426 protein-coding genes, 6 tRNA genes, 1 other RNA gene, 3 pseudogenes and 1 riboswitch (2 of these 437 cut by a window edge) are annotated in these 461,373 nt (G+C 69.1%); of the genes and pseudogenes, 150 read left to right on the top strand and 286 right to left on the bottom strand.

Annotation, left to right across the window (positions count from 1 at the left end):
* From J4E04_RS09340 to rpsB, 5 genes are all read right to left on the bottom strand, one after another.
* Nucleotides 1-333, bottom strand: partial view of a phosphatidate cytidylyltransferase gene (locus J4E04_RS09340; RefSeq protein WP_037185291.1) — the 5' end (the start) only. Its footprint begins 534 nt before the window's first position; only the first 333 of its 867 coding nucleotides appear in the window; the start codon lies at nucleotides 331-333; the stop codon falls past the left edge of the window.
* 44 nt (nucleotides 334-377) lie between these two features.
* Entirely contained in the window at nucleotides 378-935 is a 558-nt protein-coding gene (gene frr / locus J4E04_RS09335) for a ribosome recycling factor (protein ID WP_027505038.1), read from the bottom strand.
* 49 nt (nucleotides 936-984) lie between these two features.
* Nucleotides 985-1,710: a UMP kinase gene (pyrH, locus tag J4E04_RS09330; RefSeq protein WP_027505037.1), complete on the bottom strand. Its 726-nt coding sequence runs from the start codon at nucleotides 1,708-1,710 to the stop codon at nucleotides 985-987.
* Nucleotides 1,711-1,866: 156 nt separating this feature from the next.
* Nucleotides 1,867-2,691: a translation elongation factor Ts gene (gene tsf, locus J4E04_RS09325; RefSeq protein WP_027505036.1), complete on the bottom strand. Its 825-nt coding sequence runs from the start codon at nucleotides 2,689-2,691 to the stop codon at nucleotides 1,867-1,869.
* Between the two features lie 128 nt (nucleotides 2,692-2,819).
* A complete protein-coding gene (rpsB, locus tag J4E04_RS09320) occupies nucleotides 2,820-3,752 on the bottom strand; it encodes a 30S ribosomal protein S2 (RefSeq protein WP_222630770.1) in 933 nt (310 codons plus the stop codon).
* 355 nt (nucleotides 3,753-4,107) lie between these two features.
* On the opposite strand from rpsB, the gene J4E04_RS09315 reads away from it, so the two are divergent.
* The gene (locus tag J4E04_RS09315) at nucleotides 4,108-4,647 is read left to right on the top strand and encodes a M23 family metallopeptidase (RefSeq protein ID WP_490150388.1); all 540 of its coding nucleotides are present in this window, start codon (nucleotides 4,108-4,110) and stop codon (nucleotides 4,645-4,647) included.
* Between the two features lie 7 nt (nucleotides 4,648-4,654).
* On the opposite strand, the gene J4E04_RS09310 is transcribed toward J4E04_RS09315, so the two are convergent.
* From J4E04_RS09310 to J4E04_RS09295, 4 genes are all read right to left on the bottom strand, one after another.
* Nucleotides 4,655-5,827 (bottom strand): MinD/ParA family ATP-binding protein, encoded by a 1,173-nt coding sequence (locus tag J4E04_RS09310; RefSeq protein ID WP_490150387.1) that lies wholly within the window; start codon nucleotides 5,825-5,827, stop codon nucleotides 4,655-4,657.
* Between the two features lie 134 nt (nucleotides 5,828-5,961).
* A complete protein-coding gene (locus J4E04_RS09305; protein WP_490150527.1) occupies nucleotides 5,962-6,891 on the bottom strand; it encodes a tyrosine recombinase XerC in 930 nt (309 codons plus the stop codon).
* Nucleotides 6,875-7,618, bottom strand: a complete 744-nt coding sequence (locus J4E04_RS09300) for a siderophore-interacting protein (RefSeq protein ID WP_027505032.1) — start codon at nucleotides 7,616-7,618, stop codon at nucleotides 6,875-6,877. Before J4E04_RS09300 ends, J4E04_RS09305 begins: the two co-directional genes overlap by 17 nt.
* Before the next feature lie 90 nt (nucleotides 7,619-7,708).
* Nucleotides 7,709-8,053 carry a histone-like nucleoid-structuring protein Lsr2 gene (locus J4E04_RS09295; protein ID WP_027505031.1) on the bottom strand — a complete coding sequence of 115 codons (345 nt, stop codon included), beginning with the start codon at nucleotides 8,051-8,053 and terminating at the stop codon, nucleotides 7,709-7,711.
* A 250-nt stretch (nucleotides 8,054-8,303) separates the two neighbouring features.
* On the opposite strand from J4E04_RS09295, the gene J4E04_RS09290 reads away from it, so the two are divergent.
* Nucleotides 8,304-9,635, top strand: coding sequence for a DNA cytosine methyltransferase (locus tag J4E04_RS09290; protein ID WP_082544494.1), 1,332 nt, complete (start codon nucleotides 8,304-8,306; stop codon nucleotides 9,633-9,635).
* Here J4E04_RS09290 and dprA read toward each other — a convergent pair.
* From dprA to J4E04_RS09275, 3 genes are read right to left on the bottom strand one after another with little or no spacing between them, the layout of a single operon-like run.
* Nucleotides 9,555-10,712, bottom strand: coding sequence for a DNA-processing protein DprA (gene dprA, locus J4E04_RS09285; RefSeq protein WP_235578930.1), 1,158 nt, complete (start codon nucleotides 10,710-10,712; stop codon nucleotides 9,555-9,557). The genes J4E04_RS09290 and dprA overlap by 81 nt on opposite strands.
* Nucleotides 10,709-12,220 (bottom strand): YifB family Mg chelatase-like AAA ATPase, encoded by a 1,512-nt coding sequence (locus tag J4E04_RS09280; RefSeq protein WP_056445051.1) that lies wholly within the window; start codon nucleotides 12,218-12,220, stop codon nucleotides 10,709-10,711. The genes dprA and J4E04_RS09280 overlap by 4 nt, the downstream gene beginning before the upstream one ends.
* The gene (locus tag J4E04_RS09275; protein ID WP_222630762.1) at nucleotides 12,220-12,576 is read right to left on the bottom strand and encodes a YraN family protein; all 357 of its coding nucleotides are present in this window, start codon (nucleotides 12,574-12,576) and stop codon (nucleotides 12,220-12,222) included. The genes J4E04_RS09280 and J4E04_RS09275 overlap by 1 nt, the downstream gene beginning before the upstream one ends.
* A gap of 198 nt (nucleotides 12,577-12,774) precedes the next feature.
* Between J4E04_RS09275 and J4E04_RS09270 the strand changes: the two genes are divergently transcribed.
* Nucleotides 12,775-13,077, top strand: coding sequence for a hypothetical protein (locus J4E04_RS09270; protein WP_056445054.1), 303 nt, complete (start codon nucleotides 12,775-12,777; stop codon nucleotides 13,075-13,077).
* 37 nt (nucleotides 13,078-13,114) lie between these two features.
* Here the strand turns inward: J4E04_RS09270 and J4E04_RS09265 are convergent, their stop codons facing one another.
* From J4E04_RS09265 to J4E04_RS09240, 6 genes are all read right to left on the bottom strand, one after another.
* Nucleotides 13,115-13,420, bottom strand: coding sequence for a DUF2469 domain-containing protein (locus J4E04_RS09265; RefSeq protein WP_027505026.1), 306 nt, complete (start codon nucleotides 13,418-13,420; stop codon nucleotides 13,115-13,117).
* 7 nt (nucleotides 13,421-13,427) lie between these two features.
* A complete protein-coding gene (locus tag J4E04_RS09260) occupies nucleotides 13,428-14,171 on the bottom strand; it encodes a ribonuclease HII (protein ID WP_056445340.1) in 744 nt (247 codons plus the stop codon).
* Between the two features lie 11 nt (nucleotides 14,172-14,182).
* Nucleotides 14,183-14,938, bottom strand: coding sequence for a signal peptidase I (gene lepB / locus J4E04_RS09255; RefSeq protein ID WP_222630753.1), 756 nt, complete (start codon nucleotides 14,936-14,938; stop codon nucleotides 14,183-14,185).
* A 112-nt stretch (nucleotides 14,939-15,050) separates the two neighbouring features.
* Nucleotides 15,051-15,392, bottom strand: coding sequence for a 50S ribosomal protein L19 (gene rplS, locus J4E04_RS09250; protein ID WP_027505024.1), 342 nt, complete (start codon nucleotides 15,390-15,392; stop codon nucleotides 15,051-15,053).
* Nucleotides 15,393-15,583: 191 nt separating this feature from the next.
* Nucleotides 15,584-16,441 (bottom strand): hypothetical protein, encoded by an 858-nt coding sequence (locus tag J4E04_RS09245; RefSeq protein ID WP_373428283.1) that lies wholly within the window; start codon nucleotides 16,439-16,441, stop codon nucleotides 15,584-15,586.
* A gap of 65 nt (nucleotides 16,442-16,506) precedes the next feature.
* Complete coding sequence (locus J4E04_RS09240; RefSeq protein ID WP_490150386.1) at nucleotides 16,507-18,828, bottom strand: Tex family protein; 2,322 nt, start codon at nucleotides 18,826-18,828, stop codon at nucleotides 16,507-16,509.
* Nucleotides 18,829-18,950: 122 nt separating this feature from the next.
* Here J4E04_RS09240 and J4E04_RS09235 point away from each other — a divergent pair, with 122 nt between their 5' ends.
* Entirely contained in the window at nucleotides 18,951-19,907 is a 957-nt protein-coding gene (locus tag J4E04_RS09235; RefSeq protein WP_235578931.1) for a serine hydrolase, read from the top strand.
* Between the two features lie 9 nt (nucleotides 19,908-19,916).
* On the opposite strand, the gene trmD is transcribed toward J4E04_RS09235, so the two are convergent.
* The 8 genes from trmD to J4E04_RS09195 all read right to left on the bottom strand — a co-directional run bounded on the left by trmD (nucleotide 19,917) and on the right by J4E04_RS09195 (nucleotide 25,485).
* Nucleotides 19,917-20,597 (bottom strand): tRNA (guanosine(37)-N1)-methyltransferase TrmD, encoded by a 681-nt coding sequence (gene trmD / locus J4E04_RS09230; protein ID WP_056445343.1) that lies wholly within the window; start codon nucleotides 20,595-20,597, stop codon nucleotides 19,917-19,919.
* A gap of 2 nt (nucleotides 20,598-20,599) precedes the next feature.
* The gene (gene rimM / locus J4E04_RS09225; RefSeq protein WP_490150385.1) at nucleotides 20,600-21,145 is read right to left on the bottom strand and encodes a ribosome maturation factor RimM; all 546 of its coding nucleotides are present in this window, start codon (nucleotides 21,143-21,145) and stop codon (nucleotides 20,600-20,602) included.
* Between the two features lie 8 nt (nucleotides 21,146-21,153).
* Nucleotides 21,154-21,396 (bottom strand): RNA-binding protein, encoded by a 243-nt coding sequence (locus tag J4E04_RS09220; protein WP_027505019.1) that lies wholly within the window; start codon nucleotides 21,394-21,396, stop codon nucleotides 21,154-21,156.
* Nucleotides 21,397-21,405: 9 nt separating this feature from the next.
* Nucleotides 21,406-21,867: a 30S ribosomal protein S16 gene (gene rpsP / locus J4E04_RS09215; RefSeq protein WP_027505018.1), complete on the bottom strand. Its 462-nt coding sequence runs from the start codon at nucleotides 21,865-21,867 to the stop codon at nucleotides 21,406-21,408.
* A gap of 216 nt (nucleotides 21,868-22,083) precedes the next feature.
* Nucleotides 22,084-22,473 carry a universal stress protein gene (locus J4E04_RS09210; RefSeq protein ID WP_027505017.1) on the bottom strand — a complete coding sequence of 130 codons (390 nt, stop codon included), beginning with the start codon at nucleotides 22,471-22,473 and terminating at the stop codon, nucleotides 22,084-22,086.
* Complete coding sequence (locus tag J4E04_RS09205; RefSeq protein ID WP_051613188.1) at nucleotides 22,470-23,993, bottom strand: tripartite tricarboxylate transporter permease; 1,524 nt, start codon at nucleotides 23,991-23,993, stop codon at nucleotides 22,470-22,472. Before J4E04_RS09205 ends, J4E04_RS09210 begins: the two co-directional genes overlap by 4 nt.
* Nucleotides 23,993-24,520: a tripartite tricarboxylate transporter TctB family protein gene (locus J4E04_RS09200; protein WP_490150384.1), complete on the bottom strand. Its 528-nt coding sequence runs from the start codon at nucleotides 24,518-24,520 to the stop codon at nucleotides 23,993-23,995. The genes J4E04_RS09205 and J4E04_RS09200 overlap by 1 nt, the downstream gene beginning before the upstream one ends.
* Nucleotides 24,517-25,485 (bottom strand): Bug family tripartite tricarboxylate transporter substrate binding protein, encoded by a 969-nt coding sequence (locus tag J4E04_RS09195; RefSeq protein WP_027505015.1) that lies wholly within the window; start codon nucleotides 25,483-25,485, stop codon nucleotides 24,517-24,519. Before J4E04_RS09195 ends, J4E04_RS09200 begins: the two co-directional genes overlap by 4 nt.
* A gap of 106 nt (nucleotides 25,486-25,591) precedes the next feature.
* Here J4E04_RS09195 and J4E04_RS09190 point away from each other — a divergent pair, with 106 nt between their 5' ends.
* Nucleotides 25,592-27,217, top strand: coding sequence for a sensor histidine kinase (locus tag J4E04_RS09190; RefSeq protein WP_490150526.1), 1,626 nt, complete (start codon nucleotides 25,592-25,594; stop codon nucleotides 27,215-27,217).
* A 42-nt stretch (nucleotides 27,218-27,259) separates the two neighbouring features.
* On the top strand, nucleotides 27,260-27,940 hold the full coding sequence (locus tag J4E04_RS09185) for a response regulator (protein ID WP_156380502.1): 681 nt from the start codon (nucleotides 27,260-27,262) through the stop codon (nucleotides 27,938-27,940).
* 16 nt (nucleotides 27,941-27,956) lie between these two features.
* On the opposite strand, the gene J4E04_RS09180 is transcribed toward J4E04_RS09185, so the two are convergent.
* From J4E04_RS09180 to uraD, 14 genes are all read right to left on the bottom strand, one after another.
* On the bottom strand, nucleotides 27,957-29,021 hold the full coding sequence (locus tag J4E04_RS09180) for an amidohydrolase family protein (protein WP_222637819.1): 1,065 nt from the start codon (nucleotides 29,019-29,021) through the stop codon (nucleotides 27,957-27,959).
* Between the two features lie 31 nt (nucleotides 29,022-29,052).
* Nucleotides 29,053-30,621 (bottom strand): signal recognition particle protein, encoded by a 1,569-nt coding sequence (gene ffh, locus J4E04_RS09175; RefSeq protein ID WP_056445067.1) that lies wholly within the window; start codon nucleotides 30,619-30,621, stop codon nucleotides 29,053-29,055.
* A 91-nt stretch (nucleotides 30,622-30,712) separates the two neighbouring features.
* Complete coding sequence (locus J4E04_RS09170) at nucleotides 30,713-33,199, bottom strand: [protein-PII] uridylyltransferase (RefSeq protein ID WP_307097411.1); 2,487 nt, start codon at nucleotides 33,197-33,199, stop codon at nucleotides 30,713-30,715.
* A 57-nt stretch (nucleotides 33,200-33,256) separates the two neighbouring features.
* Nucleotides 33,257-33,595, bottom strand: a complete 339-nt coding sequence (locus J4E04_RS09165) for a P-II family nitrogen regulator (RefSeq protein WP_027505009.1) — start codon at nucleotides 33,593-33,595, stop codon at nucleotides 33,257-33,259.
* A 3-nt stretch (nucleotides 33,596-33,598) separates the two neighbouring features.
* The gene (locus J4E04_RS09160; RefSeq protein WP_027505008.1) at nucleotides 33,599-34,960 is read right to left on the bottom strand and encodes an ammonium transporter; all 1,362 of its coding nucleotides are present in this window, start codon (nucleotides 34,958-34,960) and stop codon (nucleotides 33,599-33,601) included.
* A 222-nt stretch (nucleotides 34,961-35,182) separates the two neighbouring features.
* Nucleotides 35,183-36,583, bottom strand: a complete 1,401-nt coding sequence (ftsY, locus tag J4E04_RS09155; RefSeq protein WP_222637724.1) for a signal recognition particle-docking protein FtsY — start codon at nucleotides 36,581-36,583, stop codon at nucleotides 35,183-35,185.
* A 4-nt stretch (nucleotides 36,584-36,587) separates the two neighbouring features.
* Nucleotides 36,588-40,211: a chromosome segregation protein SMC gene (gene smc, locus J4E04_RS09150; RefSeq protein WP_490150383.1), complete on the bottom strand. Its 3,624-nt coding sequence runs from the start codon at nucleotides 40,209-40,211 to the stop codon at nucleotides 36,588-36,590.
* A gap of 29 nt (nucleotides 40,212-40,240) precedes the next feature.
* Entirely contained in the window at nucleotides 40,241-40,525 is a 285-nt protein-coding gene (locus tag J4E04_RS09145; RefSeq protein ID WP_027505005.1) for an acylphosphatase, read from the bottom strand.
* Nucleotides 40,522-40,932 (bottom strand): OsmC family protein, encoded by a 411-nt coding sequence (locus tag J4E04_RS09140; protein WP_027505004.1) that lies wholly within the window; start codon nucleotides 40,930-40,932, stop codon nucleotides 40,522-40,524. Before J4E04_RS09140 ends, J4E04_RS09145 begins: the two co-directional genes overlap by 4 nt.
* Before the next feature lie 13 nt (nucleotides 40,933-40,945).
* A complete protein-coding gene (locus J4E04_RS09135; RefSeq protein WP_027505003.1) occupies nucleotides 40,946-41,710 on the bottom strand; it encodes an IclR family transcriptional regulator in 765 nt (254 codons plus the stop codon).
* Nucleotides 41,711-41,746: 36 nt separating this feature from the next.
* Complete coding sequence (locus tag J4E04_RS09130) at nucleotides 41,747-43,120, bottom strand: nucleobase:cation symporter-2 family protein (protein ID WP_307108740.1); 1,374 nt, start codon at nucleotides 43,118-43,120, stop codon at nucleotides 41,747-41,749.
* A 9-nt stretch (nucleotides 43,121-43,129) separates the two neighbouring features.
* Nucleotides 43,130-44,023 carry a factor-independent urate hydroxylase gene (gene pucL / locus J4E04_RS09125; protein WP_204867885.1) on the bottom strand — a complete coding sequence of 298 codons (894 nt, stop codon included), beginning with the start codon at nucleotides 44,021-44,023 and terminating at the stop codon, nucleotides 43,130-43,132.
* 2 nt (nucleotides 44,024-44,025) lie between these two features.
* The gene (gene uraH / locus J4E04_RS09120; RefSeq protein WP_307092609.1) at nucleotides 44,026-44,364 is read right to left on the bottom strand and encodes a hydroxyisourate hydrolase; all 339 of its coding nucleotides are present in this window, start codon (nucleotides 44,362-44,364) and stop codon (nucleotides 44,026-44,028) included.
* The gene (uraD, locus tag J4E04_RS09115; RefSeq protein ID WP_490150382.1) at nucleotides 44,361-44,870 is read right to left on the bottom strand and encodes a 2-oxo-4-hydroxy-4-carboxy-5-ureidoimidazoline decarboxylase; all 510 of its coding nucleotides are present in this window, start codon (nucleotides 44,868-44,870) and stop codon (nucleotides 44,361-44,363) included. The genes uraH and uraD overlap by 4 nt, the downstream gene beginning before the upstream one ends.
* Nucleotides 44,871-45,028: 158 nt before the next feature.
* Between uraD and J4E04_RS09110 the strand changes: the two genes are divergently transcribed.
* The 6 genes from J4E04_RS09110 to alc (J4E04_RS09085) are packed head-to-tail and all read left to right on the top strand — an operon-like array spanning nucleotide 45,029 to nucleotide 51,081.
* Nucleotides 45,029-45,436: an allophanate hydrolase-related protein gene (locus J4E04_RS09110; protein ID WP_222637729.1), complete on the top strand. Its 408-nt coding sequence runs from the start codon at nucleotides 45,029-45,031 to the stop codon at nucleotides 45,434-45,436.
* Nucleotides 45,433-46,245, top strand: a complete 813-nt coding sequence (locus J4E04_RS09105) for a hydroxypyruvate isomerase family protein (protein ID WP_490150381.1) — start codon at nucleotides 45,433-45,435, stop codon at nucleotides 46,243-46,245. The genes J4E04_RS09110 and J4E04_RS09105 overlap by 4 nt, the downstream gene beginning before the upstream one ends.
* Nucleotides 46,246-46,254: 9 nt before the next feature.
* Nucleotides 46,255-47,139: a 2-hydroxy-3-oxopropionate reductase gene (locus tag J4E04_RS09100; RefSeq protein WP_490150380.1), complete on the top strand. Its 885-nt coding sequence runs from the start codon at nucleotides 46,255-46,257 to the stop codon at nucleotides 47,137-47,139.
* Nucleotides 47,136-48,935 carry a glyoxylate carboligase gene (gene gcl, locus J4E04_RS09095; protein WP_490150379.1) on the top strand — a complete coding sequence of 600 codons (1,800 nt, stop codon included), beginning with the start codon at nucleotides 47,136-47,138 and terminating at the stop codon, nucleotides 48,933-48,935. The genes J4E04_RS09100 and gcl overlap by 4 nt, the downstream gene beginning before the upstream one ends.
* Nucleotides 48,936-48,937: 2 nt before the next feature.
* The gene (locus J4E04_RS09090; RefSeq protein ID WP_490150378.1) at nucleotides 48,938-50,059 is read left to right on the top strand and encodes a glycerate kinase; all 1,122 of its coding nucleotides are present in this window, start codon (nucleotides 48,938-48,940) and stop codon (nucleotides 50,057-50,059) included.
* Entirely contained in the window at nucleotides 50,056-51,081 is a 1,026-nt protein-coding gene (gene alc, locus J4E04_RS09085; protein ID WP_490150377.1) for an allantoicase, read from the top strand. Before J4E04_RS09090 ends, alc (J4E04_RS09085) begins: the two co-directional genes overlap by 4 nt.
* 37 nt (nucleotides 51,082-51,118) lie before the next feature.
* On the opposite strand, the gene J4E04_RS09080 is transcribed toward alc (J4E04_RS09085), so the two are convergent.
* From J4E04_RS09080 to J4E04_RS09050, 7 genes are all read right to left on the bottom strand, one after another.
* Entirely contained in the window at nucleotides 51,119-51,970 is an 852-nt protein-coding gene (locus J4E04_RS09080) for a type IV toxin-antitoxin system AbiEi family antitoxin domain-containing protein (protein ID WP_490150376.1), read from the bottom strand.
* A gap of 91 nt (nucleotides 51,971-52,061) precedes the next feature.
* On the bottom strand, nucleotides 52,062-53,135 hold the full coding sequence (locus J4E04_RS09075) for an XdhC family protein (protein WP_490150375.1): 1,074 nt from the start codon (nucleotides 53,133-53,135) through the stop codon (nucleotides 52,062-52,064).
* Nucleotides 53,135-54,577: an NCS2 family permease gene (locus J4E04_RS09070; protein WP_027504991.1), complete on the bottom strand. Its 1,443-nt coding sequence runs from the start codon at nucleotides 54,575-54,577 to the stop codon at nucleotides 53,135-53,137. Before J4E04_RS09070 ends, J4E04_RS09075 begins: the two co-directional genes overlap by 1 nt.
* 4 nt (nucleotides 54,578-54,581) lie before the next feature.
* The gene (locus J4E04_RS09065; RefSeq protein WP_490150374.1) at nucleotides 54,582-56,918 is read right to left on the bottom strand and encodes a molybdopterin cofactor-binding domain-containing protein; all 2,337 of its coding nucleotides are present in this window, start codon (nucleotides 56,916-56,918) and stop codon (nucleotides 54,582-54,584) included.
* Nucleotides 56,915-58,270, bottom strand: coding sequence for an 8-oxoguanine deaminase (locus J4E04_RS09060; RefSeq protein ID WP_490150373.1), 1,356 nt, complete (start codon nucleotides 58,268-58,270; stop codon nucleotides 56,915-56,917). The genes J4E04_RS09065 and J4E04_RS09060 overlap by 4 nt, the downstream gene beginning before the upstream one ends.
* On the bottom strand, nucleotides 58,267-58,740 hold the full coding sequence (locus J4E04_RS09055; RefSeq protein WP_027504988.1) for a (2Fe-2S)-binding protein: 474 nt from the start codon (nucleotides 58,738-58,740) through the stop codon (nucleotides 58,267-58,269). Before J4E04_RS09055 ends, J4E04_RS09060 begins: the two co-directional genes overlap by 4 nt.
* 2 nt (nucleotides 58,741-58,742) lie before the next feature.
* Nucleotides 58,743-59,609 (bottom strand): FAD binding domain-containing protein, encoded by an 867-nt coding sequence (locus tag J4E04_RS09050; RefSeq protein ID WP_490150372.1) that lies wholly within the window; start codon nucleotides 59,607-59,609, stop codon nucleotides 58,743-58,745.
* 94 nt (nucleotides 59,610-59,703) lie between these two features.
* On the opposite strand from J4E04_RS09050, the gene J4E04_RS09045 reads away from it, so the two are divergent.
* The gene (locus J4E04_RS09045) at nucleotides 59,704-61,209 is read left to right on the top strand and encodes a PucR family transcriptional regulator (RefSeq protein WP_490150371.1); all 1,506 of its coding nucleotides are present in this window, start codon (nucleotides 59,704-59,706) and stop codon (nucleotides 61,207-61,209) included.
* 9 nt (nucleotides 61,210-61,218) lie between these two features.
* On the opposite strand, the gene J4E04_RS09040 is transcribed toward J4E04_RS09045, so the two are convergent.
* The 19 genes from J4E04_RS09040 to J4E04_RS08950 form a co-directional block, all read right to left on the bottom strand.
* On the bottom strand, nucleotides 61,219-63,594 hold the full coding sequence (locus tag J4E04_RS09040) for a lysylphosphatidylglycerol synthase transmembrane domain-containing protein (RefSeq protein ID WP_490150370.1): 2,376 nt from the start codon (nucleotides 63,592-63,594) through the stop codon (nucleotides 61,219-61,221).
* 45 nt (nucleotides 63,595-63,639) lie between these two features.
* On the bottom strand, nucleotides 63,640-64,371 hold the full coding sequence (locus J4E04_RS09035) for a response regulator (RefSeq protein WP_027504984.1): 732 nt from the start codon (nucleotides 64,369-64,371) through the stop codon (nucleotides 63,640-63,642).
* A complete protein-coding gene (locus J4E04_RS09030; protein ID WP_490150525.1) occupies nucleotides 64,368-66,863 on the bottom strand; it encodes a sensor histidine kinase in 2,496 nt (831 codons plus the stop codon). The genes J4E04_RS09035 and J4E04_RS09030 overlap by 4 nt, the downstream gene beginning before the upstream one ends.
* A 13-nt stretch (nucleotides 66,864-66,876) precedes the next feature.
* On the bottom strand, nucleotides 66,877-67,521 hold the full coding sequence (locus tag J4E04_RS09025) for a potassium-transporting ATPase subunit C (RefSeq protein WP_328813067.1): 645 nt from the start codon (nucleotides 67,519-67,521) through the stop codon (nucleotides 66,877-66,879).
* 2 nt (nucleotides 67,522-67,523) lie between these two features.
* Nucleotides 67,524-69,614 carry a potassium-transporting ATPase subunit KdpB gene (gene kdpB / locus J4E04_RS09020; RefSeq protein ID WP_490150369.1) on the bottom strand — a complete coding sequence of 697 codons (2,091 nt, stop codon included), beginning with the start codon at nucleotides 69,612-69,614 and terminating at the stop codon, nucleotides 67,524-67,526.
* Nucleotides 69,611-71,419, bottom strand: coding sequence for a potassium-transporting ATPase subunit KdpA (kdpA, locus tag J4E04_RS09015; RefSeq protein WP_490150368.1), 1,809 nt, complete (start codon nucleotides 71,417-71,419; stop codon nucleotides 69,611-69,613). Before kdpA ends, kdpB begins: the two co-directional genes overlap by 4 nt.
* Nucleotides 71,420-71,422: 3 nt before the next feature.
* Nucleotides 71,423-71,521 (bottom strand): K(+)-transporting ATPase subunit F, encoded by a 99-nt coding sequence (kdpF, locus tag J4E04_RS09010; protein ID WP_222630725.1) that lies wholly within the window; start codon nucleotides 71,519-71,521, stop codon nucleotides 71,423-71,425.
* Between the two features lie 236 nt (nucleotides 71,522-71,757).
* Nucleotides 71,758-72,642, bottom strand: a complete 885-nt coding sequence (gene mutM, locus J4E04_RS09005; RefSeq protein WP_056445093.1) for a bifunctional DNA-formamidopyrimidine glycosylase/DNA-(apurinic or apyrimidinic site) lyase — start codon at nucleotides 72,640-72,642, stop codon at nucleotides 71,758-71,760.
* Nucleotides 72,635-73,417: a ribonuclease III gene (gene rnc, locus J4E04_RS09000; protein WP_490150367.1), complete on the bottom strand. Its 783-nt coding sequence runs from the start codon at nucleotides 73,415-73,417 to the stop codon at nucleotides 72,635-72,637. The genes mutM and rnc overlap by 8 nt, the downstream gene beginning before the upstream one ends.
* A gap of 2 nt (nucleotides 73,418-73,419) precedes the next feature.
* Nucleotides 73,420-73,602, bottom strand: coding sequence for a 50S ribosomal protein L32 (gene rpmF, locus J4E04_RS08995; protein WP_027504976.1), 183 nt, complete (start codon nucleotides 73,600-73,602; stop codon nucleotides 73,420-73,422).
* Nucleotides 73,603-73,683: 81 nt separating this feature from the next.
* Complete coding sequence (locus J4E04_RS08990; RefSeq protein WP_081821208.1) at nucleotides 73,684-74,172, bottom strand: YceD family protein; 489 nt, start codon at nucleotides 74,170-74,172, stop codon at nucleotides 73,684-73,686.
* Between the two features lie 195 nt (nucleotides 74,173-74,367).
* Nucleotides 74,368-75,141, bottom strand: a complete 774-nt coding sequence (locus J4E04_RS08985) for a DivIVA domain-containing protein (protein ID WP_027504974.1) — start codon at nucleotides 75,139-75,141, stop codon at nucleotides 74,368-74,370.
* Between the two features lie 137 nt (nucleotides 75,142-75,278).
* Nucleotides 75,279-75,761, bottom strand: a complete 483-nt coding sequence (gene coaD, locus J4E04_RS08980; RefSeq protein ID WP_027504973.1) for a pantetheine-phosphate adenylyltransferase — start codon at nucleotides 75,759-75,761, stop codon at nucleotides 75,279-75,281.
* 14 nt (nucleotides 75,762-75,775) lie between these two features.
* Nucleotides 75,776-76,363: a 16S rRNA (guanine(966)-N(2))-methyltransferase RsmD gene (gene rsmD, locus J4E04_RS08975; RefSeq protein WP_490150366.1), complete on the bottom strand. Its 588-nt coding sequence runs from the start codon at nucleotides 76,361-76,363 to the stop codon at nucleotides 75,776-75,778.
* A 13-nt stretch (nucleotides 76,364-76,376) separates the two neighbouring features.
* The gene (locus tag J4E04_RS08970; protein ID WP_490150524.1) at nucleotides 76,377-79,784 is read right to left on the bottom strand and encodes a pyruvate carboxylase; all 3,408 of its coding nucleotides are present in this window, start codon (nucleotides 79,782-79,784) and stop codon (nucleotides 76,377-76,379) included.
* A 135-nt stretch (nucleotides 79,785-79,919) separates the two neighbouring features.
* Nucleotides 79,920-80,591, bottom strand: a complete 672-nt coding sequence (locus tag J4E04_RS08965; RefSeq protein ID WP_027506987.1) for a GntR family transcriptional regulator — start codon at nucleotides 80,589-80,591, stop codon at nucleotides 79,920-79,922.
* A gap of 86 nt (nucleotides 80,592-80,677) precedes the next feature.
* Entirely contained in the window at nucleotides 80,678-81,670 is a 993-nt protein-coding gene (locus J4E04_RS08960) for a transketolase family protein (protein WP_027506988.1), read from the bottom strand.
* Nucleotides 81,667-82,569 carry a transketolase gene (locus J4E04_RS08955; RefSeq protein WP_374197725.1) on the bottom strand — a complete coding sequence of 301 codons (903 nt, stop codon included), beginning with the start codon at nucleotides 82,567-82,569 and terminating at the stop codon, nucleotides 81,667-81,669. The genes J4E04_RS08960 and J4E04_RS08955 overlap by 4 nt, the downstream gene beginning before the upstream one ends.
* The gene (locus J4E04_RS08950; RefSeq protein WP_307092569.1) at nucleotides 82,560-83,918 is read right to left on the bottom strand and encodes an MFS transporter; all 1,359 of its coding nucleotides are present in this window, start codon (nucleotides 83,916-83,918) and stop codon (nucleotides 82,560-82,562) included. The genes J4E04_RS08955 and J4E04_RS08950 overlap by 10 nt, the downstream gene beginning before the upstream one ends.
* Nucleotides 83,919-84,175: 257 nt before the next feature.
* Here J4E04_RS08950 and J4E04_RS08945 point away from each other — a divergent pair, with 257 nt between their 5' ends.
* A complete protein-coding gene (locus J4E04_RS08945) occupies nucleotides 84,176-84,970 on the top strand; it encodes an SDR family NAD(P)-dependent oxidoreductase (protein ID WP_490150365.1) in 795 nt (264 codons plus the stop codon).
* Between the two features lie 13 nt (nucleotides 84,971-84,983).
* On the opposite strand, the gene recG is transcribed toward J4E04_RS08945, so the two are convergent.
* A complete protein-coding gene (gene recG / locus J4E04_RS08940; protein WP_222637746.1) occupies nucleotides 84,984-87,212 on the bottom strand; it encodes an ATP-dependent DNA helicase RecG in 2,229 nt (742 codons plus the stop codon).
* A 243-nt stretch (nucleotides 87,213-87,455) separates the two neighbouring features.
* On the opposite strand from recG, the gene rpmB reads away from it, so the two are divergent.
* Nucleotides 87,456-87,647 carry a 50S ribosomal protein L28 gene (gene rpmB / locus J4E04_RS08935; RefSeq protein ID WP_042576517.1) on the top strand — a complete coding sequence of 64 codons (192 nt, stop codon included), beginning with the start codon at nucleotides 87,456-87,458 and terminating at the stop codon, nucleotides 87,645-87,647.
* A 114-nt stretch (nucleotides 87,648-87,761) separates the two neighbouring features.
* Nucleotides 87,762-88,553 carry an enoyl-CoA hydratase/isomerase family protein gene (locus J4E04_RS08930; protein ID WP_222630710.1) on the top strand — a complete coding sequence of 264 codons (792 nt, stop codon included), beginning with the start codon at nucleotides 87,762-87,764 and terminating at the stop codon, nucleotides 88,551-88,553.
* Nucleotides 88,554-88,561: 8 nt separating this feature from the next.
* Here J4E04_RS08930 and J4E04_RS08925 read toward each other — a convergent pair whose 3' ends face one another.
* From J4E04_RS08925 to J4E04_RS08910, 4 genes are read right to left on the bottom strand one after another with little or no spacing between them, the layout of a single operon-like run.
* Complete coding sequence (locus J4E04_RS08925; protein WP_490150364.1) at nucleotides 88,562-89,230, bottom strand: uracil-DNA glycosylase; 669 nt, start codon at nucleotides 89,228-89,230, stop codon at nucleotides 88,562-88,564.
* Nucleotides 89,227-89,748 carry a gamma carbonic anhydrase family protein gene (locus J4E04_RS08920; RefSeq protein WP_222637748.1) on the bottom strand — a complete coding sequence of 174 codons (522 nt, stop codon included), beginning with the start codon at nucleotides 89,746-89,748 and terminating at the stop codon, nucleotides 89,227-89,229. Before J4E04_RS08920 ends, J4E04_RS08925 begins: the two co-directional genes overlap by 4 nt.
* Nucleotides 89,749-89,760: 12 nt before the next feature.
* Complete coding sequence (locus J4E04_RS08915; RefSeq protein ID WP_222645371.1) at nucleotides 89,761-90,261, bottom strand: GNAT family N-acetyltransferase; 501 nt, start codon at nucleotides 90,259-90,261, stop codon at nucleotides 89,761-89,763.
* On the bottom strand, nucleotides 90,246-91,205 hold the full coding sequence (locus tag J4E04_RS08910; protein ID WP_056445450.1) for a thiamine-phosphate kinase: 960 nt from the start codon (nucleotides 91,203-91,205) through the stop codon (nucleotides 90,246-90,248). Before J4E04_RS08910 ends, J4E04_RS08915 begins: the two co-directional genes overlap by 16 nt.
* Before the next feature lie 132 nt (nucleotides 91,206-91,337).
* Here J4E04_RS08910 and J4E04_RS08905 point away from each other — a divergent pair, with 132 nt between their 5' ends.
* Complete coding sequence (locus J4E04_RS08905; protein WP_056445452.1) at nucleotides 91,338-91,910, top strand: DUF3515 domain-containing protein; 573 nt, start codon at nucleotides 91,338-91,340, stop codon at nucleotides 91,908-91,910.
* Nucleotides 91,911-91,928: 18 nt separating this feature from the next.
* Here J4E04_RS08905 and J4E04_RS08900 read toward each other — a convergent pair whose 3' ends face one another.
* Together J4E04_RS08900 and J4E04_RS08895 are read right to left on the bottom strand one after the other, a co-directional pair.
* Nucleotides 91,929-93,035, bottom strand: coding sequence for a D-alanine--D-alanine ligase family protein (locus tag J4E04_RS08900; RefSeq protein WP_490150363.1), 1,107 nt, complete (start codon nucleotides 93,033-93,035; stop codon nucleotides 91,929-91,931).
* A gap of 53 nt (nucleotides 93,036-93,088) precedes the next feature.
* The gene (locus tag J4E04_RS08895) at nucleotides 93,089-94,087 is read right to left on the bottom strand and encodes an NAD(P)H-dependent glycerol-3-phosphate dehydrogenase (RefSeq protein ID WP_027506999.1); all 999 of its coding nucleotides are present in this window, start codon (nucleotides 94,085-94,087) and stop codon (nucleotides 93,089-93,091) included.
* A 126-nt stretch (nucleotides 94,088-94,213) separates the two neighbouring features.
* Here J4E04_RS08895 and cofC point away from each other — a divergent pair, with 126 nt between their 5' ends.
* The 3 genes from cofC to J4E04_RS08880 all read left to right on the top strand — a co-directional run bounded on the left by cofC (nucleotide 94,214) and on the right by J4E04_RS08880 (nucleotide 98,173).
* On the top strand, nucleotides 94,214-94,912 hold the full coding sequence (gene cofC, locus J4E04_RS08890; protein ID WP_027507000.1) for a 2-phospho-L-lactate guanylyltransferase: 699 nt from the start codon (nucleotides 94,214-94,216) through the stop codon (nucleotides 94,910-94,912).
* Between the two features lie 186 nt (nucleotides 94,913-95,098).
* A complete protein-coding gene (locus J4E04_RS08885) occupies nucleotides 95,099-97,228 on the top strand; it encodes an RNA degradosome polyphosphate kinase (protein WP_231476464.1) in 2,130 nt (709 codons plus the stop codon).
* Between the two features lie 9 nt (nucleotides 97,229-97,237).
* Nucleotides 97,238-98,173 carry an NUDIX hydrolase gene (locus J4E04_RS08880; RefSeq protein ID WP_222649238.1) on the top strand — a complete coding sequence of 312 codons (936 nt, stop codon included), beginning with the start codon at nucleotides 97,238-97,240 and terminating at the stop codon, nucleotides 98,171-98,173.
* 77 nt (nucleotides 98,174-98,250) lie between these two features.
* Here J4E04_RS08880 and J4E04_RS08875 read toward each other — a convergent pair whose 3' ends face one another.
* From J4E04_RS08875 to leuC, 3 genes are all read right to left on the bottom strand, one after another.
* Nucleotides 98,251-98,961 carry an HU family DNA-binding protein gene (locus J4E04_RS08875; protein ID WP_027507003.1) on the bottom strand — a complete coding sequence of 237 codons (711 nt, stop codon included), beginning with the start codon at nucleotides 98,959-98,961 and terminating at the stop codon, nucleotides 98,251-98,253.
* Between the two features lie 162 nt (nucleotides 98,962-99,123).
* Nucleotides 99,124-99,732, bottom strand: a complete 609-nt coding sequence (gene leuD, locus J4E04_RS08870) for a 3-isopropylmalate dehydratase small subunit (RefSeq protein WP_027507004.1) — start codon at nucleotides 99,730-99,732, stop codon at nucleotides 99,124-99,126.
* Between the two features lie 54 nt (nucleotides 99,733-99,786).
* Nucleotides 99,787-101,205 (bottom strand): 3-isopropylmalate dehydratase large subunit, encoded by a 1,419-nt coding sequence (leuC, locus tag J4E04_RS08865; protein WP_204867952.1) that lies wholly within the window; start codon nucleotides 101,203-101,205, stop codon nucleotides 99,787-99,789.
* A 61-nt stretch (nucleotides 101,206-101,266) separates the two neighbouring features.
* Here leuC and J4E04_RS08860 point away from each other — a divergent pair, with 61 nt between their 5' ends.
* Entirely contained in the window at nucleotides 101,267-101,968 is a 702-nt protein-coding gene (locus J4E04_RS08860; RefSeq protein WP_490150362.1) for an IclR family transcriptional regulator, read from the top strand.
* 20 nt (nucleotides 101,969-101,988) lie between these two features.
* On the opposite strand, the gene J4E04_RS08855 is transcribed toward J4E04_RS08860, so the two are convergent.
* From J4E04_RS08855 to J4E04_RS08830, 6 genes are all read right to left on the bottom strand, one after another.
* Nucleotides 101,989-102,729, bottom strand: a complete 741-nt coding sequence (locus J4E04_RS08855; RefSeq protein ID WP_490150361.1) for a glycosyltransferase family protein — start codon at nucleotides 102,727-102,729, stop codon at nucleotides 101,989-101,991.
* A gap of 108 nt (nucleotides 102,730-102,837) precedes the next feature.
* Nucleotides 102,838-102,910, bottom strand: a tRNA-Glu gene (locus tag J4E04_RS08850).
* A gap of 83 nt (nucleotides 102,911-102,993) precedes the next feature.
* Nucleotides 102,994-103,065, bottom strand: a tRNA-Gln gene (locus tag J4E04_RS08845).
* A gap of 87 nt (nucleotides 103,066-103,152) precedes the next feature.
* Nucleotides 103,153-104,139, bottom strand: coding sequence for a YihY/virulence factor BrkB family protein (locus tag J4E04_RS08840; RefSeq protein WP_037187043.1), 987 nt, complete (start codon nucleotides 104,137-104,139; stop codon nucleotides 103,153-103,155).
* Between the two features lie 36 nt (nucleotides 104,140-104,175).
* On the bottom strand, nucleotides 104,176-105,645 hold the full coding sequence (gene gltX / locus J4E04_RS08835) for a glutamate--tRNA ligase (protein WP_490150523.1): 1,470 nt from the start codon (nucleotides 105,643-105,645) through the stop codon (nucleotides 104,176-104,178).
* Between the two features lie 11 nt (nucleotides 105,646-105,656).
* On the bottom strand, nucleotides 105,657-106,427 hold the full coding sequence (locus J4E04_RS08830) for a fumarylacetoacetate hydrolase family protein (protein WP_027507010.1): 771 nt from the start codon (nucleotides 106,425-106,427) through the stop codon (nucleotides 105,657-105,659).
* 131 nt (nucleotides 106,428-106,558) lie between these two features.
* On the opposite strand from J4E04_RS08830, the gene J4E04_RS08825 reads away from it, so the two are divergent.
* Nucleotides 106,559-107,764: an MFS transporter gene (locus J4E04_RS08825; RefSeq protein ID WP_222637758.1), complete on the top strand. Its 1,206-nt coding sequence runs from the start codon at nucleotides 106,559-106,561 to the stop codon at nucleotides 107,762-107,764.
* Here J4E04_RS08825 and J4E04_RS08820 read toward each other — a convergent pair.
* The 5 genes from J4E04_RS08820 to J4E04_RS08800 all read right to left on the bottom strand — a co-directional run bounded on the left by J4E04_RS08820 (nucleotide 107,753) and on the right by J4E04_RS08800 (nucleotide 114,045).
* Complete coding sequence (locus tag J4E04_RS08820; RefSeq protein WP_027507012.1) at nucleotides 107,753-108,766, bottom strand: 3-isopropylmalate dehydrogenase; 1,014 nt, start codon at nucleotides 108,764-108,766, stop codon at nucleotides 107,753-107,755. The two genes, J4E04_RS08825 and J4E04_RS08820, sit on opposite strands and share 12 nt — an antisense overlap.
* 26 nt (nucleotides 108,767-108,792) lie before the next feature.
* Entirely contained in the window at nucleotides 108,793-110,388 is a 1,596-nt protein-coding gene (gene serA, locus J4E04_RS08815; RefSeq protein WP_056445463.1) for a phosphoglycerate dehydrogenase, read from the bottom strand.
* 147 nt (nucleotides 110,389-110,535) lie between these two features.
* Nucleotides 110,536-111,537 (bottom strand): ketol-acid reductoisomerase, encoded by a 1,002-nt coding sequence (ilvC, locus tag J4E04_RS08810; RefSeq protein ID WP_027507014.1) that lies wholly within the window; start codon nucleotides 111,535-111,537, stop codon nucleotides 110,536-110,538.
* Nucleotides 111,538-111,616: 79 nt separating this feature from the next.
* Nucleotides 111,617-112,120 (bottom strand): acetolactate synthase small subunit, encoded by a 504-nt coding sequence (ilvN, locus tag J4E04_RS08805; RefSeq protein ID WP_027507015.1) that lies wholly within the window; start codon nucleotides 112,118-112,120, stop codon nucleotides 111,617-111,619.
* Complete coding sequence (locus tag J4E04_RS08800) at nucleotides 112,117-114,045, bottom strand: acetolactate synthase large subunit (protein ID WP_051613648.1); 1,929 nt, start codon at nucleotides 114,043-114,045, stop codon at nucleotides 112,117-112,119. The genes ilvN and J4E04_RS08800 overlap by 4 nt, the downstream gene beginning before the upstream one ends.
* A gap of 274 nt (nucleotides 114,046-114,319) precedes the next feature.
* On the opposite strand from J4E04_RS08800, the gene J4E04_RS08795 reads away from it, so the two are divergent.
* A complete protein-coding gene (locus J4E04_RS08795; protein WP_162246770.1) occupies nucleotides 114,320-114,811 on the top strand; it encodes a PH domain-containing protein in 492 nt (163 codons plus the stop codon).
* Nucleotides 114,812-114,880: 69 nt separating this feature from the next.
* On the opposite strand, the gene J4E04_RS08790 is transcribed toward J4E04_RS08795, so the two are convergent.
* The gene (locus J4E04_RS08790) at nucleotides 114,881-115,714 is read right to left on the bottom strand and encodes a DoxX family protein (protein WP_490150360.1); all 834 of its coding nucleotides are present in this window, start codon (nucleotides 115,712-115,714) and stop codon (nucleotides 114,881-114,883) included.
* A 58-nt stretch (nucleotides 115,715-115,772) separates the two neighbouring features.
* Here J4E04_RS08790 and J4E04_RS08785 point away from each other — a divergent pair, with 58 nt between their 5' ends.
* Entirely contained in the window at nucleotides 115,773-116,915 is a 1,143-nt protein-coding gene (locus J4E04_RS08785) for a PQQ-dependent sugar dehydrogenase (protein WP_027507017.1), read from the top strand.
* Nucleotides 116,916-116,935: 20 nt separating this feature from the next.
* On the opposite strand, the gene gatB is transcribed toward J4E04_RS08785, so the two are convergent.
* The 4 genes from gatB to gatC form a co-directional block, all read right to left on the bottom strand.
* On the bottom strand, nucleotides 116,936-118,453 hold the full coding sequence (gatB, locus tag J4E04_RS08780; RefSeq protein ID WP_056445465.1) for an Asp-tRNA(Asn)/Glu-tRNA(Gln) amidotransferase subunit GatB: 1,518 nt from the start codon (nucleotides 118,451-118,453) through the stop codon (nucleotides 116,936-116,938).
* 44 nt (nucleotides 118,454-118,497) lie between these two features.
* A complete protein-coding gene (locus tag J4E04_RS08775) occupies nucleotides 118,498-119,529 on the bottom strand; it encodes an ATP-dependent 6-phosphofructokinase (RefSeq protein ID WP_027507019.1) in 1,032 nt (343 codons plus the stop codon).
* A 97-nt stretch (nucleotides 119,530-119,626) separates the two neighbouring features.
* Nucleotides 119,627-121,123 (bottom strand): Asp-tRNA(Asn)/Glu-tRNA(Gln) amidotransferase subunit GatA, encoded by a 1,497-nt coding sequence (gatA, locus tag J4E04_RS08770; RefSeq protein WP_037187049.1) that lies wholly within the window; start codon nucleotides 121,121-121,123, stop codon nucleotides 119,627-119,629.
* The gene (gene gatC, locus J4E04_RS08765) at nucleotides 121,123-121,419 is read right to left on the bottom strand and encodes an Asp-tRNA(Asn)/Glu-tRNA(Gln) amidotransferase subunit GatC (protein WP_027507021.1); all 297 of its coding nucleotides are present in this window, start codon (nucleotides 121,417-121,419) and stop codon (nucleotides 121,123-121,125) included. The genes gatA and gatC overlap by 1 nt, the downstream gene beginning before the upstream one ends.
* 173 nt (nucleotides 121,420-121,592) lie before the next feature.
* Between gatC and J4E04_RS08760 the strand changes: the two genes are divergently transcribed.
* Nucleotides 121,593-122,243 carry an ACT domain-containing protein gene (locus J4E04_RS08760; RefSeq protein WP_027507022.1) on the top strand — a complete coding sequence of 217 codons (651 nt, stop codon included), beginning with the start codon at nucleotides 121,593-121,595 and terminating at the stop codon, nucleotides 122,241-122,243.
* Here the strand turns inward: J4E04_RS08760 and ligA are convergent.
* The 8 genes from ligA to J4E04_RS08720 form a co-directional block, all read right to left on the bottom strand.
* Complete coding sequence (ligA, locus tag J4E04_RS08755) at nucleotides 122,187-124,337, bottom strand: NAD-dependent DNA ligase LigA (protein WP_490150522.1); 2,151 nt, start codon at nucleotides 124,335-124,337, stop codon at nucleotides 122,187-122,189. The two genes, J4E04_RS08760 and ligA, sit on opposite strands and share 57 nt — an antisense overlap.
* A 62-nt stretch (nucleotides 124,338-124,399) precedes the next feature.
* A complete protein-coding gene (locus J4E04_RS08750; RefSeq protein WP_490150359.1) occupies nucleotides 124,400-125,425 on the bottom strand; it encodes a uroporphyrinogen decarboxylase/cobalamine-independent methonine synthase family protein in 1,026 nt (341 codons plus the stop codon).
* Nucleotides 125,422-126,531 (bottom strand): tRNA 2-thiouridine(34) synthase MnmA, encoded by a 1,110-nt coding sequence (gene mnmA / locus J4E04_RS08745; protein ID WP_222631828.1) that lies wholly within the window; start codon nucleotides 126,529-126,531, stop codon nucleotides 125,422-125,424. The genes J4E04_RS08750 and mnmA overlap by 4 nt, the downstream gene beginning before the upstream one ends.
* A gap of 30 nt (nucleotides 126,532-126,561) precedes the next feature.
* Nucleotides 126,562-127,770: a cysteine desulfurase family protein gene (locus tag J4E04_RS08740; RefSeq protein ID WP_056445477.1), complete on the bottom strand. Its 1,209-nt coding sequence runs from the start codon at nucleotides 127,768-127,770 to the stop codon at nucleotides 126,562-126,564.
* 70 nt (nucleotides 127,771-127,840) lie between these two features.
* On the bottom strand, nucleotides 127,841-128,752 hold the full coding sequence (locus J4E04_RS08735; RefSeq protein WP_490150358.1) for a lysophospholipid acyltransferase family protein: 912 nt from the start codon (nucleotides 128,750-128,752) through the stop codon (nucleotides 127,841-127,843).
* Nucleotides 128,749-129,588, bottom strand: coding sequence for a GNAT family N-acetyltransferase (locus J4E04_RS08730; RefSeq protein ID WP_027507027.1), 840 nt, complete (start codon nucleotides 129,586-129,588; stop codon nucleotides 128,749-128,751). Before J4E04_RS08730 ends, J4E04_RS08735 begins: the two co-directional genes overlap by 4 nt.
* Before the next feature lie 124 nt (nucleotides 129,589-129,712).
* Nucleotides 129,713-130,669: an electron transfer flavoprotein subunit alpha/FixB family protein gene (locus tag J4E04_RS08725; protein WP_027507028.1), complete on the bottom strand. Its 957-nt coding sequence runs from the start codon at nucleotides 130,667-130,669 to the stop codon at nucleotides 129,713-129,715.
* 50 nt (nucleotides 130,670-130,719) lie between these two features.
* Nucleotides 130,720-131,520 (bottom strand): electron transfer flavoprotein subunit beta/FixA family protein, encoded by an 801-nt coding sequence (locus J4E04_RS08720; RefSeq protein ID WP_027507029.1) that lies wholly within the window; start codon nucleotides 131,518-131,520, stop codon nucleotides 130,720-130,722.
* Between the two features lie 256 nt (nucleotides 131,521-131,776).
* Between J4E04_RS08720 and J4E04_RS08715 the strand changes: the two genes are divergently transcribed.
* Genes J4E04_RS08715 through J4E04_RS08705 form a run of 3 tightly spaced genes read left to right on the top strand, consistent with a single transcriptional unit; the run spans nucleotide 131,777 to nucleotide 135,344 of the window.
* A complete protein-coding gene (locus tag J4E04_RS08715) occupies nucleotides 131,777-132,562 on the top strand; it encodes a class I SAM-dependent methyltransferase (RefSeq protein WP_051613650.1) in 786 nt (261 codons plus the stop codon).
* Nucleotides 132,563-132,591: 29 nt separating this feature from the next.
* Nucleotides 132,592-134,100 (top strand): 1,4-alpha-glucan branching protein domain-containing protein, encoded by a 1,509-nt coding sequence (locus J4E04_RS08710; protein WP_490150521.1) that lies wholly within the window; start codon nucleotides 132,592-132,594, stop codon nucleotides 134,098-134,100.
* Nucleotides 134,097-135,344 carry a glycosyltransferase family 4 protein gene (locus tag J4E04_RS08705; RefSeq protein WP_027507032.1) on the top strand — a complete coding sequence of 416 codons (1,248 nt, stop codon included), beginning with the start codon at nucleotides 134,097-134,099 and terminating at the stop codon, nucleotides 135,342-135,344. Before J4E04_RS08710 ends, J4E04_RS08705 begins: the two co-directional genes overlap by 4 nt.
* A gap of 1 nt (nucleotide 135,345) precedes the next feature.
* Here the strand turns inward: J4E04_RS08705 and J4E04_RS08700 are convergent, their stop codons facing one another.
* Nucleotides 135,346-136,089 (bottom strand): acyltransferase, encoded by a 744-nt coding sequence (locus J4E04_RS08700; RefSeq protein ID WP_222637765.1) that lies wholly within the window; start codon nucleotides 136,087-136,089, stop codon nucleotides 135,346-135,348.
* 126 nt (nucleotides 136,090-136,215) lie between these two features.
* On the opposite strand from J4E04_RS08700, the gene J4E04_RS08695 reads away from it, so the two are divergent.
* The gene (locus J4E04_RS08695; protein ID WP_307108709.1) at nucleotides 136,216-137,541 is read left to right on the top strand and encodes an outer membrane protein assembly factor BamB family protein; all 1,326 of its coding nucleotides are present in this window, start codon (nucleotides 136,216-136,218) and stop codon (nucleotides 137,539-137,541) included.
* On the opposite strand, the gene J4E04_RS08690 is transcribed toward J4E04_RS08695, so the two are convergent.
* The 5 genes from J4E04_RS08690 to J4E04_RS08670 are packed head-to-tail and all read right to left on the bottom strand — an operon-like array spanning nucleotide 137,526 to nucleotide 142,206.
* Nucleotides 137,526-138,713: a THUMP-like domain-containing protein gene (locus J4E04_RS08690; protein WP_490150357.1), complete on the bottom strand. Its 1,188-nt coding sequence runs from the start codon at nucleotides 138,711-138,713 to the stop codon at nucleotides 137,526-137,528. The two genes, J4E04_RS08695 and J4E04_RS08690, sit on opposite strands and share 16 nt — an antisense overlap.
* A 7-nt stretch (nucleotides 138,714-138,720) precedes the next feature.
* Nucleotides 138,721-139,731, bottom strand: a complete 1,011-nt coding sequence (locus J4E04_RS08685) for a class I SAM-dependent methyltransferase (RefSeq protein WP_490150356.1) — start codon at nucleotides 139,729-139,731, stop codon at nucleotides 138,721-138,723.
* Between the two features lie 33 nt (nucleotides 139,732-139,764).
* Nucleotides 139,765-140,544 carry an enoyl-CoA hydratase/isomerase family protein gene (locus tag J4E04_RS08680; RefSeq protein ID WP_056446209.1) on the bottom strand — a complete coding sequence of 260 codons (780 nt, stop codon included), beginning with the start codon at nucleotides 140,542-140,544 and terminating at the stop codon, nucleotides 139,765-139,767.
* 10 nt (nucleotides 140,545-140,554) lie between these two features.
* On the bottom strand, nucleotides 140,555-141,373 hold the full coding sequence (locus J4E04_RS08675; RefSeq protein WP_222631807.1) for an NUDIX hydrolase: 819 nt from the start codon (nucleotides 141,371-141,373) through the stop codon (nucleotides 140,555-140,557).
* Nucleotides 141,370-142,206: an ABC transporter ATP-binding protein gene (locus J4E04_RS08670; RefSeq protein WP_027507055.1), complete on the bottom strand. Its 837-nt coding sequence runs from the start codon at nucleotides 142,204-142,206 to the stop codon at nucleotides 141,370-141,372. Before J4E04_RS08670 ends, J4E04_RS08675 begins: the two co-directional genes overlap by 4 nt.
* Before the next feature lie 43 nt (nucleotides 142,207-142,249).
* Between J4E04_RS08670 and glgX the strand changes: the two genes are divergently transcribed.
* Nucleotides 142,250-144,415: a glycogen debranching protein GlgX gene (gene glgX / locus J4E04_RS08665; RefSeq protein WP_490150355.1), complete on the top strand. Its 2,166-nt coding sequence runs from the start codon at nucleotides 142,250-142,252 to the stop codon at nucleotides 144,413-144,415.
* 1 nt (nucleotide 144,416) lies between these two features.
* Here the strand turns inward: glgX and J4E04_RS08660 are convergent, their stop codons facing one another.
* The 3 genes from J4E04_RS08660 to ctaD form a co-directional block, all read right to left on the bottom strand.
* Nucleotides 144,417-145,205, bottom strand: coding sequence for a peptidyl-tRNA hydrolase (locus tag J4E04_RS08660; protein ID WP_490150354.1), 789 nt, complete (start codon nucleotides 145,203-145,205; stop codon nucleotides 144,417-144,419).
* Entirely contained in the window at nucleotides 145,202-146,452 is a 1,251-nt protein-coding gene (serB, locus tag J4E04_RS08655) for a phosphoserine phosphatase SerB (RefSeq protein WP_027507041.1), read from the bottom strand. Before serB ends, J4E04_RS08660 begins: the two co-directional genes overlap by 4 nt.
* Nucleotides 146,453-146,533: 81 nt before the next feature.
* Complete coding sequence (gene ctaD / locus J4E04_RS08650) at nucleotides 146,534-148,321, bottom strand: aa3-type cytochrome oxidase subunit I (protein WP_027507042.1); 1,788 nt, start codon at nucleotides 148,319-148,321, stop codon at nucleotides 146,534-146,536.
* A gap of 244 nt (nucleotides 148,322-148,565) precedes the next feature.
* Here ctaD and J4E04_RS08645 point away from each other — a divergent pair, with 244 nt between their 5' ends.
* A complete protein-coding gene (locus tag J4E04_RS08645) occupies nucleotides 148,566-149,636 on the top strand; it encodes an ABC transporter substrate-binding protein (RefSeq protein ID WP_027507043.1) in 1,071 nt (356 codons plus the stop codon).
* Nucleotides 149,637-149,660: 24 nt separating this feature from the next.
* Nucleotides 149,661-150,134: an NUDIX hydrolase gene (locus J4E04_RS08640; protein WP_027507044.1), complete on the top strand. Its 474-nt coding sequence runs from the start codon at nucleotides 149,661-149,663 to the stop codon at nucleotides 150,132-150,134.
* A gap of 291 nt (nucleotides 150,135-150,425) precedes the next feature.
* On the opposite strand, the gene nrdF is transcribed toward J4E04_RS08640, so the two are convergent.
* From nrdF to J4E04_RS08610, 6 genes are all read right to left on the bottom strand, one after another.
* On the bottom strand, nucleotides 150,426-151,391 hold the full coding sequence (gene nrdF, locus J4E04_RS08635; RefSeq protein ID WP_056445506.1) for a class 1b ribonucleoside-diphosphate reductase subunit beta: 966 nt from the start codon (nucleotides 151,389-151,391) through the stop codon (nucleotides 150,426-150,428).
* 177 nt (nucleotides 151,392-151,568) lie between these two features.
* Entirely contained in the window at nucleotides 151,569-152,609 is a 1,041-nt protein-coding gene (locus tag J4E04_RS08630) for a type IV toxin-antitoxin system AbiEi family antitoxin domain-containing protein (protein ID WP_490150353.1), read from the bottom strand.
* Nucleotides 152,610-152,698: 89 nt separating this feature from the next.
* Entirely contained in the window at nucleotides 152,699-154,861 is a 2,163-nt protein-coding gene (nrdE, locus tag J4E04_RS08625) for a class 1b ribonucleoside-diphosphate reductase subunit alpha (protein WP_027507046.1), read from the bottom strand.
* A 45-nt stretch (nucleotides 154,862-154,906) separates the two neighbouring features.
* Nucleotides 154,907-155,344: a class Ib ribonucleoside-diphosphate reductase assembly flavoprotein NrdI gene (gene nrdI, locus J4E04_RS08620; protein WP_037187075.1), complete on the bottom strand. Its 438-nt coding sequence runs from the start codon at nucleotides 155,342-155,344 to the stop codon at nucleotides 154,907-154,909.
* Between the two features lie 135 nt (nucleotides 155,345-155,479).
* The gene (locus J4E04_RS08615) at nucleotides 155,480-155,722 is read right to left on the bottom strand and encodes a redoxin NrdH (protein WP_027507048.1); all 243 of its coding nucleotides are present in this window, start codon (nucleotides 155,720-155,722) and stop codon (nucleotides 155,480-155,482) included.
* 367 nt (nucleotides 155,723-156,089) lie between these two features.
* Nucleotides 156,090-156,650 carry an NAD(P)H-dependent oxidoreductase gene (locus J4E04_RS08610; protein WP_222637772.1) on the bottom strand — a complete coding sequence of 187 codons (561 nt, stop codon included), beginning with the start codon at nucleotides 156,648-156,650 and terminating at the stop codon, nucleotides 156,090-156,092.
* Nucleotides 156,651-156,734: 84 nt separating this feature from the next.
* Between J4E04_RS08610 and J4E04_RS08605 the strand changes: the two genes are divergently transcribed.
* The gene (locus tag J4E04_RS08605; protein ID WP_027507050.1) at nucleotides 156,735-157,331 is read left to right on the top strand and encodes a TetR/AcrR family transcriptional regulator; all 597 of its coding nucleotides are present in this window, start codon (nucleotides 156,735-156,737) and stop codon (nucleotides 157,329-157,331) included.
* Nucleotides 157,332-157,333: 2 nt separating this feature from the next.
* Here J4E04_RS08605 and J4E04_RS08600 read toward each other — a convergent pair whose 3' ends face one another.
* Genes J4E04_RS08600 through moaA form a run of 3 tightly spaced genes read right to left on the bottom strand, consistent with a single transcriptional unit; the run spans nucleotide 157,334 to nucleotide 159,406 of the window.
* The gene (locus J4E04_RS08600; protein WP_222649254.1) at nucleotides 157,334-158,089 is read right to left on the bottom strand and encodes a fructosamine kinase family protein; all 756 of its coding nucleotides are present in this window, start codon (nucleotides 158,087-158,089) and stop codon (nucleotides 157,334-157,336) included.
* 2 nt (nucleotides 158,090-158,091) lie between these two features.
* Nucleotides 158,092-158,337: a MoaD/ThiS family protein gene (locus J4E04_RS08595; RefSeq protein WP_231476463.1), complete on the bottom strand. Its 246-nt coding sequence runs from the start codon at nucleotides 158,335-158,337 to the stop codon at nucleotides 158,092-158,094.
* 4 nt (nucleotides 158,338-158,341) lie between these two features.
* On the bottom strand, nucleotides 158,342-159,406 hold the full coding sequence (gene moaA / locus J4E04_RS08590; RefSeq protein WP_222630637.1) for a GTP 3',8-cyclase MoaA: 1,065 nt from the start codon (nucleotides 159,404-159,406) through the stop codon (nucleotides 158,342-158,344).
* Between the two features lie 89 nt (nucleotides 159,407-159,495).
* On the opposite strand from moaA, the gene J4E04_RS08585 reads away from it, so the two are divergent.
* Genes J4E04_RS08585 through J4E04_RS08575 form a run of 3 tightly spaced genes read left to right on the top strand, consistent with a single transcriptional unit; the run spans nucleotide 159,496 to nucleotide 162,130 of the window.
* The gene (locus J4E04_RS08585; protein WP_490150352.1) at nucleotides 159,496-160,701 is read left to right on the top strand and encodes a molybdopterin molybdotransferase MoeA; all 1,206 of its coding nucleotides are present in this window, start codon (nucleotides 159,496-159,498) and stop codon (nucleotides 160,699-160,701) included.
* Nucleotides 160,698-161,720 carry a bifunctional molybdenum cofactor biosynthesis protein MoaC/MoaB gene (moaCB, locus tag J4E04_RS08580; RefSeq protein WP_490150351.1) on the top strand — a complete coding sequence of 341 codons (1,023 nt, stop codon included), beginning with the start codon at nucleotides 160,698-160,700 and terminating at the stop codon, nucleotides 161,718-161,720. Before J4E04_RS08585 ends, moaCB begins: the two co-directional genes overlap by 4 nt.
* Nucleotides 161,717-162,130, top strand: a complete 414-nt coding sequence (locus J4E04_RS08575) for a molybdenum cofactor biosynthesis protein MoaE (RefSeq protein WP_204868029.1) — start codon at nucleotides 161,717-161,719, stop codon at nucleotides 162,128-162,130. The genes moaCB and J4E04_RS08575 overlap by 4 nt, the downstream gene beginning before the upstream one ends.
* Here the strand turns inward: J4E04_RS08575 and J4E04_RS08570 are convergent.
* Together J4E04_RS08570 and J4E04_RS08565 are read right to left on the bottom strand one after the other, a co-directional pair.
* A complete protein-coding gene (locus tag J4E04_RS08570) occupies nucleotides 162,127-163,134 on the bottom strand; it encodes a CobW family GTP-binding protein (RefSeq protein WP_490150350.1) in 1,008 nt (335 codons plus the stop codon). The genes J4E04_RS08575 and J4E04_RS08570 overlap by 4 nt on opposite strands.
* 131 nt (nucleotides 163,135-163,265) lie before the next feature.
* Complete coding sequence (locus tag J4E04_RS08565; RefSeq protein WP_222649256.1) at nucleotides 163,266-164,066, bottom strand: N-acetylmuramoyl-L-alanine amidase; 801 nt, start codon at nucleotides 164,064-164,066, stop codon at nucleotides 163,266-163,268.
* Between the two features lie 288 nt (nucleotides 164,067-164,354).
* Here J4E04_RS08565 and J4E04_RS08560 point away from each other — a divergent pair, with 288 nt between their 5' ends.
* On the top strand, nucleotides 164,355-164,699 hold the full coding sequence (locus J4E04_RS08560) for a histone-like nucleoid-structuring protein Lsr2 (protein ID WP_027505883.1): 345 nt from the start codon (nucleotides 164,355-164,357) through the stop codon (nucleotides 164,697-164,699).
* A gap of 85 nt (nucleotides 164,700-164,784) precedes the next feature.
* Here J4E04_RS08560 and J4E04_RS08555 read toward each other — a convergent pair.
* Together J4E04_RS08555 and J4E04_RS08550 are read right to left on the bottom strand one after the other, a co-directional pair.
* Nucleotides 164,785-164,857, bottom strand: a tRNA-Ala gene (locus J4E04_RS08555).
* Nucleotides 164,858-164,950: 93 nt separating this feature from the next.
* Nucleotides 164,951-165,709, bottom strand: coding sequence for a DsbA family protein (locus tag J4E04_RS08550; RefSeq protein ID WP_027505882.1), 759 nt, complete (start codon nucleotides 165,707-165,709; stop codon nucleotides 164,951-164,953).
* Nucleotides 165,710-165,820: 111 nt separating this feature from the next.
* Between J4E04_RS08550 and J4E04_RS08545 the strand changes: the two genes are divergently transcribed.
* Nucleotides 165,821-166,573: a VIT1/CCC1 transporter family protein gene (locus tag J4E04_RS08545; RefSeq protein ID WP_490150520.1), complete on the top strand. Its 753-nt coding sequence runs from the start codon at nucleotides 165,821-165,823 to the stop codon at nucleotides 166,571-166,573.
* Here the strand turns inward: J4E04_RS08545 and J4E04_RS08540 are convergent.
* The 3 genes from J4E04_RS08540 to J4E04_RS08530 all read right to left on the bottom strand — a co-directional run bounded on the left by J4E04_RS08540 (nucleotide 166,514) and on the right by J4E04_RS08530 (nucleotide 170,261).
* Entirely contained in the window at nucleotides 166,514-167,839 is a 1,326-nt protein-coding gene (locus J4E04_RS08540; protein WP_081821272.1) for an MFS transporter, read from the bottom strand. The genes J4E04_RS08545 and J4E04_RS08540 overlap by 60 nt on opposite strands.
* Nucleotides 167,836-169,476 carry a phosphoglucomutase (alpha-D-glucose-1,6-bisphosphate-dependent) gene (gene pgm / locus J4E04_RS08535; protein ID WP_490150349.1) on the bottom strand — a complete coding sequence of 547 codons (1,641 nt, stop codon included), beginning with the start codon at nucleotides 169,474-169,476 and terminating at the stop codon, nucleotides 167,836-167,838. The genes J4E04_RS08540 and pgm overlap by 4 nt, the downstream gene beginning before the upstream one ends.
* 110 nt (nucleotides 169,477-169,586) lie before the next feature.
* Nucleotides 169,587-170,261, bottom strand: a complete 675-nt coding sequence (locus tag J4E04_RS08530) for an LON peptidase substrate-binding domain-containing protein (RefSeq protein WP_056445535.1) — start codon at nucleotides 170,259-170,261, stop codon at nucleotides 169,587-169,589.
* Nucleotides 170,262-170,375: 114 nt separating this feature from the next.
* Here J4E04_RS08530 and treZ point away from each other — a divergent pair, with 114 nt between their 5' ends.
* The gene (treZ, locus tag J4E04_RS08525; protein ID WP_222645400.1) at nucleotides 170,376-172,154 is read left to right on the top strand and encodes a malto-oligosyltrehalose trehalohydrolase; all 1,779 of its coding nucleotides are present in this window, start codon (nucleotides 170,376-170,378) and stop codon (nucleotides 172,152-172,154) included.
* Here the strand turns inward: treZ and J4E04_RS08520 are convergent.
* Nucleotides 172,130-173,734: an MFS transporter gene (locus tag J4E04_RS08520; RefSeq protein WP_490150348.1), complete on the bottom strand. Its 1,605-nt coding sequence runs from the start codon at nucleotides 173,732-173,734 to the stop codon at nucleotides 172,130-172,132. The genes treZ and J4E04_RS08520 overlap by 25 nt on opposite strands.
* Nucleotides 173,735-173,823: 89 nt before the next feature.
* Here J4E04_RS08520 and J4E04_RS08515 point away from each other — a divergent pair, with 89 nt between their 5' ends.
* On the top strand, nucleotides 173,824-174,390 hold the full coding sequence (locus tag J4E04_RS08515; RefSeq protein ID WP_056446231.1) for a TetR/AcrR family transcriptional regulator: 567 nt from the start codon (nucleotides 173,824-173,826) through the stop codon (nucleotides 174,388-174,390).
* 1 nt (nucleotide 174,391) lies between these two features.
* On the opposite strand, the gene ilvA is transcribed toward J4E04_RS08515, so the two are convergent.
* Nucleotides 174,392-175,723, bottom strand: a complete 1,332-nt coding sequence (gene ilvA, locus J4E04_RS08510; RefSeq protein ID WP_027505876.1) for a threonine ammonia-lyase IlvA — start codon at nucleotides 175,721-175,723, stop codon at nucleotides 174,392-174,394.
* Between the two features lie 85 nt (nucleotides 175,724-175,808).
* The gene (locus J4E04_RS08505) at nucleotides 175,809-176,243 is read right to left on the bottom strand and encodes a nitroreductase family deazaflavin-dependent oxidoreductase (protein ID WP_490150347.1); all 435 of its coding nucleotides are present in this window, start codon (nucleotides 176,241-176,243) and stop codon (nucleotides 175,809-175,811) included.
* Nucleotides 176,244-176,384: 141 nt separating this feature from the next.
* Here J4E04_RS08505 and J4E04_RS08500 point away from each other — a divergent pair, with 141 nt between their 5' ends.
* Both J4E04_RS08500 and J4E04_RS08495 read left to right on the top strand, forming a co-directional pair.
* The gene (locus J4E04_RS08500; RefSeq protein ID WP_027505874.1) at nucleotides 176,385-176,624 is read left to right on the top strand and encodes a hypothetical protein; all 240 of its coding nucleotides are present in this window, start codon (nucleotides 176,385-176,387) and stop codon (nucleotides 176,622-176,624) included.
* Between the two features lie 235 nt (nucleotides 176,625-176,859).
* Nucleotides 176,860-177,477: a hypothetical protein gene (locus tag J4E04_RS08495; protein WP_027505873.1), complete on the top strand. Its 618-nt coding sequence runs from the start codon at nucleotides 176,860-176,862 to the stop codon at nucleotides 177,475-177,477.
* A 25-nt stretch (nucleotides 177,478-177,502) separates the two neighbouring features.
* On the opposite strand, the gene dnaE is transcribed toward J4E04_RS08495, so the two are convergent.
* Both dnaE and rarD read right to left on the bottom strand, forming a co-directional pair.
* Nucleotides 177,503-181,069 (bottom strand): DNA polymerase III subunit alpha, encoded by a 3,567-nt coding sequence (gene dnaE / locus J4E04_RS08490; protein WP_051613374.1) that lies wholly within the window; start codon nucleotides 181,067-181,069, stop codon nucleotides 177,503-177,505.
* Between the two features lie 41 nt (nucleotides 181,070-181,110).
* On the bottom strand, nucleotides 181,111-182,010 hold the full coding sequence (rarD, locus tag J4E04_RS08485; RefSeq protein WP_490150519.1) for an EamA family transporter RarD: 900 nt from the start codon (nucleotides 182,008-182,010) through the stop codon (nucleotides 181,111-181,113).
* Nucleotides 182,011-182,117: 107 nt separating this feature from the next.
* Here rarD and J4E04_RS08480 point away from each other — a divergent pair.
* Both J4E04_RS08480 and J4E04_RS08475 read left to right on the top strand, forming a co-directional pair.
* Nucleotides 182,118-182,252: pseudogene (locus J4E04_RS08480) on the top strand (DUF2256 domain-containing protein); the annotation flags it as partial.
* Complete coding sequence (locus tag J4E04_RS08475; protein ID WP_490150518.1) at nucleotides 182,235-182,522, top strand: DUF3253 domain-containing protein; 288 nt, start codon at nucleotides 182,235-182,237, stop codon at nucleotides 182,520-182,522. The pseudogene J4E04_RS08480 and the gene J4E04_RS08475, both read left to right, overlap by 18 nt.
* Before the next feature lie 12 nt (nucleotides 182,523-182,534).
* Here the strand turns inward: J4E04_RS08475 and J4E04_RS08470 are convergent, their stop codons facing one another.
* Nucleotides 182,535-183,302 (bottom strand): MBL fold metallo-hydrolase, encoded by a 768-nt coding sequence (locus tag J4E04_RS08470; protein WP_027505869.1) that lies wholly within the window; start codon nucleotides 183,300-183,302, stop codon nucleotides 182,535-182,537.
* Between the two features lie 186 nt (nucleotides 183,303-183,488).
* On the opposite strand from J4E04_RS08470, the gene J4E04_RS08465 reads away from it, so the two are divergent.
* The gene (locus J4E04_RS08465) at nucleotides 183,489-184,142 is read left to right on the top strand and encodes a hypothetical protein (RefSeq protein ID WP_490150346.1); all 654 of its coding nucleotides are present in this window, start codon (nucleotides 183,489-183,491) and stop codon (nucleotides 184,140-184,142) included.
* Nucleotides 184,143-184,155: 13 nt separating this feature from the next.
* On the opposite strand, the pseudogene J4E04_RS08460 reads toward J4E04_RS08465, so the two are convergent.
* Both J4E04_RS08460 and J4E04_RS08455 read right to left on the bottom strand, forming a co-directional pair.
* Nucleotides 184,156-184,269: pseudogene (locus J4E04_RS08460) on the bottom strand (carbonic anhydrase); the annotation flags it as partial.
* Nucleotides 184,270-184,368: 99 nt separating this feature from the next.
* A complete protein-coding gene (locus tag J4E04_RS08455; protein ID WP_490150517.1) occupies nucleotides 184,369-185,022 on the bottom strand; it encodes a SanA/YdcF family protein in 654 nt (217 codons plus the stop codon).
* Nucleotides 185,023-185,114: 92 nt separating this feature from the next.
* Between J4E04_RS08455 and J4E04_RS08450 the strand changes: the two genes are divergently transcribed.
* Nucleotides 185,115-185,705 carry a CHAP domain-containing protein gene (locus J4E04_RS08450; protein ID WP_222630607.1) on the top strand — a complete coding sequence of 197 codons (591 nt, stop codon included), beginning with the start codon at nucleotides 185,115-185,117 and terminating at the stop codon, nucleotides 185,703-185,705.
* A 2-nt stretch (nucleotides 185,706-185,707) separates the two neighbouring features.
* On the opposite strand, the gene J4E04_RS08445 is transcribed toward J4E04_RS08450, so the two are convergent.
* The 3 genes from J4E04_RS08445 to lspA are packed head-to-tail and all read right to left on the bottom strand — an operon-like array spanning nucleotide 185,708 to nucleotide 187,841.
* Nucleotides 185,708-186,334: a hypothetical protein gene (locus J4E04_RS08445; RefSeq protein WP_490150345.1), complete on the bottom strand. Its 627-nt coding sequence runs from the start codon at nucleotides 186,332-186,334 to the stop codon at nucleotides 185,708-185,710.
* 5 nt (nucleotides 186,335-186,339) lie between these two features.
* Nucleotides 186,340-187,266 (bottom strand): RluA family pseudouridine synthase, encoded by a 927-nt coding sequence (locus tag J4E04_RS08440; RefSeq protein ID WP_027505865.1) that lies wholly within the window; start codon nucleotides 187,264-187,266, stop codon nucleotides 186,340-186,342.
* Nucleotides 187,263-187,841, bottom strand: coding sequence for a signal peptidase II (gene lspA / locus J4E04_RS08435; RefSeq protein WP_231476321.1), 579 nt, complete (start codon nucleotides 187,839-187,841; stop codon nucleotides 187,263-187,265). The genes J4E04_RS08440 and lspA overlap by 4 nt, the downstream gene beginning before the upstream one ends.
* Nucleotides 187,842-187,910: 69 nt before the next feature.
* Between lspA and J4E04_RS08430 the strand changes: the two genes are divergently transcribed.
* A complete protein-coding gene (locus tag J4E04_RS08430) occupies nucleotides 187,911-188,852 on the top strand; it encodes a hypothetical protein (protein WP_490150344.1) in 942 nt (313 codons plus the stop codon).
* On the top strand, nucleotides 188,843-189,598 hold the full coding sequence (locus tag J4E04_RS08425) for a hypothetical protein (protein ID WP_490150343.1): 756 nt from the start codon (nucleotides 188,843-188,845) through the stop codon (nucleotides 189,596-189,598). Before J4E04_RS08430 ends, J4E04_RS08425 begins: the two co-directional genes overlap by 10 nt.
* A gap of 62 nt (nucleotides 189,599-189,660) precedes the next feature.
* Here J4E04_RS08425 and J4E04_RS08420 read toward each other — a convergent pair whose 3' ends face one another.
* From J4E04_RS08420 to J4E04_RS08295, 26 genes are all read right to left on the bottom strand, one after another.
* Nucleotides 189,661-190,134, bottom strand: coding sequence for a WKL family lipoprotein (locus J4E04_RS08420; protein ID WP_261769496.1), 474 nt, complete (start codon nucleotides 190,132-190,134; stop codon nucleotides 189,661-189,663).
* A 350-nt stretch (nucleotides 190,135-190,484) separates the two neighbouring features.
* A complete protein-coding gene (locus J4E04_RS08415) occupies nucleotides 190,485-191,132 on the bottom strand; it encodes a cutinase family protein (protein ID WP_056445560.1) in 648 nt (215 codons plus the stop codon).
* A gap of 232 nt (nucleotides 191,133-191,364) precedes the next feature.
* Nucleotides 191,365-192,003, bottom strand: a complete 639-nt coding sequence (locus J4E04_RS08410; RefSeq protein WP_222649268.1) for a hypothetical protein — start codon at nucleotides 192,001-192,003, stop codon at nucleotides 191,365-191,367.
* Between the two features lie 138 nt (nucleotides 192,004-192,141).
* The gene (locus J4E04_RS08405) at nucleotides 192,142-193,434 is read right to left on the bottom strand and encodes a DNA polymerase IV (protein ID WP_373428381.1); all 1,293 of its coding nucleotides are present in this window, start codon (nucleotides 193,432-193,434) and stop codon (nucleotides 192,142-192,144) included.
* Nucleotides 193,435-193,489: 55 nt separating this feature from the next.
* Entirely contained in the window at nucleotides 193,490-196,621 is a 3,132-nt protein-coding gene (gene ileS / locus J4E04_RS08400) for an isoleucine--tRNA ligase (protein WP_490150342.1), read from the bottom strand.
* A 245-nt stretch (nucleotides 196,622-196,866) separates the two neighbouring features.
* Nucleotides 196,867-197,025 carry a hypothetical protein gene (locus tag J4E04_RS08395; RefSeq protein WP_307092454.1) on the bottom strand — a complete coding sequence of 53 codons (159 nt, stop codon included), beginning with the start codon at nucleotides 197,023-197,025 and terminating at the stop codon, nucleotides 196,867-196,869.
* 65 nt (nucleotides 197,026-197,090) lie between these two features.
* Complete coding sequence (gene wag31 / locus J4E04_RS08390) at nucleotides 197,091-197,951, bottom strand: DivIVA-like cell division protein Wag31 (protein WP_027505857.1); 861 nt, start codon at nucleotides 197,949-197,951, stop codon at nucleotides 197,091-197,093.
* A gap of 216 nt (nucleotides 197,952-198,167) precedes the next feature.
* Nucleotides 198,168-198,446: a YggT family protein gene (locus tag J4E04_RS08385; RefSeq protein ID WP_027505856.1), complete on the bottom strand. Its 279-nt coding sequence runs from the start codon at nucleotides 198,444-198,446 to the stop codon at nucleotides 198,168-198,170.
* Between the two features lie 160 nt (nucleotides 198,447-198,606).
* Nucleotides 198,607-199,314, bottom strand: a complete 708-nt coding sequence (locus tag J4E04_RS08380) for a cell division protein SepF (RefSeq protein WP_027505855.1) — start codon at nucleotides 199,312-199,314, stop codon at nucleotides 198,607-198,609.
* An 81-nt stretch (nucleotides 199,315-199,395) separates the two neighbouring features.
* Nucleotides 199,396-200,121 carry a YggS family pyridoxal phosphate-dependent enzyme gene (locus tag J4E04_RS08375; protein ID WP_490150341.1) on the bottom strand — a complete coding sequence of 242 codons (726 nt, stop codon included), beginning with the start codon at nucleotides 200,119-200,121 and terminating at the stop codon, nucleotides 199,396-199,398.
* Nucleotides 200,118-200,843 carry a peptidoglycan editing factor PgeF gene (pgeF, locus tag J4E04_RS08370; protein WP_490150516.1) on the bottom strand — a complete coding sequence of 242 codons (726 nt, stop codon included), beginning with the start codon at nucleotides 200,841-200,843 and terminating at the stop codon, nucleotides 200,118-200,120. Before pgeF ends, J4E04_RS08375 begins: the two co-directional genes overlap by 4 nt.
* A 2-nt stretch (nucleotides 200,844-200,845) precedes the next feature.
* Nucleotides 200,846-202,027 carry a cell division protein FtsZ gene (gene ftsZ, locus J4E04_RS08365; RefSeq protein WP_027505852.1) on the bottom strand — a complete coding sequence of 394 codons (1,182 nt, stop codon included), beginning with the start codon at nucleotides 202,025-202,027 and terminating at the stop codon, nucleotides 200,846-200,848.
* A gap of 174 nt (nucleotides 202,028-202,201) precedes the next feature.
* Entirely contained in the window at nucleotides 202,202-202,993 is a 792-nt protein-coding gene (locus J4E04_RS08360) for a cell division protein FtsQ/DivIB (protein ID WP_082544518.1), read from the bottom strand.
* Nucleotides 202,994-203,007: 14 nt separating this feature from the next.
* Nucleotides 203,008-204,483: a UDP-N-acetylmuramate--L-alanine ligase gene (murC, locus tag J4E04_RS08355; protein WP_056445582.1), complete on the bottom strand. Its 1,476-nt coding sequence runs from the start codon at nucleotides 204,481-204,483 to the stop codon at nucleotides 203,008-203,010.
* Nucleotides 204,480-205,601: an undecaprenyldiphospho-muramoylpentapeptide beta-N-acetylglucosaminyltransferase gene (murG, locus tag J4E04_RS08350; RefSeq protein ID WP_490150340.1), complete on the bottom strand. Its 1,122-nt coding sequence runs from the start codon at nucleotides 205,599-205,601 to the stop codon at nucleotides 204,480-204,482. Before murG ends, murC begins: the two co-directional genes overlap by 4 nt.
* A complete protein-coding gene (gene ftsW / locus J4E04_RS08345) occupies nucleotides 205,598-207,157 on the bottom strand; it encodes a putative lipid II flippase FtsW (protein WP_222630588.1) in 1,560 nt (519 codons plus the stop codon). Before ftsW ends, murG begins: the two co-directional genes overlap by 4 nt.
* Complete coding sequence (gene murD / locus J4E04_RS08340) at nucleotides 207,154-208,644, bottom strand: UDP-N-acetylmuramoyl-L-alanine--D-glutamate ligase (protein ID WP_490150515.1); 1,491 nt, start codon at nucleotides 208,642-208,644, stop codon at nucleotides 207,154-207,156. Before murD ends, ftsW begins: the two co-directional genes overlap by 4 nt.
* 7 nt (nucleotides 208,645-208,651) lie before the next feature.
* Nucleotides 208,652-209,731, bottom strand: coding sequence for a phospho-N-acetylmuramoyl-pentapeptide-transferase (gene mraY / locus J4E04_RS08335; RefSeq protein WP_027505847.1), 1,080 nt, complete (start codon nucleotides 209,729-209,731; stop codon nucleotides 208,652-208,654).
* A complete protein-coding gene (locus J4E04_RS08330) occupies nucleotides 209,728-211,179 on the bottom strand; it encodes a UDP-N-acetylmuramoyl-tripeptide--D-alanyl-D-alanine ligase (protein WP_027505846.1) in 1,452 nt (483 codons plus the stop codon). The genes mraY and J4E04_RS08330 overlap by 4 nt, the downstream gene beginning before the upstream one ends.
* Entirely contained in the window at nucleotides 211,176-212,756 is a 1,581-nt protein-coding gene (locus J4E04_RS08325; RefSeq protein WP_490150339.1) for a UDP-N-acetylmuramoyl-L-alanyl-D-glutamate--2,6-diaminopimelate ligase, read from the bottom strand. Before J4E04_RS08325 ends, J4E04_RS08330 begins: the two co-directional genes overlap by 4 nt.
* 203 nt (nucleotides 212,757-212,959) lie before the next feature.
* Nucleotides 212,960-214,876: a peptidoglycan D,D-transpeptidase FtsI family protein gene (locus J4E04_RS08320; protein ID WP_082544520.1), complete on the bottom strand. Its 1,917-nt coding sequence runs from the start codon at nucleotides 214,874-214,876 to the stop codon at nucleotides 212,960-212,962.
* Nucleotides 214,873-215,673 carry a cell division protein FtsL gene (gene ftsL / locus J4E04_RS08315; protein WP_490150338.1) on the bottom strand — a complete coding sequence of 267 codons (801 nt, stop codon included), beginning with the start codon at nucleotides 215,671-215,673 and terminating at the stop codon, nucleotides 214,873-214,875. Before ftsL ends, J4E04_RS08320 begins: the two co-directional genes overlap by 4 nt.
* A complete protein-coding gene (gene rsmH, locus J4E04_RS08310) occupies nucleotides 215,670-216,674 on the bottom strand; it encodes a 16S rRNA (cytosine(1402)-N(4))-methyltransferase RsmH (RefSeq protein ID WP_222645462.1) in 1,005 nt (334 codons plus the stop codon). The genes ftsL and rsmH overlap by 4 nt, the downstream gene beginning before the upstream one ends.
* 201 nt (nucleotides 216,675-216,875) lie before the next feature.
* A complete protein-coding gene (gene mraZ / locus J4E04_RS08305) occupies nucleotides 216,876-217,307 on the bottom strand; it encodes a division/cell wall cluster transcriptional repressor MraZ (RefSeq protein WP_027505841.1) in 432 nt (143 codons plus the stop codon).
* A 512-nt stretch (nucleotides 217,308-217,819) separates the two neighbouring features.
* Nucleotides 217,820-218,248, bottom strand: coding sequence for an SCO2097 family morphological protein (locus tag J4E04_RS08300; protein ID WP_027505840.1), 429 nt, complete (start codon nucleotides 218,246-218,248; stop codon nucleotides 217,820-217,822).
* A 167-nt stretch (nucleotides 218,249-218,415) separates the two neighbouring features.
* A complete protein-coding gene (locus J4E04_RS08295) occupies nucleotides 218,416-218,856 on the bottom strand; it encodes an SAV_6107 family HEPN domain-containing protein (RefSeq protein ID WP_231476320.1) in 441 nt (146 codons plus the stop codon).
* Between the two features lie 397 nt (nucleotides 218,857-219,253).
* Here J4E04_RS08295 and J4E04_RS08290 point away from each other — a divergent pair, with 397 nt between their 5' ends.
* Genes J4E04_RS08290 through J4E04_RS08270 form a run of 5 tightly spaced genes read left to right on the top strand, consistent with a single transcriptional unit; the run spans nucleotide 219,254 to nucleotide 224,220 of the window.
* Nucleotides 219,254-219,829 carry a GNAT family N-acetyltransferase gene (locus J4E04_RS08290; protein ID WP_231476337.1) on the top strand — a complete coding sequence of 192 codons (576 nt, stop codon included), beginning with the start codon at nucleotides 219,254-219,256 and terminating at the stop codon, nucleotides 219,827-219,829.
* Complete coding sequence (locus J4E04_RS08285) at nucleotides 219,826-221,442, top strand: phytoene desaturase family protein (protein WP_490150337.1); 1,617 nt, start codon at nucleotides 219,826-219,828, stop codon at nucleotides 221,440-221,442. Before J4E04_RS08290 ends, J4E04_RS08285 begins: the two co-directional genes overlap by 4 nt.
* Complete coding sequence (locus J4E04_RS08280) at nucleotides 221,439-222,290, top strand: carotenoid biosynthesis protein (protein ID WP_490150336.1); 852 nt, start codon at nucleotides 221,439-221,441, stop codon at nucleotides 222,288-222,290. Before J4E04_RS08285 ends, J4E04_RS08280 begins: the two co-directional genes overlap by 4 nt.
* Nucleotides 222,291-222,313: 23 nt before the next feature.
* Nucleotides 222,314-223,045, top strand: coding sequence for an LppM family (lipo)protein (locus tag J4E04_RS08275; protein WP_056445605.1), 732 nt, complete (start codon nucleotides 222,314-222,316; stop codon nucleotides 223,043-223,045).
* Entirely contained in the window at nucleotides 223,042-224,220 is a 1,179-nt protein-coding gene (locus tag J4E04_RS08270; protein ID WP_056445607.1) for a glycosyltransferase family 2 protein, read from the top strand. The genes J4E04_RS08275 and J4E04_RS08270 overlap by 4 nt, the downstream gene beginning before the upstream one ends.
* Here J4E04_RS08270 and J4E04_RS08265 read toward each other — a convergent pair.
* Complete coding sequence (locus tag J4E04_RS08265; RefSeq protein WP_490150335.1) at nucleotides 224,152-225,198, bottom strand: methylenetetrahydrofolate reductase; 1,047 nt, start codon at nucleotides 225,196-225,198, stop codon at nucleotides 224,152-224,154. The genes J4E04_RS08270 and J4E04_RS08265 overlap by 69 nt on opposite strands.
* A 258-nt stretch (nucleotides 225,199-225,456) precedes the next feature.
* On the opposite strand from J4E04_RS08265, the gene J4E04_RS08260 reads away from it, so the two are divergent.
* The 4 genes from J4E04_RS08260 (at nucleotide 225,457) to J4E04_RS08245 (ending at nucleotide 230,844) form a co-directional block, all read left to right on the top strand.
* On the top strand, nucleotides 225,457-226,524 hold the full coding sequence (locus J4E04_RS08260) for a polyprenyl synthetase family protein (RefSeq protein WP_261782193.1): 1,068 nt from the start codon (nucleotides 225,457-225,459) through the stop codon (nucleotides 226,522-226,524).
* Entirely contained in the window at nucleotides 226,521-228,089 is a 1,569-nt protein-coding gene (gene crtI, locus J4E04_RS08255; protein WP_222638368.1) for a phytoene desaturase family protein, read from the top strand. The genes J4E04_RS08260 and crtI overlap by 4 nt, the downstream gene beginning before the upstream one ends.
* 101 nt (nucleotides 228,090-228,190) lie before the next feature.
* Nucleotides 228,191-229,855 carry an alpha-(1->6)-mannopyranosyltransferase A gene (locus J4E04_RS08250; RefSeq protein ID WP_051613368.1) on the top strand — a complete coding sequence of 555 codons (1,665 nt, stop codon included), beginning with the start codon at nucleotides 228,191-228,193 and terminating at the stop codon, nucleotides 229,853-229,855.
* A complete protein-coding gene (locus J4E04_RS08245) occupies nucleotides 229,852-230,844 on the top strand; it encodes a phytoene/squalene synthase family protein (RefSeq protein WP_490150334.1) in 993 nt (330 codons plus the stop codon). The genes J4E04_RS08250 and J4E04_RS08245 overlap by 4 nt, the downstream gene beginning before the upstream one ends.
* 12 nt (nucleotides 230,845-230,856) lie before the next feature.
* On the opposite strand, the gene J4E04_RS08240 is transcribed toward J4E04_RS08245, so the two are convergent.
* Entirely contained in the window at nucleotides 230,857-231,225 is a 369-nt protein-coding gene (locus J4E04_RS08240) for an Rv2175c family DNA-binding protein (RefSeq protein ID WP_490150333.1), read from the bottom strand.
* A 161-nt stretch (nucleotides 231,226-231,386) separates the two neighbouring features.
* Between J4E04_RS08240 and pknB the strand changes: the two genes are divergently transcribed.
* Entirely contained in the window at nucleotides 231,387-233,408 is a 2,022-nt protein-coding gene (pknB, locus tag J4E04_RS08235) for a Stk1 family PASTA domain-containing Ser/Thr kinase (RefSeq protein WP_490150332.1), read from the top strand.
* A gap of 15 nt (nucleotides 233,409-233,423) precedes the next feature.
* Here the strand turns inward: pknB and J4E04_RS08230 are convergent, their stop codons facing one another.
* Nucleotides 233,424-234,809, bottom strand: a complete 1,386-nt coding sequence (locus J4E04_RS08230) for a class II 3-deoxy-7-phosphoheptulonate synthase (RefSeq protein ID WP_027505831.1) — start codon at nucleotides 234,807-234,809, stop codon at nucleotides 233,424-233,426.
* Nucleotides 234,810-234,855: 46 nt separating this feature from the next.
* A complete protein-coding gene (locus tag J4E04_RS08225) occupies nucleotides 234,856-235,365 on the bottom strand; it encodes a polyadenylate-specific 3'-exoribonuclease AS (RefSeq protein WP_027505830.1) in 510 nt (169 codons plus the stop codon).
* Nucleotides 235,366-235,404: 39 nt separating this feature from the next.
* Between J4E04_RS08225 and J4E04_RS08220 the strand changes: the two genes are divergently transcribed.
* Nucleotides 235,405-236,682 carry a glycosyltransferase 87 family protein gene (locus tag J4E04_RS08220; RefSeq protein WP_222630563.1) on the top strand — a complete coding sequence of 426 codons (1,278 nt, stop codon included), beginning with the start codon at nucleotides 235,405-235,407 and terminating at the stop codon, nucleotides 236,680-236,682.
* Between the two features lies 1 nt (nucleotide 236,683).
* Here J4E04_RS08220 and J4E04_RS08215 read toward each other — a convergent pair whose 3' ends face one another.
* The 6 genes from J4E04_RS08215 to J4E04_RS08190 form a co-directional block, all read right to left on the bottom strand.
* A complete protein-coding gene (locus J4E04_RS08215) occupies nucleotides 236,684-237,421 on the bottom strand; it encodes a lysophospholipid acyltransferase family protein (RefSeq protein ID WP_027505828.1) in 738 nt (245 codons plus the stop codon).
* Nucleotides 237,422-237,611: 190 nt separating this feature from the next.
* Nucleotides 237,612-238,595, bottom strand: a complete 984-nt coding sequence (locus J4E04_RS08210) for an ROK family protein (RefSeq protein WP_027505827.1) — start codon at nucleotides 238,593-238,595, stop codon at nucleotides 237,612-237,614.
* A 37-nt stretch (nucleotides 238,596-238,632) separates the two neighbouring features.
* Nucleotides 238,633-239,031, bottom strand: a complete 399-nt coding sequence (locus J4E04_RS08205) for a hypothetical protein (RefSeq protein ID WP_222630548.1) — start codon at nucleotides 239,029-239,031, stop codon at nucleotides 238,633-238,635.
* Nucleotides 239,024-240,250: an ArsA family ATPase gene (locus J4E04_RS08200; protein WP_308116147.1), complete on the bottom strand. Its 1,227-nt coding sequence runs from the start codon at nucleotides 240,248-240,250 to the stop codon at nucleotides 239,024-239,026. Before J4E04_RS08200 ends, J4E04_RS08205 begins: the two co-directional genes overlap by 8 nt.
* 29 nt (nucleotides 240,251-240,279) lie before the next feature.
* Nucleotides 240,280-240,717 carry an SRPBCC family protein gene (locus J4E04_RS08195; protein ID WP_027505826.1) on the bottom strand — a complete coding sequence of 146 codons (438 nt, stop codon included), beginning with the start codon at nucleotides 240,715-240,717 and terminating at the stop codon, nucleotides 240,280-240,282.
* A 124-nt stretch (nucleotides 240,718-240,841) separates the two neighbouring features.
* On the bottom strand, nucleotides 240,842-241,219 hold the full coding sequence (locus tag J4E04_RS08190; protein WP_490150331.1) for a polyketide cyclase / dehydrase and lipid transport: 378 nt from the start codon (nucleotides 241,217-241,219) through the stop codon (nucleotides 240,842-240,844).
* 135 nt (nucleotides 241,220-241,354) lie between these two features.
* Here J4E04_RS08190 and J4E04_RS08185 point away from each other — a divergent pair, with 135 nt between their 5' ends.
* On the top strand, nucleotides 241,355-243,163 hold the full coding sequence (locus J4E04_RS08185) for an AMP-dependent synthetase/ligase (protein ID WP_285185486.1): 1,809 nt from the start codon (nucleotides 241,355-241,357) through the stop codon (nucleotides 243,161-243,163).
* Here the strand turns inward: J4E04_RS08185 and J4E04_RS08180 are convergent.
* The 5 genes from J4E04_RS08180 to J4E04_RS08160 form a co-directional block, all read right to left on the bottom strand.
* Nucleotides 243,151-244,275, bottom strand: a complete 1,125-nt coding sequence (locus tag J4E04_RS08180) for a glycosyltransferase family 4 protein (protein WP_490150330.1) — start codon at nucleotides 244,273-244,275, stop codon at nucleotides 243,151-243,153. The genes J4E04_RS08185 and J4E04_RS08180 overlap by 13 nt on opposite strands.
* A gap of 26 nt (nucleotides 244,276-244,301) precedes the next feature.
* Nucleotides 244,302-245,618 carry a peptidase MA family metallohydrolase gene (locus J4E04_RS08175; RefSeq protein ID WP_490150329.1) on the bottom strand — a complete coding sequence of 439 codons (1,317 nt, stop codon included), beginning with the start codon at nucleotides 245,616-245,618 and terminating at the stop codon, nucleotides 244,302-244,304.
* Nucleotides 245,588-246,589: a C40 family peptidase gene (locus J4E04_RS08170; protein ID WP_081821287.1), complete on the bottom strand. Its 1,002-nt coding sequence runs from the start codon at nucleotides 246,587-246,589 to the stop codon at nucleotides 245,588-245,590. The genes J4E04_RS08175 and J4E04_RS08170 overlap by 31 nt, the downstream gene beginning before the upstream one ends.
* Before the next feature lie 290 nt (nucleotides 246,590-246,879).
* On the bottom strand, nucleotides 246,880-247,449 hold the full coding sequence (locus J4E04_RS08165; RefSeq protein WP_027505820.1) for a C40 family peptidase: 570 nt from the start codon (nucleotides 247,447-247,449) through the stop codon (nucleotides 246,880-246,882).
* Between the two features lie 16 nt (nucleotides 247,450-247,465).
* Nucleotides 247,466-247,631: riboswitch (cyclic di-AMP (ydaO/yuaA leader) on the bottom strand.
* A 113-nt stretch (nucleotides 247,632-247,744) separates the two neighbouring features.
* Nucleotides 247,745-248,035, bottom strand: a complete 291-nt coding sequence (locus J4E04_RS08160; protein WP_328809610.1) for a hypothetical protein — start codon at nucleotides 248,033-248,035, stop codon at nucleotides 247,745-247,747.
* A 175-nt stretch (nucleotides 248,036-248,210) separates the two neighbouring features.
* On the opposite strand from J4E04_RS08160, the gene J4E04_RS08155 reads away from it, so the two are divergent.
* Nucleotides 248,211-249,953: a DEDD exonuclease domain-containing protein gene (locus J4E04_RS08155; RefSeq protein WP_231476318.1), complete on the top strand. Its 1,743-nt coding sequence runs from the start codon at nucleotides 248,211-248,213 to the stop codon at nucleotides 249,951-249,953.
* Nucleotides 249,954-250,017: 64 nt separating this feature from the next.
* Complete coding sequence (locus J4E04_RS08150) at nucleotides 250,018-250,293, top strand: Lrp/AsnC family transcriptional regulator (RefSeq protein WP_027505818.1); 276 nt, start codon at nucleotides 250,018-250,020, stop codon at nucleotides 250,291-250,293.
* Nucleotide 250,294: 1 nt separating this feature from the next.
* Here J4E04_RS08150 and trpD read toward each other — a convergent pair whose 3' ends face one another.
* Both trpD and J4E04_RS08140 read right to left on the bottom strand, forming a co-directional pair.
* Nucleotides 250,295-251,338: an anthranilate phosphoribosyltransferase gene (gene trpD / locus J4E04_RS08145; protein ID WP_490150328.1), complete on the bottom strand. Its 1,044-nt coding sequence runs from the start codon at nucleotides 251,336-251,338 to the stop codon at nucleotides 250,295-250,297.
* Between the two features lie 11 nt (nucleotides 251,339-251,349).
* On the bottom strand, nucleotides 251,350-251,841 hold the full coding sequence (locus J4E04_RS08140; RefSeq protein WP_222630532.1) for a hypothetical protein: 492 nt from the start codon (nucleotides 251,839-251,841) through the stop codon (nucleotides 251,350-251,352).
* Nucleotides 251,842-252,128: 287 nt separating this feature from the next.
* Between J4E04_RS08140 and ctaE the strand changes: the two genes are divergently transcribed.
* The 4 genes from ctaE to qcrB all read left to right on the top strand — a co-directional run bounded on the left by ctaE (nucleotide 252,129) and on the right by qcrB (nucleotide 256,668).
* Nucleotides 252,129-252,743, top strand: coding sequence for an aa3-type cytochrome oxidase subunit III (gene ctaE, locus J4E04_RS08135; RefSeq protein WP_027505815.1), 615 nt, complete (start codon nucleotides 252,129-252,131; stop codon nucleotides 252,741-252,743).
* A gap of 78 nt (nucleotides 252,744-252,821) precedes the next feature.
* A complete protein-coding gene (qcrC, locus tag J4E04_RS08130) occupies nucleotides 252,822-253,703 on the top strand; it encodes a cytochrome bc1 complex diheme cytochrome c subunit (RefSeq protein ID WP_056446281.1) in 882 nt (293 codons plus the stop codon).
* On the top strand, nucleotides 253,700-254,935 hold the full coding sequence (gene qcrA / locus J4E04_RS08125; protein ID WP_081821261.1) for a cytochrome bc1 complex Rieske iron-sulfur subunit: 1,236 nt from the start codon (nucleotides 253,700-253,702) through the stop codon (nucleotides 254,933-254,935). Before qcrC ends, qcrA begins: the two co-directional genes overlap by 4 nt.
* The gene (gene qcrB, locus J4E04_RS08120) at nucleotides 254,932-256,668 is read left to right on the top strand and encodes a cytochrome bc1 complex cytochrome b subunit (RefSeq protein WP_037185718.1); all 1,737 of its coding nucleotides are present in this window, start codon (nucleotides 254,932-254,934) and stop codon (nucleotides 256,666-256,668) included. The genes qcrA and qcrB overlap by 4 nt, the downstream gene beginning before the upstream one ends.
* Nucleotides 256,669-256,923: 255 nt before the next feature.
* On the opposite strand, the gene J4E04_RS08115 is transcribed toward qcrB, so the two are convergent.
* The 3 genes from J4E04_RS08115 to ctaC form a co-directional block, all read right to left on the bottom strand.
* Nucleotides 256,924-257,811 (bottom strand): alpha/beta fold hydrolase, encoded by an 888-nt coding sequence (locus tag J4E04_RS08115; protein WP_490150327.1) that lies wholly within the window; start codon nucleotides 257,809-257,811, stop codon nucleotides 256,924-256,926.
* A 235-nt stretch (nucleotides 257,812-258,046) separates the two neighbouring features.
* A complete protein-coding gene (locus tag J4E04_RS08110; protein ID WP_027505813.1) occupies nucleotides 258,047-258,463 on the bottom strand; it encodes a cytochrome c oxidase subunit 4 in 417 nt (138 codons plus the stop codon).
* Nucleotides 258,464-258,469: 6 nt separating this feature from the next.
* Nucleotides 258,470-259,516, bottom strand: a complete 1,047-nt coding sequence (gene ctaC / locus J4E04_RS08105) for an aa3-type cytochrome oxidase subunit II (RefSeq protein WP_371831725.1) — start codon at nucleotides 259,514-259,516, stop codon at nucleotides 258,470-258,472.
* 295 nt (nucleotides 259,517-259,811) lie between these two features.
* Between ctaC and asnB the strand changes: the two genes are divergently transcribed.
* Entirely contained in the window at nucleotides 259,812-261,737 is a 1,926-nt protein-coding gene (gene asnB, locus J4E04_RS08100; RefSeq protein ID WP_490150326.1) for an asparagine synthase (glutamine-hydrolyzing), read from the top strand.
* Nucleotides 261,738-261,751: 14 nt separating this feature from the next.
* Here asnB and J4E04_RS08095 read toward each other — a convergent pair whose 3' ends face one another.
* The 3 genes from J4E04_RS08095 to J4E04_RS08085 all read right to left on the bottom strand — a co-directional run bounded on the left by J4E04_RS08095 (nucleotide 261,752) and on the right by J4E04_RS08085 (nucleotide 264,420).
* Nucleotides 261,752-262,726 (bottom strand): carbohydrate kinase family protein, encoded by a 975-nt coding sequence (locus tag J4E04_RS08095; protein ID WP_027505810.1) that lies wholly within the window; start codon nucleotides 262,724-262,726, stop codon nucleotides 261,752-261,754.
* A 166-nt stretch (nucleotides 262,727-262,892) separates the two neighbouring features.
* Nucleotides 262,893-263,273: a HesB/IscA family protein gene (locus J4E04_RS08090; RefSeq protein ID WP_027505809.1), complete on the bottom strand. Its 381-nt coding sequence runs from the start codon at nucleotides 263,271-263,273 to the stop codon at nucleotides 262,893-262,895.
* 97 nt (nucleotides 263,274-263,370) lie between these two features.
* Entirely contained in the window at nucleotides 263,371-264,420 is a 1,050-nt protein-coding gene (locus J4E04_RS08085) for a glycerate kinase family protein (RefSeq protein ID WP_490150325.1), read from the bottom strand.
* Between the two features lie 85 nt (nucleotides 264,421-264,505).
* On the opposite strand from J4E04_RS08085, the gene J4E04_RS08080 reads away from it, so the two are divergent.
* From J4E04_RS08080 to cobS, 4 genes are read left to right on the top strand one after another with little or no spacing between them, the layout of a single operon-like run.
* Entirely contained in the window at nucleotides 264,506-265,174 is a 669-nt protein-coding gene (locus J4E04_RS08080; RefSeq protein ID WP_027505807.1) for a DUF3043 domain-containing protein, read from the top strand.
* An 11-nt stretch (nucleotides 265,175-265,185) separates the two neighbouring features.
* On the top strand, nucleotides 265,186-265,752 hold the full coding sequence (locus tag J4E04_RS08075) for a bifunctional adenosylcobinamide kinase/adenosylcobinamide-phosphate guanylyltransferase (protein ID WP_056445647.1): 567 nt from the start codon (nucleotides 265,186-265,188) through the stop codon (nucleotides 265,750-265,752).
* Nucleotides 265,746-266,801 carry a nicotinate-nucleotide--dimethylbenzimidazole phosphoribosyltransferase gene (cobT, locus tag J4E04_RS08070; RefSeq protein WP_037185716.1) on the top strand — a complete coding sequence of 352 codons (1,056 nt, stop codon included), beginning with the start codon at nucleotides 265,746-265,748 and terminating at the stop codon, nucleotides 266,799-266,801. The genes J4E04_RS08075 and cobT overlap by 7 nt, the downstream gene beginning before the upstream one ends.
* Nucleotides 266,801-267,553 (top strand): adenosylcobinamide-GDP ribazoletransferase, encoded by a 753-nt coding sequence (gene cobS, locus J4E04_RS08065; RefSeq protein ID WP_490150324.1) that lies wholly within the window; start codon nucleotides 266,801-266,803, stop codon nucleotides 267,551-267,553. The genes cobT and cobS overlap by 1 nt, the downstream gene beginning before the upstream one ends.
* Before the next feature lie 4 nt (nucleotides 267,554-267,557).
* On the opposite strand, the gene J4E04_RS08060 is transcribed toward cobS, so the two are convergent.
* A complete protein-coding gene (locus tag J4E04_RS08060; RefSeq protein WP_027505804.1) occupies nucleotides 267,558-268,661 on the bottom strand; it encodes a branched-chain amino acid aminotransferase in 1,104 nt (367 codons plus the stop codon).
* A gap of 33 nt (nucleotides 268,662-268,694) precedes the next feature.
* Entirely contained in the window at nucleotides 268,695-269,810 is a 1,116-nt protein-coding gene (gene gcvT / locus J4E04_RS08055; protein ID WP_027505803.1) for a glycine cleavage system aminomethyltransferase GcvT, read from the bottom strand.
* Between the two features lie 105 nt (nucleotides 269,811-269,915).
* Here gcvT and J4E04_RS08050 point away from each other — a divergent pair, with 105 nt between their 5' ends.
* The gene (locus J4E04_RS08050; RefSeq protein WP_490150323.1) at nucleotides 269,916-271,424 is read left to right on the top strand and encodes a leucyl aminopeptidase; all 1,509 of its coding nucleotides are present in this window, start codon (nucleotides 269,916-269,918) and stop codon (nucleotides 271,422-271,424) included.
* Between the two features lie 22 nt (nucleotides 271,425-271,446).
* Here the strand turns inward: J4E04_RS08050 and J4E04_RS08045 are convergent, their stop codons facing one another.
* Nucleotides 271,447-271,779: an oxidoreductase gene (locus tag J4E04_RS08045; RefSeq protein WP_490150322.1), complete on the bottom strand. Its 333-nt coding sequence runs from the start codon at nucleotides 271,777-271,779 to the stop codon at nucleotides 271,447-271,449.
* 310 nt (nucleotides 271,780-272,089) lie between these two features.
* Between J4E04_RS08045 and sucB the strand changes: the two genes are divergently transcribed.
* The 5 genes from sucB (at nucleotide 272,090) to J4E04_RS08020 (ending at nucleotide 277,655) form a co-directional block, all read left to right on the top strand.
* The gene (sucB, locus tag J4E04_RS08040; protein ID WP_490150321.1) at nucleotides 272,090-273,940 is read left to right on the top strand and encodes a 2-oxoglutarate dehydrogenase, E2 component, dihydrolipoamide succinyltransferase; all 1,851 of its coding nucleotides are present in this window, start codon (nucleotides 272,090-272,092) and stop codon (nucleotides 273,938-273,940) included.
* Between the two features lie 138 nt (nucleotides 273,941-274,078).
* Nucleotides 274,079-274,966: a TIGR01777 family oxidoreductase gene (locus J4E04_RS08035; protein ID WP_027505799.1), complete on the top strand. Its 888-nt coding sequence runs from the start codon at nucleotides 274,079-274,081 to the stop codon at nucleotides 274,964-274,966.
* Nucleotides 274,967-274,990: 24 nt separating this feature from the next.
* Entirely contained in the window at nucleotides 274,991-275,758 is a 768-nt protein-coding gene (gene lipB, locus J4E04_RS08030) for a lipoyl(octanoyl) transferase LipB (protein WP_490150320.1), read from the top strand.
* Between the two features lie 24 nt (nucleotides 275,759-275,782).
* The gene (lipA, locus tag J4E04_RS08025; protein WP_027505797.1) at nucleotides 275,783-276,820 is read left to right on the top strand and encodes a lipoyl synthase; all 1,038 of its coding nucleotides are present in this window, start codon (nucleotides 275,783-275,785) and stop codon (nucleotides 276,818-276,820) included.
* Between the two features lie 82 nt (nucleotides 276,821-276,902).
* Nucleotides 276,903-277,655: a DUF4191 domain-containing protein gene (locus tag J4E04_RS08020; RefSeq protein WP_056445665.1), complete on the top strand. Its 753-nt coding sequence runs from the start codon at nucleotides 276,903-276,905 to the stop codon at nucleotides 277,653-277,655.
* Nucleotides 277,656-277,670: 15 nt separating this feature from the next.
* Here J4E04_RS08020 and J4E04_RS08015 read toward each other — a convergent pair whose 3' ends face one another.
* Nucleotides 277,671-278,144: an RDD family protein gene (locus J4E04_RS08015; protein WP_027505795.1), complete on the bottom strand. Its 474-nt coding sequence runs from the start codon at nucleotides 278,142-278,144 to the stop codon at nucleotides 277,671-277,673.
* Between the two features lie 226 nt (nucleotides 278,145-278,370).
* Between J4E04_RS08015 and glnA (J4E04_RS08010) the strand changes: the two genes are divergently transcribed.
* The 5 genes from glnA (J4E04_RS08010) to J4E04_RS07990 all read left to right on the top strand — a co-directional run bounded on the left by glnA (J4E04_RS08010) (nucleotide 278,371) and on the right by J4E04_RS07990 (nucleotide 283,677).
* Nucleotides 278,371-279,807, top strand: a complete 1,437-nt coding sequence (glnA, locus tag J4E04_RS08010; RefSeq protein WP_027505794.1) for a type I glutamate--ammonia ligase — start codon at nucleotides 278,371-278,373, stop codon at nucleotides 279,805-279,807.
* A gap of 238 nt (nucleotides 279,808-280,045) precedes the next feature.
* Entirely contained in the window at nucleotides 280,046-280,696 is a 651-nt protein-coding gene (locus J4E04_RS08005; RefSeq protein ID WP_027505793.1) for an ABC transporter permease, read from the top strand.
* Complete coding sequence (locus J4E04_RS08000) at nucleotides 280,689-281,894, top strand: ABC transporter ATP-binding protein (RefSeq protein WP_056445669.1); 1,206 nt, start codon at nucleotides 280,689-280,691, stop codon at nucleotides 281,892-281,894. The genes J4E04_RS08005 and J4E04_RS08000 overlap by 8 nt, the downstream gene beginning before the upstream one ends.
* On the top strand, nucleotides 281,891-282,703 hold the full coding sequence (locus J4E04_RS07995; RefSeq protein WP_027505792.1) for an ABC transporter permease: 813 nt from the start codon (nucleotides 281,891-281,893) through the stop codon (nucleotides 282,701-282,703). Before J4E04_RS08000 ends, J4E04_RS07995 begins: the two co-directional genes overlap by 4 nt.
* Nucleotides 282,703-283,677 (top strand): glycine betaine ABC transporter substrate-binding protein, encoded by a 975-nt coding sequence (locus J4E04_RS07990; protein WP_056445671.1) that lies wholly within the window; start codon nucleotides 282,703-282,705, stop codon nucleotides 283,675-283,677. The genes J4E04_RS07995 and J4E04_RS07990 overlap by 1 nt, the downstream gene beginning before the upstream one ends.
* Nucleotides 283,678-283,764: 87 nt before the next feature.
* Here the strand turns inward: J4E04_RS07990 and J4E04_RS07985 are convergent, their stop codons facing one another.
* The 3 genes from J4E04_RS07985 to J4E04_RS07975 form a co-directional block, all read right to left on the bottom strand.
* Entirely contained in the window at nucleotides 283,765-286,779 is a 3,015-nt protein-coding gene (locus tag J4E04_RS07985) for a bifunctional [glutamine synthetase] adenylyltransferase/[glutamine synthetase]-adenylyl-L-tyrosine phosphorylase (protein WP_490150319.1), read from the bottom strand.
* A 167-nt stretch (nucleotides 286,780-286,946) separates the two neighbouring features.
* Nucleotides 286,947-288,287, bottom strand: a complete 1,341-nt coding sequence (gene glnA / locus J4E04_RS07980) for a type I glutamate--ammonia ligase (protein WP_027505789.1) — start codon at nucleotides 288,285-288,287, stop codon at nucleotides 286,947-286,949.
* A 103-nt stretch (nucleotides 288,288-288,390) separates the two neighbouring features.
* Nucleotides 288,391-289,980 carry an alpha/beta hydrolase gene (locus J4E04_RS07975; RefSeq protein WP_490150318.1) on the bottom strand — a complete coding sequence of 530 codons (1,590 nt, stop codon included), beginning with the start codon at nucleotides 289,978-289,980 and terminating at the stop codon, nucleotides 288,391-288,393.
* Between the two features lie 134 nt (nucleotides 289,981-290,114).
* On the opposite strand from J4E04_RS07975, the gene panB reads away from it, so the two are divergent.
* The 4 genes from panB to J4E04_RS07955 all read left to right on the top strand — a co-directional run bounded on the left by panB (nucleotide 290,115) and on the right by J4E04_RS07955 (nucleotide 293,977).
* Nucleotides 290,115-290,951, top strand: a complete 837-nt coding sequence (panB, locus tag J4E04_RS07970; RefSeq protein ID WP_027505787.1) for a 3-methyl-2-oxobutanoate hydroxymethyltransferase — start codon at nucleotides 290,115-290,117, stop codon at nucleotides 290,949-290,951.
* A gap of 69 nt (nucleotides 290,952-291,020) precedes the next feature.
* Entirely contained in the window at nucleotides 291,021-291,434 is a 414-nt protein-coding gene (locus J4E04_RS07965; RefSeq protein ID WP_308115559.1) for a hypothetical protein, read from the top strand.
* A gap of 2 nt (nucleotides 291,435-291,436) precedes the next feature.
* The gene (pip, locus tag J4E04_RS07960; RefSeq protein WP_027505785.1) at nucleotides 291,437-292,402 is read left to right on the top strand and encodes a prolyl aminopeptidase; all 966 of its coding nucleotides are present in this window, start codon (nucleotides 291,437-291,439) and stop codon (nucleotides 292,400-292,402) included.
* Between the two features lie 39 nt (nucleotides 292,403-292,441).
* Nucleotides 292,442-293,977, top strand: coding sequence for a CYTH and CHAD domain-containing protein (locus J4E04_RS07955; protein WP_490150317.1), 1,536 nt, complete (start codon nucleotides 292,442-292,444; stop codon nucleotides 293,975-293,977).
* Nucleotides 293,978-294,043: 66 nt separating this feature from the next.
* On the opposite strand, the gene J4E04_RS07950 is transcribed toward J4E04_RS07955, so the two are convergent.
* The 3 genes from J4E04_RS07950 to rnpB form a co-directional block, all read right to left on the bottom strand.
* Nucleotides 294,044-295,459 carry an RNB domain-containing ribonuclease gene (locus J4E04_RS07950; protein ID WP_328812619.1) on the bottom strand — a complete coding sequence of 472 codons (1,416 nt, stop codon included), beginning with the start codon at nucleotides 295,457-295,459 and terminating at the stop codon, nucleotides 294,044-294,046.
* Nucleotides 295,460-295,475: 16 nt separating this feature from the next.
* Nucleotides 295,476-295,661, bottom strand: a complete 186-nt coding sequence (locus tag J4E04_RS07945) for a hypothetical protein (RefSeq protein WP_056445692.1) — start codon at nucleotides 295,659-295,661, stop codon at nucleotides 295,476-295,478.
* Nucleotides 295,662-296,131: 470 nt separating this feature from the next.
* An RNA gene (gene rnpB / locus J4E04_RS07940) (RNase P RNA component class A) lies at nucleotides 296,132-296,555 on the bottom strand.
* A gap of 174 nt (nucleotides 296,556-296,729) precedes the next feature.
* Here rnpB and J4E04_RS07935 point away from each other — a divergent pair.
* Together J4E04_RS07935 and J4E04_RS07930 are read left to right on the top strand one after the other, a co-directional pair.
* Complete coding sequence (locus tag J4E04_RS07935; RefSeq protein ID WP_222638389.1) at nucleotides 296,730-297,257, top strand: DUF1697 domain-containing protein; 528 nt, start codon at nucleotides 296,730-296,732, stop codon at nucleotides 297,255-297,257.
* Nucleotides 297,257-298,522: an SLC13 family permease gene (locus J4E04_RS07930; protein ID WP_373425278.1), complete on the top strand. Its 1,266-nt coding sequence runs from the start codon at nucleotides 297,257-297,259 to the stop codon at nucleotides 298,520-298,522. Before J4E04_RS07935 ends, J4E04_RS07930 begins: the two co-directional genes overlap by 1 nt.
* A gap of 71 nt (nucleotides 298,523-298,593) precedes the next feature.
* Here the strand turns inward: J4E04_RS07930 and J4E04_RS07925 are convergent, their stop codons facing one another.
* From J4E04_RS07925 to cobC, 4 genes are read right to left on the bottom strand one after another with little or no spacing between them, the layout of a single operon-like run.
* A complete protein-coding gene (locus J4E04_RS07925; RefSeq protein ID WP_490150316.1) occupies nucleotides 298,594-299,706 on the bottom strand; it encodes a bifunctional RNase H/acid phosphatase in 1,113 nt (370 codons plus the stop codon).
* Nucleotides 299,703-300,440: a zinc ribbon domain-containing protein gene (locus J4E04_RS07920; protein ID WP_027505779.1), complete on the bottom strand. Its 738-nt coding sequence runs from the start codon at nucleotides 300,438-300,440 to the stop codon at nucleotides 299,703-299,705. Before J4E04_RS07920 ends, J4E04_RS07925 begins: the two co-directional genes overlap by 4 nt.
* A 13-nt stretch (nucleotides 300,441-300,453) precedes the next feature.
* Nucleotides 300,454-301,614, bottom strand: a complete 1,161-nt coding sequence (locus J4E04_RS07915; protein ID WP_490150315.1) for a Nif3-like dinuclear metal center hexameric protein — start codon at nucleotides 301,612-301,614, stop codon at nucleotides 300,454-300,456.
* Nucleotides 301,614-302,675, bottom strand: a complete 1,062-nt coding sequence (gene cobC, locus J4E04_RS07910) for an Rv2231c family histidinol phosphate aminotransferase CobC (RefSeq protein ID WP_490150314.1) — start codon at nucleotides 302,673-302,675, stop codon at nucleotides 301,614-301,616. The genes J4E04_RS07915 and cobC overlap by 1 nt, the downstream gene beginning before the upstream one ends.
* 35 nt (nucleotides 302,676-302,710) lie before the next feature.
* Between cobC and J4E04_RS07905 the strand changes: the two genes are divergently transcribed.
* The 3 genes from J4E04_RS07905 to J4E04_RS07895 are packed head-to-tail and all read left to right on the top strand — an operon-like array spanning nucleotide 302,711 to nucleotide 304,807.
* Nucleotides 302,711-303,400 (top strand): HAD-IA family hydrolase, encoded by a 690-nt coding sequence (locus J4E04_RS07905; protein WP_027505776.1) that lies wholly within the window; start codon nucleotides 302,711-302,713, stop codon nucleotides 303,398-303,400.
* The gene (locus tag J4E04_RS07900) at nucleotides 303,397-303,855 is read left to right on the top strand and encodes a low molecular weight protein-tyrosine-phosphatase (protein ID WP_027505775.1); all 459 of its coding nucleotides are present in this window, start codon (nucleotides 303,397-303,399) and stop codon (nucleotides 303,853-303,855) included. Before J4E04_RS07905 ends, J4E04_RS07900 begins: the two co-directional genes overlap by 4 nt.
* Nucleotides 303,856-303,892: 37 nt before the next feature.
* A complete protein-coding gene (locus J4E04_RS07895) occupies nucleotides 303,893-304,807 on the top strand; it encodes an SURF1 family cytochrome oxidase biogenesis protein (protein ID WP_490150313.1) in 915 nt (304 codons plus the stop codon).
* Here the strand turns inward: J4E04_RS07895 and J4E04_RS07890 are convergent.
* Nucleotides 304,736-305,710, bottom strand: coding sequence for a cobalamin biosynthesis protein (locus J4E04_RS07890; protein WP_490150312.1), 975 nt, complete (start codon nucleotides 305,708-305,710; stop codon nucleotides 304,736-304,738). The two genes, J4E04_RS07895 and J4E04_RS07890, sit on opposite strands and share 72 nt — an antisense overlap.
* A gap of 70 nt (nucleotides 305,711-305,780) precedes the next feature.
* Between J4E04_RS07890 and J4E04_RS07885 the strand changes: the two genes are divergently transcribed.
* Nucleotides 305,781-306,476 (top strand): acetoacetate decarboxylase family protein, encoded by a 696-nt coding sequence (locus J4E04_RS07885; RefSeq protein WP_490150311.1) that lies wholly within the window; start codon nucleotides 305,781-305,783, stop codon nucleotides 306,474-306,476.
* 43 nt (nucleotides 306,477-306,519) lie between these two features.
* Nucleotides 306,520-306,927, top strand: a complete 408-nt coding sequence (locus tag J4E04_RS07880; RefSeq protein ID WP_056445720.1) for a PaaI family thioesterase — start codon at nucleotides 306,520-306,522, stop codon at nucleotides 306,925-306,927.
* A gap of 182 nt (nucleotides 306,928-307,109) precedes the next feature.
* Here J4E04_RS07880 and J4E04_RS07875 read toward each other — a convergent pair whose 3' ends face one another.
* Nucleotides 307,110-308,489, bottom strand: a complete 1,380-nt coding sequence (locus J4E04_RS07875; protein ID WP_490150310.1) for an amidase — start codon at nucleotides 308,487-308,489, stop codon at nucleotides 307,110-307,112.
* A gap of 189 nt (nucleotides 308,490-308,678) precedes the next feature.
* Between J4E04_RS07875 and J4E04_RS07870 the strand changes: the two genes are divergently transcribed.
* Nucleotides 308,679-310,148, top strand: coding sequence for an MFS transporter (locus J4E04_RS07870; RefSeq protein WP_490150309.1), 1,470 nt, complete (start codon nucleotides 308,679-308,681; stop codon nucleotides 310,146-310,148).
* On the opposite strand, the gene J4E04_RS07865 is transcribed toward J4E04_RS07870, so the two are convergent.
* Nucleotides 310,142-311,047, bottom strand: coding sequence for a LysR family transcriptional regulator (locus J4E04_RS07865; protein ID WP_328812610.1), 906 nt, complete (start codon nucleotides 311,045-311,047; stop codon nucleotides 310,142-310,144). The two genes, J4E04_RS07870 and J4E04_RS07865, sit on opposite strands and share 7 nt — an antisense overlap.
* Before the next feature lie 120 nt (nucleotides 311,048-311,167).
* On the opposite strand from J4E04_RS07865, the gene J4E04_RS07860 reads away from it, so the two are divergent.
* Complete coding sequence (locus J4E04_RS07860; protein WP_042575241.1) at nucleotides 311,168-312,658, top strand: CoA-acylating methylmalonate-semialdehyde dehydrogenase; 1,491 nt, start codon at nucleotides 311,168-311,170, stop codon at nucleotides 312,656-312,658.
* A gap of 105 nt (nucleotides 312,659-312,763) precedes the next feature.
* A complete protein-coding gene (locus J4E04_RS07855; RefSeq protein WP_490150308.1) occupies nucleotides 312,764-313,921 on the top strand; it encodes an iron-containing alcohol dehydrogenase in 1,158 nt (385 codons plus the stop codon).
* 99 nt (nucleotides 313,922-314,020) lie between these two features.
* Here J4E04_RS07855 and J4E04_RS07850 read toward each other — a convergent pair whose 3' ends face one another.
* From J4E04_RS07850 to J4E04_RS07835, 4 genes are all read right to left on the bottom strand, one after another.
* Nucleotides 314,021-314,317 carry a DUF1272 domain-containing protein gene (locus J4E04_RS07850; RefSeq protein WP_490150514.1) on the bottom strand — a complete coding sequence of 99 codons (297 nt, stop codon included), beginning with the start codon at nucleotides 314,315-314,317 and terminating at the stop codon, nucleotides 314,021-314,023.
* A 10-nt stretch (nucleotides 314,318-314,327) separates the two neighbouring features.
* A tRNA-Val gene (locus J4E04_RS07845) sits at nucleotides 314,328-314,399 on the bottom strand.
* Between the two features lie 31 nt (nucleotides 314,400-314,430).
* Nucleotides 314,431-314,895 carry a peroxiredoxin gene (locus J4E04_RS07840; RefSeq protein WP_204868236.1) on the bottom strand — a complete coding sequence of 155 codons (465 nt, stop codon included), beginning with the start codon at nucleotides 314,893-314,895 and terminating at the stop codon, nucleotides 314,431-314,433.
* Nucleotides 314,895-315,317 (bottom strand): DUF3052 domain-containing protein, encoded by a 423-nt coding sequence (locus J4E04_RS07835; protein ID WP_027505760.1) that lies wholly within the window; start codon nucleotides 315,315-315,317, stop codon nucleotides 314,895-314,897. Before J4E04_RS07835 ends, J4E04_RS07840 begins: the two co-directional genes overlap by 1 nt.
* Nucleotides 315,318-315,687: 370 nt before the next feature.
* Between J4E04_RS07835 and aceE the strand changes: the two genes are divergently transcribed.
* The 6 genes from aceE (at nucleotide 315,688) to J4E04_RS07805 (ending at nucleotide 324,246) form a co-directional block, all read left to right on the top strand.
* Nucleotides 315,688-318,474 carry a pyruvate dehydrogenase (acetyl-transferring), homodimeric type gene (gene aceE, locus J4E04_RS07830; protein WP_490150513.1) on the top strand — a complete coding sequence of 929 codons (2,787 nt, stop codon included), beginning with the start codon at nucleotides 315,688-315,690 and terminating at the stop codon, nucleotides 318,472-318,474.
* Between the two features lie 35 nt (nucleotides 318,475-318,509).
* Nucleotides 318,510-319,874, top strand: coding sequence for a PucR family transcriptional regulator (locus tag J4E04_RS07825; RefSeq protein ID WP_081821256.1), 1,365 nt, complete (start codon nucleotides 318,510-318,512; stop codon nucleotides 319,872-319,874).
* A 128-nt stretch (nucleotides 319,875-320,002) separates the two neighbouring features.
* Complete coding sequence (locus tag J4E04_RS07820; RefSeq protein ID WP_222630464.1) at nucleotides 320,003-320,920, top strand: ACP S-malonyltransferase; 918 nt, start codon at nucleotides 320,003-320,005, stop codon at nucleotides 320,918-320,920.
* Nucleotides 320,921-321,111: 191 nt separating this feature from the next.
* Nucleotides 321,112-321,423 (top strand): meromycolate extension acyl carrier protein AcpM, encoded by a 312-nt coding sequence (acpM, locus tag J4E04_RS07815; RefSeq protein WP_027505756.1) that lies wholly within the window; start codon nucleotides 321,112-321,114, stop codon nucleotides 321,421-321,423.
* A gap of 8 nt (nucleotides 321,424-321,431) precedes the next feature.
* Nucleotides 321,432-322,682: a KasA/KasB family beta-ketoacyl-ACP synthase gene (locus J4E04_RS07810; protein WP_027505755.1), complete on the top strand. Its 1,251-nt coding sequence runs from the start codon at nucleotides 321,432-321,434 to the stop codon at nucleotides 322,680-322,682.
* Between the two features lie 130 nt (nucleotides 322,683-322,812).
* Nucleotides 322,813-324,246, top strand: coding sequence for an acyl-CoA carboxylase subunit beta (locus tag J4E04_RS07805; protein WP_056445733.1), 1,434 nt, complete (start codon nucleotides 322,813-322,815; stop codon nucleotides 324,244-324,246).
* 68 nt (nucleotides 324,247-324,314) lie between these two features.
* Here J4E04_RS07805 and J4E04_RS07800 read toward each other — a convergent pair whose 3' ends face one another.
* Nucleotides 324,315-324,818: a DUF3145 domain-containing protein gene (locus tag J4E04_RS07800; protein ID WP_027505753.1), complete on the bottom strand. Its 504-nt coding sequence runs from the start codon at nucleotides 324,816-324,818 to the stop codon at nucleotides 324,315-324,317.
* Nucleotides 324,819-324,965: 147 nt separating this feature from the next.
* A complete protein-coding gene (locus J4E04_RS07795) occupies nucleotides 324,966-325,793 on the bottom strand; it encodes a serine hydrolase domain-containing protein (protein ID WP_490150307.1) in 828 nt (275 codons plus the stop codon).
* Nucleotides 325,794-325,864: 71 nt separating this feature from the next.
* On the opposite strand from J4E04_RS07795, the gene J4E04_RS07790 reads away from it, so the two are divergent.
* Nucleotides 325,865-328,105: a molybdopterin-dependent oxidoreductase gene (locus J4E04_RS07790; RefSeq protein ID WP_490150306.1), complete on the top strand. Its 2,241-nt coding sequence runs from the start codon at nucleotides 325,865-325,867 to the stop codon at nucleotides 328,103-328,105.
* Here the strand turns inward: J4E04_RS07790 and J4E04_RS07785 are convergent.
* Complete coding sequence (locus tag J4E04_RS07785; RefSeq protein WP_328812607.1) at nucleotides 328,024-329,868, bottom strand: putative bifunctional diguanylate cyclase/phosphodiesterase; 1,845 nt, start codon at nucleotides 329,866-329,868, stop codon at nucleotides 328,024-328,026. The genes J4E04_RS07790 and J4E04_RS07785 overlap by 82 nt on opposite strands.
* 241 nt (nucleotides 329,869-330,109) lie before the next feature.
* On the opposite strand from J4E04_RS07785, the gene J4E04_RS07780 reads away from it, so the two are divergent.
* The 4 genes from J4E04_RS07780 to J4E04_RS07765 all read left to right on the top strand — a co-directional run bounded on the left by J4E04_RS07780 (nucleotide 330,110) and on the right by J4E04_RS07765 (nucleotide 335,340).
* Nucleotides 330,110-330,517: a PAS domain-containing protein gene (locus J4E04_RS07780; protein ID WP_222649309.1), complete on the top strand. Its 408-nt coding sequence runs from the start codon at nucleotides 330,110-330,112 to the stop codon at nucleotides 330,515-330,517.
* A 69-nt stretch (nucleotides 330,518-330,586) separates the two neighbouring features.
* The gene (locus J4E04_RS07775) at nucleotides 330,587-331,309 is read left to right on the top strand and encodes a hypothetical protein (RefSeq protein ID WP_051613357.1); all 723 of its coding nucleotides are present in this window, start codon (nucleotides 330,587-330,589) and stop codon (nucleotides 331,307-331,309) included.
* Between the two features lie 22 nt (nucleotides 331,310-331,331).
* On the top strand, nucleotides 331,332-333,437 hold the full coding sequence (locus J4E04_RS07770) for an Rv1355c family protein (protein ID WP_490150305.1): 2,106 nt from the start codon (nucleotides 331,332-331,334) through the stop codon (nucleotides 333,435-333,437).
* A gap of 73 nt (nucleotides 333,438-333,510) precedes the next feature.
* Nucleotides 333,511-335,340 (top strand): putative bifunctional diguanylate cyclase/phosphodiesterase, encoded by a 1,830-nt coding sequence (locus tag J4E04_RS07765; RefSeq protein ID WP_027505748.1) that lies wholly within the window; start codon nucleotides 333,511-333,513, stop codon nucleotides 335,338-335,340.
* Nucleotides 335,341-335,343: 3 nt separating this feature from the next.
* Here the strand turns inward: J4E04_RS07765 and J4E04_RS07760 are convergent, their stop codons facing one another.
* Complete coding sequence (locus tag J4E04_RS07760) at nucleotides 335,344-335,490, bottom strand: hypothetical protein (protein ID WP_197027787.1); 147 nt, start codon at nucleotides 335,488-335,490, stop codon at nucleotides 335,344-335,346.
* A gap of 67 nt (nucleotides 335,491-335,557) precedes the next feature.
* On the opposite strand from J4E04_RS07760, the gene J4E04_RS07755 reads away from it, so the two are divergent.
* The 3 genes from J4E04_RS07755 (at nucleotide 335,558) to J4E04_RS07745 (ending at nucleotide 338,806) form a co-directional block, all read left to right on the top strand.
* Nucleotides 335,558-335,631, top strand: a tRNA-Ile gene (locus J4E04_RS07755).
* 171 nt (nucleotides 335,632-335,802) lie between these two features.
* Nucleotides 335,803-336,129 (top strand): DUF2510 domain-containing protein, encoded by a 327-nt coding sequence (locus J4E04_RS07750; RefSeq protein WP_490150304.1) that lies wholly within the window; start codon nucleotides 335,803-335,805, stop codon nucleotides 336,127-336,129.
* A 358-nt stretch (nucleotides 336,130-336,487) separates the two neighbouring features.
* Complete coding sequence (locus tag J4E04_RS07745; protein WP_490150303.1) at nucleotides 336,488-338,806, top strand: sensor domain-containing protein; 2,319 nt, start codon at nucleotides 336,488-336,490, stop codon at nucleotides 338,804-338,806.
* A 3-nt stretch (nucleotides 338,807-338,809) separates the two neighbouring features.
* Here the strand turns inward: J4E04_RS07745 and J4E04_RS07740 are convergent, their stop codons facing one another.
* Nucleotides 338,810-339,550, bottom strand: coding sequence for a GAF and ANTAR domain-containing protein (locus J4E04_RS07740; protein WP_051613355.1), 741 nt, complete (start codon nucleotides 339,548-339,550; stop codon nucleotides 338,810-338,812).
* Nucleotides 339,551-339,747: 197 nt separating this feature from the next.
* Between J4E04_RS07740 and treS the strand changes: the two genes are divergently transcribed.
* The 8 genes from treS to J4E04_RS07700 all read left to right on the top strand — a co-directional run bounded on the left by treS (nucleotide 339,748) and on the right by J4E04_RS07700 (nucleotide 349,151).
* Nucleotides 339,748-341,931, top strand: a complete 2,184-nt coding sequence (treS, locus tag J4E04_RS07735) for a maltose alpha-D-glucosyltransferase (protein WP_027505747.1) — start codon at nucleotides 339,748-339,750, stop codon at nucleotides 341,929-341,931.
* A gap of 37 nt (nucleotides 341,932-341,968) precedes the next feature.
* Nucleotides 341,969-342,916 (top strand): methionyl-tRNA formyltransferase, encoded by a 948-nt coding sequence (locus J4E04_RS07730; RefSeq protein ID WP_056445750.1) that lies wholly within the window; start codon nucleotides 341,969-341,971, stop codon nucleotides 342,914-342,916.
* Between the two features lie 103 nt (nucleotides 342,917-343,019).
* Complete coding sequence (locus J4E04_RS07725; protein ID WP_222638406.1) at nucleotides 343,020-344,120, top strand: GGDEF domain-containing protein; 1,101 nt, start codon at nucleotides 343,020-343,022, stop codon at nucleotides 344,118-344,120.
* A gap of 60 nt (nucleotides 344,121-344,180) precedes the next feature.
* A complete protein-coding gene (locus J4E04_RS07720) occupies nucleotides 344,181-345,215 on the top strand; it encodes an NAD-dependent epimerase/dehydratase family protein (RefSeq protein ID WP_490150302.1) in 1,035 nt (344 codons plus the stop codon).
* Between the two features lie 45 nt (nucleotides 345,216-345,260).
* Entirely contained in the window at nucleotides 345,261-346,325 is a 1,065-nt protein-coding gene (locus J4E04_RS07715) for a YihY/virulence factor BrkB family protein (protein WP_490150301.1), read from the top strand.
* A 51-nt stretch (nucleotides 346,326-346,376) separates the two neighbouring features.
* Nucleotides 346,377-347,483 carry a GGDEF domain-containing protein gene (locus tag J4E04_RS07710; RefSeq protein ID WP_490150300.1) on the top strand — a complete coding sequence of 369 codons (1,107 nt, stop codon included), beginning with the start codon at nucleotides 346,377-346,379 and terminating at the stop codon, nucleotides 347,481-347,483.
* Nucleotides 347,484-347,653: 170 nt separating this feature from the next.
* On the top strand, nucleotides 347,654-348,586 hold the full coding sequence (locus J4E04_RS07705) for an SDR family NAD(P)-dependent oxidoreductase (protein WP_490150299.1): 933 nt from the start codon (nucleotides 347,654-347,656) through the stop codon (nucleotides 348,584-348,586).
* A gap of 4 nt (nucleotides 348,587-348,590) precedes the next feature.
* Complete coding sequence (locus J4E04_RS07700; RefSeq protein ID WP_490150298.1) at nucleotides 348,591-349,151, top strand: hypothetical protein; 561 nt, start codon at nucleotides 348,591-348,593, stop codon at nucleotides 349,149-349,151.
* Between the two features lie 107 nt (nucleotides 349,152-349,258).
* Here J4E04_RS07700 and J4E04_RS07695 read toward each other — a convergent pair whose 3' ends face one another.
* On the bottom strand, nucleotides 349,259-350,152 hold the full coding sequence (locus tag J4E04_RS07695; protein ID WP_222649317.1) for a siderophore-interacting protein: 894 nt from the start codon (nucleotides 350,150-350,152) through the stop codon (nucleotides 349,259-349,261).
* Between the two features lie 167 nt (nucleotides 350,153-350,319).
* On the opposite strand from J4E04_RS07695, the gene J4E04_RS07690 reads away from it, so the two are divergent.
* Both J4E04_RS07690 and J4E04_RS07685 read left to right on the top strand, forming a co-directional pair.
* Nucleotides 350,320-350,392: transfer RNA gene (locus tag J4E04_RS07690), tRNA-Asn, on the top strand.
* A gap of 129 nt (nucleotides 350,393-350,521) precedes the next feature.
* The gene (locus J4E04_RS07685; RefSeq protein WP_027505741.1) at nucleotides 350,522-350,758 is read left to right on the top strand and encodes a hypothetical protein; all 237 of its coding nucleotides are present in this window, start codon (nucleotides 350,522-350,524) and stop codon (nucleotides 350,756-350,758) included.
* On the opposite strand, the gene dnaG is transcribed toward J4E04_RS07685, so the two are convergent.
* From dnaG to J4E04_RS07650, 7 genes are read right to left on the bottom strand one after another with little or no spacing between them, the layout of a single operon-like run.
* Nucleotides 350,755-352,680, bottom strand: a complete 1,926-nt coding sequence (gene dnaG / locus J4E04_RS07680) for a DNA primase (RefSeq protein WP_056445766.1) — start codon at nucleotides 352,678-352,680, stop codon at nucleotides 350,755-350,757. The genes J4E04_RS07685 and dnaG overlap by 4 nt on opposite strands.
* A 57-nt stretch (nucleotides 352,681-352,737) precedes the next feature.
* Nucleotides 352,738-354,009, bottom strand: a complete 1,272-nt coding sequence (locus J4E04_RS07675; RefSeq protein ID WP_490150297.1) for a deoxyguanosinetriphosphate triphosphohydrolase — start codon at nucleotides 354,007-354,009, stop codon at nucleotides 352,738-352,740.
* Nucleotides 354,006-354,695 (bottom strand): YdcF family protein, encoded by a 690-nt coding sequence (locus J4E04_RS07670; protein WP_027505738.1) that lies wholly within the window; start codon nucleotides 354,693-354,695, stop codon nucleotides 354,006-354,008. Before J4E04_RS07670 ends, J4E04_RS07675 begins: the two co-directional genes overlap by 4 nt.
* Nucleotides 354,696-354,741: 46 nt before the next feature.
* Nucleotides 354,742-355,350 carry a response regulator transcription factor gene (locus tag J4E04_RS07665; RefSeq protein WP_027505737.1) on the bottom strand — a complete coding sequence of 203 codons (609 nt, stop codon included), beginning with the start codon at nucleotides 355,348-355,350 and terminating at the stop codon, nucleotides 354,742-354,744.
* The gene (locus tag J4E04_RS07660; protein ID WP_490150296.1) at nucleotides 355,347-356,546 is read right to left on the bottom strand and encodes a sensor histidine kinase; all 1,200 of its coding nucleotides are present in this window, start codon (nucleotides 356,544-356,546) and stop codon (nucleotides 355,347-355,349) included. Before J4E04_RS07660 ends, J4E04_RS07665 begins: the two co-directional genes overlap by 4 nt.
* Before the next feature lie 35 nt (nucleotides 356,547-356,581).
* The gene (locus tag J4E04_RS07655) at nucleotides 356,582-357,391 is read right to left on the bottom strand and encodes an ABC transporter permease (RefSeq protein ID WP_490150295.1); all 810 of its coding nucleotides are present in this window, start codon (nucleotides 357,389-357,391) and stop codon (nucleotides 356,582-356,584) included.
* Complete coding sequence (locus J4E04_RS07650; protein WP_490150294.1) at nucleotides 357,388-358,302, bottom strand: ABC transporter ATP-binding protein; 915 nt, start codon at nucleotides 358,300-358,302, stop codon at nucleotides 357,388-357,390. The genes J4E04_RS07655 and J4E04_RS07650 overlap by 4 nt, the downstream gene beginning before the upstream one ends.
* A 127-nt stretch (nucleotides 358,303-358,429) precedes the next feature.
* Here J4E04_RS07650 and J4E04_RS07645 point away from each other — a divergent pair, with 127 nt between their 5' ends.
* The 3 genes from J4E04_RS07645 (at nucleotide 358,430) to J4E04_RS07635 (ending at nucleotide 361,766) form a co-directional block, all read left to right on the top strand.
* The gene (locus tag J4E04_RS07645) at nucleotides 358,430-360,451 is read left to right on the top strand and encodes a TPM domain-containing protein (RefSeq protein WP_222630414.1); all 2,022 of its coding nucleotides are present in this window, start codon (nucleotides 358,430-358,432) and stop codon (nucleotides 360,449-360,451) included.
* A gap of 88 nt (nucleotides 360,452-360,539) precedes the next feature.
* Nucleotides 360,540-361,262 (top strand): hypothetical protein, encoded by a 723-nt coding sequence (locus tag J4E04_RS07640; RefSeq protein ID WP_222638414.1) that lies wholly within the window; start codon nucleotides 360,540-360,542, stop codon nucleotides 361,260-361,262.
* 69 nt (nucleotides 361,263-361,331) lie between these two features.
* Nucleotides 361,332-361,766 (top strand): SRPBCC family protein, encoded by a 435-nt coding sequence (locus J4E04_RS07635; protein ID WP_490150293.1) that lies wholly within the window; start codon nucleotides 361,332-361,334, stop codon nucleotides 361,764-361,766.
* Here the strand turns inward: J4E04_RS07635 and J4E04_RS07630 are convergent.
* Nucleotides 361,763-363,148, bottom strand: coding sequence for a glycine--tRNA ligase (locus J4E04_RS07630; protein WP_490150292.1), 1,386 nt, complete (start codon nucleotides 363,146-363,148; stop codon nucleotides 361,763-361,765). The genes J4E04_RS07635 and J4E04_RS07630 overlap by 4 nt on opposite strands.
* 202 nt (nucleotides 363,149-363,350) lie before the next feature.
* Between J4E04_RS07630 and J4E04_RS07625 the strand changes: the two genes are divergently transcribed.
* Both J4E04_RS07625 and J4E04_RS07620 read left to right on the top strand, forming a co-directional pair.
* Nucleotides 363,351-363,698: an ArsR/SmtB family transcription factor gene (locus tag J4E04_RS07625; protein WP_027505729.1), complete on the top strand. Its 348-nt coding sequence runs from the start codon at nucleotides 363,351-363,353 to the stop codon at nucleotides 363,696-363,698.
* Entirely contained in the window at nucleotides 363,695-364,099 is a 405-nt protein-coding gene (locus J4E04_RS07620) for a Fur family transcriptional regulator (protein WP_328809570.1), read from the top strand. Before J4E04_RS07625 ends, J4E04_RS07620 begins: the two co-directional genes overlap by 4 nt.
* A 1-nt stretch (nucleotide 364,100) precedes the next feature.
* Here J4E04_RS07620 and J4E04_RS07615 read toward each other — a convergent pair whose 3' ends face one another.
* From J4E04_RS07615 to J4E04_RS07600, 4 genes are read right to left on the bottom strand one after another with little or no spacing between them, the layout of a single operon-like run.
* Complete coding sequence (locus J4E04_RS07615) at nucleotides 364,101-364,505, bottom strand: hypothetical protein (protein WP_027505727.1); 405 nt, start codon at nucleotides 364,503-364,505, stop codon at nucleotides 364,101-364,103.
* Nucleotides 364,502-365,308, bottom strand: coding sequence for an isoprenyl transferase (locus J4E04_RS07610; protein ID WP_027505726.1), 807 nt, complete (start codon nucleotides 365,306-365,308; stop codon nucleotides 364,502-364,504). The genes J4E04_RS07615 and J4E04_RS07610 overlap by 4 nt, the downstream gene beginning before the upstream one ends.
* Nucleotides 365,259-366,092 (bottom strand): DNA repair protein RecO, encoded by an 834-nt coding sequence (recO, locus tag J4E04_RS07605; protein WP_027505725.1) that lies wholly within the window; start codon nucleotides 366,090-366,092, stop codon nucleotides 365,259-365,261. The genes J4E04_RS07610 and recO overlap by 50 nt, the downstream gene beginning before the upstream one ends.
* A gap of 58 nt (nucleotides 366,093-366,150) precedes the next feature.
* The gene (locus tag J4E04_RS07600; protein ID WP_490150291.1) at nucleotides 366,151-366,651 is read right to left on the bottom strand and encodes an SRPBCC family protein; all 501 of its coding nucleotides are present in this window, start codon (nucleotides 366,649-366,651) and stop codon (nucleotides 366,151-366,153) included.
* Nucleotides 366,652-366,791: 140 nt separating this feature from the next.
* Here J4E04_RS07600 and J4E04_RS07595 point away from each other — a divergent pair, with 140 nt between their 5' ends.
* On the top strand, nucleotides 366,792-369,161 hold the full coding sequence (locus J4E04_RS07595; RefSeq protein WP_027505723.1) for an FdhF/YdeP family oxidoreductase: 2,370 nt from the start codon (nucleotides 366,792-366,794) through the stop codon (nucleotides 369,159-369,161).
* 55 nt (nucleotides 369,162-369,216) lie between these two features.
* On the opposite strand, the gene era is transcribed toward J4E04_RS07595, so the two are convergent.
* The 7 genes from era to hrcA all read right to left on the bottom strand — a co-directional run bounded on the left by era (nucleotide 369,217) and on the right by hrcA (nucleotide 376,470).
* Nucleotides 369,217-370,125, bottom strand: coding sequence for a GTPase Era (gene era, locus J4E04_RS07590; protein ID WP_027505722.1), 909 nt, complete (start codon nucleotides 370,123-370,125; stop codon nucleotides 369,217-369,219).
* Nucleotides 370,112-371,449, bottom strand: a complete 1,338-nt coding sequence (locus J4E04_RS07585) for a hemolysin family protein (RefSeq protein WP_056445784.1) — start codon at nucleotides 371,447-371,449, stop codon at nucleotides 370,112-370,114. The genes era and J4E04_RS07585 overlap by 14 nt, the downstream gene beginning before the upstream one ends.
* Nucleotides 371,446-372,009, bottom strand: a complete 564-nt coding sequence (gene ybeY / locus J4E04_RS07580) for an rRNA maturation RNase YbeY (protein WP_027505720.1) — start codon at nucleotides 372,007-372,009, stop codon at nucleotides 371,446-371,448. The genes J4E04_RS07585 and ybeY overlap by 4 nt, the downstream gene beginning before the upstream one ends.
* Nucleotides 372,010-372,061: 52 nt before the next feature.
* The gene (locus tag J4E04_RS07575; RefSeq protein ID WP_056446329.1) at nucleotides 372,062-373,081 is read right to left on the bottom strand and encodes a PhoH family protein; all 1,020 of its coding nucleotides are present in this window, start codon (nucleotides 373,079-373,081) and stop codon (nucleotides 372,062-372,064) included.
* 340 nt (nucleotides 373,082-373,421) lie between these two features.
* Entirely contained in the window at nucleotides 373,422-374,183 is a 762-nt protein-coding gene (locus J4E04_RS07570; protein WP_056445787.1) for a 16S rRNA (uracil(1498)-N(3))-methyltransferase, read from the bottom strand.
* Between the two features lie 18 nt (nucleotides 374,184-374,201).
* The gene (gene dnaJ / locus J4E04_RS07565; protein ID WP_027505717.1) at nucleotides 374,202-375,353 is read right to left on the bottom strand and encodes a molecular chaperone DnaJ; all 1,152 of its coding nucleotides are present in this window, start codon (nucleotides 375,351-375,353) and stop codon (nucleotides 374,202-374,204) included.
* A gap of 73 nt (nucleotides 375,354-375,426) precedes the next feature.
* On the bottom strand, nucleotides 375,427-376,470 hold the full coding sequence (gene hrcA / locus J4E04_RS07560; protein WP_027505716.1) for a heat-inducible transcriptional repressor HrcA: 1,044 nt from the start codon (nucleotides 376,468-376,470) through the stop codon (nucleotides 375,427-375,429).
* A gap of 107 nt (nucleotides 376,471-376,577) precedes the next feature.
* Here hrcA and J4E04_RS07555 point away from each other — a divergent pair, with 107 nt between their 5' ends.
* Nucleotides 376,578-376,883, top strand: a complete 306-nt coding sequence (locus J4E04_RS07555) for a type II toxin-antitoxin system VapB family antitoxin (protein ID WP_027505715.1) — start codon at nucleotides 376,578-376,580, stop codon at nucleotides 376,881-376,883.
* Nucleotides 376,884-376,890: 7 nt separating this feature from the next.
* Here the strand turns inward: J4E04_RS07555 and hemW are convergent, their stop codons facing one another.
* A complete protein-coding gene (hemW, locus tag J4E04_RS07550; protein WP_490150512.1) occupies nucleotides 376,891-378,066 on the bottom strand; it encodes a radical SAM family heme chaperone HemW in 1,176 nt (391 codons plus the stop codon).
* 298 nt (nucleotides 378,067-378,364) lie between these two features.
* Between hemW and J4E04_RS07545 the strand changes: the two genes are divergently transcribed.
* The 5 genes from J4E04_RS07545 (at nucleotide 378,365) to J4E04_RS07525 (ending at nucleotide 384,103) form a co-directional block, all read left to right on the top strand.
* Entirely contained in the window at nucleotides 378,365-380,065 is a 1,701-nt protein-coding gene (locus J4E04_RS07545; RefSeq protein WP_056445789.1) for a nitrite/sulfite reductase, read from the top strand.
* 70 nt (nucleotides 380,066-380,135) lie between these two features.
* Entirely contained in the window at nucleotides 380,136-380,867 is a 732-nt protein-coding gene (locus J4E04_RS07540; RefSeq protein ID WP_027505713.1) for a phosphoadenylyl-sulfate reductase, read from the top strand.
* On the top strand, nucleotides 380,864-381,790 hold the full coding sequence (gene cysD, locus J4E04_RS07535; protein ID WP_222630395.1) for a sulfate adenylyltransferase subunit CysD: 927 nt from the start codon (nucleotides 380,864-380,866) through the stop codon (nucleotides 381,788-381,790). Before J4E04_RS07540 ends, cysD begins: the two co-directional genes overlap by 4 nt.
* Nucleotides 381,790-383,547, top strand: a complete 1,758-nt coding sequence (locus J4E04_RS07530) for a GTP-binding protein (protein ID WP_490150290.1) — start codon at nucleotides 381,790-381,792, stop codon at nucleotides 383,545-383,547. The genes cysD and J4E04_RS07530 overlap by 1 nt, the downstream gene beginning before the upstream one ends.
* A 73-nt stretch (nucleotides 383,548-383,620) precedes the next feature.
* A complete protein-coding gene (locus J4E04_RS07525; protein ID WP_222630391.1) occupies nucleotides 383,621-384,103 on the top strand; it encodes a hypothetical protein in 483 nt (160 codons plus the stop codon).
* A gap of 1 nt (nucleotide 384,104) precedes the next feature.
* Here J4E04_RS07525 and J4E04_RS07520 read toward each other — a convergent pair whose 3' ends face one another.
* From J4E04_RS07520 to J4E04_RS07495, 6 genes are all read right to left on the bottom strand, one after another.
* Complete coding sequence (locus J4E04_RS07520; RefSeq protein WP_051613350.1) at nucleotides 384,105-385,151, bottom strand: sulfate/molybdate ABC transporter ATP-binding protein; 1,047 nt, start codon at nucleotides 385,149-385,151, stop codon at nucleotides 384,105-384,107.
* Complete coding sequence (gene cysW, locus J4E04_RS07515) at nucleotides 385,148-385,951, bottom strand: sulfate ABC transporter permease subunit CysW (protein WP_027505710.1); 804 nt, start codon at nucleotides 385,949-385,951, stop codon at nucleotides 385,148-385,150. The genes J4E04_RS07520 and cysW overlap by 4 nt, the downstream gene beginning before the upstream one ends.
* Nucleotides 385,948-386,820 (bottom strand): sulfate ABC transporter permease subunit CysT, encoded by an 873-nt coding sequence (gene cysT / locus J4E04_RS07510; RefSeq protein WP_490150289.1) that lies wholly within the window; start codon nucleotides 386,818-386,820, stop codon nucleotides 385,948-385,950. The genes cysW and cysT overlap by 4 nt, the downstream gene beginning before the upstream one ends.
* A 2-nt stretch (nucleotides 386,821-386,822) precedes the next feature.
* Entirely contained in the window at nucleotides 386,823-387,842 is a 1,020-nt protein-coding gene (locus J4E04_RS07505) for a sulfate ABC transporter substrate-binding protein (protein WP_490150288.1), read from the bottom strand.
* 120 nt (nucleotides 387,843-387,962) lie between these two features.
* Nucleotides 387,963-388,052: an Ms4533A family Cys-rich leader peptide gene (locus J4E04_RS07500; protein WP_321163718.1), complete on the bottom strand. Its 90-nt coding sequence runs from the start codon at nucleotides 388,050-388,052 to the stop codon at nucleotides 387,963-387,965.
* 117 nt (nucleotides 388,053-388,169) lie between these two features.
* Nucleotides 388,170-388,409 (bottom strand): hypothetical protein, encoded by a 240-nt coding sequence (locus tag J4E04_RS07495; protein WP_037185709.1) that lies wholly within the window; start codon nucleotides 388,407-388,409, stop codon nucleotides 388,170-388,172.
* A 67-nt stretch (nucleotides 388,410-388,476) separates the two neighbouring features.
* Here J4E04_RS07495 and J4E04_RS07490 point away from each other — a divergent pair, with 67 nt between their 5' ends.
* Complete coding sequence (locus J4E04_RS07490; protein ID WP_027505707.1) at nucleotides 388,477-390,525, top strand: glycoside hydrolase family 15 protein; 2,049 nt, start codon at nucleotides 388,477-388,479, stop codon at nucleotides 390,523-390,525.
* A 3-nt stretch (nucleotides 390,526-390,528) separates the two neighbouring features.
* On the opposite strand, the gene J4E04_RS07485 is transcribed toward J4E04_RS07490, so the two are convergent.
* The 3 genes from J4E04_RS07485 to J4E04_RS07475 form a co-directional block, all read right to left on the bottom strand.
* Entirely contained in the window at nucleotides 390,529-391,221 is a 693-nt protein-coding gene (locus J4E04_RS07485; RefSeq protein ID WP_051613349.1) for a TetR/AcrR family transcriptional regulator, read from the bottom strand.
* Nucleotides 391,222-391,249: 28 nt separating this feature from the next.
* Entirely contained in the window at nucleotides 391,250-393,136 is a 1,887-nt protein-coding gene (lepA, locus tag J4E04_RS07480; protein WP_269320095.1) for a translation elongation factor 4, read from the bottom strand.
* 135 nt (nucleotides 393,137-393,271) lie between these two features.
* Complete coding sequence (locus tag J4E04_RS07475) at nucleotides 393,272-394,276, bottom strand: iron-siderophore ABC transporter substrate-binding protein (protein WP_051613348.1); 1,005 nt, start codon at nucleotides 394,274-394,276, stop codon at nucleotides 393,272-393,274.
* A 130-nt stretch (nucleotides 394,277-394,406) separates the two neighbouring features.
* On the opposite strand from J4E04_RS07475, the gene J4E04_RS07470 reads away from it, so the two are divergent.
* The gene (locus tag J4E04_RS07470; RefSeq protein ID WP_222631571.1) at nucleotides 394,407-394,988 is read left to right on the top strand and encodes a type II toxin-antitoxin system PemK/MazF family toxin; all 582 of its coding nucleotides are present in this window, start codon (nucleotides 394,407-394,409) and stop codon (nucleotides 394,986-394,988) included.
* A gap of 7 nt (nucleotides 394,989-394,995) precedes the next feature.
* Here the strand turns inward: J4E04_RS07470 and J4E04_RS07465 are convergent, their stop codons facing one another.
* Nucleotides 394,996-395,415, bottom strand: a complete 420-nt coding sequence (locus tag J4E04_RS07465) for a hypothetical protein (RefSeq protein WP_490150287.1) — start codon at nucleotides 395,413-395,415, stop codon at nucleotides 394,996-394,998.
* A gap of 192 nt (nucleotides 395,416-395,607) precedes the next feature.
* Here J4E04_RS07465 and J4E04_RS07460 point away from each other — a divergent pair, with 192 nt between their 5' ends.
* A complete protein-coding gene (locus tag J4E04_RS07460) occupies nucleotides 395,608-397,041 on the top strand; it encodes an AAA family ATPase (protein WP_490150286.1) in 1,434 nt (477 codons plus the stop codon).
* Here J4E04_RS07460 and J4E04_RS07455 read toward each other — a convergent pair.
* The 3 genes from J4E04_RS07455 to J4E04_RS07445 are packed head-to-tail and all read right to left on the bottom strand — an operon-like array spanning nucleotide 397,025 to nucleotide 400,499.
* Complete coding sequence (locus J4E04_RS07455) at nucleotides 397,025-397,855, bottom strand: transglutaminase family protein (protein WP_222630380.1); 831 nt, start codon at nucleotides 397,853-397,855, stop codon at nucleotides 397,025-397,027. The genes J4E04_RS07460 and J4E04_RS07455 overlap by 17 nt on opposite strands.
* 8 nt (nucleotides 397,856-397,863) lie before the next feature.
* Complete coding sequence (locus J4E04_RS07450; RefSeq protein WP_027505702.1) at nucleotides 397,864-398,835, bottom strand: alpha-E domain-containing protein; 972 nt, start codon at nucleotides 398,833-398,835, stop codon at nucleotides 397,864-397,866.
* Nucleotides 398,835-400,499 (bottom strand): circularly permuted type 2 ATP-grasp protein, encoded by a 1,665-nt coding sequence (locus tag J4E04_RS07445; protein ID WP_490150285.1) that lies wholly within the window; start codon nucleotides 400,497-400,499, stop codon nucleotides 398,835-398,837. Before J4E04_RS07445 ends, J4E04_RS07450 begins: the two co-directional genes overlap by 1 nt.
* A gap of 266 nt (nucleotides 400,500-400,765) precedes the next feature.
* Between J4E04_RS07445 and rpsT the strand changes: the two genes are divergently transcribed.
* Nucleotides 400,766-401,026 carry a 30S ribosomal protein S20 gene (gene rpsT / locus J4E04_RS07440; RefSeq protein ID WP_027505700.1) on the top strand — a complete coding sequence of 87 codons (261 nt, stop codon included), beginning with the start codon at nucleotides 400,766-400,768 and terminating at the stop codon, nucleotides 401,024-401,026.
* Between the two features lie 137 nt (nucleotides 401,027-401,163).
* Here rpsT and holA read toward each other — a convergent pair whose 3' ends face one another.
* The 11 genes from holA to J4E04_RS07385 all read right to left on the bottom strand — a co-directional run bounded on the left by holA (nucleotide 401,164) and on the right by J4E04_RS07385 (nucleotide 410,732).
* Nucleotides 401,164-402,153 carry a DNA polymerase III subunit delta gene (gene holA / locus J4E04_RS07435; RefSeq protein WP_027505699.1) on the bottom strand — a complete coding sequence of 330 codons (990 nt, stop codon included), beginning with the start codon at nucleotides 402,151-402,153 and terminating at the stop codon, nucleotides 401,164-401,166.
* Nucleotides 402,150-403,007 carry a ComEC/Rec2 family competence protein gene (locus tag J4E04_RS07430; RefSeq protein WP_490150284.1) on the bottom strand — a complete coding sequence of 286 codons (858 nt, stop codon included), beginning with the start codon at nucleotides 403,005-403,007 and terminating at the stop codon, nucleotides 402,150-402,152. Before J4E04_RS07430 ends, holA begins: the two co-directional genes overlap by 4 nt.
* Nucleotides 402,932-403,675, bottom strand: a complete 744-nt coding sequence (locus J4E04_RS07425) for a DUF4131 domain-containing protein (protein WP_490150283.1) — start codon at nucleotides 403,673-403,675, stop codon at nucleotides 402,932-402,934. Before J4E04_RS07425 ends, J4E04_RS07430 begins: the two co-directional genes overlap by 76 nt.
* Nucleotides 403,672-404,391 (bottom strand): ComEA family DNA-binding protein, encoded by a 720-nt coding sequence (locus J4E04_RS07420; protein WP_222630374.1) that lies wholly within the window; start codon nucleotides 404,389-404,391, stop codon nucleotides 403,672-403,674. The genes J4E04_RS07425 and J4E04_RS07420 overlap by 4 nt, the downstream gene beginning before the upstream one ends.
* Nucleotides 404,392-404,468: 77 nt before the next feature.
* Entirely contained in the window at nucleotides 404,469-405,191 is a 723-nt protein-coding gene (gene octT, locus J4E04_RS07415; protein ID WP_490150282.1) for a diglucosylglycerate octanoyltransferase, read from the bottom strand.
* Nucleotides 405,191-405,832, bottom strand: coding sequence for a histidine phosphatase family protein (locus J4E04_RS07410; protein WP_056445828.1), 642 nt, complete (start codon nucleotides 405,830-405,832; stop codon nucleotides 405,191-405,193). The genes octT and J4E04_RS07410 overlap by 1 nt, the downstream gene beginning before the upstream one ends.
* Nucleotides 405,829-406,284: a ribosome silencing factor gene (gene rsfS / locus J4E04_RS07405; RefSeq protein WP_051613344.1), complete on the bottom strand. Its 456-nt coding sequence runs from the start codon at nucleotides 406,282-406,284 to the stop codon at nucleotides 405,829-405,831. Before rsfS ends, J4E04_RS07410 begins: the two co-directional genes overlap by 4 nt.
* A complete protein-coding gene (gene nadD / locus J4E04_RS07400; protein ID WP_268788579.1) occupies nucleotides 406,281-407,027 on the bottom strand; it encodes a nicotinate-nucleotide adenylyltransferase in 747 nt (248 codons plus the stop codon). Before nadD ends, rsfS begins: the two co-directional genes overlap by 4 nt.
* A gap of 58 nt (nucleotides 407,028-407,085) precedes the next feature.
* A complete protein-coding gene (locus tag J4E04_RS07395) occupies nucleotides 407,086-408,528 on the bottom strand; it encodes a vWA domain-containing protein (RefSeq protein WP_328809552.1) in 1,443 nt (480 codons plus the stop codon).
* 3 nt (nucleotides 408,529-408,531) lie between these two features.
* Nucleotides 408,532-409,413 carry an AAA family ATPase gene (locus J4E04_RS07390; RefSeq protein WP_490150281.1) on the bottom strand — a complete coding sequence of 294 codons (882 nt, stop codon included), beginning with the start codon at nucleotides 409,411-409,413 and terminating at the stop codon, nucleotides 408,532-408,534.
* A gap of 41 nt (nucleotides 409,414-409,454) precedes the next feature.
* Nucleotides 409,455-410,732, bottom strand: a complete 1,278-nt coding sequence (locus tag J4E04_RS07385; protein WP_222638430.1) for a glutamate-5-semialdehyde dehydrogenase — start codon at nucleotides 410,730-410,732, stop codon at nucleotides 409,455-409,457.
* Between the two features lie 156 nt (nucleotides 410,733-410,888).
* Between J4E04_RS07385 and J4E04_RS07380 the strand changes: the two genes are divergently transcribed.
* Nucleotides 410,889-411,992: an NADH:flavin oxidoreductase/NADH oxidase gene (locus J4E04_RS07380; protein ID WP_490150280.1), complete on the top strand. Its 1,104-nt coding sequence runs from the start codon at nucleotides 410,889-410,891 to the stop codon at nucleotides 411,990-411,992.
* 34 nt (nucleotides 411,993-412,026) lie between these two features.
* Here J4E04_RS07380 and J4E04_RS07375 read toward each other — a convergent pair whose 3' ends face one another.
* Nucleotides 412,027-412,677 carry a TetR/AcrR family transcriptional regulator gene (locus tag J4E04_RS07375; protein ID WP_222631545.1) on the bottom strand — a complete coding sequence of 217 codons (651 nt, stop codon included), beginning with the start codon at nucleotides 412,675-412,677 and terminating at the stop codon, nucleotides 412,027-412,029.
* A 74-nt stretch (nucleotides 412,678-412,751) separates the two neighbouring features.
* On the opposite strand from J4E04_RS07375, the gene J4E04_RS07370 reads away from it, so the two are divergent.
* A complete protein-coding gene (locus J4E04_RS07370; RefSeq protein ID WP_490150279.1) occupies nucleotides 412,752-414,083 on the top strand; it encodes a YhgE/Pip domain-containing protein in 1,332 nt (443 codons plus the stop codon).
* On the opposite strand, the gene J4E04_RS07365 is transcribed toward J4E04_RS07370, so the two are convergent.
* The 10 genes from J4E04_RS07365 to J4E04_RS07320 form a co-directional block, all read right to left on the bottom strand.
* Nucleotides 414,033-415,019, bottom strand: a complete 987-nt coding sequence (locus J4E04_RS07365; RefSeq protein WP_490150278.1) for a D-2-hydroxyacid dehydrogenase — start codon at nucleotides 415,017-415,019, stop codon at nucleotides 414,033-414,035. The two genes, J4E04_RS07370 and J4E04_RS07365, sit on opposite strands and share 51 nt — an antisense overlap.
* Nucleotides 415,016-416,218, bottom strand: coding sequence for a M20 family metallopeptidase (locus tag J4E04_RS07360; protein WP_490150277.1), 1,203 nt, complete (start codon nucleotides 416,216-416,218; stop codon nucleotides 415,016-415,018). Before J4E04_RS07360 ends, J4E04_RS07365 begins: the two co-directional genes overlap by 4 nt.
* Entirely contained in the window at nucleotides 416,215-417,441 is a 1,227-nt protein-coding gene (locus tag J4E04_RS07355; protein ID WP_027505687.1) for an aminotransferase-like domain-containing protein, read from the bottom strand. Before J4E04_RS07355 ends, J4E04_RS07360 begins: the two co-directional genes overlap by 4 nt.
* 5 nt (nucleotides 417,442-417,446) lie before the next feature.
* Nucleotides 417,447-418,631 carry a M24 family metallopeptidase gene (locus tag J4E04_RS07350; protein ID WP_490150276.1) on the bottom strand — a complete coding sequence of 395 codons (1,185 nt, stop codon included), beginning with the start codon at nucleotides 418,629-418,631 and terminating at the stop codon, nucleotides 417,447-417,449.
* An 82-nt stretch (nucleotides 418,632-418,713) separates the two neighbouring features.
* Nucleotides 418,714-419,400 carry a GntR family transcriptional regulator gene (locus tag J4E04_RS07345; RefSeq protein ID WP_328812576.1) on the bottom strand — a complete coding sequence of 229 codons (687 nt, stop codon included), beginning with the start codon at nucleotides 419,398-419,400 and terminating at the stop codon, nucleotides 418,714-418,716.
* Nucleotides 419,397-420,875, bottom strand: a complete 1,479-nt coding sequence (locus tag J4E04_RS07340) for an NAD-dependent succinate-semialdehyde dehydrogenase (RefSeq protein ID WP_490150275.1) — start codon at nucleotides 420,873-420,875, stop codon at nucleotides 419,397-419,399. The genes J4E04_RS07345 and J4E04_RS07340 overlap by 4 nt, the downstream gene beginning before the upstream one ends.
* Nucleotides 420,872-422,188, bottom strand: coding sequence for an aspartate aminotransferase family protein (locus J4E04_RS07335; RefSeq protein ID WP_490150274.1), 1,317 nt, complete (start codon nucleotides 422,186-422,188; stop codon nucleotides 420,872-420,874). Before J4E04_RS07335 ends, J4E04_RS07340 begins: the two co-directional genes overlap by 4 nt.
* A 45-nt stretch (nucleotides 422,189-422,233) precedes the next feature.
* Nucleotides 422,234-423,583, bottom strand: a complete 1,350-nt coding sequence (gene allB / locus J4E04_RS07330; protein ID WP_490150273.1) for an allantoinase AllB — start codon at nucleotides 423,581-423,583, stop codon at nucleotides 422,234-422,236.
* A complete protein-coding gene (gene alc, locus J4E04_RS07325) occupies nucleotides 423,580-424,641 on the bottom strand; it encodes an allantoicase (RefSeq protein WP_490150272.1) in 1,062 nt (353 codons plus the stop codon). Before alc (J4E04_RS07325) ends, allB begins: the two co-directional genes overlap by 4 nt.
* A gap of 3 nt (nucleotides 424,642-424,644) precedes the next feature.
* A complete protein-coding gene (locus tag J4E04_RS07320; RefSeq protein ID WP_490150271.1) occupies nucleotides 424,645-425,058 on the bottom strand; it encodes an allophanate hydrolase-related protein in 414 nt (137 codons plus the stop codon).
* Nucleotides 425,059-425,197: 139 nt separating this feature from the next.
* On the opposite strand from J4E04_RS07320, the gene J4E04_RS07315 reads away from it, so the two are divergent.
* The 4 genes from J4E04_RS07315 to J4E04_RS07300 all read left to right on the top strand — a co-directional run bounded on the left by J4E04_RS07315 (nucleotide 425,198) and on the right by J4E04_RS07300 (nucleotide 430,818).
* On the top strand, nucleotides 425,198-425,950 hold the full coding sequence (locus J4E04_RS07315; protein ID WP_027505679.1) for an aspartate/glutamate racemase family protein: 753 nt from the start codon (nucleotides 425,198-425,200) through the stop codon (nucleotides 425,948-425,950).
* Nucleotides 425,951-425,961: 11 nt separating this feature from the next.
* The gene (locus J4E04_RS07310) at nucleotides 425,962-426,855 is read left to right on the top strand and encodes a PfkB family carbohydrate kinase (RefSeq protein ID WP_490150270.1); all 894 of its coding nucleotides are present in this window, start codon (nucleotides 425,962-425,964) and stop codon (nucleotides 426,853-426,855) included.
* Nucleotides 426,852-428,939, top strand: coding sequence for a RecQ family ATP-dependent DNA helicase (locus J4E04_RS07305; RefSeq protein ID WP_490150269.1), 2,088 nt, complete (start codon nucleotides 426,852-426,854; stop codon nucleotides 428,937-428,939). Before J4E04_RS07310 ends, J4E04_RS07305 begins: the two co-directional genes overlap by 4 nt.
* Before the next feature lie 130 nt (nucleotides 428,940-429,069).
* Entirely contained in the window at nucleotides 429,070-430,818 is a 1,749-nt protein-coding gene (locus J4E04_RS07300) for an ABC transporter ATP-binding protein (RefSeq protein ID WP_027505676.1), read from the top strand.
* Here J4E04_RS07300 and J4E04_RS07295 read toward each other — a convergent pair.
* Nucleotides 430,801-431,445, bottom strand: coding sequence for an SDR family oxidoreductase (locus J4E04_RS07295; protein ID WP_222630340.1), 645 nt, complete (start codon nucleotides 431,443-431,445; stop codon nucleotides 430,801-430,803). The genes J4E04_RS07300 and J4E04_RS07295 overlap by 18 nt on opposite strands.
* A 66-nt stretch (nucleotides 431,446-431,511) precedes the next feature.
* Nucleotides 431,512-433,053: a hypothetical protein gene (locus J4E04_RS07290; protein ID WP_490150268.1), complete on the bottom strand. Its 1,542-nt coding sequence runs from the start codon at nucleotides 433,051-433,053 to the stop codon at nucleotides 431,512-431,514.
* A 320-nt stretch (nucleotides 433,054-433,373) separates the two neighbouring features.
* On the opposite strand from J4E04_RS07290, the pseudogene ectA reads away from it, so the two are divergent.
* The 5 genes and pseudogenes from ectA to J4E04_RS07265 all read left to right on the top strand — a co-directional run.
* A pseudogene (gene ectA, locus J4E04_RS07285) lies at nucleotides 433,374-433,877 on the top strand (diaminobutyrate acetyltransferase); the annotation flags it as partial.
* 60 nt (nucleotides 433,878-433,937) lie between these two features.
* Nucleotides 433,938-435,215, top strand: coding sequence for a diaminobutyrate--2-oxoglutarate transaminase (gene ectB, locus J4E04_RS07280; protein ID WP_027505675.1), 1,278 nt, complete (start codon nucleotides 433,938-433,940; stop codon nucleotides 435,213-435,215).
* A gap of 43 nt (nucleotides 435,216-435,258) precedes the next feature.
* Nucleotides 435,259-435,657 carry an ectoine synthase gene (locus J4E04_RS07275; RefSeq protein ID WP_027505674.1) on the top strand — a complete coding sequence of 133 codons (399 nt, stop codon included), beginning with the start codon at nucleotides 435,259-435,261 and terminating at the stop codon, nucleotides 435,655-435,657.
* 136 nt (nucleotides 435,658-435,793) lie between these two features.
* A complete protein-coding gene (locus J4E04_RS07270; RefSeq protein WP_027505673.1) occupies nucleotides 435,794-436,573 on the top strand; it encodes a Sir2 family NAD-dependent protein deacetylase in 780 nt (259 codons plus the stop codon).
* On the top strand, nucleotides 436,570-437,748 hold the full coding sequence (locus J4E04_RS07265; RefSeq protein ID WP_490150267.1) for an MFS transporter: 1,179 nt from the start codon (nucleotides 436,570-436,572) through the stop codon (nucleotides 437,746-437,748). The genes J4E04_RS07270 and J4E04_RS07265 overlap by 4 nt, the downstream gene beginning before the upstream one ends.
* A gap of 8 nt (nucleotides 437,749-437,756) precedes the next feature.
* Here the strand turns inward: J4E04_RS07265 and proB are convergent, their stop codons facing one another.
* From proB to J4E04_RS07195, 14 genes are all read right to left on the bottom strand, one after another.
* Nucleotides 437,757-438,878, bottom strand: coding sequence for a glutamate 5-kinase (proB, locus tag J4E04_RS07260; RefSeq protein ID WP_222630327.1), 1,122 nt, complete (start codon nucleotides 438,876-438,878; stop codon nucleotides 437,757-437,759).
* The gene (obgE, locus tag J4E04_RS07255; RefSeq protein WP_027505671.1) at nucleotides 438,875-440,326 is read right to left on the bottom strand and encodes a GTPase ObgE; all 1,452 of its coding nucleotides are present in this window, start codon (nucleotides 440,324-440,326) and stop codon (nucleotides 438,875-438,877) included. Before obgE ends, proB begins: the two co-directional genes overlap by 4 nt.
* Before the next feature lie 188 nt (nucleotides 440,327-440,514).
* Nucleotides 440,515-440,778 (bottom strand): 50S ribosomal protein L27, encoded by a 264-nt coding sequence (gene rpmA, locus J4E04_RS07250; RefSeq protein ID WP_027505670.1) that lies wholly within the window; start codon nucleotides 440,776-440,778, stop codon nucleotides 440,515-440,517.
* A 104-nt stretch (nucleotides 440,779-440,882) separates the two neighbouring features.
* On the bottom strand, nucleotides 440,883-441,194 hold the full coding sequence (gene rplU, locus J4E04_RS07245; protein WP_027505669.1) for a 50S ribosomal protein L21: 312 nt from the start codon (nucleotides 441,192-441,194) through the stop codon (nucleotides 440,883-440,885).
* 247 nt (nucleotides 441,195-441,441) lie between these two features.
* On the bottom strand, nucleotides 441,442-444,843 hold the full coding sequence (locus J4E04_RS07240) for a translation initiation factor IF-2 N-terminal domain-containing protein (RefSeq protein ID WP_490150266.1): 3,402 nt from the start codon (nucleotides 444,841-444,843) through the stop codon (nucleotides 441,442-441,444).
* A 433-nt stretch (nucleotides 444,844-445,276) separates the two neighbouring features.
* Nucleotides 445,277-445,690, bottom strand: a complete 414-nt coding sequence (gene ndk / locus J4E04_RS07235) for a nucleoside-diphosphate kinase (RefSeq protein ID WP_056445877.1) — start codon at nucleotides 445,688-445,690, stop codon at nucleotides 445,277-445,279.
* 46 nt (nucleotides 445,691-445,736) lie between these two features.
* Complete coding sequence (locus J4E04_RS07230) at nucleotides 445,737-446,135, bottom strand: DUF4233 domain-containing protein (RefSeq protein WP_490150265.1); 399 nt, start codon at nucleotides 446,133-446,135, stop codon at nucleotides 445,737-445,739.
* Nucleotides 446,132-447,535: a bifunctional tetrahydrofolate synthase/dihydrofolate synthase gene (folC, locus tag J4E04_RS07225; RefSeq protein ID WP_027505664.1), complete on the bottom strand. Its 1,404-nt coding sequence runs from the start codon at nucleotides 447,533-447,535 to the stop codon at nucleotides 446,132-446,134. The genes J4E04_RS07230 and folC overlap by 4 nt, the downstream gene beginning before the upstream one ends.
* A 29-nt stretch (nucleotides 447,536-447,564) precedes the next feature.
* Nucleotides 447,565-450,216 carry a valine--tRNA ligase gene (locus J4E04_RS07220; protein ID WP_490150264.1) on the bottom strand — a complete coding sequence of 884 codons (2,652 nt, stop codon included), beginning with the start codon at nucleotides 450,214-450,216 and terminating at the stop codon, nucleotides 447,565-447,567.
* Between the two features lie 9 nt (nucleotides 450,217-450,225).
* Entirely contained in the window at nucleotides 450,226-452,280 is a 2,055-nt protein-coding gene (locus tag J4E04_RS07215; RefSeq protein WP_490150263.1) for a S9 family peptidase, read from the bottom strand.
* Nucleotides 452,281-452,298: 18 nt separating this feature from the next.
* Nucleotides 452,299-453,270: a heme-dependent oxidative N-demethylase family protein gene (locus J4E04_RS07210; RefSeq protein WP_222630312.1), complete on the bottom strand. Its 972-nt coding sequence runs from the start codon at nucleotides 453,268-453,270 to the stop codon at nucleotides 452,299-452,301.
* Nucleotides 453,267-454,187 (bottom strand): PDR/VanB family oxidoreductase, encoded by a 921-nt coding sequence (locus J4E04_RS07205; protein WP_222649359.1) that lies wholly within the window; start codon nucleotides 454,185-454,187, stop codon nucleotides 453,267-453,269. The genes J4E04_RS07210 and J4E04_RS07205 overlap by 4 nt, the downstream gene beginning before the upstream one ends.
* On the bottom strand, nucleotides 454,184-454,564 hold the full coding sequence (locus J4E04_RS07200; RefSeq protein WP_222649360.1) for a dimethylamine monooxygenase subunit DmmA family protein: 381 nt from the start codon (nucleotides 454,562-454,564) through the stop codon (nucleotides 454,184-454,186). Before J4E04_RS07200 ends, J4E04_RS07205 begins: the two co-directional genes overlap by 4 nt.
* 40 nt (nucleotides 454,565-454,604) lie before the next feature.
* Nucleotides 454,605-455,594, bottom strand: coding sequence for an iron-siderophore ABC transporter substrate-binding protein (locus J4E04_RS07195; RefSeq protein ID WP_222631375.1), 990 nt, complete (start codon nucleotides 455,592-455,594; stop codon nucleotides 454,605-454,607).
* A 164-nt stretch (nucleotides 455,595-455,758) separates the two neighbouring features.
* On the opposite strand from J4E04_RS07195, the gene fdhD reads away from it, so the two are divergent.
* On the top strand, nucleotides 455,759-456,607 hold the full coding sequence (fdhD, locus tag J4E04_RS07190; protein ID WP_222630308.1) for a formate dehydrogenase accessory sulfurtransferase FdhD: 849 nt from the start codon (nucleotides 455,759-455,761) through the stop codon (nucleotides 456,605-456,607).
* Here fdhD and J4E04_RS07185 read toward each other — a convergent pair.
* From J4E04_RS07185 to J4E04_RS07175, 3 genes are read right to left on the bottom strand one after another with little or no spacing between them, the layout of a single operon-like run.
* Complete coding sequence (locus tag J4E04_RS07185; RefSeq protein ID WP_490150262.1) at nucleotides 456,576-457,934, bottom strand: amino acid permease; 1,359 nt, start codon at nucleotides 457,932-457,934, stop codon at nucleotides 456,576-456,578. The two genes, fdhD and J4E04_RS07185, sit on opposite strands and share 32 nt — an antisense overlap.
* A gap of 18 nt (nucleotides 457,935-457,952) precedes the next feature.
* Nucleotides 457,953-458,597, bottom strand: a complete 645-nt coding sequence (locus J4E04_RS07180; protein WP_027505659.1) for a CoA transferase subunit B — start codon at nucleotides 458,595-458,597, stop codon at nucleotides 457,953-457,955.
* The gene (locus J4E04_RS07175; protein ID WP_037185784.1) at nucleotides 458,594-459,340 is read right to left on the bottom strand and encodes a CoA transferase subunit A; all 747 of its coding nucleotides are present in this window, start codon (nucleotides 459,338-459,340) and stop codon (nucleotides 458,594-458,596) included. The genes J4E04_RS07180 and J4E04_RS07175 overlap by 4 nt, the downstream gene beginning before the upstream one ends.
* 107 nt (nucleotides 459,341-459,447) lie before the next feature.
* Between J4E04_RS07175 and J4E04_RS07170 the strand changes: the two genes are divergently transcribed.
* Nucleotides 459,448-460,269 carry an IclR family transcriptional regulator domain-containing protein gene (locus J4E04_RS07170; RefSeq protein ID WP_490150261.1) on the top strand — a complete coding sequence of 274 codons (822 nt, stop codon included), beginning with the start codon at nucleotides 459,448-459,450 and terminating at the stop codon, nucleotides 460,267-460,269.
* A gap of 45 nt (nucleotides 460,270-460,314) precedes the next feature.
* A protein-coding gene (locus J4E04_RS07165; RefSeq protein ID WP_056445905.1) for an acetyl-CoA C-acetyltransferase crosses the window boundary here: on the top strand, nucleotides 460,315-461,373 show its 5' portion. Its footprint extends 150 nt past the window's final position; only the first 1,059 of its 1,209 coding nucleotides appear in the window; it begins with the start codon at nucleotides 460,315-460,317; the stop codon falls past the right edge of the window.

Genomic DNA, 461,373 nt, shown 5'->3' with positions numbered 1-461,373 from the left:
CATCGTGACAAGTACCGTCGCGGCGAACGCACTGAGCGCGCCCAGTGCGCCGAACGGCCACGCGAGCCAGATCATCGCCTGACCTCCGAGGATCACCGGGATCCGGGGCACGGAGATGTCGGACTCCCGCAGCCGCTTCGTCACCTCCCACGAGGCGACGGCGACCGCGGCCGCGGCGATGCCGATGAACACGAGCGGAACCAGGACCAGGACGACGATGAGCGACACGCCCAGTGCGCCGCCGACCGCGATCGCCGCGGGGAGGTCGCGGCCCGCCCGCGAGGTCTTCGGGGCGGGATCGGCGGTCGAACCGTTGTCGGCCGATACGGACACTGCTTCTCGTTTCACTTCATCTGGGCCACCGGGACGTGCGGAGGTCACACCTCCATCAGTTCCGCTTCCTTGTTCTTCACGATCTCGTCCACCTGCGCCACGTACTTCGCGGTGGTCTTGTCGAGCTCGGCCTCCGCACGCGTGACCTCGTCCTCGCCTGCCTCGCCGTCCTTCTGGATGCGCTTGAGCTCGTCCATCACCTTGCGGCGGACGTTGCGGATGGACACCTTCGCGTCCTCACCCTTGCTCTTGGCCTGCTTGACGTACTCGCGGCGCCGCTCCTCGGTGAGCTGCGGGATCGAGATCCGGATGATGTGTCCGTCGTTGGACGGGTTGAACCCCAGGTCCGAGTTGCGGATCGCAGTCTCGATGGGGCCCAACTGGGCCTGCTCGTACGGCTTGACGATCACCATGCGCGCCTCGGGCACGTTGATGCCCGCGAGCTGGGTGATGGGGGTCAGCGAGCCGTAGTACTCGACCACGATCTTCGAGAACATCCCCGGGTTCGCGCGACCCGTCCGAATGGACGACAGATCGTTCTGCGCGACCGTGACGGCCTTTTCCATTCTCTCTTCGGCGTCGAAGAGCGCTTCGTCGATCACGACCGTTCCTTCCGAAAACCTCGAGTGTGCAGCGACTGCACGTGGTGACTCACTTGACCAGGGTTCCGATCTTCTCACCCGACACCGCTCGCGCGATGTTTCCCTCGGTGAGCAGATTGAAGACCATGATCGGCATCCCATTGTCCATGCAGAGGCTGAAGGCTGTGGCATCGGCCACCTTCAGCCCCTTCTCGATGACCTCGCGGTGCGAGATCTCGGTGTACATCGTGGCGGTCGGATCCTCTCGCGGGTCCGCGGAGTAGACCCCGTCGACGCCCTTGGCCATCAACACCACTTCCGCGCCGATCTCGAGCGCACGCTGCGCCGCCGTGGTGTCGGTGGAGAAGTAGGGCATGCCCATGCCGGCTCCGAAGATGACCACGCGCCCCTTCTCGAGGTGGCGTTCGGCGCGCAGCGGGATGTACGGCTCGGCGACCTGCCCCATGGTGATGGCCGTCTGCACGCGCGTGGTGATGCCCTGCTTCTCGAGGAAGTCCTGCAGGGCGAGGCAGTTCATGACGGTGCCCAGCATGCCCATGTAGTCGGAGCGGGACCGGTCCATACCGCGCACCTGGAGCTCGGCTCCGCGGAAGAAGTTCCCGCCGCCGATGACGACGGCGACCTGGACACCCGAACGGACGACGTCCGCGATCTCCTCCGCCACCTTCTGCACCACGTCGGGATCGAGCCCGACCTGGCCACCACCGAACATCTCACCGCCCAGTTTGAGCAGCACTCGGGAGAATCCGGTGCGGGCGGGCGACGACTCGGTCATGAAGGCTCCTGTCCGTGGGGCGTGTGCGGGTCGGTGTCCGCACGACACTGTTGCGCCTGATCTTGCCCCATGCGTCGGCACGGGGCGCACATGACTGTGCCGTCCACCCATCGGGGTGGACGGCACGGTCATGACGTCACTCGGGTGTCACGAGGCTCAGTTGGAGCCGACCTCGAAACGCACGAAGCGCGTGATGGTGACTCCGGCGTCGGCGAGAAGAGCCTTGACGGTCTTCTTGCTGTCCTGGACCGAGGACTGCTCGGTCAGCACGACGTCCTTGTAGTAGCCGTTGACGCGACCCTCGATGATCTTGGGCAGTGCCTGCTCGGGCTTGCCCTCCTCGCGGGCGGTCTGCTCCGCGATGCGTCGCTCGCCCTCGACGATGTCGGCGGGGACCTCGTCGCGGGTGACGTACTTGGCCTTGAGCGCGGCGACCTGCATCGCTGCGCCGCGAGCGGCCTCGGCTGCGGCCTCGCCCTCACCGGTGTACTCGACGAGGACACCGACGGCGGGCGGGAGGTCAGAGCTGCGCTTGTGCAGGTAGGTCGCGACCGGACCGTCGAAGGAGACGACGCGACGGATCTCGAGCTTCTCGCCGATCTTGGCCGAGAGCTCCTGCAGTGCGGCGTCGACGGTCTTGCCGTCGAGCTGCAGCGCCTTTAAGGCGTCGACGTCGGCCGGCTTGCCCTCGGCCGCCACGTCCGCGATGGACTGCGCGAAGTTCTGAAACTCCTCGTTCTTGGCGACGAAGTCGGTCTCCGAGTTGATCTCGAGGAGGACACCGTTCTTCGCGACGACGAGACCCTCGGCGGTGGAACGCTCGGCGCGCTTGCCGACGTCCTTCGCGCCCTTGATACGGAGCTGCTCGACGGCCTTGTCGAAGTCGCCGTCGTTGTCGGCGAGCGCGTTCTTGCAGTCCAACATGCCGGAGCCGGTCAGCTCACGGAGCCGCTTGACGTCGGCGGCAGTGTAGTTCGCCATCGTGGGCGAGCCTCCTTGCATTGCTCGTGGAGACGCACGGGTGATGCGTCTCGTGTGTGACGAGAGAGGGGGTGAATCAGAACGAGACCCGGTGCGCCACTAACGGGCACACCGGGTCTCGACCGTGATCAATTCTGCGCGGTGGGAACGTCCGCGACGGGTGCCTCGGTCTCGGCGGGAGCCGCCGCACCGTTCGCGCCCTCGGCGGCCGGAGCCTCCGTGACGGGTGCGTCGGTGGCTGCCGGGGTCTCGGCAGCGGCCTGCTGCGTCGCCTCGGCGGCCGGGGAGGCCTGCGAGAGCTGCTCGAGCTCCCACTCGGCCAGGGGCTCGCCGGCACCGACCTCGGGCTTCTCGTCCGTACCGGCGTTGCGGCCGGCACGCGCCTGCACGCCCTCGGCCACGGCGGACGCCACGACCTTGGTGAGGAGTGCTGCGGAACGGATCGCGTCGTCGTTGCCCGGGATCGGGTAGTCGACGACGTCGGGGTCGCAGTTGGTGTCCAGGATCGCGATGACCGGGATGTTCAGCTTGCGAGCCTCGGCGACCGCGAGGTGCTCCTTGTTGGTGTCGACGATCCAGATCGCCGACGGGACCTTGGACATGTCCCGGATACCACCGAGGGTGCGATCGAGCTTGGTCATCTCACGCGTGAGCATGAGGATTTCCTTCTTCGTGCGGCCCTCGAAGCCACCGGTCTGCTCCATCGACTCGAGTTCCTTGAGCCGGATCAGACGCTTGTGGACAGTGGTGAAGTTGGTGAGCATGCCGCCGAGCCAGCGCTGGTTCACGTAGGGCATTCCGACCCGAGTCGCCTCGGCCGCAATGGACTCCTGTGCCTGCTTCTTGGTCCCGACGAAGAGAACGGTGCCACCGTGGGCGACGGTCTCCTTGACAAATTCGTACGCCTGATCGATGTACGTCAGCGTCTGCTGCAGGTCGATGATGTAGATGCCGTTGCGATCGGTGAAGATGAATCGCTTCATCTTCGGATTCCAACGACGGGTCTGGTGCCCGAAGTGCGTGCCGCTGTCGAGCAGCTGCTTCATGGTAACGACAGCCATAGCTGTGGATCTCTCTTTCGTGTGCCGGTTGATGCGCGAGCACCGTCGATCGCCGAACCCGTGGGTCCGTCGTACCGCAGGTGTGTCGTGCCCTGGCGCTCGTCGTCCGTCGGACCTGCAGTGCAGGACCAGCCGACGAACCCGTGCTCCGGTGGAGGATCGACAGGTGCCGTTCCGTACCGAAGCGCGACGAGCGCGCGAAGTCGACCCGTGTGGACAGGCCGCAGAAGTCAGTGTACGTCCGCGACGCCGCAGGTCATAACCGGGTCGACCGCCTGTGCACGGAGGACGGTCCGTCCCCGGGTGCGGTGGCTCGACGCGGGACCACTGTCGTCGCGTTCGCAAGAGTGCGGGGATGACCTGTCTCCGCTCCGCCCGCCGTGGGTCGCCGCGTTCGGCGCTCGTGTCCGCGGCGCTGACGGCAGCCCTGCTGGCGTCCGGATCCGTAGCCGCCGCGGAGACGGACGGACGCCCGTTCGACTGGCCGCTGCAGCCCCGTCCCGCCGTGGTGACCCCGTACGACCCGCCACCCGAGCGGTGGCTGCCGGGCCATCGCGGCGTCGACCTCGATGCGGGCTCCGATCCGACACACACCGTCGTCGCGGCCGGGGACGGCGTCGTCGTGTTCGCAGGTGCGGTCGCCGGCCGCCCCGTCGTCTCGATCGACCATGCCGGCGGCCTCCGGACGACGTACGAGCCGGTCACGCCCACCGTCACGGTCGGCACCCGGCTGCGACGAGGTCAGCCGATCGGTGTCCTCGAGGCAGGTCACCAGGGGTGCGGCGCCGCCTGGTGCCTGCACTGGGGAGCGCGTCGCGGCCGTGACTACCTCGATCCCACGGCTCTCGTCGACCGCGGTGTGGTGGTGCTGAAACCCCTGGCCGAGCCCGAGTGAGGCGCCTTCAGTACGCGCGGTGACGCTGCGGCGTCGACTGCGGCGCGGACGCGTGCCGGCCCTCCGCGTCGGGGAAATCGTCCGCCATCATCGCCGCCAGGTCCATGAAGGCGGCGCGCGTGCGGGGGCGCAGTCGATCGAGATCGACGACGGAGCCCTCCGCCAGATGATCGTCGAAGGGAACCACCACGACGGCGCGGCAGCGCGCGAGGAAGTGCCGGGTGAGTTCGTCCATGTCGATGCTCGCGGCGCCCGGTCGGTGGGCGCTGATGACGACGACGGTCCGCTCGACGAGGTGCGCGTACCCGTGCAGCCCGAGCCAGTCGAGGGTCGCGGCGGCGCTCTTGGCGCCATCGACCGCCGGCGAGCTGACGAGCACCAGTGCGTGCGCCAGCGACAGCACCCCCTCCATCGCCGAGTGCATGATGCCCGTGCCGCAGTCGGTGAGGATCAGGTTGTAGTGCGCTCGGAGGGTGTCGATGACCGCGCGGTAGTCCTGTTCGGTGAACGCCTCCGACGCGGCCGGGTCACGCTCCCCCGCGACGACCTCGAGACGACTCGACGACTGGGAGGTGTGCTCCCTGATGTCGGCGTAACTCCGGATTGTCGGCCGGGCAGCGAGGAGATCGCGCACCGTGGACATCGTCTGCCGCGGGACGCGCTCCCCCAGCGTTCCGAAGTCGGGGTTCGCGTCGACGGCGATGACGTCGTCGCGTCGCAAGGAAGCGAACACCGACCCCAGCCCGACGGTGACGGTCGTCTTGCCCACCCCGCCCTTGAGGGACAGGAAGGCGATCCGGTAATCGCTGCGCAGCGGCTGTCGAATGCGGTCGATCTGGTGGCGACGCTCCGCCTCGGAGGCGACCGCACCACGGCCACCCGGTCGCCCACTGCCCAGGACGCGATCCAGGGTGCGGCGCCACCCCGGCCGAGTGGAGGACGGGGCCGGCGAGACGAAGGGCGACCCTGGTCGGCGCACCGGACTCTCCGCACCGAAGGCGGCCGAGTCGCGTCGCGGATCGGCGAGGCCCGGATGGTGCGGTGCGGGAACGTGGGAGGGCGGAACGGACGGCCGAGAGAATCGTTCCGGTTCGGGCGGAGACCAGGGTCCGTTCGTACCCGCCCGGCTGCCGGGACCTGAGGAGTGCGGGCTGTCGTCTCGACGATCCACGGTCCCCACCCTCCTGTCGACGGTCTGCTCCGATTGCCGATCAGGGACGAACGGTGTGGTTCACAGCGCCGGCACGGTCACATCCCCCGTGCAGACGGTACCAAACGTGCACGAGCGTGCGAGGTGGTCGACAGGACCCGACGTCAGGCTCGCGGATGCGCCTGATCGTGGACCGCGCGCAGCCGCTCCACGGAGACATGGGTGTAGATCTGCGTCGTGGCGAGCGACGCGTGCCCGAGCAGTTCCTGCACCACGCGGAGATCGGCGCCGCCCTCGAGCAGGTGGGTCGCGGCGGAGTGTCGGAGGCCGTGCGGACCCAGGTCCGGGGCACCGGGCACGGCGGACAGCACCTCGTGCACCACCGAGCGCGCCTGCCGCTGATTCAGGCGTCCGCCGCGACGCCCCAGGAGCAGGGCCGCGCCGGAGTCCGGTGTGGCCAGGGCGGGGCGGCCCACGGTCGACCACTGCACCACCGCGTCCTCCGCGGGCGCGCCGAACGGTACGACGCGTTCCTTGTCGCCCTTGCCGAGGACGCGGAGCACCCGTCTGTCGAGATCCACGTCGTCCACATCGAGACCGCACAGTTCGCCGACCCGGATTCCGGTCGCGTACAAGAGCTCTACGACGACCCTGTCGCGCAGGGCCATGGGATCCTGTTGGTCGGCACCGGATGTCGCGGCCGTCATCGCGTCCCGAGCGTCACGCTCACGCAGCACGCCCGGGAGCGTCCGACGCGACGGCGGTGCCGACAGCCGCACCGCCGGGTCCGCGGTGAGTGCTCCGACGGTGCACGACCACGCGGTGAAGGTGCGCGCCGAACTCGCTCGACGCGCGAGAGTCGAGCGGGACACTCCCGCGACCGACATCGAGGCGAGCCACGAGCGCAGTGAGCGAAGTGTGATCACGTCGTCGAGTGCCGCGGACGGATCACCGTGCGCGTCTCGACAGAAGCCGATCAGAGCACGGGCGTCGCCGACGTACGCGCGCACGGTGTGCTCGGAGCGGTTGCGTTGCAGAGCGAGATGCTCGGTGAATCTCGCGAGGAGCGCGAGATCGTCAGGATTCGCTGGCAGCGAGTTCTCGCTTCCAGGTGCGGAATCCCTCCTCGGTGCGGCCACGACGCCAGTATCCCGATATCGAGGCCCATTCCGCAGTCACGCCACGCTCTTTGCGGATGTAAGGCCGGATCTCGTGCATCACGGACTGCGCTTCACCGTGCACGAAGACATGAGGCTGACCGGGCAGCCACTCCACCGCACGGACGGCGGCGGCCAGCGGTGAGCCACCCGGATCCTGGTCGCGGTACACCCAGCGGATGTCGGCAGAGGTCGGCGCCGCGATCTCGACGCGGTCCTCCGGACTCGCTGCTTCGAGCACCACTCGCGCGACGGCTCCCTCGGGAAGCGCCGCGAGTGCTGCGGAGATGGCGGGCACGCCCGTCTCGTCGCCGGCGAGAAGGTGCCAGTCTGCGTCCGCACGAGGCGAGTACGCGCCGGCGGGACCGAAGAACGAGAGCTGGTCCCCCGCCGCGGCGCTCAGCGCCCACGGGCCGGCGACACCCTCGTCGCCGTGGACGACGAAGTCGATGGCGACTTCGCGGGCCTGCGTGTCCACCGATCGCACCGTGTAGGTGCGCAACGTCGGCTCGTCGGCGTCACCGAAGTGCAGCTTGACGTAGCTGTCGGTGAACTCGGACGGCGCGAACTCGTCGAAGTTCGCACCGCCGAGCACCACGCGCACCATGTGCGGGGTGAGCCGCTCGGTGCGGAGAACGGTCAGGGTGGTCAGTCGTCGCGCCACAGGGCACCTCCATCGGGTACGGGCCTTGCCGCCGGTGGGGCGCAAGACGTGGTTAGCCTACCCTAATTCGCCGACCGGCCCCACGACAGGTCAGTGCGCGGCGTCGTACGCGTCCTGGATCTCCTGGCTGATGCGCCCGCGGGTGCTGACCTCGAAGCCGTTCTCCTTGGCCCACGCCCGCACGTCCTGCAGATTCTGGCGGCCCTTCTTCGGCGCCGCGGCGGACCCGTTCCGGCGAGACTTCTTGCCGCCCACCTTCTCCGCGTGTTCGATCCAGAATGCGAATTGGTCGTACAACTCGTTGGCGTGCTTGCTGTTGAGATCGATCGAATAGGACACGCCTCCGACCGCGAACTCGACCGTCTCGCCCTGCCCGTCCTTGATGAGTGAACCGTCGACATCGTCGATCATTTGGACGGTGGTGCGTCGTGCCATTGTTCTGCGCTCCTCGGTACCGGGTGGAGAAAGAATTTCCTCCAAGATAACAGCCGAGATGGCCGACATCGTGACACCGACCCGACACCGCCCTGACAACATCCGAATCACGATATCTCGGTCGTGAATTCGACGACCTGTTGTTCGTGACCGACACGGGACGATCGGGCTCACCGCGGTCGCCGGTACTGTGACGGACGCAAACTCGACGCGGCCACTCCCGTCGACGTCGGCCACGAAGGGTTCACGGATGACCGCACAGAGTTTCTCGGAAACGCGTGCCGTGTCGTCGACGACGAGACCGTCCGGTTCGCTGACTTTCGTCGATCTCTTCAGCGGTGCGGGCGGAATGAGTTGCGGCTTCGCACGACACGGCGCCTTCGATGTCGTCGGCGCGGCGGACGCACAACTGGGTAAACCGAGCAGTGCGCGCGGATCTCTCGAATGCAATGCGTCCTATGAGGCGAATATCGGAACGGTGCCGCACGCCGTGGATCTTTCCGCTGTCACCGGGGCCGAGTTGGCGCGACTCTTCGCCCCGCGTCTGAACGGACGACCACTCGACGTACTCAGCGCGTGCCCGCCGTGCACCGGCTTCTCCCGTGCAAATCCTCGAAATCATCTCACCGACGATCCACGCAATTCGCTCGTGACCCGTGTCGCCGACTCCGTCGAGGCTCTGCGCCCGATCGTCCTCGTCATGGAAAACGCACGAGAATTGGTCGGCGGTAATTTCCGTGGTCATCTCGACGCGTTGGCTCTGCGGTTGGATCACCTCGGCTACGACGTCGATGCCTCGGTGCACATGCTCAGTACGGTCGGCTTACCGCAACGACGCGAGAGATCCCTGGTGGTCGCGGTGCGGCGCGATCACGAATTGCACACTCTTTCCGAATTGTGGGAGGGCACGACCATCGCACCGGAGGCGATCACGGTGCGTCGCGCGATCGGCCACCTGCCCCGCGTCGAGGCCGGTGAGACGGCGTCCGGCGATCCGATGCACCTCTCGCCCAGCATCGGTCGTGAGTCGACCCGCCGCCGCCTCCACGCCCTCCCCCACGACGGCGGTTCCTGGCTCGACCTCAGGTCCGCCCCCGGCGGCGACGACCACCTGACGCCCGCGATGCAGCGCCTCGTCGCCGCCGGGCGCCTGGGGTCGCACCCCGACGTCTACGGCCGACTGTGGTGGGACCGTCCCGCGCCCACCGTCAAACGGGAGTGCGCCCACTTCGGCAACGGCCGCTACACCCACCCCGAGCAGGACCGGCTGTGCACGGTGCGAGAGTTGGCCCTGCTGAACGGTTTTCCGGACGACTACGTGTTCCGCGCGCGATCGCTGTCGAACATGTACCGCCACATCGGGGACGCGGTACCGCCGCTCGTGTCCGCTCAGCTCGCCGCGCTGTGCACCTGGATCATCAGCGGCGTCAAGCCGGACCTGCGCGACGCGATCCTGCCCGGCACCTCCCTGCGGGCAGAGGACCTGCTCCCGGCACAGCCCTCACCGGATCTTCTCGATGCGCACCCATCCCGCCTCGTCGCGGCCGGCGTGTCCCTCGATCTCGAGGACCACCAGCGCTGACCGCACCGCCGACACGGGCACGCCGGAGTCCACGGACAGTTGCTGCACCGTTCGGGCTCCCGTGGCCGGGAACGCGTCCAGCACGCGGGCGGGAGTCTGCGGCAGGCGATCGAGATCGCGGCCGAACAGGGCGTCCCGGTCGTCGTCGTCCTCGACACCCGCACCCACCGCACCCGCCTCGGCCACCACGTCCCGGGCACCCGTCACCAGACGCGCTTCGCCCTCGCGGATCATCCGGTGGCACCCCGTCGACGACGCGGACGTCACCGGCCCCGGTACCGCCATGACCGGTCGCCCCAGTGCCCGTGCCCACGACGCCGTGTTACGCGCCCCGCTGCGCCATCCCGCCTCGACCACGACCACGCCGTCACACAGTGCGGCCACCAGCCTGTTGCGGGAGAGGAAGCGGTACCGGGCGGGTGGTGTGCCCGGCGGATACTCCGACACCACCGCACCCGTCTCCGACACTCTCCGCAGCAGACGCTCGTGCCCCGCCGGGTACGCCCGGTCGACGCCGCACGCCAGCACCGCCACCGTGCAGCCGCCCACGCCCAGCGCGGCGCGATGCGCCGCACCGTCGATGCCGTACGCGCCGCCGGAGACCACCGTCCACCCGTCCACGGCCAGGTCTCCCGCGATCTCACCCGTCACGTGCTCCCCGTAGCTCGTCGCCGCGCGCGTTCCCACCACGGCCACCGCCCGCTCCGTGGACGACGCCACCGGCGCCGGACCCACCACCCACAACGCCAACGGCGCACCGCCGTCGCGAGTCGGCAGAGCCCCGTCCGGCCGTTCGAATCCGAGGAACCGCCAGGCGGGCCACTCCTCGTCCGACGGCACCACCAGTCGACCGTCCATCGCAGCCATCAGGTCGAGGCTCGCCGCGGCGGTGTCGAGATGTGCCCGCGCCGACACGCGGTCCCACACCGCCTTCGGAACGTCCCCGGTGCGCATCGTCGCCGCGGCGTCCACCACTCCGCGCGAGGCAATGAGCTGCTCGACGGCGCGCGACGGACCCTGCACCACCGTCGAGACGTACGCCCACGCCAGCGTCTCCGGATTCTCCGCTCCACTCACACGCCACTCCCCTGTTCGCGAAAACTCATCGCCGACGCCACGCACTCGGGTCCCGGAGACATCCGCCCCTCGAGGTCGCCGAGCGTCCAGGCCAAGCGCAGGATGCGGTCCGCGCCCCGCGCCGTGATGCCACCGCGCCGCAGCGCCCGTTCGATCGGGATCAACGCCTCGCGTTCGAGCCGAAAGCGCTGTCGCAGTGCCGACCCGGGTACTTCGGCATTGGTCTGCCAGCCGAACTCGGACCACCGTTCCGCCGCCGCCTGCCGCGCTGCCGTCACTCTGCCGCGCACCACCTCGGTCGTCTCCCCCACGTCGTCGGTCAACATTCCGGTCGCAGCGGGCTGCATCGACAGCCGCAGGTCCACCCGGTCGAGCAGTGGTCCGGACAGCTTGCCGAGGTAGCGCCGACGGGCGTTCGGCGCACACACGCAGTCGGCGGTCCGCGGCGAGGCGCACGGACACGGATTGGCCGCCAGCACCAGTTGGAAGCGAGCGGGATAGCGGGCGACCCCGTCGCGCCGCGCGATGCGCACCTCGCCGTCCTCCAGCGGGGTACGCAGTGCCTCCAGCACGCGCACCGACATCTCGGCGCACTCGTCGAGGAAGAGCACGCCGTGGTGCGCCCGGCTCACCGCACCCGGTCGCGCCATGCCGCTTCCGCCGCCCACCAGTGCCGCTACCGAGGTGGTGTGATGCGGCGCGATGAACGGGGCGGTGGTGATCAACGGACACTCCGCCGTGAGTGTCCCCGCGACGGAGTGCACCGCCGTCACCTCCAGGGCCTGACCCTCCGTCAGCGGCGGCAGCAGGCCGGGCAGCCGACCCGCGAGCATCGTCTTGCCGATACCGGGCGGTCCCGTGAACATCAGATGGTGTGCGCCGGCGGCCGCGACCTCGAGAGCCCAGCGTGCTTCGGACTGTCCGACCACGTCGGCGAGATCGCCGTACCGGGGCTCGGGACCCGGCCGTGTCGGCATCGGTTCCGGGAGAGTGCACCGGTGCGAGAGCCACTCGATCACCTGCCGCAGATGCGCGGCACCGAGGACCTCGATCCCGCCCACCAGGCCCGCCTCGGCGAGGCTGTCCTGCGGCACCACCACGCGGGTCCATCCCGCTCCGCGTGCGGCGAGCACGGCGGGAAGGACCCCTCGCACGCTCCGCACCCGCCCGTCGAGTGCCAGCTCACCCACCAGCACCGTCGAGGCCAACAGACCCGGCGGCACCACCTTGGCGGCGCCGAGCACCGCGCACGCCAGTGCCAGGTCGTACACGGATCCCACTTTGGGGAGTGTGGCCGGCGACAGCGCGAGCACCACCTTGGACGCGGGCCAGCTCTGGCCGGAGTTGTTCACCGCGGCCCGCACTCGGTCCCGTGACTCCTGCAGCGCCGCATCGGGGAGTCCGACCACGTGCACGCCCGGCAGGCCCCGCCCCACGTCGGCCTCGATCTCCACGAGGATGCCGTCGATGCCCGTGACGGCGACCGAGAACGTCCGTCCCAGCGCCATCAGAACGCCGCCCTCAGATGCGAGAGCAGAGGCCCCCGGCCGTCGGCGATCACGACCTCCACGACGTCGAACCGCACCGGCACCCACGGACCGGACCGCTCGGCGAGCCACAGCCCGGCCAGCCGGTGGATGCGCTGCGCCTTCGCCGGCGTGACCGCCTCGGCCGGAGTGCCGTACCCGTCGCCGGAGCGGGTCTTCACCTCGACGAACACGACGATGTCGCCGTCCACGCCGATGATGTCGACCTCGCCGTGCCGGCACCGCCAGTTGCGGTCGAGAATGCGCAGACCCACCGTCGTCAGATACGACGCGGCAGCTTCCTCGCCCGCTCTGCCCATTTCCGCGTTCGTCGCCATGGCTCCCCTCGCCGACCCGGTGCCCGGTGGTGGGCACACCCGGTGTCGGAGCACGACTGTGCAGGCACGCGGCGACCGTGCCGCGGCGCCGACCTGCGGCCGCAGAAAACCCGGGGACGACGCTCGACCCGGGGATGACGGACCACCGAAACCCCCTGTTGCGCGGCGCTCGGCCGTGGGGTTTGCGATGATCGGGTCATGAACACTGCACGCGACTCGTCGGCGAGCGGGACGCCGTCCAGCAGTGAGTTCCTTCTCCGCCGCGTGCCGGACGATCGGCGGCCCGCTCACCCCTATGCACTGCTGTGGACGTCGAACGATGCGCTGGGTCGGGAATCGACCAGGGAGGTGGGGTGCGGCGACTACTCGTGGGCGCTACGGACGGCACGCATCCTGTCCATTCCGCGCGCGTCGATCGAGCACGACCAGCGCGGCGGCGTGGACGACGGCTACGAGGGGTGGCACCTGAACGCGCGCATCCTGGGAACGGATCAGCGCTGATTCACTCGGGAAGTCCCCGTCACTCGGGAAGTCCCCGTCACTCAGGAAGTCGCAGATCCGGCTTGTCGAGTTCCTCGATGTTGACGTCCTTGAACGTGATCACCCGGACGTGCTTGACGAAGCGCGCGGGTCGGTACATGTCCCACACCCACGCATCGGACATCCGCACCTCGAAGTAGATCTCGCCGTCCGCGTTCCGCGGGATCATCTCCACCGAGTTCGCGAGATAGAAGCGACGCTCGGTCTCCACCACGTAGGTGAACTGGCCGACGATGTCGCGGTACTCCCGGTACAGCGACAGTTCCATCTCGGTTTCGTACTTCTCGAGATCCTCGGCACTCATGCCGCCATCATCGCGCATCGGCGCCCTCGTGTTCCCATCGACCCCGCTCCTGCGGCGACACCGTCGGTGCGGCGCCGGCATCCTCGAGGCAGGCGACGTTCGACCACGAGCGACGGTGCTCCCGGCTCGCCCCGAGACGGGCGAGGGCGTCCGTGTGCAGCGTCGTGTTGTAGCCCTTGTGTACGGAGAAGTCGTAGCCGGGAATGTCTCCGTCGAGTGAGCGCATGATGCGGTCGCGATGCACCTTGGCGAGCACGCTCGCGGCGGCGATACATGCCGCGGTGGCGTCACCACCGATCACCGGGAGTGACGGCGCGGGAAGCCCGGGCACCCGAAAACCGTCGGTCAGGACGTACCCGGGGTCGACCGACAGTCCGGCGACCGCGCGGCGCATGCCCTCGATGTTGGCGACGTGGATACCGATGCGGTCGATCTCGGCCGCGGGGACGGTGACGATCGAGTATGCCGTCGCCCAGCGGATCACCTTCGGAAACAACGACTCCCGCGTCTTCTCGCTCAACTTCTTCGAGTCGTCCAGAAGGTCCAGCGCGGCGCGGGCGCGATCGCCCAGGATGCACGCGGCGATGACCAGTGGGCCCGCACAGGCGCCACGACCCGCTTCGTCCACGCCCGCCACGGGCCCGAGACCCGACCGGAGAAGTGCCGACTCCATGGTGCGCATACCACCCGCACGCCGGATGACGGTGCGCGGCGGCCACGACGTCCGGGAGAGCCGCGTGGTCGACTTCATGGGCCCCGAACTCACTGCCCCTGGATGTCCGGATCGTCGATGAGACCCCAGCGACCGGGCGGCAGCACGATGGCCTGCGCCTTGCCGATCACGTTGTCCAGCGGGATGGTTCCCTGCAGTTCGTCGGCGACGTGGAAGCGCGAGTCGGCGGAGTTGCTGCGGTTGTCACCCATGACCCACACGTTGCCCTCGGGCACGGTGACGGGCCCGAAGCACCGCCCGGAACGGATCGGGGTGTCGCACGTGAGCGTGCCGGGCACGAAGTCGAAGTCCATGGTGATGTACGGCTCGTCGAGCGGCTTGCCGTCGACGAGAACGCGTCCCTGCTCGTCGCAGCACTCGACGGTCTGACCGCCGGTGGCGATGACGCGCTTGACCAGATCGTTCTCGTCCGGTGCGACCAGGCCGACGAGGGATCCGAGTTCCTGGGCGCCGCGGACGACGACGTTGGACGACCGCGTGGAGACGTAGTCGCCGTCCCAGGACGGCGGTCCGCGGAACACGACGACGTCACCGGCCGTCGGATCGCCGAAGCGGTACCCGATCTTTTCCACGACGATGCGGTCACCGGTGCAACCAGTGCAGCCGTGCAAGGTCGGCTCCATCGATTCCGAGGGGATCAGGTACACCCTCGCGACGAAGGTCTGCAAGAGGAAGCTGAGCACCAGGGCGACCAGGATGAGAATCGGGAGCTCACGCCAGAAGGACCGTGGCTTCTTGGTTCGCTGCGCCTCGTCGTTGTCGTCGCCCGCGCGCTCGTCCGTCACGGGTCAAGATTAGCGGCAGCGCCGCGGTGCAGAACGGCCGGGACGCAGAACGGCCGGACACCGGGGAACGAGTCCCCTGTGTCCGGCCGTCCAGCGAGTGGAACGCCGAAGATCAGCGCTTCTCCTTGATCTTGGCTGCCTTGCCGCGCAGCTCGCGCAGGTAGTACAGCTTCGCGCGACGCACGTCACCGCGGGTCAGCACGTCGATCTGGGCGATGTTCGGGGTGTGGACGGGGAAGGTGCGCTCCACGCCGACGCCGAAGGACACCTTGCGGACCGTGAAGGTCTCGCGGATGCCGCCACCCTGACGCCGAATGACGACGCCCTTGAAGATCTGCACGCGCTCCTTGGAGCCCTCGATGACCTTCACGTGCACGTTCAGTGTGTCGCCCGGGCGGAACTCGGGAATGTCGCTGCGCAGCGACTGCTTGTCCAGGAAATCCAGGGTGTTCATGGTTCATCCTTGCTGTGACGAGATCTCGAGCAGAGGACCCGAGCGGCTGCCGTCGGCGGATGCCGTCGACGCTCGACTGGTTCGTACTCCGAATAGGTGTCCACCGGATGCCGGGCATGCGAGTAGCACGCCCGGTGTCAGGCAACCCCACGATTGTGCCAGAGAACCGGTGCCCGACGAAATCGGCCGGATCAGCCCGCGCCGACCGATTCGCGATCGGGGCGCGACTCCCCCGGCGCCGGCGCCGGAAGGACGATGCGATCGAGTTCGTCCTCGGCAGCGGCGCGCACGTGCGCGACGTCGGGCGTGCCCGCGATGGCGTCCTGCATCCAGATCTTCGCGCGGACGACGGGACGGCGCAGGTTGCGCTCGCGCCGCAGGGCCTTCTCCATCCGCCGCGGGCGTCGGGTGTAGCGCCAGCGCGCCCAGGGTGACCCCGGCCGGCCGATCCGGATCGCGCCGATCACGAGCAGCGGCAGGAAGAACAGGCCGGCGAGCCCGGTCCAGATCTTGCCCTTCGCGAGGACGATCGCGGCGAGGAGGAGATTGAGCGCGGCCAGGACGACGATGATGCTCCGCACCGCGACGCTGGGATCGTCACGGAAGCCGGCGACGTCGAAGAACTCGAGCGGTTTGAGACCGAACAGCAGCATGACGGTGGCGGCCACGGCGACGAAGACCGCGTCGACGGAGGTGCGGCCCTGCTCGGCCCAGTACACGTCCTCCAGATAGAAGATGAGCGCGAACTCGTCGAGTACCAGTGCCGCACCGATACCGAAGAACGCCGCGAGCGCCGCGCCCGTGGTCTGGGTGCCGTCGACGTACACGGTGATCATCGCGATACCCGAGACCAGCATGGCGACCACACCGAACACCACGTGATGCACGTGGTGTCCGCCCGGCGTGACGTTGCCCGGCCACCAGGACACCTGCGCGCGGATCATGCGGACGCTGAACCGGATGAAGACGAACCCGGCGATGAACCCGACGAGGAAGAACAGCAGCGGGATGCGCCCCTCGTCGGAGACGTGGTGCATCCACCGCTCCATCGCAGCGCCTTCCTGCCGTGCCCGTCCTGTGACGAGGAAGTCTATCCGCGCCGCCGCGACACCCTCTACTTTCCGAAGCCCGCCTTCCGCAGGGCATCGGCCATCGATCCCGTTGCCGCGGCCGGTGCCGAGGACTGCGCTCCCTTGCGCGGTCCGGCTCCGGTCTTCTGCCGGTTCCGGGCGCCCTGGCCTCCCGACCCGCCGCGTGGAGCCGATGCCGCTGCCGTACCGCCGATCTCGTCGGTCAGTCGCAGGGACAGGCCGATCCGCTGGCGCGGCAGGTCGACCTCCATGACCTTCACGCGCACGACCTGTCCGGACTTGACGACGTCGTGCGGGTCCGAGACGAAGCGGTCGGACATCGCCGAGACGTGGACGAGTCCGTCCTGGTGCACGCCCACGTCGACGAAGGCGCCGAAGGCCGCCACGTTGGTCACCACTCCCTCGAGCACCATGCCCGGTCGGAGGTCGGCGACCTTCTCGACACCGGCCGCGAAGGTGGCGGTGGCGAACTCCGGACGCGGATCGCGGCCGGGCTTCTCGAGCTCGGACAGGATGTCGGTGACGGTCGGGAGTCCGAACCGGTCGTCGACGAAGTCCTGCGGGCGCAGGGACCGCAGCACTCGCTCGTTGCCGATCACCTCACGGACTCCCATGCCGGCCCTGTCGACGATGCGGCGCACCACGGGATACGCCTCGGGGTGCACGCTCGACCGGTCGAGGGGGTCGTCGCCGTCGGTGATGCGGAGAAACCCGGCGCACTGCTCGAAGGCCTTGGGCCCGAGCCGCGGAACCTTCTGCAGTGCGGATCGGGATCGGAAGGGGCCGTTCTCGTCGCGGTGCGCGACGATCGACTCGGCGAGAGTGGTGGCCACGCCGGAGACGCGCGCGAGCAGAGGCACGCTGGCGGTGTTGACGTCGACGCCGACCGCGTTCACCGCGTCCTCGACGACGGCGCCCAGGGAACGCGCCAACATGGATTCCGAGACGTCGTGCTGGTACTGCCCCACGCCGATCGACTTCGGGTCGATCTTCACCAGTTCCGCGAGGGGATCCTGCAGACGACGGGCGATGGAGACCGCGCCGCGGATCGAGACGTCGAGATCGGGCAGTTCGCGCGACCCGTAGGCGGACGCGGAGTACACGGAGGCGCCGGCCTCGGACACCATCGCCTTGGTCAGGTTCGCGTCCGGGTACCTCGCGATGAGTTCCGCCGCCAGCGCGTCGGTCTCACGCGACGCGGTGCCGTTGCCGATGGCCAGCAGATCGACACGGTGCTTCGCCGCCAGTGCGGCCAGCGTCGCGAGCGCCTCGTTCCACTTGCCCTGGGGCTTGTGCGGATAGATGGTGTCGTACGCGAGGACCTTGCCGGTGGGGTCCACGATCGCGACCTTGGTTCCCGTGCGGAACCCGGGGTCGAGGCCCATGGTGGTGCGACTGCCGGCGGGCGCAGCCAACAGCAGGTCCTTAAGGTTGGAGGCGAAGACGTCGACCGCGCGCTCCTCCGCGGACTGCCGCAGGCGCATGCGGGTGTCGATGCCCAGGCTGACCAGAAGCTTGGTCCGCCAAGCCCATCGCACCGTGTCCAGGAGCCACCGATCGGCCGCACGGCCGTGGTCGCCGATACCGAAGCGCGCCGCGATGCGGGTCTCGTACACCGACGCGGTACCGGGTGCGGGTTCGTCGGTGTTCGGCTCCGGATCCATCGTGAGGGAGAGCACCTCCTCCTTCTCCCCGCGCAGGACTGCCAGTACTCGATGGGACGGAACGGAGGTGAAGGACTCGGAGAACGCGAAGTAGTCGGAGAACTTCGCACCGTCCGTCTCCTTGCCCGGTCGCATCGCGCTGGTCAACCGGCCACGGGTCCACATCAGCTCGCGCAGCGACCCGACGAGGTCGGCGTCCTCGGCGAAGTGCTCGACGAGGATCGCGCGCGCACCGGCGAGCTGCTCCTCGTCGAAGGACGTCGGATCGGTGGTCGGATCGGACAGCAGGGCGTCCGCCACGGGCTGGTGGCCGGCCTCGCGCGCGATCTGCGCCTTGGTGCGGCGCTTCGGTTTGAACGGGAGGTAGATGTCCTCGAGGCGCGCCTTGGTGTCCGCGAGCACGATCGAGTCCTCGAGCGCGTCGTCGAGCTTGCCCTGCGAGCGGATGGACTCGAGAATCGCGGCGCGGCGCTCGTCGAGCTCGCGCAGGTATCGCAGTCGCTCGTCGATCGTGCGCAGCTGGGTGTCGTCGAGCGTGCCCGTGACCTCCTTGCGGTAGCGCGCGATGAACGGCACCGTCGCACCCCCGTCGAGCAGGTCCACGGCGGCGCGTACGCGCTCCTCCGCGACGTCGAGCTCATCGGCGATCCGGCGATTGACAGATTTCACAGCGGTCGTCACGGCGATGGACCCTACCGCGCCGGTACCGTGGAGTGACGGTGCCGCCCCGGGTTCCGAGCGCCCCCGCGCCCGGTACGTCCACTCTCGAATGTGGGGGCACTCGATGACAGAACGGTAGTCACGTGACAACTCCTTCGGCGCGCCTGCGACGAGCCTCCACCATGATGGCGGCGGTGGCGCTCGCCACCACGATGGCGGCGGCCTGCGCGCAGCCGGCCGAGCCGGCCGCGACGACGATCCCGGTCGCACCGGAGTTCCCCGAACCCGAGATGCCCATGGCACCGGACCTCACCGGCCGCCTGCAGCAAGCACTCGACGGCGCGGCCGCTCGCGGCGCCACGCTCTCCATCGGCTTCCTCGACCGGGAGACCGGGACGTACATGGGTTCCGGTGACAACGATCCGATCGAGACGGCGTCGGTGGTCAAGTTGTTCATCGCCGACGATCTGCTCTACCGCTCGTCGCGCGGCGAGTTCGCCCTCGACGAGGAGTCCCGTGCCCTCATCGCGCCGATGCTCTCGTCGTCGGACGACAGTGCGGCACAGGTCCTGTGGGACGCCGCCGGTGGATCCGACGTCGTGGCACGCGTCGCCGGCCGCTACGGCCTGCCCGCCACCGCCGCGTCGGCGGACGGGATCTGGTGGAACACCCGGACCACCGCGGCGGACCTGGTGCGGTACTACGACGCCGTCCTCGACGGCACCGGCGGACTGAACCCGGCGGACCGGGCAACCGTCGTCGGAGACCTCGAGGCGTTCACCCCCGAGGGGGCAGACGGCTATCCCCAGACCTTCGGCATCCCGCGGGCACTCCCCGGCGAGACGGTCCGCGGGGTCAAGCAAGGGTGGATGTGCTGCGTCGACGGTCGGTGGATCCACCTGAGCACGGGGTTCGTCGGCGACGGAGAACGCTACGTGGTGGCGGTGCTCTCGCGGGAGGATCCCTGGTACGGCGCGGACGGCGGCAGCGCGGAGACGACGGCGGACACCGCGGTGACGGACGACGACGGCGCCAAGCACGCGCGCGTCACCGTCACCGGCGCGCTGAAGATCCTGTTCCCCACCGGGGTCGTCGCCTGAGAGATCGCGTCAGGGCAGGAGGTCGGGCCGGCGCTGAGCGGTGCGCTCGAGCGACTGTTCCCGCCGCCACTGTTCGATGCGGGAGTGGTTGCCGGACAACAGGACCGGCGGCACGTCCAGGCCGCGCCACGTGGCCGGTCGGGTGTAGCCCGGCCCCTCGAGGAGACCGTCGGAGAACGAGTCCTGTTGATGCGAGAGCTGATTGCCCAGGACGCCGGGCAGCAGCCGCGTCACGGCCTCGGTCATCACCAGCACCGCGGCCTCGCCGCCGATGAGCACGTAGTCCCCGATGCTGACCTCCTCGACGCGCACCCGGGTCGCCGCGTCGTCGAAGACTCGCTGATCGATGCCCTCGTAGCGGCCGCATGCGAACACCAGATGATCCTCGCGCGACCATCTCTCGGCGGTGCGCTGGGTGAAGGGCACTCCGGCGGGCGTGGGCACCACCAGGATCGGGTCGGCGTCGCGCATGACGTCGTCCAACGCGTCTCCCCACACCGTCGGCTTCATGACCATGCCGGGGCCGCCGCCGTAGGGCGAGTCGTCGACCGCCTTGTGCACGTCGTGTGTCCAGTCCCGGAGGTCGTGGACACCGAGGGTCACCAGACCGTTCTGCACGGCCTTGCCCAGCAGCGCGGTACGCATGGGCTCGAGGTACTCGGGGAAGATCGTCACCACGTCGATACGCATGCTCACTCGCCGTCCAGCAGCCCCTCGGGCGGGTCGATCTCGACGATCCGCGTCTCGCGGGAGACCGACACCACGATCGCGGACACGAACGGTACGAGCAGTTCGCGGCCGACGTTCTCGTCGGCCGGCGTGATCGACAGCAACTCCCCCGCAGCGGAGTGCAGCACCTCGCTGACCGTGCCGATCACCGTGCCCGCCGACTCGTGATCCGGAGCGAACTGCACCGTCATGCCCTCGAGCTCGTGGTCGTAGAACTCGTCCGGATCGTCGGACGGGGGTAGATCCGCGGTGTCGACGACGAACAGGGTGCCGCGCATCGCGTCGGCGGTACTGCGATCGTCGATTCCCTTCAGACGCAGCAGAAGCCGCCCGGAATGCTCCCGGGCGGCTTCCACCGTGTAGTCGGTCGTGCTGTTGTCGCGACGCGCACGGCCGTGCAGAACGGATCCCGGAGCGAACCGCTCGTCAGGATCGTCCGTGCGGACCTCCACGACGACCTCGCCCTTGATGCCGTGCGACTTGGCCACGCGGCCCACGACGAGCTCCACGTCGGTGATCAGCGATCGGTGTCGACGACGTCGACACGGATCCCACGGCCGCCGATACCCGAGACGAGGGTACGGAGCGCGGTGGCGGTACGACCGCCACGGCCGATGACCTTGCCCAGATCGTCGGGGTGCACGTGCACCTCGACGGTCCGGCCACGGCGACCGGTGATCATCTCGACACGAACGTCGTCCGGATTGGACACGATGCCGCGAACCAGATGCTCGACGGCGTCGGCGACCATGGTGCTCACAGGTGGGTCCTACTTCTCGGTGGACTCGGCGGTGGCGTCGGCGGTCTCGTCTGCCGGTGCGCTCTCGGCGTCGTCGGCCTTGGCGGCCTTCTTCTTCTTCGGCGTGGTGGCCTCGGCGACGGGCTCGTTGTCGGCGGCGGCGAGCGCAGCGTTGAACAGGTCCAGCTTGGACGGCTTCGGCTCCTTGACGCGGAGCGTGCCCTCGGCGCCCGGCAGGCCCTTGAACTTCTGCCAGTCACCGGTGATCTTGAGGAGTGCCTCGACGGGCTCGGTGGGCTGTGCGCCCACGCTCAGCCAGTGCTGCACGCGATCGGAATCGATCTCGATCAGCGACGGCTCTTCCTTCGGGTGGTACTTGCCGACGGTCTCGATGGCACGGCCACCGCGACGGGTACGCGCGTCGGCGATGACGACACGGTACTGCGGGTTGCGGATCTTGCCGAGACGGGTGAGCTTGATCTTGACTGCCATGTGAAACGAAGCCTCTTTCGATGTGGTCGCAGGACGCGACCGCTGGTCACGGCGCAATTCAGCGATGCGCACGGCATGCGCACCCGGTTTTGCGGTGGATGGGTGTTGTGACCGCCGCTCGGTACGGAACCGGAGACGGGCGAACAGCGACTTATTCTGCCAGACGCTGCCCGCCCCTCATAATCCTCGGCCTTCCCGTCCCCGGGGACCCGCCCGTCAGTCCTCCGGCTTCACCGCCAGCACCGGCTTGGGGCACGTGAGCAGGATCCGCTGCGCGGTGCTGCCCATCAACAGCTTGCCCACCGGAGTGCGGTGCCGGATGCCGATGACCAGGACGTCGGCGTCGGGCTTCTCCATCGCGGTGAGCAGAGCCTCGACCGGATCGGTGGTGGTGTCCTGCTCGACGGTGAAGGGCACGCCGGACGACTCGAGCGTGCTCTGCAACTGGTCCACCGCCGCGGAGTCGGCGAAGTGCGGGTCGGCCAGCGCATCGCCCTTCGAGGCGTTGACCACGGTCACCTCGGTGCCGTGCGCCTTCGCCTCGGCGATGCCGTGCTCGAGGGCGGCTCGGCCATACTTGTCCGGGGTGTAGCCGACGACGATCATGCGTTCTCCTTCTGAAGTTCCCGGTCCGCGGTGGCGGACACACGGGGTCGGACGAGACGGGCCAGCAACGGCGCGATCAACAGGACGGCGATGATCGCGTAGACCACCACGGCGATGGGCTCGGTGAAGATGCCGCTCCAGTCGCCTTCGTTGAGTTGCAGCGTCTGGCGGAGCTGACGTTCGATGCGCGGTCCGAGGATCACACCGATGATCAGCGGGAGCACGGGGAGTCCGAAGCGCCGCATCATCAGCCCCAACAGGCCGAAGATCAACAGCATCGCCAGGTCGAGCCACTGCAGGTTGACGGCGTACGCACCCAGGACGGCGAAGAACAGAATGCCGGCGTACAGGTACGGACGCGGAGTACGCAGGAGCTTGGCCCACACCGGCGCGAGCGGCAGGTTCAGCACGAGCAGCAGGAAGTTGCCGATGAAGAGGCTGGCGATGAGCGTCCAGATCAGCAGCGGTTCCTTGTCGAACAGCGTAGGGCCGGGCTGGATGCCGTAGGAGACGAACGCTGTGAGCATGACCGCGGCGGTGGCATTGGTGGGCAGCCCCAGTGAGAGCATCGGGACCAGGGTGCCGGCCGCGGACGCGTTGTTGGCGGCCTCGGGTCCGGCGACGCCCTCGATGGCGCCCTTGCCGAATTCCTCGGGATGCTTCGACAGCTTCTTCTCGGTGATGTAGCTCAGAAATGTCGGTAGTTCGGCGCCGCCGGCGGGAAGAGCACCGAACGGGAAGCCGTACGCGGTTCCGCGCAGCCAGGGCTTCCACGACCGCTTCCAGTCGCTTCTACCCATCCACGGACGCCCGACGGGAATGACCTCGGCCGGCTTGCGACGCAGGTGCGCGGCGACCCAGAGAGCCTCGCCGAGGGCGAACACGGCGACGGCGATCACGACGATGTCGATGCCGTCCGACAGCTGCGGGATACCGAATGTGGCACGCGGCTGGCCGGTCAGGAAGTCGATGCCGACCAGTCCGATGGACAGTCCGAGCAGCAGCGAGATGCACCCGCGGAGCTTGGACGAGCCGAGGACCGCGGTCACGGCGACGAGGGCCAGCAGCATGATGGCCAGATAGGACGGCGCACCCAGGGATACGGCGAACCGAGAGACCATCGGGGCGAAGAGCACCAGCAGCATCGTGCCGATCGAGCCGGCGATGAACGACCCGATGGCAGCGGTCGCGAGCGCTTGTGCAGCTCGACCCGCTCTCGCCATCTTGTTGCCCTCGATGGCCGTGATCACCGACGACGACTCACCCGGCGTGTTGAGCAGGATCGAGGTCGTCGAACCGCCGTACATACCGCCGTAGTAGATGCCGGCGAACATGATGAACGCCGCACTGGGACTGACGTTGTAGGTGATGGGGAGCAGCAGCGCGACCGTCATGGCCGGGCCGATTCCGGGGAGCACTCCCACGGCGGTGCCGAGAAGCACACCGATGCAGGCGTAGAGCAGGTTCATCGGCGTCGCAGCCTGGGAGAACCCCTCCATGAGCCAGTTCAGATTGTCCATCAGAGAATTCCGTCCAGGATGCCTGCGGACAGCGGGATCCCGAGTCCGACGTAGAACGCGTAGAAGCTGACGAGCGAGAGCACCAGACCGATCCCGAGATTGCGGATCCAATGCCTGTTGCCCAGGATCGTCGCGGCGCCGCCGAACAGCACGGCGCCCATGATCACCCAGCCGAGAACGTCGACCAGTGCGATCGTGGCGACGAACAGGGCAACCAGCAGTCCCACCGTCTTCCAGTCGGCCGGCGTGGACGTGTCGATGTCCTCACCGTCGTCGGGGGTGCCCTTGCTGCCGCGCGCGGTGGCGATGGCCAGCAGCACGGAGCACACCAGCAGGCCGGCGCCGATGACGAGCGGGAACAGCTTGGGGCCCACCGGGTCCACCTTCGCGAACTCGGCCGTCAGGGACAGGGCGTCGACGATCAGGAAGATCCCCACCACCAGCATGACCGCGCAGACGACGAACTGCGCCCAGTCCGGACGGTTCTGCGGAGCCGCGTCGTCCGGTCGTTCCACCGTGGCCGTCACACCAGCCCCAGTTCGGTCAGAGTCGACTCGACCCGTTCGTCCTGCTCGCGCAGGAACTGCTCGAAGCCCGGTCCCGTCTCGAAAGCGTCGGTCCAGCCGTTGGTCATCAGTGCGTCCTTCCATTCCGTCGTGGCGTGCAGCTCTGTCAGCGCCTCGACCATCTCGGCGCGGACCTCGTCGGAGAGTCCGGGCGGCGCGAGAATGCCGCGCCAGTTGGTGAATTCGAGATCGATGCCGGCCTCGCGCAGCGTGGGGGCGTCGACCCCGCGAACGCGCTCCGCTCCCGAGACGGCGAGAACACGGACCTGGCCCGCCTCGATCTGGTCGACGTACTCCCCCAGACCCGACGTGCCCGCGGTGATCTTGTTGCCCAGCAACGCCGTCAGCAGATCGCCGCCGCCGTCGTAGGAGATGTAGTTGACCGCGGTGGGATCGACGCCCACCGCCTGCGCGGTCTCCATCGGGAACAGGTGGTCCGGGCCGCCAGGCGACGAGCCGCCACCGATCGTCACCGACCCCGGATTCGCGCGCCACGCTTCCACCAGCTCGTTCACCGTGGTGAACGGCGAATCGGCGGGTACCAGGATGCCCTCCTGCTCTTCGACCACCTTGGCCAGCGGAGTCGCGTCGGACACTCGGGCAGCGGACCCGTTCGTGTATCCCGCGCCGACCACACCCAGGCCCATCATCATCATGAGGTCGTCGTTACCCGACTCGTTCATCAGACGGGCCATGGCGACAGTGCCACCGGCGCCGATGACGTTGAACACCTCGACACGACCGGTGATGTCGTCGTCCTCCATGATCTTCACGGCCGTGCGCGCCGTCAGGTCGTATCCGCCGCCGGGGCTGTTGGGCACCATCATGCGGATGCGGTGCAGACCTTCGCCCTCGTCGCCCCGCGTGACGCCGCACCCCGCCAGCAGGAGTACGAGCGCCAGAACGGCTGTCAGCCTTCTCGGCATCGGTCCTCGATTCGTCTCGATCGTGATGTAAGACTGTGATCGAGAGCAATCATGGATGTTTCAGTGATTCAGGTCACCCATTCGTTACCAAGGAAAGTTGAGTTCTTTGTGGTCACGACGGTCGACCCGGACCGCCCTGGTCCGGCACGCGCGCGGCAGGTCGCTGGCCGGCCAGTTCCTCGTGTTGCAACTGGCCGTCGTCGCCGTGGTGTTGGGGGCCGTGGCCGCGATCTCGATTCATCAGTCGACCACCGAGTTCCGGGACATCCAGGGCGGGCGCATGCTGTCCGTCGCGGAGAGCCTGGCCTCCACCCCGATCGTGCGGGAGCAGCTGAACGCGCCGCTGGTGGAACAAGTGCTCGCGCCGGATGTCGACCGCGCGGTGTCTCTCTCCGGAGCCACCCTGGCCGAGATCGTCTCGACCGAAGGCGAGGTTCTGGTGTCCACCGATCCGACCCGCGTCGGATCCGCCGCAGAACTCGGTGACAGCGACGTCTTCGGCGGCCGCGGCTGGTACGGCGACGTCGACGTGGAGGGCCACCCTTCCATTGCCGGACACGTGCCGATCCTCGACACCGACGGTGGTGTGATCGCTGTGGTCACCGTGTCGGAGAACTATCCCTCGACGTGGATGCTGTTGTCCGACTCCGGTGCTCGCCTCCTGATCTATCTCGGAATAGGCGCCGGCGTCGGTGCCGCGGGATCGTGGCTGCTCTCCCGGCGCATCCGTCGCCACACTCTCGGGCTCGAGACCACCGAGATCGCGAGCCTTGCCGACCACCGAGAAGCGTTGCTGCACAGCATCCGTGAAGGCGTCATCGCCGTCGGCAACGACGGCCGGATCACGATGATCAACGACAGCGCGTGCGCCCTGCTGGATCTACAGCCGAGCGTCGTCGGGAATCACGTCGCCGAGGTCGACATCGACGCCGGGATACGCGAGGTACTTCTGTCCGACGGTGACGTCGAGGACGTCGTCGTCACCACCTCGACGCGGGTCCTGGCCCTCAATCGCCGCAGTGCCACCAGTCGCCGTGCGGAGAACCGCGGGCAGCACATCGGCACCGTGACCACAATGCGTGACAGCACCGAACTCGCCTCGATGCAGAGCCAACTGACGTCGCACAAGAGTGTGACCGACACCCTGCGCGCCCAGACCCACGAATTCGCGAACCAGCTGCACACCATCTCCGGCTTGGCACAGCTGGGCAGCTACGACGACGTGACCCGGTTGGTGGGCACGCTCACCCGCCGCCGCGCGGAGATCAGCGATTCGATCACGGCGCACGTCCACGACCCGGCGGTGGCGGCACTGCTCATCGCGAAGACGTCGCTCGCCGCCGAGGCCGGGGTGCGGCTCGTGTTGGATCCGGAGTCGGATCTGGGTGCGCTCGATCCGGCGCTGTCGACGGACGTCATCACCGTCCTCGGCAACCTCGTGGACAACGCGCTCGACGTCTCCCGCGACCACGGCGATCGCTCCATCACCGTGCTCGTCCGTGACGATCCGGAACTGTGTGTCGAGGTCGTCGACTCCGGCCCCGGAGTTCCCCCGCAGATGCGCGAGTTGATCTTCTCGCGGGGCGTGACGTCCAAGACGGACGTTCCCGGCGGACGCGGCATCGGTCTCGCGCTCGTCCGCTTGGTCAGCGTGCAGCACGGCGGCACCGCGACCATCGAGGACGCAGATTCCGGCGGTGCCCGTTTCCGCGTCCGCATGCCGCTCGGTTAGGTTCTGCACATTCCCGACCCGACGAGAGAGGACGTACCCCGAGTGCCCACGGTGCTGGTGGTGGACGACGACTTCATGGTGGCGGACATCCACCGCCGCTTCGTCGACCACACACCTGGCTTCACGGCGGTCGGTGTCGCGCACTCCGCGGCGGCAGCCCGGACCAGCATCACCGAGTTGACCCCGGACCTCGTCCTTCTCGACGTGCACCTGCCCGACGCCTCGGGACTCGACGTGCTCCGTGCCTTGCGGGCCGAGAAGAATCCCGTCGGCGTCATCATGATCACCGCCGCAAGGGAACTCGACACCGTCGCGGATGCCTTGAGCGGCGGCGCCGCGGACTACCTGATCAAGCCCTTCGAGTATCCGCAGCTGCGCGACAAGCTGGACGCCTTCGCCGCGCGCTTCGATGCCCTGTCCTCCGGGCAGGCTGATCAGTCACTCGTCGATTCGCTGTTCGGTGCCGCAGCGCGGCCGGACCAGTCGACTTCGGACGCCGCCGCCCGGCTGCCCAAGGGTCTGTCGCCGGAGACCGGCGGCGTGGTACTCGGGCAGATGACCGGAGGAGCCGAGCTGTCGGCCACGGAATGCGCTGAAGCCGTCGGCATCTCGCGAGTCAGCGCGCGCCGGTACCTCGAACACTATCTGGCCTGCGGCGTGCTGGACGTCCGTCTGCAGTACGGCCGGGCAGGGCGCCCGGAACGCCGCTACCGAGCACGCTGACCATCGGAGCCGCCGGTCACCAGATCCGGCCGCGCAACACCACCACGTCCGGCGCCGACAGGACGTCCGGCCCGGTTCGTGGGTCCGTGGAGTAGAACACCAGATCCGCGGGTGCGCCGTGCTCGATGCCCGCACGCCCGAGCCACCGCCGCGCCGTCCAACTGGCCGCACCCAGGGCGTCGGTCGGCGACAGGCCCACGCCCACCAGCGCCGCCACCTCGTCGGCCACCCGCCCGTGCTCGATGCTGCCGCCCGCGTCGGTGCCCGCGTAGATCGGGACTCCGGCGTCGTGCGCGCGCCCCACCGTGTCCGCCACTCGGGCGTGCAGATCGCGCATGTGATCGGCGTAGCGCGGGTAGCGGGTGGCCGAGTCGGCGATCGACGGAAAGGTCTCGATGTTGATGAGCGTGGGCACCAGTGCGGTTCCGTGCTCGACCATCATCTCGATGGTCTCGTCGGTCAGGCCGGTGCCGTGTTCGATGCAGTCGATGCCGGCACCGATCAGCCCGGGCAGCGCGTCCTCGCCGAAGACGTGCGCAGTGACCCGGGCGCCCTCGGCGTGGGCGGCGTCGATGGCCCGGCGCAGGACCGCGTCGTCCCACAAGGGTGCGAGGTCGCCGACCTCGCGGTCGATCCAGTCGCCGACCAGCTTGACCCACCCGTCGCCGAGGCGCGCCTGCTGAGCCACGGCCTCGGGCAGTTGCGACTCGTCCTCGAGATCGACGGCGAGGCCGGGAATGTAGCGCTTGGGCATCGCGATGTGCCGACCCGCGCGGATGATGCGCGGCAGATCCTCGTGGTCGTCGAGTGCGCGGGTGTCGACGGGCGATCCCGCGTCACGCAGCAGCAGCGCACCCACCTCGCGCTCGGTGGTGGCCTGCGCGACGGTGCCGTCGTGATCCTCGTGCCCGCCGCCGTACGTGATACCGACATGGCAGTGCGCGTCGACGAGACCCGGAACGATCCAGCCGCCCCGCGCCACCGTGGTGGCACCGGGAACCGGATCCAGTGAGACGAGGCCGTCTCGCACCCAGACGTCCACCTCGTCGTGGCCGGGCAGCACGACGCCGCGCAGATGCAGACTCGGCGAGATGCGCACCGCGTGCTCCGCCCTACTTCTTGGGGAGCTTCAGCTGCGACAGGTCGATGCCCTCGAGGCCCGGCGGAAGCTGGTCGAGGCCCTTCGGCATCGAGGACAGATCGGGCATCCCCGCGGGCATTCCGCCCGGCATACCGGGGAAGCCTCCCCGCACGCCCTTGGGCGGTGTGGGTCCGCGACCGCCCTTCTTCCCCTTCTTGCCCTTCTTGTTGCTGCGCTGAACCTGCTTGCGCGCGCCGGGCATGCCCATGCGGCCGGCCATCGACGCCATCATCTTGCGGGCCTCGAAGAAGCGGTCGACGAGCTGGTTGACGTCGGAGACCTTCACACCGGAACCGTTGGCGATGCGCAGACGACGGGAGGCGTTGATCATCTTCGGATCGGCCCGCTCGGCGGGTGTCATACCGCGGATGATGGCCTGCACGCGGTCGAGCTGCTTGTCGTCCACCGACGCGAGGGCGTCCTTCATCTGACCGGCACCGGGCAGCATGCCGAGCAGGTTGCCGATCGGTCCCATCTTGCGGATCGCCATCATCTGCTCGAGGAAGTCCTCGAGCGTCAACTGGCCGGACCCGATCTTCGCGGCGGTGTCCTCCGCCTGCTTCGCGTCGAAGACGGTCTCGGCCTGCTCGATGAGGCTGAGCAGGTCGCCCATGCCGAGGATGCGGCTCGCCATGCGATCCGGGTGGAAGATCTCGAAGTCCTCGAGCTTCTCGCCCGTCGACGCGAACATGATCGGTCGACCGGTGACCTCGCGGACGCTCAGCGCGGCTCCACCGCGGGCGTCACCGTCGAGCTTGGTCAGCACGACGCCGGTGAAGCCGACACCGTCCTGGAAGGCCTGCGCCGTGCTGACGGCGTCCTGGCCGATCATCGCGTCGAGCACGAACAGGATCTCGTCGGGGTTCGTCGCGTCGCGGATACCGGCGGCCTGGCCCATGAGCTCGGTGTCGATACCGAGACGGCCCGCGGTGTCGACGATGACGACGTCGTACTGCTTGGCCCTGGCCTCCGCGACACCGGCGCGAGCGACCTCCACCGGATCGGCCGCGGTCACGCCGAGGGCATTCTCGCCGCCGCCGATCGACGTGCCCGGATGCGGCGCGAAGACGGCGGCGCCCGCACGCTCGCCGACGATCTGGAGCTGACTCACCGCACCGGGGCGCTGGAGGTCGCAGGCCACGAGGAGCGGGGTGTGGTTCTGGTCCTTGAGCCACTTGGCGAGCTTGCCGGCGAGTGTCGTCTTACCGGAGCCCTGCAGACCGGCCAGCATGATGACGGTCGGCGGGTTCTTCGCGAACTCCACCCGCCGGGTCTCGCCACCGAGGATGCCGACGAGCTCGTCGTTGACGATCTTGACGACCTGCTGCGCGGGGTTGAGAGCAGCGGAGACCTCGGCGCCCTTCGCGCGCTCCTTGATCCGAGTGATGAAAGCGCGCACGACCGGCAGCGCGACGTCGGCGTCGAGCAGTGCCAGGCGGATCTCGCGGCACACCGCATCGATGTCGGCGCCCGAGAGCCGACCCTTGCCTCTCAGATCCTTGAGGCTTCCGGTCAATCTGTCGGACAGTGATTCGAACACCGATACTCCTGAACATCGCGAGAGAAGTGAAGACTCCGTCGACCAGACTAACGGTCGATCGACCCGGCGGTGGCCCGGCCCGACGCGTACCTCAGTCGTCCGACTCGGGCTCCTTCGGACGCAGGGCGGGGACGACGGCCAGCAGCGCGCGTTCGAGCTCCTCGCGCTGTGCCCGCGATCCGGCGCCGCCCTCCGACGCCCCGCTGGTGTCGACGCAGAACGCGTCCACCACCGAGGATCCGCGGGTGGTGACCTTGGCCCAGCGCACGTCGGCACCGTGCTTCTCGAAGACGGACGAGAGCCGGCACAGCAGCCCGAGCCGATCCTCGGCGCGGACCTCCACGATCACGGAGTCACCGTCCGGACCGTCGAACCACAGCACCCGCGGCGGCGCCTGCGCGTACAGCAGCACCTCCGACGAGTCGAGCGCTCCGAGATCGCCGTCCGACGCGGCGATCCGTGCCCCGGCCTCCTTGAGGTCGAGTTGCGCGAGCAGGTCGAGGTCCCCGTCGAGTGCCCGGATGAGCTCCTGGCGCAGCAGGCCGGGCTGGGGCGGCGCCCCGAAGGTGGGCGTGACGACGAAGCGGTTGATCGCGAACCCGTTCGCGCTGACCACGGACGCGGACAGCACCCGCAGCGCGGCCAGAGCGAGCACGCCCGACGCGTTGGACAGCAGGCCGAGCCTGTCCGGCGCGGTCACCGTCACCTCGAACGTGTGCGGACTGTCCGACGGCTGCAGATCGACGTCGACTCCGCCCTCGGCGGCGCGGGCCGCGAGCGCCGCGTCGATCGGATCGGGCGTCGGCAGTGATTCACCGGCCATGATCATGCGGCAGCGCCGCACGAGCTCACCGATGAGCGAGGACTTCCAGTCCCCCCAGACACCGGGTCCCGTCGCGAGCGAGTCCGCCTCGGCCAGCGCGTGCAGGAGTTCGAGCAGGATCGGATCGCCGTCCAGCGCGTCGACCACCCGCTGCACCGTCGCGGGATCGTCCAGGTCGCGTCGGGTCGCGGTGTCCGGCAGGAGCAGATGGTGGCGCACCATCGCCTCGAGCAGCCGGACGTCCGACGGCCACAGACCGAGCCGCTTGCCCACCTGCGTGGCCAGATCCGCGCCGACGATGCTGTGGTCTCCCCCGCGGCCCTTGCCGATGTCGTGCAGCAACGCCCCGAGGACCAGCAGGTCCGGCCTCGCGACCCGGGTGGTGAAACCACTCGCGTGAGCGGCGGTCTCGACGAGATGGCGATCCACCGTCCAGGTGTGCACGGCGTCGCGCGGCGGGAGGTCGCGCACCGCCCCCCACTCGGGAAGCAGACGCCCCCACAGGCCCGTCCGGTCCAGAGCCTCGATCGCGTCGATGGCGCGGCGGCCGGAGCCGAGGACCACCAGCAGGTCGTTCAGTGCCTCCTTCGGCCACGGCTCGCGCAGTTCCGGTGCACTGTCGGACAGCCGACCCAGGGTCGACGCGGACATCGGCATCCCGGTCACCGCGGAGGCCGCCGCGACACGCATGATCAGTCCCGGATCCTTGTTGGGGCGGGCGTCCCGCGCCAACACCACCTCGCCGGCGTGCTCGACGACCCCCTCGTCCAGGGGCCGACGCACAGGTACCCGGCGGAGACGCGAGAGTCCGCGTCGCGGTATGGCATTCCCGGCGGTACGCAGGCCCACGTCCGTCGAGTAGACGATGGTGCGCGCCGAATCACTGAGTACGCGTGCGAGATCGAACCGATCGCCGATTCGGAGCGCGGCGGCGATCTCGTCCGCGTCCTGCGCTCGCAGCTGATCACGGGCACGGCCCGCCACCCGGTGCAGCTCGGTACGGACGTCGAGGATCCGTCGGTGAGCGAAATCCAGTCCACCGCCCGGTGATTCGGGCCCGAGGCCCGGCATCGCGTCGGTGAGCTGCGCGATGGAGAGCGCGTCGAGCAGCTGCACGTCGCGCAGTCCGCCGCGTCCACTCTTGAGATCGGGCTCGGCCCGGTGGGCGATCTCGCCGCTACGCCCCCAGCGAGTGCGGGTCAGCGCGTGCAACTCGTCGAACCGATCGCGGATCCCGATGCGCCACTGACGCCGGATCCCGTCGATCAACATCGAACTGAGTTCGGCGTCGCCCACGATGTGTCGGGCGTCGAGCAGACCGAGGGCCGCGGTCATGTCGTGGGCGGCGACGTCCAGAGCCTGCGGAACCGTGCGGACACTGTGATCGAGCTTGATGTGCGCGTCCCACAGCGGGTACCAGAGTTGGTCGGCCACACCGCTGACGAGCGCGGGATCGAGATCGTCGTGCAACAGCACCAGGTCCAGGTCCGAGTACGGCAGCATCTCGCGGCGACCCAACCCGCCGACGGCGACGATGGCGAATCCGCTGTCCGGCTTGATACCCACCTCGGAACCCTTGGTGGTCAGCCAGAACTCGTGCAGATCGACGAGCGCCTGGCGCAGCGCCGTCGCGTCCAGTCGTCGATTCCGGCCCTGGCCCGCGAGCAGTTGCTCGCGCGCTCGGACGAGATCCGCCGCTGCTTCGGAACCTCCCACGGGGCTCACTCCTTCTGGTGTCGTGTCGCCGAGAAACAGATCGGCCGCGGATCCGCCCCGTCGAACGAGGCGGACCCGCGGCCGGACTGACGGGAACTACAGAGCGTCGGAGCCACGCTCGCCTGTGCGCACGCGCACGACGGCCTCCACGGGCGAGACCCAGACCTTGCCGTCACCGATCTTGCCGGTACGGGCTGCCTCGACGATCACCTCGACGACCTTGTCCACGGCCGCATCGTCCACGACGACCTCGACGCGCACCTTGGGAACGAAGTCCACGGAGTACTCGGCACCGCGGTAGACCTCGGTGTGGCCCTTCTGTCGGCCGTACCCCTGTACCTCGCTCACGGTCATACCGAGAACGCCTGCCTGCTCGAGAGCCGTCTTGACGTCCTCGAGAGTGAACGGCTTGACGATTGCAGTGATCAACTTCATGTCTCACGCCTCCTTGCTGGGAACGCGTCCCAGTGTTGACCCACCGAGTGCCGCAAAGTCGTAGGCGGTCTCGGCATGTTCCGATTCGTCGGCTCCCATGGATTCACCATCGTCGTCGATCCGGAGGCCCACGGTGTACTTGACGATGAGCGCGACGATGGTCGTACCCACCAGAGAGTAGAGCAGCACCGCACCGGCACCGACTGCCTGACGCCACAGCTGGTCGAATCCGCCGCCGTAGAACAGCCCCTCGACACCGGCCGGCGCCTCGGAGGTGGCGACCAGTCCGACGAGCAGCGTGCCCACCAGACCGCCGACGAGGTGGACGCCGACGACGTCGAGCGAGTCGTCGAAACCGAACTTGAACTTCAGGCCGACGGCCAGTGCGCAGAGCACACCGGCGACGACGCCGATGACGAGTGCACCGAGGATGTTGACCGAGGAGCAGGCCGGGGTGATGGCCACGAGTCCGGCGACGATGCCCGACGCACCACCGAGACTCGTCGCGTGCCCGTCACGGATGCGCTCCGTGAGGAGCCAGGCCAGCATGGCTGCGGCCGTGGCCGCGATGGTGGTGACGAAGGTGGCACCGGCGATGCCGTTGGAGCCGACGGCGGAACCGGCGTTGAAGCCGAACCAACCGAACCAGAGGAGGCCGGCACCCAGCATGACGAACGGCAGGTTGTGGGGGCGGAACGGAGTACCCGGCCATCCCTTGCGCTTGCCCAGGATGACGGCGAGCACCAGACCCGCGGCACCCGCGTTGATGTGGACGGCGGTACCGCCGGCGAAGTCGACCGCCGCGAGCTTGTTGGCGATCCAGCCACCGGTCGTGGTGGTGACCTCGTCGAAGGAGAAGACCCAGTGCGCGACCGGGAAGTAGACGAGGGTCGCCCACAGTCCGGCGAACAGCAGCCACGGTCCGAAGCGCATGCGGTCGGCGACCGCGCCGGAGATGAGCGCGACCGTCAGGATCGCGAACATGGCCTGGAAGGAGACGAACACGGTCGCGGGGATGGTGCCGACGAGCGGGATCGCGGCATCGGTGAGCACACCGGCCTCGTCCTCGGAGGCGAGGTACGTTCCGCCGATCAGGCCCTTGAGCCCGAAGTACTGGAACGGGTCACCGATCAGGTTGCCCTTGTCCTCGCCGAAGGTGACCGAGTAGCCATACAGCACCCAGAGAACGCCGACGACGCCCATCGCGCTGATGCTCATCATGATCATGTTCAGCACGCTCTTCGCGCGGACCATGCCGCCGTAGAAGAACGCAAGACCCGGAACCATGAGCAACACGAATGCCGCGCTTGTCAGCATCCATGCGGTGTCACCGGTGTCGGGCGCACCGATAGTGGGAAAATCCACCTTGAGCCTCCTCCTTCTTCCTCGCCCCAGCCGATGGCGGCTGACGACCTGAGGAGAAGGGTGCTCACTCGACGTTTCGGCGACGACACTGCGGTGTTTCGTCGGTGTGAACGCACAGCCGAATCATGTTGCGACCGTGTTGCGTCTCGGTCTTTTCACCCGATTCGGCCGCCGAGGACTCGATGAGAGTCGAATTCTCGGCGGCCCGAGCGGGGCTCGCGGTCAGCCCAGAAGAGCGTCGACGAACGCGCCGGGCTCGAACGGAGCGAGGTCGTCGGCGCCCTCACCGAGGCCCACGAGCTTCACCGGGACACCGAGTTCACGCTGCACCTGGAACACGATGCCGCCCTTGGCGGTGCCGTCCAGCTTGGTCAGCACGACGCCGGTGATGTCGACGACCTGAGCGAAGACCCGGGCCTGCGCGAGACCGTTCTGACCGATGGTCGCGTCGAGCACGAGCAGGACGTCGTCGACGGGCGCCTTCTTCTCGATGACGCGCTTGACCTTGCCCAGCTCGTCCATCAGTCCGGTCTTGGTGTGCAGTCGGCCCGCCGTGTCGATGAGCACGGCGTCGACTCCGTCGGCGATCCCGCGCGTCACGGCGTCGAACGCGACGGCGGCCGGATCCGCGCCCTCCTTGCCGCGCACCACCTCGGCACCCACGCGCTCGGCCCACGTCTGCAGCTGGTCGGCCGCCGCGGCGCGGAAGGTGTCGGCCGCGCCCAGCACGACCCGACGACCGTCCGCCACCAGGACGCGGGCGAGCTTGCCGGTCGTCGTGGTCTTGCCGGTGCCGTTGACGCCGACGACGAGCAGGACCGACGGCCGGTCACCGTGCGGCAGCGCACGGATCGAGCGGTCGAACGACGGGGTGAGCTGCTCGATCAGCACCTCGCGCAGCAGGGCGCGGGCCTCGGGCTCCGTCCGCACGTTGCGCACGGCCATCTGTTCACGCAGCGTCGCGACGATCTCGGCGGTCGCCGCACTCCCCAGGTCGGCGACGAGGAGGGTGTCCTCGACCTCCTCCCACGAGTCCTCGTCGAGGTCGCCGCCACCGAGCAGTCCGAGCAACGACCGGCCCACGGCGTTCTGCGATCGCGACAGTCGACCGCGCAGCTTGGTCAGGCGGCCCGACGTCGGCTCGATCTCGTCGAGCACCGGAGCGGAGCTCGCCGGTTCTGCCGGCGTCTCCTCCTCCACCGGAGGGACGACCACGGGCGGGGTCTCGACAGTCGGTGCCTCCGTGGCCGGAGCGGGCTCGTCGAGCACCGGGTCGGGCAGCGAGATGTCGGTGATGCCCCGCTTGGGTGCGTCGCGAGGAACCGACGCGTCGTCACCGACCCGCGGCTGATCGTCGGTGTCGGTGCGCTCGAGGGTGGGTTCGGGGATCGGCTTCCGGGGCGCCGGCTCGGGCGGAGCCGCCGTGCCCTGCGAGAAGTCGAATCCGGTCCCGGCCTTGTAGCCACCCGATCGGTCGACCTCGCGGACCTGCTCGGTGGTGTCCGGACGGGCCAGGGAGATGCGGCGACGACGCTGCAACACCAACCCGACGACGAGAACGACGACGAGCAGTGCGAGGACGGCCGCCACGACGATCCACAGTTCGGTAGTCACGTCGACCATCCTGTCAGGACGGTGGCTCGGGAGTCGCCACCTCCCCCGCGGGCTCGAGGACGGCACGCTTGGGCAACCGCTGCGAGATCACCGTCGTGATGCCGTCGCCGCGCATGCTCACGCCGTAAAGCGCGTCGGCCACCTCCATGGTGGGTTTCTGGTGCGTGATGACGATGAGCTGCGACTTCTCCCGCAGCTGCTCGAACAGGCCGATGAGGCGACGGAGGTTCGTGTCGTCCAGCGCCGCCTCGACCTCGTCCATGACGTAGAACGGGGACGGCCGGGCCCGGAAGATGGCGACGAGCATCGCGACCGCGGTGAGCGACTTCTCGCCGCCGGACAGCAGCGACAGCCTCTTGACCTTCTTGCCCGGCGGACGGGCCTCGACCTCGATGCCGGTGGTGAGCATGTCCGAGGGGTCGGTCAGTACCAGTCGGCCCTCACCGCCCGGGAAGAGCTTGGCGAAGACGCCGACGAACTCGCGCTCGACGTCGGCGTAGGCCTCGGTGAACACCTGCAGGATGCGGGCGTCGACGTCCGCGACCACGCCCAACAGATCCTTGCGCGCCGACTTCACGTCCTCGAGCTGGGTGGACAGGAAGTTGTAGCGCTCCTCCAGGGCGGCGAACTCCTCGAGCGCCAGCGGGTTGACCTTGCCCAGCGTCGCGAGGTCCTTCTCCGCACGCTTGACCCGGCGCTCCTGCTCCGCGCGGTCGAACGGCATCGGGGCCGGGGCCACCACCTGCTCGCCGCGTTCCTTGGCCTGCTCGTACTCCGCCATCTCGAGGTCGGTCGGCGGCAGCGTGACGTCGGGTCCGTACTCGGCGATCAGGTCGTCGGGCGCGATGGAGAACTGCTCCACCACGTTCTGTTCGAGCTGCTCGATGCGGAGCACCGCCTGCGCCTTGGCCACCTCGTCGCGGTGCACCGCGTCGGTCAACTGCGTGGCGCGCGCGGCGAGGGCGCGAACCTGTTCCCGCGTCCGGTCCAGCTCGGCAGCTCGGTCGGAACGACGGCGAGCCAGTTCGTCGCGGCGCACGGCAGCGTCCGCCACGACGCGCTCCAGCCGTCCGGCGACACGAGTCCCGGCCTCGGCGACCGCGGCGGCCACCGCAGCGGACTGCACGCGGCGTGCCCGTGCCCGCTCGGCCCGCGCACGGCCTTCTCGTTCCATCCGTGCCTGCCGACGGAGCTGGTCGGCCTTGCCGCGGACCGAGTCGGCGCGCTCCTCGGCGGTGCGTAGGGACAATCTGGCCTCGACCTCCACGGAGCGCACCTCGGTGACCGCTGCGGCAGCGTCCTCGCGGGCCCGCGCCCACTCCTCCGCCTCACCGTCCCCGTCGGCGTCGCCGCCCTGGTCGTCCTCGGCCCGGCGTACGCGCTCCTCCAGTTCGGCGAGCGCGGTCACCGCCTCGTCCCGCTGATGCTCGGCCCGTTCGCGCTGGGACTGCAGCCGGGTCGACTCGGCATGCGCGACACGGGCGACCTGGCCCAGTCGGCCGAGTTGCTCGTACACCGCGGACATCGCGGCGTCGGACTCCGTGAGCGCGGCCAACGCCTGATCGGCGGCCTCCCGGCGGTCCGCCTGTTCGGCGAGCGCCCCGGACAGCGCCGCGGCGAGTTCCTCGGTCCGACGCTCCGTCGTCGCCAGTTCGGTCACCGACTCGTCGATGGCCGCCTGCACCTCGAGCGTGCTGGGTCGGCGGTCCGACCCACCGGTGATCCACCCGCGCCCCACCAGGTCGCCGCCGCGTGTCACGACGCGCACGTCGGCGCTGTCCTCGACCAGGGCGGTGGCCTCCTCCAGCGTGTCGACGACGCTGGTGCCCGCCAACAACGAGGCGAGCGCGCCGCGCGCCGACTCGGACGCCTCGATCACCGACAGGATCGAGGTGCCGGAGCCGATCGTCCGCTCCTCGGACGCCGCGCACGTGGGGTAGACGATCGCCGCGCGGCCGGCGTCCTCGCTCTTGAGCGCCGACACCGCCTCGCGGGCGTTCTCGACCGACGAGACCACCACGGCGTCGGCCGCGGCTCCCAGCGCCACGGCCACAGCCACCTCGTACCCCGGCCGCACGGTGAGGTGATCGCCCAACCTGCCGACGACGCCGTGCTGTTGCTTCTCCCCCAGCCACGCACCGCCGTCGCCGCGTTCCAGGTTCATCGTGAGAGCGTCGATCCGGGCGCGCAGCGATGCCACTCGCTGGCTCGACTCCCGTTCTCCCGTCTGCAGTTCCGCGACGCGGGCGTCGGCGATGGCCAGTGCCTCGACAGCATTCTCGTGCTGCGAGTCCAGTCCCGCCTCACCGGCGTCGAGTTCGCCGACCTTCTCCTGGACGATGTCGAACTCGGCCTGTGCGGCGTCGCCGCGGTGCCTCGCGTCCTCGATCGCGGTCGCGAGACGGGCCACCTCCGTGTCGTACGACTCGGCCCGAGCGCGCAGCCCGTCCACCTGACCGGAGAGCCGCGCGAGGCCCTCCCTGCGGTCGGCGACGGCGCGCACGGCAGCGGCGTGGGCGCGCTCCGCGTCCGCCGCGGCCGCTTCCCGTTCCGCGAGCTGCTCCCTCGCGGCATCGAGGGTGGCGCGCGCGAACTCCACCGCCTCGGTCAGCTGCAGCTCCTCCTCGGCGACCCGGTCCGCACGCTGCTCGAGCTCGTCCGGGTCGGGACCGCGGCGGTCCTCCGGCTCGTCACCGAGGTGACGTGCCCGCTCGGTCGCGATGCGCACGGTGGCGCCGACACGCTCGGCGAGAGCGGACAGCTGGAACCACGTCTGCGCCGCCGCCTCCGCGCTCGGGGTGAGTCGCGCGAGGTCCTGCTCGCCCTCGGCCAGCACCGCCTCGCCCTCGGCCAACGCGTCCTGGACAGCGGCGTACTCCTCGCGAGCCTTCGTCTCGTCGTGCGACTGTTCCGCCAGTTCGGTCCGGCGTGTCACCAGATCGTCGGCGGCGATGCGCAGGCGCGCGTCGCGGAGGTCCGCCTGCACGGTCTGCGCGCGCCGGGCCACCTCGGCCTGTCGGCCCAGGGGCTTGAGCTGCCGACGCAGTTCGGTGGTGAGGTCCGTCAGACGCGCGAGGTTGGCCTGCATGGAGTCGAGCTTGCGGACGGCCTTCTCTTTGCGCTTGCGGTGCTTGAGGACGCCGGCGGCCTCCTCGATGAAGGCGCGACGGTCCTCCGGCCGCGACTCGAGAATGGCGGCGAGTCGACCCTGACCGACGATGACGTGCATCTCACGGCCGATACCCGAGTCGCTGAGCAGTTCCTGGACGTCCATCAGTCGGCACGAGCTGCCGTTGATCTCGTACTCGCCGGCACCGTCGCGGAACATGCGGCGGGTGATCGAGACCTCGGAGTAGTCGATCGGCAGCGCGCCGTCGCTGTTGTCGATGGTCAGCGTCACCTCGGCCCGGCCCAGCGGGGCGCGGCCGGACGTGCCGGCGAAGATGACGTCCTCCATCTTGCCGCCGCGCAGCGCCTTCGCGCCCTGCTCCCCCATGACCCAGGTCAGGGCGTCGACGACATTCGACTTGCCCGATCCGTTGGGCCCCACGACGCAGGTGATGCCGGGCTCGAAACGCAGAGTCGTCGCCGAGGCGAAGGACTTGAAGCCCTTCAGCGTCAGACTCTTGAGGTGCATGGCGGTTCAGACTACCCAGCCCTGCTCTCTCAGCGTTCGACGAACCCGTCGAGTCCGCCGCGAGCGGATTCCCAGTTGTCCACCACGGTGGTCACCGAGCCCGGGGTGTCACCCGATCGCAGAGCGGCGAGCAGCGCCTCGAGATCAGCTCGATCTCCCTCGGCGACCACGTGCACCCGGCCGTCGGACGTGTTGGTCGCTGATCCGACGAGCCCGAGTTCCAACGCGCGCGACCGCGTCCACCAGCGGAAACCGACGCCCTGGACACTGCCGTGGACCCACGCGCTCAGCCGTTCGAGGTCGACTGCCGTCACTCCTCGACCTCGATACGGAGGTCCACCTCGGTGCCCGCCTTCAACGTGCGCCCCACCGTGCACACCTTGTCGACGGCCTTGGTGACGACGGTGAGCAACCGTTCCCTGGCCTCCGGATCGAGGGCGCTGAGGTCGACCGTCAGCACCTCCTCGAGCCGCGGGTAGCGCTCCTCGTCACGATCGGCGACGCCCGACACCCGGACGGTCGCGTCGTAGTCGTCACCGAGCCGGCGGGCGAGGGGACGGTCGGAGCTCATGCCCGTGCACGCCGCGAGAGCGATCTTGAGCAGCTCACCGGGAGTGAAGACACCCTCGACGTCCTCGGACCCGATGAGCACTTCGGCACCGCGCGAACTCTTGCCGGTGTAACGACGTGTCCCGGTGCGATCGACCCACAGTTCAGCCATGGACCGAGTCTAGTCAGCGGCGACCGAGACCGTCCGCGGCCAGGTCCTTCGCCAGTCGTTCGGCGGCCGAGACGAGCAGTGGCACATAGTCGTTCGCGGTGTCGGGGGTGACGCGGGCGGACGGGCCCGCGATCGAGATCGCGGTGAGTGTCGGGGCGCCGATCACCGGAACCGCGAAGCACCGCACCCCCACCTCCTGCTCCCCCTCGTCCACGGAGTAGCCGCGCTCGCGGATCACGGCGAGATCTGCGAGGAGCGCCGCGGGTGTGGTGTGGGTGTTCACCGTCTTCGGCGCCATCCCCGTCCGGGCGAGCAGTGCGAGCACCTCCTCGTCGGGCAGCTGCGCGAGCAACGCCTTTCCCACCCCGGTGCTGTGCGGGAACACGCGCTGACCCACCTCGTTGAACATGCGCATCGCATGCTCGGACGGCACCTGCGCGACGTACACGGCCATGTCGTCCTCGAGGAACGCCATGTTGGACGTCTCGTGCGTGATCGACACGAGCTCCGCCAGATAGGGACGAGCCCACGAGCCGATGAGCTTGGCGGATCGCTCACCGAGGGCGATGAGCCGTGTCCCCAGGGCGTACCGGCGCGACGGGAGTCGGCGTGCGTATCCCAGCGCCACCAGGGTCTTGAGCAGACGATGGATGGTCGGCATCGGCAGCTCGGCCGCCTCGGCCAGCTCGCTGACACCGACCGACCCGCCCGCACCGGCCATGATCTCGAGAAGGTCGAACGCGCGCTCGACCGACTGCACGCCGCCACTGGACTCCATGCCGCCGAGCCTATTCCACCAGGCGGAAGAAACGGCTCATTCCCTTCGCTCGACCACGATGGGTGGTGCCGCTGCGACCACCGACGGCGACGACCGTCGACCGGCAGTGATCTCGTTGAAGAAGATGTTGAGGATCACCGCGACGATGCTCGCCGCGCTGATTCCCGAGTCGAACACCACGTGCACCCACTCCGGGAACGCCGACCAGAATCCGGGCACGGCGATGGGAAGCACGCCGAATCCGATGGCCACGGCCACGATCACGAGATTCAGGTTGCCGTCGAAGTCGACCTTCGACAGGGTGCGAATGCCGCTCGCCGCCACCGAACCGAACAACACGATGCCGGCGCCGCCCAGCACGGGCAGTGGTACCGCGGCGACGAGACGTCCGAGGACGGGAAACAACCCGAGCACCAGCAGGACCGATCCACCGGCGGCGACCACGAACCTGCTCTTGATGCCCGTCACCGCCACGAGGCCGACGTTCTGTGCGAAGGCACTCGCGGGGAACGTTCCGAAGATCGGGGCAACGGTGGTGGCGAGCATGTCGGCCCGGAGACCGTCCCCGACGCGGCGGGAATCGACGTCGGTGCCGACGATCTCGCCCACCGCGAGGATGTCGGCCGTCGTCTCGGTCATGATCACCAGGATGACCACGACCATCGAGATGATCGCCCCGATCTGGAAGACGGGCGTCCCGAAGGCGAACGGCTCCGGGACACTGAAGATCGCGCCCGTGCCCACGTCACCGAAGTCGGCCTCGCCGACGAGCGACGCGACGATCGTGCCGACGACGATGCCGATCAGGATGGACAGGCGCGACACTGTGCCCTGCGCGAACCGGCTGACGACGAGGACGACGAGGAGACTGACACCGGCCAACCCGATGTTCGAGGTCGACCCCCAGTCCGGCGCGGACTCCGTCCCACCCATGGCCCACCGACAGGCCACGGGCAGCAACGAGATCCCGATGACCGTGATGATGGTGCCGGTGACCACCGGTGGGAAGAAGCGGACGATCCTGCTGAAGAACGGTGTGACGAGGATGCCGATGGCACCGGCGGCGATGATGGCGCCGAACACCGCGTTCAGCCCACCGGGCCCACTCGCGACGGCCACCATCGTGGACACGGAGGCGAACGAGATGCCCTGCACCAGAGGTAGCTTGGCGCCCACGAACGGCAACCCGAGTGTCTGCAAAAGAGTCGCCGCGCCGCTGACGAACAGGGCCGCCGACACCAGGATCGCGATGTCGGTACCGGACAGACCGGCGGCGCCGCCGACGATGAGCGGAGGCGCGATGACCCCGCCGTACATCGTCAGGATGTGTTGCAGGCCGTAGACGTAGGTCTTGCCGAGACTCAGCCGCTCGTCCTCCGGGCGGGCGGGATCGTGCGCTGCGCGTGTCATCGCCGTCTCCTAGCAGAATCCGGGAACGGTGTCCCACGCCCGGCCGGCGTCGGGGGCGTCGTCACGTTCGACGGTGGCCTCGATGAGCCCGTAGGGCCGGTCCGCGGCGTAGAACACCTCGCCGGGGTTGTCGAGCCCGAACGGTTCCAGGTCGACGAGGAAGTGGTGTTTGTTGGGCATCGAGAATCTGATCTCACCGATCTCGGGATGCGCCTCCAGAACTTTCGTCCCCATCTGGAACAGGCTCTGCTGCAACCCCAGTGAATGCACCGTCGCGAAGGTCTCGAGCATGATGGAGCGGACGTCGGTGAACGTCTTGTCGAAATCGAGCTCGGTGGTGAGGTACCGCCACCGTGCACTCACCGAGGTGGCGAGGATGCGATCCGTCGTCTCCTGCAGAGTGGTGTATCTGTCGGTGGGGAAGCCCCAGAACTCCGAGCCCGTCGACTTGAGCACCACCAGATCGCTGAGGCCCGAGACGATCCAGGTGTCGTCGCCGTCCACGGTCACGATGGTGGTGCGCTTCTCGTCGCCGGCACGGACGAAGGAGTGATCGTGCCCTTCCGGTCCCGTCGGGATGCGGTCCCACGAGTACTGCTCTATCTCCCAGCGGCCGCCGGTGATCCAGTCGAAATCGGTGGTGAAGTGCCGCCCGAGACGCAGCGCGAACTCCTCGATGGCACCGATCCCGTGGCGTGCGAACGCGTACACGGTGTTCTTCTGTGTGTCGGTCGCGACGACATGACCGTTGTCGCCGTCGGTGTGCGCCGCGGACAGATCTCCTCGCAACTGCGACGTGACCGAGATGTCGGTGATGCGGTGGCGCGGGGTCTCCCTGTCGATGCGCACGAGGCGGCATTCGGCCTTGCCGTACTGGTTGGCTCCGAGAACGATCGTGCTCATGTCTAGCTCCCTCGATAGGTCGTGTACGCGAACGGGCTGAGAAGAATCGGTACGTGGTAGTGCTCGTCGGCGGAACGGATGTCGACGGCGATGTCGATCCGTGGATAGAAGGTCGGACGGCCCCCGCGCGCGAAGTAGGACGCGGTGTCGAAGGTCAGCCGGTAGACGCCCGGTTCGAGGCGGGCGGGACCGAGATCGGTGATGCGCCCCTGCGCGTCCGTCACGCGCGAGGCCAGGGTCACGCCGTCGCGTTCACGCACCAGTACGACCGACACGCCCTGTGCGGGAACCCCATCGGCTGCATCGAGTACGTGCGTCGTGACGTGAGCGGGCTCGGTCACAGGACACCCGGTCCCAGGAGCCGCACAGCGGCGATCTGACGCAGAGCGTCCTCGATTTCGCAGAGTTCGGTCGACTCGTCGTGACCCAGTCGCCGATCGAGCTCGGCGAGCACGTCGGAGGCACTCCGGCCGGCCGCTCTGACGAGGAACACCCGACCGAATCGCGATTCGTACTCCTCGTTGCCGGCGGCGAGCCGAGCGACGACCCGCGCATCGGAGCTGTCCACGCCGGACTGCTCCGAGCGTGCGAACGCGGCGCCGGCGTCGTCACCGACGGGCCGGTCCCCGATGCGCGGATGGTGCCGGACCGCACCGTCGATCTCGGCGGGCGTGAACGGGGCGGCCACCGACATCACCGCGGTGTGCAGCGATCTCTCGTCCGCGAAGGGCGTCAGCGCGAGCAGCGCCCGGCCCCACCGGGGGATGTCGAGGCAGTGACGGAGGTGCTCTTCTCCGCCGTCATTCGCGCGGCTCTTGGATTCCGTATCGCGAAACAGCAATTCCATAGAACGAAGAGTGACAGCGGTCACACGCGCTGTCAACCCTCGATCTGCAGCGCCTCGCACGGCACGGCCGAGGGGGTTGACATCCCTACTGTGACCCGTGACACTCGACGCATCCGCGGAATACTTATTCCACATTACGGATTCTGGAGGTCCATTCGATGGCTCGACTCTTCTGCAACGGCGACGCTATGCGTGGTGGCGTTCTGCACCACAACGTCGCCGCCCACACCTTCCTCGGCACCGTGCGCACCACACCCGACTACCGCTTCTACTCGGTACGGGACGAGTTCCCGGCCCTGGTTCTCGCCCCGGACGGCGGCGCCGCCATCGAGGGTGAGCTGTACGACGTCCCGATGAATGACATCCGCGCTCGGTTCCTGCCCGACGAGCCCCCCGAGCTCGAACTGACGGTCGTGCAGCTCGAGAACGGAGATTCCGTTCTCGCCGTGGGTCTTCGGCCCGGCATACTGCTCGACGACCACACGGGCCTGACGGACATCACCGCCGCCGGCAGCTGGCGGCGGTACCGCGGGCTCACCGCCCCGTCGTCCGGCGACGTCTCGTGAGCGGCCGCGAGACGTGGACGTACGCGGTCAACTGCTCGATCCTGTTGACCGAGGTGCCCCTCCTCGAGCGCCCTCGGCTCGCTCGGGATCTCGGCTTCGACGCCGTCGAGTTCTGGTGGCCCTTCGCCTCTCCCGTGCCCGCCGACCGCGAGGTGGACGCCTTCGTCACCGCGGTCGAGGATGCCGGGGTCCGACTGACCGGGCTGAACTTCGCCGCGGGCGACATGCCGGCCGGCGATCGGGGAATCCTGTCAGACCCGGCACAGATCGCGGCGTTCCGCGACAACATCGACGTCACGGTCGGAATCGGTGAGCGACTCGGTACCCGAGCGTTCAACGCGCTCTATGGCAATCGGCTCGAGGGGGTCGATCCCGTCGAACAGGACCGCGTCGCCACCGACAACCTGGTGGCCGCCGGCACCGCCGTCGCCCGACTCGGTGGAGTCGTCCTGATCGAGCCGGTGAGCGGAGCTCCCGCCTACCCGCTGACGACGGCCGCGGACGCGGTCGCCGTGATCGACCGGGTCGCCGCCCGCGGCGTCGACTCGCTCCGACTGCTCGCCGACCTGTACCACCTCGACGTCAACGGTGACGACGTCGCCGCGGTCATCGACACCCGGGCCGCCCTGATCGGACACGTCCAAATTGCTGACTCGCCCGGTCGCGGTTCACCCGGCAGCGGCGCCCTCGATCTGGACGCGCACCTCGCGCGCCTCGCCGAGAACGGCTACCGCGGTGTCATCGGACTCGAATACAAGGCCGCTCGGGACACCGCCTTCGACTGGCTCACCCACTCGCACTCCACGTAAGGATCCGCCATGAGCACCATCGCATTCATCGGACTCGGCATCATGGGCAGCCCCATGGCCGTCCACCTCGCACATGCCGGCCATCAGGTGGTCGGGTACAACCTCACACCCGACCGCACCGCACCACTGGTCGAGGCCGGCGGCACCGCGGCCGAGTCGATCGCCAAGGCGGTGACCGGCGCGGACGTCATCGCGGTCATGGTGCCCGACTCCCCCGACGTCCAGGACGTCCTCACCGGCGAGGGCGGGGTGTTCGACAACGCACCTGCAGACGCCCTGATCATCGACTTCTCCAGCATCCGACCGGACGTCACCAGCGCGCTGGCGCAGGAGGCCCGGTCACGAGGGTTCCGCATCATCGACGCGCCGGTGTCGGGCGGTCAGGCCGGCGCCGAGAACCGGGCCCTGTCGATCATGGTGGGCGGCAGCGCCGAGGACGTCGAGTCGGCCAGGCCCATTCTCGAGGTGGTGGGCTCGACCGTCGTCCACGTCGGACCCAACGGCTCCGGGCAGACCGTCAAGGCCGCCAACCAATTGATCGTGGCCGGCAACATCCAGGTGCTCGCGGAGGCGATCGTCTTCCTCGAGGCCTACGGCGTCGACATGCGCGCCGCCGTCGAGGTTCTGGGGGGCGGCCTCGCCGGATCGGCAGTCCTGAAGCAGAAGGCACAGAAGATGCTCGACCGATCGTTCGAGCCCGGGTTCCGGATCGACCTGCACCACAAGGACCTCGGCATCGTCGGCTCCGCGGCACGCGAGGCGGGTGTCGTCACGCCGATGGGCGCCCTGCTCGCTCAAATGATGGCGTCGGCACGCGCTAACGGCGATGGCGGACTCGACCACTCGGCCCTGTTCCGCGGCGTCGAGCAGCTGTCCGGGAAGGCGAGCCGATGACCCGCATGCGCGCGGCCGACGCCGCGGTCAAGATTCTCGAACTCGAAGGCGCCACCACGGCGTTCGGTCTGCCCGGCGCCGCGATCAACCCCTTCTACTCGGCCATGCGGGCGCACGGCGGCATCCGGCACGTCCTGGCCCGCCACGTCGAGGGCGCGTCCCACATGGCGGAGGGATTCACCCGAGCGAAGGCCGGCAACATCGGCATCTGTATCGGCACCTCCGGGCCCGCCGGCACCGACATGATCACCGGTCTCTACTCCGCGATGGCGGATTCCGTTCCCGTACTGGCCATCACGGGCCAGGCACCGGTGGCCCGACTGCACAAGGAAGACTTTCAGGCCGTCGACATCGCGTCGATCGCCGCACCGGTGACGAAGATGGCCATGACGGTCCTCGAGCCCGCGCAGGTGCCCGGCGCTTTCGCGCAGGCGTTCCACCTGATGCGGTCCGGGCGCCCCGGTCCCGTCCTGATCGACCTGCCCATCGACGTGCAGATGGCCGAGATCGAGTTCGACCCCGACACGTATCAGTCACTGCCGGTGCACAAGCCGCATGCCTCGCGGGCGCAGGCCGAGAGGGCGATCGACATGCTGCTCGCCGCCGATCGACCGTTGATCGTCGCCGGCGGCGGCATAGTCAATGCCGACGCGTCGGACCTGCTGGTCGAGTTGGCCGAGATCCTGAACGTCCCCGTGATCCCCACGCTGATGGGCTGGGGCACCATTCCCGACGATCACCGGCTCGCCGCGGGGATGGTCGGGCTGCAGACCTCGCACCGTTACGGCAACGCGACGCTGCTCGCCTCGGACTTCGTCATCGGCATCGGGAACCGGTGGGCCAACCGACACACCGGTGGCCTGGACACCTACCGCGGGACGCGGACGTTCGTCCACGTCGACATCGAGCCGACTCAGATCGGACGGGTGTTCGCCCCCGACTACGGCATCATCTCGGACGCTGCGGCAGCACTGGAACAGTTCGTCGCCGTCGCACGGGACCGGCGCGCGGCCGGTGCGCTCCGCGACCTCACGGGCTGGGTGGAGGAGTGCGCGACGCGGAAGCGGACCATGCAGCGTCGCACGCACTTCGACGACGTCCCGATCAAGCCGCAGCGCGTGTACGAGGAGATGAACCGTGTCTTCGGCCGGGACACCCGCTACGTCACGACGATCGGGCTGTCGCAGATCGCGGGCGGACAGTTCCTGCACGTCTATGAGCCGCGCAACTGGATCAACTGTGGCCAGGCCGGTCCACTGGGGTGGACGATCCCCGCCGCGCTCGGTGTGGTCGCGGCGGACCCGAGCACACCGGTCGTGGGTCTCTCCGGCGACTACGACTTCCAGTTCATGATCGAGGAGTTGGCCGTCGGCGCGCAGTTCAACCTGCCCTACGTGCACGTGCTGGTGAACAATTCGTACCTCGGTCTGATCCGACAGGCCCAGCGTGCCTTCGACATGGACTTCTGTGTGCAGCTCGGGTTCGACAACATCAACCACCGAGATCCTGTCGACGGTGAACCGGGCATCCCCAAGGGCTACGGCGTCGATCACGTTGCCGTCGCGGAGGGGTTGGGCTGCAAGGCGTTGCGCGTCACCGACCCGGATGCGATCGCGGACGCACTCGTCTCGGCCCGCACCCTGGCGGCCGAGCACAAGGTTCCCGTCGTCGTCGAGATCGTGCTCGAGCGCGTCACGAACATCGCGATGGGCACCGAGCTGGACAATGTCGGCGAGTTCGAGGATCTCGCGCGATCGTCCGCCGATGCACCCACGGCACTGCTGATGTTGGACTGAGGATGCCGCGCGTTCTCCTCTCGCCCGACAAGTTCAAGGGGTCGGCGACGGCGATCGAGGTCGCCGATACTCTGGCCGAGGGCATCGCGACCACCGCACCGTCGTGGGACGTCGTGCGACTGCCGGTGGCGGACGGCGGCGACGGCACGGTCGACGCCGCCGTCGCCGCCGGGTGGGACCGCGTGCCCGTGTCCACGACCGGTCCGACGGGCATGCCTGTCGACTCCTCGTACGCGCGGCGGGGAGCCACCGCGGTCGTCGAACTCGCCTCCACGGTGGGATTGTCCCTACTACCGGGCGGAACCCCGAATGCTCTGGCGGCGAGCACGTTCGGACTCGGAACCGTCATCTCCCACGCGCTTGCCGCCGGAGTGCGGACCGTGGTCATCGGGCTGGGCGGCAGCGCCTCCACCGACGGCGGCGCCGGCATGCTCCGCGGACTGGGTGTGCGCATCCTCGACGCCCGTGGCCGTGAGATCACCGGCGGCGGTGCGGCGTTGCGCGAGGCGGCGACGTTGGATCTCGACGCGATGACGTCCGCGGTGGCCGGCGTCTCCTTCCAGCTCGCGTGCGACGTCGACAATCCATTGCTCGGCCCGGCGGGCGCCACCGCCGTGTACGCACCACAGAAGGGCGCCGGCCCGGACGCAGTGCGTGTCCTCGAGCAGGCGATGACGCGATGGGCGGAGGTCGCGGGCGCTGCCCACGCCGATCGGCCCGGTGCGGGCGCAGCCGGCGGAACTGCCTTCGGCGCGATGGCAGTGCTGGGGGCGACGGTGCGGTCCGGGATCGATACCGTGCTCGACCTGGTCGACTTCCGTCGCCGGCTGGCGTCGGCAGACCTCGTGGTCACCGGTGAGGGATCGCTGGACGAGCAGAGCCTGCACGGCAAAGTCCCGGTCGGCGTCGCCCACGTCGCCCGCGACGAGGGCATCCCGGTGATCGCCGTCGCCGGCCGAATCACGCTCGCACCCGATCGCCTACTCGACCACGGCATCGTCCGCTCCTACTCGCTCGCCGATCTCGAACCCGATCTCGCCGCGTCGATGCGCCACGCTCCGACGCTGCTCCGGCGGATCGGCGCGACCATCGCCACCTCGTACCTCACCGAAGGAGTTTCATGACCACCGCTGCGTTCACCGCCCATGTCGACCTCGCCTCCCGCGCCCTGGGAGGAAGCGTCAGCGCGGCGAACGACGAACTGTTCGCCCAGCGGGAGAACCTGATCCGGCCGGAACCCCCGTTCTTCGACCCCCACGACTTCGGGCACAAGGGCAAGGTCTACGACGGATGGGAGACCCGCCGCCGCCGCGAAGATGGACACGACTGGGCGATCGTCCGGCTCGGTGCCGTCGGCATCGTGCACAGCGTCGTCGTCGACACGGCGCACTTCCTCGGCAACTACCCGCCGTTCGTGTCCGTCGACGGGGCCTGCGTCGAGGGCCACCCGTCGAGCGAGGAGCTGGAGAAGGCCGACTGGCACACCCTCGTCGAGAGATCGCCGGCACTCGGCGGCACCGCGAACGCCTACGTCGTCGACGATAGCCACCGGTGGACACATGTGCGCCTCAACATCTTTCCCGACGGGGGCGTGGCCCGACTCCGGGTGCACGGCGAGGTGGTCCCGGACCCGAGGTTCCTGACGGGGACGGTCGACCTGCTCGCCGCGGAGAACGGCGCCGTCCTGACGGAGTGCTCCGACGCGTTCTACTCTTCGCCGGCCAACATCATCATGCCGGGCCGCGCCCGCAACATGGGTGAGGGCTGGGAGAACGCGCGACGACGACACGGAGGCAACGACTTCGCGGTGTTCGCACTGGCGGCCGCGGGTGTTCCCCGCCACCTCGAAGTGGACACGAGCTACTACGTCGGCAACGCGCCCGGGTGGGTCCGGATCACCACCGTGGACGCGCGCACCGCCGACGTCCACGACGAGGGCGCGTGGCACGAACTGCTACCGCGGACGGCCGTGGCTCCGGACACCCGGCACCGGTTCGCCCTGGATGCCTCGCCTGCCGCGACGCACCTGCGTCTGGACGTCTACCCGGACGGCGGACTGTCGCGGCTGCGGCTGTTCGGTGAGCTCGACGACGCCTCGGCCACCGCGGCCCGCGAACGCTGGTCGTCCTCGCGTCCCACCGAGTAGCGCTGGCTTGTGTGCAGTGATCCGCGGATACCGCGGATCACTGCACACGATCGACGAGCGCGCGGATCTCCGCGATCACGTCGCCGGGACGCTCGGTCAGGTCGCGCCAGGTGTAGCGCAGCACCGTCCACGACGCGCTCAGCACGTTCTGCCGGATACGGTCACGCTGGAAGGCCGCGCTGTCGGAGTGGAATGCCCACCCGTCGATCTCGATCGCCAAGCGCTGCACCGGGAACGCGATGTCGAGCACGTACCCGCCGAACGGATGGTTCACCACCCACCCGCGGAGCCCGGATACGGTGAGCAGGCGAACAACGAGTCGCTCCGCCTCCGATCGAGCGCCGGACTCGGCCGCCCGCAACAACCGCTCTGCTTCCGTGCTGCCGTGTCGTCCGCGATTGCGGTCCTGCGCCCGCCGTAGGCCCAGAAGAGTCGCGTGCCGCTGCAGCTGCCGGTCCATGACCTCCTGGCCGAGAACGACGGATGCCTCGAGCACCGTCAGCGCCAGACCGGAGACGCGGACACGGCGGACCTCGACGATGTCTGCCGCATCGAGAGTGCGGCGGCGCAACCGAACCCCCGACGCGGGGCGTCCCGACGCGGTGAGCGGAACGGTGACCTCGACCAGCGGCGGGAGATGCGTCGTCAGGCCCAACCAGAACGCGGCGCTCGTCCCGGTGAGCACTCCGCTGGTGGTCGACCACACTGCGCACCGCACCCGTGCTGTGTCGGTGAACGGTCGGTCGAGGGCGACGTACACGCCGGGACTCACCCGTCGCCACCGTCCCGAGCGGACTCGTCGTTCGAGAGCGTCCGAGCTCAGGCCGGCAGCTCGAGCGTGTGCGGACGTGACCACGCCGTCCTGAGCCGCGAGCAGTCTGTCGATCACGAGTGGTTCGACGCGCAGGGCGGCACGGTCGTTCCCGGTCCGCCTGTGTGCAGTGATCCGCGCCCACCGCGGATCACTGCACACAACTCGGCTACGCCTGACGACGGTCGGGCACGGTCGCGTGGTGGATCGGGCCGTCCCCGAGTGTCAGGGACATGCCGCTGCCGCCGCGCCGCGCCGCCACGAACTCCGCCGCGATGGCCACCGCGGTCTCCTCGGGTGTACTCGCACCCAGGTCGAGGCCGACGGGTGACCGCAGTCGAGACAGCTCGGTCTCGGTCATCCCCACCTCGCGCAGCCGTGCCAGCCGGTCACGGTGGGTCCGCCTCGATCCCATCGCCCCGACGAACGCCACCGGCAACCTGAGCGCGACCTCGAGCAGCGGCACGTCGAACTTCGCGTCGTGGGTCAGGACGCACACCACCGTGCGCGCGTCGACCTCGGTGCGCGCGAGATAGGAGTGCGGCCATTCGGCGATCACCTCGTCGGCGTCCGGAAACCGTGCCCGTGTGGCGAACACCGGGCGCGCGTCGCACACCGTCACGCGGTAGCCGAGAAAGGTACCGAGCCGGGCCAGAGCGCCGGCATGATCGATGGCACCGAAGACGAGCAGTCGCGGCGGCTCGGCATACGACGCGACGAACATCTCCACACCGGGTCGGCAACGAACGGAACGGATTCCGGTGGTCCCGGTGTCCAGCATGGCGCGGGCCTCGTCGACCGCGATGCGGTCGATGTCGGCGAAGCCGGTCGATCCGAGGTGCCTGTCCGGCCGCACGGCCAGGACCGTGCCGACGGAGTCGAGGAGCTGAACGGTGGCGACGGCGCCGTCGAACGACCGCAGGACCGCGGGGTCGGGCGCCGGCGAGACGAAAACCTCGATTTCGCCCCCGCAGGTGAGCCCGACGGCGAACGCGTCGTCGTCGCTGTAGCCGAAACTCTGCCGGACCGCGACGCCGGTGTCCAGGACCTCCTGGCAGAGCGCGTAGACGGCACCCTCGACGCAGCCGCCCGACACGCTCCCCACCACCCGCCCGTCGGAGGCGACGGCCATCGCGGCACCGGGTGACCGGGGCGCACTGCCCGAGACGGCGACGACGGTCGCAACGGCGCAGGACAGCCCCGCGTCATGCCATGCGATCAACCGGTCCGCGATGTCCCGCATCAGGAGATGCCCAGCGCTTCCTCGATGGGGTGCAGCGCGAAGTACACGACGAACACCGCGCTCATGACGTACAGCAGCCAGTGCGTCTGCCGCACCTTTCCCTTGGCCAGGCGAATGATCGTGTAGGACAACACCCCCGCCGCCACACCGACCGTGATCGAGTACGTGAAGGGCATGAGCACGATGGTCAGGAAGGCCGGGATCGCGATCTCGGTGTCCTCCCAGTCGATCTTGCGGACGTGAGTCATCATCAACGCGCCGACGAGGACCAGGGCAGGTGCTGCCGCGCCGACCGGGACGACGCCGGCGAGTGGTGTGAAGAAGATGAGGCTGGTGAGCAGTCCACCGGTGACCACGCTGGCCAGTCCCGTGCGAGCACCCTCCGCGACTCCGGCGGCCGATTCGACCACCGCGGTGTTCGCGGACCCGTTGATCGCGCCGCCGAGGATGGCGCCGATGCCGTCGACGGTGAGGATGCGGCTCAGTCCGGGCAGCCGGCCCTGCTTGTCGACGAGACCGGCTTCCTCGCCCACTCCCAGAATGGTTCCCATGGCGTCGAAGAAGCCCGAGAGCACCAGCGTGAACAACACGACCGACGCGGTGACGACGCCGGCGCGGGCGAAGCCGCCGAACACGTCCACCTCGAACAGCAGGTCGAATCGCGGTGTGGCGACGATGGAATCGGGTACCGAGGGCACCACGGGACCCCATGCGCGTGGGTCGATGTCGACCACGGAGTTCAGCACGATGGCGAGGTTGGTGGCGACGAAGATGCCGATGAGCATCGCACCGGGGACGCGCCGGACGAACAGCACCATCATGACCACGAGGCCGACGCAGAACACGAGGACCGGCCAGCCTGCGAGCTTGCCGAAGATTCCGAGTGTGACTGCGGTGGAGGCGTTGTCGCCGTAGCCGACGAACCCGGCGTCGACGAGACCGATGAGAGCGATGAACGCTCCGATGCCCACTCCGATGGCCTGCTTCAGCACGCGCGGGATCGCGTCCATGATGAGTTGGCGGACACCGGTCAGCGCGAGGACGACGATGATGACACCTTCGAGGACGACCAGCCCCATCGCCTGGGGCCAGGTCATGAACGGCGCGGCCTGGAACACCACGATCGGCGTCACTCCCAGCCCTGCCGCCATGGCGAGCGGCGCGTTGCCCACCACGCCCATCAGCACGGTCGTCAGCCCCGCCGACAGCGCGACCATGGTGCTCAACTGTGCCGGGTCGAGGGTCGCACCGGTGACGTCCTGCGCGTCGCCGATGATGAGCGGGATCAGCACGATCAGGTAGGCCATCGCGACGAACGTCGTGATGCCGCCGCGGATCTCACGGGTGATCGTGGAGCCGCGCATCGTGATGGAGAAGAAGGTGTCGAGTCGGGAGCGGCGTCCGCCGCTGCCCACCGTCGTCGCGGGATCGAGTTTCGTCATGAGGTCAGGGCCTTCCCGGGTCCGTGATGTGTTCGGGTCGTATCGGTACTCGTGTGAGGGCGAGACCGGTGGCGTCGCGAACGGCAGCGACGACTGCGGGGGTGGAGGACAGGGTCGGAGGCTCGCCGGCGCCGCGAAGGCCGTACGGCGCCAGCGGGTCCGGGTTCTCCAGGATGTCGAGTTTCATCGGCGGCATGTCGAGGATGGTGGGGATGAGGTAGTCGGTGAACGACGGGTTCTTCACCAGCCCGTCCACGACGACGATCTCCTCCATCAGAGCCAGGCCCAGTCCCTGAGCCGATCCGCCGTGGATCTGCCCCTCGAGGGAGAGCCGGTTGAGGATCCTGCCGACGTCCTGGACGGCGGCCATCTCGACGACCTTCACCAGACCGAGCTCGACGTCGACGTCGACCACCGCGCGGTGCACGCACAGCGCGAGCTGGGTGTGGCTCGCGCCCTGCCCGGTCACCGGATCCATGCCGGTGGTGGGACGGTGGTGGAACTCGCGGGTCTGCTCTACCACTCGGTCGCCGAGAACGTCCTCGATCGTGGCCAGGACGCCGTCGGTGCGGGAGACGACCTTGCCGCCGTCGAGAGTCAGGTCCGTCGCGGCGCGACCGAGATGCAGTCCGGCGAGGACGAACACGGCCTCCCGGACCGCCTCGCACGCGGCCTTCACCGCACCGCCGGTCATGTAGGACTGGCGGGACGCGGACGACGACCCGGAGTTCCCGACGGTGGTGTCGGCAGGATGGATCGTCACGCGCGACACCCCCAGCTCGGTGCGGGCGATCTGCGCCTCGAGTGTCACCAGGCCCTGTCCCACCTCGGCGGCGGCCGTGTGCACCAGAGCGGTGACCTCGCCGCCGATGACCTCGAGTCGGACCCGCGCCGTCGAGTAGTCGTCGTAGTTCTCGGAGAAGCAGATGTTCTTGAGTCCCACTCCGTAGCCGACTCCCCGCACGACGCCCTCACCGTGCGTGGTCTGCGACGCGCCTCCGGGAAGGTTGCGGATGTCGGAGGTGTCCAGTGGCACCGGCATGGGCATCGCCTCGGCCCGGAGGAGCATCTCGGCGAGGGGCGCGGGAGCCTCGATCACCTGACCGGTGGCGAGGAGCGAACCCTGTGCGACGGCGTTGACGCGGCGGACCTCGACCGGGCTCAGACCGCACGCCTCGGCGAGCTGGTCCATCATCGACTCGTACGCGAAACATGCCTGTACGGCGCCGAATCCGCGCATCGCGCCGCACGGCGGGTTGTTCGTGTAGACGCCGTACGCGTCGATCTCGATGTTCGGGATCACGTACGGTCCCACGCCCAGCGACGCAGCGTTGCCGACGACGTTCAGCGTGGCCGACGTGTAGGCGCCGCCGTCGAGGATGATCTCGACGTCCGCGAACAACAGCCGGCCGTCGCTCGTGGCGCCGTACTCGTAGTGCATCTGCGCCGGGTGCCGGTGCACATGCCCGAAGAACGACTCGTAGCGGTTGTAGACCATCCGGACCGGCTTGCCCGTGTACATCGCGAGCATGGCCGCGTGGATCTGCATGGACAGGTCCTCGCGCCCGCCGAACGCTCCCCCGACTCCGGAGAGCGTCATCCTGATCTTCTCCTTCGGCAGTCCGAGGCACGGCCCGATCTGTTCGAGGTCGTTGTGCATCCATTGCGTCGCGACGTACAGGTCCACCCCGCCGTCGTCGCCGGGAACCGCGAGACCCGATTCGGGTCCGAGGAAGGCCTGGTCCTGGATGCCGACCGAGAAGGCGCTGCTGACGATCACGTCGGCCCGCGCACGCGCAGCGGCCACGTCGCCGACGCGCACCGGTTGGTGGCGTGCGATTCCGCCGCGCTCCTGCACCTTCGGGTAGGTCGGATCCAGTGCGGCACGGCGGGCGTCGCACAGTGGCTCGAGCACCTCGTAGACCACCTCGATCCGTTCCATCGCCCGGCGCGCGGTCTCGGGGTGATCCGCCGCGACGAGGACGATGGGCTCGCCTTCGTGACGCACCTCGCCGAAGGCGAGGACAGGCTGGTCCCAGGTGCCGTCGAGGCCGAAACACGGGCGTCCCGGCACGTCCTCGTGGGTGAGCACGGCCTCCACGCCGGGGAGGGCGAGCGCCGCCGAGATGTCCACGGACACGATGCGCGCGCGGGGATGCGGACTCCGCAGGGTGGCGCCGTGCAGCATGCCGTCGATGAACAGATCGGACGAGTACGCGAACTCTCCCTTGACCTTCAGGGTCCCGTCGGGGCGGAGCGGACTGTCTCCCACGCGTCCGAGGCCCGGTGCGTCCACGGGTGCGGGGAAGGCGCCGGGGCGCGTCCGTCCGGGGGCGCTCACAGGACGTCCTTCGCGAGAGCCATGAGACGACGGTGTGCGTTCGCTCCGGCCGCCGCCGCCTCGTCCTGCGACACGCTGATCAGCGTGTCGTCCTCCACGATCGTCCGACCGCCGACCATCAGGTGGCCCAGGGGCGGCGTCTGCCCGTACGCGAGCGCGACGACGGGATCGTCTATCGCGGCGAAGAAGCCGTCGGTACGCCAGATCGCGAGGTCGGCGAGCTTGCCCACCTCGAGTGACCCGATCTCGTCCTGCCGGCCGAGGACCGTGGCGCCACCGAGTGTCGCTGCTTCGAGAGCCTGGCGGGCACTCAGCGCGGTCGGTCCGTAGCGTGCCCGCTGCATGTACACGGCCTGACGGATCTCGCCGGCGAGCGAGACCATCTCGGCGGACGCCGATCCGTCCACGCCGAGACCGACCGGCGCGCCGGCGTCCAGCAGATCGGCGACACGGGCGATTCCCGCGCCGAGTCGCGCGTTCGAACTGGGGCAGTGCGCGACGCCGGTACCCGTTGCCGCGAGTGAGGTGATGTCGGAGTCGTGCAGGTGGACGGCGTGGGCGAACCACACATCGTCGCCCAGCCACCCCACCTGTTCCATGTACTGCACGGGCGTGCAGCCCATCTGGGCGAGGCAGTGCTCCTCCTCGTCCACCGTCTCCGACAGATGTGTGTGCAGCCGAACACTTTTCGATCGGGCGAGGCTCGCCGATTCCACGAGCAGGTCCTTGCTGATCGAGAACGGGGAGCACGGCGCGACGGCGATCCGCAGCATCGACCCGAACGACGCGTCGTGGTACGTGTCGATCGCGTCCGCGGTGGCGGTCAGGATGTCGTCGAGCTTCTCCACCACCTCGTCGGGAGGGAGCCCGCCGTCCGACACGCCCCGGTCCATCGACCCGCGGCAGGGGTGGAATCGCAGTCCGATCCGCGCCGCCGCGTCGATCTCGGCGGCGAACAGATCGCCCCGTCCCTTCGGGAAGATGTAGTGGTGATCGGTGCTGGTGGTGCACCCGGACTTCGCGAGCCAGCCGAGCCCCGCCAGCGCGGCCCCGCCGACCACCTCGGCGTCCATCTTCGCCCAGGGCCGGTAGAGGGTCACGAGCCACTCGAAGAGGGTGCTGTCCTTCGCCAGTCCCTGCGACGCCCACTGGTACAGGTGGTGATGGGCATTGACCAGACCGGGCGTGACCAGTCCGCCACGCGCGTCGATGATCTCGGCGCCGGGAACGATCGGCGCGGGACCCGCGCCGATCGCGGTCACGAGCGGCCCGTCGACGACGATGTACCCGTGCGGGATCTCGGCACCGACCACGGGTGCGATGTAGGCGTTGGTGACGATGCGAACGCTCATCGGGAATCGGCCCTTCGTGAGGCGGCGAGTCGGACGGCGTCGAGAATCTTCTCGTAACCGGTGCAGCGGCAGAGGTTTCCGGCGAGGGCTTCGCGGATCTCCGCATCGGACGGATCGGGCACCCGCTCGACGAGGTCGTGCGCCTGGACCACCAGCCCGGGTGTGCAGAAGCCGCACTGGACGGCGCCGCACTCCACGAAGGCCTTCTGGATCGGGCCCAGCGCCTCCCCGTCGGAGAGTCCCTCCACGGTGCGCACGCGTCGACCTTCGACCTGGCCGGCCGCCACCAGGCACGAGCACACCGGCACGTCGTCGAGATAGACGGTGCAGGAACCGCACTCCCCCTGCTCGCACGCGTTCTTCGATCCGGGCAGGCCCATGCGCTCGCGCAACACGTAGAGAAGACTCTCGCCCTCCCACACGTCGTCCGCGCTCTGGTCGGTGCCGTTCACCGTGCAGTTCACTCTCATGCTCACGCCGCCTCTCCGTTGTTCCTGTGGTCGCGCCACGACCAGGCGAGAGTGCGTCTCGCCATGACCGCCAGCGCATGTCGCCGATAGTCGGCGGTACCGCGTACGTCGTCGATCGGGCTCGCCGCCTCACGGACCAGGTCGCCGAACCGGCGGGCGACGGCGTCGTCGAGCGGGCCGTCCCAGTCGAGTTCGGCAGCGAGGAACTCCTCGGCGGCGGTGGCGCGGCGCGGCGTCGGGGCGGCCGAACCGATACCCGTCCCGACACGTCGCTCGGCCGGGAACAGGGCGAGCGAGAACGAACACACCGCGATGACCATGGCGTTGCGCGTGCCGACCTTCGAGAAGTACTGCGGCCCGGTGGCCGGCGGCACGTGGAACGCGCGGATCAACTCGTCCGGTTCCAGGCAGTGACGCTTGACGCCGACGTAGAACTGATCGGCCGGAATCATGCGTGTGCCCCGAGCGGCCGACTCGGCCTCGACGATCGCGCCGCAGGCGAGCAGCGGCGCGTGCAGATCGCCGGCGGGCGATGCGCCCCCGAGATTGCCGCCGACCGTCCCCCTGTTGCGGATCTGGGGCGAACCGACCGTGCGCGCAGCTTGCGCGATTCCCGGCAGCCGATCGCCCAGTTCGGCGATGATCCGCACGTACGGCATGCCGGCACCGACGCGGAGCGACTCGTCTGGATTTTCCTCCCAGGTGGTGAGCTCCGTGATCGGGTTCAGGTCGAGCAGCGCCGTCGGTCTGTGCAGATCGAAGTTCATCTCGACCATGACGTCGGTACCCCCCTGCACGGGGACGACATCGGGTCGATCGGCTGCGGTGGCGAGTGCGTCCGCCCAGGTCTGTGGCCGAAGAAAGTCCATGGGAGAAGTACACCCGCCCGCCGTCCGGCGGACGAGACGCAGGAACGACAGACTATGACCCGCATCACACGCGATTCACTGTAGGTTCCTCCGAATGAAGGTGCACGACCTACTCGACATGCCCCATCTCGGACTCGACCCCCTCGTGTCCGACGACGGACGAGACACGGTCATCCGATGGGTCGTGACGACCGACATGCTCGATCCCGGTCGCTATCTCGAGGGCGGAGAACTGGTCCTCACCGGACTGATGTGGCACACGAGACCCGAGGATTCGGACGTCTTCGTCCGTGCGATCACCGGTGCCGGCGTCGCCGCACTGGCGGCCTCGTACGACGGCGTGGTGCCCGCCGATCTCGTCGAGTCGTGCCGCCGACACGGGCTGCCCCTGTTCCGGGTGTCCGCCGCCGTGGCCTTCGCGACGATCACGGAGAGCGTGGTGCGCTCGCTCTCGCGCGAGCGCGCGACCGATCTCCGGTCGGTCCTCGACCGGCACCGCCGCCTGGTGTCGGGCGCCGGCGCCGGGGACGGCATCGGGCCACTTCTCGACCTGGTGTCCGAGGATCTCGGACTGGAGTGCTGGGTGCTCACCCCCGGCGGGCGCGTCGTGGCCTCGTCCCATCCGCTTCCCGACGACATCCGTCCCGACGATCTGGCGCACGACTTCCTCACGGCGCGAGCACTTCCCGTGGTGTCCCACGGCCTGTCCCTCCTCGCCGTCGACGGTGACCGGACGTCGCGCGTCGCCGACGCGATGGTGGCCTTCCGCAGCGACTGGCGCAGTTGGACTCCCGAGCGGCTCGCACTCGCCGAGGACGTGGCGTCGATCGTCGCGCTCGAACGTGAGCGCACCGACGACCGCCTCGGGTCGTCCGGACGCTCGGCGCACCAGCTGATCCGCGTGATCACCGCGGGCGGATCGGTCGCGGACACCCTCGCCCAGATGACGGTGGTCGGCCTCGACACCGACGCTCGGTACGCGGTGGTCGCCGCGGCCGTCGCGAGTGGCCCCCTCCGCCCCGGCGAACTCCGGGTGGTCCTGCGCGAGTTGCTCCCGAGCGGCGGCGCGATCGGTGTGACGGACGGTGAGGTGGTCGCGATCGTTCCCACCGACGACGACCTGACGCCGCGAGTGCGGTCGGGGATGGATCGCCTCGTTCCCGGACTTGCCGGCAGCGACGTCTCGCTCGGCGTCAGCAGCGCGGTGACGGCGGGCGAACTCCGCGGCGCCGTCGACGAAGCCAGGTATGCCCGCCGGCTCGCGGCCGGCCGCAGCGACGGGGTCCGCATCGTGGGGCACGACGAACTGGCGGATCTGGTGCTGCTCCTGGCGAGCGTGCCGGACGAGATGAGACGGCTGTTCCGCTCGCGTCTGCTGGATCCTGTCGTGGAGTACGACGACCGCCATCAGAGCGATCTCGTCCCGACTCTGCGAGCCTTCCTCGACTGCAACGGATCGTGGACGGCGTGCTCGACCCGGCTGCACCTGCACGTCAACTCGGTGCGCTACCGCATCCAGCGCATCGAGGAACTCACCGGTCGGGATCTCTCCGGACTCGAGGACCGCGTGAACTTCTATCTGGCACTGCGGATGTCGTGACGGCCGGGATCAGATCATGTCCTTGCGCGCCAACCACCGCATGATCGGCCAGCCGAGGAACACCGGGATCCAGCACGTGAGCACGCGATAGAGCAGAACGGACGGCACCGCGATGGTGGCGGGCAACCCGAACGCCGCCAGACCGCCGATGAGAGCGGCTTCCACGGCGCCGATGCCACCCGGCGTCGGGGCTGCGGAGGCGAGCGTCCCACCGATCATCGTGACGATGGTGACCGTGATGAAGGTGGTGCCCCCGCCGAACGCCTCGATGCTCACCCACAGCGCGAAGGCAGCACCGAGAGTGGTTGCAGCGCAGCCCAGCACGATGACGGTGAAGCGTGCCGGATGCCGCACGAGCTCCGAGAGGTCCGAGTAGACCTCCGCGAGCTGAGGCCGCACCGCGGTGCGCAGGAAGCGCCGCAGGGTGGGCACGAACAGGAAGGCGCCGAGGGCGCCGAACGCGACACCGGCGATGAGGTACAGGATCGTGGCGCTCGGGACGAAGCGGGACAGGTCGGCGGACTGGCCCGCCGCGACGCTGAACACCACGAGCAGCGTCACGTGCGAGATCACCTGCACCAGTTGCTGCAGGGCCACCGCGGCGGTCGAGCGCGTGAGCGTCAACCCGCCCTTCTGCAGGAAGCGGACGCTCAGCGCCAGTCCGCCGACACCCGCCGGAGTCGTCGTCGCCGCGAACGTGTTGGCCACCTGCATGATCGTCGTGTTCAGGAAACCCACGGCGCCCGAGGCGCACGCCCACAGCGCCGCGGCCGCTCCGAAATAGGTCGCGGCGGAGATCGCGAGACCGAGCAGTGCCCACCACCAGTCGATCGAGGCCAGCTCGGAGGCGAAGGTCGGGACCTGACTGATGAACGGATACGCGACGTAGACCAGCGCGATGAGCAGGACCAACTGCACGACCTGGTTACGCGAGAACCGCGTCACCTGCTCGGTGGCGATCGCCGAGGTCCCGGTCCGGGCCAGCACCGTGTCGCGCGTCGCCGTGAGCACCCCCTTGGCGTCGTGCACCGCCCGGCGCACGCGGGTCGGGATGGCGGACGGCGTGAGCCGGCGTGAGGCGGTGAGAACGTCCGCCGGGCCGAGCCTGTCGATCGCGGCGTCGACGGCGACGTCGGGCCCGTACAGCGATGCGGTGGTCAGCATCAGCTGCGCGGCGTCCGAGTGCAACTGGGCCTGCGACGCGCCGAGTTCCGCGGTGTCGAAGCCACCGAGCAATGCGGTGCCGTCCTCGTCGATCCGGATGTCGTCGACCCGGAGGTCTCCGTGCGAGATCTGCCGGGAGCGCAGCACTCCCAGAGTCCGCCACAGTGCGTGCGCATCCTGCGGACGCTCGGGGTCCACGCGCCGACCGCGGGGAACGCTGTGGGCGTACAGGACCCAGCCACGCTCGAGGGCCGACACCGCCGTCGGGACACAGGCCGCCACGCCCAGGTCGTTCAGCGCGATGCCCATCAACGCGCGATGCTCCACCGCGCGGCGCTGTGAGGCGTGCAGGGGCGGGCTCTCCGACGACCGCAGAGTCACCAGTCGGCGCAGCAGACGCAGGGCGCCGCGGCTGCGCTGATTGGGACCGAACAGCTCGACGACGACGTCGTGGCCCACCGGCCCGATCCGTCCCGAGAGCACCAGGGGACCCGAACCCGCCGGGCGCAGAACGACGAACCCGGCGATGTCGACTCCCCGGCGCTTCAGGGCACGGACGGCCTCGGCGAGCGGCACCTCGAGTGCCGGGGTGCCCACCACCCAGATCACGAGCGATCCGGCGAGCCACCCCACGGCGAGACCGAGCAGCGAGCGCGCGGGGACGACGGTGCTGATGAGCAGATGGATCGGGACGAAAGCCAGCAGCAGCACCCACCACGTCCGCTTCCAGCGGATCGGCAGCCCCGGGCCGGAGACGGTGAGCACGGCCGCGACGATGGCGATCCAGCGCGGATCGTCGAGGATCTGCGAGAGCAGGGTGTCCAGGCGCGTCGATTCGTCGATGTGCCACTTCGGCGCGGAGATCCCGCTGCCACTGACCGACAACGCCAGTGCGGCCACCACGGCCGCAGCGACGTAACCCGCGAGCAGCCGCCAGCGGCGTGCCGCCACCAGTCCGGCGAGCACGGTGAACGGAAGAGCCAGAATGGCGACGCCGTACACGAGATAGACGGCATTGGACTGGCTCGGGGTGAGCACGCCGACGATGTCGGAGATCGAGCGCTCCAGCGCTGTCCACTCGTTGCGGGTCACCAACGAACCGACGACGATCGCCCCCAGGACGATCGCCGCGGTCACCACCCGCAGGATGTCGCTCGTTCGCCGGGTCAACGGTTGCAGGACGCTCCCGGTGACCGGGATGTCTCTTCCGTCGACCAGCACACCGGCCAACCTATCGGAGCGGTGGGCCGCCGGCGGTGAGGCGCATCAGGTTCGGAAGCGATACCCCATGCCGGCCTCGGTCAGCAGGTGGCGTGGATGCGCCGGATCGGGCTCGAGTTTGCGCCGCAGCTGACCGAGATACACCCGGAGATAGTGGGTCTCGGTCTCGTACGCCGGACCCCACACCTCGCGCAGCAGTTCTCGCTGTCCGACCAGCTTGCCGCGGTGCCGCACCAGCATCTCGAGCATGCCCCACTCGGTGGGGGTGAGGTGGACCGGCTGCCCGTCGCGCGTCACCGATCTCGCGGCCAGATCCACGGTGAACGAGTCGGTCACGACGACCGCCTCGCCGTCGCCGTCCGCCGTGCGTGCGGCGCGCCGAACCGCGACGCGCAGCCGGGCGAGGAACTCGTCCATGCCGAACGGCTTGGTCACGTAGTCGTCCGCACCCGCGTCCAGCGCGTCGACCTTGTCGCCGGAGTCCGAGCGGGCGGACAGCACGATCACGGGCACGGTGGTCCACCCGCGAAGTCCGGCGAGCACCTCCAGGCCGTCGAGATCCGGCAGACCCAGGTCGAGGACGATCACGTCCGGATGCCTCTCGGCGGCGGCGCGCAGAGCTCCCGCTCCGGTCGACGCCGTCGACACGTCGTAGCCCCGCACCCCGAGATTGATGCGCAGCGCCCGCAGCAACTGCGGCTCGTCGTCGACGACGAGGACACGGGTGGGCGGCGGTCCCGGCCGCGGCGTCTCGGTCGTTCCCCCGTCCTCGGTCACGACGCCGCCGGCAGGTCGACGGTGACGGTCAGCCCGCCGCCGACGGTGCGCTGCGTCGACACCGTGCCGTGCATGGCCTCGACGAAGCCGCGCACCACGGACAGTCCGAGGCCGACGCCGGTGGTGTTGTCGCGATCCCCGAGCCGCTGGAACGCGTCGAAGACGGTCTCCTCCGAGCCGTCCGCGATACCGGGCCCGTGGTCGGCCACGGCGAGCCGGACGCGGTCGTCGTCCACACGAGCGGACACGCGGATCTCGCCGTGGGGTGCGTACCGCACAGCGTTGTCGATCAGATTCGCCACCACTCGCTCCAGCAGACCCTCGTCCGCCAGCACCGACAGATCCCCCACCTCCACCTGCAGGCGGGACCGCGCCGGACCGACGGAGGCCGAGGCGCGGTGCACCACCTCGTCGAGGAACACACGCGCCGACACCGGCCGCACCACGCCGGCGGCCAGGCGCGAGGAGTCGAGCAGGTTCTCCACCAGCGCGGTGAGCTGATCCGCCGACTCCTCGACCGTCGCCAGCAACTCCGCGGTGTCCTCGGGCGAGAAGGTGACGTCCTCGCTGCGCAGACTCGAGGCGGCGGCCTTGACCGCGGCCAGCGGCGTCCTCAGGTCGTGTCCCACGGCGGACAGCAGTGCCCGCCGCAGTGTGTCCGACTCGACGGCGGCCGCGGCGGTGCTCGCCTCCGCGGCCAGTTCGCTCTGGCGGATCAAGCCGACCGCCTGATTGGCGACCGCCGTGAGGACACGCCGGTCGGTCGCGCGGGTGCGGTGCCCCGCGAGGACGAGGGCGTACTCCTCGTCGCCCACCTCCACCGCGGTGTCGGCGGCGTCCACGCTCGTGGGCGGGTTCTCCCCCACTGCACTGACGACGCCGTGCCCCGAGCGCAGCACCGCCACGGCGCGCTGCCCGTACGTCTCGCGCACCCGCTCGAGCAGAGCGGGCAGGTCGGCTCCACGCAGCACCGATCCGGCGAACAGCGCCAGCAGTTCCGCCTGTTGCGACGCGCTGCGGGCGTCCCGTGCCCGCCGGGCGGCCGCGTCGACGAGCACGGCCACCGCCACGGCGACGACGAGCAGCACCACCGTGGTCACGAAGTTGTCCGGCTCGGCGATGGTGAAGCTGTAGCGCGGTTCGGTGAAGAGGAAGTTCAGCAGCAGGGCGGAGAACAGCGCCGACAGGATCGCGGGGGCCACACCGCCGAGCAGGGACACCGCCAGCACGACGATGAAGAACAGCGCGCTCTCGCCGCCGAGATCGAGAAGGTCGTCCACGAGCGAGATCAATCCCGCCGCCACCGCCGGTACGGCGAGCGCGGCGATCCAGGCGACCGGGCGCCGGACGGTCGGCGACGACAGTCGCCGGACTCCGGTGGAGGCGTGGTCGTGCGTGACCATGTGGACGTCGATCGCGCCGGAGTTCTGCACCACGGTCGATCCGATGCCCTCGTCGACGGCCCGTGCCCACCGTGACCGGCGCGACGTTCCGAGCACGAGTTGCGTCGCGTTCACCCCGCGGGCGAACTCGAGCAACGTCACGGGCACGTCGTCGCCGACGACACTGTGCATCGAGGCGCCCAGACCGCCGGCCAGGGTCCGCACCGCACCCATGTGCGCGGCGGACACCCCCGCCAACCCGTCACCTCGCACCACGTGCAGCACCATGAGTTCGGCGCTGGACTTCGCGGCGATCCGGCTGGCGCGGCGCACGAGAGTGTCGGACTCGGGTCCGCCTGTCACCGCGACGACGACACGCTCTCGCGCTTCCCAGGTGTCCCTGATGGCGTTGTCGGCGCGGTAGCGGGCCAGCGCCGCATCGACCTGGTCCGCCAACCACAGCAGCGCCAACTCCCGCAGAGCGGTGAGGTTTCCACGGCGGAAGAAGTTGCTCAATGCCGCGTCGATCTTCTCGGGTGCGTAGACGTTCCCGTGTGACAGTCTGCGTCGCAACGCTTCCGGGGTGATGTCGACCAGCTCTACCTGGGCCGCGGCTCGCACGACAGCGTCGGGAACCGTCTCTCGCTGCACCACACCGGTGATGCGCTGGACCACGTCGTTGAGACTCTCGAGGTGCTGCACGTTCAGAGTCGACACCACGTCGATCCCGGCGGCCAGAAACTCCTCGACGTCCTGCCAGCGCTTGGCGTTGCGACTGCCCGGAGTGTTCGTGTGGGCCAGTTCGTCGACGAGGACCACTTCCGGCATTCTGGCCACGACGCCGTCGACGTCGAGTTCGGGGACCGAGGCTCCGCGATACTCGACCATGGTCGGCGCCAGTACCGCGATGCCTTCCAGCATTTCTGCCGTTCGAGTGCGTCCGTGAGTCTCGACGACGCCGGCGACGACGTCACACCCACGGGACTGGCGACGGTGCGCCTCGCCGAGCATCGCGAACGTCTTTCCCACGCCCGGCGCCGCGCCGAGATAGATGCGCAGTTCTCCCCTGCCCCCCGGTGTCGTGCGTTCGTCCGCGGCGTCGGCGTGCATGCTCACGTGCTCATCATCCACCCGTGGTCGAGCAGTCGGGTGCAGTCAGTCCCAGGTCGACGTTCAGCGTGGCGACGTTCACCGTCGCCTGTCCCAGGAATCCGAACTGACGACCGTCGGTGTTCGCGGCCACCAGCGCGCGGACCTCGTCCCGGGAGTTGCCGGTTGCTGCCGCTACACGGGGGACCTGAAGCTCCGCGTACGCCGGGCTGATGTCCGGGTCGACACCCGAACCGGAACCGGTGACCGCGTCGACGGGCACCGCCACCGGATCGACGTTCTCACGCTCGGCGATCGCAGCACGACGTTGCTCGATGAACGACGCGAGAATGTCACTGCTCGGACCCTGGTTCAGAGGGAGAGCGGCGGAGGGGTCGCCCGCGGCGAAGGCGTCGTCGTCGGCGACCGACCCTGTGACGCGCGTGTGGAAATACGGATCGGGTCGTCCGTCTGCGACCACGGTGTCGACGCCGATGAGCGAGCTGCCGACAACACATCCCGAGGCATCACGGATGGGTGAGCCTTCCGCCGAGTCGGACCCGATGCGACTGATGGCCCACACCGCGGCTGGGTACCCGATTCCGAGGAGAACCGTCAACACCAGCAGAACTGTGAATCCGGCGACGATCTGTTTGAAGAACACCGAAAATGTACGCATTGCTAGCCCATTCCAGGAACGAGTCGGACCACGAGGTCGATCAGCCAGATACCGATGAAGGGCGAGATCACACCGCCGACGCCGTAGACGGCGAGGTTGCGGCCGAGCAGTGTCGACGCGGTGGACGGCGTGTACCGAACACCCTTCAGCGCAAGAGGAATCAGCGCCACGATGACCAAGGCGTTGAACACCACGGCCGAGACGATCGCTGATTGCGGCGTTGCCAGCCGCATGATGTTCAGCGTGTCGAGCTGCGGATACACCGTGGAGAACAGTGCCGGCAGGATCGCGAAGTACTTGGCGAGGTCGTTCGCCAACGAGAACGTGGTGAGCGCTCCGCGGGTGATGAGGAGTTGCTTTCCGACCTCCACCACTTCTATCAACTTCGTGGGATCGGAATCGAGATCCACCATGTTGCCCGCCTCTTTCGCTGCGGACGTGCCGGTGTTCATCGCCACGCCGACGTCGGCCTGAGCCAGCGCGGGAGCGTCGTTGGTGCCGTCCCCCGTCATCGCGACCAGCCGACCACCGTTCTGTTCACGGCGGATCAAGGCCAGTTTGTCTTCCGGTGTCGCTTCGGCGAGGAAGTCGTCCACCCCGGCTTCCGCAGCGATGGCCCGAGCGGTGAGGGGGTTGTCGCCGGTCACCATCACGGTCCGAATGCCCATGGCGCGCAACCGTTCGAATCGCTCGGCGATGTGAGGCTTGACCACATCCGACAACTCGACGACTCCGAGAACTCGGGCACTCGACCCGGATTCGGCGACCGCGACGACGAGCGGTGTACCGCCCGCTTCGGACACCGATTCGACCGAATCACGTACCGCAGTGTCGGCGGCGTGGCCACTCTGCTCGCGAACCCAGGCGAACACGCTGTCGGAGGCGCCCTTTCGGATCTGCTGACCGTCGACGTCCAGCCCACTCATGCGGGTCTGAGCGGTGAAGGGAACGAACTCACCCCCAGCTGTGGGATCCACATCCCCGCCGAAGTCGCGTGCGACGAGTTCGACGATGCTGCGTCCTTCGGGTGTTCCGTCAGCGAGCGACGACAGGCGAGCCGCGTCGGCGAGTTCCCGAACATCGACCCCGGGTGCCGGATGCAGTGCCGTGGCTCTGCGATTTCCGAAGGTGATCGTGCCGGTCTTGTCCATGAGCAGGGTGTCGATGTCGCCGGCGGCCTCGACCGCGCGGCCCGACATGGCCAGAACGTTGCGCTGCACCAGTCGGTCCATACCGGCGATGCCGATGGCGGACAGGAGTGCGCCGATGGTCGTCGGAATCAGGCAGACGAGAAGTGCGATGAGCTTGACTGGATCCTGCGCCGACCCCGCGTAGATGCTCATGGGACCGATGGCCACGACGGCAAGCAGGAACACGATGGTCAGGGACGCGAGCAGGATGTTGAGAGCGATCTCGTTCGGAGTCTTCTGTCGCGACGCACCCTCGACGAGCGCGATCATCCGGTCGACGAACGTCTCACCCTGTGCGGCGGTGATCTTCACGACGATCCGGTCCGACAGCACGGTCGTGCCGCCGGTGACGGCGCTTCGGTCACCGCCCGATTCGCGCACCACCGGTGCGGATTCACCCGTGATGGCGGATTCGTCCACCGATGCGATGCCGTCGACCACATCACCGTCACCGGGAATGACCTCCCCTGCGGTGACGACCACCTCGTCACCGACCTTCAGTTCGGTGCCGGGCACGCTCTCGACGGACCCGTCGGGCAGCCGACGATTCGCGAGCGTGTCCCGTTTGACGTTGCGCAGACTGGCCGCCTGGGCCTTGCCGCGACCCTCGGCAACGGACTCGGCGAGGTTCGCGAACACCACGGTGAACCAGAGCCACCCGGTGACGAGCCAGGAGAACACCGACGGGTCGGCGATCGCCATGACAGTGGTGATGACCGAGCCGACCAGAACGACGAACATGACCGGGTTGCGGGCCTGGTGACGCGGATCGAGCTTGCGGAATGCGGTGGGCAACGAGGTCCACAGCTGTGTGGGGCTGAAGTAGCCGGATGTGACGGGAGCCGGCGCGCCGTCGTCGGGTGTCGCCTCCGACTGAGTGGGATGGTCGTTGACGAGGGTCATTGCAAAGCCTCCGCGAAGGGGCCCAGCGCGAGCGCCGGGAAGAATGTGAGCGCAGCGACGAGGACGATCGTGCCGGTGAGAAGACCGGCGAACAGCAGTCCCGTGGTGGGGAGCGTCCCGGGTCCGGCCGGACTTCGACGCTTGGTCACGAGTGAGCCGGCGAGAGCCAGAACGAACACGATCGGAAGGAATCGGCCGAGCAACATGGCAATGCCGAGGGAGGTCTGGAACCAGTCGTCGGTCACGGTCAGTCCGCCGAACGCACTTCCGTTGTTGTTCGACGCGGAGGCGTAGGCATAGAGCACCTCGCTGAACCCATGGATCGAACCCGGAGTTCCAGGGTCGCCGCTGTTGCCGAGCGCTCCGCTGGTGGAACCGAGGATCACCGTGACACCGGTCCCGATCAGAACGAGCGCCGGCATGACCAGTACCGACAGCGCTGCCATCGTGATCTCGCGTTTGCCGAGCTTCTTCCCGAGGTATTCGGGCGTGCGTCCGACCAGAAGCCCACCCACGAACACGGCGATGACGGCCAGCACCAGCATTCCGTAGAGGCCGGTCCCGACTCCGCCGGGTGCGACCTCGCCGAAGAGCATGTTCAGGATGACGACTCCACCGCCGAGCGGAGACATGGCGTCGTGCGCGGAGTTGACTGCACCGGTCGATGTTCCGGTGGTGCTGACTGCGAACAGGGCCGAGCCGGGAATGCCGAATCGTTGTTCCTTGCCCTCCATCATGGCGCCGGCGGCCTGCGCAGCGACGCCACGAGTACCGGATTCCGCAGCGAGCGTCACGGCGAGAATGCCGGCCCACAGCAACGCCATGACGGCGAGGATCGACAGACCCTGCTTGCGTTCTCCGACGAGGGTTCCGAAGGTGCGCGTCAATGCGACCGGGATCAACAGCAGGGCGATGATCTCGACGATGTTGGACAGCGGCGTCGGATTCTCGAACGGGTGCGCCGAGTTGGCCGCCAGGATTCCGCCACCGTTGGTACCGAGCTCTTTGATCGCTTCCTGAGAGGCGACAGGAGCGAGTGCGTTCGTGATCGAGCTGCCGTCCAGACCCGTCGAGGCGAAACCGCTGTGGAACGACATGACGACGCCCTGCGTCAGCAGGATCAGCGCCACGACGAACGACAACGGCAGCAGGATCCGCAGTACGCCGCGCGTGAGATCGACCCAGAAGTTTCCGAGTTCACCTCCGCTGCGCACACGGACGAACCCGCGGATCACCGCGACGGCCACAGCCAGTCCGACTGCGGCAGAGACGAAGTTCTGTACTGCGAGGCCGAGAGGTTGAGTCAGATTGCTCATCGTCGTCTCGGGTGAGTACGACTGCCAGTTGGTGTTGGTGACGAAGGAGATTGCCGTGTTGAACGCGACCGACGGGCTGACGCCCGGCAGCGAGTTGTTCAGCGGCAGAACACCTTGAACACGTTGGAGGGCATAGAGGAAGAAGACGCCGGCAGCAGAGAAGCCCAGCAGCGACAAGGCGTAGCCGACCCACGTCTGTTCCGAGCGGGGGTCGATCCGGCACACGCGATACAGCAGGTATTCCACCCGCCAGTCCGCCGTCGCCGATACCGACCTGCTCGTCGGCTTCGGCGCGTCGAGCGTGGTGGTCGTGGTGATCGTCGATCCCGCAGCCTGTCGTGCGGCAGAGCTGACCACTTCGTCACGAGCACGTTCATCTCGCGGAGTGGTGAAGACGCGCGCCATGTGGTCGCCGAGGGGAACGTAGGCGGCAGCGAGCACGATCACGACGGCCGCGATCTGAAGCCCTGCCGCAAGTGCGGGAGTCACGGCTCAGAACCTCTCGGGGTCGAGCAACGCGATCAGCAGGTACACCGCAAGTGCCGCGGAGACCACGATCAACATCACGCTCTCGATTCCGGCCGCGGTCATGCGGACCGCCCGAGTCGAAGAACGGTGAACACCAGCGCAGCGAAACCTGCTGCCGCGGTGAGTAGGTAGGCCAGGTCAGCCATGGATGCAATCCTCGTGAAACGGCGACGAACTGCCGGCGGATGCTCGGCAGCTACGCCAGCGTCCACCCCCTACGCGCCCATCTCGGCCTTACTGACGCTCTGTTGACGCTGCGAGCAGGCGCTTTGATGCGATCTTTACGCCACGCACCGGAATCATCCCCGCCGAACCCTCGGCGCCGGCTGACACTTCGGACAGCTGAAGGACGACCGATTCATGAACTTCTCGCGGCGGATGGGAGCGCCGCAGCGAGGGCACGGGAGTCCCTCCTGGCCGTATGCGGCCAGTGACCGGTCGAAGTACCCCGACTGACCGTTCACGTTGACGTACAGCGCGTCGAACGAGGTGCCGCCCTGCGCCAGTGCCTCCCCCATGACAGCGTGCGCGTTGTTCAGCAACCTGCGCAGCGCCGGACGAGTCAGTGAATCGGTGAGTCGATTGCCGTGGATCTTGCTGCGCCACAACGACTCGTCGGCGTAGATGTTGCCCACGCCCGACACGACGGTCTGATCGAGGAGCGCGCGCTTGATCTCGGTGTGCTTCCCCCGCATCGCCGTCACCACGGACTCCGCGTCGAACTGGGGGTCGAGTGGGTCGCGGGCGATGTGCGCCACGGGAACCGGGACCCGGGAGCCGTCGACCTCCACGAGGTCGGCGACGGCCCACCCGCCGAACGTCCGCTGATCGACGAATCGCAGATCCGTGCCGCTGCCCAGTCGGGCGCGGATGCGGAGATGCTTCTCGTCGGGTGCGTCCGCGGGCTGGACGAGCATCTGCCCGCTCATGCCCAGGTGCACCACGATCGACTCGAGCGGCCCGGTCGCGTCGTCGTTCGCGGCGACCACGAGCCAGAGGTACTTGCCACGGCGCTCGGCGGACACGACGGTGGTGCCGGCCAGTCGCGACTGGAGATCGAGACTTCCCTCGAGATGCCGTCGAGCGGCACGCGGATGCAGGACCTCGATGTCGACGAGGGTCTCCCCCACGACGTGCGACGCGAGTCCGCGTCGCACCACCTCGACCTCGGGAAGTTCAGGCATTCCGGTCGGACGACATCTCCGGGGTCGGGCCGGCGATCAGCGCTGCGGAGGCCGATTCACTGAGAGCGTTCCAGGCCGCGCTGGCGGCGCGCTGCTCGGCTTCCTTCTTCGAGCGACCCACGCCCTGCCCGTGCGGCGATCCGCCGACGAGCACGGTGGCCGTGAACTCCTTGTCGTGGTCCGGTCCCGTCGCGGTGATCTCGTACGCGGGAACACCGAGACCCTTCTCGGCCGTGAGCTCCTGCAGGCTGGTCTTCCAGTCGAGGCCGGCACCGAGACGCGGTCCACGCTCGAGCAACGCGTCGAACAGACGCAGCACCACCTCGCGTGCGACGTCGATGCCGTGCTCGACGTGGATGGCGCCGAGAAGCGATTCCATGCCGTCCGCGAGGATCGACGGCTTGTCGCGCCCACCGGTCATCTCCTCGCCCTTGCCCAGAAGCAGGTGCGCACCGAGTCCGCCGTCACCCAGTTGGCGAGCCACCTCGGCGAGCGCGTGCATGTTGACCACGCTCGCGCGTATCTTGGCCAGCTCGCCCTCCGACTTGTCGGGGTGGGCGCTGTACAGCTGCTCGGTGATGCTCAGACCCAGAACGGAGTCTCCGAGGAACTCGAGGCGTTCGTTCGTGGGCAGCCCACCGTTCTCGTACGCGTACGAGCGGTGGGTGAGAGCGTGGACGAGCAGGTTGTGGTCCAGAGACACGCCAAGAGCGGCGAGAAGCGATGCATGATCGTCCTCGCCGCTCCGGTCTGTCGCTGGCGACTGTGAGGTCACCGTCAGACTGCCGCGGTGACCTGGCGACCCTTGTAGGTGCCGCAGTTCGGGCACACCGTGTGGGGCAGGGTCTTCTCGCCGCACCCGCGGTTGGGGCAGGTGATGAGGGTGGGTGCAGTGGTCTTCCACTGGCTGCGTCGCGATCGGGTGTTGGACCGCGACATCTTGCGCTTCGGAACAGCCACTTCTACTTCTCCTCGTACTCGTTCGGTGCAATGTCGTGCTGGTGAAGCACGGGTCGTGCAGGCGCAGGGTGCGCCGGCCGACTAGGTCTGGTCGGTGTCGGTCTGCAGCTTCGCCGCGAGACCGGCCCAGCGAGGATCAATTGTCTCATGCGCATGACCCGGTTCCGCAATCGACAGGCGGATGCCGCACTCCGGGCACAGTCCCTGGCAGTCCTCGGTGCACAGGGGCCGCAGCGGCAGGGTGAGCCCCGCCACGTCCACGATCAGTGGTTCGAGATCGATCGCGTCGTCCTCGACCCGGTAGAGATCGTCCTCGTCCGTGGTGGCCTCGGTGACGCTGTTCGGGTACGCGTACAGCTCCGTGAGATGGAGCTGCACGTGGGACGTGAACGGCTCGAGGCACCGCGAGCACTCACCGACGGTGTCGGCGTCGACCGTGCCGCTGACGAGCACACCCTCGGACACGGACTCGAACCGGAGATCGAGATCGATGTCGGCCCCCTCCTGGATCGCGATCAGGTCCAGACCGATGCGCGACGGGGAGGGAACGGTGCGCGCGACCGGCATCATCGACCCTGCGCGGCGACCCAGACGACGGGTGTCCACCACCAGCCCCGAGACGGGTTCGGCGGAGTGGCGACGAGCAGCGGGAGACAACGAACGATCCTTTCACGGGCGGTGCGGGCAACCACTCCACGATACGGGAGCGTCAGGTCAGCGCCAAATCACACCGGTCCTCCCTGCGAGGAGGGATCCGCGTGGCGGTCAGTAGCGCGAGCGGCCCTCACCACGCGAGTCGGCGAAATCGGTGTCGTAACTCGGAACGCCACTGCCGGTGCGGAGCTGCTGACGTCCCCGACCGACGGACCGCAACGTGCCGGAGAGGATCTCCTCGAACTCCGCGAACTTCGTGTCGACGTAGAGGTCGCACTCGGTACGCAGACGATCCGACTCGGCGTGCGCCGCGTCGATGACCCGAGCGGACTCCGCGTGCGCGGACTGCACCACCTCGGTCTGCGAGACCAGGCGCTCCTGCTCGGCGAGACCCTCGGCGACGGAACGCTCGTAGGCCGCCTTGCCGGCGTCGATCGAGCGAGCGGACTCGACGCGGCCGCGCTCGGTCAGCGTCTCGTACTCGTGCTCCGCGTCCGCGATGGTGGCGTCGGCGCGCGCGGTGGCGTCGGCGACGAGGCTCTCGGCGTGCGCGGTGGCCTCGGCGACCATCCGGTCGGCGTGGGCCTTCGCGTCGGCCAGGAGTCGATCGGCCTCGTCCCGCGCGTTCTCCACCGTGCTGGTGGCTTCCGCGTCGGCCGACGAGATCGTCTTCTCGGCACCGGTCCGTGCGTCCGACACCAGCTTGTCGCGGTGGTCCAGCACGTCCTGCGCGTCGTCGAGCTCACCCGGAATGGCGTCTCGGACGTCGTCCAGCAGCTCCAGCACATCACCACGCGGGACGACGCATCCCGCGGTCATCGGGACGCCGCGCGCCTCCTCGACGATCGCGACGAGCTCGTCGAGCGCCTCGAATACCCGGTACACCGTGCTCGGCCCTCACTTCGATCGACAGTCTCTGACTTCGGCGACCACGCCCGTCGGGCGCGATCTCCGGTGTCAGTGTGCCCGGTACGCGCACCGGTCCGCACGATTGTCCCCCGGTGTGTCGCCGTCCGGCCCGGTCAGGAGCGCTCGGCGAGCCGGGCCAGCAGTCGGTCGTGCACGGCGGCCGGGACCATCGTCGTGACGTCTCCGCCCAGTCGCGCGATCTCCTTGATGAGCGAGCTCGACAGGCTGCTGTGCACCGGGTCGGTTCCGAGGAACACCGTGTCCACGCCGGTGAGTCGCCGGTTCATCTGCGCCATCTGCACCTCGTAGTCGAAGTCGGCGGCGTTGCGCAGACCCTTGACGATGGCGGTGGCCCCGGACTCCGACGCGAAGTCGACGAGCAACCCCTGCCACGTCGCGACGCGCACACCCTGCAGATGAGTGGTGGCCTGCGCCAGCATCTCGACCCGTTCGTCGACGGTGAAGAGTCCACTCTTGTTGGGGTTCACCACCACCGTGACGATGACCTCGTCGAATTGCGTTGCGACGCGCGAGATCACGTCGAGATGACCGTTGTGGATCGGATCGAAGGATCCCGGGACCAGGGCGCGGCTCATGGTGGGTGAACGTATCAGCTTCCCCGTGCGGGGTGCTCGATCTGCGCGACCTCGAACCGGGCCATGTCGATGCGAGCCTCGCCGTAGCGCTTGGCCTTCAATTCGACGAGCCCAGCGGGCCACAGCGTCGCGGGCGAGCGCGAGGATCGCTCGACGACCACGAGGGCGTCCTCGGCGAGCCACTCGCCCTCGACGAGTCGGTCCAACACCGAGGACACGGCGCCGTCCGACACGGAGTACGGAGGATCGGCGAGCACGAGGTCGTAGCGGCGCTCCGGTGTCCCACCGACGACAGCCGCGACGGGCGCGGTCCGCACCTGCGCTCCCGGCAGTCCCACGGATTCGATGTTCCGGGCGACCACGGCCGCCGCGCACGCGTCGTTCTCGACGAGGAGGACGTGCTCGGCTCCGCGCGAGAGCGCTTCGAGGCCGAGAGCGCCCGACCCCGCGTACAGGTCCAGCACCGACGCACCGTCGAGGTACATCCGGCTCTCGAGCGCACTGAAGAGCGCCTCTCGGACCCGGTCGGCGGTGGGTCTGGTGCCGCGGGACGGCACGACGAGCGAACGCCCGCCGGCCGTCCCGGCCACGATCCTGGTCACTGCGAGAACCCTGTCAGGAGCGGTCGGTGGTGTCGCCGACGGCGATGACGCAGATCAGGTCCCCACCCTCGACCTGCGCGACACCGGACAGAGCCAGACGGGTGACGGTGCCCGCCCGCGGCGCGGTGACGGCTGCTTCCATCTTCATCGCCTCGATCGTCGCCACCGTCTCCCCCGCCGACACCGACTGCCCCACCTCCGCGGTCAACGTCACCACACCCGCGAACGGCGCCGCCAGATGCGACGGATCGTCCCGATCCGCCTTCTCCGTCGTCGGCGCATCCGCCGAGATCGACCTGTCCCGCACCGACACCGGCCGCAACTGACCGTTGAGGATGCACATCACCGTCCGCATCCCCGCCTCGTCCGGCTCCGAGATCGCCTCCAACCCGATCAGCAGATCCACACCCTTCTCCAGGCGCACCCGATGCTCGTCGCCCTGACGCAATCCGTAGAAGAACTGATTCGCCGACAACCCCGAGGTGTCCCCGTACTTCTCCCGGTGCTCCGCCAACTCCTTCGCCGGCCCCGGGAACAACAGATGATTGAGACGATCACGCCGCTCGGCACTGGTGCCGGAGAGCAGCACCTCGTCCTGCGTCGTCAACGTCGCCTCCCCACGCCCGGCGCCGCGCCCCGCCAACGCGGTGGTGCGGAACGGCTCCGGCCACCCACCGGCCGGGGTGCCCAGATCGCCGCGCAGGAACCCGATCACCGAATCGGGGATGTCGAACTTCCCCGGATCCGCCGCGAAGTCCTCCATCGACACCCCCGCACCGACCAGGTGCAACGCCAGATCGCCCACCACCTTCGACGACGGCGTCACCTTGATCAGCCGGCCCAGCAACCGGTCCGCGTCCGCGTACGCCTTCTCCACGTCCTCGAACCGGTCCCCCAGACCCAACGCGATGGCCTGCTGACGCAGGTTGGACAGCTGCCCACCCGGAATCTCGTGGGTGTAGACCCGCCCGGTCGGGGCGGGGAGCCCGGACTCGAACGGGGCGTACACCTTCCGGATCGCCTCCCAGTACGGCTCCAGATCGCACACCGCCGCCAGATCCAACCCGGTGTCCCGCTCGGTGTGCGCCGCCGCCGCCACGATCGCCGACAACGCCGGCTGACTGGTCGTGCCCGCCATCGACGCCGACGCCCCGTCCACAGCGTCCGCCCCGGCCTCCCACGCCGCCAGGTACGTCGCCAACTGACCACCCGGGGTGTCGTGGGTGTGCACGTGCACCGGCAGGTCGAAATTCTTGCGCAGCGCCGTCACCAACGTCGTCGCCGCCGGCGCCCGCAGAAGCCCCGCCATGTCCTTGATCGCCAACACGTGCGCGCCGGCGTCGACGATCTGCTCCGCCAACCGCAGGTAGTAGTCGAGGGTGTAAAGCTTCTCGTCGGGGTTCGACAGGTCACCGGTGTACGACATCGCCACCTCGGCGATCGTCGTGCCGGTCTCACGGACGGCGTCGATCGCGGGGCGCATCTGATCGACGTTGTTCAGCGCGTCGAAGATGCGGAAGATGTCCACACCCGTCGCCGCCGCTTCCTCGACGAATGCTGTCGTCACCCGCTCCGGGTAGGGGGTGTAGCCGACGGTGTTACGCCCGCGCAGCAACATCTGCAGGGCGATGTTCGGCACCGCCTCCCGCAGCGCCGCCAACCGCTCCCACGGATCCTCGTGCAGGAACCGCAGCGCCACGTCGTACGTCGCACCGCCCCAGCACTCGATCGACAACAGTTCGGGTGTGGTCCGCGCGACGTAGGGGGCGACCATCAACAACCCGGACGTCCGCACGCGTGTCGCCAGCAGTGACTGGTGGGCGTCACGGAACGTGGTGTCGGTGACGCCCAACGCCTTTCGCTGACGCAGATCGCGGGCGAAGCCCTCGGGACCGAGCTCGAGCAGACGCTGCCGAGACCCGTCGCGCGGCGCGACGGACAGATCGATGTCCGGCAGCTTGTCCTGTGGGTAGACCGTGCTCGGACGCTCGCCGTGCGGCTTGTTCACCGTCACGTCCGCGAGGTAGGTCAGGATCTTGGTACCGCGATCGCCGGACGACCGCGCCGTCAACAGCTCGGGTCGCTCCTCGATGAACGACGTCGTGACGTTGCCCGCACGGAAGTCCTCGTCCTGCAGAAGTCCCTGCAGGAAGCCGATGTTCGTCGAGACACCGCGGATACGGAACTCCGCCAACGCCCGCCGCGACCGCGCCACCGCGTCCTCGAACGTGCGACCACGGCAGGTGAGCTTCACCAGCATCGAGTCGAAGTACGCCGACACCTCCGCACCCAACGTCGTCCCGCCGTCGAGACGGATACCCGCACCGCCCGGGGTGCGGTACGCGGTGATGCGGCCGGTGTCCGGGCGGAACCCGTTCGCCGGGTCCTCCGTCGTGATGCGGCACTGCATCGCCGCACCCCGGATCCGGATGTCCTCCTGCCGCAACCCCAGATCCTCGAGTGACTCCCCCGAGGCGATCCGCAACTGCGACTGCACCAGGTCGACATCGGTGATCTCCTCGGTCACCGTGTGCTCGACCTGGATCCGCGGATTCATCTCGATGAACACATGGTTACCGTCCCGGTCCACCAGGAACTCCACCGTGCCCGCACACGAGTACCCGATCTTCCGCGCGAACGCCACAGCGTCACTGCACAACCGGGCCCGCAGCTCGTCCGAGATGTTCGGCGCCGGCGCCAGCTCCACCACCTTCTGGTGACGGCGCTGCACCGAGCAGTCACGCTCGAAGAGATGGATCACATCGCCGTGGGTGTCCGCGAGAATCTGCACCTCGATGTGCCGCGGCTCGACCACCGCCTGCTCCAGGAACACCGTCGCGTCACCGAACGCCGACTCCGCCTCCCGCGCCGCCGCCTCGATCGCCGCACGCAACCCCGACGGCTCCGCCACCCGCCGCATACCGCGGCCACCACCGCCCGCGACCGCTTTGACGAACACCGGGAACGTCATCGACTCCGATGCCGCCACCAACGCATCGACGTCCGTCGACGGCTCCGACGACGCCAACACCGGCAACCCGGCATCCTTCGCCGCCGCGATCGCCCGCGCCTTGTTACCCGTCAGCTCCAACACCTCCGCCGACGGACCCACGAATGTGATCCCCGCCGCCGCACACGCCGCCGCCAACTCCGGATTCTCCGACAGGAACCCGTACCCCGGATAGATCGCGTCCGCACCCGCACGCACCGCCGCGTCGACGATCAGATCCACCGACAGGTAGTTGCGCACCGGATGCCCCGGCTCACCGATCTCGTACGCCTCGTCGGCCTTCGTCCGATGCACCGAATTCCGGTCCTCGAACGGGAACACCGCCACCGTCTGCGCCTCGAGTTCGTACGCCGCACGGAACGCACGGATCGCGATCTCGCCGCGATTTGCCACCAGCACCTTGGAGAACATTCCGGTCAACCTACCTTCAGTACGGGCGAGACGGAGCTATGACTTGTCCAGATATGAGACACGTGCGGAGCGCAGCGAGCAGCCGTCGTGGTGCCGGGACAGTAGCGCCGATCACGTCCACGCCGCTCGCATCTCCTATGCAGAAATGTCGGCGGAGAGATTCGCGGCGGCCCACGTCATGTGTTCCGCCACCGAGGCGCTGGCAGCCGCGCCGTCGCCCGATCCGATCGCCTCGACGATGCGGCGGTGTCGGTCGGTGTCCATGTTCCCGACCGCGCGAGACTTGCCGGCCCACATGATGGACATGCGGATCGAACCCTCGAGGGACGTCCACGAGTGCACCAGGGTCTCGTTGCCGGTGAGCCGGCAGAGCAGTCGGTGGAAACTGAGATCGGACTCGATCCGGGCCTCGAGATCACCGTCACCGGCGGCGTCCATCAGGTCGAGCGCGCTCGACAGGCCGGCGACCGACTCCTGCCGATCGTCTCGCTCCGCGAGCAGTGCGGCAGCGGTGGACTCGAGCGCGGCGCGCACGACGAAGATGTCCCTGATCTCCTTGTCGTCCAGATGCCGCACGTACAGCCGACCCCGAGCGCCGATGACGGCGAGCCCCTCCTGCTGAAGCTGCCGCAGTGCCTCGCGCAACGTGCCTCGGCTGATCTGCAGGCGCTCCGACAACTCCGTCTCCACCAGCGCGGAACTCGGACGCAGCTCGCCACTGGTGATGGCCCGACGCAGCGCGTCGAGAGCCTGATCGCGCAGATTCGTCTTCTGCAACCCCAGGAGCGTGGCGGGCTGTGCGGCCATGGAGACCTCCTCGAAACGGTGATGTCGACAGCTGCCGGTCGACAGTGATCTCAGGGTAACGGCCGCCCGTGTCGATCCGGCACTGCTCACCGCAACGCCGCGAGAACACGCTCCTCGATGCGGTCGGTGGACAACCCGTAACGATCGTGGAGCGTGGGGAGTGCGCCGGCGGCCAGGAACTCGTCGGGCAGCGCGATGGGAGTCACCTGACGCACCGTGCCGGACTCGACGCACGCCGAGGCGACCGTCTCGAAGAGCCCACCGATGCGGGTGTGGTTCTCGAGGGTGAATGCGGCCCGGTCGGTCGAGAGTTCGCGCAGGACGGTCTCCGCGTCGAACGGTTTGATCGTCGCCACGTGCACCACCGACACGTCCACCCTGTGCTTCGCGAGTCGCTCGGCGGCCTGGAGCGCACGCATGGTCATCAGACCGGACGACACCAGCACGACGTCGTTGCCCGGTCGAATGACCTTGGCCTTGCCCAGTTCGAAGGTGTAGTCGTACTCGTCGAGTACCGACGCGACCTTCCCGCGGAGCAACCGGAGGTAGGTCGGGCCCGGAGTCGCGGCGAGTTGGGGAACGGCCTGCTCGATGTCCACGGCATCGCACGGGTCGACGATGGTGAGGTTCGGCATTCCGCGGAAGATCGCCATGTCCTCGGTCGCCTGGTGACTCGGCCCGTAGCCGGTGGTGAGGCCCGGGAGTCCCCCGACGATGTTGACGTTCAGATTCGGCTCGGCCGCGTCGAGGCACAGGAAGTCGTACGCGCGGCGCGCCGCGAAGACCGAGTAGGTGGACGCGAAAGGAACCAGGCCGGTCTCCGCCATGCCCGCCGCGGCGCCGAACAGCAATTGCTCCGCCATCCCCATCTGGAAGAAACGGTCGGGGAAGGCCTGCGCGAAGATGTGCATGTCGGTGTACTTCGCCAGGTCGGCACTGAGGCCGACGATGCGCGAATCCTGTTCCGCTGCACGGACCAGCGCGTGTCCGAACGGGGCCGCCGTGGTGCGCTGACCCTCGTCGACGAACGAGGCGATCATCGCCGACGTCTTGAGCTTGGGGGCGGATGCGGTGGTCATGAGTGGTCTCCCTCGTGAAATTCTGCGTCGTGGAAGCGAGCGGTGAGCTGATCCCGGCACACGCTCCACTCGTCCTCGTCGATACGCATGAAGTGCGCCTTCTCGCGGGTCTCGAGCATGGGTACGCCGAACCCGATCCGCGTGTCGCACACGACGACCGACGGGGTGCCGGTCGGCGACGTCCGCGTCGCGATGTCGTCCAGGGCGTCCAGCAACGCGCCCGCATCGTTGCCGTCGACACGGTGGACGGACCATCCCGCGGCCGCCCACTTGTCCTGCACCGGTTCGATGCCCAGGACTCCCGCGGTGGGCCCGTCGGCCTGCAGTGCGTTCATGTCGACGAGTGCGACGAGGTTGCCCAGTCGGTGATGAGCGGCTCCCATCGCGGCCTCCCACGTGGAGCCCTCGTCCAGTTCCCCGTCCGACAGGAAGTTGAACACGAGTGACGGCGACCCCTGGTGACGCAGTCCCAGAGCCATTCCCACCGCCACCGGCAGTCCGTGTCCCAGCGAGCCCCCGCTGATCTCCATCCCGGGCGTGTAGGACGCCATTCCGGACATGGGGAGCCGCGAATCGTCGGAGCCGTAGGTCTCGAGTTCGGAGACGCTCACCGTGCCCGCTTCCGCGAGCGCCGCGTAGAGCCCGATGGCGTAGTGACCGGTCGAGAGCAGGAAGCGGTCCCGCTCCGCCCAGTGCGGATCCGCCGGGCGGTAGCGCAGCCGTCCGCTGTAGACGGCGGCGAACATGTCCGCCGCTCCCAGTGCCTGACCCACGTATCCCTGACCCTGCGCTTCGCCCATGTCGAGGACGTGATGGCGCATGGCGTAGGCGAATCGCTCCGCGGCGCGGATCCGTGTCGTGCGGTCGGTGGTGATGCTGTCGGTGACGGTCACAGCGATTCCTTTCGAGAGGTGGCGGTCGCGACGAGGTTCTCGTCGAGCTCGGCCTGGAGTGCGAGTCGTCGTTCGGTGGGGCCCCACGTCTCACGGGTGGACAGGGCGGCGAGGAGACCGATCAGCGCGTAGACGCTGAAGAGGACTGCCGGCCCCATCCAGCCGTAGGAGACGAAGAGCAGCGTGGTGATGAACGGAGTGAAGCCGGAGACCATGGCCGAGATCTGGTAGGCCAGTGAGGCTCCGGACGCTCGGCGACTCGCCGTGAAGAGTTCGGGGAACCACGCGCCCTGCGCACCGGCGAGCGCGTTCTGGCACACGGTGTAGGCCAGGACGAAGGTGACGGCCACGAGGATGAAGGTGCCCGTGTTGACGAGGAGGAACATCGGGATTCCGAACAACACCCCGAACGCACACACTCCGATGTAGACGGGTCGGCGGCCCATCCTGTCCGTCAGAGTCGCCCAACCGACGGTCGCGCCGATGCCCAGCGCCGACGCGATGCAGAGAGCGGTCAGGGTCTCGGACTTCGTCGCCAGTTCCTCGTTGTGCAGGTACGAGATCATGTAGGTGATGGACACGGCGTAGCCGGCGGTCTCGGCGATGCGCAGTCCGATACCCCGCAGGATGTTGCGCCAGTCCTGCTTCACGGACTCGACGATCGGCGCACGCTGGACCTGGCCGGACTCCTTGACCTCGTCGAACACCGGGGACTCCGGGACCTTGGATCGAATGATCAGCCCGACGACGACGAGGACGATGCTGGCGAGGAACGGAACGCGCCAGGCCCAGTCGCCGCCGAGGTGCACGCTGAACAGGAACACCAGGTTCGCGAGCAGGAGACCCACCGGGAATCCCGCCTGCACGATGCCGGTGAACGCGCCCTTGCGCCGCCACGGGGCGTGTTCGTAGCTCATCAGAATCGCTCCGCCCCACTCGGCACCGAACGCCAGTCCCTGGACGATGCGGACGATGACCAGCAGCACGGGCGCGACGACGCCGACCTGGGCGTAGGTGGGCAACAGACCGATGACGAACGTCGCGAGTCCCATCACGATGAGCGACGCCACCAGAACGGGCTTGCGCCCGACACGATCACCGAGGTGGCCGCCGATGATGCCTCCGATCGGGCGTGCCGCGAAGCCGACGCCGAGCGTGGCGAAGGCGGCCAGGGTGCCGGCCACCGAACTCTGGCCCGGGAAGAACGCCGTTCCGAAGTAGAGCGCCGCGGCGGTGCCGAAACCGATGAAGTCGTACGTCTCGATCACCGCGCCGACGGACGACCCCACGGCGACGCGCTTGGCGTCGGGTGTGCCGTGGACCTGCCCGCGCATGGCCAGAGTCTCGCTGCTCATGACTACCCCTTTTCGAGGTGTTGGAGGTGTGAGGAAAGGGTGACGGATGCCGTCATCGATTACGAGTGTGACCCACCACACGTTTACTGTCAACAGTCAACTGTTGGTGTGCAACAGTTGACTGAACCGCAGTTCGGGTCTTACTGTGTGCTGCATCACGACGAGCCTTCGCAGGCGGCCGACACCGGCCGTCGCCCCTCTCGAACCGTGACACCAGCCTCGACAGCCGTTCCCCCACACCCGTATCGGAGATCACCATGTTCGACACTCTGGCCCGACCGGCCACCGTCAGCCGTACCGCCGTCGTCACCGGAGCTGCCTCGGAACGGGGCCTCGGCCGCGCGACCGCGGCGTTGTACGCCGAGCAGGGCTGGGCAGTCGTCGTCCTCGATCTCGACGGGGAGGCCTCGGCCAAGGTCGCCGCGGACATGGCGAATGCGTACGGCGTCCGGGCCTTCGGTCACGAGGTCGACGTGGCGGACGAGTCGTCCGTGGAGCGAGCTCGTGCGGCCGTGGCCGCCGAGGTCGAGTCGGGATCGCTCCCCACCGTGGGCGCCCTGGCGAACATCGCCGGCATCACGTCACCGGTGCCGTTTCTCGAGACCACGCTGGACCTGTGGAACAAGGTGATGGCGGTCAACGCGACCGGCACCTACCTCGTCACGAAGGCCTTCCTCCCCGCGATGATCGATGCCGGGTGGGGACGCGTGGTCAACATGTCGTCGGTGTCGGCTCAACGCGGCGGCGGCGTGTTCGGCAAGGTGCCCTACTCCTCGGCGAAAGCGGCGGTTCTCGGTTTCACCAAGGCGCTGGCCCGCGAGATCGGACACACCGGTGTCACGGTGAATGCTGTCACGCCGGGCGCCGCGGACACCGCCATCCGGGTGGGGAGCACGCCCGAGCAGGAGCAGGCGATCGCCGACGGCATCCCGGTGGGACGCGTCGCCACTGCTCGTGAGGTCGCCGCGATCATCACGTTCCTGTCGTCGGAGGACGCGTCCTACCTGACGGGCACCACACTGGACATCAACGGGGGAAGCCACATGCACTGACCGGGTCGGGCGTTCACGCCTTGTCGAGGAAGTCCACCCTGGTCGCGTCCACGGCGGATCGCATCATCGCCGCGAGACCGGGGTGCTCCACGAGCCCCGGGTCCCGATCGACGACGTCGCGGGCGAAGGTCTGGGCCGCGGTGATGATGTCGAGGTGATCGAGGAGTGACAACAGTCGCAGGGTCGTCGTGGTGCCCGACTGCGCTGCGCCCAGCACGTCGCCCTCCCGGCGTTGCCGTAGATCGAGAACGGCGAGCTCGAACCCGTCGGTCGTCGCCGCGACGGCGTCGAGCCTCGCGTAGGTGGGGGTGCCCGGTGCGAGCTCGGTGAGCAGGATGCACAGACCCTGGTGGCCGCCACGACCGATGCGGCCACGCAACTGATGCAGCTGACTCACGCCGAACCGGTCGGCGTCCACGATGACCATGACCGTGGCGTTGGGGACGTCGACACCGACCTCCACCACGGTGGTGCAGACGAGGACGTCGATGTCGCCGTCGTTGAACGCGGACATCACCTCGTCCTTCTCCTCCGTGGGCAGCCGCCCGTGCAGCAACCCGACGCGCAGGTTCGCCAGAGCGCCGGCGCGGAGCGACTCGTACACATCGACCGCCGACGCGGTGTCCGGAGTGTCCTTGCCGAGATCCTCGGGCTTCTCGTCGCCGATCCGCGAACACACCACGTAGGCCTGGCGGCCGGCGGCCACCTCCTCGGAGATCCGGCTCCACGCTCGCTCGACCCATGCAGGTCTGTGCTGGGCGGGAACGACCGAGGTGCGGATGGGCGCGCGTCCGCGGGGAAGCTCACGCAGGGTGGACGTCTCGAGATCGCCCAGCGTGGTCATGGCGATCGTCCGCGGAATGGGCGTGGCCGTCATGACCAGCAGGTGCGGGCTGACGCCCTCTCTCGCCTTCGCGCGCAACGCGTCCCGCTGCTCGACTCCGAAGCGGTGCTGCTCGTCGACCACCACCATCCCGAGGTCGAAGAACGACACCGTGCTCTGGATGAGTGCGTGAGTGCCGATGACGATGCCTGCGTCTCCGGTCACGATCGACAACAGCGCGGCACGTTTCGCGGCCGTCGACATCGATCCGGTCAGCAGCACCACTCGGGTGGCGCGGTCGGGCGCACCCAGTTCCCCGGCCGTCGCGAGCGCCCCGAGTTGCCGCGTGATCGACCGGTGGTGCTGTGTGGCGAGCACCTCGGTGGGTGCCAGCAACGCGCACTGCAGTCCCGCGTCCACCACCTGCAGCATGGCGCGCAGAGCGACGATCGTCTTGCCCGATCCCACCTCACCCTGCAGGAGCCGGCTCATCGGCCGAGTGCGGGACAGGTCGCTCTCGATCTCCTCGGCGACCTCCTTCTGCCCGTCGGTCAGCTCGAACGGCAGCACCTCGTCGAAAGCGGCGGCGACACCGTCGGCCACGCGCGCGCAGGCCGGCGCCGTGCGCACCGCCACCGAGTGGCGCCGTTCGGCGAGCACCAACTGCAACGCCGTCGCCTCGTCGAAGCGCAGACGGTAGCGCGCGTTCTCGATGTCGTCCTCGGACTCCGGAAAGTGCACGACCCGCAGTGCGTCGTCGAGGCTCATCAGCGCGTGCTCGGCGCGCACCGTCTCGGGCAGCGGATCCTCGACGCGATCGAGCTGGTCCAGGACCTGACGCACGCAGCGCAGGAAGGTCCAGCTCTCGACCTCCCGCGTCGCCGCGTACATGGGAAGGAACGGAAGCGACAGCATGGACATGTTCACCGCACCGGAACTGTCCGTGGCGCCGCGAGCCATGCCGGCGAGCTCGCCACCGCCGTGCGGGCGCCCCACCAGGTCGTCCTCGTCGCCCTCGAGCATCAGGTAACCGGGGTGGTTCAGCGACCAGGACGTCCGGAACCACTTGACCGTGCCCGAGAACATCGCGCGCGACCCCACCGTGATGTTGTGACGCACCTTGTGACCGTTGAAGAAGGTGGCGGAGACGTTCTGACCGTCGCACGTGAGCACGACCTTGAGCATGTGGCCCTTGCGCGCCTTCATGGGCACGAGGTCCGCCTTGGACACCGTCCCCACGACGGTGATGCGTTCACCGTCGTCCGGGTCCTTGCGGGCCAGCTCCTGACCCTGTGTCACGTAGCGGAAGGGGTAGTGACGCAGCAGGTCCTCGACCGTGACGAGACCGAACGCCGTCTCGAGCGGATCGGCGGCCCTGCGACCCAGTACGTGGTCGAGCCGGTCACCGAGCTGAACCACCGCGCTGCTCCCGTCCTGATGCTGCCGCCATCTGTGCGACCATTCCACCAGGCACCTGCGGCATCGGCGCGTGCGGGCCGGTTTGGACTCGGGGCACCCGAGCGGCTAGTCTTGCAGGGTTGCGTCTGACGCGTCCGGCATGCCCGGAGGTATCGGGCGCAGTTGTACGAAGATCTTGCCCCACACCGGCCACGGTTCGAATCGTGTCCCGGTCTCACCTCGAATACCAAGGAGTTCGCGACTATGGCTGCCGTCTGCGACGTATGCGCCAAGGGACCCGGCTTCGGTAAGTCGGTTTCGCACTCGCACCGCCGTACCAACCGTCGCTGGAACCCCAACATCCAGACCGTCCGCGCGCAGGTCGCGCCGGGTAACTCTCGTCGGCTCAATGTGTGCACCTCGTGCCTCAAGGCCGGCAAGGTGGTCCGGGGCTGACGTTCCCGCACGAATTTTCACGACAAGGCCCCGATACCTCGGTATCGGGGCCTCTGTCATCTCCGGCGACTCTGTCGTTTCCGGAGCCGAGCGGTCCTGGTCTAAGTTCGAACGATGACCGAATCAGTCGACCCCCCGGCCACGTCCCCCGTCACCGTCGAGGACGGTGTCCTGTACGTACGGGTGGCGACGCCCCGCGGCGGCAACGTGCTGAACGGCGAGGCGATGGCCGCAGGCGCTGCGTCGCTGTCCGATCTCGACGAGTCCGTGGGCGCCGTGCTGCTCGTCGGCGCCGAATCCAACTTCTGCGCCGGTGGCGACGTGCGCGCCTTCCACGGGGCGCCCGACAGAAGCGCGTTCGTCCGGCAGCTCGCCGACACGTTCCACGATTTCGTCCGCGCGCTCACCTCGGTGTCGGTCCCCGTCGTGGCGGGAGTGCCGGGCTGGGCAGCGGGCGCGGGCATGTCGCTCGTGTGTCACGCCGACATCGCGATCGGCGGTCGATCCACCCGGCTCCGTCCCGCGTATCCGGCGCTCGGCTTCACTCCGGACGGCGGTCTGACGTGGGCGCTCCCCCGCATCATCGGCACCCGCCGCGCGCGCGACATCCTGCTCACCGACGGCGTTCTCGGCTCGGACGAGGCCTACCGCCTGGGTCTGCTGACACGGTTGGTCGGTGACGACGTCATCGCATCGGAGGCCGAGCGGGTGGCGCGCTCTCTCGCGGCCGGGCCCACCGAGGTGTCCCGTGCGACCAAGCGGTTACTGCTCGCCTCGGACTCCGCGACGCTGTCCGATCAGCTCGACGCCGAGACCGACTCGATCTCTCACCAGGCGTCCACCGCGGACGGTATCGAGGGTGTCGACGCCTTCGTGGAGAAGCGCCGGCCGTCCTTCGGCCACTGACGGCCGCCTCAGTCCAGACGCCAGTCGACGGGTTCCTCGCCCAGCGTCGCGAGATGGTCGTTCACGGTGCTGAACGGCCGTGACCCGAAGAACCCCCGCGACGCGGACAGCGGTGAGGGATGGACGGACTCGACCGTGGGCGTGGACCCGAGCAGCGGCTTGGCCGTCGCGGCGTCGCGTCCCCAGAGGACCGCGACCAGGGGGCGGCCGGGTCGGTTCACCAGAGCGGTGATCGCCTGCGCCGTCACCGCTTCCCAGCCCTTGCGCCGGTGCGACGCCGCCTTGCCCGGTTCCACGGTCAGAACACGGTTCAGCAGGAGCACACCACGATCGGCCCACGGAGACAGATCACCGGTACTGGGTGTCGGCAGGCCGAGATCGGCGCTGTACTCGGTGAAGATGTTCGCGAGGCTGCGCGGGACCGGCCGCACGTCGGGCGCGACCGAGAAGCTAAGTCCCACAGCATGTCCCGGCGTCGGATAGGGATCCTGTCCCAGCACCAGCACACGCACCTCCTCGAACGGGCGGCTGAAGGCGCGCAGCACGTCCTCCCCGGCGGGCAGGTAGCCTCGCCCGGCGGCGTTCTCGGCGCGCAGGAAGTCGCCCATCCGGGCGATGTCGTCGGCCACCGGACCGAGCGCGGACGCCCACCCCGGATCCGCGACGGGCGCCGTCACGACAGCACGCGCAGCGCGCCCCGGTAGTACTCCGCATTGGCCTTGTACATCGCGACGTTGACGTCCACGTGCCCCTCCGCCACCTCGTGGCTCTCGCGGACCTTGGCCGGAACCCCCAGTGCCATCCGACGTTCGGGCACGACGGCGTCGAAGGGGACCACGGCGCCGGCGCCGACGATCGCGCCGGATCCGATGGACGCGCCGTTGAGGACGACACTGCCCGACGCGATGAGGCACGCGTCTCCGATGGTCGCCCCCTCGACGTGCGCGTTGTGCCCGACGACGCACCCGGCGCCGATCACGGTCGGGTGGATCGGCGTGCAGTGCACGACGGTGCCGTCCTGAATGTTCGTGTCCTGCCCCACGGTGATGGTCCCGTAGTCGCCGCGCAGCACCGCCCCGGGCCACACCGACACTCCCGCAGCGAGTGTCACCGCACCGATGACGACGGCATCGGGATGCACGTAGGCGGTGGGGTGGATGTCGGGTTCACGGTCACCGAGTGCGTAGACGGTCATGGCTCCAGCATGTCATCCGGTCAGATCCTTCACCATGCACACCGACTGCTCCTCGTGCCGGTAGAGGCCGAACTTCGGTACGAGCGGTCGATACCCACTCGAGGTGTAGAGGCCGATGGCCTCGGGTTGACGCAGTCCGGTCTCGAGGACCAGTCGTAGCCGGCCAGCGTCGCGGGCGGTGTCCTCGATCGTCCGCAGCAGGGCACGCGCGACGCCCGCGCCGCGCGCCTCGGTGCGGACGTACATGCGCTTGATCTCCGCGTCGCCGGTGCGCAGGCCCTCCGCCTCGGGTCCTCCGTGCTCGTGGGTCCGCCAGCCGCCCATACCGACGACGGCGCCGTCCAGGACGGCCTGCAGCATCACGCCGTGCGGCGGCAGGAACTCCCGGACGTCGAGCGGCGTCTCGTCGGGGCCGCCGTAGCGGCGCACGTACTCCTGCTGGACCTCGTCGATCATCGCGACCACGTCCGGGTCGTCGAGCCGAGTGGTCGTGACCGTCAGAAGCTCGTCCATGCCGCAGGTCCTTCCCATCGCACACCGTCCACCGTGACTCCTGTTCCCGCACTCACGGATCCGATCCGGCGCCAGCCGGTCGGCACGTCGTCGGAGGCGAAGGTCGCGAGCAGCACGTGGTCCTCCCCGCCGCCGAGAGCCCAGTGCAGCGGGTCGACGCCGAGTTCGGTGCCGGCGTGCACCACGTCCTCGGGGATCTCCATGTCGGCCGACGAAATGTCGAGCCGCACAGCGGACATCGCCGCCAGATGTCCCGCGTCGCCGATCACGCCGTCGGACACGTCGCACATCGACGACGCTCCCGCGCGCGCCGCGGCCGGACCGTCGGCGGGATCGGGCGTCGGGACGCGATGTGCTGCCAGCAGATCCGGGTGGGTGGTCGAGCCCGCCTCGTACAGTGCCCACCCGGCAGCGGACCGGCCGGTGGGTCCGGACAGTGCGAGCACGTCCCCCGGCCGGGCACCGGACCGCAGCACCGGGGGTCGACCCTCGAGGTCACCCAGCGCGGTGATCGACAACACCAGCCGGTCCCCTCCCGTGACGTCCCCGCCGACGATCGACGCGCCGACTCGCGTCGCCTCCGCCCACAGACCCGCGGTGAGCGCGTCCACGTCCGACACCGCGGTGGTCGACGGGCACGACATCGAGACGAGGAATCCCGTGCACCGCGCGCCCATCGCGGCGATGTCCGCGGCGTTCTGCGCGATGGCCTTTCGGCCGACGTCGTGGTGACTCGACCAGTCGAGGCGGAAGTGTCGACCCTCCACCAGCATGTCGGTCGTGACGACGACGCGGGAGTCGGGGGCGGCGATCACCGCCGCGTCGTCCCCCGGCCCGATCGCGACCGATGGGGGGTGGACACGGCCGGCCGTCGCGCGGCCGATGAGTGCGAACTCACCGAGGTCCCCCACCGTCCCGGTCGCGGGATCGTCCGCCTGTGACACAGAACTCCTCCATCACCGTCGTGGATCACCGTCGTGCAGCATCCCACGGGGCCTCGTCGTCGTCACGCATCCGGGCCCCCGTCAGGGCGCGGGTAACGTTTCCGCCGAGACCGTTCGACACGAGGGAGCACGATGACGCAGGACGAACCGACCGCGACGGACGAGTCGGCCACGGGTCTGCACCCCGCTCTGATCGCCACCGCGATCGCCCTGCCCGTCGCGCTCGTCGTCGGCATCATCGTCGCGGCGGTCATGGCGAACAGAACTCCCGTCCGCGAGCCCGTCGCTCTCGGCGCGGTCCCCTCGCCGCTTGCCGAGAGCACCGAGTGCGCGACGTTGCTCGGCGCACTGCCCGAGACGTTCGACTCGTTCACCCGCGCCGAGCTGGCCGACCCCGCGCCCGTGGGTGCGGCCGCCTGGCAGTCCGAGGACGTCACCGACCCCATCGTGCTGCGGTGCGGGCTCGAGCGTCCGGCGGAATTCGATCAGGCCGCCGCTCTCGACGTCGTCGACGGCGTGCAGTGGTTCCGGGTGTCGGGCGCGGATCAGGGCCTCGCCGCGAGCACATGGTTCGTCGTCGACCGGGGCGTGTACGCCGCGGCCACCATCCCCGACGGCACGGGCCCCACACCGATCCAGGCCCTGTCTGCCGCGGTGTCGGGAGCCCTTCCGCAGACGCCGTTGGACCCCGCTCCGATCAACTGATCCGGCAGGGCCGACCTCTCACCGCAGTCCGGTCCCCCGTGCGAGCGCGGTGTCGACGAGAGTGCCGACGAGCTCCGAGTAGCCGACGCCCGTCGCCTCCCACATCCGCGGGTACATCGAGATGGCCGTGAAGCCGGGCATCGTGTTGATCTCGTTGATCACCGGACCGTCGTCGGTCACGAAGAAGTCGACGCGCGCGAGACCTTGCAGATCCAGCGCAGCGAAGGCACGGACCGCGATCTCCCGCAGCACCGTCGAGACGTCGTCGTCCAGCAGGGCCGGGATGTCGAACTCGACCACGTCGTCGAGGTACTTGCTGTCGAAGTCGTAGAACGTCGCACCGCCGGCCGACGCCGAGGCCTCGTCCATGCGGATCTCGGCGACGACGCTGGCGCGGACGGAGCCGTCCGGCATCTCCAGGACACCGCACTCCACCTCGCGGCCGACGATGGCGGCCTCGATCACGACCTTTGGATCATGTTCTCGCGCAACGGTCACCGCGTCGTCCAACTCGTCCCAGTCGACGATGCGCGTGATCCCGATCGACGATCCGCCGCGGGCCGGCTTCACGAACGCGGGGAGACCGATGACGTCGCGCTCGTCGGAGGTCAGGGTCTCGCGATCGCGGCGCAGGACGACCTGGCGCCCGACGGGAAGGCCCTCGGCCGCGAGCAGCTTCTTGGTGAACTCCTTGTCCATCGCCGCGGCGCTCGCGAGGACTCCCGGTCCCACGTAGGGGACGCCGGCGACCTCGAACAGCCCCTGGACCGTGCCGTCCTCGCCGTAGGCACCGTGCAGCACCGGGAAGACGACGTCGACCGCACCGATGTCCTCGGCCGTCCCGTCGACGGAGCGCGTGATGCGACCGGGGTTCTCGGGATCGACTCCGAGAGCGAGCGGGACGCCCGCACCGGCGACCGACGGGAGAACGCGATCCCGGATCTGCAACTCCGTCGGGTCGGCGGTGCCCTCGACCCACGTTCCGGCGCGCGTGATCCCGATGGGGATCACGTCGAAACGGTCGGAGTCGAGGTGACGCATGACGCTTCCTGCCGAGACGCAGGAGACGGAGTGTTCGTTGCTTCGACCGCCGTAGATCACGGCGACCTTGATGGGATCGGTCACGTGAGCACCGTACCGGCGAACCCCGGACGAGGCGTGACGCGCACCGCCGCGGTTCACTCCGGCTTGTGACGACGCCCCAGGAGGCTGTGGACGGCGTCCGGAACGGAGAGGCCCTCGTGGCAGACCCGGTGGACCGCGTCGGTGAGGGGCATCTCCACGTCGTAGGCCTCCGCGAGAGCTCGGATGGATGTGCACGACTTCACACCCTCGGCCACCTGACCGTGCGCCGCTTCCTGCGCACTCTCCAGCGAGCCACCCGACCCCAGCCGCTCGCCGAACGTGCGATTACGCGAGAGCGGGGACGAGCACGTGGCGACGAGGTCACCCACCCCGGCGAGACCCGCGAGCGTCGACGGGTTGGCGCCGAGCGCGACACCGAGACGGGTCACCTCGGCGAGACCGCGGGTGATGATGCTGGCGACCGAGTTCTCCCCGAAACCGATACCCGCCGCCATGCCGCACGCGAGGGCGATGACGTTCTTGCACGCACCGCCGATCTCGCACCCGATGACGTCGGAGTTCGTGTACGGGCGGAAGTAGCTGGTGGCACACGCCGACTGGAGCGCGATCGCGCGATTGGAGTCCGGGCACGCGATGACCGTCGCGGTGGGTTGCTCGGCGGCGATCTCCTTGGCGAGGTTCGGTCCCGACAACGTGCCGACGCGACTCGGGTCCGCACCGGTGACCTGACAGATGACCTGCGACATGCGCATGAGGGTCCCCGTCTCGATGCCCTTGGCGAGCGAGAGCAGGGTGACGTCCGACCCCATCAGCGGAGCCCACTCCGCCAGGTTGGCGCGCAAGGCCTGCGAGGGCACCGCGAGGACGACCGTGCAGGCCCCGTCCAACGCCTCCGCGGCGTCGTGAGTCGCTCGAATGGCCGACGGCAGTGCGACTCCCGGAAGGTAGTCGTCGTTCCGGTGGTTCTCCTGGATGGACGTCGCGAGTTCCTCTCGACGCGCCCACATGGTCACGTCGGTGCCCGCGTCGGCGAGCACCTTCGCGAACGCGGTTCCCCACGAACCGGAACCGAGCACCGCTGCCTTGACCATGACCCAGCCTTTCCTCGATCGACACGAGGCCGTCGCCCGCTCGGCAGCCCTGGCGGCTCACAGTAGCGATGTCGGAGGCCTGCCGAACGAAGTCGGCGGTAATGACTGCTGGCAGGATCGACGGTCATGAGCACGCCCAGTCGACCTCCGACCGACACCGCCCCACGGCGCGGTGTCCATCTCGTGCTCGCGGTGAAGAACCTCGTCGACGCGAAGAGCCGACTGTCCACGACCTTCCCCGGCGACGAACGCGCCGAACTCGTGCTGGCGATGTTGCGCGACACCGCGTCGGCCGCCGCAGCGGCGGACGTCGTCACCGGATGGTCGGTCGTCACGCCGGACTCTCGCGTCGCGAGCGTCGCCGTCGCCCTCGGCGGACACACGGTGTCCGAACCCGAGTCGGGTGCCGCCACCACCGTGGAGCGACTCAATCGCGCCCTGTCCGCAGCGGACGACGCGATCAGTGACGCCCACGGCGGCGACGTGATCGCCCTGCAGGCCGACCTCCCCGCCCTGCGCACCGCGGAACTGGTCGCGGCCTACGCCGCCGCTCCCCCGGACACCCGCTCGGTGGTGATCGATCACACCGGAACCGGAACGTCGGCCCTGATCGTGCGGGGTCGCCCCCGGCGCCTCGAACCACGGTTCGGTCCGGACTCGGCCTCGCGCCACGTCGATTCCGGGGCGTTCCCTCTCCGCGGCACCTGGCCGGGTCTGCGTCTGGACGTGGACACGGCGGACGACGTCCGCGCCGCCCTCGACCTGGGGGTGGGGCCGCACACCGCCGCGCTGCTCGCCGAGCTCGGCTGGACCGCCGCGCGCTGACACGGCCGGGCGAGGCCCGTCGCGAATTCGCACGCGGTCGACTACTCGCGCACGGCCCGCGTGAGGGATGATCGACGCGTGACCAACGAGGCGACCGAGAACACGACCGACGCCCCTTCCCGTTCCGGGGCCCCCACGAGTTCCGCAGCACCCGGTGACGCCGTCGACGGTGAGTGGAGCGCGCCGCTGGCCAGCCGCGCACCCTCCGCACCCACGGCACCGCCGGCCGCGACATCGGACACCGCGGTGCCGGTGGACCTGCTCCCGGAGGACCGCTATCTCAACCGCGAGTTGAGCTGGCTCGACTTCAACTCACGGGTGCTGGCACTCGCGGAGGACTCGTCGCTGCCGCTGCTCGAGCGGGCGAAGTTCCTCGCCATCTTCGCCAGCAACCTCGACGAGTTCTACATGGTGCGGGTGGCCGGCCTCAAGCGCCGCGACGAGACCGGCCTGTCCGTCCGCTCCGCCGACGGACTCTCCCCCCGCGAACAGCTGGCGTTGATCGCCCGGCGCACCCAGGAGATCGCCGACCGTCACGCCCGCACCTTCATCGACCGCATCCTGCCGGAGCTGGCGAACGAGGGAATCTCGGTCATCCGGTGGTCGGAGGTCACCTCCGACGAGCGGACCCGTCTGACACGGTATTTCACCGAGCAGGTGTTCCCCGTCCTCACCCCGCTGGCCGTGGATCCCGCCCACCCGTTCCCGTACATCTCCGGACTGAGCCTCAATCTCGCTGTGACGGTGAAGGACTCGACCACGGGCGGCGAGCACTTCGCCAGGGTGAAGGTCCCGGACAACGTCGATCGGTTCGTGCAGTTGCACCGAGGCGACGTCGGCGCCGTGCCCGCGTTCCTTCCCATGGAGGAGCTCATCGCGGCGCATCTCGACGTTCTGTTCCCGGGACTCCAGATCGTCGAGCACCACGCCTTCCGCATCACGCGCAACGCCGATTTCGAGGTGGAGGAGGATCGGGACGAGGACCTCCTGCAGGCCCTCGAGCGCGAACTCGCGCGCCGCCGTTTCGGATCGCCCGTGCGCCTCGAGGTCGCGGACGACATGACCGACCACATGCTCAGCCTGTTGCTGCGCGAGTTGGACGTCGATCCCGGCGACGTCATCCAGGTGCCGGGACTGCTCGATCTGTCGTGCCTCATGCAGCTCTACGGCGTCGACAAGCCCGTCCTGAAGGACGCACCGTTCGTGCCGGCGACGCACCCCGCCTTCGGAGAGCGCGAGACGCCCAAGTCGATCTTCTCCACGCTGCGCGACGGGGACGTGCTGCTGCATCACCCGTACGACTCGTTCTCCACCAGCGTGCAGCGCTTCATCGAGCAGGCGGCAGCCGATCCGCACGTGCTCGCCATCAAGCAGACCCTCTATCGGACGTCGGGCGACTCCCCCATCGTCAACGCGCTGATCGCCGCGGCAGAGGCCGGCAAGCAGGTCGTGACTCTCGTGGAGATCAAGGCGCGCTTCGACGAACAGGCCAACATCGCCTGGGCACGCAAACTGGAGCAGGCCGGCGTGCACGTGGTCTACGGGTTGGTCGGCCTGAAGACCCACTGCAAGACGTGCCTCGTCGTCCGCCGCGAAGGCGACACCATTCGCCGGTACTGCCACATCGGCACCGGCAACTACAACCCCAAGACCGCCCGACTCTACGAGGACGTGGGTCTCATCACGGCCGCCGACGAGATCGGCGCCGACCTCACCGACCTGTTCAACTCGCTCACCGGTTACTCGCGCAAGGAGCAGTACCGGAACCTCCTCGTCGCGCCGTTCGGTGTGCGGGCGGGAATCGTCGAGCGCATCGAGGCCGAGGTGCGGGCGCACAAGGACGGCGCGAAAGCCCGAATCCGCCTGAAGGCCAACGCACTCGTCGACGAGCAGGTGATCGACGCGCTGTACTGGGCGTCCACCGAGGGCGTCCAGGTCGAGGTGGTCGTGCGCGGTATCTGCGCTCTCAAGCCGGGCGTACCCGGTCTCAGCGAGAACATTCAGGTGCGGTCGATTCTCGGACGGTTCCTCGAACACTCGCGTGTGTTGCACTTCGAGGCGATCGACGAGTTCTGGATCGGCAGCGCGGACATGATGCACCGCAACCTCGATCGACGCGTGGAGGTCATGGCTCAGGTGAAGGACCCGAAGCTGTCCGGTCAGCTGAACTCGATGCTCGACTCGGCCATGGACGTCACGACCCGCTGCTGGGTACTGCAGTCCGACGGCGCCTGGACGGCGTCCCCCGCGAGCGGCGAGACGGTGCGGGATCACCAGGTGTCCCTCATGCGCCAGCGTCGCTACACCGGATCGTGAGGTGGGTCGATGAGCAGCTCACGCGCATCGAAGACGCCTGATCCGGTCCTGGCCGCGGGTGCGGTGCTGTGGCGTCCGGGCCCCGAGGGCGACGAGCCGATGGTGGCGCTGGTGCATCGACCCCGCTACGACGACTGGTCCCTTCCGAAGGGCAAGGTCGAGGCCGACGAGGTACCCGCTGTCGCCGCCGTCCGAGAAGTGTGGGAGGAGACCGGTTTCCGGTGCGTTCTCGGACACGGTCTCGGAACCACCACCTACCCGCTCCCGCGCTCGAAGAAGATCAAGCAGGTGGACTACTGGGCCGCTCGAGTCGTGGACGGCGAGTTCGCCGTCAACGACGAGGTCGACGAACTGCGGTGGCTCACACCCGCCGAGGCTCGCGATCTCGCGACCTACGAGGCGGACCGGGACGTCGTCGGCCGTTTCGCGCAGCACCCGGTCCCGACGAGTACGGCTGTGCTGGTGCGCCATGCGCGGGCGGGGAGCAAGGCTCGCTACAAGGGGGACGACGCCGAACGGCCTCTCGACAGCGTCGGGGTCCGCCAGGCGGCCGCACTGGTTCCTCTGATCCAGGCCTACGGCGGCACCGACGGATTCACCGCCGAGCGTGCTCGGTGCGTCCAGACCATCGCGCCGTGGGCCGAGTCCGTCGGAGTCGATCTGGCCCTGGAGCCCACGCTGACCGAGGAGGGGTACGCGCAGGATCCCGACAAGGGACGTCAGCGCGCACGCGAGATCATCGCCTCGACGTCCGGCGTCCCGGTGATCTGCAGTCAGGGCAAGGTGATTCCGAACCTGATGGAGTGGTGGGCCGAGAGCGACGGCGTCGAACTCTCCCGCACCCGATCACGCAAGGCCAGCGTCTGGGTGCTCAGCTTCGTCGGTGGTGTGCTGGTGGCAGCGGACTACACCGATTCGCCACTCCCGCGTAGCCGGCACGACTGAACTGCCGGTACGGCCGACACGAACACGAAGGAGCCCCGGACCGATGGTCCGGGGCTCCTTCGTGCCGAACGGGAACGTTACTTGCGTGCAGTACGTTTCGCCGGCGCTTTCTTGGCGGGCGCCTTCTTCGCGGGCGCGGCCTTCTTGGCCGGGGTGGTCTTCTTGGCTGCGGTCTTGGCCGGTGCCTTCGTCGCCGTGGTCTTCTTCGCGGCGGCCGTGGTGGTCTTCTTGGCTGCCGTCTTGGCGGGTGCCTTGGTGGCGGTGGTCTTCTTGGCCGCCGTCTTGGCCGGTGCCTTGGTGGCGGTGGTCTTCTTCGCCGCTGTCTTGGCCGGTGCCTTGGTGGCCGTGGTCTTCTTGGCCGCCGTCTTGGCGGGAGCCTTGGTCGCCGCCTTCGCGGGAGCCTTGGCCGCGGTCTTCTTCGCCGCTGCCGTCTTCTTCGCTGCCGCAGTCTTCTTCGCGGGGGCTGCGGAGGCGCCACGCTTCACGGCGGGGCCCGTGGCGGACAGCTTCTGGCCACCGGCGATGACGGCCTTGAACTGAGCACCGGGACGGAACGCGGGAACGGACGTCGGCTTGACCTTGACGGTCTCGCCGGTGCGCGGGTTACGAGCGACGCGGGCCGCACGGCGACGCTGCTCGAAGACACCGAAGCCGGTGATGGTGACCGACTCGCCGCGGTGCACGGCGCGCACGATGATGTCGACGATGTTCTCGACAGCGTCCGTGGCGCTCCGGCGATCCGCGCCTGTCTTCTCGGTCAGGGCGTCGATCAGTTCTGCCTTGTTCATCGGTGATTCCTCCGCATACTGATTGGCCCGTCGTCGGACCGACTGAGTACCACGGTAAACCGGAAATGCGCACGAGTCCACGAGCCACGCCAAAACAGTCTGTTCGGCTGTAATCGTCGCAGCCACAATGAGTGTCGCGGGAAGGACCTTTTCGGCCCGGAATCACCGAGCCTGATCGGGCGCCGGAAGTGTCTTCGGCTTCCATTCCGGACGCGACTTCTCGAACTCGGAAATGGCCTCTACCTGGCGTAACGTCAGCGCGACGTCGTCCAGCCCCTCCAGCAGACGCCACCTCGTGTAGTCGTCAATATCGAAGCGCACCACCAGTGTTCCGGCGCTGATCGTCTTCGTCTCGAGGTCGACGGTGAGTTCCGTCCCGGGGCGCTCGTCGAGCAATTTCCACAGCAGTTCCACATCCGATTGCTCGACAACGGCGGCCAGCAGACCCGCCTTTCCGGCGTTTCCGCGGAAGATGTCGGCGAATCTGGACGCGATCACGGCCCGGAATCCGTAGTCCGAGAGTGCCCACACGGCGTGCTCCCGAGAGGACCCGGTGCCGAAATCGGGTCCGGCGACGAGAACCGAACCCTTGTCGAACGGCGGGGTGTTGAGGACGAAACCGGGATCGGTGCGCCACCCCGCGAAGAGCCCGTCCTCGAAACCCGTTCGGGTCACGCGCTTGAGGTACACGGCGGGGATGATCTGGTCGGTGTCGACGTTGCTGCGGCGCAGCGGGACACCGATTCCGGTGTGCGTGGTGAACGATTCCATGACGAGCTCCTGACGGGGCGTAAAAGGGACGGGGCGGACGGATTCTCGGTCGACTCAGCCGAGATCGGCGGGAGCCGACAACCGTCCACGCACCGCGGTGGCGGCGGCGACGGCCGGCGAGACGAGGTGCGTACGGCCGCCCTTGCCCTGGCGCCCTTCGAAGTTGCGGTTCGACGTCGAGGCCGATCGCTCACCCGGAGCGAGCTGATCGGGATTCATGCCGAGACACATCGAGCACCCCGCCTGGCGCCATTCCGCCCCTGCGGCAGTGAAGATCGCGCCCAGTCCCTCGTCCTCGGCCTGTGCGCGCACGCGCATCGAGCCGGGAACGACGAGCATCCGCACACCGTCGGCAACGGTACGGCCGTCCAAGATCTTCGCTGCCACACGGAGATCCTCGATCCGACCGTTGGTGCAGGACCCCAGGAAGACGGTGTCGACCGCGATGTCGCGCAACGGCGTGCCCGGCTCCAGACCCATGTAGGTGAGCGCCTTCTCGGCGGACTGACTCTCGCCCTCGTCGAGGATCTCGGCCGGATCGGGTACCGACGCACTGAGGGGGGCGCCCTGACCAGGGTTGGTGCCCCACGTGACGAACGGAGTCAGCGCCGACCCGTCGATCCGCACTTCCTTGTCGAAGACGGCGCCGTCGTCGGTGACGAGCGTGGACCAGTCGGCGACGGCCTGCTCCCACAGCTCACCGGAGGGAGCGTGCGGCCGACCCTTGATGTACTCGAACGTGATCTCGTCGGGGGCGATCATGCCCGCGCGCGCGCCCGCCTCGATGGACATGTTGCAGATGGTCATCCGCGCTTCCATCGACATCTTCCGGATGGCCTCGCCGCGGTACTCGATGACGTAGCCCTGCCCACCGCCCGTACCGATCTGTGCGATGACCGCCAGGATCAGGTCCTTGCTGCCGACGTCGTCACCGAGCTCGCCGTCCACCGTGACCGACATGGTCTTGAAGGGGCGCAACGACAGTGTCTGGGTCGCCAGCACGTGCTCGACCTCACTGGTGCCGATGCCCATCGCGAGGGCGCCGAACGCGCCGTGCGTCGAGGTGTGGCTGTCCCCGCACACGACAGTGGTTCCCGGCTGCGTCAGACCGAGCTGGGGCCCGATGATGTGCACGATGCCCTGCTCGATGTCGCCCATCGAGTGCAGGCGGATGCCGAACTCCTCGCAGTTGCGCCGCAGGGTGTCCACCTGCGTCCGGGAGACGAGATCCGCGATCGGCTGGTCGATGTCGACCGTCGGGACGTTGTGGTCCTCCGTCGCGATCGTCAGATCGGGCCGGCGCACGGGCCGACCGGCCAGACGCAGTCCGTCGAACGCCTGCGGGCTGGTGACCTCGTGCACGAGGTGGAGATCGATGTAGACGAGATCCGGCTTGGTCGCGTCACCCTCACCACCGCCGCGAACGACGACGTGCTGATCCCAGACCTTCTCCGCCAGGGTCTTCGCTGCCATGACTCCACCTTTCGACCGACGACGATCACCATCTCACCTTGTGAGACGCTAGTATCGCTACATGGGACAGCATAGCGGCATCGGCGTTCTGGACAAAGCAATGAGCGTTCTGCAGGCTGCGTCACTCGAACCGTGCAGCCTCGCCGACCTGTGTTCCGCCACCGGACTCCCCCGCGCCACCGCGCATCGGCTCGCCATCGGACTCGAGACGCACCGCATGCTGAGCCGTGACACCGACGGACTGTGGCGACCGGGGCCGGCGCTCGCCGAACTCGCGCACACCGCCGAGGACCCTCTTCTCGACGCCGCGGCCACGGTGCTGCCACGGCTGCGCGAGATCACCGGGGAGAGCGTGCAGGTCTACCGCATCGACGGCACGGTGCGCGTGTGCGTGGCCTCCATGGAACCTCCCACCGGGCTGCGCGACACCGTGCTCGTCGGCGCCCGCCTCCCCCTCACCGCCGGCTCCGGCGCCAAGGTGCTGTTGGCGTGGGCCGACCCCGCACTACAGCGCAGCGTCCTCCCCGACGCCGCCTTCGGTGAGCGGGTGCTCGCCGAGGTACGCAAGCGCGGCTGGGCGCAGAGCGCCGCCGAGCGCGAGCCCGGCGTCGCCAGCGTCGCCGCACCGATCCGCGGACGCGACGACCGCGTGGTCGCCGCGATCTCCGTGTCCGGCCCGATCGACCGCATGGGGCGCCGCCCCGGAGCGCGCTGGGCCGCCGACCTTCTCGCGGCCGCGGACGCCGTGCAGAAACGCCTCTGAGGCGGAGCGTCGGTGCCGGGCTACCGGAACTCGTGCACCGTCGGCTGCGGCGTGGACAGCCAGTTCCTCACGTTGCCTCGGTGCAGGCGCAGCACACCGCCCACCATGCCCACCGCGGACTTGGCGAGGTACTTGCGGTTTCCCATCATCGCGATGGCCGTTGCTCGGCCGAAGTGGTTGATGAACGCGCGCTCGGTGACATAACTGCCGAATCCCTCTGCTGCAGCACGGATGCAGAAGTCGACGTCCGCACCCCAGCCCGTGGACCCGAAGTTGCGTTCGTCGTACCCGCCGAGTGCGAGCCAGGTGTCCTTGGTGATGGTCATGGCGGTTCCGTCCACGGCGTAGCACTTGCGGTACCTGTCGACCGGAACGTAGTCCTCGGCCAGCCCGGAGTACGTCGTCTTCATGTCTCGGTGGCCGTACGCGTCGTCGTAGACGGGCACGACGATGCCTGCATCGGTCGGCAGTTGCGGATCGGTCACCGCGTCGAGGAACCCGCGGGACAATCGCGTGTCGTTGTTCAGCGTCATCGCATGGGTGTGGCCGTCGCTGAAGGCGATGCGGAACCCGAGGTTCGATCCGCCGGCCCAGCCGAGATTGCGGCCGGGCGTGACGACGCGCTCGTCGGCGAGCGGGACGTAGTCACCGCGGTTGTCGATGATCACGAAGGTGGCGTTCTCGCGTCGCAGATCCTGGACCACAGCGTGGGTGTAGTCGATCTGGCCGTAGACGGGAACAGCGATGAGTAGTGAGGACACCCAGTGAACCTACGACACACCGACACGGCCTCACCACCGGAGCGTGAGGGCACGGCTTCCCCGGAAACGACTCGAGGACCACCGCATCGCGGTGGTCCTCGACTGTTGTAGCCCCGACGGGATTCGAACCCGCGCTACCGCCTTGAGAGGGCGGCGTCCTAGGCCGCTAGACGACGGGGCCAGGATCTTCATCTGTGAATCAGGTGGAGCAACCGGAAGAGCATAACCGGCCGAGAGCATCCGACGAAATCGGGTGTTTCTCTGCTGGGGTACCAGGACTCGAACCTAGAATGGCGGTACCAGAAACCGCTGTGTTGCCAATTACACCATACCCCAATGGCCTGGTCCGGCCGCGTTCTCCGGGCCGTTTCGAGCCGTGGAGAACACTACCAAACACCATCCCGCATTCACCAAATCGGCTGGTCAGCGGGCTGAGTCGGTCGACTGCGACCCGTCGGGCTCGCCGAAGGTGACCTCGATCTCCTCGAAACCCTTGCTTCGCTGCGCCTCCGCCTGTGCCGTGTACGCGTCTCGATCACCGTCGGTCAGTTCGACGTTGTCCGTGAACGGGGTGAGCAGAGCGCGCGGGTGCAACCTGTCGGTCCGCACGACGTTCACCTCGATGCACAGCACCAACACCAGCGAGGAGATGTAGAGGAACGCGAGCAGCCCGAGGACGATCGCGAACACACCGTTGGTAGTGTCCGCACCGCCGACGACGCGTTGGACGTACAGCCCACCGAAGGACTGCAGGGCCTGCCACAGCAGCGCGCCGATGACGGCTCCGGGAAGCACGTCGCGCACGCTCACCGCACGCGTGGTCCCGAGCCGGAACGCCACGACGAACGTGGCGGTGTTGAGCACGATCGCCGCGATCGTGACGAGCACCTGTGCGACCGTGCCGAAGAAGCCCGCCGCGTTGAAACCGTTCAGGACCGTGACGCCGATGACGGCCGTCCCGACGGTCAGCAGCAGGCCGAAGCCGCGCACCCGCGCCCGGACGGGATCGGGGCGATCGTTCTTCGGGACGGACCAGGCGACGTTCATCGCGTTCTGTGCGGCCACCGCCACACCCAGGCCGCCGTAGAGCGATCCCAGGACACCGATGACGATGGCCCCGGTCCCCCCGCTCAGCCCTTCCGGTTGGCCGAGTTGTTCACCGATCAAGGGGATCTGGCTCATGGCCGAATCGATGATCCGTTGCTGCAGTTCGGGATCACCGGCCAGGACGATGCCCAGGACGGTGGAGAACAGCAGCAGCAACGGGAACAGCGAGATGAAACCGAAGTAGGCGATGAGCGCTGCCAGGTAGCCGCCCTGGTCGTCGAAGAACTTGTAGAACACGGCCAACGGGAATCCCATGGCGGGATGCCGCTGCTGAAATCTGTCGATCCGATCGGTGAAGCTCATCACCACACCCTTTCGCCCGAACTGCCCCGAGTCACCTCAGACGATCGACGCACGGGCCGACCGCAAGCGCGCCAGCGTCAGCTCCCGGCCCAGCAGCACCATCGACTCGTACAGCGGTGGGCTGATGTGGGAACCGGTCACCGCCACGCGCACCGGCGCGAACGCCTTACGCGGCTTCAGCTCCATCTCGTCGATCAGCGCGACCTTGAGAGCCGACTCCAAGGCCTCCGCAGTCCACTCCGGTGCGCCCTCGACGGCGCTCACCGTCGCGTCCAGAACGGGTGCCGCGTCGGCGCCCAGATTCTTGGCTGCCGATGCCGGATCGACCGTGAACTCGTCGGCGGGGGCAAGCAGGAACTTCAGCAGTCCCCAGGCGTCGGACAACACGACGATGCGCGTCTGCACCAGTTCCGCGGCCTCGGCGAACGCTGCGTCCGACACCCCGATCGGATGGCCGTGCGTCTCGAGATACGCCCGCAGGCGCGCGGCGAAGTCGGCCGGCTCGAGCAACCGGATGTGTTCGGCGTTGATGGCGTCGGCCTTCTTCTGGTCGAAGCGGGCCGGGTTCGAGTTGACCGTCGAGATGTCGAAGGCACCCACCATCTCGTCGAGCGAGAACACGTCCCGGTCCTCGGAGAATCCCCACCCGAGGAGAGCCAGGTAGTTCAGCAGACCTTCGGGGACGAACCCGCGCTCCCGGTGCAGGAAGAGATCGGCCTCGGGGTCGCGCTTCGACAACTTCTTGTTGCCCTGCCCCATCACGAACGGGAGGTGCCCGAACTGCGGAATGCGTTCTGCCACACCGATGCGCACGAGGGCTTCGTACAGCGCGACCTGACGCGGGGTCGAGGACAGCAGATCCTCACCGCGCAGGACGTGCGTGATCTTCATCAGCGCGTCGTCCACGGGGTTCACCAACGTGTACAGCGGGACACCGTTGCCGCGGGTGAGCGCGAAGTCGGGGACCGTGCCGGCGCGGAACGTCGTCTCGCCGCGCACGAGGTCGTTCCACGACAGATCGTGATCGGGCATACGCAACCGGACGACGGGCTTGCGTCCCTCGGCGCGGAAGGCCTCCCGCTGCTCGTCGGTCAGCGTGCGGTCGTGATTGTCGAAGCCCAACTTCGGATCCCGGCCGGCCGCGAGATGCCGCGCCTCCACCTCCTCCGGTGTGGAGAAGCTCTCGTACGCCTCCCCCGCGTCGACGAGCTGCTGCACCACGGCGAGGTGCTGATCGCGGCGCAACGACTGCCGGTACGGCTCGTACGGCCCACCGACCTCGGGACCCTCGTCCCAGTCGAGTCCGAGCCACCGCAGTGCGTCGAGCAGCGCCTGGTACGACTCCTCGGAATCACGTGCCGCGTCGGTGTCCTCGATGCGGAACACGAATGCGCCGCCGTGATGGCGGGCGAACGCCCAGTTGAACAGCGCCGTGCGCACCAGCCCGACGTGCGGGGTTCCGGTGGGCGACGGGCAGAACCGGACGCGGACGTCGGATGCGGGAATACTCGCGGCGGTCACTTGTCCACCACCGGATTGGTCAGCGTGCCGATGCCCTCGATCTCGACGGACACGCTCTCGCCCGCCACGATCGGCCCCACGCCTTCCGGGGTGCCGGTCAGGATGACGTCACCGGGAAGCAGCGTCATCACCGACGAGATCCACTCGATGATCTTCGGCACGTCGTGCAGCAGTAGCGACGTGCGGCTGTTCTGCTTCACCGCGCCGTCCACCGTGGTGGTCAGAGCGAGATCCGAGGCGTCGAGCGAGGTCTCGATCCACGGGCCGAGTGGGCAGAAGGTGTCGTAACCCTTGGCGCGGGTCCACTGACCGTCGTGGCGCTGGTTGTCGCGGGCCGTGACGTCGTTCGCAACGGTGTAGCCGAGCACCACGTCGAGAGCGCGTGCTGCCGGGACGTCCTTGCACGGACGGCCGATGACCACCGCGAGCTCACCTTCGAAGTGGACCTCGGACGACGTCGGCGGACGCACGATGTTCGCACCGGGTCCGACGATGGACGTGTTGGGCTTGATGAAGATGACCGGGTCCTCGGGTGCGTCCGAGCCCATCTCCGCGGCGTGCGCCGCGTAGTTCTTGCCGATGCAGATCACCTTGCTGGCCAGAATGGGCGCCAGCAGGCGGACATCGGCCAGGGACCAGCTCCGGCCGGTGAAGGTGGGTGTGCCGAAGGGATGTTCCGCGATCTCTCGCGCCGTCCTCTCGTCTCCGTCGCCTTCGATGGCGACGAATGCAACACCGTCGGGACTCGCTACTCGACCAAGACGCATGGCGGAAGTCTATCGAGCGGCGTCGAGCGGACACCGGCGGGCGACGAACGACGATCACCTACGGGGTAGCATCGGCGACCGGGAGTTCAACAGGCGAGAATGTTGTCCCACATAGTGAGAACGGAGCCGGTATGAGTCGCGTCCAGCGCTACACCACGTCCACGGCGGGTCGGTGGGCGATGCTCGTGATCGGCATGCTCGCGACGGCCTCCACGGCACTGCTTCTGAACGGCGCCGCCTTCCTCATCCCCGCACTTCGGGATCAGCGCGGACTCTCGCTCGCGTCGGCGGGTCTGGTCGTGGCGATGCCGACGGCCGGCATCGTCCTGACGCTGTTCGCGTGGGGCGCCGTCGTCGACCGCGTGGGCGAACGGCGATCCCTGATCGCTGGTTCCGTGCTGACGTCGATGGCCGCCTTCTGCGCCGCCGCGACGGAATCCACGGTGGCGCTGGCCGTCTTCCTGCTGCTCGGCGGCATGGCCGCCGCCAGCGTGAACTCCGCCACCGGACGCGTGGTGGTGGGGTGGTTCCCTCCCCACCGCCGCGGCCTGGCGATGGGCATCCGGCAGATGTCACTCCCTCTCGGAGTCGCACTGTCCGCGTTGCTGATTCCCGGTATCGCCCGCGATCACGGAGTGGGAACCGCGATGCTCCTTCCCGCGGTCGCGTCCGCCCTCTCCGCTCTCGCCTGCCTCGTCGGTGTGTTCGATCCGCCGCGGCCCTCCCGATCGGCCGCCTCGAGTGCCGATCTCCTCGCGAACCCCTACCGCGGGCGTCGCGATCTCTGGCGCATACACGGTGCGTCGGTCGCGCTGGTGGTGCCGCAGTACGTGGTGTGGACGTTCGCCCTCGTCTGGCTCGTGGACCAACGGGCCTGGTCCCCGGAGGCCGCCGGTGTCCTGATCACCGTCTCGCAAATTCTCGGAGCGGGAGGACGCATCGCCGCCGGCGCAGTGTCGGACCGGGTGGGCAGCAGACTCGGACCGATGCGGTGGGTCGCCGTCGGCGTCGTGGCCGTGATGGCCGCGCTGGCGATCGCGGACGCCGCGGGCCTCGCGGTATCGGTGGTGATACTCGTGGTCGCGTCGGTGGCGACGGTGTCACCCAACGGGCTCGCATTCACCGCCGTGGCCGAGCGGGCGGGTCCGTTCTGGAGCGGGCGAGCACTCGGCGCGCAGAACACCAGTCAGTTCATCGCCGCGTCGGCGGTTCCCCCGGTGTTCGGCGCACTTATCACGCACACGTCGTACGCGGTGGCGTTCGGGGTGTCCGCGGCGATCGCGCTTCTCGCGGTACCGACCATTCCGCGAGAAGCGCGAGACCGACTACACCAGTGAGGCGATCCGATCGCCGATCGTCGCGGTCGTGCCCGGATCCCCGGCGGTGCGCGTCGCCAGGTCCTGCGCGACGGCGGACTCGACGCGCGCCGCCGCCTCGGTCTCGCCGAGATGTGCGAGGAGGAGCGACACCGACAGGATGGCGGCCGTCGGATCGGCGATTCCCTTGCCGGCGATGTCCGGCGCACTGCCGTGCACGGGCTCGAACATGCTCGGATTCGTCCGCGTCGCATCGATGTTCGCGCTCGCGGCCAGACCGATACCACCGGCGACCGCGGCCGCGAGATCGGTGATGATGTCGCCGAAGAGATTGTCGGTGACGATCACGTCGAAGCGGCCCGGGTCGGTCACCAGGTGGATCGTCGCCGCGTCGATGTGCTGGTACGCCACCTCGACGTCGGGGAACTCGGCGGCGACCTCGTCGACCGTCCGCTTCCACAGCGATCCCGCGAACCCCAGCACGTTCGTCTTGTGCAGCAGGGTCACGTGCCTGCGACGACCCATCGCTCGCGCGAAGCCGTCACGGACCACGCGCTCCACACCGAACCGCGTGTTGAGGCTGACCTCGGTGGCGACCTCGTGCGGAGTGCCGACGCGGATGGCGCCGCCGTTGCCCGTGTACGGGCCCTCGGTGCCCTCCCGCACGACGACGATGTCGACCGGCTTGTTGCCCGCCAACGGACCGACGACACCCGGGTACAGCTTGGACGGGCGCAGGTTGATGTGGTGATCCAGCGCGAATCGCGCGGTCAGCAACAATCCGCGCTCGAGCACACCGCTGGGCACCGACGGATCACCGATGGCGCCGAGCAGGATGGCGTCGTGACCGCGGAGCTCCTCGAGAACCGACGGCGGCAGGATCTCTCCCGTCGCGTGATAGCGCCGTGCACCCAGGTCGTACTCCGTGGTCTCCGCACCGGGCGCGACCACCTCGAGCACCTTGAGTGCCTCGGCCACCACCTCCGGTCCGATGCCGTCTCCGGCCACGACACCCAGCTTCATCGATGTCCCCTCGTTCGGCGTCGACATCAGGACAGGTCGACCAGCTCGATGGTCGTCGCGCCCACGGAGGCGGCGATGGCGTCCCGAACGTCCTGCGCCACATCACGATCGACACGCAGCAGGATGGTGGCGCCACCGCCCTCCGCGTCCTGGCTGAGTGCCGCGGCGGCGATGTCGACACCGGCGTCGCCCAGGGCGGTGCCGATGCGTCCGAGCGAGCCGGGACGGTCGTCGTACGTCACGATGAGGTTCTTGCCCTCGGCGCGCAGATCGAAGTTGCGGCCGTTGATGTTGACGATCTTCTCCACGTGCTGGGGACCGGTGAGGGTGCCCGCGACGTTGACGACGGTCCCGTCGCCGTAGACCGCACGGACGTCGACGACGCTCCGGTGGTTGGGGCTCTCACTGGCCTTGGTCACGTCGGCCGTGACACCACGCTCCTCGGCGAGCGACGGTGCGTTGACGAAGGTGACCGCGTCCTCGATGACGGCGGAGAACAGTCCCCGCAGCGCCGACAGCTTGAGGATGTCGACGTCCTCGGACGCCAGCTCACCGCGCACGTCGACGGACAGCGACGTCGGGAGCTCGTCCGACAGCGCACCCAGCAGGACGCCCTGCTTGCGCACGATGTCGAGCCACGGCGCGACCTCCTCGCCGACGGCACCGCCGGAGACGTTCACCGCGTCGGGCACGAACTCGCCGGCGAGGGCGAGCAGGACGGACTTGGCGACGTCGGTGCCGGCGCGGTCCTGGGCCTCGGTGGTCGAGGCACCGAGGTGCGGGGTGACGACGACCTGCGGGAGCTCGAACAGCGGGCTGTCGGTGCAGGGCTCGCTCGCGTAGACGTCGATACCCGCGGCGAAGACGTGGCCGCTGGTGATCGCGTCGGCGAGAGCCTGCTCGTCGACCAGTCCACCGCGGGCAGCGTTGACGACGATGACGCCCTTCTTGGTCCGGGCGAGCGCCTCCTTGCCGATCAGACCCTTCGTCTCGGGGGTCTTCGGCAGGTGCACGGAGAACATGTCGGCGCGCTCGAGAAGCTCGTCGAGGCTGACCAGCTCGATACCGAGCTGCGCGGCACGAGCCGGCGAGACGTAGGGGTCGTACGCGATGATGTGCGTCTCGAACGCGGCGAGACGCTGCGCGAAGAGCTGACCGATACGGCCGAGCCCGACCACGCCGACGGTCTTGCCGAAGATCTCGACGCCGTTGAACTTGCTGCGCTTCCACTCGTGCTGACGCAGTGTGGCGTCGGCGGCGGGGATCTGGCGAGCAGCCGAGAGCAGGAGCGTCACCGCGTGTTCGGCAGCGGTGTGGATGTTGGACGTGGGGGCGTTGACGACGAGCACGCCGCGCTCGGTGGCTGCGGGGACGTCGACGTTGTCCAGGCCGACGCCGGCGCGGGCGACGATCTTGAGCTTGGTACCGGCAGCGAGCACCTCGGCATCGACCGTGGTCGCGGAGCGGACCAGGATGGCGTCGGCATCGGGGACCGCGGCGAGGAGGGCCGGACGATCCGGACCGTCCACCCACCGGACCTCGACTCCGTCGCCGAGAGCCTCGACGGTGGACTGCGCAAGTTTGTCGGCGATGAGGACGACGGGGCGGCCTGGCTGGCTCACGTGGAGAACTCCCTGATCAGGTGACGGAGAAGAGGTGTGGTTCCGGATTCGTGCGGGCGTCAGCCTAGTGGCCGAGCCGCGACCCGACGCAGGGCACCCGAGGTCGAGGAACTCGACCGCGGATGCCCCGTGTCAGGAATGCGAGAGTCAGGCCGTCTCGGTGATGGGACGGTCGACCCAGCTCATGAGGTCGCGCAGCTTCTTGCCCGTGACCTCGATGGGGTGCTCGGCGTTCTGCTTGCGCAGGCCCTCGAGCTCGGTGTTGCCGTTCTCGACGTTGGCCACGAGGCGCTTGGTGAACTCGCCCGACTGGATGTCGGCCAGGATCGCCTTCATGCGCTCCTTGGTGCCGGCATCGATGACGCGCGGCCCGGAGAGGTAGCCGCCGAACTCCGCGGTGTCGGACACCGAGTAGTTCATGCGCGCGATGCCGCCCTCGTACATGAGGTCGACGATGAGCTTGAGCTCGTGCAGCACCTCGAAGTACGCCATCTCGGGCGCGTAGCCGGCCTCGACCATGACCTCGAAGCCGGTCTTCACCAGCTCCTCGGTACCGCCGCACAGCACGGCCTGCTCACCGAAGAGGTCGGTCTCGGTCTCTTCCTTGAACGTGGTCTTGATGACGCCGGCACGCGTGCCGCCGATGCCGCGGGCGTAGGACAGCGCGAGAGCCTGGCCCTCACCCTTCGGATCCTGGTCGACGGCGATCAGGGCGGGAACACCCTTGCCGTCGACGAACTGACGGCGCACGAGGTGGCCGGGTCCCTTGGGGGCGACCATGCCGACGGTGATGTTGGCCGGGGCCTCGATGAGCTTGAAGTGGATGTTCAGGCCGTGGCCGAAGAACAGCGCGTCGCCGTCCTTGAGGTTGGGCTCGATGTCGTCCTTGAAGATCTGCGCCTGGGCGGTGTCCGGAGCGAGCAGCATGATGACGTCGGCCCACTCGGAGACCTCCGCCGGCGTACCCACGCCGAGGCCCTGCTCGGCAGCCTTGTCACGCGACTTGGAGCCTTCCTTCAGACCGATACGGACGTCGACGCCCGAGTCGCGCAAGCTGAGCGAGTGCGCATGGCCCTGGCTTCCGTATCCGATCACAGCGACCTTGCGGCCCTGGATGATCGAGAGATCGGCATCGTCGTCGTAGAACATCTCGACTGCCACTGTGGTTTCCTCCTACATCTGTCCCGGTCGCATGTGACCGGGTAATCGAAACTACTGGGTTGGGTGACTAGCGGGACGCGGTGATGGACTTCGGTCCACGACCCACCGCGACGACGCCGGACTGGACGATCTCGCGAACACCGTACGGGTCGAGCATCCGGAGCAACGCCTCGAGCTTCGAGCGGGTACCGGTCGCCTCGACGGTGACTGCCTCCGGCGAGACGTCGATGACCTTGGCGCGGAACAGGTTCACCGTCTCGATGACCTCGCTCCGCACGCTCGCGTCGGCGCGGACCTTGATGAGCACGAGCTCACGGGCGACCGACGAATCGGCTTCCTGCTCGACGATCTTGATGACGTTGACGAGCTTGTTCAGCTGCTTCGTCACCTGCTCGAGCGGGAACTCGTCGACCGTGACGACGATGGTCATGCGCGAGATCTCGGGCACCTCGGTGCCCCCCACCGCGAGGGAGGCGATGTTGAACCCGCGGCGCGAGAACAGCGACGCCACGCGTGCGAGCACGCCCGGCTTGTCCTCGACGAGAACGCTCAGGGTGTGACTGGTGCTCACAGGTCGATGCCTTTCGAATTCGCGCCCTGGGCCGCCTCGGTGACGTCGCCGACCGAGCCGGGCTCCTGCGCCGCTTCCTCGTCGTTGTCGAACAGCGGACGGATGCCGCGGGCGGCCATGATCTCGGAGTTGCCGGTGCCCGCAGCGACCATCGGCCACACCTGGGCGTCCTTGCCGACGATGAAGTCGATGACGACCGGGCGATCGTTGATCGCACGCGCCTGCGCGATCACCGCGTCGACGTCCTCCTCGCGCTCGCACCGCAGTCCGACGCATCCCAGCGCCTCGGCGAGCTTGAGGAAGTCGGGGATGCGGACGGCGCCGTGCGTGCCGAGCTCGGTGTTGGAGTAGCGCTCCTCGTAGAAGAGCGTCTGCCACTGCCGCACCATGCCGAGGTTGCCGTTGTTGATGACGGCGACCTTGATCGGGATGCCCTCGACCGCACAGGTCGCGAGCTCCTGGTTGGTCATCTGGAAGCAGCCGTCACCGTCGATGGCCCAGACCTCGGTGTCGGGCAGACCCATCTTGGCGCCCATCGCGGCCGGGACCGCGTAGCCCATCGTGCCGAGTCCACCCGAGTTGAGCCACGTCCGCGGCTTCTCGTAACTGATGAACTGAGCGGCCCACATCTGGTGCTGTCCGACCCCGGCGCAGTAGATCGCGTCGGGTCCGGCGAACTTGCCGATCGACTGGATCACGAACTCGGGCGACATCGCACCGTCCGACGGACGGTCGTAGCTCAGGGGGTAGGTGCGCCGCACGTTGTCGAGGTAGGTCCACCAGTCGGCAAGATCCAGCGCGGTGCCGGTGGCCTGGTCCGCGCGGATCGCCTCGATCAGCTCGACGATGACCTCGCGGCAGTCACCCACGATCGGCACGTCGGCGAACCGGTTCTTGCCGATCTCCGCGGGATCGATGTCGGCGTGGACCACCTTCGCCTCGGGAGCGAACGAGTCGAGCTGCCCGGTCACGCGGTCGTCGAAACGAGCGCCGAGCGTGATGAGCAGATCGCTCTTCTGCAGTGCGGCGACCGCGGCGACCGTTCCGTGCATGCCGGGCATGCCGAGGTTCAGGTCGTGGCTGTCCGGGAAGACGCCCCGCGCCATCAGCGTCGTCACGACGGGGATGCCGGTGAGCTCCGCCAGCTCGAGGAGCTCGGGCGACGAGTTCGACTTGATGATGCCGCCGCCGCAGTACAGCACCGGCTTCTTCGCTGCCGCGATGAGCCGCGCGGCCTCACGCACCTGCTTGCCGTGCGGCTTCGTCACCGGGCGGTAGCCCGGCAGCTTCATCTCCGGCGGCCACGAGAAGGTGGTCTGCGCCTGCAGGACGTCCTTCGGGATGTCGACGAGCACCGCGCCCGGTCGTCCGGAGGACGCCAGGTAGAAGGCCTCGGCGATCATGCGCGGGATGTCGAGCGGGTCGGTGATGAGGAAGTTGTGCTTGGTGACGGGCATCGTGATGCCCGAGATGTCGGCTTCCTGGAAGGCGTCGGTACCGATCAGCGCGCGGCCGACCTGTCCGGTGATGGCGACGACCGGGACGGAGTCCATCTGCGCGTCGGCCAGCGGCGTCACCAGGTTGGTGGCGCCGGGACCGGACGTCGCGATGCACACGCCGACGCGGCCGGTGGCCTGCGCGTAGCCGGTGGCGGCGTGGCCGGCACCCTGCTCGTGTCGCACCAGCACGTGCCGGACCTTCGCCGAGTCGAGCAGCGGATCGTAGACGGGAAGTACGGCACCACCGGGAATGCCGAAGACGACGTCGACCTCGAGCTCCTCGAGTGCGCGGACGACGGACTTCGCTCCGGTCACGCGCTCGGGCGCGAGGGGACGACGCTGCGGCGTCGCGGACGGAGTGGGACGATCGGCGGCGGGCGGAGCCTTGCGTGGTGCCGGGCCGGGCCGGGCGGTGGGTGCGCTCACTGGTGCTTCCTTAGAACTTCATCCGGGCAAGAAAAAACCCTCGCCAGCAGATGCTGTACGAGGGTGGCGCGTCGTGGCTGAGCGTGAAGACGTTTCGGCTCAGGCGACGACGCGCCTGCCGATTACGAGGAACTCTTCACGCTTCACGCGTGTGACGTTAGGCGCGTGATGCGGTGCCAGTCAAACTTACCGAACTCGTTGTCCCATTATGTGGGATGGCGTTATGCAGTGCGAAGATGGAGGGGTGTCGTCTTCGCAGCAGTCCGAACCACCGGTGACAGTCTCCCATACCGAGAGCCCCACTTCCGACGCCTCCCCCGCGGCCCCCACGGTGTTCCGCATCCCGGCCCTGGCGCTGTCCGGCGTGGCGCTGTTCCTGTTCGGGGTCACGTTCCCCGTGGTCGGGGCGCCGGAGCTCTTCGGGTGGATGCTCGCGCTCCCGGTCCTGCTGGGGTACTGGATCATCCGCGTCCGGACCACCGTCACTCCGGAGCGGTTCGTCTCGCGCAGGGCGTTCCGTTCCACCACGGTGCCGTGGTCGTCCGTGACGGGACTGCTGTTCCCGAAGCTCGGGTGGGGCAAGGCGACCCTCGAGGACGGCTCGACCGTCCGGATGCCGGGCGTGACCGTCGACAAGCTCCCGCTTCTGTCCGCGGCGAGCGGCGGCGCGGTGCCGGATCCGTCGCCGGTCGAGGAGCCCGCTCAGGACGAACCGGTCGAGGCCGAGTCCGCCGTCGAGCAGGACGAGGCCGAACCGCGGGCCTGAACGACCACAACTCGGCCGGATCGACGGAATCCCGTCGATCCGGCCGAGTTGTGGACGGTGACGCACGGATCAGGCGAAGGGGTCGGCGCCGTTCAGGAAGATCCACAGCGCTGCAGCACCGCCGATGCCGATGGCCAACGCGAGGAACGACCCGATGAAGGGGCGGCGCGCCCATCCACGTCCGCCGTCCACGGCGATCCGTCCGGGGCCCGTGAGGATGATGGACGCCGACGCCAGCACCAGCAGCGTCTCGTACTCGACTCCTGTAGGGGCGAAGAACTGCAACCCCGGCTCGCCGACCTGACGTACGAGCCAGGCGTTGATCATCACGGCCAGGACTGCGGCACCCGCGAGAGGCGTGGCCAGGCCGAGGATCAGCAGCGCACCGCCGGCGACCTCGCCGACCGCACCGAGAATGGACAGCAGACGTGCCTGGTCGTAGCCGGACCCGGCGACGATCTCCTGGAAGCCCGAGAGCCCGGGACCGTCGAACCATCCCGTGAGCTTCTGCAGACCGTGCACCAGCACGATCGCGCCGACGCTCACGCGCAGGATCAGCAGTCCGAGATCGAGCGTGCCGCGACGCTCCGGGACCACCTCGGGCCGCACCTCGGCGGGGGTCGCGGTGCGATCGGTTCCGGCCACCGGGATCGCGCGCGTCGCGCTGTCGTCGTAGGCCGGTTCGGTGCGACTCGCCGTCGTCGTGTCACCGGGGTAGCCGGTGAGCTTCTCGGTGGGATGCGCGGTACGCGACCGCTCGGCGTCGAGTTCGTCGTCGGTGCGCGGGAGCTGTGCTCCGCTGCCCCCGCCTATCCGCTCGGTCGGCTGGTCGTAGGGACTCGCCGCCGGCTCGTAACCGGACGGGGAACGGCCTGTGTCATCGGACTTCTCACTCACGTGCATCAGCGTAGATGCGGCGGGCCCGTTCCCGGCGCAGGCGCGACCCGTACCGTGGGATCTCATGACAGTGGGTGGGACTCGGCGCGCGGCCCGGCGATCGTTCGTGCTCGGCGCGGCGGTGATGGCGATCGTCACGGCCTCCGCGGGATGCGCACGCTTCGACGACTCCGCCTCGACGGAGTTCTCCCCCGAACCCACGTTCGGCGCTGCCGACATCGAACCGGTGGAGCCGGGAGCGCCGGGTTCCAGCACGCCGCCCGCGCCGTCGCCGGCCACCGGCCCTTGCGTGGATCCGGATCCCAACGTGGTCGCGACCTGTCTCGACACCCTGTCCGGCCTCGTCGTCCTCCCCGGCGGGGCATCGGCCCTGGTCGGCGAGCGTCGCACCGGCACCATCTTCCAGGTGGCTCCGGGCCAGGCGCCCCGACCCGTCGTGACTGTCCCGGTCGACGGCGACGGCGACGGCGGACTGCTCGACATCACGCTGTCCCCCACCTACGACGAGGACCGCCTCCTCTACGCGTACATCACGACGGCGACCGACAACCGCGTGGTGCGCATCGCGGCGGGAGACGTCCCGAAGACCGTGCTCGCCGGCATCCCCCGCGGGACCACCAGCTCGGGTGCCCTCGATTTCTCGTCACCCGACGAACTCCGGGTGATCACCGGCGACGGGGGCGATCCCGCCGCTGCGGCGAACCCGGCGTCGCTCGCAGGCAAGGTTCTGGCCGTCACCGACCCGCGTGTCGACTCCACCTCGGCTCCCCGCGTCGTCATGAGCGGCATCGGCCGCGCCGGCGACGTCTGCATCGACGCCACGGGCAGCACCTGGGTGACCGATGCGACGGCCACCGAGGACCGGCTGTCCCGCATCACGCCCGAGGGTGCCGTCGTCAGTCCCGTGTGGACGTGGCCGGACAAGCCGGGCGTCGGCGGATGCGCAGCCGCACCCGGCTCGGTGGCCGTGTCGATGTCCGGTGCCCGTGCGCTGGCACTGGTTCCCGTGGACCCGGACACCAACGCGGTGACGACGCCGCCGACCCTCACCGCACAGGACCGGTACGGCCGCCTGCGTGGTGCGTCGCTCGGCGCTCAGGGCCAGGTGTGGGTGACCACCGTGAACAAGGACGGCGGCCAGCCGGTGCCGACGGACGACCGAGTGGTCATCGTGCCGGTGCCGGCCGGCGGCGGCGGGAGCGACTAGCGGGAAGGCCGGAGGTCGTTCTAGCTGCAGGCGGCGATGACGAGTTCCTTGACTCGCGCGGGGTCGGCCTGGCCCTTGGTCGCTTTCATGACGGCACCGACGATGGCACCGGCGGCCTGCACCTTGCCGCCGCGGATCTTCTCCGCGACGGAGGGGTTGGCCGCGAGCGCCTCGGACACGGCCGTCTCGAGCGCCGAATCGTCTTGCACGACAGCGAGTCCGCGTGCCTCGACGACGGCGTCGGGGTCACCCTCACCATCGAGGACACCGTCGACCACCTTGCGGGCGTTGGCGTTGGTGAGTGTGCGGTCGGCGACCAGCGCGGCGACGCGGGCCACCTGAACCGGGGTGATCGCCAGGTCCGCGAGGTCGACGCCGCGGGTGTTGGCCTGCTGCGACAGGTACGCCACCCACCAGCTGCGGGCGGCGTCAGGTGTTGCACCGGCGTCGACGGTCGCGGTGATGAGGCCGAGCGCATCGGCGTTGACGACGTCGCGCATGACGAGATCGGACCAGCCCCACTCCTTCTGGATGCGAGAGCGGGTGATCCACGGCGCCTCGGGAATGGTGGCGCGCAGTTCCTCGACCCAGGCGGCGTCCGGGGCGACCGGCTCGAGATCGGGCTCCGGGAAGTAGCGGTAGTCCTCCGCGGTCTCTTTCTTGCGACCGGGCGCAGTGCTGCCGTCGGCCTCCTGGAAGTGCCGCGTCTCCTGCACGATCTCGCCGCCCTCCGCGAGAACTGCTGCCTGACGGCGCATCTCGTAGCGGACGGCGACCTCGACGCTCTTGAGGGAGTTGACGTTCTTGGTCTCGGTCCGGGTGCCGAACTCGGTGGCGCCCTTCTCCATCAGCGAGACGTTGGCATCGCACCGGAGCGAGCCCTGGTCCATCCGCACGTCGGACACGCCGAGCTCGCGGATCAGTTCCCGCAGCGCGGTGACGTAGGCGCGGGCCACCTCGGGCGCGCGGTCGCCGGCGCCCTCGATGGTCTTGGTGACGATCTCGACGAGAGGCACACCGGCCCGGTTGTAGTCCAGCAGTGAGTGACTCGCTCCGTCGATGCGACCGGTGGCGCCGCCGACGTGCAACGACTTGCCGGTGTCCTCCTCCATGTGGGCGCGCTCGATGTCGACCCGCCACGTGGACCCGTCGTCGAGCACCACGTCGAGATAGCCCTCGGTGGCGATCGGCTCGTCGTACTGCGAGATCTGGTAGTTCTTCGGCTGGTCCGGGTAGAAGTAGTTCTTCCGCGCGAACCGACCCCACGGCGTGATCGAGCAGTTCAGCGCGAGGCCGATCCGGATGGCGGACTCGACGGCAGCCGCGTTGACCACCGGGAGCGCACCCGGCAGGCCGAGGCACACAGGGCACACCTGGGTGTTGGGCTCGGCACCGAACTCGGTGGGGCATCCACAGAACATCTTGGTGGCGGTACCGAGCTCGACGTGCACCTCCATGCCCAGCACGGGGTCGTACCGGGAGATCACCTCGTCGTAGTCCATCAGGCTCGTCGAGTGCGATGAGGTGGCAGCAGTCATGGTGCCTAGTTTACTGCGGACCGGTGGGCCGAACCCCCTCGGTGTCAGCCGAAGAAGGCGGCCGCGTCCAGGTAGCGACTCTCGGGAACCCGCTTGAGCTGGCGGACGGCCTCCTCGAGGTCCACCAGGCCGATCTCGGCGCCCTGGAGGGAGACCATCTTGCCTTTCTCCCCCGCGTGCACGGCGTCGACGGCGTTGACGCCGAAACGGGTGGCGAGGACGCGGTCGTAGGGAGTGGGCTTGCCGCCGCGCTGTACGTGGCCCAGCACCGTGGTGCGGACCTCCTTGTTGATGCGGCGTTCGATCTCGACGCCCAATTGCTGTGCGACACCGGTGAACCGGACGTGGCCGAACTCGTCGATTCCTCCGTCGCGGATCTCCATCGACCCCTCCTTGGGCGTCGCTCCCTCGGCGACGACGCAGATGAAGTGGGAGTCCCCGCGCTGGAACCGCTTCTTCACCAGATCGCACACCTCCTGGACGTCGAAGGGCTGCTCGGGGATCAGTGTCATGTGGGCGCCGGACGCGAGGCCGGAGTGCAGCGCGATCCAGCCGGCGTGCCGCCCCATCACCTCGACGAGCATGACGCGCTGGTGGGACTCGGCGGTGCTGTGCAGCCGATCGATCGCGTCGGTGGCGATGGTGAGTGCCGTGTCGAAACCGAACGTGACGTCGGTGCAGTCGATGTCGTTGTCGATGGTCTTGGGAACCCCGATGACGGGCACGCCCTCCTGCGACAGCCAGTGTCCGGCGGTCAACGTGCCCTCGCCGCCGATGGGGATGAGCACGTCGATGCCGTTGTCGTCCATCGTCTGCTTGATCTGGTCGAGCCCCGCCCGCAGCTTCTCGGGATTGACGCGTGCGGTCCCCAGGATGGTGCCGCCCTTGGTGAGCAGTCGATCGTTGCGATCGTCGTTGCGCAGTTGGATACGACGGTCCTCGAGCAGGCCGCGCCAGCCGTCGAGGAATCCGACCACCGACGACCCGTAGCGGGCGTCCGCCGTGCGTACGACGGCCCTGATGACCGCGTTGAGTCCCGGGCAGTCGCCGCCGCCGGTCAGTACTCCGATACGCATGGGTCGGTGCCTCTCGTTCGCGGGTGTCGACGCGGGGTCGCCGCGCACGATGCTCGTCACCATCTTGCTACCTCCGGCGCGCGGAGGCACGGTCGGATCAGATCGCGGACGGCTGGGGAAACTCTCCCCGTGCGGCTTCGTACGCCGCACCGACCCGGTAGAGGCGATCGTCCGCCATCGCCGGAGCCATGATCTGCAGCCCGACCGGGAGACCGTCCGCGAGACCGGACGGCACCGACATGGCCGGGTGACCGGCCAGGTTGGTCGGCAGGGTGCAGAGGTCGTACAGGTACATGGCGATGGGGTCGTCGACCTTCTCGCCCAGCGCGAACGCCGTCGACGGGGTGGTGGGCGACACCAGGACGTCCACCTTCTCGTAGGCACGATCGAAGTCCCGGGCGATGAGCGTCCGGATCTTCAGAGCCTGGCCGTAGTACGCGTCGTAGTAGCCTGCGGACAGCGCGTACGTCCCGATCATGATGCGGCGCTTGACCTCCGGGCCGAACCCGGCGGCACGCGACATCGCCATGACCTGATCGGCACTGTGCGTTCCGTCGTCACCGACCCGCAGTCCGTAGCGCATCGCGTCGAAGCGGGCGAGGTTGGACGACACCTCCGACGGGAGGATGAGGTAGTACGCGGCGAGGGCGTGATCGAAGTTGGGGCACGACACCTCCACCACCTCGGCGCCCAGCGAGGTGAGCACCTCGACGGCGGCGTCGAAGGAGGAGATGACCCCCGGCTGATAGGCGTCCGAGTGCAGTTCCTTGACGACGCCGACGCGCACGCCCGTCAGATCTCCACCCGCGCCGCGGCGCGCCGCCGCGACGACGTCCGGCACCGCCGCGTCGACCGACGTCGAGTCGCGGGGGTCGTGTCCGGCGATGACCTGGTGCAGCAACGCGGTGTCGAGCACCGTCCGCCCGCAGGGACCGCCCTGATCCAGGGAAGAGGCGCAGGCGATGAGCCCGTACCGGGAGACGCCGCCGTACGTCGGCTTGCACCCGACAGTTCCGGTGACGGCGGCCGGTTGCCGGATCGAGCCACCGGTGTCGGTACCGATGGCCAACGGTGCCTGGAACGAGGCGAGCGCCGCGGCCGAACCGCCGCCCGATCCACCCGGCACCCGAGTGGTGTCCCACGGGTTCAGGGTGGGTCCGTACGCGCTGTTCTCGGTGGACGACCCCATCGCGAACTCGTCCATGTTGGTCTTGCCCAGCAACGGGATTCCCGCGGCACGCAGCCTCGCGGTGACCGTGGCGTCGTACGGCGAGACCCATCCCTCGAGGATCTTCGAGCCGGCGGTGGTGGGCATGTCCGTGGTGGTGAACACGTCCTTCAGCGCCAACGGGACGCCGGCCAACTCCGACGCGGGCGTCTCACCCGCGTCCAACGCGTCGTCGACGCGCTGGGCGGCGGCGATCGCCTCGTCCCCCGCGACGTGCAGGAAGGCGTGCAGCGTTCCGTCGACCTCGGCGATGCGATCGAGGTGGGCGCGAGTGACCTCCACGGCGGAGACCTCGCGGGTGCGGATCTTCGCGGCCAGGTCGGACGCGGTGGACCGGATCAGATCGGTCTGCTCGGCGGCGGTCATCACTCTTCTCCCAGGATGCGCGGCACCGCGAAGCGGCTCTGTTCGGACGCGGGCGCCTCGGCGAGGGCACTGTCCGGGCCGAGACCCGGGACGATGACGTCAGGCCGGGTGACGTTGGTCACAGCGAGCGGACTCGCTGTGGCGTCGACGTCCGAGACGTCGACCTCCGACACCGCCTTCACGTGGCCCAGAATGGCGTCGAGCTGACCGGCGAACGCATCGAGTTCGTGCTCCTCGAGCGCGAGCCGGGACAGTCGTGCGAGGTGGGCGACCTCGTCGCGGGATATGGCAGACACGTCCGTCAGGCCCCCTTCGATTCGTAACGCATGCCGAGCAGCCTAGTTCGTGGCGACCACCCCACCGTCACGGCCTCGCGTCGCGGCGAGGGACGGCGAGCCCGGCCGTCCTCCACCTTCCCGTGGGCCGCGTGCGACTCGATGGAGACGGCGTCGAGTGCGAGGATGTCGGCGTGTCGTATCTCCTGCGGGTCCAGTTGCCCGACCGTCCGGGCAGTCTCGGGTCGCTCGCCGTCGCCCTGGGTTCGGTGGGGGCCGACATCCTGTCGCTCGACGTCATCGAACGCGGAGCCGGATTCGCGGTGGACGATCTGGTGGTGGACGTCGCGCCGGGCGCCCTCCCCGACACACTCATCACCGCGGCCGAGAAGCTCACCGACGTCCGCGTGGACTCCATCCGTCCCTACGCCGGCATCCTGGACACACACCGCGAGCTCGAGCTCATCGATCAGGTGGCCACGGCGCACGACGACCGTCTGCAGGTGCTCGTGGACGGTGCGCCGCGGGTGCTGCGCGTCGGATGGAGCACCGTGGTGGGCATGTCGGATCACGGTCCGGCCGTCATCGTCGGCAGCTCCGGGGCGCCCGAGTCGCGGGCCGACGACATGCCGTGGATGCCCCTCGAGAAGCCGGCAGTCCTCGACCCGACCGGAGCATGGGTTCCGCAGTCGTGGAAGGACATGGACACCACACTGGCCGCGGCGCCACTCGGATCGTCGGGCACCGTGCTGGTGCTCGGACGACCCGGCGGACCGGACTTCCGACCGTCAGAGATCGCCCGGCTCGGCTACCTGGCCGGCATCGTCGCCACCGTCCTCGGCTGAGTCCGCCCCGGCGACCAGCGCGCGGGCCGCGTCGGGCCCCTCGCCGAGCAGCGTGCGGAACCCGTCCTCGTCGAGCACCGGAACACCGAGTTCGAGCGCCTTGTCGTGCTTGGATCCGGGCGCGTCGCCGACGACCACGAACGCCGTCTTCTTCGACACCGACGAGGCCGCCTTGCCGCCGCGGGCCAGGATCGCCTCCTTCGCGTCGTCACGCGTGAACGTGGCGAGCGATCCGGTGACGACGATCGACAGACCGTCGAGCGTGCGCTCGATACTCTCGTCGCGTTCGTCCTCCATGCGCACGCCCGCCGCCGACCACTTCTCCACGATGGCGCGGTGCCAGTCGACGTCGAACCACTCGACGACTGCGCGGGCGATGGTGGGGCCCACCCCGTCGGCGGCGGCCAGTTCCTCTTCCGTCGCCGCCCGGATGGCCTCGAGCGACCCGAAGCGGGCGGCGAGGGCGCGGGCGGCGATCGGCCCGACATGGCGGATCGACAATCCGACGAGCACCCGCCACAGCGGCTGATCCTTGGCTCGCCCCAGGTTGTCCAGCAATCGCCGACCGTTCGCGGACAGCGCTCCCGCCTTGGTTCGGAAGAGATCCGTCCGGGTGAGCTGGTCCTCGGTGAGATCGAACAGATCGCCCTCGTCCTCGATCACCTGTGCGGACAGCAGCGCCGTCGCGGCCTCGTACCCCAACACCTCGATGTCGAATGCACCACGGCCCGCGACGTGAAAGACCCGCTCCCGCAACTGTGCCGGGCACGAGCGCGAGTTGGGACAGCGGATGTCGGCGTCGCCCTCCTTGGCCGGTGCGAGCTCGGTTCCGCACTCGGGGCAGTGCGTCGGCATGACGAATTCCCGCTCGTCCCCGGTGCGCGCGTCGACCACCGGACCGAGCACCTCCGGGATCACCTCGCCCGCCTTGCGGATGACCACGGTGTCTCCGATCAGCACGCCCTTGCGCACGACCTCGGACGCGTTGTGCAACGTCGCGAGGGACACCGTCGACCCCGCCACGAGCACCGGCTCCATGAACGCGAACGGCGTCACTCGCCCGGTGCGACCGACATTGACCCGGATGTCGAGCAACGTCGTGGTGGCCTCCTCCGGCGGATACTTGAAGGCGATGGCCCAGCGGGGTGCGCGTGACGTGGATCCGAGTCGGCGGTGCAACGCCATCTCGTCGACCTTCACCACGAGGCCGTCGATCTCGTGCTCGACCGAGTGCCGGTTCTCGCCCCAGTACTCCATGCGTTCGACCACCGCGTCGACGCCCTGCACCAGTGCGGTGTGAGTCGAGACCGGCAGACCCCAGGCGGCGAGCGCGTCGTACGCGACGGACTGGGCGGCGGGGGCGAAGCCCTCCATCCGGCCGAACCCGTGACAGATCATGCCGAGCCGCCGCCGCGAGGTGACCGCGGGGTTCTTCTGCCGCAGCGACCCCGCGGCGGAGTTGCGCGGGTTGGCGAACGGCGGCTTGCCCTGCTCGACGAGAGAGGCGTTGAGCGCCTGGAAGTCCTCGAGTCGGAAGAACACCTCGCCCCGCACCTCGAGCAGCGTCGGGACCGGGAACTCGTCCGACGGGGTGAGCACCTCGGGGATGTCGTCGATGGTGCGCGCGTTGAGCGTCACGTCCTCCCCGGTGCGTCCGTCACCGCGGGTGGCGGCGCGCACCAGTCGGCCGTTCTCGTACACCAGATTGAGCGCGACACCGTCGATCTTGACCTCGCAGAGGTAGTGCAGGTTCTCCCCCGCCTCCACCTCGACCCTGCGAGCCCAGGCACGCAGCTCGTCCGCGTCGAACACGTTGTCCAGGGACAACATTCGCTCGAGGTGGTCGACAGCCGTGAAATCCGTCTCGAAGCCGCCACCGACGAGCTGCGTCGGCGAGTCGGGCGTCCGGAGATCCGGATGCTCCTCCTCCATCGCCTGCAGGCGCTTCAGCAACTCGTCGAACTGCCCGTCCGAGATGATCGGCGCGTCCCGCACGTAGTACCGGAACTGGTGACCGCGGACCTCCTCGGCCAGCGCGTCCCACTCCTGCTTCTGCTCGGGTGAGGCCGGGACCAGGTCCGGCGGTGTCTCGATCTCGTCCACGATCGCAGACTATCGGAGCGCTCCGACACCGTTCCCGGTGACGAAGGCCGGTGTCACAGCGCGTCGGGATCCTCGGTGAAAGCAGCGCGGACGTCGCGCAGCACCGTCAGAGCGTGCCGGGCCCACGGCAGGCTCGCGCCGGACAACCCACACGTGGGTGAGACGGCGACGCGCTCGGCGAGGTACCGCCTCGGGAAGCCCAACCGATCCATCAGTTCCACTGCGGGCGCCGCACTCTCGCGCCACGCCGGGTACCTCTCCGGGTCGGTTCCCGGCAGCACCCCCAGGACGGCGACCCCGCCGCTCTCCAGGTACTCGCCGACCGCGTCGTACCGCGACGTGGACAGCAGGGACAGATCGAACGAGACGCCGTGCACCCCGCTGCGTCCGAAGACCTCGAACGGGACGTCGGCGGAGCACGTGTGCACGATCACGGGTCGGTTCACCCGCTGCACCACCGAGCCCAGCAGGTCGGCCACCTCCGGCGCCGGCACCGCGGCGATCTGCTCGAGGCTCGTCACGCCCTGCAGGCGACCGGCGAGCACGGCCGCGATGCGAGGTTCGTCGAACTGGACGACCACCTCGGCGCCGAGCCGCCTCGCGACCTCGTCGGCGTGCGCGGCCACTCCCTCGGCCAACGACCCGGCGATGTCGCGCACCGCACCGCGGTCGGTCAAGGCGCGGTGACCGAAGGCCAGCTCGATGTCCGCGGCCATCGTCAGCGGGCCCGCGGCCTGCACCTTGACGGCGCGGCCGGATCCGCGCAGCCCGGCCAGTTCCCACTGCTCCTCGAGAACGTCGAGGTCCTCCGTCAGGAAGTCGCGGGCCCGGCGGCTCGTCGTACTCGGCCGTCGGCTCACGCGGTATCCGCTGGTGGCCGCATCGATCTCGATGTCGACCAGCAGCACGCCGGTGCGCCCGATCATGTCGGCGCCGAGACCTCGCGCCGGGAGTTCCACGACGTGCGGCAGGTCGGGGAGCTCGCCGATCACCGTCGTGACGGCGTTCGCGATGTCCGTTCCCGGCCACGAGCCGACGCCCGTCGCCACGCCTGCCAGAGCGGCAGCAGGATCCGTCACGGGCGAGCGGACGCGGTGAGTGGCGACTCGGCGGAGGTTCCCGCGATGGTGCCGCTGCCGACCACGATGTCGCCTGCCGGGTCGGGGCGGTACAGCACGGCTGCCTGACCACGTGCGACTCCGGTGAGCGGGGACCGCAGACCGATGCGCAGGGTGTCGCCGTCGACACGAGCGACGGCGTCCGCGAGTCCGCCGTGTGCCCGGACCTGGACGACGCAGTCCACGTCGCCCTCGGGCGCCGTGCCGGACGTCCAGACGGGTGTGCTCGCATCGATGCCGTACACGTCGAGGCGGCTCGCCGAGCCGACCCGAACGGTCCCGGTCTCGGGCTCGATGGAGGTGACGTACCGCGGCTTGCCGTCGGCGGCCGGTCCCTCGACGCCCAGGCCCTTGCGCTGGCCGACGGTGAACCCGTGCACACCGTCGTGCTCGGCGAGCACCGCGCCGGAGTCCGCGTCGACCACCGATCCGGGGCGCACGCCGATACGGGCGCCGAGGAACGCCCGGGTGTCGCCGGACGGGATGAAGCAGATGTCGTGACTGTCGGGCTTGTCCGCGACGGCGAGACCGCGGCGGGCGGCCTCGTCACGCACCTCCGCCTTCGGGGTGTCCCCGATCGGGAACAGGGCACGGGACAGCTGGCGCGCGGTGAGGACGCCCAGCACGTACGACTGGTCCTTGTCGGCATCGACCGCACGACGCAGCACGCCGTCCTCGAGCCGGGCGTAGTGGCCGGTGGCGACCGCGTCGAAACCGAGCGCCTCGGCCCGATCGGCGAGCGCCGCGAACTTGATCTTCTCGTTGCAGCGCAGGCACGGGTTCGGGGTCTCGCCTGCGGCGTAGGACGCGACGAAGTCGTCGATCACGTCCTCCTTGAACCGATCCGCGAAATCCCAGACGTAGAACGGGATCCCGAGCACGTCCGCGGCGCGGCGCGCGTCCCCGGCGTCCTCCTTGGAGCAGCACCCGCGCGACCCGGTGCGCAGAGCGCCGGGAGCGGTGGACAGCGCCAGGTGCACCCCGACCACCTCGTGGCCGGCATCGACGGCACGCGCCGCCGCCACGGCGGAATCGACGCCGCCGCTCATCGCTGCCAGAACTCTCATGTCACCACTCTTCTCGTCTCGACGTTCTCGTCATCTCGAACTGGACGCCATGCCGGCGGCCCGCGCACGTTCGACGACGCGCGGCAGGACCTCGAGCAGTGCGTCGACATCGGCGTCGGTGCTGGTGTGGCCCAAGGAGAACCGCAGTGATCCGCGGGCATCGGCCGCATCGACGCCCATCGCCAGCAGCACATGACTCGCCCGCGCGACACCCGCCGTGCACGCGGATCCCGTCGAACACTCGACACCGGAGGCGTCGAGCAACATCAACAGTGAATCGCCCTCGCATCCGGGGAACGTGACGTGCACGTTGCCGGGAAGTCTGTCCGCGCCGCGGGCACCGTTGACCGACGCGCCGGGCACCGCGTCGAGGACACCCTCGATGACACGCTCGCGCAACGCCACGAGCCGCGCCTCGGTGTCGGCCCGTCCGGCGACGGCGACGTCGAGGGCGGCCGCCATGCCCACGGCACCTGCCGTGTCGGGCGTCCCGGACCGGACGTCGCGTTCCTGACCGCCTCCGTGCAGCAGTGATTCGCAGGGCACCGAGCGTCCGAGCAGCAGCGCGCCGACGCCCTGGGGTCCGCCGAACTTGTGTGCCGCGATGGACAGCGCGGAGAGACCACTGGACGCGAAGTCGAGCTCACGGACACCGGCCACCTGGACCGCGTCGCTGTGCATGGGCACGTCGAACTCGGCCGCGATGGCAGCGAGTTCGCGGATCGCCATGATGGTGCCCACCTCGTTGTTCGCCCACATGATCGACACGACGGCGACCTCGTCGGCGTGCAGCTCGAGTTCTCGGCGCAGCGTCGACGGGAGGACGCGGCCGTCGGCCTCGACCGGCAACCAGGACACCGCGGCGCCCTCGTGACGTTCCAGCCACTCCACGGCATCGAGCACGGCGTGATGCTCGACCGAGCTGGTGATCACGCGGACGCGACGAGGATCACGCGCTCGGCGTGCCCAGAAGATGCCCTTGACCGCCAGATTGTCGCTCTCGGTGCCGCCGGAGGTGAAGATGACCTCGGACGGACGAGCGCCCAGCGCCGCGGCGATGGACTCCCGCGACTCCTCGATGCGGCGGCGGGCCGTGCGCCCCGATCCGTGCAGGGACGACGCGTTTCCCACGGTCCGATGGATCTCCGTCATCGCCTCGATCGCCGCGGGGACCATCGGAGTGGTCGCGGCATGATCGAGGTACACCGGCGTTCCGGGCACACGTGGGGGCTGTGGCATGACGTGGTCCAGGATAACCGGTCGCGGACCCCGCCTCTCCCCCGCGCGAGCACGCCCGAACTGCCGTGCGTCAGTTCGCCCGCACGACGGTTCCGGCGTACTCACCGGGGCGGACCGGCTGGGCGAGCCGATCCCGGCGCGGCAGTCGCGTGCGGGTGACGCGCAGGGGCGGAACTGCCGTCTCGTCCTGGTGTCGGCGCACGGCCAACTCCGCGCTGCGCGCCAGCAGTCGACGATCGTCGATGGGCGCGATGTCCTCGCACACCCGCACGGCGGCACGGACGCCCTTGAGCCGCAGAATCCTCGACATCGACTCGCCGATGGTCTCGTCGCCCACGAAGGCGGTGGCCGTCGTCGGACGGTGGTCGACGTCGCGGTAGGTGACCGCGATCGGCCGCACCACCGCACCGGCGTCGATGGCCGCCTGGAACAGGGCGGGACGGAACGATCCGTAGGCGGTTCCGCACCAGGTGGTGCCCTCGGGGAAGACGACCACCGTGGCTCCCGATCGCAAGGCCTCGGTCACCTCGTCGACGGTGCCGGGCAGGGAGCGGAGTCGCTCACGGGCGATGGGGACGACCCGCACGATGCGTGCGAGCAGACCCAGGACGGGCCAGTCCACGAGGTCCGCGCGGGCGACGAAGCGGCACGGGAAACAGGCTGCCAGCACCAGGACGTCCGTCCAGGACACGTGATTGGCGACGACGAGCGTTCCGACGCCGGTGGGCTCGGCCGTGCGGTCGCCGACCAGAGTCACCCGGACACCGAGCGCGCCTAGGAGTCCCCTGGCTCCGGCACGTGCGGTGGCGCGTCGACCGCCCGCCGGCAACACCCGGCCCGCCAGCAGGAGCGGGACCACGGCGAGCAGCACCGCCACCAGGACGCAGCGCACCACCACGCGTGCGGTGCCCACGGTCGCCGAGACCGCCGGATGGCACCCCGTCCCGCACGGGCTGGCGGGCATCCAGGCGTGTGTCGTCACGCGTGCGACTCCGCGGTCGCCGCGGCCGAGCGGAGCCGGTCGAGATAGCGGACGTTGGCGTCCTTCATGTGCAGGAGGGTGACGAAGTCCGCGACGCCGAAATCGGGATCGTGGGCCGGCTCCCCGCAGATCGAGGCGCCCATGCGCAGATAGCCGCGCATCAGGGCCGGCACCGAGGTGCGGGCGGGCGCCGTCATGTCGGCGAGGGCGACACCGTCGACGCGCACGGGGGTCCGGGGATACGCGCGGACCTCGGAGCGGTGCCGCTTCTCGACGAGGTCGTACACGCCCTTGACGTGCGCGCCGTCCGGCTCCCCGTCGCCGAGTGCCATGGGGACCGACACACAGCCCATCACCCGGTCGTAGCCACCGAGGTCGATGTACCGGAGGATCCCGGACCACATCAGCGCCAGCACCGAGCCGGATCGATGGCCCTCCAGGACGCATGCACGACCCATCTCGACCGTCCGCAACTCGTGTGCACGCAGTTCGCTGATGTCGAACTCCGTCGCCGTGTAGTACCCGCCGGCGCGCTCCGCACCGTCCGGGGTGAGCATGCGGTAGCAGCCGACACGATCGCCGGTGCGGTTGTCGACGACGAGCAGGTGATCGCAGTGGTCGTCGAAGCGGTCGGCGTCGAGGCCGCCGTCGAAGGCGGTCGACTCGTACCCCGCTTCCGAGCCGAACACGGTGGCGCGCAACCGCTGCGCCGCGAGCACGTGTTCCGGGGTGGATCCGAGAACGAGTGAGTGGTGCTTGTCGGAGACGAGCACGTGCTCGTCGGCCGAGGACGGGGTGATGACGGTCGGTGCCGAGTCGCACACATCTGATGTCATGGCACATAGATCTATCGAGCCCACTCGACGGCACTCACAACACGACGTGACCGGAAGGTGCACGAACGACGAAAGCCCCGCTACCGACGAACGGTAGCGGGGCTCTCGGGTACTGCTGAGGGGATCAGCCCTTGCGCTTCTTCACTGCCTCGGCGAGCTGAGGCGTGACGTCGAAGAGGTCGCCCACGACGCCGAAGTCCGCGATCTCGAAGATCGGTGCTTCCTCGTCCTTGTTGACGGCGACGATCGTCTTGGACGTCTGCATGCCGGCGCGGTGCTGGATCGCACCGGAGATGCCGAGCGCGACGTACAGCTGGGGCGAGACGGTCTTGCCCGTCTGACCCACCTGGAACTGGCCCGGGTAGTAGCCCGAGTCGACGGCTGCACGCGACGCGCCGACGGCCGCACCGAGCGAGTCGGCCAGGTCCTCGACGACGGAGAACTTGTCCGCGCTGCCGACACCGCGACCACCGGAGACGACGACCGACGCCTCGGTGAGCTCGGGGCGGTCGCCGCCGGCGACGGGCTCACGCGAGGTGACCTTGACGACGGCCTCCTCCTGCGCGGGAACCTCGACGTCGACACGCTCACCGGCACCGGCCTGCGGCTCGGCGTCGATGGCACCCGGGCGGAGCGAGATGACCGGGACGTCGCCGTTGGTCTTCGCCTCGACGGTGAACGCGCCACCGAAGATGGAGTACGTGGCGGACTTGTCGGCGTTGATCGCCACGACGTCCTGGTGCAGTCCGGCACCGAGGCGAGCGGCGAGACGACCCGCCACCTCCTTGCCCTCGATGCCACCGGACGTGAGGATCGCGGCGGGCGAGACCGACTCGGCCAGGGACGACAGCACGTCGACCTTCGGCGTGACGAGGAAGCCGTCGACGTCGGCGGACTCCGCGACATAGATCTTCGCGGCGCCGGCCTCGGTGAGTGCGGCGGCGATCGCGTCGGTGGTGCCCGGCGCTCCCGTGACCACCGCGGACGGCTCACCCAGAACGCGGGCGGCCGTGATGAGCTCGCTGGTGACCTTCTTCAGTGCCCCGTCTGCGTGCTCGACGAGTACGAGTACCTCTGCCATGGTGTTTCTCCTGTACTGCAGTGAGACGAATGTGTGCTGGTGACGGGGATCTAGATGATCTTTTGCGCGACGAGGTACTCGGCGACCTTGGTTCCGCCGTCGCCCTCGTCGTTCACGCGCTCACCAGCGGTCTTCGGCGGCTTCGGGGTCACCGTGGTGACGGTGGTGCCCGCGTTCGCGACGCCCACGGTCTCCGGATCGACGCCGATGTCGGCGAGGGTGAGGACCTGCACCGTCTTCTTCTTGGCGGCCATGATGCCCTTGAAGGACGGGAAGCGCGGCTCGTTGATCTTCTCGGTGACGCTGACGATCGCGGGGAGATCCGCCTCGAGGCCGAAGATGCCCTCGTCGGTCTCGCGCTCGCCGCTGACCTTGCCGTCGGCGACGACCAGCTTGCGCATCTGGGTCAGCTGCGGGATGCCGAGGTACTCGGCGATGATGGCGGGGACCGCGCCGATGCGGCCGTCGGTCGCCTCGTTGCCGGCGATGACCAGATCTGCGGCCTCACCGTTCTCGAACTCCACCTGGCCGAGTGCGGCAGCGAGAGCCCACGCGGTCTGGATGGCGTCGGAACCGTGCATGGCCGGATCGTTGACGTGCACAGCACTGTCCGCGCCCATGGAGAGGGCCTTGCGGATGGCCTCGGTCGCGCGGTCGGGTCCTGCCGAGAGAACCTTGACCTCGCCGCCGTCGCGCTCCTTGATCAGGAGTGCCTCCTCCACGGCGCGCTCGTTGATCTCGTCGAGCACGGCATCGGCCGCGTCGCGGTCGAGCGTGTAGTCGCCGTCCGAGAGCTTGCGCTCGGACCACGTGTCGGGAACCTGCTTGATCAGTACGACGATGTTCGTCATGGGTCTTCGTCGACCTCCTGTGTCCTGTCTCGGTGAATCAGGTCTTGATCTCGTAGCGCGGGGCCCGAAACGTATTCGGAGTTCACGCTGCGCGCGGTGGGCCGAAGCCCCGGAACCGACGTGTCACGGACGTTACCCCATTCGTGGTTACTGATGGGTAACTTACTCCTGTCGGGCCGAGAAATCACCCCCCGGGGCCCCTCGGACCGCCGACCGGCGTCGCTCGACCGGGCAGGTGGGAACTACTGTCGCCCGGATGAACGACGCCGCGACCGACACGACCGTGTCGACCGAGACACCCCTCCCGCTCACCGGCGAGCGCACCGTGCCCGGCATCGCCGAGGAGAACTACTGGTTCCGTCGGCACGAGGTCGTGTACCGCCGTCTCGCACCGGCCTGCGCCGACCGAGTGGTGCTCGAGGCGGGCTCCGGCGAGGGCTACGGCGCGGACATGATCGCGCGGACGGCAACACGGGTGATCGGTCTCGACTACGACCGCAGCGCCGCCGAACACGTCGCTCGCCGGTACCCGTCGGTCGCCATGACCCGAGGCAACCTCGCGATGCTGCCGCTGCGCGGCGAGAGCGTCGACGTCGTCGTCAACTTCCAGGTGATCGAACATCTGTGGGACCAGGCCGAGTTCCTGCGGGAGTGCCTCCGGGTTCTGGTTCCCGGCGGCGTCCTCCTCGTCAGCACTCCCAACCGCATCACGTTCTCCCCCGGCCGGGACACCCCGCTGAACCCCTTCCACACCCGCGAGCTCGCAGCCGCGGAACTACGGGAATTGCTGTCCGACACGGGATTCGAGATCGACTCGATGACCGGCGTGCATCACGGCGAGCGACTGCGCGCACTCGACGCGACCCACGGCGGATCGTTCATCGACGCGCAGATCGACCGCGCACTCGCCGGTGAGCCGTGGCCCGCGACCCTCGTCTCCGACGTCGCCGGCATCACCGTCGACGACTTCGACATCCACGCCGAGGCGATCGACGAGAGCCTGGATCTCGTCGCGGTGGCCCGGAAACCGTCCAGCACGTGACGAGCGCGACCTCGGCCGACGAACCGGGCATGTTCGCGCTCGTCCTGCACTCCCATCTCCCGTGGCTCGCCCACCAGGGGCGGTGGCCCGTCGGGGAGGAGTGGCTCTACCAGTCGTGGGCAGATTCGTACCTGCCCGTGGTCCGCGAACTGCGGACCCTGGCCGACGAGGGCCGCACCGATCTGCTGACCCTGGGCGTCACCCCGGTACTCGCCGCCCAACTGGACGATCCGTACAGCCTCGACGGGATGCATCACTGGCTCGGCAACTGGCAGCTCCGCGCCGCCGAAGCCGCCGGGTCCCGTGACCCGGACCGCCGCGCGCTCGGTCACCGCGAACACCGGCGATCGGCTGCCGCTCTGCACGAGTTCGAGACCCGCTGGCGCCACGGCGGCGCCCCCCGACTGCGCGAACTGGCCGACTCCGGCGCCGTCGAACTGCTCGGTGGGCCGTCGATGCACCCGTTCCAACCTCTGCTCGACCCACGACTACGGACGTTCGCGCTCCGCGAGGGACGCGCCGACGCCGTACGCCGGTGGGGCCGCGGCACCGAGGGCATCTGGGCACCCGAGTGCGCCTTCACCGCAGGGATGGAACTCGACTACGCCGCCGCGGGCGTCGGACACTTCATGGTCGACGGCCCGGCTCTGCACGGAGACACGACGTGCGGCCGTCCGGTCGGCGACACCCACGTCGTCGCGTTCGGTCGCGATCTCCCGGTCAGCTATCGCGTGTGGTCACCGAAGTCCGGTTATCCCGGTTATTCCGCGTACCGCGACTTCCACACCTACGACCACGACACCGGGCTGAAGCCGTCCCGGGTCACCGGCAGAAGCGTCGCGGGCCCGGACAAGGCACCGTACGAACCGGAGCGCGCCGCAGCAGCCGTCCGCTCGCACGTCGAGGACTTCGTCGACGTGGTTCGCCGCCGGCTGCGCTCCGAACACGCGCGCACCGGGTCCCCGGCACTGGTGGTCGCCGCCTTCGACACCGAGCTCTTCGGACACTGGTGGCACGAGGGTCCGGCATGGTTGGCCGGCATCCTGCGTGCGCTCCCCGAGGCCGGCATCCGCGTCGGGACACTCGCGGGCGCGAAGCGAGACGGCTACGTCGGTGACCCCGTCGACCTCCCTGACACCTCCTGGGGCAGCGGGAAGGACTGGCGGGTGTGGGCGGGCGATCCCGTCCGCGACCTGGTCGATCTCAACGCCGAGGTCACCGCCACCGCGCTCGACGCCGTCGACGCGGCACCCCCCGGCGGTCTGCGAGACCGTGTCGCGGACCAGCTCCTGCGCGAGACGATGCTCACCGTCTCGAGCGACTGGGCCTTCATGGTGAGCAAGGACTCGGCCGCGCAGTACGCCCGCGACCGCGCCCACAAGCACGCTCACGCGGTGCGCGAGATCGCCGACGCCCGCGTGCACGGGCATCACGCACGAGCCGCCGACCTTGCATCCGGGTGGAACCAGGCGGACGATCTGTTCCCGGACCTCGATGCGCGGCGTCTGCAACCGACGGGTCGGGAGGTGCGGGCGTGAAGGTCCTGATGATCTCGTGGGAGTACCCGCCCGTGGTGGTCGGCGGCCTCGGTCGCCACGTCCACCATCTCGCGGTGGAACTGGCCGCGGCCGGACACGAGGTGGTGGTCCTCTCCCGCCGCCCCACGGGTTCCGACGCGGCGACCCACCCCACCGTGAGCTCGGTAGCCGAGGGCGTGCTCGTCGTCGCCGTGGCCGAGGATCCGGCGCACTTCACCTTCGGAGTGGACATGCTGGAGTGGACGCTCGCGATGGGTCACGCGATGGTGCGCGCCGGCCTCGCACTCTCCAAGCCCGGCATCGGCGAGGGGTGGGTTCCCGACGTCGTCCATGCCCACGACTGGCTGGTGGCGCACCCGGCGATCGCGCTCGCCGAGTACTACGACGTCCCGCTGGTCTCGACGATCCACGCGACGGAGGCCGGACGCCACAGCGGATGGGTCTCCGGCCGCGTGAACCGCCAGGTGCACTCCGTGGAATGGTGGCTGGCGCACGAATCCGATTCCGTCATCACGTGTTCCGCGGGAATGGAGGACGAGGTGGTCCGCCTCTTCGGTCCGCTTCCGTCCCCGGTCCACGTGATACGCAACGGCATCGACACCCGGACCTGGACGTACCGTCCTCGCGCGGCGCGCACCGGCGCCCCGTCCCTGCTCTTCGTGGGTCGGTTGGAGTACGAGAAGGGGGTGCAGGATCTGATAGCGGCACTCCCCCGTGTCCGACGGACGCACCCCGGCACCACGCTCACCGTCGTCGGCGACGGGACCCAGCTCGACCACCTCGTCGATCTGGCGCGTGTGCACCGGGTGCGCCGGGCGGTGACGTTCGTCGGATCCCTCGGCCACGACGGCGTTCTCGGGCATCTGCACCGGGCGGACGCGCTGGTGCTGCCGAGTCGATACGAGCCCTTCGGCATCATCGCCCTCGAGGGCGCCGCGGCCGGCACACCGCTCGTCGCCTCCACCGCGGGCGGCCTGGGCGAAGCCGTCGTCGACGGCGTCACCGGGATGTCCTTCGTTCCCGGCGATGTCGGCTCCTTGGCGACGGCGGTGCGGCGCACACTCGACGACCCCGCTGCGGCACGTACCCGGAGTGACGCGGCACGTGCGCGACTCACGTCCGACTTCGACTGGCACTCCGTGGCCCGCGAGACCGCCACGGTCTACTCCACCGCGAAGCGCCGGGTGCGCTTTCCGCTGGGCAGGCCCACGATCAGCGAACGTCCACTGCCCGAACGGGACTGAGTCACTCGCTCCCGAGCGACTTCTTGCGGGCGATGTCCTCCAGTGCGGCGACGTACGCCGCGCGGTCCTCCGCGCCGGCCTCCCAGTCGGTGCGACGGTTCCGGACCACTCGTGCGGGTGCGCCGACCGCGATCCCGTAGTCGGGCACGTGACCCTTGACCACCGCGTGCGCGCCCAGGACGCAGCCGCGACCGACGACGGTCTCCCGCAGCACGGTCACCTTCGCGGCGATCCACGTGTCCGGGCCGATCCGCACCGGCGACTTGACGATGCCCTGATCCTTGATCGGCACCGTGATGTCCTCGGTCCGATGATCGAAATCGCAGATGTAGCACCAGTCGGCGACGAGGGTGGACGCACCGATCTCGATGTCGAGATAGGTGTTGACGACGTTGTCCTTGCCGAACACCACCTTGTCACCGATGCGCAGCGACCCCTCGTGGCAGCGGATCGCGTTGCCGTCACCGATGTGCACCCAGCGACCGATCTCGAGTCGCGCCAGCTCGGGCGTCGCGTGGATCTCGACGTTCTTGCCGAGGAACACCATTCCGCGCAGCACCACGTGCGGGTTCGCGGCCTTGAAACGCGCGAGGCGGTAGTACCGCACCAGGTACCAGGGCGTGTACGCCTTGTGGCTGATCACCCAGCGTAGCGACGCGAGCGTGAGGAAGCGCGCCTGGTCGGGGTCACGTCGCCGCGATCCTCGCCACCGGGTGCGCAACGGCGCGTTCCACATGCTGGTCATGGGCGGCACATTACTGTCGGCGTCGCCGCAGGGAACCCGGGGGCCGACCACCGGGGGTCGGAACCGTGACGCATCGTTTCAGCCGTTAGTCTCGTGCGAGCCGATCACCCGACATCAGGAGAGTGCATGCACGACGAGAACCCGCGTACCTCGGTGCGCACTCGTCGAGCCGGTGCCGCTCTCCTCGCGGTCGGCGCCCTCGCCCTCGGGGCCTGTGGCAGTGACTCCGGGCCCATCGACATCCTGGGCGACGAGGGCTGGCGCGGCGGTCTCGCCGACGCCCACAACTCCGCCTCCGTGACCACCGAGGGCAGTCGCTCCCTCGCTCTCGACTGGACCCGCCCTCTCGGCGCTCCCACGTCCACACGTCCCTCCGTCGCGCCCAACGGTCAGATCACGGTGACGATGACCGGAGACGCCGGCTGCGCGCTCGGATCGTTCCAGGGCGAGACCGGACGCAAGCGGTTCTGCAACTCGCTCGGACCCTCCGGCGTCTCGTCGACCGCGGTCGCCGACTCGGCGTCCAACCTCTACGCCGGTGACGACGGCAGCATGAGCTCGATCAACCAGAACGGTCAACTGCGCTGGCGCACACCGGTCTACGGGGTACCGCGCACCCCGCAGTTCCTGCCCGACGGCAACGTCCTGGTGGTCACCCAGTTCGGTCAGATCAACGTGCTGAGCAACCAGACCGGGAACGCGGTCGCACCCGTACTGGACCTGAACCCCAATCCCACGCCCCTGGACGCGCCGAACACCACGCTGCGGCCCGCGGACGACGGTCTGCTGGCCTGCCTGGGCGGTGGGCCGGACTGCGCCGTCGCGGCGGCACCGGCCGTCGATCTGGAGTCCTCGACCGTCTACCTCGTCCTGTGGCGCGCCGGCGCCATCGCTCCCCAGCTCGTGGCGCTCTCCTATACCGGCGGGGACTCCCCCGGGCTCACCGAGGCGTGGTCGTCGCCCCTGCTTCCCGCCGCCGTGACATCGAGCCCCGTGGTGTCACCCGACGGTGACCGCGTGTACCTCACGGACGTCGAGGGCACCGTGCGGGCGTACTCCACCGAGGACGGCTCCGAGATCTGGTCCTACTTCGTCGGTGACCGCGCGGCAGGAAGTGTGTCCGTCGCTGCGGACGGCACCATCGTCCCCGCGGGCGGCGCGGGGTCGCATCTGCGGGCGATCCGCGATGCGGGCGAGCGACCCGAAACGGTGTGGGAGCGGCCAGATCTCGTGACACAGGGTTCCTCCGCACTGGCGGGTGGCACCACGGGCTACACGGTGGTCGGCGACGGTGACGGGCTCGCACTCGTCACCTTCGACACGGCCACCGGCGAGACGGTCGACACCGACGCGCTCCCCGGCGCCGAGGGCTACAGCCCCGGAGTCGTCGTCGGCTCGGACGGCGAGGTGGTCGTCCCGACCGCGCTGGGATCCCTCTACTCGTTCCGCTGAGGCCCGGTGCGCGGCCCGCACACGAAGGCCACCCCCGAGCGCCCGATCCGGGTGATCACGAGCCCCAGCGGCACGGTGCCCCGGAGATCGAGCCGGGGGCGCAGCAACGCAGGATCGACGTCGATGCCACGGACGATAATCTCGAGCGACCCGCATCCCAGCTCCGCGAGCCGCTTGCGCAACACCTTCTCGGTGAAGGGCAACCTGTCGAGGATCTCGAAGCCCGTCGTCCCCTCCGGTATCGCGTCTCCCGTGAGGTGCGCGATGCGTGGATCCAGTTGCCACAGTCCATGTCTCGCGGCGTAGTGGCGCACGAGACCGGCCCGCACGACGGCGCCGTCGGGATCGACGATGTACCTGCCCGGGGCACGATCGTCGTCGATGGCGTCCGAGTCGGCGTCCGTCACCTCCCACGCGGAACCGTCCGACCGGAGCACCGTCGCGCGGCGACGCACAGCGGGGTCCGCCACCTCCCCCAGCCAGAGGCACGCCTCGCGGACGGCGCCGTCGAGGGAGACGAGTTCGACCTCGGCCCGCGTGTGTCGGCTCGCGAGGTCGAGACGGTCGACGTCGAGACCCGGTGCGCACTTGACCACCAGGTCGCGGCCGGCATAGGCGTCGAGGAGGTCCGGAAGCGGGGGTTCGAGGGCTGCGGGGTCGTGACGGCGGCGGCCGCCGGCGCGGCGGCCGGGGTCGGCGACGACGACGGTGCCGCGCGTGGTGGGGACGACCGCGTCGGCACGCAGCACGGCCACGTCGGGAACGTTGTGTCGTGCCATGGCCAACCGCACCGGATCGAGATCGCTGCCCACCACGATGTCCGCGACCGAGTGCAGGGTATGTAGTTCGGTGCCGATCGAGCAGGTGACGTCGTGGATGCGACGTCCGCGCAGCCGCTCGGCCCGGTGCCGGGACACCTGTTCGGTGGTGGCCTGCTGCACCGCGTCGTCGGTGACCAACCACGTTCCGGCGAACGGCAGCTTGGTCGCGGCCTTGCGGCGCAGGGTGACCGTCTCGATCAGCGCGGCGGCGCGGTCACCGAAGGCGCTGCGGATCCGGCCGATGTCCGAGACCAGCGTGGCGGGTGTCAGCGCACGGTCACCGACCGCGGCCAGCGCGTCGGACGCCCCGGCCAGGTACTCGACGTCGTCGAGGTCGAACGAGTATCCCACCGACGCGTCAGAGCGCGCCGGTGTCCGGCTTCGTGCCCGTGATCATCACGTTGTAGAAGTAGCCACGGGGCACGACGTGGTGCAGCACGTTCTCGTCGAGCCAGGACAGCGACTTCCAGCCGTTGAACGCGAACCTCGCCCAGCCCCAACCCAGCTTCTCCGCCGGCACCGCCGCCTCGAAGGTGCGGACCGGCCAGCCCAGCAGCGCTGCGGCGAACTCCTCGGTCTTGGCCTGCACGTCGTCCGCACCCGCGGCGACGGCGATGTTCTCGAGCTCCGTCGGGTCGAAGGTGTGCAGATCGACGACGGCCTCGAGTGCCGCGGCCTGGGACGACTCGTCCAGCTCCTGCTGCGGGCGACGCCAGTCCGCGAGGAACGGCAACCGCGTCGTGCGGGTCGTGGCCTCCCACGTGAGACGCCCCAGCCACCGCGCGTAGAAGTTGCCCACCGTCGTCGGCTCGCCCGCGAACACGAACCGGCCGCCGGGCTTGAGCACGCGCAGCACCTCGCGCAGAGACTGCTCCACGTCCGGGATGTGGTGCAGCACCGCGTGACCGACGACGAGATCGAACGTGTCGTCCTCGTACGGGATGGTCTCGGCATCGGCGACGCGGCCGTCCACGTCGAGGCCCAGGTTCTCGGCGTTGCGCAGCGCGACCTTGACCATGCCCGGCGACAGGTCCGTGACCGACCCGGTCGCGGCGACGCCGCTCTGCATGAGGTTGAGCAGGAAGAAGCCGGTACCGCAGCCCAGTTCCAGCGCGCGACCGTACGGCAGGGCCTCGGATCCGGCCACCGCGTCGAAACGGCCGCGGGCGTAGTCGATGCAGCGCTGGTCGTAGGAGATCGACCACTTGTCGTCGTAGGTCTCCGCTTCCCAGTCGTGGTAGAGCACCTGGGCCAGCTTGGTGTCCGACCGTGCGGCCTGCACTTCCTCGGCACTCGCGTGCGGGCGCGGCGCCGGATCCGACGGTGCGGTCGAGGCGGCGGTGTCGGTGTGCGGTTCACGAGCGGTCATGGAAGGGAACCCTATCTGAACGAGTGCGGGAGGCTAGTTGCCGGTGAAGTCGGCCTTGCCCGGGCCGTTCTCGAGGAACGACGCCATGCCGATCGCGCGGTCCTCGGTACCGAACAGCGAGGCGAAGACGTGCGCCTCGATCTTCAGGCCCGTCGCGAGGTCGGTGTCCAGACCCTCGTCGATGGCCGCCTTGGCTGCGGCGAGGGCGCGCGAGGCACCGCGGACGAACTGACCGGCCCACGTGCGCGCCGCCTCGTAGACGGCATCGGGGGCCACCACCTCGTCCACGAGACCGACGGCGAGCGCCTCCTCGGCCCCGACGAAACGGCCGGTGAACACCATGTCCTTCGCGCGGCTCGGGCCGATCAGCCGGGCGAGTCGCTGGGTGCCGCCACCGCCGGGAATGACGCCGAGCAGCACCTCGGGGACGCCGAGCTTCGCGTTGTCGCCCGCGATGCGGCGATCGGCACCGAGGGCGACCTCCAGACCGCCGCCGAGGGCGTATCCGGTGATGGCGGCGACGGTGGGCTTCGGGATGGACGCGATCGCTCCGAGACCGGCCTGCAGAGCACCGATCGCGTCGGTCATCTGGCCCGCGGACATCTCCGCCATCTCCTTGATGTCCGCGCCGGCGGCGAACACCTTCTCACCGCCGTACACGATGACCGCCTTGACGTCCGGATCCTCGGCGGCGGCCCGCGACACCTCGAGGAGCTCACCCTGCACCTGGCGGTTCAGAGCGTTCATCGGCGGCCGGGAGAGCCGGATGGTGCCGATGCCGTCGGTCACGTCGAGAGTCACGAATTCAGCCATGGCCAGCACGCTAGCTGTTCGACGTCCGCTCGGCGCGTGGGGGGAGGTCGGCGCGATACTCGTCGGCGCCGTCGAAGTTCACCCGCACGGATCCACCCGATCCGCTGATGACGGGCTGCACCGGCGCCAGATCGGCCTCTGCGGCCATGGCCTCGGCCACCGACCCGTGACCGGCGAGATGCCGCAGGCACGCCCAGGTGGGCGGCATCAGCATGCGGTCGCCGCGACGGAACTCGTCGAGGGCATCCGCGGGCCGCACCCACGCGGCGTCGACGGCCTCGGACGTCTCGCCGTCGGGACGTTGCCCGGACGGGAGCGCCGCGACGAAGAAGCGGGTGTCGTACCGACGGGTCGTCTCGCCCTCGGGCGTGATCCAACGGGCGTGCGGGCGCAGCAGATCGGAGCGCACCACCAGGCGGGTCTCGGCCAGGAACTCACCGAACGAGATCTCATGCTTCTCGACGGCACGACGCCGGTCGGCGTGATCGGACGTGTCCGCGACGACGGTGTGCGCGTCGGGCCCGGCGAACAGGACACCGCACTCCTCGAAGGTCTCGCGCACCGCGGCGAGCACCAGGGCCCGCGCCGCGGCGTCGTCGTCGGTGCCGAACCGTGCCGCCCACCACGCGGGTGACGGGCCGGCCCACCGGTCCTCCCCGTCCGCGGGCGTGCGATCGGTCGGATCCACACCGCCGCCCGGGAAGACCGTCATGCCGGCGGCGAACGCCATCCGTCCGACTCGCCGCTGCAAGAAGACCTCGAGCCCTGCCGGCGCATCGCGCAGCAGGATGACGGTGGAGGCGTCCCGCAGCGCGACCGGTTCGGTCACCGCGCTCGCCGATGGGACGACCGCGACCGCTTGCGCCGCGCGAAGAAGCGCCCGTCGGTGCGCTCGAGGGCGATGGCCTGACTGAACGCGGTGGACAGGTTCTCCTCCGTGATGACGTCGTCGATGAGACCCTGCGCCACGACTCCGCCCTCCTTGAGCAGCATCGCGTGGGTGAAGCCCGGTGGGATCTCCTCCACGTGGTGCGTGATCAGCACCGTCGCGGGGGCGTCGGGGTCGAGTGCGAGGTCGGTGAGGATGGCGACGAGATCCTCGCGGCCTCCGAGGTCGAGACCCGCGGCCGGCTCGTCGAGCAGCAGCAACTCGGGGTCCGTCATCAGAGCGCGGGCGATCAGGACACGCTTGCGTTCGCCCTCGGACAGCGTCCCGAAGGTCCGGCGAGCGAGATGCTCGATACCGGCCGTCTCGAGCATGTCGACCGCACGCTCGTCGTCCACCTCGTCGTACTTCTCACGCCAGCGACCGAGCACCGCGTACCCCGCCGACACGACCAGATCGGCCACCACCTCGTCGGACGGGATGCGTCCGGCGAGAGCAGAGGACGACAGGCCGATGCGCGGCTTGAGTTCCGAGATGTCGACGTGCCCGAGCGTCTCGCCGAGCACGTGCGCGGTACCGGAGGTCGGGTAGATCTCCGCCGCGGCGACGCGCAGCAGCGTGGTCTTGCCCGCACCGTTCGGTCCGAGGACCACCCACCGCTCGTCCAGCTCCACGTTCCAGGAGACGGGGCCGACGAGGGTCGTCCCTCCGCGGACGACGGAGACATCGGCGAGTTCGACGAGCAGGTCTGGGTCAGGAGAGGACACGCCTTCCATCTTCCCGCACGCGCGGGGTGCATCCACGGCAGGATCAGCACGCGTGTCGCACGAACAGAACTCACCGAAGTCCGCCGCCGCGTCGGGCAGGCCCTTCCCGTTGGGCGCCCACCCCGTGGAGGGCGGCGTCTGCTTCGCCGTGCACGCACCCGACGCGCACGCCGTCGAGGTGTGTCTGGTGGACGGGCCGGGCCCCGACTCACGGGAGTCGCGTCACCTCCTCACCCAGCGCACGTACGGCATCTGGCACGGTGTGGTCGCCGAGGCCGGCGTCGGATCCGTCTACGGCTACCGCGTCTCCGGACCGTGGAATCCCGAGGCCGGTCACCGGTTCGATCCGCACAAGATCCTTCTCGACCCCTACGCACGGCGCATCGTCGGCAGCCTCGGCGACGCGCGAGCCCTCCTGCCGTATCGCGACGACCCGTTCGGACCGCAGTCGACGGTCGACTCGCTGGGACACGCTCCCCTCGCGGTGGTCACCGCTCCCCTGCCGGCCTCGGACGCACCGCGACTCGAGACCGACTGGGACCGCACCGTCGTGTACGAGGTGCACGTCGGGTCGTTCACCGGTGCCCATCCGGACGTCCCCGAGAATCTACGCGGCACCTACCTCGGACTCGTTCACCCTGCGGTGCTCGAGCACCTTCGTACGCTGGGTGTGACGGCGGTGGAACTGCTTCCGGTGCACGCGTGCCTCACCGAACCCGGTGTGCGCGCCCGAGGGATGCGCAACCACTGGGGCTACAGCACCGGCTCGTACTTCGCCGTCGAACCGTCGTACGCCTCGGTCCCCGGCGCCGAGGTCACCGAGTTCCGCACGATGGTGGACACGCTGCACGAGGCGGGTATCGAGGTGATCCTCGACGTCGTCTACAACCACACCTGCGAGGGCGGTGTCGACGGCCCCTCCCTCTCGTGGCGCGGCCTGGACGCGCGCGGGTACTACCTGCTGGACGCCCGCGGTCACGACATCGATCTGACGGGATGCGGCAACACCGTCGACGCCGCGTCCCCGGCCGTCGTCCGGATGGTCTGCGACTCGTTGCGGTACTGGGTCACCGAACTGGGGGTCGACGGCTTCCGCTTCGATCTCGCCAGCACTCTGGGCAGGCCGGGCGGATGGCGCTTCGATCCGCACGCCCCGATGTTGAGCGCCATCGCCGCCGACCCGATCCTGTGCCGCGCCAAGCTGATCGCCGAGCCGTGGGACGCGACCGGGCCCGGGTACCAGGTCGGCGGGTTCGGCGGCGTGTGGAGCGAGTGGAACGACCGCTACCGAGACACGCTGCGCCGCTTCTTCGCCGGGCACGGCGGTGTGCGTGAGCTGGCGTCCCGCCTCGCGGGATCCGAGGATCTTTTCGCGCCGACCGGACGCAGGCCGTGGGCGTCCGTCAACTTCGTCACCGCTCACGACGGCTTCACCGCGCGAGACCTGGTGTCCTACACCGCCAAGCACAACGAGGCCAACGGCGAGTCCAACCGCGACGGCACCGACAACAACCTCTCGGTGAATCACGGCGTCGAGGGCGAGACCGAGGACCCCGCCGTGCTCGCGGCGCGCGATCGACACGTGCGTGCGCTGCTGTCGACACTGGCCCTGTCCACCGGGACACCCATGTTCCTGGCCGGCGACGAACTGGGACACACGCAGCACGGCAACAACAATGCCTACTGCGTGCCGCAGGGAACATCGGCCGCGGATGCGCACGCGATCGACTGGTCGAGACGGGACGACGCCCTGACGGCGACTCTGGGACGAGCACTGCGGCTGCGTCGATCGGCACCCGTTCTGCGCCAACAGGAGTTCTTCGCCGGTCGTGACACACCCAGCGGCGAACCGGATCTCATGTGGTTCGACCACGACGGGGCCGAGATCGTCGGCGATCGGTGGAACGACGATCACGCCCGGACCCTGCAGGCCTGGGTCGACGGATCCGACGTGCGCATCCCCGCGCTCCGACACGCAGGGGTCGAGGCGGAGACCTTCGATTCGGCTCTGCTGGTCGTGCACTCGGGAGGCGATGCGAACATCGTCCTCCCCGATCACCGTCGACACGGGCCGAACGAGGCTCCCGGTTACGTTCCCGTCTTCGACTCCGCGACACCCGACGGTCGACCGGTGGACGCGTCGCCCGTCACCGCGGGAAGCACCGTCCGAGTGGCCGGTCCGATCGTGCTCGTCTACATCTCGACGATCCCGTCCTGACTCAGGCGGTGCGCGGGACGTCCAGCTCGGCGATCACGGTCATCGACCCGGGGGCGACCTCCGTGTAGCCCGCGTCCCGCACGCCGACGGCGGTGCCGCGCTCGCACTCGGCCACGAGGCGAGACCAGGTCTCGGCATCGGCATCACGAACGCTGACGGCCCACTGCGCGTCCTGCCACGCCCGGACGTCCTCGACCGTCATGGCACCGGCAGCGAGCATCACGGCGTGGCCCACCTGGGCGGCGGTCTTGCCGACGGTCATCTCGAGCTCCGCGTCCACCCAGAGCCGCACGGCACCCTCGGCGTGCGATCCCGGGTCGTCGGCCGGCAGGTCGGTGCCTCCCACCTGGAGCTTGCGCAGCCTCGGGTCCAGATCACCCACACGGCACGGCACGTAGGCCCGAGCCGACGCCCCGCCCACGTCGACGGTCACGCCGTCCACCTCCTGCGCCGCCGTCCACTGCGCGCCACGCGCACGACGGGACACCTTGCGGATCCGCGCACCCAGCCACGCCGTGTACTCCTCGTGCCAGGGACCGCCCGCGGCGATGCGCTCGTCCAGGCACACCTGCAGCGTCGCGGACGCCGCCGCGGCCAGCAGGTCGGACCGGGCCGGCGGATCGACCTTGGGGATGTGGAGCACCAGCGGCATCGCGCGCACGTCGGCAGGATCGGGCGGATCGACTCGCGAGCCGTAGGAACCGGCCGCACTCGTCCCGGCCACCAGCACCGCGTGGCGCTCCTCGAGGGTGGACGGCCGGACGTCCTCCACGGGACCCTCGTCGATCACGGGATGGGGATGCGGCGAACCCCGCCGTCGAGGGAGTCGGCGGCCTCGATCTCACTGCGGGTGACACCGAGGACGAAGAGCAGCGCGTCGAGGAACGGATAGGACAGCGCCGCGTCCGCGACCTCGCGCAGCGCCGGCTTCGCGTTGAAGGCGATGCCCAGACCCGCCGCGGTGAGCATGTCGATGTCGTTGGCACCGTCGCCGACCGCCACCGTCTGCTCCATCGGCACGCCGACCTGTGAGGCGAACTGGCGCAGCGCCACCGCCTTCGCCGCGCGATCGACGACATCGCCGATCACGCGCCCGGTGAGCTTGCCGTCGACGATCTCCAGGGTGTTCGCCTTCACGAAGTCCAGTTCGAGCTCGTGCGCCAAGCCCTCGATCACCTGCCGGAAACCGCCCGACACCACGCCGCAGTGATAGCCGAGTCGTCGCAACGTCCGAATGGTGGTGCGCGCGCCCGGCGTGAGCTCGAGATCCTCGGCGACGTCGTCGATGACCGATGCGTCCAACCCGGCGAGGGTCGCGACTCGACGGTGCAGTGACTCCGCGAAGTCGATCTCGCCTCGCATGGCCGCCTCGGTGACGGCTCGGACCTCGTCCTCGACTCCGGCCCGCGCCGCGAGCATCTCGATGACCTCGCCCTGCACCAGCGTCGAGTCGACGTCGAACACGATGAGGCGCTTCGCTCGACGAGCCAGTCCGGACCGTTCGACGGCGACGTCGATACCGACTCCGGCAGCCACGGTCGCGAGCGCCGACCGCAACGCCTCGTCGGCCTCGTCGCTCGACAGCCCGCCCTCCTCCTGCGGACGGGCCGAGACCAACAGCTCGAGTCCCGTCACCGGGTAGTCGGCGATACCGCGGATCGAGTCGATGTTGGCGCCCTGTCGCGCGAGTTCGCTCGACAGCACGCTGATGGCTCGCGCGGTGACGGGCCGTCCCAGCACGACGACGACGTGGGTGGAGAGGGGCGAACGACCGTGCGCTCCCCCGACCTCGACGTCGACGTGGACACCCACCGTGCCCATGGCCTCCTCGAGGTGCTCCTGCAAGCTCTCGACGTCCCCGGGGCAACTGCCCAGGACACCGAGCGTCAGGCGACCGCGAATGACCACCTGCTCCACGTCCACGACGCTGACGTCGTGTCGCGCCAGCGAGGCGAAGAGCACGGATGTGACACCGGGCTTGTCACCGCCGGTGACCGTCACGAGCACGGACGTCGGCGGGGGTGGTGTCTCCACCATCGAGGTATCTCCTTGTCACACGAAAAGCCCCTCACCGTGAGGAGAGGGGCTCGTCGCTGGAACGGTCGTGGAACGAGAGGACTACTTGTCGCGGTCGCCCGAACCTTCGTGATCGCTGGTCGCGATCGGCGCGCGGCGTGCCTGCTCGAGCACCTCGGTGGTCTTGCCTCCACCGTGGCCCGGTCCCACATGCGCTTCGTCTCGCATGCGTTCGACCATGTGCGGGTAGTGCAGCTCGAACGCGGGGCGCTCGGAGCGGATGCGCGGGAGCTCCACGAAGTTGTGGCGCGGCGGCGGGCAGCTGGTCGCCCACTCCAGGGAGTTGCCGTAGCCCCACGGATCGTCGACCGTGACGACCTCGCCGTAGCGGTAGCTCTTGAAGACGTTCCAGAGGAACGGCAGCGTCGAGGCGCCGAGGACGAAGGCACCGACGGTCGAGATCGAGTTGAGCACCGTGAAGCCGTCGGACGGGAGGTAGTCCGCGTAGCGACGCGGGAATCCCTCGGCGCCGAGCCAGTGCTGCACCAGGAACGTGGCGTGGAAGCCGACGAAGGTGGCCCAGAAGTGCCACTTGCCGAGAGCCTCGTCCATCATCCGGCCCGTCATCTTCGGGAACCAGAAGTAGATACCGGCGTAGGTCGCGAACACGATCGTGCCGAACAGCACGTAGTGGAAGTGCGCCACCACGAAGTAGGAGTCGGTGACGTGGAAGTCGATGGGCGGGCTGGCGAGCAGCACACCGGACAGACCACCGAAGAGGAACGTGACCAGGAAGCCGACCGAGAACAGCATCGGCGTCTCGAACGTCAGCTGGCCCTTCCACATCGTGCCGATCCAGTTGAAGAACTTCACACCCGTCGGGACGGCGATGAGGAACGTCATGAAGGAGAAGAACGGCAGCAGCACCGCACCGGTCGCGTACATGTGGTGGGCCCACACGGCGATGGACAGCGCCGCGATGGCGATGGTGGCGTAGATCAGGCCCGTGTAACCGAACAGCGGCTTACGGGAGAAGACCGGGAAGATCTCCGACACGATGCCGAAGAACGGCAGCGCGATGATGTACACCTCGGGGTGACCGAAGAACCAGAACAGGTGCTGCCACAGCAACACACCGCCCGTGGCCGGATCGAACAGGTGCGCACCCAGGTGTCGGTCGGCCGCCAGTCCCAGCAGTGCCGCGGTGAGCAGCGGGAAGGCGAGCAGCACGAGGATCATCGTCACGAAGATGTTCCAGGTGAAGATGGGCATCCGGAACATGGTCATGCCCGGGGCACGCAGGCAGATGACCGTCGTGATCATGTTCACGCCACCGAGGATGGTGCCGAGGCCCGAGAGCGCGAGGCCCATGATCCAGAAGTCCGCGCCCACGCCCGGCGAGTGCACGGCGTCGGTGAGCGGCGTGTAGGCCGTCCAGCCGAAGTCTGCAGCGCCACCGGGGGTGATGAAGCCCGCCGAGGCGATGAGGGCGCCGAACAGGTACAGCCAGTAGCTGAACGCGTTCAGACGTGGGAACGCCACGTCGGGCGCACCGATCTGCAGCGGGAGGATGTAGTTGGCGAACGCGAACACGATGGGCGTCGCGTACAGCAGCAACATGATCGTGCCGTGCATGGTGAAGAGCTGGTTGTACTGCTCGTTCGACAGGAACTGCATGCCCGGGAGGGCGAGCTCCGCACGCATGAGCAGTGCGAGGACGCCACCGAACAAGAAGAAGCCGAACGACGTGACCATGTACATGATCCCGAGCGTCTTCGGATCGGTGGTCGTCACCATCTTGTGGATGAACGATCCCTTGGGCCCCATACGGGGCGGGTACGGCCGTGAAGCCGTCAGCTCGGGGACTGGCTGGGGCGCTAGGGCAGTCACTGATCCTCCTGAAAGCGCGTCTCCCCGTGCCCGAGGTGGACGCATGAAATTCGTGCGCTCTATGGATCGTAACCCCATGACACACGAACTGCGGCACGGGTCCTACGAAGTGTCGTACTTCCACCCGGGTGTCGCATTTTCCGGCCCGCGGGAGGCCCTCTTCCGAAGGCCTCCACGACCGGAGCACGGCCTGCCCGCCACTCGCCGAGCGACCGGCTTCCGGACTGCCCGTAAGGTCTCGGCCATGTCGGATCGCTCTCGTCGTCACGCTCGATCGGTCGTCGCCCTCGCGACGATTCCCGCGATGCTCGCCCTCTCTGCCTGCGGCGACACCTCGAGTGACGACGCCTCCACCATTGTGCGGACCACCACGAACGTGGCCGGAGCCGGCGTCGTCGGCATCGAACGTGACACCGCCGGCCTGTGCGCGCTCCCGCAGCCGGTCGACTCGGTCGGTCAGCAAGGTGACACCCGGCTCGTCGTCGGCAGCGGCCGTGCGACCACGGTGCCCGCCGATCCGCAACGTGTCGTGGTTCTCACCATGACGGCACTCGACGCGTCGTGCGCCGTCGGCACCTGGGAGCGCGTCGTCGGCGCACCCACGGCGCCGCTCGCTCCCACCGCTCCCCCGTCCGGCCTGCTGCGCCCGGACTACCTCGGCACCGGCATCGCCGAGATCGCCGGCGTCGGACCCGAGGGCTCCCCCGACGTCGACGCGATCCGAGCACTGGCTCCGGACGTCATCATCGGCGGCGACGCCCTCGACCCCGCCGTCACCGCGCAACTCGACGGCATCGCCCCGACCGTTCTCACGCGCGCGTCGTCGTCGTGGCTCGAACGGTCCACGCTCGCGGCCGCGGCGATGGGACGACGTGACGCCGCCACCCGTGCGACGGAGCAGTACCGCGCACGCGCCGAGACCGTGGGCCGCGAGCAGAACTCCCGCATCACCGAGGCGTCTCTCGTGCGCTTCGGCGCCGACGGCACACAACTGCTCGGCGACGACAGCTTCGCGGGGCAGGTACTCGCGCAGGCGGGCGTGCGACGACCGGGGCCTCAGCTAGGCGAGACCCGCGCACTCCCGCAGGACGATCTGTCCGACGCGGAGGGCGACCTGATCTACGTCATGTTCGACGGACAGGCGGGGCTGGAACGCGGCACCGAGGTCATGGACTCGGACGCCTGGAAGGACCTCGGCGCCGCGACGGACAGTCGCGTGTTCAGCGTCGACGACACGGTGTGGTCGGGCGAGGGCCTCGTGGCTGCGGGCGCGGTCCTCACCGACGTGTCGAACACGCTGAACGGCTACGTCTGACGCGTCGGCGGTAGCGTTCCGGGAGTGCCGATACCCGAGTTCATCACCACCCTGCGCGCCAAGATCGGTCACGATCCGCTCTGGCTCTCCGGTGTCAGTGCCGTCGTGCTCGACGCCGACGATCGGCTGCTGCTGACGCGTCGCAAGGACAACGAGCTCTGGGCCGTGGTGTCCGGCGTCCTCGAGCCCGGCGAGGAACCCGGACCGGCCGCCCTCCGGGAGATCCTGGAGGAGACGGGCGTGACGGCCGAGCTCGTGCGGTTGACGAGTGTCGACGTCACCGAGCCCATCGTCTACCCGAACGGCGACCGCACCCAGTACCTCGACGTCTGCTTCCTCGCCCGGTACGTCGCCGGCGAGGCGCGGGTCGCGGACGACGAGAACCTCGACGTGCAGTGGTTCGCGCGCGATGCGCTGCCCGCGGACATCACCGACACCTCGACTCTCCGCATCGCGAAGGCGCTGGACCACGGCCCGGAGGCCTGGTTCCGGCGGTAGGTGGCGCCGGACCGTGCCGTCCTGTCGCGTCCTGTGTGCACCGCTGCTCAGTGTCGGGCGCGCCCGTACACCCTCACCGATTTCGGCCACCTTCACCGGTCACAACCGGTGAAGGTGGCTACAACCGTTGCAGGAGGGCGCAACGGCGCACGTGCTCCGGTTTCCGCAACCCGCTCCTGCTACAACCGAAGCGGGTTGCGGGAACCGGAGCACCTCGCACTCGAGACGTGCTCACCAGACATGACTCAGGGCACCACCCGCAAAGCGGACGGTGCCCCGAGGTGAGGTGGGTCAGAAGTCCCAGTCGTCGTCCTCGGTGTTGACTGCCTTGCCGATGACGTACGAGCTTCCCGAACCCGAGAAGAAGTCGTGGTTCTCGTCGGCGTTGGGTGAGAGCGCCGACAGGATGGCCGGGTTGACGTCGCACTCGTCCTTCGGGAACAGGCCTTCGTAGCCGAGGTTCATGAGCGCCTTGTTCGCGTTGTAGCGCAGGAACTTCTTGACGTCCTCGGTCAGACCGACCTCGTCGTAGAGGTCCTGCGTGTACTCGGTCTCGTTCTCGTACAGCTCGAAGAGCAGATCGAACGTGTAGTTCTTCAGCTCCTCGCGCTCGGCGGGCGAGCGGGTCTCGAGTCCGCGCTGGTACTTGTAGCCGATGTAGTACCCGTGCACGGCCTCGTCGCGGATGATCAGGCGCACGAGGTCGGCAGTGTTGGTGAGCTTGGCCCGCGAGGACCAGTACATCGGCAGGTAGAAGCCCGAGTAGAAGAGGAACGACTCGAGCAGGGTCGAGGCGACCTTGCGCTTCAGCGGGTCGTCGCCCTTGTAGTAGTCCATGACGATGGACGCCTTGCGCTGCAGATTCGGGTTCTCCTCCGACCAGCGGAACGCATCGTCGATGTCGCGCGTGGAGCACAGCGTCGAGAAGATCGACGAGTAGGACTTGGCGTGCACCGACTCCATGAACGAGATGTTGGTGTACACCGCCTCCTCGTGCGGAGTGATGGCGTCCGGGATGAGCGACACGGCGCCGACGGTGCCCTGAATCGTGTCGAGCAGCGTCAGACCCGTGAAGACGCGCATGGTGAGCTGCTTCTCGTGGTCCGTCAGCGTGTCCCAGGACGGGATGTCGTTCGAGATCGGCACCTTCTCGGGCAGCCAGAAGTTGCTGGTGAGCCGATCCCAGACCTCGGAATCCTTGTCGTCGACGACGCGGTTCCAGTTGATCGCGGAGACGCGATCGATGAGCTTCACCATGGGTACCTACCTGCTGATCGATGACTCTGCTTCACGGCTGCACCTGCGGTGCGCCGGGGACTGCGAGAAATGCGGCCGTGGCCGCGAATTGTCACTGACGGCAACACTACCCGTTGTGGCATGCCCCGGGGGCCAACACAACACCGTGTGTCTCCGACCCGTGCGCCTCATGCGCGTTCAGAGATGCGCACGAGGCTCACAACGGGCGCAGCCCGACCACTCGCCTACCCACCCCTCACGACGGAGGACGGTCGTCACCTCACGTGCGACACCGCAGGGATCGTCGACCACCTCGTCGTACCCGAAGACCAGACGCGGGCGGCCGGCAAGTTCCGCGGCGTTGTCGCGTCGACGGTCGCGGAAGGCCACGCCGGGCATCGCGTGGAACCGACGGCCGTCCAGGCGAACGATCAGGTCGACGCCGACGTTCGAATAGTCGACATCCTCGAACAATGTCCGCCCGTCGACGCGAACAGGGCTCTGACGTGCACCGACGGGAAATCCATGCGCCTGCTCGACCTCGAGTGCGTACGCGAGTTCGAGAACGGACTGCACCCCGTCGGACATGTACCGCACAGCCTGTTCGAGGGCCACACGGTAGCGGTAGGGGCGACGCTTCTCGAGTCGCTCACGGATGTCGTCGAGGCGCACGATCCGACTGCTCACGGAGGACACCAGACTCGTCATCGCTTCGCGCGCAGTCGATTCGGATGTCGCAAGGTCGATCGCCGTGTCGGCCGCACGGGTTCTCGGTAGCGGCCCGTCGTGCACGATGTGTGCATGAGCGCGGGACCGATGCACCACGACCCCGGGATGTAGAACTGACCCGACGCGGGCCACCGGTCCCGTCGCCGTCACTCGGGAGCGAACCCTGGTGGGACTCTGGCACGGCGCCGAACGGCCGTAGGGAACCGTGACATGGGCGCGTGCACCCGATGAGACTCGCCGCAGACCCCATTCCTCCGCTGCGCTCCGGTGACTGAGCAAGGAGTCCGGGCCGCCGTAGAGCAGGGCGGCGCACAGAGTCTGTTCCCGATCGAGCGGACCTGCTGCGATGGCGTAGACGCCCCGAAGAACGATCGCCCAGCGGCCCGACTCGACGTGCCGCCGAACTCTGTCTCGGCTGTAGCCGAGAGCCGTCACCTGCGATTGCGTGAACAGGCCTGACTGATCGTCCAGTAGTCGATGCAGTTCATGTTCGTCACCCCGGATGCGCATGCGGGGATGGTGCACGACCGGTACGACACCCGTCCGTGCGCCTTTTGCGCATCGTCAGATGCGCACAAGGCGCACGGGGGCGAAGCCCACTAGAGCATGCAGCTGACGCAACCCTCGACCTCGGTCCCCTCGAGGGCCATCTGGCGCAGCCGGATGTAGTACAGCGTCTTGATTCCCTTGCGCCACGCGTAGATCTGCGCCTTGTTGATGTCGCGGGTGCTCGCGGTGTCCTTGAAGAACAGCGTGAGGGACAGGCCCTGGTCGACGTGCTGCGTCGCTGCCGCATACGTGTCGATGATCTTCTCGTAGCCGATTTCGTACGCGTCCTGGTAGTACTCCAGGTTGTCGTTGGTCAGGTACGGCGCCGGATAGTAGACGCGGCCGATCTTGCCTTCCTTGCGGATCTCGATCTTCGACGCCACCGGGTGGATGGAACTGGTGGAGTAGTTGATGTACGAGATGGAGCCGGTCGGCGGGACGGCCTGCAGGTTCTGGTTGTAGATGCCGTGCTGCTGCACCGACGCCTTCAACTCGACCCAGTCGTCCTGCGTCGGGATGCTGATTCCCGACTGGGAGAACAACTCTCGGACACGCGCTGTCTTGGGCTCCCAGGCGCGCTCGGTGTACTTGTCGAAGAACTCGCCCGACGCGTACTTGGACTGCGGGAAGCCTCCGAAGTAGCTGCCGCGCTCCTTCGCCAGACGGTTCGAGGCCCGCAGCGCATGGAACAGCACGGTGTAGAAGTAGATGTCGGTGAAATCGACACCCTCCTCGCTGCCGTAGTGGATGCGCTCACGAGCGAGGTAGCCGTGCAGGTTCATCTGGCCGAGGCCGATGGCGTGCGAGGTGTTGTTGCCCTGCTCGATGGACGGCACCGAGTAGATGTGGGTCTGGTCCGACACGGCCGTCAAGCCGCGGATGGCGACCTCGATGGTCTGCGCGAAGTCGGGCGAGTCCATGGTCTTCGCGATGTTCAGCGAACCCAGGTTGCACGAGATGTCCTTGCCCACATGGCTGTACGAGAGATCCTCGTTGAACGTGGACGGCGTCGAGACCTGCAGGATCTCCGAGCACAGGTTCGAGTGCGTGATCTTGCCCTCGATGGGATTGGCCCGGTTCACCGTGTCCTCGAACATGATGTAGGGGTAGCCCGACTCGAACTGCAGCTCGGCGAGGGTCTGGAAGAACTCGCGCGCCTTGATCTTCGTCTTGCGGATGCGCGCGTCGTCGACCATCTCGTGGTACGTCTCGCTGACGTTCACGTCGGCGAAGGGCTTGCCGTAGATGCGCTCGACGTCGTACGGCGAGAAGAGGTACATGTCCTCGTTCTTCTTCGCCAGCTCGAACGTGATGTCCGGGATGACGATGCCGAGGGACAGCGTCTTGATGCGGATCTTCTCGTCGGCGTTCTCGCGCTTGGTGTCGAGGAACTTGTAGATGTCCGGGTGGTGCGCGTGCAGGTACACCGCGCCGGCACCCTGCCGCGCTCCGAGCTGGTTGGCGTACGAGAACGAGTCCTCGAGCAGCTTCATGATGGGGATGACGCCCGACGACTGGTTCTCGATGCGCTTGATCGGCGCACCGGATTCACGAATATTGCTGAGCAGCAACGCGACTCCGCCACCACGCTTGGACAGCTGCAGTGCCGAGTTGATGGAGCGACCGATGGACTCCATGTTGTCCTCGATGCGCAGGAGGAAGCAGGAGACGGGCTCGCCGCGCTGCTTCTTGCCCGAGTTGAGGAACGTGGGAGTGGCCGGCTGGAAGCGGCCGGCGATGATCTCGTCGACCAGGTCGGTCGCGAGAGTCTCGTTGCCGGCGGCCAGCGTCAGCGCGACCATGCACACGCGATCCTCGAAGCGCTCCAGGTAGCGCTTCCCGTCGAACGTCTTGAGTGTGTAGGACGTGTAGTACTTGAACGCACCCAGGAAGGTGGGGAACCGGAACTTCTTGGAGTAGGCGTGCTCGATCAGACCCTTGACGAAGGATCGCGAGTACTGGTCGAGAACCTCTGCCTCGTAGTAGTTCTCCTCCACCAGGTAGTCGAGCTTCTCGTCGAGGTTGTGGAAGAAGACCGTGTTCTGGTTGACGTGCTGCAGGAAGTACGCCCGCGCGGCGTCCCGGTCCTTCTCGAACTGGATCTCGCCGTTCGGCCCGTACAGGTTGAGCATCGCGTTCAGAGCGTGATAGTCGAGCTCCGAGTCGTCACGGCGCGACACGGCGGGAGACGAGTCGGTGATGGTCGGTGCCATGTGCGTACTCCTGAGATCGATGATGGGCGGTACTGGTGCGGACGATCAGATGGTGCAGGTCGCGTCGAGCCGGTCCCAGAACTCGGCGAGTCCGGTGCGGACCCGCTCCACGTCCTCCGGGGTACCCATGACTTCGAAGCGATAGAGGAACGGGACCTGACATTTTGCCGAGACCACGTCCCCGGCGAAACAGTACGAATCGCCGAAGTTGGTGTTGCCCGCGGCGATGACGGCGCGAATGAGGGACCGGTTGTGCTCGTCGTTGAGGAACCGGATGACGGGCTTGGGGACGTAACTCGTGTCGCGCCCCAGCGCGGTGGTGCCGCCGCCGTAGGTCGGGAGGATCAGGACGTACGGACGGTCGATCTCCACGTCGTCGCGGGGATAGCGGACGGGGATGCGCGTCGCGGGGATCTCGAGCTTCTCCACGAACCGGTGGGTGTTCTCCGAGACGCTCGAGAAGTAGACCAGCGATTCGGACACGATGCTCCATCCTCCGCCGACTCTGCGCACTTCTTCGACATTCGCGACGGCGCGGACCGGGTGGGTCGGCCGTCAGCGGTGAGTCGGGAACTCACCCGAGCCGGCCTCCTCGTCGGAAGGCGCGGCGGACGCGCTTCAGGCAGCGGCGGTGACGAGGGTCTTGATGCGGTCGGGACGGAAGCCGGACCAGTGGTCCTCGCCTGCGACGACGACAGGTGCCTGCAGGTAGCCGAGCGCCATGACGTAGTCACGTGCCTCGGGATCCTGCGAGATGTCGATGACGTCGTACTCGATGCCCTCTTTGTCGAGAGCGCGGTACGTGGCCTTGCACTGCACGCAGGCGGGCTTGGTGTAGACGGTGACGGTGGTGGCGCTCATGAATCCTCTTCTCCGCATCCTGTGTCCGGATGCGCTCGCTGTTCGCCCGAGAGCTGTCCTGCACTGCTGCTGTGGGATCGCACTGGAGAAAGCGAGACCCGCCGACTCTGCCGTGCACACCACTGACAACCTGTCCGAGAGACCGCGCCGGACCCGCATCCACCCCTCCGAAAAGGGGGTGATGCGGGCCTCGAGCCGTTGTGGCCTCTCGGTGTTCAAGACACTACACCTAGTGTCCGACAGTGCAAGGCAACACCACACTTTGTAATGACACTGGTGGAATTACCTGGTCGGACGCGGAAAACTCCGGCGTGTCGCGACCCCTCGGGCGCGTCGCGAGACCGCGCTGCAGACGGGGCCTCGAGCCTCAGGCGTCGACGAGCTCCGCGCGGGTGAGCGCCGTGACGACCTCGGCGATGTCCGCGGCGATCTGTGAGTTGTCACGGGGATGGCCCCCGTCGATCGCGGCCACCACGCCACCGATGGCGAGATCGACGTCATCGAGCACGCTCGCGCCGGCGATCCGCGCCGCCTTCTCCGTGTCCTCCTTGGCCCACCGGGCGCCGTTCGAGCTCGGCGAGGAACTGATGACGGCGGTCGGCTTGGTGGAGATGGCGCCGCTGCCGTAGGGGCGGGAGAGCCAGTCGATGGCGTTCTTGAGTACTGCGGGGATGGTGCCGTTGTACTCGGGCGTGAGCAGCAACACGGCGTCGGCGTCCTGGACGGCCGCGCGCAGAGCGGTCACGGTGTCGAGCGAGGCGACCGACTCGGGGGTGTCGATGTCCTCGTTGTAGAACGGAAGGTCTCCGAGGCCCTCGTGGATGACGACCTCGACGCCCTCGGGTGCGACTGACGCGGCGGTCTCGGCGAGACGACGGGTGATGGAGGCGGCGCGGAGGCTGCCGACGAGTGCGATGACGCGGCTCATGGGTGGGTCCTTTCGACGAAGTGTGTCCGTGATCTACAACCGGACCGTAGTCCACTTTCTTCCGTGACGCGCTATCCTGACGATGTGACACATGCCCCTCTGCCGATGGCGGCCGACGACAGCGAGCGCTGCGACGCCGCGCGCAACCGCCGTCTGCTTCTCGACGCCGCGATCGGGCTGGTCGACGAGCGCGGAGCGGACTCCGTCACCATGGACGCCGTGGCAGCCCGCGCAGGTGTGGGCAAGGGCACCGTGTTCCGTCGGTTCGGCAGTCGTGCGGGTCTGATGTTCGCTCTTCTGGACCACACCGAGACCGAACTCCAACAGGCCTTCCTCTTCGGTCCTCCCCCGCTGGGCCCCGGCGCACCACCGCTCGATCGACTCGTCGCGTTCGGCCGTGCCCGCCTCGACCTGGTCGCCGTGCAGGGTGAGGTGCTGCGGGCAGCCGAGAACTCGCCCGTCTCGCGCTTCTCCGCGCCCGCCCACGCCGTCGGCCTGACCCACGTGAGCACACTGCTGCGGCAGATCGGCGTGTCGGGTGATGTCACGTTGCTGGCCTACGCGCTGCTCGCCCCGCTCGAGGCCACTCTGGTGCTGCACCTGCAACGCGACGCCGGAATGACCACCGAGCGCCTCGCCGACGGCTGGGAGGATCTCGCCCGCCGCATCGCCTCCGCCTGACCTCAGGCCAGCGCGAGGGTTCGCGTCGCGGCGTCGGCCAGTGCCACGCCGTAGCTCCGGCCGTGACCCGCCGCGTGCACGGCGAGGGGATGCAGCTGATGCAGAGGCACCCGTTCCTCGGCACCCGGAGCGAGCTCGTGCTGCTCCTGATAGCCGTCGAGAAGGTGCTCGAGGTGCGGACAGCCGAAGAGAGACAGCATCGCGAGGTCCGTCTCGCGGTGTCCGCCGTGCGCCGCGGGGTCGATGAGCGTCACGCCGCCGGGCGTCCAGAGCACGTTGCCGGTCCACAGGTCGCCGTGCAGACGCGCCGGAGGGTCGGTCGAGTCGAACGACCCGTCCGCGACGACGGAGCAGGCACGCTCCACGAGGTCGGCCTCGTCCCGCGTGACTGTGCCGGCGTCGACCGCGACACGGAGATACGGCAGCACCCGTTCCTGCGCGTAGAACTCACCCCAGCGGTCGTGCTCCACCGACGACATGGTGCGCGATCCGATGAACAGCGTTCCGTCGAAACCTGCAGGCGGCGAGCCGAACCGGGGGGCACCGCTGTCGTGGGTGCGGGCGAGCAGTGCGCCGAAGCGGCGAGCAGCGTCCGGCGTCGGCCGGACGGAGTCGAGGCGTTCGAGAACGATGTGGTCGGCCGCGACCTCGAGGACGTCGACCGTCGGCGCTCCCCCGTCGGCGAGCCACCGCAGACCTGCAGCTTCGGCGGCGAAGAAGTCGGGATGCGCGTTTTCACGCCGTTTGACGAACGCCATCTCTAGCCGCCGGCGAAGGGCGGGAGGACGTCGATCCGGGAGCCGACGGGGTAGGCCTCGTCGCGGACCATCTCGTCGCCGATGAGGAACACCGCCACGTCCAACACACGATTCAGTTTCTGCCCGTGGCGTCCACGCAGCGCCGACTTCACGTCCGCCACGGTCGCGCCGACCCTCAGGTCGTACGACTCCTGCGTGGTGCCCGCAGCGTCCGCGGCCCCCGCGAAGTACCGCACGTCCACAGTCACGGACTCAACCACCGATGGCACCCATCGAGCGTTCCGGCGGCACGAAGTCCTCACGTTCCATCCCGTGGCCGGCCCACTTGTTCCACATCGCTCCACGCCAGAGGTCCGCGATCTCCTCGTCGGTCGCACCCCCGCGCAACGCCACCCGCAGATCGGTCTCGGAGTCGCTGAACAGGCAGGACCGCACGGTCCCCTCCGCCGTCAACCGGGTCCGGTCGCAGTCGGCGCAGAAGGACCGGGTGACCGAGGCGATGATGCCCACCGTGGCGGGGCCACCGTTCACAGTCCACTCCTCGGCGGGCGCGGACGGATCGGTGCGGCCGATCTCGGTGAGCGTGAACCGCTCCCCGAGCAGATCGAGCAGTTCCGCCGCCGACACCATCGTCGAGCGCGCCCACTCCCGGTCGGCGTCGAGCGGCATCTGCTCGATGAACCGCAGATCGACACCTCGGTCCAGGCACCACTGCACCAGGTCCTGAGCGCCGTGCAGAGTCTCGCGCATGAGAACGGCGTTGATCTTGACCGGTGTCAGTCCGGCCGCCAGGGCCCCGTCGATGCCGCCCAGCACGGCGGGCAGCCGGTCCCGCCGGGTCAACGATGCGAAGTGCTTGCGGTCGATCGTGTCGAGAGAGACGTTGACCCGGGTCAGACCCGCCTCGCGAAGACGCTCCGCTCGGCGTTCGAGGCCGATGCCGTTGGTGGTCATCGACAGTTCGACACCGGGTGCGTGCTGAGAGGTCAGGGCGATGATGTCCACGATGTCCTTGCGGACCAACGGCTCGCCGCCGGTGAAGCGGACCTCGCGCACACCGAGGAGTCGATCGGCGACGCCGACGAGGCGGGCGATCTCCTGCGCGGTGAGCAGCTGTTCGAACTCCAGGTTCGGCAGTCCCTCGGCCGGCATGCAGTAGGTGCATCGCAGCGAGCACTTCTCGGTGACCGAGATGCGCAGGTCCCGCGCGATGCGACCGAAACTGTCCAGCAGGTGCGGAACGTCCGGACGGCCGACCATGGACGGCGCGCGCACGACACCGGGCAGGCTGGGAATCCCCATGCTCACCGTCGTCATCCGATCACCTCCACTCGCCGTTCACGTCAGTATGCCCGTTCGGGGCAACGGGAACCCGACCGTCCTCATTCCCGCTCTAGGATGACCGCATGGGCCATGCGCACACGACGTCGGCACGCTCGGTCGAGGATCACGCCGTTCGGATCGACGAGATGATCACCCGCGCGTGGTCCGCTCGCCCCCCGGAGACGGTTCCGCTCACCGATGCGCTCCGCCGCGTGACGCACGCGGACATCGAGGCCCTCATCGACGTCCCCAACTTCCGGAACTCCCAGATGGACGGATACGCGGTCGACGCGAAATCGGTTGCCCGCGTACCGGTCACACTGCCGGTCACCGGCGTTCTCGCCGCCGGCGACGCCGGGGACGAACGGCATCGGTCGGGCACGGCACGCAAGATCATGACCGGCGCTCCGGTACCCGAGGGCGCCGACGCGGTGATCCCCGTCGAGGACACCGAGATGGACGGGGACGGTGTCCGCATCCTCGGCTCACGGCGCTCGGGTGAGTACGTGCGGGAGCAGGGCAGCGACATCGCGGCGGGGTCGGTCGTCGTCCCGGCCGGCACGACGCTCGGCCCCCGTCACCTCGGCGCTCTCACGGCCGTCGGCCGATCCGACGTCACCGTCCGCCCCCGGCTGCGGGTCGCGGTCATCGCGACCGGCGCCGAACTCGTCGAGGCGGGCAGTGCACTCGGACCCGGTCAGCTGTACGACTCGAACGGTCTCACGCTCGCGACCTCGGTGACCGCGGACGGCGCCGTGGTGACGTTCCGCGGCCGCAGTACCGACACCGCCGACGAGTTCTCCGCGATGCTGTCCGAGGCCGCCGAGAACGCGGACGTGATCATCACCTCGGGGGGTGTGTCGATGGGCGACTTCGAGGTGGTCCGGGACGTGCTCGGCCCCCGCGGGGGAACCTTCACCCACGTCGCGATGCAGCCCGGTGGGCCGCAGGGGTGGACCGACCTCGACGGCACCCCGGTGATCAGCTTCCCCGGCAATCCCGTGAGCACCCTGGTGTCCTACCTCGTCTTCGCCCGTCCGGCGATCCGGAGGCTCTCGGGCCTCCCCGACGCGACCGTCACCGAGCGCATCGCCGACGAGGCCGTCCGATCCCTGCCCGGACGGCGTCAGTTCCTGCGGGGCCGACTCACGGAGACCGGCGTCGTGGTGTCGTCCGGACCGGGGTCGCACCTGGTGGTGTCGATGGCCGCCGCCGATGTCCTGGTCGACGTCCCCGCGGACACCGTCGAGGTGCCCGCGGGCAACAGTGTGCGAGTGTGGCCGCTGTGAACAATTCATCCGCTGCGCACTCGTCCGGGAGTTCCTCCACAGGGCTCTCGCACCTGGACTCCGACGGCCGGGCCCGCATGGTCGACGTCAGCGGGAAGAGCGAGACCACGCGCACCGCGGTCGCCGCCGGGTCCCTGCGGACGACTCGGGACGTGATCGCCCTGGTGCGTGCCGACGGCATGCCGAAGGCCGATGTCCTGTCGACCGCGCGCATCGCCGGCATCGCCGGAGCGAAGCGGACGTCCGATCTCATTCCGCTGTGCCATCCGCTTCCGCTGTCCTCGGTCGCGGTGTCCTTCGGCTTCACCGACGACACGATCACGATAGAGGCCACAGCCGTCACGACCGGGCGGACGGGCGTCGAGATGGAAGCACTGACGGCGGTGTCCATCGCCGGGCTCACGCTGCACGACATGGTCAAGGCCGTGGATCCGGCAGCGTCGATCGAGTCGGTGCGTCTGATCCGCAAGGAGGGTGGCAAGCGCGGCGTGTGGACGCGCGACGACCACCAGCCCGACACCTCCTCCACAGCAACGCCTCTCGGCGATCGAACTGCGGTCGTCGTCGTCGCGTCCACCGGCGGCGCAGCCGGGACGCGCGAGGACACCACGGGACCGCGCATCGTGTCGTGGCTCGGTGACCGCGGTTTCGACGTTCGGGGGCCTCTCGTCGTGGCAGACGCCGACGTGGCCGCGGGCTTACGAGACGCCCTCACCGGCGGACCCGCCCTGATCATCAGCACCGGCGGCACGGGCGTCTCCCCCACCGACGCCACACCCGACGCCACCCGGCCACTGCTCGACCGCGAACTACCCGGCGTCGCGGAGGAGATCCGACGTACGGGACTGGCAGCCACCGTGCACGCCTCGATCAGCCGCGGGTTGGTGGGCGTCGCTGGGAAGACAGTGATCGTGAACCTGCCCGGATCACCCGGCGGAGTGAAGGACGGACTGACGGTGCTGGATCCGATCGTGGACCATCTCGTCGCCCAGGTACGCGGAGGCGGTGCTCACGAATGACAACGGTTCTCGCCCGGATCTCGAGCGATCCGATCGATCCGGCGGAGGTCTCCGACGCCGTCTCGGGTCCTGAACACGGTGCCGTGCTGGTGTTCTGGGGAGTCGTCCGCGACCACGACCACGGCGAGTCGGTGTCGGCACTCGAGTACCGAGCCCACCCCGACGCCGAGAAGTTCCTGCGTCGCTGCTGCGAGGACGCGGCCGCGTCGTCCGGCCTGCCGACGGCGGCCGTGCACCGCGTCGGCGACCTGACGATCGGTGACACCGCTCTCGTCGCCGCGGTCGCGTCTCCCCATCGCGCCGAAGCATTCGCAGCGTTGCAGGCGTTGGTCGATCGCATCAAGACCGAGGTGCCGATCTGGAAGCGCCAGCAGTTCCCCGGCGGCACCAGCGAGTGGGTGGGGCTCTAGCGGTCGCCGGTGCGCAGGAACCTGTGCACCACGAGTGATTCTGCGTCGGTCGCACTCTCGGTGCGGATCATCGCCTCGATCCGGGCACGCGCCGCCGCGACGTCGAGTCCCGAGCCGATGAAGACCAGCGCGGTGTCTCCACGGGACGAGGCGGTCTCGACGTCGATGTGGACGCCGACCGTCTGGACGACGAATCGCGCCGCGCCACGGCCGAATCGAACGAATCCCTTGGATCTGTACAGCCCCGGCGGCGGGTTCTCGAGGAACTCGAAGAACGCCCGCGGATCGAGGCAGTCGCTGGTCTCGACGCTGAACGTCTCGTAACTCGCGTGCAGGTGGTCGTGGGGATCGTCCTGCTCCCGCAACAGATCGTCGAGGGCGAGTTGCCGGGGCCCGTCGTCGGGGCGCTCCGGCGGATCGAGAAGGAGCGACACGTCCACGGCTCCGTGCGACGTCACCACCGTCGGGGCAGCGGGAGCGGCGTCGCGCACCAGCGTGAGCACCTCGTCGATGCGTCCGGGTCCCACCGCATCCGCTTTGTTCACCACCACCAGGTCGGCGAGACCCAGATGCTGAGCGAGGTGCTGGTGCCGGGCCGTCGACTCGAGCACGTGCAGGGCGTCCACGACCATCACCATGCCGCCGTACCGGATCCGCGAGTCGGTGCTCGCGACGACCATCCTGATGAGAGCACGTGGCTCCGCCACACCGCTGGCCTCGACGACGATCGCGTCGACGGCGGCACTGGTCGCGGTGAGGGCTCCGAACATCTCGTCGAGATCTTCGGTGTCGACGGCGCAACACAGACAGCCGTTGCCCAGGGTGATCATCGAGTCGACCTGCCCGGCGACCAGCATCGAGTCGATGTCCACGGCGCCGAAGTCGTTGACCACCACACCGATTCGAATGCCGTGATTGCGGCGGAGGAGATGGTTGAGCAACGTCGTCTTACCGGATCCGAGGTACCCGGCGACGAGGACGACCGGAACAGCGCTGCGAGACACCGCGTCAGGGTACGTCAGCCGGCTCCGGCCCCACCTGTTCGTCCCTACCGACCGGCCTCCGGCCTCCCCGCCCCTACCGACCGGCCTCCGGCCTCCCAGCCCCTACCGACCGGCCTCCGGCCTCCCAGCCCCTACCGACCGGCCTCCGGCCTTCCCGCCACGAAATCGACGATCCCGGTCGCGATCGCCGCCGCATGGGACGCGCGACCCTCGGCACTCTCGAGCTCGGCGGCATCCGACGGGTTCGACCCGTTGCCCATCTCGAGGAAGACGACGGGGACGGTCGTGAGAGCGGGGGCGGCCACGTCGGATCGCACCTGCAGCCCGTCCACCCCCGCATAGTTCGCCGGTGTGAATCCGGCTCGCTCGTACGCGTCCCGCATGGCGGTGGATGCACGCCGTCCCTCACCGGACTGCACCTCGTCGACGTCGGCGGACGGCACCGGCAGCGCCGGGACGATGACGTGGAATCCGTGATGCGCGTCGTCGGACCGGAGTGAGGTGGAGTCGGCGTGAACACTCACCGCCACCGCGGCGCCCGATGCACTCGCCGCTCGCGCGCGGTCGGTGATGCACCCACCCCATCCCGTGTCGTCCGGCCGGCTCAGCACGATCTCGGCACCCAGCCTCTCGAGGCGCGAGGCCACCAGTTGCGACACGTCCCAGACGATGGTGTGTTCCGGCGTTCCGCCGAGCGCCGTCATCCCGCTCGTCTGGCAGTCCTTCGTACCGCCCCGGCCGTCGTCCACCTGCGCCGCGAGGTTCTCCTCGTGGCCCGTTCCCTGGTGTCCGGGATCGAGGAAGATCACGGTGCCCGCGAGCGGTGCGTCCGGTGTCACCGGGATCGCAGCGGCCCCCGGCGGGACCGCCACGGAGACCAGTGCGACCGCGAGGATCGAGACACCACAGTGTCGTGCAACCGACGATCGCATACACCCCACTTCCCACCTCGGCGCACGTGCGCCGACACGATGTTCTCGCGATTTCCAAGAATGGCACGGCGAATTGGTTGAACGTGTGATGATCGGTAGCCGTCCGTGACCCCGTCGTGACCGTTCGCGAGTCCGGACAGCGTGAATCGCGATATCCGTGCACAATGGCTCCGCGCCCCGAGAAAATGACGTGTATCGCGGCGCCCCCGACCGAATTGGAAGGGCGGTTCACACGGTATGGTCTCGGCAAAGCGTGATTAACCGAGCTCAGCGACGAAAGCAGAAGACATGGCGAAGAAGGTCGTTGTTCAGCTGGTCGACGACATCGACAGAACACCTCTCGAGGACGATGGCGAACACATCACGTTCGCGGTCGACGGCACGCACTACGAGATCGACCTCGGGCCCGACAATGCCGCCGAGTTCCGACGTGTTCTGGGTTATTACATCGAGCACGCGGCGAAGGTGTCGGCCGGAACGCACAGCGGACGACGCAGCACGAAGCCGATGGGACGACGCAGTCCCGAACAGACCAGGGCCGTGCGCGAATGGGCCGTGGACGCGGGATTCACGGTGTCGAGCCGCGGTCGCATTCCCTCCGAGGTGCAGAGCGCGTACGACGCAGCGCACTGACACCACATCACACGCGAAAGGCCCCGTACCTGACCGGTACGGGGCCTTTCGCGTGTCCGTCTACTTCGGTGGAGCCGTTACTCGGTGGAGCTAAGGGGACTCGAACCCCTGACCCCCACACTGCCAGTGTGGTGCGCTACCAGCTGCGCCATAGCCCCGTGCTCTTCTGACCGTGAGAAAGAGTGTTTCGCACCGCTCGAAGAACGCTCGACCGAAGTTACACCATCGGTTCGACGAGGTCCAAATCAGCGTCAGCCGAGATCGGACACCCAGGCGGAGTTGGTGGTGGTGTCGACGATCGCGCCGTCCACGATGACGGTGGGAGTGCCTCGCGCGCCGGCAGCTGCGAGCGCCGCGCTTCCCGTCGCAGCGTCGGTGGCGGCGTCCGCCACTCGCGTTCCGTCGGTGATGCACTGTGCCGCCTCGTCGGAGGCTCCCGCCTCCGTGGCGCGGGCGGCGAGCTCGTCGGCGGTGTGGTCCGCGCTGCCCTTCTCCTCCGGCTGGAAGTCCGGCGAGAACAGGGCCGAGTGGAATGCTGAGTAGGCGGGCCCGTCGCCCGTGGCGGCGACGCACTGCGATGCGGCGGCCGCACGGGTGCTGTAGTCACCGCTGGGCGACAACTGATTCAGGAAGTCGAGCATGTGATAGCGCACCGCGATGGTGCCCTCGTCGATCTTCTGCGCGAGTTCCTGGCCGTAGGTGTTCTCCAACTCGGCGCAGTACGGGCACATCGCGTCCTCGTAGATGTCGACCGTGCGTGTCGCCTCCGGGAGACCCAGCCGCACCACGCCGTCGTCGTCGACCGAGGAGGTGACCGCCGCATTCTGCACGGACCCGTATCCGTCGGCGCGCGGCTGGCTGCGGGAGTTCTGCCACAACACTCCGCCGATGACGACGGCCGCGATGACCAGGAGAGCGAGACCGCCCAGAACATAGGTCGACGTGCTCGACGACTTCTGTGGCGTGTACTTGCTCGACGATTTCGATGACGACGATTTCGAGGCATTCACGCGAATACTGTGTCACGCGCGACTGACAGTGTGCTGAGAACTGGATGTCAGGTATGCCAATGCTTGCTGGTAGAGACGTTCCGGCGCGCGTACATTCGCCCCGTGACCCACATCGAGCCCCGTGATCCGCAGGCGTCCGCCGCGCCCGTCGAGGGAGGGCCCGGCCTGCCCCACGACATCGATCACACACATGCCGACGTCTCCGGAGGCTGGCTGCGGGCCGCCACGTTCGGGGCCATGGACGGACTGGTGACCAACACCTCGCTCATCGCGGGTGTCGGCGGTGCGGGCGTCTCGACGCACACGCTGGTCCTCAGCGGCATCGCCGGCCTCGTCGCGGGAGCGTTCTCGATGGCACTCGGCGAGTTCACGTCCGTGTCCACGCAGAACGAGCAGATCGATGCCGAGGTGACCACCGAGCGCGCCGCGTTCACGAAGTACCCGGAGGCCGAACAGGCGGAGTTGGTGGGCATGCTCACCGACATGGGCATGTCGACCGAGACGGCCACGGTCGCCGCGCGCGAGATCCACACGGACGCCGATCGTGCCGTGGATCTGCACATCTCGCGGGAGTTGGGTGTCGACCCCACCGAGAAGCCGTCACCGTGGGTGGCGGCCGGATCGTCCTTCGTCCTGTTCTCGATCGGCGCGATCATTCCGCTCATACCGTTCCTGCTGGGATCGGACGTCCTCGCCCTCGGGCTCGCGTGCGGCGCCGTGGGCCTCATGATCGCGGGCGCGCTCGCCGCGCACTTCACCTCGCGGTCGACCGTCGTCGGAGCGCTCCGCCAACTACTGTTCGGCTCACTCGCCGTCGCGGCGACCTACGCCGTCGGATCCCTCATCGGTGTCGGCACCGCCTGAGTCGCCGTCCGGATCGATCGTCACCGCGCTGGGCTTCCCGGTCAGCGACACCCGCCCGGACCGCGTGTCGGGTACCACCATCCAGCCGACCGCGGCAATCAGCAGGATGGCACCCGAGGTCCCGAACGCGGCCGCGTAGGAGAGTTCCGTCACGAGTACACCGGCGACCAGCGGCCCGATGACCGAGCCCACGTCCATGGCCATCTGGAATGCGGCGAGGACGGGGCCTCCACGGGCGCGCGAGCCGATCATGTCGGCCACCGCCGCCTGCTGGGTCGGCGTGATCAGCCCGGACCCGAGCCCGGCGACGAAGGTGATCACGAGGAACACCTCCGTCGATCCCGAGATGCCCATGGTCGCGGTCGATGCGCCGCACAGCAGGAGCCCGGCGACGAGGAACGGCTTGCGCCCGTACCGATCGGACCATCGCCCCGCCGGCACCAACACCACCGCGTTGCCCACCGCGAACACCGCGAGGGCCACGGCGGCCATGGAATCGCTGCGTCCGAGCGCGGCGACGACGAACAGCGGCACGATGGCCGTGCGCACTCCGAACACCGCCCATCCGTTGGCGAAGTTGGACAGCAGGGCCGACCGGTACGTCGGGGAGCGCAGGGCGTCGGCGAACCGCAGCACGACCGCCGCGTCCCGATCGGCCTCCGTGGTCGCGGCGGGTGTTCGTAGGCCCACCGCGACGACGGCGGCGGCCGCGACCAGCGTCACGGCGTAGAAGACGAACGGCGCCCGCAGACCTCCGACACCGAGCACGATGCCGCCCACGAACGGGCCCAGGACTGTGCCGGCCAGGAAGCTCGACGCGTACATGCCGGAGACGCGCCCGCGGCGATCGGGCGGGGCGATCCGGATGAGCAGTCCCAGCGCGGACACGGTGAACATGGTGGACCCGATACCGCCGAGCGACCGGAAGAGGAGGAGTTGCCAGTACGTCTGGGCCAGTGCGCACAACCCGGTCGACACCGCGACGACGACGAGACCGGTGAGGTAGACCCGGCGCTCGCCGATGCGCTGCACGAGCGATCCGCTGGCGGGCGCGAAGATCAGCCGTGTCGCCGCGAAGGCACTGATGATGACGGTGACCGCGAACTCGTCGACCCCGAAGGCGAGCGCGAACCCCGGGAGCGCGGGCGCGACGATGCCGAAGCCGAGTGCGATGACGAACGCGGCCGAGACGAGGATCCAGATGTCGCGGGTGGGATCGGGGGCGGTCCCCCGCGTCCCGGCACCGGCCCCTGCTGCGGCGCTCACTCCCCGGTCAGGACGGACGACACGAGATCGCGTGCGGCGCTCTGCACCTCGGCGAGGTGATCCGCACCGCGGAAGGACTCGGCGTAGATCTTGTAGACGTCCTCCGTACCCGACGGCCGAGCGGCGAACCAGGCGCTGTCCGTGGTGACCTTGAGTCCGCCCAGAGCCGCCCCGTTGCCGGGAGCCGAGGTGAGTGTGGCGGTGATGTCCTCCCCCGCCAGGGTGGTCGCGGTGACCTGCTCCGCCGACAGCTTCGCCAACACGGCCTTCTGCTCGCGCGTCGCGGGCGCATCGGTGCGTGCGTAGGACGGGTCACCGAACTGCTCGGTGAGCTCCCGGTAGCGGGTCGACGGTGTCTTCCCGGTCACCGCGGTGATCTCGGAGGCGAGCAGGGCCAGGATGATGCCGTCCTTGTCGGTGGTCCAGACGGATCCGTCCGTCCGCAGGAACGAGGCGCCGGCGCTCTCCTCGCCGCCGAACCCGATCTCACCGGAGACGAGACCGGGCACGAACCACTTGAACCCCACGGGCACCTCGAGCAGGGTGCGACCGAGCGAGGCCACGACGCGGTCGATCATCGAGGAACTGACGAGGGTCTTGCCGACCGCCGCCTCGGCGGGCCATCCCGGCCGGTGCGAGAACAGGTAGTCGATCGCCACCGCGAGGTAGTGGTTCGGGTTCATCAGTCCGCCGTCGGGGGTGACGATGCCGTGCCGGTCCGCATCGGCGTCGTTGCCCGTCGACACGTCGTAGTCGTGCCGGGCGCCGATCAACGACGCCATCGCGTTGGGCGACGAGCAGTCCATCCGGATCTTGCCGTCGGTGTCCAGGGTCATGAACCGCCATGTCGCGTCGACGAGCGGGTTGACCACGGTCAGATCGAGGCGGTGCCGTTCGCCAATCGCCGCCCAGTAGTCGACGCTCGCACCGCCCAGCGGATCGGCGCCGATGCGCACACCCGCGGACCGGATGGCATCGATGTCGACGACGGACGGGAGATCGTCCACGTAGGTGGTGAGGAAGTCGTACTTCTGCACGGACCCGGCCAGTGCCGACGCCAGAGACACGCGCTTCACGGACGACACACCGGAGCGCAGGATCTCGTTGGCGCGCGCCGCGATCACGGAGGTCGCGTCGCTGTCGGCGGGTCCACCGTTCGGCGGGTTGTACTTGAAACCGCCGTCGCGCGGCGGGTTGTGGGACGGCGTGACGACGATGCCGTCCGCGAGCGCCGACGGACCCGAGGCGTTGTGACGCAGGATCGCGTGGCTCACCGCCGGGGTGGGCGTGTAGCGGTCTGCCGAATCCACCAGCACCGCAACGTCGTTGGCGGCGAGAACTTCCACGGCGGTGACCCACGCGGGCTCGGAGAGCGCGTGGGTGTCGCGACCGAGGAAGAGCGGTCCCGTGGTGCCCTGCGCGGACCGGTACTCCACGATGGCCTGTGTCGTGGCCACGATGTGGTCTTCGTTGAAGGCGCCGTCCAGGGACGATCCACGATGTCCGGAGGTACCGAAGACCACCTGCTGATCGGGATTCTCGACGTCCGGCTTCACGCTGTAGTAGGCCGTCACCAGATGCGACAGATCGACCAGATCCGATGCCTGTGCCCGTTGTCCCGCTCGCTCGTGAGCCACTCGGGTCCTCCTGTGTCGATTGCGTACCCCCGCCCCGAGAACCCTAGTGGGCGAGCAACGACCGCGGACCACGACTGTCGGATCGAGGCCCCGACCGCGTCGTCGGACGGTCAGAGATCGGGCAGCGCGGAGAACTCGGCGATCGCGATGACGTCCTCGAGAGCGGTCGCGAGGACGTGGAGTCGTCGTCCGACCGTTTCTGCCGCGAGCACCTTCGCGCGATCGGACGAGCCGAGCGGCAGGGACGACGCGAACTCCCAGACCTCGGCGACGGAGCGCGTTCCGTCCGCGTCGACACGCGGCGCCTCGGGTGTGGGCAGATCGCGCGAGCGTGCGATGCCGGTCAGGATCTCGAACAGCCGGTCGGTGCGCTCCTGCACGAGGTCGTACACCTCGTCCAGCGATTCGTCGCCCGCCGGGAGATCGGGCCAGGCGGTGACACGCGCCCGCGGGTACGGATCGTCCGGCAGCCACTCCAGCACGCGGATCCGGTCGACTCCGCGGCACTCGAGCACGAAGCGCCCGTCCGGTGTGGGGAGGGCGCGGTCGATCCGGGTCGATACTGCGGCCACGCCGCGCACGTCCCCGCCGCCGACCTCGTGGCCTCGCTCGATGAGCGCCACCCCGAAGTGCGACTCGGTGTCCAGGCAGTGCTGCACCATCGCGCGGTAGCGGGGCTCGAACACGTGCAACGGCACGTCGTCCCCCGGAAGTACCACCGAGCCGAGCGGGAACATCGGGAGCTCGTAGATGTCGTCGGACCGGGCGTGCATGTCGTCGTCCACACCACCAGCATGCACTCACCGCGACCACCGCGACAGAACCCGACGACCCGGGTGTGGTGCAACTCCCCCGCCGGTCTGGTGTCGGTGGCCCGGCTACTGGGTAAGGATGCGTCCATGAGCACTCCGGTTCGCGCCGCTTCCCGCACCACTGGACCCCGGACGTTCGCGGTCTGGGCACCCACACCCGAGCGGGTCCGACTGCACCTCGACGGCGACCTGCACCCGATGACCGAGAAGGACGGGTGGTGGAGCGCCGAGGTGCCCGCCGCCGACGGTGCCCGGTACGGCTTCGTCCTGGACGACGACGATGCGGTGATCCCGGATCCGCGCTCGCCGCGGCAGCCGGACGGCGTGCACGAGGCGTCGGCGCTGTACTCCGCGGACACCTTCGCGTGGACCGACGACGCGTGGACGGGTCGCCCGCTGGCGGGCGGCGTGCTGTACGAACTGCACATCGGCACCTTCACCGCGGAGGGGACGTTCGACGCGGCGATCGACCGACTCGATCACCTCGTCGACCTCGGCGTGACGTTCGTGGAGGTCATGCCCGTCAACGGTTTCAACGGGACACACAACTGGGGCTACGACGGCGTCCTGTGGTACACCGTCCACGAGGGCTACGGCGGTCCGGAAGGTTTCCAGCGGTTCGTCGACGCCTGCCACGCCCGGGGGCTGGCCGTCACGCTCGACGTGGTCTACAACCACCTGGGTCCGTCGGGCAACTACCTCGAGAAGTTCGGCCCGTACATGTCCGAGGGTGCGAACTCCTGGGGACAGACGGTCAACGTGGCCGGCGCGGAGTCGGACACGGTGCGGCGCTACATCATCGACAACGCACTGCGGTGGTTCGAGCAGTTCCACGTGGACGCGCTCCGTCTCGATGCGGTGCACGCCCTGGCCGACACCACGGCCACCCACATCCTCGAGCAGCTCGCCGTGGAGACCGAGGCCCTGTCGGCGCACGTCGGTCGACCCCTGAGCCTGGTCGCGGAGAGTGACCTCAACGACCCGACGCTCATCACTCCCCGAGCGGGCGGCGGGTACGGCCTCACTGCCCAGTGGGACGACGACGTCCACCATGCCGTGCACGCAGCGGTGTCCGGCGAACGTCAGGGCTACTTCGGTGACTTCGGCTCGATGCAGTGCCTCGCGACCACCATCACGCAGGGCTTCTTCCACGCCGGGACGTATTCGACCTTCCGTGGCCGCGTGCACGGTCGACCCCTGGACCGACGGGTGCTCCCGGCGAGCTCGCTCGTCGCGTACACCACGACGCACGATCAGGTGGGCAACCGCGCAATCGGCGATCGTCCCGGCTTCTCACTCACGCCGGGGCAGCTGGCGGTCAAGGCGGCGCTGATCCTGTTGTCCCCCTTCACCCCGATGCTCTTCATGGGTGAGGAGTTCGACGCCTCCACCCCGTTCCAGTTCTTCACCTCCCATCCCGAACCCGAGCTGGGTGAGGCCACCGCGAAGGGCCGCAAGGCCGAGTTCGCGTCCCACGGGTGGGACAGCGAGGACATCCCCGACCCGCAGGATCCCGCGACGTTCGAGAACTCGAAGCTGAACTGGGACGAGGTGACCGAGGGTGATCACGCCCGCGTACTCGACTGCTACCGAGCACTTCTGGCGTTGCGCGCCCAGCGCATCGAGATCACGAACCCGTGGTTGACCGGCGTGCACGTCGACTACGACGAGGACGCCCGATGGATCGTGATCCACCGGGCGCACCCCACCGCGGGCCGTGGTCTGAGCATCGCGTGCAACCTCACCGACTCGCCGGTGACAGTGCCGGTGGGCGGCTCACCGCTGCTGTGGTGGGACGAGCCGACGCCGAACGCGACCGCGTCGGCGACGACCGTTCCGGGTCACTCCTTCGTCGTGCTGGAGTGAGTTCCGTTGGAGTGACTGTCCGGCTCGGCCCGCGCGTCGCCGGCGTCCGAGCCACGCAGAGCCAGAGCCACGAGGAGAGCGTTGGCGACGAGCACGATCGCGGTGGCCACCGCCGCGACGTGCATCCCGTCGACGAAGGCGGCGCCGGCCGAACTGGTCAGAGCGTCACCGAGATCCGCCGGTAGCGTCCGCGCGAGCGAGACCGCCTCGCCGATGGTCTCGCGGGCACCCGACGCGGTGTCCGGGTCGAGCGCCGACGTGTCGATACCGCCACGGAACACGGCCATCACCACCGAACCGAGCAACGCGACGCCGAGGGCGATCCCGAGTTCGTACGCCGTCTCGGAGATCGCAGACGCTGCGCCGGCGCGCGGCGCGGGAACCGAGGCGACCACCAGATCCGACGTCAGCGTCAGCGCGAGGCCCGCGCCGACACCGACCAGGACGAACGACGCCATGAACACGGCGATGCCGTCGGTCTGACCGAGACGTGTCAGGAGCAGTGCCCCCGCCGCGGAGACCCCGAGTCCCACGGCGAGAACGGTGCCCGCCTCCCATCGGCGTACGAGATGTGCGGCGGCGAGCGACGCGACGATGCTCGTCGCCGTTCCCGGCAGCATGATCAGACCGGCCTCCAGCGGGGACGTGCCGAGAACCGACTGCAGGTACTGCGAGCCGAAGAACAGCACTCCCGCGAGCGCGAAGACGGACAGCAGGTTCGTCGCGACGGCCGTCGCGAAGCGACGCTGCGCGAACAGCGTCAGGTCGATCATCGGAGCGGCGAGTCGGCCCTGCCTGCGGACGAAGACGGTGCCCGCGGCCAGACCGACCAGCGCGACCGGAATCATCGACGGGTGCGGCCCGTGAGCGGCGGTCTCCTTGATCGCGTAGACGACGGGAACGATGCCCAGGATCGACAGCGCGGCGCTGGGTACGTCGAATCGGCCCGGTTCCGGATCCTTGGACTCCGGGATGGTGAACGGACCCGCGACGACCAGCGCGATCATGATCGGCACGTTGATCAGGAAGACCGAGCCCCACCAGAAGTGCTCGAGAAGCCACCCGCCCACCAGAGGACCCGCCGCCGCGCCGCCGCCGGCCATGGCACCCCAGACACCGATCGCGAGCGTGCGTTCACGCCGCACCTGGAACATCGTGCGGATCAGGCCCAGGGTGGCGGGCATCAACGTGGCACCCGAGATGCCCTGCAGCACCCGGGCCGCGATCATCATCGCGGGGTCGACCGCGAAGGCGGCGAGCACCGAGGACAGCCCGAAGCCGACCGCGCCGATCAGGAGCAACCGCCGTCGTCCGATGCGGTCGCCGACAGTGCCCATGGTGACCAGCAGGCCGGCGAGGACGAACGAGTAGACGTCGATGATCCACAGCAGCTCGGTGCTGCTCGGGCGGAGATCCGCGCTGAGGAACGGCAGCGCGATGTCGAGGACGGTGCCGTCGACGGCGATGAGCATCACGGCACCGGCCAGCACCACCAGACCGAGCCAGTCGCGGCGGGTGGCGCCGGCCGGTACGAGATCGTCGGGATTCGGCTGCACGGACGCTGCCGGGGACACGGACACGAGACACCTCTTTCGTTTACCGTCCGGACGGTACAGTCGACGGACACCGACAGCGTAGCAACAACCGTCCGGCCGGTACAGTGCGTGTCATGGCAGCCGACACACGCGACCGCATCCTGGACGCCCTCGAGACGCTGCTCCTCGACGACGGCGCGGACAAGGCCACCCTCGAGGCGGTGGCCTCTCGGGCCGGCGTCTCGAAAGGTGGTCTGCTGTACCACTTCCCCAGCAAGGACGCGATGATGGCCGCGCTGGTGCGTCGCCTCGGTGAACGATCCGACGTCCAACGCGTCGAGGCGGAGGCCGCCGGCACCTCGCTGGCGCAGTGGTATCTCCAGCCACCGGACGCCTCGTCCGCCGAGGAGGTGGCGCTCTACCGCTCCACTCTCGCCGCGCTGCGCAGCATCGACGGCAGACCCGGCGAGGTGCAGCAGGCCGTCATCGACGTCATGGGCATGTGGGACCGCGCGCTGCAGCGCGAGGTGACCGATCCGGTGCAGGCCGAGATCGTGCGGCTGGTGGGCGACGGCATCTACCTCGCCGCGCTGCTCGGCCTCCCCCACACGCCGCCCGACCTGCACCGTGACGTGGTCGAACGGCTCCTCGGTGGCGGTTCGAGCAGTGTCGACCCGAGCGGTCAGGGGTCGGCCGGATGACTCAGGTCAGGTAGCGGTATGCGGGAGACCCGGGCTCGAGATGCTCGACGTGCATCGGCGACGTCTCCATCCGCTCGAGGAGGGACGACAGGCCCGCGGCCGAACCGAGCTCGATACCCACCAGCGCGGCACCCGTCTCGCGGTTGTTGCGCTTGACGTACTCGAACAGCGTCACGTCGTCCTCCGGACCGAGAACGACGTCGAGGAACGTGCGCAGTGCGCCCGGCTCCTGCGGGAAATCGACGAGGAAGTAGTGCTTGAGCCCCTTGTGCACGAGCGACCGTTCGAGAATCTCCCCGTAGCGCGAGACGTCGTTGTTACCGCCCGAGATCAGGCACACGACGGACGAGCCGGCCGGGATGTCGATCTGCGACAGCGCGGCCACCGACAGCGCTCCGGCGGGTTCGGCGATGATGCCCTCACTCTGGTACAGATCCAGCATCGCGGTGCAGATGGCACCCTCGTCCACCTGCGTGACCACCACCGACCCGCGTCCGTCGTGGCCCGCACCGACCGTCACCGAGGCATGCGAGGCGACGGTCGCGCCGAGCGACGACACGACCCGGTACGGGAGATCGCCGATCCGGCGCACGGCGGCGCCGTCGACGAACGGGTCGATCTCGTCGAGTGTGACGGGGCCGCCGGCCATGAGCGCCGCCGCCATGGATGCGGCGCCGGTGGGTTCCGCACCGACGACGGAGGTGTTCGGCGACCGCTCGGCGAGGTACGCCGACATGCCCGTCATGCACCCACCACCGCCCACCGCGACCACGACAACGTCCGGAGCGGCACCGAGTTGCTCCAGGATCTCCGCGGCGATGGTTCCCTGTCCCGCCACGGTTCTCGGGTCGTCGAACGGCGGCACGATGGTGGCACCGGTGGTGCGGACGTCGGCGAGGGCGGCCGCCGCGGCCGCATCGAAGGTGGAACCGACGCTGATGACCTGCACCATGTCGCCGCCGTGGAAGGCGATGCGATCGCGCTTCTGCTTCGGGGTGTTGGTCGGCACGTAGATGCGACCGCGGATGCCGAGCGCCCGGCACGCGAACGCGACACCCTGCGCGTGATTGCCGGCGCTCGCCGCCACGACACCGACCGCGCGCTCGTCGTCGTCGAGTTGCAGCATGAGGTTGTACGCGCCGCGCAACTTGTACGAGCGCACGCGCTGGAGATCCTCGCGCTTGAGGTGGATCCGCGCACCCGTCTGCTCGGACAACCGCTCGCAGAACTCGAGCGGGGTGCGGGTGGCCACGTCCCGCAGCCGGACGGCCGCGGCATCGATGTCGTCTGCGGTCGGCGCAGCGGCGTCGGTACGGCTCGTCGTCTCGGTCACACGGACATGCTGCCACGGTGGTGCGACGACCACCGACCCACCCTCACCTGCGGAGCGGCCGCCGGCGGGGGTGACGAATCAGCGCTCAGGCCCGCTCGAGCACGAAGACAGGGATCTCGCGGTCGGTCTTCTTCTGGTAGTCCGCGTAGTCGGGGTAGGCCGCGACCGCACGCTCCCACCACTGCGCCTTCTCCTCGCCGTGGATCTCGCGCGCGACCATGTCCCACTTCTCGGTCTTGTCCCGCAGTTCGACGTGGGGGTTCGCGAGCACGTTGAAGTACCAGACGGGGTGCTTGGGCGCGCCGCCGAGCGACGCGACGGCGGCGTACGCACCGTCGTGCTCCACGCGCATCAGAGGGGTCCGACGGAGCTTGCCCGTCTTGTTCCCGATTGTCGTGAGGAGGATGACGGGCATCCCCCGCATCTCGGTGCCCTCGGTCCCTCCCGAGCTCTCGTACAGGTCGGCCTGATCGGCGGCCCAGGTGGACGGACTCGGCTCGTACTCTCCGTGCAGCGGCATGATCCCAGTACACACACCTCGGCGGTCTCCGGCAACCATCCGCAGGGTGATCAGGAGGTTTCGGTCGCCCTAACTTCCATGTACGTGTAGCCTGGGGACCAACGCACGGCACACGGAACACGAATGGTTCGGGAGGCGAGTATGACCACGGTCGACCTGCAGTTCACACGCCCGCGGCACTCGACGAGCGTTCGTACCGTGGACGTGGCCGGCACCGACTGGCCGCTCTACAAGCTCGAGAGCATCATGGTCGCCGTCATCCTCTTCGCCGCTCTCGCACTGACAGTCAGCATGCAGACGGCAGTCCTCACCTCCGCCGCTGTCGGCGTGACGCTGTGGTGGGCCCTCGGCGCGACCGAGCGGTTCCGCACCCGACACTGATCACGGACAGACACCGACGGGGCGCCCACTCCACGTGGGCGCCCCGTCGGCGTTCGTGTGGTCCGGCCGTATGTCAGGAACCGAACGGCAGGACACCGGGGGCCAGGTAGAGACCGCTGCTTCCGGCGGCGATGCCACCGACGAGTTCGAGCACGGCGTTGATGAAGTTCGTGATCATGGGATCATCCCTCTCGGTCGAGTTCGACGTGACGATCCGACGGTACCGTCCGTCCCTGTGAACAGTCACGAACTCGTCTGGTACGTCGGCTACGGCTCGAACACCCTGCCCGCACGCCTCGACGCCTACTTGGGCGGCTCCGCGGCCGACAGCAGATTCGGTGCGCACGCCGCCCCGCGGACACTCTCGCTTCCTCGCGAACACCGGTGGATCACCGTGCCGCATGCGGTGTACTTCGCCGGCGTCTCGGCCCGGTGGACCGGAGCGTCCGCGTTCCTCTCGCTCACACCCTCCCCCGACTCCGACAGCATTGCCCGCGCCTACCTGCTCGACTGGGCCGCCCTCGACCACATCTCGACGGTGGAGAACGCGCAGACGGAGCAGACACTCGACGTCCGCGCGTCCCTACCGACACGGCCGGGAGCGTGGGCGCTGCTGCCGGTCGAGGTGTCGCCCGAGCCGCACCGCGGCAAGTACGACGCGGCGCTGCGCCTGGACGACATCGACGGCGTCCCGGCGATGACTCTGACGTCGAGCCACGTGCGAGAACGCGGAGTGCCGGCCGACCGCTACCGCGACGTCATCGCGGAGGGCTTGCGGGACAACCCGTTCGGCGTCGATCCCGATGCCTACCTCGCGGCAGCCGTCGAGCGGTCGGCCGTCGTCAGACGGTGAGGCAGCGTCAGACGGTGAGGCAGCGTCAGACGGTGAGGCAGCCGGGTCCGAGCAGCGCCTTGAGATCGCCCATCAGCGCCGATGACGGTGTGACGCGCAGCTTCTCGTCCACCTTGAGCATGGTGACCCGGTCGCCACTGATGAGGCGCAGGTGCACGTCGGTGGTGCCGGGATGGCTGGCCAGCACCCGCTTGAGCGCCCCGACCTTGTCCGCGGTGCACTGACGCGTCGGCAAGCTGACGGCGACGGGCTTGGCGACACCGACGGACGACAGATCGGGAACCGCGATGTCGTTCGCGATGAGCGAGATCCGATCGTCCCGAGCCGACACCCTGGCCTTCACCAGCACCACGGCGTCCTCGGCGACGTCCGCACCGAACACGGAGTACGCCTGCGGGAAGAACAGCACCTCGATACCGCCGGTGAGATCCTCGAGCTGGGCGGACGCCCAGGTCAGACCGTTCTTGTTCACCCGTCGGTTGACCGACGCCAGAATGCCGCCCACCGTGACCTGCGTGCCGTCCTTCAGACTGCCCTCGAGGATCGTGGGAATGGCGGTGTCCGACTGAGCCGCGAGCACGTGCTCGACTCCGTTCAGCGGATGCCCGGACACATACAGCCCCAACATCTCCCGCTCCAAAGCGAGACGGTGCTTGCTGTCCCACTCCTCGGGCGGGATCTTCACGTTGAAGACGGAGGTGATGGACTCGTCGGCGTCGACGCCGCCGAACAGGTCGAACTGGCCGATGGCCTCCGCCTTCTTGGTGCCCAGCACCGAGTCGATCGCGTCGGCGTGGATCAGCATCAAACCCTTGCGTGGATGGTCCAGCGAATCGAAACCACCGGCCTTGACGAGAGACTCGGTGACCTTCTTGTTGCAGGCAGTCGCATCGATCTTGGCCAGGTAGTCGGAGAAGTCGGTGAACTTCCCCTTCTCCTTGCGCGCCGAGATGATGGACGCCACGACGTTGGCGCCCACGTTGCGCACCGCGCCCATACCGAAGCGGATGTCCTCGCCCACCGAGGCGAAGTTGAGCTCGGACTCGTTGACGTCCGGCGGCAGCACGGTGATGCCGAGCCGTCTGCAGTCGGCGAGATAGATCGCCGCCTTGTCCTTGTCGTCGCCGACACTGGTGAGCAGTCCGGCCATGTACTCGGCCGGGTAGTTGGCCTTGAGATACGCCGTCCAGTAGGACACCAGCCCGTACCCCGCCGAGTGCGACTTGTTGAACGCGTAGCCGGCGAACGGGAGCACGGTGTCCCAGAGCGCCTTGATGGCGGCCTCGGAGAAATCGTTGTCCAGCATGCCCTGGCGGAATCCGGCGTACGCCTTCTCCAGCTCGGACAGCTTCTTCTTTCCCATGGCGCGCCGCAGCAGGTCGGCCTGGCCGAGCGAGTAGCCGGCGACCTTCTGCGCCAGCTGCATGATCTGCTCCTGATAGACCACCAGGCCGTACGTCTCGCCGAGGATGACCTTCAGCGGTTCCTCGAGTTCCGCGTGAATCGGCTTGACCTCTTGACGACCGTTCTTGCGATCGGCGTAGTCGTTGTGCGAGTTCATGCCCATCGGACCGGGCCGGTAGAGCGCCAGGACGGCGACGATGTCCTCGAATCCGGTGGGCTGCATCTTGCGCAGCAGGTCCCGCATCGCGCTGCCGTCGAGCTGGAACACGCCGAGAGTGTCTCCGCGCGAGAGCAGTTCGAACGTCGCCGGATCATCGAGAGGCAGGGCGTCGAGATCGATGTCGATGCCGCGATTGGCCTTGATGTTGTCGATGGCGTCACCGATGACCGTGAGGTTGCGCAGCCCCAGGAAGTCCATCTTCAGCAGGCCGATGGCCTCGCAGGACGGGTAGTCCCAGCCGGTGATGATGGCGCCGTCCTGCGGACGCTTCCACACCGGGATGGCGTCGGTCAGCGGCTCCGAGGACATGATGACCGCGCAGGCGTGGACGCCGGCGTTGCGGATCAGCCCCTCGAGACCCTTGGCCGTCTGGTAGATCTTCGCGACGTCGGGGTTCGAGTCGATCAGCGAGCGGACCTCGGTGGCCTCCTTGTACCGCTCGTGCGTCGGATCGGTGATACCCGCGACCGAGATGTCCTTCGCCATCACGGGCGGGGGCAGTGCCTTGGTGATCTGGTCGGCGATGGCGAAGCCCGGCTGCCCGAACTGCACGCGGGCCGAGTCCTTGATGGCGGCCTTCGTCTTGATGGTGCCGAACGTGATCACCTGCGCGACACGATCACTGCCCCACTTCTCGGTGGCGTAGCGCACCATCTCGCCGCGTCGGCGATCGTCGAAGTCGATGTCGATGTCGGGCATGGAGACGCGCTCGGGATTGAGGAACCGCTCGAACAGCAGACCGTGCGGGAGCGGGTCGATGTTGGTGATCCCCATCGCGTAGGCGACGAGCGACCCGGCCGCCGAACCTCGACCGGGGCCGACGCGGATGCCGACCTCCTTGGCGTGGTTGATGAGGTCACCGACGACGAGGAAGTAGGCGGGGAAGCCCATCTCGAGGATGACGCTGATCTCGTAGTCCGCACGGGAGAGGTACTCCTCCGTCGGACCGTCGGGGAAGCGGCGGTGCAGGCCGTCCATGACCTCCTTGCGGAGCCAGGTGCCCTGCGTGTAGCCCTCCGGCACCGGGAACACCGGCATCCGGTCGCGGTGTTCCCACACCTCGTCGTAGGACTGGACGCGTTCGGCGATGAGCAACGTGGAGTCGCACGCGCCGGGCACCTCGTCGTCCCAGAGGGCGCGCATCTCCTCCGCGGACTTGAGGTAGTAGCCGTCGCCGTCGAACTTGAACCGGGTGGGATCGCTCAGCGTCTTACCGGTCTGGATGCACAGCAGCGCTTCGTGATTGACCGACGCGTCCTTGGTGACGTAGTGGCAGTCGTTGGTCGCGAGCGGCGGGATGCCGAGCTGCTCCCCGATGCTCAGCAGTCCTTCTCGCACCCTCCGCTCGATCGACAGACCGTGGTCCATCAGTTCGAGGAAGAAGTTGTCGGGGCCCCAGATCTCCTGCCACTTGGCCGCCGCCTCGAGCGCCTCACGCTCGTGGCCCAGACGAAGCCGGGTCTGGATCTCGCCGGACGGGCAACCGGTGGTGGCGATGATGCCCTCGGCGTGGTTGGCGATGATCTCCTCGTCCATGCGCGCCCACTTGCCCAGCTGCCCCTCGGTGGACGCGAGGGACGACAGCTTGAACAGGTTGCGCAGACCCGTCGCGTTCTCCGCCACCATCGTCATGTGCGTGTACGCGCCGCTGCCCGAGACGTCGTCCGACTTCTGGCTGCGGTCTCCCCACAGCACGCGCTTCTTGTTGAAACGGGACTCCGGGGCGATGTAGGCCTCGATCCCGATGATGGGCTTGACCCCGGCCTTCTTGGCCTCGTTGTAGAACTCACTGGCCCCGTACATGTTGCCGTGGTCGGTCATCCCGACCGCGCTCATCCCCAGGCGCTGGGCCTCCGCGAACATCGGCGCGATCTTCGCCGCCCCGTCCAGCATGGAGTACTCGGTGTGATTGTGGAGATGAACGAAGTCCGACACGGGAGCCACTCTAGGTCGTCGGGCCGACAACATTCTCCGCACACGCGGCGTGTGACGACTGTGACGGATGAGGACTAGCGCGGGGCGTCCGCGGACGCCGCCTCGACCGGCACCGACGCCACGCGATGCGCCCGCAGACGCCGCACGGAGTCGACCGTGAAGATCGCCAGCGCGCACCAGATGAGTGCGAAACCGATCCACCGCGACGCGGGCATGTCCTCGTTCAGCACCAGCACTCCCCACGCGAGCTGCAGGCCCGGTGTCAGGTACTGCAGCAGACCGAGGGTGACCAACGGCAGCTTCTGCGCGGCGACCCCGAACAGCAGCAGCGGCAGTGCGGTGACGGGCCCGGCGAGGACGAGCAGCAGGGCGTGCGGCACCCCGAGCGAGAGGGCGCTCGCTCCCCCGGTGACGCTCAGCACCACCAGGTAACCGATCGCGATCGGCGCCCCCACGAGCCCCTCCGCGGTCAGCGACGTGGTGGGTTCGAGCCGGACCACCTTCTTCATGACGCCGTACAGCGCGAACGAGAAGGCCAGGGTGAGGGCGATGACGGGAGGCCGTCCGTAGTCGACGGTGAGCACGACCACCGCGACGAAGGCCAGCGCGAGGGCCGCGATCTGCGCACGGCCCAACCGCTCCCGGAACACCACGACGCCGAGCAGGACACTGACGAGCGGATTGACGAAGTATCCGAGGGCTGCCTCGACCACACGGTCCTGCGAGACCGCGAAGATGTAGACGCCCCAGTTGATCGAGATGAACGCCGACGACAACGCCACCACACCCCACGTGCGCGCCGGGAGACCGCGCAGCGTGGACAGTCGTCCCAACACCGCCAGGACGACGAGCATGAGCACCAACGTCCACACGATGCGGTGCGCGAGGACCTCGACGGGTCCGGCGAAGGACAGCGCGCCGAAGAAGGCCGGGAACAGTCCCCACAGTCCGTACGCACCGACACCGCTGGCCATGCCGACGCTGGAGGACGACCGGGGAGCTCCACCGCGCCGGGAGCCGAGAGAGGACGTGAGACTGCGCACGCGCTCACGCTATCCCCGACCGGTGCACAATCGACGAGGTGGCACACAGGAAGAAGGCGCCGAGCGGCGAGGCCGAGGCTCGGGCGGACAAGACCTGCGCCGTCTGCGGTCGACGGATCGAGTGGCGCAAGAAGTGGGAACGCGACTGGGACTCGGTGAAGTACTGCAGCGACGCGTGCCGACGCACGGGCTCCGCGGGAGCCGACGACGGTCTCGAGGACGCGATCCGGCGGCTGCTCGACAGTCGCGCCCGCGATTCGTCGATCTGTCCCTCCGACGTGGCTCGCGCCGTGTCGCCGGACGACTGGCGCCCCCTGATGGAACCCGTCCGCCGCGCCGCCCGCCGTCTCGTCGCCGCGGGCGAGGCGGAGATCACGCAGGGCGGGAACGTGGTCGACCCGTCGACGGCGAAGGGCCCCATCCGCATTCGGCGACCCCGCTGACCCGGAGTCGACTCAGGCGCGTGCGGACCTGACCCGCCGCACCGCGTCGTCGACGGACCCGCGATGCACTCCCCCGTGTCCGGGAATCAGGACGTCGGCGTCCAGGCCGACGAAAGCGTCGAGCGCGTCGAACTCCCGCGGCCGGTCGTGCGCGAACAGGGGCGGCAGCATCTGCGGTCCGGTCCGAACGCTCAGAGCGTGTCCGGTGACCAGGGCGTCACCGGACAGAACGGCCCCCGCACCCGGCACGTGATACCCGGTGTGACCGGACGTGTGACCCGAACTGTCGAGCGGCACCGGCCCGCCCGGCAGGTCCAACGGCCCACCCGGCACGGATCCGACGACCGAGTCGAACCCCTCGGCGTCGGCGACGGCGCCCGATTCGGTTCCGCCCGCGCGAGCGATGCGCACCGTCCATGCGAGCGCACCGCGCCGCCAGACGTTACGCGCCACGTCGAGCGGCGATGCCTGTTCGAGATACTCACGTCGGGCATGCCGCGCCTCGGTGTCCGAGGTGAGCACCGGCGTGCCGTAGGTCGAGGCGAAGTGGCCGGCACCGCCGATGTGGTCGATGTGCGCGTGTGTCAGCAGGATCGCCCGCACGTCCTCCGGACGCCGACCGACACGACGCAGCGATTCGACGACCGCACCGACGTACCGCGGATATCCCGAGTCGACCAGCGTCACGTCCTCGCCGTCGACCAACAGTGTCCAGTTGACGTCCGGCCCGAACGCGACGTGCACGCCGTCGGCGACGGTCGTGACTTCGAGTGTGCTCACGACTGCCGAGTATGGACGGTCGGGAGCCCCGGGGGAAGACCGACGAGTCTGCTGACGCGACACGCCGATCACACGACCGAGCGGAGCCGGGTGTGTCATGACGTTGGTCACCGACGACGCGAAAAGCACGAGGCGACAGCCGCTCCCGCTCCTCGGGCCTCGTGTCGTGCACTACGCTGGTTCGACGTGATCGACGATCGAAATTTCGGCTCCGGCGCCTCCTCCACGATGACCACCACCTCACCCCACGACACCGCTGCGGACGACACCCCCGTCACCCGGCGGTGGAGTCCCGGCGGCTGCGTGTGGTGCGGCAGCCGGACCGACATCGAGATCTACCGGGACGAGCCCCGGTGCGGTGAGTGCCGTGAACACGAGAACACGATCGACGCGGCGCGTCGCTTCATCGGCATGTACGGCCTGCGTCCCCTGGGCGGCGCGGTGACGTCCGACGACGACGAGGAGCTCGAGCACCGCACCGCGGCTCGCAGTGCGCGTGCCGCTCTCGACCGGGTCCGCCTGCCGAAGCGTCCCGCGGCCGCCGACGTCCGGAAGGCCTCGGCCCGCGCCGGTGCGTCCGCCGCCGTCCGCACCACCCCGTCCCGCTCGTCGTCCTCCGCTCCGTCGGGTGCCGTCAGCACGGTGGACGTCGCCGTGCTCGCCGATCGCGTGACCGGTCTGCTCGAGCAGCTCACCGCCATCGAGGCCGGCATCGCCGACGCCGAGGCGTCGTCGGGTCTGCCCGCGCGTGCCCGGCTCAGCGACCTGCAACGTCAGCGCGCCACCGTCATGTCGACACTGGCCGCGCTGGAGAAGGCCCGCCGCGGCAGCGCGGGCTGACCGACACGCTCGATCAGGCCGGCTGAACCTCACGCAGCGCACCGGTCGCCACGTCGAACACGAAGCCGCGCAACGACGTCGTCCGCGAGACGAACGGACTGAGCTCGATGCGCCGGAGCTGTCGCCGCAAGCATCGCGACAGGAACACTCGCGCTCGGGTCTCCAGACTGCTCGCGGTGCGACGGTGCGAACAGGGTTGGGCTCGAGGTGATCCGAGTGACTCGCCTCAGCCGATCTCGACGGCGCGGCGCACCGCGTCGGTCGGTGGCGACTGCACCGCGGGCGCGGAGCCGCGGAGCACGTCCAGCACGGCCTTGGGACGCGCGAGCATCTCGCGTACGAACTGCCGCAGCAGCGAGCGCCGGGAACAGTCACAGGGAGCGACGACACCGCCGGCATCGATCCCCGCAGCTCGGCACAGGGCCACCGCACGTGCGGCATGGGTGTCCTGACTGACGATCAGGGCCGTCGACACTCCGTACGTCGCCACAGCGCGTCGACACGTGTCGTGGGTCGTCAGACCGTACGGGTCGGCCACGATGCGGTCGGGATCGACGCCGCGGCGCACCAGGTAGCGCGTCATCACCTCCACCTCGTCACCCGACGTGCCGGCGGCGTTGCCCGACAACAGAAGTGCGCGCACGGTACCGCGCCGCACCAGATCGAGTGCCGCGTCGAGACGACCGGCGAGAAACGACGACGGTTCGCCCTCCTGGACCCGAGCGCCCAGCACGATGGCGACGGGAGCGCGCGGCGCGGTGTCCGCCGAGTACAGCCGACCGTGGGACGAGGCGGCGACCCACGCCGCCGATCCGAGCACGACGACGAGCACCGCGGCGGCGGACCCGCCGACGGCACGGATCAGATGTCGGCGCCCCACACGTCTCATGTCCCCAGTCCATCATGTGAGGGTTCCGTGAAGATCGGCGCCGCGATCCTGACCACGGAGACCCGGCTCGGTAGCGTCGAGGCATGCCCACCAGCACCCGCGTCCGCCGTACCGTCGCCGGCGTCGTCGCCCTCGCGGTGGTCGCCGTCGCGGCGGTGCTGTGGACCGCGCCCGAGCGGTGGTACCCGTGGGACACCGCCGACTTCCCCGCGGCCGACGCGTCCCTGTCCCCTGCGCAGCAGCGTGTGCTCGAGGTGGTGGAGCGTGAGTATCGCGATCCCCGTCCCGCCACGTTCTACTCCGAGGGCGTCGACGAGGCCTGGTGCGCCGACTTCGTCAGTCACGTGATGCGCCAGGCCGGACAGCCGTTCACCAATCCGCATTCGGGTGGGTGGCGCATTCCCGGTGTCTACACGTTGACGGAGTACTACCAGGAACAGGGCCGTTTCGCGCCGGTCGGCGACCACTCCCCCGCGGTCGGCGACGTCGTCCTGTACGAGTCGGGTGGGCCCGTCGGGGATCTGCTCGTCGGCCAGCACACGAACATCGTGGTCGCGGTGGACGGGGACACGGTCACGACCGTCGGCGGAAACGAAATGGGCGGGATCCGCATTCACGATCTGGACTGGGCGGACGACTCGGCGGTGCTCGGTTTCGGCCTACTCGGGTCCTGAGGTCAGGAGGCGGGAACCGGGCCGTCGTCGGGCTGCACCGCGTCGCCGTCGCGTTCGGGATGCAGCGGTGCCACCGCGAACCGGCCGTAGACCGCGTCCCCCGGCAATGCCTCGACCGCGCGGATGCCGTCCAGGCCCGCGAGCGCGGCGAGTTCCGGAACACTCGCACGTACCAGAACTCCTGCGGCGCAGTCACAGTCGGCCTGCAGGCGTGCGCGCACCACCGTCGCGATCGCGTTCCCGCGCTGGTCGCGTCCGGGCGGAACGAGGCCGGCGGCGAGACGGACGGACGACGCGAGCACGGAGTCGGTGTCCGGCACCGGGACCACCACGAGCGGGGTCTGCACGCGGTCGATCGGCACGTGCGCATAGACGACCGAGACCCTGATTCCGTCGACGGTGGGCGCGATCTCGTCGGCACGCATCGACCGGGTGAAGGACACCAGCGCCCACCGATCTCCGTCGCCGGAGGGCGGGTCCACCCGGGCCACGTACTGCGCGGCGGTCTCGTCGTTGTCGGGACCGAGGGCATCGGTGCGAACCGACGAACCACGGACCGGGTCGAGGACACCGAGCACGAGCACCGCGACGATCAACGCGACGACCGACGCCGCGGACACGGCGCGCACGCGTCTCAGCCCGCTCTCAACACGTCCAGTGCGTGCTGCAGATCCGCCGGGTACGGGCTCGAGAACTCCACGTAGCGGCCGTCACCGGGATGAGTGAACCCGAGTGCGCGGGCGTGCAGCCACTGGCGTTCGAGGCCGAGTCGTTCGGCCAGGCGCGGATCGGCACCGTAGGTCAGATCACCGCAGCACGGATGCCGCAGCGCCGAGAAGTGCACCCGGATCTGGTGAGTGCGCCCTGTCTCGAGGTGCACGTCCAGCAGGCTCGCGGCCTGGAACGCCTCGACCGTGTCGTAGTGGGTGATGCTGGGCTTGCCGTCCGCCGTGACGGCGAACTTCCAGTCGTTGCTGCGGTGTCGTCCGATGGGCGCATCGACGGTTCCGCTGCTCGGGTCCGGATGTCCCTGCACCAGAGCGTGATAGCGCTTGTCGATCGTGCGCTCCTTGAACGCGCGCTTGAGCACGGTGTACGCATGCTCCGACGTGGCCACCACCATCACGCCGGACGTCCCGACGTCGAGACGGTGCACGATGCCCTGACGCTCGTGGACCCCGGACGTCGAGATGCGGAATCCAGCGGCCGCGAGACCACCGATCACCGTCGGTCCCGTCCAGCCCACGCTCGCGTGCGCGGCCACTCCGACCGGCTTGTCCACGACGACGATGTGGTCGTCCGAGTACAGGATCTCCATGCCCGGCACCGGCTGTGCCTCGATGGTCAACGGACGCGCGGGCTCGGGCAGTTCCACCTCGAGCCACGTGCCGCCGCCGAGACGGTCGGACTTCGCCACAGTGGAACCGTCGACCTGGACGGCGCCCTCCTCGGCGAGGGTCGCGACGACGGTCCGCGACAACCCCAGCAGCCGAGCCAGTCCCGCATCCACGCGCATGCCGTCGAGCCCGTCCGGAACGGGCATCGACCGTGTCTCCCTCACGCCTTCTTCTCCGACTCCGTCGCCGCTGCGCTCTCGGTCACCGCGGGGTCGTCACCCTTGTCGTCGGCACGGCGAGTCCCGTCCGGCTCGATCCCGAACAGCGTGATGATCACCAGCAGGACGGCCCCGCAGACGATGGAGGAATCGGCGACGTTGAAGACCGGCCACCAGCCGATGGACACGAAGTCCACGACGTGACCCTGCAGCGGGCCGGGCGAGCGGAAGAATCGGTCGATCAGATTGCCGAGCGCGCCGCCCAGCACCAGGCCGAGGCCCACGGCCCACCAGCCGGAGCGAAGAGTGCGTCCGATGCGGATCACACCCACCACGACGGCGACGGCCACCAGCGTCAACAGCCAGGTCATGCCCGTGGCCATCGAGAACGCCGCGCCCGCGTTGCGCACCATGCGGAGGGTGACGGTGTCACCGATGATCTCGATCGGTCGACCGGGCTCGATGACGGCGACCGCGACGATCTTCGTGAGCAGGTCCAGGGCGAGCACGACCGCCGCGACAGCGAACAGCCGTCGGGTACGTCGGGCCAGGGGTCGGTCCGGATTCTCCACGTCGGTCACCCCACCATTGTCCACTACCTGCCCTCACCGCTCACCGGCCGCTCAGGATCCGACGCTAACCTCGGGCGCGTGACACTGCTCTCGACACGACCCCGCCGACGCTCCACCACCCTCGTCGCCGCGGCAGCGGTCACCGTCGTCCTCTCGCTCGGGGCGTGCGGGACCGACACCGACGTACCCGCGACCGAGGAGCTGACCCCCAGCACGTCCGCGGTCACCCTCCCGGTCTCCGCGGTCACCACCACGCTGGTCGATGCCGGAGCCGAGCCGCGGACCGTCGTCACCGCGACCCCGTCGGAAGCAGAGCAGACCGCGACCCTCGTGGCCGAGTCGACCATCAGCCAGCAGATCGACGCTGCCGAGGCGCAGGACTTCTCGACCCCGCCGCTGACGCTGCCGATGACGGCGACCTCACGCTCGGCGGCCGGGTCCGACGGACTCCAGGTCGACATGACACTCGGTGCCGCCACCACGTCGGACGCCACCCTGCAGGCGAGCCTCGGGCCCACCGCGGGATCGTCCGCAGGCTTCGCGACCACGCCGTCGGGTGCCGTCACCGCACTCACCATCGATCCGTCGCCGGACGCCCGGGACATCGCTCGATCAGCCGTCGAGCAGGCGCTGTCCCAGGCGGTGTACCGCGCCGTCCCGTTCCCGGCAGAGGCCATCGGCGTCGGCGCGAGATGGACCGTCACCCAGGAGGTCGTCAGCGGGATTTCGCTGCTGCAGACGACGACGGCGACACTCACCTCGTTCGACGACGGCGTCGCGACGGTCGACGTCGCCGTGACCCAGTCGCCGGAGGAACCGATCTGGCAGCTGCCCGACGAGCAGGGCACCCTGAACATCGAGTCGTTCGTGATGACCGGCCAGGGGCAGTTGCGGATCGATCCGTCCAAGCCGCTTCCCCTGGGCGGCACGGTCGCCGTCGGCGGCGACCAGGTCTACCGGGACGCCAACAGCCAGACGACGCTGAAGCAGACCACCAGCAACACGGTGACGTGGAGTTGAGACGACTGGGCGCGGTCACGGCAGCGCTCGCGGTGGTGCTCGTCGGATGCGGCACCGATCGGGACGTCGGCGACACACCGAGCGAGGCCACGCCCGAGGCGCCCACCGTCGGGCTCCCCGCCTTCACTCCGGTCCCTCCGCCGTCGGCCACCGGCACCGGCCCGATCACCGACAACGCTCTGCTCGCCGGTCGGCTCCTGGGCATCGCCGACCTCCCACCCGGCTACACCGGCTACGACCTGCCTCCGCTCGACCCCAGCGCTCCGGGCGCGACGGCCGAGGACCGGTCGAGCACCGACCCCGCCGAGTGCGCCGCGGTGCTGGCGCCCATCGCCACCCAGGTGCCCGGCGTCATCAGCGCCGCATCCGTCTCCTACGGCGGACCCGACTTCTCGTCGATCGACCAGGACGCCGCGAGCTACGACGGTCCCGGCGCCCTCACCGCGTTCGCGGCCGTGCAGGACTCGCTCACACGATGCGCGACCTTCAGCGGCACGGACGCCGACGGTGTGCGGGTGGACTACCGCGTCGGCGCCTCGACCCTGCTCACCGACGTCGCCCCGATCGGCGACGCCTCCGTGGCGGTGCGACTCGCGGTGAGCAGCGACGGCGTGTCTCTGACGACGGACGCGATCCTCACCGTCTCCGGATCCACCCTGAGCCAACTGGTGGCCACCGGGACCGAGCCCGTCGACCCCGACCTGGTGCGGACGCTCGCGCGCACCGCCGCCGACCGGCTGCGCTGAGACACGACGACGCCGGCACCACCCGAAGGTGATGCCGGCGTCGTGTGGTCGGTACTGCGGTGTCAGGCGGTGCAGGCAGGCGAGGTCAGCTGCGCCAGCGACACGATCGCGCAAGCGTTGTCCTTCGACAGCTTCCACTCCCCGTCCTCGGCCACGTAGGCGACCTGGAGCGGGTTGACCTGGCCACCGAGATCGATGGTGGCGTTGGAGCTGAGCGTGCCGTCGCCCAGATCGGTCACGTCGAGGACCTGAATCTTCGCGTTGTTCACGCGAGCGGCCTCGGCGACCTTGTTGATGAGCTCCGGATCAGCTTCCGCGCCCTGCACGTACTGGACCTTCTGCTCGAGCGGCACGTTGGGATCGAGGCTCTCCTGCAGGCGCGTGTTCAGCTCCTCGGCGGTGGGAACCGGGGGGAGATCGGACGGTGCCTCGGCAACTGCGCTGGAGGTGGTGGCTGCCGACGTGGTGGCGTCGGTGGTGCCGCCGTCCTCGCCGCTGCTGCACGCCGTCATCGTCAGGGCGGCGGCGACTGCCATGCCTGCCACCAGTGCGCGTCCGGTACGGGGAAGCTTCACGTGTACGTCCTTACATCTCGTGAGTTGACTCGGTATCGAGCGTCGGGCCAGACCTTACCGACCAGTTCTGAGGAAACGGTAAAGCTCGTCGCGCCCTCGAGAGGGGTCACAGGGTGGGCGGCGTCGGCCGGCGCGGTGGCCGCCGCGCGCACCGCACGGGGTAGCGCGCACTCTGCATCCTGCGCAGAACACCGCGCGCTGCGCACGGGGCGAACCCCTGGCCGGGTGGAGGATGCCGGGTTCGACGCCGAACCTGCATGCACCGCGCACATTCGGTCCACCGAGCTCCGATCAGTCGAACAATGAGCGATTCAGCTGATTCGGGAGGCTGCGAATGTCGCACCCTGACCCGCGCTGCCATTGCTCGCGTAGGTGAGATGCGCAAAGGAATTGAATCCGCCGATCTGGCACACCGGGTCTCCGAAGTTGCAGAAACTGCGGGCGCGCGGGCCGTAGGTTCCGCTCGCCGACTCGATGGTCCTCCCGGTCAGACCGAACGGGTTGCCGAACACGACGACGGCCTTGACCCTGTCGGCGACGCCGGCGGGCAGCACGGAACCGGTGAGACTGCTCGGGGTGCGCAGACCCACGGCATTGGTGACCACAGTGGCACCCTGTGAGTACCCACCGATGATGAATTGCGTTGCAGGACATGCTGCTGCGACGGAGGTGATGTGCGCGACCAGGTCACGCGAGCCGGGCCCGGCGCTGGCCTGCGAGAAGTCGGCAGCGTAGTTCACGGCGTAGGTGCTGACGGACCGTCCGGCGAGCGTGGAGGTGACACTGCTGGTGAAAGGTCCACCGGTGATGCCGAGTCCGGGCAGTTCACCGGTCCCGCGTGCGAACGAGACGTCGACGTCCGTACACGGCGCCGCGGTGGCCACAGCGCTGGGAACGACCAGGGCCGCAGCGGCGACAGACGCCGCTGCACACACCCGAGCGAGAAGTCTGACATTCATGACGAGCCTTTCCCCGAAGGTCAGTGGACTCGGTCACAGTAACGGACGGAAATGTCGGGTGACAGTACTTGTTCGCACACATCACAATTGCACGAACGCATTTCCCGCATGTCACCGGAAACGCCGAAGACACGGAAGGAACGAGCGCCGGAAGACCGTCACGACGAGCAGTTCGGACGCCGAAACCCCCTCGTGTCGTCCCGGGCGTCGACGGATGCTGCCGACACACCGCTCAGACGCCGAGAACGGCTCGGGCCTGGAGAGCCACCGTGCGATCCGCCGCGAACGCCGCCGCCCGCAGCACGGCCGACGCCGCGGGCGCGTCGATCCGGTGACGACCGGCCAGGACACCGATGGCCTCGTCGATCAGGTCGCACTCACCGCCCGGATCCGCCGGTACGCCTGCCAGGCCGGAGGTGACCAGTTCGTCGCCCAGCACATCGGCGAGTCTGCCCACCGCCGCGACGGTCCTCTCGTCGGGTGTGCCGAGGGGACCGCGTCCGTGGCACTGCAGGGTGCCGACCCGGCTGGCTGTTCCGAGCGCGACGGTCCGGACCCATCGCACCCCAGACTCGATGAGACAGTCGACCAGCAGGGGCCATCGCGCGCAATCCGCCGCCGAGTCGACCGACACACTGTGCATCCGACCGTCCGCCATCGTCTCCGCGTGGGGTCCCTCGCCCAGGAGGTACTGCAGATCCGCCAGCTGCACGGCATCGTGGGCGGTCGGGTACAGCACGCGCCTGCTGTCCGGGGCGTGCGCGGAGGTGAGTACCGCGGTCGCTCCGTCCGCGTGCAGGAGATCTGCACAGACGGCGACCCACTCGGCTCCGCGCAGACCCGCTAGCGGGTGCCGCTGATCGCTCACCATGGGAGCGAGGCTCGCAGCGTGAACTCGGTGCCGGGCACGGGCACTCCTCGTCGTACGGGTGCGGCGACAGACGCCGCAGTCACGCGTATTCGGCGGTGCGCGCCCCGCGGATGGGTCACAGGACTCGATCGGTGAGCCTCAGGCCAGACTGTCCATCGGATCCGCCACCGCGAGGTGCTCGTCGTCTCCGGAGAAGGTCCGCGCCACCCCGGGGCCCGTGCTCCGCGTCTCGAACCGCACGGTCACCACGTCGTGCCCTGCGCCCTGCACCCACCCGTGGCCGTACTCGTCGTGTCGGACGTCGAGCCCCGGCCGCCAGAGCAGGACGTCGCTCGTGACGACCGGCGCGGGCTCGGCCGCGGTGACCGAGGAGTCGACGTCGAGGCCCTCCTGGTCGAGTTCGGGGAACAGCGACTCCTGCCGGACCGTCGACAGCCCGGCGAGGCCCACGCCCACGAGTCGGATACTGCCGAGCTCGCGCGGATCGAGAGCCTGCCGCTGCGCGGTGGCCACGATCGTCGCCAGATCGACCGTCGCGTACGGCAGTGTGGCCGAACGGGTCACGATGCTCATGTCGGACTTGCGGAGCTTGAGGACGACGGTGCGGGCCGCCCGCCCGTCCTTCGTCAATCGGGTGTGGGCGGCCTCCGCGCTGGCGACGATGGCGGATCGCAACCCGGCCATGTCGACGATGTCGGTGGCGAAGGTGGTCTCTGCACTGACCTGTTTGGACTCGGCGCGTTCCGCCACGGGTCGATCGTCGAGACCACGTGCGAGACGGTGCAGGCTGGGGCCGACGGCGGAACCGAGCACGGACGCGGCCTCCGCCTCCGGCATCGCGGCGAACGCACCGACCGTGTGCACTCCCAGTCGGCGGAGCTTGTCCTCGGCCACCGGCCCGATGCCCCACAACTTCCGCACCGGCAGAGTCTCGAGGAGGGCGGCCTGGTCCGCCGGAGAGACCACCCGGATGCCGTCCGGCTTCGCGAGGCCCGAGCCGATCTTCGCGATCTGCTTGCCCGCTCCTGCTCCGATGGAGGCGACGAGCCCGGACGCGTCCAGGACTGACGCACGCAGCGCGGCGCAGAACTCCTCCACCTCGGCGACGGTCGCTCCCGCCAACTCCGCGGGCTCACCGAACGCCTCGTCGAGCGAGAGCTGTTCGATCACCGGCACGACGCGCCGCACGGTGTCGAAGACGACGGTGGAGAGAGCCGAGTAGACCTTGCCGCGGGGCGGCACCACCACCGCACCGGATCCGACGAGTCGTCGAGCCTGGTGCATCGGCATCGCCGACCGGGCACCGAACACGCGTGCCTCGTAGCTGCATCCCGCCACGACGCCTCGACCACCGCCGCCGCCGACGAGCACGGGTCGGCCCCGCAGCGTCGGCCGGGTGAGCTGCTCGACCGACGCGAAGAACGCGTCCATGTCGAGATGCAACACCCAGCGTCTGCTGCGCTCGGCCGACCCGCCGCTCACACCGTCAGGCCTTCACCAGCGATGCCCGCACTCCGTCGCCGAGATCGACTGCTGCCGAACCCGGATCGCCGACCTGCAGATCGGTGGCCAGGATCTCGCCGGCGATGAGGTCGCGGTGCGTGTCGAACCAGGACCGGCGCTCGGCGGGAACGTCGACCGTCACCGCGATGCGGTCGGACACGTCCAGACCCGCGGAGCGTCGGGCGTCCTGGAACTCGCGGATGCGATCCTTGGCCCACCCCTCGGCCTCGAGCTCCTCGGTCACCTCCGAGTCGAGCACGACCAGCCCGGCATTGCCCGGGAGCGCCGCCGTCGACTCCGGTTCCGCCGCGACCAGGCGCCGGGTGAACTCCTCGGGCAGCAGCTCGAGACCTGCCGCCGTGACGACGCCGTCGGTCTCGCTCCACTCCCCTGCCTTGACCGCCTTGATGACCGCCTGCACCTGCTTGCCCAGACGCGGACCGGCCACGCGGGCGTTGACGACGAGCTCGAAACGGCCGTGCACGTCGACGTTCTCGGTGAGATCGACACGCTTGACGTTCACCTCGTCGGCGATGAGGTCCGCGAACGGGCGCAGCCGCTCGGCGTCGTCGGCGGCGACGGTGAGCTCCTGCAGCGGCAGGCGGACGCGCAGGTTCTTCGCCTTGCGCAGCGACAGTGCCGCGCCGCAGACGGTGCGGACCTCGTCCATCGCCGCGACCAGCTCGGGATCGGCCGGCAACTCGGTACCGACCACCGGCCAGTCCGCGAGATGCACGGAGCGCCCACCGGTGAGTCCCCGCCAGACGACCTCGCTGACGAGCGGGAGCATCGGGGCCGCGACGCGGGTGAGCACCTCGAGCACCGTGTGCAGAGTGTCGATCGCGTCGGCGTCCTCGTTCCAGAAGCGCTGACGCGAGCGCCGCACATACCAGTTGGTCAGCGCGTCGCAGAACTGACGCAACTCGTCGCACGCCCCCGCGATGTCGACCGCCTCCAACGCCTCGGTGATGACGCGCGTGGTCTCGGCCAACTTGGCCAGGATGTAGCGATCGAGCACGTTGGTGGAATCGGTCCGCCACGTCCCCGGCTTCGACGCGTACAGCTGCAGGAAACTCCACGCGTTCCACATCGGCAGCAGTGCCTGCCGCACACCCTCGCGGATGCCCTGCTCGGTGACGATCAGGTTGCCGCCCCGCAGGATCGGGGACGACATGAGGAACCACCGCATGGCATCGGAGCCGTCGCGGTCGAACACCTCGTTGACGTCCGGGTAGTTGCCCTTGGACTTGCTCATCTTGAGCCCGTCCTCGCCCAGCACGATGCCGTGTGCGGCGACCGTCCGGAAGGCGGGCCGGTCGAACAGCGCCGTCGCCAGGACGTGGAGGGTGTAGAACCACCCACGCGTCTGACCGTTGTACTCCACGATGAAGTCGCCCGGGTTGTGCGTGGAGAACCACTCGGCGTTCTCGAACGGGTAGTGCACCTGGGCGAACGGCATCGAGCCCGACTCGAACCAGCAGTCCAGTACCTCGGGGACTCGACGCATGACGGACCTGCCCGTGGGGTCGTCCGGGTTGGGACGGGTCAGCTCGTCGATGAACGGCCGGTGCAGGTCGGTCGGACGGACGCCGAAGTCCGCCTCGATCTGGTCGAGACTGCCGTACACGTCGGTGCGCGGGTACGCGGGGTCGTCCGACACCCACACCGGGATGGGGCTGCCCCAGTAGCGGTTCCGGCTGATGTTCCAGTCACGCGCGCCTTCGAGCCACTTGCCGAACTGGCCGTCGCGGATGTGCTCGGGCACCCACGTGATGTCCTGGTTCAGCTCGACCATCCGGTCGCGGAAACTGGTGACGGAGACGAACCACGACGGCACCGCCATGTAGATCAGCGGCTGACCCGAACGCCAGCTGTGCGGGTACGAGTGCTCGATGGTCTCGTGCCGCACCAGCTTTCCCGACGCCTTGAGGTCCTTGATGATCACCGGGTTGGCATCGAAGATCATCAGACCCTCGTACGGCGGCACCATCGCGGTGAACTTGCCGCCGGCGTCGAGCGGCTGCACCACCTCGATACCGTTGGCCGTCGCTACGTCCATGTCCTCCTCACCGAAAGCCGGTGCGAGGTGGACGATTCCGGTACCGGAGTCGGTGGTCACGTAGTCGGCCGACAGCACACGGTGACTGTTCTCGTGACCGAGGAAGAAATCGAACGGCGGCGCGTAGGCGAGACCGATCAGATCGGCACCGGTGTGTTCGGACACCACCACGGGCTCATCGCCGAACTCACGGGCGTAGTGCGACACCCGATCTCGGGCGAGCACGACACGGCCGCCCTCGCCGTCCTCGATCTGCACGTAGTCGATGTCGGGGCGTACGGCCATCGCCAGGTTGGACGGCACGGTCCACGGGGTGGTGGTCCAGATCAGTGCGTCCGCACCGTCGAGCGGGGAGCCGGGCGCGCTCAACGTCATCCGCACCGTGACCGCTGGGTCCTGACGCATCTTGTAGGCGTCGTCGAGCCTGGTCTCCTGGTTCGACAGCGGCGTCTGCTCGTACCAGCTGTAGGGCAGCACGCGGAAGCCCTGGTACACCAGGCCCTTGTCGTGCAGTTCCTTGAACGCCCACATGACCGACTCCATGAAGTCCAGGTCGAGCGTCTTGTAGTCGTTGTCGAAGTCCACCCACCGCGCCTGGCGCGTGACATAGTCGCGCCACTCGCCGGTGTACCGCAGAACGGACTGCTTGCAGTACGCGTTGAACTCCGCCAGACCCATCGTGTCGATCTGGCTCTTGTCGGTGATGCCGAGCTGCTTCTCCGCCTCGAGCTCGGCGGGGAGACCGTGACAGTCCCAGCCGAACCGTCGCTCCACCTTGCGCCCGCGCATGGTCTGGAAACGCGGGATCAGGTCCTTCACGTAGCCGGTGAGGAGATGGCCGTAGTGCGGGAGGCCGTTGGCGAAGGGCGGCCCGTCGTAGAAGACGAATTCGTCGGCGTCGGCACGCGCGTCGACGCTGGCTCGGAACGTGCCGTCCGCGTCCCAGTGCGCGAGGACCTGCTGCTCGAGAGCCGGGAAATCGGGACTGCCGGACTCCGAGGCGTAGCGGACGCGGGGGTACCCCGCGTCGGGCGTCGTGGTGTCGTCGGTGGTCATGGCTGCGGTGCTCCTGTGCCCGTTCGATGCGGCACGGGGACGACGACCGGCACTCTGCGCCGGGAGCCGCGGTACCACCCCGCTTGGCCGCCGAGGCGACCCACTCTCCGATCGAGCTGTGACGGGCTCGACCCGTCCGGTTCTACTGAGCACCGACCCGTGCGGGCCGAGACCGTTCTTCCGGACAGCTCCCCGGTGATGGCCGGATCATCGCTGGACCTACCTGTACTTCGACGTGAGGCATTCTACCGCCGCCGGCCCGCGAGGGCACCGGCGAGCAGCAGGACCGCACCCACGAGACACACCGTGATGCAGGCCCAGGCCCACACCACGGATCCCGTGACGAGCGAGACGACGAGTAACGCGAACCCGACGCCCGCCAGAACCAGCGTCAGAACAAGCACGCACTCATCCGTTCACCCTCGATCCCCCCGCTGGTTCCCCCCGGAACAGCCTCGACGAGGACGGATCAGTTGTTGCCCTTGGCGTACGACTGTCCGAAGTTCGACGACTGGCCGTTGTCCTTGCTGAACGGATCCTGACCGCTGTCGACCGGCAGTGCGGACGAACGCTGGTCGAGTTCCTGCAGCTGGGACTCGAGGTAGGACTTGAGGCGGACCCGGTACTCGCGCTCGAACGTCTTGAGGCGCTCGATGCGCTCCTCGAGGACCGAACGCTGCTGGTTGATGGTCGCCATGATCTCGGTGTGCTTGCGCTCAGCATCGCTCTCGAGCGCGTCGGCCTTCTCCTTGGCCTGGCGCAGCTGAGTCTCCGAGCGCGTCTGTGCGTCGGACAGCAGTGCATCGGCCTTCTGGCGAGCCTCGGAGACGAGGGACTCGGCGCGGCTCTGCGCCTCGCTGACCAGACGGTCCGAGTTGGCGCGAGCGCTCCCGAGCAGCTGCTCGGACTCGGTCTTCGCGTCACCGGTGAGGCGATCGGCCATCTCCTGGGCGAGACCCAGGATCTTCGCAGCCTGCATGTTCGAATCGCCGGCGGACGACGCCGCGGCGGGGGCAGGAGCCGGTGCCGGAGCGGCCTGGACGACCGGTGCCGGCTTGGCGGGCTCCGGACGCGGTGCCGGTGCGGGGGTGGGAGCAGGCGCGGGGGCAGGGGTGCTCTGACGCGACGCTGCCGAGCTCTTGGCCTCGGCGAGATCCTGATCGAGCTCTCCGACCCGCTGACGCAGGTCGGCATTCTCCTCGATCAGGCGCGACAGCTCCTGTTCGACGAGATCGAGAAATGCATCGACCTCGTCCTCGTTGTATCCGCGCTTACCGATGGGCGGCTTGCTGAACGCGACGTTGTGCACATCGGCGGGAGTCAGCGGCATGGAAGGGTCCCTTCACGCGTCTCGAGAGCGGTGGAGCATCGACAAGCGATGTACGCGAGCATTCGTTCGATCAACAGTGGCAGTTGCACCCGGCTGCCGTAGTGGGGGCAACCAGGACATTCAGTTATATCGCACAAAGAGCAATGGTCACTCATCGTGCACCTTCGAGCAACATTCTGTCACACGGGACACTGTCGCCGTCGACGGAACTCACCGTCAGCCGACGCCCTGCACCACGCGCATCAGGATGAAGACGATGAAGAGCAGCACCATGATGGACAGGTCGAGCCGGACACCGCCCAGATTCAGTGGCGGGATGATGCGCCGCAGCAGTTTGACCGGCGGATCGGTGACCGTGAAGATCGCTTCGAGTACGACCACGACCACACCCGTCGGACGCCAGTCACGTGCGAAGGATCGGATGAACTCGACGATGATCCGGCCGATGAGCAACAGCCAGAAGACGAAGAGGATGAAGTACAGGACCGCGAACACTCAGCTCACCGTCCTGCGAGACGCAGGAGAGACCGACACCGACACAACTTTCTGATCACGCACGACACCACAATGCCATCTCACGACACGGGGAGGCCATCTCGCGACACGGGGAGGCCATCTCGCACCGCGAGACCGGCCCACCGCGCCGTGTGAGACGTCACTGCTGGTTGTAGAAGCCCGTCTCGGCGATCCGGCGACGCTCTTCGGCGGAGACGTCGACGTCGGCCGGTGAGAGCAGGAACACCTTCGTGGCGACCTTGTCGAACGAACCACGCAACGCGAACGCGAGGCCCGCGGCGAAGTCGACGAGGCGCTTGGCGTCGGCGTTGCTCATCTCGACCAGATCCATGATGACGGGCGTGCCGTCACGGAAGCGCTCGCCGATCGTGCGCGCCTCGCTGTAGTCGCGCGGACGCAGCGTGGTGATGGTCGACATGGGGCCCCCGTCGTCGAGTGCGGCCTGGCGGCGGTCGGACACGCGCGGTTCGGCGTGACGGGGCTCGCTGCGACGCAGCTCCGAGTGCGGGTCCATGCGAGTGTCCATCGCGAGGGCGCCGCGGGTGGAGGTGCGCATCGCGCCGCCGGAGCGGGATCCGCCACCGGAGCGCGACGACAGCGGCGCCACCCGAGCACTGTGCCGGGGCTCGGGACGCTCGTAGTCGTCGTCCTCGTCCCGGCGACCACCGACGAACGCCGGCTCGGCGTAGTCGCGATCGGCGTAGTCATGGTCGTCCATCGATTTTCCGTATCCGCCACGCGACGACCGGGATGCGACGGGCGCATCCGTGTCGTCGAGGTAGTCGTCCTCGAAATCGTCGAGTGGGACCATGCCGAAGTAAGCCTTGAACTTGTGCAACGTGCTCATCGGTCGACCTTCCTGGCGTGGCGGTGTGGCTGGTACTCGTGTGACTGGAGTAAGTCCGTGGTGACGATGGTGTTCATGTCGTCAAGGCGAGGTTATCGGCCGTGGACCGAGGATTGCGGTTCCGACACGCACACACGTGGACCCGTGTCGGACAGCCTCTTCCAGGTCGCCCGTCATCCCGGCCGAGAGTCCGGCCGCGCCCGGATGTGAGGCGAGGACCTGCGTGTGAAGACGCTGCAGATCCTCGAACGACGCGTCGGCGTCCGCACCCAACGGGGGCACCGCCATGAGCCCGGCGAGTCGCAGACCCGAGGTCTCGGACACCTGCGCGGTGAGTGCCTCCAGGTCGTCGCGATCCACGCCTCCGCGATGCGTGTCACCGTCCAGACTCACCTGCACGTAGACGTCCAGATCCGCAGTCCTGTCACCGTTGTCCACCGCGCCCGCGACCGCCTTGCCGAGTGCGGTGACCAGACGGTCGGTGTCCACCGAGTGGATCGCATGTGCCCAGGCGGCAACAGCTTTCGCCTTGTTGCGCTGCAGGCGGCCGATCATGTGCCAGCGCACACCGTCGGTGCCGATCTCGGCGACCTTGGGAGACGCGTCCTGCTCGCGCGACTCGCCGAACTCGGTGCACCCGAGCTCGCGCAGCAGTGCGACGTCGGAGGCCGGGAAGAACTTGGTGACGGGAAGCAGGGTCACGGAATCGGGTGCGCGATCCGCGGCCGCACAGGCGCGCGACAGCCGATCGCGGACCTCGGCGAGATGGTCCTCGAGATACGTCCGCCGATCGTCCGGCGCGGTCACGAGGTCGTGTCCATCCACACGACACCGGCGTGCCGCCCCGTGGGCGACCCCCGGCGGTGGCTGAACAGCGAACGGTCCGTGATGGTCTCGCGCGGATCCGCGGCCACTCCGGCGACGCCGGCCTCGAGCAACTGGCGACGCAGGCCCGCCCGGATGTCGAGACCGGGTGTGCCCTTGCGAGTACGCGTCGCACTGCCCGGCAGGTGGGTCTCGACGTCGATCTGCATGGTGCGCGGCACCTCGTAGTCGTCTCCCCCGGCCGCCGGGCCGAGGAACGCCTCGATCCGGTTGACGGCGGCGCCCGCGGCCACCATGGCGTCGAGAACGCGCGGGACGATGCCGATCCGAGCACCGACGCGGCCGGCGTGAACGGCGGCGACGACGCCCGCGGCATCGTCGGACAACAGGAGCGGCACGCAGTCGGCGGCCAGGACGACGAGCGCGAGGTCGCGCTGGGTGGTGACGAGGGCGTCGGTGGCCTCGACCGGTCCGGAGACCGGTCCGTCCACCGTCGCGACGGATCGACCGTGGATCTGGTCCATCCATACTAGACGCTCGGGAGACAGACCGATCTTCTCGGCGAGACGACGCCGATTGGCCTCCACGTGCGCCGGGTCGTCACCGACGTGATCACCGAGATTGAAGGAATCGTAGGGCGGTTCGGACACGCCTCCGGCGCGTGACGTCGTCACGCGCCGGACACGGTAGCCGCGGTCGGAGATGCTCACCGACGCATGAAGGAGGGCACGTCCACGTCGTCGTCGCCCTCGTCCTCCACCCGGACGGGATGTCCGGTGGCACGCGCGGCGCGCTCGCCGATGGGGGGAAGAGACGAGGACGGCGCGTCGCGGAAGACGGCGGGACCGTCGTCCTCGGTACGCGTCTCGCCCGCGCGGGCCGTTCCCACGGTGGCGCCGCGAGACTGACTCTGCGGTGCCTCGATGGGGCGACGGGCCGGACCGCTGCCGTCGAAACCGGCGGCGATGACGGTGACGCGTACCTCGTCGCCCAGCGAATCGTCGATCACGGTGCCGAAGATGATGTTGGCGTCGATGTGCGCGGCCTCCTGCACCAGCGATGCCGCTTCGTTGATCTCGAACAGACCGAGATCGGATCCGCCGGCGATGGAGAGGAGCACTCCGCGTGCACCCTCCATGGACGCCTCGAGCAACGGCGAGTTGATGGCCGACTCGGCCGCCTTGATGGCGCGCCCCTCGCCGCGCGAGGACCCGATGCCCATGAGGGCGCTGCCCGCACCGGACATGACGCCCTTGACGTCGGCGAAGTCCACGTTGATGAGGCCGGGAGTGGTGATGAGGTCGGTGATGCCCTGGACACCGTTGAGCAGCACCTCGTCGGCGGAGCGGAACGCGTCCATGAGGCTGACGGCCGCGTCGCCGAGCTGCAGCAGCCGGTCGTTCGGGATGACGATGAGGGTGTCGCACGACTCGCGCAGACCCTGGATGCCGACGTCGGCCTGACCGCCGCGTCGCTTGCCCTCGAAGGAGAAGGGCCGCGTCACCACACCGACGGTGAGGGCGCCGAGCTTGCGCGCGATGCTCGCGACGACGGGGGCTCCACCGGTGCCGGTACCGCCACCCTCGCCCGCGGTGACGAACACCATGTCGGCGCCCTTGAGCACCTCTTCGATCTCGTCCTTGTGATCCTCGGCGGCCTTGCGGCCCACCTCGGGATCGGCACCCGCGCCGAGGCCTCGGGTGAGTTCGCGACCGACGTCGAGCTTGACGTCGGCGTCCGACATGAGCAGCGCCTGCGCGTCCGTGTTGACCGCGATGAACTCGACTCCCTTGAGTCCCTGCTCGATCATGCGGTTGACCGCGTTGACGCCGCCGCCGCCGATGCCGACGACCTTGATTACGGCGAGGTAGTTGTGCGGGGGCGTCATGGGCTCTCGCCTTCCGTGGTTGGTGTGCATGATGCAGTCGAGGCAAACCCTCAACCTAAACCATAGGTTCATAGTTATGTCAAGTGATCGACTGGGTGAAACGCTAGAGACACCGCTCGGCGGGTTCCATTAGGCGCGCCGACACGCGCAGGAAAATTATGTGGGACGTCACCGTCACCGAATGGTCGGCAGATCCGGACTCGACACGTCGTAGGTCTGACCCGGCTGAGTGAGCAGTGGCAGAGCGATGGACGCCTTGTACTCCGTGTCCTCACTGCTCCCCCACACCACGACCCGGCCGTCGTACAGCGTCAACGACACCGCCGAGATGGTCGGCGCGTCGATCTGTGCCACCTGCGATCGCAGCGGACCGGGCAGCGCGGTGAGCACCGACAGGGCCGCACGGGTCTCGAGGTTGCCGAAGGACGGGCTGGCCACCACCATGCGCACCACCCCGGGCGGGGGCGGTTCCACCGCGAAGTCGACGGCCTCGGCGTCCATCAGATGGGTACCGTCTGCCGCGTCGAAGAAGACGACGGGAACGCGCTCCTCGACCGTGACCCGCACCGTGGACGGGTACACGCGCTGGACCCGGACCGACGCGACCTTCGGGATGGCGGCGACCCGCGCCGCGGCAGCATCCGTGTCCACTCTCGGCAGGGGTGTCCCCTCCGCGACCTGCAGCGTCTGCACGACCTGCTCGCGCGAGACCGCGGCGTTGCCGTTCACCTGCACGGAGGAGACCGCCCACAGCGGACCGAAGTACGACACCGCCACGAAGGCGACCGAGGCGACGAGCGCGAGAAGGATCAACAGCTTGCCGCGGCGACCGACACGCGGTTCGCGCGCCGGCGCCCGCGTCGACGTGCGCGACCGCGTCGACCGCTCCGCACCGACACGACGCGGTGTGGCCGCGGGTCGGGTGCGGCCGGTACCGCGCGCGTTCACGGTCTGTCGTCCTGCCATGTCACGTCCCGAACTCAGCGCCGCGCCGGGGTGGAGCGGAGAGCGTCGAGGATCTGGCTTCCCAGCATGGTCACGTCGCCCGCGCCCATCGTCACCACGATGTCGCCGGCGACACACAGGTGCGCCACCTGACGCGGCACCGCGGACAGATCGGGCTGGTAGTGCACCGGCTTGGTCACCGACCGGGCCACCGTCGCTCCGCTGACACCGGGAACCGGCTCCTCGCGCGCGCCGTAGACGTCGAGCACGACCACCTCGTCGGCCAGATCCAGGGCGGCCGCGAACTGGTCCGCGAAGGTCACCGTGCGCGAGTACAGGTGGGGCTGGAACACGACGATCACGCGACCGGGGGTCGCAGTGTCCGCGGTGCGCACCAGGTCCGCCGCGGCACCGAGCACCGCGCGGACCTCGGTGGGATGGTGGGCGTAGTCGTCGAACACGCGCACGCCGCGCTCACGGCCCTGCAACTGGAACCGTCGGTGCACACCGGCGAACCCGGCCAGCCCCTCGATGATCTCGTCGACTCCGGCCCCGGTCTCGCGCGCGGCGACGATGGCGGCCAGCGCGTTCAGCGCCATGTGCCGGCCGGGCACACCCAGGCGCACGGTGCGGGCACGGTCCTCGCCGGCCAGCCGGAACTGCACCACGCCGCCGGTGTCCTCGGGCTCCCACCCGAGCAGCGTCGCGGACACCTCGGCGCCGTCGACCTGCGCGTCCTCGGAGCCGTACGTCAGAACCCGCACACCGTCGGTCGCCTTCGCGGCGACCCGACGCGCCAGCTCCCGCGACCCGGGGTCGTCCGTGCACACCACCAGGGCACCGCCGGCGGACAGACGAGCGGCGAAATCGTCGAACACCTGGACGTAGGCGTCCTCGCTGCCGAAGTAGTCGAGGTGATCCGCCTCCACGTTGGTGACGACGATGACGTCGGGGTCGTACTGCAGCAGCGACCCGTCGCTCTCGTCCGCCTCCGCGACGAAGACCTCGCCGGTGCCGTGATGAGAGTTGGTACCCGCTTCGTTCAGCTCGCCGCCCACGGCGAAGGACGGATCCGCACCGCAGTGCTGCAGCGCGACGACGAGCATCGACGTGGTGGAGGTCTTGCCGTGCGTCCCCGACACCAGGACGGTGCGGAAACCCTTCATCAGCGAGGCGAGCACGGCCGGACGCAGGAGGACGGGCACACCACGCTCGGCGGCCGCGACCAGCTCCGGGTTCGTCTTCGGGATGGCCGCGTGCGTCGTGACCAACGCCGTCGGGCCGCCTTCGAGCATGTCGAGCGCCGACGCGTCGTGCCCGATCCGTATCTGGGCACCGCGGGCGCGCAGCGCCTTCACGCCGCGACTCTCCTTGGCGTCGGAGCCCGACACCTGGCCACCGCGCGAGAGCAGGATCCGGGCTATCCCCGACATGCCCGCTCCCCCGATGCCGACCATGTGCACGCGCTGCAGTTCGGGCGGCAGGGTCGCGTCGACGGTGTGTCGCGTCATGCCCGACCACCTCGTCCGGCGACCTCGAGAACGATGCGCGCGACCTCCGCGGCGGCGCCTCGATGACCCGCGCCCGCGGCGGCCGCACTCATGGCCGACACGCGATCGGGATCGGTCAGCAGCGACACCACGTCGGTGGCCACGAACTCCGGCGTGAGGTCGGCGTCGGCGATCACGACACCACCGCCGGCCGCGACGATCGGGGCCGCGTTGAGTTCTTGTTCCCCGTTGCCATGGGGCAAGGGTACGTAGAAGGCGGGCAGACCGACGGCCGAGACCTCCGCGACGGTCATCGCGCCGGACCGGCACACGACGGCATCGGCGGCGGCGTAGGCGAGGTCCATGCGGGTCAGGTACGGCACCGCCACGTACGGGGCGTCCGGATCGGCCGTGGCGACGTCGAGGGTGTTCTTCGGGCCGTGCGCGTGGAGCACCGACACGCCGGCGGCCGCGAGCGCGGCCGACGCGCCGGACACGGCGAGGTTGAGCGATCGGGCGCCCTGCGACCCACCGAACACGAGCAGCACGGGACCGTGCTGCGGCAGTCCGAAGTGCGCACGCGCCTCGGCGCGCAGTGCGGCCCGGTCGAGCTCGGTGATGGTCGGCCGGACGGGGATGCCCACGATCTCGGCCTCCGACGACCCGCGGCCGTGGATCCCGGAGCCGGCGACGGCGGCGAGGACTCTCGTCGCCAGGCGGGCGCCCACCTTGTTCGCGATACCGGCCCGCGCATTCGCCTCGTGCACGATCACGGGCACCGTGCCGCGAGCGGCGAGGTAGGCCGGCAGCGCGACGTACCCGCCGAAGCCGATCACCACGTCGGCGTCGACGTCGCGCAGGACCGCACGCGTGGCGCGGACCGATCGCACGACGTTCGCCGGCAACGCGAACAGCGACCGGGTCAGCTTGCGCGGCAACGGCACCGGCGGAACGAGCGCCAACTCGTAACCGCGAGCGGGTACCAGCGTCGTCTCGAGCCCGCGTTCGGTTCCGAGTGCCGTCACCCGTATCGACGGGTCCAGCTCCCGCAGGGCGTCGGCCACTGCGAGAGCTGGTTCGATGTGTCCCGCCGTGCCGCCGCCGGCGACGACGACAGACACGCCGGAAGAGCCTGTCACCGGTGATGTCTCCGTTCTCGTGATCGTGCGTCGCGGGCAGCGGCGCTGCGTGCCATGTCCGCGGCGCCCCGTCGGGGATCCCGCGCGGACGGGCGTCCGGACGTGTGTCGCTCGGGAGCGGGGCGTGCCGCGCGGGCCTCGGACTCGCGTCGTCGCGCCTGTGGCGGCAACGCCTGGCGCGCAGCGGGTCCCGCCACCCCCTGTCGGCCCGGACCACGCGGTCCGCCTCGCGCCTGCGACGCCTTGACCGGCGAGTAGGGCTCGGGCACCGGCAGTCTGAGCAGTCTGCCGAACTTCCCGTCGTGACCCGACGCGAGTGCGGCCACCGCCTCGGGCTCGTGTCGCGAGATGTTGGCGAGCAGCCCGAGCACCAGAAGTGTGATGGCGGTGGACGTTCCGCCCGCGGACACCAGGGGCAACTGCAGTCCCGTCACGGGCAGGAGCCCGATGACGTAGCCGATGTTGATGGCGGCCTGCGCGAGGATCCAGACGGTGAACGTCGCCACCAGGATCTTCATGAACGGATCGGGCACCCGCGCCGCGATGCGCAGGCCCGTGAAGACCAGCAGCCCGAACAGTCCGATGACCGCGATGCACCCGACCAGGCCGAGTTCCTCGCCGATGATCGCGAAGATGAAGTCGTTGTGCGCGTTGGGAAGATAGCTCCACTTGGCTCGGCTCTGACCCAGGCCGAGACCGAACAACCCACCGTCGGCCAGGGAGTACAGCGCCTGCCGCGACTGGTATCCGGTGCCCTGCGGGTCGCTGCCGGGGTTCAGCCACTGCTGGATACGCGCGGAGCGGTACCCAGCCGTCAGGGCGAGCACCACCGCCGCCAGGAAGAGGCCGCCGACGACCGATCCGAACACCTTGACCGGCAGACCCGCGAACCACAGCAGAGCCATGAGGATGATGCCCAGAGCCACGGTGGTACCGAGGTCGGGCTGCATCACGATGAGGAAGAAGATCACCATCGCGGCGGGCACCAGGGGAATCAGCAGACCCTTGAGGTCGGCACGCTCCGCCCGGCGCGACGCCAGCAGGTGCGCGCCCCACACGGCGAAGGTCACCTTCGAGATCTCCGACGGCTGGAGGCCGACTCCGCCGATGGTGAACCATCCGCGGGTGCCCTGCGCGACCGTTCCGATGCCGGGGATCAGCACGAGCACCAGCAGGATCACCGACACCACGAACATCGGGAACGACATCTTGCGCAGGATCCGGATGGGGAGGCGCAGCGCCACGACGAACAGCACCAGGCCGACCACGGTGAAGATGGCCTGCCGGGTGAACATCGTGTACGCGGAACCGTCCTCGGCGTAGGCCTCGACGGACGACGCGGACAGCACCATGACGAGTCCGAGGATGGTGAGCAGTGCCGCCACGGTGACGATGAGGTGGAAGGACGCGAGGGGCCGGTCCACCCATGTCTCGAACTTCGCGCGGACGGGTCGTCGACGCGGAGCCGTACGGCCGGGGCGGGCGGCGGTGACCGGCTCGGTCACGGGTCCGCCGGCGCGCGACGGGGGTGTCGTGGCGCCGCGGGCCGGGCTCATGCCGGCGTGCCGTGGTCGGCGGTGGGAGCGAGATCGTGCGGGCCGAGGCTCGCGGCGGCGGCGGCGAAGCTGTCGCCGCGGTGCCCGTAGTCCCGGAACTGATCGAACGAGGCGGTCGAGGGTGCCAGGAGCACGGTGGTTCCCGGCTCGGCGCGGCGCGCGGCTGCTCGCACCGCCTGTGCCATCACTTCGTCACCGTCAGTCACATCAGTCGCATCGGCCACTCCAGCATCGTCTCCCGACGGCACCCGATCCACGGGCACATCCGGCGCGTGTCGCCCGAGTGCTGCCGCGATCACGTCGCCGTCCTGGCCGAACACCACGGCACCGACGAGCCGCGGGGCGACCTCGGCGACGAGATCGTCGACCTCCGCGCCCTTGAGCAGACCGCCCGCGAGCCACACGACGCGCTCGTGCGCGAGGATCGACGACCTCGCGGCGTGCGGATTGGTGGCCTTCGAGTCGTCGACGAACAGCACCCCACCGAGCTCACGCACCACGGCGGCGCGGTGCGGTCCGACGCGGAACGACCGCAGACCGGCCGCGATGTGCTCGGCCGAGACCCCGGCCGCGCGCGCGAGCGACGCCGCGGCGAGCGCGTCCTGCAGTCCCGCGGGCCCTGCGGGTTCGATGGCGTCCGTCTCCACCAGCGACTCGGCGTCACCGAACGCACGGTCCACGATCGTGGCGTCCACGACACCGACATCGCCGGCAGCAGGGTCGTGCGCAGTGAACCCGACCGTGATCGGAGCCGCGGCGCGCGCTCGCAGCGTGGACGCGATCGCGTCGTCCAGCCCCACCACGGCGACGTCGCCGTGCAGCGCCTGGAGCTTCGCCTGGACGTAGGCCTCCATGCCGCCGTGCCAGTCGAGATGGTCCTCGGCGATGTTGAGCACCACCCCGGCCGCGGGTCTCACCGACGGCGCCCAGAACAATTGGAAGGAGGACAGTTCCACGGCGAGCACGTCCGCCCGGGGGTCGCGTCGCAGCGCGTCCACGACCGGTACGCCGATGTTGCCGCACGCCGCGGACGCCACTCCCGCCGCGTCGAGGACGGCCGCGAGCATCGACGTCGTCGTGGTCTTGCCGTTGGTCCCGGTGACCACCAACCAGGTGCGCGGCGGCCCGTAGACCTCGGCCTGATCGATACGCCAGGAGAACTCGATGTCGCCCCACACCGGCACGCCGACCGTGAGCGCGGTGGTGAGCAACGGCGAATCGGGGCGAAATCCCGGGCTGGTGACGACGAGGGCGCTCTCGGCCACCGCGTCGCGGTCGGTGGCGATCGCGTCCATCGACACCGTGTCCACCCCGAGATCGGCGCAGGCCTCGAGGGACGACGCGTCCGAGTCGGCCACCGTCACCGAGGCTCCCACCTCGAGCAGCGCGGGAATCACGGCGCGGCCGGACACCCGGCCACCGGCGACGAGAACCCGGCGACCCCGGAGGTCGAGCGGTGACGTGAGGGGTTCGCGGGGATCGTGCAACACCACGTCAGTCGCCGATCGCCGAGAGGTACTCGCTGTAGAACAGAGCCAGTCCGACGGCCGACGAGATGGCGGCCAACAACCAGAAACGGATGATCACCGTCGTCTCGGCCCAACCTCCGAGCTCGAAGTGGTGATGGAACGGGGCCATCCGGAACACTCGTCGGCGGCTCGACCGGAAGACCGCCACCTGGATCACGACGGACGCGGCCTCGGCCACGAAGAGCGCACCGATGACGACCATCAGCAGTTCGGTCCGGGTGACGATGGACAGGCCGGCGAGCAGGCCACCGAGCGCGAGCGAGCCCGTGTCGCCCATGAAGATCTTGGCGGGCGCCGCGTTCCACCACAGGAAGCCGATGCACGCACCCGCCGCAGCGGCACAGATCAGGGCCAGGTCGAGCGGATCACGCACGTCGTAGCAGCCGGGTCCCGGACTCGTGGTGCACGCCTGCCGGTACTGCCAGAACGTGATGACGGTGTACGCACCCAGCACGAGGGTCATCGATCCGGCCGCGAGTCCGTCGAGGCCGTCGGTCAGGTTGACTGCATTGGACCAGGCACTGACGAGGAGGTAGCAGAACAGGATGAAGACGATGCCGCCCATGGAGACGGTCGCGATGTCGCGCACGTAGCTCAGCTGGACGCTGCCCGGCGTCAGTCCGCCGGCACCGTTGAACTGCAGTGCGAGGACACCGAAGATCACCGCGGCGAACAGCTGACCCACCAGCTTGGCCGTCTTGTTCAGTCCGAGGTTGCGCTGCTTGCGGATCTTGATGAAGTCGTCGAGGAAGCCCACCACGCCCAGCACCGTCGTCAGACCCAGCACCAGGAGCGCCGACACCGACGGCCCGTCCGCGTCGTAGCCGATGCCGATGAGGTGCGAGCCCCAGTAGCCGGCCCACAGACCGGCGAGGATCGCGACGCCGCCCATGGTGGGCGTGCCGCGCTTGGACTGGTGGCTCGCAGGACCCTCGACCCGGATCTCCTGGCCGAACCCCTGCTTCGAGAACGCCTTGATCAACACGGGCGTCAGCAGGATCGCCACCGCCAGCGCGATACCGCCCGCGAACAGAATCTGTCTCACCGAGTCTCCCCCTGCTCGCTCAGCAATGCCTCCGCGACGGTCCACAACCCCACCGACTGGGACGCCTTCACCAACACCAGGTCACCCGGCTCAACCTCGTCGCGCAGCAGCGCGATCGCGGCGTCGGCATCGGGAACCAGGTGGGCCTCCTCGCCCCAGGACCCTTCCATGACGGCACCCTGGTACAGGCCGTGCGACGGGCGACCCGTTCCCACGACGATGATCTTGCTGACGGCCAGACGCACCGCGAGGCGCCCGATCCGATCGTGCTCGATCACCGACTCGTCGCCGAGTTCGGCCATCTCACCCAGCACGGCCCAGGACCGCCGACCCCTGTCGCGGCCACTGCGCGCCATCGTGACGAGCGCCTTCAGCGCGGCGCGTACCGAATCCGGGTTGGCGTTGTAGGAGTCGTTGACGACGGTGACGCCGTCGGCGCGCGTGCGCACGTCCATGCGCCGGGCCGAGGCGGCCTCCGCGCCCGACAGCGCGGCCGCGACGGTCTCGACGTCCATGCCGCAGTCCAGGCCGACGGCCGCCGCCGCCAATGCGTTGCCCACCTGGTGCTCGCCGTGGACCAGCAGCGACACCGGAGCGCTCCCCGACGGCGTGACCATGGTGAACGACGCGCGCGCGGTCTCGTCGAGGCGGACGTCCAGCGCGTGGACGTCGGCACTGGTGTCCGACCCGTAGGTGACGACGCGAGCGGTGGTCTTCGACGCCATCGCTGCCACCAGCGGATCGTCGGCGTTGAGGATCGCCAGACCACCGGCCTCCGCAGCCGGAAGCGCTTGCACCAGTTCGGACTTGGCCTCGGCGATGTTCTCGCGCGAGCCGAACTCGCCGAGGTGCGCGGTGCCGACGTTGAGTTCCACACCGATCCGCGGCGGTGCGATCGCGGCCAGCGCGGCGATGTGGCCGCGTCCCCGCGCCGACAGCTCGAGGACGAGGAACCGTGTCGAGGCGTCCGCGCGCAGCACGGTCCAGGGATGCCCGAGCTCGTTGTTGAAGGAGCCGGGCGGTGCGACCACGGTGCCCGCACGCTCGAGCACCGCGCGGATCAGATCCTTGGTCGATGTCTTCCCCGAGCTTCCGGTGACACCGACGACGGTGAGATCGCCGGCGGCCAGTTCGGCGACGGACGCCGCGGCCAGCTTCCCGAGTGCGTCCAGAACGGCCGCGCCGGGTCCGTCCTCGTGCTCGACGACGATGGCGGGAACGCCCACCGGCCGCGCTGCGAGCACCGCGACGGCACCGGCGGCGACGGCACCGGCGGCATGATCGTGGCCGTCCACGCGCTCGCCGGGCAGAGCGAGGAACAGTCCGCCCTCGGTGATCTTCCGGGAGTCGAACTCGACGCCGGCGGTGATCTCCACGGAGGGATCGGGGACGTCGTGCAGTGTGCCCTCCACGATGTCCGCGACGGCGGACAGGGACAGTCGGATCACATCGAGCCTTTCTGTCGGTCGAGGGCGTCGGCGAGCACACGGCGGTCGTCGAAGGGGTACTTGATGCCGCCGACGTCCTGCCCCACCTCGTGGCCCTTGCCGGCGATCAGGACGACGTCGCCGTCCTTCGCCCACTGCACCACGGCGTGGATCGCCTCGTCGCGCGGAGAGATCTCGCGCACCTCGGCGCTACCGCCGACGGCGTCGGCGCCTCGCCGAACGGCCGCGCGGATGGCGGCCGGGTCCTCGGATCTGGGGTTGTCGTCGGTGATGACGACCAGGTCTGCGGCGCGCGCCGCGGCCTCGCCCATCAGCGGCCGCTTCTCGGCGTCGCGGTCTCCCCCGGCGCCGACGACGACGGCGATGCGGCCGTCGGTCTGAGCGCGCAGAGTGGCCAGCACCGCCTCGAGTGCGGCGGGTTTGTGGGCGTAGTCGACGACGGCCAGGAAGTTCTGACCACGCTCGACGCGCTGCATGCGGCCGGGCACGTCGACCTCGGCCATCGCGGCGAGGGCGACCGCCGGATCCACCCCGACCTCCGCGCACACGGCGGCGGCGACCACGGCGTTGGCGACGTTGTAGCGCCCCGGCATCCGGAGTGACGCCGACACGACGGTGTCCCGTGCGGCGACCTCGAACTGCTGGGTGCCGTCCGGCCCGGACGACCAGGACGTCACCGACCAGGAGGCCGTCCCCTCGGTCGTGGTCGCCACGGTGAGCGGGGCGGCTCGGCCCCCGGCCGCCGCGATCTCCGCCATGCGCCGGCCCCACCGGTCGTCGACGCAGACGACGGCGCGATCCGCGCGGACCGGCGAGTCCTCGGCGAACAACCGGGCCTTGGCCGCGAAGTAGTCCTCGAAGGTGAGATGGAAGTCGAGGTGGTCCTGCGAGAGGTTCGTGAACGCGCCCACCGCGAAGGTGGTGCCGTCGACCCGGCCGAGGGACAGCGCGTGGGAGGACACCTCCATGACGACCGTGTCCACCCCCTGCTCGTACATCGCCGCGAACATCGCGTGCAGATTCGGAGCCTCGGGCGTGGTCAGCGCGGACGGCACCGGTTCGGTGCCGATACGGGTCTCGATGGTGCCGATGAGCCCGGGAGTGCGTCCGGCAGCGCGCAGCGCCGCCTCCACCAGATAGGACGTGGTGGTCTTCCCCGAGGTGCCGGTGATGCCGATGACCGTCATCTTGTCGGACGGCCGATCGTGCACCGCCGCGGACAGCGTGCCGAGGATCGAGCGGGGCTGCGGATGCACCAGGACGGCAGTGCCGTCGGGCACGCCGGAACCGATCATGAGGGCCACACCCTCGTCGTCGGTGACCACGGCGACCGCTCCGCGTTCGAGCGCCTCGCCCGCGAAGGCGGCGCCGTGCGACCGAGCGCCCGGCAGGGCCGCGAAGAGATCGCCCGCCAGGATGCTCTGCGCGCGCAGTTCGATGCCCGTGACGCCGACGTCGTCCGTCGCGTCGACCAGCGCACCGTCGACGAGCACTCCGTGGCGCAGACCGATCTCTCCGGCCAGCTCGGTCGCCGACGTGACCGTGGGCCGCTGCGGGCGGAGAGTCGAGCTGGGCACTTCGAGACGCTCCTCTGCTGTGGTGACGGGCGGACGGTGGGTGTTCGGGCCGGTGCGGTGACTGCCTCGGCGCCGAACATGCGAGTGCCGCCGACCGGTGGTCGGCGGCCGACGCATCAGATTACCGGCGAGTCGGCACGCCACGAGACGTGCCATGGCGAAGTCCGCCCCGGTGCAGGTGAACGCCCTGCACTGTCGACGGATCAGTCCGCCTGCAGGAGGAGCCGACGACCTTCCTGCGAGAGCGGCACCGCGTCACGCTGCAGCATCCAGGACGCGATCGAGTGGAACAGCGGAGCGGCGGACTGCCCGCCCGATCCATCGGAGCTGCGGGTCGGGGCGTCGAGCATGATGCCGATCACGTAGCGCGGATCGTCCGCCGGCGCGATGCCGGCGAAGGTGATCCAGTAGTTCGAGTTGGAGTAGCACTTGCACTCCGGATCGACCTGCTGCGCGGTGCCGGTCTTGCCACTGACCTGGTATCCCTCGATACCGGCGGCGACACCGGTGCCGCGCTGGTTGCCGGTGTCGTTCTGCGTGACGGCCCGGAACATGTCGCGCACGGTGCGCGCGGTGTCGGCACTGACCACCGGCACGCCCTCGGGCTGCGGCTCCGCGGTGCGCTGACCGTCCTTGCCGACGGTCGCCGACACGATGCGCGGCGGGATGCGCACGCCGTCGTTGGCGATCGCCTGGTACATACCGGTCATCTGCAGCAGGGTCATGGACAGGCCCTGCCCGATCGGGAGGTTCGCGAACGTGCCGCCGGACCACTGGTCGCGGGCCGGGACACTGCCGGCACTCTCGCCGGGCAGGCCCACGTCGGTGCGCTGTCCCAGCCCGAACTTGTCCAGCATGTCCGCGTAGCGATCCTCGCCGACCCGCTGCGCGAGCATCAGCGTGCCCACGTTGGAGGACTTACCGAACACACCGGTGGTCGTGTACGGCGCGACGCCGTGATCCCAGGCGTCCTTGACCGTCGCACCGGACATCGTGATGCTGCCGGGAACCTGCAGCACCTCGTCGGGGTTCGTCAGACCGTCCTCGACGGCGGCCGCCGCCGTGACGATCTTGTTCACCGATCCCGGCTCGAACGGGCTGGACACCGCGAGGTTGCCCATCTGCGCCGTCGGCGAGTTGTTGCCCACGCCGATGGCCGGGTCGAAGGTGCCGTCGTTCGACATGGCCAGCACCTGGCCGGTGTGCGAGTCCAGGACGACGGCCGACGCGTTCTTGGCGCCCGACAGATCCTTGGCCTGCTGGACCTGCTGCTGAACGTAGTACTGGATGTCGCTGTCGAGCGTCAGCTCCACATTCGAGCCGTCGATGGCGGGTTGCTGGTCGCGCCAACTGCCGGGAATCACCGCGCCGTCGCTGCCGCGGTCGTAGGTGCGGGAGCCGTCGGTACCGGCCAACACCGGGTCGAGGGAGTCCTCGAGGCCGAGCAGGCCGTGGCCGTCCCAGCCGGTCGCCCCGACGATGTTGGCGGCGAGCGCCCCACCCGGGTACTCGCGGATGTCCTGCCGCTCGAGGCCGACCTCGGGGTACTGCTCGGCGATGGTCGCCGCGACGGCGGGATCGATGCTGCGCACGAGGTACTCGAACGACGAGGATCCGGTCATCTTGTCGAGAAGGTCCTTCTCCGACACCAGGTCGCCCAGGATGCCGTGGACACCGGCAGCGACCTCGCGGATGCGATCGTCCGGATCCGGCTTCGTGTCGTCCTTCGCCTTCGCCTCCTCGAGCTCCACACGCACTCGCTGCGGCTGGAAGGTCAGCGCCTTCGCCTCCATCGTGAACGCGATGGGATTGCCGTCCCGGTCCGTGATGGACCCTCGTGTCGCCGGATCGACGATGGTGGTGGTGCGCTGACTGGCCGACTGCGCCGACAGCGACGGGGCGTCGATGCCCTGGATCCACAGCAACTGCAGCGTCGCGACGCCCAGGATCGCGAACATCGCGAAACGGCCGTAGCGGAACCGGAAGTCGAACGTCTCGGACTTGCGTGGACCCTGTCGACGCGGCGGACGAGGACCGCGAGGACCGGAGCCGGTGGCCGGCCGAGCGCGTGGGTCGCCGTGGTCGCGGCCAGTGCTCCGGTACGGCTGTCGAGTGGTCACCGAGCGCCTCCTGCGATGGGTACCTGCTGCTCGCCCACCGCGGCGGCGGGAGCCGGAAGAGGCTGCGGCGCAGCATTCTCCGGCACTGGCGTGGTCGTCGGTGCCGCGGGTGCGGACGTCGTGGGGGCCGGCGTGGTGGATGCTGCCGGTGCCGACGTGGTCGGGGTCGCGGACGCACTCGGCGACGTACCCGGGCGCCCGACGGGTGTGAGCGCCTCCCCGCCGGACGCGGGTGCCCCGGGGCGCGCACTCGGAGTCGCCGCACCGCCCGACGGGGTGGCGGCCGCGAAGTCGGGAGCCGGTGGACCGGCGGCCGGTGCCGGCGTACCGATCACCTGGACGACGCCGTCCGGCAGGACCACCAGTCGCGGAACGTCCTTCGTCGGGATCATTCCCTGTGCGGTCGCGCGACGGGCCAGCTCGGGAGCCGAGTTCGCTGTCTCCACGTCACGTTGCAGCGCGGCGGCCCGTTCCGTCAGCTCCTCGTTGGTGGCACGCCCCGCACTGAGCAGGTACGAGTCCTCCGCAGCGCGTGTGCTCAACAGCAGTGTCGAGGCGAGTCCGATGGCGAGGAGCCCGATGATGCTGGCCACGAACGGGATCCGAGCCGCGACGGATCGGGTGGGTCGTTGCGCGCGCGGGTCGGACTCGTGGGACATCGCACGCTGGCGACGCTTGTCGTACGCGCGCTTGGCCGCGCCCGTGCGAGCGGGAGGCCGCGGTGCGCGCACCGTCTCGAGCGAGGACCCGGCGCGGCGGTTGCCGTCCGATCCGGTCACGTCCACCGGAACACTCATGACGACCTCCTGGAAATGCGTTCTGCGCCGCGCAGTCTGACCGGAGCCGCGCGGGGGTTGTCGTCGATCTCGTCCTGCGAGGCCTTCTCGGCGCCGCGAGTGAGCAGCCGGAACTCGGGTCCGCTTCCCGGCAGCTCCATCGGGAGCCCCTCCGGCGTGGTGGAGCGGGTGCGCGGTGTCAGCTCCTGCTTGACCACGCGGTCCTCGAGGGACTGGTACGACATGAAGACGATGCGTCCCCCGACGACCAGCGAGTCGAGAGCCGGTGCGATGGCGTCTCGCAACGAGTCGAGTTCCTCGTTCACCGCGACCCGCAGTGCTTGGAAGGTCCGCTTCGCCGGATGTCCGCCGGTGCGACGCGTCGCCGCCGGGATGCTCGCGTAGAGCAGTTCGACGAGAGGCCCGCTGGTGACGAACGGTTCCGTCTCCCGGCGGCGCAGGATCGCCGAGGCGATGCGGCCGGCGAAGCGCTCCTCGCCATAGGTGCTGAGGATGCGGGCGATCTCACCGTGCGACGCGGTGTTGAGGATGTCCGCGGCGGTCCGACCCGTCGTGGGATCCATCCGCATGTCGAGCGGTGCGTCCACGGAGTAGGCGAAGCCACGATCGGCGGAGTCGAGCTGCATCGACGAGACGCCGAGATCGAAGAGGATCCCGTCGACGCTGTCCGTCGCGCCGAGGCCGACCGACGCCAGCGCGACCTCGATACCGTCGTACGTGGTCGCGACCAGCGAGACGCGGTCACCGAAGGGAGCCAGCCGTTCTCCGGCCATGGCCAACGCGTCCGGGTCGCGGTCGAGACCGACGAGACGCAACCGCGGATACGCGGTGAGGAAGTGTTCGGCATGACCGCCGAGGCCGAGAGTGGCGTCGATGTAGACGGGATCGCGGTCGTTCGCAGCAGCGGCGACGAACGCCGGTCCGAGAAGTTCGTCGGCCCGAGGAAGACGGACCGGAACGTGCGAGAAAGGCGAGGCGGATGCCTGCTCGTCCTCCGCCATGGTGGTGATCTCCCGCCTGATTCGCATTCGAGCTGTGTGTCGTGCCAGGTGGAGCGGTGAGTGCGTCGAGGTCTCTGTCCGACAGTGGAACCTGGCGTTGGGGAAGTACGTCAGGGTCCGACCGGTACTTGGCGTTGGGGAAGTACGTCAAGGCCCGGTTCGGGCAGAGGCCACGCGGCACTCGCCGCCGGCCGGGTGTGGCTACAACATGTCCATGAGCGATTCGTCCACTGCCTGCGAGAAATCTTCTTCGTGCTCCTGCGAGTACCGCTCCCACGACGCGGCGTCCCACAGCTCGAGATGATCCATCGAGCCGATGACGACGCAGTCCTTCGACAGCGCCGCGTACTCGCGGTGCGAGGACCCGATGGTGATGCGACCCTGCGAATCCGGCCGCTGCTCGTCCGTACCGGCCGCGAGGTTGCGGATGTACGCGCGCGCCTGCGGGTTCGACCGCGAGGCCTTCGACAGCTTCGCCACCCGCTCCGCGAACACGTCACGGGGGTAGATGGCCAGGCTGTGGTCCTGCCCTTTGCTCACCATCACTCCTCCCGCCAGGTCTTCGCGAAACTTCGCCGGCAACGTCAGTCGAAACTTGTCATCGAGCTTGGGCGTGTAGGTACCGAGAAACACTCGGCACCTCCTCGACCCCGTGTCGTGCAGTTCGCGGGACTCCATCGATCCCCGCTGTCCGCCACATTACCCCACTTTCCCCCACATTCAATCGACACGGCGGAACATTTCAGTGACTCGTCACTAAAGGGCCAGGTCGCACGCACAAAGAGCAGCGAAGTCGGTCCGGCAGCGGGAGGACCCACGTGCGCGTAGTGGAGGTGTCCCCCACCGTTCCGCGACCCCCGTGAACCGGATAAATGCAGGTCGAACGGCACGTTCGCGCGTCACGGGCCCGGGTGACCGCGCGCGGCGGAGTCGCCAGGGGTGCCGGGTGGGGCGTGGTGGGGATCTGGGGGCCGAGACCACCCTCGGTGGGGCGCGGTGGGGGGATCGACACCCACGGGTCCCTGAACGGCATCAGCGCGGCACCCGTGGTGGGTGCCGCGCTGATGTGTCACAGCATCGGTGTGAGAGGCGCGCTGCCCCTCACGCGAGAATCGGAGCGATCGATGTGACCGCTCCGGTCTCTCTCATTCCTGGTCGAACCGTCGCTTGAAACGATCCTCCATCCGCGAGGAGAATCCCTTGCGAGGACCTCGGCGCGGTGCGGAACCGGAACGGCGCGGGCCGCTTCCCGGTGCCGGCGGGTTGTCGCCCTCGGACTGCTCGGACTGGGGCGCGGTGGGCTTGCGCAGCAAGAGCAGAACGCCGGAGCCGAACATGAACACGAAGCCGACGAGACTGATGATCGGGAATCCACCGGGCTTGAACGGGAGGGCCACGCCTGCAATGAGCAGAATGAGGCCGATCACGAACAGAGCGACGGCCTGAAAACGACGCCGCGTGGATGCGGCTCGAATCCGTCCGCCGCGCACGGTCGACGCGAACTTGGGGTCCTCGGCATAGAGAGCGCTCTCGATCTGGTCGAGCATGCGCTGCTCGTGCTCGGAGAGTGGCACGGTACCTCCCCCGGCACTGGATGGTGGCTCTCACTTCTTGGCCAGAAGTGAGAGGTAGCCGATCGGTCCGGCTACCTGTTGTCGATGATACGAGCAGAATCGGCGGCGAGCCACCTACCTGCACCACCAGTATGCGAGAAAAAGTCGCTCCGTGGTGGCGACCAGGTCTACGCGGGCACCGCGACCGCGTCGGACCGCGAGGTCACACGGTCCTCGACGCGGTGCAGAAAGCGTCCCACCTGCGAGAAGAACTCGTCCGCCTCGGCCGCGTCGAGCCGATCGGCCGAGCCCGCCTCGATGGACGCACGCAGAGTGGAATACGCGGCGAAGTACGACGCCCACTCCGTGAACTCCGGCGCAGCCGTCCGCATGCGCACCCAGGCGCTGCGGGACGCCCCACGCTTGGGCACCGGATCGACCGCGTCGAGCAGGGCGCCGGCACCGCGCAACGCGGCGACGTAGGACTCGAGGAACATGTCGGCCGCCGACGGTGCACCGGCCGCGTCACCGAGAATGGCGTCCGCACGACGCAGCAACATGCGGGCGCGGGCGTGCGTGCGCGACGGCGCCGCGGAGGCGTCGAACGAGACCACCGTGCCGTTCGTCATCGTCTCACCACCCTCCGTGCGGTCTGCAGAGCTGCGGCGTGCCGCAGTGTGACCACCCGTGCTCCGAGCCATTGCGCTGCCTCCCTCTCCGACACGTGAACCGATCGGCGTCCCACGTCCTTCTCAACACCGTCGGCCTGTCGGTTACTCCCCTGAGCGGGCCGATCGAGCGCGATGTAAGCATGGAGGTCGGACATGTTCTCCGGACCGTCTCGCGCGATCGACCCGATGTCGGGCCGATCGACCCGAGGTCGATTCGTTCGAACGCGTGTTCGATGACTTCACTGTAGCGCGGACGTCCGACACGATGCGAGGGATCGAGGTGAGTACCGTTCACGACGCCCGAGGCGGCCCCTCCGACGAGGGCATTCGTCTGATCGAACTCACCCCGCAGGACATGCGCCGACGGTTGACCGAAGCCCTGTCCGTCTACGTCGCCGCGATGGGCTACCCGCGCGGAACCGAGTTGCATCGGGCGCCGATGTGGGCGGAGCACATCCTGCGGCCGGGGTGGGGCGCGGTGGGAGGAGTCTCACACGACGACCACCTGGTGGCGATCGCCTACTGCTATCGCGGAGCGCCACATCAGTGGTGGCATCAGCAGGTCCGCGACGGAATGCGACGAGCGGGGTGGTCCGCCGAGAACGCCGAGCGGGTCCTCTCGGACTACGTCGAGTTGACCGAGCTGCACGTCTCCCCCGAGGCTCAGGGGCACCGTCTCGGCGAACGGCTCCTGCTCGCCCTCATGGCGGGCCGCCGGGAGAGTTCCGTGCTGCTCTCCACCCCCGAGGTCACCGGCGAGGACAATCGAGCATGGCGTCTCTACCGGCGGACGGGGTTCCAGGACGTCGTGCGCCGATTCCACTTCGCCGGGGACGCCCGACCCTTCGCGGTGCTCGGCCGCGAATTACCCCTGACACCCGGGACCGGACTCGGTCTCGACACCACCACAGAAGAGGGGCCGACCACGTGATCGATGCCGCCGTCGTCGGATCGGGTCACAACGCACTCGTCTCCGCCGCCTACCTGACCGATGCCGGATGGTCCGTCCGCGTCCTCGAACGAGACACCGTCGTCGGAGGCGCGGCCTCCACGGTCGAGCGCTTCCCCGGCCACAAGGTGGATCGGGGCTCGTCCGCGCACATCATGATCCGGCAGACCGGCATCATCGAGGAGTTGCGTCTCGCCGATCACGGCCTGCGCTATCTCGACTGCGACCCGTGGGCGTTCGCGCCGCCTCCGCCCGGCACCGACGAGCCGGGCATCGTGTTCTCCGTGGATCTCGACGCCACCTGTGCCTCGATCGAGGCGGCGTGCGGACGCAAGGACGCGGACGCGTACCGCGCGTTCGTCGCACTGTGGGGGCCCCGCAGCGCACGTGTCATGACGTCGTTCGGGAGTCCGCCCACCGGGAGGGCTCTGCTGTCCTCCTTCTGGGGCATGGACGCGAGCGGCGGTGCGGCGGCCCTGTCCCGCGAGTTCCTCGCGTCGGGCGACTCGCTTCTGAACCGGTGGTTCGACAGCGAGCGCCTGAAAGCGGCTCTCGCGTGGTTCGGCGCCCAGTCCGGTCCGCCGATGTCCGAGCCCGGCACGGCCCCGATGGTGGCCTTCAACGCTCTGATGCACACGACCCCGCCCGGCCGCGCCGTCGGCGGCAGTGGCGCGCTGAGCGTCGCGCTGCAGACGAAGATCGAGGCCGACGGAGGCACCGTCACCCTCGGTGACGCCGTCGTGTCGGTCACGCGTGTCGGAGACGGATGGTCGGTCCGCACCGCGAGTGGCGAGGAGGTGCGCGCACGCACGGTCATCGCCGGGTGCCACATCCTGACCACGCTCGACCTCCTCGACGCCGGCGGTTTCGACACGGCGACGACGGAGTCGTGGCGACGGCAGATCGACGTGGGGCCGGGCATCGGCATGGTGGTCCGCGCATCGACGTCGTCGTTGCCGCAGTATCCCGGCGCTCCCGGCGTCGAGTCGTCCAGCCGCGGACTGCAACTGCTGGTACACGACCGGGCCCAGCTCCGTCGGGCGCACGGAGCGGCATCGGCAGGCGATCTCCCGCCGGCGCCGGTGGTGCTGGCCATGAGCTTCAGCGCGGTCGACCCGTCGATCGCGAAGCCCGGCGAACACCAGGTCTCGCTGTGGTCGCAATGGCACCCGTACCGACTGGCCGACGGTCGGAGCTGGCGAGGCGGCAGCCCCGAGGTGGCGGAACTGGAGGGTGATCGGATCGTCGCCGAGGTGGACAAGTACGCCCCCGGCTTCGCCGACAGCATTCTGCAGCGGCACACCCAGTCCCCGTGGGACCTCGAACAGGAACTCGGGCTCGTCGGGGGCAACGTGATGCACGTCGAGATGTCACTGCACCAGATGATGATGTGGCGCCCCATGCCGGCGCTCGCGGACATGACCGTGCCCGGAGCCCCGTCGTTCTTCCTGACCGGCGCCTCGATGCACCCCGGCGGCGGTGTCTCCGGATCCAGCGGCCGCAGTGCCGCCCGGCTCGCGATCGCCGAACGCGCGGGCAGTCCTCTGAAGCGCGTGGCGTCGCGTCTGGGCGCCGCTCTCCCGGGCCGCCGATGAGGTCGGGAGACACTCTCCGCGCGTCGGGGCGAGCCACACCCGTCGCGGTGGGCTTCGCCGTCGCGGCCGTCCTCGCGCAGATCAGTTACCCGCTCGTCTCGGGCGGCGTCAAGGACGCCGTGACGTTCTGTGTCGTCGCTCTGCTCGCCGCCGCCTGCGTCACGCACGCAGCGAGCGCACGCGGGCCCGGGTGGGCCACGCTCATGGTGCTGCTCACCGCCGGGATCGGCCTGACGGCCGAGATCATCGGCACGCGAACCGGCATGCCCTTCGGGTGCTACGAGTACGCGCAGGACCGCATCGGACCCTCCCTGGCCCACGTGCCGGTGGTGGTTCCGTTCGCCTGGACGGCCGGCCTCTACCCGGTGTGGTGCGCCGCCACCGTCGTCGCGCAGCGGATGCGCCGACCGGTGCTCACCCGCGTGGGACTCACCACCGTCGGCGTCGTGGGGTGGGATCTGTATCTCGACCCTCAGATGGTGGCCGACGGTCAGTGGACCTGGTGCAGTCCCTTCGCTCCCCTGCCCGGGCTCGACGGCATCCCGTGGACCAACTATGTGGGATGGCTGCTCGTCGCGGCGCTCATGGCCGTCGCCATGGAGGTCCTGGGGCGGTCACCGATGCGCACACCCACGGTGAGCCCGCTGGTGCCGTGGGGGCTGTTCGTGTGGACGTGGCTCGGCTCTGCTCTCGCCCATGCGGTCTTCCTGCCGGACCTCGGTTGGTCCGCTCTGTACGGCCTCGTCGCCATGGGCGTCGTCGGTGTCCCCTTCCTCCTCGCCCTGTCCCGACCCCGGTCGGACATCGCTCGCGACGCGCCACGCCGCGCCGACCGACCCGTTCACTGACGGTGTCGCGGCGGCCTGGCACGATGACCGCTGTGCCCCACCCCGCTGCTCCTCGCACGTCGCCGCGCGTTTCCGTACCGCGCCGCGTGGTCTCCGTCCTCGTGCTCGCCCTGCTGACGGTTCCGCTGCTGGCCGGGTGCCTCCGGGCACAGGTGTCCATGGGCGTGTCCTCGAACGACCGGGTGTCCGGCCGCATCGTCGCCGCGACGGTGCCGACGGCCGAGGGTGACACCGGACCGGGCATGGAGGTCCCCGACAGCCTGGGCAGCAAGATCCGGGTGCAGCCGTACGACTCGGACGGGTACGTCGGCAGCGAGGCGCTGTTCAGCGACCTCACGTTCGGTGACGTGCAGCAGCTCGCGGCACTGTCCGACCAGTCGGTCGGCCTCTACCAGCTGTCCTTGGTCCGCGCGGGTGACCTCGTCACTCTCGCCGGCCAGGTCGATCTGAGCTCCGTACCCGCCGAGGGCAGCGACGTGCAGTTCACCATCGCCTTCCCCGCCCGTGTCACCACCACCAACGGCGCCCGCGAGGGCGACAACGTGGTGTCCTGGAAGCTCCCCGCCGGCGAGCGCAGCACCCTGCGCGCCGAGGTGCGCTACTCGGATCCGAACACGCGCAGCTTCGCCGGGTGGGCCGGCATCGTCTTCGGTGTCACCGTGGGTATCGCGGCCATCGTCGGCGGCATGGCCTACGTCGCCCGCGACGCTTCCGGCGGACGCCGACGCGATGCGGAGTCGGCCGGCCGCCGGTGACCGCCCGGCGCCGAGCCCGGAACGCGGTCCGAGTCGGCTCTCTCGCCTCGATCGCCACCGCGGGCATCGCCCTGATCAACGCAGCGACCGCACCCCGCGTGCTGCCCTCGTCCGCGGCGACGGTGCGGGCCGGTGAGCGCATCACGGTCTGCATTCCTGCCCGTGACGAGGCAGACCGTCTCCCCGACCTGCTGCGGGATCTGATGGCTCAGCGCTCCCGGTCCGCGATGACCGTGCTCGTGCTGGACGACGACTCGTCCGACGGGACCGCGGACGTCGCCCGGGCCGTCGTGGGGGACGATCCGCGTTTCCGGATCCTGGCGGGCCGCACCACCGAGCCGGCCGACGCGCCGGGAATGGGCAAGTCCCTCGCCTGCCTCGACCTCGGCCGCCGCGCGCTCGCGACCACCGATCCGACCCTCGTCGTCTTCCTCGACGCGGACGTGCGATTGCATCCCGATGCACTGGACGCCGCCGCGTCCGTTCTCCGCGAGCACGACGTGGCCATGCTCTGCCCGTGGCCCGCGGAGACGGCGGTGACGACGATCGAGCGGGTCGTCCAGCCTCTGCTGTCGTGGTCGTGGTCGGTGACCCTCCTCGTCCGGGCCGCCAATCGAGGCCGTCGGCCGTCGATGGGCGTGGCCAACGGGCAGTTCCTCGTGCTCGACGCACCGTCCTACCGCGTGGTCGGCGGACACGAGTGCACACGCTTCGCGGTGGCCGACGATCTGACGCTGGTGCGGCACGTCCGCTCCCGCGGTCTCCCGACGGCAGTGGCGTACGGCGGGCGCGTCGCGACGTGCCGCATGTACACCGACGCCGCGCAGGTGCGTGCCGGTCACGCGAAGTGGCTCTGGTCCCAGTTCGGCGGCGCTGCAGGCACTCTCGCCGTCTCGGCGATCGCCACAGCCGTATGGGTCCTGCCACCGATCGCGATGGCCGCGCGCGGATCGACCCGCCGGTGGGGAGTCGCCGGGTACCTGGCGGGATGGGTGTCGCGCATCGCTGCGCGGCGCGCGGAGGGCAGCGACGACTCGCTCGCCCGCGACGTCGTCACCTCGGCACTGCACCCACTGTCCATCGCGGCGGGCTCGGCGCTGCTGGCCTCATCGGACCGGGGACGCCGCCAGGGCACTCTCGTGTGGAAGTCGCGCGTTCTGGCCACCCGGCACTGATCCGGTACCGATCCCACCCGTGCCCTCCGGAACCGGGCGGGCGAGCCCGAGATTGCCGACGACCTCACTGGTGGCCTTCGCGAAGTTCAGCGTGATGAAGTGCAGGCCGGGGGCGCCCTCGGCGATCAGTCGCTCCCCCATCTCGGTGGCGATCTCGATGCCCACCGCGCGCACGGCGGCCCGGTTCTCGTCCGGGTCGGAACCGGCCGCGGCGGACAGGCGCTTCTCGACGGATGCGGGCAGCGCAGATCCCGACAGCTCCATCGCACGCTTGACGCTGCGCAGCGACGTGATGGGCATGATCTCGGGGATGATCGGCTTGGCGCCCTGCTCCGGATCGAACGCGGCGACACGGTCACGCAGGCGGAGATAGTCCTCGGCGTCGAAGAACATCTGGGTGATCGAGTACTCGGCGCCCGCACGCAGTTTCGCGACCAGATGGCGGGTGTCGTGGTCGAGATCGGGCGCGCGGTGATGTCCCTCGGGGAACGACGCGACACCGACGTGGAAGTCGCCCAGCTCGCAGACCAACCGCACCAGTTCCTCCGCGTACTCGACGCCGTCCGGATGCTTCTCCCACGGACCCAGCGGATCGCCGGGAGGGTCGCCGCGCAACACGAGAATGTTGGAGATGCCGCGGTCCGCGTAGGCCCCGACCATCGCGCGCAGCTCGGTGCGGCTGTGCCCCACGGCCGTGAGGTGGGCCACGGGCAGCAGGTTGGTGACCTCCGCCAGCTCGCCGGTGACCCGCACCGTGCGATCACGCGTGGATCCGCCCGCCCCGTACGTCATGGACACGAAGGCGGGATGCATCTGCTCGAAGGTGCGCACGGCACGCCACAAGCGGTTCTCGGCGGCCTCGTCGCGAGGAGGCGAGAACTCGACGGAGAACGGAACACTCCCGTGCGCCGCGGAATTCAACCGGTCGATCACCGACGGAGTGCGGCTGACCCGCGCGCGGGAGGATTCGTCTGTCACGCCTCACAGCATAGATTCCCGCGCCGACCTGCTCGGGCCCCCAGGTCGTCCGCACCGGCGCCGTGTCCGAATACCCGGATAGAGTCGGGGGTGCCAGGACGCTGCGCCCGAGACCCGACCGCATCCCGACCGACTGCCTGCGGACACCGTCCGCCGCCCCGAACACCGGAGGAAACTCTGTCCGCCGCACCGCACAGCCCCGCCGCCCACCGACCGCTCGACGCGGAGTCCGCCGCGGACGACCGTGATCAGTGGCCCCTGGGGACGTTCGTCGATGCGGTCGAGACGTCCCTGCGCGATTTCGTCGCGACGCAGCAGGCCACGGTGGACTCGGTCGGTCCCGTCTACACCGACGCCGTGGCAGAGCTCACCTCCTTCGTCTTCCGCGGCGGCAAGCGGATCCGCCCCGCCTTCGCGTGGACGGGCTTCCTGGGTGCGGGCGGCGATCCGCACGCCGCCGAGGCCGACGCCGTCCTCGACGTGTGCTCCGCCCTCGAATTCGTCCAGGCGTGCGCGCTGGTGCACGACGACATCATCGACGCGTCCTCGACCCGTCGCGGATTCCCCACAGTCCACGTCACCTTCGCCGAACGGCACCGCGCGGCCGGGTGGCGCGGGAACTCGGACAAGTTCGGCGAGTCGGTCGCGATCCTGCTGGGCGACATCGCGCTCTGCTGGGCCGACGATCTCGTCCGCGCGGCGGCACTGGACTCCGCCACGTCGGCACGCCTCGCTCCGGTGTGGTCCGCGATGCGCACCGAGGTGCTCGGCGGACAGCTGCTCGACATCGCCGTGGAGGCCAGTGGAGACGATTCCGTCGAGGCCGCGCTCCAGATCGACCGCTACAAGACGGCGGCCTACACGGTGGAACGCCCTCTCCTCATCGGCGGCACGCTCGCCGGCGCCGGCCCCGACCTGCTGGAGGTCTACAGCACGTTCGGTGCGGACATCGGCATCGCCTTCCAGCTGCGGGACGACCTGCTGGGAGTGTTCGGGGATCCGTCCGTGACCGGCAAGCCGTCCGGCGACGATCTGCGTGAGGGCAAGCGGACGGTGCTCCTCGCCGCAGCCCTGGACGCGGCGGACGAACGCGATCCCGCCACCGCGGCAGCTCTGCGCGCGGGAATCGGCACCGACCTCTCCGAGGCTGCCGTCGACGACCTGCGTGCGCACATGATCGATCTCGGTGCCGTCGACGACGTCGAGCGCCGCATCACCACACTGACCGACAGCGCCCTGGCGGCGCTGAACGCGTCCGATGTCACCGAGGACGCCAAGAGGCGGCTCACGGCCATGGCCTACACCGCCACCAGGAGAACCTCATGACGCATGCCACCGTGTCCGGACCCACCGATCACGTGATCGTCGTGGGCGCCGGTCTGTCCGGCCTCGCCGCGGCGCTCCACCTCCGCGGCACCGGTCGCGAGGTCACCGTGATCGAGAGGTCCGACACCGTCGGCGGCCGGGTGGGTTCCGTCGCGGCGCCGGGCTACCGCATCGACACGGGCGCGAGCGTTCTCACGATGCCCGACCTGATCGATCAGGCGCTCGCCGCGGTGGGTGCGACTCGCGAGTCCACCACGCCTCCCCTGCGTCTGACACCGTTGCATCCGGCGTACCACACCCGTTTCGCCGACGGCACCACCATCGACGTCCACTCCGATCCCGAGCGGATGATCGCGGAGGTCGGCGAGAAGTGCGGGCCGGACGAGGCTCGGCGCTACCGCACGCTCCGCGCGTGGATCGGATCGATGTTCGACGCGGAGTTCGACCGCTACATCGACGACAACTTCGACTCACCGCTCGACCTCGTGGGCGAGCGCACGGCGCGAGCGAACACGCTGACCCTGCTGCGTCTCGGGGGATTCGGCAAACTCGGAAAGCGGATCGACAAGCTCATCGACGACCCGCGACTGCGCCGCATCTTCACCTTCCAGGCTCTCTACGCCGGTGTCGCGCCCGCCAAAGCTCTCGGGGTCTACTCCGCGATCTCGCACATGGACACGTCGTTGGGTGTGTCGTTCCCGGACGGCGGAATGCAGTCGATCGCGAACGCGATGGCCGACGCGTTCGTGAGTGCGGGCGGCACGCTGCTGCTCTCCACCGGCGTGGCCGCCATCGAGAAGGGCGGGACCCGCGCTCGCGCGGTGGTGACCGAGAACGGCGAGCGGCACACGTGCGACTCCCTGATCCTCACGCCGGATCTCCTGGTGACGGATCGCCTTCTCGCCACCGCCGGCATCACCGTGCGCCGCAAGATCCGGGCGTCACCGTCCTGTGTCGTGGTGCACGGCCGCGTGCCGGTGGACGTCACCGCGCGGTGGTCGTCCCGCTCGCACCACGTCATCGACTTCGGGCACAACTGGAACGAGACGTTCGAGGAGCTCACCGCCTCGCGCGGGCGCGGCACACTCATGTCGGACCCGTCGTTGCTCATCACCCGGACCTCGCTGACCGATCCGGCTCTGCGCGTCACGCACGACGGCGTCGAGCAGGAGCCCATCTCGATCCTCGCGCCCTGCCCCAATCTCGACAGCGCGCCGTTGGACTGGTCCGCCATCACCGACCCCTACGTGCGGGAGATCCTGCTCGAGATGGATCGCCGCGGTTACACCGGCGTGTCCGAGCACCTCGAGATCGACCACATCGACACGCCGGCCACCTGGCTCGCGCAGGGGATGGTCGCGGGAACCCCGTTCTCGGCGTCGCACATCTTCCGCCAGACCGGCCCGTTCCGGCGCCGCAACCTGGTCAAGGGCATCGACAACGTCGTCCTCGCCGGGTGTGGGACCACCCCCGGAGTGGGTGTGCCGACGGTGTTGATCTCGGGTCGACTGGCCGCCGAACGCATCGATCCGTCCGTGCGTCGCTCGGCCCGTGTGGCCGTCTGACGGCGGGCCGGTTCGTCTTCCGGTCCGGAGCCTCTAAACTCACGTGAGTTCAGCCCGGCTTCCGCACGGTCGCCGGCATGTCGCGTCTTCCGGGGAGGAACATGACGACGTCCTCCCCACTCCGGGCCGCGGACGCCACCGACGAGTCGTCGTGGCGATCGACACGACGGTTCTTCGGGGGACGCGCCGGCCGCGCCACGTTGGTGGGTCTGGCCGGGTCCGCGCTCATCACTTTCGGCGGTTTCGGCTCGGGTGCCGTGCGCCGTCGTGACCCGCTGCTCGAGGCGATGCACCTGTCCTGGCTCCGCTTCGGGCACGGACTCGTGTTGTCGACCGTCATGGTGTGGATCGGCGTGCTGCTCATGATCGCCGCGTGGGTCCGTCTCGGACGCGCCACTCTCGGTCACCGGACCACGGTGCGGCAGCTGCGCTGGGTGGTGCCGCTCTGGATCGCGCCGCTCCTGCTCGCGGTCCCGATGTTCAGCCGCGACGCGTACTCCTACCTCGCACAGGGCGCCCTCCTCCGGGACGGGTTCGACCCGTACGCCGTCGGTCCCGTCGCCAATCCCGGTGTGCTGCTGGACAACGTGAGCAACGTCTGGACCACCACCACCGCGCCCTACGGCCCGCTGTTCCTCCTGCTGGGCGAGGGCATCACCTCGCTCACGGGCGACAACGTGATCGCCGGGACGATGTTGCTGCGCCTGACCATGCTGCCGGGGCTCGCCCTCACCATGTGGGCGGTCCCCCGCATCGCCCGACACTTCGGCGCGGATCCCGCCGTGGCCCTGTGGCTCGCCGTGCTCAATCCCCTGGTCCTGATCCACCTGATCGGCGGCGTCCACAACGAGATGCTCATGGTCGGTCTCATGACGGCCGGCATCGCCGCCGTCCTCGACCGGCACCACGTCGCCGGGATGGGGCTCGTCGCGGTCGCCGTGGCGATCAAGGCCACCGCGGGCATCGCGCTGCCCTTCCTGGTGTGGATCTGGATGCTCCACGAGCGCGACCGGCTCCGCACCGAGAACGAGGCGCGGGCCGAGCGTGGTGACCCGCCGCGACGCCAGCACGTCCTGCTGGTGTTCGCGAAGACCGCAGGTATCGGTTTCGCCGTGTTCGTCGCGGTGTTCGTCGTCGCGTCCCTGGTGGCCGGCGTCGGCATCGGCTGGCTGACGGCGCTCTCGGGCTCGGCCAAGATCATCAACTGGCTCTCGCTGCCGACCATCCTCGCCCACCTGGTCACGGTCTTCACCGGGTGGTTCACGGGCGCTCGGCTCGGCCCCGTGCTCGAGGTGACCAGGATGCTGTGCGCGGTGGCTCTGGCCGCGATCCTGGCCGCGGCGTGGTGGCGATCGCGCCACTCGGAGCGCGGCGCACTGCTGGGCATCCTCGTGTCGCTGGTGGCCATCGTGATCCTGTCCCCGGCCGCTCTCCCCTGGTACTACTCGTGGCCACTCGCCGTCGCCGCGGGTCTCACCATGTCGGCGACCACTCTGACCGTGCTGGTGGGCCTCTCCGCCTGGCTCATGTTGGTGTTCCAGCCGGACGGGTCCATCGGTCTCTACACGTTCCCGCACGTCGTACTGGCGACGTTCGCCGCAGTGGTCGCCGCGCTGTCGCTCCGGACGGTCGATCCCCTCCGCCTGCGGGCCGTCACACACCCGGAGCACGAGAACACGTTCGTCCCGGCCCCGCGCGTCCGCGCCGAGACCGCCCGCCCGGACCAGCCCCGTCCGGACCAGCCCAGCCAGGAGTTGACCGAGTGACCGATCTTCCCGAGGCCTACGCGCTGTGCCGGGACGTGGCAGCCGAACACGGTAAGACGTACTTCCTCGCCACCCGCCTGCTGCCGACCGACCGTCGGCCCGCGGTGCACGCGCTGTACGCGTTCGCACGCATGGTCGACGACATCATCGACGTCGACATGATCGCCGAGCGCGGCGACGACACGGCGGTCGCACTCGACCTGGCGCTGCTCACCCGCATCGAGGAGCGACTGAACGAGGGTCTCGCCTCGACCATCGCCCCGCCGACGTCGGTCCCGCCCGGACCCGACCGGCGCAACGAGCTGATCCTGGCGGCCCTGTTCGACACCGCACGTCGCTACGACATCCCGTCCGAGTACTTCACTGCCTTCATGACATCGATGCTGATGGACGTACCGCACTCGGCGATCTACAAGGATCGCTACGCCACCATGGACGAGTTGTCGACGTACATGTACGGCTCCGCCGCCGTGATCGGGCTGCAGATGCTCCCCGTCCTCGGCACCGTGTGTCCGGTCGAGGAAGCCCGCCCGACGGCGTCCGCTCTCGGCGAGGCCTTCCAGGTCACGAACTTCGTTCGCGACGCGGGCGAGGATCTCGCGCGCGACCGCATCTATCTGCCCGGCGACGTGCTCACCGCCTACGGCGTCGACGAGGACCTGCTGTGGTGGTGCCGCCGTACGGACTCCGTCGATCCGAGGGTCCGCCGCGCTCTGGCCGACATCATCGCCACCACCCGCGCGCTCTACCGCACCGCCGAGCCCGGCATCGCCCTGCTGGAACCGCGGGCGCGCGAGGGCATCCGGGTCGCGTTCGCGCTGTACCAGGACATCCTCGAGGCCGTGGAGAACGACGGGTACCGGTCGTTGTCCGTCCGCTCTCGCGTGGGCACTCCTCGGCGCGCTCGTGTCGCCGCGACCGCGGCCGGTCGAGGTCTTCTCGTCAGAGCCGGAGAACGGCTCCCGCGGCTCGGGTCACGCGCCGCCTGATCCGATCGAGCGCTAGAAGGCCATGGCCTGGGCGCGGCGGATGATCTCGCGGGCGTGGTCGCCGCGCAGCACGTCGGCCGGCATGCCTGGCAGACTGTCGTCCGGGGTGAAGAGCCACCGCAGAATCGACGGGTGGTTGTAGCCGCCGTCGAGCAGAACCGCGATCGCACCGGCGAGGTACTTGATCGGCTCGCCGTCCTCGCCGACGAACTTCGCGGGGATCGAGACCACTCGATCGCGGCGCACCGCGATCAGCTTGTGCTCACGCACCATCTGGTAGAGCTTCGTCACGGGGATGCCCATGATCTCGGCGGCGTCGGGAATCGCGATCACGGCCTCGTCGGCAGGCAGGACGTCGTCGCAGTAGGGAATGGCACTCACGCGGTCAAAGGTAGTCACGGCCCGCCGCCAGGACAATTCGCCGACGCCCGCCTCCCGCGCCGTGTTCCCGCACACGTGACTGCTACCTCATCCGTCACACTGGCTACCATCGAATGATCGGCATCGATCGATGCGAGAACACGACAGGAGAGTGGACGCAGGTGACAACGTCAGGTCCGTCGCTGCTCGGCGCGCTGCTGGACCGTCGTTACCGCGTCGACGCGCCGATCGCCCGCGGCGGTATGTCCACGGTCTACCGGGGTCTCGACCTGCGTCTGGACCGGCCCGTGGCCATCAAGATCATGGATCCCCAGTTCGCCGCCGACCCAGAGTTCGTGCGTCGCTTCGAGTTCGAGGCGCGCGCGGTCGCCCGGCTCAGCCACCCGGGTCTGGTCGCCGTCCACGATCACGGTCGCGACGGTCAGCACGCCTTCCTGGTCATGGAACTGGTCGAGGGCGGCACGCTGCGCGAGTTGCTCCGCGAACGCGGACCGATGCCCCCGCACGCCGTCGCCGCCGTTCTCCAACCGGTGCTCGACGGACTCGCGGTCGCGCACCGCGGTGGCCTCGTGCACCGCGACGTCAAGCCGGAGAACGTGCTGATCTCCGACGCGGGCGAGGTCAAGATCGCCGACTTCGGTCTGGTGCGCGCCGTGGCCGCGTCGACGACGACGTCCAACAGCGTCATCCTCGGCACTGCCGCCTACCTCTCCCCCGAACAGGTGACCACCGGATCGGCCGACGCGCACAGCGACGTGTACTCGGCGGGCATCCTGCTCTTCGAACTGCTGACCGGACGCACGCCGTTCCAGGGAGACACCTCCCTCTCGATCGCGTACCAGCGCATCGAGAACGACGTTCCGCCGCCGAGCTCGGTGATCGCAGGGGTGCCGCCCCACTTCGACGCACTGGTGCGCGACGCGACGGCGCGGCGGCCCGAGGAGCGGTTCCGCGACGCCGGCACGATGGGCGACGCGGTGCGCTCGGTCACCAGGACCCTCGCACTGCCCCACTACCGGGTGCCGTCCCCGTCGCGGTCGGCCGAGCATCTGAGCGCCGAGACGCTGAACGCTCCGCGCCCCTACGCTCCGCAGGCTCCGCGTACTCCGGAGACGGAGATCGTGTCGGTCCCCGCGGACGACTTCTCCGCCGCCTCCGACCGCGGGCAGCCGTCCACCGGCGGCGTTCAGCACACGCGGATGGTGACCACCGCGACTCCCCGCGGCGCCGACGAACCGCGGTCCACCGCCGCCGAGCCGGTGGACCGGAAAGCCTTCGCGTTCCCGGACTTCGACGCGGACAAGCGCAGGTCGCGTCGAGTCGCACTCACATGGCTCGCGATCGTCGTGATCGTGGCGGTCCTGCTCGGCACCGTCGGCTGGTGGGCCGGGTCCGGCCGCTTCACCGCGGTGCCGGCGATCGACGGGCTCGACCGATCCACCGCCGTCTCCGCCATCGAGGCGGCCGATCTCTCGGCGACCGTCGAGGGCCGCTACACCGACAGCGATCCCGTGGACCGATTACTCGGAACCGATCCTCCCGCAGGGTCACGGATCGCCCGGGGCGAGACCGTGACCCTTCTCGTTTCTCAGGGCAGGCCCACCGTCCCGGCCCTCGGGAACGCGGACTCGACCACGGTGGAGGCGGCACTGCGGGAGCGGACGTTCGTCCCCGTGGACGGCGGTGACGCCTTCAGCAGCGCCGCACCCGTCGGTGCGGTCGCCGCACTCGACCCCGCGCCCGGGACGGTCCTGCCGGTGGGCAGCGAGGTCCGGGTGGTGACCAGCAAGGGCGCTCCCCCCGTCGACGTTCCCGACGTCCGGGGCGAGACGGAGCAGCAGGCGCGCGCAGAACTCGATCGGGTCGGCATCACTGTGGCGACGGTGGACTCCGTCTTCGACGAGGACGTCGACGGTGGCCGTGTCATCGGGACCGACCCGGCGAGCGGCACGTCCGTGACCGCGGGATCGACCGTCACGCTGCGGGTGTCGACGGCCGTGGAGGTGCCCTCGATGCTCGGACGTACCGTCGGCTCGGCGCGGTCGGAACTCGAACGCCTGGGGCTCACCGTGGTGGTGCGCCAGGTCGCGCAGACGGATCGCTCGCTCGTCATCGCCCAGTCGCCCGGTCAGGGCGACCGAGTGCAGAAGGGCAGCACGGTCACTCTGACCGCGCTGCCCTGAGTTCTGCTCCGGCGATCAGCCGCGCAGCATCTCCGCGACGAGGAAGGCCAGCTCGAGGGACTGCTGCGTGTTCAGTCGCGGGTCGCAGGCCGTCTCGTACCGTCCGGACAGATCGAGGTCCGAGATGTCCTGGGCGCCGCCGAGGCACTCGGTGACGTTCTCACCGGTGAGCTCGACGTGGATGCCACCCGGGTGCGTCCCGAGCTCGTTGTGCACCTCGAAGAAGCCCTGGACCTCGTCGACGATGCGGTCGAAGTGGCGCGTCTTGTAGCCGGTGGACGCCTCGTGCGTGTTGCCGTGCATGGGGTCGCACTGCCAGATGACCTGGTGACCGGTGGCCTGCACCTTCTCGATGATGGGCGGCAGCAGGTCCCGAACCTTGCCGTTGCCCATGCGCGAGATCAGCGTCAACCGGCCGGGCTTGTTGGTCGGGTCGAGCCGCTCGACGTACTCGACGGCCATCTCGGGCGTCGTGCTGGGACCGATCTTCAGTCCGATGGGGTTGGAGACCAGCTCGGCGAACGCGATGTGCGCGCCGTCCAGCTGCCGCGTGCGGTCGCCGATCCACAGGAAGTGTGCCGACAGGTCGTAGAGCTTGGCGTGCTCGTCGTCGTTGTCCAGACGCAGCATCGCGCGCTCGTAATCGAGCACGAGCGCCTCGTGAGAGGCGTAGATGGTGGCCTGGTGCAGGTTCGGATCCGTGACGCCGCACGCGTCCATGAACTTGAGACCGTTGTCGATCTCGGAGGCGAGCTGCTCGTACCGGGCACCGGCCGGCGAGTTCTGCACGAACTCGCGGTTCCAGTCGTGCACCTTGTGCAGGTCGGCCATGCCGGCGCCGGTGAGCGCGCGCACCAGGTTCATCGCGGCGCTGGCGTTGGCGTAGGCGCGGACCAGGCGCGACGGGTCGTGCTGGCGGACGGCGTCGTCGGCCACGAGGGAGTTGACCATGTCGCCGCGGTAGGACTTCAGGCCCAGAGCGTCCACGTCGGAGGAGCGGGGCTTGGCGTACTGGCCGGCGATGCGCGCGACCTTCACCACGGGCATCGACGCGCCGTAGGTGAGCACGACGGCCATCTGCAGCAGCGTGCGGATGTTGCCCTTGATGTGGGGCTCGGTGTTGTCGACGAAGGTCTCGGCGCAGTCGCCGCCCTGCAGCAGGAACGCCTCGCCGCGGGCGACGGACGCGAGCTTCTCCGACAGCGCCTCGACCTCGCTGGCGACCGTGATGGGCGGCACGCTCTCGAGGACCTTGCGCATGGCCTCCGCCTGATCGGCGGGCCAGCTGGGCTGCTGCGCCGCCGGCTTGGCCAGCGCCACGTCGAGTTGCTCGCGCATCGACTCGGGCAGCGGGGGAAGCTCGGGCAAGCGTTCGATCGGAACGTCGACAGTCCAGTTCACGCGTACAGAGTAGTCGCCCGCTCCGACGGCCGGGACCAGCGGTGTGTCACTCCCGACCGGACCACGCTCTCGCGGCCTCGACGGCCCGGAACTTCGCGAGATTGTGCCGGGCGTCGGCGAGCGCGTCGTGCGAGTCGTCCGGCACCGGCGGCAGCGCGGGCGACCCGTGCTCCTCCCAGTACTGCTTCAACTCCCGCGTGTACCGCGGCATGATCCGCGGGAGCGCCGTCATCGAACCCCACAGCTGGCACAGCGCGACGTGGTCGTACGCCGCCACCCAGGCCCACATCTCGACGGTCGGTCCGACGGTGCCGTGCGGCGCCGACACGAACTCGAGAATGTCGTCGCGGATGCGGCTGCGCGAGCGCCAGAGCGGCGACGAGAACGGCGGGAGCTTCGGCAGGACGTTGCGGCGGACCCAGGTGCCCGCGCGCTCGGGATCGAACTCCGTGGACACGGCGTAATATTCACGCCCGTCCTCCGCCACGATCCCGATGGACACCAGATCGATCGTGCGGCCGTCCTCGATGAACTCGCAGTCGTAGAAGTAACGCACGTCTGCGAGCCTAGGTCACCGAAAGGATCCACCCCGACCATGACGTGGACTCTGCCGTCCGCCCCTCCCTACACCGGGCCGGGGGCATCGCTGCCCCGACCGGTCGCCGTGATCGCGAAGGTCGCGGTGTGCGTCGGGCTCGTGGCGGGCATCGCGTTCAACGTGGTCGGTCTGCCCCCGCTGCGGGAGTGGGGTGCGATCTACCGGCTCGACCTCGACGTGTACCGCATCGGTGGCCGCGCTCTGCTCGACGGCGTGAATCTCTACGGAGTCCTGCCGCGCACCTCGGTGAACATCCCGCTGCCGTTCACCTATCCCCCGATGGCCGCGGTGTCCTTCGCGCCGATGGCGGTCCTCCCGCTGCCGGCGGCCTCGTTGATCATGACGGCGATGACGATGATCCTGCTCGCCGTCACGGTGGCGGTGTGCCTGCGCTCTCTGGTGCACCTGTCGGCCGGGACGACGGCGTGGGTCACGGGCGGCATCACCGCGATCGCGTTCGCGCTCGAACCGGTGTGGTCCACCCTCGATTACGGGCAGATCAACGTCGTGTTGATGTGCCTCGTCGTCCTCGACGTCCTGCTGAAGCGCACCCCGTGGCCGCGCGGTCTGCTCATCGGCTTCGTCACGGCCATCAAGCTCACGCCGGCGGTGTTCGTCCTCTACTTCCTGCTGCGCAAGCAGTACCGGGCGGCCGTGGTCACCGGCCTGTCGTTCCTCGGGTTCACGGCACTCGGATTCGTCGCGACGTTCCGCGACTCGGTGCAGTACTGGACCGAGGTGCTGCTCGACTCGGACCGCATCGGCGGGCCGGGGTACATCTCGAACCAGTCCCTCACCGGGATGCTCGCGCGGCTGGGTCTCGCGGACGGCCCGCGGACGATCGTCTGGATGGTGTGCAGCGCCGTCGTGGGGCTGGTGGCCCTCGTCGCGATGCGACGCGCTCTGGCGGCACACGAGTACCTGCTGGCCCTGTGCGTCAATGCCGCTCTGGGCCTGCTGGTCTCACCGGTGTCGTGGTCGCATCACTGGGTGTGGACGGTGCCGATGCTGATGGTCCTGGTGCACGTCGGCGTGACGCGGCGCGCCCCCGCACTGGTGGCCCTCGCCGTGATCGGCGCAGTGCTGCTGCACTATCCGTCGCACTGGCGCCTCGCGCCCGGACGCTGGAACGGCCTGGGCTGGCCCCTGTGGGACCAGATCCAGGCCTCGTCCTACGTGTGGTGGGGACTGGTGTTCGTGATCGCGGTGGCGGCGGTGCCGCTGCGCGATCGACGCAGTCCCGAACGCCCCGGGGTGACCGCCGAGGCGGTCTGACTCAGCCCGCGCGGGTGTCGGGGATGCGCGCGGCCTCGGTCGACGGAGCCGGATCCACCACGGGGGCGGGCGTCTTCTTCATGCTCGCCGCGTACACGTCGACGTACTGCTGACCACTGAGCTTCATGAGCTCGTACATCACCTCGTCGGTGACGGCGCGCTCGACGAACCGGTTGCCGGCCATGCCCTCGTACCGCGAGAAGTCCAGCGGCTTACCGAACTTCACGCCGAGCTTGGTGGGGCGCGGAATCCGCGAGCCGATGGGATTCATCTTCGCGGTGCCGATCATCGCGACCGGAATCACCGGGACGCCGCTCTCGAGAGCCAGACGCGCCATACCCGTCTTGCCCTTGTAGAGCCGATCGTCCGGCGAGCGCGTGCCCTCCGGGTAGATACCCAGCACCTTGTTCTTCGCCAGCACGCGCAGTCCCGCGTCGAGCGCGTCCTGCGCGGCGGAGGCACCGGTGCGATCGATCGGGACCTGTCCCGCCGACGAGAAGAACCACTTCTGGAAGCGGCCCTTGAGGCCCTTGCCGGTGAAGTACTCGCTCTTCGCGAGGAACGTGATGCGACGCGGCACGACCAGGCATGCGTAGAACGAATCGAACACCGCCTGGTGGTTGCTGGCGAGAATCACCGGCCCGTCGTCGGGGATGTTCTCCAGGCCCTCCACGCGAGGACGGCCCATCACCTGCAACACCGGCCCGAGAAGGACGTACTTGAATATCCAGTACCACATGCCCGACATGCCTTTCTCGAAGTACCCGCGACCCGCACCGCGATGCCCGCGGCCCGCTCGGACATCTCGTGGGCGTAACTGTACCGGGGCTTTATGACACCAGCCACAGTTCGAGCGTCAGCTCGGACACATCTCACACCGCCGTCATCACCCGGCCATCGGCCGGACACGAATCCCTCCGCCGAACCGGTCAGGCGCGTGCCGCGCCCACCTCGACGCGCGCCAGCTCGGCCGCGCCGATCATGCCCGCGGCCTCCCCCAACTGGGTTCCGCGTATCCGGGCGAGGGGCCGGTGGCCGGCGCCCGTGATCTGCGCGGCGTAGTGCTCACGGGCGGTGTCCAGGAACAGCGCGGACGACGTGGCGACGCCGCCGGCGATGACCATCCGGTCGGGGTCGTAGACGTCCGACACCAGCGCCAGTCCGATGCCGAGCCACCGTGCGAACTCGGACATCGTCTCGATGGCCACCAGGTCACCGTCCTGCGCGGCGTTGGCGATGCGTCGACCGGTGAGGGATCCGGGATCGAGGAAGGCCTCACGCGCGAGCACCGTCGATCCCCGCGGGTTGGCGGCGAGGAGCTCGATCGCCGTGTCCACCAATGCGGTACCGCTGCAGTAGCGCTCCCAGCAGCCGCGCTTGCCGCACGCGCACTGACGCCCGTCGGGAACCACCTGCAGGTGGCCGAGTTCCGGCGCGATGCCGTAGCTGCCGCGGTAGAGCTTGCCGTCGATGAGGAGTGCGGCGCCGATGCCGGTGCCGATCGCGATCATGACGACGTTCCCACCGCCCGCGGCCGCACCGAAGCGGTGTTCCGCCCACGCGGCGGCGTTGGCGTCGTGCTCGAGGATGACCGGGATGCCGAGGCGTTCCGTCATCTCTCGCGCGACCGGGCGGTTCACCCACGGCAGGTGGGGGGCGAAGCGCACGACGGTGCGGTCGGAGTTGATGAACCCGGCGACGGCGAGACCGACGGCCGCGATGTCGTGGCGGCTCGCGAGTTCGCGCACAGCCCGGTCGATGCCGTTCTCGAGTGCGCGGGAGGACTGCGGCGTGGGCGCCTGGGTGGAGTCGAGCACCTGGCCGTCGACGTCGACCACCGACGCGCGGATGCTGGTGCCGCCCACGTCGATGCCGATGGTCAGAGGCCGGCTGGACCGGGACTGGGCGCTCACGTCTGCGGCATCCTCACGTGGTGGCGGGCGACCGGTGTCACCGGTCGCGATCGGGTCTGCGTGCCGGGTCGGGTTCACGCGTCCTGGTCACCGTAATCGGCTGGTAGCTCGCGGGGCGAACGACGGGTGGCGCAGCGCCCTCCGGCGCGTCGGCTCGTTCCGCGGCGCCGGGCGTGTGTCGCCCCGAACCGTGGGTCTGCAGGAAGTCCCGGAGCACGTCGATCAGACCGTCCATCTCACCGGTGACCAGCGTCAGCAGATCGTGGCGTTCCCCGCGCAGGGCGGCGGCGAGAGCGCAGAACGGGCACCAGGAGCAGCCCTGCCACTCGGGCGCGTCCTCGGTGTCGAGGCGGCGCAGCACCGGCTCGACCCGGTCGATGAGCAACTCGGCCAGCACCCGGAGCTCGGCCGCCAGGTCCCGCCGGCCCTCATCCATCGCCGGACTCCCCCGGTACGTCCGTCTTCTGCAGGTTCTCCGGCCACAGCGCCGGGTCGGGGGCGAAGGTCACGGACAGCACGCCGTCGTCGACGCCGGCACCGGTGACCACGCACCGACGCAGCACCGACGCCAACCGCAGTCGTCGTCGACTGCCCTGCGCACTCACGATCACGTCGTCCTCCACCCGACCCACCGCCACCGAGTCCGTGTCGACGAACGGCAGCGGGACGTCCATCACGTACACCGAGTCCAGGCCCTGCCCGGACTCGTGCCGCACCCGCGGCGACAGCGCGGGCAGCGCGCCGCCGTGTCCGGCCGCCACCTGCCCGTTCAGGTCGGCCGCGACGGCCCCCAGAGCAGTCGACCCTACCGGCTCGGTGGGCTGGGCCGACACGACGTCGACGCGGAGGTCGCCCACCGCGCCGCGGAACTCCGCCAGCGCCGCGCGATGCTCCGCGTGCGCCCGGTCCATCCAGAACACGCCGGGATGCGTGCCCAGCACGGACGACGGCGCCCCGGCCCCCAGGTCCGGGATCACCCCCACGGCCACCACACGATCGACGCGGACGCCGTGGAAACTGGTGACGGCCACCAGCTCTCGCGCCGTTGCGAAGGACCGCGCAGTCGGACGCGAGACGACGACAGCAGAGGTCCGTCCGTCGTCCTCGAGCACGGCGGTGACCGACGTCGCCGCCGCCACGACACGATCGACGAGCTCCACCAGGACGGCCGCGCGGACGTCCTGGCCCGTCGAGGCCACGACGCGGGCATGACGTGGCCAGATGCGTTCGACGTACCCCGCGACAGCTCCGGGGGTCGCGACGATCTCCCGCCAGGACATCGGTCCGGGGCAGTCGACTATCACGTCGTCCCACTCGCCGCTGTCGGCGACGCGCACCACCTCGAGCAGCGCGGTGAGCGGCTCGGCGCCCGGCAGCGACGTCAGCTCCTCGGGATCCGGCAGCGTCGGACCGGCGCCGTGGTCGTGGCGTCCGGCCATCGCCAGAGCCGTGGTCAGCAGGCGGTACTGCGATTCGAGAACGGCCGAGGGGTCGATGCGCAGCACCTCGACTGCGACGTCGGGCACCAGGTCCGACGGATCCGCGCCGTCGACGGACGCGAGAAGCACACGCCGACCGGCGCGGTGTGCGTCGACGGCCAGGGCCGCGGCGACGGTGGACTTGCCCGCACCGCCGGCTCCGACGACGAACGTGATCCGCGCGGCGGTCTCGGAAACGCGATCGCTCAGCCTTCGACTCGCTTCTTCAATTCCTTCAACGCGGTGTCGGTGATGACCTTCTCCGCCTTGCGCTTGAACAAGCCGATCATGGGAATGGCGAGATCGACCGTCAGTTCGTAGGTCACCTCGGTGCTTCCGGCACCTTTCTCGGTGAGCACATAGGACCCCACCTGGGACTTCTGCATCTCCCCCGCGACGAGCGTCCACGACACCGCGGTGCCGTCCGGCCGCCAGTCGTACTCGAGCTCGTAGGTGTCCTTGACCATGCCCGCGTCGAGCACGAACCGGACCCGGCGAGCCCGGCCCGACTCCCCCTCCTCGAGGATCTCGACCGACTTGGCCGCGGTGACCCATTCCGGGTACCTGGGGAAATCGGCGATGACCGCCATCACCTCGTCCGGCGCCGCTCCGACGACGATCGATTTCGTGGTCTTGTCTGCCATGGAACTCGTTCCCTCCGCGCCGCGTGCCGTCACCTGATCGGCGTCCGTGTACCCACATGATCGACCGTCCGGTGGCACCGCCCGAACGGCGGGGTCGGTTCCTGTCGCCGCGAGTACCCGCGAGTCAGGACCGAAGCCCCGGGACCGGCGGTTCTCCCGCCGCCCGCCCGGCCTCGAGGAGCGCCTTGATCTCGAACGACATCTGCTTGCCCAGTACTCGTCGGCGATGGGTGGACGGTTCCTGCACTCCGTCGGTCGGCTCCGCGTGCAGGAAGTAGTGGAGTACGACGCCGTCGAGCATCGGCTCGAGCCACACCTCCATGGTTCCCCGGAGCTGTCCCGCGACGACCCATCGGACACCCTTATCGGCCCGGTCCTCCTGGACCGTGACGGTGAGACCCGGGAACCAGGCCCGCCATCGACGGGTGTCCGACACGAGCGCCGCGACGTCCTCGGCCCGCGCTGCGACGAACGTCTGGTCGGCGACCTGCACACTGCTCATGCGGACCAGAATCCCACGTGCCCTCGTCGACGGCGTCGACGACCTCGGTCGACGAGCACGTGCCGGTGACATCCGGGGAATGGACAGGATTACTGTGAAGCCTCGTCCGAAACCGCTACGACATCGGAGGAATCCGTGCGCGAGTTCACCGTCCCGGCACCATTCACCATCGAGGACGACGCGTCGGTGGTCGACGCCGTGTTCGCGCACGAGAAGACCCGGCCCGACGTCGTGGTGTACCGCCGCGCCACCCGCGACGGGTGGTCGGACGTCCGCGCAGCGGACTTCGCGGCCCAGGTTCGCGCAGTGGCCAAGGGGCTCATCGCATCCGGCGTGAAGCAGGGCGACCGGGTCGCCCTCATGTCGTCGACCCGCTACGAGTGGCCCCTGCTCGACTACGCGATCTGGTCCGCCGGCGCCGTCACGGTTCCGGTGTACGAGACGTCCTCGTCGGACCAGGTGCGGTGGATCCTCGAGAACTCGGGCGCCGCCGCGATGATCGCCGAGACGGTGGCCCACACGAACATCCTCACCGACATCCTTCCCGTGCTGCCGGGTGTCGCGACGGTCCTGCAGATCGACGCCTCCGCCGAGCGGCCCGGCGCCATCGACGTCCTCACCGACGCCGGTGCCCAGATCACCGACGCGACGGTGGCCGACCGCGTCGCGGCGCTGCGCTCCTCGGACCCGGCGACGCTCGTCTTCACCTCCGGCACCACGGGACGGCCGAAGGGCTGCGTGCTCACGCACTCCAACCTGATCGCCGAGTCCCGCGGTATCGCCGCCAGTTCCATCGGCCGCATGCTCACCGAGGGACGCACCACCCTGATGTTCCTGCCGATGGCCCACGTGCTGGCACGTGCGGTGTCCATCGCCGCCTTCGACCAGGGCGCGACACTCGGGCACACCCACGACATCCCGCACCTCGTCGACAACTTCGGCTCGTTCCGACCGCACTTCATCCTCAGCGTCCCGCGCGTGTTCGAGAAGGTGTACAACACCGCGCGTCAGAAGGCTCACGGCGACGGCAAGGGCAAGATCTTCGACGCGGCCGCCGACACCGCCGTCGCCTACAGCGCGGCGCGGGACACCGGTGGCCCGTCGATCGTGCTGCGCGCCAAGCACGCTGTGTTCGACCGTCTGGTCTACGGCAAGCTTCGCGCAGCGCTCGGTGGGCAGTGCGAACTCGCCATCTCGGGCGGCGCCCCGCTGGGTGAGCGCCTCGCGCACTTCTACCGCGGCATCGGTGTGACCATCTACGAGGGTTACGGCCTGACCGAGACCACCGCCGCGGCAGCGGTGAACACGCCGGACGAACAGCGCATCGGCACCGTCGGAAAGCCGTTGCCGGGCAACGCCGTCCGCATCGCCGACGACGGCGAGATCCTGCTCAAGGGCGGCGTGGTCTTCGAGGGCTACTGGAAGAACGACGACGCCACCGCCGAGGCGCTGACCGACGGGTGGTTCCACACCGGCGATCTCGGCGCCGTGGACGAGGACGGCTTCATCGCCATCACCGGGCGCAAGAAGGAGATCATCGTGACGGCGGGTGGCAAGAACGTCTCACCCGCCGGCCTCGAGGACTCGCTGCGGGCCAGTGCGCTCATCGGTCAGGCCATGGTCGTCGGTGACCAGAAGCCGTTCATCGGCGCGCTCATCACCATCGACCCCGACGCGTTCCCCGGCTGGAAGCAGCGCAACGGCAAGGACGAGGGCGCCACCGTCGCCGACCTGACGAAGGATCCCGACCTCGTCGCGGAGATCGATGCTGCCGTGGCCGAAGCCAACAAGACGGTCTCGCACGCGGAGTCCATCAAGAAGTACCGGATCCTGCCGGCGGACTTCACCGAGGAGGGCGGCGAGCTGACCCCGACGATGAAGCTCAAGCGCGCCGTGGTCCAGAAGTCCTACGCGAGCGACATCGAGGCCATCTACAGCAAGTGAGCCAGTCGGGCGGCGAGGTCGTCCCACCGCCACTCGGTGGAGACGAACTCGCGTCCCGCGGCCCCCATCGCCGCGGCGCGGTCACGATCGGACAGCACGTCCACGACGGCGCGCCGGACGTCGTCGACCGAGGTGCCGTCGACGGTTGTGCCGGTGACGCCCTCGACGACGGTCTCCGGCGCTCCACCCGACCGGCCCGCGACCACCGGCACGCCGGACGCGGACGCCTCGAGGAACACGATGCCCAGGCCCTCGACGTCCAGACCGGCACCGCGGGTGCGACACGGCATGGCGAACACGTCGGCGAGGGTGTGGTGTGCCGCCAGTTCCTCGGCCGGCACCGACCCCGTGAACACGACGTGATCCGCCACCCCGCACGACTGCGCCAGAGCCCGCAGGGTGTCGCCGTACGGACCGCCGCCGACGACGACCAACACGGCCCCGTCGATCTCCGCGCGAATCCCCGGTAGCGCCCGGATCAGCATGTCCTGTCCCTTGCGCGGCACCAACCGCGACAGGCACAGGACGGTCGGCCGATCACCCAGGCCGTAGCGCGCGCGCAGTGTCTCCCGTGCCGACGTGTCGGGCGCGAACACGGTCGAGTCGACCCCCGGCGGCACGTGTTCGAGGGCCGCGTCCGCCCCGAAGGCCGCGGCGAATCGGCCGCGCGTGTAACGGCTGACGAAGGTGACGACGTCCGTCGTCGAGCCGATACGACCGAGCACCTGCCGCGCCGCCGGCAGCATCGACCAGCCCACCTCGTGACCGTGGGTGGAGGCCACGACGCGCTCGGCTCCGGCACGGCGCAGGTGCTGTCCGAGCACGGCGAGCGGAGCAGCGGCCCCGAACCACACCGTGTCGCACTGTCGGTCGGCCACCAGCCTGGCCGCCCGACGGGCAACGTCCGGTGTCGGAAGCATCAACGTCGTCGGGTGCCGCACCACCTCGAAGGGCTGCTCCGCGTCGAACCGCACGTGGGAGTCGCCACGCCACCGCGGTGCGTAGACCACCAGTTCGTCCGCGGGCAACAGCTGGGCGAAGGTGTGCAGATACGACTGGATGCCGCCGCGCCGCGGAGGAAAGTCATTGGTCACCAGCAGCGTTCGACGCATGGGACCACCGTAGACGGAGACCGCCGTCAGCTCTGCCCGGCGGCCTGTTCCGCCACCCACTGCCCCCACTGCGCGAGGAAGTCGACGGTGCCGAAGCCCAGCGTGGCCGAGAAGACCGAGTCGGTCACGGTGGGATCGGTCGGTCCGGCCGCGAAACGGTCGTACAGCTGCCGGAGCACCGGCTCCCCGAACCGGTCGGCGACGAACGAGGCCACCGACCAGGCGGACTCGTACGCGATCGATCCGCGACTGCCACCTGCGGCGAAGTCCGAGTCCACCGGGAGGACCCTGGGCGGTCCCGCCGCGCGGACCACGGCCGCGAGGGTGGGCGCGATCTCGTCGAAGGACAGTCCCGAGCCTCGATAACCCGAGTAGTCGGCGAAACCCTCGAGCATCCACAGGGGCGCGTCCTCCCCGGTGACCGCGCGCGTGGCCACGTGGGTGAGCTCGTGGCGCAGCACGGTGCGGCGGGTCGAGTCGGTGAGCCGGTCCGGCGCAGTCGGGCCGAAGACGATGCGCTGGCCGGTGACCAGGCCCCCGCGGACCGGATCCGCGATCGTCGAGGCCGCGACATCGGTGGACGTGAATCCGTCTGCCGCACTGATGAACTCGGCATCGGAACCGGTGACCGTCAGGATCGCGCGGCGAGACCATCCGAGCCCGGCGAACTCGGTCACGGCCGCCACCGCGGAGGGCAGCTCCGCGGCGAGGTCGTCGATGAAGGCGCGCTGCGCCTCGTGACCCACGACGAGCGACGTGGTCGACCCGGTGGCGACTCGCTCCGTGACCACCGGCCCGAAGTCCCACGGGCCACGCCACGTGGTGCGCCCGTACTGCGGCAGGTCGGCATCGGAGACCAGACGCCACGTGTCGCCCCGACGAGCGACGACGAGTGCGATGTCGCGACTCGTGGAACCGATGTCGGCGTCGGCCCAGGCGTAGCGCAGTGCGACGTTCGGCGCCCACACCTCGGTGGCCGCGAGTGCATCCGCTCGATCGATCGGCACCGGAGTCTCCGGACCCGGAGTGATCTCGTAGCCGAAGTCGGACAGCGGCAGACCGCGCAGCGCCTGCGCGCGGGCGATCTCGCGATCAGCGAATCCCGGGTCCGCGTCGGAGTCGATCAACTCGCGCAGCGCGGCCTCGTCGTCGGAGCGCAGTGCGGCCGTCCAGGAATCGAGCAGTGCCGTGACACCGACGGTGCGGGCGTCCGGGCCCGCAGTCGTCGTGGGCGTCTGCTCGTCGGGTGCCGACGGCGAACACGCCACCAGAAGGGAGAGAACCAGGCCCAGCGCCGCCAGGGCGCGGACCGTCAGTAGCGGCGAGCGCCGTAGAAGGGCCACGATGCCATCGACTCGACACGAACGGGAACACCGAAGGTCGATGCATGGACCACGTTGCCGTTACCGGCGTAGAGACCCACGTGCGATGCGTCGGGATAGAACAGGACCACGTCGCCGGGCTGGAGGTTCGCCTTGTCGACGGGGGTGCCGCCGGCGGCCTGCGCCTGACTCGACCGCGGGAGAGTCTTACCGATCTGCTTGTAGGCCCACACCACGAGGCCCGAGCAGTCGTACCCGTCCGGGCCGGTCGCACCCCACACGTACGGCTTACCGATCTGCGTGAACGCGGCCGACAGTGCTCCGGCCTGCGATCCCGGCGGGAGGGCGCCGAGGATGGCGGAGGGATCGAAGCCCGGCGGGAACGCGGCGCCGGCCAGCCCCTGCTTCTCCGTGTCGGACAGCGAACCGAACGCGGCGACGACATCGGCGATCTCGCTCTGAAGACGGCTCTGCTTGCCCTGCAGGTCGTCGCTGACAGCCTTCGCCTGTTCCGTGGCCACCCGGGCCGCGTCGGCGGACTGCTGTGACGCCGCCTCGGCTGCCGCTGCGGCGTCGCTGGCCTCCCGGAAGGTGCCGACGGTGGCGGCCGCGTCGGTGGAGATGATGTCGAGAGCGGACATCTGGTCGAGCAACTGCTGCGGGGAATCACTGACCATGACCGCGAAGAGCCGGTTCGTCCGAGCGCCCTGGTAGTTGGCACGGGCGATCTTGTCGACTGCGGGCCGCACCGTGTCGATCTGCGCCGTGGCCGCGTCGAGAGCGGCACGGTCCGCGTCGTGTCGAGCGTCCGCCTCCTGCTGGGCGGCGAGCTTCGCGTCGAGCTCGATCTGGGCGTTGTGCATCGCCTCGGTGGTCTGCTCGGACTCGCGCGAGAGATCGGTGAGCTTCGTGACCGCCTCGGAGGCGGACGCGCCGGGAACCGGGTCGGCGCCGGCGGGACCGGCGGGGAGCACGGCGATCGCCGCTGTCATCGCACTCGCGATCACCAGTCCACGCAGTCTCGTACGAGAAGTGGGACGAACGCGGGGGTGGACCGATGACGGCACGATGAACGGTTCTCCGATCTGGACGAGTCCGGGTCGCTCGGCGGCGCGGATGATGGCCGAGGACGTCACGGAAAGATTACGACGCGAACGATGATTCTGTCCACGAAGCCCGAGAACCCGTCGAAAACGGCGGATTCACCGACTGACGCCGCACGGAACCGACCGGGCGATCGGTTTCGTGCGGCGTCAGGGTGTCGAGCGAAGGTGTCGCTGCGTCAGGCGTAGCGACGTGCGCCGTCGAAGGGCATCGACGACAGCGGAGCGATCTTGACGGGCTGGCTCTCGGTGGACGCGTGGACGACGTTGCCGTTGCCCACGTACATGCCGGAGTGCGAGCCGCCGTAGAAGGACACGACGTCGCCGGGCTTCAGATCCGCCTGCGAGACGGGCACGCCGGCCGCGGCCTGGTCGTAGCTCGTGCGGGGAAGCTCGATACCGGCCTGCTGGTACGCCCACTTCATGAGACCGGAGCAGTCGAACGCACTGGGGCCTGCGGCTCCGTAGACGTACGGTGCGCCGACCTTGCTCTCGGCTGCCTGCACGGCGACCTGCGCGGCGCTGGACTGCGGTGCGGCCGGGCCGGGAAGCGCGGGGACCTGCGGCATGGGGGGAAGCTGGCTCAGGATCTGGTCCGGGACCTCGAAGGTGCCGATACCGGGGATCTCCACCGGTGCCGCGAAGGCGGGGGCGGCGGGGATGGCGACAGCGCCTGCGGTGAGCGCGCCGGCGACGAGAACGTTGCGGACCGGCCGCGAGGCAGTGCTGGGTTTGCGGTGTTTCGCCACGAAAAGATGTGCTCCGTTTCTTCCTGATATCCGCCGACCGAGTTAGCTGACGGGTTCGGGCTGGGAAGATCAGCCCTACCCGACGAGCCGCTGGTGCGACTGCGACGGGATTCACCCCGGTGTAACGGTGGGTTCCCGGTACGACCACCCGGAAGAGGCGGCCGATTAGGCGGTGACCTTGCGGCGCAGTCCCTGGTGGCTCTGCTCGACTCCGCAATGTCTCGGAAAGATTACGAAACGGCATCCCCGATGTCGAGCCCAGCCGACTCGTGTCGCGAAACGATCACGGTCCGACTCACCCCGCGGCGTGCTCCGGCCCCGCAGCGGGTCGGTCGTGGCCGGTCTCCTGCGGTGAGGGAATTTCTCTGCCTACCAACCGCAACCGGGGCACCAACCCGCTTTCCGCCAGAACGGCCATCGCCTCCTGTTCGTCCTGCTCGAGACGCATTCTGCGCGTGGCGAAGGGGGCGTCACGCGGGCCGCCGGCCGACGCCGCGGGCATGCCCGGCACCCCCAGCAACACCGAGACGACACAGTCCGAACACGCGTCTCCGCGCACGGTGCACTCGCCGCAATCGACAATCATGTGATCTCCGTCTCATTGTGGTTCACGGTCTCTCGCCGTGATGTTCAGCCCGGATCACACCCGATCCGACGCTCGATCACGCCTCGGAAACGGACGCTAACGACGTGCACCGACACGGCGTGCTCGTCGTGGACGGACCGTGTTCCTGTCGGTGGCACCACCTACGGTGACGCACGTGACTGATGGGGCGACTGTGGTGTCGGGGCATGCACGCGGTGTGCAGCTCGCATTCGACGAACTGGACCAGTCGTTGCGGGACACGACCTTCGTGGTGGTGGACCTCGAGACCACCGGAGGCCGACCGGGCGAGGACGCGATCACCGAGATCGGTGCCGTCAAGGTTCGCGGCGGCCGGGTGATCGGTGAGATGGCGACGCTCGTGGACCCGGGCCGGTCCATTCCGCCCGCCATCGTCGCGTTGACGGGCATCACCGGTGCGATGCTTCTCGACGCCCCTCGTATCGAGCGGGTCCTGCCCACCTTCGTCGAGTTCGCCCGCGGCAGCGTGCTGGTGGCGCACAACGCGCGCTTCGACACCGCGTTCCTCCGCGCGGCGGCGACGCGAATGGATCTGGCGTGGCCGTCGTTCCGGGTGCTGTGCACCGTCACGCTCGCCCGGCGGGTGCTCACGCGCGACGAGGCACCGTCGGTCAAGCTGTCCTCGCTGGCCACCCTCTTCCAGGTGTCCACCAGGCCCACCCACCGGGCACTCGACGACGCCCGGGCCACCGTCGACGTCCTGCACGGGCTGATCGAACGGGTGGGCAACCAGGGCGTCCACAGCTACGCCGAACTCGTCGACTACCTGCCGACGGTGTCCTCGGCGCACCGCGCCAAACGCACGCTCGCGGCGGGCCTTCCGCACGCCCCCGGTGTCTATCTCTTCCGCGGACCGTCCGACGAGGTGCTCTACGTCGGCACCTCACGGAACCTCCACCGCCGTGTACGGAACTACTTCACGGGATCCGAGACCCGCGGACGCATGAAGGAGATGGTCGCCCTCGCGACCCGGGTCGACCACGTCGAGTGCAGCCATGCCATCGAGGCCGGCGTGCGCGAACTGAGGCTCATCAGTGCGCACACGCCCCCGTACAACCGTCGATCGAAGTACCCCCGCAAGGGCTGGTGGCTGACCCTGACGAGCGAGGCGTTCCCGCGCATCTCCATCGTCCGGACACCGGCGCCCGGCGCGCTCGGACCGTTCTCCGTTCGCGGGGCGGCAGCCGAGGCCGCCGCTCTCGTCGCCGAGCACACCCGGTTGCGCTCCTGCACCCACCGCATCGCCGCCTCGGCGGTGCACGACTGTTCCACCGAGGCCGTCGGTGGATGCACGGCGGCGACGGCGAGCCCGCTCACTCCCGAGGAGTACGCCGACGCGCCCGTCGCCTTCCGCGCTCTCACCGAGGGTGCCGACGCAGCGGTGCTCGATGCCGTCGCCGCCCGGATCGACGCACTGTCCGAGGATTTGCTCTTCGAGTCCGCGGCCCGCCTGCGCGACCGCGCGGCCACCCTGTTGACGGCCCTGCGGTCGGTGCAGCGGCTGCAGGCACTCGCGGCCATCGAGCAGTTGATCGCCGCGCGCCGCGCCGACGACGGCGGGTGGGAATTCGTCGTCGTCCGGCACGGACGTCTCGCCAGTGCCGGTCGTTCCCGCCGCGGCGTCGCGCCCATGCCCGTGGTGGAAGCACTCGTCGCCGGTGCGGAGACCGTCGTGCCGGACGCCACTCCCCTACGCGGTGCCACGCCGGAGGAGGTGGCGCTGATCGCGCGGTGGCTCGAGTCGGGTGGCGTCCGCATCGTCGACACCACGGACGGATGGTGCGAACCGGCGCACGGAGCGGGGCGATGGGCACAGTGGTGCGCCGCCGTGCGCGACGTCGGACGCCGCGAGAAGGAACGCACGATGGCCTGGGGATGACCGCACGGCCGAGAACTAGGCTGACCCGCAGTTCGCCCTCTCACGACAGTTCGGAAGGTTCACCATGATCACCGCCATCGTTCTGATCCACGCCGAGGTGCACTCCATTCCGGAGACCGCGCGTGCCGTCGCCGACGTACCGGGTGTGTCCGAGGTGTACTCGTGCGCCGGCGACGTAGACCTGATCGCCGTGGTCAAGGTGCGTACGCACGAGGAGATCGCCGAGGTGATCACCGAGCGCGTCAACCGCGTCACCGGCGTGGTGCGGACAGACACGCACATCGCGTTCAAGTCCTACTCGAGCGCCGACGTCGACGCGGGCTTCTCCATCGGCGAGTGACTCAGGCCGACGTGAACGCCGCCCATCGCGTCAGCAGCGTCTGAGCGGCTCCCTCGTCCACCGCGGCGGCTGCCGTCGTCAACGCACCGGCCATCGCGTCCTCGAGCGAACCGTCGACGCCGCGGAACGCCGCGATGGCACCTGCTGCATTGACCAGCACCGCGTCCCGCACGGGGCCTCGTTCGCCGCCGAACACCCGACGCGCCACGTCCGCGTTGTGTGCGGCGTCCCCGCCTCGGAGGGCGTCGAGCGGCACTCGCTCGATACCGAGATCGCGTGGATCGAGCACCGCGTGGTCGACGACACCGTTCCGGACGACGCGCACCGAGGTGGTCGTCGACGTGGTGATCTCGTCCAGCCCGTCGTCGCCGCGCACCACGAGGACGGAGTTGCCGCGCGCCGCGAACACGCCCGCGACGACGTCGATCAGATCGTCGAACGCGCATCCCACCAGACCGGCGCGCGGACTCGCAGGGTTCGTCAGCGGCCCGAGGACGTTGAACGCCGTGGGGATGCCGATCTCCTTGCGAGGCGCCGCGGCGAAGCGCAGCGCCGGGTGGAACACGGGCGCGAAGCAGAACCCGATGCCCAGCTCGGCGACACTCGCCGCGACCCGCTCCGGCCCCTGGTCGATACGCACGCCCAGCGCTTCCAACACGTCGGCTCCACCGCTCTTGGACGAGGCGGCCCGGTTGCCGTGCTTGACCACCCGGATTCCCGCGGCCGCCACCACCACCGACGCCATCGTCGAGATGTTCACCGTGTGGGACCGATCGCCGCCCGTACCGACGATGTCGACGACGTCGTCGTCCACGGGCACGCGCTTGGCGTGGCCGAGCATCGAGTCGGCCAGTCCGCGCAGTTCGTCCGACGTGGGGCCCTTCATCTTGAGGGCGACACCGAAGGCAGCGATCTGGGCCGCGGTGGCGTTGTCCGACATGATCTCGTCCATCGCCCACGCCGTGTCGGCACCCGTCAGGTCCTGGCGTGATGCCAGGGCCCCGAGGACCTGTGCCCATGTACGCGTGCCATCCCCAGCGCTCATGAGCGGGAAGCCTAGTGCTCCGGCGATGCGTCCTCGGCAGCCGGTTGGAGGGCGTCCCAGCCCAGTACCACCCCGTCGCGCCGTTGGGCCAACCCCGCCATCCGTGACCGTTCCTGCGAGCAGTGCAGCGCGTCGAGCACCTGCACCCGCTGCAGCACCAGGACGGTCGCGTCGGAGACACCGCCGGGCAGATGCCCGGGAGTCTGCGCCATGGGACCTGCGGTCGCCTCGCTGTAACCGTCCTGCGCCGCCACCGACACCGCGTCGGCGATCTGATCGGCGGGGAGGAGCAGGTGGTGGCGCAACACCACGTCGTCGTCCGCGGACCAGAGGGGATCCGTGTGCGCCGCGCGCTCGAGGGTCGTCGAGCACGCCTCCACGTCGTCGAAGCACGACGCGACCACGACGAGGTCCGCGCGAGTGGGGTCGAGGGGCTCCGGAGCCGCCCGTCCGAACAGCCGCTGCCACCACCGTGTCCGCCCACGACCAGAGCCCGAAGTCATGTCACGACAGTGCCAGATGCCGCCGGAACCGGTCCCGGAGTCGCTCGGGAGGCATCGAGTCTGAAGCTCGGGTCGAGACTCCGGCGTGCGGGATACATCACGGGCGCGGGGGTCGACGGAACCCGGTCCGACGTGCACAGACGAGTACTATTGAACAGAAAGTCCAGGAAGACGGGCCGACCGGACCACGAGGAGGCATTCTGTGTCACGCGCGCGCGAACGATGCTCGACTCGCCAATACCGCCCCGGCTATGCCATCCGTACTACGACGAGTCATACTTCTCGATGTGACGAGCGCAGTAGGTACTTCGGGATCCGCCATCACCCAGCGTGTCCACTCGCTGAACCGACCGAACATGGTCAGCGTGGGCACCATCGTGTGGCTGTCCAGCGAGTTGATGTTCTTTGCCGGCCTCTTCGCGATGTACTTCGTCGCGCGGGCTCAGGCCGCTCCCGGCCAGTGGCCGCCGGAGCCGACCGAGCTCAACCTGACGCTGGCCGTCCCCGTGACCGCGGTGCTCATCGCATCGTCCTTCACCTGCCAGCTGGGCGTGTTCGCCGCCGAGCGTGGCGACGTGTTCGGACTGCGCCGCTGGTACACGATCACTCTGGCCATGGGCGCGTTCTTCGTCGCCGGCCAGGGCTACGAGTACTACCACCTCGTTCACGAGGGCACCTCGATCTCGAGCAGCGTCTACGGCTCCGTCTTCTACATCACCACCGGCTTCCACGGCCTGCACGTGATCGGCGGTCTGATCGCCTTCGTCTTCCTGATCGCCCGCACCCTGGTCAGCAAGTTCACGCCGGCCCAGGCCACCGCCGCCATCGTCGTGTCGTACTACTGGCACTTCGTCGACATCGTCTGGATCGCGCTGTTCGCGACGATCTACTTCATCCGCTGACCGAGCAGGCGTCGAATACCCGATGACAGCCTCATCGGTCGCATCCGACAAGCCGTCCCGACACGACAAGGGATACAGATGAGTTCCTCTCCCCCCGCCACTCCCGACGACGACGGCACCGTCGTGTCCGCCGGTACGCCGGACGCCTCGGCGACCAAGGCGCGTCGCAAGCGTCGTACCCGTCGCCGGGTCAGTGGCGCCATGGCGCTGTTCATGGGTCTCGTCGGCGCGGGCTTCCTCGCCGCAGCCCTCACCCCCGACGCTCAGGTCGCCACCGCGCAGGAAGACAGCGCGGCCATGGTGCGCGAAGGCCAGCAGATCTACGACACGTCCTGCGTGACGTGCCACGGCGCCAACCTCCAGGGTGTCCAGGACCGCGGACCGTCCCTCATCGGCGTCGGCGAAGCAGCCGTCTACTTCCAGGTCTCCTCCGGTCGCATGCCGATGGCGCGCAACGAGGCCCAGGCCGAGCGGAAGCCCCCGAAGTACAACCAGTCGCAGGTCGACGCCCTCGGCGCCTACATCCAGGCCAACGGCGGCGGACCCACGGTGGTGCGCACCGACAACGGTGAGATCGCGCAGGACTCCCTCCGTGGCGGCGACATCGCCCGCGGCAGCGAGCTCTTCCGCCTCAACTGCGCGTCCTGCCACAACTTCACCGGTCGCGGCGGCGCGCTGTCCTCGGGCAAGTACGCACCCACACTCGACCCGGCGAACGAGCAGCAGATCTACCAGGCGATGGTCACCGGCCCGCAGAACATGCCCAAGTTCTCGGACCGCCAGCTCACGCCCGAAGAGAAGAAAGACATCATCGCGTACGTCAAGTCCTCCTCCGAGACGCAGCCTCCCGGTGGATACGGACTCGGCGGCTTCGGCCCCGGTACGGAAGCCATCGCCATCTGGGTGGTCGGCATCGGAGCGGTCGTCGCAGCAGCACTGTGGATCGGAGTGAGGTCATGAGCGACGACAACCGCAAGGACGACGGCGTGCCCGGCGATCCGAACAAGTTCCCCGAGGGCTTCGACCCGGACCGCAAGTACACGGACGAGGAACTGGCCGCCATGAGCCGCGACGAGCTCGTCGCACTCGGCACCAACCTCGATCACGTGGACGTGGCGTTCCGTCGCGCACGCTGGCCCGTCCCCGGAACCAAGGCCGAGAAGCGCGCCGAGCGCAGCGTCAGCCTCTGGTTCTTCCTGGCGGGTGTGTCGGCAGTGGCCTTCATCGCCATCTACCTGTTCTGGCCGTGGCAGTACGCCGGCATGGGCGAGGACAGTTACGGGCTGTACAGCCTGTACACACCGCTCATCGGTCTCACCATGGGTCTCGCGATCATCGGTGTCGGCGTCGGTGCCGTGCAGTTCACCAAGAAGTTCATCCCCGAAGAGGTGTCCATCCAGGACCGCCACGACGGTGGATCGAGCGAGGTGGACAAGAAGACGGTCGTCGCCGAGCTCAGCGACTCCTTCGACACCTCCACGCTGGGTCGACGCAAGATGATCAAGCGCAGCCTCGTCTTCGGCGGCGGCGCGCTCGGCGTCATGTCGATCCTCCCGCTCGGCGGTCTGATCAAGAACCCGTGGGCCGAGGGCGACGAGTCCTCGCTCTGGGTCTCGGGTTGGACGCCGAACTACGAGGGCGAGACCGTCTACCTGCGTCGCTACACCGGACGCGTCGACGACATCGTTCTCGTCCGCCCGGAGGATCTTGACGCCGGCGCCATGGAGACCGTCTTCCCGTTCCGTGAGTCGGAGCGTGGAAACGAGGAGGAGCTCTCGCACGCACTGAAGGGCATCCGCAACGCGGTCATGCTCATCCGTCTGCGTACCGAGGACGCCGACCGCACCATCAAGCGGAAGGGCCAGGAGAGCTTCAACTACGGCGACTACTTCGCCTACTCGAAGATCTGCACCCACCTCGGGTGCCCCACATCGTTGTACGAGCAGCAGACCAACCGGATCCTGTGCCCGTGCCACCAGTCGCAATTCGACGCGTTGGAGTACGCCAAGCCGATCTTCGGACCGGCCGCCCGCGCTCTTCCGCAGCTGCCCATCACGGTCAACGACGAGGGCTACCTCGTCGCCGCGGGCGATTTCATCGAGCCGCTCGGACCCGCCTACTGGGAACGTCCGGCCGGAGTACACGAGCAGGAGAGCGCTTCTGCTGCGTCGTCATCGGAAGGTTCACGATGAGTCCATCCATCGCCACGCTCGCTGCGAAGCAAGCCGAGGACGTCGACTCCCGCTATCACCTCTCAGCGGGTATGCGTCGTCAGATCAACAAGGTCTTCCCCACCCACTGGTCGTTCCTGCTGGGCGAGATCGCGCTGTACAGCTTCGTCATCCTGCTGCTGTCCGGTACGTACTTGACCCTCTTCTACGACCCCTCCATGACGGAGACCACCTACCAGGGCGCCTACGCTCCCCTGCGCGGTGTCGAGATGACCAAGGCGTACGCCACCACGCTGGACCTGTCCTTCGAGGTGCGCGGCGGTCTGTTCATCCGTCAGATCCACCACTGGGCAGCTCTGCTGTTCGCCTGCTCGATCATCGTGCACATGATGCGCATCTTCTTCACCGGTGCGTTCCGTCGCCCGCGTGAGGCGAACTGGGTCATCGGCTCGCTGCTGCTCATCCTGGCGATGTTCGAGGGCTTCTTCGGCTACTCGCTCCCCGACGACCTGCTGTCCGGTACCGGCCTGCGCGCCGCCTTCTCGGGCATCACGATCTCCATCCCGGTCATCGGAACGTGGATGCACTGGCTGATCTTCAACGGTGACTTCCCCGGCACGCTGATCATCCCGCGCCTGTACGTCGCGCACGTGCTGCTCCTGCCCGCCATCATCCTGGCGCTCATCGCAGCTCACCTCGCGCTCGTCTGGTACCAGAAGCACACGCAGTTCCCCGGCCCCGGCCGCACCGAGACCAACGTGGTGGGTGTCCGCATCCTCCCGGTCTTCGCGGTCAAGTCCGGCGCCTTCTTCGCCATGACCTTCGGTGTCCTCGCGGTCATGGGTGGCGTACTGCAGATCAACCCGGTGTGGGCCCTGGGCCCGTACAACCCGTCGCAGGTCTCGGCCGGCTCGCAGCCCGACTTCTACATGATGTGGACGGACGGCCTGGCTCGACTGTGGCCCGCGTGGGAGCTCTACATCGGCAACTACATGATCCCGGCCGTCTTCTGGGTCGCCGTCATCATGGGTGCGGTGTTCGCGATCATGATCGCGTACCCCTGGATCGAGAAGCGCTTCACCAAGGACGACGCTCACCACAACCTGCTGCAGCGTCCCCGCGACGTTCCGGTGCGTACCGCGGTCGGCGCCATGGCGATCGCCTTCTACGTGGTCCTGACGCTCAGCTGCGTCAACGACATCATCGCGTACAAGTTCTCGATCTCCCTGAACGCGATGACCTGGATCGGCCGCATCGGCCTCGTGGTCCTGCCTCCGATCGTCTACCTGCTGACCTACCGCTTCTGCATCGGTCTCCAGCGCAGCGATCGCCAGGTGCTCGAGCACGGCATCGAGACGGGCGTCATCAAGCGCCTGCCCCACGGCGCTTACGTCGAGATCCACCAGCCCCTCGGCCCGGTCGACGATCACGGCCACCCGATCCCGCTCGAGTACCAGGGTGCTGCGATCCCGAAGAAGATGAACAAGCTCGGTTCCGCCGGCAAGCCCGGCTCGGGCAGCATCTTCACTCCGGACTCGGACGAGGAGCACCGGCTGCACGAGCGTCTGTCGCACGAGGGTGAGCACGATCAGCTCACCATGCTCCGCACCTACCAGGCGAAGATCCTGTCGCAGGGCAACGGGCACTCGAACGGCAACGGGCACTCGAACGGCAACGGCTCGTCCAACGGCCACTCGAACGGCAACGGCTCGTCCAACGGCAACGGTCACGGACCGGAGTCCAACGGGCACTGAGCGACCCGCTGAACGGTAGAAGAGGCGCCACCCACTCGGGTGGCGCCTCTTCTCGTCTGTCCCCTCCCCCACCGCTCGTCCCCGCACCCGTCGTCGCTCGGCGAGGCGGGGTGTCAGCGCAGTCCGAGATCCGCGCCGGCGGATCGGGATGCCACCCACCCCTCTTGTGTGCAGTGATCCGCGCCCACCGCGGATCACTGCACACGAATACCCCGCCCCAGCAGATCCGGTGCACTGGACCGTGTGGAGCGCGGGCTACTGCACTGAATCCCACCGCCCCGCCGAGGCGAGGAACGGCAGCAGCGCGTCGACGAGGTGGTGCGGGGCCTGCTCGGCCATGTGGTGTCCCGAATCGATGCCGTGCCCGACGACGCCCGGCGCCCACGCACGCCAGATGGTCAACGGATCGCCGTACAACTCCTCGAGATCGTCCTGTGTGGACCACAGCACCTGCACCGGCACGGCCAACGTCCTCCCCTGCGCTCGGTCGGCGCGTTCGTGGTCGGCGTCGACGGTGAGTCCTGCTCGGTAGTCCTCGAGCATCGCGCGTACGACATCGGGATCGTGGATCGCCGTCAGCCACTCACGGTGGTTCTCCACTCCCATGAGGGCCGGATCGCCGCGGTACCACGAAGAGGGATCGGCAGTGATGGCGCGCTCGGGGAGGTCGGGCTGGGCGTAGAAGAACCAGTGCCACCATCGGGTCGCGAATCGACTGTCCGCCCGGTCGAGGTGCTCGCTGACGGGGATGCAGTCGAGCAGGGACAGCGCGGCCACGAGGCTTGGGTGGTCGAGGGACAGGCGCAGGGCCACGTAACTTCCACGGTCGTGACCGACCACGGCGAAGCGTCGGTGCCCGAGTGCGGCCATCACCTGCACCATGTCCGAGGCCATCGCCCGCTTCGAGTGTGCGGAGTGGTCGGGTGTCGGCGCCGGGCCCTGCGAGCGTCCGTACCCGCGCAAGTCCGGGCAGACGACCGTATGTCCTGCGTCGACCAGCAGTGGGGCGACACGGTGCCACGTCGCCGACGTACGCGGGTGCCCGTGCAGCAACAGCACGGGGAGATCGCCCGCGCCGCAGTGCCGGGTGAGGATCGACGCGGCCTCGAACTCGATCATCGATTCGTCGAAGTTCTCGAACACGTCGTCGTCATCGCGCGAGCGGCCGGCAGGGCACCAGTTCCCGCACCCTTCGTCGCGTCACGCATGCGCGTTGCTCGGCAAGGCGACGTGCGATGTGCGATGTGCGACGTGCGACGACGCAGCGTGGGTGCGGGAACACCGGAGGCGCGAGAAGCTCACCAGGAGGGCGTTATCCCACCCCACCGACGCCGAACGCCCCCGACCACAGGCCGGGGGCGTTCAAGGTGGAGCTGTGTCAGTGCTTCTCGGGTCCCACGTGGTACTCGAAGACCAGTCCGGCTGCGGCGGCGATGATGGCGAGGGCGCCGACCGCGAGCATCCAGGGCTCGTAGAACGCGAACGCCAGGGCCATGAAGGCGGCGCATCCGGCGAGGATGATGGGCCAGAAGCTACCGGGGCTGAAGAAGCCCAGGTCGCCTGAACCGTCGGCGATCTCCGCGTCGTCGTAGTCCTCGGGACGGGTGTCCAGTCGACGAGCGACGAACCGGAAGTACGTTCCGACGATCAGCGTCAGGCCCGCCGAGAGGGCGATGGCGGTGAGGCCGGCCCACTCGATGCCGGTCCGCGAGAAGCCGGTGAACACGCCGTAGAGGATTCCGACGAGGATGAAGAACCCGGTCAGGATCTCGAAGAGTTTCGCTTCGATCTTCATGGGATGTCAGTTTCCTTCTGCCACGGTCGCAGCCTTGACGGTGCGGTCGGTGTTGAACGGCGAGGTGGAGGTCGCGCGAGGCTCTTCGCCGATGGACTCCAGCGCCTGAGCGTTGGTCTGGCCGTCGCGACGCGCCGCCATGTAGTTCTCGAAGGCCTCGGGGCTGACCGCGCGAACCTCGAAGTTCATCATCGCGTGGTACGTGCCGCACATCTCGGCGCAGCGCCCGACGAAGGCACCCTCACGCTCGATCTCGCTGATCTGGAACACGTTGTCGGAGTTGTTCTCGTCCGGGTTCGGCATGACGTCGCGCTTGAACAGGAACTCGGGAACCCAGAACGAGTGGATGACGTCGGAGGACGCGATCTCGAACTCGATGCGCTTGCCGGTGGGGAGCACGAGGATCGGGACCTCGGAGCTGGAGCCGACGGTCTCGACCTCGTTGTAGTGCAGGTACGACTGGTCGGACTTCTCGCGGCCGAACAGCGGGCCCGGCTCCTCACCCTCGGGGGTGCCGGCCTCCTCTGCTGCCTGCTCGCGCTCCTGGTCGGTGCCGTCGTACAGCGGCTGCCCGTCCTTGAGGTCGACGGTGCGGTAGCCGAACTTCCAGTTCCACTGGAACGCGGTGACGTCGACGACCACGTCGGGGTTGTCCTGCTTCTCCTGGACGTAGTTCTGCACGACGACCGTGAAGTAGAAGAGGACGGCGATGATGACGAACGGCACGGCCGTGTAGAACAGCTCGAGCGGGACGTTGTACGCGGTCTGGCGCGGGAACTCCGGCGAGTCCTTCTTCTTGCGGTGGAACGCCACCGTCCAGAAGGTCAGGCCCCACACGATGACGCCCATGATGAGCGCCGCGATGACGGACCACGTCCACAGCTCGCGCATCCGCTCGGCCTGCGGCGTGACGCCCGACGGCCATCCGAATCGAAGTACGGAATTGTCGATGCCGCAGCCCGACAGCACCACGGCGGCCACTGCAAGAGAGGCCACCAATCCGACTCGTCGTGTCGTCCGACGACCGGATCCACCACCACGCTGCGCCACGATCACGCCTTCCTGATTGCCAGATGGAGAGTACGAGAACCGTCCGGACGAGCCACCGAAGTCGCTCACACGCACGAGGTACTCGTGTACTACGCAGCGTAGACCAAAGCGGGCTCGGTTCTCGTGTCGGGTCGGGTGCGAGTTGGGCGGCGACACCGGGCCCGGCCGGTCACTTCGGCGTTCCCGCCGCACTGCGGCATACTCGGACCGATGCGCGTCGGGCCGTCGAGGTCCCGGCGACGCCTGTGACCAGGCCCGCTACCGGGCCGACACCCGAACGAAACGAGGCGTACCGACCGTGTGTGGACTGCTGGGACTGCTGACGTCGAACGCATCCGCGGAAGACGTCGTCGATGCCGTCGGCCACGCGTCGCACTGCATGCGACACCGCGGGCCGGACGAGCCGGGGACGTGGCACGACGACGATCTGGCGCTGGGCTTCAACCGGCTCTCGATCATCGACATCGAGCACTCGCACCAGCCGCTCCGCTGGGGTCCCGCGGAGAGTCCGGAGCGCTACGCGCTGGTGTTCAACGGCGAGATCTACAACTATCTCGAACTGCGCGAGACGTTGGCACGCGAGCACGGCGCGACGTTCGCCACCGAGGGTGACGGCGAGGCCATTCTCGCCGCGTTCCACTTCTGGGGCGACGATGCCGTTCGACGCCTGCGGGGCATGTTCGCCTTCGCGCTGTGGGACACCGAGAAGCGGGAACTGTTCCTCGCGCGTGACCCGTTCGGCATCAAGCCGCTGTTCTACTCGACGGGCGCCGCGGGCACCGCGTTCGCGAGCGAGAAGAAGAGCATTCTCGAACTCCTCGAGTCGTTGGGCGTGTCCGACGAGCTCGACCCCCGCGCCCTGGAGCACTACACGGTGCTGCAGTACGTGCCGGAACCCGAGACGCTCCACGCGGGCATCCGTCGCCTGGAGTCCGGCTGCACCGCTCGCCTGACCCCCGGCTCGGAGCCGACCGTCACTCGCTACTTCCGGCCGACGTTCCCGGTGCGTCCCGTCCCGTCGGGCACCGAGGCGGCGCGCTACCGCGAGATCGCCGAGGCGCTCGAGGACTCCGTCGCCAAGCACATGCGTGCCGACGTCACCGTGGGCTCGTTCCTGTCCGGCGGCATCGACTCCACGGCGATCGCCGCGCTCGCCATGCGGCACAACCCGGATCTGGTCACCTTCACCACCGGTTTCGAGCGTGAGGGCTACTCCGAGGTGGACGTCGCGGCCGAGTCGGCCGCTGCGATCGGCGCCAAGCACGTCATCAAGGTCGTCGGGCCCGAGGAGTTCGCCGCGGCGATCCCCGAGATCGTCTGGTATCTCGACGATCCGGTGGCGGACCCGGCGCTGGTGCCGCTCTACTTCGTCGCCAAGGAAGCACGGAAGCACGTCAAGGTGGTGCTGTCGGGCGAGGGTGCGGACGAGTTGTTCGGCGGCTACACCATCTACCGGGAGCCGTTGTCGCTCGCACCGTTCGAGAAGCTGCCACCCTCCCTGCGACGCGCCGCCGGTCGACTGAGTGAGCGCATCCCGGAGGGCACCCGCGGCAAGAGTCTCCTGAACCGCGGGTCGATGAGCCTGGAGGAGCGCTACTACGGCAATGCGCGCAGCTTCAACGATGCGCAGCTGCGGTCGGTGTTGCGGGAGTTCCGGCCCGAGTGGACCCATCAGGACGTGACGGCGCCGATCTACGCGCAGTCCGCCGGCTGGGACCCGGTGGCGCGGATGCAGCATCTGGACCTGTTCACGTGGCTGCGCGGTGACATCCTGGTGAAGGCCGACAAGATCACGATGGCCAACTCGTTGGAGTTGCGCGTGCCGTTCCTCGACAACGAGGTGTTCCGGGTGGCGGAGCAGTTGCCGCTGGAGCAGAAGATCACGAAGTCGACGACGAAGTACGCGCTACGCAAAGCACTCGACGGCATCGTGCCCGATCATGTGCTCAACCGCGCGAAGCTGGGTTTCCCTGTGCCGCTTCGGCATTGGCTGCGGGGCACCGAGCTCTTCGACTGGGCGCACCAGCAGATCGCCGATTCCCAGACCGATCACCTGCTCGACAAGGCCGCGATCACCCGCATGCTGAACGACCACCGCGAGGGACGCAGCGATCACAGCCGCCGGTTGTGGACCGTGCTCATCTTCATGGTGTGGCACGGCATCTTCGTCGAGAAGCGCATCGTGCCGGCCATCGCCGAACCCACGTACCCGGTTCGGCTCTAGCCGGCAGACGCGAACTACTGCGGGAGGATCGCGGCGATCTCGGCCGCGGCCTCGTCGCCGTATGCGTCGGTGAGGCGCTTGATCGCGTCGTCACGGACGAGCGTCCATTCCTGGGTGCCGGTGGTCTCGAGCACGAGCACCGCGATGAACGATCCGAGCTGGGCGGCGCGCTCGAGGCCCAGCCCGTTGGCGCGGCCGACGAGGAAGCCGGCGCGGAACGCGTCACCGACACCGGTGGGGTCGACCTTGCTGGTCTCCGGGACCACGGAGACGCGAATGTCCGTGCCGTCGGCGCCGACGATCTCGACGCCGTTCTTGCCGAGCGTGGTCACGCGCAGGCCGACGGTGTCGCGGATCTGGCGTTCGGTCAGCCCGGTCTTCTGACGGAGGAGGCCCCACTCGTACTCGTTGGTGAACAGGTACTCGGCACCCTGGATGAGCTCGGTGGCCTGCGTTCCGTCGAGGCGTGCGAGCTGCTGCGACGGATCCGCGGCGAAGGGGATGCCCAGTTCGCGGCACTCCGCCGTGTGGCGCATCATCGCGGCCGGGTCGTTGGCGCCGACCAGGACGAGTTCCAGGTCGCGACCCTCGGCCACGGTGTGGACGGAGATGTCGCCGGCCTCGGTCATCGCGCCGGGGTAGAACGAGGCGATCTGTGCCATGTCCTCGTCGGTGGTGCAGACGAAACGCGCGGTGTGAGCCGTCTCGGAGAGGGTGACGGCGGAGCAGTCGACGCCGTTGTCCTCGAGCCACGTCTGATACTCGGCGAAGTCGGGACCGACCGAGCCGACGAGCAGCGGTGCGCCGCCCAGAACACCCATGGCGTAGGCGATGTTGCCGCCCACCCCGCCCTTGCGGATGACGAGGTCGTCGACGAGGAAGCTCAGCGAGACGTGTGCCAGCTGATCGGCGAGGAACTGGTCGGCGAACCGACCGGGAAACCGCATCAGATGGTCGGTAGCAATGGAGCCGGACACCGCAATGGTCACGTCCGAGGGCCTTTCGCAGCAGGTGGAGGAGAACTGCTGTGAACCTTACCCGGGTGACGAGTGGGTGAACCCCATCAGACGGACGCCCCGGGACGACGCACCCCGGACACACGTCGTCCCCGGCACCCACGCAGGGTGCCGGGGACGGCGGGAGACTACTCGGGACTCAGTTGAAGGAGTCACCGCACGCGCACGAACCCGTGGCGTTGGGGTTGTCGATCGTGAAGCCCTGCTTCTCGATGGTGTCGACGAAGTCGATCGATGCGCCCTCGACGTACGGCGCGCTCATCCGGTCCACGGCGAGCGTGACGCCGCCGAAGTCCTTGACCAGGTCGCCGTCGAGCGAGCGGTCGTCGAAGAACAGCTGGTAGCGCAGCCCTGCGCACCCGCCGGGCTGAACCGCGATGCGCAGCGCCAGGTCGTCGCGGCCTTCCTGATCCAGCAGTGCCTTGGCCTTGGACGAGGCCGCTTCGGTCATCAGGACGGCGTGCGTCTCGGTGTCGGTGGTGGTCACGTCACTGGTGGCGACGTCGTTCTGCACAGTCATGGGTTCTCCCTATCGTTCGTGCCCTCTCGGCGACAACGCCGGCGAACACAGTCAACGGTACTCCCGACCCCGCTATTCCACACGATCGCCGGGGCGGTCACGCCCACGAGCCGGTGCGGGCGACGTCCGCGGCGAGGCCGGTCAGCTGGGCACGCGCGTCCGACATGGCGAGGTCGACCGATCCGGCGAAATCGGTCACCGAGTGCGCCGACTCGATGCCCGCCGCGCGCATGTCGTCCTCGCCCAGACGCACCTGACCGGCGAGGACCACCGTGCGCACACCGTGCTCGCGAGCCGACCCCGCGAGAGCGGTCACCACCTTTCCGCGCAACGACTGCGAGTCGAACTTCCCCTCGCCCGTCAGCACCACGTCGACCGTCGGCATCACCTCGTGGCGACGGGTGCGCTCGGCCACCAGATCGGCCCCGGACGTGCGGGTCGCTCCCAGCGCGAGCAACGCGGCGCCCAGGCCGCCGGCCGCACCCGCCCCCGGCAGGTCCGCCACCGCGCGCTCGGCGACGCGATCAAGCTCGACGCACCAGTCGGCGTTCCGCTCCTCCAGGACGCGCACGGTGTCCGCGTCCGCACCCTTCTGCGGTCCGAACACCGCGGCCGCACCGGCCGGACCCAGCAACGGATTGTCGACGTCCGTGGCCGCGACGAGGTCGACGTCCGCGAGAGCCGCGACCGCCGCGTCGGGTCCCCCGAGAGCCTCGATCATGCCCGCGCCGCCGTCGGTCGAGCTGCTGCCACCGAGACCGACCACCACGGTGGTCGCACCACGGGTCAGCGCCTCCGCGACGATCTGCCCCACTCCCCTGCTGGACGCCGCGACGGCCGACTCCGGATCCGGCGAGCGACCGAGCAGTCCGAGACCGACGGTCTGCGCGACCTCCACGTAGGCGGTCGCGCCGTCGAGCAACCAGCGCGCGGTCACGACGTCGCCGAGGGGTCCGGACACGGTCGACTCGATCACCTCGCCGCCGTCGGCCGCGAGTGCGTCGACGAACCCGGGTCCGCCGTCGGACTGGGGCGCGAGTACCAGCTCGTCGTCGCGCGCGCTCGACCACCCCGCCGCGATGGCGTCGGCTGCTTCGGCCGCGGTCAGGGTGTCTCCGAAGGAATCGGGGGCGATGAGAACGCGCATCGGAACACTCTAACGAGGAGCGTCGGTCGTGAGAGCCCACGACTGCGGTGTTCGCGTGGTGGTGAACGTCGAATAACCTGTGGGGGTGAAGCTGCCCTTCGGTAAGTCGAGTGAGAAGTCCGACACCCAGACCCCCGTCGACCACGAGTCGACGAGCCTGGACGAGAGCACGGCGCAGACCCGCGGCAACGTCAGCCTCGGCAAGGGCCGTCCCACGCCCTCCCGGCGTGAGGCCGAGGGCCGCCGCCGTGGCCCGGTCGCACCGGCACCGCTGACGGCCAAGGAGGCCCGGGCGCGACGCAAGGCGACGCGGGGCAGCAAGGACGAGCGCAAGGCCGCCTCGGCCGAGCGTCGCGCGAAGGCCGCGGACCAGCGTGCCCGCATGATGGCCGGCGAGGACAAGTTCCTCCTCCCCCGCGACAAGGGCCCCGTCCGCGCCTACGCGCGTGACCTGGTCGACTCGCGTCGCAACTTCGTCGGGCTCTTCATGCCGATGGCCCTGATCCTTCTCGTGGCACTGTTCCTGAGCCCCGAGGTGCAGTCGATCGTCACGCTCGCGCTGTTCATCATGATGATCTTCATGGGTATCGACGGCTATCTGCTCGGCCGCCGCGTCAACAACAAGGTGCGGGACCGTTTCCCCGAGACTCCGGACGGCGGCTTCAAGCTCGGCTGGTACTCGTTCGTCCGCGCGTCGCAGGTCCGCAAGATGCGTGCCCCCAAGCCTCGCGTCGGCCCCGGCGACGCGGTCTGAGCGCACCCGCGGTGACGCGCACGCTCGTCCTCGGAGGTGCCCGATCCGGCAAGTCCGGCCATGCGGAGTCGTTGCTGGCCGGTCACGCCGAGGTCCGGTACGTGGCCACCGGGCGGCGGAACAGTGCGGACGCCGATTGGGACGCCCGCATCGACACGCATCGACGGACGCGGCCGGAGCACTGGTCCACGGTCGAGATCACCTCGTACGCGGCACTGTCCGAGGCCCTGCGGGACGACGTGCCCACACTGGTCGACGACCTGGGGACCTGGCTCACCGGCGCGCTGGACGATCTGCGCGCGTGGGACTCGCCGCGGGGCACGGTGGTGGCCGCGGTCGATGACCTGGTGACGGCCGTCGACCGGTTCGAGAGTCCGCTGGTGCTCGTCTCCCCCGAGGTGGGTCTGGGCGTGATCCCGGAGTCGCGGGCGGGCAGACTCTTCCGCGACGAGATCGGTGCCGCGAACGCCCGTCTCGCGCAGGTGTGTGACGCGGTGACGTTGGTGGTGGCCGGGTTGTCCGTCCCCCTCACCCGACCGAGTGACCGACCCACCGACCGATCGAGAGGCACGTGGTGACCGAGAGTTCCGCACTGTTCCGTCCGGTGGATCCACCCGACGCCGAGATCGCCCGCGAGGCGAGAGCCAGGCAGTCGTCGTTGACCAAGCCCGCGGACTCGCTCGGCCGTCTCGAGGACCTCGCCGTGTGGGTCGCGTCGTGCCAGGGCGTGAGCCCTCCGCATCGGTTCGCTCGGGCTCGCGCCGTGGTCTTCGCCGGCGATCACGGCATCGCCCGCGGTGGGGTCTCCGCGTACCCGCCCGAGGTGACGGCGCAGATGGTCGCGAACATCGCCGCCGGCGGTGCCGCGATCAACGCGTTGGCGACGGTGTCCGGTGCGACCGTGCGAGTGGTGGACATCGCGGTCGACGCGGACACCGACGACTCCGTGTCGTCGCACAAGGTGCGTCGCTCCAGTGGGTCGATCGACCGCGAGGACGCACTGTCGCAGGACGAGGTGATCGCCGCCCTGACAGCGGGCCGTGACATCGCCGACGAGGAGGTCGACGGCGGCGCCGACCTGTTGATCGCCGGCGACATGGGCATCGGCAACACCACCCCCGCCACCGTGCTGATCGCTGCCGTCACCAACACCGAACCGGTGGCGGCGGTCGGCCGCGGTACCGGCATCGACGACGCGGGGTGGATCCGCAAGACCGCCGCGATCCGTGACGCCCTGCGGCGTGCGCGTCCCGTCACCCGCGACCCGATCGCACTGCTGCGCACCGTCGGCGGCGCCGATCTCGCCGCGATGACCGGCTTCCTGGTGCAGGCCGCGGTGCGTCGCACACCGGTGCTGCTCGACGGCGTCGTCGTCACGGCGGCGGCACTGGTCGCGAACGATCTCTCGGTCGGCGCCTCGTCGTGGTGGCTGGCCGGCCATCGGTCGACGGAACCGGCACACGCCTTGGCGCTCGCACACCTGCGACTCGATCCCCTGCTCGACCTGTCGATGCGCCTCGGCGAGGGCTCGGGGGCGATGGTCGCGCTGCCGATCCTGTCCGGTGCCGTCGCGACACTCGCCGACATGGCGACGTTCTCCGATGCCGGAGTGAGCACGCGGCCCTGATGTTCCTGGACCCGGTGCGCCTGGCGTTCTCCTGGCTGACGGTGCTGCCGGTGCGTGGTCCGGACGCCGTCGATCGCGACGACGCACGCCGCGCGATCGGGATCGTCCCGCTCGTGGGCCTGGCGCTGGGCGGCGCGGCCGCACTGGTGGTGTGGTCGTGCGCCGCAGCCGACCTGCCGCCGACGCTCGCGGGACTGCTGGGCGTCGGCACCCTGGCGCTGCTGACCCGCGGAATGCATCTCGACGGGCTCGCGGACACCGCGGACGGACTCGGGTCCTACGGCCCGGCCGAGCGTGCGCTGGCGATCATGAAGTCCGGGTCCACCGGACCGTTCGGGGCCGCGACCCTCGTTCTGACTCTCGGCGTGCAGGCGGTGGCCATGGGCGAACTCGTCTCTCGGGGAGACGCTCTCGCGATCGTGGTCGCTGCCGTCGTGTCCCGGTGCGCCGTCGTGATCGTGTGCCGCCGCTCGGTGCCCGCCGCCACCGGCAGTGGCTTCGGCTCACTCGTCGCGGCGTCGCAGTCACCCGCCGTGCTCACCCTGTGGGTCCTCGTGGCACTCGCCGCCGGGCTGCTCGCCGTCCCCGGCGTCCCGCTGCAGGGAGTGGCAGCCGTCGCGGTGGCACTCGCTGCCGTCACTCTGCTCGCCCGGCACTGCGTTCGGCGATTCGGCGGTCTCGTCGGTGACGTGCTCGGGGCGAGCATCGAGCTGACCACCGCCGTGGTGCTCGTGCTCTGCCTCGTCGGCTGAGCGATCAGTCGCGCAGCGTGCTCATCCAGCCGTGGGTGTCGGCGAAGGTGCCGCGCTGGATTCCGGTGAGTGTGTCGCGCAGCGCCATGGTGACCTCGCCGGGCTCTCCGGTACCGATGCGGAAGTCGCCCTCGGCCGACTTCACGCTGCCGACGGGGGTGATCACGGCTGCGGTGCCACACGCGAAGACCTCGGTGATCTCGCCCGACTCCGCCTTCTTCTGCCACTCGTCCGTGGAGATCTTGCGCTCCTCCACGGCGAAGCCCGCGTCGGTGGCGAGCGCCAGCAGCGAGTCACGCGTGATGCCGGGCAGCAGCGAGCCGGACAGGGACGGCGTGACCAACCGCGCGTCGGGTCCGGAGCCGAAGACGAAGAACAGGTTCATCCCGCCCATCTCCTCGACGTAGCGGCGCTCGAGAGCGTCGAGCCACACGACCTGGTCGCAGCCCTGGTCCGCGGCCTGCGCCTGGGCCAGCAGGGAGGCCGCGTAGTTGCCCGCGAACTTCGCGGCTCCGGTGCCGCCCGGCGCGGCGCGCACGTACTCGGTGGAGAGCCACACGCTGACCGGCTTGACCCCGCGCGGGAAGTACGCGCCGGCGGGCGAGGCGATGAGGAGGTAGCGGTAGGAGGACGACGGGCGCACGCCCAGCCCCGCCTCGGTGGCGAACATGAACGGCCGCAGGTAGAGCGCGTCCTCGCCGCCGGCGACGGGCACCCACTCGTGGTCGACGGCGAGCAGCTGCTCGATGGACTCGCGGAACAGCTCCACCGGCAGGGCCGGCATCGCCAACCGCGCGGCCGAGCTCTGCAGGCGCTCCGCGTTCGCGCCGGGGCGGAACGACGCGAGACTGCCGTCGGGCTGGCGGTAGACCTTGAGACCTTCGAAGATGGCCTGGCCGTAGTGCAGAACCATGGCCGCGGGATCCATCGGGAACGGCGCGTAGGGCGTCACCACCGCGTCGTGCCACCCGGTGCCGGCGTCGTAGTCGATGGCCACCATGTGATCGGTGAAGTGCACGCCGAACCCGGGCGCCTGCAACACCGCTGCCCGCGCTTCCGCGGTGGCGGGCGACGGGTGCTCGTGACGCGTGAATTCCAGGCCAGTCATGCCGAACACTCTAAAGCAGCGTGGTGTGGCATCTCACCGCACGTGCGCCTCGACGAACGGCGGCCTGACCACCTCGCACGCGATCGCCCGACCACGCACGTCCACGTCGACCGCGTCACCGACGGCGACGCCCGCCGCGGTGTCGAGCAACGCGAGCGCGATGCCCACCTTGAGAGTCGGCGAGAAGGTGCCGGACGTGGTCGCACCGACCGGTTCTCCGGTGCCGACCGAATTCCCCGGGCGCAGGACGGTCAGATCCGGACGCAGCACACCGCGTCCGACGGCGCGGAGGCCGACGAGGGTGCGGGGTGCGCCCGCCTCCTTCTGCGCCACGAGGGCGTCGCGTCCGCGGAATTCGTCCTTCTTCCAACCCACCGCCCAGCCGCAGCGCGCTTCCAGCGGACTGATGTCGACGGACAGCTCGTGCCCGTGCAGCGGGTAGCCCATCTCGGTGCGCAGCGTGTCGCGCGCTCCGAGACCGGCGGGCTCGCCGCCCACCTCGCGCACCGCGCCCAGCAGCGCCTCGAACAGCGACGCGGCCGTGTCCCACTGCGGCAGCAGCTCGTACCCGTGCTCCCCCGTGTAGCCGGTGCGACAGACCCGTACCGAGCCGGATCCGAACGCGACGTCCTCGAACGCCATGTAATCGAGGGAGGACGGCAGCCCGACGGCGGCGAGGACGTCGGCCGACCGCGGTCCCTGCACGGCGAGGACGCCGTACTCCCGGTGCGCCGAGCGGACCTCGATGCCGGCCGGGGCACCCTGCGCGAGCACCTCGACCACGGCGGCGGTGTTGGCCGCGTTGGGCACGAGGAACACCTCGTCGTCGGACACGAGGTAGGCGATGAGGTCGTCGACCACTCCGCCGTTCTCGGTGCAGCACAACGTGTACTGCGCCTGGCCGGGCCCGATGCGGTCGAGCGCGTTGGTCAGCACCGAATCGACGTACGCCGCGGCACCGGGACCGGAGACGACCGCCTTGCCCAGGTGACTCACGTCGAACAACCCCGCGGTGGTGCGCGTCGACGTGTGCTCGGAGACGGTGCCCGCGTACGACACCGGCATCGTCCACCCGCCGAAGGGGGCGAACGTGGCTCCGAGGGCGACGTGCGCCTCGTGGACCGGACCGTGCAACAACTCTTCGCTCATGGTGGGGAACGCTAACTCAGACGAGCCCGATGTCGGGGTCGGCATACGATCGACTGCGTCGCTCCACCCTCACCGACCGTCCCCGACCATCAGGAGCAGCAGCACGTGAGCAGTCAGTCGCAGCGCACACTCGGACCCGAACTGGTCCTCGCCGGAACCATCGACAAGGTCGTCGAGGTCGTCGTCGTCGGACTCGAGAAGACCGACGACGGTGTCCGCATCGTCGGCGAGGACTTCCTCGGGAACGCCGCCGCAGACGTCCTCGCCGCGGTCACGGCCCTCGGCGCCACCGGCCGGGCCGATCAGGTCACCCGCGTTCCCGCACCCTCGTCCCTGCCCGCCGCCAGCGTTCTCGCCGTCGGTCTGGGCACTGCCGCCGAGCGCACCGACGACGTGCTGCGTCGTGCGGCCGGATCGGCGGCGCGCGCGCTCACCGGCATCGGCCACGTCGCGACGACCCTGTCCGCCGTCGGCCTCGCCGCCGCCGCGGAGGGCCTCTACCTCGGCGCCTACCAGTTCAGCGAGTACAAGCAGAAGTCGGCGCCCAAGGACGACGCGACACCGATCACGCGGGTGGATCTGCTCGTCGGATCGCCGCGCGACAAGCAGGCTCGCGCCGAACTCGCGCGCTCCGAGGCCGTCGCCGAGGCGGTCGCCACCGCGCGTGACCTCGTCAACACGCCCCCGAGCCACCTCTTCCCGGCCGAGTTCGCCGAGCGCGCCCGTGCCCTCGGGACCGAGGCCGGCCTCACCGTGCAGGTGCTCGACGAGAAGGCACTCGAGCGCGGGGGCTACGGCGGCATCGTCGGCGTCGGCAAGGGCTCGTCCCGCCCGCCGCGTCTGGTCCGGCTGTCCTGGTCCGGCGGAAAGAAGAAGTCCCCCACCGTCGCTCTCGTCGGCAAGGGCATCACGTTCGACACCGGCGGCATCTCGATCAAGCCCGCGGCGGGCATGGAGAACATGACCTCGGACATGGCCGGCGCGGCCGCCGTGGTCGCGACGGTGGTGCTGGCGGCCAAGTTGAAGTTGCCGATCGACGTCACCGCGACGGTGCCGATGGCCGAGAACATGCCGTCGTCCACGGCGCAGCGTCCCGGCGACGTGCTGACCCAGTACGGCGGCACCACGGTCGAGGTCATCAACACCGACGCCGAGGGCCGCCTCATTCTCGCCGACGCCATCGTGCGCGCCTGCGAGGACGAGCCGGACTACCTCATCGACACCGCGACCCTCACCGGAGCGCAGATGGTCGCCCTCGGCACACGCACCCCGGGTGTCATGGGCACCGAGGTGTTCCGCGACCGCGTCGCCGCCATCTCGCAGCGCATCGGCGAGAACGCCTGGGCGATGCCGCTGCCGGCCGAACTGCGACCCGATCTCGACTCCCGCGTCGCCGACCTCGCCAACGTCACCAACCACCGGTGGGGCGGCATGCTCGCGGCCGGGCTCTACCTGAAGGAGTTCGTCGCCGAGGGCGTCCAGTGGGCGCACATCGACGTGGCCGGGCCGGCCTTCAACACCGGCGGGCCGCACGGCTACACGAGCAAGGGCGGCACCGGTGTCCCGGTGCGCACCATGATCTCGGTGCTCGAGGACATCGCCGAGCAGGGCTGACCCGCTCGCGCGAGCGGGGAGCTCAGGCTCCCTGCTCGCGCCTCCGGATGATCTTCTGTCGGGCGTCGTGGTCCCGCATCCGCTGCGGATACCCGGTCTTGCGCACGTCGTAGACCGGGATCTTCAGGTCCTCGCCCAGCGTGCGCGCGCCCTTCTCGCCGCCCACCGCGCGGCGGGTCCACTCACCGTCGTTCGCGACCAGCACCACGGTGATCGGAGTGACCGTCGTCTCCGGTTCGACGTAGGCCTCGACGCCGATGCGGCCGGCCGTCCAGTCGGCGAGATGCGCTCTGTCGGACGACGACGCTCCGCCTCGGGATCGACTCGGGCGCTTGAATCTGTCGAACAGTCCCACGGTGTCTCCTCCATCCGCCGAGCAGTGCACGCGACTCTCGCGTGCACGAAATGCACTCAATCCGGTCCACACCATCATCCGGACGGCACGCCGACCCCACCGAGCGCGAACCGTCTCACGAAGTGACAGGATGATCGGGCATCGCGTGAACCATCTCACGGTGCGCGTCACCCGTTACCGGCACAACTCGCCGCGAGAACGGTGCGACGCGGCCACAATGGTCCACGTACCGCGACCGGCTAGACACCACACCCGCTAGCGACCACGAGCCGCTACACCCGTACTACAACTTGTCGAGGAGTCAACAGACATGACCTTCTCCGTCCAGATGCCAGCTCTCGGTGAAAGCGTCACCGAGGGGACTGTCACACGGTGGCTGAAACAGGAGGGGGACACGGTCGAAGTCGACGAACCCTTGCTCGAAGTCTCCACCGACAAGGTGGACACGGAGATTCCGTCTCCGGCAGCGGGTGTCCTGACCAAGATCGTCGCGCAGGAGGACGACACCGTCGAGATCGGCGGTGAGCTCGGTGTCATCGGTGACGCGGACGAGGCACCGTCCGACGGCGACGACTCGAGCAGCGACGACTCGAGCAGCGACGAAGCCGACGCAGGCCCGTCCGACGCCGCCGAGCAGGCGTCCGTCGAGGGCGAGAGCGAGGCCGACGCGCCCGCACCCGACAGCGACGACGACGGCGGTGCGAGCAGCGGTTCCACCGGTGACGGCGACGGCACTCCCGTCACGATGCCCGAACTGGGCGAGTCCGTCACGGAGGGCACCGTCACCCGGTGGCTCAAGGCCGTCGGCGACGAGGTCGCCGTGGACGAGCCGCTCCTCGAGGTCTCCACCGACAAGGTCGACACCGAGATCCCGTCCCCGGTCGCCGGCACCCTGCTCGAGATCAGCGCCGAGGAGGACGACACCGTCGAGGTCGGCGGCCGGCTCGCCGTCATCGGTTCCGGTGCTCCCGCGAAGAAGGAGTCCGCGCCCGAGCCCGAGCCGGAGCCCGAGAAGAAGCCCGAGCCCGAGAAGAAGCCGGAACCCAAGGCCGAAGCGAAGCCCGCCGAGAAGCCCGCCAAGCAGGCCGATCCCGAGCCCGCCGGCGAGGTCTACACGCCGGAGCCGAAGTCCGAGAGCAAGTCCGAGAACTCCTCGAAGTCGGAGTCCGAGGCGCCGGCCGGCGGCTCGAACGCCGGCGGTTCCAGCCCGTACGTCACGCCGCTCGTGCGCAAGCTCGCGCAGGAGAACGACGTCGACCTGAACTCCGTGTCGGGAACCGGCGTCGGTGGACGCATCCGCAAGCAGGACGTCCTCGCCGCAGCCGAGGCGAAGAAGGCCCCGGCCGAGGAGAAGGCCGCTCCGGCTGCCGCAGCTCCCGCCGCGTCCGCCACGCCCTCGGCACCGTCCACTGCCGGCGTGCGGCCCGAACTCGCGCACCTGCGCGGTTCGACGCAGAAGATCAACCGCATCCGGCAGATCACCGCCAAGAAGACCCGCGAGTCGCTGCAGACGTCGGCGCAGCTCACGCAGGTGTTCGAGGTCGACCTGACCAAGGTGGCAGCACTGCGCACCCGCGCCAAGGCCACGTTCAAGGAGCGCGAGGGCGTCAACCTGACGTTCCTGCCGTTCTTCGCGAAGGCCGTCGTCGAGGCGCTCAAGGTTCACCCCAACGTGAACGCGAGCATCGACGAGGAGAAGAAGGAGATCACGTACCACGACGCCGAGCACCTGGGCATCGCGGTGGACACCGAGCAGGGCCTCCTCTCCCCCGTCATCCACAACGCGGGCGACCTGTCGCTGGCCGGCATCGCACGCGCCATCGCGGACATCGCGGCACGGGCACGGTCGAACGGCCTCAAGCCGGACGAGCTGTCCGGTGGCACGTTCACCATCACCAACATCGGCAGCCAGGGCGCCCTGTTCGACACGCCGATCCTGGTTCCGCCGCAGGCCGCCATGTTGGGCACCGGGGCCATCGTCAAGCGCCCGGTCGTGGTGACCGACGCCTCGGGCAGCGAGTCCATCGGTGTCCGCTCCATGGCGTTCCTGCCGCTCACCTACGACCACCGTCTCGTCGACGGCGCCGATGCGGGTCGCTTCCTGACCACCATCAAGCACCGCCTCGAGGAGGGCGCGTTCGAAGCCGACCTCGGCCTCTGACGCTTCTTCGGTAATCTCGGAAGTCCCCGACACTTCGCAGCCCCGACCTCCGGGAATCTGTGACCTGTCGAACGAGGGGGCACCCACTGCACACCGTGCAGTGGGTGCCCCCGTCGCCGTCCCAGGAGGCAGTCACTCGTGCGCATCGTCATCGCAGGTTCGTCCGGACTCATCGGCACGTCGCTCGTGGCGGCGTTGCGCAGCGGAGGGCACGACGTCTTCCGCCTCGTCCGCCGCGCACCCGCGGGACCGGACGAGATCGGCTGGGATCCCACCGCCGGGTCACTCGACCCGGAGGCTCTCCAGGGCGCCGACGCCGTGGTGAACCTGTGCGGTGTCGGGATCGGTGACAAGCGGTGGACCGGTGCGTACAAGCAGGCCGTCCGCGACAGTCGCATCGTCCCCACAGAGGTGATCTCCCGCGCCGTCGTCGAGGCGAAGGTGCCGACGCTCGTCAACGCCAGCGGCATCAACTTCTACGGTGACACCGGCGACACCGTGGTCGACGAGACGGCGCCGGTCGGTACGGGCTTCCTCGCCGAGGTGTGTCGCGACTGGGAGGACGCCACGTCCTTCGCGGCCTCGAACGGCGTCCGGGTGGTGTTCCTGCGCAGCGCTGCCGTCCTGTCCCGGCACGGCGGCATGATGGGCAAGCTCCGCCCGCTGTACCTCTTCGCGCTGGGCGGTCGGCTCGGCAGCGGCCGCCAGTACTTCCCGTGGATCTCGCTGACGGACGAGGTCCGGGCGATCGTCTTCACCCTGGAGAATCAGGACATCACCGGACCGGTCAACCTCCAGGGTCCCGCACCGGTGACCAACGCCCAGTTCAACAGCGCCATGTCGCGAGCGGTGCATCGCCCGGCACCGTGGATGGTGCCCGGGTTCGCGATCTCCGCGATCATCGGCGAGTTCGCGAACGAGGCCATCCTGCACAATCCGCGAGCCATCCCCGCGGTGCTCGAGAAGCACGGATTCACGTTCGAGCACAACACCATCGGAGAGGCGCTCGCGGACACCGTCGGCTGACCCGGAGGCGTACTCTTCGATGTCATGATCACCCGCTCCGCCCGCGCCGACTCCCGGCCGATGCTCGTGCGTTCGCTCGGCACGATCGACTACCTCGACGCTCTCGAGATCCAGCGCGAGGTCGCCGGCCGTCGTGCCGAGAACGTCGGCGCCGACGAGTTGCTGCTTCTCGAGCACCCCGCCGTCTTCACCGCGGGTCGGCGTACGGCTCCCGAGGATCGGCCGCGCGACGGCACCCCCGTCATCGACGTCGACCGTGGCGGCAAGATCACCTGGCACGGTCCCGGGCAGCTGGTCGGCTATCCCATCGTGCGGCTCGCGGAGCCCGTCGACGTCGTTCGGTACGTCCGGCTGATCGAGGAGGCACTCATCGCCGTGTGCACCGATCTGGGCCTCGAGGTCGGGCGTATCGACGGCCGTTCCGGCGTCTGGCTCGCGGCCGGCGAGGTGCGCGGAGCCCGAAATTCTGGTCCGGGATGGCAGCCCGAACGCAAGGTGGCTGCCATCGGGGTCCGCGTGCAGCGGGGTGTGGCTCTGCACGGCTTCGCCCTGAACTGCAATGCGTCCCTGGAGGGCTTCGGCACCATCGTTCCGTGCGGTATCGCGGACGCCGGCGTCACCACACTGTCGGACGAACTCGGCCGCGACGTGACCGTCGACGAGGTCACTCCGGCGGTCACGCAGCGCATCCTGGACGCACTCGACGGTGCCCTGCCGTTGGCGGTGCACGATCTGGACAGAACGCCCGTCGCACCCACGCCACGCTTCACCACGGTGAACTTCGGCGGATGACCCCCCGCGAGTAGCATCGATGCGGTGACCGTCGCACCCGAGAACTCTCCTGCACAAGCTCCGAACGGACGCAAGCTTCTCCGCCTCGAGATCCGAAACGCGGAGACCCCGATCGAACGCAAACCGTCGTGGATCAAGACCCGCGCGAAGATGGGCCCCGAGTACTCCGAACTCAAGGGACTCGTCAAGCGCGAGGGACTGCACACGGTGTGCGAAGAGGCCGGGTGTCCCAACATCTACGAATGCTGGGAAGACCGCGAAGCCACGTTCCTCATCGGCGGTGAGCAGTGCACCCGTCGCTGCGACTTCTGCCAGATCGACACCGGCAAACCTGCCGACCTCGATCGGGACGAGCCGCGCCGCGTGGCCGAGTCGGTGCAGGCGATGGGTCTGCGCTACTCCACCATCACGGGTGTCGCCCGCGACGATCTCGAGGACGGCGGCGCCTGGCTGTACGCCGAGACCGTCCGTGAGATCAAGCGCCTCAACCCCAACACCGGTGTCGAGCTGCTGATCCCCGACTTCAACGCCGACCCCGACCAACTGGCCGAGGTCTTCTCCTCGCGCCCCGAGGTGCTCGCGCACAACGTGGAGACGGTGCCGCGCATCTTCAAGCGCATCCGTCCCGCGTTCCGCTACCAGCGCAGCCTCGACGTCATCACCGCGGCGCGCGACGCCGGCCTGGTGACCAAGTCGAACCTGATCCTGGGCATGGGCGAGACCTACGAGGAAGTCACGCAGGCGATGCAGGACCTGCACGACGCCGGCTGCGACATCCTCACCATCACCCAGTACCTGCGCCCGTCGCCGCGGCACCATCCGGTCGACCGGTGGGCCAAGCCGGAGGAATTCGTCGAGCACTCCAAGGCCGCCGAGGCCATGGGCTACGCCGGCGTCCTCGCCGGTCCCCTGGTCCGCTCCTCGTACCGCGCGGGTCGCCTCTACGCGCAGGCCATGGCTCACCACGGCCGTGCGATCTCCGAGAACATGTCCCACCTCGAGCACGGTGGCGAGGCGTCCCAGGAAGCCAGCTCGCTGATGGCGCGCCTGGCAGCCCGCTGACCCCACACCCCCAGCGACACCACGCGGCCCGCCGTCCTACCGGATGGCGGGCCGCGCTGCGTCTGCGCCTATCCTGGGAGCCATGGCGAACGGCGGTACAGCAGGCAAGGGCAAGGCCTCGAAAGAGGCGAAGGCCGCGGCGAAGGCAGCACGCAAGCAGGCCTCGAAGGAACGGCGCTCCCAGTTGTGGCAGGCCTTCCAGATGCAGCGCAAGGAGGACAAGCTCCTCCTGCCGCTGATGATCGGATCGGTCGTCGGTATGGCGGTGCTGTTCTTCCTGATCGGGCTGATCTTCGGGATCGAGTGGCTCCTGCTGCCGTTCGGGCTCCTCATCGGTGTGCTCATCGCGTTCGTGATCTTCGGTCGCCGCGTGCAGAAGTCGGTGTACGGCAAGGCCGAGGGCCAGGCCGGCGCCGCCGCGTGGGCACTGGACAACCTGCAGGGCGGGTGGCGTGTCAAGACCGCCATCGCCGGCACCACGCAGCTGGACGCCGTGCACCGCGTCATCGGTCGTCCCGGCGTCATCCTGGTGGCCGAGGGCGCACCGCAGCGCGTGAAGGCACTGCTGGCGCAGGAGAAGAAGAAGACCGCACGCCTCGTCGGCGACACCCCGATCTACGACGTCGTCGTCGGCAACGACGAGGGCCAGGTGCCGCTCTCGCAGCTGCAGAAGTACCTGACCAAGCTGCCGAAGAACATCGACAGCAAGCGCATGGAGACCATCGAGTCACGGCTCTCGGCGCTGGGCGCCCGCGGTGGCCCGGCACTCCCCAAGGGACCGATGCCGGGCGGCGCGAAGATGAAGGGTGTGCAGCGCACCATCAAGCGTCGCTAGTGGCCTCCGGCCCCACTACCGGGACATGAGGAGTGCGGTGCCCGTCGCGCGGTCGTGCATGCCGCGGCTGTCGATGTCGGTGATGACGGCGGGCACCACGAAGGCGATGAAGACCTGACGCACCAGCGCGCGCACGACTCCCACGCGGCCCGGAGCGTCGATGCGCGCCACCTGCATGCCCATGCAGAACTGACCGGGCGTGAAGGAGAACAAGCTCACCGACACGAATCCGAGCAGGAACCACACTCCCAGGGTCAGGGTCGACAGGTTGCCACCGGCGACGCTGCCGCCGAGGAACAGCGCGGACACACCCATCGACATCAGCCAGTCGATGGCCAACGCCGCGACACGCCTCGGTGTCGGCGCCAGCGAACCCGGCCCCACCTTGGGAAGTCCCAGGTACTCGCCCTGGTAGGCCTGCTGCTCGTGGTCACCGTCGGGCAGCGCGGCGGCGGGGCCCGAGAGCCACGATCCGGTCATCCGTGCCATGAGTGTTCTCCATACTGGTGTGAGTGCGGGGCCATTGCTCCAGGATAGGTGTCGCCCCGGCGGGAGGGTCTTCCCACCGGCCACCAGCTGCGACGACGGGACGCGTAACACCGACGAAACACGGACTTGACGGTGAGGCAACACCACTTCCCTACCGTCGGCGTGGCGCAGCTGCCGCACTCACACAGACGTCGCGGACCAGCACTCGACAAGAAGGAGTTCCAGCGTGGATTTCACCACGGCCGAAGAGGTCATCAAGTACATAGCGGACGAGAGCGTCGAGTACGTCGACATCCGTTTCACCGATCTCCCGGGTATCCAGCAGCACTTCTCGATCGCGGCGAAGGCGTTCACCAAGGACACCCTCGAAGACGGTCTCGCGTTCGATGGCTCATCCGTGCGTGGCTTCCAGTCGATCCACGAGTCGGACATGATGCTGCTGCCCGACTACGGCACCGCTCAGATCGACCCGTTCCGTCACGCCAAGACGCTGAACATGGACTTCTTCGTCCACGATCCGTACACCCGCGAGTCCTACAGCCGCGACCCCCGCAACGTCGCGCGCAAGGCCGAGGAGTACCTCGCCAGCACCGGCATCGCCGACACCGCGTTCTTCGGTCCCGAGGCCGAGTTCTACATCTTCGACTCGGTGCGCTACGACTCCCAGATGAACGGTGCGTTCTACGAGCTCGACTCGAGCTCCGGCGCCTGGAACACCGGCGCCGAGACCGAGGCCGACGGGTCCCCCAACCTCGGCTACAAGGTCCGCCCGAAGGGCGGCTACTTCCCCGTCGCGCCGTACGACCACTACGTCGACATCCGCGACGCCATCTCCACCAACCTGCAGAACGCGGGCTTCGAGCTCGAGCGCGGCCACCACGAGGTCGGCACCGGCGGTCAGCAGGAGATCAACTACAAGTTCAACACCATGCTGCGTGCAGCCGACGACCTGCAGCTGTTCAAGTACATCGTCAAGAACACCTGCTGGCAGCACGGCAAGTCCGCGACCTTCATGCCGAAGCCGCTCTTCGGTGACAACGGCTCGGGCATGCACGTCCACCAGTCGCTCTGGAAGGACGGCAAGCCGCTCTTCTACGACGAGAAGGGCTACGCGGGTCTGTCGGATCTCGCTCGTCACTACATCGGCGGCATCCTGCACCACGCGCCGTCGCTGCTGGCGTTCACGAACCCGACGATCAACTCGTACCACCGCCTGGTGCCGGGCTACGAGGCCCCCATCAACCTGGTGTACTCGGGCCGTAACCGCTCGGCCGCCGTCCGTATCCCCACCACGGGCAACAACCCGAAGGCCAAGCGTCTCGAGTTCCGCGCGCCCGACGCGTCCGGTAACCCGTACCTGTCGTTCGCCGCGCAGATGATGGCCGGCCTGGACGGCATCAAGAACAAGATCGAGCCGCTCGCTCCCGTCGACAAGGACCTCTACGAGCTCCCGCCCGAGGAAGCGAAGAACATCCCGCAGGCACCCACCTCGCTGCCTGCCGTGATCGACCGCCTCGAGGCCGACCACGAGTACCTCACCGCCGGTGGCGTCTTCACCACCGACCTGATCGAGACCTGGATCTCGCTCAAGCGTGAGAACGAGATCGCGCCGGTGAACCTCCGTCCGCATCCGTACGAGTTCCAGCTGTACTACGACTGCTGAGTCACGCTCCACCACGTCGAGCCCGCTCCGGACCCTGTCCGGCGCGGGCTCGCGTCGTTTCCGGGACGATTCGGGAACGATGCGGACACGACTCGACCGAAAGCTGGATTGAACTCTGAACTTTCGGGGTAGACACGGGTGTCCGCTGTGTTCCGGGTGACGATCCACCCGGCCGCCGGACGTCGTGGCACCACCACAGTCGCGTCTCTCCTGTTGCCGAGCGAAGGATCTGCACCTGATGGATGCTCTGTGGGACTTCATCGTCGGCCGCCGAAGGCAGCTCGCGATCGATTCCTATCTTCACGTCTCCGCCGTCGTCCAGTGTGTCGTCATCGCGACCATCCTGGGTGTCGCCATCGGAGTTCTCGTCTACCGCAGTCCCGCCGGCTCCGCCGTCGCCACCGCTCTCGCGAGCACGGTGCTCACCATCCCGTCGTTCGCGCTGCTGGGACTGCTGATTCCCATTCTCGGTCTCGGCGTCAAGCCGACCGTCACCGCGCTGGTGCTGTACTCGTTGCTGCCGATCATCCGGAACACTGTGGTCGGACTCGACGCGGTGAATCCGGCGGTCAGCGATGCGGCACGCGGTATCGGCATGAGCCGAGCCACCGTGTTGCGTCGCATCGAGATTCCTCTCGCGTGGCCGTCGATTCTCACGGGGATGCGCGTCAGCACCCAGATGGCGATGGGCATTCTCGCCATCGCCGCGTACGCCAAGGGCCCCGGCCTCGGCAATCTCCTGTTCTCCGGCCTCGCCCGCGTCGGCAGCCCCACCGCAGTTCCCCAGGCCCTCACCGGCACCGTCCTGATCGTCATCCTGGCGCTGATCCTCGACGGGATCTACGTCCTGATCGGCAAACTCACCACCTCGAGGGGTATCCGTGACTGACACGACTCGCACCACCACCGGAGCAGAGATCGTCCTCGAGGACGTGACGAAGTCCTACCCCAACCAGAAGGCCGCCGCGGTCGACCACGTGTCGCTCACCATCCCCGCGGGTGAGGTCGTCGTGTTGGTGGGACCGTCGGGCTGCGGCAAGACGACGACGATGCGGATGATCAACCGCCTCATCGAGCCCACGTCCGGCCGGATCACGATCGGCGGCAAGGACGCGCTGTCCATCGATCCGAACGAGCTGCGACGCACCATCGGCTACTCGATCCAGCAGGCCGGCCTGTTCCCGCACATGACGATCGCGCAGAACGTCGGCATGGTCCCCGGGCTCATCGGGTGGAACAAGAAGAAGATCTCCGACCGCACCGACGAGATGCTCGATCTGGTCGGACTCGATCCGGGCCAGTACCGCGAGCGCTACCCGCGCCAGCTCTCCGGTGGGCAGCAGCAGCGCGTGGGTGTGGCCCGCGCTCTGGCGGCCGACCCCCCGGTGCTGTTGATGGACGAGCCGTTCGGTGCCGTCGACCCCATCACCCGCGGCCTCCTGCAGGACGAGCTGATGCGCCTGCAGGCCGAGCTGGGCAAGACCATCGTCTTCGTGACACACGACTTCGACGAGGCCGTCAAGCTGGGCGACCGGATCGCCGTCCTGGGCAACCAGTCCCGCATCCTGCAGTACGACACCCCCGAGGCCGTGCTGGCCAATCCCGCCGACGAGACGGTGGCCGGCTTCGTCGGCGCCGGTGCGGCTCTCAAGCAGCTCACCCTCATGCGTGTGCGTGACATCGAGCTCAGCGATGTTCCTGCCTTCGGTGAGGACGAGCCGGTCGAGACGATGAACCGGGCGCTCGGCACCGATCCGGAGGCGTGGGGTCTCATCCTCGACTCCCGCAAGCGGCCCATCCGGTGGACCGACCGTCGTCACCTCGCCGGCGTGGGCAGCCTCCGCGACGTCGGTGTGCCGATCGGTGAGCTCGTGTCGATCCAGTCCACGCTGCAGGACGCGCTCGAGGCCCTGCTCGCCGAGGGCAACGCGACGGCGACCGTGACGGGCAAGCGCGGCGAGTACGTCGGCACCGTCACCATCGAGGCACTGATCGACACCATCAAGACCATCCGTTCGCAGCACGCGCACGACCACGACGACGTGGTCGACGCGGGCGCGGCGTCCGTCTCGGGCGCGTCGTCGTGACGGCGTCGGTCGAGGCGTCCGTCGTCGACGATCCCGCCGACGCAGAGGGCGATGCGAAGTCCGCGGCCAGGGCAGCGCGGCGAGCCGAACGGATCCGTCTGGTCGTCCAGCCCGCACTGGTTCTCGTCCTCGTGGTGGTCACGCTGGTCTACGCCCTCACGCGTGATCTCACGGCGACGCAGGCGGCGACGATCAACGTCGCCACGATCTCCCAGCGCGTTCTCGAGCACGTCCTGATCACGTTCGTCGTGACGGCACTCGTCGTGCTGATCGCGGTGCCCCTCGGAATCATCCTCACTCGCAACGGCTATCGACGGCTCGCTCCCGTCTTCATCGGTATCGCGAACATCGGCCAGGCTGCACCTGCCGTCGGCCTGCTGGTGCTGTTGTTCCTGGCGACCGGCAGCACCGGGTTCTGGGTCGGTGTTCTGCCCATCGCGTTCTACTCGCTGCTCCCGGTGCTGCGGAACACCATGCTGGGGTTCCAGCAGGTGGACGCCAGTTATATCGATGCCGCACGCGGACAGGGCATGTCGGGCTCCGGCATCCTGTGGCGCATCGAGTTCCCACTCGCGGTGCCGTACATCCTCGCCGGCCTGCGCACCTCTCTCGTGCTGGCGGTCGGTACCGCCACGCTGAGCTTCCTCGTCGGCGCCGGCGGCCTCGGCGTGCTCATCGACACCGGGTACAAGCTCAATCAGCCGCTCATCCTCGTCGTGGGCGCCGTGCTCGCGGTGGCGTTGGCGTTGCTCGTCGACTGGTTGGGCGCTCTCGCCGAGGCCTTCCTCGGACCGAAAGGACTGCGCTGATGCGCCGTACCCTGATCACACTGTGCGCGGTCTCCACCCTCGCCCTCACCAGCTGCGGGCTGCAGTCCGGCAGCGCGGTGCCCCTGGCCGTCGAACCCGGAAGCATCACGGCGCAGCCGGGTCTCGAAGGCGCCGAGCTCACCGTTGGTTCCAAGGACTTCACCGAGCAGATCATCCTCGGCTACATCCTGGAGTTCGCGCTCGAGGCGGCGGGGGCGAACGTCCGCGACCTGACCAACATCTCGGGATCCAACAGCACGCGGCAGGCCATGATCAGCGGCCAGGTCGACGTCACCTACGAGTACACCGGCACCGGCTGGATCAACTACCTCGGCAACGAGACTCCCATTCCCGACGCGACAGAGCAGTACGACGCGGTGCGCGACGCGGACAAGGCGAACGGCATCGTCTGGGTCAACCCGGCTCCGATGGACAACACGTACGCACTCGCGATGAACCAGCAGACGGCGCAGGAGACCGGCGTGAAGACGCTGTCCGACTACGCCGCCCTGGTGCAGCGTGATCCCGCCGCCGCGGCGGTGTGCGTGGAGACCGAGTTCAACTCCCGCCAGGACGGTTTCCCCGGCATGGCGGCGGCGTACGGCTTCGACGCGAACGCGGTGAACCGCCAGATCCTGCAGACGGGCATCATCTACCAGGCGACGGCGGACGGCTCGCAGTGCAAGTTCGGCGAGGTGTTCACCACCGACGGCCGCATCAAGGGCCTCGACCTGGTGGTCGTCGAGGACGACAAGCTGTTCTTCCCGCGCTACAACGCGACGGTGAACCTGCGTCAGGAGATCGCCGACCGCTACCCGGAGATCGCGGAGATCACCGCGCCGGTGTCCGCGGCGCTCACCATCGACGCCATCACCGAGCTGAACAAGCAGGTCGACGTCGACGGCCGGGAACCCGCCGAGGTGGCGCGTGACTGGATGGTGCAGCAGGGTTTCGTCACCGCCGGGGCCGACTGACACCGAGGTACACATACTGCACAGAAGACGACCCCGCCCGGCACAGTCGGCCGAGCGGGGTCGTTCTCTGTGCAGAACCGGTACGGGTCAGGAACCGAACGCGCGTTCCACCACGGCCTTGGCCCGACGGGTGACGCGCAGGTAGTTGTCGAGGAACTCCCCCGCGTCGCCACTGGGCCAGCCGGCCACCTGCGCGACGGCCGACAGCACCTTGCCGGGAGCCGGCAACTGATCGGTCGGCTTGCCGCGCACCAGGACCAGCGCGTTACGGGCCTTCGTGGCCGTGAGCCACGCCTGGCGCAGGAGGTCGACGTCGCCAGGGCTCATGAGCTCCGCGGCGCCGATCGCGTCGAGGCACTCCAGGGTCGACGTGTTGTGCAGCGCCGGAATACGGTGGGCGTGACGCAGTTGCAGCAACTGCACGGTCCACTCGACGTCGGCCAGTCCCCCGCGCCCCAGCTTGGTGTGCGTCTTCGGGTCGGCTCCCTTGGGCAGTCGCTCCGCGTCGACCCGGGCCTTGATGCGCCGGATCTCGCGGACGGCGTCCTCGGAGACTCCGCCCTCGGGGTACCGGATGCGGTCGGCCATGAGCAGGAACCGGATTCCCAGGTCCTGATCGCCGGCGACCTGGTGGGCGCGGAGCAGGGCCTGCACCTCCCACGGCTGCGCCCACTGCGAGTAGTACGCGTCGTACGCCGAGAGTGTGCGCACGACAGGCCCGTTGCGCCCCTCGGGACGCAGTCCGGTGTCCACCTCCAGCGGCGGGTCCTGGCTCGGCGAACCCAGGAGCTTGCGGACACGATCGGCGATGGCGTTGGCCCACTTGACGGCGTCGCTGTCGTCGGCGCCCTCGGCCGGCTCGCACACGAACAACACGTCGGCGTCGGACCCGTAGCCCAGTTCACCACCACCGAGTCGACCCATGCCGATGATGGCGATCGACGCGGGAGCGGTGCCGCCGCGCTCGGCGACGGACGCACGGACCGCCGCGTCCAGGGCGGCGTTGATGACCGCTGCCCACACCGAGGACAGCGCCCGGCACACCTCGGGGACCTCGAGCAGTCCGAGGATGTCCGCCGAAGCGACCCGCGCCAGTTCGTAGCGACGCAGGGACCGCGCCGCCGCGACCGCGCGTACCGGATCGTCGTAGCGCGCAGGGGACTTCAGGATGGCGCCGTACGTCTCGGTGGGATCGACGTCGAGCAGTTTGGGGCCGGTCGATCCGTCGGCGAAGAGCCGGATGACCTCCGGCGCGTTGACCAACACACCGCGCAGGTACTCCGACGACCCGAGCACCTGCATCAGGCGCTGCGCCACCGGGCCCTCGTCGCGGACCAGCCGCAGGAACCAGGACTGCTCGGCGACCTCCTCGGACAGCCGTCGGTAGGCCAGCAGGCCCGCATCGGGATCCGGTGTGTCGCCCAGCCATTCGAGCAGCGTCGGCAGCAGCAGGGACTGGATGCGACCCTTGCGCGCACCCATGCCGACGAGTGCGCTCAGGTGTCCGAGCGCGTTCTGTGGAGCCGAGTAGCCGAGCGCCGAGAGCTGCCGGATCGCGGAATCCGAACTGAGGCGCAGCGAGTCGCTGTCCAGCCGGGCCACCGATTCGAGCAGAGGGCGATAGAACAGCCGAGCGTGCAACCGCCGGATCCGCTGCGCGTTGCGACGGATCTCCTGGCGCAGAACGCCGGTCGCGTCGTGGTTGCCGTCGGGACGCATGTGGGCGGCGCGGGCGAGCCAGCGCATCGCCTCGTCGTCGTCGTCCGGCGGCAGGAGGTGCGTGCGCTGCAGCTTCTGCAGCTGCAGCCGGTGCTCGATGAGGCGGAGGAACTCGTAGGACGCGGTGAGGTTTGCCGCGTCGTCACGCCCGATGTAGCCGCCGGTGGCGAGAGCGGACAGCGCGGCGACGGTACCGCGTTCGTGGAGGGAGTCGTCGGCTCGTCCGTGCACGAGTTGCAGCAGCTGGACGGCGAACTCGACGTCACGCAGGCTGCCGCGCCCCAGCTTGATCTCGCGCTCGCGCAGCTCGGCCGGCACCATCTCCTCGACGCGGCGGCGCATCGCCTGCACCTCGGGGACGAAGTCCTCGCGCTCACTGGCCACCCACACCATCGGCGTCACCGCGTCGACGTAGGCCTGGCCCAGCTCGGCGTCACCGGTCATGGCGCGCGCCTTGAGCAACGCCTGGAACTCCCAGGTCTTCGCCCACCGCTGGTAGTACGCCAGGTGCGAGTCGAGAGTGCGGACCAGTTCGCCCTGCTTGCCCTCGGGACGCAGTGCGGCGTCGACCTCGAAGAAGGCGGACGAGCCGATGCGCATCATCTCGCCGGCCATGCGGGTGGCGAGGGAGTTGGAGGGTTCGGCGACGAAGACGACATCGACGTCGCTCACGTAGTTCAGTTCCTGCGCACCGCACTTGCCCATCGCGATGACCGCGAGTCGGACCGAGCAGGGCCCGTCGGGGAACGTGACGGTGACGGCCACCGACAGTGCCGCGGTGAGCGCCGCGTCCGCGAGATCGGACAGCTGACGACCGACCACCTCGTAGGGCACGACGGGCTCGTTCTCCACGGTCGCCGCGAGATCGGCGGCGGCCAGGATCATGAGGTGGTCGCGGTACGCCGTACGCAGCGCGATGATGGCCTTGGGTCCGGTCAGCTCGGCCCGGAACACCTGACCGAGGGCGTCGTCGCCCGTCTCCGCGACGGCACCGACGCTCGCGAGCATCGAGTCGCGCAGCTCGTCGGCCGTGGGCAACGACTCCGTGCAGGTGGTGAGCAGGCGCCACTTCTCCGGCTCGGACACCAGGTGGTCACCGAGAGCGCTGGACGATCCGGCGAGAGCGAACATGCGGCCGCGCAGACTCTTGTCGGTGCGCAGGCGGGCGTCGAGGTCGGACCAGTTGTCACCGAGATCCTCGGCGAGGCGCGCGAGGGTGCGCAGCGCGAGATCGGCGTCGGGCGAGCGCGACAGCGACCACAGCAGCTCGGTGCTGTCCTCGTCGGTCCAGCCCAGCAGCGACAGGTTCGCCGGGGCCGACGCCTCGACGAGACCGAGCCGTCCGGGGCTGGGCACGGTGGAACGGGAACTGGGCGGAATCACGGGCGAGCCTCCACCACGGTGTACGAGTCGACCGCCGGGTCGGCGTCAGCGAACGTCGGGTGGACGAACCGCGGGTCGACGAATCTCGGGACGGTGGTGCATTCCGACATGTTCATGGCGTGTCGACGTTACTCGACAGCCCCGTCCAGTCGACAATCGCGCAGTCGCTACAGACCCAGGTAGGTCTTGAGCTCGAATGGCGTCACGTGCGAACGGTACGACTCCCACTCACGACGCTTGTTGCGCAGGAAGTAGTCGAAGACGTGCTCGCCGAGCGCCTCGGCCACCAGCTCGGAGCCCTCCATGGCGGCGAGCGCCTCGTTGAGGCTGCTGGGCAGCTCCCGGTAGCCCATGGCGCGGCGTTCGGCGGAGGTCAACGACCACACGTCCTCCTCGGCCTCGGGCGGCAGCGTGTACCCCTTCTCCACACCGCGCAGTCCGGCCGCGAGCAGCACGGCGAAGGTGAGGTACGGGTTGCACGCCGAGTCGGGGCTGCGGATCTCGACGCGGCGAGACGACGCCTTGTTCGGCGTGTACATCGGAACGCGTACCAGCGCAGAGCGATTCGACGGACCCCAGGACGCCGCAGTGGGGGCCTCGCCGCCGTGGATCAGACGCTTGTAGGAGTTGACCCACTGGTTGGTGACCGCGCTGATCTCGTTGGCGTGCTCGAGGATGCCCGCGATGAAGGCCTTGCCGGTCTCGGACAACTGCATGGGGTCGTCCGGGTTGTGGAAGGCGTTGGTCTCGCCCTCGAACAGACTCATGTGCGTGTGCATGGCCGAGCCGGCCTGATCGCTGAACGGCTTGGGCATGAACGTCGCACGCACGCCCTCGTCGATCGCGACCTCCTTGACGAGGTAGCGGAAGGTCATCACGTTGTCGGCCATGGACAGGGCGTCGGCGTAGCGCAGGTCGATCTCCTGCTGACCGGGCGCGGCCTCGTGGTGGCTGAACTCCACCGAGATGCCCATGGACTCGAGGGCGTCGATGGCGTGACGCCGGAAGTTCGGCGCCTCGTCGTGGACGGCCTGGTCGAAGTAGCCGCCGTTGTCCGCGGGGACGGGGGGCCGACCGTCGTCGGGCAGTTCCTTGCACAGGAAGAACTCGATCTCGGGATGCACGTAGCAGCTGAATCCGAGGTCTGCGGCCTTGGAGAGCTGGCGACGCAGCACGTGCCGGGAATCGGCCCAGGACGGCGACCCGTCGGGCATCGCGATGTCGCAGAACATGCGGGCGGAGTGCTGCTCGCCCTTGCTGGTGGTCCAGGGCAGGATCTGGAACGTCGTGGGGTCGGGCTTGGCCACGGTGTCGGCCTCGGAGACTCGCGAGAAGCCCTCGATCGCCGAGCCGTCGAAGCCGATGCCCTCCTCGAACGCGCCCTCGAGTTCGGCCGGAGCGATGGCCACGGACTTGAGGTAGCCGAGCACGTCCGTGAACCACAGACGGACGAACCGGATGTCGCGCTCCTCCAGAGTGCGAAGCACGAATTCCTTTTGGCGATCCATGACCGTCAGGCTAGGCACGTTGCATTAAATCCGTGTTACATCGTGAAACCGGTCGCACTTTCTGGACCTCACAGCGCGGTGGCGACGACTGTGAGGTCACGGCTCAGCAGCGCAGACCTGCTGGTGGAGGCGTCAGGTCGACAAGGTAGGCGGACACGGCGTCGTCGATGCAGGCGATCCCGGCGAACGAGGCGGTGTGCTGATTCCCCTCGTAGGTGATCAGCGACGAGCCCAGCTGCGCGGCCAGAGCGACCCCGGCCTCGTACGGGGTTGCGGGATCGTCGGTGGTCGAGACCACCACGGTCGGTGCGAGTCCCGGTATCGAGACCGGCCCCGGGTCGGCCGCCGAGGGGACCGGCCAGAAGGCGCACGGCTCGAGCGGCGCGGTGCCGTTGCCCCGGCCGTCGTCCAGGAACGGCGCGGCGGCGCGGAACCGGGCGTCGAGCGCGCCCTCCTCCGCCCGGTCGGTCACCCGCGGATCGTCGACGCACCGCACGGCGGTGAACGCGTCGTTGGTGTTGCTGTACGTGCCGTCGCTCAGGCGCCCGTTGTAGAGATCGGCGAGCGAGAGCAGGATGTCGCCCTGACCGTTCTCCAGCTGAGTCAGTCCGCGCCGCAACGGTCCCCACAGTTCGGTGCTGTAGAGCGCCTGCTGCACTCCGGTCACGGCGTCGTCGTAGCTCAGCGAGCGGGCACCCTCCGGCCCGGTGAGCTCGGTGCTCGCGGGCCGGTCCACCAACGGATCGACCAGGGCCCGGAAGGAACGCACGGCTCCCGCCGGGTCGGTACCGAGTGGACAGTCGGACCGTCCCGCGCAGTCGGCCGCGAAGGCGTCGAACACCGACTGGAAGCCTGCGCCCTGGGCGACCACCTCGTCGGCCGCGTTCGCAGCGGGGTCGAGAGCGCCGTCGAGCACCATCGCGCGCACGTTCTCGGGGAAGAGTTCGGCGTAGGTGTAGCCCAGCCGCGTCCCGTACGAAAATCCGAGATACGTCAGCTGATCGTCGCCGAGCACCGACCGGACGACGTCCATGTCCCGCGCGACGTCGGCCGACGTGAGGTGTTCGAGCAACACCGGATCGTTGCGCTCGGCGCACCGCGCGGCGTAGTCCTGATTCTCCTTCTCGGTCTCGGCGATTCCGGCGGGCGAGGTGTCCACGTCGTTGTCCGCACGCTCGGCGTCGAACTCCCGCGGAGTGTCGCAGCGCACCGCCGGCACCGACGCACCGATGCCCCGAGGGTCGAATCCGATGACGTCGAACGACGATTCGACGGCGGTACCCCGCGCCACCGTCGCAGTCGAGAGGCCCGACGCGCCGGGTCCGCCGGGGTTGACGAGCATCGAGCCCACCTTCTCCCCCGTCGCCGCCGACCGGGACAACGCCAGTGAGGCGGTGGGCCCGGCCGGATCGTCGTAGTCGATCGGCACGGTCACCCGGCCGCACTGCAGGCTCGGGTCCAACTCGGACCCGTCGGTCACGAATCCCTCGCACGATCCCCACGTGACACGCTGCGCCCGAAAGGCGTCCAGCGTCGACGGCTGATCGGCACGCGTCTCCGTCGTCGTGACGGGCACGGACCCACCCTCGTCGTCGGTGGGAGTGCCGCCGACATCGGAGCCGCACGCCGCGGCCAACACCGCGAGAACCGAGAGGAAGACGGCGAGACGGACGGACGCGCGACGGGAGGACACCTCTCGATGGTGGCACGGCGTGGTGTGTGACCAAGCGCACTCGTGCCGCGGAACCCGGCGGTGGCAGACTGAACGCGTCATCACCTCTACCCGGGGACCCGCCGAGCGGGCCTCGAGGACGAAAGGGACGCTCGATGTCTGCTGCTGAGACCCCGCTGTACGGATCCGCACCCACGGGCCGCAAGACCCGCACCCACCACCTGCAGGCGATGAAGGCCTCCGGCGACCGCTGGAGCATGCTCACCGCCTACGACTACTCGAGCGCGCGCATCTTCGAGGAGGCCGGCATCCCTGTCCTGCTCGTGGGCGACTCGGCCGCCAACGTCGTCTACGGCTACGACACCACGGTGCACATCGACATCGCGGAGCTCATCCCCCTGGTCCGCGGCGTGGTCCGTGGTGCCCCCAACGCACTCGTGGTCGCCGACCTGCCGTTCGGCACCTACGAGATCTCTCCGCAGCAGGCCGTCGAGACCGCAGTCCGCTTCATGCGCGAGGGCCAGGCCAACGCGGTCAAGCTCGAGGGCGGCGAGCGTGTCGCCCCGCAGATCGCCGCCATCACCGCCGCCGGTATCCCCGTGATGGCGCACATCGGCTTCACCCCGCAGAGCGTCAACGGACTCGGTGGTTTTCGCGTGCAGGGCCGCGGCGACGCGTCCGAGCAGCTCGTGGCCGACGCCATCGCCGTCCAGGAGGCCGGCGCCTTCGCCGTCGTCATGGAGATGGTGCCCGCCGATCTCGCCGGCCAGGTGACGCGCAAGCTGACGATCCCCACCGTCGGCATCGGTGCCGGTCCGGAGTGCGACGCCCAGGTTCTCGTCTGGCAGGACATGGCCGGTTTCACCAGCGGTCGCACCGCCAAGTTCGTCAAGCGTTTCGGCGACGTCGGCGACCAGCTGCGCGCCGCGGCGTCGACCTACGCCGCCGAGGTGCGGTCGGGGGCCTTCCCCGCGCAGGAGCACAGCTTCTAGGACTGCGACCCCTGGCGAGCGACGCGGGCGAGCCGGTCGGGGAAGCACCCGGGTGGCACACTCGGGGCCATGATGATGCGACATGGACTCGCCGCGGCGGGTGTTCTGGCAGCAGCGACCGTGACCCTGACGTCGTGCGCAGGCGGGACGGACACCACCACTGCGTCGACGACGGCCGCTCCCACGACGACCACGTCGGCGGCTGCGGCCACCCCGACGGTGTCCGAGGATCAGGCTCAGTCGCTGTGCACCGACCTCGAGGCACAGCTGTCGAACTGGCGCGTGCAGGGCCCGACCGTGGGCCGCGGCGGCCTGAACATCCTGGTGCAGACGTGGGCGGCACGCTATGGACTGAACGCCGCAGTGATCCAGAACCGCGGGATCGTCGACACGGCCGCGACCGACGCGTGCTCCGACGTCCGGAGCCAGGTCGTCGACATCCTCGAGATTCCCGATCTCGCGTCGGGCCTCGTGGGGCTGTGACGATGACGGCGCGCCGGTCCCTCTACCCCGAACTCGACCCGCACGACTCGGGGATGCTCGATGTCGGCGACGGTCAGCACCTCCACTTCGAGGTCAGCGGCAACCCCGACGGCACTCCGGTGGTGTTCGTGCACGGCGGACCGGGCGGCGGCACGGGTCCCGATCAGCGTCGCTACTTCGATCCCGAGGCCTACCGGATCGTGCTGTTCGACCAGCGCGGGTGCGGTCGGTCCACGCCGCACGTCGCCGACGGCGCCGATCTCTCCGTCAACACCACCGGACACTCCATCGCCGACATGGAGGTCCTGCGTGAGCATCTCGGCATCGACACGTGGTCGGTGTTCGGCGGGTCGTGGGGATCGACGTTGTCGCTCGCGTACGCCCAGGCGCACCCGCACCGCGTCACGTCACTGGTGCTGCGCGGCATCTTCCTGCTGCGTGAGTCGGAGATCGACTGGTACTACCGCGGCGGCGCGGGACACCTCTTCCCAGAACTGTGGGAGAAGTTTCTCGCCCCGATCCCGGCGGCGGAGCGCGACGGCGACCCCGTGGAGATCTACCACCGACTCCTTCATTCGTCCGACCCGGAGACCGCGCTGAACGCGGCGGTCGCCTGGTCCACGTGGGAGGGCGCCACCAGCACCCTGCTCCCGAAACCGGAACGCGTGGAGCAGAACTCCGAGGCGCGGTTCGCACTCGCGTTCTCGCGCATCGAGAATCACTACTTCGTGCACCAGGGGTTCCTGGAACAGAATCAGTTGCTGGCGAACATGGACTCCATCGCCCACATCCCCGGTGTCATCGTGCAGGGCCGTTACGACGTGGTGTGCCCGGCCACGAGCGCCTGGGATCTGCATCGATCCTGGCCGTCGTCGACACTCCACATCGTCGACGACGCCGGGCACTCCGCCGCGGAACCGGGAATCATCCATCACCTCGTCGAGGCGACGGACTCCTTCCGCCGCTGACGAACCGGCCGTTCACCTGCAGGTGGTAAAGATGTCACCATGAGTTCAGGTGGTGCGGATGCGCACACGGAGATCGAGGCCAAGTTCGACGTCGGCATGGACACGCCGGTTCCCGAGCTCACGGGGGCGAAGTCGATCGTGTCCGCGTCCGCGCCGGAGCTGACACACCCGGTCTCCACGTACTTCGACACCCCGGATCTCGATCTGGCGCGTCGACGCATCACGGTGCGTCGACGGACCGGAAGCTCCGACGCGGGATGGCACATCAAGATGCCCGTCTCGTCCGACGAGCGTCTCGAGCTGCGGAGCCCGCTGTCCGCGGGCGGCAACACCGCTCGCGTGCCGGCCGAGGTCGCCGATCGTGTGACGGCGCACGTGCGAGGCAAACCGCTCGTGCCCGTCGCGAGCATCGAGACCCGCCGCATCGTCACCGTCGTGGCCACGAAGAGGCACGAGACCGCCGCGGAGCTGTGCGACGACACCGTCACCGCTCGGAACTTGTTGGACGACACCACCGTTCGGTGGCGCGAATGGGAGGTGGAGCTGCTCGACGGTGACCGCCGAACCTTGGAGAAGGTGAGCACGTACCTGCTCTCCCACGGCGCCGACCCCGGCTCCTCACCGTCCAAGCTCGCTCGGGCACTCGGATCCCGCCTGGCGAATCTGCGCACCGGTGATGCCACCCCCGACGGCACCGCCGGGTCCGCGCTGCTCGCCGCCCTGGCCACCGACGTGTCCGCTCTCCTCGCGGCGGATCCGCGCGTGCGGGAGAACGCCGACGACGCGGTGCACGCCATGCGCGTCGCCACGCGGCGGCTGCGCAGCGTGCTGCGGTCCTACCGCGATCTGCTCGACCGACCGTCCGTCGACGCGGTCCGTGGCGAACTGTCCTGGCTCGCCGACATTCTCGGCACCGCTCGTGACGCCGAGGTGCTGGCGGCCCGTTACGACGCGGCGCTCGCGGCGCTGCCGTCAGACGCTGTGCGCGGTCCCGTGGTCGAGACCCTCGTCGGCACCCAGAGGCGGCTGTACACGCTCGCGCACGAGGAGATCGTGCGGGAGTTGAGCGGCGAGCGCTACTTCGCCCTGCTCGACGCGCTCGATGCACTACTGGCAGCACCCACCGTCGGTCCGTCGGACGGCCGCGCGGACAAGGTCTTCCGGAAGGTGCTTCGCGGCCAGTACCGCACGATCGCCCGAGCCGAGGCTCACGCGGCCGCGCTCACCGGCGACGAGCGTGCCGAGGCTCTGCACGACGTGCGCAAGAACGCCAAGAAGCTGCGCTACGCGGCCGAGGCAGCGGCGGGCGCACTCTCGGACGGAGCAGTACGCACGACGGCCGCCGACGTCGCGAAGGCAGCGAAGAAGGTGCAGTCCGTCCTCGGCGACGTCCAGGACAGTGCGGTGTCGCGCGCCACGATCCTGACCGAAGCCGCCTCCGCGGCCGAGCGAGGCGAGGACACCTTCACCTTCGGTGTCCTGTACGCGAACGAGGGACACGACAGCGCGGACGCGCTGGAGCCGCTCCCCCGCGCGTGGACGAAGCTGCGGCGCCGCGCAGCCTCGCTCGGCTGACAACCTGAGCGGCCTACCCGACGACCGGCCTCCGGCCTACCCGACCACCGACGACCGGCCTCCGGCCTACCCGACCGAGAACTCCACTCGCCGGGTCGCGACGTCCACCGGCCCCACCCGCACGGTGACGGTCGTGCCCTCGGCCGGGTCTCCCGAACACCGGCCGACGACGGTGTACTCGGGAACGAAGACCTCGGCGGGCCGCTTGTCGGTTCGTCCGCGCAGCACGACCGCCGAGACGGTGTCGCCGACGCGGTCCGCCAGCACCCTGGCCTCGACGAGGTCGATACACGCACGGTCCACCTTCGACGCCAGCGAATCGCTGCGCCGCATCGCGTCGGGCAGCTCTGCGAACTCGGCGAGCACCCAGTCGGGGACAGCGGTTCCGGCACAGTGAGCGAGACACACCTCGGTGGCGTACCTGTCGACGCGCCGACGTAGCGGCGCGGTGACGTGGGCGTACGGGCCACCGATCCCGGAATGGTCCGGCTCCTCGGGTGTCTCACCGTCGAAGGCGACGTACGCGGCACCGCGCAACAGCGTGGTCGCCTCGGTCATCACGGCGAGAGTCGTGGGAGCCGCCGGGTCCAGGCCGGCGAGAACCTGGCCGGGCGAGGCACCGGTCGGCCACTGCAGGCCCAGTGCCCGCACCACCGCCCGCAGTGCCTCGACGTCCGACGCGCCCGGCGGCGGGAGAGTGCGCAGGATGCCGACCTTCGCCTCGAGCATGATCGCGGCGGCGCACATTCCGGTGAGCAGGGACATCTCGGCGTTCCACGCGTCGGCCTCGGTGCGCGGCGCGATCTCGAGGCGCCATCCGCCGCGGTCGGAACCGTCGGCGACGACCTCCTGTTCGGGCAGCGCGAGCTCGATGGCTCCGCGCTCGACCGCGAGGGCCCGCCGCGCCCGACCGAGATCCTGCAGCGCCGTCAGCGACGGATGCACGGTCCCGGAGTCGACGGCCGACTGCACCTCGGCGTAGGTGAACCGTTGCCGTGAGCGCACCGTCGCGGGCTCGACGTGCCAGGACGTCGCCGTCCCCGCGGGGTCGGTGTCGATGGTCCACAGCGCGGCCGGCCGTACCCGGTCCGGCAGGAGGGACGACGCGTCCTCGGACATCTGCCGAGGGTGCAGCGGCACGCTGTCGTCCGGGAGGTAGAGCGTCTGTCCACGGCGGCGCACCTCCTCGTCCAGCACGCTTCCCGGCGCGACGACCGCACCGACGTCGGCGATGGCGTAGTACAGGCGGAAACCCGCGTCGGTGCGGTGGACGACGAGTGCCTGGTCCAGATCCATCGACCCGGGCGGGTCGATGGTCACGAACTCGAGGTCGGTCGCGTCGCGCCGCGTCGGACGAGAGTCCGCCACCGGGACCGCGTCGGGCGGGTACCCGGTCGGCAGGTCGAACTCGGCGCGCACGGCCGAGAAGTCGACTCCGTCGACCCGAGGCGCAACGGCCCGCCTCGATACCGACGCGGTCACGAGCGCGCCGATGCGGTCACGAAGACCAGGTGTCGTCGGCGTCGTCCGCGGCCTTGTTGCGCTCCGCGGCGATCTCGAGGGCGCGCTCGGCGGTGGCCTTGTCTGGGTAGGGGCCCATGCGGTCCATCGCACCGGCCTCCTTACCCTGCACGACAGCCTTGTCGCTGATGCGGAAGTACCACTGATCGTCGTCGTCACTCATGATCGACAGTGTGCCCCAGATCTGCCCCGACGGAACAGACTTCGCGTTCTGCGGCCCCGTGATTCACGGTCGGCGACGCGCCGACCGCACACACCGCGGGACCTGCGGCCGCGTTACACTTCTCGCATGTCCGGGTACACACGCCGGACCGGAGCCGGACCACGCACCCGATAGGAGTACGACATGTCGACCCTTCTCTTCGATCAACTGTTGCCGCTGATGGGCCATGACGCCGCGACGTACTGGGCCACCCTGCTGGTGGTCGACCCCATCTGATCCACTCTGCTCACGAACGGCTCCGCCCTCATCGAGGACGGGGCCTTTCGTCGTTCAGGAGGACTCGATACGTGGCGGCGGGCCGACGCTTCCCGTAGTTTCCTACCGCCGGCCCGCCGATACTCACTGTAGAGGACATCGAACGTATGTTCTAGTCCGCCCTCCGACGCAGCGGTCCGTGCTGGTCGTGTGCGCGGACGAGTCGGCGTGTAAGCCGGATCCTGTCCCCGGGACGAATCCCGGGTGGCGACCATCCATCTGGGCACACCGTCGCCGGGTACCTCGAGCGATCAACCCGCAGGCTCGGGCGAGCAGCCCTCGGACACCTGCGCAGACGCACCACCGCGAACGGCGGTGCGACCTTCGATCTTGCTCCGGGCGGGGTTTACCGAGCCACCCCGGTCACCCGGGGTGCTGGTGCGCTCTTACCGCACCGTTTCACCCTGACCGACCGATCCGAGGACCGGTCGGCGGTCTCTTCTCTGTGGCACTGTCCCGCGAGTCGCCTCGGGTTGCTGTTGGCAACCGCCCTGCTCTGTGGAGTCCGGACTTTCCTCGGCTCGAAGCTTGACGACGCCGGTCGTCAGTTCTCCGTGCCGCGGCCGCCCGGCCAACTCGTCCGCCCCGTCATGGTAGCCGCTCCGCCACCCCCGTCCCACCCACGCTCCGACCCCCGCGAGTACGTCCGAACCGTCGCTGGGCGAGCCCCGATCACGACAGTTCGGACGTACTCGCGGGGGGTGGGTGTGCCGAGCGGACGGACGGTCGGACCGGGGATCTAGAGTCACGCGCATGACCTTCGTCGTCCTCCTGCGCGGCATCAACGTCGGCGGCATCCGCATCTCCATGGCGGCCCTGCGGTCGTCGCTGGAGGACGCCGGATACACCGCGGTGCGCACCGTTCTCGCGTCGGGCAACGTGGTGCTCACCGCGACGACGCAGGACCCGGCCGTGGTGCGCTCCGACGTGGAGGGCGTCCTGCGGCAGGCCTTCGGCTACGAGGCGTGGGTGGTGGTCGTGACCGTGGAGCAGCTCGCCGAGATCGTCGCCGCATTCCCGTGGGAGACCGACGAGGCGGTACGCCACCCGTACGTGATCTTCTCGACGGACGGTGTGTCCACCACCGATCTCGCGGCGATCGGCGAGACGGCCGACCCCGTCGTCGAGAGGTCGACACTCGGGCCGCATCACGTCCTGTTCTGGGAGGTCGTGCGCGGTGACACCCTGTCCAGTGTCGTCGGCAAGGCCAGTGCGCGCGCGTCCTACAAGTCGACGACGACCACGCGAAACCTCCGCACGCTGCGCAAGATCCTCGCGTGATCACCGATTCCACCGCGCGGACCGTCGTGGCCGCGCTGCTGGTGGCTGCCGTCCTGGTCTTCGCCATCGCTCGCCCTCGCGGACTCCCCGAGGCCACCATCGCCGTTCCGGCCGCGGCACTGGCGATCCTGCTCGGAGTCGTGTCGACGAGCGACGCACTCGAGGAGACGGCGGAGCTCGCCCCCACGGTGGCGTTCCTCGCGGCGATCCTGGCTCTCGCTCACCTCGCCGACGCGCACGGTGTGTTCACGTGGATCGCGTCCGTCCTGCACGCCCGGTCGCGATCCTCCCCCACGCGGCTCCTGATGCTCGTGTTCGTCACCGCGTCCCTCACCACGGCAGTGCTCAGTCTCGACGCGACGGTCGTCCTGCTCACCCCGGTCGTCATCGCCGCCGCCCGCCGCGCCGGGATGTCGCCACGGCCGGCGTCGTATGCCGTGGCACACCTGTCGAACTCGGCCTCCACGCTGCTGCCGGTCTCGAATCTGACCAACCTGCTGGTGTTCTCGGCCACCGGTCTGTCGTTCCTGCACTTCACCGCGCTGATGGCAGCGCCGTGGGTCGTCGCGATCGCGCTCGAGTACGCGGCGTTCCGTTGGTTGTTCCGCGGCGACCTGCGCGAGGTGGAGAACCCGCCGGACGACGACGGTCCGTCCGTGGCGGCGCCGACGCTCGCCCTCGTCGTGATCGGCTGCGCTCTGGTGGGTTTCGCGATCAGTGGGTCGCTCGGCCTCGAACCGGTGTGGGTGGCCGCTGCGGCCGCGATCGTGCTCGCCGTTCCTGCGCTGCGCCGGTCCGAGACGACTCCCGTCGCGATCGTGCGTGCACTCGATCTCTGGTTCTGCGTGTTCGTCTTCGCGCTCGGAGTGGTGGTCGCGGGACTCGCCGGGGGTCCGGTGGGCGAGGCCGTCACCGAGATCCTGCCGACGTCGTCCACGCTGCTCGCGCTCCTGACCGTCGCCGCGGTGGCCGCGGTCGCCTCCAACGTGCTCAACAACCTGCCCGCGACGCTGCTGCTGCTCGCCGCACTGACGTCGACGACAGGCGCTGCACCGGTGGGCGCGCTGCTCGCCATGCTGATCGGCGTCAACCTCGGGCCCAACCTCACCTACGTCGGGTCGCTCGCGATCATGTTGTGGCGCCGCGTGGCTCGCGCGGAGGGCGAGCCGCCGAGCCTGCGCACGTTCACCGTGGTGGGTCTGGTGACCACACCGATCACCGTGGTCGCGGCGACCGTCGCCCTGTGGCTCGCCCTGCAGGTGTAGTGGTCAGGTCCAGAGGAATGACGTGTCGGTTCCTCCATCAGGCCCAGAGGAACGACGTGTCGGTTCCTCCATCAGGCCCAGAGGAAGGACGTGTCGTTCACCAGGCGTACGGAGGCCGCGTCGTCGTCGAACCAGTCGACGATGCTGATGGACGCCAGGTCGAGGTGCATCCGGTAGAGGATCGACGGGCCGACGTCCAGGCCGAGCTGCAGGAGCGTCTTGATGGGCGTCACGTGCGAGACCACGACGATGGTCTTCCCCGCGTACTCGGTCGCGATCTGCTCGCGGACCCGGCGCACCCGTTCGAGGACGGCGTCGAAGCTCTCGCCGCCGGGAGGCGCGACGGACGTGTCGCCCATCCACCGCCGATGCAGCTCGGGATCGCGCTCGGTGGCCTCGAGGAAGGTGAGGCCCTCCCACTCGCCGAAGTCCGTCTCCGTCAGATCCTCGACGACGGTGACGGGGACGTCGATCGCGCGGGAGACGGCCGACGCGGTGTCGAACGCCCGGCCCAGCGGTGAGCTCAGGACGACGTCGACGCCGCCCAGCAGTGCGACACGCTGCGCCGCGGCCGCCGCCTGCGCTCGCCCGAGCTCGGTGAGCTCCGGGTTGCCTCGGCCGGAGTACCGACGATCCACCGACAGGGCGGTCTGGCCGTGCCGCAGCAGGATCGTGCGGGTCGCGGCACCCGAGACGGACTGCCAGGCAGGCCGTTCCGACACCGGCGTCGGCGCGCTCGCGACCTCGGCCGCACCGGTGAGCAGCGCGTCCTCACCGTCCATCGCCTGGTTGGCCAGCCGGTCGGCGTGCGAGTTCTCGGCGCGCGGGATCCACGCGTACTGCACGTCGTCGAACGTGTCCGCGACAGCGGCTGCTCGCGCGCGCAGCGGAATCATGTCCGGGTGCTTGACCTTCCAGCGGCCGGACATCTGCTCGACCACCAGCTTGGAGTCCATCCGCACCGAGACGCGCGAGGCCCCGAGTTCGCGGGCCGCCTCGAGACCGGCGATCAGTCCGCGGTACTCGGCGACGTTGTTCGTCACCACCCCCAGGTGTTCGCGGCGCTCGGCCAACACCGTGGCTCGCGCCGCATCCCACACGACGGCGCCGTAGCCGGCGGGCCCGGGGTTGCCTCGCGATCCCCCGTCGGCCTCCACCAGGACGGAGTCGGGATGGGGACTCACAGACCGGACTCGTTGGTGCGCACCAGGATCGCGTTGCACTCCGAGCACCGCACGACCACGTCGGGCGCGGTGCCGGCGATGCGCGCGATCTCGCCGCGATCCAGCTCGATCCGGCACGCACCGCAGCGCCGACCACGCAGCAGGGCGGCACCGATGCCCGACCTCTCACGCTGCTTCTCGTACATCGCGGACACCTCGGCGGGCAGCTGCGCGGCGAGCTCCTCGCGCTGCGCCGACCGAGTGCGCTCGGCGTTCTCGACGTCGGCGAGCGCGTCGTCGCGTCGACGGGTGGCGTCGACGATCGTGTCCTCGACCTGTGTCAGATTGGCACCGGCGTGCTCGTAGTCGCTCTGCGACGCCTCGCGCTGCTCCATGACCTCGAGCAACTCGTCCTCGAGGATGCCGCGGCGGCGCTCGAGGCTGCCCAGCTCGTGCTGGAGTTCGCTGAGCTGCTTCGCGGGAGCCGCGCCGGAGGCCAGCGCAGCGCGGTCCTTCTCCTCGCGGCGGCGCACGGCGTCGACCTCGCCCTCGAGCTTGCGAATGTCCCGGTCCAGATCGTCGAGCGAGATCTGCACGCCCACGGCTGCGTCCTTGCGGTCGATCCGCTCGCGTTCGAGTGCATCGAGCTCGACCTGCTCGGGAAGAGTGCGTCGACGGTGTGCGAGCTGGGCCAGTTCGGTGTCCATGGCGGCCAGGTCGAGGAGGGAGAGCTGGATCTTCGGGTCGACGTTCACGCGTGTCACGGTACTAGTCCCGCGGGGGACGGACGCCGATGCTCCACGGATCCGTTCTGATCGTCAGTGTCCGGGTGGTCCAGCCGTCGCGATCACCGAACGCGCTGTCCAGCAGGTCGCGCGCCTGGGCGCACCACGGGAACTCCCCCGCCCAGTGCGCGACGTCGATCAGCGCGGGTCCGCCGGCCCGCAGGTGTTCGTCCGCCACGTGGTGTCGCAGGTCGGAGGTCACGTAGGCGTCGACACCCGCTGCGGTGACGGCGCCGAGCATCGAGTCCCCGGAGCCACCGCACACAGCCACCCGCCGGATCGTCGCGTCCGGATCGCCGGCGGCGCGCACTCCCCAGGCAGTGGACGGGAGCCGGCTGCCGACGCGGTCGGCGAAGGCGCGCAACGACATCGGCTCGGCCAGCGTCCCGATCCGGCCCAGCCCGCAGTCGGTCGGCAACCCGGCCGTCTCGACGACGTCGAACGCCACTTCCTCGTAGGGGTGCGCCGAGCGCAGCGCGGTGAGAACGGCCGGGCGTGCAGAGCGCGGAGCGACCATCTCGACACGCCGTTCCTCGACCGACTCGACGGTGCCGACGGTGCCGATCGCCGGCCGCGCGTCGTCGACGGGACGGAACTGGCCGTCGCCCACGACGCTCCAGCTGCACTCGCGGTAGTCGCCGATCGACCCGCCGCCCGCGTCGAACATGGCCTGCCGCACGGCGGGGGCGTCGGCCACCGGGACGTACACACCCCACTTGTCGAGGCCCCCGTCCGACTTCTCGTCGAGCGGGCGCAGATCGGTGAGGCCCAGCAGTGTCGCCAGCGCGTCGGACACTCCGGGCTGCGCCGAGTCCGCGTTGGTGTGGGCGGTGAACAGAGCGCACCCCGCCGTGATCAGGCGATGCACCAACGCGCCCTTGGGCGTGTGGGCACCGACCGTGTCCACGCCGCGCAGCAGCAGCGGGTGGTGCACCACGAGCAGATCGGCACCGGCGGTGATCGCCTCGTCCACGACGGCGGCCGTGGCGTCGACGGCGAACATCACGGTGGTCACGGAGTTCGCGGGATCGCCGCACACCAGACCGACCGAGTCCCAGCTCTCGGCGAGCCGGGGCGGGTACGCCGCGTCGAGCACGTCGATGATCTCGGCCAGGGTGGGCGCTGCGGTTCCCGTCGATGCCATCACTCGACCCTAGGTGTGCCCATCTCGCGCACCACGTCACCCCACGCGTCGGCGAGTCGGTCGACGGAGTCCGCGCCCCGCACCGCGATCCGCAGGTGATCCGGGCCGAGGCCGGGAAAGGTGTCGCCTCGGCGGACCGCGATGCCGCGGTCCCGCAACGCGGCCCGGATCGCTGCGCCGTTCTCCGCGCGGACGAGCACGAACGACGCCGTCGCCGGTGCCGTCACCTCCACCCCGAGTACGCGGAGCCGTTCGACGAGGTACTGCCGCTCGCGGGCGAGCACGAGCGCGTCGGCGTCCACGGACGCGACGGCGTCGGGTTCGCAGCACGCCTCGATCGCGGCCAGTTGCAGGGTGCCCAGCGGCCAGTGGGGTCGGCCCCGGTTCAGTGTGGCGAGGACGTCCGGCGCTCCGAGCGCGTACCCGCACCGCAGCCCCGCGAGGGCGAACGACTTGGTGAGGCTGCGCAGCACCACAACGTCGGGACGAGACTGCGACGCCAGGGACTCGGGCTCGCCGGGCACGGTGTCGGCGAATGCCTCGTCCACGACGAGCACGCGTCCCTCCGCCCGGAGTGCGAGCACGTCCGCGCGGGGATGGCCGACCGACGTCGGGTTGGTGGGATTGCCCAGCACCACCAGGTCGGCGTCGTGCGGAACGGCGGCGTCGACGAGCCGGTACGGCGCGGGCAGGACAACCCGATGCACCGGGACGTCGGCACTGCGCAGGGCGAACTCCGGCTCGGTGAAGGACGGGTGGACGACCGCGGCGAGGCGCGGGCGCAGCCGAGGCAGCATCGCGAATCCTTCGGCCGCTCCGGCGAGCAACAGCACCTCGTCCGGAGATCGACCGTGGCGCAACGCCACTCGGTCACGAACCCGCCGGTCCTCGGCCTCGGACGGATACGCCGCGAGTCGGTCGACCGCCTCGATCAGTCTGCGCCGCAACCACTCGGGGGGCCGGGACCCACGAACGTTCACCGCGAAGTCGAGCATGCCCGCCTCGACCTCCACGTCGCCGTGGTGGCGAAGCAGCGGATCGATACGGGCGTCGCCTGTCACTCGGGTGACTGTAGGCGCTCCATATACTGACCCCCATGTCCACCACAGCCGTCGACCTCGTCCTCTTCGACCTCGACGGCACCCTCACCGATTCCGCACCCGGCATCCTCGCCGGTTTCGATCACGCGCTCGCGACGGTGGGGAGCCCGCCGCCCGGCGACGACGTCCGGGCGCACGTCATCGGTCCGCCGATGATCGACACGTTCCGGTCCCTCGGTCTCGACGAGGACAGGGTCGAGCGCGCCCGCGCCGCCTACACGGAGTACTACGACAGCCGCGGCTGGTCCGAGAACCGGGTGTACGAGGGCATCGTCGACGTGCTGGACGCGCTCGTGGCCGCCGGTGTCCCGATGGCGGTCGCGACGTCGAAGAACGAACGATTCGCACGGCGCATTCTCGAACACTTCGGCCTGGCCGACTACTTCCGCTTCATCGCGGGCGCCAGCGACGACGGCAGCCGCCGGTCCAAGGCGGACGTCGTCGCGCGCGCACTCGAGCAGGTGGGGCGCCCGGCTCGGTCCACGGCCGAGGGCGGTACCGCGTCGGTGGTGATGGTCGGCGACCGCGACCACGACGTGTTCGGCGCCGGGCACTGGGGCATCCCCGTCGTCCTGGTCCGGTGGGGATATGGATTCGAGTCCGAGCACGACGCGGCCTCGTGGTCCGTCGGATCGGCGGCGGAACTCACCACGTTGCTCTCCTCGCTCACGACGGACGCGGCATGACGGTGCACGTGACCTTCGTCTGCACGGGCAACATCTGTCGGTCGCCGATGGCCGAGAAGATCGTGACGCAGGCCCTCGCGGATGCCGGGATGGACGACCGGGTGCGCGTCACCAGCGCCGGCACGGGCGACTGGCACGTCGGCGACGCCGCCGACCCGCGCGCCGCTGCCGAGCTGGAGTCGCACGGCTACCCGTCGGCCCATCGCGCCCGCACCGTCGATGCCGAGATCCTGGGTGCGGACCTCGTCGTCGCGCTGGATCGAACTCACGAGCGCGACCTCCGTCGCCTCGGCGTCCCCGCGGACCGGCTGGCACTGCTGCGCTCGTTCGACCCGGACGCCGATTCCGACTCGGTGGCCGATCCGTACTATGGCGACGACGGCGACTTCCGGACGGTGCGCGAGCAGATCGAGGCGGCCGTCCCCGGTCTACTCGAGGCCCTCACGCAGCACTGACACCCCCGTCGCGACGCGACGACTACGCTGTGTAGTCGTGCGCCGACTGTCGTTCCTTCTCCGTCCCGGGTGGTTGGCACTCGCGGCTGTCGTCATCCTCTTCGCGTACCTCTGCTTCTCCGTTCTCGCGCCCTGGCAACTGGGCAAGAACACCACCACGTCGGCGCGGAACGAGCAGATCAGCCGCTCCTTCGACGCGGAACCGGTCGATGCTGCCGACCTGTTGACCGAGCAGGTCGTCGCCCCCGAGGACGACTGGCGACGGGTCGTGGTCACCGGGACGTACGACGCCGACAGCGATGTGGTGGTCCGCCTGCGCAGCGTCGACGACACCCCGGCCTTCGAGGTCCTCACCCCGTTCGTCACCGACGCCGGGCCCACGATCCTGGTGAACCGCGGCTACGTGCTGCCCACCACGGGTATCGACGTCCCGACCTTCGATCCCCCGCCGGCCGGCACCGTCACGCTGGAGGGCCGCCTGCGCGTCTCGGAACCGTCGGTTCCGGACAAGCCCGCCGTCGCCGGTCCCGGGGTCCCGCAGGTCTACACGATCACGCCCGCCCAGGTCGGTGAGTTGACCGGCACCGATCCGGTCGACGGGTACGTGCAGCTCGCCGACGCGCAGCCCGGCGGTCTCGGTGTTCTCGCGCTGCCGCAGCTCGACGCCGGGCCTTACCTGTCCTACGGGTTGCAGTGGCTGGCGTTCGGCATCATGGCTCCGCTGGGTCTGGCGTACTTCGTGCGCGCCGAGATCAAGGAACGGCGGCGTGGCAACGCCGAGTCGAGTGACGATCTCGAACCGAGCAACGATCTCGAGCCCACCGCCGCTCCCGACGAGTACGACGACGGACTGGACGCGCTGCTGAAGCCGCGGCGAGGCCTACGAAGGAAGTCGGCGCCCGCGGCCGAGTCGACGACGCTGCTGACCGATCGCTACGGCAAGAAGCGCTGACACCGCCGCGGCGCTCGCCTGCACCGCGGCCGACAGGCGCACCGCACGCCGCAGATCGTTCGTCGTGGGGACGCTTCCCCGGCCCAGGACGGGCCGCTGTTCGACACCGTGCGCGTAGGCCGTCTCGCCGCCGAGCCGTACTCCGAGGGCGCCCGCGGCAGTCGACTCGGTCACTCCGGCATTCGGGCTCGGATGGTCGGACGCGCTCGCGCGCCACGCGGCCAGGGCGTCCCGCGGCGTCCCACCCACCGTCGGCGCCGATGCTGCCGTGAGGAGTCCGGTGAGTCGGGCGGGGATCAGGTTGACCACGTCGTCGAGCCGGGCGGCACACCATCCGAACCGTTCGTAGCGCGGCGAGTGGTAGCCGATCATCGCGTCGAGGGTGTTGACCGCGCGGTAGCCGACAGCGCCGGGAGCCCCTGCCACCGCGGCCCAGAAGAGCACGCCCGTCGTCGCGTCCGACGTGTTCTCGGCCACCGATTCGAGCGCCGCCCGCGCCGCGCCCGCGTCGTCCAGCAGAGCGGGATCACGCCCGCAGAGCGACGGCAGAATCGCCCGCGCGGCCGGAAGATCGTTGGCGTCGAGGGCGTCGGCCAGCGCGAGACCCGTGCGGGCCAGCGTCGTTCCGCCGAGACACGCCCAGACCGCGGCGGCCGTCAGCGTCGCTCGCGGAACCGGGTGATCGCGCACGAGTCGATCCGCCGCGGCCGTCGCGCCGACGGCTCCACCGACGAGCAGTGCGGTGTGGACGGTTCCGGCGAGTCGGTCGTCCCGGTACGTCCGCGTCTCGAGGGCGGCGGCGAGAGATCCGAAGGCGGCCACGGGATGACGGCGTCGTGGATCCCCCAGCATCAGGTCGGCGAGGTATCCGGACACGATTCCGACGGCGGGTGCGGTGATCATCGTCTGCGATCCTATCCGCCGCGTCATGGTCAGATAGTCGGACGTCCACGTATTCGGCTACCCTGTGCGCATGACGGAGTCGACGCGGACGCAGGACTGGCACACCGGCGCGGACGGCGAGCTGTATCCGCCGGAGCCCTGGTACCTCGGCGGCACCCTGCTGGTGTCGGTCTACCGCGTTCCCGTCCACGAGCTCCCGCAGGACGTGGTGTCCGCCGTGTCCGACGCCGATGCCCGGCTGGTGACGGTCGGCGGGCACGCTGTCGTCTCCGCGGCCTTCGTGCGCTATACCTCGGGCGGCGTCCTGTCCTACGACGAGTTGATCGGCTCGGTACTCGTCCGGCGCGGCCTCACCGTCATGGCCACCATCCCGCACATCTGGGTCGACAGTCCGCAGTCCCGCACCGGTGGGCGCGAACTGTGGTCCATACCGAAGCATCTGGGCGAATTCCGCCGCGAGACGAGCGGGCCGCGTGTCACCGCGTCGATGACGTTCGACGGTGCCCCCGTCGCGGCGCTCGACGCGCGGGTCGGGCGCCGACTCACACCGGGCACGCCGCGCATTCCGCTCACCACCGCACAGCACCTCGGCGGTCGCACCGTCGTGTCCCGCAACACGATCTACGCGACCACCCGCGCGCTGTCGACGACGTGGACGTTCGCATCGGACGGTCCGCTGGGTCACCTGCACGGACGCACGCCGACCGTGAGCGTGACACTCGCCGACGCCTCCATCGTGTTCGGTGGACACGTCGACCGACGCTGAGCTCGTTGGGGTTGACTGTGGGTCCGCCTACACAGGAGACCCCATGACCGACCTACAGAACTTCGCCGACACCGTCTTCACCGCCGCAGCCGGGCTGCAGGTCACCACGGCCACCGGCACCGAGGTACGCGGACACATCGATCTGACGAGCGATCATCACACCCCGTGGGGCGTCGTGCACGGCGGCGTCTACGCCTCGGCCGTCGAATCGGCCGCGAGTATCGGTGCGAGCGTGGCGGTCTCGGACCGCGGACAGTTCGCCGTCGGCGTCCACAACGGAACGGACTTCCTCCGGTCGATGACCGAGGGGCGGGTCGACGTGGTCGCCACCCCGCTGCAACAGGGTCGGGTACAGCAGCTCTGGCAGGTGATCATCACCAGCGCCGACTCAGGTAAGGAGATCGCCCGCGGTCAGGTGCGACTGCAGAACGTGGCGAACCCGAACGCCTGACTAGAAGCTCCAGCCGCGGAACAGGTAGCTGATGCGGATCAGGATGTCGACGAGCCCTGCGGACATGTGTTCCTCCGACGTTCGTGCCTGTCAGCGGGCTCGGGTCGCCCCCTGTCCCAGAACACTAGGCACCCGCCGGCCCGTCGGGGGTCGCAACACGGAGAACGGGCGACGTTCTCGTGTCAGTCGGCGAGGGAACGCCACGGTGCCGCGCCCTCGATCTCGAAGGCCACCTCGAGCAGCGTTCGCTCGTCGCCCTGCACACCGGAGAACATGACCCCCACCGGCAGTCCGGCGCTCGAGCGCCCCAGCGGCAGCGACATCGCCGGCGCTCCCGCCACGTTGTGCAGCGGAGTGAACGCGGCGTAGGACGTGAGCCTCTCGAGGTACTCGTCGAACGGCACGTGCGGCGACAGATGCCCCAGCCGCGGCGTGGTGTGCCCGAGCACCGGGGACAGCACCAGGTCGACGCTCGCGAACATCGAGGCGTAGTCGGCACCGGCCCTGCGCAGTCGACGCACCACCGACGGCAATCGGTACCGCGTACGACGGAAGCGGTCCGCGAGTCCCACGGTGAGCGTGTCGAAGTCGCGTTCCGTGCGGCCCTCGAGACGCGGCGTCGTCTTCTGCAGAACGTAGGCGAGGAACGACCAGTACTCGACGAAGTCCTCGGGAAAGCGTGGGTCGATCGGCACGGTGGTCATCTCGTCCACCGTGTGACCGAGGCGATCGAGGAGCGCGGCGGCGTCGTCCAGCGCGGCGAGCGTCTCGACGTCGGTGGGGCCGCCCGCGGGCGACTGCCGGATCACACCGACCCGCAGTCGCCGCGCCGACGGGCCCGTCACGGTGCCGATCGGTCGCAGGCGTCGTGCACTCGCGTGATCGGCCGCTGCCCAGAACGCGGCGGTGTCACGGACACTGCGCGTCAGCACGCCCTCGGAGACGATCGCGACGGGCAGCAGCTTCTCCAGCGCCGGCAGCACGAACCTGCCGCGCGACGGCTTGAGGCCCACGAGCCCCGTGCAGGCCGCTGGGATCCGGATCGAGCCGCCGCCGTCGTTGCCGTGTGCGAGGGGAACCGCCCCCGCCGCCACCAGCGCCGCGGATCCGCCCGAGGACGCGCCCGTCGAGTACTCGGTGTTCCAGGGGTTCCGGGTGGGCGGCCGGGTCGGGAACTCGGTCGACGCGCTGAGACCGAACTCCGGCAGCGTCGTCTTGGCCATGACACCGAACCCCATCGAGAGCATCTCGCGGGCCACGGGACCGTGCCGGTCCGCGGGACGAGCACGGATGATCTCGGAGCCCTGGCCCGTCGGCAGCCCTCGGACGTCGCTGTTGTCCTTGATCAGCGTCGGCACACCCGCGAACGGCCCCGCCTGGTCGCCGACGACGGGAGTCGTCAGTGGTGGCCCCACCAGCGCGTCCAACTCGGCCATCTTCTCGATGCGCGAGAGTGCCGCCGACGCGAGTTCCGCGGCGGAGACCTCGCGCCGGCGCACTCGCAGCGCGAGCCCCACCGCGTCGTCGCGCCCCAACGCATCGTCCGTGAACGCATGTGTCATCGAAGATCCCCCTCGTTTCCGTCACCGGCGAAGCGGTGATTGCGTGCGCGTCCCGCGGGGAACGCTGCACCCCGTGCGCCGCGCTCCGTGGTGCACGCAACTCTAGAGAATGCGGCCACGACCGGTCCGAGACTCACGTCTTCACCGAATACGGTCGTCAGTTCCTGTCCTGTGCGAAAGGTTTCTCGGGTGTCCACCACTTCCACCTCGGCCGACAACGCGGCCCCCGCGGTCTCCCGACGCGCCTGGCAGTCGTTGATCGTCCTGCTCATGGGCATGTTCATCGCCCTGCTCGACACGACCATCGTCAACGTCGCGCTCCCCACCATCCGCACGAGCCTCGACGCGTCCGAGGCCACCCTGTCCTGGATCATCTCCGGATACGCGCTCGCGTTCGGCCTGGCACTGATCCCGGCGGGTCGGGTGGGCGACCGCATCGGCCACAAGTGGGTGTTCTTCACCGGACTCGCCCTCTTCACGATGGCCAGCCTCGCGTGTGGACTCGCGCAGAACGATCTGCAGCTCGTCGCGGCGCGCATCGTGCAGGGACTCGCGGGCGGCATCTTCGTCCCCGCCGTCACCGCCTACATCCAGTTGCTGTTCCCGCCGCAGATGCGGGGCAAGGCCTTCGCCATCATGGGCGCCGTCATCGGCGTCTCGTCCGCACTGGGCCCCATCATCGGCGGTCTGATCATCGAGGCCGCCGGCAGCGAGAGCGGGTGGCGGTTGGTCTTCTGGGTCAACCTGCCGTTCGGACTCATCGGCTTGATCCTGGCCGCGAAGATCTTGCCGACCCGCTCCGGGATCGACTCCCCCGACGCCCCCGCGCGCGGTATCGACTGGGTGGGTCTCGCACTCGTCACGGCAGGTCTCGTCGCGATCCTGGTCCCCCTCATCGAGGGCCAGGACACCGGATGGCCGACCTGGACGTATGTGACACTCGGCGCCGGCATCGTGCTCATCGGGCTGTTCGGCGCGTGGGAGGTGCGCTACTCGCGTGCCGGCCGCACCCCTCTTGTCCCGCCGCGACTGTTCACCCGGCCCGCGTTCACCGGCGGGGTCATTCTCGCCCTCGTCTACTTCGCTGCCTTCACGTCGATCTTCTTCACCATCTCGATCTTGTGGCAGACCGGTCTCGGCAACTCGGCGCTCGCCTCGGGCGTGGTGTCGATCCCGTTCGCGATCGGCAGCATCATCTCGTCGTCGCAGTCCAACAGGCTGGCCGAACGTCTCGGCCGTAACGTCCTGGTGCTCGGTACGGCCCTCGTCACCCTGGGACTCGTGTGGGCCTGGTTGGTCCTGCTGTTCACCGATGCGTCGGCCCTGACCAACTGGAAGCTGCTGCTGCCCCTGTTCATCGCAGGCCTGGGCAACGGCGCCTTCATCGCTCCCAATGCGCAGTTCATCGTCGCGACGGTCGATCGGCCCGACGCGGGCGCCGCCAGCGGTGTCATCTCGACGATGCAGCGGGTCGGCAGCGCGATCGGCATCGCCATCATCGGCAGCGTCCTCTTCGGCTCGCTGAACGTCATGGGCCCCGGTGAGGACGCCGTCGCGACGGCGTTCACCGACAGCGCGGCGCACGCCATGGGAGTCAGCGCCGGATTCGCCGTGCTCGCGTTCGTCCTGGTCTTCGCACTACCGCGACGGGCTCACTGATCGTCCGCATCCGGTGCCAGCAGGTGCACGTCGTCGGCGACGATCGATCGCAGTAGTTCGTCGACGGCCTTCACCCGCGCCAGTCGCGTGAGGTCGCGAGGCATCGCGGTCCAGTAGTCGCGTCGCACGGCGAACTCGTCGGGCAACACACAGACCAGCTGGTCGTCCGGCTCGCCGATGTAGTTGGGCAACGGTGCGATCCCGAGCCCGTGGCGGGCCGCGAGCCAGTGCCCGGTGATGTTGTTGGTCTGGAACTGCGGTCGACCGTCGAGGTGCATGGCGTCGAGGATGCGCAGCGGCACCACGTCCAACAGCGCGTCGACGTACCAGATGAGGACGTGCCGACGCAGGTCGTCGAGGCTCTCCAGTGCGGGCGCGGCGCGGAGGTAGGACGGTGACGCGTACAGCTTGAGCTCGTACGACGCCAGCTTCCGCGATGACATGAATCGCGGTGACGGCCGCTCCAGGCTCACGGCGACGTCGAAGCCGCGGGTGCTCAGCGCGTCGTGCTCCGTGGCGGTGACCAGCTCGACGTCGAGTCGGGGGTGGTCCCGGCGCAGCCGCGTCAGCTGCGGCGTGAGCACGAAGGCACCGAAACCGTCCGGGGCGGCGATCCGCACGGAGCCGGTCAGCGATCCCACGGACGTCGTCTGGTCCTCGAACGCCGCGATCAGCGTCGACTCCACCGTCTCCGCGTAGCCCACGAGGCGCCGCCCCGCCTCCGTCAGCCGCCAGCCCGACGGCGTGCGATCGAAGAGTCGATGGCCCGCCGCCTTCTCCAGACTGGTGATGCGGCGGCCCACCGTCGTGTGGTCGACACCCAGCACTCGCGAGGCGTCGTTGAGGCGCCCGTGGCGCGAGACCTCCAGGAAGAAGCGGAGGTGATCGGCGGAGAACATGCCGTGAGCGTACCCACCACGTGCAGATCTGCACGCGAGAGTGCGCCTTTGGCCTTTGACAGACGCAATTCTGCTAGGGAGACTCAGGTCACAGGCCAGCACTCGACCGAAGGAATCTCCGTGAACACGATCACGCACTGGGTGGACGGCAAGCCGTTCGCCGGCACCTCCGACAAGACCTCCCCCGTCACCAACCCGGCCACCGGTCAGGTCACCGGCGAGCTCGCTCTCGCCACCGTCGAGGATGCCCGCGTCGTCATCGACTCGGCCACCGCCGCCTTCCCCGCCTGGCGCGACACCTCGCTGTCCAAGCGCACCGCGATCCTCTTCAACTTCCGCGAACTGCTCAACGCGAAGAAGGGCGAACTCGCCGAGATCATCACCGCCGAGCACGGCAAGGTCCTCTCCGACGCGCTCGGCGAGATCAGCCGCGGCCAGGAAGTCGTCGAATTCGCCTGCGGTATCCCGCATCTGCTCAAGGGCGGCTTCACCGAGAACGCCTCCACCGGAGTCGACGTCTTCTCCCTGCGCCAGCCGCTCGGACCCGTCGGCATCATCAGCCCGTTCAACTTCCCGGCCATGGTGCCGATGTGGTTCTTCCCCATCGCCATCGCCGCCGGCAACACCGTCGTGCTCAAGCCGTCCGAGAAGGACCCGACGGCGAGCATCTGGATCGCCGAGCTGTGGAAGGAAGCGGGCCTGCCCGACGGCGTCTTCAACGTTCTCCAGGGTGACAAGACGGCCGTCGACGAGCTGCTCGAGAACCGCAACATCAAGTCCATCAGCTTCGTCGGCTCCACCCCCATCGCGCAGTACGTCTACGCCACGGGCACCTCGCACGGCAAGCGCGTCCAGGCCCTCGGCGGCGCCAAGAACCACGCCATCGTGCTCCCCGATGCCGACCTCGACCTCGCTGCCGACGCCATGGTCAACGCCGGCTTCGGCTCCGCCGGTGAGCGCTGCATGGCCATCTCCGCCCTCGTCGCGGTCGGCGACATCGCAGACGAGCTGGTCGCCAAGATCGCCGAGCGCACCACCCCGCTCAAGACCGGCGACGGCACCCGCGGCGCAGACATGGGCCCACTGGTGACCAAGGCGCACCGCGACAAGGTCGCCTCCTACGTCGACGCGGGCGAGGAGTCCGGCGCCACCATCGTCGTCGACGGCCGCACCGTGAAGGCCGACGGCGGAGACGAGGGCTTCTGGCTCGGACCCACCCTCATCGACCACGTCACCCCCGAGATGAGCATCTACACCGACGAGATCTTCGGACCGGTGCTCTCCGTCGTCCGCGTCGACACGTACGACGAGGCGCTGCAGCTGATCAACGACAACCCCTACGGCAACGGCACCGCCATCTTCACCAACGACGGTGGCGCCGCCCGACGCTTCCAGAACGAGGTCGAGGTCGGCATGATCGGCATCAACGTGCCGATCCCGGTTCCCATGGCGTACTACAGCTTCGGTGGCTGGAAGAACAGCCTCTTCGGCGACACCCACGCCCACGGCACCGAGGGCGTGCACTTCTTCACCCGCGCCAAGGCCGTCACCTCCCGCTGGCTCGACCCGAGCCACGGCGGCATCAACCTCGGATTCCCCGAGAACGACTAGTCAGGTCCACGCCGCGCCGCATCGTCTCTCCGCAGTTCGGGAGGCGGTGCGGCATCGGCATTTCCGCTTCACGCACGCCCGACCACGAGAAGGAGCACGACGACGATGTCGACATCCATTTCCTTTCCCCGCTTCCTGCGTATGGGACCCGGCGCCGTCGAGGACCTCGGCCAGGTACTCGACGACCTCGGAGTCGAGCGCCCCCTCCTCGTGACCGACAAGTTCATTGTCAGCACGGGTGCAGCGGACCGCGTCATGGGCATCATCGCGGCCGCCGGCAAGACCGGCGCGCTGTTCGCCGAGACGGTTCCCGACCCCACCACCGACTCCCTCACCGCCGGGGTCGCCGCCGTCGCAGCGCACGACGCGGACGCCGTCATCGGCTTCGGCGGCGGGAGCCCCATGGACACCGCGAAGGCACTGTCGGTGCTGAGCAAGGGCGGCGGCGTCATGCGCGACTACAAGGCACCCGGCCCGTACACCGGACCGGCGCTGCCCATCATCGCCATCCCGACCACGGCCGGAAGCGGTTCGGAAGCAACGCAGTTCACCGTCATCACCGACAGCGAGTCGGACGAGAAGATGCTGTGCCCCGGCCTGTCCTTCCTCCCCATCGCCTCCGTCGTCGACCCCGAACTCACGATGTCCATGCCGCCACGCCTCACCGCGGACACCGGTGTCGACGCGTTGACCCACGCCATCGAGGCGTACGTCAGCAAGAAGGCGAACCCGATCTCCGATGCGTTGGCCCTCAACGCCATGCGCACCATCGGACGGTTCCTCGTACGCGCGTACACCGACGGGGACGACGCCGAGGCGCGCGCCGCGATGATGGCCGCGTCCACCCAGGCCGGGATGGCGTTCTCCAACGCCAGCGTGTGTCTGGTGCACGGCATGAGCCGACCCATCGGTGGCCACTTCCATGTCGCACACGGCTTGTCGAATGCGATGCTGCTCCCCGCGATCACCGCGTTCTCCATCCCCGGCGCCCCCGAGCGGTACGCCGAGTGCGGTCGGCAACTCGGTGCCGCGCATGAAGGCGACAGCGACGACGTAGCTTCGGCAGCACTGGTCAGCTACATCGAGAAGCTCTGCGCAACAGTCGAAGTGCCGTCCCCGAGCGCGCACGGTCTCGATGCGGACAAGTGGGAGAAGCTCGTCCCGTTGATGGCGGAGCAGGCACTTGCCTCGGGCTCGCCGAACAACAACCCGGTGGTCCCCACGGCGCAGCAGATCGAGGAGCTGTACCGACAGGTGTTCTGACCGGTCGGCGCCGCCCCGTCGCGCTCCCCCGCGCGCACCGCCCGGTGCTCCGCGCACGCTGTGCGCAGCGCCCGGCGGCACCAGCGCACGACAACCCACTCACCGCTCAGTCGGCGGCACACCCTTCACCCGGTCCACGAACTCGTCGAGCTCCGCTTCGGTGTACGGCGTGTGCACTCGCACGGTCGATCCGGGTCGCAGCGCCACCGACAACCCCGGCCGCCATTCGCGAGCCGGTCGAACCGGACGCGGGGCGAAGCCGCCACCGCAGTTGGGGCACACATTCGACAGGCGCGTGACGCAGGCGGTGCAGAAGGTGCACTCGTAGGTGCAGACATGGGCGTCGACGGACGACGGGGGCAGATCCACGTCGCACCGTTCGCAGTTGGGCCGCATGTCCATGATGTGGGCGCAGAGGGGTTCGAACCCCCGACCGCTGGTGTGTAAAACCAGAGCTCTACCGCTGAGCTATACGCCCCGTCGTTCCCCGACCGAGCCGGGGAACGCGCTCAAGAATCTAGCGTGGCGAGGGCCTTCTCCCAAGCCCCCTGGTCACGGGCCTCGCCCGGACCCATCATCTCGGCGAACCGCACCACTCCGGACGTGTCGATGAGGAAGGTTCCGCGGTTGGCGAACCCGAGGTCCTCGTTGAACACGCCGTACTGCTGCGCCACGGCGCCGTGCGGCCAGAAGTCCGACAGGAGCGGGAACGTGTATCCCTGCTCGGCGGACCAGATCTTGTGCGTGGGAGGCGGACCGACCGAGACGGCGAGCACCGCGGTGTCGTCGTTCTCGAACTTCGGCAGCTCGTCGCGCACCCGGCAGAGTTCACCCTGGCACGTGCCGGTGAACGCGAGCGGGAAGAAGATCAGCAGCACGTTCTTGGTGCCGCGATAGTCCGACAGCGTCACGGGCTGGTTGTTCTGGTCCTTCAACGTGAAGTCGGGAGCCTCGACTCCCACCTCGAGCGTCATCAGCGCTTCGTGGGCTGAGCCTTGGGCTGCACCAGCCGACTGCCGATCCACGCACCGAGGTTCGTGGTGGAGGTCTGGGTGAGGCCCGCGGTGGGTGCGGACTCGGCGATCTCGCTGGGCTCGACATGGCCGGATTGGCCTGTCTTGGGAGTGAGGACCCACACGAAACCGTCGTCGGAGAGGGGGGTGATGGCGTCCATGAGGGCGTCGACCAGGTCTCCGTCCCCGTCGCGCCACCACAGCAGCACGACGTCGACCACCTCGTCGGAATCCTCGTCGACGGTCTCGCCGCCGATCATCTCCTCGACGTCGGCCCGCAAGTCGTCGTCGGTGTCCTCGTCCCAACCCAACTCTTGCACGACCATGTCGCGGGTGACTCCGAGCTTCTGGGCATAGTTCTGGGCGTCCGCCGCGGCGACCACGGTCGTGTCCTCCTTCGAGTCGTGAACCCGATCGAGACCGACCGGGCGATACAGCAAAGTGTGCAGTAGTCAAAGCGAACAGGGTCGGGCGCCCCGGCGCAAGCCGACGCGGCGATCTGCGCGTTTTTCCGTTGCATTGATTTCACGCTTACCCAATCGGGAACCACCTGCACCAAGCGGGGTCCGATGGGGCAGGATTGACCTCGATCACCCGAGATTGACCCAGATCACCGTGAAGCTGCACAGCGGGCCGGCGTCACAGGACCGGCTCGCACTGGACCGGGAGCACACCATGCTCCCGCCACATCGAGGAGAACACACGTTGTCGGAATCGACGAAGGAAGAGCGCACCGACGCGGCAGACGCCGCGATGGGCGCTGTCGCCAGGAAGGCGAGCACGGACGGCCGTGTTCGCGTCATCCGAGAGGGGGTGGCGTCGTACCTTCCGGACATCGACAGTGACGAGACCGACGAGTGGATGGAATCCTTCGACCAGCTCCTCGAGCGCTCCGGGCCGCAGCGCGCCCGCTACCTGATGCTGCGCATGCTCGAGCGTGCCGGTGAGAAGCGTGTGTCCATTCCCGCGCTGACGTCGACCGATTACGTCAACACCATCCCCACCGAGAACGAGCCGTGGTTCCCCGGCGACGAGTCCATGGAACGCCGCTACCGCGCTTGGATCCGCTGGAACGCCGCGATCATGGTGCACCGCGCGCAGCGCCCCGGCGTCGGCGTCGGTGGCCACATCTCCACATACGCCTCGTCCGCTGCTCTGTACGAGGTGGGCTTCAACCACTTCTTCCGCGGCAAGGACCACCCGGGCGGCGGTGACCACATCTTCATTCAGGGCCACGCCTCCCCCGGCATCTATGCCCGCGCGTTCCTCGAGGGTCGCATTCCGGCCGAACGCATGGACGGCTTCCGCCAGGAGTACAGCCACGCGGATCAGGGTGGCGGCCTGCCGTCGTACCCGCACCCGCGTCTGATGCAGGACTTCTGGGAGTTCCCGACGGTGTCGATGGGCCTCGGCCCGATGAACGCCATCTACCAGGCGCGCTTCAACCACTACCTCGCCGACCGCGGCATCAAGGACACCACCGATCAGCACGTGTGGGCGTTCCTCGGCGACGGCGAGATGGACGAGCCGGAGTCGCGAGGCCTCGCTCACGTGGCTGCCACCGAGGGTCTGGACAACCTGACCTTCGTCGTCAACTGCAACCTGCAGCGCCTCGACGGCCCGGTGCGCGGCAACGGCAAGATCATCCAGGAACTGGAGTCGTTCTTCCGCGGCGCCGGCTGGAACGTCATCAAGGTCGTGTGGGGCCGCGAGTGGGACACGCTCCTGCACAAGGACCGCGACGGCGCGCTGGTGAACCTGATGAACACCACTCCCGACGGTGACTTCCAGACGTACAAGGCCAACGACGGCAGTTACGTCCGCGACAACTTCTTCGGGCGCGATCCGCGGACCAAGGAACTGGTCAAGGATCTGAGCGACGCCGAGATCTGGAACCTCAAGCGCGGTGGCCACGACTACCGCAAGGTCCACGCCGCGTACGCCGCCGCGATGGAGCACAAGGGCCAGCCGACGGTGATCCTGGCGCACACCATCAAGGGCTACACGCTGGGCAAGCACTTCGAGGGCCGCAACGCGACCCACCAGATGAAGAAGTTGACGCTGGACGACCTGAAGGCGTTCCGCGACATCCAGCACATCCCGATCTCCGACGAGGAGCTCGAGAAGGATCCGTACCTGCCCCCGTATTACCACCCGGGCGAGGACTCCCCCGAGATCCAGTACATGCTCGATCGCCGCAAGGCCCTGGGCGGATACGTCCCGGAGCGTCGCACGTCGGCGAAGCCGCTGCCCATGCCGCCCGACTCGACCTACAAGTCGATCATGAAGGGCTCCGGCAAGCAGGAGGTCGCGACGACCATGGCGCTCGTCCGCGTCATGAAGGAACTTCTTCGCGACAAGGAGATCGGCCATCGCGTCGTGCCGATCATCCCCGACGAGGCCCGCACCTTCGGTATGGACTCGTGGTTCCCGTCGCTCAAGATCTACAACCGCAACGGCCAGCTCTACACCTCGGTCGACTCGGAACTGATGCTCGCCTACAAGGAGAACGTCACCGGCCAGATCCTGCACGAGGGCATCAACGAGGCCGGCTCGACGTCGTCCTTCACGGCCGTCGGCACGTCGTACGCCACTCACGGCGAACCGATGATCCCGCTGTACATCTTCTACTCGATGTTCGGTTTCCAGCGGACCGGCGACGGCCTCTGGGCCGCTGCCGACCAGATGGCCCGCGGCTTCGTGCTCGGCGCCACCGCCGGCCGCACCACCCTCACCGGTGAGGGCCTGCAGCATGCCGACGGACACTCGTTGTTGCTCGCGGCGACCAACCCGGCGGCCGTCGCGTACGACCCGGCGTTCTCGTTCGAGATCGCGCACATCATCAAGGACGGTCTGCGCCGGATGTACGGCGGCACCGAGGGTGTGGAGGGATTCGGTGGAGAGAACATCTTCTACTACATCACTCTGTACAACGAGCCGTACCGCCAGCCGGCGGAGCCGGAGAACCTCGACGTCGAGGGTCTGCTGAAGGGCATCTACCTGTTCCAGAAGGGCAAGGCCGACGGCCCGAAGGCGCAGATCCTGGTCTCCGGTGTGGGCATGCCGTCCGGGCTGCGTGCGCAGGAACTCCTCGCCGAGGACTACGGCGTGTCCGCGGACGTCTGGTCGGTGACCAGCTGGGGCGAACTCCGCCGCGACGGTGTCGACGCCGAGACCGAGGCCCTGCGCAACCCCGGCGACGAGCCGCGCGTCCCGTACGTCACCAGCAAGCTGCAGGAGGCGGAGGGACCCTTCGTCGCCGCGTCGGACTGGATGCGTGCTGTCCCGGATCAGATCCGTCAGTGGGTTCCCGGCCACTACACGACGCTGGGCACCGACGGGTTCGGTTTCTCCGACACCCGCACCGCGGCACGGCGGCACTTCAACGTCGACGCCGAGTCGATCGTCGTCGCCGTGCTGTCCGCGCTCGCCCGCTCGGGTGAGGTGGACAAGGACAAGGCCGTCGAGGCAACCGAGCGCTACCAGATCGACGACGTCCTGGCCGCTCCGATCTCCACGGCCGATCCGGGCGTCGCCTGACAGTTGCACCAGGCACGCCGCGTAAGTTCGTGGCCATGGCCGACATCGCTCCCGATTCCCCCGACGGTTCGCCGGAGGGGGAATCGGAGCGTGTCCGGGAACGCCGCGAGCTCCGCCGCGCCGCCGCGGAGGCCCACCGACCCGGTGGCGCGATCCGCGCGAGACAACAACGAGTCCCGCTTCCCGATGCACTGCTGCGACGGGTGAAGCAGTTCTCCAGCAGGCTCTCCACCGAGGCGCTGACACAGATGCAGGATCAGCTGCCGTTCGTGAGCGACCTCGATGCGTCGCAGCGCGCGAGTGTGCAGATGCTCGTGCAGACGGCCGTCGTCAACTTCCTCGAGTGGTTGCAGAACCCCGACAGCGACATTCGCTTCAGTCTCGACGCGTTCCAGGTCATCCCGCAGGATCTGGCGCGGCGCCTGACTCTGCGGCAGACCGTCGACATGGTCCGGGTCGCCATGGAGTTCTTCGAGCAGTGGCTCCCGGCCCTGGCGCGCAACGATCAGCAACTCGTCGCGCTCACGGAAGCAGTGCTGCGCTACGGGCGCGAGCTGGGATTCGCCGCCGCGTCGGTGTACGCGAGCGCGGCCGAGTCGCGTGGCGCGTGGGACACCCGGCTCGAGGCCCTCGTGGTGGACGCCGTCGTCCGCGGCGACACGGGCTCGGACATGCTCTCGCGCGCCGCGACCCTCAACTGGGACGCGACCGCGCCGGCCACCGTGCTCGTCGGATCGCCTCCACCGGATCAGGGCGTCTCCGTCGTCGGGACCGTGCACACGGTGGCGCAGCGCCACCATCGCGCCGCGCTCGCCGTGGTGCAGGGCACGCGTCTGGTCATGGTGGTCTCCGGTCATCTCTCCGGCGACCCGACCAGTGCCGCCTTCCTCGACGACCTCATGCGCAACTTCTCCGACACCCCGGTGGTCATCGGCCCGACGACCCGCACCCTCGGCGCCGCGCACTCGAGTGCCGTGGAGGCGTTCGCGGGGATGCAGGCGGTGGTCGGATGGCGGGGAGCACCGCGGCCGGTGCACGCGGGTGAACTACTGCCGGAACGAGCGTTGCTGGGCGATCAGGCGGCGGTCACGTCGCTCAACGAGCTCATCGTCCAGCCGCTCCAGGCTGCCGGATCGGCACTCTCGGACACGCTCGATGCGTATCTCGATTGCGGCGGAGCGGTCGAGACGTGTGCCAGGTCACTGTTTGTTCATCCAAATACTGTGCGATATCGGCTCAAGCGAATCGCGGAGGTGACTGGTCGGGATCCCACCAATGCCCGGGATGCGTACGTCCTGAGAATCGCGGCAACAGTGGGTCGCCTGTCGCAATCCCATAACGAAAGCCCATCACCGATAACAACAGTCACAGCCGGAACATTTGGGAATCTCATACAGTAACGGATCTTGCGCCAGGAGCGATGCGACCCATCCTGCAGGGCGTTTGTAGGGTTCTGACAAATACGACCGACAAGGTTCATCGCGTAGAACATCTCCTGAAACGGCCTTCACAGTGTTTTCTTAGTTCCGTGATTGCAGTGCTTTCGCCCGGACAGGGCTCTCAGACACCCGGCATGCTCGTGCCGTGGCTCGGACTCCCCGGGGCCGCGGATCGTCTCGCCCTCTGGTCGCAGGCGTCGGGCCTCGACCTGACGCGGCTCGGAACCACCGCCACGGCGGAGGAGATCACCGACACCGCCGTGACCCAGCCGCTCGTCGTGGCCGCTGCGCTCCTCGCCTTCGAGGAGATCGAGCGCACGCACGGACTGCCGGAGAACATGGTCGTCGCCGGCCACTCCGTCGGTGAACTCGCCGCAGCCGCCGTCGCGGGCGTCATCTCCGCCGACGACGCCGTCGCTCTCGCCGCGATCCGCGGCGCCGAGATGGCCAAGGCCTGCGCACTGGCTCCGACCGGCATGTCCGCCGTGCTCGGTGGCGACGAGGACGCGGTCCTCGAGCGTCTGACCGAGCTCGGCCTCGAGGCCGCCAACCGGAACGCCGCCGGCCAGATCGTGGCCGCCGGTCTCCTCACCGACCTCGCCGAGCTCGCCGCGAACCCGCCCGAGAAGGCGCGCATTCGCCCGCTGCCCGTCGCCGGCGCGTTCCACACGCGCTTCATGGCACCCGCGCAGGACGCCGTGGTCGCCGCAGCTGCCTCCATCACGCCGTCCGAGCCGACGCGTCGCCTGCTCTCCAACCTCGACGGCCGCGAGGTCACCTCCGGCGCGGACGCACTGGCCAAGCTCGCAGGCCAGGTCACCCGGCCCGTCCGGTGGGATCTGTGCACCGCGACGCTGCGCGCGGCCGAGGTCGCCTCGATCGTCGAGCTCCCGCCGGCCGGCACCCTCGTCGGGATCGCCAAGCGCGAGATGCGCGGCACCCCGACGGTCGCCCTCAAGACTCCGGAGGACGTCTCCGGCCTCACCGCCCCGGTATCGGTCGGTTAGGTTACTGCGCGCAACCCCGCCGGTCCGTCACGGACCGGGCCGGGGATGCGCATCGCTCACCGCACGTCGTGAGGTGAGCGGGGCCGGTACGTAGCCGGCCCGACTCGAGAACGAGCGTTCGTCGAGACAGCATCCGCACCGGCGCACAGTCGCGTCGTGTGCACAGTTCCTTACACGAAGGGAGCCACTCCGTGGCCACGCAGGAAGAACTCATCGCCGGACTCGCCGAGATCATCGAAGAGGTCACCGGCATCGAGCCGTCCGAGGTGACCGTCGAGAAGTCGTTCGTCGACGACCTGGACATCGACTCCCTCTCCATGGTCGAGATCGCAGTGCAGACCGAGGACAAGTACGGCGTCAAGATCCCCGACGAGGATCTCGCCAGCCTCCGCACCGTCGGCGACGCCGTGAACTACATCCAGAAGCTCGAAGCCGAGAACCCCGAGGCCGCCGAGGCCATCAAGGCGAAGCTCGACAACCAGAGCGACTCCGCAGGCGAGTGAGCACGACCGTGACCACGCCCAGCACAGCCAACGGGGGCTTCCGCAACGTCGTCGTGACCAGCCTGGCGGTGACCACCTCCATCGCCGGTGACGTCGACGCGACGTGGAAGGGACTGCTGAACGGGGAGAGCGGCATCGACGTGCTCGAGGACGATTTCGTCACCGAGTTCGACCTTCCGGTTCGCATCGGCGGCCATCTGGCCGTCAATCCATCGACTCTTCTCTCTCGCGTCGAGCAACGACGCATGAGCTACGTCGAGCAGATGGCATACGTCCTGGGCAAGGAGGTGTGGAAGAACGCCGGCAGCCCCGAGGTCGACTCGGAGCGGTTCGGCGTCTCGATCGGCACCGGCCTGGGCGGCGGAGACGCACTGCTCGACGCCGACAAGAAGATGCGCGAGGGCGGGTACCGCAAGGTGTCCCCGCTCGCCGTGCAGATGATCATGCCGAACGGACCGTCGGCTGTCGTGGGGCTCGACCTGGGTGCACGCGCCGGTGTCATCACACCGGTGTCGGCATGCTCGTCGGGATCGGAAGCGATCGCTCACGCATGGCGGATGATCGTCATGGGCGACGCGGACATCATGGTCACGGGTGGGGTCGAGGGACACATCGACGCGGTACCGATCGCGGCCTTCTCGATGATGCGTGCCATGAGCACACGTAACGACGATCCGCAGGCGGCCTCGCGGCCGTTCGACAAGGATCGTGACGGCTTCGTCTTCGGCGAGTCCGGTGCGCTCATGGTGATCGAGAGCGAGGAGCACGCCAAGGCTCGCGGCGCGACGATCCATGCTCGCCTTCTCGGCGCCGGCATCACCTCGGACGGGTACCACCTGGTGGCTCCCGATCCGGCCGGAACCGGTGCGGCGCGTGCGATGCGCCGGGCCATCGAGACGGCGGGACTGACGGCGCAGGACATCTCGCACGTCAACGCCCACGCCACGGCCACTCCCATCGGGGACACGGCCGAGGCCACCGCGATCAACGCTGCGGTGGGCAACCACGCATCGGTGTACGCACCGAAGTCGGCCCTCGGGCACTCCATCGGCGCTGTCGGCGCCCTGGAGTCGATCCTGACAGTGCTCAGCATCCGGGACGGGATCGTTCCGCCCACGCTGAACCTGGACAACCAGGATCCGGAGATCGACCTCGACGTCGTGTCGGGCGAGGCCCGTCGCGGCGAGATCGAATACGCACTGAACAACTCGTTCGGATTCGGTGGGCACAATGTTGCGCTCGCCTTCGGACGCCACTGACGGCTCCGCAGCCGTCACGGCGTGACAGTCGTACGCGCACGAGGGCGGAGGTCCGGCGACCGCGGTCGCCGGATCTTCGCCCGCACCACCACTCCCCTGCCGGGAGCGGCAGTATGAAGGGGAGAACACGATGACCGTCCTCGCTCCGCACACCCGCCACTCCTCGTCGCGTGACCCGCGCGACCCCCTCGCTCGTCTCGAGAAGCTCTTCGACTCCGGTACGACCACCCCGCTGCACGACCGTGACAAGTCCGGTGTGCTGGCCGCCTCGGGTGAGATCGACGGAGTCCGCACCATCGCCTACTGCTCCGACGCCACCGTCATGGGCGGCGCCATGGGAGTCGACGGCTGCAAGCACATCGTCTCCGCCATCGACGAGGCCCTGGACTCCGGAGCGCCCATCGTCGGCATCTGGCACTCCGGTGGGGCCCGTCTCGCCGAGGGCGTCGAGGCTCTGCACGCCGTCGGGCTGGTCTTCGAGGCCATGGTGCGTGCGTCGGGCACCGTTCCGCAGATCTCGGTCGTGCTCGGATTCGCCGCCGGCGGCGCCGCGTACGGCCCCGCGCTCACCGACGTCGTGATCATGGCCCCCGAGGGCCGGGTCTTCGTGACCGGTCCCGACGTGGTGCGCAGCGTCACCGGCGAGCAGGTCGACATGGCCTCGCTCGGTGGGCCCGACACCCACTTCCGCAAGTCCGGCGTCTGCCACATCGTCGCCGACGACGAACTCGACGCCCTCGCACGGGGACGTCGGCTCGTGTCGATGTTCAGTGAGCAGGGCGAGTTCGACCTGGCCGCCGCCCAGCACGGCGACACCGATCTCAAGGCACTCCTGCCCGCGTCGAACCGCCGCGCGTACGACGTGCACCCGGTCATCAACGAGCTTCTCGACAACGTCGAGGGCGAGTCGTCCTTCGAGGAGTTCCAGGGTGGTTGGGCGCGCAGCATCGTCACCGGGCTCGGCCGCCTCGGCGGTCGCTCGGTCGGTGTCATCGCCAACAACCCGATCCGCCTCGGTGGGTGCCTCAACTCCGAGTCCGCCGAGAAGGCCGCCCGCTTCGTCCGCCTGTGCGATGCCTTCGGCATCCCGCTCGTCGTCGTCGTGGACGTCCCGGGATACCTCCCGGGCGTCAGCATGGAGTGGGAGGGCGTGGTCCGCCGCGGCGCCAAACTGCTGCACGCGTTCGCCGAGGCCACCGTGCCCCGCGTGACACTGGTGACCCGCAAGATCTACGGCGGCGCATACATCGCGATGAACTCACGGGCTCTCGGAGCAACGGCCGTCTACGCCTGGCCGGAGTCCGAGGTCGCGGTCATGGGCGCCAAGGCGGCCGTGGGCATCCTGCACAAGAAGGCACTGGCAGCGGCGCCCGATCACGAGCGCGAGGCGCTGCACGACCGTCTGACGGCCGAGCACGAGGCCATCGCCGGTGGTGTCGAGCGGGCCGTGGGCATCGGCGTCGTGGACGCGATCATCGATCCGGCCGCCACCCGCAGCACTCTCACCCGCGCGCTGGCGGACGCCCCGGCGCGCCGTGGTCGCCACAAGAACATCCCGCTCTGAGTGGCGTCGCCCCGTGAGCCTTTTGCGCATCCCTGGATGCGCAAAAGGCTCACGGGGCCGGAGGCCCACTAACTCGCGAGCCAGGTGACCTCGCCGCCGACTCCACCGAGACGGAACTGTTCGAGCTCCGCGTCCCAGGCGGTACCGAGAACGTGATCCAGCTGCGCGTACACGTCGCCGCGTCCCTGTTCGAGGATCGACCGCAGCCGCTGCTCGCCCACCATGACGTCGCCGTTGGCACTGGTGGCGCCGTGCCACAGGCCGAGGCCGGGCACGTGCGCGAAGCGTTCACCGTCGACACCCTCACTGGGGTCCTCGGTGACCTCGAAACGCAGCATCTGCCATGAGCGCAGCACGCTGGCCAACCGGGCGCCGGTGCCCACGGGGCCGGTCCAGTTGGTGGTGGCCCGCAGTTGACCGTCGAATGCGGGCTGCGCGGTCCACTTGAGATTTGCTCGGCAGTCGAGCGCATCGGACAGCGCCCATTCGACATGCGGGCACAGCGCGGCCGGCGACGAGTGAATGTAGACGACACCCGTGGTCGAGTCCGCGAATTGGTTCAGTGCGTTCACCGTTGCCTCCAGCTTCGACGAGGGACGTCTTCCCCAACGGCCTGACGCGTCTGCTGATGTACGGCTTCTACCAGTGTGCCTCGAGTTACCCCTGTTACACCAGTCGTTCGGTGTGTCGGGTGGGTTCCGGCGGCGTGTCGCGGCGGGTCACACGCCCGCGAGCACCGTGTCACCCAACGCGGTCCACAACGGCTTGGCCCAGTCCCCGAAGGCGCGGTCGGCGAGCACGACGCACGAGACGCGGGCTTCGGGGTCCACCCAGAGGAACGTTCCCGACTGCCCGAAGTGCCCGAACGTGCGCGCCGAGTTCGTCTCCCCCGTCCAGTGCGGCGACTTGTGGTCACGGAGCTCGAAGCCCAGACCCCAGTCGTTGGGTCGCTGCGACCCGTACCCGGGGAGGATGCCTCCGAGTCCCTCGAACTGCACGCTCGTCGCCTCGTCGACGGTCTGGCGGGAGACGAGCGTCGGTGCGAGCAGTTCTGCCGCGAACGCCTCCATGTCGCAGAGATTGGAGCGGGCTCCGTGGCCGGCCGACCCGTGCAGCTCGGTCGAGGTCATACCCAACGGTTCGAGCACGGCGGCGGACAGGTACTCCCCGAACTCGATGCCGGAACGCTCGGTCACGTGCTCCGCCAGGATCTCGAAGCCGGCGCTCGAGTAGATGCGCTTCGTCCCCGGCGCCGTGGTGGGCCGTCGATCGTCGAACGCGACTCCCGAGGTGTGGGCGAGAAGGTGTCGGACGGTGGATCCTTCGGGTCCCGCCGCCTCGTCGAGCTCGACGGCACCCTCCTCCACCGCGACGAGCGCCGCGTAGGCGACGAGGAGCTTGGTGACCGAGGCCAGTTCCTGCACGCGGTCCCGATCACCGTGCTGCGCGGCCACGTCGGGACCGTCGGTGATCACCGCGGCCGACACCGCCGGGACCGGCCAGTCGGTGAGTGAGGACAGAATCTCGGATGCGTTGCCGGTGACCACGAGCCCGACTGTAATTCACACTCGTCACAGAATCTCGATGCGTCCGGGTACACGCGACTAGCGTGCGTGGAATGACCTCGGCTGGAACCACCCGCACCGCCCACGGCACCTGCACCCTCTGCGAGGCCATGTGCGGACTCGAGTACACGGTGACCGACGAGGGTGTGCAGTCCGTCCGCGGGGACAAGAAGGATCCGTTGTCCCGCGGACACATCTGCCCCAAGGCGACCGCGCTCGTCGACATCCTGAACGACCCCGACCGTGTCCGCCGACCGCTGCAGCGCACCGAGTCGGGGTGGCGCGAGATCGGGTGGGACGAGGCGGTGGACCTCGTGGCACGACGCCTGTCCGCCATCCGTGACGAGCACGGCGCCGACGCCGTGGGTGTCTACGCGGGCAACCCCAACGTGCACAGTCTCGGCGCCATGACCCACGGCATCCCGTTCCTGTCGATGCTGCGCACCCGCAACCGGTACTCCGCCACGTCGCTGGACCAGTTGCCGCACCAGCTGACCAACATGTTGTTCTACGGGCATCAGCTCCGTCAGCCGATCGCCGACATCGACAACACCGACTTCTTCCTCGTCCTGGGCGCCAACCCGATGGCGTCGAACGGATCCATGATGACGGTGCCCGATTTCGGAAAGCGGGTGAAGGAACTGCGCGCACGGGGCGGGCGCATGGTGGTGATCGACCCGAGGCGCACCGAGACGGCGGACGTCGCCGACACCCACCACTTCATCCGTCCCGGCACGGATGCGCATCTGCTGCTGGCGCTCGTTCACGTCGTCCTGGCCGACGGCGCCGCAACCCCCGCCCCGTACGTCGACGGCGTCGAGGGTGTGACCGAGGCGGTGGCGGCGTTCACGCCCGAGGCCGTGGCACCCCTCACCGGTATCGACGCCGACGTGATCCGCACGCTGGCACGCGATCTCGTGAGCGCCGGATCGGCCGCGGTCTACGGCCGGATGGGTGTCTCCACCCAGGAGTTCGGCACCGTGTGCCAGTGGGCAGTGCACGTCCTGAACATCCTGACCGGCAATCTCGACCGGGTCGGCGGCGTGCTGTTCACCGATCCGGCCGTCGACCTGATCGCGAACAAGATCACCGGCCGCGGTCATTTCGACAAGTGGCGCAGCCGGGTGCGGGATCTGCCCGAGTTCAGTGGCGAGCTCCCGGCGTCGACCCTCGTGGACGAGATGACCACCGACGGGCCCGGGCGCGTCCGCGCCATGGTGGTGGCGTCGGGCAACCCGGTGCTGTCGATGCCGGGCGGCCCCCGGCTCGACGACGCGTTCGCCGGGCTCGATTTCATGGTGTCCTTCGACATCTACGTCAACGAGACCTCACGCCACGCCGACATCATCCTGCCGTCCACGGTGGCCCTCGAGCGGGACCACTACGACCTGATCTTCTCGACGTTCGCGGTGCGGAACACCGCCAAGTTCAATCCGGCCGTCCTGCCGAAAGAGGCCGACGCGCGCCACGACTGGGAGATCTTCCGCGATCTGAGTCTGCGCTACGCCGCCGTCCGCCGCCGCGGAACGCGTGCGCGGACCCTGGGTCGGGTGAACGCCGCGGCCGTGGTCCGTGAGGTGCGCACTCGGCTGTCCCCCGCCCGAACGGTCGAACTCCTGCTGCTGCGCGCTCGCGGGGTCACTCTGCGGACACTTCGGAAGAACCCGCACGGCACCGACCTCGGTCCGCTGCGTCCCGGTCTGCCGGGCAAGCTGCTCACCCGCGATCGGCGTATCGGTCTGATGCACGACGTGATCACCCCGGACATCGACAGACTGCGGAGCGCTCTACTCGCCGCGACGCCGTCCGTGGACGGCGAACTGCTCCTGATCGGGCGCCGCCACGTTCGCAGCAACAACTCGTGGATGCACAACGCGCCGCGTCTCGTGAAGGGCAAGCCGCGCCACGGTCTGCTGGCACATCCCGCCGATCTCGACCGTCTCGGCATCGCCGACGGGGACACCGTCGAGGTCGTGTCCGCCGCCGGCTCCGTGCGCATCGAGGTGACGGCGAGCGACTCGGTGATGCCCGGCGTCGTGAGCATCCCGCACGGTTTCGGGCATGACCGCGACGGTGTGCGACTGACGGTGGCCCGCGACGTCCGCGGACCGAGCGTCAACGACCTCACCGATCCGGACCGCGTCGAGGGCGTCGCGGGAAATGCCGTCCTCAACGGTGTCCCGGTGACGCTCCGGCTCGTCAGGACCGACGATCAGGACACGTCGAGCAGCCGGGTCCCGTCGACGAGCAGCGAGCGGAGGGTGGGTTCGTCGACGGGCGGACAGATGGCGTGACCCTGCGCGCGGTGGCAGCCCAGCTCGACCAGAGTGCGCGCCGCCGCGGACGTCTCGACTCCGTTGGCGACGACGTCGAGCCGGAGTGACCGAGCAAGTCCGATCATGACCGAGACGAGCGCACGATCGTCGCCGTCCACGCCGAGCCCGTCGGTGAAGTGCCTGTCGATCTTGAGCACGTCGAGCGGCAACCTCTTGAGATGCAGCAGTGACGAGTAGCCGACACCGAAGTGGTCGATGGCCGTCCTGATTCCCCTGTCGCGCAGGGAGGTGAGGGCTGCGCCCGATCGCGCCACCGAATCCACCACCGCGACCTCGGACAGCTCCAGGCAGAAGCAGGCCGGGTCGATCCCGTGGGTCCGCAGGACGTCCGCCACCTCCTGCGCGAAGTCGCGCACGGCGAGGTGGACCGGTGAGATGTTCACGCGCAGAACCAGGTCGGTGCGACCCGTGGCGTCCCGCCAGCTCACATACGCCCGGCACGCCGCATCGATGACCCAGCGCCCGAGTTCCGGGGCGAGGTTCGCCGCGTCGGCGATGGGCACGAACACGTCGGGCCCGAGCATGCCGCGGGTCGGATGCGGCCAGCGGACGAGAGCTTCCACTGCGGTGATCTCACCGGAACGCAGGTCCACCTCGGGTTGGAAGTGCAGCACCAACCGGTCGTGAGAGATGGCATGGCCCAGCGTCAGCTCGACGTCGGTCCGCAGGTCGTTGGTCGCCGCGATCTCGTCCGAGTAGAGGACGACGCCGTTGCCACCCGACGACTTCACGTGCAGCGCCGCCTGATCCGCCCGGCGCAGCATCTCCGACGGATCCGCGGTTCCCACGGCCACGCCGATACTTGCGGTGCGGGTCACCCTGTCGTCCCCCACCACCATCGGCTCGGCGACCACCGACCGGACCATCTCCGCACGCTCCGCACCGTCCTCGGCCGTGGGCGCACCACCGAGGACGACGACGAACTCGTCCCCGCCGAGCCTCGCCACCACGTCCCCCTCCGGCAGTCGGCGGCGGATGCGGTCCGCGACGGTGCGCAGGAACTCGTCACCCATGCGATGGCCGAGGAAGTCGTTGAGAGCGGCCAGCCGGTCGATGTCCACGAACAGCACGCCCACCGCGGTGCCGTCGCCGGCGCGCCCGTCGAGCAGCTCGGTCAGCCCGTGACGGTTCATCAGCCCGGTCAGTTCGTCGATCATCGCGGTGTGGCGCAGTTCGTTCTCCGCGGCCACGCGCCTCTGCACCTGAGCGAGCATCGCTCCGACCGCAGTGACGGCCTCGAGCTCCTCCGCGGTCCACTGGCGGTCGGCGAATCGAACGAAACCCAGGACGCCCAGGGTGCGGCCGTCGCCTACCAGGGGTACCGCGACCATCGTGGTCGCCGGAACCCCTGATGCGTCCTTCACCCGGTCGCGGTAGTTCTCGGGCTGATCGCTCGGCCTGTAGATCTCGACCTCGGTCTGGCTGCGCGACCGGGCGAACACGGGATCCGCTCTGTCGAAGTACACGACGCCCAACGGATCCGGGTCGGGAACGACGGGCCGCGGGGGCCACTCCGCGACGAGAATAGACGCGTCGATGCGCTCGTCGTTGTGCCGGAGAAAGCACGTGTCCATCCCGAAATCGGTGGACAGGTCTCGGAGCAGCGCCCGGTACGCCTCGACGACGTTCGCGGAGTCGGCACCGAGCAACCGCGTCGCCAACTCGGACACGAGCGTGTTGAGGGGCCGCCGGACACTCGTCCGACCTTCCATCCCATCCATGACTTCTCCTGAAATCCCCTGATCGGCCCGATGCCCCCGCACGGCCGTCACCACCCCACCCGGTCGATGCAGCGTGTCGTACTCGCAGCTCGAGGCATCTTCCGCGCATTCTGATCAACATCTGATCCGAAAATGCAGTGACCTGCAACTCATGACATCACACATAAAAACCGACTCTTTACCGGTTTCGCCTCAGTTGCACCGTGGCAGAACCGTAAGTCACTGTGCCACTATCGGTCCCATGTCGGACCTGGTATCGATGAATACGACAGCGAGCCCGGTCACGGCTGCCCCTGACCTCTCGTCCCTGTACTACCGAGTCGTGCGGTCCGACCGGGCGACGACGCTGCACGACGGCTCCGGCGCTCTCGCGTTCTACAACTCCGCGTGCAGCAACCTGCTCGGCTACGACTCGGGCGAGCTCGCGCTGCTCGGATCGTCCGCAGTGCTCCATCCTGCCGACACCGAGGCCCTCGCCGATGCGACCGCGCGGGCGTATGCCGCCCTCGACGGCTCGGCCGACGCTCGGCTCCGGCTGGTCCACAAGGACGGTGGGGCCGTCGAGGTGGATCTCGAACTCTCCCGGGTACAGGTCGGGGACCGTCGATACCTGCTCGTCGAGTCGACACCGGTCGCCCCCGCGGCCTGACTCGCCGAGCCGGAGGCACGACCGCTGAACCCCGGTGGACGACCATCCCGAGTACAGGAGCGCCAGACCATGACGGCCCCGCCACTCTCGACCACGCACACACGCCCCACACACGCCTTCGGGTACTACGACGATCCGGTGTTCGAGTGCACCGTGGTCGCCACCTCCCCCACCTCCCGCCCGGATCTGTGGCGTCGCTACCTCGAAGGTGCTCGCATCAGTTACGAGCGGCACGACGTGTCCGTCGCCCTCGAGTACGACACCATCCGCGACGGGCGGAACACGACCATCTTCCTGTGCGCCCTGGATGCGTCCGGGCGCATGCTCGCCGGCATCCGTGTCCAGGGTCCGTACGAGCACGCCCGTCAGACGCACGCCGACCTGGAGTGGCAACGGAACCCGTTGGCGCGGAACGTCTTGCGAGACGCTGTCAACGACCGTCTGCGAGAGGGAGTCATCGAGCTCAAATCGGGCTGGGTGGATCGTGCAGCGCCACGGGACAAGCGTCTCGTCGACATGATCGCGCACGCAGGGCCGCTGGCGTGCTCGTTGCTCGGGGTGCGTTTCGCACTCTCCACCGCTGCGGACCATGCCGTGTCGATGTGGCAGAAGTCGGGGGCCGTGGTGGCCGATACGATCGACCCCACGCCGTATCCGGACGACCGCTACAGCACGAGGGCCCTCTGGTGGGATCTGAACACGTTCCGAGAGACCGCTCACGCGCATCACGCTCGACGGATCGACGACGCGGCAGCGCAACTGGTCCACACCTGGTCCACGGGAACGACATAGGCCCGACACGAAGGAGCGACTCGTGACCGATGCGCTGACAGGCTCTGCTGCACTCGTTCTCGATCCACACTCGGAGAACGATCGAGCGGTCGTCGAGTCTCTGCTCGGCGACGGTGTGACCGTCGTTCTCGACACACTCGACGCCCAGGCACGGGGACTGTCCGCTCTGGTCCCCCGGCCCGATGCCGACGTTCTGGACGAATCCCCTCGCTGGGTGCACTATCCGTGGCGCCGCACGCTCGTCCGCGTTCTCGGGCCTCGCGGGTTCCGGCGGCTCCGGCTCGACCGCAACCGCAACAAGATCACCGCCGAGGAGCAGGACCGGTTCGGCGCGGCGAAGATCGGCGTCGTGGGTCTCAGCGTGGGGCACGCGGTCGCGCACACCCTGGCCCTCGAGGGACTGTGCGGGGAATTGCGGGTCGCCGACTTCGACGAGTTGGAGCTCTCCAACCTCAACCGGATCCCGTCGACCGTTCTCGACCTGGGCGAGAGCAAGACCGACATCGTCTCCCGGCGCATCGCCGAGCTGGACCCTTACCTGTCCGTGCGCGTCGAAGCACGCGGCATCACCGCCGACACGGTCGACGACTTCCTGGACGGCCTCGACATCGTCGTCGAGGAATGCGATTCCCTCGACGTGAAGGTCCTGCTGCGTGAAGCCGCCAAGCGGCATCGCATCCCGGTGATCATGGAGACCAGCGACCGCGGTCTTCTCGACGTGGAACGGTTCGATCTCGAGCCCGATCGTCCGATCTTCCACGGCGCCGTCGGCACGCTCTCGTCGGGCGCCCTCACCGGTCTCAGCACGCGCGACAAGGCACCCCACGTCATGTCGATCCTCGGTGCATCCGACGTGTCCGCGCGGTTCGCCGCGTCCATGGTCGAAGTCGACCGCACGATCTCGACGTGGCCGCAGCTCGGGAGCGACGTCGCTCTGGGAGGAGCGACGGTCGCAGCGGTGGTGCGGCGCATCGTGTTGGGGCAATCCATGCCGTCCGGTCGCACTCGTATCGACGTCGACGGCGCGCTCGACACCCTCGGAACGACCGAGAGCGCCGGGGACCCCATCGACGAGCCGGCACCGACGACGGCGCCCACGACACCGACCTCGGTCGTGGACTCGATGGTGGAGGCCGCTCGGCGCGCACCGTCCGGCGGCAACGTTCAGCCGTGGATCGTGACGACGTCCGACGACGTCGTCACGATCACGCTCGATCCTCTACGCACCACCGGTCTCGATGTCGCGCACCGCGGGAGCCGAATCGCCGTGGGCGCCGCGGTGTTCAACGCTCGGGTCGCCGCGGCCCGAGCCGGACTCACGGCGGTGCCGACCGTCGTCGACGAGGGCGACGGTCGCGTACGCGTCGACCTGACAGTGGCGCGAAGGCCGGACACTGCCCTCGCTCCCCTCCACGAGGCCATGATGCGGCGTTCGACGAACCGTCACCCGGGCACACCGACCGCCCTGGCCGACGAGGTCGTGCGCGACCTGTGCGCGGCGGCTGCAGCGGAGGACGGCTCAGCGGTCGTGATCACGGATCGGGCGGCGCTGTCCGAGATCGGCGAGATCCTGGCGGAATCGGACCGACTCCGCTACCTCACCACCACGCTGCACGCCGAGATGATGTCCGAACTGCGGTGGCCCGGCGACGACGATCCGGACACCGGTATCGATGTCGCCACTCTGGCCCTCGACGCCACCGACCTGGTCAAGCTCGACGTCGCCCGACGACCCGACGTGATGCGTCTTCTCGCGGACTGGGACACCGGCAGGGCGTTGGGCGACGACACGCGCGATCGGATGGCGACCACGTCCGCGGTACTCGTCGTGTTCGCGCCGGGACCCACCGGCCGCGATCACGTCGTCGCCGGCGGTGCAGTGGAGCGTGCGTGGATCACGGCCGAGTTGCACGGTCTGGCAGTCCATCCCGTGTCTCCCGTGTTCCTCTACGCCTCGGAGGAGCACGAATTCGACGCTCTGTCCCCGCGTTACGCCGAGCGACTACGCGCACTGCGTCACCGCTTCCTCGATACCGCTGGTCAGCCGCGAGACAAACCGGTCGGCCTCGTATTGCGACTGTCTCACTGCGCAATTCCCGCCGTTCGAAGTCGGCGTCGACCTCGCTGACGGCACTCTTCGCGGTACAGTCGGCTGAACGAGTGCAGTCCAGCGCTCCGCAGCCACGCGAGGAGACCCGACGTTGGAGCGCCGTCCGAGCTTCGACGTGCTGGTGACCCGTGTGGCGACCCATCTGATCGGCGTCAACGCCGCCACGGTCGGTGCGGGCTACGAGAAGGTCCTCTCGAATCTCGTCGACTACTTCGACGTGGACGCCGCCTATCTCCGGCATCACGACGCGCAACGCCGTGCCACCGTGATGGTGGCGGAGTGGCCCGCTCGTACCGACGTCCCTGATCCCGACCCACTGGGGACCGTCACCTTTCGTGACGCCGACCCCGTGTTCGCCGCGACGGAGCACCTCAAGGAGCCGCTGCTCTTCCGCCCCGATCCCGCCATGGAGGACTACCGCCGACGCGTCGAGAGCGCCTCCGGTTACCAGAGCATCTCGATGGCATCGGTCCCGCTCGTCACCCGCGACACGACGACCGGAACCCTGGGGTTGGTCGCGTCGGGCGACCGCGAGTGGTCCGACGAGGAGGTCGAGGCGCTGAAAGCGATCGCCACCCTCTTCTCCCAACTGCAGGCTCGGATCGACGCCGAGGAGCACCTGCGGTGGGCCGCCACGCACGACGCGTTGACGGGGTTGCTCAACCGGCGGGGTGTCTCGGAGCTGCTGTCCGCTCGACTCGCCGGGGGCGGTGACGCATTCGCGGTGCTCTACTTCGACCTCGATCGCCTCAAGGCCCTGAACGATTTCCTGGGGCACTCGGCCGGTGACACGTTCCTCCGCACGGTCGGTGCACGGCTGCAGCGGCATTCGGACGCGGACACTCTTCTCGCACGGTGGGGCGGCGACGAGTTCGTGGTCGTTCTTCCCGGTCCGATGACGGAGGACGACGCGTACGCCGAGGCCTGCCGCATTCTCACCGTGGTGACCGCACGGGTCGACATGGCGGGCGAGTACGTCTCACGTACCGCCAGTATCGGTGTTGCACTGGGCATCCCCGGCAGCGGTACGGTCGATTCGGTGATCGCGGACGCCGACCAGGCTGCGCTGGCCGCCAAGACGGCCGGGGGCAATCAGGTCTCGCTGTTCAGTTCCGAGATCCGCGAACGCAACGAGTTGCAGAACGACATCGAGCTGCATCTGCGCGCAGCGATCGAGGGCGAGTCACTGCTCCTGTACTTCCAACCCGAGATCGACCTCACGACCGACCGCATCACCGCGGTCGAGGCCCTGGTGCGGTGGCAGCATCCCACCCGGGGCATGCTGCCGCCCGTCGAGTTCATCGCCATCGCCGAGGCCGTCAACCTGGCCACCGACCTCGGACGGTGGGTGCTCCACACCGCGTGCAGAACGTACGCGTCGTGGCGCTCGACGTTGGGAACACTGGACATCGCACTGCGGGTCAATGTGTCACCCGCACAGTTGGTCTCGCTCGACTTCGTGCACACCGTACGAGAGGCGTTGTCCCGGTACTCCCTCGAGCCGCAGTACCTGTGCATCGAGATCACCGAGGTGGCGGTGGTCCACGACATCGTCCTGGCCGCACGGGCTCTGCGCGACATCCGTGCACTCGGGGTACGCGTGGCCATCGACGACTTCGGCACCGGGTACAGCTCGCTCTCGCATCTCAAGACGCTGCCGGTCGACGCCGTCAAGATCGATCGCGAGTTCGTCACCCACCTCGCGACCAGTAGGGACGACCGCGCGATCGTCGAGGCCGTCACCGCCCTCGCTCGGGCCTACGACCTCGACCTCATCGCGGAGGGGCTCGAGGACGTCGACGCCCGTGCCGTGTTGCTGGAACTGGGGTGCTCGCGCGCGCAGGGGTACCTCTACGCCCGCCCCCAGCCCGCCGACGTCGTCCTCGAGATGCTGCGAGTCGGAACGCTCACACCGAGCTGAACGTCAGCCCTCCGCCTGGTCGGGCTGCGTTCCGGCCGCGTCGTCCAGTTCCGACGGGTCCGCGTCGGGGTCGCGCGAGGAGTCGTAGGGCCTCTCCGAGGAGGTCGAGGGTTCGTCGGACACGGGCGAGTCGCCGTTCGGTTCGGTCATGCGGCACGCGTACCCGCGGCCGCCGTCGCTAATCCTGCCCAGGTATCGTGAGCGCGCGTCAGCGCCGGGGGCGGTAGCTCAGTCGGTTAGAGCCGTGGACTCATAATCCATTGGTCGCGGGTTCGAGCCCCGCCCGCCCCACTCGGAATTCGCACAGGTCAGGACGGCAGTCGCCGCCTGACCCGTGTTCGCACGACCATCGAGCCGCCGGTCCGTGCCCACTTTCTGCCCACTCCGCAGAATCAACGGTCGAATCAGACATCAACGACACCAGACCACATGGCACGATTGCGGGATCGACAGGAGGCAGGCATGGACGAAGCACAGAAACGGCAGCGAGGCATCATTCTCGGCATCGGCGGGCCCATCGTCGTCGTCTTCCTGCTCGTCCAACTCAACGCAGCAAGCACCGGAGCAATCCTCATCGTGGGCACCCCGTTACTGCTTCTGTTCCTCCTCATCCGGGCGCTGGTGCGAGTCGGCGACAAGCGGCCCGAGCCCGTGCAGATCAGCCCGCCAGCGCCGCAGCAGCCAGGGACACCGGCGCCGGGTTGGTACCCGGACCAGCAGGACGCGAACCTGGTGCGCTGGTTCGACGGGAACGTCTGGACAGACGCAGTACTACCGCGCCGCAACTGAAGAACAGCCATGCCGAAACGCCTCGTCGTTCATGCGCGCAGGTTGCAGTGATGCCGAGGTCTCTGCGAAGGGCCAGCGTGAACCGATCGGCTTGTCAGCGTCGCACCGCGCCTTGTGGTCGATCGGGCAGGGCAATCACGGGTACTAGCTGGAGACGCTGCGGCTGAGGGGCGAATCCATCAGTGCACGCCGGGACACCGTTGTCCCGACACGCACACACCGTCGTTTCGGCTGTTCGTCTGCTATATTTTGAACTCTAGGTTTGTTTCGAAGCGATCGACCCGGCTACCCGTCTGTTCGTCGACTCCGAACGGTGACGAGAGAGGCAGGACCGACGGCAGAGCCGTGAGGAACGACGATGATGCCCGACGAGGATGGATCAGACCCGCGCCCGACGCTGTCGGAGGCCTTCATGTCCTCGCGACTCGGTCTCGCGACGGTGTTCGACCATTCCCCCGACGTGGTGCTCGTGTCCACGTCCGATGGACGGATCGTCCACGCGAATCCCGAGGCGTCGAGGACTCTGGGCCTCGACGGCGGTGAGCACGGGCCGCCGGACGATCCGACCGTGGACGCCGTCGTCGTCCCCACTCCCCCCACGACGCTCGCGGACATCCTGTCGGCTGTGCAACTCCACGGAACGTGGCTCGGCCGAACAGAACTGGTGCATCACCTCACAGGAGAAAGGCTCGCGGTGTCCACCTCAGCATTCGCCGTACGCGGCCACGACGACGACTCGTCCCTGGTCGTCTCGATCCATCGCGACGCCTCTGCACAGAATGCCGACGACCATCTCCTGCAGAAGGCTCTGGACGCGTCGACCTTCCGGGCGTCCGAGCAGCGGGTCGTCGCCGAGCTGAGCAGGCTCGCTCTGCGCGGCCGGCTCGACGACCTTCTGTCGGCGGCCACCGACGCCGTCGTGACGCTGTACGGGGCGCGGTGCGCCGTCATCACCCGCGCGCACGACCTGCCTGCCACTCTCGAGATCGTCGCCGCCACGGGGGACGACGCACCGCACGTTCTGTGCGCCACCGGGCCGTCCTCGATCACCGCGTTCGCCAGCCGATCGGCCACCCGGATCGTGTGGTCCGGGGACGCGCACGAGTCCAGGTTCGACGTCGCCGCCCTCGTCGCAGGTGGTGTCGAGAACGCGGTCGCCGTGCCGATCGACGGCACCGGCCAGCCGTGGGGTGTGTTGACCGTCCTCGGGGTCGACTCGCGCTATCTCTCGTCCGCCACCGGGTCGTCCGTGCCGCTCATCGACATCACGACGGCGGGGCCGCCGATTCTGGTCCCGGACAATCCGATGCTCGACACCGGCGCCCTCGACACGGTGTCCGACGTCGTGTCCGCAGCCGTGCATCGTGTCGGCGTCGAGAGCGAACTGCGCTACCGAAGCCTCCGCGACCCACTGACGGGTCTCCCCAATCGCGCGCTGGCGTACGACCGGATCGAGTCCGCCGTCGAGCGGGGCGTCGCGAAGGCCACCACGACGGCCGTCATGCTCATCGACCTCGACGACTTCAAGTCCATCAACGACGGGCTGGGGCACGAGGCGGGCGACTCGGCTCTGGTGTCCATCGGCAACCGCCTCACCCGGGCATCGCGCCCCGGCGACACCGTGGCTCGCCTGGGCGGCGACGAGTTCGTGGCGGTCTGCGAGAACCTCTCCGGTCCGGAGGAGTCGATCGCCGTGGCGCAGGCCTACGCGGACGCCGTGCGGGCGGCCATCGTCGTCGACGGCAACGAACTGCGCATCACCGCGAGCATCGGCGTCGCGTTGGCGGACGACACCGTGCCCGGCAACGAGCTCATCCGCCGCGCCGACGTGGCGATGTATCGCGCGAAGGACACCGGTCGCGGGAACGTCGCGGTGTTCGACACCGACGATCGAGAGCACCGCCGCAACCAGTTGGCTCTGTCGGCCGATCTCCGGTCGGCTCTCGACAGCCAGATCCTGACGCTCGCGTACCAGCCCATCTTCGACATCGCGACCGGCCGCATCACCGCCGTGGAGGCACTCGCGCGGTGGCAGCACCCCACCCTCGGCTCGGTGAGCCCGGAGACCTTCGTCCGGATCGCCGAGCGCACGGGCCAGATCAACACCCTCGGCCTGTGGGCTCTGCACACCGCGTGCGTGCAGGCGGCGGAGTGGCAGGCCATCTCGGACGTCGGCGTGCGGGTCAACGTCAGCGCCCTGCAGCTTCGCCAGCCCGAGTTCGTGGCCAGCGTCGCCCGCATCCTCGCCAGTTCCGGTCTGCCGGTGGGCCGACTCGGCCTGGAGATCACCGAGACGGTGTGGCTCGCGGACACGGCGCAGGTGCGGGACGCCCTCACCGAACTGCACGAGATGGGCGTGTCCATCCTCCTGGACGATCTGGGCAGCGGCCACAGCTCCGTCACCTACCTCAGCCGGTATCCCGTCATCGAGGCGTTCAAGATCGATCAGACGTACATCCAGGCCATGCCGGGCAAGCAGCCCGAGGCCATCGTGTCCGCCATCGTGTCCCTGGCACACGCGTTCGACGTCGCCGTCGTCGGCGAGGGTGTCGAGTCACAGGCCCAGTTCGACCGTCTGCGGGACAGTGGTTGCGATCTGGCCCAGGGCTTCTGGCTCGCCCACCCGGCCAGCGCGAACGAGGTCACCTCGATGCTGCTGGAGCGACGCGCCGGCTGACCGTCAGCCGGCCGGATCGGTCCTGGTGGCGTCGCGCACGAAGTCGGCGGCCACCTCGCGAACTCGCACGTTCCGGCGCTGCGCCTCACGCGAGAGCACGTCGAACGCGGCGTCCGCGTCGAGACCGCGCATCGCCATCAGAATGCCCTTGGCCTGCTCGATGGGGGCGCGTCGCGCCATGGCGTCGCGCAGTCCGCTCACCGTGGTGGTGGCGTCGGTGTAGCGAGCATGCTCTCCGATGGCCCGTCCCACCGTGGTGGTGAGGCTGTCCAGGATGTCGGCGTCCATGTCGTCGAAGGCGTCGGCGGACGAGCCGTACAGGTTGAACGAGCCGATCACGCCGTCGAGAGTCCTGATGGGCGAGGCGAGGAACGAGTGCACACCCTCGGTGCGCGCCGCGGCCGCGAACTCCGGCCACCGCTGCTCGGTGCTGTCGCAGTCGACGACGATCGTGGTGTCGGTACGGGACGCCTCGAGGCATGGACCCTCGCCGGTCTCGTACTGCATCTCGTCCACCGCGAGGGTGGTTCTGTCGGTGTAGACCGCCGTGTACGTGGTGCCGTCGTAATCGATTGTCACGCCGCAACTGTCGGCGCCTCTGATGACGTCGTGCGCGAGATCCACCGACCGCTGCAGCAACTCGCCGAGCTCGTCCGTGTCCTCGATGCGTCGACCCAGCGAGCCGACGATCTCACCGAGTCGTTCGGGTGTCAGGCCACCTTCGGCCCGCCCTTCCGTGTCCATTGCACCATTCGATCACACGCCCGCCGATCCACCGAGGCGTGTTCGGCACACTCCGTCGGTCCGTGCGTAGTCTGAGGTGCGGTCGGCGTTTCGGTTCGTCGACCCTCGGGTAGTTCCCCGGACGGCATGCAGACCAGGCACGCCTGTGGGAGCTTCCCATCGAAGATGTCCGCGCGTCCCGTCACATCGGAGGAACAGTGGATCCGGAAGTTCAGCACGAACCCAGCGAGATCACGTACGACGAGAGTTTCTACCCGGCCAGGCCTCGCCCGTTGAAGCCGTCGGTGCGTCGTGCGTACCGCACTGCGGGCGCGCTGCCCCAGGGTGACGCCGACGCCTCCAATCCCGAGTACGTGTCGTGGCTCGTCGACCGGTCGATGCTGCACGATGCCAAGCTGATCGCGGAACAGTTGTCCGGCAAGGGCAGCATGTGGCAGAACCCCTACGCGTCGCCGGATCCGCGCGGAGCCGTCGAGCGCGCACCCGTGTGGTTCACCGCGTACCCCATCTCGCTCATCGCGGCTCCAGGACAGAGCTTCCTCGGCACGCTCGGCGACGAGGCCCTGTGGCAGGTGTTCTCGGACATCGGCATCACGGCAGTGCACACCGGCCCCGTCAAGGAGGCCGGCGGACTGCACGGGTGGCATGCCACACCGTCGGTCGACGGCCACTTCGACCGCGTCAGCATGCAGATCGACCCGGCGTTCGGCTCCGAGGAGGAGTTCCGGCGGCTGTGCGTCGTCGCGTCCGCCTACGAGGGCATCGTCATCGACGACATCGTCCCCGGACACACCGGCAAGGGCGCCGATTTCCGATTGGCGGAGATGAACGTCTCCGACTACCCCGGCATCTACCACATGGTGGAGATCGAGCCGCAAGACTGGCACCTGCTCCCCCGCGTCAAGGCGGGCCAGGACTCGGTGAACATCGATGCCGAGTCCGAGGCCAATCTCGCTCGTGCCGGGTACATCGTCGGCCAGCTCCAGCGCGTCATCTTCTACGAGATGGGCGTCAAGGAGACCAACTGGAGTGCCACGCCGGTCATCCGCGGAGTCGACGGGGTCGAGCGCCGCTGGGTGTACCTGCACTACTTCAAGGCGGGTCAGCCCTCCATCAACTGGCTCGATCCCTCGTTCGCCGGTATGCGCCTCGTCATCGGCGACGCCTGCCACTCCATCGCGGACCTCGGCGCCGGCGCACTGCGTCTCGACGCCAACGGTTTCCTCGGAGTCGAGCGCCGGACCGAGGGTCCGGGATGGTCCGAGGGCCACCCGCTCTCGGAGGCCGCCAATCACCTCATCTCCAGTGTGGTGCGCAAGATGGGTGGCTTCACCTTCCAGGAGCTGAACCTCACCATCGACGACATCAAGGCGATGGGAAGCAGCGGCGCCGATCTGTCCTACGACTTCATCAACCGCCCCGCCTATCACCACGCGCTCGTCATGGGGAACACCGAGTTCCTCAGGCTCACCATGAATCTGGCGCGGGACCACGGTGTGGACACCGCCTCGCTGGTGCACGCGCTGCAGAATCACGACGAGATGACCTTCGAGCTGGTGCACTTCGCGACCCTGCACCGTGAGGACGAGTTCTCGTACGGCGGCGACGTGATCAAGGGCGGCGATCTGGGTGACCAGATCCGCGCCGAACTGTGCGAACGACTCACCGGCCGGTGGGCGCCGTACAACCGCACGTTCACCAACAACGGGATCGCCTGCACCACCGCGTCGGTCATCACGGCGTCGTTGGGCATCCGCGACCTCGACCGGATGGACGACACCGACATCGAGACGGTCAAGCGCGCCCATCTCATGCTGGCCATGTACAACGCGCTGCAACCGGGCGTGTTCGCGCTGTCCGGCTGGGACCTCACCGGCATCCTCCCGGTGCCGGCGGAGGAGGTCGCCGATCTCATCCGCGAGGGCGACACCCGCTGGATCAACCGTGGGGCGCACGACCTCATGAACACCTCGCCCGACGCCACCCGGTCGGAGTCCGGGATCCCCCGCGGCCGCAGTCTCTACGGCTCGTTGCCGGAGCAGATGAAGGACTCGACGTCGTTCGCGCGTCAGCTGTCCCGCATCCTCGATGTGCGGACGAGGTACGGCATCGCGACGGCCACCCAGCTCGACGTCCCGTCCGTGTCGCACAAGGGACTGCTCGTCCTGGTGCACCAGCTGGGCAACGGATCCATCTCGGCGACGGTGCTGAACTTCACGGGCGACGAGATCCACGCGACGGTGCAGTCGAAGCACCTCACCGGCGGGGCCACGGTGGTGGACCTGTTCACCGACCAGGACATCGCCGTCGTCGACGAGCTGGGCAGTTTCCCGATGACCCTGCAGCCCTACCAGGGCGTCCCGGTGATGCTCAGGGGCTGATGCCGAGAGGTAGCCGGGGAAGGTTAGGCTAACCAGCATGCGAGTGGCGATGTTCGGCTATCAGACCTGGGGACACACGACGCTTCGGACGGTCATCGAGTCCGATCACGAGGTGGTCCTGGCCGTCACCCATCCTCCCAGCGAGCACTCGTACGAGTCGATCTGGTCGGATTCCGTGGAAGATCTGGCACGCGCCCACGACGTGCCGGTCCACCTCGCCCTCACTCCGGACGATGCGCTGCGCGTCGCACTGGAGGAGGCGAAGCCGGACATCATCGTCGCGAACAACTGGCGCACCAAGCTGCCCCGGTCCATCTACGACATGCCGCCGCACGGCACCCTCAACCTGCACGACTCACTGCTGCCCCGGTTCACGGGTTTCTCCCCCGTGATCTGGTCGCTGATCAGCGGCGCGGCCGAGACCGGCCTGACCGCGCACCGTATGGACGACGAACTCGACACCGGCGACGTCGTCATCCAGCGGTCCGTCCCGATCGGCCCGCGCGACACCGCGACCCAGTTGGTGCAGGCGACCATCGACCTCATTCCCGAGGTACTGCTCGAGGCGCTCGGCGCGATCGAGAGCGGTACCGCGGTGTGGACCCCGCAGGACCTCTCGCAGCGGACGTTCTTCCACAAGCGTGCGGACATCGACAGCCGTATCGACTGGACGTGGCCGGCCGAGGACATCGACCGTCTGGTCCGCGCTCAGTCCGACCCCTACCCCAACGCGTGGACCCATCACCGTGGCCGTCGGCTCCGCATTGTCGAAGCGCATGTGTCGCAGGGCATCTACGGCGGTACACCCGGTCGCGTCTTCATCCACGAGGGTGACGGCATGGCGATCGTCTCCGGCCCGAACGCCCACCTCGGCCGAAACCGAGCGCTCGTGATCGACGCGGTGCGCACGGAGGACGACGACCGCACGATCCCCGCGGCGGAGTACTTCCCCCGCGGCGGCGGGTACCTCACCGACGCTCCCTGACGTCCGGTTCCGGCTGGTCGCGCGAACGGGATCACGAACGGGTCGGGTCGAGTACATTTCACCTGGAAGCGGGTGACGGGGGCTGGTCACGAGGACGGTCTACATGGCGAGAATCACCGGTCCCGGTTCGTGGACGGACCGTGCGCAGCACTCACGGACGGTGTGGCGATCCACGGCGCGCGCGGGTGATCCGGTGCGCTCCGACCTCGTCATCGTCGAAGGACTCGCCACCATCACGGCACTCTGCACGCTCCTGTTCGGCGCTGTCCTGGTCTGGATGACGACGGCCGACGACTACGCGTTCTCCTGGTGGTCGAAGACCTACACCTTCGGGGTCACGGTGACCGCCGCAGTCACCTGGTGTGCGTTGCACACCCCGCGTGCCGGCATCTTCTACCGGCACACGGACGCGGTCACCCTGGTGGCCGCGATTCTCGTCGTCGGCAGTCCGGTCCTCGCCTATGCCAGCGCGGGGTCTGCGTACCCGGCCTTCGGACTCGTTCTGGCCATCGTGGCCTTCGCCGGAATACTCCAACGTCGCGCCCACATCGTCACGTTCACCACGCTGGCGGTGTGCGCGTGGACGGCGTTGGCGGTGGCTCACGGCACCGACGTGAGCGTGCAGACCTTCGCGGTGTCGGTGCTGCGAACCGTTCTCGTCGTCGCGGTCATCCACTACTTCCGCATGAAGACCATCGACCTGCTGTGGGAGAAGTATCGGATGGTCGACGAGCAACGTGCCAGGGCCGACTCCCTGTCGCACGTCGACGATCTGACCGGCCTGGCGAACCGTCGCGGCCTTCAGCGACGTGCGGCGACCGAACTCGATCGGTGCCGACGAGAGTCTCGGCCCGTGAGCGTTCTCTACCTCGACGTGGACGGTCTCAAAGATGTCAACGACACCCTCGGGCACGATGCCGGAGATGCCGTACTGGTACGACTCGCCGAGATGCTGGGGACCGCGTTCCGCGGCAGTGACATCGTCGCCCGCGTCGGCGGTGACGAATTCGTCGTGGTTCTCCCCGACACGGACCGGACCGTGGCGCTGGATCTGGGTGCGTCCATCCGCGATCTCTCGATGACCACCGAGGTGTCCGTCAGTGTCGGACTGGCAGTGTGGAGTCCGGGACCACACGCGCCGGATCTCGACGACCTGACGAGGCGCGCCGACAACGCGATGTATCGGGTCAAGTCACGGCGCTGAACGGCGACGCGGGAGCCGGGGTACCCGTTTGGCTCCCCGACGCACGGGTATCGCCACGACATGCCGGAACAACGCAGTGGGCTCGTCGTGGCCGTGACCGGAGCGACGGGAAACCTCGGGACCTCGGTCGTCGACGCGCTGGTCGACGACCCGGCGGTCTCCGCGGTCCGTGCGATCGCGCGGCGCTCGCCCGTGCCGGCGAACGGTCGTCCGGCGTGGGCTCCCGCACGGACGACGTTCGTCGAGGCGGACATCGCACGGGACGACCTGGTCCCGCTGTTCGACGGAGTCGACGTCGTCGTACACCTGGCGTGGCAGTTCCAGCCGTCGCGCGATCCGGTGCAGACCTGGGACGTCAACGTCGTCGGCGCGATGCGGGTCTTCGACGCCGCGGCGGCGGCCGGAGTGAGCGCGTTGGTGCACGCGTCGTCGGTCGGTGCCTACTCCCCGGGATCGAAAGACGTTCGGGTGACCGAGGACTGGCCGACGCACGGCTGGCAGGGCGCGGCCTACACGCGCGAGAAGTCGTATCTCGAGCGTGTGCTCGACCGGGTGGAGACGCGGAATCCCGACCTCCGGGTCGTCCGGATGCGCCCGGCCTTCGTCTTCGAGGCGTCGGCGTCCACGGAGCAGCGTCGACTGTTCGGCGGACCCTTCGTCCCGGCCCGGCTGGTGCGACCCGCGTTCGTCCCGGTCTTCCCTGACATCGCGGATCTGGTGTTCCAGGGAGTGCACTCCCGTGATGTCGGACGAGCATTCGCCGCGGCGGCGGTGCGCGAGGTGTCGGGCGCGTTCAACCTCGCGGCGGACCCCGTCATCACCCCGGCCACCTTCGCGGAGATTCTCCGCGCGCGGTTGATCCCTCTGCCCGCGTCCGCGGTGCGACTCGCCCTCGATGCTCTGTTCACCGCACGCCTCGTTCCCACCGACCCCGGCCTCTTCGACGCGGTGCTGCGGCTTCCCATCATGGACTCCGGTCGCGCCCGCGACCTGCTGGAGTGGGCGCCTCGACACACCGCGCAGGACGCTCTCGCCGAGTTCGTCCGCGGCGTGCACGAGGTTGACGACGCCCCGACCCCGCCGCTGTCCGCGTGACCCGGCGGCGGTTTGCGTCGGGTGAGTGCGGGTAGTCCGCAGTCCATGACCCGAGAGCAGACGACGGGTGACGACCCGGCCCACGCGGACCCGGACGATCCTCGGAAGCCCGATTCACCCACCGATCTCACCAAGCCGTCGTTCTTGTACGTCCTGCGCAAGACCGCGCGCGAGTTCTCCAAGGACCAGTGTACCGATCTGGCCGCTGCTCTCACGTATTACGCAGTGCTGTCGCTGTTCCCGGCTCTTCTCGCCGTCGTGTCCCTTCTCGGCGTGTTCGGGCAGGGCGAGCGCACCGTCACCGCGGTGCTCGACATCGTGTCCGACCTGGGGCCCTCGTCCGCCGTCGACACACTGCGCGGACCGGTCGAGCAGCTCGTCCAGGCGCCCACCGCCGGACTCGCCCTGATCATCGGTCTGGCCGGCGCCCTCTGGTCGGCGTCCGGCTACGTGGGCGCGTTCGGCCGCGCCATGAATCGGATGTACGAGGTGGACGAGGGCCGACCGATCTGGAAGCTCCGCCCGGTCATGCTGGTCGTCACTCTGGTCGGCCTGATCTGCATCGCCGCAGCGGGACTCATGCTGGCCGTCAGCGGTCCCGTCGCCACGGCCGTGGGTGACGCGATCGGTGCCGGCGACACCGCACTGACGGTGTGGAACATCGCGCGGTGGCCCGTCGTCCTCGCGCTGATCGTCTTGGCCGTCGCGATCCTCTACTACGCCACACCCAACGTGCAGCAGCCGAAGTTCCGATGGATCAGCACAGGGGCCGGCATGGCCATCGTCGTGTGGATCCTCGCGTCCGTGCTCTTCGGTTTCTACGTCGCGAACTTCAGCAGCTACAACAAGACCTACGGCTCGTTGGCCGGCGTGATCATCTTCCTGCTGTGGCTCTGGATCACGAACCTCGCTCTGCTGTTCGGGGCGGAACTCGATTCCGAACTCGAACGCGGCCGCCAACTCCAGGCCGGCATCGAGGCCGAGGACCATCTGCAGCTTCCACCGCGCGACACGCGCGTCTCGGAGAAGAACGAGGAGACCGATCGCGAACACGTCGAACGTGGTCGCGCCCTGCGCCTCTCACGTGGCGAGGACTCGTCCGCCCGGTAGCGTGGTGGTGACACGGGCCATGGGAGCCCGGAGCGAGGGTGGTCTGCGCGAGTGAGTGACACGGGGGCGGGCGCGCTGGTGGCGTCCGCACGCCGAGCGCGTCGGCAGTGGCGCGAGAGCGCTCACGACGGCGATCCGGTGCGATCGGACGTGGTGGTCGTCCAGGGCCTCGCCGCGATCTGCGTGCTGAGCACCGTTCTGTACGGAGCGGTGTTCCTGTGGGTGGTGACGGACCCCGACTATGCGGTCCACTGGTGGGTTCAGTCCTACAACCTGCTGGTCGCCGCGCTCGCGGCCACGACGTTCTGGGCACTGCACACGCCGCGGGCCGTGTGGTTCTACCGTCACACGGACGTCGTGACGTTCGTCGCCGCAGCCCTGATCATCGCCAGTCCCGTTCTGGGCAACGCCGATGCGGACTCCGGTTTCCCCGCCTTCGGACTCGCGCTCTCCATCGTCGCCGCCGCCGCGCTGCTGCAACGACGATGGCACGTGGTCGTCGTCGTCACCGGGGGCGTACTGGCCTGGATCGCCCTTGCCTCGGTCAACGGGATCGGAGACGCCGGGGTGCGCACCTTCGCGGCCGCGATCGTGCGCACCGTTCTGGTGGCGGGGTTGATCCACTACGTGCGGATCCGCACCATCGGTCTGCTGTGGGAGCGCTACAGGTCGGTGGATCGAGCACGCGCTCGAGCCGATTCGCTGTCTCACCGAGACGACCTGACGGGGCTGCTGAACCGGCGCGGTCTCGCGCGGGGCGCCTCGCCCGCGCTCGCCGACTGCGAACGTGATGCCGTGCCCGTCGGTGTCCTCTATCTCGATCTCGACGGTCTCAAGGAGATCAACGACCGAGCCGGCCACGACGCGGGCGACACGGCGCTGGTACGACTGTCCGGCATTCTCCACAGAAGTTTTCGCTCCGACGATCTGATCGCCCGCGTCGGCGGCGACGAGTTCGTGGTTGTCCTCCCAGGGGTCGGCGAACAGGAGGTCCTCGACCTCGGGGCGACCGCCCTCGACGGGCTCGGCGCCGCGCAGCTCTCCGTCAGTGCGGGGGTCGCGGTGTGGAACCCCGCCCCCGGCGGTGTCGGCCCGGACCTCGACGAACTGATGAGGCGGGCGGACAACGCGATGTATCGCGAGAAATATCGGCGTTGATCGGTCTCGTCCTGCTCGTGACTCCGAATTCGGGGTACTGCTCTGGGACGCCGCCGGTCACATCCGCGGCGTCGACGGCGTCGAGAACTGGCGTCACCATCGACGGTCTCGGCCGTCGACTCTCCGGACGCGCGCCGACGTCGGCAGCGCGTCGATACCCGAGGTGATCCATGACCCAGTCCATCTCTCCCACCGATCGTCGATCCGCCGGGACGATCCTGATCACCGGCGCGTCCAGCGGTATCGGCCGCGCCACCGCCCACCTCTACGCCGAGCGCGGCTGGTCCATCGTCGTGTGTGCCCGTGGCCGTGACGGCCTGGCCGCCGTGGCCGACGAATGCCTGCAACGCGGCGCCGCCGCGGTGGCCGTCAAGCCGGTCGACGTGGTGCGCGGCGACGACGTGACCAAGGTCGTCACCGAGGTCGTCGAGCAGTTCGGCCGCCTCGACGTCTGCGTGCACTCCGCCGCCGTGATGTCCTACGGGACGTTCCTCGACACCCCGGCAGAGGTGTTCGATCACGCCGTGTCGGTCGACCTGCTCGGGTCCGCGAACGTCGCACGGTCGACGCTGACGGTGTTCCGCGACCAGGAGCACGGCCACCTCGTGGTCATCGGCTCGTTGCTGGGCCGTATCGCGGTGCCGTGGATGGGCACCTACGTCACGTCCAAGTGGGGGCTGCGCGGCCTCACCCGTGTTCTCCAGCAGGAGGTTCGGCAGTATCCCGGCGTCCACGTCAGCGCCGTCGCACCCGGTGCCGTGAACACGCCGATCTACGCGCAGGCCGCCACCGTCGTCGGCAGAGCGGGGTCGCCGCCTCCCCCCGTCGCGGAGCCCGAGGTCATCGCCCGTGCCGTCGCGGCGGTCGTCCGGCGCCCACAGCGTGAGCGGGACGCCGATGCGGTGTTCGGCCTCGTCAACAAGTTCGCGTCGGCGGGCTACTCGCTGGTGCCGGCGGTCTTCGATCGACTCGTCGGGCCGTTGATGTGGCGTTTCGGCATCGCACGCGAGCCCAAAGACGATTCGGAGGGCAATGTATTCCACTCCAGGACCGCACCTCCCCCGCGGAAAGTGACCGCGCGGACCGGAGACCGTCCACACTGAGTCCATGACCACCCGACGCCGGTTGCCCCCACAGAAGCTCGGATCCCTCATCGGCGCCGTGTTCGGACTCGTGTTCGTGGTGGTCAACTCGGCGTCGTCGCCGACACTCCTGCGTCTCGCGTTCTGTGTGGCCGCTGCGGCGGCCGCGATCACCGTTCTCGTGGGAATCGCGCGCAATCCCGTGGCCACGGTGCCCGCGGGTGTCACACCGTTCGGACGCGGTTACGTCGTGATCGTGCTCGCCGAGGTGGTGCTGCTCTTCGTCGGCATCCGCATCGTGGCGGGGCCTCTCGGACTGCCCGAGGCCGGGGTCGCCTGGGTGGCCGTCGTGGTCGGCGTGCACTTCGTCGTCCTGGCGCGCCTGTGGCACCTGCGACTGTTCGACGTCCTGGGCTCGGTGCTGACCGTTCTCGGGGTGCTCGGCTTCGTCCTGGCCGTCGCCGGGGCGGACCGGATGTGGACCGACATCGTGGCAGGAGTCGCTTCGGGTGCGGTGCTCCTGGAGTTTTCGCGCCGAGGAGTGCGCCGGGAGGGTGGGCGTCAGCGCCGCCGCACCAGTGCGTAGATCAGGCCCACCACCGCCAGCACGATCAGCAGGAGAACGATGACGTGGAACGGCTGCAGTGAGCTCATGGGGCATCCTTGCACGCCGGGGAGCGCGTGGACCGCGTTCTAGAGCCCCACCTTCTCCAGCGCTTCGTCGTAGATCAGAGCCGCCTCGGACTCCGAACGGCCCTCCTGCAGCGCGCCCACGTAGACGGCGGACACCTCTTTCTCCACCGCCGTGTACTTCGCGAGCCACTGCTCGGCTCGCACGCGCCAGTAGCCGATGATGTCGAAACGGTCGACGCCCATACCCTGCTCGCGGCGCACGTACTTGCGGACGGCACGCGAGTCCGCGGCCTCCCCCGCGAAGAAGACGTAACCCGCGCCCGGCGGGAACTCCCACGCCTGCACCGCGTCCGGCAGCACTCCGGGACCGTGCCCGTTACCGGACCCGACGCACCACTGCACTGTCACCTCGGCCGCCGACTCGAACGTCTGCACGTCGGCCTCGTCGAGAACCTCGACGATCGCATGGGCCCGAGTGTTCGCGGGCAACTCCTCGAGCACTCGGCCCAGCGCCGGAAGCCCGGCGAGATCCGCCGCGAGGAGGAACCACGCGGTGTCCGCCGGCGGCGCGAACCAGTGCCGCGGTGGAGTGACGACCACGACGTCGCCCGGTCGCGCCGACAGCGCCCAGGAGGCGGCCACCCCGCCGTCGTGGGCGACGAAGTCGATCACCAGCTCACCGGCGTCCGTCACCCGTCGCACCGTGTAGTTGCGTCCCTCGGGACGGGTGGCGTCGTCGTGGTACCACCACACCCCGTCGACACACTGCATGGCCGGCGGCCGAGCGTCGCCGGGAGCCGGGAAGTAGAGCGCGACGCACTCGTCGGCCACACCGGCCGGGCGGTACCGGCGCAGGTCCTCTCCGCCGAAGGTGAGGCGAACGAGGTTGGGGCTCAGTGTCGTCCGGTCCACCACCTCGGCCCAGTAGAAGGTCGGCTCGGTGTCGTCGGTCATCGTCGGGGCTCCCGCAGTCGAGGTCGTCGTTCCGAGTTAGGTTACCCTGACCAGGCCGGGTGTGGTGGTGCCAGGACGAGGCGATTTGGTGGTCGACGGGTGCCATGGGTTAGAGTCTCTTCTCGGCGAGGATGCATCCGAGAGGGTGCTGTCGGAGCCACGAACATTCCCCCATAGCTCAATTGGCAGAGCATTCGACTGTTAATCGAAGGGTTTCTGGTTCAAGTCCAGATGGGGGAGCACGCAGAGCCCGTGACCGTTGTCGGTCACGGGCTCTTCTCGTTTCGCCGCACCCGCCCCGGGGAGTTCGCCGTGCCCGGTCACGTCGGGCAGGATGGTCTCAGACGTCTCGAAAGGACTCACGCTCACATGATGGGAATGTTGGCCGGCATCGCTGCCGGATACGTGCTCGGCACCAAGGCGGGGCGGGCGCGCTACGAACAGATCAGCCGCGCGACGAAGGCGGTGGCGTCGAGCCCCGCGACGAAGAAGGTCGTGTCGGCCGGACGCCAGAAGTTGGCCGACACCCTCAGCACGCAGCCGAAGCTCGAGCCGATGAAGCAGGTCGACGACACTCAGCTCTACATCCCGCACGACAAGCTCTAGACGGCGGGGAACTCCGCGTCCGTGGTGCTGCCGACGGCCTGCTCCAACAGGCTGCGGCGGTACTGCTCGAGCGCGATGAGGTCGCCGAACAGCGCGTTGTAGTCGTCCGGCTTCTCGATGGGTGACATGCGCTGCAGCTTCGACTTCAGTTCCGCCACCTGCCGGCCGACCCACACCTCCTGCAGACGCGCGAGCACCCCCGAGATGTAGCGCGGGGTCGCCTCGTCGGAGATGGGCATGGCCTCGACGGCCAGTTCCGTGACCAGGGAGCGCAATCCCTTCGGCTCCGCCTTCTTGCCGACGGCGTCGAGCCACTCCCCGCCCCCGAGCCCCGCGGCCGTTCCACCGGCCTCGCGGACCGCCTCGGACACCGCGGCGTACGCCGGGTGCCCGAACGTCTCGGGCGGCAGCGAATCGAACACGGACCCGGCGATACCGGGGTGCTGCATGACGGCCTTGAGGGCTTCGCGCTGCGGCCACAGCGTGGGGTCGTTGCGCGCCGGATGGGCCGGTCCGACCGGCGCGGCCTTCTCGGTCTCGGTACTGCGCACCGGCCGCCGGAGCGGCGCCGGAGCGCCACCCTTCGCGATCTTGGCCGCTTCCTCGCGCACCCGGTTGACCACCATGCGCTCGTCTATCCAGCCCACCCAGCCGCTGAGCCGAGCCGCGTAGTTGTCGCGGAGCGCACGGTCCTTCATCTGGGCGACCATAGGCACGGTGCGGCGCAGGGCTTCGACCTGTCCCTCGGCGGTGTCGAGATCGCACTCGGACAGAGCGCCGCGAATGGCGAACTCGAAGAGTGGGGTACGACGCGCGACGAGATCACGTACCGCCGCGTCCCCCTTCTCGAGGCGCAGGTCGCACGGATCCATCCCGTCCGGAGCCACCGCGATGAACGTCTGGCCGGCGAGCTTCTGGTCTCCCGAGAAGGCCTTCATCGCGGCGGCCTGACCGGCGGAGTCCCCGTCGAAGGTGTAGATGATCTCGCCGCGCCAGAACTTGTCGTCCATCAGCAGCCGACGCAGGAGCGCGAGGTGCTCGTCACCGAAAGCGGTACCGCACGAGGCGACCGCCGTCTTGACTCCCGCCAGGTGCATGGCCATGACGTCGGTGTAGCCCTCGACGACGACGGCCTGATGCCCCTTGGCGATGTCCTTCTTCGCCAGGTCGAGGCCGAACAGCACCTGAGACTTCTTGTACAGCAACGTCTCCGGGGTGTTGACATACTTGCCCGGCATCGTGTCGTCGTCGAAGATCTTGCGTGCGCCGAAGCCGATGACGTCACCGGACAGGTTGCGGATGGGCCACAGCAATCGACGGTGGAACCGGTCCATCGGACCCCGCTTGCCCTCGCGGGACAGCCCGGCCGCCTCGAGTTCCTTGAACTCGAAGCCCTTGTTCAGCAGATGCTTGGTGAGCGTGTCCCACCCACTCGGGGCGAACCCGCACCCGAACTCCTGTGCCGCAGCGGCATCGAAGTTGCGCTGCGTCAGGTAGTCCCGCGCCGCCTGCGCCTCGGGTGATCCGAGTTGCTCGGCGTAGAACTGCTGCGCTGCCGCATTGGCCGCGACGAGGCGGGACCGGGTCCCACGATCACGCTGGACCGAGGTGCCGCCACCCTCGTACGAGATGGAGTAGCTCAGCCGATCCGCGAGTTGCTCGACGCTCTCGACGAACGTGATGTGCTCGATCTTCTGCAGGAACGTGTACACGTCGCCGCCCTCACCACAGCCGAAGCAGTGGAAGGTGCCGTGATTCGGCCGGACGTGGAACGACGGGTTCTTCTCGTCGTGGAACGGGCAGAGCCCGCTCATGGAGTCGCCTCGCGGAGCCTTCAGTGCGACGTACTCGCCGACGATGTCCTCGATGCGAGTGCGTTCGCGAATGGCGGCTACATCGCGTTCAGGTATCCGGCCGGCCACGAGCCCAGTCTAGTGCCGGGTCCGACACGGCTCCCCCGCCGTACCGACCCGGACCCGCTAACCCCAGGACGCCTGCGCTCCGAGGCTGCTCTTGTCCACCCGTTCGAGCCGCGACTCCGTGTAGGACGCGATCTGATCCACCACGACGCGGATGCGCTGGGAGTCGTCCGCGGCGGCGTTCCACACGGGAACGAACATCGGATCGAGCGAGGTCGGTGCCGAGTACAGCAGCCAGGCCGCGACGCGGTGGATGCGATCGCGCTGACGGTCCTGCCGGAGCCGGTGCCCGGCGTCGGACATCACGTAACGCAGCGCCATCGTCTTGAGCAACGCCACCTCCGCTCGGACCAGCGACGGCACGCAGAGATCCGCCTCGTAGCGCCGCACGGGCCTGCCGTCGGCCGCCTCCCGGGTGCTGGAGATGGCGGCGGTGGTGAATCGGCCCACCAGTTCGCTCGTCATCCGCTTGAGCGCCACCGAGCGGACGAGAGTGCCGTCGTAGCCGGACGCATCGGTGACCACCGGCATCTCCGACAACCGCTGAGCGGCCTCGCGCATGTGGTCACGGTCGAAGCCGCGGAACTCGCTCACCGACATCTCGGCGAGGGCCGACTGCTCGCTGGGGTCCGCCAGCGACCGGAGGTCGATGCGCCCGGCGATGATGCCGTCCTCCACGTCGTGCACCGAGTACGCGACGTCGTCGGCCCAGTCCATCGCCTGCGCCTCCAGGCTCTGACGACCCTCGGGTGCGCCCTCGCGGATCCAGGTGAGGGTGTCGGCGTCGTCGTCGTAGGCGCCGAACTTCGCGCCCGGCCGCGGCCGCAGCCACGGGTACTTGATCGCGGCATCGAGCGAGGCACGAGTGAGGTTCAACCCGGCGCTGGCGCCGTCCTCGGTGAGGACCTTCGGTTCCAGCACCGTGAGGATCCGAAGGTTCTGAGCGTTGCCCTCGAACCCGCCGCAGGACTCGGCCACCTCGTCGAGAGCTCGCTCGCCGTTGTGGCCGTAGGGCGGGTGGCCGATGTCGTGGGCCAGCCCGGCCAGTTCCACCAGATCGGGGTCGCACCCGATGCCGTCGGCGATGCTGCGCCCGATCTGGGCGACCTCCAGAGAGTGCGTCAATCGGGTGCGGGGCGTGTCGCCCTCACGGGGACCGGTGACCTGAGTCTTGTCGGCGAGGCGTCGCAACGCGGCCGAGTGCAGCACCCGGGCGCGATCACGGGCGAAGTGTCCTCGCGAATCGCCGGGTGTCTCGGTGAGCACCAGCGCGGCCGTCTTCGGCCCCTCCGCCACCAGTCGTTCGAGGTCCGCCGCGTCGTACTGCGTCACTGGCTGGCCGTGTACTGGAAGTCCGCGGAGTAGTGCGTCAGCTGGTACCACAGCAGAGCCGCTGTCTCCCTGGCGATCCCGTGGATCTGCGACTCGCGGGTGAACACGGCGGGGCCCTGGCGGGTGGGCGACGTCCACGCGTCCAGACCGGCGTCGCGCGCCATGGTGCGGGTGCGCAGCGAGTGCCACGGATCGCTCACCAGGGTGATGTCGGTCAGTCCTCGCGACTGCAACTCCGCCGCGACGGCCTCGATGCTGAGCAGGGTGTCCGACCCCTCCTCGACGGCGACGATGTCCTCGCCCGGAACACCCTGGTCCATCAGGTAGTTCCGACCCGACGCCGCCTCGGTGTAGTTGTCGCCCACCTGCTTGCCACCGACCGTCACGATCAGCGGAGCGACCCCGCTGGAGAACAGCGCCGACGCCTGTTCGAGTCGCGCCTCGAAGACCGACGAGGGGACGCCGTCGTACTGGGCCGCGCCGAGCACGACGATGGCGTCCGACGGCGTGTGATCGTCGATCCGAGCCACCTGCCACACCCGCACGGCGGTCCCACCGACGAGGAGCACTCCCACGAGGACCACGCCCGCCACGAGCCGACGGAGCCAGCGCGCGACGGTGCCGCCGAAGCCGAGACGATCGGGCTGCGGCACGTACGGGTCGTCGTAGCGGTAGTCGGTACTCACACGTCGATTCTGCCAGCCGCACCCGCGGAGATCGGTCCGGCGCGCCTCACAACCACCCGTTGTCCTCCGCGATGCGCACGGCCTCGGCGCGCGTGGTGGCACCGGTCTTCCCGATGGCGGCGGAGAGATGGTTCCGCACCGTGCCCTCGGAGAGGTGCAGCGCGGCGGCGATGGACCCGGCGGTGGTCCCGGAGCGCGCCGCGGACAGGACGTCCCGCTCCCGCGGTGTCAGGGGCGAGTTCCCGGCCGTCAGCGTCTCCGTCGCCAGTGCCGGGTCGATGACGCGCATCCCGGCGTGGACCCGCCGGACCGCCTCGGCGAGCTGGCGAGCGGGCGTGTCCTTGACCACGAATCCGCCGGCACCGGCGTCGATGGCCCGCCGCACGTACCCGGGCCGTCCGAAGGTGGTGACCACGAGCACGCGACACGTGGGGACTGCCGCCCGCAGCAGGGCGGTGGTCGCGATGCCGTCTCCCCCGGGCATCTCGACGTCGAGAAGCGCCACGTCGGGACGGTGCTCGAGCGCTGCGGGCACCACCTCGTCGCCGCGCCCCACCTCCGCGACGACGTCGAGATCGTGCTCGAGTCCCAACAGGGCGGCCAGAGCGCCACGGACCAGGGCCTGGTCGTCGGCCAGCAGGAGTCGGATCGTCACGGCGCCGTCACCGTGAGAGTGAACCCGCCGTCACTTCCCCGTGCGACCCGGACGGCGGCGCCGAGGGCGTCCGCGCGGTCGGTGAGTCCCCGCAGGCCGGTGCCCGTGGACTCGCCCTGCGGCCCGATGCCGTTGTCCGCGACGGTGATCCGGCGGGCATCGAGTCGCACCCGGCACTCGGTTCCGCCGCTGTGACGCACCACGTTCGTCACCGCTTCCCGGAGCGCCCAGGCGAACAGCTCACGGAACTCCTCCGCCACGTCACGCACCGACCCCTCGATGTGCAGTGTCATCCCTGCCGCTTCGACGGCGCTGCGCACTCCCCGTATCTCGGTGTCGAGTCGCAGGTGACGCAGCCCGCCCACCGTCGATCGCACGTCGGCGAGCGCTGCGCGCGAGAGGCTCTCGACGTCGGCGATCTCGACGGCGGCACGCGCCGGATCCACCTCGACGAGTCGCCCGGCCAGCTCGGCCTTCATGGTGATGACGGTCAGCGAGTGGCCGAGGATGTCGTGGACGTCGCGAGCGACTCTCTCGCGCTCCTCGACCACGGCCAGGTCGGACAGGCGGCGGCGCGCCTCGGTCAGCTGGATGTTGCGAGCGACGAGTTGGCTGATTCCCCAGGCGGCGAACGCGGCCACCGCCACGGTGAACCCGGCGGAATCGTCCGGGGTCCAACTCGGGACGACACGGGGAAGCACCTCGACCGCGGCGACGTTCGCAGCGAGAACGAGGAGACCGGACCGGGGAGGAAGGGTCATGACGGCGAGAACCGCCACGAACACGCATCCCGTCAACACGGAGTCACCGGCTGCGGGAGCGACCGGAACCAGCAGCAGCATCAGCGCCACCACCACAGCCCACTGTCGGGGCACCCGCACCTGCGCCTCGGCATGCAGCCGTCCCCGGAAGTCGCGGAAACCACCCAGGAACACCGCGGCGAAGGCGAGCAGACACAGCGCTGCGGCCACCTGCCAGTGGACGGGCCCGTCGTAACTCCACACCGCCCGTACCGGATAGATCAGGTAGGCCAGCCACACCGCACTGAAGATCCAGCCTCGGCGCACGGCGGCGCGCAGTCGCGTCCCCTCGCTGTCGTCGACGTTCACCTCGCGCGGCTCGATGACGAAGTGCGACCGAAGTGACTGCACGAGGCCCTGACGACGGCCGAGCGCGGCGGCGGTGGTCCTGCTCACCGCCGCCACGCTAGACCCCCTGGTGTCCGGACGTGTCATACGCGGGCGGTGTCCTTGCGGAACATCGTCATCGCGCCGATCACGAAGATCGTCGTCCACACCGCGACGTTGACGAGCGCCTCCACCAGCGACGTCCACGAGGTGTCCCCGAGCGGAGATCGCGCCAACGTGGCCACCCCGTAGGTGGGGACGAACTTCGCCACGGTCTCGAACCATCCACTCGCCGGGACGAAGAGACCACCGGCGAACGCGAGCACAGCGAGACCGGGTCCGAGAATCTGCATCACGTTCTCCGACGGCAGCAGGTACCCCATGAAGAGGCCGAACGCCGCGAACACGATCGAGGTGATCCAGGCGAGCACGAAGCACTCCACCCATGCCGCGGCGGGAAGAGTCGCGCCTGTCGCCGCACCGACGGCGAAGACGACGGCCACGGACACGAGCCCGAGCGCCATGGCGACGACGACCTTCACCGCGATGTACGCGGTGGGGGTCAGCGGGGTGAGCCGCAGCTGACGGCTCCATCCGAGTCCGCGTTCGATCGAGACCATGGCGCCGCCACTCGTGGTGGCCAGCATCGCGCCGTAGAGGGCCATGCTCACCATGACGTAGCCGGTGACGTTCGCCGATCCTGCCGACTCGGTCTTCAGATCACCCTGCAGCCCGAAGATGAGGAAGAAGATCGGCGGCACGACGAGTGCGAAGACGACGGTGCGGCGGTTCCGCAACATCCGGCGCATCTCGAGTGCGAGGAAGCCGGCGTTGAATCCGCCCCGAGCCGGCAGCGTCCGGACAGTGGTGGTGGTGGTGGTGGTGGTGGTGGTGGTCGAATCGGTGGCGGTCATGCGAGGCTCCCGGTGGTGTCGGTGGTGAGGGTCAGGAACGCGTCCTCGAGAGTGTGGGGAACGATCTCCACCTCGCGAGCTGCGGTGTGTGCGAACAGGTATCGAGCGACTGCATCCGAGTCCGTCGCGTGGACGGTGAGCCGGTCACCGTGGATCTCGACGTCGTCGACGCCGGGAACGGCCAGCAGATCGGCTGCCCGCGCGCCCGGCAGGATCGCCGAGACCCGCCGGCCGGACGCCACGTTCTTGATCTCGGCCGCGGTGCCGTCCGCCACGATGCGCCCGTCGCGCAGCAGCACGATGCGGTCGGCGTAGGCGTCCGCCTCGTCGAGGTAGTGCGTGGCGAACAGGACCGTGCGTCCGTGCGAGGTGTCCTCGCGCATGGCGGCCCAGAACTCACGTCGGCCCTCCACGTCCATGCCCGTGGTCGGCTCGTCGAGCACGATGAGATCGGGATCCGGGAGCAGGGCGAGCGCGAACCGCAACCGCTGCTGCTGACCGCCGGAGCACTTCCCCACCATCCGGCCCCCGATGTCCGCGATGCCTGCGCGTGCCAGGACTTCCGAGACGGGCCGGGTGGACGAGTACAGGGTGCCGATGAGGCGAACGGTCTCCTCGACGGTGATGTCCTTGAGCAGTCCCCCGCTCTGCATCACCGCCGACACGCGGCCCGTCGCGACGGCGTCCTCGGGCGATCCGCCGAAGAGGGCGACGGAGCCCTCGTCGGGTCGACCGAGGCCCAGCATCATGTCGATCGTGGTGGTCTTGCCGGCGCCGTTGGGCCCGAGGAACGCGACGATCTCGCCCGGGTGGACGCCGAGTGACAGGTCGTCGATGGCCTGGACACGGGTGTGGCCCGGCCCGGCGAACGACTTCCGCAGATGGTCGAGGTGAATCGCTGGTGTGGTCATGAGAAGAACACTGCTCCGATGCGAGGGACGAACCCTCGTTCGTGCGTCACGACCGCGGCATGACAGTTGTCACGGGTCTCTCGTCCTCGTTCGCACCGTTCGGCCACGCTCCCGGTAGGTTCCCACCATGACCCGGGTCCGAGTGCTCCTGCGTGCCGCCACCACCGCGATCCTGTTCGTCCTCGCCGTGGTCGGTGTGGGCGTGCCCGCCTCCGCCGAGGAACCGTTCCGAGTGCCCGAGCAGGTCACCGATCAGGCCGGCGCACTCGATGCCGGTGAGGTGTCAGAGGTGCAGTCCGCCGTCGACACCCTCTACGACGAGCAGGGCTTCCGGCTCTGGGTGGTCTTCGTCGACGACTTCTCGGGCCAGGCTGCCACCTCGTGGGGTGAGCGCACGGCGTCCACCAGCGACTTCGGGGACCGTGATGTGCTCATGGCGGTCGCGACGCAGGCCCGCTCGTACGTCCTGAACGTTCCCCAGGCACTGTCGAGCATCTCGGACTCGGAGATCTCCGAACTCGAGCAGGCCTCGATCGAACCGGCGCTGCGCGAGGAGAACTGGGCGGGCGCGGCGACGGCGGCAGCCACCGGCCTGGGCAAGGCGGCGTCGACCACCGGCTCGGGATCGGCAGGTCTCTGGGTCGCCGTCGGCGTGATCCTCGTCCTCGTACTGGGCGCCTTCGCCTTCACTCGGCTGCGCGCACGGCGGCGGCGAGCCGATGCACTGGAGGCCGCCGAGCAGTTGGACGGCAGTGACCCCGCGGCCTTCGCCGCTCTCCCGCTCGACGTCCTGGACGAGCGTTCCCGCGCTCTGCTGGTGGAGACCGACGAGGCGATCCGGGCCAGTGCCGACGAGTTGTCCACTGCCGTCGGCGAACTGGGACAGGCCGCGGCTCGCCCGTTCGTCGAGGCTCTCGACGGCGCCCGCCGCGCGCTCGCGGCCGCGTTCGAGACGAGGCAGCGTCTGGACGACGCGATCCCCGAGTCGCCCGACGAGCGGCGCCAGATGCTCTTGTCGATCATCACCTCGTGCAGTGACGCGGACCGGCACCTCGACGAGAAGGTCGCCGAGTTCGACGAGATCCGGAACCTGTTGATCGACGCGGACTCCCGTCTCGACGCGCTCACGCGCGGGCAGGTGGAGCAGACGGCGCGGCTGGACGCGGCGGCGGCGACCCTGACGAGCCTCGCGGGGCGGTACGACAGCTCCGTCCTCGCGCCGGTGGCGAACAACGTCGACCTGGCGAAGGAACAGCTCGAGCTCGCCGACGCGAGCATCGACGAGGGGCGTGATGCCGCCGCGCAACCGGTGGGTCACCAGGGACCGGTGGTGGCCGCGGTGCGCACCGCGGAGAGTGCGCTGTCGCGCGCCCGATCGCTGCTCGACGCCGTCGAGCACGCCGACGCCGACATCGAGGCCGCGCGCTCCGGGCTCGACGCGGCGATGGCCGACGCGGAAGCCGACATCGCATCGGCGGACCGCCTCGCCTCGCACGGCGGAGACCGACTCGCCGCGGCACGGGCCGCCGTCGCCGAGGCGTTGGGTCGGGCACGGACCCGCGGCACGCAGGATCCGCTGGGCAGTATGAACGCCCTCGTCGCAGCCGACGCGCAACTCGACTCCGCACTCGCCGTCGCCACACAGAGCAAGGAACAGGACGACCATGCCCGCGCTCGACTGGACCGGGACCTCGCGTCGGCGCAGGCACAGGTGCGGGCCGCGAGCGAGTACATCGGCGCCCGCAGCGGCGCGGTGAAGGTCCAGGCGCGTACGCGGCTCGCCGAGGCCGAACGGCACGTCCAAGCCGCCCAGCAGCTGGGTGCCACGGACGCGCCACGCGCTCTGCAGCACGCCGCGGCCGCCCTGTCCCTCGCTGCGCAGGCGTCGCACCTCGCTCAGGCGGACGTCGCCGACTGGGAGGCGACACAGCGCCCTCGGCACAGCGGTGGGTACGGCGGCTCGTCCTCGGCGGGCGGCATCCTCACCGGCGTGCTCATCGACAGCGTGCTGCGGGGCGGCTTCTCCGGGGGCCGCTCGTACGGGAACCGTCGTGGCGGTGGCTACGGCGGATTCGGCGGCGGTCCGCGCTCGTTCGGCGGCTCCGGCAGCTCGGGACGCATCGGACGCTCGTCCGGCGGACGTTTCTGAGCCGGTGACCGCTCGGGTCGCGGCAAGCGCCCTCGCCCTGACTCTCCTCGTCGGCTGCGCACCGTCGCCGCCGGAGGTCCGCGCCCCCGTGAGCGCATCCACCTACCGGAGCCGCGACGACGACGCGGTGGGCGGACAGCTTCAGGTGACGCTCACCGGCGCGTCGGAGCAGCCGGTCACCGTCCGGTCGGTCGCACTGCGTTCTCCCGGCTTCGAGACGGTCGACGCGACACCTCGCGAGATCACGCTCGACCGAGGCTCCCGCATCGACGTCACCGTGCCGTACGGAACAGCGCTGTGCGATGTCGGAGCGGAACCGGCGACAGCGGTCGTCGAGACGAGTGACGACATCGCGGTCGAGGTGCCGCTCGCGTCGCAGAACGACACCCTGAACCGAATCCACGCCGAAGAATGTGCCGCCGCCGAACTCGCCGACATCGTCGCGGTCACCCTGGTTCCCGGCCCTCCACCGGCGGACCCCGCGGCGCCTCTGTCGGCGGTGCTCACCCTGGATCGCCGAGGCGGTGACGACCCGTTGCGCCTCGACGAGATTCGCGGCAGCCTCCTCTACGCGCTGAGCAGCGAGGAGGTGCCGGTCACGCTGGCGTCGGGAACAGCGAGCATCGACGTCCCGGTCACGCTGTCGACGGCGTCCTGCGAACCGCATGTCATCGCGGACGCCAGGAAGCCCTTCGTGTTCCCCGCGTGGATCGCAGTGGGTGACGGTGTGCCGGTCTACACCCGCATCCCGGTACCCGTGTCGGTGCAGCGCCAGTTGGTGGAGTACCAGCAGCACTCCTGTGTCCGCTGACGTGGTGTTTCAGTACTGCGCGCGAACGGGCACTCTGGAGTCACCCACCTAGCATCAGGAGCCCCACCCATGGTCGATGTCACCCGCACCTTCACCGTCACCCGATCACGGGCGGACGTGGCCGCGTACCTGCGCGACTTCGCGAACGCCACCGAATGGGATCCGGGCACCGTGGAGTGCACGCAGTCCACGCCCGGACCGGTCGCCGTCGGCACGGAATGGAACAACACGTCGAAGCTGTACGGCATCTCGACCGAGCTGACCTACCGTCTCGAGGTCGACGAGCCCGGCCACATCGTCCTGAAGGGCACGAACAAGACCGCGACGAGCACTGACGACATCACGCTGAACGAGGCCGGCCCGACCTCCACCGAGATCACCTATCACGCGAACATCGAGTTCAACGGCCTCGCGAAACTGGCCGACCCGCTCGCAGGCATCGCCTTCGAGCGGGTCGGGAAAGAGACCGAGGAGCAGATGATCGCTGCTCTGGAAAAGCGCTAGCAGCCCAGCAGTCGGGTAGCGAGGTAGCTCTCGACCTGGTCGAGGGCTATCCGCTCCTGCGCCATGCTGTCGCGCTCGCGGATGGTGACCGCCTGGTCGTCGAGAGTGTCGAAGTCGACCGTGATGCAGAACGGGGTGCCGATCTCGTCCTGGCGACGGTAGCGGCGACCGATGGCGCCGGCGTCGTCGAACTCGACGTTCCAGTTCTGTCGCAGAGTCGCCGCGAGGTCCTTGGCCTTGGGTGTCAGGTCGGCGTTGCGGCTCAGCGGGAGCACGGCGGCCTTGACCGGCGCCAGACGACGATCGAGTCGCAGCACCGTCCGCTTGTCCACGCCGCCCTTCGCATTGGGCGCCTCGTCCTCGTGGTACGCGTCGACGAGGAAGGCCATGAGCGAACGAGTCAGTCCCGCAGCAGGTTCGATGACGTAGGGGGTGTAGCGCTCGTCGTTGGCCTGGTCGTAGAAGCTCAGGTCGGTGCCCGAGTGCTTCGAGTGCGTCGACAGGTCGAAGTCGGTGCGGTTGGCGACGCCCTCGAGCTCGCCCCACGCGCTGCCCTGGAACTCGAAGCGGTACTCGATGTCCACGGTGCGCTTGGAGTAGTGCGACAGCTTCTCCTGCGCGTGCTCGTACAGGCGCAGGTTCTCCGGGTCGATGCCCAGATCGGTGTACCACTTCATGCGGTAGTCGATCCAGTACTGGTGCCACTGCTCGTCCTCGCCGGGCTTGACGAAGAACTCCATCTCCATCTGCTCGAACTCGCGGGTGCGGAAGATGAAGTTGCCGGGCGTGATCTCGTTGCGGAAGCTCTTGCCGATCTGGCCGATGCCGAACGGCGGCTTCTTGCGCGACGTGGTGAGCACGTTGGCGAAGTTGACGAAGATGCCCTGCGCCGTCTCGGGGCGGAGGTAGTGCAGTCCGGCCTCGTCGTCGACAGGTCCGAGGAACGTCTTGAGCAGTCCGGAGAACGCGCGCGGCTCCGTCCAGGAACCGGGCTCCCCGGTCTCGGGATCACGGATGTCGGCTAGTCCGTTCTCCGGCGGGTGGCCGTGCTTCTCCTCGTACGCTTCGAGCAGGTGATCGGCGCGGTAGCGCTTGTGGGTGTGGAGCGACTCGACCAGCGGATCGGAGAACGTCTCGACGTGGCCGGACGCTTCCCACACCTCGCGCGGCAGGATCACGGACGAGTCGAGACCCACCGTGTCCTCGCGGCTGGTGATCATGTTGCGCCACCACTGCTTCTTGATGTTGTCCTTCAGCTCCACGCCGAGGGGGCCGTAATCCCAGGCCGACTTGGTTCCGCCGTAGATCTCGCCACACTGATAGACGAGTCCCCGGCGTTTGGCCAGGTTGGCGACGGTATCGATCTTGGACTTCGGTGCCACGGGGCCAGCTCTCCATCTCGGGTGGTCGGTAGTACTGCCGAGCGAGGGGGTGTCCCTCTGCTCGCGACACATCAGACTATCCGGCGACGTCCCGGTCTTCGAGCACCGGTGAGTTGACATGCACGTCCGCGCATATCAGAGTAGATGTCGAAAGTGGTTACTGTTTCCATTAAGCGCCACCCGACAGCGCAGGAGGACCTTCATGAGCATCGACGACACGGTGGTCCCTCCCGCGGCTCCGAGCCCCGTTCCGCTGCCGTCCAAGGACGTGCTGGGCGGCGCAGGCGACCTGCTGCGTGCACTCGCTGCTCCGGTGCGCATCGCGATCGTGCTGCAACTGCGCGAGTCGGAACGGTGCGTGCACGAGCTGGTCGGTGCGCTGGGCGTCACGCAGCCCCTCATCAGCCAGCACCTGCGTGTCCTCAAGGCCGCGGGCGTCGTCCGCGGTGAGCGTGCCGGACGCGAGGTCCTGTACCGCCTGGTGGACGACCACCTCGCCCACATCGTCGTCGACGCCGTCGCCCACGCTCAGGAGGAGAACCACTCGTGACCGCTCCCCGCACCATCGGTGTGCGCTCGACCAAGCAGCGCAGCGCCATCTCCGAACTGCTGGAGACCGTCGACGAGTTCCGGTCGGCGCAGGAGCTGCACGACGAACTGCGCAAGCGTGGCGACGGTATCGGCCTCACCACCGTCTACCGCACCCTGCAGGCCCTCGCGGACGCCGGCACCATCGACGTCCTGCGGACCGATTCCGGTGAGTCCGTCTACCGCCGGTGCTCCGACGGTCACCACCACCATCTGGTGTGCCGCGTCTGCGGCTTCACCGTCGAGGTGGAAGGTGCCGCCGTGGAGCGCTGGACCAAGTCGGTGGCGTCGAAGCACGGTTTCAGCGACGTCAGCCACACCGCCGAGATCTTCGGCACCTGCAGCGAGTGCGCCGCGCGATGAGTCACGGCACCAGGCCGACGCGCGCCTTCTCCACACCCGAGAGCACCAGGACGAGCATCGTCATGAGTGGTTCGTCGTCGAGTCCCGACGCCGGGAACGTGTAGCGCATCACGACGTCGGCCTGCGACCCGTGCGTCGTGAGCGAGATCGAGCCGAACTGGGACTCGCTGTTGCGCACCGCCACTCGCGCCCGCAGCGTTCCCGACGACGGACGGTCCCAGGCCAGCACGGCCGTCAGAGCGAGCACCTCGAGTCCCGGACTCAGAGCGACCGCACGCAGCGAGCAGAGTGCGCCCGCGTAGCTGAACCCGAGCGATCCGTCGTCACCCACGGACACGTCCGCGAACTGTCCGAGTGCCAGCCGGGCACGGTCCTGCAGGGCCGCCACGATGTCCTGCTCCGTCATTTCACACCACCGAATCTGCGGTCACGCGAGGCGTACTCGACGCACGCAGCCCACAGGTCGCGGCGATCGAAATCGGGAAAGAGCTTCTCCTGGAACACCATCTCCGCGTAGGCGGACTGCCAGATCAGGAAATTGGACGTGCGCTGCTCGCCGGACGGCCGCAGGAAGAGATCGACGTCGGGCATGTCCGGTTCGTCGAGGTACTTCGCGAAGGACGCCTCGGAGATCTTGTCGGGATCGAGCTGTCCGGCTGCTGCGCGACGCGCGATCTCGCGGGCTGCGTCCACGATCTCGGCGCGGCCGCCGTAGTTGACGCACATCGTCAGCGTCATGACGGTGTTGTCCTTCGTGAGCTCCTCGGCCGTCTCGAGTTCGTTGATGACGCTGCGCCACAGACGAGGTCGGCGCCCCGCCCAGCGGACGCGCACCCCCATCTCGTGCATCTCGTCGCGGCGGCGGCGGATGACGTCGCGGTTGAAGCCCATGAGGAACTTCACCTCGTCCGGGCTGCGACGCCAGTTCTCCGTCGAGAACGCGTAGGCGGACAGCCACCGCACACCGATGTCGATGCATCCGCAGACCGTGTCCATGAGGACGGCCTCGCCGCGCTCGTGACCGGCTGTGCGGGGCAGTCCGCGATCCTGCGCCCAGCGTCCGTTGCCGTCCATGACGAGCGCCACGTGGCGGGGAATCAACTCGGGCTGCAGGATCGGCGCGCGGGCACCGGACGGGTGCGGATCGGGCGCGCGGACCTCACGCCGGGTGGGCTGCTCGCGTGGACTTCGACGGATCACGGGTCTCATCCTGCCCGACCGGAGTTTCTCCGGCAGGTGCGGACCCGGCGGTCCCGGACCCGCCACTGCGTTCGACGAACGGGAGCGTCCGCAGTTGCCGTTCGAGATGCCACTGCAGGTGCGCGGCCACCAGACCGCTCGCCTGCACGCGCATCGAATCGGTCGACGCCTCGGTACCCGCCCAGTCGCCGCTCTGCAGGGCCGACATCAGGTCGAGCACACCCACCGAGGGTGTGCTGGACCCGGCGGGGCGACAGTGGGTGCACACCGCTCCCCCGGCGGAGACGTGGAACGCGCGATGCGGACCGGGCGCAGCGCACGTCGCGCACTCGTCCAGCGACGGAGCCCACCCGGCGAAGTTCATCGCCCGCAGCAGGAACGCGTCCAGCACCAGTTCCGAGTCGCGAGCCCCGGAGGCCAGGGTGCGCAGCGCGCCGACGGTCAGGTGATGCAGACGAGGCGCCGGAGCATGCTCCTCACCCGCCAGTCGCTCGGAGGTCTCGAGGACGGCGCACCCGGTGGTGTAGCGGCCGTAGTCGGCGACGATGTCGGACGCGAACGACTCGACGGTCTGCACCTGGGTCACGATGTCGAGGTTGCGACCGGGATACAGCTGCACGTCGATGTAGGCGAACGGCTCGAGCCGGGCGCCGAACTTCGACGTCGTGCGGCGCACGCCCTTCGCCACTGCGCGCACCAGTCCGTGGCGGCGCGTGAGGAGCGTGACGATGCGGTCGGCCTCACCGAGCTTGTGCTGGCGCAGGACGACGGCATGATCGCGATACGACCTCACACTCCACCTCTGCTCGCCGGCACCGTGTCATTGTCCCACGCAGGACGACCGGGCGAGGTCAGGGAGCGCCGAGCTCGGCCTGCAGATTCGCCAGCGTCCGCGCGATGTTGCGGCGCTGGAAGGACGAGAAGGAACTGCCCCCGGTGGCCACCTTGTCGAACAGCGCGGCCACCGCGTCGGGCCACGGCCGATCGTCCGTCCACGTCTCGGTGACGCGAGTGCCGCCGTCCACCGGTGCGAAGGTGTACTCCCAGCTCGCGTTCCGTGCGCGGACGATCGGCTTGCCGGGTCCGATGACCTCCACCCGAAACGCGAATCGCCGTGCAGGCTCGGCGGCCGTCACCACGCACCGCGTGCTCCACGTCGCCCGGCCGCGCTTGTTGCGGCCGACGAACGTCATGCCCTCGTAGGTACCTCCACGGCGCGGCTCGTCCACCACCGCTCCCGTGTTCTCGGGGCTCCACCGATGCGTCTGCGTCGGATCGCTGACCAGTGCGTAGATCTCGTCGGGCGATGCCGCGACGTCGACGTGATCGGACACGGTGCGAGTTCTCGTCATGGCCTCACGCTAGGCGACGGGTACGGAATCGTCGGCGCGGGTAGACAGGAGTGGAAGCGCGTCGTCCGACCGGTCGTGTCGGCGCCGCGCACTACCCTCGACCAGAGGGGGCACGCGCGACATGAAGGAGTGACGGATCGATGACACGCACACACGACTCTCGGGACTACGACGAGGCCGACCTGTCGATCGAGAAGCCGAAGACGCATGCCGCCGGTCCGACCGCCGTCGCCGTCTCGATGAAGCGCTCGCTCGAGCGCATGGGCCCGGTGCGGACCGCACGGACCCTGCTCGACCTGAACCAGGCCGAGGGCTTCGACTGCATGAGCTGCGCGTGGCCCGATCCGGATCCGGGTCACCGTCACGCCGCGGAGTTCTGCGAGAACGGCGCGAAGGCCGTCGCCGAGGAAGCCGACAAGCGCCGCGCCACCCCGGAGTTCTTCGCGCGCCACAGCATCGCCGACCTCGACTCGCACAGTGAGCACTGGCTCGGTCAGCAGGGACGCATCACGCACCCGATGGTCAAGCGGTCGGGCGGCACCCACTACGAGGCGATCGGGTGGGACGAGGCTTTCGACCTCATCGGCGAGGAGCTGCGCTCGCTGCACCCGGACGAGGCCACGTTCTACACGTCGGGCCGCGCGTCGAACGAGTCCGCGTTCGTGTACCAGCTCTTCGTTCGCGCGTACGGCACCAACAACCTGCCGGACTGTTCCAACATGTGTCACGAGTCCACGTCGTTCGCCCTGCAGGAGTCGATGGGCATCGGCAAGGCCAGCGTCGTGCTCGACGACGTGTATGGCGCGGACCTCATCATCCTGGCCGGACAGAACCCGGGCACCAACCACCCGCGCATGCTGTCCGCGCTGGAGAAGGCCAAGCAGAACGGCGCCAAGATCCTGGCGATCAACCCGTTGCGCGAAGCCGGCCTCATCAACTTCAAGAACCCGCAGACCCCGCGGGGCATGGTGGGACCCGGCACCGATCTCGAGGACATGCACCTGCCGATCCGCATCAACGGCGACCTGGCGCTCTTCCAGGCCATCGGCAAGCTGCTTGTCGAGTGGGACGCCCTCGATCACGAGTTCATCGAGAAGTACACCAACAACTTCGATCTGTGGAAGCAGCACGTCTCGGCGGTCGACTGGGACGAGGTGGAGACGGTCACCGGTCTCTCCCGAGCCCAGATCACCGACGCAGCGAAGCTCCTGCGCGACTCGAAGGCCACCGTCTTCTGCTGGGCCATGGGCATCACGCAGCACCGCAACGCCGTGAACACCGTCAAGGAGATCACCAACCTCGCGTTCGCTCAGGGCAACATCGGCAAGCCGAACGCGGGTGTGCTGCCCGTGCGCGGTCACTCGAACGTGCAGGGCGACCGCACCATGGGCATCTGGGAGCGGGTGCCAAAGCACTTCCTCGACGCACTCGAGAGCGAGTTCGGTTTCGATCCGCCCCGCGAGAACGGTCTCGACACGATCGACTCGATCCGCGGGATGCGCGACGGCAAGGTGAAGTTCTTCCTCGGTCTCGGCGGCAACTTCGCCCAGGCCACGCCGGACAGCACCGTCACCTTCGATGCCATGCGCAAGACGAACATGACGGTGCACATCTCGACGAAGATCAACCGCTCGCACCTCGTCACCGGGGACGTGGCGCTGATCCTGCCGACCAAGGGCCGCACCGAGAAGGACATCCAGGCCAGCGGGCCGCAGTGGATCAGCGTCGAGGACTCGACGTGCTCGGTGCACTCCTCCCGCGGTCCGCTCGATCCGCCGAGCCCGCACGTCAAGTCCGAGGTCGAGATCATCACGCAGATCGCGGAAGCCACGATCGGCGACCGCTACGGTCTCGACTGGAAGGGCATGCGCGACGACTACCGCACCATCCGTCAGCACATCTCGCGGGTGGTTCCGGGATGCCAGGGCTACGAGGTCAACGCTCGGCGCCCCGGAGGCTTCGTCCTCCCCCACCCGCCGCGGGACTCGCGGACCTTCCAGACGGAGTCCGGCCTCGCCGAGTTCTTCGTCTCGCCCATCGAGGCTCTGCAGGTGCCGCCGAAACATCTTCTGCTGCAGACGTTCCGGAGCCATGATCAGTTCAACACCACGATCTACGGACTCAGCGACCGGTACCGGGGAATCGAGGGCGGCCGCCGCGTCGTGTTCGTCAACCGCGGCGACATCGCGGAACTCGGCATGAAGGACGGCGACTTCGTCGACATCACCACCAAGTGGGACGACGACGACGTGGTGCGCGTCGCCGAGAACTTCCGGATCGTCGAGTACCAGACGCCCAAGGGGTCCGCGGCCGCCTACTACCCGGAGACCAACCCGCTGGTTCCGCTGGACTCGTCGGCGACCGACAGCAACTGCCCCACGTCGAAGTCGATCGTCGTCTCGTTGAGTCCGGCCAGGGCCGGCAGCCCGGGAGTGGGGCACGGCGGCCAGGACGCCATGCGCTCCGACGAGCACCACAAGACCCAGACGGAGCCTGAGCACCTGTCCTGAACCTGCACCCGGCTACCGTGTCGCGACGATTCGATCGCGGCACGGTAGCGCGGGGTCAGAAGCCCAGCTTGCCCATCTGCTTGGGATCGCGCTGCCAGTCCTTGGCCACCTTGACGCGGAGGTCGAGGTAGATGCGGGTGCCGAGCAGCTTCTCGATCTGACCGCGAGCCGCGGTGCCCACGTCGCGCAGTCGAGCCCCACCCTTGCCGATGACGATCGCCTTCTGCGACTGACGTTCGACGTAGAGAATGGCGTGCACGTCCAGCATCGTGTCCGACCCCTCGCGGGGCCCGACCTCCTCGATGACCACGGCGAGGGAGTGCGGGAGCTCGTCGTGCACCCCCTCGAGCGCTGCCTCCCGGATCAACTCGGCCATGAGGGTCTCCTCCGGCTCGTCCGTCAGCTCACCGTCGGGGTAGAACGCAGGCCCGGGCGGCAGCACCTTCGCGAAGACGTCGACGACGACCTCCACCTGCTCGCCGGACGCGGCGGACACGGGGACCACCTCGCAGTCGGGACCGAGCAGGTTCGAGACGGCGATCAGCTGCTCCATGACGCGCTGCTTGGAGACCTTGTCGATCTTGGTCACCAGACCGACCAGCGCTGTCCTGCCCGCGTTGTGGCGGACCTGCTCCAGGATCCAGCGATCGCCGGGGCCGATCTTCTCGTCCGCCGGGATGCAGAGACCGATGGCGTCGACCTCCGAGTAGGTGTCGCGCACCAGGTCGTTCAGACGCTGCCCGAGCAGGGTCCTCGGCCGGTGCAGGCCCGGGGTGTCCACGAGGATCAGCTGCGCGTGGTCCCGGTGCACGATGCCCCGAATGGTGTGGCGTGTGGTCTGGGGCCGGGAGGACGTGATGGCGATCTTGGCCCCCACCAGGGCATTCGTCAGGGTGGACTTGCCGGTGTTGGGCCGTCCTACGAAGCACACGAACCCGGAGTGGAAATCGTCAGTCTCGGTCATGGTCGATCTCGTCTCTCTCGTCCGACGACTCGGAGTCCTCGTCGTCGGCGTCCGGTTCGGGAAGCTTCTCGGCGGTCACGGTGCTCACGCGCACTCGTCCGCGCGCATCGGAGCCGCCCTCGGCCACCAGGATCAACCCGTGTGCCTCGACTCGGGCGCCCGGCAGCGGGACGCGCCCGATCTCGTAGGACAGCAGGCCGCCGACGGTGTCCACCTCGTCGTTGTCGATCTCGATGTCGAACAGTTCGCCGAGGTCCTCGAGAGGAAGCCGGGACGACACCCGGAAGCGGCCGTCCTCGAGTTCCTCGATCGGGGCCACCTCGTCGGTGTCGTACTCGTCCGCGATCTCGCCGACGATCTCCTCGAGCACGTCCTCGATGGTGACGAGTCCGGCGACGCCGCCGTACTCGTCCACCAGGACGGCCATGTGCTTGCGGTCCCTCTGCATCTCGGCCAGCAGGCTGTCCAGCGGCTTGGAGTCCGGGACGAACACCGCGGGACGCATGACCTCGTCGACACGCACGCTGCGACCACCGTCCGACGACGTGTACGTCTGTTGCACGAGGTCCTTGAGATAGACGACGCCGAGGATGTCGTCGACGTTCTCGCCGATCACCGGGATCCGCGAATGCCCGCTCCGCACGGCGAGGGTGGTCGCCTGTCCGGCGGACTTGTCACGCTCGATCCACACCATCTCGGTGCGCGGCACCATCACCTCGCGTGCGGAGGTGTCGCCGAGCTCGAACACGGACTGGATCATGCGGCGCTCGTCGTCGGCGACCACGCCGCGCTCCTGCGCCATGTCGACCAGTTCCCGCAGTTCGATCTCGGAGGCGAAGGGACCGTTGCGGAAGCCGCGGCCGGGCGTGATCGCATTGCCGACGAGAATAAGCAACCGGCTCACCGGGCCCAGCAGGATGCCGATGGCGCGCAGCGGGTAGGACGACCCCAGCGAGATGGAGTACGCGTGCTGGCGGCCGAGTGTGCGGGGCCCCACGCCGATGACGACGTAGTCGACCACCACCATGACGCCGGCGGCGATGGCCAGGGCCTGCGCCGGCGCGAGCAGGTCCAGCAACGCTCCGGCGAGCAGAACCGTGGACCCGATCTCGCACAGTATGCGCAGCAGCACCATCAGATTGACGTACCGCGGACGGTCCTCGAGGATGCGGAGCAGTTCGCTCGCCCCGCCCCGAGATTCCTTCACCATCTCCTCGACGCGTGCGGAGGAGACGGTGTTGACGGCGGAGTCGATGGCGGCGAAGAGGCCACCGAGAGGGACGAGGACAACCGCGAGCACGATCAGTGCCGGAGCGCTGGTCACCGGGTCGACTCACCACCAGCATCGGTCCGGGGATTCGCGAAGCCGGTGCTGCCCAACAGTTTCGCGTCCCGCGCAGCCGACAGAGCGTCGCGCTCGGCCTGGCGCAGACTCTCGTACCAGTCCTCGAGGATGCTGTTCTGCAGGCCGAACATCTCCTTCTCCTCGTCCGGCTCCGCGTGGTCGTAGCCGAGGAGGTGCAGCACACCGTGCACGGTGAGGAGTGCGAGTTCGTGCTCGAGCGGGTGCCCGGCCTTCTCGGCCTGGTCCGCCGCGAACGACGGGCACAGCACGATGTCTCCGAGCATCGACGGACCGGGGTCCGGTGAGTCCGGGCGACCGCCCGGCTCGAGCTCGTCCATCGGGAACGACATCACGTCGGTGGGACCTGGCAGGTCCATCCAGCGCATGTGGAGATCGGCCATGGTGGCGGAGTCGACGAGGACCATGGACAGCTCGGCTGCCGGGTGCACGTCCATCTGCGCGATGGCGTAGCGCGCGACCGCGATCAGATCCTCTTCTCCGACGTCCATCCCGGATTCGTTGGAGACCTCGATGCTCATGCGAACACCGTACTAGTGCGCGGCGACGCCCCCGTGCCCGTGCACGCCCACATCAGTGGTGCGCGGCGCGGGGACCGCCACTGCGACGCGCAGCGCGGTTGGCGGACTTGGCGTCCGCGGCGTCGAAACGGTCGTAGGCGTCGACGATGTCGGAGACCAGTCGGTGCCGGACCACGTCGCTGCTGTCGAGCTTGGCGAAGTGGATGTCGTCGATGTCCACCAGGATCTCGGTGGCGGCACGCAGTCCCGAACGCGATCCCCCGGGGAGATCCACCTGGGTGATGTCACCGGTGACGACGATCTTCGAGTTGAAGCCGAGGCGGGTCAGGAACATCTTCATCTGCTCGGCCGTGGTGTTCTGCGCCTCGTCGAGGATGATGAACGCGTCGTTCAGCGTGCGGCCACGCATGTAGGCCAGCGGTGCGACCTCGATGATGCCCGCCTGCATGAGCTTCGGGATGGCTTCGACGTCCATCATGTCGTGCAACGCGTCGTGGAGCGGACGCAGGTACGGATCGATCTTGTCGTGCAGTGTGCCGGGGAGGAACCCGAGTCGCTCCCCCGCCTCGACGGCCGGGCGCGTGAGGATGATGCGGCTGACCTGCTTCGCCTGCAGAGCCTGCACCGCCTTGGCCATGGCCAGGTAGGTCTTACCCGTTCCGGCGGGACCCACGCCGAACACGATGGTGTTGGCGTCGATCGCGTCGACGTAGCGCTTCTGGTTCAGCGTCTTGGGCCGGATGGTCTTGCCGCGTCGGGACAGGATGTCCAGGCTCAGGACCTCGGCGGGAGACTCGCTCACGCCGCGGCTGAGCATCGCGACGGTGCGCCGCACCGCGTCCGGAGTGACCGGTCCGCCGGCGACCACGACGGCGGCGAGCTCGGTGAGCACCCGCTTGCCGACGGCGATGTCGGACGGTGCCCCCTCGAACGTGACGACGTTGCCGCGTACGTGGATCTCGGCGGAGAGCACCTGCTCGAGCGCCCGGAGGTTACCGTCGGCGGACCCGAGCAGAGGGAACATCACGGCGGGGTCGAGTTCGATGGACTCGGTCACACGCGCCTCGGTCAGAACCGGGCGTGAGGACTGCCGCTTCTGCGCGCGGGACGCACGAGTGGTGTCCTGCGCATCGTCACCTCTGGTGCCGACGAAAGGGATGTTGTCACTCACGTGGTGGCTATGGCCTTCTCTCGGGTTTCGATACTCGGTTCGCCGCGACGGGAACCTCTCACCACTTTAACGTCTCCCCCGAGAAGCGCATTCCAGTATGTCGCGCGCAACCCTCGTAGCTGGCCCTTCCCGCACACGGGCCGGGCGGCGCCAGGTGCTCCGGTTGCAACAACCTGCTCCGGTCACAACAGGAGCGGGTTGCGGAAACCGGAGCACGTGCACCAGCGGCCCGCGCCGCAGATCAAGCAGGGGGCGCGCCGGACCAGCGATCGGTCAGGACGCCGAGCGCGCCCAACGCCACGGCCGCCGCGGTCGATGTCCGCAGGACGGTCGGCCCCAGGAGCGCGGGCGTCGCGCCCGCACCGACGAGCATGTCGATCTCCGTGTCGTCGAGCCCGCCCTCGGGTCCGACGACGAGCACCACCTCGGGTGCGCCGCGGAACGGGAGGTCCGCGAAGGCCCCGGGCGCAGCCTCGTGCAGCGCGACCACGATGCCCCCACGTGCGACGACGCCCTCGACCAGGCTGCGCACCATCCGAGTGTCGTGCAGGTCGGCGACGTCGGGAACGAAGGCACGCCGCGCCTGCTTGGCGGCCGCGGAGGCAGCGTTCCGCCACTTCGCGACACCTTTGACGGCCTTCGGGCCGTCCCATCGCGACACGCAGCGCAGCGACTGCCACGGCACGATCGCGTCCGCACCCGCCTCGGTCGCCGTCTCGACGGCCAGTTCCGAGCGCTCCGACTTCGGGAGCGCCTGGATCACGGTCACCGTGGGCCGGGGCGGCTCCGCGGTGGTGACGGAGAGCACCGTGAACGAGAGCCGGGCCTTCTCGACGCCGGTGACCTCGACGGCCGCGAGCGAGCCGCGGCCGTCCGACAGCACCAGCCGCTCACCGACGGTCGTCCGGCGCACCGTGGCCGCGTGCCGACCTTCGGCCCCGTCCAACGCGCCCGACTCCCCCGGAGACGGCAGCGGATCGAGGAAGTAGACGGTCGCCGCCACCAGTGGTCCCCCGCCCGATCAGCGACTGAAGGCGTCGCGCAGACGGGAGAACAGTCCCCCGGTGTGCTGCGATGCGGTGGTGACCACTTCGGCGTTGTCGCGTTCGCGGTGAGTGCGCAGTTGCTGCAGCAACTTGGTCTCCGTGGAGTCCAGGCGGGCCGGGACGACCACCTCGAGGTGCGCGTGCAGATCGCCGCGGACACCGCTGCGCAGCTTGGGCATGCCGTGACCGCGCAGGACCTGCACCGAGCCGGGCTGCGTGCCGGGGTCGACGGTGATCGTCGTGGGACCGTCGAGAATCGCGTCGACGCTGACGGACGTGCCCAGGGCGGCGTCCGCCATCGGCACGCGGATGGTGCAGTGCAGATCGTCGCCGTCGCGGACGAACACGTCGTGCGACTTCTCGACCACCTCGGCGTACACGTCACCGGCGGGACCGCCGCCGGGGCCGACCTCGCCCTGCGCCGCGAGGCGGATGCGCATCCCGCTGCCGACACCGGCCGGCACCTTCACGGCCAGTTCGCGGCGGGCACGCACGCGCCCGTCGCCGCCACACTTGCGGCAGGGATCGGGGATCGTCTCGCCCGCGCCGCGGCAGGTGGGGCACGGACGCGCCGTCATGACCTGTCCGAGGAACGACCGCTGGACCGACTGGACCTCGCCGGCACCGTTGCACGTCTCACAGCGGACCGGCGTCGAGTCGCCGTTGGTCCCGGAACCGGTGCACACGTCGCACAGCACGGCCGTCTCGACGGCGATGTGCTTGGTGACGCCGGTGGCGCACTCCTCCAGCGTCAGCGTGGTGCGCAGCAGCGAGTCCGAGCCGGGCTGGACGCGACCGCGGGGTCCGCGGGTGCCGCCGCCGTTGCCGCCGAAGAACGCCTCGAACACGTCGCCCAGTCCGCCGCCGAAGCCGGCACCGCCGAAGCCGCCTGCTCCGCCTCCGCCGCCACTCTCGAGCGGATCGCCACCGAGATCGACGATGCGTCGCTTCTCGGGATCGGACAGCACCTCGTACGCGGAGCTGATGTCCTTGAAGCGGGCCTGGGCCGACTCGTCGGGGTTGACGTCGGGGTGGAACTCACGCGCGAGTTTGCGATACGCGCGCTTGATCTCCTGGTCCGACGCCTTGTTGTCGACGCCCAGAGTTCCGTAATAGTCGCGTGCCACGTGTGTACTCATATCCTCTTGGTGGAAGGTGGGTCGGGAAAAGTTCGGGTGGGGCAGGTGAGTGCACCGGCCGTCATCGTTCGGCCAGCACCTCTCCGATGTATCGAGCAACAGCCGCGACCGACGCGATCGTTCCCGGGTAGTCCATGCGAGTGGGGCCGAGCACACCCATACCGCCCAGCACGTTGCCCGCCGAGCCGTAGCCGGTGGAGACCACCGAGGTGCCCCGCATCTCCGGGGCCATGGTCTCCTCGCCGATCCGGACGGTCACTCGGCCGGTGTCCTGGGTCGCCGCGATGAGCTTGAGCACCACGACCTGTTCCTCCAGCGCCTCGAGCACGGAGCGCAACGACCCCGGGAACCCACTGAGCGCGGCGAAGTCGGCGGCGTTGCGCGTCAGGTTGGCGGTCCCCCCGAGCACGAGCCGCTCCTCCGGGTGTTCGACGAGCGTCTCGACCAGCACGGTCGACGAGCGCACCACGGCGTCGCGCAGATCCTCGGGCGCCGTCTCGGCGAGTTCGGCCACCGCGGCCGACGCCAGGGCGAGACGCTTGCCCTCCAGCGCGCCGCCGAGCAGCGACCGCAGACGCGAGAGGTCCTCGTCGTCGATGACGTCGCCGAGTTCGACGATGCGCTGATCGACGCGGCCGGAGTCGGTGATGAGCACCAGCAACAGTCGCGCCGGCGTCAGGGCCACCACCTCGAGATGGCGGACCGACGACGCGGACAGGGTCGGGTACTGCACGACGGCGACCTGACGGGTCAGCTGGGCGAGCAGGCGAACACCGCGCCGCAGCACGTCGTCCAGGTCGACGCCGGTGTCGAGGAACTGCAGGATCGCCCGTCGCTCCGCCGCGGAGAGCGGCTTGACGTCGGCGATGCGGTCGACGAACTGCCGGTAGCCCTTGTCGGTGGGGATACGACCCGAGCTGGTGTGCGGCTGCGTGATGTAGCCCTCGGCCTCCAGCACGGCCATGTCGTTGCGCACGGTCGCGCTGGACACTCCCAGGTTGTGTCGATCGACCAGTGCTTTCGATCCGATGGGCTCCTGCGTCGCGACATAGTCGGCGACCAGGGCACGCAGGACCTCGAAACGTCGATCCTCCGTACTCGACATCGCAACCCTCCTACGCTCGGGACCGGTGGCTGTGCGGGACCAGCCGATTCTAGTCGGCGACGCGCGGGTGCCCCATTCCGCTCGCCCGAGTCACTACTGTGACCGGTGTGATCTTCAAGGGAGTGCGCGACGGCAAGCCGTATCCGGAGCACGGTCTGTCGCTCCGCGACTGGTCCAAGATTCCGCCACGTCAGTTGCGCCTCGACGAGATCGTGACCACCACGAAGGTGCTCGAACTCGACCGTCTGCTGTCCGAGGACAGCACGTTCTACGGGGACCTGTTTCCCCATGCCGTGCATTACCACGGCGTCGTGTACCTCGAGGACGGCCTGCACCGGGCGGTACGGGCCGCGCTGCGAAACCGTGTCGTCCTGCACGCGCGGGTGTTCGATTACGACGCGATCGGGGCCTGAGCGGCACTCACTCGAGAATGTCGCGCACGACCCCGTCGGCGAGCAACCGCCCACGGTCGGTGAGAATGTACCGATTGTCGTGACGGACGAGCAGCCCGTCGGAGGCGATCGAGTCCGCACGGGCCACCTCGTCCGCTGACAGGTCACCCGCGGCCATTCCCGCCCGCAGCCGCGCGGTCAACATGACACGTTCCATGTGTTGCTCGTCGCTCGTGAGAGATTCGCTGTCCGCGATCGGCAGCGCCCCGTTCGCCAGCGTCTCCGCGTATCGCGCCGGATGCTTGACGTTCCAGAACCGCGTCCCGTTCACATGGCTGTGTGCGCCGGGACCGATGCCCCACCAGTCACCGCCGTCCCAGTACCCCAGGTTGTGCCGGCACTCCGCACCGTCGCCCCGCGCCCAGTTGGACACCTCGTACCACCCGAAGCCGGCCGCGCCGAGACGCGCGTCGATCCGCTGGTAGCGCGACGCCAGCACGTCGTCGTCCGGAGCCGGGAGCTCGCCCCGGCGCACCCGTCTCGCCAGGGCCGTCCCGTCCTCGACGATGAGCGCGTACGCGGACACGTGGTCGACACCGGCGTCGAGCACCGCCGTCAACGACGCGTCGAGGTCGTCGTCACTCTCTCCCGGCGTTCCGTAGATGAGGTCGAGGTTCACGTGGTCGAACCCGGCCGCCGCCGCTTCCCGTGCCGCGTCCCCGGCGCGTCCCGGGGTGTGGGTGCGGTCGAGGATCGCGAGCACGTGCGGTGCCGCCGACTGCATGCCCAACGACACACGTGTGTAGCCGGCCGCGCGGATTCCGTCGAAGAAGGCCGGCGACGTCGACTCGGGATTCGACTCCGTCGTCACCTCGGCATCGGCCGAGAACGTGAAGGACGAGCGCGCGGCACCGAGGAGATCGGCGAGGCCGTCGGCACCGAGCAGCGACGGCGTTCCGCCGCCCACGAACACGGTGTCGACGCTGGGCACGCTGCCCGACTCCCGCGCGAACGTCGCCGCGGCGAGGTCGAGCTCGCGGCGCACCCCGTCGAGCCAGGACTGCGGTGACGCCGACGTTCCGAGCTCCCCGGCGGTGTAGGTGTTGAAGTCGCAGTAACCGCAGCGCGTCGCGCAGAACGGCACATGGAGGTAGAGGCCGAACGGCGCGGCCGGACGATCGACGAACGACTCGGGTGCGAGCACACCGACAGCGGGAGGAGCGAGTGGAACGGGGATCACCGGACCAGTGTCCTCCTCCCTCCTCGTCGACGCCCTGGTCGGGGGAGGCACCCGCGTCGTGGCAGAATGGGGCTCATGACAGTCGTGGAGATCATGCTCGTGGCTCGGCGCCACGTCGATCTCGCACGCGTCTGCAGCTGTCTGAGGCCGCTCGTCTGACCCTCCCGCCAGCCCGCACACCCCCCGGCCGGTCAGGGACGAGGTGTGCGGACCAGCCCTCCGAGACACCCCTTCCTGTTCGGCGCCCGACCTTGGAGCGCCCATGACGAACACCCCCGACACCGCTGCGCCGCGCGCACGGTCGACCCGTCCCGCCAAGCGGAGGTCCGAGGGCCAGTGGGCACTCGGCTACCGGGAACCGCTCAACGCGAACGAACAGAGCAAGAAGGACGACAACCCGCTCAACGTCCGCGCGCGGATCGAGAACATCTACTCCAAGCAGGGTTTCGACAGCATCGACAAGGCCGATCTGCGCGGGCGCTTCCGCTGGTGGGGGCTCTACACCCAGCGCGAGCAGGGCTACGACGGCACCTTCACGGGCGACGAGAACATCGACCTGCTCGAAGCGAAGTACTTCATGATGCGCATCCGCTGCGATGCCGGTGCACTGAGCGCGTTGCAGTTGCGCACTCTGGGTGAGATCTCGCAGGAGTTCGGCCGCGACACCGCCGATCTGTCCGACCGGGAGAACGTGCAGTACCACTGGATCGAGGTGGAGAACGTCCCCGAGATCTGGCGCCGCATCGAGTCGGTCGGTCTGAAGACCACCGAGGCGTGCGGCGACTGCCCGCGCGTCGTGCTGGGCTCCCCGCTCGCCGGCGAGTCGCTCGACGAGGTCCTCGATCCCACGCCCGCCATCGACGAGATCGTCGAGCGCTACATCGGCCGGCCGGAGTACTCGAACCTCCCCCGCAAGTTCAAGACCGCGATCTCCGGCCAGCAGGACGTGGTCCACGAGGTCAACGACATCGCCTTCATCGGGGTGAACCATCCCGAGCACGGTCCCGGCCTCGACGTCTGGGTCGGCGGCGGTCTGTCCACCAATCCCATGCTCGCGCAGCGGCTCGGGGTCTGGGTGCCGCTGCACGAGGTCGCCGACGTGTGGGAAGGCGTCGTCTCGATCTTCCGCGACTACGGATACCGGCGTCTGCGCAACAAGGCGCGGCTGAAGTTCCTGGTCAAGGACTGGGGCGTGGAGAAGTTCCGGGAAGTGCTCGAGACCGAGTACCTGAAGCGGCCGCTGCTCGACGGCCCCGCCCCCGAGAAGCCGACCCGGCCCGTCGACCACGTCGGGGTCCAGAAGCTGAAGAACGGCCTCAACGCCGTCGGACTCGCCCCCATCGCGGGCCGCGTGTCCGGCACGATCCTGACGAAGGTCGCCGACGCGGCCGCGCGGGCAGGGTCGGATCGCATCCGGTTCACCCCGTACCAGAAGCTCATCGTCCTGGACATCTCCGACGAGAAGCTCGAGGACTTCATCGCCGAGATGGACGCGCTGGGTCTGCCGGCGCGGCCGTCCATCTGGCGCAAGAACCTGATGGCGTGCAGCGGCATCGAGTTCTGCAAGCTGTCCTTCGCCGAGACCCGCAAGCGTTCGCAGGTGCTCGTCCCCGAACTCGAGCAGCGGCTGGCCGACGTCAACGCGCAACTCGACGTCCCCATCACCGTGAACATCAACGGCTGCCCCAACTCGTGCGCTCGTTCGCAGGTCGCCGACATCGGGTTCAAGGGCCAACTGGTGGACGACGGTGACGGCGGACAGGTGGAGGGCTTCCAGGTCCATCTCGGTGGAAGCCTCGGCTTCGACAGTGCCTTCGGCCGGAAGTTGCGCCAGCACAAGGTCACCAGCGCCGAGCTGGGCGACTACATCGACCGGGTCGTCCGCAACTTCGTCAAGCAGCGCGACGAGGGCGAGCGGTTCGCGCAGTGGGCCGTACGCGCCGACGACGCGGATCTGCAGTGAGCGAGCACGGGAATCGCGTGTCCCGCCCTCGCGTTGTCTCCTGGACCGTCCGCCCGCGAAAGGTTGTCTCATGAGCGTCGCCACCCATCGCCACCTGACCGAGTCCGAGCTCCGCGCCATCGCCGAGCGGGGTGCGCGGGAGATGGACGGCGCCTCGGCGGACGAGCTCATGCGCTGGACCGAGGACACCTTCGGCGACGACTACATCGTCGCGTCGAACATGCAGGACGGCGCGCTGGTCCATCTGGCCGCGCAGGTGCATCCGGGTGTCGACGTGCTCTTCCTGGAGACCGGCTACCACTTCGCCGAGACCATCGGTACTCGTGACGCCGTCGAGTCGGTCTACGGGGTCAACGTCATCGACGCGAAGACGACCGTGTCGGTGGCCGAGCAGGACAGGCTCGAGGGCAAGGATCTCTTCGCCCGCGATCCCGCACGCTGCTGCGCACTGCGCAAGGTCGTGCCGCTGAAGCGTGAGCTGGCGAACTACAGCGCCTGGGTCACCGGCATCCGCCGCGTCGAGGCACCCACGCGCGCCAACTCGCCGCTGATCTCCTTCGACGAGGCGTTCGGCCTGGTGAAGATCAACCCGATCGCGGCGTGGTCCGACGACGAGATGCAGTCCTACATCGACGAGCACGGCATCCTCGTGAACCCGCTCGTCGACGAGGGCTACCCGTCGATCGGGTGCGCACCGTGCACGGCCAAGCCCGCTCCCGGAGCGGACCCGCGCAGCGGTCGCTGGGCCGGCAGCACCAAGACCGAGTGCGGACTGCACTCGACCGAGGAAGGAACCCGATGACAGCCGCCACGAGCGTGGACGTCACCCACGTCGACGAGCTCCGGGCACTCGAGGCCGAGTCCGTCCACATCATCCGCGAGGTGGTCGCCGAGCTCGAACGACCCGTACTGCTGTTCTCGGCGGGCAAGGACTCCATCGTCCTGCTGCGCCTGGCGGAGAAGGCGTTCCGCCCATCCCCCGTTCCCTTCCCGGTGATGCACGTCGACACCGGACACAACTTCCCCGAGGTCATCGAGTTCCGCGACCGACGACTCGAGGAGGGCGGCCATCGCCTCGTCGTCGCGTCCGTCCAGGAGTCGATCGACTCCGGTCGCGTCCGCGAGGTCGGCGGGTCCTCCGGCTCACGCAACCGTCTCCAGACCCGGACGTTGCTGGACGCGTTGGAGGAGAACAAGTTCGACGCCGCGTTCGGTGGTGCGCGGCGCGACGAGGAGCGTGCGCGCGCCAAGGAGCGTGTGCTGAGCTTCCGCGACGAGTTCGGCCAGTGGGATCCGCGGGCCCAACGCCCCGAGCCGTGGTCGCTGTACAACGGCCGCATCAAGCGCGGTGAGCAGGTCCGCGTGTTCCCGCTGAGCAACTGGACCGAGCTGGACATCTGGCGGTACATCGAGCTCGAGCAGCTCGAGCTGCCGTCCATCTACTTCGCCCACGAGCGCGAGGTGTTCGAGCGCGACGGCATCCTGCTCGCCACCTCGGAGTTCACCTCCCCGACCGAGCACGAGACCGCTGCCGTCGAGATGGTGCGCTACCGCACGGTGGGCGACCTCACCATCACCGGCGCCGTGCGCTCGCACGCCACCGACATCGCCGGGGTGATCACGGAGATCTCCGCGGCCACTGTGTCCGAGCGCGGCGAGACCCGCGCCGACGACCGCACGTCCACAGCCGCGATGGAAGATCGCAAGCGCGAGGGGTACTTCTGATGACCATCACCAATCCGCTTCCGGTGTCGGACGTTCCGGTGTTCCCGGCTCCCACCGCCCCGCGTCAGCTGCTGCGCATCGCCACAGCCGGCTCCGTCGACGACGGCAAGTCCACCCTCATCGGGCGGCTGCTGCACGACACGGACAGTCTTCCGCTCGATCACCTCGACGCCGTGACCGACGAGGAGGGCGTGGCCGACCTCGCCGCCCTGTCGGACGGTCTGCGTGCCGAGCGCGAGCAGGGCATCACCATCGATGTCGCCTACCGCTTCTTCTCCACGCCGAGTCGCAGCTACGTCCTCGCAGACACCCCGGGACACGAGCGCTACACGCGCAACATGTTCACGGGAGCCTCCAACGCGAACGTCGCCATCCTGCTCGTGGACGCCCGCGCCGGCGTGTTGCGGCAGACGCGTCGTCACGCCCGGATCGCGACGCTCGTGGGTGTCGACCGCCTGGTGGCGACCGTCAACAAGATGGATCTCATCGACTTCGACGAGTCCCGCTTCCGTGACGTCGAGCGCGAGCTCGCCGACCTCGGTGCCCGCCTCGGCACGGAGATTCTGGTCATCCCGATCGCGGCGAAGCTGGGCGACAACGTCGTTCGGCCGTCCTCGACCATGCCCTGGTACACGGGCCCCACTCTGCTCGATCACCTCGAGAGCATCGACCTGGTCGCTCCCGCACCGGTCGCCACGGAGCTGCGGTTGCCCGTGCAGTGGGTCTCTCGCCCCACCGACGGCGAACGCCGTCGGTACACCGGCCGGCTGTCCGCCGGCACCGTGCAGATCGGCGACTCGATCGTCGCGCTGCCGTCCGGATCGCGCAGTGTGGTCACGGCGCTCGACACGCTGGACGACGCCCGCGACGTCGCCGTGGCTCCGCTCAGCGTCTCCGTCGAACTGGCCGACGACATCGACGTGGCCCGCGGCGACGTCCTGGTCAGTGGCGAGCCCGACGCCCACCTGCCCACGCTCGCACGGGAATTCGATGCCACCGTGTGCTGGCTGGCGGAGGCACCTCTCGGTGTCGGCGACCGACTGGCGATCAAGCACACCACCACCACGGTGCGCGCGACGGTGCAGCGCATCCACTCGCGACTCGATCCGGAGACGCTCGACGAGCATCCCGGCTCGGAGAACCTGTCGCTCAACGACATCGCACGGGTGACGCTGCGGACCAGTGCGGTGATCGTGACCGACGACTACGCGGACAACCGCGACTCCGGTGCGTTCATCCTGCTGGACGAGCACACGAACGACACCGTGGCCGCGGGCATCATCGAGGGGTCCCGCGCGGTGCTCGACCGCTCGGACACCCCGTCCTGGGTTCCGTCGTCGATCACCCGCGACGAGCGTGTCCGCCGTACCGGTCAGCACGGTGCGACGATCTGGCTCACCGGCCACCCGTCCTCGCACAAGGCCGCCGTCGCCGTCGCGCTCGAGGACGCACTGACCGCCTCCGGTCGCACCGCCTACATCGTCGGCGGTGACAACGTCCGCGGAGTCCTCGACATCGACGCCGCAGCCGGAACCCGCGCCGCGACGGTGCAACTCGCCCGGTTGGCCCGGTTGTTCGCGGATGCCGGAGTGGTCGCGATCGTGCCCATCTCGTCGGCGGACGGCGAGGATCTCGCTGCCGCGCGAGTCGAGATCGCTGCGGCCGGGATCCCGGTCACCGATCATCACGTCGATGCCGACGACACCGCGACGCCGGCCGAGGTCGCGGCAGCCGTGCTGCGCGCATCGAACGCGTAAGGAAGAGACGCCCCCGCGTCGAGACGACGTCAGGAACCGCCGACGACGGCAGTGGAGCATGCAGGGTCGAGTCATGACCTTGCGTGAACTACTGCCGTCGCTGTCGTCTCCGGACGATGCTCGTGCGCTGTGGCCCGGGGAGATTCACACCCACGGGGGCAGGCTGTGTGTCCGAAGCGACGGGCGCGCCGAGACGTTCCTCGACGATCTGTGCGACGAGTACGGCGACGCCGTGGCCGTCCGAGCGGACACCGCGGTGGTGACGGTGACCCGGGTCCGGTCGGTGGACGTGTACCGAGGGCTCCTCCGCGTCGTCACGACCGGTGCCGACTCGGGTGTCGCCCCGGTGTCCGTCCGCGTCGCCTCGCGCCATCCGGTGTGCCGACCGGTTCCGTGTTGCCTCTGCACCCGGTCGGGGCGCTGCGTGTGCCCCGCGCTCGACCTGCCGTCGGACATCCACGCCGGCGACGTGCTGGCGATGGTCACGCGATGCGGTGATCCGGCGTTCCGTGGCCCGACGGTGAGTGTCCGGTCGGGGTGCGTCGACCGCGCGTGAGTCAGCCGGGGATCACCGGCACGCGCGTGGCACGCACGTACACGGTCTCCCCGCTCTGCAGCCCCAGCGCCTCGTTGTCGCCGCGGGTGATCTGCGCGAAGAACAGCTCGTTGGTGGCGCCGTTGCGCAGCTCCACCCGCACCTCGAAGCCCAGGTGCACGACACGCTCGACGGTCGCCCGCAACACCCCCGCGTTCTCGGCCGTGCCGGTCTGCTGCGCGTTCGCGAGATCCGGTGTGCGGCCGACCCGGATGTCGTGCGGACGGACCAGCTGGCCGTTGAGCCGCGACACCTCGCCGAGGAAGGACATGACGAAATCGTTCGCCGGGGTGTCGTAGAGATCGCGAGGGGCGCCCACCTGTTCGATCCGGCCCTTGTTCATGACCGCGATCCGGTCGGCGACGTCCAGCGCCTCCTGCTGATCGTGCGTGACGAGCACCGTGGTGACGTGCACCTCGTCGTGCAGTCGACGGAGCCACGTGCGGAGATCGGCCCGCACCTTTGCGTCCAGGGCACCGAACGGCTCGTCGAGCAGCAGCACCCGCGGATCCACGGCGAGCGCGCGGGCCAGGGCCATGCGCTGACGCTGTCCACCGGACAGTTGCGCCGGGAAGCGCGTCTGGAAACCCGAGAGGCCGACGATGTCGAGCAGCTGATCGACGCGCTCGTCGATCTCGGCCTTGGGCCGCTTGCGGATCTCGAGCCCGAAGGCGACGTTCTTGCGCACGGTGAGGTGCTTGAACGCGGCGTAGTGCTGGAAGACGAATCCGATGTCGCGCTTCTGCGGACTGACGGTGGTGACGTCGTCGCCGGCGATGACCACCACGCCGGAGTCCAGCTCCTCGAGTCCGGCGATCGACCGCAACAGTGTCGACTTGCCCGACCCGCTGGGCCCCAGCAGCGCCGTCAACGATCCGGACGGGATGTCGAGGGACACGTCGTCGAGGGCCGCGAAGTCGCCGTAGTTCTTCCGCGCTCCCCGGACGGAGATCTCGATGCCGCCCGTGCGCTTCTCTGTCGTCGTGGTCGTCGTCGTCACGGTGCTCATTCCTTGGTTCGCTTGCGGTCCAGAACCGTCATCAGCAGCAACACGATGACGGCGACGACCATGAGAAGTGTCGACGCGGCGTACGCGCCCGGTTGGTTGAAGTCCTCGTACCTGGCGTTCACCAGCAGGGTCAGCGTCTGCGAGATGCCCGGCAGGTTGGTGGAGACGATGATGACGGCACCGAACTCGCCGAGCGCGCGGGCGACCGTCAGGACGACGCCGTACGTCAGCCCCCAGCGGATGGCGGGAAGTGTGATGCGCCAGAAGGTCTGCCACGACGTCGCGCCCAGCGTGGCCGCGGCCTCCTCCTGCTCCTGCCCGATCTCGTGCAGCACCGGTTCCACCTCGCGCACCACGAACGGCAGCGTGACGAAGATGGTGGCCAGCACCATGCCGGGCAGCGCGAAGATGATCGTGATGCCCCACTCGGCGAGGAAGCCGAACCAGCCGCCGGCACCCCACAGCAGGATGAGCGCGACACCCACGATGACCGGGGACACCGCGAACGGGAGATCGACGACCGCCTGCACGAGACCCTTGCCACGGAAGTTGCCGCGCGCGAGAGCCAGGGCCGTGACGACGCCGAACACCACGTTCAGCGGCACGACGATCGCGACGATGATCAGCGACAACTGCAACGCCGACTGTGCGGCCGGTGTGGTGATGAGCTGGAAGAACGAGACGATGCCGTTCTCGAACGTGCGGTACAGGATCGCACCCAGCGGGAACACCACCAGCACGGCCAGATAGAGCAACGCGACCGTACGGAGGCTCAGTCGAGTTCCGGTGGACAGCTTCACTTCTGCTCCTCCCGCCGGGCGAGGCGACTACCGGAGATGCGCAGCACGAACAGCACCACGAAGGCGATGAGCAACAGCACCACGGAGATCGCGGCCGCGTCGACGGGCTGATCGGTCTCGATCTGCTCGCGGATGAGCTGCGACGCGATCTGCGTCTCGCCGGGAATGTTGCCACCGATGAGGACGACGGATCCGAACTCGCCGAGTGCCCGCGAGAAGGCCAGTCCGGCACCCGAGAGGATCGACGGCAGCAGCACCGGCAGCACGACCCGCCGGAAGATCACCAGATTGCTCGCACCGAGCGAGGCGGCCGCTTCCTCCACTTCCCGGTCGAGCTCGATGAGGACCGGCTGCACCGCGCGCACGACGAACGGCAGCGTGACGAAGGCGAGGGCGAGCACGACACCGGCCTTCGTGGCGTTCAACGTGATGCCCACCGGACTCATCGGCCCGTACAGCGACAGGAGCACCAGGCTCGCGACGATGGTGGGTAGGGCGAACGGCAGGTCGATCAGTGCGTTGACGACCGACTTGCCCGGAAAGTCGTCGCGCACCAACACCCACGCGATGACAGTGCCCATCACCACGTTGATCAGCGCCGCCACCACCGAGACCTGCACCGTCACGCGCAGAGTGGCCAGCGCCCGCGGATCGGTGACCGCGTCCCAGAACTCCGCGGGTCCGTCGGACAGGGAGCGACTCAGCACGGCCGCCAGGGGCAGCAGGACGATGATCGAGAGCCACAGGACGACGGTGCCGAGCGTGAGCGATCCCCCGGGAAGATGGGAGTCCGGCCGGCGAGAGGCGGGAAGGCCGGAGGCCGGCCGGCGAGGGAGGAACTTTCGCCGACCGGCGACCTCTGTCGTCATGGTCAGCTCGATGCCTTGTAGATCGCGTTGATGGCACCGTTCTCACCGAACAGGTCACTGTCCACCGCAGCCCAGCCACCGAGGTCGTCGATGGTGTACAGCTTCTGCGGCGTCGGGAACTTGTCGGTGTAGTCGGCGGCGACTGCGGGGTCGACGGGACGGAAACCGCTGTCGGCCCAGATCTTCTGGCCGTCCGCGGTGTAGAGGTAGTCGTTCAACGCGTTGGCCTGCTCGAGATTCGCGCTGGAGTTGACGACCGCGACGGGGTTGTCGATGCGGAAGGTCTGGTCCGGAACGATGTGCTCCACCGGCTGACCCTGCCCCTCGAGCAACAGCGCCTCGTTCTCGTAGCTGAGCAGGACGTCGCCCTGGCCCTGGAGGAACGCCTCGGACGCGGAGCGGCCGGAGTCGGGCTGCACCGGGAAGTGCTTCACCAGTTCGGTGACGTAGTCCAGGCCGGCCTGGCGATCCTGGCCGCCGTTGCTCACGGAGGCGTAGGGCGCCAACAAGTTCCACTTCGCCGAGCCGGAGCTGAGCGGGCTGGGGCTGATGACCTGCACGTCGGGGCGGATCAGGTCCTCCCACGTGCGAATGTTCTTCGGGTTGCCCGGTCGCGTCACGATGGACACCACGGAGCCGAACGGCACGCCACCGTAGGCGTTCTGGTTCCAGGCCTCGTCGACCTTGCCGGCCTTCACCAGTCGGGTGACGTCGGGCTCGACCGAGAAGTTGACGATGTCGGCAGGTGCGCCGTCGGCGACCTTGCGCGACTGGTTGCCCGAGGCGCCGTAGTCGGCGTTGATGGTGACGTTGTCACCGTTCTCGGTGGAGGCGAACGCGGCGCCGATGGCATCCCACCCGTTCTTGGGCACGGCGTACCCGACGAGGGTGAGCGACGGACCGGACGTGGACGCGGCGGTCTCACCGACGGTGTCGGAGGACCCGGTGGAGCACGCGGTCAGGGTAAGGGCGGCCGCGACGGAGGCGGCGGACAGCAGGCGGACACGACGTGATGGGAACACGGTGGACCTCTCGAGGAGTGCGGCACACGCGAGCGCGCGGCGGCACGGACATGAACAGCGGTGAGGGACGGAACTGACGAGCGGAGCGCGCCGGAATCGGTGAGGGCGCGCCGTGTGGGGTCAGCGACAGTCGACGTCAGCGACCGCGAGCATGCCGACAGCGATCAGCGCCAGTTCATGGCGGATCGGGTGCGGGGCTGCGTCGGACACAGCCGAGAATTTAGCAGAAAGTCGGAGAGAGCCTGCTACCGAGTCAACAGCCACGCGACGATCACCAGCACGATCAGCGCGATGAGGGCCAGGGTCACACGGGAGCGGGGCACGGTGTCACTTCTCTCGGGGGTCGGAGTTGCCGGTGGTCACGGCTGCGGGATCCCGGTCGGCGGGCGTCCGGCGGAAGTAGCGCCGCCTGGCATCGAAGAGCGCAGACAACACGATGTCGACGACGTACGCGGTGAGTGCCGCTGCCGGCACGACCACCAGCAGGACGACGGCGACCTGGGGCACGAACGGCAACCCGGCGATCCAGAGTTCGACTCCGTCCCACCACGTGGCCACTGCGTTCACACCTCACGACAGTAGTCCCTCGCTCTCCGCGGTGGACTGGGGCGCCGGACGGCTTCATGATGGGCGGATGAGCCCGTTCGACGAACAGTCCGTGGTCCCCCGCGTCGCCAGCGCGGGGGAAGCCGTCTTCGGCCCCGGCGCGGCCGAGCCGGCCGAGGAGGGCGGCGCGCTCGACACCGTTCCCGGCACGGCCCAGACGTGGCTGCCGCATCGCACGACGTTTCCGCCGATCGACGACTACGCCTTCCTGTCGGACTGCGAGACCACGTGTCTGATCGCTCGCAACGGTGCGGTGGAGTGGATGTGCATTCCGCGACCGGACTCCCCCAGCATCTTCGGAGCGGTGCTCGATCGCGGCGCAGGGCAGTTCCGCATCGGCCCGTACGGTCAGAACGTGCCCGCGGCGCGGCGCTATCTCCCGGGCGGTCTGATCGTCGAGACCACGTGGCAGACCGAGACCGGATGGTTGGTGGTCCGCGACGCTCTGGTGATGGGCAAGTGGCACAACACGGACGAGCGCTCCCGCACGCACCGCCGGGCCCCGTCCGACTGGGATGCCGAGCACTGCCTCATCCGCAGTGTGAAGTGTGTCAGCGGAACGGTCGAGCTCGAGATGAGTTGTGAGCCCGCGTTCGACTACCACCGCAAGCCTGCCGTGTGGGAGTACACCGGCAACGTCTACGAGGAGGCGACGGCCACCGCCACGGCGGGCGACGGCACCGAACCCACTCTCAAGTTGACCACCAATCTGCGCATCGGCCTCGAGGGGCGAGAGGCCCGCGCCCGGACTCGGATGACGGAGGGCGACAACGTCTTCGTCGCGCTGTCGTGGTCGACGCTCGACCCTCCCCGCACCTTCGAGGAGTCCGCCGAGAAGATGTGGCAGACGGCGGAGTGCTGGCGCCAGTGGATCACCATCGGCCGCTTTCCCGACCATCCGTGGCGCGGGTTCCTGCAGCGCAGCGCGCTCACCCTCAAGGGTCTCACGTACGCACCGACCGGCGCGTTGCTCGCCGCGAGCACCACGTCGTTGCCGGAGACGCCGGGCGGAGAGCGGAACTGGGACTACCGGTACGCCTGGGTACGCGACTCCACCTTCGCCCTGTGGGGTCTGTACACGCTCGGGCTCGATCGCGAGGCCAACGACTTCTTCGCCTTCATCTCCGACGTGACGTCGGGCCCCGACGGCGAACCCGTTCCGCTGCAGGTGATGTACGGCATCGGCGGCGAACGCACGCTCGAGGAGGAGGAGCTCGGACACCTGTCCGGGTACGACGGAGCCGTCCCCGTGCGCATCGGTAACGGTGCCTACAACCAGGTGCAGCACGACATCTGGGGCACGATGCTCGATTCCGTCTACCTGCACGTGCGCTCGCGGGAGAATGTTCCGGAGTCGCTGTGGCCCTTGCTGAAGCGTCAGGTGGAGGAAGCGATCGAGCACTGGCGCGAGCCCGACCGGGGCATCTGGGAGGTACGTGGGGAACCGCAGCACTTCACGTCCTCCAAGGTGATGTGCTGGGTGGCGCTCGACCGCGGAGCGAAACTTGCTGTGCTGCACGGCGAGAAGGCGTACGCCGAGGAATGGTCGAGCATCGCCGACGAGATCAAGGCCGACGTTCTCGAGCACGGCGTCGACTCGCGCGGAGTCTTCACCCAGCGATACGGCGACGACTCACTCGACGCCTCGTTACTGCTGGTGCCGCTCCTGCGGTTCCTGCCCTCGGACGACGAGCGCGTCCGGGCGACGGTGCTCGCCATCGCCGACGAGCTCACCGAGGACGGCCTGGTACTGCGCTACCGCGTCGACACCACGGACGACGGGCTCTCCGGCGAGGAGGGCACCTTCACCATCTGCTCGTTCTGGTTGGTGTCCGCACTGGTCGAGATCGGCGAACTGCACCGCGCGAAGCGACTGTGCGAACGGCTGCTCGGGTTCGCGAGCCCGCTGAAGCTCTATGCGGAGGAGATCGACGCGAAGACGGGCCGGCACCTGGGCAACTTCCCGCAGGCGTTCACCCACCTCGCGCTGATCAACGCCGTGGTGCACGTCATCCGGGCGGAGGAGGCAGCGCAGGCCGGGCAGTTCCAGCCCGCCCACGGCCACCCGCACTCCTGACGGTCAGTCGAGTCGGAGGGCGTTGACCCACAGGCGCGTCGCCGCGTGCACCAGCTGATCCGACGACCACGTCGGCGGCTCGCCGAGGGACGGCTCCACCACGAAATGGGTGAACGCCAGCCGGGAGATCATGCCCGACAACGCAAGTGATGCGACGACGGGATCCACGCCGCTGTCCGCCAGGCCTCGTCGCTGGAGACCGGCGATGCTGCGCGCGTTGCGACGGACGAACGCGTCGGCACGGTTGCGTCGGAGCCGCCGGAACCGGATGTCGATGGCCGCCACCTGTTCGAGCAGTTCCATCAGCTTCGCGTTGCGTTCGTACGCCTCGAAGTACGCGCGCGTGCTCGCCTCGATGACGGCGACCGGATCACCGTCGTCCGGCACGTGTTCGGTACCGGGGTGCATCATGTCGTCCTGCGACACCTCGAGCACCGCCGCGAAGATCTCTTCCTTGCTCGCGAAGTAGGTGTAGAACGTGCCGGACGAGCAGCGAGCCTCGGCGGTGATGTCCACGAGACGGGCGTCGAGGTACCCGGCACGCTCGAACACCACCCGCGCCGCCGCGACGAGCGCAGCGCGCGTGCGCACTCCGCGCGGCGTCGCCGGCGGAGTACGGAGCAGGTCCGCGTCGGCCAGCGACGGCGGATCGTCGTCGGCGGCGGACCCGGTGCCGGCCGGCGGGGTCCTGGTCATGGGTGTCCCCGCGGGAGCGACCGCGGACCTACTTCTTCTTGTCCGCGGACGCGTCGGTGGACAGGGCAGCGACGAACGCCTCCTGTGGCACGTCGACACGACCGATGGTCTTCATCCGCTTCTTGCCGGCCTTCTGCTTCTCGAGCAGTTTGCGCTTACGGCTGATGTCACCGCCGTAGCACTTCGCCAGGACGTCCTTGCGGATCGCACGAATGTTCTCGCGGGCGATGATCTTCGACCCGATCGCCGCCTGGATCGGGATCTCGTACTGCTGGCGCGGGATCAGGTCCTTGAGTCGGGTGGTCATCTTGTTGCCGTAGGCACCGGCCGCGTCGGCGTGCACGATGGCCGAGAACGCGTCGACGGCCTCGCCCTGCAGCAGGATGTCCACCTTCACCAGGTTGGCCGACTCCTCGCCGATCTCCTCGTAGTCGAGGCTCGCGTATCCGCGGGTGCGCGACTTGAGGATGTCGAAGAAGTCGAAGATGATCTCGGCCATCGGGATGGTGTAGCGCAGCTCGACGCGGGTCTCCGACAGGTAGTCCATGCCGCCGAGCTCACCGCGGCGGCTCTGGCACAGCTCCATGATGGACCCGATGAACTCGCTCGGCGAGATGATGGTGCACTTGACCATCGGCTCGAACACCGCGCGCGCCTTGCCTTCCGGCCAGTACGACGGGTTGGTGACGATGTGCTCGGCGCCGTCGTTCATCTCCACCCGGTACACGACGTTGGGCGAGGTCGAGATCAGGTCGAGCCCGAACTCGCGCTCGAGGCGCTCGCGGGTGATCTCCATGTGCAGCAGACCGAGGAATCCGCAGCGGAACCCGAACCCGAGAGCGACGGACGTCTCCGGTTCGTAGGTGAGGGCGGCGTCGTTGAGCTGCAACTTCTCGAGGGCGTCGCGCAGATCGGGGTAATCGGACCCGTCCACCGGGTAGAGACCCGAGTAGACCATCGGCCGTGGCTCGCGGTATCCGGTGAGCGCTTCGGTCGCGCCGTTGCGGGCGCTGGTGACGGTGTCTCCCACCTTCGACTGACGCACGTCCTTGACGCCGGTGATGAGATAGCCCACCTCACCGACGCCGAGGCCCTTCGTCGCCTTGGGGTCCGGCGAGACGATGCCCACCTCGACGAGCTCGTGCGTCGAACCGGTCGACATCATGGTGACCTTCTCGCGCGGCAGGATCTTGCCGTCCACCACGCGCACGTACGTCACCACGCCGCGGTACGCGTCGTAGACGGAGTCGAAGATCATGGCGCGTGCGGGGCCGTCGGCGTCGCCGACCGGCGCGGGCACCAGACGGACCACCTCGTCGAGCAATGCCTCGACGCCCATGCCGGTCTTGCCCGAGACGCGCAGCACGTCGTCCGCCTCGCAGCCGACGATGTGGGCGATCTCCGCGGCGTAGCGGTCGGGGTCCGCCGCGGGCAGGTCGATCTTGTTCAGCACCGGAATGATCGTCAGATCCTTCTCGAGTGCCAGGTAGAGGTTGGCGAGCGTCTGCGCCTCGATGCCCTGTGCAGCGTCGACGAGGAGCACGGCACCCTCGCACGCCTCGAGTGCACGCGACACCTCGTAGGTGAAGTCGACGTGCCCGGGGGTGTCGATCAGGTGCAGGACGTGCTCGGTGTCCCCCACCTTCCACGGCAGGCGGACGTTCTGCGCCTTGATGGTGATGCCGCGCTCACGCTCGATGTCCATGCGATCGAGGTACTGCGCGCGCATCGACCGGTCGTCGATGACACCGGTGAGCTGCAGCATGCGGTCGGCCAGCGTCGACTTGCCATGGTCGATGTGGGCGATGATGCAGAAGTTACGGATCCTGGTGGGATCCGTGAACGTCGTGTCCGCAAAATTGGTGATGGGGTACTCCTGACGAGACGGCCGTGGTGACGTACAGAATATCTGCACGTCACCACGGCCGGGGTCCCGGGCAGGCCGGAGGCCGGTCGTGCAGGTGGGGCGGGCAGGCCGGAGGCCGGTCGTGCAGGTGGGGCGGGCAGGCCGGAGGCCGGTCGTGCAGGTGGGGCGGGCAGGCCGGAGGGGTCAGGCGGGGGCCGTGGTGGTGGCCGCTCCGGCACCCGCGAGGGTGCTCTCGAATGCCGGTACGAGCGAGTCGAGCAGGTACGGCAGGCTCAGCGGCGAGGTGAAGTAGATGGCGCCGGCCGTGATCGCGTCGGTGAAGACGAGCCTGTTCTCCCGCACCTCCTGCAACGACGAGTACACCGGGTCGGCCTCGAGGGTCGCGCGGTCCTCCGGGGACTCGGTGGCCCAGAGCAGCACGTCGGCGGTGTCGAGCACGGAGAGGTTCTCCAACGGGATGTACGCCTGGGCGTCCTCCTCCTGGACGAAGGCGTCGAGCTCGGACGGGATCTCGAACCCGAGCGAGGTGAGGAAGTCGGTGCTCAGACCGTCCTGATAGGCGATGGCGTTGCCGTCGTAGATCGCGTTCTGCAGGAGGACGGCCTTCTTCCCCGCGAACTCGGGGTGGGCCTCGGCGGCCTCTCGGTACCGGGTGCGGACGTTCTCGACGAGCGCCTCCGCCTCGTCGGGCTTGCCGAGCGCGGCTCCGATGGTGCGGGTCTGCTGATCCCACGGCTCGAAGTAGGGGGAATCGACGTCGCTGTGGGCGATGGTCGGGGCGATGGCGCTCAACCGGGTGTAGTCGTCCTGCGTCATGCCGGCGTTGGTGCCGATGATGAGGTCGGGTTCGAGGGCGGTGACCTTCTCGAACTGGATGCCGTCGTCCTGGGTGAGCACCTCGGGCCGGGCGTCACCCAGCAGATCGTGAGCCCAGGGCCACGTCGCGTCCGGCTGCTCTCCGTACCACTCCGTGACACCGACGGGAACGACGCCGAGAGCCAGCAGGGTGTCCTGCTCGGTCAGTCCGACCGAGACCACACGCTGCGGATCGGCCGGCACGACGGTCTCGCCGTAGGCGTGAGTCACGGTCACCGACCCCTCGGTCGATCCGCTCTCGGTGTCGGACGAGCACGCCGACACCAGCGCCAGGACACTCAGTCCGACGGCCACCACCGTGCGGTAACCCACACGTCCGACACTTCCACGCCTCACGACAACCCTCTTTCACATCGGGAATCTCCCGAAATCGGACTTAGGGTAGCCGAACCTCATTCACGGGTGGTGAGTTACGTCCTCGGGTCTCGGTAGCCTGGTCGGCATGGCAACTCTGGCGTCGATCGGCAAGAAACTGGGACGACTCGCAGTGGCGGAAGGCCCGCGCCTGTTCCGGCAGCTGCAGCGGTCCGGCGCCCTCGACAAGGTGACGCAGTCGTTGGGTTCACGCATCGGCGCGTCCGGTGCCGGTGGCACGTCACCCACCGGAGCACCGTCGGGACGGCCCGTGACGTCGACCTCGGTTCCCACCGCCATGCGCGCACGGCGCATCGAGTACTCCCCCGCGCTGGACGGCGCCGCGGATCCGGGCGAGGTCGTGTGGACGTGGGTGGCCTACGAGGAGGATCCGTCGCAGGGCAAGGATCGACCGGTGCTCGTGGTCGGCCGCGACGGTTCCACTCTGCTCGGCCTCATGCTCTCGAGTCAGAGCAAGCACGACGGCGACCGCGACTGGCTCGGCCTCGGCGGCGGGCCGTGGGACGCGCAGGGACGCCCGAGTTGGGTCCGTCTCGACCGCGTGCTCGACGTTCCCGAGGGCGGGATCCGACGAGAGGGAGCCGTCCTCCCCCGTGATCGTTTCGACCTGGTGGCACAGCGCCTGCGCTCCGACTTCTCCTGGCACTGAACTCGGATCACAGTCGATCGACGGCGTTCTTGGCCTCGAGCAGCGACAACCCGGTCCGCTCGCGGAGCAACTTGATCGCGGCGATCGCCTGTCCCTCGTTCTTCAGTGCCGTGAGGCGTGGAACGAGGTCGTCCCACTGCGCCGGGCCCGGCGTGAGGGACTCACCGCGTTCGAGGGACTCGACCGCCACCTTCGCGTCGCGCAGTCCGGCGCCAGTTCGCTCCCGATAGACCTTGATCGCCTGAATCTTCTTGTCGGCGGCCAGCAGTCGATGAATCTCGGCGCGAGCACCGTCGTCCAGGCCGACCGTTCCGACCTCGCCGGAGGTCGTGGGCCTGCCGGATGCGGCGCGTCCGCGAAGTCGGAACGCGAGAACGGCGGCGACGAGAACGATCAGGGCGACGAGGAACCATCCGGTGGCCGACATGGTCTCCAGTGAATCACCTCCGCCCGGACGCCGCGAGGGTCGTCAGCTGCGGCCGGCTCTGGCGCACATCCATGCCGCGGTGCTACCGTGTCCATGCGGATGTGATTCTCCGCCCCCCTCTTCCCCTTCCTCACGGGCGCCACATCCCGCGTCACATTCCTTCGAACCATCCGCACTGGTAGTGCGTTCACTGTGACCCTCACGCATTCCCCGGACTCCCTCGACATCGTCAGCGGAGCCCTGTCCCATCTCTCCCATCGCGCCCGGGCACTAGACACCGGTCCGCTCGAAGAGCCTGCGCTGCACATCTTCTCGCACCTGGCGGCGCCTCCGGATGCGGTGATCTCGCATCGCCGCTCACTCCCCGCCTATCAGGCCGCGACCCTCGTCCTCGCCGTCGAGGCCTATGCCGATGACCGCCCGGAGGAGTCGACATCATGTGCGGCACAACGGTGGTCGTCGGTTCGTGGCCACGAGCGGTACCACGACGATCTCGTCGCCATGCTGAGTTCCTGCCGTCGCGGTGGCAGTTGTCGCGGCGCATCGGTCGAGTACCGGTCGGTGGACGTCGGTCCCGCGTCGACGATGTCCGTCCCGGTGTTCGGGTTGCTCGACACCCACTCTCCCGGCGGTATTCCCGTGGCGGTCGCGCTCCACATTCCCGACCCGGCCCACCAGGCTCCACTCCAGATCGAGGTGCTGTCCGGCGATCGAGACGCCGGTGCGAGCACGCTGGACGCCCTCCTCTCGCTCATGACCGACCACGACGTCATGCGCGGGCAGGTCCTGACCCTCGGAGGGGGCGGTGGACGCGGCAACGGCCTCGTGAGGTTCATGGCGAGGCCCACCGTCGCGGGCGAGGACTTGATCCTTGCCGACGGCACCCTCGAGGCGATGACTCGCCATCTCGTCACCGTCGGGTCCTCGGCAGCACGACTACGTGAAGCGGGCCAACACGTGGGTCGCGGCATACTCCTGTACGGCCCACCCGGAACCGGCAAGACCCACACGGTCCGCCACCTGCTCGGACTCGTGCCGGACAGCACGGTCATCGTGCTCACCGGGTCCGCGATGCGCCACATCGCCGAGGCCACCACCCTCGCACGCCGCCTGAGCCCGTCGGTCGTGGTGGTCGAGGACGTCGATCTCATCGCCCGGGAGCGCGAGGAAACGGGTGTGAACTCGCTCCTGTTCGCCTTGCTCGATGCGATGGACGGCATGGACGGCGACGCGGACGTCACGTTCGTCCTGACCACCAACAGACCGGACTCCATCGAGCGAGCGGTCCGGGACAGGCCCGGCCGTATCGACCTCGCGGTCGAGATCCCGTTGCCCGACACCCGCGGTCGCGAACGGTTGGCACGGCTCTACCTGTCGGCCGTGGACGTGGCAGCCGATCTCACACCGCTGGTGGAGGCGACCGAGGGTGGAACCGCCTCGTACGTCCGAGAACTCGTGCGCCGCACCGTGGTGGCCGCGATCGAACGCGACGACCATGGGGCCGACGGGCACACGACGGTGATCACCGACGACGACGTCGCCGCGGTGCTCACCGCCTGCGTGGACGAGCGTCAGAGACTGACGCGCTCGCTGTTGGGCGGATCGGGCGTCAGGCCAGCCGGGTGATCTCCACGACGACGTCGAGTTCCGTGGACCCGCCACCGGAGAAGATTCCCTTGAGGGGTGGCACGTCGGCGTAGTCGCGTCCGATTCCCACCGAGACGTGCTGTTCGTTCACCGGGACACCGTTGGTCGGGTCGTACCCCCACCACGATCCGGTCCACGCCTCGATCCACGCGTGTGACTGACCCTCGACCGAATCACCGACCACCGCTTCGGCATTCGGGTGCAGGTAGCCCGAGACGTAGCGGGCAGGAATGCCGATACTGCGGAGCAACACCAGCGTGAGGTGTGCGTAGTCCTGGCAGACGCCCTTCTTCTCGGCCCACGCCTCCACCGCGGACGTGTGCACCCCGGTGGTGCCGGGAACGTAGGACATCTCCTGGTTCACCCAGTCGCAGACGGCCACCACGGCGTCGTACGGCCCCAGATCCTTCGCCAACTTCTTCGCGACGGACGTCAGCTGACGGTTCCGAGGGACGTAGGTGCTGTGGCCGAGCAGTTCGTTGAACCTGTCCACCACGGGGTCTGCGGCCAGGTCCTCCCAGTCGAGGGTCTCCTCCGGCGGGACGAACGCGTCCGTCTCGACGACGGAGGACCCGGCCACCTCGAGGGACGTGTGCGGAGCGTGCAGATCGAACGCCGTGACCGCGGTGCCCCAGTAGTCGGTGTACCGGTACGACCTCGTCGCCGGATCGGTCTCGACGCGGTTCAGAATGACGTTCTGCCGGGTGTCGCTCCGCGGCGTCAGTCGCGCCTCGTTGTACGAGGACGTGACCGGTGCGTCGTAGTTGTACCCCGTGGTGTGCACGACGCGCATCCGCCAGCTCACAGTTCACCCTCCAATTGTGCTTCGTCCGTTCGGCTTCCGGCGTCCGTCCAGGCGACCCAGGGCGCTGCGTGGAAGTACTGCTTGGAGATCGCCTCACCCACCTCGCGGCAGGTCTCCTGCAACGACATCAGACGGTCCTGCAGGTCCTCCAGCAGAACACCCGGCTGCAGGAACTCGAGTTCACTGCGAGCGCGGCCGAGAAGTCGCTGCGCCTCGGCACGGGATCCGACGCGCATGTCGGGGTGATGGTCGAGGCTGTCGAGCGAGTGTTCGGCCTCGCTCAGTGCGTAGAACACCGAGCGCGGGAACAGCCGGTCGAGGAGCATGAACTCCAGGACGCGTTGAGCGTCGAGAGCGCCACGGTAGGTACGCAGATACGTGTCGTGTGCACCGGCCGACCGCAGCACCGTGACCCACGCCGGCGACGACGGTCGGTCGCCGGCACGGGCGAGCAGCAGGCGGACGGTCATGTCGATGCGTTCCACGGAGCGACCGAGCAGCAGGAACCGGTAGCCGTCGTCGCGGCTGAGCGTCGAGTCGGCGAGGCCGGCGAACATCGCTGCGCGCTCCTCGATGAACCCCAGGAACTCGTGGGGGCCCAGACGCTTCGACGCTCGGATGCGTTCACCCAGTGCGTTGTACGTCGTGTTGAGACATTCCCACATCTCGCTCGAGGTGACCTCGCGTGCGCCGCGAGCGTTCTCGCGGGCGCTGGACAACGAGTCGACGATGGAGCCGTTGCCCTCGCGGGAGAACGCGACGAGTTCCGTCAGCGACCACACGTCCAGACGCTCGTCGGGGAGCTCGAACCCCAACACCCGCAGCAACACTCGGGAGGTGTGGTCGGGATCGACGGTCGCGTCCTCGAGCAGCTGGTGCACCGTGACGTCGAGGATGCGCGCGGTGTCGTCGGCGCGTTCGACGTAGCGGCCGATCCAGTACAGCGATTCGGCGTTACGAGCCAACATCAGCGGGCACCGTCCTTCGGGGAGTAGGTCAGCTGTTGCTGCTGCTGTTGAATCTGCTGGCTGTTGAGCTCGGGGCCCTGCTCTGCGGTGGGTGACGACGGGGGTTCGGACACGATCTCCGCCCCGCCGAGCTCGCGCTCGTCCTCCTTGGTGGCGCGGCCGGCCAGCACCCACGTGTCCTTGCTGCCGCCGCCCTGGCTCGAGTTGACCACCAGGGAGCCTTCGGGCAGCGCCACGCGGGTCAGACCGCCGGGCAGCACCCACACGTCGTCGCCGTCGTTCACGGCGAAGGGCCGCAGATCGACGTGCCGCGGTGCGAGCTGGTCACCGATCTTGGTGGGCACCGTCGACAGCTGCACCACCGGCTGCGCGATCCATCCGCGCGGATCGGCCCGGATCTTCTTGCTGATCGTGGCCAGTTCCTTGGGCGACGCGTCCGGACCGAACACGATGCCGTATCCGCCGGAGCCCTCGACGGGCTTGATCACCAGTTCGTCGACACGGTCGAGCACCTCCTCGCACTCGTCCGGCAGCCAGCACCGGTACGTGTCGACATTGGCCAGGAGCGGCTTCTCGCCGAGGTAGTACTCGATGATGGTCGGCACGTACGTGTAGGTGAGCTTGTCGTCGCCGACACCGTTGCCGATGGCGCTGGAGATGACGACGTTGCCGGCACGTGCAGCGTTGACCAGCCCGGCCACACCGAGAACGGAGTCGGGTCGGAACTGCATGGGGTCGAGGTAGTCGTCGTCGATGCGGCGGTAGATCACGTCGACCTGGCGCTCGCCCTCGGTGGTGCGCATGTAGACGACGTTGTCGCGGCAGAAGAGGTCGCGGCCCTCGACCAGCTCGACGCCCATCAGCCGGGCGAGGAGGGAGTGCTCGAAGTACGCAGAGTTCGCGACGCCGGGTGTGAGGACGACGACGGTGGGGTCCGCCTCGTTGATCGCGGCAGCGGCACGCAGGGCGCGCAGCAGGTGCGTGGCGTAGTCACCGACCGCACGCACCCGGTGGCTGGCGAACAGGTCGGGGAACACGCGCGCCATGGTGCGGCGGTTCTCCATCACGTACGAGACCCCCGACGGCGAGCGCAGGTTGTCCTCGAGGACACGGAACGTGCCCTCGGCGTCCCGGATCAGGTCGATACCGGCGACGTGGATGCGCACACCATTGGGCGGCACGATGCCGAACGCCTCGCGGTGGAAGTGTTCGCACGACGTCACCAAAGATTTCGGGACCACGCCGTCACGCAGGATCTCCTGCTCCCCGTAGATGTCCGCCAGGAAGAACTCGAGTGCCTTGACCCGCTGCTTGATCCCGCGCTCGAGCTTGTTCCACTCGGACGCCGCGATGACCCGGGGCACCTGGTCGAGAGGGAACGGACGCTCCTGCCCCTCGAGCGCGAACGTGATGCCCTGATCGACGAAGGCGCGGCCGAGGGCGTCCGAGCGGGCGTCCAGTTCCGCGGCGTCCGACGGCGCGAGCGCCTTGTGGATTCCCTTGTACGGTCCACGCAGCCCGCCGTCGCCGTCGAACATCTCGTCGAACGCCAGTCCGTACTTCCCGATGTCCCGGTAACCGTCGAAGACGCTCGGCCCGGACGAGGACTGCGACTGCGAACGGCTCTTCTTCGCCTGTGGTGCAGCGCTTGATCGGGGACTCATGGTCGCCATGCTGCCTCACAGGTACCCCTGGAGCACGGTGGACACGTTAATTCCATGCAACCTCACGAGTCACGTGCACACCGACTCCCTGCAGCGAGATCACCGAATTGGGTTACCGGACCGACGCTGGTAGTCTCGTACGTCGGACGTGGGCACGCTCGTGCGCACCCACCGTCACCAGCTTTCACAAGCACTGCACGTACGGCTCGAGAGTGTTCCCCGGAGTCAGCCGTCCCGGACCGAGAAGAGACGAAGGATAACTACGCGTGGCCAACATCAAGTCCCAGGTGAAGCGAATCGCTACCAACGAGCGTCAGCGCCTGCGCAACCAGTCGGTGAAGTCGTCGCTCCGCACCGTGATTCGCTCCTTCCGTGAGGCGACCGAAGCCGGCGACAAGGCCAAGGCCGAGGAGATCCTGCTGACTGCGAGCCGCAAGCTCGACAAGGCAGCCAGCAAGGGCGTCATCCACAAGAACCAGGCTGCCAACAAGAAGTCGGCACTGTCGCTGGCCTTCAACAAGCTCTGATCTCTCCCGAGCCCTCGCGGCTCCTCTCGAGAGTCCCTGTGCAGTTCTTCTCGAGAGTTCCTGTGCAGTAGCTTGTCAGCACTACGCCCCGGGTGAGCACGATGTCCGGGGCGTAGTCGTGTGCCCGGGCGGCGCTGTCAGCGCGAACTCAGCCCCGCCACCACGTTCACGGCGCGTTCCACCGCGTAGTCCGCATCGGCGGCCTGGCCCTTGACGTCCGCGTTGAGCGCTGCCACCACCTGCAGTGCCTCGGCGATGCGCTGCGGATCCCACATGCGGGCCTGCGCCTGCGCCTTCTTGATCTTCCACGGCGGCATCCCCAGTTCGGACGCCATCCGGAACGGATCGCCGCGGCCCGCCGAACCGACCCGCGCCACCGTGTGAACGGCCTCGGCCAGTGCGTCCGCGAGCAGCACGTGCGGTGTGCCGCCCAACATCGCCCACCGCAGTGCCTCGAGGGCGCCGGCGCGGTCACCCGACACGGCCTTGTCGGCGATGTCGAAGCCCGTGACCTCCGCACGGCCCGAGTAATAGCGGCGGACCGCCGCGACATCGACCTTCCCCGCCGTGTCCGACACCAGTTGCGAGCACGCGGCGGCCAGTTCGCGGAGATCGGACCCCACCGCGTCGACGAGCGCGGCGATGGCATCGGGAGCGACGCGTGTCTCCGAGTGGGAGCGGAACTCGGCCCGCACGAAGTCGACGCGCTCCGACGCCTTGGACAGCTTCGCGCACTCGTGGACCACGGCACCGGACTTCTGCAGCGCCCCCACCATGGCCTTGGCCCGGCCTCCACCGGAGTGCAGAACGACCAGGACCACACCGTCCACCGGCGTCGCCGCGGCGTCGAGAACCAGCGTCATCGCGTCCTTACCGGCCTCCGCGGCCGCCTCGAAGACGACCACGCGATCCTCGGCGAAGAGGGAGGGGCTGAGCAGTTCCGCGAGCTCGGCGACCGTCGTGTCCCCCGCCCGCAGACGGTCGACCGGCACCTCTGCCCCGGCCCCCACCGTTGCCGCGCGCATCGCGGCCACGATGGACGACACCGCACGCTCGACGAGGAGCTCCTCGTCGCCCAGGACGAGGTGCAGGGGCTCGGGACGGGTGCTGCTCGCTGTCGAACTCACCGGTCGATGGTGCCACGGTGGGCCGACAGCCACCGACGCCGGACCAGCACCGCCGCGCCCGCCGCGGCGAGGACACATCCCCCGACGACGGCGGCGCCCCGCGGCCCGGTCGGAGTGAGCACCGTCGCACCGGGAGCGTCCGCCGTGTACGCGGCCACGGCCAGCAACCACCGCAGCGGCACCCACGCCACCCCGGCGACGACAGCCCCGGCCTCCACGCTCACGACGGCCACCACGGCCGCCAGCGCGCCGATCACGGTGACCGGCCCGACGACGGGTGCGGCGAGCACGTTCGCCGCCACCGAGTAGACGGAGAACGTTCCAGCCATGGCGGCGACCAGCGGTGCGGTCACCAGGTGCGCCGCCAGCGCCACGGCCACGGCGTCGAGCACCGGACGTCGGCGACCGGGCGGTGCGTCGGCGCGGCTCACCATCGCCGTCAGCACCGGGGCGAGCAGCACGAGAGCGACCGTCGCGGTCACCGACAGCGCGAACCCCCACGACACCGCCAGTCCCGGATCGACGGCCAGCAGCACCAGCACCGCGGTGCACAGGGCCGGCATCACATGGCGACGGCGGCCGGTCATCACCGCCAGCAGACCCAGCACACCCATGACCGCCGCACGCAGGACGCTGGGTGACGGTCTCGCCACCACGACGAACGCGACGAGGACGATTCCCGCGAGCGCCGCGGTGGTTCGAGGCCCGGCCGAGAGCAGCCGAGAGCCGAGGACGACACACCCGATGACGAAAGAAAAATTGGCGCCCGAGACAGCCGTCAAGTGGGACATTCCGGCCGCCGTGAACGAGTCCTGGACGGAGACGTCGAGTCCCGACCTGTCCCCCACCACCATCCCCGGGAGCAGCCCTCCTCCTCACGTGGCAGAGCGATGGCAGCGGCCTCCGCGAGAGCACGTCGCACCACGCCCGACCACCGGAGCAGGGCCGGCGCGCTCCCCACCTCGGGTAGCCCGGTGGCACGTGCGACGGCATCCACCGCGCCCACACGATCGGGAGCCGCGAGCCGCGCCCGGAACGTCACCGACACACCCGGTTCCAGTGCCCGCCACGGATCCGGGGGCGCGAACACGGTGATCCGGGCCGACCCATCGACGACGGTGCCGCGCAGCGTCACTCGGCTCGCTCGTATCGGCACGAGCACCTGATCCGCGAACGAGCCCGTGATCGGACGTGGATCGTCCGTGACGACGCCCTCGACCGTCGCGTACGCACCGCCCAGCGCGCCCTCGCGGACCGGGCCCGTCGTCACCTCGTGCATCCGCAGGGACGACATCGCCGCGAACGCCGCGGTGACGCAGCAGGCCGCCACGACGACGAGCATCACCACCGATCCCCAGCCGTGCCGACGCCGGCACCACCAGCCGACGACCGCCACGAGCACGCACACCGCGGCCAGAGCCGCCGCGGGCCGCCACCCCGCGCCGACGGCCACCACGGTCGCAGCCCACGCCCCCACCGCACTCGGGACGAGCCGCAGATCCACGGCCGGTGCGTCGGTCACACCGTGACCAGGGGCGTCAGCTTCTCGAGCCGAGCGGGGCCGACACCGCTCACCTCGGACAGCTGATCGACGGACGTGAAGCCGCCGTTCTCGTTGCGCCACTGAACGATCGCGCCCGCGGTCACCGGACCGACACCGGGCAGGGCATCGAGCTCTGCCTCCGTCGCCTCGTTCAGCGACACCAGACCCGGGGCCTTCCCGCCGGCATCGGACGACCCCTCACCGGCCACGGACACGGGCCCCGGAGCGAGCGGTACCGACCCCGTCGTCGACCCCACCACCACCTGGTCACCGTCCGACACCTTCGCCGCCCAATTGAGCCCGAAGAGGTCCGCGTCGTCCCGGCGCCCACCCGCGGCCGCGACGACATCGGCGATGCGGGACTCGGCGGGAACGGTGACGAGTCCCGGGCGCATCACAGCGCCGAGCACGCTGACCACGACTCCCGCGGATTCCGGTGCCGACGTCGTCGGCGTCTCGGACTCGGTGATCAGAGTGGGAAGCGGCGGCACCGCGGTGACCTGCGGAGAATCTCGCATCACCACCGCCCCCACGGCGCCCACGAGAAGGACGGCGGCCACGGCGAGGGCACGGACGCCGCGGGACCCCGGATCGATCCGGAAGCGCGAGCCGACGAGACCCGCGCGGCGATGCACCGCGTCGGACCGGCCGCCGTCGGGGTCGGCCGGCTCGGGAGCAGCGATCTCGGGTGCCATGCCCGCGACGGTAGGCCCGGGCCAGGACGAGACGAGCCGCCGCCGGGCTCACCTGTGGACGGCCACGACCCTGTGGATCAGATGCGGGCGGAGGCGCGCACGGCAGCGACGACGGACTCGGCGACGCGTACGTGTGCGTCCCAACCCCAGTGAATACCATCGGGATTCGCGTTCCCGGACACGATGTTCTCCTCGACGGCCGCCTTGAGGTCGACGAGCGAGAGATCGTGTCCCACCGCCCACGCCGTGGTCGCGCGCACCGCTGGTTCGCGGCCGGTGTGCACTCGTCCGTAGGCGTCGCACCGATGTACCGACGGGAGCGTCGCGATGACGGGGACGTCCGGACGCACGGCCGCGAGGGCGGCGCGGATCTGCTCGAGGTAGTCGACACTCAGATGCGGCGGCAGTGCCACCGGACGGCCCAGGTGTGAGAGCCGCGGCTGCAGCCACCCGTAGGCGGCGCGCACACCGCGCCGCAGGATGGGCGGTCGGACGTAGCGGATCTGCTCCCGCAGGGCCGTCGGCAGAGGTGACGGCAACGAGTCCATCCCGCCGGTCGCGAGGACCACCGCCCCGGCACGCGGTATCGACGCCCACACACGGGGATCCTGGGTGAGTGCCCACCAGGCGTCGCGGCAGGTCCAGCCGATGCGGCCGACGAGCTCGACGTCCCAGCCCAGTTCGCGCGCGACGAGCGTGGGCCAGATGCGGGGATGGTCGGCCGGCAGTCCGCCCTCGGGACCGTAGTACGCGAGCGAGTCCGCGAGGACGAGCAGGACCGGGCGATCCGCCTCGGACATCAGAGAACGTCACCCGCCACGGCGGCCGTCGCATTCCACACGTCCAGGCGCCAGGAGACGTCGTCCGTTCCGTGTCCGGCGACCTGCACCCAGCTGGCGTTGCCCAGTCCCCCGAGCACCGGCCACCGGTCGACCGGCAGATCGAGCAGTGCGGCCGTGAGCGCGGCGATGGTTCCACCGTGGGCGACCACGACGACGGGCGCCGTGGTCCACTCCGGGTCCTTCAGCAGCTCCTGGATCAGCGGCATCGAGCGCTCGGCGACGTCCACGCGCGACTCGCCGCCCGGCGGACGGAACTCGGCGTCGGCGCGCCACGATTCGCGGACGCCGGGTGAGACGTCGTCGACGTCGAGGTGCGTCAGCCCCTGCCAGTCACCGAGGTGCGTCTCCCGGAGCCGCTCGTCGAGCTCGACGGGAACACCCGTGGCCGTCGAGAGCGCGGTCGCCGTGTCGTGTGCCCGTCGCAGATCGGACGAGACGATGCGGTGTGGCTGCAGCAAAGCCAACGCTCGAGCGGCGACCTCGGCCTGTGTGCGACCCAGCTCGGTCAGGTCGGTGTCGAGATGACCCTGCATGCGCGAGGCCGCGTTGTACTCGGTCTGACCGTGCCGGAGCAGCACCAACCGACGAACGGACGTCACTCGTCCGGTTCGGTGACGCGATCGACACCGTGGTCGAGGGCGTCGTCGACACCGTGATCGTCGGTGCCGTACTGCGTCGAGGTGTCCGTGGCTCCGAGACCCTCGATCTCGAGGACCGGGCAGTCCTTCCACAGACGCTCGAGGGCGTAGAAGTGACGCTCGTCGTTGTGGAGCACGTGGACGACGACGTCGACGTAGTCGAGCAGTGCCCATCGGCCCTCGCGAGTGCCCTCACGACGAACGGGCTGGCTGCCCGCCTCGCGGAGCTTCTCCTCGATGTTCTCGACGATGGCGTTGACCTGGCGCTCGTTGGGTGCCGACGCGATGACGAAGCAGTCGGTGATGACCAGCTGGTCGGAGACGTCGAGGGCCATGACGTCGGCGGCGAGCTTCTCGTCCGCCGCGAGTGCGGCGATGCTGGCGACCCTGATGGCCTCGGGTGTAGCGCTCACGTGGTGTTCTCTCCTGGTAGGGCTGATGCGGTGGTGGCGGAAGTGCCGGTGTGCTGGGGTGCGGGCTCGGAGACGGTCGCGATGCCGTCGTGACGCTCCTCCCCGGCGGGGCGGTACAGGTCCCGCTTCGAGATGTACTGGACGACGCCGTCCGGCACGAGGTACCAGACGGGACGGTTCTCGGCGGCACGCCGTCGACATTCCGTGGACGAGATGGCCAGAGCCGGGATCTCCACGAGGGTCAGGACGTCCTTCGGCAACCGATCGAGGTACTCGGCCAGATGGTCGGCACCCAGTTCGTACCCGGGGCGGGACACGCCGACGAAGCGGGCCAGCTCGAACAGTTCCTGCCAGTTCTGCCACCCGATGATGCTGCTGAGAGCATCGGCCCCGGTGATGAAGAACAACTGGTCACCGGGATGCTGGTCGGCGAGATCGCGAAGCGTGTCGACGGTGTACGTCGGCTTGGCACGGTCGAGGTCGACGCGGCTGACCGAGAAGCGAGGGTTGGACGCGGTGGCGACCACCGTCATGAGGTAGCGGTCCTCCGCCGGGCTCACCGTCCGGTCCTGCTTCTGCCAGGGCTGGCCGGTGGGAACGAAGACGACCTCGTCGAGCTGGAACCGGTCGGCGACCTCACTGGCGGCCACGAGGTGCCCGTGGTGAATGGGGTCGAACGTGCCACCCATGACGCCGAGACGTCGCGGGCGTCGGCCCTCGGGCGGCGTCGTCGGTTCCTGCACGAGTGACGACTCTACGTGGACCTGCCCCGAACAGAGGATTCGGCCGAACCGAGAGACGTCAGGATCCCGTGGGCAGGAGCCGCGACACGACCTCGGCCAGTTGCGCCGCCGACCGGCACTCGTGCATCGAGATCACCCGCCGATAGACGTCGGCGGCCGAGTCACCGGTCCCCCACTGCGCCTTCGGCTCGGGGTTGAGCCAGTGCGCGTGCCGGGCGACGGTGACCATGCGGGCGAGGGACTCGGTGCGCGGATCGCGGTAGTTGGTGCGGGCATCGCCCAGGATCAACAGCGACGCCCGAGGACCGATGGCATCGAGGTGATGCGCGGTGAAGGTCTCGAAGGAGTGGCCGTAGTCGGAATGGCCGTCGTAGGTGATCAGCTCCGACTCCGCGATCATGCGCGACATCGACTCGGCGAGCGACGCGCGTCCGGCCGAGGCGTCGAAGAACCGGGTCACCTCGTCGGCGGTGTCGATGAACGCGAAGACACGCACTCGGGAGAACTGTTCGCGCAATGTGTGCACGAGCAGCAGGGTGAACTGGCTGAAGCCGGCGACCGATCCCGAGACGTCGCAGAAGATCACCAGTTCGGGCCGCGCGGTGCGGGGCTTGCGGTTGACCAGGTCGATGGGGACGCCGCCCGTGGACAAGGACTTGCGCAGGGTGCGCCTCAGGTCGATCGACCCCGCTCGCGACCGCCGTCGACGGGCCGCCAGTCGGCTCGCCAGGAGCCGCGCCAACGGAGCGACGTTCTTGCGGAGGGCCGCCAGTTCCGACTCGGACGCGCGGAGGAAGTCGACGTCCTCGGCCAGGCGCGGGACGCCGTAGGACGCCACCCGTTCCTTGCCCAGCACCTCGGCGGTGCGGCGACGGGTCTCCTTCTCGATCATCGACCGGAATTCCGCGATGCGGACCGCGGCCGTCCGACGGGCCAGTTCGGACTCGAACTCGCCGGTCGTGGGTGCACCGGGACCGCTGGAGCGGCCGATCAGTCCGTCGAGAATCTTCGCCAGCAGCGTCGACGGCTCCACCGTGCGCAGCGTCTGGTACTCCGAGAACGACTCGCCGCGGCTGGAGCTGTACTTGCCGTAGGTCTCGACGATGTCGCCCACCAGGCGCTCGACCTGCGCCATGGCCTCCGCGGAACCGTCCGCGAGCAGCTCCGCCAGCACGTGTTTCAGAGCGTCGAGATCGACGGTGCCGTCCTCGGCGAGAGGCGGGCCGACCGTGTTCTCCTCGTCGGCGGTCCGCGCACCGATCGCGGCCGGGAACCACAGATCGAAGAGCGCGTCGAACGCGGGGCGATGGCCGGGTCTGCGCACCAGCGCGCACGCGAGACCCTCCCGCACCACCTCCCGATCGAGGATGTCGAGAACGGCCAGCACCGCGCCCGCGTCGACCGTCTCCGACGGGCCGACGTCGATACCGCGGCGACGCAGCGCCTCCACGAACCCCACCAGGTGTGCGGGGATGCCGGAGATGTCCACCGTCCCGGTCACGGGTCAGCCGAGTCGGAGTTCGGCGACGGCGCGGTCCTGATCGGAGCGGTGCTTGAGAATGACGCCGAGCGTCGACCGCACGGCCGCGTCGCTCACCTCGTCCATGCCCAGAGCCAACAGGGTGCGGCCCCAGTCGATGGTCTCGGCGACCGACGGCAGCTTCTGCAACTGCATGTCCCGCAGCACCTGCACGATGCGCACCATCTGCTCGGCCATCGCCTCCGGCAGCTCCGGGACCCGGCTGGCCAGGATGCGCCTCTCCAGGTCGGCGTCCGGGAAGTCGAGATGCAGGAACAGGCAGCGACGCTTCAGCGCCTCCGACAACTCGCGTGTCGCGTTGGAGGTCAGCACCGTGAACGGCCGCCTGGTCGCCGAGATGGTGCCGAGCTCCGGCACGGTGATCGCGAAGTCGCTGAGCACCTCGAGGAGCAGGCCCTCGATCTCGATGTCCGCCTTGTCGGTCTCGTCGATCAGCAGCACGGTGGGATCCGATCGACGGATCGCCGTGAGCAGGGGCCGCGACAGCAGGAACTCCTCGGAGAACACGTCGTGGCGTGTCTCGTCCCACCCCGCGCCGGAACTCGACTGGATGCGCAGGATCTGCTTCGCGTGGTTCCACTCGTACAGTGCCCGCGCCTCGTCGACGCCCTCGTAGCACTGCAGGCGGACCAGTTCGGCTCCCGCGGCCTGCGAGACGGCGCGAGCCAGCTCCGTCTTGCCGACGCCTGCCGGGCCCTCGATGAGCAGCGGCTTGCCCAGACGATCGGCGAGGAACACCGCCGTGGCGGTCGCCTTGTCGGCGAGGTACCCCGTGGCGGCGAGGCGGGTCGCCACGTCGTCGACGTCGGAGAAGAACGGAACGTTGTCGGAGTACGTCTGCGTCACGCCGGGCCTTTCGGTTGTTCCAGAGAGGTAGTGGAGGCGGGTCAGGCCGGCCGAATGTGCCCGTCGCCCTGGACGATCCACTTGGTCGAGGTGAGTTCCCGCAGCCCCATGGGGCCGCGGGCGTGGAGCTTCTGGGTGGAGATGCCGATCTCGGCTCCGAAGCCGAACTGCTCACCGTCGGTGAACGCGGTGGAGGCGTTGACCATGACGGCCGCTGCGTCCACCCGAGCCGAGAACGCACGCGTGGCAGCGAGATCCGATGCCACGATCGCCTCGGTGTGTCCCGTGCCGTACCTGTCGATGTGCGCGACGGCGGCATCCAGGTCGTCGACGACGGCGAGGGCGATGTCGTCGGAGAGGTACTCGTCGGCCCAGTCGTTCTCGGTGGCCGGAACGAGACCGGGAAGATCACCGTGGACACGTACGCCGTTGTCCGACAACGCCTGCACCAGACGCGGCACCGCCACGTCGGCCACGGCGGCGTCGATCAGCACCGTCTCCGCGGCGTTGCACACGCTCACTCGACGTGTCTTCGCGTTGAGCAGGATGCGCTCGGCCATGTCGAGGTCCGCGGACGCGTGCACGTAGACGTGGCAGTTGCCGACACCGGTCTCGATGGTGGGCACCGTCGCGTCGCGCACCACCGCCGAGATGAGGCCGGCCCCACCGCGCGGGATGACGACGTCGACGAGTCCGCGAGCCCGGATGAGGTGCGTGACCGTCGCGCGATCCTCGCTGGACAGGAGTTGGACGGCGTCGGCGGGAAGGTCCAGCGCCGACAGGGCCGCCCGCAGAACGCCCACCAGCGCGGCGTTCGATCGCGCGGCAGAGGACGACCCCCGCAGGAGGACGGCGTTGCCCGACTTCAGAGTGAGCCCGAACGCGTCGACCGTGACGTTGGGCCGGGCTTCGTAGATCATGCCGACGACGCCGAGCGGCACCGCGAGCTGCCGGATCTCGAGTCCGTTGGGCAGGGTCCGACCCTCGAGGAGCTCCCCGACGGGATCCGGCAGAGACGCCACCTGGCGCAGTCCGGCGGCGATGCCGTCGATGCGGTCGGGGGTCAGCCGCAGTCGGTCGAGCTGCGAGGGCGGGGTGCCGGACGCCTCGGCGAGTGCGAGGTCCTCGCTGTTGGCGGCGAGGATCGCGTCGGCGGAGGCCAGGACGGCGTCCGCCGCGGCGTGCAGCGCGTCGTCCTTGCGCGCGGTCGTCAGCAGAGCGAGTGCGCGCGCGGCGACCCGGGCGCGGGCAGCAGCGGCGTGCACGTCCGCTTCGAGAGCATCGGGGGTGGACACCTCGGCGCTGGTGGTGGCAGTCACGCCGTCCAGGGTAGGTCACGCTCCCACCAGCCCGTACGCCCGAGCGCACCCGGGACGATCCGGCCGACGGGAATGATCGCCCGGCCGAATTGTTCGTTCATCCTGAGCGCTGTCGTCGTGGACGGCGCGCGTGTCGGACGAGACGAGGAGATGACTGTGAGCCTGCTGTTCGAGCCCTTGACCCTGCGTGAGGTCACCTTCCCCAACCGGGTGTGGATGTCGCCGATGTGCCAGTACTCGGCGGACGCGGAGGGACCCTCGACGGGCGCGGTCACACCGTGGCACCGGACTCACCTCGTCTCGCGTGCCGTCGGCGGCGTCGGCCTGGTGATGACCGAGGCGGCGTCGGTGAGCCCAGAGGGCCGCATCACGCCGTGGGATCTCGGCATCTGGAACGACCTGCAGGCGAACGCGTTGGCCGAGGTGGTCACCGAGATCCGGCAGCACGGCAGTGTGCCCGCGATCCAGTTGGCCCACGCAGGTCGCAAGGCATCCACCGACGCACCGTGGCGTGGCGGAAAGCCGCTGGCGGCGGACGACTCCCTCGCGTGGGAGACGGTCGGACCCAGCGCTGTCGAGTTCGGCCACTACCCGGCTCCGCGCGAGATGACGACCGCGGACATCGACAAGGTCGTCGACGACTTCCGCTCCGCCGCGGTACGCGCGCTGGCCGCCGGTTTCGACGTGGCCGAGGTGCACGCGGCGCACGGTTACCTGCTGCACCAGTTCCTGTCCCCGGCCAGCAACCACCGGACCGACGAGTACGGCGGCAGCTTCGAGGGTCGCATCCGCCTGACCCTGCGCGTGGTCGACGCGATCCGCGAGGTGTGGCCGGCCGACAAGCCCGTCTTCGTGCGCGTGTCCGCGACCGACTGGACCGGCGAGGAGCGCGGCGTCGACTCCGAGGCCTGGACGCCCGACCAGACCGTCCTGCTCACCCAGCAGCTCGAGGATCATGGTGTCGATCTCGTCGACGTCTCCACGGGTGGCAACGTCGCAAAGGCGTCCATCCCCGTCGAACCCGGCTACCAGGTGCCGTTCGCCCGGCGCATCCAGAGCGAGACGCGCATCCCCGCGGCCGCTGTCGGACTGATCACCGAGCCCAAGCAGGCCGAGGACATCATCGGGTCCGGCGAGGCCGTGGCCGTGTTCCTGGCGCGCGAACTGCTGCGCGACCCCTACTGGGCCCGTCGTGCGGCACGCGAGCTCGGCGCGGACATCACCCCGGCCACACCTCCGCAGTACGAGCGGGCGTTCTGAGTCGGCGCTCGCGCGAGAACGACCATGTGCGGAGTCAGCGCTCGCGCGAGAACGACCATATGACCGCGGCCACGAGCTCGAGGGCGAGTCGCGCGGGCACCGGGTTGGCCGGCTCGATCATCGCCTGGGCCATCGCTCCTTCGTAGGCGGCGACGACACCCCGACCGAGGGTGTCGTCGTCCACCGCCACCTCGCGCCCGTGGATCGCGAGACCGTGAACGATCATGGGACGCAGGGCGTCACGGAGCGCGGCCCGATGCCCGGTCACCACGGCCGCCAGCCCCGGGTTCCGCGCCGCGTGGGCGCCGAACTCCGCCATGAGTACGTGCCACGACACGTCGCCGACCAGTCCGCTCAGCGCTGCCACGACGATCTCCTCGAAGGACCGCCCGTCGGACGCGTCGTACTCCAGGGCGTCGACCACTCCGCGTACCCGCGTGATCAGTCCCGACGCCTGTCGCGTCCACAGTTCGAGAAACACCTCGTCCATCGACGAGAAGTTCGAGTAGAACGCTCCGCGAGTGAATCCCGCTCGCTCGCAGATCTGTTCCGGGGTCGATCGCCCGAAACCCCGTTCGACGAACACCTCGAGGGCGCCGTCCAGCACTCGCTCGCGAGTCTGTGCTCTGCTGCGAGTGGCGGTCCTGCCTGTTCTCGCGGTCACGTTGCCTGAAGTCGCCGCCATGATGCACTATCGTATCGAACGAGACGATACAGATGTGTATCGGTCCCCGAGAACTTGCCGACGGAAGGCCCGCCATGTCCCCCGAAGCCGCTGCGCCCGCATTCCGGCGCCCCACCACCTGGGTGCTGCCGGTCGTCGCGGTCTCCGTCGTCATGTCGCTGCTCGCGGCGCTGTACCTCGGCGGCATCCTCGACCCCAAGGAGAACCTCCGCCACTTCCCGGTGGCACTGGTGGTCAGCGACGAGGGCGACGTGCTGCCGAACGGTGAGCAGGCGAACCTGGGGCAACAGATCGGCCAGGGCATCGCGGACGGCATCGATGCGGAGAAGATCGATCTGAAGCAGGTCGGTATCGCGGAGGCGCAGAACCTCCTCGCGAACGGCGACGTCTACGGCGCGATCGTCGTGCCGAGCGACTTCACCAAACGAGTGTCGATCCTGACGCAGGCCTCCGTCGTGGCGGGCGACATCGAGCGACCCATCGTGACGATCATGACCAATCCGCGTGCCGGCACACTCGGTTCCTCCCTCATGACCACCATCGGCGACACGGCGCTCGACTCCGCGAACGGCACTCTGGGAGAACGACTCACGACGCAAGTGACCGAGGCACTCCCCGCGGGCGCCACCCTCTCCGGGGCCGCGGCCCTCACACTGGCTGCGCCGGTCGACATCGTCGTCACTCCCTACGACCCACTTCCGGACGGCACGGGGCTCGGGCTGTCCGCCTTCTACTACGCCCTGCTGCTCGTGCTCGCCGGCTTCACCGGCGCGATGATCGCCAGCGCTCTCGTCGACGGCGCACTCGGCTTCGTGCCGCTCGAGTTCGGCCCCACCTTCCTGCAGCGTCGCCGATCCACCGACAGTCGCCTGCGCGTGCTCGCCGCGAAATGGCTCACGATGGTGGTGATCGGGTTCGTGGTGTCCGGTCTCTACGTCGCGATCGCCACCGCACTGGGCATGCCGATCCCGAATGCGCTGGGTCTGTGGCTCTTCGGAGTGCTGGCGATCTCGGCCGTCGGGATCACCGCGGTGTCGGTGCTGTCGATCTTCGGCACTCCGGGGCTGATCCTCAACCTCGTCGTCTTCGTGATCCTGGGCCTGCCGTCCGCCGGCGCCACCATCCCGATCCAGGCGTCACCTGCGCTCTTCGGGTGGCTCGCGCAATTCGAACCGATGCATCAGGTGTATCTCGCCGTGCGCTCGATCCTCTACTTCGACTCACGCTGGAACTCGGGTCTCGCCCACGGACTCGGCATGACGCTGCTCGGGCTCGTCATCGGCCTGGTCCTCGGCGCTCTGGTGATCGCGATCTACGACCGCAAGGGATACGACCGGACGCCCGCGGTCACCGGGTCACCCGGCGACGAACCCGAGGGACTTGTCGACGACGTTGCGCAGCGGTAGGCCGGCGGCGAATAGTTCTGCGTTGTCGGCGAAGCCGGAGTAGAGCCGGTCGCGCCACCCCACGGTGTCACCGCTCATGTGTGCGGTCAGCAGCACGTGGTCGAGGGTCCACAGCACGTGCTCGGGTGGCAGCGGCTCGGTGTCGAACACGTCGAGGGCAGCTCCCCCGACGTGGCCGCTGCGCAGAGCGTCGACCAGCGCGTCGGTGTCGAGCAGTTCGCCACGACCCACGTTGATCACGCGCACCCCGGGATCGGCCGCCGCGAGTACGTCGCGGCCGACCATGCCCCGTGTCGACGGTGTCAGCGGTGCGATGAGAACGAGGTAGTCGGCGCCGGGTACCACCGACGCGAGATCCGCACTGGCGTGGACGGTTCCGAAATCCGCATCACCCGTGCGAGCCGTCCGTCCGACCCCGGCGACGTCCATACCGACGGCACGCAACATGCGCGCCGTCGCCCGGCCGATACTGCCCGTGCCGATCACCAGAGCTCGACGCCCGGCGATGTTCTCGGTCTCCCGACGCAACCATCGCGCCTGTCGGCCGAGTTCGACGGTGCCGCGTACGTCCTTCGCCAGAGCGAGCACGGACGCGAGCACGAACTCGGCGATCGGCACGTCGAACACCCCGCGCGCGTTGGTCACCACGACGTCGGACGCCGCGAGGTCGTCGAACAACAGCTTGTCCACCCCTGCTGCGGCGACGTGCACCCATTCGAGTGCGGAGCAGCGCGACCACTGGTCCCGGAGCGCCGACGAGAAGAAGTCCCACAGCAGGACCGCCTGCGCGCCGTCGACCGCATCGCCGAACGTGTCGGCGGTGGCATGCCGCACCTCGTACGAGGTGTCGAGTTCCTGCACCCGGTCGGGAAGGAGTCCGTCGTGCAGGACGGTGATGATCGGCCTCGCTCCGCCGTTCGTGCGGGAGGGGCTCACGGTCGCTGCTCCGTCATCAGTCGAGCGTAGGCCCGGGAGAGGCGAGCGACCTCGAGTAGGTCCACGGACTCGTCGGGCTGATGGGCCTGCGCCTCGAGATCACCGGGACCCAGCACGATGGTGGGCACTCCGAGGTCACGGGCGACGAACCCCCCGTCGCAGGACGCCGTCCACACCGCGGTCGACGGGTCCGGCGCACCCGTGGAGCGCAGCGCCGCCAGCGCCGACTCGACGAGCGGGCTCGACTCGTCGGTGAGGAATCCCGGCATCTCCATCTCGACGTACGCGTCGACGTCCAGATCAGTCACGGGGCGGACCCGGCGGAGCAGGTCCGCGACGACGGCGTCCACGTCGTCGTCCGGCAGCAGGCGGCGATCGATCTCCAGCCGGCAGCGGCCCGCGACGATCGACGGTCCGGTCCCACCGTCGATCCGGCCGACGTTCCACGACGCGGCGCCGAGCACCGGGTGCGGCACGGTGGCCAGTTCCGCGTGCAGCCCGTCGATCTCGCCCACGACGCGGGCCGCCGCGACCACGGCACTGCGACCGTTCTCGGGCCGGCCGGCATGCGCGCTTCGACCGGTGACGGTGAGCACGATGTTCGCCGCTCCGCGGCACCCGACGATCACGGTGCCGGCCGTGGGTTCCGCCACGACGCATCCCGTGAAGGCCGGAGGCCGGCCGCCATCGACCCTGAAGGCCGGAGGCCGGCCGGTCTGGTCGGTACGGTCGGACACCCATGCCCGGATGCCCAGGCCCGTGTCCTCCTCGTCCACCACGCAGGCGAGTGTCACGGTGCGCGCCGGGACCACACCGCGCCGGGCCAGTGACCCCATCGCGGCGAGTACCGCGGCGAGACCACCTTTCATGTCGCAGGCGCCGCGTCCCACGATCCGACCGTCGTGCACCCGCGAGCGGAACGGGTCCCCGCTCCAGCCCTCCCCGGCGGGCACCACGTCCGAGTGCCCGAGGAACAGCAGGCCCGGGCCGGGCTCGCCGGGAAGGACCACCTCGACGTTCGGCCGCCCCGGCGACGCGTCGGTGACGACGGTCTGCAGACCGAGACTCTCTGCGATGCGGCAGATCTCGGCCACCACGGCGGACTCGTCGGGACCGGCGTCGATCAGCGCTCTCGTGATCCGCTCGACCGTCGCGACGTCGGTCGACGCGCGATCCTGCTGGAGGTCGGCCGCCGTCACAGTTCGGCTCGGGCCGCGTCCAGCGCACCCGCCAACCGCTGCACCCCGACGTCGATGCGCTCGGGCGTCGAGGACGCGAAGCACAGTCGCATCGCATCGCCGAAGAGGCCGTTCGCGGACAGCGCCGGACCCGGGATGAAGGCGACACCGTGCGCGAGTGCGATCTCGAACAGCCGCCGCGTGTCCACAGCGGCGTCGTCACCCACCAGCGTGACCCACAGGAAGAAACCGCCCTCGGGATCGGTGGTGCGCACCCTCCCACCGAGGTGCCGCTCCAGGCTCGTCTGCATCGCGATCTTGCGGGGCAGGTAGATGTCCGCGAGGGACGCCAGGTGCTCGGTGAGCAGTCCCTGTCGCAGGAACTCGGCCACGATCCGCTGGTTCGGCACGTTGGTGCACGTGTCCATCGCCTGCTTCGCGTTGATGATCAACCGGCGAGCGGCGGGGTCCGCGTCCACCCACCCGACGCGCAGACCCGGGGCGATGAGCTTCGAGAACGTGCGCACGGAGAACACGAGCGGGTCGTCGGGAGCGAGCGCTCGCAGGCTCGGAACCGGATCTCCCTGGAAGCGGAGGTGGCCGTAGGGGTCGTCGTCGAGCACCACGGCGCCCCACTCGCGGGCGAGTTCCAGGAGCGCCAGTCGGCGCGGCAGCGACATGGTCGTCCCGGACGGATTCTGGAACGTCGGGATGGTGTAGATCATCGTGGGCAGTCGGCCCGCGCGGGCGACCGACTCGGGAAGCGCCTCGACGATCAGCCCGTCGGAATCCATCGGCGCCTCGAGGATGTCGCCACCGTAGCTGAGCACGGTCGCGGTGCCGTTCGTGTACGTCGGGCTCTCGACGATCACCAGATCGCCGGGGTCGACGAACAGCGTGCACGCGAGATCGAGCCCCTGCATGCCACCCGACGTGATGACCAACCGATCGGGAGACGTCGGTTCACCGAAGGCGTCGCAGAAGGCCACCAGCTGCTCGATCAGAGCCGGATCACCCTCCGTCGCACCGTAGTCGAAGGCATCTGCGGTCAGGACCCGGCCCGCGATCTCCGCCATCGCCGCGTGCGGAACCGCCTCGGCGGCGGGCGATCCCATGGCGAAGCGCACGATGTCGTGCTTCTGCGCGGCGAGCAGCGAGGTCGACGAGTCGATCATCGACCCGACGAGGTGATCGGTGCGCAGCGCCCACGGAAGCGTGGTCGTCTCGTAAGTCTGTGCGTGCATGTCCGTCACTCCTTGACTGTCAGGCATCGCGGGTAGGCGGTGAAGGTGTCGATACCGGTGTCGGTGACCACCACGGACTCGGACACCTCGTATCCGTAACCGTCGAGCCACATACCGCCGATGACGTGGAACGTCATGTTGCGCTGCAGGATCGTGGCGTCGTCGCTGCGCAGGCTGATGGTGCGCTCGCCCCAGTCCGGCGCGTACGCGATGCCGATCGAGTACCCGATGCGGGAAGGCTTGTGAAATCCCGCCCGGCCCAGTTCACGGTTCCACGTCGCCGCGAGGTCACTGGTCTGCACTCCGGGCCTCATCTCCGCGAGCACGGCTCCGAGTGCGTCGTCGGTGGCGGCGGCGAGACCGGCCATGCGCGGGTCCGGTCGCCCGAGCGAGACCGTCCGCGCCATCGGGACGTGGTAGCGGCGGAACACCCCGGTCAGTTCCACCACGGTCGACTCCCCGTCCCGGAACGGCCGGTCGGTCCAGGTGAGATGCGGGGTGTCCGCACCCTCACCGGTGGGCAGCATCGGAACGATGGCCGGGTGGTCGCCGCCGAAGTCGTCCGTGCCGCGTACCTGCGCCGCGGAGATCGCCGCGGCGGCGTCACACTGGCGCACACCGACGGCGATCGCGTCCATCGCGGTCGCCATGGCGCTCTCGCAGGTCGCCGCCGCCCCGCGCATCAGCTCGATCTCGGTGTCCGACTTCACCGATCGCACCCAGTTCACCAGCTCACGCGAATCGACGAACCGGTACTCCGGCAGGCACTTCACGAGTGCTTCGAACGCCTTCGGGCTGAAGTAGTAGGAGTCCATCTCGAGCCCCACCTGGCCGTGCTCGAAGTTCGAGACCAGGCTCAGTCCGCGCAGCGTGTCAGCCACCCAGACGAAGGGATGGGTGTCCGGCCGTTGCACCAGGGTCTCCGGATAGCCGAACACCTGGTCGTCGGGAAGCCACGACGTGCGTGAGGCGCCGTGCGCGTCCATGGCGCGGGCGAAGAACAGCATGTCGCCCTCGGCCGGCACGAAGAGCACCTGCGGGGTGTAGAACGACAGGGCGTTGTAGGCCGTCAGATAGTAGATGTTCGACGGATCGGTGATCATGAGCGCCGCGAGACCCCGCTCGGCCATGACGGCACGCACGGCAGCGAGGCGGGAGCTGTGTTCGGCCGTACTGATCGTGTCGATCATGCTGTATCCCTGACAGTTTCGAGGTTATCCGGGTTCCTGGAGCGAGCGTAGGTGCTCGCACCCACGGGCGCAGCGCGAGTGACTACGCGGTCTCCGCCGACTCACGTAGCGACGCCGTCAGATCGTGCACGGCGGTGTCCATGTGTTCGCGCAGAGCAGGTTCGAGCCGGGCCCAGTCCTGCGCTCGCAGCAGATCGACGAGCAGCGTGTGCTCCTCGATCAACGCGTCGGGCCGGTGGTACGCGGTCTCGAGGTTGGCCATGCAGATGCGGGCCTCGGCGGCGAGCGTCGCGTACATCCGGCTCATCCGGCTGTTGCCCGTCGCCGCGACCAGTGCGGTGTGGAACGCGAGATCCCGCTCCGCCACCGACCGCCAGTCACCCCGGTCGATGGCCGGCTGCATCTCGACCACGATGCGCGACAACGCGTCCGCGACGCGTCCGGAGTCACCACGCCGCAGAACGGTGAACGCGGCACCGATCTCGATGGCCGCGCGCGCCTGGTAGATCTCGGCGACGTCGGACTCACCCAGCTCGACGACGAAGACGCCGCGATTGCGGAAGGAGACGAGCAGCCCCTCCTGACTCAGCCGCTGCAGCGCCTCGCGAACGGGTCCGCGGGAGACGGCGAGTTCGGTCGCGACCGTCGCCTCGTGGACCTGCTCCCCCGGTGCGAACGATCCGTCGATGATGCGCTCGCGCAACTGGTCCGCGATGACGATCGACGTGGTGCGGGCGTCGAGGGGCGTCAGCCGTCGAGTGGCCGTCACAGCGTCCGCCCCGGCCGACGCGGCACGGCGAAGTACTTCACCTCGAGGAACTCGTCGATGCCGAGACGCCCGCCCTCACGTCCCAGGCCGGACTGCTTGACCCCGCCGAAGGGTGCCGCGGGGTTGGACACCAGCCCGGTGTTGAGACCGACCATGCCCACCTCGAGACGCTCGCCCAGATCGAAGGCACGGTCGACGTCGCGAGTGAACACGTAGCCCACGAGACCCCACTCGGTGTCGTTGGCGATGCGCACCACCTCGTCCTCGTCGTCGAAGGTGATGATCGCGGCGACCGGCCCGAAGATCTCGGTGTGCACGATCTCGGCGTCCGGTGGGACGTCCACCAGCACCGTCGGAGGGTAGAAGTATCCCGGCCCCTCCGGCGTGGCACCGCCGGTCAGGATCCGCGCGCCGAGTCTCACCGCGTCGTCGACGAGGCGCTGCACCTTCGCGCGGCCCTGCGCATCGATCAGCGGGCCGACCCGGACACCCTCGTGCGCACCGTCTCCCACGGTCAGCTCGGCCATCCGCGCGGTCAGTTGCTCCGCGAAGGTGTCGACGACGGACCGATGGACGAACAACCGGTTGGCGGCGGTGCAGGCCTCCCCCATGTTGCGCATCTTGGCGATCATGGCTCCGTCGAGCGCCGTCCCCAGATCGGCGTCAGCACAGACGACGAGGGGCGCGTTCCCGCCCAGTTCCATCGACGTCCGCATGACGGTGGACGCCGCCTGGCCGAGCAACAGCCTGCCGACGGCGGTGGAGCCCGTGAAACTCAGCTTCCGAGCCACACCGCTGCGCAACCACGGTTCGACGACGCCACCCGCGTCCGAGGTCGTGACGATGTTGAGGACGCCGTCCGGCAGTCCGGCCTCCTGAAAGATGCGGGCCAGAGCGAGCGAGGTGAGCGGTGTCTGTTCGGCCGGCTTGAACACCATGGTGCATCCGGCGGCCACAGCGGGCCCGATCTTGCGGGCACCCATGGCCAGCGGAAAGTTCCAGGGCGTCACCAGCACACACGGTCCCACCGGTACTCGTGTGACCACCATGCGCGTCGACCCGTCGCCGGTCAGGGTGTGATCGCCGGCGATGCGGACGGCCTCCTCGGAGAACCAGCGAAGGAACTCGGCTGCGTAGGCGACCTCGCCGCGCGCCTCGGCGAGCGGCTTGCCCATCTCGGCGGTCATCACGGCGGCGAGGTCCTCCGTCCGCTCGACCACGAGGTCGAACGCACGGCGCAGCACGACGCTCCGCTCCCGCGGCGACGTCGCCGCCCACGCAGACTGGGCGGCGCTCGCGGCATCGAGCGCCAGAGCGGCGTCGGCAGGCCCCCCGTCTGCGACGCGCGCGATGGTCTCGCCGGTGGCAGGGTTCTCGACGTCGAACGTGCGGCCGTCCACCGCGTCCCGCCATCGACCACCGATCAGAATGCTGCGATCGGCCACCGGCACGGGTCGGTCGACCGTCGTCGTCACGACCGAACTCCCAGCGCCGCGTCGCACGCCTCCGCGATGCGCTCGAGTCCCAGCTCGACCTCGTCCCGCGTCACCACGAGGGGCGGGATGATGCGCACCACGTTGCCCAGCGCACCGCACGTCAACAACAGGAGATCGCGGTCCAGCGCTGCCTTCTGCAGAGCGAGCGCGGCGCCCGGATCGGCGTCCCCCGCGTCGTCGACGAACTCGAAGGCCGCCATCAGACCGAGCCCGCGGGCATCTCCGATCTCGTCGTGCCGAGCCGCGATCTCACGCAGTCCACCGAGAATCTGCTCCCCGCGCAGACGGGCGTTCTCCACCAGGCCCTCGTCCTCGACCACGTCGAGCGTCGCGACGGCGGCCGCCGCGGCCACCGCGTTCCCGCCGTAGGTACCGCCCTGCGATCCCGGCAGGGCGGTACTCATGAGGGCGGTCGAGGCGGCGATCGCGGAGATCGGGAAGCCGCTGGCGAGACCCTTGGCCGTGATGAGGACGTCCGGGGCGGAATCGGAGAACTGGTGACCCCAGAACTTCCCCGTGCGGCCCACTCCCGCCTGGACCTCGTCCACGATGAGCACGATGCCGTGCCGATCGGCTCGCTCGCGGAGTCCGTCCAGGAACGCCGGCGGGGTGGGAAGGTAACCACCGTCGCCCAGGACCGGCTCGATGATGAACGCCGCGGTGTCGGCGACAGCGGACACGGTCTGCAGCAGGTAGTCGAGCTCGCGCAAGGCGAAGGTCACCGCGGTGTCGAGGTCCCAGCCGTACCGGAACGCGTATGGGAACGGCGCGATGTGGACGCCGCCCATCATCGGAGCGAAGCCGGACCGGAACTTGGTCCCGGCTGTGGTGAGTGTCGCCGCGGCGACGGTGCGACCGTGGAAGCCGCCGTGGAACGCGATGATGTTCGGGCGGCCGGTGGCCATGCGCGCCAGACGAATCGACGCCTCGACGGCCTCGGACCCCGAGTTGGCGTAGAACACGCTGTCCAGGCCGACCGGCAGGACGGTGCCGAGCTTCTCGGTCAACTCGAGCAGAGGCGTGTGCATGACGGTCGTGTACTGCGCGTGAATGATCTTGCCGACCTGCTCGCGTGCCGCCGCGACCACGCGCGGATGGCAGTGTCCGGTGCTGGTCACGCCGATACCCGTGGTGAAGTCGAGGTAGCGGCGCCCGTCGGTCCCGGTGATCCAACTTCCCGACGCGTGATCCACGACGATGGGTGTGGCCTGCTTCAGGGCGGGCGACAGCCGAGCGGTGGGAGCACCGGTGGAGGCGTCGGCTGTTCGAGGCACGAATGCTGCTGCAGTCATGCCCTCACTGTCGAGGACGATCGTCCGATTGTCAACAATCTGCAATCAGCCGCGCGTCAGCAGCCCTCCCTGCGGTGGACCGTCGAGATCGATGCGTCGTCCGGCGAGCCAGGTCGAGCGCACACAGCCCGTCACCGTGCGGTCGTCGTACGCACTCACCGGATTCCTGTGCCTCAGTTCCTCCGCGTGCACGACGAACTCCTGGTCCGGCGCGAACACCGCCAGGTCGGCGTCCTTGCCCACCGCGATCGCGCCCTTGCTCTCCAGTCCGACCTGAGCCGCCGTCGCCGCGGACATCCACCCGACGACGTCGGCGAGAGAGTGCCCACGCCGACGCGCCTCGGACCACACGGCGGCCAAGGACACCTGCAGCGAGGCGATGCCGCCCCACGCGACACCGAAGTCGCCGACGTCGAACCGCTTGAGCTCCGTGGTGCACGGCGAGTGATCGGTGACCACCGTGTCGATCACGCCGTCGGACAACGCCTGCCACAACGCGTCCCGGTTGTCGGCCTCCCTGATGGGCGGGCAGCACTTGAACTGGGTCGCCCCGTCCGCGATCTCCTCCGCCGCGAACGACAGGTAGTGCGGGCAGGTCTCGGCAGTGATCCGCACACCGTCCTTCTTCGCCACCGCCACGAGCGGCACGGCGTCGGCACTCGACAGGTGCAGGATGTGGACGCGGCATCCCGTCCGCCGCGACGCCGCGATCACGTCGGCGATGGCCGTGTTCTCCGCGGCGCGCGGTCGCGACGCCAGGAAACCGGCGTAGTCACGGCCGCCGGCGTTCTCGGAGTCGGCGATGATCTGCGCGTCCTCGGCGTGCACGAGCAGCAGTCCGTCGAACGAGGCGATCTCCCGCATCGCCTCCTCGAGCTCGTCGGGCGAGAGAGGCGGGAACTCGTCGACACCCGAGTGCAGCAGGAAGCACTTGAAGCCGAAGACACCGGCCTCGTGCATCGCGCGCAGGTCCGGGACGTTGCCGGGTACGGCGCCACCCCAGAAGCCGACGTCGATGCGAGCCTCGGGCTCGGCCACCGCTCGTTTGACGTCGAGTGCGTCGGTGGAGACCGTCGACGGAATACTGTTGAGCGGCATGTCGATCAGGGTCGTGATGCCCCCGGCGGCCGCGGCGGCCGTCGCACTCGCGAAACCCTCCCACTCGGTGCGACCGGGCTCGTTCACGTGCACGTGGGTGTCCACCAGGCCCGGGAGCAGTACCTCGTCGTCGGCCAGGTCCACGACGACGTCCGCATCGACCGGATCGTCGTGACCCACGACGGCGACGATGCGGCCGTCCCGCACCCCCACCGTGCACGCCGTCTCGGTACGGGAACCGTCGGCCGCGGTCACGACCGCACGGCGCGCGCGGAACGCGAGATCCCACGCGCTCATGCCGGGGCCTGCTCGGCGAGGAGTGCGCGGTGTTCGGCGGGAAGCCCGTCCCACCAGGCGGCGCGCGCGTCGACGCGGCCACGCTCGTCCGGATCGCCGAACAACCGCAGCCGGGACAGACCCCCGTCCGGGTAGACGTCGAGGCGCAGATGTGTTGCGGCAGGGGCGCCGTCGAGAAGGAACAGGTGCCGCGTGTCGGGCTGGACCGCCGTGCGCGGCAGGACCTCGGCCCACGCGGACGGATCCGCGACGTCGGCGACCCGATCGTCGACGGTGCTCAGTCGCACCCAGCCCGGGGCGTTGCCGACGTAGTACGACGTGTCCACCTCCACGTGCCGCGGCACCCCGGCGACAGCGAGAGCGAACGTCGCGTGGTCGTTTCCGCCGCCTCGCCGACGCGAGTTCTCCCACCCCTCACCCATGTTCCGGGCACGGCCGGGCAGGATGATGTTGGCCGGAGACGCGTAGAACGCGTCCGAGCACTCCACGAGCCGCCCACCGTGTTCCGCCGCCAGCAGATCGACCGTTCCGGTCAGGAACCGCGGGTCGGGCACCACCTCGCCGTGCACCCGCAACCGCGCCACTCCCCCGTCCGGATAGATCGACAACCGGACGTGGGTCCAGCGACGGGTGTCAATCACGGGATACAGATTCGCCGTGTCGCCGTCGGCCGGCGACTTCTCGACGATGGTGTGCCACTGCACCGTCGACAGTTCCTCGGCCGAGGGGTAGCCCTCGACGGACGCGGCCTCGACCGACACGAACGGCGGATAGTTGCCGCGGAAGAACGCGGTGTCCACGACGACGCCGTGCACGATGCCCGCCGCACCCAGCCGCACGAGAGCCCAGTCGTGCCCGTCGTCGCGTCGGCGGCGGGTCTCCCAGCCGTCGTACACCTTGCCCTTGTGGCCGAACTCCGACGGATCGAAGAACGGCGCCGTCGGCTTGATCAGGTTCTCGCGCTGCGCGAACAACTCGTCGTTGGCGGCGCTCACCGACCCGCCCAGAGCGCGCGAGGCGAGATCGGGAAAGAGGAGGAAGTCAGCAGCGGCGGACACGACTCATGCTCCCGCAGAGACGGTCTCGTCCGGATCGGGAAGCCCGCGATAGGCACGCCACCCACCGAGATCCGTGATCTCGGTGAGCTCGGCGGACAGCGAGTCGACCAGGCCCGGTCGCAGCACCACGGCCATCACCGACCGTCCGTCGGCGAGCTGGATGACCGAGAGTTCGAGTTCGACGGGCTCCTCCGGCAGGAAGTCGGTGCGGATGTTCTCCATCGGGACGTCGTACAGCTCACCGGCGATGGAGGCGCCACCGGTCTCGGTCAGCAGCAGGCCGGGGAACTCGTCGCGCACCGCGAAGAACCGGTAGTTCGGCGCCGTCCGCACCGAGCCGAGGAAGGTGTGACTGGAGACGTTGTGGTGCAGGTTGCCGCCACGCATGGCGCCTCCGTTGCAGAACAGTTCGGCCATGGTGTGGGTCCGGTCCTCTCGTTCGGTTCACGCTCGTGCGCTGCCAACGTAACCGAGTTCGCGATATATCTTCCGGCCTGCGGAGCGGGTCTACTCTGAGCGACGCCGAACCCCGTTCCCGTCGAACTCCGGAGCTGCCGTGCGCATCCTCGTCGTCAACGTCAACACGACGCGATCCATGACCGAGGCCATCGGCGCGCGCGCCCGCGAGATCGCGTCGCCGGGCACCACCGTGGTCGCGCTGACACCGGCGTTCGGGGCCGAGTCGGTGGAGGGCAACTACGAGTCGTACCTCGCCGCCGTCGCGGTCATGGAGACCGTTCGCGCGTACGCGGAACCGTTCGACGCCGTCGTGCAGGCCGGCTACGGCGAGCACGGCCGCGAGGGCCTGCAGGAGCTGCTCGACGTTCCCGTCGTCGACATCACCGAGGCCGCGGCGAGCACCGCGATGTTCCTGGGGCGTTCGTACTCGGTGGTGACCACCCTCGATCGCACGGTCCCGCTGATCGAGGACCGACTCCTCGTCGCGGGCCTGCACACCCGCTGCGCGTCGGTCCGCGCCAGCGGCCTCGGGGTGCTCGACCTCGACCGTGATCCCGACGCGGCGGTGCGCGCCGTGGTCGACGAGGCGGAGCGCGCGGTGCGCGACGACCGAGCCGAGGTGATCGTCCTGGGGTGCGGCGGAATGTCCGGTCTCGACGCCGCCGTGCGGGCCAGGGTCGACGTTCCCGTCGTCGACGGGGTGACCGCGGCGATCACCGTCGCCGAGGGGCTGGTCCGGCAGGGTCTCCGCACGTCCAAGGTGCGCACGTTCGCGCCGCCGCGGAGCAAGTCGTTCGTGGACTGGCCGCCCGCTCGTCGAGACGGCTCGGGTGTCCGAACCACCCGTTAGTGTCGTGCACCATGGCCGATCCTCACACCGCACGTCCCCGCATCACCATCGTCGGCAGCATCAACATGGACCTCGTCGCCCGCACCCCCACGCTGCCCGCACCGGGTGAGACGGTCCTCGGCAGCGCGTTCCGCACCTCCCCCGGCGGCAAGGGCGCCAATCAGGCGGTCGCCGCCGCTCGGGCCGGCGCCGAGGTCGTCTTCGTCGGAGCAGTCGGCTCCGACACCTTCGCGCTCGAACTGCGCGAGACCCTCGTCGGGGCCGAGGTCGACGCGTCGCTGCTACGCGAGGTCGAGGGCGCGAGTGGCGTCGCTGTCATCACGGTCGACGACGCCGCGGAGAACTCCATCGTCGTCGTGGGCGGTGCCAACGAGACCCTGACCGAGCTCACGGCGGAGGAACTGGCTGCCGTCGCCGAAGCCGACGTCCTGCTGTGCCAACGCGAGACGCCCGTCGCGACGGTCGTCGCGGCGGCGCGACACGCGCGGGCCAACGGCACGCTCGTGTTCCTCAATCCGTCACCGGTGCAACCGCTCTCCGATGATCTGCTGGGTCTCGTCGACGTCGCGATCGTCAACCGCGACGAGGAGAACGCCCTGGGGGTCGACGCACTCGCCCGCATTCCGCACGTGGTCACCACGCTGGGGGCCGACGGTGCCCGCCATCGCGGCGCCGACGGCGTCGTCACCGCCCATCCCTCGCCCGCCGTCGAGGCCGTCGACACCACGGGCGCCGGCGACGTCTTCGCCGGCACGCTCGCCGCCGCGTGGCGCGACGGCCCCGCCGCCGCGGTTCGGCGCGCGTGTGCGGCAGGGGCCGTGGCCACCACGCGCGAAGGCGCGGGGTCCTCGGCTCCCACCGTCACCGAGGTCGACCGGGCTCTCGCCGGGACGCGTGACGCATGAGTACCCGTGAGCGCGCACAGGAGCTGCTGACCGACCTCGCCGGCCCCGATGCCGTTCTCCGTGAGGACCAGTGGACGGCGATCGAGGCGCTCGTCGTCCATCATCGACGCGCACTCGTCGTGCAGCGCACCGGATGGGGAAAGTCGGCCGTGTACTTCATCGCCGCACGCCTGCTGCGCGAGCAGGGGCTCGGACCGACCGTCATCGTGTCGCCTCTGCTCGCGCTCATGCGCAACCAGGTCGCGGCGGCCGAGCGCGCCGGGGTCACCGCCGCCACCATCAACTCGGGCAACGTCACCGAGTGGGACGACGTCCACGCACGCGTCGCGGCCGGTGAACTGGACGTGCTGCTGGTGAGCCCGGAGCGGCTGAACAATCCGGACTTCCGCGATCAGGTGCTGCCCTCGCTCTCCGCGGACGCGGGGCTCGTCGTGGTGGACGAGGCGCACTGCGTCTCCGACTGGGGTCACGACTTCCGGCCGGACTATCGCCGCATCAGGTCGCTCATCGCCGAGTTGCGCGAGGGGGTCCCCGTTCTCGCCACCACGGCCACCGCGAACGATCGGGTGGTCGAGGACGTCGCGGCACAGCTCGGTGTCGGCGGGGCCGACACCACCGTCCTGCGTGGCGGTCTCCAGCGCGAGTCGCTGCACCTGTCCGTGGTCACCATCCCCGATCCGACGGCGCGCATAGCCTGGCTCGCCGACCATCTCGAGACCCTGCCCGGCTCGGGCATCGTCTACTCGCTGACGGTCGCGGGAGCCAACGACCTCGCGGCGCTGCTGCGCGATCGAGGAATGGAGGTGGCCGCCTACACCGGCCAGACCGATCCGACGGAACGCGAAGCGGCGGAACAGGATCTGCTGCAGAACCGTGTGAAGGCGCTCGTCGCGACCTCGGCGTTGGGCATGGGTTTCGACAAACCCGATCTGGGGTTCGTCGTGCACGTGGGTGCACCGTCGTCGCCCATCTCCTACTACCAGCAGGTGGGCCGCGCGGGACGCGCCACCGAGCGCGCCGACGTCGTCCTCCTGCCCGGTCCGGAGGACCGGGAGATCTGGAGCTACTTCGCGTCCGTCGCCTTCCCTCGCGAACACGTCGTACGTCGGGTGCTCGAGGTGCTGGACACCGAGCGCGCCCAGTCCACCCAGGCTCTCGAACCGCTCGTCGAGCTCGGACGCACTCGGCTCGAGATGGTGCTCAAGGTCCTCGACGTCGACGGCGCCGTCCGGCGGGTCAAGGGCGGTTGGCTCGGTACCGGGGAACACTGGCACTACGACCGGGAGCGCTACGAACGACTCGACGAGGCACGGCTGTCCGAGCAGCGCGCGATGATCGAGTACCAGAGCACCGACGAGTGCCGGATGGCGTTCCTGCGCCGGCAACTCGACGATCCGTCCCTCACCGGGGATGCGGAGGCGGACCGGTGCGGGCGCTGCGACAACTGCACCGGGCAGCACCTCTCCGCGGACGTGTCGGCCGATCACGTGGAGTCGACCCGGCGGCGTCTCGATCGACCCGGGCTGGACCTCGCCATCCGCAAGCAGTGGCCGACAGGACTGAAGAAGGTCGGCGTCGAGCTGTCGGGGAAGATCAGCGACGGCCCGGAGACCGGCCGCATCCTCGGCCGCCTCACCGACCCGGTGTGGGGACCACGCCTGCGCGCGCTGACGGACGGCGAGGACGGTCCGGCACCCGACGGGCTGGAGGCCGCGTGCATCAAGGTCCTCGCAGAGTGGACGTGGGACGAGCGGCCCACCGGGCTGATGGTCATGGAGAGCGACTCCCGACCGGCGCTGTTGAACGACCTCGGGGAGCGTCTGGCGAGGGTCGGCAGGCTGGAGCCACTGGGCGTTCTGCACCGTCGGCCCGATGCCCGGCCCGTCTCGGGCGCGAACTCCGCGTTCCGCGTCGCCTCGTTGGTGGACGCCTTCGAGGCACCCGATCTGACGGCGCATCACGGACCCGTCCTGCTGCTCGATCTCTCCACCGACACCGGGTGGACGCTCACCATGGCGGCGCGGGCGCTCCGGCAGGCGGGGGCCGATGCGGTGCTTCCGTTCGCGTTGATCGGTCGCGGATAGGCCGGAGGCCGGCCCGGGGGGGTCGGGTAGGCCGGAGGCCGGCCGGGGATGAGCGGGTAGGCCGGGGACGGCCGGGGATGAGCGGGATGGACAGAAGGGGTGTCTGTCGGCGCGCGACTAGTGTGACGAGGTGACGACAGCTACTCCCGATGCACCAGGTCGGCTCCCCAATCTCCGCCTCCTCTGGACCTTCATCCGCCCGCATCGCCGGTTGTTCCGGTTCGGTCTGCTCCTCGGTCTGCTGGTCACCGCGTCGTCCCTGGCCACTCCGCTGGTCACCAAGCGACTGCTGGACTCCTTCGACGTCCCGGGCGCCACGCGGTCGGCCATCGTCCTGTTGGTCGGGCTCCTCGTCGTGGGGATCATCGTGGGTCTGGCTCAACGCCTGCTCCTGGGAACCATGGCCGAACGCGTCGTGCTCGAGGCGCGATCATCGATGGTGCGGCGGTTCTTCGGCGCCACCATCCCGGCGGTCACCGCCCGTCCCGCGGGCGAGATGCTCACGCGGGTCACGTCCGACACGATGCTGCTCCGCGAGGCGTCGTCCTGGGCGCTGGTCGAGATCGTCAACGGCAGCATCGCGATCGTGGGTGTCATCGTGCTCATGGCGACCCTCGACCTCCCCCTCCTCGGGACGGCTCTGCTCGGCATCGGTCTCATCGGTGTCGCCGCCGGGTTCCTCATGCCGAAGGTGGCTCGCGCTCAACGCAATGCACAGGAGGCGATGGGTCGGCTCGGCGGAATCCTGGAGGGCGCGTTGCGCGCCGTTCGCACGGTCAAGGCCAGTCGGGCGGAGAGTCGTTCGAGCGAGCTGGTCATCGAGGAGGCCCGCGTCTCGGCGTCCTACGGTATCCGGGCAGTGCGTCTCGAGGCCTGGGCGTGGACCATCACCGGTTCCGGGATCCAGCTCACCATCATCGCAGTGCTCGGCGTGGGCGCGTATCGGGTGAGCTCGGGAGCGCTGGCCGTCTCCAGCCTGGTCGCGTTCCTGCTCTACGCGTTCCAGTTGGTGGGCCCGGTCGCCCAGCTCACGCTCTACGTCTCGCAGCTGCAGCGCGGCATCGCCGCCGCGGCCCGTATTCGTGAGGTGCAGGTGATGGACCTCGAGAAGGAGGCGCCCACCGCGGTCGCGGACCTGCCGGCGAGCGCGGAGGTCTCGGCGCTCACCCTCACTCGGGTCACGGCCGGGTACGGCGACGAGGGCGCCGCGGTGAACGCGATCGACATGAGCATTCCGTCGCGCGGCCACACCGCCGTCGTCGGGCCGTCGGGCGCCGGCAAGACGACGCTGTTCTCGTTGATCCTGCGCTTCCTCGAACCGCGGGACGGCGAACTCGCCCTGAACGGTGTCCCGTACTCGGCCTTGTCCCACAGTCAGATCCGCGCGCGCATCGGCTACGTCGAGCAGGCCACACCCACACTGCCGGGCACGATCGCCGACAATCTCCGGCTCACCCACCCGGACGCGACCGACGCCGAGCTGTGGGCGGCACTCGAACGCGTGCGGCTGGCCGAGAAGATCGAGCTGTTGCCGGCCGGTCTCGCCACCGAGTTGCGCGACTCGGCGGTCTCGGGCGGCGAGCGTCAGCGCATCGCGTTGGCCCGTGCCATCGTCCGCCCACCGGACATCCTGCTGTTGGACGAGGCCACCGCGCAGGTGGACGGCATCACCGAGGCCGCCATCCACGACGCCATCCGCGACCTGTCGGTGCACGGTGCGGTGGTGACCATCGCGCACCGCCTGTCGACGGTCATCGACGCGGACACCATCTTCGTGCTCGAGCGCGGACGTGTCCGGTCGAAGGGAACGCACCGCGAGCTGCTCGACACCGACACCCTGTACCGGGATCTCGTCGAGGCGCTACGTATCGCCGTCTGACGCCGCGGCCACCAGCCGTCGGGCCGTCTCGTCGGCCGACGTCGGATCGGTGTCGACGGCGGTGACGCGCACCCCGGTGCCGACCAGGTCGCCGGCAAGTTGCGCGGCGAGCCGATCGATGACGACGGAGGCCAGCGACGACGCGTCCAGCCCCGCGTCGCCTGCGGTCGGCAGGCAGCGCGGAACGAGGATGAGACCGGAGTGCTGGCACACCATGTGCCGTGCGGCCGCCCGCGCGGTGATGAAGTGGGCACGCAGCGCGTCCAGGACCGGACGTTCGAGATCCGCGACCTCGGTGCGATCGAGCCGACGCGCCGACGCTTCGGAGGGGGTCGCACGCGACGCCCGGCCAGGGATGATGACGTCGATCGACACGTCGATGCTTCCGGAACAGGCGGCGACGACGTCCACGTACTCGTCGACGTCGACCTCGTCCAGCACGTCGATGACGGCCGCCTCGGCGTGGCCACCGTCCGCGCGGATGATGTCGACGACGTGCTGCATCTTCGTCCGGGAGCGGCCCGCGAGGTGCACGCGCGCTCCGTCGCGGGCCAGGGCGACGGCCAGCCGGCTCCCGACGACACCGCCGCCCCCGTAGATCAGTGCGTTGGCTCCGTCGAGCAGCACGTCACGCTCCTCCGCCCACCCGGCGCCGACAGGTATTCCTGCCGCGGGATCGTCCGGCCGGTGGTCCTAGCGTACGGAGGACGAGACGCTGTCGTCCTCGGTTCGGTCGGCCCCGTCGGCGTCGTTCTCGACGGCCGCATCGGCGCCGTGGTCGACCGGTTCCGCGTCGTCGATCGTGCGATGCGCGGCCAGGACGGCCACCGATACAGCCACCGTGACCAGTGCGGCGATCACCGACACGAGCGAGGTGACGATGCTTCCGCCCGCGGCGGCGTTCTCCAACGACCGGACCAGTTGGCCGAGGGGGGTGAAGAGTCCGACCGTGTCGGGCAGACCACCGACCCCGCGCAGGACCAACCCGCCGAGCACCACCTGGACGAGCCCGAGGACCCCGAGCACCACTCCGGCACGGACGGCTCCGAGTGCGGTGCGCAGTGCACGCGCCGCAGTGGCCACCGCGGCGACCCAGACTCCGATCAGGACGGTCGAGAGCATCGAGCCCGAGAGACTCGCGCCGGTGTCGGCGAACGTCAGGGCCAGCACCATCGTCGACGCGGTGGCCACCGCCCCCAGGACCGCGGCGCGGGCGCGCGGGATGAAGAATCCGACGAGCGCTGCTGCGACGAGCGCGAACGCCGCCGCGAGGTACGGCCACGCGTCCGAGGCGGACCGCACCACGTACGAGGTACCGCCGCCGGCCGGGTTGGGTTCGATCCGCTCTGCTGCCGGCAGCGAGGTGGACGCTTTCTCCACGTTGGTGCGCAGGGTGGAGAACATGGTCTCCATCGGGCCGACTCCCCCGACCAGGCGCGTGGTGCCGTCGACGAGGCGTACCCCGCCGTCGTCGAGCAGGACGAGGCCGTCGCGCAGCTGCGCGGATCCGTCGGTGGCACGCACCATGCCGTCGACGAACTCCGAGGACGGGTCGTCGAGTTGGTACGCCACGGTGCGCGCACCGTCGCGCAGCGTCTGCAGGTCGGTCATCACCCCGGCGTTCAGTCCCTGGGTGCGCAGCAGGTCGAGGACCGGCCGCAGCTGATCCGCGGACGCGGCGGCGCCCGGATCGGTGGACGCGGCGAGCGAGTCGAGAGTCTGCTGAACGATCAGTTCGATCTGGCCCTGCGCGGCTCCGACGCCGGTGAGCGCACCCACCACGCGATCCACTCCTCCGCTCACCTGCGACGAGCCGTCACCGAGCTGCCAGAGGCCGGCTCGGAGCTGGGTCATGCCGTCGGCTAGTTCGGCCGAGCCGTCGCGGGCCTGGTGCAGGCCGTCGGACATCTGGTGAGCGCCGTCGTCCAGCTCCACGCTGCCGTCGGACAGCTCGGCCATACCGCCACTCAGGATCTGCAGCGGCAGGACCGTGTTGGTCAGGGCGGCACGACTCGACCCGAGCGGGTCCGTCGTCGACCCGCCCGCAGTGGCGGCGACGGAAACGGTGCCGGTGGTGGCGGGGCGATCGGTCTGCGAGACCCAGAACACTCCGGCCGCCACGGTGGGGAGCAGAACGGCGAGCACCATCGCGACGGGGGTCGAGCTGGCTGCACCGACACGTGCAGCGGCGCCTCGCAGTCGGGCGGGCCGGGGAAGTCTGACCGTGGGAGTCATAGTGTGCCGGACATTAGCCATCACCGAACGGGAACGGTGGGTGCCTCGCCGGGCTCTGACCATTTATTTCACCGTCGTCGAGACCATTCAGTCTTGATCACCCTGTTCACACTGGTCACAGCAGCCCCACTCCGCGGTGCCGCTGCGAGGGTTCCCGCGCCTCCCGCGGGCCGCGGCAGGCCCCCGAGTCGCCGGCGAACGCATCGTCGTGTGACCACACTCACAAGGGGCGAACGTACTGGCGATAGGCGTGCCATTCTCGTGCCTGACGACGAGGGCGCCTGACATGTCCGGTCAGCCTTGTTACGTTCGTTTGCAATATGACGCCAGTGTTACAGAGAGCCGCCCCGACCGACGACATCGATTTCTCGTTCCGCCCACCACGCGTGGCCGACGGGACGCGATTGTGGGAGATCGCGAGGGACTCCCGAGTACTGGACGTCAATTCCAGTTACTCGTACGTGCTGTGGTGCCGCGATTTCTCCGACACCTCGATCGTGGCAGTGGACGCCGACGACCGTCCGGTCGGCTTCGTCACCGGATACATCCGTCCCGACGCCGACGACACCCTGTTCGTCTGGCAGGTGGCGGTCGACTCCGACCAGCGCGGGCACGGCCTGGCCGTGCGCATGCTGCAGGGCCTCGTCGACCGCACCACCCCACGCGGAGCACGCCTCCTCGAGACCACCATCAGCCCCGACAACGACGCGTCGATCGCCCTCTTCACATCTTTGGCGCGACGACGCGACACCACCATCACCCGACGAGATCTGTTCGCAGCGAACGACTTTCCCGACAGCCACGAGCCGGAGGACCTCTACACGGTCGGCCCGTTCGACGGCACGCTCGCCGACACTTCCGACGACCACACCCGAAGGACCTCGATGACCACCAGCATCACCCCGACCGACACCACCACCGACATCTTCGAGGCCCGCGAGTCGCAGGTCCGCAGCTACAGCCGACAGTGGCCCGCAGTGTTCGACACCGCGCAGGGTTCGTGGATCACCGACGAGAACGGCCGCCGCTACCTCGACTTCTTCGCCGGAGCCGGTGCGCTCAATTACGGCCACAACAATCCCGTGCTCAAGCAGGCACTGGTCGACTACATCATGCGGGACGGCATCACGCACGGTCTCGACATGTCCACCGTCGCGAAACGTGAATTCCTCGAGTCGTTCACCACGCGCATTCTCGAGCCCCGCGGGTTGGATTACAAGGTGCAATTCCCCGGACCCACCGGAACGAACACCGTGGAAGCCGCGCTCAAATTGGCGCGAAAGGTCACCGGCCGTTCCTCGGTCATCAACTTCACGAACGCGTTCCACGGCATGACGCTCGGCGCTCTGTCCGTCACCGGCAACTCCATGAAGCGCGCCGGCGCCGGTATCCCGCTGGTCCACGCGACCCCGATGCCGTTCGACAACTACTTCGGCGGCGCCACGGACGACTTCCAGTGGATGGAACGAGTGCTGGACGACTCGGGAAGCGGCATCAACCGCCCCGCGGCCGTCATCGTCGAGACGGTCCAGGGTGAGGGCGGCGTCAACGTCGCCCGTGCCGAGTGGCTGCGCGGGCTCGCAGACCTGCTGAAGCGCCGCGACATCCTGCTCATCGTGGACGACGTGCAGATGGGCGTCGGCCGCACCGGGCCGTTCTTCTCCTTCGAGGACGCCGGCATCGTGCCGGACATCGTCACGCTGTCGAAGTCGATCGGCGGCTACGGCATGCCGATGGCACTGACGCTCATGCGCCCGGAACTCGACGTCTGGGGTCCCGGCGAGCACAACGGCACGTTCCGCGGCAACAGCCCGGCCTTCGTCACCAGCAAGGCCGCGCTCGACCACTACTGGGCCGACGGCGCGTTCGAGGCGTCGATCCTGGCCAAGGGCGAGCGGATCCAGGACGCGTTCATCGATCTCTCGGCCCGCTTCGAGGGTCTGAGCACCCGCGGTCGCGGCATGGTCCAGGGTCTCGTGTTCGACGACGCGGAGAAGGCGTCGAAGGTCACCGCGCTCGCCTACGACAAGGGCCTGCTCGCCGAGACGTCCGGACCCTCCGACGAGGTGGTGAAGCTGCTTCCGCCGCTCACCATCACCGAGGAGGATCTCGATCACGGCCTCGGCATCCTGGCCGACGCCACCGCGACCGTCTGCTCCTGACCGAATCGCGTTCCGCACGTCTGCACAGCACGAGGAGGACCACATGATCGTTCGCACCACCGAGGCCATCACCGGAACCGAGCGCGACATCGCGAGCGAGGACGGCCAGTGGCGGTCCAAGCGGATCGTCCTGGGCGGTGACAAGGTCGGGTTCTCGTTCCACGAGACCACCATCGAGCCGAACACCGTCAACAACTTCCATTACGCCAACCACGTCGAGGCCGTCTGGCTCATCGAGGGCGAGGGCACGCTCACCGACCGCGAGACCGGTGAGACGTACGACCTGGGTCCGGGATCGATGTACCTGCTGAACGGGCACGAGCGTCACACGGTGGAGACGCGGACCCGCATGCGGATGCTGTGCGTGTTCAACCCGCCCGTCGTCGGCAACGAGCGTCACGACGAGAACGGCGTCTACCCGTTGATCGAGGTTCCCGCCTGACGCCACGGGCCGACCGGACATCCCACCCCGCCGGCCCACCCCAGCCGACGCGGCGACCTACTCTGGAGACGTGACCTCGGTTTCCCCACGCTCTCTCGATCGGTCGCCGCGCAGCGCCCTCTCTCTGCAGGACGCGATGGCCGACGGCCGCGTCGTCGCGCTGACCGGTGCCGGGATGTCCACGGACTCGGGAATTCCCGACTACCGGGGCCCGGACTCTCCGCCGCGCAACCCGATGACGTTCCAGCAGTTCATCGGCGACGACGATTTCCGACGTCACTACTGGGCTCGCAACCACGTCGGTTGGCGCCACATGGACGCCACCCGCCCCAACGCCGGGCACCGCGCCCTCGCCGAGCTCGAGCGCGTGGGTACCGTCTCCGGCGTCATCACGCAGAACGTCGACATGCTGCACACCAAGGCCGGCTCTCGCTCGGTGATCGACCTGCACGGTGTGTACGGCCGCGTCCGTTGCCTCGACTGTGATCGCCTCGTCTCCCGCGTGGCTCTCGACGAACGTCTGACCGCTGCCAATCCCGGCTTCATCGAGTCCGTCGTCGGTGCCGACGGCGTCGAGATCGCCCCGGACGCCGACGCGATCATCGAGAGCACCGCCCACTTCCGCATGGTCGGCTGCGAGGTGTGCGGCGGCATCCTCAAACCCGACATCGTCTACTTCGGTGAGAGCGTGCCCAAGCCGCGCGTCCGGAGCGCCTACGACATGGTCGACGCCGCGCGCTCGCTCGTGGTGCTGGGGTCCTCGCTCACCGTCATGTCCGGACTGCGCTTCGTCCGGCACGCGTGGAAGAACGACATCCCGGTGTTCATCGTCAACCGAGGACGCACCCGCGGGGACGAGTTCGCCGCCCAGAAGATCGAGGCCGGCTGCTCCGAGGTCCTGGCGTCCTTTCTGTGACGGACGGCAGGACCGTCGGCAGTGCCCCGTGGGCCGTCGCGGCGATCTTCTTCGTCAACGGTGCGGTGCTCGGTAACTGGGCGCCGCGCCTGCCTGCGATCCGCGATGCTCTCGAACTCGACGCGTCGGTGCTCGGTCTGGCGCTCGCGGGAGTCGGCACCGGCGGCCTTCTCGCCACTCCCCTGGCCGCCGTCGGTATCCGGCGGCTCGGCAGTCGCCGAGTCGTCCTGCTCTCCGCGACGGTGCTGTGCCTGGCGTTCGTACTCCCGGCACTCGCCGGGACGTGGTGGGCACTGGCACTCGCTCTCGCCGTCCTGGGCGGGGCCGACGCCGTCATGGACGTGGCGATGAACGCGCAGGGGGTGATCGTCGAGAAGAACCGGCGGCGTTCGCTTCTCAACCGATTCCACGCGGCGTGGAGCGCAGGGGCCGTCACCGGCGGCCTCACGGGCGCCGCCGCGGCCGGGATCGGACTCGCCGTGCTCGTCCACTTCGCTCTCGTCGGTGGGGTCCTGCTGGCGCTCGCGCTGGTGGCTCACCGCTCGCTGGTTCCCGACGGACGCGCCGTGCCCGACACCGTCCCTCGACCGTCCGGCCGAGGGCCACGGCGCGTGTTCTCCGGCGCCCTGGCGTTGCTCGGAGGGCTCGTGTTGGTGTGCGCCCTGGTCGAGGACGTGCCGCAGTCCTGGGGTGCGATCTACTCCACCGATCTCGGGGCCGGGCCGGGACTGGCGGGTCTCACCGTCGTGGCCTTCTCGTCCGCGATGTTCGTCGGACGCCTCGTCGGTGACGCCGTGGTGGACCGCGTCGGACGCCACGCCGTGCTGATGGGCGGCGCACTGCTCATCGCGGCCGCGTTCCTGGCGGCACCCGTGGTGAGTTCGCCTGTGATCGCCCCGGTGATGTTCGCCGTCGCGGGATTCGGTGCGGCACCGATCTTTCCGGCTGCGTTCGGGTTGGCCGGACGACTCCCCGGCATCACCGCGGGCACGGCCCTCACAGTGGTGTCGCTGATCGCCCGGATCGGGGTGCTGCTGGCACCCGTCGCGTTCGGCTCTCTCGCGGAGCTGACCGGCTTCGGCTGGGCGTTGTGGTCGATGGTTGCGGCCGGTGTCGCGGTGGCGCTGCTGGCCCTCGCACTCCGGCGCGTGCTCGCCGCCTCGGCTCCGGCCTGACCGGTCGCTCAGCCCGGGACGAGGTCGTCCGCGTGCACCACGGGGCGTCGGGCCTCGGGGGCGAGATCGCCCGTCGAGCGACCGATCATGCCGGCGAGCTCCGCCGCGTCGTACGCGACGACTCCGCGCGCGACCACGGTGCCGTCGACGCCGTGCAGGGTCACCACGTCGCCGGCGTCGAACGAGCCACTGACCGAGACGATTCCTGCCGACAGCAACGAGCGTCGTCGGCCGATCACCGCGGTGACGGCGCCGTCGTCGAGCGTGAGGGCGCCGGCGGTGTCCGCGGCATGACGGACCCAGAATCGGCGGGCCGACAACCTGTTCGGGCGCGCGGTGAACGTGGTCCCCACCGGTCCGCCACTGAGCGCGGAAGCCGCCTCGGACGCCGCCGCCAGCAGGACGGGAACACCCGCGTCCGCTGCCAGACGGGCCGCGGACAACTTGGACGCCATGCCGCCGGTGCCGAGGGAGCCGCCCGATCCGGCGACGACGCCGTCGAGATCCTCGGGACTCGCGACCTCGCGGACGAAGGTCGCGTCGGGGTCCTTGCGGGGGTCGCCGTCGTAGAGGCCGTCGACATCGGACAGCAGCAGCAACGCGTCCGCGCCGACGAGGTGCGCGACCAGGGCTGCGAGACGGTCGTTGTCGCCGAAGCGGATCTCGGCCGTCGCGACGGTGTCGTTCTCGTTGACGACGGCCACGGCGCCGAGTGAGCGCAGTCGGTCGAAGGTGCGTTGAGCGTTGCGGTGATTCGACCGACGGGCGATGTCGTCCGCCGTCAACAGCACCTGACCGACGGTCCGACCGTAGCGGCCGAAGGAGGTGCCCCACGCGTGCGCCAGCGCCAACTGGCCGACACTGGCCGCGGCCTGCTTCGTCGCCAGGTCACGAGGCCGCTGCTTGAGACCCAACGGCGCCATACCGGCACCGATCGCTCCGGACGACACGACGACGACGTCGGACCCGGCACGCATCCGCGCCTCGATCGCATCCGCCAACGCGTCCAGCCGGGCGAGGTCGAGTCCGGCCTCCATGCTGGTGAGAGCCGACGACCCGATCTTCACGACGATGCTGCGCGCCGACGCGATGATCTCCCGCGTACTCCCGTGCGGCTGCGTCGCGGTCACTGCTCGTCGCTCTCCAGCCCTCGACGGACACGGCGGGCGTGCTTGCGCTCGGGCGCGCCGATGCGCTCGACCTGGTCGATACGCGAGTCGGTACCGCGGCCGGTCATGGTGACGTCGACACCGGCGGGGGTCTGCGGCTCCCACTCGAAGCTGACGTCGCCGATGGTCACGGACGCCCCGGGCTGCGCGCCCTGCTTGACCAGTTCCGCCTCGACACCGAGACGAGCGAGTCGGTCGGCGAGGTAACCGACGGCCTCGTCGTTGTCGAAGGCCGTCTGCATGACCCACCGCTCCGGGCGCTCGCCGCGCACGATGAAGCCGCCCGGCTCGTCAGGATCGGAGATGACGCTGAAGCCCGCCTTGTCGGTGGCGACGGGCCGGATGACCTGCCGACGCGCGACGGCCTTGGGATGATCGATGCGGTACTGCGCGACCAGCTCCGCGAGGGCGAAGGTCAAGGGGCGCAGACCTTCACGGCTCACCGCGGAGATGGCGAAGACGGGCCAGCCGCGGGCCTCGAAGTCCTCGCGTACCATGTCGGCCAGTTCCTGCGCCTCGGGAACGTCCACCTTGTTGAGCACGACGATGCGCGGGCGATCGGCCAACTCGCCCAGGCCGGCGTCGCTCGACAGGGCGGGCGTGTACGCGGCCAGTTCGGCCTCGAGAGCGTCGACGTCGGACACGGGATCACGACCCGGATCGAGGGTCGCGCAGTCGACGACGTGGGCGAGCACGGCACAGCGCTCGAGGTGACGCAGGAAGTCCAGGCCCAGCCCCTTGCCCTGGCTGGCGCCGGGGATGAGGCCGGGGACGTCGGCGACGGTGAACGTGGTGTCGCCGCTCGAGACGACGCCGAGGTTCGGGACCAGTGTCGTGAACGGGTAGTCGGCGATCTTCGGCTTGGCGGCCGAGAGCACGGAGACGAGAGACGACTTTCCGGCGCTCGGGAAGCCCACCAGACCGACGTCGGCCACGGACTTGAGCTCCAGGACCAGGTCGCGCTCGACCCCGTCCTCGCCGAGCAGCGCGAAGCCGGGCGCCTTGCGTGCTCGCGATGCGAGGGCGGCGTTGCCCAGGCCGCCGCGACCGCCGGCCGCCGCGTCGAAACGCGTGCCCTCGCCCACCAGGTCGGCAAGGATCCGGCCGTCGCTGTCGAGAACCATGGTGCCGTCCGGGACACCCAGGATCAGGTCCTCGCCGACGGCGCCGTCGCGATTGCTGCCGGCCCCCTGCGTGCCGTTTCCTGCCTTCGCATGGGAGTGGAAGTGGAAGTCGAGAAGGGTGTGCACGCTCGGATCCACCACGAGGACCACGTCGCCGCCGCGGCCGCCGTTGCCGCCGTCCGGACCACCGAGGGGCTTGAACTTCTCCCGGTGGACGGAGGAGCACCCGTTACCGCCCTTTCCCGCACTGACGTGCAGGGTGACACGGTCGACGAAACGCGACATGGGTGGAGGGTCCTTCCGAAAGGCAGATGATGCTGAACTGCTGAGAGATCGGCGGCCGACAGGGCGCCGAGGGGTGAAACGCCGTCAGGGGCGGACGGAGGACGAGCCCTCCGAACCGCCCCTGACGGGAACGTGCACTGACGTCGCGCGAACGGCCGAAGCCGGGCCTCGCGGGCGCCGCAGGAGAATCAGGCCTCCGCGGCGGCCGGGACGATGTTGACGGTCTTGCGGCCACGCTTGGTGCCGAAGAGAACTGCACCCGCCGAGAGGGCGAAGAGCGTGTCGTCGCCGCCACGGCCGACGTTCACACCCGGGTGGAAGTGGGTGCCGCGCTGACGGACGAGGATCTCGCCCGCGCTGACCGACTGTCCGCCGAAGCGCTTGACGCCGAGACGCTGAGCATTGGAATCGCGACCGTTGCGTGAGCTGGACGCGCCCTTCTTGTGTGCCATGAGAAACCCTCCCGGGGTTGGTGGAGCCGGTGCCGTGATGGACGAGCCCTGGTGGAACGAGCCGTGGTGACGCAGAGACGCCGGATGGAGACCGGTATCAGGACTTACTTGATGCCGGTGACCTTCAGGACGGTCAGCTTCTGCCGGTGTCCCTGACGCTTGTGGTACCCGGTCTTGTTCTTGAACTTGTGGATGCGGATCTTCGGGCCCTTGGTGTGCTCGACGACCTCACCGGTGACGGTGATGCCGGCCAGCTTGTCGGCCCCGGTGGTCAGCTCGGACCCGTCGACGACGAGAACAGGAGCAAGCGAGACAGCCGTTCCGGGCGCTCCCTCGATCTTCTCGACCTTGACGAGGTCACCTACAGCGACCTTGTACTGCTTTCCGCCGGTCTTGACGATCGCGTACGTTGCCATCGGAGGGCTACCCCTTGCTTCTTTGATGCGTTCTCACGTCCCTGGTCGGGGACGTGACTGGTCTCGTGGCTGCGGTTCCGCAGCCCCTGCTGGTCACACTCTTGCGCCGGCGAACCGAAGTTCGGGTGGCTGCGCCCGCTCACCTCGCGGAGGACAGGACGGACCCACGTCGCCGGCAGCGACTGTCCAAGATTACGGTAGAGCCCGTGGCCCGGTCAAACCGCCGGGCCCGGTGCTCGGCCGCAGCTCAGGCCTCGTCGTCCACCGGCGGTCCGGCCGGCCGACCCGCTGCCCGACGGCGCGGACGCCGGACCGGTGCGACGGGCTCCACGGAGGCGCCGCCCCCGACGGTCACTGCAACGGGTTCGGCAGCGCCGCCCTCGTCGCCGCTGTCGGAAGTCGGTGCTGCCGCGGACGTCTCGGGTGCCGAGGGCACCACGATGACCGTGCCGGCGGAGTCCCCGGCCGGCGCGGACGCCGCTCGGGACACCCGACGACTGCGGCGCGGACGCGTCGCGGCGGTGGGTTCGGGAGCGACAGGCTCCGGCGCCGCGGGTTCGGGTGTGGCGGAATCGGGTGTCGACGGCGTGTCCGACGTCTCGGTCACCTCGGCGGCCGAGTCCGATCGGCCGTTGCGGCCGGCGGCGTCGCGCACCGCTGCCACGGCGGCCGTCGCGTCCTCGATCGGATCCGACACGGTGTCCGCCACCTCGGCGACATCGTCCGGATGCAGGTGCGCCGCCATGGCCAGAGCGACGGGATGAGCACGACGCACAGCCGTGTCGCTTCCCGACTCGGACTCGGTGGTCTCGGCCGTCGTCGTCTCGTCGACTCGATTCTCCGAACGGTCCCGGCCGCCGCGCTTGCGACGCGAGCCGCCCTCGGAGGCCTGGCTGTCGGAGCGGGAGGTGGTGTCCGAACGGGAGTTGTCGGACCGCGACCGATCGGAGCGGGAGTGGGAGCGCCCACCCTCGTCCTTGGCCGGCTCGACGGGGAACTGATGCATGATCAGCCCACGCCCGTGGCAGTGCTCGCACGTCGTGGAGAACGCCTCGATGAGACCGGTACCCATGCGCTTGCGCGTCATCTGGACCAGTCCGAGCGACGTCACCTCGGACACCTGGTGCCGTGTGCGATCGCGGCCCAGGGCCTCGGTCAGGCGACGGAGCACCAGGTCGCGGTTGGACTCGAGCACCATGTCGATGAAGTCGACGACGATCATGCCGCCGATGTCGCGCAGGCGCATCTGCCGCACGACCTCCTCGGCCGCCTCGAGGTTGTTCCGGGTGACGGTCTCCTCGAGGTTGCCGCCCTCACCGGTGAACTTGCCGGTGTTGACGTCGACCACGGTCATGGCCTCGGTGCGGTCGATCACCAGCGTGCCGCCGGACGGCAACCACACCTTGCGGTCGAGCGCCTTGGCCAGCTGCTCGTCGATGCGGAAGGCACCGAAGACATCGACGTCCTTGGACGCCGAGGTGTACCGCTCGACGCGGGGCAGCATGTCGGGGGCGACGGTCTCGATGTAGTTCTGCACCGTCGACCAGGCACGGTCGCCCTCGATGACCAGCTTGGAGAAGTCCTCGTTGAAGAGATCGCGGACCACCTTGACCAGGAGGTCGGGCTCCTCGTACAGCGTGACCGGAGCCGACGACTTGGACGCCTCGGCACCCGTCGAACGCTCCGAGACGGTGGCCCACTGCGCCTGCAGACGGGTGACGTCGCGCTCGAGCTCCTCGGCGCTGACGCCCTCCGACGCGGTCCGGATGATGACCCCGGCCTCGGACGGGACGATGTCGCGCAGGATGTCCTTGAGACGCTTGCGCTCGTTGTCGGGCAGCTTGCGGCTGATGCCGGTGGACGAGCCACCGGGCACGTAGACCAGGAAGCGGCCGGCGAGCGAGATCTGCGTGGTCAACCGGGCGCCCTTGTGCCCGACGGGATCTTTGCTGACCTGCACGAGCACCTGGTCACCGGGCTTGAGGGCCTGCTCGATCTTGCGGCTGTTGCCGCCCAGCCCGGCGGCGTCCCAGTCGACCTCGCCGGCGTACAGCACACCGTTGCGGCCCTTGCCGATGTCGATGAACGCGGCTTCCATGCTGGGTAGCACGTTCTGCACGCGGCCGAGGTACACGTTGCCCACGATGGAGCCCGAGGCCGTGCTGGTGACGAAGTGTTCGACGAGAACGCCGTCCTCGAGCACCGCGACCTGGGTCAGGTCCGGGTGCCCGGCCAGCGACTTCTCGCGCACGACCATCGTCCGGTCCACCGACTCGCGGCGCGCGAGGAACTCGGACTCGGTCAGGATCGGCGGACGGCGACGGCCGGCGTCACGACCGTCGCGGCGACGCTGACGCTTCGCCTCGAGCCGGGTCGACCCGGTGATGCCCTGGACCTCGTCCTTGGACTTGGCCGCGCGCTGACGCGGCTCGCGTTCGTGCACCACCGTGTTGGGCGGATCGTCGTCGGTCGTGGTCTCGGAGTCCGCGCTCTCGCCACCGCTCTTGCGGCGACGACGGCGGCGCCGACGACGGCTCGCGCTGTCCCCGGTCGAGTCGTCGTCGTTGTCCCCGGAGGCACCGTCGTTCTCCCCGGAGGCACCGTCGGTGTCCTCCGCGGACGGTTCCGTCTCGCCGGCAGTGGTGTCGGTCGTGCTCGACGCGTCGGTCGAATCGGTGGTCTCGGGCGCGTCCGAGTCGGCGGACGTGTCCGCCCGCGACCCACGACGGCTGCGCGAGCGGCGGCTCGAGGAGCGCTTCGGCGCGTCGTCGCCCTCCGCGGCGTCGTCCGTGTCCGTGGTCTCCGGTTCCGCCGTCGCGTCCTCGGCGGCAGGCGCATCGGAGCGATCCGCGGCGGACTCGTCCGACTCGTCGTCGTCGTTCTGATCGTCGTTCTGGTTGTCGTCGTTCTGGTTGTCACCGCGTCCGCGACCACGGCCACGACGGCCACGGCGGCGGCGGCGAGGACCGGACGATCCGTCCTGCTCGTTCGCGTCGTCGTCGGTGCCCTCGTCGGACGCGGAGGCATCGGACGAGGAGGTGTCGGACTCGGTCGCCGTCTCGACGACAGGGGTGCTCTCGGCGGGGGCGGACACCTCGACAGGGGTGGACACGTCGGCAGTGCCGTCGGCCTCGGGTGCGTCCGCTGTCGTGGTCTCGTCGACCTCCGCCTTCTTCGGCGCGGATCGAGCGCGACGTGCCCGCGTCCGGGGAGCCTTCGGCGCCTCGGTGACCTCGGGCTGCAGGAACAGCGGCGCGGTGGCGGGGTCGGCGGACGACGGGGCCGTCGCCTCGGCCGTCTCGATGTTCGTGAAGAGGTCCGGCTCGGTGGGAGAGGCCGGACTCTCGTCGGCCGTGGACGCCGAGCTGGTCTCCTCGGCGGCGGGAGGTGTGCTCTCGGCAGCGGGCAGATCTGCCACGTCGGCGGCGTCGAGCGCCGGAGCACCCAGTGCGGAGGCGACGGTCTGCGCGTCGTCACGAACGACGCTGGACTGGACGCTGCGGACGTCCACGCCCATCTCGGCCAGCTGGGCGACGACCTGCTTGCTGGTTACTCCCAGCAGCTTGGCGAGCGCGTGAACGCGGATGCGCTCGGGGAAGGTGGGGGCGCCCTGATCGAGCGGCTCCTGGGGCGGCACGGTGTCGGCCACGTGTTCTCCTCGGGCTCCCGGGCGCGAACATCCACGGCCGAGGTGCCCGATCGGGCGTCGTCCGTCGAATGGCACGCGGCCACGCGGGAGTCATGGTTCGTTCGCGGGATCGGACGATCCGACGAAAAAGCGGGTTCGCACTGCGTCAGGTCGTCGACCGGAACGGTCGGCGACTGTCACCGCACTGCCTGGGCGGATGGCCGATCCGAGCACCTGATCTTCAGCGGGACGCGTCGGCGGTGCGAGAAGGAGACTCGCATCGATGCCTGCGCGTGTTCGCGATGACGGGCTTCGGTCCGTGATTGTCATCCGGTCACGTTCGCGTGGTGCGCGTCGCGACCTAGGCCAGTATCCCACACTCCCCGACCGCCGCGTGCCAATGCGGGGTTCGCGGTGCGGCCCGGCGGTCGGGGGTGGGACTCGAGGTGGAGCGTCAGCCGAGCTCGGGGAACCAGAGCGCGATCTCACGAGCAGCGGACTCGGGCGAGTCGGAGCCGTGGACCAGGTTCTTCTGTCCGTCCAGCGCGAGGTCGGCGCGGATGGTGCCGGGCGTCGCCTTGGCCACGGGGTCGGTGCCACCGGCGATCTGACGGAAGGCCTCGATGGAACGAGGACCCTCGAGCACCGCCGCGACGAGCGGTCCCGAGGTGATGAACTCGATGAGGTCGGGGAAGAACGGCCGCTCGGCGTGCTCGGCGTAGTGCTTCTCCGCCACCTCGCGGTCCACCGTCAGGAGCTTCAGGGCGACGAGGTCGAGCCCCTTGCGCTCGATACGGCCGAGGATGTCGCCGACGTAGCGACGTTCGACGCCGTCCGGCTTGATCAGTACGAGAGTGCGTTCGGTCACGAGCGCTGAGCCTAGAGGACCCTCGATCGGCCCCGGAGCACCGGCGTCATTCTCGCTGGCTCGGCAACCGGCCCTCGGCGATGCGCTTGCGGAGATCGCGGCGCAGATACAGCAGGTACACCCACACGGCGAGGAACAGCACGCCCACGACGGCGATCGACGGGTGCGCGAAGAAGCCGAGGATCACCAGGACCTGCAGCCCGAGATCGAAGGACAGAGCCCACGACCGACCCTGCAGTCCTGCACCGAGCAGCATGACCACGCCCAGCGCGATGATGTACGTCCCACTGATCCACGTGAGTCCGCCGCCGACGGTCGCGACGACCGGGAGGGACAGGAAGACGACGATCGCCTCGAGGACGAGGGTGCCGGCGCAGACGCCGCGGAACCCCTTCCACGGATCGCGTGCGGGCGGCGGGACCTGGCCCGCCTCGGGGACTGTCATACCGGGTCCTTCCCGAAGAGAGTGCGTGCCGCACCGGCGGTCACCACGGATCCCGTGACGACGACGCCGGCACCGGAGACGGCCTCACCCTCGTCCGCGACGTCCTCCGCGATGCCGATCGCGATCTCGAGTGCGTCCGGGAGCGTCTCCGCGACGACGACACGCTCGTCGCCGAACTTGGCCACGGCGGCGTCGGCGAGTGCCTCGACGTCGAGCCCGCGCGGGGAGCCGTTGTGGGTCACGACGATCTCGTCGAGTACGGGTTCGAGTGCCTGCAGAATGCCGTCGACGTCCTTGTCCTTCATCACGGACACGACGCCGACGAGCTTGCGGAAGTCGAACTCGGCCGTCAGCGTCGCGGCGAGTGCGGCGGCGCCGTGCGGGTTGTGCGCGGCGTCGACGAAGACCGTCGGTGCGTTGCGCACCCGCTCGAGTCGGCCCGGGTTCACCACCGAGGCGAAACCCTCGCGCACCGTCTCGACGTCGAGTCCGTGGTCGGCACCCGCGCCGAAGAACGCCTCGACCGCCGCGAGGGCCAGCGAGGCGTTGCGCGCCTGGTGTTCACCGTGGAGCGGAAGGAAGATGTCGTCGTACACGCCGCCGAGGCCGCGGAGCTCGAGCTGCTGACCGCCGACCGCGACGCGACGGGCCAGGACCACGAACTCGGACCCGGCGCGGGCCACCGCCGCGTCCATCTCCACGGCACGCCGCAACAGGACGTCGGTGACCTCGGGTTGCTGCTCGTCGAGAACCGCCACCGTGTCGACCGGATCGAGCCGTTCGGGGGCCTTCTTGATGATGCCGGCCTTCTCCTCGGCGATACCGGCCAGATCGGTACCGAGGTACTCGATGTGGTCGATACCGATCGGGGTGATGACGGAGACCTGCGCGTCCACCACGTTGGTGGCGTCCCACCGCCCGCCGAGACCCACCTCGACGACGGCGACGTCGACCGGGGCCTCCGCGAACGCCGCGAACGCCATCGCGGTCACCACCTCGAACTTGCTCATTCTGGGCCCGCCCGCGGCCTCCGACTGCGCGTCGATCATCTCGACGTACGGCAGGATGTCGCGGTACGTGTCGACGTACTGGCGAGGGGTCAGCGGCACCCCGTCGACCGCGATCCGCTCGGTGGCCAACTGCAGGTGGGGGCTGGTGGTGCGACCGGTGCGCCGGTGGAACGCCCGCAGCAGCGACTCGATCATCCGGGTGACCGACGTCTTGCCGTTGGTGCCCGCGACGTGGATGGACGGGTAGCTCGCCTGCGGGGACCCGAGCAGGTCCATCAGCGCACTGATGCGCGTGAGCGACGGTTCGATGGTCGTCTCGCCCCAGCGCTGGTCCAGTTCGGACTCCACCAGCGTGAACTCGGCGAGATCGACCGGGGAGGGTCCCGTCACCCCCTCCGGCCCGGAGTTTCCCGGATAGCTCACGCCGGCCCCATCTCACGCAGACGTGCGGTGATGCGCTCGACGTCCTCGCGGGCGATCTGCTGCCGTGCGCGGATCTTGTCCACGACCGCCTCGGGGGCCTTGCCGATGAAGGCCTCGTTGCCCAGCTTGGCCGTGGTCGCGGCGAGTTCCTTCTCCGCGGCCGCGAGATCCTTCTCGGCGCGCTTGCGCTCGGCCGCCACGTCGACGGTGCCGGACGTGTCGACGGAGACGACGACGGTACCGAGCGAGAGTCGGACCTCGATGGACGCCGTCTCGGCGAAGTCCTCCTCCGGCTCCGTCAGGAAGGCGAGCGCACGGGTCGCGGGGATCTGTGCCGTGAGGTCCGCCTCCTCGACCCCGAGCAGCCGCGCCGGGACCTTCTGCTTCGGCTTCACGCCCTGGTCGCTGCGGAAGCGGCGCACCTCGGTGATGAGCTTCTGCATGTCGGACACGCGTTGCAACGCGACGGGATCGGCTCCGACCCCGGTCTCCTTCGGCCACGGTGCGACCACGATGCTCTCGCCGCCCGTGAGCGCCTTCCAGAGCGTCTCGGTGACGAACGGGACGACCGGATGCAGCAGGCGGAGAATGGAGTCGAGCACGACACCGAGGACGATACGAGTGGGTTCCGCCGCGCTCTCCGACGAGAACTGCACCTTGGCCAGTTCGAGGTACCAGTCGCAGACCTCGTCCCAGGCGAAGTGGTACAGCGCCTCGCACGCCTTGCCGAACTCGTAGCGGTCCAGCGCGTCGTCCACCTCGGCGCGTACCGTCGCCAGCCGGTCGAGGATCCAGCGGTCGGCGTCCGTGAGCGTCTCGCGGGCCGGGAGATCCTGCACCACAGCGCCGTTCATCAACGCGAACTTGGTGGCGTTGAACAGCTTGGTGGCGAAGTTGCGCGAACTCTGCGCGTTGTCCTCGCCCACCGAGAGGTCACCGCCGGGATGCGCGCCGCGCGCCAGCGTGAAACGCAGTGCATCCGCACCGAATCGGTCGACCCAGTCGAGAGGGTCGATGCCGTTGCCCTTCGACTTCGACATCTTGCGGCCGAACTCGTCACGCACCAGCCCGTGCAGGAACACGTCGCGGAACGGCACCGGACCGGGCAGCTCGTCGCCGACGGTGGTGCCGAACATCATCATGCGGGCGACCCAGAAGAACAGGATGTCGTAACCCGTGACGAGAACGCTGGTGGGATAGAACTTCTCGAGGTCGGGAGTGCGGTCGGGCCAGCCCATCGTCGAGAAGGGCCACAGGCCGGACGAGAACCACGTGTCCAACACGTCCGGGTCCTGCACCCAGCCCTCGGGCGGCGTCTCGTCGGGGCCCAGGCAGACCGTCTCACCGTCGGGTCCGTACCAGATGGGGATGCGGTGCCCCCACCACAGCTGGCGCGAGATGCACCAGTCGTGCATGTCGTCCACCCAGGCGAACCACCGCGGTTCCTGACTCTTCGGGTGCACCACGGTGCGCCCGTCGCGCACGGCGTCGCCGGCGGAGGCCGCCAACGTGGTGACGTTCACCCACCACTGGAGGGAGAGTCGCGGCTCGATGGGCTCGCCGCTGCGCTCGGAGTGGCCGACACTGTGGACGTACGGACGCTTCTCGGCGACGACGCGGCCCTGCTCCGCGAGTGCCTCGCGCACGGCGACACGAGCCTCGAAGCGGTCCATACCGTCGAACTGCGTTCCGGTGTCGGCGATCCGGCCCGAGGTGTCCATGATCGACGGCATCGGCAAGCTGTGCCGGAGACCCATCTCGAAGTCGTTGGGGTCGTGTGCCGGCGTGATCTTCACGGCGCCGGTGCCGAACTCGGGGTCGACGTAGTCGTCGGCGACGACCGGGATCTCCCGGTCGAGGAACGGGTGCGGAAGCGTCGTTCCCACCAGGTCCCGGTAGCGCTCGTCGTCGGGGTGAACGGCGACGGCGGTGTCGCCGAGCATCGTCTCGACACGAGTGGTGGCGACCACCACGTGCGGTTCGTCGTCGTTCAACGATCCGTAGCGCAGCGAGACCAGTTCGCCCTCGACGTCCTCGTACTTGACCTCGATGTCGGAGATCGCCGTCTTCAGCACCGGCGACCAGTTGACGAGGCGCTCGGCGCGGTAGATCAGGCCACGATCGTGGAGCAGCTTGAACATGGTCTGGACAGCACGCGAGAGGCCCTCGTCCATCGTGAACCGCTCGCGGCTCCAGTCGACGCCGTCACCGATCCGGCGCATCTGCTCGCCGATGGTGCCGCCGGACTCACGCTTCCACTCCCACACCTTCTCGATGAAGGCGTCCCGACCCAGTTCGTCCTTGGACGTTCCCTCGGCGACGAGTTGCTTCTCCACGAGCGACTGCGTGGCGATGCCCGCGTGGTCCATGCCGGGAAGCCACAGCACCTCGTAGCCCTGCATCCGCTTGCGACGGGACAGGACGTCCATCAATGTGTGATCGAGGGCGTGGCCCATGTGCAGGCTGCCGGTGACGTTGGGCGGCGGGAGCACGATCGAGTACCCCGGCTTCGCGCTGTCCGGATCGGCGACGAAGTACCCGGAGTCGACCCATCCCTGGTAGAGGCCTGCTTCCACGTCACCGGGATTCCAGGCCTTGGGCAGGCGGTCGGCAGGGTTCTCGTCGGGCGCTGTCGTCGATCTGGTCACCGGGTGATTCTAGTGCGCGTCGGGATCGACGGTCCGGCCCGGTCGCGCCGCGAGGATCTCGGGCATCGGAGTGGATTGTCCGAGTACGTGCTCGGCCAGGAAGGCGTGCACGGCGCCGTACCAGACGGCGGTGTGCTGCGGCGAGAGGATCCAGTGGTTCTCGTCGGGGAAGTACAGGAACCGGTGCACGGTCTCCCCGTTCTCGTCGGCGGGAGAACCGGACTCGGACAACAGCTCCCACCACAACCGCAGCGCTTCGCCCACGGGCACGCGATAGTCCTTGTCGCCGTGGATCACCAGCATCGGGGTGACGATGTCCGCGACGGCCAGGTGCGGTGAGTTCTCGAACGCCATCTCCGGCGTCATCTCGTGCGCCCAGTACGACGCCTCGTCGGTGGTGGGACCGAACTGGTCCAGCGCCCACAGACCGGCGTGCGAGACGATCGCCCGGAAGCGGTCGGTGTGACCTGCGACCCAGTTGGCCATGTAGCCGCCGAACGAGCCGCCCATCATCGCCGTGCGCGTGGAGTCGATGTCCTCGCGTTGCTCGACGGCGTCGGTGACGGCCATCAGGTCCGTGTAGGGCTCCGTCCCCCATCGGCCCCAGCCGCGCTGCACGAACGCCTGCCCGTACCCGGTGGACAGTGCCGGATCGGGGAGCAGGACGGCGAATCCCTGGGCCACCAGCATCCACGGATTCCAGCGCCACGACCAGGCGTTCCACGATCCGAGCGGTCCGCCGTGCGCCCACAGCACCAGCGGCGCGGGCCAGTCGGCGGACGTGCCCGTGGGGAGAGCCAACCAGGCGCGCACCCGCACACCGTCCTCGGCGGTGGTCTCGATGTCCTCGAGGGTGCCCGGCAGTGCCGGCGTGGCGGCCGGTGATCGCAGCTCGGTCGCCGCACCGTCGACGAGCGTGATCCGGACCGGATGCGGCGGAACGAGATACGACGAGCGCAGCGCGTGGACGACATCACCGTCCGGAGCCGGGCGCAGGTCGGTGTAGGCGTGGTCGTCCTGCGTCAGGCGGCGGGCCGCGTCGCGCGTCACGACGAAGATCGGTGCCCGGCCGTCGTCGTCCGCCGTCACCAGGATGCTGCGCCCGTCGGCGGACCACACCGGCGACGACGGCCACCGGTCCCACCCGGCCGCCCACTGCTCCGGCAGCCCGGTCGTCAGGTCGAGGACGTGCAGCGTGGTCCGCGGCGCCGCATCCGGTTCCGGATGCGTCTCGCGCACAAAGGCGACGCGCGTTCCGTCCGGCGAGACGGCAGGGGCTCCGACGTCGGCCACCGGGTCGTCGACCAGCACGGCGTCGGCACCGTCCGAGGTGTCGATCCGGACGAGCACGTGCCGTGTGGTGGCATCGGCTCCCGCGACCCTGCGTGTGGCCACCAGCCACGAGCCGTCGGGAGCCACCGCGACGGAGGTGTCGCGGTACGCGCCGCCGCCCGCCGAACCGCCGGGTCGCGGCGTCACCGTCCGCAGTGCGACGTCGGTGTCCTCAGTGTCGCCGAGGTTCCCCACGAAGACGTGCGTGGACGCCGGACCGAGGTCGCTGTCCCAGTGCCGCATCGGATATCCGCTGTGCAGGATCGCGGAGACGGCCTTGTCCTTCCGCAGCGCGCGCAGCGTCTCGTCACGGTCGACGTCGCCCAGAACCTCACCGGAGACAGCGAACACCGGCGCGTCGGTCGCGGCCACGACTCCCCCGACCCCTCCGCCGCGGTGCGCGACTCTGCGGGCCTCTCCGCCCCGCGCGGACAGCGCCCACACCGCGGACGGTGCGTCGTCGTCACCGGACGCCGCTCGCACGAAGAGCAGGTCGCCGTTCGCGGCGAAGGTCGGTGCGGAGTCACCTGTGGCGGACCGGGTGAGCCGGCGCGGCGCCGACGTGCCGTCCGTCGCGATGGACCACAGACTCGAGACGTACTTCGTCCGTGCGGCATTCAGCTCGGACATCGTGGTGACGAGCGACGCTCCGTCGACGGACAGTGCGAGCCCCGCGATGCGGGGAAGGTCGAGGTAGGCGTCGGGAGTCCGGAAAGCGCTCGCGTCGGTCATGCCCCCGAACCTAGGCGATCACCCGAGCACCGCGCGACGTCTGCTCCGCCACCAGCGGTCGATCGCCGGTCGCAGCGCGGTCAGCCCCTTGTAGTCGGCCATGTCACGCGGCAGCTCCGCGGTGACCGCGACGACGCGCTCCGCCCAGCCGGGCACCGCCGCGAGTTCGTCGAGCGAGGCCTGATGGGTGCGGATGAGGAAGAGGATCGCACCGGACGGAGCGAGGCGCGTCAGGTGCTGCACCTCGACCCGCAGGCAGAGGCGCCGGCCGACCTCGTCGACGGACGCGGTCTCGAGGTGCCGTCGCGCGGGTGCCCACTCCCCGCGCGTCTCCAGAGAGGCGTCGAGCCGATGATCGACCCCGAGCGACCAGTTGGTGCGCCGCACGATCGCTCCCGCACCCAGCCCGAGGAGGAACGCGCGCGCCCGCGCCACGACCCCTTCCTCCCGCACACGCGGGACGGGACCGTGGATGTCCTCGAAGCTCGCACCCAGAGCGAAGTTCACGGACCACCCCGACGCGAACGTCACCACGCCCGCGTCGGCGAACAGCTCGCCCCTGCGGGTGTCGAGCAGGACGAGATCGTCCGGGGTCTCCCCCGCCGCCAGCAGCAGTGGGTCGACGCTCGGGTCACCTCTGGCGACGTCGATGCTGGTGCCGGACAATCTGTTCGAGAAACGGACACGCCCGTCGTCGAGATCGAGCGTCGTCTCGTCGGGCATGCTGCGGTGCAGTTCGGTCAGCACCGTCTCGAGCGCGTCCCACCCGGCCGGCGCCATGTGCGGCAACGACACCGCTCGCCGGGGGTCCCGTGCGAGGATGCGGGCGCGTTCGGCCAGCGCGCCCCGATAGTCGGTGCCCGGTTCGACGACGTGCTCACCCCAGCCGCCCGCGGCGGTCCGATGAGCCGTGCGCGCCGGTTCGAGATTCGTGCTGTACCGGTACGTGTCACCGTCGAAGGGGAACGGGAAGGCCCGTAGGTCGGTCACAGGTCCACCACCAGACGGTCCCCCGCGGCGCGGGACACGCAGACCATCATCGAATCCGACCGTGTGCGTTCGTCGTCGGACAGGAACAGGTCGCGATGATCGACGGCGCCCGCGAGCACGGGCGTCCGACACCGACCGCAGACACCGTGACGACACTGCCGGTCGACGGACACGGCGGCAGTGTCGAGGACGTCCAGCACCGACTCGTCGGCCGACACCGGCAGGGTGCGACCGCTGCGCGCGAGTTCGAGCACGAACGACCGGCGAGGAGTATCGGGGCGGATGAACGCCTCGGTGTGCAGACGGCTCTCCGGCCAGCCCACCGCACGCGCGGCAGTCAGCGTCGCTTCGACGAGAGAGGGTGGCCCGCAGACGAACAGGTGAGTTCCCAGTGGCTGCCGGGTGAGCGCGTCCGCCAGTCCGCTCGTGAAGTCCTCGCGGGTGGTGCTGATCCGCGCATCGCACGACGTGGCCACGTCCTCGGCGAACGCGCCGCGTTCCGGCCGGTGGACGTAGTGCACCTCGGCGGTCGACCCGAGCCACCGCGCCAGGGACAGGATCGGCGTGATGCCGATCCCGCCGGCCACCAGCAGGTGCCTCCGCGCACGGAGAACCGGAGCGAAGGTGCTGCGCGGAGTGTCGACCTCGACGAGGTCACCCGGGCGCCGGCTCTGCAGCCATCGCGACCCGGCGCCGACGGCGAGTACCGCGCACGAGTAGAGGGACGGGGCGTGCGGCGGCCCGATCAGGGAATAGGCGTTGTACGGGGCGGACGCGTCGTCGCCGCAGCGCACCACCACGTGGCTTCCGGGCACGAACGACGGCAGCGCGTCCCCCGAGCGCAGCGGCGCGAGGTCGATGCGCCGCACCGCACCGTCCGGAGTGACCGCGGTCGAGTGGACCACCCGCAGTGTCACGACGCGGCGTCCGGAACGCCGAGGCGAGCAGCGAGACGGCTCGAGACATGGTCGGTCACCACGAGATTCGCACCGCAGGACCCACAGGGCGGTGCCGGTCCGACCGTTCCGCACACCGGGCAGTAGACGTCGACACTGCCGTCCTGCGTGACGACGACGGAGATCTCGTCGGGTTCTGCGCCCGCCCGCAGCGCTCGCTCGCGGTAGACCGCGACATGGGCTGCGGAACCGATCAGCACACAGCGCCAGCCGACCACCGCACGGTCCGTCTCGGCGTCGAACCACGCGTCCGACTCCGGACCTCGCACCGCGAATCGGCCCGGGCTCTCACCGGCCGAGTCCAGACGGTCGGCGTCGCCGATGATCAGCACGGTCACGCCGCCGACAGTACCGCCGGCCGATCCGCGACCGGGCGTGTCAGCGCACGAGAGGTGCCAGCCGACCGGGGATCTCCTGCAACGCGAACGGCAGGCTGAGCACGGTGCTCCACGCCATGGCCTCGGCCGCCTCGTCCTCGAGAATGATCACGCGATTCTCCTGGACGGCGGACAGCTGCTGGTAGACGGGAGTGGCCGCCAGCTCGGCACGAAGCTTGTCACCGAAGCCGCCACCGGCGTACCAGACGAGCACGTCGACGTCGGCGAGAGACAACTGCTCGGTGCTCACGGTGGCGAAGTTGCGCTCGCCCACCTGGTCGACGACCGGCGGATTCACGAAGCCCAGTTCGTTGAGGAAGCGCACCTTCGGGTCCTGCGCGCCGTAGACACCGAACTGTCCGGGCCCCTGCAGCGCTCCGAGCAGCACCGTCTTGCCGGCGAACGACGGGTTGGCGGCAGCCGTGTCGGCGAACTCGCGCTCGAGATCGGTGATCAGCGTGCTCGCCTGATCAGCCCGACCGAGCGCCTGGCCGAGCAGTGCGGTCTGGTCGCGCCACGGAATGCCGTAGTCGACGAAACCGGTCGGCTGGGTGACGGTCGGGGCGAGCTGGGACAGCGAGTCGAACTCCGACTGCGTGATACCGGCATAGGTACCGACGATGAGATCGGGGCCTGCCGACGCCACCTTCTCCACGTCGATGCCCTCGGACGCGGTCCCGACGATCGCCGGTGCGGCGCCCCCCAGCGCAGACTGCGCCCAGGGCCAGGTCGCGGACGGGTAGTCGCCGTACCAGTCGAACACTCCGACCGGAACGACACCCAGCGCGAGCAGGGTGTCCTGGTCGTTGTACCCGACGCTGACGACGCGCTGCGGATCCGACGGCACGCTGACCTCGCCGTACTTCGTGGACACGGTCGCGCCGGAGTCCTGCGATCCGCCGGAGTCCGAACTGCTGCACGCAGCGGCCACCGCGACGATCGCGCCGGTGGCACCGAGGAGGAAAGAACGACGTGAGACGCCGGCCGACATGGCCATGGTGAGGTGGTCCCTTCGATGGACGGCGGGGACCCAGCCCCCCTGGTGTAGGCAAGGCTAACTTATGCACCGCCGCCTCGGACACGGGTCCGTCCGCGCGCCGGGCCGACGCGGGTCCACTATGGAGTGATGAGCACGTTGCACGAGAGCCACCACTGATGGGCCGCGCCACCGTCCGCCGACCGGTCGTCCGCATCCGCGGACCACACCGCTCGTCACGGCCCGACACCGTGGTCGCCGAGGAACCGTTGGAGTTACGCGTCGGCGGCAAGGCGTTGGCCGTCACCATGCGTACGCCCGGACACGACGTCGAACTCGCGCACGGGTTCCTCGCCACCGAGGGCGTCATCGGCGGCCGCGACGACATTCTGGCCGCACGGTACTGCGACGGTGTCGACGACGAGGGGCTCAACACCTACAACGTGCTCGATCTCGCTCTGGCACCGCACGTCCCACCACCCGACCCCGGGGTCGAACGGAACTTCTACACGACGTCGTCCTGCGGCGTCTGCGGCAAGGCGTCACTCGATGCGGTGCGGCTCAAGACCCGCCACTCCCCCGGAGCCGACGGCGCGACAGTCACGACGACCGTCCTGACCACGCTCCCGGACACCCTCCGCGAGCACCAGCGCATCTTCGCGTCCACGGGCGGGCTGCACGCGGCCGCGCTCTTCGACACGGACGGCACGCTTCTCGCGGTGCGGGAGGACGTCGGCCGACACAACGCCGTGGACAAGGTGATCGGGTGGGCGGTGCTCGAAGGACGGGTTCCCCTCACGGGAACGGTGCTCATGGTCAGCGGACGCGCATCCTTCGAGCTCGCGCAGAAGGCCGTCATGGCCGGGATCCCGATCCTCGCCGCAGTGTCCGCGCCGTCGTCGCTCGCCGTCGACCTCGCCGACGAGTCCGGCCTGACTGTCGTCGGCTTCCTCCGCGGAGACGGTATGAACGTCTACACCCACGCCCACCGTGTGATCAGCGAGCCGCCGCCCGACGACGCCCGGTGACCAGACCGACGACGGTCAACAGCACGACCACCGCGAGGGTGGCGAGTACCTGACGACGGGACGACGCGTCCGTCAGCATGAGCACGGTCAGGCCCACGAGGAGCGCGAGCGCCACCCAGCTGAGGTACGGGAACGCCCACATGCGAACGGGCAGTGGACCTGCCGCCTCCAGACGGCGTCGTAGTCGTAGCTGCGACGCCACCGTCACCGCCCAGATCGCCAACAGGGACGCGCCCACGGCGTTGAGCAGAAACGTCAGCAGACCGTCGAGGTCGAGATAGTTCAGCAGCACGGCCACGAAGCCGAAGAACACCGAGACGAGCAGCGCGGCACGCGGGACCCCCGACGCATCCACCCGCGCCAACGGCCCCCTCCGGCCTTCCCGCAGCGCCAGCGAGTACATCATCCGGCTGGTCGCGTAGATCTGCGCGTTGAAGGCACTGAGCAGAGACAGCACGATGACGGCCTCCATGAAGCCGACCACCCCGGAGAGGTTCGCCTGCTGCAGCACCAGCGTGAACGGGCTCTCCGCGGCCGACTGCGCCTCGTCGAGACGGTTCCACGGCAGCAGCAACGTGATCACCAGGATCGACCCGAGGTAGAAGACGCTGATGCGCCACACGACGCTGCGCACCGCGCGCCCCACCGACAGGGCCGGGTCCTTCGACTCGGCCGCCGCGATGGTCACGATCTCGATGCCGCCGAAGGCGAACGCCACGACCAGCAGCCCCGCGGCGATGCCCGAGACGCCATTGGGCGCGAACCCACCGAGACCGGTGAAGTTGGCGGCGCCGACAGGGGCCGAACCGGGGAGCAGGCCGAACACCAGCAACGTCCCGACGACGAGGAACCCGATGATGACGGTGACCTTGATGGCGGCGAACCAGAACTCGAACTCGCCGAAGTTCGACACCTTCGCGAGGTTGACCGCGGCGAAGACGACCATGGCCACGAGGGCGGGGATCCACGGATCCACACCGAACCATGCACCCATGAAGGCTGCGGCGCCGGTCATCTCGGCACCCATGACCATGACGAGGGTGAACCAGTACAGCCAGCCGGTGACGAAGCCGGCGGTGCGGCCGAACGCCATCTCGGCGTAGGTCGAGAACGATCCCGACGACGGCGAGGCGGCGGCCATCTCGCCGAGCATGCGCATGACGAGGATCACGAGGAAGCCGGCGATGGCGTAGGACAGGAGGACGGCGGGTCCCGCGGCGGCGATGCCGGCGCCGGTGCCCAGGAACAGCCCGGCGCCGATCGCGGAGCCGAGGCCCATCATCGTCAGGTGGCGGACCTTCAGTCCGTCGGTGAGTGAGTCGACCATGAGAAGGAAACGGTAACGCTACGTCCGGACGCGGACCTCGGCGCCCGTCGCCGCGAGGACGTCGTCGACCCCCACGCCGGGTGCGGTCTCGATCAGTTCGAGCCCGTCCGCCGTGACGTCGATGACCGCCAGATCGGTGATGATGCGGTGCACGCAGCCGCGACCGGTGAGCGGGAGCGTGCACCTCTCGACGATCTTGGGCTCCCCGCTGCGGGAGACGTGTTCCATCATCACGATGACGCGTCGCGCTCCGTGGACCAGGTCCATCGCGCCGCCCATCCCCTTGACCATGTGGCCGGGGATCATCCAGTTGGCGAGATCACCGCGGCTGTCCACCTGCATCGCGCCGAGGACGGCGACGTCCACGGCGCCGCCGCGGATCATGCCGAAGGACTGTGCCGAGTCGAAGAACGAGGCCCCCGGGAGCACGGTGACGGTCTCCTTGCCGGCATTGATCAGCTCGGGATCGAGTTCGTCCTCGGTGGGGTACGGGCCCACGCCCAGAACTCCGTTCTCCGAGTGCAGGATCACGGTCCTGTCGGGGGGAATGTGGGCCGGGATCAACGTGGGCATACCGATGCCCAGGTTCACGTACTGCCCGTCCTCGAGTTCGGCGGCCACCCGTGCCGCCATCTCGTCCCGTGTGCGGGGAGTCGGGGTCATGACCGCACCGTCCTGCGCTCGATCCCGACCGTCACGGGCCCGACGACGACGACGCGCTGAACGTGGATTCCGGGCGTGTGCACGTCCTCGGGCGTCAGCTCCCCCGGCTCGACCAGATGCTCCACCTGGGCGATGGTGATGCGCCCCGACTCCGCTGCCGGTGGATTGAAGTTGCGGGCGCTGGCCCGGTAGACGAGATTGCCGTACCGATCACCCTTCCAGGCGTGCACCAGTGCGAAGTCGGCGGCGATCCCGCGCTCGAGGACATGGGTGACACCGTCGAACTCGCGCGTCTCCTTCGGGGCCGAGGCGAGAGCGACCCCGCCGGCGCCGTCGTACCGCTGTGGCAGCCCGCCCTCGGCGACCTGGGTCCCCACCCCCGCGGGGGTGAAGAAGGCCGGGACTCCGGCGCCGCCCGCTCGCAGCCGCTCGGCGAGCGTGCCCTGCGGTGTCAGCTCCACTTCGAGCTCACCGCCGAGGTACTGGCGGGCGAACTCCTTGTTCGACCCGACGTACGAGCTGACGGTCCTGCGGATCCGGCCCTGCTCCAACAGGATTCCCAACCCGAAGCCGTCGGTCCCGCAGTTGTTGCTGATGGTCTCGAGATCGGTCGCACCCTGATCGAGCAGTGCAGCGATCAAAAGCTCCGGCACACCGACCAGACCGAATCCGCCCACCGCGATCGACGATCCGCTCGGGATGTCGGCCACCGCCTCGGCGGCCGAGGCCACCACCTTGTTCATCATGACCGTGACCCTAACGCACTGTTCGACAAGTGAACAGAAGTCCGCGATGCGAACACTGTGCTTCAATGAGACACGCGCATCCGAGCCGACGAGGAGTGGACCCCATGATCGAGCCCGCACCGCCGCAGACCCGCGCTGCCGCCGCGGATCACGTGCAGTCCCTCGCCCGCGGACTCGCGGTGATCCGGGCCTTCGACGCGGACCATCCCCGTCGCACGCTGTCCGAGGTCGCCCGAGCCACCGATCTCACCCGCGCCACGGCCCGTCGCTTCCTGCTCACCCTGGTCGAACTCGGGTACGTCCGCACCGACGGCACCACCTTCGCGCCGACTCCGAGGGTCCTCGATCTCGGCTACTCGTACCTCTCGTCGCTCTCGCTCCCCGAGATCGCCGGACCGCATCTCGAGGCATTGACCGCGCGCGTGCACGAGTCCTCGTCGGTGTCCGTCCTGGACGACCTCGACGTCGTCTACGTCGCCCGGGTCCCGGTGAGCCGCATCATGACCGTGTCCATCACCATCGGCACCCGTTTCCCCGCCTACGCCACCTCGATGGGCAGAGTCCTGTGGGCCGGTGTCGACGAGAACGCTCTCGCGAACCTTCTCGCGCGCACCGACCTCCGCGACCTCACGGGACGGACGGTGACGACGGAGTCGAGCCTGCGCGCCGAACTCGATCTCGTTCGGACACAGGGCTTCTGCATCGTCGATCAGGAACTCGAGATCGGACTCCGCTCGGTCGCCGCGCCGCTGCACGGGCACGGCGGAGCCGTCACCGCCGCGGTCAACATCAGCACGCCCGCGGCGCGCTACTCGCTCGACGAGTTGAGGACCACCGTCGTGCCGGCGCTGCTGAGCACCGCGGCCGCCATCGACGCCGATCTCGCCCGCGTCGCGTCGCGGTCGGACGCAGCCCGCACCTCCTGACCTCTCCCCCCACCCGAACACCGACACACGAGACGAGACCACGCCATGCTCGACGCCGTCATCTGCGCTCCGCTGCGCACCCCCGTGGGCCGCTTCGGCGGGGCCCTGAAGACCGTTCCCGCAGCGGACCTCGCGTCTGCCGTGATCATCGAGATCCTCTCGCGCACCGGGCTGTCCGGCGCCGACATCGACGACGTGATCCTCGGGCAGGGCGCACCGAACGGCGAGGCACCGGCGATCGGACGCGTCGCCGCACTCGATGCGGGGCTCGGCATCGGCGTTCCCGGCCGCCAGGTCGACCGCCGCTGCGGGTCCGGGCTGCAGGCCGTTCTCGATGCCTGCATGCAGGTCTCCACGGGCGTGAGCGACGTCGTGCTCGCGGGCGGCGTGGAGTCGATGAGCTCCACCGAGTTCTACACCGACGGTGTGCGGTGGGGCGTCGGCGCCGACTCCGTGCCCCTCCAGGACAGGCTCGCACGGGCCCGGATCACGGCCGGCGGCACACACTTTCCCGTGCCCGGTGGGATGATCGAGACGGCCGAGAACCTCCGCGAGCAGTACGGTGTGCCCCGCGCCGACCAGGACGCCTTCGCGGTGCAGTCCCACCAGCGCGCCGTCGCGGCGCAACGGAGCGGCGTCTTCGCCGAGGAGATCGTGCCCGTCACGGTGCCTCGGCGCAGGGGCGATCCCGTCGTCGTCACCGACGACGAGCACCCACGAGCCGACACCACCCTCGAGTCGCTGTCCCGGCTCCGCCCGATCCGCGGGACGATCGATCCGGAATCGACAGTCACCGCCGGCAACGCCAGCGGTCAGAACGACGGCGCCGCGCTCTGCCTCGTCACCACGGCGGACAGGGCCGCAGCGCTGGGGCTGACACCCCTGGTCCGACTCGCCGGATGGGCGGTGGCCGGTGTCGCGCCGGCGACGATGGGCATCGGCCCGGTCCCGGCGACGGCCGCCGTTCTCGGCCGGCTCGGCCTCACCCTCGACGACATGGACGTCGTCGAACTGAACGAGGCGTTCGCCGCCCAGGTGTTGTCGGTGCTGACCGAATGGTCGATGGACCCCGCCGACCCTCGGCTCAACCCGCACGGCTCGGGC

The organism is Rhodococcus sp. NFXS4, from assembly GCF_058139645.1.
The sequence above is the reverse complement of the archived record's forward strand: the minus strand, read 5'-3'. Positions and strand labels throughout refer to the sequence as shown.

Coding starts and splice junctions, on each gene's coding strand:
- J4E04_RS09025 (WP_328813067.1), bottom strand. CDS start 67,521: ATGCGTACATTTTCGGTGTTCTTCAAACAGATCGTCGCCGGATTCACA.
- J4E04_RS09140 (WP_027505004.1), bottom strand. CDS start 40,932: ATGGCTGAACTGTGGGTCGATCGCACCGGGACACGTCGTTACACCGGC.
- J4E04_RS09100 (WP_490150380.1), top strand. CDS start 46,255: ATGAGCACCATCGCATTCATCGGACTCGGCATCATGGGCAGCCCCATG.
- J4E04_RS08965 (WP_027506987.1), bottom strand. CDS start 80,591: ATGGCCGCACAGCCCGCCACGCTCCTGGGGTTGCAGAAGACGAATCTG.
- ftsZ (WP_027505852.1), bottom strand. CDS start 202,027: ATGACGCCCCCGCACAACTACCTCGCCGTAATCAAGGTCGTCGGCATC.
- J4E04_RS08575 (WP_204868029.1), top strand. CDS start 161,717: ATGACAACGGTTCTCGCCCGGATCTCGAGCGATCCGATCGATCCGGCG.
- moaA (WP_222630637.1), bottom strand. CDS start 159,406: ATGACGACGGTGAGCATGGGGATTCCCAGCCTGCCCGGTGTCGTGCGC.
- J4E04_RS08110 (WP_027505813.1), bottom strand. CDS start 258,463: ATGAAGATCGAAGCGAAACTCTTCGAGATCCTGACCGGGTTCTTCATC.
- gcl (WP_490150379.1), top strand. CDS start 47,136: ATGACCCGCATGCGCGCGGCCGACGCCGCGGTCAAGATTCTCGAACTC.
- J4E04_RS08585 (WP_490150352.1), top strand. CDS start 159,496: ATGGGCCATGCGCACACGACGTCGGCACGCTCGGTCGAGGATCACGCC.
- pip (WP_027505785.1), top strand. CDS start 291,437: ATGACGGCGCGCCGGTCCCTCTACCCCGAACTCGACCCGCACGACTCG.
- J4E04_RS07655 (WP_490150295.1), bottom strand. CDS start 357,391: ATGACCGCCACCGATTCGACCACCACCACCACCACCACCACCACCACC.
- J4E04_RS07730 (WP_056445750.1), top strand. CDS start 341,969: ATGCGAGTGGCGATGTTCGGCTATCAGACCTGGGGACACACGACGCTT.
- J4E04_RS07840 (WP_204868236.1), bottom strand. CDS start 314,895: ATGACGCTCGAGGTGGGAGTCGAGGCTCCCGACTTCACGTTGAAGGAC.
- J4E04_RS07905 (WP_027505776.1), top strand. CDS start 302,711: ATGTCCACCACAGCCGTCGACCTCGTCCTCTTCGACCTCGACGGCACC.
- J4E04_RS07635 (WP_490150293.1), top strand. CDS start 361,332: ATGGTCGATGTCACCCGCACCTTCACCGTCACCCGATCACGGGCGGAC.
- ybeY (WP_027505720.1), bottom strand. CDS start 372,009: ATGAGCATCGAGGTCTCCAACGAATCCGGGATGGACGTCGGAGAAGAG.
- J4E04_RS08860 (WP_490150362.1), top strand. CDS start 101,267: ATGGGACAGCATAGCGGCATCGGCGTTCTGGACAAAGCAATGAGCGTT.
- sucB (WP_490150321.1), top strand. CDS start 272,090: ATGACCTTCTCCGTCCAGATGCCAGCTCTCGGTGAAAGCGTCACCGAG.
- J4E04_RS07875 (WP_490150310.1), bottom strand. CDS start 308,489: ATGACACATGCGTTCACGGACGATGCGTTGGGGCGCGACGACGCGGTG.
- cobS (WP_490150324.1), top strand. CDS start 266,801: ATGTTCCTGGACCCGGTGCGCCTGGCGTTCTCCTGGCTGACGGTGCTG.
- J4E04_RS09110 (WP_222637729.1), top strand. CDS start 45,029: ATGGCTCGACTCTTCTGCAACGGCGACGCTATGCGTGGTGGCGTTCTG.
- coaD (WP_027504973.1), bottom strand. CDS start 75,761: ATGAGCCGCGCCCTGGTCCCGGGATCCTTCGATCCGATCCACAACGGT.
- J4E04_RS07545 (WP_056445789.1), top strand. CDS start 378,365: ATGACGAACACCCCCGACACCGCTGCGCCGCGCGCACGGTCGACCCGT.
- J4E04_RS09075 (WP_490150375.1), bottom strand. CDS start 53,135: ATGCGGGACATCGCGGACCGGTTGATCGCATGGCATGACGCGGGGCTG.
- rplS (WP_027505024.1), bottom strand. CDS start 15,392: ATGAACACCCTGGATTTCCTGGACAAGCAGTCGCTGCGCAGCGACATT.
- J4E04_RS07725 (WP_222638406.1), top strand. CDS start 343,020: ATGGCGAGAATCACCGGTCCCGGTTCGTGGACGGACCGTGCGCAGCAC.
- octT (WP_490150282.1), bottom strand. CDS start 405,191: ATGTCCGAGGCGGATCGCCCGGTCCTGCTCGTCCTCGCGGACTCGCTC.
- J4E04_RS09260 (WP_056445340.1), bottom strand. CDS start 14,171: ATGAAGTCGACCACGCGGCTCTCCCGGACGTCGTGGCCGCCGCGCACC.
- J4E04_RS09195 (WP_027505015.1), bottom strand. CDS start 25,485: ATGCCGAGAAGGCTGACAGCCGTTCTGGCGCTCGTACTCCTGCTGGCG.
- J4E04_RS08160 (WP_328809610.1), bottom strand. CDS start 248,035: ATGATTGTCGATTGCGGCGAGTGCACCGTGCGCGGAGACGCGTGTTCG.
- J4E04_RS07290 (WP_490150268.1), bottom strand. CDS start 433,053: ATGACTCCCACGGTCAGACTTCCCCGGCCCGCCCGACTGCGAGGCGCC.
- J4E04_RS08895 (WP_027506999.1), bottom strand. CDS start 94,087: ATGGTCAAGGCAGCGGTGCTCGGTTCCGGTTCGTGGGGAACCGCGTTC.
- kdpF (WP_222630725.1), bottom strand. CDS start 71,521: ATGACCGCGGCCGGAATCGAGAGCGTGATGTTGATCGTGGTCTCCGCG.
- J4E04_RS07610 (WP_027505726.1), bottom strand. CDS start 365,308: ATGAGACCCGTGATCCGTCGAAGTCCACGCGAGCAGCCCACCCGGCGT.
- J4E04_RS08725 (WP_027507028.1), bottom strand. CDS start 130,669: ATGGCAGAGGTACTCGTACTCGTCGAGCACGCAGACGGGGCACTGAAG.
- J4E04_RS07720 (WP_490150302.1), top strand. CDS start 344,181: ATGCCGGAACAACGCAGTGGGCTCGTCGTGGCCGTGACCGGAGCGACG.
- smc (WP_490150383.1), bottom strand. CDS start 40,211: ATGCACCTCAAGAGTCTGACGCTGAAGGGCTTCAAGTCCTTCGCCTCG.
- J4E04_RS07825 (WP_081821256.1), top strand. CDS start 318,510: ATGGCCGACATCGCTCCCGATTCCCCCGACGGTTCGCCGGAGGGGGAA.
- J4E04_RS07805 (WP_056445733.1), top strand. CDS start 322,813: ATGACCGTCCTCGCTCCGCACACCCGCCACTCCTCGTCGCGTGACCCG.
- J4E04_RS08840 (WP_037187043.1), bottom strand. CDS start 104,139: ATGAGCTTCACCGATCGGATCGACAGATTTCAGCAGCGGCATCCCGCC.
- J4E04_RS08150 (WP_027505818.1), top strand. CDS start 250,018: ATGATCACCGCCATCGTTCTGATCCACGCCGAGGTGCACTCCATTCCG.
- J4E04_RS07215 (WP_490150263.1), bottom strand. CDS start 452,280: ATGACCGACGCGAGCGCTTTCCGGACTCCCGACGCCTACCTCGACCTT.
- J4E04_RS07615 (WP_027505727.1), bottom strand. CDS start 364,505: ATGACGGAGCAGGACATCGTGGCGGCCCTGCAGGACCGTGCCCGGCTG.
- J4E04_RS08005 (WP_027505793.1), top strand. CDS start 280,046: ATGGATGCTCTGTGGGACTTCATCGTCGGCCGCCGAAGGCAGCTCGCG.
- kdpB (WP_490150369.1), bottom strand. CDS start 69,614: ATGACCCTCGTCAACGACCATCCCACTCAGTCGGAGGCGACACCCGAC.
- J4E04_RS08700 (WP_222637765.1), bottom strand. CDS start 136,089: ATGACCAGCATGTGGAACGCGCCGTTGCGCACCCGGTGGCGAGGATCG.
- J4E04_RS07320 (WP_490150271.1), bottom strand. CDS start 425,058: ATGGCCGAACTGTTCTGCAACGGAGGCGCCATGCGTGGCGGCAACCTG.
- J4E04_RS07855 (WP_490150308.1), top strand. CDS start 312,764: ATGTCGACATCCATTTCCTTTCCCCGCTTCCTGCGTATGGGACCCGGC.
- cofC (WP_027507000.1), top strand. CDS start 94,214: ATGAGCACGCCCAGTCGACCTCCGACCGACACCGCCCCACGGCGCGGT.
- J4E04_RS09245 (WP_373428283.1), bottom strand. CDS start 16,441: ATGGAGCGGTGGATGCACCACGTCTCCGACGAGGGGCGCATCCCGCTG.
- ilvC (WP_027507014.1), bottom strand. CDS start 111,537: ATGTTCTACGACGACGATGCCGATCTCTCGATCATCCAGGGCCGCAAG.
- J4E04_RS08215 (WP_027505828.1), bottom strand. CDS start 237,421: ATGTGGTACTGGATATTCAAGTACGTCCTTCTCGGGCCGGTGTTGCAG.
- J4E04_RS08220 (WP_222630563.1), top strand. CDS start 235,405: ATGACGTGGACTCTGCCGTCCGCCCCTCCCTACACCGGGCCGGGGGCA.
- rarD (WP_490150519.1), bottom strand. CDS start 182,010: ATGGCCAGCGGTGTCGGTGCGTACGGACTGTGGGGACTGTTCCCGGCC.
- J4E04_RS07525 (WP_222630391.1), top strand. CDS start 383,621: ATGACCTTGCGTGAACTACTGCCGTCGCTGTCGTCTCCGGACGATGCT.
- aceE (WP_490150513.1), top strand. CDS start 315,688: ATGGGCGCTGTCGCCAGGAAGGCGAGCACGGACGGCCGTGTTCGCGTC.
- qcrB (WP_037185718.1), top strand. CDS start 254,932: ATGAGTCCATCCATCGCCACGCTCGCTGCGAAGCAAGCCGAGGACGTC.
- glnA (WP_027505789.1), bottom strand. CDS start 288,287: ATGGATCGCCAAAAGGAATTCGTGCTTCGCACTCTGGAGGAGCGCGAC.
- qcrA (WP_081821261.1), top strand. CDS start 253,700: ATGAGCGACGACAACCGCAAGGACGACGGCGTGCCCGGCGATCCGAAC.
- J4E04_RS07335 (WP_490150274.1), bottom strand. CDS start 422,188: ATGACTGCAGCAGCATTCGTGCCTCGAACAGCCGACGCCTCCACCGGT.
- J4E04_RS07600 (WP_490150291.1), bottom strand. CDS start 366,651: ATGACGAGAACTCGCACCGTGTCCGATCACGTCGACGTCGCGGCATCG.
- gatB (WP_056445465.1), bottom strand. CDS start 118,453: ATGACTGCTGCCACCTCATCGCACTCGACGAGCCTGATGGACTACGAC.
- J4E04_RS07185 (WP_490150262.1), bottom strand. CDS start 457,934: ATGGTCGACTCACTCACCGACGGACTGAAGGTCCGCCACCTGACGATG.
- J4E04_RS08830 (WP_027507010.1), bottom strand. CDS start 106,427: ATGCGTCTTGGTCGAGTAGCGAGTCCCGACGGTGTTGCATTCGTCGCC.
- J4E04_RS07230 (WP_490150265.1), bottom strand. CDS start 446,135: ATGACAGTCCCCGAGGCGGGCCAGGTCCCGCCGCCCGCACGCGATCCG.
- J4E04_RS08710 (WP_490150521.1), top strand. CDS start 132,592: ATGTTCGCGCTCGTCCTGCACTCCCATCTCCCGTGGCTCGCCCACCAG.
- J4E04_RS07740 (WP_051613355.1), bottom strand. CDS start 339,550: ATGGACACGGAAGGGCGGGCCGAAGGTGGCCTGACACCCGAACGACTC.
- J4E04_RS07650 (WP_490150294.1), bottom strand. CDS start 358,302: ATGACCACACCAGCGATTCACCTCGACCATCTGCGGAAGTCGTTCGCC.
- J4E04_RS08970 (WP_490150524.1), bottom strand. CDS start 79,784: ATGTTCTCCAAGGTGCTGGTGGCAAATCGCGGCGAGATCGCGATCCGT.
- J4E04_RS08715 (WP_051613650.1), top strand. CDS start 131,777: ATGAACGACGCCGCGACCGACACGACCGTGTCGACCGAGACACCCCTC.
- J4E04_RS09135 (WP_027505003.1), bottom strand. CDS start 41,710: ATGGAGTCCAGTGGCGGCGTGCAGTCGGTCGAGCGCGCGTTCGACCTT.
- J4E04_RS07890 (WP_490150312.1), bottom strand. CDS start 305,710: ATGATCACCGCACCCGCCGTCGGAATCGTGTCCGGATACCTCGCCGAC.
- J4E04_RS07745 (WP_490150303.1), top strand. CDS start 336,488: ATGATGCCCGACGAGGATGGATCAGACCCGCGCCCGACGCTGTCGGAG.
- J4E04_RS07530 (WP_490150290.1), top strand. CDS start 381,790: ATGACCATCACCAATCCGCTTCCGGTGTCGGACGTTCCGGTGTTCCCG.
- J4E04_RS08630 (WP_490150353.1), bottom strand. CDS start 152,609: ATGCGCATCCGGGGTGACGAACATGAACTGCATCGACTACTGGACGAT.
- lipB (WP_490150320.1), top strand. CDS start 274,991: ATGATCACCCGCTCCGCCCGCGCCGACTCCCGGCCGATGCTCGTGCGT.
- J4E04_RS08405 (WP_373428381.1), bottom strand. CDS start 193,434: ATGGACGCGTTCTTCGCGTCGGTCGAGCAGCTCACCCGGCCGACGCTG.
- cysD (WP_222630395.1), top strand. CDS start 380,864: ATGACAGCCGCCACGAGCGTGGACGTCACCCACGTCGACGAGCTCCGG.
- J4E04_RS08015 (WP_027505795.1), bottom strand. CDS start 278,144: ATGGCACGGATGACCGGATCGTGGCTCTCGGGCCCCGCCGCCGCGCTG.
- serB (WP_027507041.1), bottom strand. CDS start 146,452: ATGGTGGAGACACCACCCCCGCCGACGTCCGTGCTCGTGACGGTCACC.
- J4E04_RS07275 (WP_027505674.1), top strand. CDS start 435,259: ATGATCGTTCGCACCACCGAGGCCATCACCGGAACCGAGCGCGACATC.
- dnaE (WP_051613374.1), bottom strand. CDS start 181,069: ATGTTGTCGGCCCGACGACCTAGAGTGGCTCCCGTGTCGGACTTCGTT.
- J4E04_RS07750 (WP_490150304.1), top strand. CDS start 335,803: ATGGACGAAGCACAGAAACGGCAGCGAGGCATCATTCTCGGCATCGGC.
- J4E04_RS07485 (WP_051613349.1), bottom strand. CDS start 391,221: ATGACCAGGACCCCGCCGGCCGGCACCGGGTCCGCCGCCGACGACGAT.
- obgE (WP_027505671.1), bottom strand. CDS start 440,326: ATGTCGCGTTTCGTCGACCGTGTCACCCTGCACGTCAGTGCGGGAAAG.
- J4E04_RS07780 (WP_222649309.1), top strand. CDS start 330,110: ATGTCGGACCTGGTATCGATGAATACGACAGCGAGCCCGGTCACGGCT.
- J4E04_RS07850 (WP_490150514.1), bottom strand. CDS start 314,317: ATGCGGCCCAACTGCGAACGGTGCGACGTGGATCTGCCCCCGTCGTCC.
- J4E04_RS08685 (WP_490150356.1), bottom strand. CDS start 139,731: ATGACCGCTCGTGAACCGCACACCGACACCGCCGCCTCGACCGCACCG.
- J4E04_RS08930 (WP_222630710.1), top strand. CDS start 87,762: ATGACCGAATCAGTCGACCCCCCGGCCACGTCCCCCGTCACCGTCGAG.
- J4E04_RS08720 (WP_027507029.1), bottom strand. CDS start 131,520: ATGACGAACATCGTCGTACTGATCAAGCAGGTTCCCGACACGTGGTCC.
- J4E04_RS08615 (WP_027507048.1), bottom strand. CDS start 155,722: ATGAGCGCCACCACCGTCACCGTCTACACCAAGCCCGCCTGCGTGCAG.
- cysT (WP_490150289.1), bottom strand. CDS start 386,820: ATGACGACAGAGGTCGCCGGTCGGCGAAAGTTCCTCCCTCGCCGGCCG.
- J4E04_RS08085 (WP_490150325.1), bottom strand. CDS start 264,420: ATGCGCGTTCTCATCGCCCCCGATTCCTTCGGAGACACCCTGACCGCG.
- wag31 (WP_027505857.1), bottom strand. CDS start 197,951: ATGCCGCTGACTCCCGCCGATGTGCACAACGTCGCGTTCAGCAAGCCG.
- nrdF (WP_056445506.1), bottom strand. CDS start 151,391: ATGGTGAAGCTCATCGATCGCGTCTCCGCGATCAACTGGAACCGCGTC.
- J4E04_RS07715 (WP_490150301.1), top strand. CDS start 345,261: ATGACCCGAGAGCAGACGACGGGTGACGACCCGGCCCACGCGGACCCG.
- J4E04_RS08880 (WP_222649238.1), top strand. CDS start 97,238: ATGAGCAGCTCACGCGCATCGAAGACGCCTGATCCGGTCCTGGCCGCG.
- J4E04_RS09270 (WP_056445054.1), top strand. CDS start 12,775: ATGAACACTGCACGCGACTCGTCGGCGAGCGGGACGCCGTCCAGCAGT.
- J4E04_RS09050 (WP_490150372.1), bottom strand. CDS start 59,609: ATGGACTTTCTTCGGCCACAGACCTGGGCGGACGCACTCGCCACCGCA.
- J4E04_RS08670 (WP_027507055.1), bottom strand. CDS start 142,206: ATGGAAGGCGTGTCCTCTCCTGACCCAGACCTGCTCGTCGAACTCGCC.
- J4E04_RS08140 (WP_222630532.1), bottom strand. CDS start 251,841: ATGACTTCGGGCTCTGGTCGTGGGCGGACACGGTGGTGGCAGCGGCTG.
- J4E04_RS09290 (WP_082544494.1), top strand. CDS start 8,304: ATGACCGCACAGAGTTTCTCGGAAACGCGTGCCGTGTCGTCGACGACG.
- J4E04_RS08680 (WP_056446209.1), bottom strand. CDS start 140,544: ATGGCTGAATTCGTGACTCTCGACGTGACCGACGGCATCGGCACCATC.
- trmD (WP_056445343.1), bottom strand. CDS start 20,597: ATGCGTATCGACGTGGTGACGATCTTCCCCGAGTACCTCGAGCCCATG.
- J4E04_RS08420 (WP_261769496.1), bottom strand. CDS start 190,134: ATGGCAGTCGCCGCCGCCCTGACGATGACGGCGTGCAGCAGCGGCGAG.
- rsmH (WP_222645462.1), bottom strand. CDS start 216,674: ATGGCGGAGGACGAGCAGGCATCCGCCTCGCCTTTCTCGCACGTTCCG.
- panB (WP_027505787.1), top strand. CDS start 290,115: ATGTCTGCTGCTGAGACCCCGCTGTACGGATCCGCACCCACGGGCCGC.
- J4E04_RS07195 (WP_222631375.1), bottom strand. CDS start 455,594: ATGTCGGCCGGCGTCTCACGTCGTTCTTTCCTCCTCGGTGCCACCGGC.
- ftsL (WP_490150338.1), bottom strand. CDS start 215,673: ATGAGTGTTCCGGTGGACGTGACCGGATCGGACGGCAACCGCCGCGCC.
- J4E04_RS09030 (WP_490150525.1), bottom strand. CDS start 66,863: ATGCACGCCGACGCCGCGGACGAACGCACGACACCGGGGGGCAGGGGA.
- J4E04_RS09265 (WP_027505026.1), bottom strand. CDS start 13,420: ATGAGTGCCGAGGATCTCGAGAAGTACGAAACCGAGATGGAACTGTCG.
- J4E04_RS08960 (WP_027506988.1), bottom strand. CDS start 81,670: ATGACCACCGCATCCGCCCCCAAGCTCAAGACGTCGGCGATGATCGCC.
- J4E04_RS07700 (WP_490150298.1), top strand. CDS start 348,591: ATGACCACCCGACGCCGGTTGCCCCCACAGAAGCTCGGATCCCTCATC.
- J4E04_RS09130 (WP_307108740.1), bottom strand. CDS start 43,120: ATGACACGCGCAGCGCACGATCCCGCCCGCCCGGAGGACGAGCGGCTG.
- J4E04_RS09055 (WP_027504988.1), bottom strand. CDS start 58,740: ATGAGAGTGAACTGCACGGTGAACGGCACCGACCAGAGCGCGGACGAC.
- J4E04_RS08500 (WP_027505874.1), top strand. CDS start 176,385: ATGACCACGGTCGACCTGCAGTTCACACGCCCGCGGCACTCGACGAGC.
- J4E04_RS08915 (WP_222645371.1), bottom strand. CDS start 90,261: ATGGACGAGCTTCTGACGGTCACGACCACTCGGCTCGACGACCCGGAC.
- J4E04_RS08295 (WP_231476320.1), bottom strand. CDS start 218,856: ATGACGAACGGCACGGTGGTCTCGTTCGACGCCTCCGCGGCGCCGTCG.
- J4E04_RS09275 (WP_222630762.1), bottom strand. CDS start 12,576: ATGGCGACGAACGCGGAAATGGGCAGAGCGGGCGAGGAAGCTGCCGCG.
- J4E04_RS07445 (WP_490150285.1), bottom strand. CDS start 400,499: ATGAGTCCCCGATCAAGCGCTGCACCACAGGCGAAGAAGAGCCGTTCG.
- J4E04_RS08730 (WP_027507027.1), bottom strand. CDS start 129,588: ATGACATCAGATGTGTGCGACTCGGCACCGACCGTCATCACCCCGTCC.
- J4E04_RS08785 (WP_027507017.1), top strand. CDS start 115,773: ATGACAGTGGGTGGGACTCGGCGCGCGGCCCGGCGATCGTTCGTGCTC.
- J4E04_RS08280 (WP_490150336.1), top strand. CDS start 221,439: ATGAGGTCGGGAGACACTCTCCGCGCGTCGGGGCGAGCCACACCCGTC.
- mnmA (WP_222631828.1), bottom strand. CDS start 126,531: ATGAGAGTTCTGGCAGCGATGAGCGGCGGCGTCGATTCCGCCGTGGCG.
- J4E04_RS08610 (WP_222637772.1), bottom strand. CDS start 156,650: ATGAGCCGCGTCATCGCACTCGTCGGCAGCCTCCGCGCCGCCTCCATC.
- J4E04_RS07430 (WP_490150284.1), bottom strand. CDS start 403,007: ATGGTGGTGGGGGACAGGTCGGGACTCGACGTCTCCGTCCAGGACTCG.
- J4E04_RS08410 (WP_222649268.1), bottom strand. CDS start 192,003: ATGGTGAGCGATCAGCGGCACCCGCTAGCGGGTCTGCGCGGAGCCGAG.
- J4E04_RS07880 (WP_056445720.1), top strand. CDS start 306,520: ATGACCGACCTACAGAACTTCGCCGACACCGTCTTCACCGCCGCAGCC.
- J4E04_RS07695 (WP_222649317.1), bottom strand. CDS start 350,152: ATGACCGACGACACCGAGCCGACCTTCTACTGGGCCGAGGTGGTGGAC.
- era (WP_027505722.1), bottom strand. CDS start 370,125: ATGACCGAGACTGACGATTTCCACTCCGGGTTCGTGTGCTTCGTAGGA.
- treZ (WP_222645400.1), top strand. CDS start 170,376: ATGAGCACTCCGGTTCGCGCCGCTTCCCGCACCACTGGACCCCGGACG.
- J4E04_RS07595 (WP_027505723.1), top strand. CDS start 366,792: ATGACACGCACACACGACTCTCGGGACTACGACGAGGCCGACCTGTCG.
- nrdE (WP_027507046.1), bottom strand. CDS start 154,861: ATGGCACCGACCATCACCGACTCGTCTCCCGCCGTGTCGCGCCGTGAC.
- J4E04_RS07685 (WP_027505741.1), top strand. CDS start 350,522: ATGATGGGAATGTTGGCCGGCATCGCTGCCGGATACGTGCTCGGCACC.
- J4E04_RS08600 (WP_222649254.1), bottom strand. CDS start 158,089: ATGGCGTTCGTCAAACGGCGTGAAAACGCGCATCCCGACTTCTTCGCC.
- J4E04_RS08825 (WP_222637758.1), top strand. CDS start 106,559: ATGAGTCGCGTCCAGCGCTACACCACGTCCACGGCGGGTCGGTGGGCG.
- qcrC (WP_056446281.1), top strand. CDS start 252,822: ATGAGTTCCTCTCCCCCCGCCACTCCCGACGACGACGGCACCGTCGTG.
- J4E04_RS08450 (WP_222630607.1), top strand. CDS start 185,115: ATGCCCACCAGCACCCGCGTCCGCCGTACCGTCGCCGGCGTCGTCGCC.
- fdhD (WP_222630308.1), top strand. CDS start 455,759: ATGGGCCGCGCCACCGTCCGCCGACCGGTCGTCCGCATCCGCGGACCA.
- J4E04_RS08250 (WP_051613368.1), top strand. CDS start 228,191: ATGACGACGTCCTCCCCACTCCGGGCCGCGGACGCCACCGACGAGTCG.
- J4E04_RS07760 (WP_197027787.1), bottom strand. CDS start 335,490: ATGACCGAACCGAACGGCGACTCGCCCGTGTCCGACGAACCCTCGACC.
- J4E04_RS07420 (WP_222630374.1), bottom strand. CDS start 404,391: ATGGCACCCGAGATCGCTGCTCCCGAGCCGGCCGACCCCGACGGCGGC.
- J4E04_RS08695 (WP_307108709.1), top strand. CDS start 136,216: ATGCACGACGAGAACCCGCGTACCTCGGTGCGCACTCGTCGAGCCGGT.
- J4E04_RS07935 (WP_222638389.1), top strand. CDS start 296,730: ATGACCTTCGTCGTCCTCCTGCGCGGCATCAACGTCGGCGGCATCCGC.
- J4E04_RS08190 (WP_490150331.1), bottom strand. CDS start 241,219: ATGAGCAGTGTGCAGGTCGCCGACCAGACGTTCGTCGCAGCGCGGGCC.
- uraD (WP_490150382.1), bottom strand. CDS start 44,870: ATGGAATTGCTGTTTCGCGATACGGAATCCAAGAGCCGCGCGAATGAC.
- mutM (WP_056445093.1), bottom strand. CDS start 72,642: ATGCCTGAACTTCCCGAGGTCGAGGTGGTGCGACGCGGACTCGCGTCG.
- J4E04_RS08950 (WP_307092569.1), bottom strand. CDS start 83,918: ATGAGCAGCGAGACTCTGGCCATGCGCGGGCAGGTCCACGGCACACCC.
- J4E04_RS08905 (WP_056445452.1), top strand. CDS start 91,338: ATGACGCAGGACGAACCGACCGCGACGGACGAGTCGGCCACGGGTCTG.
- J4E04_RS09045 (WP_490150371.1), top strand. CDS start 59,704: ATGAAGGTGCACGACCTACTCGACATGCCCCATCTCGGACTCGACCCC.
- J4E04_RS07520 (WP_051613350.1), bottom strand. CDS start 385,151: ATGAGCACCGTGACGACGACGACCACGACGACAGAGAAGCGCACGGGC.
- J4E04_RS07175 (WP_037185784.1), bottom strand. CDS start 459,340: ATGAACAAGGTGGTGGCCTCGGCCGCCGAGGCGGTGGCCGACATCCCG.
- J4E04_RS07180 (WP_027505659.1), bottom strand. CDS start 458,597: ATGACCCCGACTCCCCGCACACGGGACGAGATGGCGGCACGGGTGGCC.
- rpsP (WP_027505018.1), bottom strand. CDS start 21,867: ATGGCAGTCAAGATCAAGCTCACCCGTCTCGGCAAGATCCGCAACCCG.
- rpmA (WP_027505670.1), bottom strand. CDS start 440,778: ATGGCACACAAGAAGGGCGCGTCCAGCTCACGCAACGGTCGCGATTCC.
- J4E04_RS08020 (WP_056445665.1), top strand. CDS start 276,903: ATGGCGAACGGCGGTACAGCAGGCAAGGGCAAGGCCTCGAAAGAGGCG.
- allB (WP_490150273.1), bottom strand. CDS start 423,583: ATGAGCGCGTGGGATCTCGCGTTCCGCGCGCGCCGTGCGGTCGTGACC.
- J4E04_RS07915 (WP_490150315.1), bottom strand. CDS start 301,614: ATGGCATCGACGGGAACCGCAGCGCCCACCCTGGCCGAGATCATCGAC.
- J4E04_RS08060 (WP_027505804.1), bottom strand. CDS start 268,661: ATGACTGGCCTGGAATTCACGCGTCACGAGCACCCGTCGCCCGCCACC.
- J4E04_RS08415 (WP_056445560.1), bottom strand. CDS start 191,132: ATGAATGTCAGACTTCTCGCTCGGGTGTGTGCAGCGGCGTCTGTCGCC.
- J4E04_RS08090 (WP_027505809.1), bottom strand. CDS start 263,273: ATGACTGTGCAGAACGACGTCGCCACCAGTGACGTGACCACCACCGAC.
- J4E04_RS08560 (WP_027505883.1), top strand. CDS start 164,355: ATGGCGAAGAAGGTCGTTGTTCAGCTGGTCGACGACATCGACAGAACA.
- J4E04_RS08820 (WP_027507012.1), bottom strand. CDS start 108,766: ATGAAGCTGGGTGTCGTGGCCGGAGACGGCATCGGACCGGAGGTGGTG.
- J4E04_RS08170 (WP_081821287.1), bottom strand. CDS start 246,589: ATGACAGCGGCGATCGCCGTGCTCCCCGCCGGTCCCGCCGGCGCCGAC.
- J4E04_RS07375 (WP_222631545.1), bottom strand. CDS start 412,677: ATGGCGGCGACTTCAGGCAACGTGACCGCGAGAACAGGCAGGACCGCC.
- hrcA (WP_027505716.1), bottom strand. CDS start 376,470: ATGTCGAGTACGGAGGATCGACGTTTCGAGGTCCTGCGTGCCCTGGTC.
- J4E04_RS08645 (WP_027507043.1), top strand. CDS start 148,566: ATGTCGGATCGCTCTCGTCGTCACGCTCGATCGGTCGTCGCCCTCGCG.
- J4E04_RS09205 (WP_051613188.1), bottom strand. CDS start 23,993: ATGGACAATCTGAACTGGCTCATGGAGGGGTTCTCCCAGGCTGCGACG.
- pucL (WP_204867885.1), bottom strand. CDS start 44,023: ATGAGCACGATCGTTCTCGGAGCCAACCAGTACGGCAAGGCCGAATGC.
- J4E04_RS09060 (WP_490150373.1), bottom strand. CDS start 58,270: ATGAGCGTTCGCATCGTCACCAACGCCTACATCGCACCCGTGGTCGGT.
- rplU (WP_027505669.1), bottom strand. CDS start 441,194: ATGGCAACGTACGCGATCGTCAAGACCGGCGGAAAGCAGTACAAGGTC.
- J4E04_RS07270 (WP_027505673.1), top strand. CDS start 435,794: ATGGCCGACGGCCGCGTCGTCGCGCTGACCGGTGCCGGGATGTCCACG.
- J4E04_RS07540 (WP_027505713.1), top strand. CDS start 380,136: ATGAGCGTCGCCACCCATCGCCACCTGACCGAGTCCGAGCTCCGCGCC.
- gatA (WP_037187049.1), bottom strand. CDS start 121,123: ATGACCGCCGCCGAGCAGACCGATCTGATCCGGTCCACCGCGTCCGAC.
- J4E04_RS09165 (WP_027505009.1), bottom strand. CDS start 33,595: ATGAAGTTGATCACTGCAATCGTCAAGCCGTTCACTCTCGAGGACGTC.
- alc (WP_490150377.1), top strand. CDS start 50,056: ATGACCACCGCTGCGTTCACCGCCCATGTCGACCTCGCCTCCCGCGCC.
- J4E04_RS07625 (WP_027505729.1), top strand. CDS start 363,351: ATGAGCATCGACGACACGGTGGTCCCTCCCGCGGCTCCGAGCCCCGTT.
- J4E04_RS09070 (WP_027504991.1), bottom strand. CDS start 54,577: ATGACGAAACTCGATCCCGCGACGACGGTGGGCAGCGGCGGACGCCGC.
- J4E04_RS08945 (WP_490150365.1), top strand. CDS start 84,176: ATGTTCGACACTCTGGCCCGACCGGCCACCGTCAGCCGTACCGCCGTC.
- J4E04_RS07450 (WP_027505702.1), bottom strand. CDS start 398,835: ATGTTGGCTCGTAACGCCGAATCGCTGTACTGGATCGGCCGCTACGTC.
- J4E04_RS07645 (WP_222630414.1), top strand. CDS start 358,430: ATGACCCGGGTCCGAGTGCTCCTGCGTGCCGCCACCACCGCGATCCTG.
- trpD (WP_490150328.1), bottom strand. CDS start 251,338: ATGAGCGCTGGGGATGGCACGCGTACATGGGCACAGGTCCTCGGGGCC.
- J4E04_RS07900 (WP_027505775.1), top strand. CDS start 303,397: ATGACGGTGCACGTGACCTTCGTCTGCACGGGCAACATCTGTCGGTCG.
- J4E04_RS07310 (WP_490150270.1), top strand. CDS start 425,962: ATGGCCGATCCTCACACCGCACGTCCCCGCATCACCATCGTCGGCAGC.
- J4E04_RS08290 (WP_231476337.1), top strand. CDS start 219,254: ATGCGCCGACGGTTGACCGAAGCCCTGTCCGTCTACGTCGCCGCGATG.
- J4E04_RS07370 (WP_490150279.1), top strand. CDS start 412,752: ATGTCCCCCGAAGCCGCTGCGCCCGCATTCCGGCGCCCCACCACCTGG.
- J4E04_RS07465 (WP_490150287.1), bottom strand. CDS start 395,415: ATGTCGGCCACCGGATGGTTCCTCGTCGCCCTGATCGTTCTCGTCGCC.
- J4E04_RS09280 (WP_056445051.1), bottom strand. CDS start 12,220: ATGGCGCTGGGACGGACGTTCTCGGTCGCCGTCACGGGCATCGACGGC.
- J4E04_RS09090 (WP_490150378.1), top strand. CDS start 48,938: ATGCCGCGCGTTCTCCTCTCGCCCGACAAGTTCAAGGGGTCGGCGACG.
- J4E04_RS08990 (WP_081821208.1), bottom strand. CDS start 74,172: ATGATGCCGGTCGCGCGCACCGTTCCCTCCCCGTCGCGCATCGGTCTG.
- rpsB (WP_222630770.1), bottom strand. CDS start 3,752: ATGGCTGTCGTTACCATGAAGCAGCTGCTCGACAGCGGCACGCACTTC.
- J4E04_RS09210 (WP_027505017.1), bottom strand. CDS start 22,473: ATGATCGTCGTCGGCTACACCCCGGACAAGTATGGCCGAGCCGCCCTC.
- J4E04_RS08875 (WP_027507003.1), bottom strand. CDS start 98,961: ATGAACAAGGCAGAACTGATCGACGCCCTGACCGAGAAGACAGGCGCG.
- J4E04_RS07305 (WP_490150269.1), top strand. CDS start 426,852: ATGAGTACCCGTGAGCGCGCACAGGAGCTGCTGACCGACCTCGCCGGC.
- J4E04_RS07775 (WP_051613357.1), top strand. CDS start 330,587: ATGACGGCCCCGCCACTCTCGACCACGCACACACGCCCCACACACGCC.
- pyrH (WP_027505037.1), bottom strand. CDS start 1,710: ATGACCGAGTCGTCGCCCGCCCGCACCGGATTCTCCCGAGTGCTGCTC.
- ectB (WP_027505675.1), top strand. CDS start 433,938: ATGACCACCAGCATCACCCCGACCGACACCACCACCGACATCTTCGAG.
- J4E04_RS07865 (WP_328812610.1), bottom strand. CDS start 311,047: ATGTTCTCCGCCGATCACCTCCGCTTCTTCCTGGAGGTCTCGCGCCAC.
- J4E04_RS08920 (WP_222637748.1), bottom strand. CDS start 89,748: ATGACCGTCTACGCACTCGGTGACCGTGAACCCGACATCCACCCCACC.
- J4E04_RS07945 (WP_056445692.1), bottom strand. CDS start 295,661: ATGAGTGACGACGACGATCAGTGGTACTTCCGCATCAGCGACAAGGCT.
- crtI (WP_222638368.1), top strand. CDS start 226,521: ATGACGCATGCCACCGTGTCCGGACCCACCGATCACGTGATCGTCGTG.
- murC (WP_056445582.1), bottom strand. CDS start 204,483: ATGACGCGACACACCGTCGACGCGACCCTGCCGCCCGAACTGCAGCGC.
- ileS (WP_490150342.1), bottom strand. CDS start 196,621: ATGACCACCGACGACACCACGACGCCCGACGCGGGGTACCCCCGCGTC.
- J4E04_RS08775 (WP_027507019.1), bottom strand. CDS start 119,529: ATGCGTATCGGAGTACTGACCGGCGGCGGCGACTGCCCGGGACTCAAC.
- J4E04_RS07170 (WP_490150261.1), top strand. CDS start 459,448: ATGATCGAGCCCGCACCGCCGCAGACCCGCGCTGCCGCCGCGGATCAC.
- ftsY (WP_222637724.1), bottom strand. CDS start 36,583: ATGGTCGACGTGACTACCGAACTGTGGATCGTCGTGGCGGCCGTCCTC.
- J4E04_RS08180 (WP_490150330.1), bottom strand. CDS start 244,275: ATGCGTCGAACGCTGCTGGTGACCAATGACTTTCCTCCGCGGCGCGGC.
- J4E04_RS07955 (WP_490150317.1), top strand. CDS start 292,442: ATGAGTTCAGGTGGTGCGGATGCGCACACGGAGATCGAGGCCAAGTTC.
- rpmB (WP_042576517.1), top strand. CDS start 87,456: ATGGCTGCCGTCTGCGACGTATGCGCCAAGGGACCCGGCTTCGGTAAG.
- J4E04_RS07355 (WP_027505687.1), bottom strand. CDS start 417,441: ATGCACGCACAGACTTACGAGACGACCACGCTTCCGTGGGCGCTGCGC.
- J4E04_RS08205 (WP_222630548.1), bottom strand. CDS start 239,031: ATGGATGAGGGCCGGCGGGACCTGGCGGCCGAGCTCCGGGTGCTGGCC.
- J4E04_RS07790 (WP_490150306.1), top strand. CDS start 325,865: ATGACCTCGGCTGGAACCACCCGCACCGCCCACGGCACCTGCACCCTC.
- J4E04_RS09295 (WP_027505031.1), bottom strand. CDS start 8,053: ATGGCACGACGCACCACCGTCCAAATGATCGACGATGTCGACGGTTCA.
- J4E04_RS08740 (WP_056445477.1), bottom strand. CDS start 127,770: ATGCCACAGCCCCCACGTGTGCCCGGAACGCCGGTGTACCTCGATCAT.
- tsf (WP_027505036.1), bottom strand. CDS start 2,691: ATGGCGAACTACACTGCCGCCGACGTCAAGCGGCTCCGTGAGCTGACC.
- leuC (WP_204867952.1), bottom strand. CDS start 101,205: ATGGCAGCGAAGACCCTGGCGGAGAAGGTCTGGGATCAGCACGTCGTC.
- J4E04_RS07470 (WP_222631571.1), top strand. CDS start 394,407: ATGGCAACTCTGGCGTCGATCGGCAAGAAACTGGGACGACTCGCAGTG.
- leuD (WP_027507004.1), bottom strand. CDS start 99,732: ATGGAATCGTTCACCACGCACACCGGAATCGGTGTCCCGCTGCGCCGC.
- J4E04_RS08195 (WP_027505826.1), bottom strand. CDS start 240,717: ATGGCAGACAAGACCACGAAATCGATCGTCGTCGGAGCGGCGCCGGAC.
- ftsW (WP_222630588.1), bottom strand. CDS start 207,157: ATGAGCCCGGCCCGCGGCGCCACGACACCCCCGTCGCGCGCCGGCGGA.
- J4E04_RS08505 (WP_490150347.1), bottom strand. CDS start 176,243: ATGCCGCTGCACGGAGAGTACGAGCCGAGTCCGTCCACCTGGGCCGCC.
- J4E04_RS07965 (WP_308115559.1), top strand. CDS start 291,021: ATGATGATGCGACATGGACTCGCCGCGGCGGGTGTTCTGGCAGCAGCG.
- J4E04_RS08790 (WP_490150360.1), bottom strand. CDS start 115,714: ATGCACGTGAGTGAGAAGTCCGATGACACAGGCCGTTCCCCGTCCGGT.
- J4E04_RS07455 (WP_222630380.1), bottom strand. CDS start 397,855: ATGCGCGTCGTGCACACCACGGGGTACAACTACGACGCACCGGTCACG.
- J4E04_RS07350 (WP_490150276.1), bottom strand. CDS start 418,631: ATGATCGACACGATCAGTACGGCCGAACACAGCTCCCGCCTCGCTGCC.
- J4E04_RS07490 (WP_027505707.1), top strand. CDS start 388,477: ATGAGCCCGTTCGACGAACAGTCCGTGGTCCCCCGCGTCGCCAGCGCG.
- gcvT (WP_027505803.1), bottom strand. CDS start 269,810: ATGAGCGAAGAGTTGTTGCACGGTCCGGTCCACGAGGCGCACGTCGCC.
- J4E04_RS07705 (WP_490150299.1), top strand. CDS start 347,654: ATGACCCAGTCCATCTCTCCCACCGATCGTCGATCCGCCGGGACGATC.
- J4E04_RS07990 (WP_056445671.1), top strand. CDS start 282,703: ATGCGCCGTACCCTGATCACACTGTGCGCGGTCTCCACCCTCGCCCTC.
- J4E04_RS07785 (WP_328812607.1), bottom strand. CDS start 329,868: ATGGATGGGATGGAAGGTCGGACGAGTGTCCGGCGGCCCCTCAACACG.
- J4E04_RS08515 (WP_056446231.1), top strand. CDS start 173,824: ATGGCAGCCGACACACGCGACCGCATCCTGGACGCCCTCGAGACGCTG.
- J4E04_RS08565 (WP_222649256.1), bottom strand. CDS start 164,066: ATGCGATCGTCGGTTGCACGACACTGTGGTGTCTCGATCCTCGCGGTC.
- J4E04_RS08275 (WP_056445605.1), top strand. CDS start 222,314: ATGACCGCTGTGCCCCACCCCGCTGCTCCTCGCACGTCGCCGCGCGTT.
- J4E04_RS07885 (WP_490150311.1), top strand. CDS start 305,781: ATGACGGAGTCGACGCGGACGCAGGACTGGCACACCGGCGCGGACGGC.
- J4E04_RS08380 (WP_027505855.1), bottom strand. CDS start 199,314: ATGAGCACGTTGCACAAGTTCAAGGCTTACTTCGGCATGGTCCCACTC.
- J4E04_RS09315 (WP_490150388.1), top strand. CDS start 4,108: ATGACCTGTCTCCGCTCCGCCCGCCGTGGGTCGCCGCGTTCGGCGCTC.
- J4E04_RS08360 (WP_082544518.1), bottom strand. CDS start 202,993: ATGGCAGGACGACAGACCGTGAACGCGCGCGGTACCGGCCGCACCCGA.